Raw genomic sequence first — 453,895 nt, 5'->3', positions numbered from 1 at the left:
CGGCCGGGTTCGTTGTACAGCGGGTTGGCCTGTTCCGGCCGCAGCTCCTCGGGCAGGTCGAAGAGCGCGACGTAATGACCGAGGTAGCGCAGGTAGTCCTGCTCCGGGCCGAACGCCAGCCGCCGTACCGCGGAGTGCAGGCCGTCCGCGCCGAGCACCAGGTCGTAGCGTTCGCGGCGGCTCTCGCGGAACGTGACGTCAACGCCTTCGCCGTCGTCGGCGAGTGCCGTGACCGAGTCGCGGAACCGGATGACCGCACCGGCACCGGTGGCCGCCGACGCCAGGATCGACGCGAGATCCTCGCGCGCGATTTCCAGGTCGTCGGCGGAATCACTGAACGATTCGTGCGGGATGCGGGCAACCGGGTTGCCGTCGCGGTCCACGTACACCGCGCCGTCGGTGGCGTGGATCTGTTCGGCGCGGATCCGGTCCATCAGGCCCATTTTCTCCGTGATGGCAAGGGCGTCGCCGCGGATGTCGATCGGTGAGCCGTTGACGCGGAGGTGACCGGAAAGCTCCACGACGGTGACGTCGTGGCCGCGGCTGCCGAGGTCGGCGGCGAGCGCGAGCCCGGCGACTCCGGCTCCGGAAACGAGGATGTGCATGGCATTTCTCCTTGGCTGGGGGATGGGATGAGTGCGCGTGTCGGAGGCGATCGCCCGGATGCCGTCGAGCTGCACGCGGTCACCGTTCTCCCTAAGGCGACATCCTGTCGTATTTAGGTGTACCCGCTCTCGGGAGCTAATGCAACAAAGTGTCGTGATAAGATCGGTCTCGGAGAGGTGAGGAACCCATGACCCAGGACGCCCCGGTCCGGCGCCCCGGCGGCCGTACCGCGCGGTTGCGGGCGCAGGTGCTGGCTGCCGCGCTGGAGCTGGTGGCCCGGCACGGGGTCAGCGGGTTCAGCTACGAGCAGGTCGCGGAAGTGTCGGGCGTGCACCGCGCCACCGTCTACCGCAACTGGCCCGACCGAGACCGGCTGGTGCGCGACGCGATCCTGGCCTTCGCCGAGGAAGCGGCCCCGATCGAGGACACCGGCGACCTGCGCCACGACCTGGTCGAGTTCATGCTCGCGCACGAAGCGCTCCTGCAATCGCCGACCGGCCGAGCGCTACGGCAACTATGGCTGCGCGACGACAACAGCCTCGAGCTCCGGCGCCTGCTCACCACTTACCGCCAGGAGCGGGAAGGAAAGGTCCGCGCCCGCTTCGCCAAGGCGACGTCGCGCGGGGAACTGCCGGAGGTCGACCCGGACCTGGCCCTCCATCTGCTCGCCGGTCCGGTGCACCACCACGCCCAATGGTCGGCGGAACCGCTGACCCGCGAGTTCGCCGAACGCCTCGTGGACGTCACGCTGACCGGTCTCCGCGCTGGACAATCTCCGTTGACCCGCCCGTGACTGCGGGACCCGGCTGTCCTGGCGTCAGGGTGTCACGATCCGGTCGGCAGGGGACGGCGTGAGTGGTTCGGGTGGGGGGATTCGGTGCCCGGTCAACGGCGGGGCGGGTCGGCTGCTGGTGTGGGTGTGGACCGGCGTCGGCTCGGGATGCTGGCGGGTCAGTCTCGGTAACCGGCGTGGGTCGGGGACATGCGCCAGGCAGCCGATGCGGTTGGGGACCTGCGCTAGGCGGACGGTGTGGGTCGGGAAGGTGCGTGGGCAGCCGGTGTGGGTCAGTGACCTGCGCCAGGCGGCCGGTGTGGGTTGGGGACTTGCGCCGGGCAGCCGGTGTGGGTCGGTGACCTGCGCCAGGCGGCCGGTGTGGGTTGGGGACTTGCGCCGGGCAGCCGGTGTGGGTCGGGAACCCACGCCAGGCAGCCGATGCGGGCAGGGAATGTGCGTGGGCTGCCCATGCGAGCGAAGCCAGCGGCGGTAACCGGCGCGGGGTGGAGATCTCTGAGCGGGTAACCGACGTGAGCTGGGCATCGGCGTGGGCAGCCCATACTGGTCGGGAACAGCGGTTTCGTTGGCGGGTCGAGGAATTGGGACAACTCCAGCCCGACCGAGTTCGCCGTGAGCAGATGTGCTTGCCATGCCCGGCGGAACCGGCAGCCGAATACCGTCGCTGCCTCGCCGTGGCCGGTTGTGTCCAGTACGCGGGGCCCATGATGCAGCGGAAGCCGAAAACGTCGCCGTACCAATCGATTGCGGCGTGCACGTCCGGCACCGTCAGTCCGATGAGGTTGACCGCCAGTCCGGGCGAAGGCATGGTTCCTCCTCCGCAAGAAATCAGCGCGAAAACTGCTCAGGGTGCCGGGCCAGTTGCAGCCGGGTGCGGCGGATGTGGCCCAGGCATACCAGCGCGGCCTGGTCCTCGTCAGCCTCGCGGAGGGCGCGCGGTGCTCGTCGTGCACTACGTGGTCGCCTTGTTCCTGGAAGACCTGGGTGAACATCAGCCGGTGGGTCATGTTCCACATCCGCTGGACGATCTCGTCCGGCACCACGGTTTTCGCGCCGGAGTACGACAGGTTGTGGAACTCGCGGTCCAGCCGGAGGAACTCGGGTGCGTCGGTGGTACCGGCCATCTGCTCGGCGAGTTCGTCCATGCGGTCGAAGGCGTCGGCGGTGAGGCCGGGCAGGCTTGCGCGCAGCAGCAGCGGCTCGATCTGCTCGCGGATGCGGTAGAACTCCTCGCATTCGTCGAGATCGAACTGCGACACTCACGCACCGGAGTTCGCGACGAGCTTTACCAGGCCGTCGGCTTCCAGAATGCTGAGCGCTCCGCGCACCGGAATCCGGCTCGCGCCGTACTGCTCGGCTACGTTTTCCTGCAGGCCGAGCTGGAGATCGCGATTTCGAACCTCGGCAGCTACGGCATCGAACGCGACGCGGCGGCCGGTCGTCGCCGATGATGGGTCGCTCACCAGCGCGACGATCATGACGGTCACCCTTTCCAGCGACCACCGGGCACTCGACGGCGCACTGGCGGCTCAGTGGCTCACCGCATTCCGCACGATCATCGAGGATCCGCTACGAATCCTGTTGTGACGCAGGGAATGTCGCGATGGCCTCGGCCAGCTCGGCCGGTCGCGAGAGGAACGGCGAATGCGAGGACTCGAACTCGGTCACCGTGGTGGGCCGGGCCGAGATCTCGTCGATCTCCTTCACGAAAAGGCGTTGCAAGGCGATCGGAACCGCGTAGTCTTGAGTGCACAGAACATATCCGTGGGGAATGCTGCCGTACCTTGCCGCGCTCACCTGCACTGCCTCCGCGCTGAAACCGGCCGGTGCTTCGGGGCTGAGCAGGGCGATGGCGGCGTCGGCGGTTTCGGGGTCGACGTCGTGGTAGAAGGTCGAGCGCACCAGGTCGCGCCGGCCGAGGTCGATCCGGAACGAGCCGACCACCGCCGGGTCGGCGGCGAACAGCTGCGGCACGGTGTCTCCGGCGCCTTCGTCGCGCGCGCGATAGGTGTCGGACGGCTGCCCGGACACCGGGGCGTGCGCAGCCACGTACACCAGCCCGGCGAAGAGCTCCGGTGCCAGTTCGGCGGCTGCGGTCGCGACGATTCCGCCCATGCTGTGTGCCACGACGAGACAGGGTCGTCCGTCGCCGATCCGCGTGATCTGCCGGACGAGGGTGGCCGCGGCCGACGACGCGGTGAGCCCGGCGAGCCGCGACGGCGTGGTCGCGACGGCGGCCGGATCGCTCCAGGTCAGGTGGGCCGGGCGGTGTTTCAGCCCGTGCCCGTCGAGGTCGACGGCGACCGAGGACAGGCCACGGGAGGCCAGTTCTTCGGCGACGAGGCTCCAGCACCAGCTGCCGTGCCAGAGTCCGTGGACGAGCACGATGGGGGTTTCTGCTTGCACGGTCGCCGAGGTTAGCGACGGCACACCAGTCACGACAAGGAAGATCGTCAGGGGGAAACGGGCAACCGGGTCAGGAATTGTCCAGGCGCAGCAGGGTTTCCAGCAGCGCACCGCCGGGAAGGCCTTCGTCGCCGAAGATCCGGTGCTGTACCTCGATCACGAGCGGCAGGGCCTCGCGCAGCGCCGCGCCGCCGGCATCGGTGACCTCGACCTGCTTGGCGCGCACGTCCTCGGCGCTGCGTGACCGCACGATGAAACCCTTGCGTTCGAGCGTCTTGAGGATCTGCGACACCTGCATCGGGTGGATGTCGCCGGACGCCGCGAGGCCGGACTGGGTCACCGCTTCGCCGGACCGGTTCAGCCATCCGGCCAGGGCGAGGGTCTGGAACTGCAGGTGCGTGAGGTCCAGCGGCGCGAGTGCCTGGTCGATCTCGCGGACGTAGCGGTGCACGACGCGCCACATCACGAAGCCCACGGCGTTCTCCGGAGCACCGAGGGAGGCCGTGGTGAAGAGGTCGGTGAGCGCGTCCTTGTCCATTGTGGTGCATCGTAGCCGGGTGTCGCAGGTCACTTGCCGGATTATAGTAAACGCGTTTAGTATTGAGGTCGGAGAGAGGAGGCGGTGATGAGCGACATCCCGGTCGACATCGGCATTTACCGCTACGACAACACCCGCGCGCTCTTCGACGGCACTGCCGGTTTCGAAGGCGTCGACGCGACCATGCACACCGCAGACATCGTTTCGGACATCTTCGAGCGGACGGTCCGGGACCGCGAGTTCGGCGTCGCCGAGCTGGGTCTCACGTTCTACCTGCGCACCCTGGACCTCGACGAGGAGTCGCCGTACCTCGCGATTCCGGTGTTCCCCAACCGGCAGTTCCGGCATTCCGCGATCTACGTCAACACCGCCAGCGGAATCCGCACGCCGCAGGACCTGGCAGGCAAGACCATCGGCGAGTTCGCCACCTACGGGCACGACGCCGGGGTGGTGGCCAAGGGCGTGCTGTCCGACGAGTACGGCGTGAAGCCGGAGCAGAGCCGCTGGGTCATCGGCGGGTTCGACTGGCCGATGGAGTGGTTCGACTTCGTCCCGCGGCTGCACCCGGCCGAGGTCGACGTGCAGCCCGCCCCGCAGGGGAAAGCACTCGGCCAGATGCTCGACGACGGCGAGATCGATGCGTTGATCTCCGCCGACGTTCCGCGCGCGGTGCTCGAGAACTCGCCGAATGTCGCGCGGTTGTTCCCGGACTACGTCAGCCTCGAGCGCGACTACTACCGCCGCACCGGCATCCGGCCGATCATGCACACCGTGGTGGTGCGCAAGGATTTGCTCGCGCAGCACCCGGGGCTGGCGCGGAAGGTGTACCAAGGGTTCGTCGACGCCAAGGAAACCGCAATGGCGGACTATCGGCACGGCCGGATCTTCAACCACATGGGGTCGGCGGGCATGGTTCCGTGGTTCAGCGAGCTGTACGACGAGAACCGCCGCCTGTTCGGCGAGGACTGGTGGCCCTACGGCGTGGAGAAGAACCGCGCGTCGGTGGACGCTTTCCTGCGGTGGCATTTCGAGCAGGGACTGTCGAAGCGGCGGCTGACGGTGGAGGACATCTTCGTGCCGGAGCTGCTCACCACGTGAGCTCCTCGTGCAGGCCTTGCAGCGCGAGGTGGTCGTCTTCGGTGCCGGTGTGCGGGGCGTGGAACCAGTCGGCGTACTCGCGTAGTTCCGACAGCCGCCAGTCGAGGGCGAAAAGTTCGACCATCTCGGGGTCCAGTCCGGGCGTGGCGGGCAGGTCGGCGTAATCGCGTTCGCGGGGGGCCAGCGCGAGGGATTCCCAGTCCACCAGCCAGAGTTTCCCGGCCGCCACGACCTGGTTGTCGTTGTGTGGTTCGCCGTGCGTCGGCACCCACTCCCGGCGGGTGGCGACGTCGGCCAGCTCCAGGTAGCGGTCGGTCCAGCGCTTGATGTCGGGCGCGCGGGCGGCGAGTGCGGTACGGGCTTCCTCGGCCAGCGGACCGGACGTCCACGGCTCGGCGGTGCGGGCGCGCAGGTCGTCGGCGAATTCCGCGCTGACCTGCGGCGTCCACCTGCGCAGGCCCGTGGGCGGCGGCGTGCGGTGGAGTTCGGTGAGTGCTTCGCGGATCTGCTGCTCGTCCATCTCGTCTTGGGCCGGGCTTCGGCCGTCGAGCATCGGGGTGACGCTGAGGACGCCCGCCCCGGTGTCGACCGTGAACCGGCCCGATCGGGCCGGGATCGGCGCGCAGACGAAGCTGAGCCCCAATGCTGAGGCGGCCGCGTAGGTGCTTTCCAGCGAGGCCGCGGTGTGCCGGGTGGCCAGCTGGTCGAGGGTGACGAACAACGTGGTCCCACTGCCGTGCGCGCGCCAGTGATGCGCGCCGAAACCCCAGGGCAGGTAAGCGATTTCGGGGACGTCGGACAGCCAGTGCGCGGCAATGGCGCGCGCAATGGTGTCGTCATCGATGGTGGCAGGACGGGACCGCACGAAGGGGATCGTAGGCAGGGAATCGGTGTCGCGGCAACGGAATTACCGGGCGACGAGCTCCATGCTGCGCTCCCACAGCTCGCCCGCGATCGGCGGCGTCTTGAGTGCGCGGATCCGGCCGGATTCGTAGTAGGCGCCGGATTCCCAGTCACGGTCGACGGCGAACCGCACGAGCTGCCGGGCGGCCTTTTCCGGGGACTGGAAGAGCAGCCGGGGAATCGGTGTCCGGAACAGCGTGCCGACCGCGCTCCGGCTGGATTGGGCGAACCTGCTCGCCGTCCCGCCGGGATGGAACGCGACGGTGGACAATCCCTTGCCGTGGTAGCGATTGTGCAGTTCCTGGGTGAACAGGACGAGCTCCTGCTTGGCGTTGCCGTACGCGCGGACCGGCGTGTAGCCCTCGGTGGTGCCGAGGTCGTCGAGGCGGACGCGCGCGGACAGCCGGGCGGCGTTGCTCGCGGTCTGGATCACCGTCGCGCGCCCGGCCAGCAACGGGTCCAGGAGCAGGGTGGTGAGCAGGACCGGGGCGAGGTAGTTGACCTGGAAGGACTCCTCGAAGCCGTCCGCGGTTTCGGTGCGCTTGCCGAGAATGGCTCCGGCGTTGTTGGCAAGTACGTCGATGCGCGGGTAGCGCTCGGTGAGAGTTTCGGCAAGGGTTCGGACGTCGTCCAGTCGAGTGAAGTCCGCGCTGAAGTGGTCGGCGCCCAGTTCCCGGCCGATCGCCTCGACCTTGTCCGCTGATCTGCCGACGACCACCACCCGGTGCCCGAGACCGGCGAGGTGCCGCGCGGCTGCCGCGCCGATCCCGTCGCTGGCTCCGGTGACGATGATGGTCTTGGGGATCTCAGGCAACGTTCTTCCTCTCCGTTTCCGCCGAACCTACCCGCGAAAACGGCCGAAGCCGGGAAAGTCTGCCCCTTGGTACTAGAAGAGTTCGTTCCGGTAGTTCTCGTCGATTGCTTCGTGCAGGCCGCCGCCGACGAGTTCGCCGAGGCTGTCGTTCATCTTCTGCGCGTGTTCGGCGATGGTGAGGGTGTAGAAATCGCCGCCGAGGGTGACCGCATTCGCCAGCCCCCGGGTATCGCCTTCCCACAATTTTGCGCGGATCACTGCCTTTCCGCATTGCCCGAATACCTCGCGTACCCGGACAATGGTCGCCAGTGCCGCTGGTTTTCCGTCGGCGCCGAGCATACCGAGCAATTCCGGGTCGTCGGTGACGAAGGCGTCGCCGTTCACCCGCATCACCTCACGCAGTCCGGGCACGAAGAACACGAGCCCGATCGACGGGTTCACGGTGATGTTTTCGAAGGTGTCGGCGAATTTGTTGCCGGGCCGGTCGGGGATGGCGAGCGTCCACGGGTCAAGAATGCGGACCGAACCGGGCGGGTCGCCTTTCGGGCCGACGTCCATCAGGCCGTCCGCGCCGAAACTCGCGACGCAGAAGAATGGGCTGTGCGCGATGAACCGCATGGCGAATTCACCGAGCCGGGGTTCCTTTTTCTCGGCGATGAACTGTTCCGGGAAACCGATGATCTCCCGGACACGGTCCATGGTGATGGGGGTGTACGCGTCGGCGGCAGTGCTGGTCATGGGGGTCTCCCGTCACAGGTCGAGGACGAGGCGCGGGGTGCGCGCCCGCGAAACACAGACGAACATCCGGTCACCGGCTTTTTGCTCGCTTGCGGAAAGAATGCCGTCGCGGTGCTCGGGAATGCCTTCGAGAACCCGCGTTTCACATGACCCGCAAATCCCGGACCGGCACGACGTCGGTGGCCGGATTCCGGCGTCCTCCAGCGCGCGGATGATGCTTTTGTCCGCGGGTACGGACACGGTTTTCTTCGACGCCGCGCACACGACTTCGACCGGCTTGTTCTCGGCCGGGGGTATTTCGCGGACTTTGAATCGTTCCAGGTGCAACGTACCGTCGGGCCAGTTTTCCGCCGCAGTGTCCAAATCGGACAGCAGGGAAGCCGGACCACAGGCGTAGACCTTCGCACCCGATTGCGCTGGTTTTTCGAGTTCCGGCAACGGAATCCGGCCGACGGTGTCCGCCGGATGGCAGCGGACCCGGGGTCCGTAGCTGCGAAGTTCGTCAAGGAACGGCATCGACGCGCTGGTGTGGCCGCCGAAGTACAGCTGCCAGTCGGCATGCTGTGATTCCGCCTCGCGAATCATCGGCAGAATCGGGGTGATGCCGATTCCGGCGGCCACGAAGACATACGATTCAGCGGGCCGGAAGCCGAAATTGTTCCGCGGGCCTTTGATGGTGAGCCGCTGGCCGGGCCGCAGGAAGGCGTGGACGTACTCCGAACCGCCCCGGCTCGCGCGTTCCCGGCGCACGCCGATCCGGTAGTACGCGCGTTCGCCCGGCGGTCCGCACAGCGAGTACTGCCGCTCGACGCCGTTCGGCAGCACGACATCGATGTGCGAACCCGGTTCCCACGGCGGCAGCAGCTCGCCGCCGGGAGTGGCCAGCTGCAGGGAGACGACGCCGTCGGCCTCCCAGCGCAACTGCCGGACGACGACGTCGGTTCCAACGGTGATTTCAGTGCTCAGGGACACGGCGTTCCCTCCATTGTTAACGATGTTACTTGCCGCCTCGGCAAGGGTATTGGTAACGTCGTTAACATGTCAACCGAGCCGAGGCGGGGAATTGCCGCGACGCGCGCCGAGCGGGCAGTCCGGGAAGCACTGGAGCTGGTCGACGCGGGTGGGCTGGAGGCGCTCACCATGCGGCAGCTGGCCGACCGGCTCGGCCTGCACCTGCCGGCGATCTACCGGCTGTTCGACGGCAAGGACGCGCTGATCGACGAGATGGCCGAGTCGATTCTGGCCGGGGCAGTATCGATTCTGCCCGCTTCCGGCGAGTGGGCGCCCCGAGCGCGGGCAATGGCCTCCGGCCTGCGCACGGCACTGCTCACCCACCGCGACGGCGCCCGCATCGTCGGCGGGAACTACGCGGCCAAACACAGCAACCTGACCTATGTGGACACTCTGGTCGGCTGCATGCTGGCCGCGGGCCTGACCAGGAAACACGCACTGTGGGCGGCGAGTGCGCTGTTCTGTTTCGTGCTGGGGGAGGCGCTGGAGGAACAGGGCGCACAGGGCGGCGAGATCGACGTGCTGAAGGACGTTCTTGGCGCGCAGCAATACGCCCACCTGGCGGCGGGACCGGTGGAACCACTGCTCGACTTCGAGGCCCGGTTCGCGTTTGGGTTGGAGCTGCTGATCGCGGGCATCGAGTCGGTTGTCCGGGGTTGAGCCCGGTCCCGGCTGGGTGTTGCGGGCTGCCGGTGGGTGTGGTGTTCGGTGGCTGTGGTGATGCTCGATGATCGGGGTGTATCGGGTCGGTTGTCTGGGGTTGAGCCTGGCTACGGCTGGGTGGAACAGCCGGGTCGCGGGGTGGGTGTGGTGTTTGGTGGGCGTAATGCCGACGATCGTTGCGTATCGAGTCGGTTGTCAGCGGCTGCGCCCGGCTAGGTGGAACGGTCGGGTCGCGTCGTCGGGTTTGGTGGGTGTGATGCCGATGATCAGGTGGGTGCCCATGGCCAGGTGGAACAGCCGGGTCGCGTGTCGGCGTCGGGTTTGGTCGGTGTGATGCTGATGATCAGGGTGGATCGGGTCGGTTGTCAGCGGCTGAGTCCGGCCACGGCGAGGTGGAACAGCCGGGTTGCGGCGGCTGCAGGGTCGGCGTGGCGTTCGGTGGCCATGGTGATGCCGACGATCAGGGTGATCAGGTCCGTCACCGTCACGTCCGGTGGCACCGCGCCGGTGTCGGCGGCGCGGGTCAGGAGCGGGGTGGCGGCTTCCTCCAGGGTCGCGGCGCAGGAGTTGCCGTGGACCGGGTCGGGGACGTCGTAGGCCAGGGCGGCGGCGAGGCCGCGGGCGGAAACGCAGTAGCTCACCACGTCGTCGAGCCATTCGAGCAGGGCGCGTCGGCTGTCGGGCTCGGCGGCCAGATCGTGGGCGCGGGCGACGAGCGCGGCGATTCGTTCCTGCGACACCGCACGTAGCAGCGCGTGCCGCGTGGGGAAGTGGCGTCGCACCGTGGCGGAACCGACCCCTGCGGTGCGCGCGATCTGCTCCAGCGACGCGTTCGCGCCATGGGCGGCCACCGCTTCCTCGGCCACCGAGAGGATGCGCGTGTAGTTGCGCCGCGCGTCGGCACGCTGCTGTCCGGGCATGGCTCGGTCCTCCGGGTTTGCTAAGTGGCGGGCCCCGCCGTATTGTAGCCGGAGAGAAACGGCGGGCCCCGCCGTTTGTGTTTCGAGGGAGAATCATGCCCGGAGAATCTGCCCCCGTCCTGGTCACCGGCGCCACCGGCAGGCAGGGCGGCGCGACGGCCCGCGCCTTGCTGGAGACGGGGGTGCCCGTCCGCGCGCTGGTCCGCGATCCGTCGAGCGCGCGGGCGAAGGCGGTCGAGGCACTGGGCGCCGAACTGGTCACCGGCGATCTGCACGACCGCGACGCGGTGCGTCAGGCAGCCGAGGGCGCGCGGGCGGTGTTCAGCGTCCAGATGCCGGACATGTCGGGTCCGCAGCCGGATTTCGCGGGCGAGGCGGCGCAGGGGGTGAACCTCATCGAGGCCGCGAGGGAAGCCGGGGTGCCGCAGTTCGTGCACACGTCCGTCACCGGGGCCGGGCAGCACACCGAAAGCCCCGGCTGGGCCGAGGGACGCTGGGACTACCTGGAACCCGCGCTGACTGCGAAGACCGCGGTACAGGATCGGCTGCGCGAGGCCGGTTTCCCGCACTGGACGCTGCTCAAGCCGGGATTTTTCATGGAGAACTTCCTGCCGTCCACGGAGTATCTGTTCCCGCGCGGCGTCGAGGGAGGGTTGGTGACCATCCTGCGCCCGGAGACGCGGCTGTCGCTGGTCGCGGTCCGGGACATCGGCCGCGCAGCCGCCGCAGCCATCGCCGACCCGGAGCGGTTCCACCGCGTGGAACTGGAACTGGCCAGCGACTTCCGTCCGATGACGGACATCGCCCCGATCCTTGCCCGGGTCCTCGAGGTGCCGCTGCCGGTGCCGGACATGACCGTGGAGGAGGCCATCGCCGCCGGAATGCCGCCGATGGGCCATTCCCACGCCCGGCTCAACGAGGTGGGCCAACCGGCCCGGCCCGAGTTCGCCCGCGAGTTGGGGATCCCGCTGACGACCTTCGAGGAATGGGCGGAGACGACGATGCGCGCGGACGCTTGAGGAAGTGTCGCGGAGCCGGGGGATTGCCGGCGCGACCGCTCTGTTTGGGGTGTCGTGCAGCCTTCTCGGGGCGGCCTCTTCGTGGGGCGGTTCGGTGTGTGAGGTCGGTGGGTCTCTTCGCGGGGTGGCATGGGCCGGGGTGTCTGCCGGTCGTCTGGTGGAGCGGTTTGGTGTGTGAGGTCGGTGGGTCTGTTCGCAAGGCGGCATGAGCCGGGATGTCTGCCGGTCGTCTGGTGGAGCGGTTCGGCGAGGGACGCGAGTCGGTCTGTTCCTGGGCGGCTTGGTGGGGTGTTAGCTGATCGTCCCGTGGGGCGATTCGAGGCGTGGTGGTAGCAGGTCTCTTCATACGGCGGCTCGGCGTCGACGTCAGCCCGTCCCCCGCAGAACCGTTTGGTGCGTGACGTCGCCGGTCTCCGCACGGGGCGGCTCGGTGCGGGGCGTTCGCTGGTCTTCTCGTGGGGCGGGGTTGACCGGTCCGCGCCGGGACGGCTCGGTGTGGGACCCTCAATCGGTCTCCTGGTGGAACCGCTCGGCGTGGTACGTCAACCGGTTTCCTCTCGGAACCGCTCCGCGAACCAATCGGCAGCGAATGCGGTCCGCTGGGCTGCGTGGTTGTAGATCGTGTGTTCGCCGTCTTCCCAGACCTGCAGGTGCGCCACCCCCTCAGCGGCCGCGAGGAATGGTTTCTGCTCCTCCAGCCGCACGATGGGGTCCGCGCCGCCGTGCAGGACGAGCACCGCGCCCCGGATCCGGTCGTCTGCACGCAATGCCAGCCGGGCGAAGTTTTCTTGCACTGCTTGGTGATCGCGGGTACCGAGCATGGCGCACGCCTGCTCGTCGAACGTCCGGAACCCGAGCAATCGCGGCGTCGCCGGGGCGCCATTGATGCACACCGCGGCCACCCGGGGGTCCGACGCCGCCGTGGTACCCGCGTAGAGGCCGCCCATGCTGTTGCCCCACAGCCCGACGGGGCCGTGGAGAAGTGCGTGGTCGACGAACGTCGAGTACGCGGCCCGGACGTCGACGTCGAGCAGCACACCGCCGTGCATGCGCGTCTCGCCTTGCCCGGGACCTTCCGCCAGCAATGCCGCCATGCCGCGACGGGTCAACGCGTCAGCGAGTGAAAGATATGTTGCGCCCCAGCCACTTTGCCCTCCGAATACCACCACTGTACCGGCGATCGGGCCGGTCGGGCGGATCAGCCACCCGAACAGGCGACCCCCGGCGAAGGGCAGCTGGACCCGTTCCCACTGCGCAAGTTCGGCGGCGCGAGCGACGGCCGAGGTGAACCGGTCGTAGAGGGAGACCTTGCGGGGGACGTCGAAGTTGTACGCCATCTGCGCGAACAAGAGATCCGCTGCTGCATAACGCAATTCCTCGAGCGCGGTGACCGGGTTCGGCACCTGCCGGGCCAGCCGGACGTCCGCAAGTTGTTCTGCCGCACGATCCCACGCCTCCCCGGAAGCAGTACGGGCCTGCAGCGCAAGGACATCGGCGTAGTCCATGCCGCCGTCCAGCAACCGGGTCGGTGGCATGGCTCGCCAAAGTGCTTCGGCAGGGGCGACGCTCATGCGGGCACCGTCACGGACAGCCGCTGCCGGAGCTGGTCCACCGCTTCCGGCAGATCGGCGAGGGAACCGGCCCAGAACAGGTGGAAATCCGGGCGGCTGAGAAACGCTTCGACGCCATTCGAAGTGAACCAGCGATCGTAAGTGCCATCGACGTCCTCTGCCGCGGTGATGGTCGCGACTGTCGTGCCGATCCGGTCGAGGAACGCGCGCCGGTCGTCGTCCACCCACGCGGCACGGGATACCAGGCTGAAGCCGCCGCCGAGCACGTCGTCGAATCGGCCGACACCAGCGGAGGTACGGACATTTCCTTGCGGGGCAAGCGTTCCGGACAACGAACACCGGTCGTGGATCACCCCGGCAGTGATGGTCGGGAACGGCGGCGGAGGAGGAACGTTTCCGCTGCGGAACGCTTCGTCGCGCGCGGCGGCTTCGGCCGGGTCGTGGGTGTTGGCCACTTTGCCGAGTGCGGTGGAGATCTCGGTGATCGCGGTGGCGTGCGGTTTGCGCTCGGTTTCGTAGGTGTCGAGCAGGCCGTCACCGGCGAGGCCGCGCAGGACCAGGTCGAGTTTCCACGCGAGCGTGATGCCGTCGCGCATGCCAGAGCAGGCGCCCTGCCCGAGGTACGGCGGCGTGGTGTGGGCGGCGTCCCCGGCGAGCAGGACCCGGCCCTGCCGCCACGATTCGGCGATCCGGCCCTCGAAGGTGTAGACCACCTGACGCAGAATCCTTACGTCGTCCGGCCCGAGTCCATGCGTTTCCCGTAGCCAACGCCAGGCGAACTCCGGATTTTCGTACGCTGCAACGTCTTCTCCGGGCAGCACCGCCAGTTCGAAGCGCTGCCTGCTCCGCCCGATCGGCATGTGCATGTGCCCGCGCGCCGGATCGCAGAACTGGGTGACGTGGCTGAATCGTTTCGGCAACGGCCGCCGCCGTTCAGTGTCGATGTTCAGCCATCGGTCGTGTACGCCGTTGTCGCTGCGCTTTATCCCCAAAGCTGCACGCACAAAGCTGCCCGCACCGTCCGCGCCTACGACGTACTTCGCCGTCACGGTGCGTTCAGCGCGATCGTTCGACCGCGCGGTGAGCTGCACGCCGTCGGTTTCCGCGTGCAGGTCCACGATCTCCCAGCCCTGGTTGACCTCGACGTTCCCGGTCGCCCGTACGTGCAGATCGATGGCGTCCTCGATGTCCGGCTGGTAGATCGACAAATGCGCGGGATGCCCGCACGACGTCCCACGCCAGTCGAGTTCGATGAGCTGCTCGCCGTCAGCGCTGAAGTAACGATAATGCGGGAGCGGCAGTGCGTCGCGCAACGCGTGGCCGAGGTCGCCGACGGCCTGGACGATCCGCGCGGTCTCGCCGTCGATGTGCGTGAGCCGCGGCAATCCATACAGGTTCGGCCAGCGTTCGAAAACCGCGACGCGGTGCCCGCGCTTGCCCAGTGCCGAGGCGAGGACCAGTCCGGTCGGCCCGTAGCCCACGATTGCGACGTCGAAGTCGTGGTGCATTGCGTTGTCTCCCATCGGGAAGGGACCCGTGGGACGAGCGTAGGAACGAATGGCGCGTGCGCCGATCCGGCAAGCGACCGGACCATCCGCCTAGCGACAAGACTTCAGCGTCTCGGACGGCCGGACGCCATACCGCGCCTGGTACGCCCCGGCGAACCGCGGCACGTGACCGAAACCCCACTTCAGCGCGATGTCGGTGACCGTTGTACCAGGCGGGGCCGCCTGGAGGTCGGAGTGCGCGCGGGCGAGGCGGATGCTCTGCACGTACTCGCGCGGGCTGCAGCCGACGTACTCCTTGAAATGCCGTTGCAGCGACCGCGGCGTGGTCCCGGCTTCGAGCGCGAGCCGTTCGACGGACAGCTCGGCCGACGGGTCCCGCTCGATCAGCTCGACCGCCCGCTTGACCGGCCCGGACCGGCGCGGGCTCGTCTGCCGCTGTGCCAGCTCGTCGCGGTAGTTGTGCGGTTGCGCGAGCAGAAGCCCGGTCATCAGGAACCGCGACCACGGGTTGTCGCGGCCAGCGGCGGCCAACCCGGCCGGCTGGTCGAGGTCGTGTACGAGCAGCCGCACGGCCTGTGCCCAGGACGCGGCCGCCGGGCGTGACAGGTCCATGCCGGGTGCGAACCGGATCGGGGCCGCGATCGGCCGGTCGAGCAGCTCTTCGAGGTGCCGCTCCAGCGCGTGCCGTTCGACGCGGACGTGCAGCTGGCGGTACCCGTCACTGAGCTCCATCCGGGCGACCATGCCGGGGGAGAGGATGCCCGCGGTCGTCTCGTCGACGTACACCTCGTCACGATCCGCCTGCAGCAGGTTGGTGCCGCCGAACGCGAGGTTGACGTCGTAGTAGCCGACCTGTTCGGTGAGCTGGACCCGCAGCTCGGCGCCGGCATTCCGGCCGTACACGAGGGTGACGGCGCCGAGGTCGGCCATCGCGAGGTCGGTCTCCAGCCGGGTCTCCCGCCGCGTGGGCGCGAGCCGGTGCGGCGTGAGGTAGCGCGCCACCGTCGCCCGGAATTGCTCCAGGTCGGCGGTGTGCAGCACGGAGTACCGCTCGAGGGTCGCCACGTACTCCATGGTAAGCCGGTCAGGAAGGGGCAGCCCGCAATGGCGGCGGGAGCAGCCCGTCGGGGAGTGGACTGTCGTACGGCATGCCCCGCAGCCGCTCGTCGAACTCTGCGCGGGCGGCGGCGAGCAGCGATGGGTCGGTGAACGCGGCGACCGCCGTACCGGCCATGACCTTGGCCGCGTGCAGCATTCCCTTGTGCGCAGCGGGAAGTTTGCCTTGTGCGACACGTTGCCACGAGTGCGCCGGGGTGGCGAGCGCGTCGCAGGCGATGTGACACTGCGCGGTCGGGACCGTCCAGCTGACGTCGCCGACATCGGTGGACGTCCCGGCGATCGGCCGGTCACCGTTTTCGCGGAACGGCACGACGCCGTCGTGCAGCGGGCTCGGGTCGGCCGGGTCGATCTCCGCCGCTCGCCGGGCCGCGGCCACCTCGGCCGGGCCGGGGAGGAAGGCGGCCGCGGTGCGCCGGTCGGCATCGTCGAACGGGACCGGACCGAGTTTCTGCAGTACCTCGGACATCGCCCGGTCAAGGACGTCGTTGGCGAGCAGTTCGGAGCAGCCGCCGTCGTAGTCGATCGCCACCTCGGTTTCCGTCATGAGCGCCGCGCCCTCCGCGATCTTGCGTACCCGGTCGTAAAGGGCACGCATTTCGGCGACCGTCTGGGCACGGACGACGTAATACACCGAGGCATGCGCCGGTACGACATTCGGCGACACGCCACCGGCGTCGAGGATCGCGTAATGCACCCGTGCGGAGCCGGGCATGTGCTCACGCAGGAAGTTGACGCCGACGTTCATCAGCTCGACCGCGTCGAGCGCGCTGCGGCCGAGCTCGGGCGAGCCGCCGGCGTGCGATGCGCGGCCGGTGAAGTGGAAGTACGCCTGGCAGTAGGCGAGGGTGTGCCGCTGCGCGACGCGGGTGACGGCCGCCGGATGCCACGTGAACGCGGCGTCGACGCCGTCGAATGCCCCGCGTGCCACCATGAATGCTTTGCCTGCCGAAGCTTCTTCCGCGGGACAGCCGAAATACCGGACCGTTCCGGGAAGATCGTGCGCTTCCAGGTACTCGGCGGTGAGGACTGTCGCGAGCAGTGACGCGGTGCCGAGGAGGTGGTGACCGCAGCCGTGCCCGCAGTCGCCGGGGTTCGCCGGTTCGGGCTCGCGGACGGGCGAACCCGCCGCCTGGTTGAGCCCGGCGAGCGCATCGAATTCGCCGAGGAAGGCGATGACCGGGCCGCCGTGGCCGCGGTCGGCGCTGAACGCGGTGGGGATCCCGCCGATCTCGCGGGTGACCGTGAGCCCGTGTGCTTCGGCGACCTCGATCTGCGCCTCCACCGCGTAGTGCTCGGCCCACCGCAGCTCGGGCCGGGCCCAGATCCGGTCGCTCAGTGCGGTGAACTCTTGCTGGTACTGCTCGTTCATTGGGTGCGCTCGGACAGCAGCCGGATGGCCGATTCCCAGTAGTCCGCGCTGTGTGCGGCCAGCCGCCGTTCGGCCTCGTCCGCGTCGCCGCTCTCGATGGCCTGGCAGATATCGTCGTGCGCGGCCACCGACGCGCGCAGCGTGCCGGGTTGAGTGATCACCCGCTGCTGCAACGGATCCAGGATCGCGGTGTCCACCAGCTGTGACAGCATCTGCTCGAGCCGGGGGCTGTCGGCCAGCTCCCAGATCTTGCGGTGGAACGCGCGGTCGAGGCTGCGCTGCTTGTCGATCGACTGCCCTGCGGCGAACGCCTCGCCTTGCGCCTCGACGAGCCCGCGTAGCTCGGCGACCTGCTCCGGGCTGCCGAGGGTGGCCGCGCGCCGGGCCGCGAGCGTTTCCAGCCGGGTGCGGATCACGTACGTCTCTTCGATGTCACGCGGGCTCATCGTACGGACCATCCAGCCCCGCTGCGGCAGCGCGACCAGCATCCCGTCGTACTCCAGGCGCTGCATGGCTTCCCGCATCGGAGTGCGGCCCACGCCGAGCTGATCGGCCAGCACCAGCTGGCTGAGCATCGTGCCCGGCAGGATTTCCTGGTCTTGAATCTTGCGGCGGAGCCGCTGATAAGCCAGCTCTCGCTGCGGCTGATCTGCATCCACCCCTTGACTATAGGGCGTACCCGACTAACATACAACTCTCATATTAGCTGCCGACAGTTCGAGTACAGCTTGCCGACCGGGTGGGCGGCCCGGACGCAACCGGGTGCCATACCCCCCGGCCGCGACCGGCCGCCCGGCGTCCTGCCCGCGCGGTGTCCATCGGGTGAGGGTGTCGGATCACCCCGCGATTTCGCAGAGGAGTCCGTGGATGTCGAGTTCGGCCGATATCGCCGTGGTCGGAGCCGGTCCGGTGGCGCTTTCGCTCGCCGCGCTGCTGGTCGGCCGGGGCCGGAAATGCGTGGTGGGCAACCGATCGCCGGAACGGCTCGGCCCGATCCGGCAGCGCGGCGGCGTCGAGGTCGACGGTGATCTCGACCCGGGGTTCGTGCCCCTGCCGGAATTGACCACCGACCTCGGGCAAGCAGTCCGCGACGCGTCGCTGGTGCTGTACGCGCTGCCCGCGTTCGCCCACCTCGACGCGTTTCTCACCACCCTGCCGCACCTCGGCGCGGGTACGCGCGTGGTGTTCCTCAGCGGCTCGGGCGCCTCGCTCGAAGCGGCTTGCCGGGCAAGGGAATCCGGCCGTGGGTACGACGATCTGGCGTTCGGCGAGACCGCGACCCCGCCGCTGTCCGCCCGCATGACCGGCCCCGCGTCAGTACGGGTGAAACTGCATGCCACCACGCGATTCGGGGCGTTCCCCGGGATCAACACCGAACGGATCGCAGACGAGCTGGCGCAGCTTTTCGCCGTCACGGTCACGCCGACGGCGCTCGATCCCGCTGTCAACAACCCGAACTTCCTGATCCACCCGGCGCCGATGCTGCTCAACTACGCCGAGGTCGAGCGGTCGCGCGGCGAGCTCTCGCTCATCAACGAAGGGATGACCGAGGGCGTGCTGCGCGTGCTCGACGCGGTGGACGCCGAGAAAATGGCGCTGCAGCAGGCATTGGGCCTCGAAGTGCTGCCCATCGACCGGTTCTACGAGCTGGCCGGCACAGGCGCGGGCGTGTACCGCAGCCCGGGCGAGAACTTCGGGGCCGGGTACCGCGACCGGATCTGGGACCGCTACATCGACGAAGACGTGCCGTACGGGACGGTCCTCTACGCGTCCCTAGGGCGGCTGGCCGGGGTGCCCACCCCCGTTTCGGACGGCATCAACCGGCTCCTTTCCGTTGTGAAACAGACGGATTTCGAACAGCGCGGACGTTCTCTGGCCGCGCTCGGGCTCGCCGGGCTGGACCGCGCGGCGGTACCGGCCTACCTGCGCACCGGGGACCGGTAGCGGCTGATGCACCACGACCACGATGGGAGAGTCAGGATGAGCAGACTCCGGAAGTACCGGCTCCTCGCCGGTGGCATCGCCGTAGCGCTGGCGGTCACGGCCTGCGGCGGCGGGCCTGCCGCGGCGCCCGGCGGATCCACGGGTACCCTGCACGATCTCCTGCCCGAGGAGGTCAGCTCGAAAGGCGTGCTGGTGGTCGGCACTGGCACCACGTACGTACCGGTGAATTTCCTCGCCGACGACAAGAAAACCATGACCGGATTCGTCCCGGAGATCATCGAGGCGATGGCGGCGGAGCTGAAGATCAAGGTGGAGTGGACGCATACCCAGCTGGCCTCGATCCTCACCGGGGTGTCCTCGCGCAGGTACGACGCGGGCATCATCTTCGCGGACACGAAACAGCGCGAACAGGCGGCGTCTTTCCTTGCCCTGTACCAGGAAGGCCGCCAGTACCTGGTGCGCGCCGACTACAATGGACCCGAAGTGCCGCCGTGCGGGGCGTCGATCGGGGTCAACAACGGCAGCGTCGACGCCGCCCGGATGCCAGCGCTGTCCAAGACGAACTGCGAATCGAAGGGACAGCCGGCGTACCGGATCGCGTCGTACCCCAGCACGGCCGCGAGTGAGCTGGCCCTGCGCAGCGGGCGCGTCGAGTTCGTCCCGTCCGGCGCGATCAGCCTGGCCTACCTGGTCAGCCACACCAGCGGCGTCAAGGTGCTCGGCAGCCAGGTCGATCCGGCGTACTACAGCATGGGAATCGCGCGGGACAGCACAAAACTGATCGACGCGTTGAAGGCGGCGTTCCAGCAGGTCGTCAAATCCGGCGCATACGGCAGGATCATGGCCAAGTGGAACGTCTCCGGCTTCGCCATCGACAAGCCGATGGTCGACGTGGCGGAGTCATGAGCGGCCCCGTCGTGCACGCGCCGGAGGTGCCGGTGACCTCCGACGCGGACTCCGCGGACCGGGTCGCGCGCCGGTACCACGTCTGGCGATGGGTCAGCGTGGTGGTGCTGGTGGTGCTGCTCGTGTCGTTCGTCCGGTCCGCGGCCACCAACCCGCGGTTCGAATGGGACATGTTCGGCAGCTACCTCTTCAGCGACACCATCCTGGACGGCGTGCGCATCACCGCGATCCTCACCGTGGTCTGCATGCTGATCGCGATCGTGCTCGGCGCGGTCCTGGCGGTGATGCGGATGTCGTCGAATCCGGTGCTCGTCGCGCTCAGCACCGGGTTCGTGTGGCTCTTCCAAGGCACGCCGATGCTGGTGCAGCTGCTGCTGTTCTACAACATCGCGGCCGTGTACCCGAAGCTGTCGCTGCACATCGTGTTCCTGCCGCCACTGTTCGAGGTCGAGGCGAACACGGTGATCACCGCGATGGTAGCGGCGGTGCTCGGGCTCGGGCTGCATGAAGCGGCGTACATGGCGGAGATCATCCGTGCGGGCATTTCCGGCGTCGATCGCGGGCAGAGCGAGGCCGCTCGGGCGCTCGGGATGTCGCGGTGGCACACGTTCCGGCGGGTGATCCTGCCGCAGGCCGCCCGGCTGATCGTGCCGCCGACGTCCAGCCGCACGATCGGCTTGCTGAAGTACACGTCGCTGGTCAGCGTGCTCGGGCTCGGCGACCTGCTGTACAACGCCGAGCAGGTCTACTCGCAGAACTTCAAGCCGATCCCGCTGCTGCTCGTCGCGTCGCTGTGGTACCTGGCGATCACCACGGTGCTGATGGCCGGACAGTCGTGGCTGGAGCGGCGGTTCGGGCGTGGGTTCGATCGCGGGGCAATCCGTCCGGCGCGGGCCCGCCGGTCGCTGCGTTCGGCCGGGGGTGCCCGATGAGCGACGTACTGGTGGAAATCCACGACGTGCACAAGGGCTACGGCTCGGTGTCCGTCCTCAATGGAGTGAGCATGCAGGTCCGCCGAGGGGAGGTGACGTGTGTGCTCGGCCGGTCCGGTTCGGGCAAGACCACGTTGCTGCGCAGCGTGAACCACCTCGAGCGGATCGACGCGGGCTGGATCCGGATCGACGGCGAGCTCGTCGGGTACCGGCGCGGCCGCCGGAAGTTGCGCGAGCGGCCGGACCGGGAGGTCGCGCGGATGCGGTCGGAGGCGGGCATGGTTTTCCAGCAGTTCAATCTGTTTCCGCACATGACGGTGCTGGACAACGTGATCGAGGCGCCGATGCGGGTGCGCGGGATGCCGCGCGCGGACGCGGTCGCGCGAGCCCGTGAGCTGCTCGACCAGGTCGGGCTGGGGCCGCAGGCGGAGATGTACCCGCGGCGGTTGTCCGGCGGTCAGCAGCAGCGCGTCGCGATCGCCCGTGCGCTGGCGATGTCGCCGAAGCTCATGCTGTTCGACGAGCCGACGTCGGCGCTCGACCCGGAACTCGTCGGCGAGGTCCTGCAGGTGATGCGGCGGCTGGCGGGTGAAGGGATGACCATGATGGTGGTGACGCACGAACTCGCCTTCGCCCGTGAGGTCGCGGATTCGGTGGTGTTCATGGAAAACGGCCGGATCGCCGTCACCGGCACCCCCGGCGAGGTGCTGCGTGATCCCGGGCATCCGGGACTCGCGGCGTTCCTTTCGCGGTTCAACTGACCTGCTGCCCCGAGGAGACCGGGTGAAATTCGGCTTTTCGCACCATCCGACGAATCCGTACCGCGAGCACGTGGAGCTGGTGCGCGCGGCCGAGGGAATGGGGTTCGACCACGCGTGGGTCCCGGACCAGACGTTCCTGCGCGACCCGTACGTCCTGCTGGCCGCGATGGGATCGGCGACGAGTTCGATCACGCTGGGGCTCGGCGTCACCAACCCGTACACGCGACATCCCGCGATCGCCGCCCGGGCCATCGCGACCGCGGAGGAGTTCGCCCCGGGCCGGACCGTGTTCGGGATCGGGGCGGGTAATCCGAAGGAGGTGGTGCGCGCGCTGGAGCTCCAGGATTCCTTTGTGGTGGCCCGATGCGAGGAGATGGCGGCTGCGGTGCGGGCGTTGCTGCGCGGCGAGACGTTGGCAGTCGACGGCGAGCATTACACGTATCACGATGTCCGGCTCGGGTTCGAGGTGCCTCGTCCCATCCCCCTGTACCTGGCCGGGCGGGGGCCGAAAATGCTGCGGGCGGCGGGCCGCGTTGCCGATGGGGTGATCGTCGGCAGTATCGCCACCGAATCCGGGTACCGGTATGCGTTGGAGCAGGTGGCGAAGGGTGCGGCGGACGTCGGCCGGTCGATGGCGGAGCTGGATCTGGTGGCGTGGACGGTGGTCGAGGTGACCAAGGACCGGGCGCGCAGCCTGGGTAAGTACCGGGGTCAGATTGCGCACATCATCGCGAACGCGCCGGACAGTGCGTTGCGCCGGATCGGGGTTCCATGCGTTGCTGCGGCGGCGATCAAGGAAGCGTACCGTGGGAGTGGGTCGGCCGGTGCTTTTGTCACTGACGAGTGTGTCGATGCCTTCGCGGTGATCGGTGACGCGGATTATTGCCGACGGCGGATCTCGTACTTGGCCGAGGTGGGGGTGAGCCAGGTTTCCGTTCTGCTGCCTTATGATCGTGGGCTGGATGAGTATCGGGTTCAGCTCGAAGTTTTTGCCCGGGAGATTGTCCGGCACTTCCGGTGAGTATTTCGGGGGACGCGCTCGGCGGCGCGTCCCCCTCGTGGTTCAGCTCACGGTGAAGGTGCCGATTTCGTGGGCGGCAAGCACTTCCGGGTCCACTGCGGCGCCGAGGCCGGGCGTGTGCGGGACCATCAGCTGTCCGCCGGTGAATTCGATCGGTTCCCTCCCGAGTTCCGCGGTCAGCAGGAATTGGGCCGCCTGCTCGCCGCCCATCGTCACGCTGGGGCTCGAGCAGCCGAAGTGCAGGCACGCCCGCGCAGCGACCGGGCCTTCGAGCGCCCCGCCGACGTAACAGCGGAGCCCGGCCGCCTCGGCGACGTGGGTCATCCGCTTGGCCGCCGAAATTCCGCCGCCGGTGTTGATGTACACGCTGATCAGCGACGCGGCCCGGGCCTCGGCCACGCGGTGGACTTCTTCCGGGCTGTTGGCCGATTCGTCGGCCATGATCTCCGTGGTGACGCGCGTGCGGACCTCGGCCATCCCGGCGAGATCGTCGGCGTGCACGGGTTGTTCCATGAACTCGATGCCGTACTCCTCCATCGCGAGTGTTGCGCGGACGGCCTCGCCGACCTGGTAACCCTGGTTGGCGTCGGCGCGGATCCGGACGTCCGGGCCGACGGTCTCGCGCACTGCCTCGAAGGCCGCGATGTCGTCGTCGACGTTGTCCCGTGCACCGACCTTCACCTTCAGGATCGTGAAGCCGCGGGCAACCATTTTCTCCGCCTCCGCACAGAGTTCGGCGAGCGGCATGATGCCGAGCGACCAGCTCAGCGGGATTCCGGGCCGCACGAGCCCGCCGAGCAGCTGGTACACCGGCACGCCGAGCGCGGTGCCGGCCAGGTCGTACAACGCCATCTCGACGGCACTTTTCGCGCGCGGGTTCCGGGGCAGCGTCCTGTCCATGACCGCCCGGACTTCTTCGATGGCGAAAGGGTCTTTGCCGAGGACGGCCGGTACCAGCCGGTCGCGCAGCTGCAGGGCGACAGTGTCCTGGGTTTCGCCGGCGTGCGAATGCCCGACCATGTGCGGTGCCTCGCCCCAGCCGGACACCCCCTCGTCGGTGCGCACCTCGAGGAACACCGATTCCTGGTACCGCGTGGTGCCGATCGCCATCTTGTGGCTGCGGCTCGTGGGGATCCGGGTCAGGTGCAGACGGGCTCCGACGATCTTCATGCGTGATCCTGCCTCTCGTGCCGGAATGCGGGCATGGACCGCGGGTGCGGTCCATGCAGCGGGGGAAGTTCTTGCACTCTAGGAGAAATACACCTAGGATTCAACTAACATATTAGGTGGCGGCCGAGTGTCGCGGAAGTGTTCGCCGCGGATCTTCACGGCTGGCTCGGGTGTCGATCGCAGAAGGAGCGCACGATGGCAGTCAGTGCACAGGAAACGGTCAGCACGACGGACCTCTATCGGGACGCAATCGTCGTCGACGCTTCGATCGCGCCGCGGATGGACGAGGCGCAGATCGAGCGGATGACGGCGGCGGGCGTCACGGCGGTCAACTGGACGGTGTGCAGTCCACACGCGGAATTCGAGGCCGCGCTGGCGGAAATCGCCGCGGGGCTGGAGGTGATCGAGCGGCACGCCGACCGGCTGCTGCTGGTCCGCCGCGTGGCGGACATCGCCGAGGCGAAGCGGACCGGACGGGTCGCGGTGATCCTCGGCCCGCAGAACCTGCGTCCGGCGCATCCGGGGAAGTTCGCGATCCGGGTGCTGTCGGAGCTGAACGTGCGGATCTGCCAGCTTACCTACAACGAGCGCAACCTTTACGGCGACGGCGCGGCCGAGCCTGCGGACGCCGGGCTGAGCGTGGCCGGGCGCGACGCGATCGAGGAGATGAACCGGCTGCGGATGGTCGTCGACATCTCGCATTGCGGTGATCGCACCACGCGGGAGGCGATCGACGCGTCCGCGCACCCGGTGGTCATCACCCATGCGAACGCGCGGGCGCTGCATCCGAGCCCGCGCAACAAAACCGACGGACATCTGCGTGCGCTCGCCGCGCGGGGCGGCGTGATCGGGCTGGCGTTGTGGTCGCCGATGCTTCGGTTCGACCGGTGGCCGGACGTCGGCGATTTCGTCACGCACGTCAAGTACGTCGCCGACCTGATCGGGCCGGAGCACGTCGGCATCGGGACGGACCACAACGAGAGTGCGGACCTCGAGGAGTGGACCCGGAACTCGAGCCGCGGGTCCGGCCGGTACCAGTCGGTGACGGGTCGGATGGGGGACTGGTACACCTACGAAACCCGTTGTGCCCGAGGGGGTTCGAGTGTGCTCAACCTTCCGGCGGTCACCGAGGCCATCGCCGCGAGCGGGTTCACTTCCGAGGAGATGAAGGGCATTCTGGGCGGCAACTTCCTGCGCGTTTTCGGTGCGGTGTGGGGCAGTTGAAACTTTTCTGGGGCAATTTCGCGGATCGAGAACCTGAAACGGAGGTGGCGCGTCTACCCCGATGGCGTGGTGCCCGGATCGATCACTGGTCGGGCGGGCGCCGGAGCCGGTAGAAAGGACTGAGTGTCCGGGGAGGGAGCACCCAGATGGGGTCGAGGTTCGTGCCGTCGGTGGTGATGGCAGTGTTGCTGGTGCTGGCAATGGTCCAGCCCGCTGCTGCTGCGCCGTCCCCTCCGCCGGGGCCGCCGGAGTGGCAGGTGACCGGTGGCAAGGTGGTCTGGACGGCGCCGAAGCCGCTGTTCGGCGATGCCGGGGTGGAGTTCTGGTCCGGCGGCAGGCTGCTCGGCCGGGCGCAGCCGGCGCAGGACCAGCGCACGTTTTCGTTGCCTGCAGCCGGGATCCGGGACGTACGTGGGCTGGAGGCGCGGGTCGGCGGCCAGCCGCGGCAACCCCCGCCGGCGGCGACGTCGAATCAGGTACCGGCGGTGCCGCCGGGTTTGCCCGCGAGTGCCACAGATCCGGGTAAACCGGGGCACTACGAGACGATCAAGGGCGAGTACTCGCTCGATCCGGTGCGGCTGCCGGGGCTTGACGGGCCGATCGAGATGCAGGGCGTCGTGGTGGCGCCCAAGCATGCGGTCGGTGTCCGGCCGCTGGTGCTGTTCCTGCACGGCAGGCATGCGCCGTGCTACTACCCGGACAAGCCCGACGTCCCCACTACGTGGCCGTGCCCGGTGGGCAGCCTGCCGATCCCGAGCCATCGCGGTTACCTGCAGACGCAGGAACTGCTGGCGTCACAGGGATATGTCACGGTGTCGATCGCCGCGAACGCCATCAATGCGCTCGACTTCGCGGTGCAGGACGGGGGTGCGCAAGCGCGGTCCTCGCTCGTTCGGCGGCATCTCGCGCGGTGGGCGGACTGGTCGGGTGGCGCACGCCCGTCGGCGCCGGGGATCGTGCGGGACGCGCCGATCGCCGATCTGTCGAACGTCCTGCTGGCCGGGCATTCCCGGGGAGGGGAAGGGGTGAACCGGGCGGCGCTGGACAGCCTGTACCCGCCGCCGGGGGACACCGGGTTCACCGGCCCGGTCCGGTGGAAGATCCGGGGCACCGTCTTGATCGCGCCCACGGCGTTCGGGATGAACCCGGCGCCGGACGTACCGTCGGTCACGCTCCTTCCGGCGTGCGACGGGGATGTCGCGGATCTGCAGGGACAGCAATACATCGACGCGGCCCGCGGCGTCAGCCGGGACAAGGCATTGCACAGCGCGCTCTACATCGGCGGCGCGAACCACAACTACTTCAACGCCGAGTGGACCCCGGGCCTGGCCGTGGCGCCGGCCCACGACGACATGCGGCCCGAGAAACCCGACCCGAACTGCTCACCCGGCGCGGCGGGGCGCCTCACCGACGCACAACAGCGCGCCGTCGGTGCCACCTACGTCGCGGCGGCCGCACATCTGTTCCAGGAGCACGATCTGCGGGTACAGCCGTTGCTTGACGGTTCGGGTGTACGAGCGCCGTCCGCCGATCCGGCGCACGTGTTCAGCCATGCTTTGGGTGGCGCGCGGAAGCCGGTTCTGGTCCCGGGATCGGCCACTCAGGTGAGCGGCAGCGCGGACGTGTGCCGGCAGGTCGGTCCGGAGAAACCGGGTCCGGGGAATCTCGGTCCGGAGAAACGGTGTCTCAGCGACGAGGTGGGCCTCAAGTCTCCGCACTTCGTCGGCCTCAGTACGGCGCCCGATCCCACCCGGACGGCAGTGCACCTGCGCGGCGGTGGCCCCGCGGTGATCCGGTTGCCCGGCCCGGTTCCCGCCGCCGGCGCACGAGCGCTGACGATGCGGATCATCGCGCCGCAGAGCGCTCCTGCCCAGTCGTACGAGGTGGCGGCCGTCGATCCCGGCGGCAGGCGGACCGCGCTCGGTTCGGTCACGGTCACCGGGTTGCCGGGGAGGGAAAGGGCGTTCTCGTACTGGGGTCAGGAGGTCCGGGTGCCGCTGCCGCCGCATCTCGATCTGGCCGGTTTGGAGTTCGTGTCCCGCACGGCCGGTGCCGAGGCGTGGCTGCTGGACGCGTACACCTGGCGGCCGGGCCTGCCGGACCCGGATCCGGCGCCGTTGACCCGCGTGGACCTGGGCACCATTTCGGTGGACGAGGGCGATTCCGGCGAGAAGACGTACCGGATCCCGGTCACCGTCACCGGGGACGGTGGTGGTGACCTGCGGGTCTTCCGGGCAGCTTCGACGCCGCAGGCCGGGGAGGAGTGGACGTACCAGGAGGTCTCGCTTGCGCCTGGGCAACACACCGTCGACATCCCGGCCACGATCACCGGCAACACCCGGTGGAGCTCGGACTACCGGATATTCGCCGATGTCAAAGCCACCCGCGGCGTTGTGGTGGGGGCGTACGAGGGCGACGTGAACGTGCGGAACGACGATCGGCCGCCGAAGGTCACGGTCAGCCCGGCGAGCGTGTCGGTGGCCGAAGGCGGAGCGCTCACCTGGCACGTGGCCCTGTCCGAGGTGGCCGACGCGGAGGTCCCGATCATCGCGACGGCGATGGTGCCCGCGTCGGGGCCGGAACTGCTCACCACGGACGTCGACCCGGAGTGGCTGAAGCGGTTCCGCCGCGCCCCGTTGCCCGCGGAGAAGCTGTCGGACGGGCTGCAGTTCGACGCGGTCATCCCGGCGGGATCGTCGAGCGTGGACCTGGTCCTGCCGACCCTGCGGCACGCCGGTGCCGATCCCGCCAAGCACGTGAAACTGCATGTCACCAGCTATCCGGAGGAGGTGAGTCCCGAGGTCGACGTCACCGGCACGGTCACCGACGCCGGTTGATCGGTTTTCCGTTGCAGCAGCAGGACAGTGCTGTTCTCGGCGACCATGGTGTAGTCCGTTTCCTGCAGCCGCTTGAGGAGGTCGGCCTGCTCGGACACGCTCAGCGGCCAGGCTTTCTCCGGTTTGGTCGCGGCAATCCACTCCGGACGTTCGGCCTGGTTGGGGTAGGTCGGGTAGAAGAGCACGCGGTGCCTGCTCGTCAGGTGCGGCGCCAGCCGGTTGGCCGCGGCGACGGTGGCGCCGTCCGGGATGCGGGTGAGGATCTGGTCCGCGGCAGCCTGCTGCGCAGTGGTCCAGCGCGGCTGGTTGTCGTGCACCATCCAGACGGTCGTCGCGCCGATCGCCGCGACCACTGCGCAGATCGGCACGGCCCGGCGTGGCCACGGCCGCCGCATGCGGGTGATGCCGTCGAGGGCGGCGAGGAAGACGATGGGGATGAGCACGGCGTCGTAGTAGAACGAGGGAGTCCAGTAGAAGGTGAAGTCCGAGATCATCCGCCACCCGAGGGTCGGGATCACCAGGATCACGAGTGGCGAGCGCAGCGCGACGAATGCGGTGGGCGCGAGGAGCACGGTCAGGGTCAGCAGCTTCATGCCGATCCCGTCGAAGGGTGCGAGGTGCGAAAGCTTGTCCCCGTAGGCGTAACCGCCGCGGCTGTTGATGGCCGGAAGCACCACCTTCATGATCAGTCCGGTGGTGAGCACCCCGGCCGCGACGGTCGCCCAGCCGAGCCGCCGCTGCCCTTGCCACACGAGGTAGACCCCGATCGCCGCAATCGTCATCGGCAGGTCTTCCTTCACGAGCACGAGCGGCGCCGCCCAGGCGACCGCCGCGCCCCACTGGCGACGGTAGAGCCGCTCCACCGCGAACGCGAGCAGCGGCACGGCGAAGCAGACCTCGTGGAAGTCGCAGGTGATCGTCCGCACGAGCCCGGCCGACAGCACGTACCCGGCCGCCACCGCGAGCCCCGCATTCCGCCCGAGTACCCCGACCGCGACCCGGGTCACCGGAATCGCCGACACCGCAATCAACGCAGCCTGCGCGACCAGCAACGTCACCGCCGAGGGCCACAGCAGATAGAACGGCGCGAGCACGGCCAGGATGGGCGAGAAGTGATCCCCGAGCAGCGGGTAGCCGGGCATCTTGAGGTCCGATACCGGCCACTGCCCCTCGGCATAGGACCGCACCGCCTGCTCGAAAAGCCCGAGATCGAGGCCGGTGGTCTGAAAGGTCCGCTGCAAGGTGACCGACCAGACGGCATAGATGACGAACGCAACCCCCGCCACCAGATAGGGCAACCCCCGCCGGCCACCGCCACCCACACGGTTGCTGCTGTGCGCAGTACCACCCTGCGCTTCCCCACCGGGCACCGCAGACCGGGTTTCCGACTCGATCATGGACCCCTCCGTGTCAGGCAGTTACGTCCTGTAACACGGTGTAAGATCGACGGCGGGAAAACGTCCGATCGACGGCCGCACCCGGTCCTGCACGAAGAGGATCAGGGTCCACCCGCAGGAGGACCCCGCATGAGCCCGCAGTCGTCGCCGAGGTTCCGAGACCCGGGCCTGACCTGCCGATTGCTGGGCGGCTGGCTGGTCTCGATCTGCCGACCGGTGCGCAGCTGGCTGGTCCCGTTCTGCCGACCGGCGCGCGGCTGGCTGGTCCCGATCTGCCGACCGGCGCGCGGCTGGCTGGTCCTGATCTGCCGACCCCTGCGCAACCGGACGTCGCGACCCGCCTCACCGCCACCGGACGTCGCGACCGGCCTGAGCGCCACCGGACCAACCGCCCCTCGCGGAGCAACGATGACCGAGCCCACCACCCGGCTGGCCATTCCGCCCGGGACAGTCCACACGGAACAGTCGGCGGGCAACCGCAACGGTGCGTCGGCGGATCCGTCCACTTCGGACTTGCCGGCGCGGGGTCGGCGTGGTCACCTCGACGGCCCCGCACCCCAGACCGGCGCCGCCGACCTTGCCCGGTCCCCAGCCGTCCGATCCGTCACCCTCGCCGGGCCACGACGCGCCTGCCGCGGCCGTCGCACCCGAAGCAGCAGTGCCACTTTGGCAGGCGGGTAGCCAATGCGCAGGTTCTTCGAGTGGACCGGGGCAAGGCCGTTGGCCACTGACGTGCTGATCGTCGTCGTGCTCGGTGGGTTTTCCGTGTTGAGCGTGCTTTTCTCGCGGGAAAAGCAGTGGGCGATCGCGGTGCTGGGAGTCGTGTTGGTGGCGCCGGTTTTCGTGCGGCGTAAGGCTCCCGTTGCGGCGATGCTGGTTTCACTCGGCACTCTGCTCGTGCAGATCCTGTTGCCGTTGCCGTTGGCCGGGAAGATGATGCCCGCGAATCTTGCGCTGGCCGTCGTGATCTACTCGGTCGTCCTGCACGGGCGTGCGGTCGTGACGTGGGGCGGCGTCGTCGCGGCGGAAGTCTTGTTCGTGTTCTGGGCCGGCGACCTGGGGTCGACGATCTGGCTCATCCTCTTCCTCATGCTCACCGGCATCTTGATCGCCGCGGTAGCGATGGGCGAGGCGGCCAGCATCCGGCTGCAGCAACTCGCCGACGCACGCGCGCACGCCCGCGACGCCGAAGAACGCCGCGACGCCCTCGCCCGGGCCGCGGTCGCCGAGGAGCGCACGCGGATCGCCCGCGAGATGCATGACATCGTCGCGCACGCCGTGGCCACGATGGTCATGCAGTCCGAAGGCGCGCGGCTGCTCGGCGCACGCGATCCCGTCGCGGTCGACGCAGCGCTGCGCACGATCGGCGTCACCGGCCGGACTGCGATCACGGAACTCCGCAGCATCCTCGGAGTCCTGCGGGAAGCCGAGACCGGCACGGCACCACAGCCCACAGTGGACACTCTGGACGAGCTGGTCACCCAAGTCCGCGCCGCCGGACTGGAGGCGGAGCTGACCGTCAAGGGCGACACCGCCGACGTACCACCCGGCGCGGCAATGACGGCGCACCGGATCGTCCAGGAAGCACTCACCAACGTGCTCAAACACGCACCGGTCGGCGCGCGGTGCACGGTCACCGCGGACTACGGCAATTCCGGAGCCCGCGGCCGGGAGATTTTGATCGAGGTCCGCAATGACGGCGGCCGCCCGGCAGAGAGCAGAGGCCCTGGGGACGAGGTGCGTTCGGTGGGTGCCGGTGGTGGGGCGGATGCTGGGGATTCCGGGGATGGGGTGCGTTCGGTGGGTGCCGGTTATGGGACGGATGCCGGGGATTCCGGCGATGGGATGAGTTCGGTGGGTGCCAGTAGCGAGCCGGAAGCCGGGGATTCCCGAGACGGGATGCGTTCGGTCGGTGCCGGTGGTGGGCCGGGCGTCGGGGGTCTCGGCGAAGGGGCGCCGTCGGCGGGTGGGGCGGATGGCGGGAGTTCCGGCCCCGATGTGCCTGAAATCAACGGCGATGGCGCGCGGGTCGCGGAAGTGGACGGTTCGGCGGCGGAGATGCGTAGACCGGCTGGTGCGGGCGGCGGGACCCGCCCTGAAGACCTTGTGGGAGCTGAGGATCGGGTGCGGGAGTTGGGCGTCGGGGACGACAGGTCGCCAGGACTGCGTTCCGGCGAAGGGACCGGTGGACAAGCCCGGCAGGCGGGACCTGCCGGGTCCGGTTACGGTATTGCCGGGATGCGGGAGCGTGCGTTGATGTTCGGTGGCAGCTTCGTGGCCGAGGGGCAGGTCGGCGGGGGATTCGTGGTCGCTGCCCGGTTTCCGTTTCCCGATGGGAAAGAGGCCCGATGACTGCGCCCAGCCGGGTCCTCATCTGTGACGACCAGGTTCTCATGCGGGGCGGCCTCCGGATGGTCGTGGACAGCGCCGACGACCTCACCGTCGCCGGGGAAGCCTCGGACGGCAAGGACGCCATCGCGCAGGCGGCGGCGCTGCGTCCGGACCTCGTCCTCATGGACATCCGCATGCCGGGACTCGACGGCGTCGAGGCGACGGCGCGGATCTGCGCTGCGGATCCGGACGTCAAAGTCCTTGTCCTGACCACTTTCGACCTCGACGAGTACGTGGTCGCGGCCACGCAGGCCGGTGCGGGCGGGTTTCTGCTCAAGGACGCCAGCGGGGAGGAGATGCTGGTCGCGATGCGCGCGGTGCTGCGGGGGGACCGGGTGCTCGCGCCGGTGGTCGTCGAGCGGATGATGGAGCAGTACCTCAGCAGGCAGGTCGTTCCGGTGGCCGACCCGCGGCTCGCGCGCCTGACCGACCGGGAACGGGAAGTGCTCGTGCTGGTCGCCCGCGGGCTGCACAACCACGAAATCGCCGAGCGGATGTTCATCGGGGTCACGACGGTCAAGACGCACCTCGGCCGGATGCTGCACAAGCTCGGCCTGCGGGACCGTCTGCAGGCGGTGGTGTTCGCGTACGAGAGCGGGCTGGTCAGGCCGGACGGCCGGTGAATTGCCCGGTGGGATTGGCAGGCCTGCCGCGGAATCGGCGGGTCGGTGACGCCGACGGGAGCCCGGTGGGCGGGTTACTTGCGGCTGATCGGGCTGGAGGCGTAGTGCGTCGACCGGAAGTCCGGTGAAATGCGGGGGAAGCTCGCTGACCGAAACGGCAGCGCAGGGAGCCGATTGGCAGCCCGGCGAGTGAGCCGGGACCCGGCGAGTGAGCCGACCAGGAGCCTGGTGGGGCAGAGGAGGCAGGGACTCAACCGGGGAGCCCGGCGAGTGAGCAACCTGGTGGCAGGCGGGGGTTCGGTGGCCGGTCAGCAGGGCCGGAGGTCAACCGGGAGCCCGGTGGGTGAGCCGGAAGCCCGGTGACCGAGCCGCCACGCAGCGGGGCAGCAGAAACCCCGATGGGTGAGCCGGGAGTCTGGTGAAGCTCGCTGACCGGACCTGGCAGCACCGGGAGCTGACTGGACCTCCGGTGAGCAGGCCGTGAGGCTGGGGCAGGCCCGCTGACCGGACCCGGCAGCGCAGGCAGCCGACCGGGGACGCCCAGCGGGGAAACCGATACCCCGGCACCGGATGTGCGTCCAGTGCCGGGGCAGGCACCTCAGAGCTCCGTCGACCGGCGGCGGATTGTCGGGGCGATGCGGGCCAGTGCGATGCCGGCGGCCAGCAGCGCGAAACCTGCCAGCAGGAGCCACAGCACGTTGACTCCGGTGAAGGCCAGGCCGCCGGTCACGCCGGCTGCGGAGGCGGCGCCGATCTTCTGATACATGGGTTTCTCTTTTCTCTCGGGAGGGTTTCACCAGCTCTTGCGGGTGCGCAGCAGCGCGTCCGCGTACGCCTTGACGTGGCAGGCTTGCAGGAAATAGTCCAGGACCAGCTCGTACATCGACGCGGCCAGGAGCATCTGCCGCCAGCCTCGGTAGCGGACCGTTACTACTCGCTCGACCACGAAAATCGACGAGATGGCCAGCCATGCCGGGTTCACCTGCAGGCCGCCGTGGGTGAGGCTCAGTGCGATGGCTGCCAGGTACAAGCCGGTCACCAGTACGCCGGCCATGGTCAATAGCTGCCGTCCCCAGTAGCGCCACGTGATGTGCGTCAGTCCATATTGGACGCAGTTCTCCACGGCGCCGCGCTTCCACCGCAGCCGTTGCGCCCACAGGGCTCGCCAGGTGGTCATGACTTCGGTTTCCAGCGTGCAGTCACTGGGCGAGATCACGCGGTGGCCCAGGTGCAGCAGGGCGAAGGTGAGTTCGTTGTCCTCGGTCAGCACAGTCGTGTCGTAGATTCCGCCGGAGCCGTCGCCGGTGGGGAGTTTTCCGGCCAGGCGGGCGGCCGCTACCTCGTGCAGCGTGCCGGCGCGGAACATTGCCGCGGTTCCCGTCAGTACCAGGCATTTCCCGCGCAGGCGGTGGACGTCTCGGGCGTAGCGGGCGTACTCGTTGCGCTGCAGGTGTCCTACGAAGCCGCCGCCTGCGCTGCCTCGGAAGACGCCGCCGACGCCGCCGTAGCCGCGGTCCAGGTGGCGTAGCCCGACGGTGACGAACTGCGGGTCCAAAGTGGAATCCGCGTCTTGCACGAGGACCACGTCGTCCTCGTCGAGCTGGGGTAGCAGCCAGGCCAGCAGCTGGTTGAGTGCACCGGCTTTCCGATGGGTGTTGCCCACGGAGGCGCGTACCCGTGCGCCCGCGGCCATGGCGATCGCGGCGGTGTCGTCGGTGCAGTTGTCGGTGACGACGAAGACCTCGTCGACCTTACGGTCCTGCGCGCGCAATGCGGCGATGGTCTGCGCGATCTGCGCTTCTTCGTCGTGCGCGGGGATCACGGCCACGACCCGCGGACCGCCGGAACGGTGCCGTCCGGCCCGCGGCTGGGCGAGCGTGGGTGCAGACATGGGCGAAGGTCCTTCGTCGGGAGCCATCGTGCGGCCGGGCAAACCGCACTCGACCCGTACTTCGCCAGTTGACACGGAACGCTACACAGAAAATCATCAGTTCACCCTGTTGGGGGAGTTTAACCACCCGCCGGTGCGGGTTGGACAGCGATGAACTGGGGTTTCCCCGAACGGTAGCGCTCCGTGACAGTCACTCTGCGTGGAAAACAGCCCTCATCCGGCCCAGCGTTCGAAAATTGCGGCGAGCCCCTGTCCGCCGCCGATGCACATGGTTTCGAGGCCGTAGCGGGCCTCGCGGCGGACCATCTCCCTGGCCAGCGTGGCGAGGATCCGGGTGCCGGTGGCGCCGACGGGGTGCCCGAGCGAGATGCCGGACCCGTGAACGTTGACGCGTTCGAAGTCCTTCGCGCCGAAACCCCATTCGCGGGTGCAGGCGAGGGCTTGGGCGGCGAAGGCCTCGTTCAGCTCGATCAGGTCGAGGTCGGCCAGCCCGAGCCCGGCGCGGTCGAGGGCGGCGCGGGTGGCGGGGACCGGGCCGATGCCCATCGTCCGGGGCGGGACCCCGGCGACGGCCCACGACACGAGCCGCACCAACGGGCGGAGGCCGAGGCGGGCGGCGTGGTCGGGGTGGGTGACGATGCACATTGCGGCGGCGTCGTTCTGGCCGCTGGCGTTCCCGGCGGTGACGGTCGCTTCGGGGTCCTGTTTGGACAGTACCGGTCGCAGTTTTGCCAGTGTTTCCAGGGAAGCGTCGGCGCGGGGGTGCTCGTCGGTGTCGACGACGGTTTCCCCGCGGCGGGTTTTCACCGCAACGGGAATGATTTCCTCGGCGAAGATCGGTTGCGCGGCGACTGCGCGCTGGTGCGAGGTAACGGCGAGTTCATCTTGTTCCGCACGGGAAATGGAGTACTCGCGACGCAGATTTTCGGCAGTTTCCAGCATTCCGCCGGGTACCGGATAATCGCGGCCGCCCGCGGTCACGCGTCCGCGGGCGAGACTGTCGTGCAGGGTGACGCCGTTTCCTTTGACCCCCCAGCGCATTTCCGCGGAATAAAAAGCGACATTGCTCATGCTTTCCGTGCCACCGGCAATCACCAGGTCATTCACCCCGGAGCCGACCTGCATCGCCGCCTGCAGAACGGATTGCAGGCCCGATCCGCAGCGCCGGTCGACCTGCATGCCGGGGACGGTGATCGGGAGCCCGGCGTTGAGGGCGACGACGCGGCCGATGGCGGGGGCTTCGGCGGTGGGGTAGCAGTGGCCGAGGATGACGTCTTCGACCGCGGCCGGGTCCAGGCCGGTGCGTTCGAGCAGGCCGCGCAGCGCAACTTCGCCCAGTTCCGCGGCGCTGAGTGGCTGCAGGCTGCCGCCGTAACGGCCGATCGGGGTGCGGACGGGCTCGCAGATGACGACGTCGCGCTTGTTCACATGAACCGCCCGCCGGTGACCTCGAGGACGGTGCCGGTCATGTAGGACGACAGGTCGGAGGCGAGGAACAACACGACGTTCGCGACCTCGGCGACCTCACCGGCGCGGCGCATCGGGATTTCGCTCATTTTCTGTTCCCACGCTTTCTCCGGCATCGCCTCGGTCATTGCGGAGCGGATGAGCCCGGGCTGGACGGCGTTGACCCGGACGCCGTGGTGGGCCATTTCCTTCGCCGCGGCTTTGGTCAACCCGACGATTCCGGCTTTGGCCGCGGAATAGTTGGTCTGCCCGACCATTCCGACCTTGCCGGACAGCGAGGAAATGTTCACGATCGCGCCGGATTTCTGTTCCCGCATGATCGCCGCTGCTTTCCGGGTGCCGTTCCAGGTGCCCTTGAGATGCACGGACACGACCTGGTCGAACTCGTCCTCGGTCATCGTCCGCATGGTGGCGTCGCGGGTGATGCCCGCGTTGTTCACGACCACGTCCAGCGAACCGAAATCGTCGACCGCGCGGGAGAGCAGAGTGTCCACATCGGACGCTTCGGTCACGTTGCAGCGCACGGCGGCCGCCACCTCCGGACCGCCGAGCCGCTCCACTGCGGCTTCGGTCGCAGCGAGATCGAGATCGCCCAGTACCACGCGGGCGCCCTCGGCCACGAAGCGTTCGGCGATGGCGTAGCCGATGCCCTGGGCGCCGCCGGTGACCACTGCGGTCCGGCTCTTCAGCAATGCCATGGGGGTCCTTTCAGGATTTCTTGCGCTCGGCGCGGTAGAGCGACCCGCCGATGATGAGCCGCTGGATTTCGCTGGTGCCCTCGTACAGCCGCAGCAGCCGGACCTCGCGGTAGATCCGTTCCACCGGGACCTCGCGCATGTAGCCGGTGCCGCCGTGGACCTGCACCGCCAGGTCGGCCACCCGCCCGGCCATTTCGGTGCAGAACAGCTTCGCCGCCGACGGGGTGACCCGGCGATCGGCGCCGCTCACGTAGGCGGCTGCGGCCTCGCGAACGAGCGCGCGGCCCGCAGCGACACCGGTGTACTGGTCGGCCAGCATTGCTTGCACCAGCTGGTGTTCGCCGATCGGGACGCCGCCCTGGGTGTTGGCGGCGGCGTACGCGACGGACTCGTCCAGCGCCCGCTGCGCGGTCCCGACCGCGAGCGCGGCGATGTGCACCCGGCCGCGGGCCAGTGAGGTCATCGCGGCGCGGTAGCCGACTTCTTCGGACCCGCCGACCAGCGCGCCGGACGGAACGCGGACGCGGTCGAAGATCACGTCGGCGGTCCACGCGCCTTCCTGACCCATTTTCGCGTCCTTCGGCCCGACGGACACGCCCGGCGTGTCGGCAGGTACCAGGAAGACGGCGATTCCGGCATCGGTGCGGGCGAAGGTGATGAACAGGTCCGCCAGGGGTGCGTTGGTGATGAATCGTTTCTGCCCGTCGATGACCCAGTCGGAGCCGTCCCGGGTGGCCGACGTGCGCAGCCCGGCGGGGTTGGACCCGGCGCCGGGCTCGGTGAGCGCGAAGGAAGCGACCACGGACCCGGCGGCGATGCGTTCAAGCCACTGCTTCTTCTGCTCGTCGGTGCCGAAGCCGACCAGTACCTGTCCGGCGATGCCGTTGTTGGTGCCGAACATCGACCGCAGCGCGAGCGAGGTGTAGCCGAACTCCATCGCGAGCTCGACGTCCTGGGTCAGGTCGAGGCCGAGGCCGCCCCACTCCTGCGGGATGGCGTAGCCGAACAAGCCCATGTCCGCGGCCGCGGTGCGCAGATCGTCGGGGATCCGGTCCGCCGCCATGATTTCGTTTTCCCGCGGCACCACGGCGTCCCGGATGAACCGGTGGACCTGGGCGAGGATGTCGGCGAAATCCTCGGTGCTGACCTGGCTGCTCATGAGGTCCGATCCTGCCGTGCGGCTCTCATTCCTGTCCAATACCAAATGCTCCCCGATTGTTGCACCTGTTGATATAATCCGCGGGTGGATCTTGGCCAGCTGGAAGTGTTCTGCGCGGTCGCCGACGAGCTGCACTTCGGCCGCGCGGCCGAGCGGTTACATCTGGCGCAGCCGTACCTGAGCCGCACCGTGCGCGCGTTGGAGACCGACCTCGGGGCGCCGCTGTTCGAGCGCACCACGAGGCGGGTCGAGCTGACCCCGGCCGGGCAGGCGTTGCTGGAACCGGCCACCGCGATGCTGCGGATGGCCGCGCGGGCGCGCGCCGAGGTCGAGGCGGCGCAGCGGGGCGACAGCGGACGCGTGCGGCTGAGTTTCGCGGGCCCGTCGTCGCAGACGATGGTGGCGCGGCTCGCGCGGGCGGTGCGCGAGCGGCACCGGCGGATCGAGCTCGCGGTGCGGCCCGGCCGGTACGGCCCGATTGCCGTGCGGGAATTGCTGGAGCACACCACGGACCTGGCGATCGCCCGGTTCGAACACCCGCCGCTGGGCGTCCGCAGCCGGGCGGTGGGACGGGAGCGGGTCGTGCTTGTCGCACCCTCGGACCATCCGGCGGCGAACGCGGAGTCGGTGTCACTGGCGGAATTGCGGGAAGCCCCGTTCGTCACGCTGCCCGAGGCGTTCGGATCGGCGGTACGGGCGATGTTCGTCGCGTCGTGTCATGCCGCCGGGTTCTCGCCGGAGATCGTGCAGACGGCGCCGGACACGTGGACGTGCGTGGCGCTCGTCGCGGCCGGTGTCGGGCTGCACCTGACCACGGATTCGGCCCTCGAACAGCTCACCCTCGACGGAATGCGCGTGGTGCAGCTGGCCGATCCGCTCCCGGCGATGTACGTGTACCTGCTGTGGCGCGACGAGGACGCCGACCCGGCGCTGGAGCGGGTGCTGGAGCTGTCGACGGAAGCCCTTCCCACCGTGACGTGACTCAGCCGATCCCCAGCACCGGCAGGCATTCCGCGACCCCGCTCAGCGTGATGTCGCGGCGGCGGCGGGTGGTCCAGTCCTCGCGGGTGAGGAGCCATCGGCGAAGTTCTGCGGGCGACCCGCGGTGGGTTGCCCAATCGACGCCGTTGGGCCGGTAACCCAGCGACTCGGAGACGTGGTTCGACGCGTGGTTGTCGGCGAAAGCGTCGCTCGCCGCCAGCCGCGCGCCGAGTCCTTCGAACGCCAGATGCAGTACCGCCTGCCGCATTTCCTTGCCGAGGCCCCGGCCGCGCGCGGCGGGCGCCAGCCACGAGAAGCTGTCGACCTTGCCGAAGGCCGCGAACTCGTTCCCGATCAGGTCCTGCATCCCGACCGGCGAACCGTCGGCGACCACCACGAAATACAGCCGCCAAAACGTTTCGCTCACCTTCGCGCGGCCCGCCCACACGCCACGCAGCCAGCGCCATTCCCGCTGCGGATTGTCCTCGTACAGCGACATCGGATCGTCGAACGGCCACGGCGCCTCGGTGACCACCCCTTCGCGGACCACCGGGACGAGCCGCTCCAGGAGTTCGTCGGTCGCTCCCAGCAACGACAGCCGCGGGGTGTGTACCGCCACGTTCAGCGGGGGATAGGACGACATGCGCGCAACCCTAGGGAGCCGCGTCCCCGCCTGCACGCGAATATCAGCGCCCCGAGAGCAGCTCGTGCCATCCGGCCAGGGTGGGGGAAGCGACCAGCTCGCCGTAGCGGGCGAGCACCCCGAGTTCGGCCAGTTCGTTGAGGAATCTCATGAGTACGAGTGATTCCATGCCTGCTTCGATGAGGTTGGTGTCGTCGGCTACCTCGCCGATCGGGACGGGCAGATGCCCGGCCAGGAGGGCGCGCAGTTCGGCGAGGGTCACGCGACCGTCCTCTCCGCCGCCTCGGCCGCCAGCACCTTCTTGTCGATCTTGCCGACCGCGGTGAGCGGCAGTTCGTCCCGCAGTTCCAGGATGTCCGGCAACTTGTACGCTGCCACTCCGCGGGCCCGCATGAACGCGCGCAGCTCCCGTAGCGTCGGCCTTCCCCCGCGGGCCACCACGTAAGCGCACGTGCACTCGCCGAGCGCGTCGTGCGGTGCCGGGACCACTGCCACCTGATGGACGACCGGGTGTTCCCCGAGATGCTGCTCGACCTCCCGGGCCGCGACCTTTTCGCCGCCGCGGTTGACGAGGTCCTTCACCCGCCCGGCCACGACGAGGTGCCCGCTCTCGGTGAAGCGCACCAGGTCACCGGTGCGGTAGAAGCCGTCGGGGGTGAACGATCGCTCGTCGTGCTCGGGTGCCCGGAAGTAGCTGTGCACCACGCCGGGTCCGCGGGCAAGGAGTTCGCCGACCTCGCCCGGCGCAACCTGTTCCCCGCCGGCTCCGGCCAGCCGGACCTCGTCGGCGGCCGACAGCAGCAGGCCCTGCGTTTCGAGCACGTTCTCCTCGGCGTCCCCGGCCGGTACCAGCGTGACGAGGCCCTCGGACATCCCGTAGTTCTGCTGGACGTGGCAGCCGAACGCGGCCAGCAGGTCGCCGACCAGGCGCCGGTCGACCCCGCTGCCCCCGCACTGGAGCACCTCGAGCGACGACAGGTCCGCGGTGTTCCATTCCCGGGCGGCGAGCCATGCCTTGGCCAGGCTCGGGGTCAGGGCGGTCGTGGTGACCCGTTCCCGTGCAATCAGGTCGAAACTGTCCTGCGGGCCCGGATCGGGCTGCAGCACCACAGTTCCCCCGGCGGCCACGGTGCCGATCACCCCGGGAGCGCCGAGGGTGAACGAGTGCCCGGCGGGCAGCGCGGCCAGGAACACCCCATGGCCGGTGAGCCCGCTGGCTTCCGCCGTTTTCCGGGCGACGTAAGAGAAGTCGTTGTGGGTCCGGGCGACGAGCTTGGGTACCGCGGTCGTTCCGCTGGAAAGCAGGAGAAGCGCGATGTCGGCGGCGTCCACGTGCGGGTCGGCGTGGTCCGGTTCGGCGGACGGCAGGGGAGCGAAGGGGCCGGGATCGCCTGCCACGAAAACGTTCTCCACACTCGGGAACTCTGCGGTGATCCGTTCCGCAAGTTGCCGGTGGTCGAATCCCGCGATCACCTCCGGGACCACATACGCTTTCGCGCCGGTGCGTTCGACGACCATCGCGACTTCGTCGTAGCGGTGCGCGGTCAGGGTGAACACGATCCGGATTCCGGCCCGGAAGCACGCGAACATCGTCACCATGAAGTCGGTGCCGTTCGGCAGTTGCGCCACCAGGAAGTCACCGGCGCTCAGCCCTGCCGACCGCAGGCCCGCGGCGAACCGGTCGACGCGGGCGTCGAAGTCCCGGTAACTGAGCCGTTCTCCGGGGGTGACGACGGCGATCCGGTCCGGATGTTCGCCGGCCCGGCGCCGCAGCAGTGCCCCGAAGGGCTCGTCCGACCAGTGCCCGGCCTTGCGGTAGGCCGCGGCGAGCTCAACGGAGGCAGACATGGTCACCTTTCGGGGGTCAGGCGGAGATGAGCCGGATCGGCAGGGACAGCAGTCCGCGGGTGAAGTTCGAGCCGTTCCACACCGGCGCCCCGGTGAGCTCGACCGCGCGTACCCGGGCGCGCAAGGCCGTGAGCACGACCCCGATTTCCAGCTTGGCCAGCCGGGAACCGATGCACACGTGCCTGCCGTGGCCGAGGGCCAGATGCCGGTTGGGGGTGCGGGTGACGTCGAAGACCTCCGGGCGGGCGAAGGCGTCCTCGTCCTGGTTGCCCGCGGCGTTCCAGAGCGCGACCTGGTCGCCCGGCCGGAAGCCGACGCCGCCCAGCGTGACCGGCCGCAGGACTTCACGCAGCACGTAGACCGCGGGGGTGGTCCACCGCAGCACCTCCTCGACCGCGCTGTCCACAATGGACTCCGAGGAGCGCAGGAGGTCGTACTGATCGGGGTGCTCGATGAACGCGAGGAGCCCGGCGGACAGTGCGTGCCGGGTGGTTTCGTTGCCACCGAACAGCAATCCGACCGCATTGAGGACCACGTCGGTGTCGTCGGCGGTCGTGGCCGTCATCGCTCCGACGGCGTCGTCGGCCGCGCCGTCCCGCCGGTAGCCGGAGACCTGGTCCTCGAAATGAAGGAAGACGCGCGCGTTTGCCGACCGGCGTACCCGGTCGTCCGGGGATTCGAAACCCTCGGTGGTGGCGGTGGCCAGCCCGGTTCGTGCCGTCTCGGGAATCCCGAGCAGCTCGCCGATCACCGATTCGGGAACCTCCCGGGCCAGCTCGCGCGCGAAGTCGAACTCCCGGACCTCCAGCAGGTGGTCCAGCCGGGCAGCCACGCGGGTGCGCAGCCTGCCGACGAGGGTCCGCACCGTTTCCGGGGTGAGCGTCCGGCTGACCAGCTTGCGCCGTGGGCCGTGGTGCGGGGGATCGGACACGATCAGCATCCGGTTGCCCATTCCCCGGGCTGCGCTCGGGTCGGTGCCGAGCCGGACGCCGTTCACCGAGCTGAAGGTGGCGGTGTCGGCGTAGGCCTCGAGCAGCTCGCGGTACCGCACGATCGCCCAGAACGGCTTGCCCTCGGCAGAATCGTTGCGCCACACCGGTCCGCGGCGGCGCAGTTCGGCGTAGAGCGCGTTGGGGTCTCCTTCGGTGAACACCGTGCGGTCGGTCAGATCGAGTGCGGCCGGCTCAGCCATTGCGATCTCCCGCCCCGAGCAGTTCCCCGATGGCGGCCGCCACCTCCGCCGGTGAGGTGGCGAAGACGCGGTGGCCACCACGCACGATCCGGGTGGCGCACCCGGCGCTCGTGTGCGGTGCCCATGCAGCGAGATCCGGAATCGGTGCGGTGTCGTCCTGCGCGCCGGCCAGCGCCAGGATCGGGCACTGCAATGCCGGTGCTCCGGCGTGGTGATAGGCGGCGCACAGCCGGATGTCCGCGCGCAGCGGAGCGAACACCTGCAGCGCGGTGTCCAGGTCGATGTCCGGCATTTCCGCTGCGGTCCGGGCCGCAGCGTCGATGTCGGCTTCGCTCACGAGCGAGTCCACCCATGCCCCGTTCACCTGGTGCGGGGCCGGCGCCGAACACGCGACGAGCAGCTCCGGCCACAGTGCTTTGCCGAAGCCCAGCGCCCGGGTCAGCTCGAAGCCCAGTATCGCGCCCAGGCTCTGCCCGGCGATGATGAACGGCCGGTCGAGTTGCGGCGCCACCGAGGAAAGAGCGTCCTGCGTTGCCTCCTCGACCGTCGTCGGCGACGGTTCGCGCCACCGGCCGCGCCGGCCCGGCAGCTCGACGCCGAGGACGGCGAACTGTGGTCCCAGCGCGGCCTGGAAAGCGCGGAACTGCCCCGGCCCGCCGCCGGCTTCGGCGAGGCCGACCACAAGGTACCGGGCACTGCGGGGCCCGAACTCCACGAGCCCGTTCACCGCGGTTTCCCGTCGACGAGGGCAGCGAGCCGGGCAATCGTCGGGTGATCGAAGAGGTCCGTCACGTCGAGCTCGACCTGCCACTCGGTCCGCAGCCGGGTGACGATCCTCGCCACGAGCAGGGAATGCCCGCCTGCTTCGAAAAAGCTCTGCTCGGCGTCATCGACCGGGCGCCCGAGAACCTCGCGCCAGACGCTCGCGATCCGTTCCTCGGTCGGACCTTCCGGAGGCCGGCCGGACAGCGATTCCGCACCCGGTCGCCCCGAGGCCGCGGCAATCACGGCGAGATCGACCTTGCCTGCCGGATTCAGCGGGAGTGCCTCGAGCACTTGCACCTCGGCCGGGCGGAGATAGTCCGGAAGCGCGGTGCCGAGCGCGGACCGCAGGTCCGCGCGGGCCTTTGCGTCGCCGATCCCGGCGACCACGGCGAGACCCAGTGATCCGCCGTCCGCTCGCACGTAGGCGGCCGCAGCCCGGATTCCGGGCACCTGCAGTGCCGCGCGCGTCAGCTCGGCCGGTTCGATCCGGAAACCGCGGATCTTCACCTGCCCGTCCAGCCTGCCGAGGTACTCCAGGGCGCCATCGGGCCGTCGGCGGACGAGATCGCCGGTGCGGTACATCCGGCCGGGTGCGTACGGGTCGGGGACGAACCGGTCCCGGGTGAGGCCGGGATCACCGCGGTAGCCCCGTGCGACGCCGGGCCCGCCGATGTACAGCTCTCCGGGGAACCCGGGCGGCACCAGCCGGCGGTGCTCGTCCAGCACGTAGACGCGGGCATTCGCGATCGGCCTGCCGATCGCCGAGACGTCGTCGCCCCGGGCGCTGTCGGCCCAGGTCGTGCAGATGGACGCTTCGCTCGGCCCGTAGGCGTTCACGAACCGGGCGCGCATCGTCCACTGTGCGGAGAGGGCAGCGGGACACACCTCGCCGCCGGCGACGATCGTCTGCACCTCGTCGAGGACGTCGCCGGCCGTGGACAGCAGCGTCGGCGTGCAGAACACCACGGAGGGTTCGGCGTCGAGTTCGCCCGCCGCCACGCGCAGGCTGTCGCGCAGGACGAGGGTGCATCCGTGGGCCAGTGCCGGCAGGGCCGCCAGCAGCCAGCCGTCGAACGACGGTGCCATGAGGTTCAGGACGGTCCGGCCGGGCGGATCGAGCAGCCCGGCGCAGGCGTCGACCAGATTGACGAGGCCGTCGTGGGTGGTCTCGACGCCTTTGGGCTTGCCGGTGGACCCTGAGGTGTAGACGACGTACGCGAGCTCGGCAGGCGGGTGCTCCGTCACCGGCTCGGGCAGCGGGCCACCGGGATCGACGGTCGTCACCCCGCTCAGGCCGTCTCCGCCGACGACGATCCGGGCACCGGCGTCGGTGATGACATCCTGGCGCCGGGCAGCCGGATGCGCCGGGTCGAGGGGCACGAAGGCCGCGCCGGCGAGCCAGGTCGCGAGCAGCGCCGCGACCGCGTCCGGGGTGCGGTCGAGGTGGACGGCGACCGTGTCCCCGGCGCGGGCACCGGCCGCGTGCAGTGCGGCGGCGATCCGGCGCGCCTGGACGATGAGGGCACCGAAGGTGCGGGTCCCGACCGGGGTGTCGACCGCGATGGCGTCCGGCAGGGCGGCTGCTCGTTCGAGGATCCGGTCGAGCGCCGAGCCCGTCCGGACGCGGCGGGGGGTCCCCTGATTTTCCAGCAGCTGAGCGCGTTCCGCGTCCGAAACCAGGGCGAACCCGGACAGCGCGGCCGCGGGCTGCTCGACCGCGGTCTCCAGAATCGTGCGCACGCTCTCGAAAAGCCTGCCGATGGTGTCCGGGAGGAAGAGATCCGCGGCGTAGTCGGCCAGGAATTCCATGCCGCCACCCGGGACCGGCAGCAGTAAGGTCACCAGCTCGAACCTGATCGTCGAATCGGGCACCGGGTACTCGGTGGCGCGGATCCCGGGCAGGTTCAGTGTCCGGGTGCGGCCGCGGTTGGCGGTGAGGGCCACCTGCACCAGCGGTGCCGCGGCGGCGGACCGCTCCGGCCGGGCCAGTTCGAGAATGCGGTCGAACGGCACCTGCTGGTGCTCGAATGCCTCGCCGACCCGGGTGCCGACCTGCCGGACGAGTTCGGCGAACGACTCTCGCTCGTCGATGCGGGTCCGCACCGGCAGGGTGTTGGCGAAGAAGCCGATCAGCGGCTCGACCGCGCGGGTGAGCCGGTTGGCGATCGGCATCCCGACGACGAGGTCGTCCTCGCGGCTCCACCGGGCCAGCGCCAGGCTGTAGGCGGCGAGGTACACCGGAAACGGAGTGGTGTGCAATTGCGCGGCCAGCGATCGGACCGACCGGGCAAGGCCGGCGTCGATCGGCACCCGAAGCTGCGCCGGGCGGTACGTCGGGGTGCCCTGGCGCGGCAGATCGGTGGGCAGCGGGCTCATCGGGGGCGCCCCGCGCAGCGTCTCCTGCCAATAGGCACAACTCGCCCGCATGCGCTCCGATCCGGATTCCTCGTGTTCCCGGCGGGCGTATTCCCGGTATTGCAGCAGCAGGTCCGGCAATTCGGGTTTCGTGCCGGCGACAAAACTGGAGTACGCCGTTTCGAGTTCCCGCTCCAGCAGATCGTAGGACCAATCGTCGACGTTGATGTGCGGGATGGTCAGCGTGAGCACATGCGAATCCGGCGCGAGCCGGTACAGCCCGACCCGCAGCATTTCCGGGGAGCGGAGGTCGAACGGCCGCGCGGTCGCCACCGAAACCAGCATCCGCATGGTTTCCGGATCGGCGTCGACCGGCCGCAGCGCCGCGAGCGGCGTCTCCTCGACTACCTGGAACGGCTCGCCGTCGACCGCGGTGAAGCCGGTGCGCAGGGCTTCGTGCCGGTCGACCACGACCTGGAGGGCGTCGCGCAGGGCGACGAGGTCGAGGTTCCCGTCGAGCGTCCAGCCGATGGTCTTGTTCGCGGTGTCGCGGTCGGCGAGCTCGGACTGCAGCCACATCCGGCGCTGGGCCGATGAGGCGGCGATGCGGCCGGTCACGAAGCCGCTTCCGGTGCCGGTGCCGCCGCGTCGAGTACCGCCTTCCACCCGCTGAGGGTCGGTGCCGCGATCAGATCACCGAACTTCAGCGGAATGCCCCTGCGATTCCACGCGGTGGCGAGGCGCATGGCGCCGAGCGAGTCGAGGCCGAGGTCGACGAGGTTGGCGTCCTCGGTGATTTCAGCCGCGCTGATGCCGATGGTGGCCGCGATCTCTTCGCGGAGCTGCTCAAGCTGCATCGTCGGCTCCTTCGGACTCCTCCGGCGAGGCAAGGATTTCGAGGACCGCGGCGCCTGCTTCCGAACCGGGCCCGGCAGACACCACCAGCAGCCGGTCCCCGGGCCCGGCCTGCCCGGTGAGCCACAGGTGCTCGATCCCCGCCGCCGGGTCGGACGGCCCGAGATGCCCGGTGGTCCGGGTGAACTCCCAGGTCCCCTGCTCGTCGGTGATCCCGAGCGGATCGAGGAAACAGTCCTGCAGCGCCGACCGGGAAAAGCCGAGATGGACGATTCTCCGCACGTCCCCGATCGCGGTGCCGGCTTCGTCGAGCGCGGTTTTCGCGGCAGCGGCGATGATCTCCCCCAGATGGTCCACCGGCGGGGTGATCCCGCGTTTCCAGGCCTCCCGCCACCAGGCGCTCCGCTCGTCGAGATTCAGCGTGCGGCCCACCGTCGGGCCGGGCGGGAACAATTCCTCCCCGCCGCGGTTGAGTGCTTCCATGGCCGGGTTCGACACGAAGGAAAGGGACAGCAGCCGGGCGAATCCGGACCGGCGGGAAAGGACGAATGCGGAACCGGCGTCACCGAGCAGGAATACCCGGGTGGCATTCCAGCGGTCCACGAGCGGGTTTCCGAAATTGTCCCCGGACGTGAGGAGCACGGCGTCGGACGACGGATCGGCGATGAGCCGGTGCGCGGCGGTCTCCAGCGCGGTCAGCGTGCCGACGCAGCCGTTTTTCACCTCCAGCGCGCTGATCGGGCGGTCGAGAGTGTTGCGCAGCACGTAATGCTGGGCGGACCAGCCGTCCGGACCCTGGAACTGCACGCTGGAGTGGATCAGTGCAGCGAAGTCGGCGGGGACGTGCCCGGACCGCCGGAGCGCGACGTGCGCGGCGGCGATCGCGAGATCCGGCGCGGGCGTGGTCCCGGCGACGGGAACGCTGGCGATCCCGGATGCCGCGGCATCGGCCGCGCCGATCAGGCCGTCCGCCACTGCTTGATCGAGGGTGCATCGGGTGGGAAGAGACGTACCAACACCGGCGAGGTAGAGCGTCCCGATCTTCACGTCGAGCAGATCCTTTCCCACGATGGCGAGCCGGAAAGCCGGTCAGGGGCCATCGTGCCCGGCACCGCCCCGGGGGGACATCACTGGAAACCGTGATCTTGCCGGGGTCGCGGGGCGGAAGTTTTCCCGGGAATCGGCGATGCCGGGACCGGGCGGATTGAGCGAGACTTCGGACGTCGCTTCACCGCAGGGGAAAGGCAGTGCACCAGAGAAAGGCAGTGCGCCGCGTGCCCATCGACCATTTCGCCCGTGCCGTTCGCGTTCGCCGGCTCCACCGGCGGCATCCGCAACGGTTGTTCTTCGTCCCACTCGACCATTCGATTTCCGATGGCCCGCTGATCCGGCGCGGCAGTCTCGACCCGCTGATCGAGTCGCTCGCCGGAACCGGCGTCGATGCCGTGATCCTCCACAAAGGTCCGCTGCGGTACATCCGGCCCGAGCGCTTCACCGGCCTGTCGCTGATCGTGCATCTGTCCGCGTCGACGATGCACGCTCCCGACCCCGATGCCAAATACCTCGTCACCGGGGTGGAGGAGGCCGTCCGGCTGGGCGCGGACGCGGTCAGCGTGCACGTCAACCTCGGCTCGGCCGACGAACGCCGTCAGATCGCCGACCTCGGCGCGGTCGGGGCGGCGTGCGACCGGTGGAACGTCCCGCTGCTCGCGATGATGTACCCGCGGGGCCCCAAGATCGCCGATCCCCGCGCCCCCGAGCTGGTGATGCACGCCGCCACCATCGCCGTCGATCTGGGCGCCGACATCGTCAAGACCCCGTACCCCGGCACGACCCCGGAAATGGCGGACGTGACCAGGGCGGTCCCGATTCCGCTGATCGTCGCGGGCGGGCCTGCGGCGGGGAATGAGGACAAGGCGCTGACCATGATCCGGGATGCCCTCGACGGCGGCGCGGCCGGGACCGCGCTGGGCCGCACTGTCTTCCAGTCCGCCGATCCCGGTGCCGTGGCCCGGAAAGTGTCCGCGCTCGTCCATTCACCGGCACCGGCGGTGTCCGGTCCGGCCCGAAATCGCTAGGGAGTAGCTCACATGAAGCTTGCCTGGATCGACGTCCGTGGTCTCGCACAGCAGCGGAACGCCATTGTCGAGGAGGCCGTGCACCAGCGCGTGGACGGTGTTGTCGCGGCCGATCCCCGTGATCTGAAAGACCTGCCGCCGACGGTCCGGAAGGTGCTCCTGACCGACGGCGCCCCCGCGCCCGCCGGCGAGGACCTGCCGAGCCCCGATGTCGTGATCGTGCCGGCGGGCGCCGACCCGGCGGCGGTGCTCGCCGACTATCCGGGCGCCGAGCTGGGCCGGTCGGTCGAGATCGTGGACGCCGACAGCTTGGAGCTGGCCAACGAGACCGCCCGCACCGAGCAGTGGTCGGTGCTCGTGTTCCGCGATCCGACGACGATCCCGCTGGAGATCGTGCTCGCCGCGGCGGCGACCGCGGAGGGCCGGATCATCACGGCCGCGCAGAACGTGGCGGAAGCGGCGGTGACGTTCGGGGTGCTGGAGCGCGGTTCCGACGGAGTGATGCTGGCCCCCGGGAAAGTCGGCGACGTCACCGCGCTGATGGCCGCCGCGCAGTCGCGGGTCGGGCACCTCGACCTGACCGAGCTCGAGATCACCGCGACCGCGCACGTCGGCATGGGGGAGCGGGCGTGCGTGGACACCTGCTCGCACTTCCGCGAGGACGAAGGGATTCTCGTCGGGTCGCATTCGAAGGGCATGATCCTGTGCGTCTCGGAGACGCATCCGCTGCCGTACATGCCGACCCGGCCGTTCCGGGTCAACGCGGGCGCGATCATGTCGTACACGATCTCCGGGGAGAGCGATCGGACCAGTTACCTATCCGAGCTGCGGACCGGGTCCAAAGTGCTTGCCGTCGACGTGAAGGGGGCGACCCGGGCCGTCACCGTCGGCCGGGTGAAGATCGAGACCCGCCCGCTCATCTCGGTGGACGCGGTCGCCGCGGACGGTCGCACGGTGAACCTGATCCTCCAGGACGACTGGCACGTCCGGGTGCTCGGGCCCGGCGGTGCGGTGCTGAACAGCACCGAGCTGGTGCCAGGGGACAAAGTGCTCGGCTACCTGCCGTCCGCGGACCGGCACGTGGGGTACGCGATCGACGAGTTCTGCATCGAGAAATAGCGGCCTGCCCCGGCGTTCAGCTCCCGGCCACGGTGGACTGGCGTTCCCTGACCCAGCAGGCGAGCGCCACCCGGTTGGGGACCCCCAGCTTACTGAAGATGTTCCGCAGATGGCTCTCGACGGTGTGCAGCGAAACGCTGAGGGAACGGGCGATCTCCCGGTTCTTCTTGGACTTGGCCACGTATTGGGCGACCCGGGCTTCCGCCTGGGTCAGCGGTTGCCAGGACACCTCTGCGGCCGGTGCCGCGGCGGAGTCACGGCCGAGACATGAACGGGCTTCGGTTTCGAGGACGTGCCGGAGCGGCTCCGGCAGCGCGGAGAGCAGCTCGTGGCGGCTGGTGTCCCGGAGGACCAGGTTTTTCCCTGCGGTGGCGAAGAGGCCGGCTTCGAGCACCTCTTCCGCGGGAACCAGCAGCAGGACGGCGTGCAGCCGGAGGAGATCGGCGGCTTCGTAGAGGGTGAACGGGCGGTCGAAGGCGGCGGCCGCATCGACCAGCAGCCGGGCCCGGGCGCTGAGGACCGGCAGCCGGCGTGCGGAAGAACTCTCGGCCCGGCTCGTGGCCAGGCTCCGGGTAGCGTCGCTCGAGTCCATGCCGCCAACGTATCGGCAGAGCCTCGGGTGTGCGGCGGCTGTGGAACGAGGGGGTTGCCGATCTGCCCGAAGTGGCATTCCCGGCTTGCGCAGGTCACTTCCGGGCTGTGGTGAGTTCCCGTGCCCTCGACCGCCCGGACATCAGGCCGTTGATCAGCGGGGTGGCCCCGAGCCCGTGCAGCAGCACGCTGCCCAGCACGCACGCGACGGTGAGCGTGAGGACGGTGTCCTCGGCGGTTTCGGACAGGCCGTTGATCGCCAGCAGCCCGAAGACGATCGACGTGGTGCCGCGCGGGCCGAGGGTGCCGACGAGGAATCTGTCCCGATAGGACATCCGGGTGCCGGCCAGCGACAGCATTACCGGGACGATCCGCAGCACGGTGAGCGCGGCGAGGCAGAACACGATCGGCTGCCACCGCACCCCGAACGACGCCACGACCACCGCGGCGGCCCCGACGACGAACCACATCGCCATCGTGAGGATGCCGGTGACCTCCTCGAGCAGCTGCAGGTCCGACGACGGCCGGGAGAAGTGCTCGCGGGCACGGCTCACCGGCTTGCGCAGGTCCCGGGCGGCGAACCCGCGGTACACGTACCGGAACGCGATCCCGCACACGAACGACGCGACGAACCCGTTGCCGCCGATCGCGACCGTGGCGCCGTAGGTCAAAAGCGGCGTGGTCAGCACGGTGATCCGGCGCCCCTGGTCGGACGTCCATCCCGCCCGGACGGCCAGGAACAGCAGGATCGCGATCACCGATCCGACCACCGCGCCCCCGATGATCGCCTTGATGGCGAACGGCAACGCGGTCGCGATGGCCTTTTCCGCGGTGTCCGCGGTGTTGTCGCTGCGGGCGAGGATGAGGGCGAACAGGAAGATCGGGGAGACCAGGCCGTCGTTGAACCCGCTTTCGACGTTCAGCACGCTGCGCACCTGCGCGGGCAGCCGCCGGTCCCGCACCACGCGTTCGGCGGCCGCGAAGTCGCTCGGGATCACCACGCACGCGATCACCAGGAGCAGCGGCCACGACAGGTTCGGGTACATCACCGTGCCGAGCAGCATCGCCGCCGCCAGGCTCACCGGGAGCGCGATCAGCAGCACCCGCCCGACGATTCCCGGCGCATGCCCCCACAGCCGTCCGCCGCGGACCTCGGTGGCGTCGACGAAGAGCAGCATCGCGAGGATGATCTCGGCGACGTGCTGGGCGATCTCGGTGTTGAAGACCCGCAGCAGGCTGTCCGGTCTCACGAACAACGCGGTCGCGACCCCGCACAGCACCATCAGCACGGGTGCGGCGATGTTCCAGCGGTCCAGCTGCCGTGCGGCGAGCGCGCGGATCAGGATGGCGGCAGGCAGCACGATCAGGGCAGGGATCAACATGGTCTAGTCCGGCTCCACGGCTGCTCGTTCGCTGGTGATCCACAATGTACGGCAACCCGGGTTTCAGGTGCCGAACTTCCCCCGGCAGAAGTCCGCGAAAGCGTGCGCCCGGCGGGTGAGCCGGGCGTCGCGCGCGTGCGCGAGGACGACGTCGACCGTGCGGACCTCCTCGATGATCTCGCGGTACACCAGCGGCGGCCCGGCGTACGTCGAGGTCTGCGCGGGGCGTTGCAGGAGCAGCGAATACCCGGCGCCGCTCGCGACGAGGGAGCGCACGGATTCGAAGTGCGTGGTGGTGAACCGCACGTCGGGGTCGACGCCGCCGGCGGCGAGGACCTCGCGGAACAGGTCGGCGCTCGGCGGCATGTCGAGCATCACCATGGGCTCGCCGCGCAGCTCGGCCAGCGAGATCGGCCCGGGCCCGGCGAGCCGGTGGTCCGCCGCCAGCAGGACGTACGGGCGGACCGGGTACAGCAGATGCGTGGTGATGTCGGTGGCGATCCCGAGGCGGTAGATCAGCGCGACCTCGCAGGTGCCGTCGCGCAGCCGGGCCTGCATCTCGGCCATCGTGCCCTCCAGCAGCTGCACGGTGACGCCGGGATGGTCCGCCGGGAAGTGCCGCAGGATCTCGGGGAGCAGAAACGGGGTGAGCGTGGGAAAACAGCCGACCACGAGGTCGCCGCTCACCGACTGCCCGTGGCTGCGCGCGGACGAGCGCACCTCACCCGCGTGCGCGAGCAGGCTCCGGATTTCCGGCAGCACCTGCCGTGCGGCGTGGGTGAGTTCGATTCCGCGGGCCTTGCGGCGCATCAGGAGCTGGACGCCGAGCGCGCGCTCCAGCTCCGTGACGGCCAGCGACACCGCCGACTGCGAGATGTGGTGGTGCGCGCCGGCCGCGGCCAGCGTCCCGCGGTCGGCGACCGTGACGAAGTACTCGAGCTGCCGGAGGGTGAACCCGCTCATCGGCTCAGCCTAAAGCAAGTTTTCCTCGGATTGATCCTGCGAAACTACTGCTTTTCAGCAGTCCGCCGGTGGCCGACGCTGGACGGAACGACCCGAGGAGGTGTCCGGACAGTGCCGAAAGTGACCTTCCACCGCGACGGAGCTCCGGCCGAAACCGTGGCCGCGGAGCCGGGAACGAGCGTGATGCGGGCCGCGGTCCGCATCGGCGTGCCCGGCATCATCGGCGAATGCGGCGGACAGGCGATGTGCGCCACCTGCCACGTCTACGTCCGGGAGCCGTACCTCGACGCGCTGCCTGGACTGAGCGAGGACGAGGACGCGATGCTCGACTTCACGGTCGCCCCGCGCGATCCGCGGCGCAGCCGGCTCGGCTGCCAGCTCCCGCTGGGCGGCGCGCTGGAGGAGCTCGAGGTCGACGTTCCGGCGGGCCTGGAATGACCGGCTCGGTGGTGGTCGTCGGGGCTGGTCGGGTTGCGGACTTGTTGCGCAGCAAGGGTTACCGCAGGCAGCAGGTGGTGGTGCTGGACAGTGACGAGGAATTGCCGTACACGCAGCTGGTTCTGGCGACCGGTGCGGTCACCCGCCGCCTGGTGGTCCCCGGGATCGACCTGGCTGGTGTGCACGAGCTCCGGACCCTCGCCGATGCCCGGAAGCTGCGGCCGAAGCTGGTCGCTGCCCGGTCGGTTGCCGTGGACGGTGCCGGGCACGGCGGGGTGCAGGTCGCGGACTTGTTGCGCAGCAAGGGTTACCGCAGGCGCGTCACTCTCGCCGACCCGGTGCTGATCGGGGTCGAGGTCCGGCCGCGGGGCGACCTGGCGTGGGCGGCGGGGTTGGCAGTTGACGACGGAATCCTCGTCGACGAGCCCCTTCGGGCGGCGGATCCCGTGGGTTACGCCATCGGTGACTGTGCTGCCTTTCCGGCCGGGGTCGGTCGGGCCTGGCTGGAGTCGGTGCAGAATGCGACCGCGCACGGCAAACACGTCGCCGGTCTCGCGCGGCCGGACGACGGAGCCGCGGTGGACGTTCCCGTGCAGTGTTACCGCGACGGCCGCCTGGTCGCGGGCAAGTCGCTCAACCGCCTGGCCGATCATCTTGCGGCGCGCCGGGCGTTGGATCATGCCGACCTTTCATCGTCGCAAAGGAGTGCCCGATGAGCGTTGCCCCCACCGCGGACTGGGTGGACCCCGCCGCGATGCTGCGTGACCCGTACGACACCTACGATCGGCTGCGCGAGCTCGGCCCGGTGGTCTGGGTTCCGCCGCTGAATCGTTACCTCGCAACGACTTTCGAGGCCTGCCGGGCCATCGAGACCGACCAGGAGACGTACTCGGCGAACGTCAGCGGAGCCACCATGACGCGGGCGTTCGGGGCGCCGCCGATGCTCCGCAAGGACGACCCCGAGCACGCGGCCGAACGTGGTCCGATCAACCCGGTCCTGCGGCCGAAAGGTGTCCGGGAGACGTGGGTCCCGGTGTTCCGGCGCAATGCCGAGACCTTTCTCGCCGCGCTGGTCGAGCGCGGTCCGGCAGAGGCCGACCTCAATCGCGACTACGCCGCCCCGCTGGCCGCGCAGAACCTCGCCGACCTGCTCGGCCTGCGCGACGTGCCGCACGAGGACATCCGCCGGTGGTCGCACGCGTTCATCGCGGGTATCGGCAACCTCGCTGACGACCCCGAACTCTGGGCCCGCAGTGATGCCGCCCAGCGAGAGGTCGACGAGCTGCTCGACGACCTCATTCCGCACTACCGGGCGCATCCCGACGGCTCGATGACGTCCGCGCTGGCGAACAGCGAGCTGTCCGATGCCGCCGTCCGGGCGAATGTGAAGCTCACGATTTCCGGCGGGATGAACGAACCGCAGCACATGATCACCAACCTGGTGTGGGCGTTGAGCGCGCATCCGGACCAAGCCGACCCGGCCGGATGGAGCGCCGCTTTCGACGAGACCGTCCGCTGGCTGTCGCCGATCGGGATGTACCCCCGCGAGACGACCAGGGACACGGTGCTCCAGGGCGTGGACCTCCCGGCCGGGGCCGCGCTGGGGGTGGCGATCGGGGCGGCCAACCGCGATCCGGCGGTGTTCGAGCGTCCGCACGAGTTCGACGTCGCCCGTCCGAAACGCGCCCACCTGGCCTTCGGCAGCGGCGTCCACCTGTGCGCGGGCCACTGGGCGGCGCGGATTTCCGTCGGCGAGGTCGCGGTGCCGCTGCTGTACGACCGTTTGCCGGGGCTCCGCACCGACCCGCGCCGGGCGGTCCGGTGGGACGGCTGGGTGTTCCGTGGTCTGACCGCTATGCCGGTGACCTGGGACTGAGCGCTCAAGCCCCGCGCGTGTACCGGGAGAGGATCGCGGCCCCGGCCGGTTCCGTCGCGACGCATTCCAGGTGTGTCGGCGTGGTTCCGGCGGGGAAGAGCCGCTCGCCGGTGCCCAGGACGGTCGGGAAGGTCAGCAGCCGGTACTCGTCGATCAAGTCCTTGGCCTGCAAGGCGTGTACGAGACGCACGCTGCCCGCGATCACGATGTCGCGTTGTTCCCGTTCGACCGCCTCGACCAGGTCGCCGTCGAGGAGGGACGAGTTCTGCCACGCGCTCAGGTCGGTGAGCGAGGTGCTCGCGACCAGCTTGGGGACGGCGTTCATCCGGGTCGAGAACGGGTCGTCGCGGTGTGGCCAGAGCCGGGAGAACAGCTGCCAGGTGGCGCGTCCGAGCAGGAGGACGCCGTGGTCGAGGGTGCTGCCGAGCTGGAACTTGTCGCCCGCGACGGTGGCCGGGCCGTGCCGGAACGCCCAGCCGCCGCCGGGGGTGCCTGTCGAGCCGTCGGGGTCGGAGACGATGCCGTCGAGGGTGACGAATTCGATCACGATGACGCTCATGAGGGGTCCTTTCGGTCGTTGCTCACCGGTACTTACCGGCGGCCCCGCCCGGACTCATCGGTGCTCACGAAGAAATTTCCGGCGGCAGCCCGAACGCCTCGAACACCCGCGGATCGGCGAACACGACGTTGTGCGCGATCCGCCCGCCGGTGACGGTGAAGACCTGCAGCGTGTGCAGCCGGTGGTCGGGCGTGTAGGCGGCGAAGGCGGGCTGTCCGTTGGCGGTGAGCGGCCGGACCGACCAGCTCCGGCCGCGCAGGTCGAACACGCGCTGCATGAACCGGCCGTAGTCGTCGCGGCCGCGGTACCAGAGCGGGACCGGGGGCATCTCCAGGACGGCGTCGTCGGTGAGCAGCCGGACGAGACCTTCGACGTCAGCGGCCTCGAACGCCCGGACGTACCGTTCGATCACCGCCTGCACCTCGGGGTCGTCCGGCTCGGCGATCTCGTCCATCTCACCGACGTCGGCGAGTGTGACGCGGGCCCGTTGCAGCGCGCTGTTCACTGCCGGAACGGTGGTGTCCAGCTGCGTCGCGACCTCGGCCGCGCTGAACTCCAGCACCATCCGCAGCACGACGACCGCCCGTTGCCGCGCGGGGAGCGTCTGCGTGGCCGCGACCCAGGCCAGCCGCAGCCCGGCGCGCGTGTCCGTTTCGAGCCGGGAGTCGGGAAATGGTTGCAGCCACGGGATGTCGAAGGCCGGTTCGAGCGGCGCGCCCGGATCGTCGCTCGGCGCCCCGAGCCCGGACGGCAGCGGTCGCCGCTTCCGGCCTTCGAGCGCGGTCAGGCAGGTGTTGGTGGCGATCCGGTACAGCCAGGTCCGCACCGAGGCCCGCGTGCGGTCGTAGCGATCGCGGGCTTTCCAGGCCCGCAGCATGGTTTCCTGCACGAGGTCCTCGGCTTCGTGGAACGAGCCGACCATGCGGTAGCAGTAGGCGGCCAGCTCACCCCGGTACGGCTCGAAGTCCATGCGCACATCATGACTCATCCGCGCGGACGGGCCCGGCACTTTTCGCGCCGGGCCCGTCGGGGGTCAGTTCGTGCCCGGAGTGAGGACCTTGTCGATCACGAAGACGGTCGCGTTCTTGGTCGGGATGTTGCCGCACAGGATCTTGGCGCCGTTGACGGTCAGGTTGTCGCCGGAGCCTTCGATCTTCAGCGGGCCGCCGGACGCGTTGAGCGACGTCAGGGTGCCGGCCTGCGCGAGACCCTTGGCGTCATACCGCTTGCCGACCACGTGGTACTGCAGGATCGGCGCGAGCTGACCCGGGTTGCCAGCCAGTTCCTTGAATTTCGCGTCGCCGAGGGCGTTGAAGGCCGGGTCGGCCGGGGCGAAGACGGTGATGGCCTGCTGGCTGTTGAGCGTGTCGACCAGGTTGGTCGCCTTGACCGCCGCGACCAGCTTGGTGAGCAGCGGGTTCGTCGACGCGGCGCTGGCGACCGGCTGCGGGCCCATCGAGTCGAGCGAACCCGGTGCGCTGCCCTGCGGGAGCTGCGAACAGGCGGGGCCGAAGACCTGGTCGTTGGTGGTGACGCCGGTATCCGCGGCGGGCATCGGCGACGACGAAGGCGAAGGCGAGGGCGACGGTGCGGCTGCCGGAGCTTTGTCGTTCGAACCACTGCTGCAGGCGGTGAGCGCGATGGCGGCGACAGCACCGATTCCGGCGAGGCGAAGGGACTTCACGGTAGTTCTCCATTCTGCGTGGGTGTACGGGGGATTCGGTGCCGGTCGCGGTCCGGATGGGTCACTCGTTCAGGTGGCGATGAACGTGGTGGAATGCCAGCCGGTGGCGCCGTCCGGGACCGTTCCGGCGCGGGCCGCGGTCTGCACGTACCCGGTTTTGTCGGTGGCACGCACGAAAACCTGATGGGTACCGGGTTTCACGGCGATCTGCGTCCACCACATCCGCCACGTGTGCACGTTCACCTCGGCGGACAGCGTCGCCGGTTGCCACGCGCCGTTGTCCACCCTGATCTCCACCGCCTCGATCCCGCGATGCTGCGCCCACGCGACGCCGGAAATCCGCACGGCTCCGGCGGGAACGGTGGCGAAACCGCGTGGCGAATCGATTCGCGACTGGGTCTTGATCGGCGCCTGTTCGCCCCATCCGCGGCGGAGCCAGTACGCCTGCCGTGCTTTCCAGGTGGTGACCTCGATGTCGACCACCCATTTCGTGGCCGACACGTACCCGTACAGCCCGGGCGTGACCAGCCGCGCGGGAAAACCGTGTTCCAGCGGCAGTGGTTCGCGATTCATCCCGATGGCCAGCATTGCGCCGCGTGAACGATCGAGCGCCGCCGCGACCGGGGTGCCGGACGTCCAGCCGTCCACGCTCGTACAGAACAGCTGCTCCGCGCCGGGCCGCACGCCGGCTTCGGCCAGCAGGTCGGCGAGGTCGACGCCGATGAAGTCCGAAGTGGACACATAATCACCGCCGACCTCATTGGACACGCACGTCATCGTCACCGTGCGTTCCACGAGCGGCCGGTCGCGGATGTCGCGATAGCGGTAGCGCATTTCCCGCTCGACCATGCCGTGGATACGCAGGCTCCAGTCCTCGGCGCGGACCTGCGGGACGGAAAGCGCCGTGTCCACGCGGTAGAACTGCGCATTCGACGTCCGGAACGGTGGCGTGCCGAGCTTGGCGAAATCCGCGTCCGCCGGGATCGGGGGCGCGGCGACCGCGGGTACGAGCGGGCCGATCGCGTTCCGGGAAGCCGACGCGTCCCGGGTCCCGCTGAGCAGCTGACCCGCGCCGCCGAGCACCCCGGCTCCGGCCACCGCGCCGACGCTGCCGAGGAGGAACGTGCGCCGGGAGGCATCCGTGCTCCGCGGGGCAATCCGGTGCAGCAGAAGGAAAACCGCCACCCCGGCGACGAGACTGGCCAGGGGGGCCAGCAGCGCGACCACCGTCAGGTCGGGCCGGGAGTACACCGCCACCCCGCCGACCAGCCCGAACCCGGCGACGATCACCACCCCCGGCCACGGCGACCGCCGCGACAGCAGGCCCGCCGCCGCGGCCACGAGCAGCAGCAGCACCGCCATGCCGCCGAGCAGGACCGCCTTGTCGTACGTGCCGAACGTGCGGACGGCGAAGTCCTTCACCGGCAGCGGGGTGAGGTCGATCGCGCTGTTGCCGACCGCGAGGTACGGCGAAGCGTTGCCGTTGATCAACGCCGCGACGAGTTGCCCGGCGGCCAGCGCCGCGAGCAGGGCCAGCACTCCGCAGAGCGCCGCTGCGGGCCTTCGCGTGGTGGTCATGCCGGGTATTCGGAGGAGACCCGGCTGCGGATGGGTGCGGCGCTAGCCGTTTTGCAGGGCTACCACTGCCTCCACTTCCGTCGAGATCCCGAACGGCAGCGACGACATCCCCACCGCGGAGCGGGCGTGTGCGGCCGCGTCGCCGAACGCGGTGGTCAGGACTTCGCTCGCGCCGTTGGCCACGAGGTGGTGTTCGGCGAAGTCCGTGGTCGCCTTCACGAACACGAGCAGCTTGAGAATTCCTTGCACGTGGCCGAGTCCGCCGATCTCGGCGGCCAAAGTGGACAGTGCGCTCACCATTGCCAGCGCGGCCGAGCGGTGGCCGTCCTCGACGGTGAGGTCCTCGCCGAGGCGGCCGGGCAGGACTGCTTTGCCGCCGTCGAGGGCGGCGTGGCCGGAAACATAGGCGACGCCGTCGTCGATGCGCACCGGGACGTAGCCGCCGACGGCGGGCAGCGGTGGTGGCAGCACGAATCCGGCTGCGGCCAGGCGGTCTTCCGGGGTCATGAGGGCCTTTCGTCGAGGAGGGTACGCAGGGTGGCGAGATCGAGGTTGCCGCCGGAGATCACGCATACGATGGGTCCATTACCGGCCTTACCGCTCAGTGCTGCGGCGAGCGCGGTCGCCCCGGCACCTTCCGCGACGACCTTGGTCGTTCCGGCCAATGCTCGGACCGCGGCGGCGACCTCGTCCAGCTCGACCACGATCGACCCGTCGAGCAGGGAATTCGCGAGCTGCCACAGGTCCGGCGCGACCCGCGGGCTGCCGATGCCGTCGACCCAGCTTGCGACGTACCCGCTGTCGGCCGGGCCACCCGCTCCTAGGGCGGCGGAAAACGCCGCGGACGTCGACACTTCCGCCGCCAGCACCCGGACCCGCGGGTTCCGCGCCTTCACCGCCGCGGCGATGCCAATGCTCAGCCCGCCGCCACCAAACGGGACCACCACGGTCGCCACTTCCGGTACTGTGGCAGCGATTTCCAGCCCGGCAGTGCCGTTGCCCGCCATCACGCGCGGGTCGGCGAACGGGTGTACCAGCGTGCCGTCGTGCCCGGGTACGACGCCGGTTTCCATGATCTGCCACCAGTCCGCGAACGGGACCCGGACGACCTCGGTTCCCCACTCCGCCAAGGCGTCCGTCTTGGCCCGCGGCGCATGCTCCGGGACCACCGCAGTGCACTTGATCCCCAGCCGGTGGGCGAGCCACGCGGCCGCGCGGGCCATGTTGCCCGCGCTCGGCGTGACGATCCCGCGGGCGCGTTCCTCCTCGGTCAGCGAAAGCACGGTGGCGGCGGCTCCGCGGATCTTGAACGACCCGGTGGGCAGCAGATTCTCCAGCTTCAGCCGGATCGGGATCGCGCCGGGCCACTCGACGACGGGCGACTGCGGAACATACGGGGCAATACGTTCCGCGGCCGCCTCGATGTCGGCAATTTCCGGCCCTTTCATACGGTTCCGGCCGGGGTGAGCGGGAAATTTCGGTTACGCTCGGCGAGGGCTTCGGCGGTCGCGGGAATCATGAAGTCCCGTGCTTCCGGCGCGACCCCCTGCGCGAATTCGACGTACGGCCGCAGCTGCTCTTCATACCGGGCAAAACCCGTGCGATGGTCGCCTTTTTCGAGTTCCGCGGCAAGGAAATCCGCACCCAGCATGGCGAGCGACGTTCCGCGTCCGGACAATGGCGACGTCGCGTGTGCAGCGTCGCCGATCAGCACGACCCGGCCCCGCGACCACTCCGGCATCTTGATCTGGCTCAGCGAATCGAAATACACGTCAGGGGCGTCCCGGACGGCCTGGATCAGCGCCGGGACCTCCCATCCGGTTTCGTCGCCGAGTGCCTTCAGCAGCAGGTCTTTCTGTGCATCGGCATCGTGGACGTCGTATTCGATTTCGGGGGAGCGGAACCCGAGATAGCCGACCGTGAAGTCGCCGTAGTTCGAAACGCAGTACTGCCGTCCGGGGGTGTTGAACGTGATGCTTTCCCCGGCCGTCCCGAAATCCGCGGGCAGGTTCACGATGGCGAAATACCCGCCGAGATGCACGCGGAATTCCGGTTCCGGTCCGAATACCGCTTTTCGTACGCTGGAGTGCATGCCGTCGGCACCCACCACGTAGTCGAACCGCTCCCGCAGGCCACCGGCGAACGTCACCTCGACCGCGTCGCCGGTGTCGGTCACGCCCTCGACCCAGTCGCCGTAGCGGAACTCGACCCCGGACGGCACCGCGCCCTGCAGAAGGTCGATCAGCTTGGCGCGGACCAGTTCCACGTCCTCCTCCGAGTCGGTGGCCGCTTCGGCGGGCAGCACCGCGACCGGCCGGGAGTCGCGGTCGACCCAGGTGGTGAACGCGGTCCGGTCGGAGGACTGCACCCGGTTCGCCCGCGCGCCGGCGAGCACGCCCAGCCGCTCGGCGACCCCGAGTGCGTCCCCGCGGATGTCGATCGGCGACCCCGCGCGCCGGAGGTCCGGATTCCGTTCGACGACGGTCACCGTTTCCCCGATTTCGTGCAGCCGGTACGCGGCCGTCAATCCCGCGATGCTCGCGCCCGTGATCAGTACCGACATCCGTTCCTCCCGTTCAGTTTTCGTCGTGCGATTTTTCGATGAAGCCTTCGATACCCGGGCTTTCCGGCGAACGCGCCTGCCGGATGGCGCCGTACACCCCGGCCGCGACCGGGATGAACGGCAGCGCGATGATCAGCGGCGAATCGGTTCCGGTGACCGCCGGGAAGTTCACCAGGATCAGCACCGCGATCACGGTCATCACCACCGCGGAGATCGCCGGGGCGATCCGGCTCGCGAACATCTCGCCGGTGATCCGGCCTCGTGCCCGCGCCACGATGACGCTCACCGACACCGCGATCATCATTGCCATCAGTGAAACCGAGGTGACCCCGGCAATTGCCGGGAAGAGCGTGTGGAACACGTCGACCTGCGCGATCACGAACGGCACCACCAGCACCACCGAGACGCCGACCTGCACGAGCGACGAAAGATACGGCGCCTGGTGCGCACCGGCCGTCTTCGTGAGCGCCGACGGCAGCAGCCCGGCCCGCGCCAGCGCGAACTGGTACCGCACCGCCATGTTGTGGAAAGCCACTGCGGCGCCGAGGAAACTGATCGTGATCAGGATCAGGATGACCCCCGCCGACCAAGTGCCGACGTACTTTTCCGCGGTTCCGGACACCAGCGCGCCCGGGTCGGCGGCGGCCACCTCGGCCGCGTTCGGGAACGCTGCCGCGAGCATCCACGACGACAGCGTGAACACCACGGTGAGGCCGATCAGCGACGCGTACGTCGCCCGCCGGACACTGCGGACGCCGCCGCGTGCTTCCTCGGAATAGATCGTGGACGCTTCGAAACCGGCGTAGCTGAGCAGAATGAACACGAGGCTCACGGCGAGGTTGCCGGAGAACATCTCGTGCGGTGCGAACGGTGCGAGCGTCCAGCCTTCCGGCCGCTGTACCAGCACCGCGACCGCAATCACCGCCACGAACGCGAACTGCAGCAGCGACGACAGCGTGGTCACCTTCTCCGCCGCGGGCAGGCCCCGGCGGGCCATCAGCGCCAGCAGCACGAGCACGACCAGCGCGCCGATCGGCCACGGGATGGTCACGCCGGTGTACTGCTTCATGGTGAGGGAGAAGAAGTACCCGGTGGCCACGGCCATTCCGGCGGACCCCGCGTTGTACGCGATGGTGTTGGCGAACGCGATCGCGGTCCCGGCGGGTTTGCCGAGGCCGAAGCTCACGAATGCGGCCTGCCCGCCCGCACTGCGGACGTAGCGCGCCAGCAGCAGGTAGCCGACGGCGAAAATGCCGAGGAGCACGGCCACGCCGACGAACAGCCCGACGGTGCCGATTCCGGCCCCGGCGCCGAAGCTGATGGCGACATTGGAGCCGAGCGCGGTGAGTGGCGCGGTCGCGGCGATGACCATGAACGTCATGCCGACCGCGCCCATCCGGCGCCCGGTGAGGGTGGTGGTAGGGGAGGTACTGGGTTCGGACGCGACTTTTCCGGTGCTTTCCATGCCGGTCTCCTCGTGCCGGTTCGCGGGATGCGCCGCCCGCACCCCGGCAGTCCGTGCCGAGCCCGCTGGATCAGGGGTGGTCCGGCCCGGTTCCGGTGAACCGGGCGAGGACGAGGTCCCGTGCGGACTCCATGTGCGCGATCGCGAGCGTTCGGGCCCGGTCGCTGTCCCCCTGGTCGATGGCTTGCGCGATTTCCTCGTGCTGCTGGGCGTTGCGGGTCAGCAGCCGCGGGTCGCCGCCCATGGCGAGCCACGAGATGTTGCGCGGCAGGCGGTGGTGCAGCAGTTCCGCCGATTCGACGAGCCGATTGTTGCCCGCCGCTGCGAATACCGTGCGGTGGAACAGGGTGTGCGCCTCGTGCCAGCGGGGCCGGCAGCTGTCCGGGGACGCCTCGTCCGCGCGCAGCTCCGTGACGATCTTCCGCAGCGCCTCGACGCTCTCGAACAGGTTGCCGAGCTGTTCCTCGGTGATCCGGGCGGCGGCGAGCCCGGCGGCGTGCCCCTCCAGCACGCCTCGGACCTCGTGGACCTCGATGATGTCCCGGGTGGACGGGACGCGGATCCGGAACCCGCGGTTGGCCAGCCGCTCGACCAGGCCGACGGCTTCGAGCCTGCTGAGCGCGACCGTCACCGGCGTACGGCTGACGTCGTACTCCTTCGCGATTTCCGCCTGCCGGATCCAGCTGCCTGCGTCGAATTCGCCGTTGTTGATCCGTTCGGTCAGTGATTCCGCGATCGTGTCGACGGTGTGCGCACGGGTGGTTTTCGGGGCGGGTCCTCGGGCCGACGTTGCCATGGTGGTGCTGCCTCCTCGCTCAGCCGGCTGGGTGGTCGAGGACGAAATCGGACACGGTGGCGGCCAGCCGGTCGCGGAACTCGAAGCCGAGACCGTGCCGTCCGCCGTCGAGGGGGACGAGTTGTGCTTGCGGGATCAGGGAAGCGAGCCGGACCGCGCTGTCGAACGGGACGATCGGGTCGTCCGTGCCGTGGATGACGAGCGTCGGCGCCTTGATTTCCGGCAGCCGGGTCTCCACGTCGTGGCCGAGTAACGCCGTCCGCCGTCGCGCTCGCTGTTCCGGCTCGCGCGGGACGAGTGCCTTGGCGACCCGTTCGGGTAGCCCCGGATCGGCCGCGCGGGCGGCATCGCTGACCGACGCGGCGAGCATGGTCGCCGCGTGTTCGTCCGCGGTCATTCCCTTGGCACGAGCGGCAAATCCGGCTAGCACGGGGTACGCCGCCATCGTGGCCACCAGCGTCAGGCTGAGCACCCGATCGGGGGACCGGAGCGCGAAATGCTGCGCGACCGCACCGCCGAAGGACGTGCCGAGCAGATGTGCCGCGGGCAGATCGAGGGTGTCCAGCAGGTCTGCGAGATCGTCGGCGAGGTCGGCCATGCCGTACCCGGCGGGTGCTGCGGCGCCGGTGTCCCGCTGGTCGTAGCTGATCGCGCGGATTCCCTTGCGCAGCACGGGAATGAAGTCGGCGAACTGGCGCCGGTCGCTCTCCGCGCCGTGGATCAGCACGAGGGGAGTGCCGTCGCCGGATACGTCGTACGCGGTGCGGCGGCCACCGGCGGTGACTGTCTGTGCCACGTCGGCCTCCTCGTGCACGCGTTCCGGTGAGATTGCATTCAATCTACGAGCGACTGCGGCCAATGGCAAGAGTCAGATCGTCGAGAGTTTCCCCACGCGTCATGAATAGCCAGGTCAGAAGCTATCTGAACGAGTGCGTGCAACTTGGGGAGATTGCATCTGATCGCAGCGCGTGCCACAGTCGAGGACCTGAGCGAGTGGAGGTCCGCATGTCCGAACCCACCTGGACGACGAACCCGGGCGACACCCTCGTGTTCGAGAACGAGCGCGTGCGCGTGTGGTCGATGACGCTGCCGCCCGGCGGGATGTACGACTTCCACCAGCACTGCCACGACCATCTGATCCTCTGGCCCGACGCCGGGCGCGCCGAGGCGCAGGAGCTCGGCGACTCCGGCTGGGATCTCGAACAGCACGCCGGACGCGGGTTCGCCGGGTTCAAGACCGTCGGCCGCAGCGGCCCGATGAAACCGCACCGGATCCGCAACCTCGAGGACCACGAGGTGACGCACTACATCGTCGAGCTCGTCAGTGAGCCGTCCCCGAGTGAGACCGAGCTGCCGATGGTCACGAACGGGCGGGGCACGTCCGTCGATCGCCGCTGAGCGAAGAACGCCACTTTCGGGGAATCGTGCGCGCGTGGCCGTTTCGTCGGCTAGGTTCCCAGGCAGCTCCGGTCGGGGCAGGTGCTGGGGAGAAAGGCGCACACATGCGGCGGATGATGGTCACTGCGGCCTGCCTGGGGGTAATGGGCACCGCGGTCGCTTGTGGCGGTTCCGGCCTGCCGGGGAAGGGATTTCCCGCCGGGGAGGCGGGTGCGCAACCGTCTGCGTCCAGCGAACCGGCCGCGAAAACGGCCGACCCGCCCACCGCGTTCGACGCCTCCGCGCCGGTTCCCTTGCCCACCAAAGCAGCCCGCGCCAACCTCGGCGGCGGGGTGGTGTCCAACTTCCTCACCTTGCGCGACCGCACCGGGTACATCGTGAGCCCGGATTCGCTGAGCGCGGTCGACGTGCTCACCGGCAAGCAGAAGTGGTCCACCCCGATCGAGGGGGCGGCCGCCGATCCGAACGCCCAGAAGGGTCCGTTCGTGAACCCGACCGGGCCGCGTCCGCCGGTGGTCACCGACAAGCTCGCCGTCGCCGTGGTGCCGGTGCGGGTCCCCGAACAGGGCACCACTCCCGGGTATCTCGCGCTCGCCGTGCTTGCCGTCGATCCCGGCACGGGCGCGAAGGTCTGGCAGGCCACCGTGAAGGTGATCGATGACCAGTACGGTCTCGCCGGGTCGAACTCCACCGTGCACGTCGCCGCCGTCACCGATCAGGCCGTGGTGGCGAGCTACAGCCAGGCGTCGAACGATCGGGCGTACACCGTCGCGCTGGATCCCGCCAGTGGCAAGCAGTTGTGGGAGCGCAAAGACCTCGACGCCGGGAGCGTGAACGGCGACGTCGTGGTGGGCACGGACTACGACGTCGCGGAGAACTCGTCGATGCTCCAGGCCACCGCGCTCGACCTGGCCACCGGCAAGCAGCGGTGGGTCGGCGCCGCGCAGTCCAGCTCGCTGAGCTTCTTCCCGGCCGACCCGGCGCTCCTGGTCGTCACCCGCAAGGACTACAGCGGCGGGCATCCGTCCCTGCTGTTCCTCGACCCGGCCACCGGCGCGGAGAAAGCCAAGTTCGACGGGGAACGCAGCCTGACCCACCTGCCGTACGGCGATTGCCTCTACGACCAGCAGTCGGTGCTCGCCTGCACGTCGAGCGGCGTGCTCACCGGGTACGACGCCAAGACCGCGGCCAAGTTGTGGAGCCTGCCGGACGAGGCCGCCAACCGGGTCGCGCCGGAGGTGACTGCGGCTTGGCATGGCGCACTGTATGGCTATACCAGCAGCAAGAACCCGATTGCGCTTGATGCCAGGACCGGTAAGGACCTGTCGACCGAGGTGGGTATCACGCCGGTGTGGGTGAGCAAGTACGCCGGGGTTGCCGTGGACGACAAGGGCACGCCCACGGCGTATCCGGTCAAGAAGTAGGCCGCTCGAGGATCGCCCGGCCGACCGCGGTGACCACCGCCGGGGTTTCGGGGTGTGCGCGCAGGGCAGGGGTGCGGGCGATGTCGTTGGTGAGGCTGACCGCTGCCTGCACCCGCACCCGCGCGTGGGCCGCGGACAGGTCGGGGCGGGTCCGGCCGAGCAGCCGCGCCCAGTTCGCCAGGTAAGACCGCTGGGCGTCGACCACGATCTTTCGTTCACGGTCCGGCAGATGCGCGGTTTCGGCGATCAGCAGGTCCATGACCTCGTTGTGGGCGAAGGAAAACTCGGTGTAGGACCGCACCAGCCCGGTGAGCGCCTCTTCGTCGCTGCGGGCGTGGTCGAGCACCGCCGCACCGGCCTGGCTGAGCTTTTCCGCGCCGCTCAGCACGATGGTGACGAGGAGGTCGAGCTTGCTGTCGAAATGCTTGTACACGCTCGGCCCGGTGATCCCGGCCGCGGCGCCGACGTCGTCGATCCCGACCGTCCGGTAGCCGTTTTCGGCGAACAGCCGGGCGGCGGCGGTGGCCAGCTCGTCGCGGCGGGTCGGGGGCACCGGCGCCGGCTGGGGGAGCGGCGGTTCGGCCGCGTGGTCGAGCGGGGCCTGCAGGACGTCGTCGACGATGGCGGCCAGCAGTTGCTCGTACTCCGCGCGGGGCAGCTCGATGCGCTGGAACGACACGCTCATCATGCTGCACATCGCCGCCCAGGCCAGCAGACCGGCGGAGAACTCGGGCAGCTCGGGCCGCTGCGTGGTGACCACGCGGGCGATGTCGTGCTGGATCTTCCGGATCTCGTCGCGTAGGTCCGTGCGCAGCTCGGGCGGCAGATGCCGCGCTTCCCGCTGCCAGAGGGCCCCGGCCTGCCGGTGGTCGAGGACCACGTGGGCGAGCGCCACGGCGATGTCCGGCGCCTGGTCGAGCGCCTGCCGGATCGCCGACAGCGCATCGAGGACGACGTGGTGGAGCAGCTCCTCTTTGCCGCGGAAGTGCCGGTACAGCGCGGACGGCCGGACTGCGACCGCGTCGGCGAGGTCGCTCATCGACACGTGTGCGTAGCCGTCGCGGGCGAACAGCTCCGCCGCGGCCCCCATGATCTGCTGCCGGCGGTTGCGCGGCCGGGTGCCGCGCGCCGGCGCGGGTTCGCCCACCTGCACCTCCTCGGGTCGAGCGCTCCGGTCCATCATGGCCGACGCACCGGAGCGCCCGCACCGCGCCTCACAGCACGAAGCCGCCTCCGCACACCAGCGTCTGGCCGCTGATGTAGTCGGATTCGGGCGTGCACAGCAGGTAGACCGCCCCTGCTGCCTCGGCCGGGGTGCCCGCGCGGCCGAGCGGGATGGTCTGTTCCATCGCCGACAGCAGGTCCGGGCTCACGCCGACGCGGATGTTCTTGCCGTCGACGTCGATCGTGCCGCCCGCCTCGGCGGCGGTTTCGGTGAGCCGGGTCTTGATCAGTCCGAACGCGACAGTGTTGACCGTGACCTGGTACCGGCCCCATTCCTTGGCGAGGGTTTTGGTGAGGCCGGTGACGCCCGCCTTGGCTGCCGCGTAGTTCGCCTGTCCGGCGTTGCCGCCGAGACCTGCGATGGAGGAGATGTTGACGACCTTGCGCGTCGGGACCTCTTCTCCGGCTGCACGGGCGCGCTTGGCGGCGGCGGAAATCACCGGCTGCGCGGCACGCAGGATCCGGAAGGGAGCCTTGAGGTGGACGTCGAGGATCGCGTCCCACTGCTCGTCGGTCATCTTCTGGACCACCGAATCCCAGGTGTACCCGGCGTTGTTGACGATGATGTCGAGCCCGCCGAAGGAGTCCACCGCGGTCTGCACGAACCGCTCGGCGAACCCCGCGTCGGTCACCGAACCCGCGCAGGCGACCGCCTGGCCGCCGTCCTTTTCGATGGCGGACACGGTGTCCGCGGCCGGTTCGTGGTCGAGGTCGTTGACCACCACCGACGCGCCTTCCCGGGCGAGCTTCAGCGCGATCTCGCGGCCGATCCCGCGTCCGGAACCGGACACGATCGCGACCTTGTGGTCCAGATTTCCCATGTGGTTCAAGCCTTTCCGGGGAGTTCGACGACCGCGTCGCCGGTGAGGGTGACGGTGCCGTCGGCGAGCGCGACGGTCAGTTCGAGCGTGGCCAGCCCGTCCTCGACCGCGGTGACCCGGCCGGTGCAGACCGGCTGGCCGTGCACCGGGGTGATCGCGGCGAAGCGGACGCGGTAGCTGCGGATGCGGTCCTGCGGGACGTAATTGGTGAGCAACCGGCCGAGGTAGGCCATCGACAGCATGCCGTGTGCGAAGACGTCGTCCAGCCCGGCTGATTTCGCGACGTCGAGATCCACGTGGATCGGGTTGTGGTCGCCCGAGGCACCGGCGAAGAGCGCGAGCGTGGTGCGGGAGATGGGCGGCAGTTCCAGCGCAGGGAGTTCGGTCACGATTTCACCGTCGGGTTCCGCACGACGAGCACTGACTTGAGGTCGGCGACCGGGGTCCCGTCGGCCTGGAGTACCGCGGTCTCCTTGACGACGAACTCCAGTGCACCGCCCTTTTTCTGGTAGGCGTCGGCAATGCGCGGGTGGGCGACGAGCGTGTCACCGGCGTGTGCGACGGCGTGGTAGGTGAAGGACTGCTCGCCGTGCAGGAGGTGGCGCAGGTCGACGCCGATGTCGGCGAGCCAGGCGAACGGGTCGGGCTGCTCGAACTCGATGCCGAAGAGAAACGTCGGCGGCACCGGCAATTCCGCGTGGCCGGCTGCTTTTGCCGCTTCGAGGTCGGTGTACACCGGGTCGGTTTCGCCGATCGCCTTGGCGAAGAACCGCAGCCGTCCCGCGTCGACGGCGAGCGTGCACGGCGGCAGCTCGCGCCCGGCCACAGCGGGGTCGATCGGCACCGGTCAGCCCACCTTCTCGTACAGCGTGACGACCGCGGCGCCGCCGAGGCCGATGTTGTGCTGCAAAGCGAGGTTGACGTTGTCGACCTGACGGGCTTCCGCGTCGCCGCGCAGCTGCCACACCAGTTCGGCGCACTGCGCGAGACCCGTTGCGCCGAGCGGATGTCCCTTCGACAGCAACCCGCCGGACGGATTCGTGACGACCCGTCCGCCGTACGTGTTGTCACCGTCGGCGATGAACTTCTCCGCGGTGCCTTTGGGGGTGAGGCCGAGCGCTTCGTAGGAGAGGAGCTCGTTGGCGGTGAAGCAGTCGTGGAGCTCGACGACGCGGATGTCTTCCGGCGCAATGCCCGCCGCCTCGTACACCTGACCTGCGGCCGCTTTGGCCATGTCGTAGCCGACGAGCTTGGTGAGGTCGTTGTTTTCGAACGTGGACGGGAAGTCCGTGGTCATGGCCTGCGCGGCGATGCGGACGTCGGTGCGCAGGCCGTGCTTGCGGGCGAAGGCTTCGCTGGTGACGATCGCGGCCGCGGCCCCGCAGGTCGGCGGGCAGCACTGGAGGCGGGTGAGCGGACCGAAGATGTGCGGTGACGCCAGCACTTCCTCCACCGTGGTCGGCTGGCGGAACACTGCGTACGGGTTGTTGGCCGCATGCGCCCGCGACTTGACAGAGATCGCGGCGAACGTTTCCGGCTTGGTGCCGTGCTTTTCCGCGTACGCCGCCCCGGCGCCGCCGAAATACCGCGGCGCGAACGGCGCGTCGGACTCACCCTGCGCGGCGACCGCGACCTCGTTGAACCGCTCGAACGCACTGGGCCGGTCGTCCCAGTGTTCCTTGAGGGCCCCCCGCTGCATCTGCTCGAACCCGACGGCGAGCACGCAGTCGGCGATCCCGTGCTCCACGGCCTGACGCGCAAGGTACAGCGCGGACGACCCGGTGGAGCAGTTGTTGTTCACGTTGACCACGGGAATCCCGGACATGCCGACGTCGTAGAGCACCCGCTGCCCGGACGTCGAGTCCCCGTAGACGTACCCCGCGTACGCCTGCTGCACGTGCTCGTACCCGACCCCGGCATCCGCCAGCGCGGCCCGCACCGCGGCGGCGCCCATCACGTTGTACGGCGCGGCCTTGCTGGGCGTGGCGAACGGGACCATGCCCACCCCCGCCACGTAAGCCTTCTCCGGCATCGCAAACCTCCCTGGCTAACGGCGATTCACTTAAGCTAACCGCAGTTCACTTAAGATGCAAGGGGCGGTGGTGAGGGGAGGGGGGCGAGGTGGCGCGGCGGGTGGGGCGATGTGGCGGGTTGGCGCAGTGAGTTGGCGCGGACGGGTTGGTGCGGAGGGCGACGCAGTCCGGTGAGTTGGCGCACGGATGGGGTTGGTGCGGAGGGTGACCCGGTGCGGCGGGTTGGTGCAGGACGGGGTTGGTGCGGAGGGCGACGCGGTCCGGCGCGTTGGCGCAGGACGGGGTTGGCGCGGCGGCAAAGGTGCGGGCTCGCGGCGGCGTGCATCGCCGCGGGCGATCGGGTGCCCCGCATGAACCGGGCGTGGTGAGGCGGGCCCCTCCGGTGCCGGTCACGGAAAACGGCAGGTGCGGGAACCGGCAAAACGGTCATGCCGGGACCCGTGGCCGCGCGCAACCCGCCGCAAGGGGGTCAGGAACGGGCGATTGCCGGTTCCTCTCGCAGTAGTTCGCCGTACACGATCATCTCCGTCAGCCTCTCGGCGACCACCTCGGCGGTCAGCTCGCCGTGTTCGCCGTCGAACCACACGTACGTCCAGTTCAGGACTCCCATGATGCCGAACAGCGTCACCTTGTCCGCGCTCCGGAAGACCCCCTGCTCGACGCCCTCCTCGAGCACGCCCTGGAACAGGTTCTCGTATTCGTTGCGCAGCTTGCGGAACTTCCGGGACCGCTCGCCGGTCAGCGCGTGCCATTCCCGGGTGACCACGGTGACCTCCGCGCGGCGGGCGGCGAGGGTCTGGACGTGCTCGATCGCCAGTGCGCGGAGCTTGCCCACCGGGTCGAGCTCGCGTTCCACCACGGCGCGGCCGCGGGCGAGGGCCTCGTCGATGTGCTGTTTCGACAGGTCGTACAGCAGCTCTTCCTTCGACCCGATGTGGTAGTACAGCGCGCCCCGCTTGATGCCTGCCGCGTCGCCGATCTCGGCCACTCCGGTACCGTGATACCCCTTGCGGGCGAAGATCTCCGCGGCCACCCGGAGGATGCGGTCGTGCGTCCCCTCGTCGGCGTCGTCGTGTGGTTTAGGCATCTTTCGCGTGCTCCCCTCGGACCGGACTGTCCCCTTCCGCAGTGTACCGACCAGTCGCCACAGCCCCGGTGACCACGCCGGTCCGGAAGAGGTCCTCGATTTCGGCCGTGGTGAACCCGCTTTCGCCCAGGAGTTCCCGGGTGTGCGCGCCGGGCGGGGTCGGCGGTTGCGGTGGCGCGGCGGGCGTACGGCTGAAGCGCGGCGCGGGCATCGGCTGCGTGATTCCGCCCACGGTGGTGAACGTCTTGCGCGCCATCGGATGTGCGGCGACGGGGGCTTCCGCGAGCGAGAGCACCGGCGCGAAGCAGACGTCCTCGTCTTGCAGCAGCGTGCACCATTCGTCGCGGGGCCGGGTGCGGAAGACGTCCGCGAGCCGCTTGCGCAGGGCGGGCCAGCGGCGCTGATCCCGGTGTCCGGCCAGGAAATCCGCGTCCTGATCGAGGCCGAGCAGTTCCAGCAGCCGGGCGTAGAACTGCGGTTCGATCGCGCCGACACTGATGTACTCGCCGTCCGCGCATTCGTACGCCCCATAGAAATGCGCGCCGCCGTCGAGCAGGTTCGTGCCCCGCGCGTCCGCCCACAATCCCTGTGCGCGCAACGCGTGGATGATCGTCGTGAGTACCGCGGTGCCGTCCACGATCGACGCGTCGATCACCTGTCCCAGCCCGCTCGTCCGGGCTTCGAGCACCGCGGACACCACTCCGAACGCGAGCAGCATCCCGCCGCCGCCGAAATCGCCGACCAGGTTCAGCGGCACCGCGGGCGGTCCGCCCGCCGAGCCCATCGGGTGCAGCGCACCGGCCAGTGACACGTAGTTGATGTCGTGCCCGGCCCGCGCGGCGAGTGGCCCGTCCTGTCCCCAGCCGGTCATCCGCCCGTACACCAGCCGCGGATTCCGTGCGGCGCACACGTCCGGGCCGAACCCGAGCCGCTCCGCGACCCCCGGCCGCATGCCTTCGATGAGCACGTCGGCGCCGTCCACCAGCCGCAGCAGCGCCGCGACCCCCGCCGGTTGCTTGAGGTCCAGCACGATCGACCGTCGTCCGCGGGCCAGCAGGTCGAAGTCCGGCCGCAGCGGGTTGCCTGCCTGCGCGCCGGGCCGGTCGACGCGCACGACGTCGGCGCCGAGGTCGGCGAACAGCATGCCGCAGAACGGAGCCGGGCCGAGACCGGCGATCTCGACCACGCGCAGGCCGTGCAGCGGGCCGGCGGTACGAGGGGTGGGCGTCATGGCTCCTCCAGGCACAGGACATCGGGGTACTAGCCCGATCGGGTGAACGCTACCGACGGCGGGGTTGACTGCCGACGACATCACTGTACCGTTCGGTCGGTACACGCGTACAGACCGATCGATACAGAGCCTGGAACTCGGAGAAGCGATGAGCGGAACCCTCGTGCGGTTGAGGTCTGCCGGAAGAGGCAAGCTGTCCCAGGAACAGCTCGTGGCGCTGGTCGTCGTCGCGTTGTTCGTGGCGTTCGGCGTTGCCCTCGACGGATTCCTGACCGTGAACAACCTGGTCAACCTCGTCCGCAGTGTGTCGTCGCTGGGCATTTTCGGCGTGGCGATGGCCGTGGTGGTGATCGCGCGCGGGATGGACCTGTCGCTCATCGCGTCGATGGGCGTGGCGACCGCGGTGGCGATCCAGCTGATGCGTACCCCGGTCAGCACGCCGGTGGCGTTGCTCGCGGGCTTCGGTGTCGTGCTGATCATGGGGCTGTTCAACGGTTTCCTGATCGCGTTCGTCGAAATCCCCGCGCTTTTCGCGACCCTGGCGTCCGGCTTGCTCGTGTACGGTCTCGCCCGCACGACCATCCTCGACGGCCTCATCGCGGAACTCCCCGGCGACCGGCACTTCGTGCTCGCGCTGGGACAGGGCACGCTTTTCGGTATCCCGGTGCCGATCATCGTCTTCGCCGTGGTCGCGCTGCTGGCGCAGCTGATGCTGTCCCGCACCAAATCCGGCCGCTTCATCTACGCCCACGGCGACAACGCCGGAGCCGCCGCGCTCACCGGGATTTCGGTGCGCCCGTTCACGATTCTGGAGTACCTGGGCAGCGCGACCATCGGCTTCATCGGCGGTCTTGTCACCGCGGGAGCGGTCGGCGGTCTCAACACCCAGGTGATCGACAGCTCGCTGATCTACGACGTGCTGCTCGTGGTGGTGGTCGGCGGGATCAGCCTCGTCGGCGGACGCGGCAGCGTGGCCAGCGTCGTCGTCGGTACCGCGTTGATCGGCGTGATGCTCAACGGCATGACGATCCTGAACATGAACAACCACGAGCAGGACATCGTCAAGGGGCTCATCCTGCTCGCCGCTCTCGTGCTCGACAACCGCCTGCATCCCCGCGACGAGGAAACGGTTCGGCAAGGCGACTGAATCCCCATCGGCAGAACATCCACAACGGACAAGGAGGTCCATCCCATGCGAAAAGCCCATTCTGCAGCGGCCCGGATCGGCGCGCTGGCCGCCGCCGCGGCACTGGTGGCGAGCGGATGCTCGACCGGTGGCGCCGCCGACGCCCCGGCCGCGAGCGGTGCCCAGCTGCCGGCCACCGCCTCGGCCGGGCAGCTCCGGGATCACGCAATCCAGAGCATGAAAGGGAAAACGGCCGCCTTCGTGCCGGTCGGCATGGGCACGCCGCTCACCGAGGAGTGGAACCGGCAGCTCGCGCGCGGGTTCAAGGCCGCCGGGATGAACTACGTGCTGCGCGACCCGAACTGGGACACCGCAAAGCAGGCCGAGGCGGTGCAGTCGCTGATCAACGAGAAGCCCGCCGTGCTGGTGGTGCACAACTTCGACGTGCAGATCCTCGCCAAGCTCATCCAGCAGGCCCAGCAGGCGGGGATCTACGTCATCCAGATCAACATGGTGTCGAACTACAAGTCGGACGCGTTCGTCGGCGCCGACACCATCGACCTCGGCCGCCGCATCGCCACCGACATCGTGACGCAATGCGGCAAGGACACGTCGACGTCGCATGAAGTGCAGATCGTGCAGGGCGACGCCACGTCCGGCTTCACGCTCGACGTGATGGCGGGCGCGAAGGAGGTCTTCGGGCAGAATCCGGAGATCAAGCTCGTGTCGGTGCAGGCGGCGAACTGGGACCGTACCAAGGCCCACGACATCACCGCGACGGTGATCCAGCAGCACCCGAACCTGTGTGCCAGCTGGGGTTTCTGGGACCAGATGCAGTACGGCGCGGCCACCGCGATCAAGGAAGCGGGCAAGATCGGCCAGGTCAAGGTGTTCACGTCCGACCACAGCCAGATCACCTGCGAGGGTGTACGCGACGGACTGTTCTTCGAGTCCTACGGCTATTCCGTGCCGACGCAAGGCAGTGACATCGTCTCGATCGCCAAGTCGCTGCTGCAGTCCGGGCAGGCGCCGGGTACGTCCCGGGTCGCGGACTACACCCCGCTCGTGAAGATCGACAAGAGCAACTGGCAGCAGCCCAACATGTGTTACGACGGCAAGAAAGACGGCCTGACCGTCAGCTGACCCCCGCGCCGGGACACCGCGCGTGCGGTGTCCCGGCAGCCCCGGCCTGAGAGGGAGAATGATGACGGCTACTGCGGAAGTGCGGCGGCGCCGTCCCCCGGAACGCAACGTCCCGGACGGTGAAACGCTCGGTGGGCGGCTGCGCCACCTCAAGTACAAAGCGTCGCCGCAGCAGTTCTTCGCCGAGCTGTTCGAGAAGCGGTGGATGGAACCCGCCATCCCGCTCGCGATGCTGATCGCGGTGATCGTGTTCTTCTCGATCGCCGCCCCGGGCTTCGCCAGTCCGGCGAACCTGCTGTCCTCGGGGGCCGAGCTCGCCGAGATCGCGCTCGTGTGCCTCGGCATGGCGGTGGTCATGATCTCCGGCGGCATCGACCTGTCGGTCGGCTCGATGTTCGGCCTGTGCAACATGGTCGCGATCCTCTTGATCACCGTCGGCGGCGTACCGGTGCTGCCGGCGATCCTGGTGACCCTCGTGGCCGGGGCGATCCTCGGCGCCACCAACGGCGTGATCGTGGCCTACCTCAAGGCCCGCCCGTTCCTCACCACGCTCGTCACGCTGATCATCTTCCGCGGCGTGCTGAACCTGCTCGACCTCAACTTCTCCGCCAAGACCGCGACGGTGTTCGTCACCGACCCGGTCTGGACCTGGTTCGGGTCGGGCAAGGTCGCCGGGCTGCCGTTCAGCTTCGTCACGCTGCTCGTCGTGCTGGTGCTCGGGCACCTGGTGCTGAGCCGGTCGCGGCTGGGCTGGCACATCACCGCGGTCGGCGCGAGCCGCCGGGCCGCCCGGCACGCCGGGATCCGCGTGGAGCGCGTTCTGCTGGTGAGCTACGTCTTCGCCGGGGTGCTGTGCGCGCTGGCCGGGATCTTCTATGCGGCCCGGCTGAGCAGCGCGAGCGCACGCGTCGGCGAGGGACTAGAGCTGAACGTGCTGACCGCGGTCATCCTCGGCGGGATCAGCCTGTCCGGCGGCAAGGGTACGGTGTGGCGCGCGTTCATCGGTGCGGCCACGATCAGCTTGCTGGGCAAGGGTTTGCTGCTGATGAACGTCGGCGGCGAGGTGCTGCAGACGGCGTTGGCGGTGGTGCTGATCGTCGCGGTCGGGCTCGACACGAAGTGGGGCAAGAACCGCGGCAAGGCGATCCAGAAGACCTATGTCAACCCGACGCTCGTCGAGTACGGTCCGCTGCCGGACATCCGGCCCGGCTCGGGAAGCCCGTTCGAGATCAACGACCGGCTGCGCGGTGCCGAGGCCATCGGGCACGGCGAGGTCGAAGGTCCCGAGGACGTGATCGTCGACGCGCAGGGCCGGGTCTACTGCGGTACCCGGCAGGGCTGGATCGTGCGCTTTTCCGGGCCGGACCTCAGTCAGCGCGAGATTTTCGCGCGCATCGGCGGACATCCGCTCGGTCTCGGTTTCGATCACGACGGCAACCTGATCGTCTGCGTCGGCGGGATGGGACTGTACGCCGTCGACCCGCAAGGCAAGCACCGCAAGCTGTCCGACGAAACCGGCCGCACCTGGACCCGGCTGCGCGACGACTCGCGGCTGCGGATGGCCGACGACCTCGACATCACGCCCGACGGGAAGGTGTACTTCAGCGAGGCCACGACGCGGTTCGACATGGCCGACTGGATTCTCGACGGTGTCGAGGGACGGCCCAACGGGCGGCTCGTGTGCTACGACCCGGCCACCGGCAAGACCCGCACGGTGCTCCGCGACCTGGTGTTCCCCAACGGGATCTGCAGCTGTCACGACGGTGAATCGCTGCTGATCGCGCAGACCTGGCTGTGCCGCATCCTGCGGTACTGGCACAGCGGGCCGAACCAGGGGCGGCTGGAGGTCTTCATGGACAACTTCCCCGGTTACCTCGACAACATCAACCGTGCGTCCGATGGCGCCTACTGGGTTGCACTCAACGGCATGCGTTCGCCCGCGTACGACCTCGCCATGCGGATGCCGACGTTCCGGCGCCGCATGATGAAGCGGATCCCGCGCGACGAATGGCTGTACCCGAGCATGAACCACGGTTGCGTGGTGAAGGTGTCGGAGCAGGGCGAGGTACTGGAGACCTACTGGGACCCGGGTGGGGAGTCGCACGCGTCGATCACGTCGATGCGCGAACACGACGGGTACCTGTATGTCGGTGGCCTGGAGAACAACCGGATCGGCCGGATCAAGCTGACCGGCCAGGAAACCGCACTGTCCGATGTGGAGCATTCCGCCCGCGCGAGCACGGTGGGCTGAGGAGGACCGATGCCACGAGCCGAAACCTGGGGACTGGTCAAGGAGTTCCTCTTCCCCGGCCGTTCCGCGAACCGCTCGATCCCGCCGCTCGACGGCGGGTTCACCCCCAACGACGCCCTTGAGCAGGTCGAAACCGCGCTCGACGGGCTGGCCGCGCCGGAGGACGTGTGCCCCGGCCGGTCCGGCGACGTCTACGTGTCCACCGGGACCACGGTGGTCCGCCGGTCCGGCCCGGGATTCACCCGGCACGAGGTCGTCGCGACGTTGCCCGGCCCGGCCGGTGCGCTGGCGCTCGCCCCGGACGGCGGCCTGCTGGTATGCGTGGCCGGTACCGGGGTGGTGCGGGTCCCTGAAGCCGGACACACTGAAGTCGTCGTGGCGGCGCACTGTCCCACTGACCTGACGGTTGCCGCGGACGGGACCGTGTACGTCACCGATGGGTCCACCCGGCACTGCGGCCCGGACTGGATCCGGGACCTGATGGAGCAGAACACGCTGGGCCGGTTGCTGCGGTACGACCCCCGCACCGCGCAGACCACCGTGCTGGCCAGCGGGCTCGGGTACGCCAGCGGGGTCACGCTCACCCGCGAGCAGGACGCGCTGCTGGTCTGCGAGGCCTGGGCGCACCGGGTCATGCGGTACCCGCTCGACGGCGGCGCCGGGCAGCCGGTGCGGCAGAACCTGCCGGGCTACCCGGGCCGGATCAACACCGGGGAAAGCGGGTACTGGCTTGCCGTGTTCGCGCTGCGGACGCTGCTGGTGGAGTTCGTGCTCGGCCAGCGCGACTACGTCGAGGAAATGATGCGCACGATCGAACCCGACTACTGGATCCGGCCCGCGCTGCGGTCGCTCGGCTCCGGGCTGGAACCGTTGCAGGGCGGGCAGATCCGCAAGCTCGGCGTGATCAAGCCGTGGGCACCGCCGAGGTCGTACGGCCTGGTCGCGCACCTGGACGACGAGGGATACGTGACGGCGAGCCTGCACAGCCGCGGCGGCGGGCGGCGGCACGGCGTCACCTCGGCGCGGCAGCTCGGGGAGCACCTGTTCGTGGCCGTGCACGGCGCCGACGAGGTGCTGTGCACGCAGGCGGGAGAGTGGGAATGAGCCAGTCCATTCTGGACCAGCTGGACATCGACCCGGCGGCGGAACGCACCCGGCTGGTCGAAATGTCCGCGGTCACCAAGACCTACCGCGGCGTGCACGCGATCCGGGACGTCGATTTCGACCTCTACGCGGGTGAGGTGCACGCGCTGGTCGGCGAGAACGGAGCCGGGAAGTCGACGCTGTGCAAGATCCTCGCCGGGGCGGTCCCGCATTCGTCCGGGGACCTGCAGATCGCCGGGGAGCCGGTCACCTTCCGGCGTCCGCACGAGGCGCTCGACCACGGGATTGCCATGGTGTACCAGGAAACCAGCCTGGTCCCCACGATGACCGCGGCGCAGAACATCGAGCTCGGGCACGAGAAGCTGCTGACCCGCTTCCGTTCGCTGAACATCGGCGCGCAGCAGCTGCTGCAGTCGATGAACTTCCATGTCGACCCGACGGCGTACGTGTCCAATCTGGGTGCGGCGAAGAAGCAGATGGTGGAGATCGCCCGCGCGCTGCGGTCGAATGCGCGGATCGTGATCTTCGACGAGCCCACCGCGAGCCTCACGCCCGAGGAGACGCTGCACCTGTTCAACGTGATCGAGGATCTCCGTACCGCCGGGCTCGGGATCATCTACGTGTCGCACGCGCTGGAGGAATCGCTCAAAATCGCCGACCGGGTCACGGTTTTGCGCGATGGCGAGCGGGTGGCTTGCCTGGACGCGAAGAAGACCACGCGCGACGAGGTCGTGAAGTACATGGTGGGGCGCGCGATCACCGCGACCGCTCGCGAGACGGCTCCGGTCCGGCCGGACGTCCGGCGCGAGCGGGTCCTGGAAGTGGAGAACCTCGTGCTGGGCACGGTGGTGAAGAACATGTCGTTCTCCGCGTACGCCGGTGAAGTGCTGGGGATCGCCGGGCTGATCGGCAGTGGCCGCACGGAAACGGCGAAGATCATTGCCGGAGCGTTGAAGCGTAACCGCATGCACGGCGGCCGGGTGCTGCTCAACGGTAAGCCGGTGCGGTACCGCGTCCCGAAGCAGGCGATCGACGACGGCATCGTGTACATCACCGAGGACCGCAAGCAGGACGGGTTCTTCGAGACGATGACCGTCACCGAGAACCTCTACTTGGGACAGCTGGCGTCGCGCAAGGGACGGGGGCATTGGCTGTTGTCCCGCGCCCGGCGGACGAAGCTGGCGTCGGAATGGACGGATCGCTTACGCATCAAGGCGATCAACCACGACGCGAAGATCGTCGAGCTGTCCGGCGGGAACCAGCAGAAGGTCGTGGTGGGCAAGTCGCTGGTGGCCGACCCGGAGGTGGTGATCTTCGACGAGCCGACGCGCGGGGTCGACGTGGGTGCGATCGAGGAGATCCACCAGCTGATCCGGCGCCTCGCCGACGAGGGCAAGGCCGTGATCGTGATCTCGTCGTACCTGCCGGAGATCCTGTCCGTGTCCGACCGCATCCTGGTGACCCGGCTGGGCCGGGTCGCGGCCGAGTTCAGCCGCGCGGAAGCCACCCAGGAGAAGATCATGTACGCGGCGGTCTTCTGATCATGACGATCCTGGACGCACCTGGGGACCAGGTGGAACGCGAGTTCGCCGGGCGGCTCGGGCAGCCGGTCCGGCTGCGCTCGCGAAGACTGGCCGGGGAAGGGCTTTCCGACGAGACCGGCCTGCTCACGTTCGACACGGCGGGGTCCGAGCTGACGCTGGTGGTCCGGCGGTTCCGGCCGGGCACCATAGCGCGGCACGAGGTCGCGCCGGAGCGGCTGCACCGGCTGCTGGCCGCGCTGGCCGAGGCCGGTTTGCCGGTGCCGCGCCCGCTGTGGTTCGAGGCGTCGCCGGACCTGTTCGGCGGCCCGTACTCGGTGGTCAGCCGGATGCCGGGGGCGGCGTTCGTGCCGTGGTCGCCGGACGGCCGACGGTTCCTGGCGGAGGCGGGCGACGGGCCGATCGGCGAGCAGTTCTGCCAGGTGCTCGCCGACATCCACCGGCTCGACCCGGACGCCGTCGGCCTTGGTTTTCTCGGCGAAGCCGACCGGTCGTTCGCCGCGCACAAGGTGGACGAGCTGGCCGCGTACCTCGGCCGGGTCCGCAGCGGACCGGAGCCGGTGCTGGTCGACGGGCTGTGCTGGCTGCGCGCGCACCAGCCGCAACACGAGGACGTCGCGCTCGTGCACGGCGACTACCGCACCGGCAACCTGCTCTTCGCCGGTGACGCGATCACCGCGGTGCTGGACTGGGAGTTCGCCGGGCTTGGCGACCCGCTGTACGACCTCGGCTGGGTGTGCTGCCCGTCCAACCGGATCGGCAGCGACCGGGTGTGCATGCTGCTGCCCGAGGACGTGTTCCTGCGCCGGTACGAGGAGCGGCGCGGCCGGGCCGTCGACCGGGACGCGGTGCAGTTCTGGATCGTGTACCACCAGGTCCGGCACGCGGTGATGTGGCTGGAGGCGGGCCGGAACTTCGAGCTGGAGTACACCGACGACCTGCGGCTCGCGCGGATGCATTCGACGATGCCGACGATGCGCCGGATGGTCGCCGACCTGCTGGTGACGTCGTGATCAGCCCGCAGCGGCTGCTCGCTGCCGTCCGGGCCGACCTCGCCGAACGCGTGCTGCCGTCGATCACCGACGATCGTGCGAGGTCTTCGGTGATCGCCGCGATGGGCATTCTCAAGGACGTCGCGGGCCAGGTACGCCCGGACGACAGCTGGATCGGCGATTCGCTCGCGGCACTGGAAACGGCGGCCGCGCAGTGGCGGCCCCGGCTCGACCCGGCGTGGGCCGCGCTGCTCGAACCGGCCGCGCTGCCCGCGCCCGAACGCCGCGACATGCTGCTGGAGGGGATCGAGAAGGTGATCGAGCACCTGTGGCGGACCCGCGACAAGCGCGGGCTGCTGCCGGAGATCCGCCAGGTCCTGCGTGCGGAAACGGAACTGGAAGCAAAGCGGCTCGGCTCGGCCCCGGCGACTGGAGAGGACCACAATGGACAGTTACCTCGTTCCTGACCTGCTGCGCAAGCCACGCACGGCCGGTCGCGTGAACCCGGGGCGGATCGCGATCACCTTCGAGGGCCGGGACGTCGCCTACGAGGAGCTCGACGAACGGTCCGACCGGCTGGCCGCCGGGCTGGCCGCGCAGGGGTTCGCGAAAGGTGACCGGATTGCGGTGCTGTTGTACAACCGGGTCGAATGGGCGGAGGTGTTCTTCGCGGTCGCCAAGCTCGGCGGGGTGGTGGTGCCGATCAATTACCTGCTGAAGGCACCCGAGGTCCGCTACATTCTCGACGATTGCGATGCGTCCTGGGTGGTGTACGAGAACGCCTTCGCGGACACTGTGGACAACCTGCGCGCTGGGGATTCCCGTCGGTACCTCGACGTCGACAGCTCGCTTTACGAGGAATTGTGCGCCTGCGCCGATGCGGTACCGGATCACGGGGTCCGTGCGGAGGATTTGTTTCTTCTGCAATACACGTCTGGTACGACAGGGGTCCCGAAAGGTGCGATGCACACGCATTCCACCGTGTTGTGGAATTCGTTCCACCAGATCGTCGATTACGGGGTGACTGCGGATGATGTCTTCGTGGTGGTCCCGGCGTTGTGCTGGGCAGCCGGGTTCCACGACCTCGCGCTCGCGACGTTGTGGCGTGGCGGCCGGGTGATCCTGTCGCCCAGCACGGGGTTCGACGCGGCCCGGTTTCTGTCCACTGTGGAGGTTTACGGCGTCACGTCGGTGCTGCTGGTGCCCACGGTGCTCAAGCGGGTGCTCGCCGATCCGGGGCTGGCCGGGTACGACCTCAGTTCCCTGCGCATCATCTGCAGCGGCGGGGAACCGGTTCCAGTTGCGACGATCGAGGACGCACAGCGCAAGCTCCCGTCGTGCGCGCTGATCCAGGTGTACGGCATGAGCGAATTCCCCACGATGATGCTGTACCTCGACGCGGAGCACGCGAGACCCGGTTCGGCGGGCCGGGCGTGCAGTGCTGCGCAGGTCCGGGTCGTCGACGGTGCTGGCCGTGATGTCGCGCCGGGCGAGATCGGGGAGATCATCTGCCGTTCCCCGGCCACGATGATCGGCTACTACGGCAAGCCCGATGCCACGGCGAGCACGCTGGCGGGCGGCTGGCTGCGTACCGGCGATCTGGCGTACCCCGACGAGGATGGGTTCGTTTACGTGGCCGGGCGGTCGAAGGACATGATCATTTCCGGCGGGCTCAACGTGTATCCCGCCGAGGTCGAGCAGGTGATCGCCGGACATCCCGCGGTGCTGGAGGCGGCGGTGATCGGCGAGCCGGACCCGGACTGGGGCGAGATCGGCAGCGCGCTGGTCGTGGTGCCGCCGGGCAGTGACCTGGGCGTGGCCGAGCTGGCCGGGTACCTCAAGCAGCATCTCGCCAACTACAAGGTCCCGCGGAAATACACGCTCGCGCACGAGCCGTTGCCGCGGACCACGTCGGGCAAGGTGCAGAAATTCCGGGTGAAGGAGAGGTTGGGCGCGTGAGCTGGGAGTTTTCCACCGAGCCGGAGTTCGCGGAGCAGCTGGACTGGATGCGGACGTTCGTCACCGAGCAGGTCTGCCCGCTGGAGACCCTCGACCTCGACGACGCGGAACTGCGGACCGCGGTGAAACCGTTGCAGGCACAGGTGAAGGAGCGCGGCCTGTGGGCGGCGCACCTCGATCCGGAGCTCGGCGGTCAGGGGTTCGGGCAGGTCAAGCTGGGCCTGATGAGTGAGATCGTCGGCCGGTCGTACCTGGCGCCGTACGTGTTCGGCACCCAGGCGCCGGACGCGGGCAACAGCGAGATCCTAGGCCAGTTCGGGTCGCCGGACCAGCGGGAACGCTGGCTGAAGCCGCTGCTGGCGGGTGATCTGCTGTCGGCGTACGCGATGACCGAACCGGGTGCCGGGGCCGATCCGACGCTGCTCGCGACCCGCGCGGTCGAGGACTCGGACGGCTGGGTCCTCAACGGCCGGAAGTGGTTCATCACCAACGCTTCGGTGGCGGATTTCTTCATCGTGATGGCGGTGACCGACCCGGATGCGCCACCGCACCGGCGGGCGTCGCAGATCATCGTCCCGGCCGGAACACCGGGGCTGACCGTGCTGCGGGAGCTGGGTTCGATGGAGGACCCCCGTCCGCGCGACGGCCGTCTCGACAACCACGCCGAGGTCGAGTTCGTGGACGTGCGCGTACCCGCCGACGCGTTGCTCGGCGACCGCGGTGCCGGGTTCGCCATCGCGCAGAGCCGGTTGGGCCCGGGGCGGATCCAGCACTGCATGCGGTGGCTCGGCCAGGCGCAACGGGCGCTGGACATGTTGTGCGAGCGCGCGTTGTACCGGTATTCGCACGGTTCGGTGCTGGCCGAGAAACAGACCATCCGCTCGTGGATCGCCGACTCCTGGACCGAGCTGAACGCGTTGCGCCTGCTCACGTTGCAGGCTGCGTGGAAGATCGACACGTCCGGGGTCGACTCGGCGCGGACCGAGATCAGCTCGATCAAGTACTGGGGCGCGAAGGTACTGCATGAAGTGATCGACCGTGCGTTGCAGGCGCATGGTTCGCTCGGCTATTCCACCGATCTGCCGCTGGAGGGGATGTACCGCCGGGCGCGGGCAGCCCGGATTTACGACGGTCCGGACGAGGTCCACCGCGAGGCCGTCGCGAAACGGGTGCTGCGGGGGTACCAGGCGCCTGCGGACGGGGTGCCTCGCGAGCACGTGCCGACGCGTCGTTTGCGGGCACTTGATGGGCACTGAGTCCGTCGCGGTCGTCACCGGGGGAGCGGGCGGGATCGGCCGGGAAACCGCGCGGCTGCTGGCTTCCTCGGGTCGACATGTCGTCGTGGCGGACCTCGACGGGGACGCGGCCGAGGTGGTCGCTTCGGAGGTCGGCGGCACCGCGGTCGCGGTGGACGTCGGCGATGTGCGGGCCTGGTCTCGGGTGGATGCGGTGCTGCGGCGGTTGGACCGTCCGGTCGATGCCGTGGTCCTCAATGCGGGAGTTGCGCTGGGGGAGGCGGACCTGCTGGAGGTCGACCTTGCCGCGTACCGTCGCATTTGGCCGGTCAATGTGGACGGTGTCGTGTTCGGACTCCGTACCCTGGTGCCGTTTCTGACCCGGAGCCATGGCCATGCGGTCGTCACGGCGTCGCTGGCCGGGTTGACGGCGGTGCCGTTCGATCCGGTGTACGCGATGACCAAACATGCGTTGATCGGGTTGGTGCGCAGTTACGCGCCGACGCTGGCTGCGCGGAACGTCGGGCTGCATGCCGTGTGCCCCGGTCTGGTGGACACCGAGCTGCTCGGCGCCGCGCGGTCCGAGCTGGCGGAGCTGGAGTTCCCGCTGATCGCGGCTTCCGACGTGGCTGCGGCACTCACGTCTTGCGCACTGGGTACCGGCGCGGGCGAGGTGGTGGTCTGCCAGCCGGGACGGGCGCCGGTGCCGTATCGGTTCGCCGGGATTCCCGGACCTGGACAGCCGGTTGCCGCGCTGCCGTCGCAGTTGCCCATCGGCCGGGCTTAGGGGGTTCCATGGAAACTCGAACCGCACTTGTCACCGGCGCCTCCCGCGGGATCGGGGCCGGGATCGCCCGCGGGCTGCTCTCGCGAGGAGTGCAGGTCGCGGCTGGGTACCGGAGTGGCCGCGCGGGCGTCGAGGCGCTCGGGGCCGAATTCCGCGGGCAGGTGCTGCCGGTGCGGTTCGATCTGGCTGCGGAGAGCAATCCCGTCGCGGAGGTCGTGGACCATTGGGGACGGCTGGACTCGCTCGTACTGAACGCAGCCGTGTGGAACGGCGGCCGCCTCGACACCCTCGATCCCGCCGAATGGTGGCGGGTGGTGGAAACCAACCTCAAAGGCATGGCCGCGGTGACGCGGGCGGCAATCCCGGCCCTCGTCGAGGGCGACCGGCCGAGCATCGTGCTGGTGGGGTCGGTGGTCGGCATCCAGGGTTTCGCCGGTGACACGGCTTACGGGAGCGTGAAGGCCGCGATGATCGGGTTTGCGCGTTCGCTCGCCAAGGAGCTGGCGCGTAACGATGTGCGGGTGAACGTCCTCGCGCCAGGCTTCGTGGAAACGGACATGACGGCGGAGATCCCCGAACGTTCCCGGCAGCGCATCGCCTCCGCGACGCTGCTGGGTCGCTTCGGCACAGTGGACGAAATCGCGAAGGCGGCGGTTTTCCTTTCGGAAGACGCGACGTTCTGCACCGGCACGGTCCTCACCGCGGATGGTGGCTGGTCGTTGTAACGGGGGCGCCAGCTGGCTGCTGGTGCCCCCGTTGTGGTTACAACGCGATGCACTTCGTGGTGGTGAGCTCCCAGAACCCTTCGACCCCGCCTTCGCGGCCGAAGCCGGACTGTTTCATTCCGCCGAACGGTCCGGTGAGTCGCGGGAACGTGGCATTGACCGCGAACACGCCGGTGCGTACTTGCCGCGCGATCGAGCGCGCGGTGTCCGTGTCGCGGGTGAACACGGAGCCCGCGAGGCCGTAACGCGAGTCGTTGGCCAGTGCGACGGCTTCGTCGAGGTCGTCGAACGGGATCACGCAGAAGACCGGGCCGAAGATCTCGTTCTGAGCCACCTCCATATCGTTGGTGACACCGGTGAGCAGCGTCGGTTCGAGGTACCAGCCCTCGTCGAATCCGGCGGGCCGGGATCCGCCGTACGCCACCGTCGCACCGGCCGCGACGGCCCGCTCGATGTACCCCTCGGCCCGGTCGCGGAACGTTTCCCCGGCCAGCGGGCCCCACTGCGTGTCCGGTTCGGCCGGGTCGCCGATCGTCAGCGCGGCGAATCCCGCCACCAGCCGCTGTACCAGCTCGTCGTGGATGCGCCGGTCGACCAGGATGCGCGTCATCGCCACGCAGATCTGCCCGCTGTACTGGGCGAGCCCGTCGACCAACGCGGGTACCGCGACGTCCAGATCGGCGTCCGCGGCCACGATGGCGGCGGATTTGCCGCCGAGTTCCAGCGTGACGTGTGCAATCCGGTCCGCGCACGACCGCATGATCGCGGACCCGACCTCGTTGCCGCCGGTGAAGTGCACGGCCGCGACGTCGGGGTGCTCGACGAGGTGCTGGCTGACGTCGGCGTCCCCGGCCAGCACGCTGAACACTCCGTCCGGGAACCCGGCCTCGGCGGCCGCGTCGGCCAGGAAGTAGCCCAGCATCCGGTTGAGCGGCGGCAGCTTCAGGATGAAGGGATTGCCGACGATCAATCCCGGCACGATCGCGAGCGCAGTCTGCATGTGCGGCCCGTTGAACGCGACGATGGCGACTGTCGGCCCTTGCGGCTCGCGGCGGATTTCCACCGGACCCTGGAAGGTCTCGCGGATTTCGCTGTACTCCAGCGTTTTCGCCGTCTCCAGCGCGTGGTTCCACATCTCGGACGCCGCCGACGTGAGCGCGCGGCCGTCACGCAGCGGCATCCCGGCCTCGACTGCCCACGCGGCGTTGATGTCGTCGGCGCGGGCGTCGAGCGCGGCGCAGAACCGGGAAACGTACTCGAGCCGCTCTTCCGGCGCGAGCGCGCTCCAGCCAGGGAACGCGGCACGGGCGGCGGCCACCGCGGCCTCGGCGTCGGCCACCGCGGGCCGGGGGAGCGTGCGCACCACGGCCCCGGTCGCCGGGGAGACGACCTCCGCCCGGTCCGAAGTGGACGGTGCGACCCACCGGCCGCCCACGAACAGCTCGTTCTCGTGCGGTACCTGCACGGACGTACTCCTTTTCTCGGTCATTTCTTCCTGGCCAGGGCCACCGCGATGACGATGATGATCCCCTGGATGATGGTCTGCTGGCTGGTGTCGAGCCCGGCGAGGATGAGGCCGTTGTTGACCAGGCCGACGAACACCGCGCCGACCACCGACCCGAGCACCCGCCCGTTGCCGCCGAAAAGGCTGGTGCCACCCAGCACCACCGCGGCGATCACGGACAGCTCGTCGCCGGTGCCCCACTGGAACCGGCCGGACTGCAGCCGCCCGGCGTACAACATCCCCGCGATGCTCGCGACCACCGCGGACACCACGAGCACGGTGAACGTGATCCGCTTGACCCGGACCCCGCTGAACCGCGCCGCGATCGGGTTGCCCCCGGTCGCGACGACCTGGCGGCCGTACCGCGTCTTGCGCATCACGAGCGCACCGGCCGCGACGAACACCGCTGCCCATACCAGCAGGGAAGGCACCGGCCCGAAATCGCCGGAGCCGAAGAGCAGCGTGAACTGCCGGTCCAGGATCGGTACCGGCTGGAAGTTCGAAATCCATTGCGCGACCCCGGAGGCGATGCCCAGCATTGCGAGCGTCACCAGGAACGACGGGATGCGCGCGTACGCCACCAGCGCACCGGTGACGACCCCGGCCGCCAGCCCGACGCCGAGCCCGGCCAGCACCCCCAGTGGGCCGCTGCCGGTCGCCGAGATCGTGAGCGCGGTGACCACACTGGACAGCCCGGCCACCGAGCCGACCGACAGGTCGATCTGCGCGGCCGCGATCACGAACGTGCCCGCGACCGCCATCACCGCGATGATCGCGGTCTGCCGGACGATGTTCAGCAGGTTGCCCGCGGTGAGGAAACCGCTGTCTCCCAGCAGGATCGCGAACAGCAGGAACACCACGGCGAAGCCGAGGTAGATCGCGCCGTCGCGCCAGTCGAGCCGGAGCCGCCGCGGGGCGGGTGGCACGGGTTCGGGCGGTTCCGGGCGGGTGCGCGCCGGCAGGGTCGCGGGCGCGCCAGGGTCGCTGCTCATCGGGCTACGCTCCTTGGATCACGAGTTGCAGGGATTCCTCGTCCTCGATGTCGTCGCGGGCGAGGTCGGCGTGGACGGCGCCGGACCGCAGCACCACCACCCGGTCGGCGACCGCCAGCAGTTCCTCCAGCTCCGAGGACACGATGACCACGGCGGTGCCCTCGGCGGCCAGCTCCGCGGTGAGCCGCAGGATCTCGGTCTTCGCGCCGATGTCGATACCCGCGGTGGGCTCGTCGAGCACGAGTACCTTCGGGACCAGGCCGTTTTCCTTCAGCGCCAGCCATTTCGCCAGCACCACCTTCTGCTGGTTCCCGCCGGACAGGTGCCGGACCGGGGTGGTCCGCGTGGCACCGCGGATGCCGAGCGACGAGATCAGCGACTGGCACACCGCGGCACCGCGCCGGTCGCCGAGGAACGGGCCACGGCGGATCCGGGACAGGCTGGGCAGCAGCGCGTTGTCGTACACCGCGTGGTCGAGCACCAGCCCTTCCAGCTGCCGGTCTTCGGGCACGAGCAGCATTCCGGCGCGGATCGCCTCGGCCGGGCCCCGCGGCCGGTACGGCTTCCCGCCGAGCTGAATTTCCCCGGCCTCGATCCGGTCGATGCCGAACAGGCAGCGGGTGAGCTCGGTCCGCCCGCTGCCGATCAGCCCGGCCACGCCGAGGATCTCCCCCGGCGCAACGTCGAACGACACCCCGGCGACCCGGCTCCCGGCCCGGAGGTTCCGGACCGACAGCACCGGACGGGTGCCGGGCCGCACCGCGCACGTCCGCCTGCCGAGCCCGCCGTGGATCTCGCGGCCGACGATCGCCTCGGCGACCTGCTCCGGCGGGATCTCGGTGACCCCGCCGGAGAGCACGCGCTGCCCCTCGCGCAGCACGCTCATCCGGTCGGCGATCTGCGCGATTTCCGCCATCCGGTGGCTGATGTAGACCACTGACACGCCCTGCCCGGTCAGCCGCCGGACGAGGTCGAACAGCGGCCCGATCTCGCTGTGGGACAACCGCGCCGTGGGTTCGTCCATGATCAGCACGGTGGCGTCGAGGCTCAGCGCCTTGGCGATCTCGGTGAGCTGCCAGTGCCCGACCGGCAGCTCACCGACCGGCGCGCGCGGGTCGAGGCGGGTGCCCATCCGGTGGAGGATCTCGGCCGTCCGCCGGTTCAGCGCGGTGTCGTCGATCAGCCCGAACCGGCGTGGTTCGCGGCCGAGGAAGACGTTCTGCGCCACGGTGAGCGTGGGCACGAGGCTGAACTCCTGGAACACCATGCCGATCCCGGCGGCACTCGCCGCGGCGGGCGAGCGGAAGTCCGCCGGAACCCCGCCGACCGTGACCGTGCCGCCGTCCGGCCGGTGCACGCCGCCGAGAATCTTCATCAAGGTGGACTTGCCTGCGCCGTTGCCGCCGAGCAGCGCGTGCACCTCACCCCGGCGGAGGTCGAAGTCGACTCCCCGCAGCACCTCGACCTTGCCGAACGATTTCCGCACGGCCTTCATCTCGACGGCAGGCGTGTCCATCACTTGCTGCCCAGTGCGTCGGTGAGGTCCTTCGGCGCGCCCGCGTGGTAGACGGTCTGCCACGACTGCAGCAGATTGCTCCGGTCGACCGGCAGCGAAGGCAGTTCGACGAATGGCGGGGCTTCCTTGCCCAGCAACGAATACGCTGCCAGCCGGGCTTCCACGATACCCTGCTCGTACGGCTGCGCGGCGGCGATGCCTTTCACGAACACGCCTTGCGCCATGTCGATGGCGACGTTGGTGCCGAGGTCGACGTCGGTGACATTCAGGGAGCCGTGCCCGGACGAACGAGCCGCGTCGATCGCCCCTTCGCACGGCGCATCGAACCAGCACCAGACCCCGGCAAGGTTCGGGTTCTTCGTGAGCCACGCGTTGACGGCGGAACTGCCCTCGCCCTTCCAGTCCGGCCCGAGCAGGCCCTTGCTGCCCACGACCTTGATGCCGGGGTAATCCTTGGCGATGGTGTCGGTGAATCCCTTCTGCCGCAACACATTCGTGGGTGCCTGCGCGGCATGGAAGAGCACGCCTGCCTCGCCTTTGCCGCACATGGCCTTCGCCAGCTGGTGCGCACTGAGCACCCCGGCACCGTAGTTGTCGGTGGACACGACGGACACGTAGTCCTTGCCTGGCTGGAAATCCTTCGCCGGGTTCTCCATGAACACGAGCTTGACTCCGGCGTCGGCCGCCTTCCGGTACGCGGGCGCGAGCGCGACCGGGTCGAGCGACGGGATCGACAGCAGCACCTTGGGTTTGGCGGCGAGCGCGGTTTCGATGTCGGAGAACTGCTTCGCCGGATCGGCCTGCGCATCGGTCTGCGCGACGACGGTGACGCCCAGCCGCCCGAGTTCAGACCGGATGGCGGTGACCTGCGCGGTGCTCCAGCTGTCGCCGGAGAAGTGCATCACGATCGCGGCGGTGGCGTGCATCGCCTTCACCTTCGCGACCTCGTCGTCGGTGAGTTGAATGGCGCGGTAGTCGGCGGATGTTTCGCCGTACGGGCCCTTTGCGAGCACTCCGCCTTTGGCGTACGCGGCAATGGCGGCGTCCTCGGCGGACGTGTCGCAGCTGGTGGCGCCGGAAGAGGCGTCGCTGCTTTGCGTGCAGGCCACCAGCGTGGCCGTCAGCAGCGCCGCGGCGCCAAGGGACAACAGGGTTTTTCTCATGCCGAAACCTCGGAATTCGTCGTTGAATCGAGTGCGGCCGGTCAGCGGCCGGTCAGCACTGCCGGAATCCGGCGTCGACCGGCAGGGTGACCCCGGTGACGTAGCGGGCCTCGTCGGACGCGAGCCACACGATGGCGTTGGACACGTCGACCGGTTCGATCTGCTCGACCGGCAGTGCATTGGCCATGTTGCTGCCCCAGCTCGGGTTGGCCTCGATGAAGCCGCGGATGTGGTCGTTGTTGATGAACGGCGTGTTCACCCCGGTGGGGTGCACGGTGTTGACCCGGATGAAGTGCGGCGCGAGCTCGTTGGACAGTGTCGTCATGAGCCCGACCACCCCGTGTTTCGCGGCGGAGTAGTGGCCGAGGTTGACCATGCCCTTGAGGGTGGCGCTGGAGCTGGTGATGACGATCGCACCGCCGTTCCCGGCCTCGATCATCGCCGGGATCGCCGCCCGCAGTGTGGTGAACGCGCCGGTGAGGTTCACCCCGATCATGGTGTCCCACTGCTCGTCGGTGATGGACCAGGTGTTGGGCACGAACCCGGTGACGGCGGCGTTGGCACACACCACGTCGAGCCGTCCGAACCTCTCCATCCCGTCCTCGACGAGCGCGCGAATTGCTGCACTGTCGCGGACATCGGCTTCAACGGCGATGATGCGCTGGCCCGTTTTCTCGACCTGCCTGGCGGTTTCGTCGAGGTCTTCGGGTTCGGCCATCGGGTACTCGACCGTGTCGAGCTGACGGCAGAGGTCGAAGGCCAGGATATCGGCGCCTTCTTCGGCGAGCCGGACCGCGTGCGACCGTCCCTGGCCGCGGGCGGCACCGGAAATGAGCGCGACTTTACCCCGGAGTCGTCCGGTCATGGTCGATTCCTCTCTGCGTATCTGCGGTTTTCAGGCGGCGTGCAAGGGCTCGGCGAGATCGCGCGTGCGCGTCTCCCGGGTGATCAGCACCGCTACGGTCGTGATGAGGGCGGCAGCCAGGACGTACAGCGCAATCGCGGTACCCGAGCCGAAGGCGGCGAGCAGCGCGGTGGCGATGAAGGGTGCGATCGACCCGCCGATGAGCGTCGGTACCTGCGCGCCCAGCGACATTCCGCTGCACCGAACCGTGGTGTCGAATTGTTCGGCGAAGAACGCGGCCTGTGGGCCGTAGAGCGCGGAATGGAAGACCAGACCGCCGGTCATGGCGAGCATGATCAGGCCTGCGTTATGGGTGTCGAGCAACCAGAAGAAGGCGAACGTCCACGCTGCGGTACCGGCCGCGCCGATCAGGAGCACCGGGCGGCGGCCGATCCGGTCGGACAGCCAGCCGAAGAACGGCGTGGCCACGATCTGCGCCACGTTCGCCACGACCAGTGCGGACAGCACGGTGGATTTGCTGCCGCCGTTGTGCTCGACCACGTACACGATCACGAAGGCGGTGACCACGTAGTAGACGATGTTTTCGGTGAGCCGCGCGGCACCGCAGACCAGCAACTGCCGCGGGAACCGGCGCAGCACTTGCAGGGCAGGAGCGCGGGCCGGTTCGGCGGTTGCACGGGTGGCCAGGAAGAGCGGTGCGTCCTCGACCTTCTGCCGTACCCAGAACCCGACGCCCAGCAGTACGGCCGAGGCCAGGAACGGAATCCGCCAGCCCCAGGAGAGGAACGCGGCGTCGTCGAGGGTGGCGGCGAGAATCGCGAGCGCGCCGGTGGCGATGAGGTTGCCCAGCGGGACTCCGGCCTCGGCAACGGAGGTCCACAGACCGCGCCGCCGCGCCGGAACCTGTTCGGCGATCAGCAGCATCGCCCCGCCCCATTCCCCGCCGAGCGCGAAGCCCTGGATCAGGCGCAATGCGCACAGCGCGATGGCCGCCCACCCGCCGATGCTGGCGTACGTGGGCAGCAGCCCGATCGCGAACGTCGCGCCACCCATGAGCAGCAACGTGACGATGAGCAGGGGCTTGCGGCCGATGCGGTCGCCGAAGTGCCCGAACACGATCCCGCCGAGCGGGCGGGCGAAGAACCCCAAGGCGTAACTCAGGAACGCCAGCATCGTGCCGACGAGCGGGTCGTGCGCCGGGAAGAACAGCTTGTTGAACACCAGTGCCGCGGCCGAGCCGTAGACCAGGAAGTCGTACGACTCCAGGGTCATCCCCGCCGCGCTGGCGGTGACGACCCGGCCGAGACCGGGCCGGTTTCGGGATGCGGTTGCCTGCGTGGCCACCGCGTCGTTGAGGGCCATCGGATTCACTTCCTAGGGGAGGTCGAGGTCGACCGGCAGGCCGGTGCGATGGGAGCGGAGCGCGGCTTCGAGCACGGCCGCGACCGGGCGGACTTCCCGCGCGGACGCCTGTGGCTGCCGCTGCTGGACGATCGCGTCGGCGAACTCGCGGAACTGCCGGTCGAACGAAACGTCGCCGTCGATGTACGGGGTGACTGCTTCATGCGCGACGAGTTCGCCGTCGACCAGGAGGGTGCGGTCGTCGGTGAGCCGCATCGTGCCGCGGGGACCGGTGATCCAGCGGTCGTTGACGGGTTGCCGGGCGTTGAGTGAGAGGTATCCGGTGCCGAGGCTGCCGTCGGCGAAATCGACGATCACGACAGCTTCGTCCTCGCCCTCCCACTGATCGCGCAGCCGGCGCGTGCGCGCGTACACGCGCACGGGGGCGGCTCCGATGAGCCACAGCATGGTGTCGAAGACGTGCGGGCCGTTGAGCCCGAGCGCGAGCCCGCCCACGTCGGACGCCGATTTCCACCACGCCGTGGCCGCGTGTTCGGCGTACACCCCGAGCAGGTGGATGAGGCTGACCGGACCGCCGAGCTCGCCGATCCGCTGCTTCGCGAGCTGGGCACCGTGGAAGAAGCGGCGGCACTGCGCGGCCATGAGGACGCGACCGGCCTTCTCGCTCGCCGCGATCATCAGGTCGGTGTCGGCAACAGTGGTGGCGAGTGGCTTCTCCACGAGCACGTGCTTGCCACTCTCCAGCAGCGCCATGGCCAGGCTTGCATGGACGTGGTTGGGGACGGTGAGCACGACCGCGTCGATGTCGGTCGCCTCGACGATCGCCTGGGTGTCGTGCACCGCGCGCTCGGCCCCGTACCGTTCGGCGAGCTCCTCGGTGCGGTCTTTCTCGGTGGGCAGCCCGGCCACCGCGACGAGGACGGCGACGTCCCGGGCGGCGGCAATGGCTTCGAGGTGGGCGATGGCGATGCGGCCGGGGCCGACCAGCGCCACTCGCAGCGGCTGGTTGCTCATCGGCGAGTCTCCTTAAGACAGGACAGGACACGCTCGGCCGCCGTGTCGGCGAAGGCGTTGTCGTTGATGTGCAGATCGAGTTCTTCGATGCGGACCCGCTGGTCGTCGACACCCTTGCGCAGGGCGGTGACGAGCGCTTCCCGCGCGGCCGGGTCGGCGAACGGCTGGCCTTCGGCGTCGAGCGCGGAAACGCCGCGCCGGGGGACGAGGACGGTCACGTCGCGGGCCGCGTTGAGCTTCCCCGCGATGGCAGCGCCGATCCGCTCGGCCTCCTCCGGGGTGACCCGCATGAGGGTGTTTTCCGCGTTGTGCTGGTAAAAACGGCGACCGGTGAACCGGGCCGGAACCGTGTCCGGGGGACCGAAGTTGACCATGTCGGTGGCACCGAGCGACACGACCTGCGGCACGCCCGCCCGGCCCGCCGCCTCCAGCCGGTGCGGCCCGGCGGACAGGATGCCGCCGACGATCTCGTCGGCCCATTCGGTGGTGGTGAGATCGAGGACCGCGTCGAAAAACCCTTGCGCCACCAGGCGTTCCATCGTGCGGCCGCCGGTTCCGGTCGCGTGGAACACCAGTACCTCGCACCCCGCCGCTTCTAGGGTTTCCTTGGCCCGCAGCACACACGGAGTGGTGACGCCGAACATGGTCGCCGCGACCAGTGGCCGATCCTGGCGGGATGTGTCGGGATTGCGGGAACCGGCGAGCATGCCGGACAGTGCGTCGGCCGCCCGGGTGTACGTGATCGCGCTGACCCGGTTGACCCCGGCGACGTCGACGATCGAGGGGAACAGCACGAGGTCCGAAGTGCCGACGTACCCGGCGGTGTTGCCGGATGCCACCGTGGTGAGGATCAGTTTCGGCAGCCCCAGCGGCAGGTCTCGCATGGCCGCGCTGCCGATGCTGGTGCCTGCTCCGCCGCCGAGGGCGAGCACCGCGTGGACCCGCCCGTCGGCGACCAGTTCGGAGATCACCGCCGCCGCGCCCGCCGCCATGGTCGCGACGGCCGCCGCCCGGTCGCGCCGCGCCTGCAGCTCGGCGAGACTCCCACCGCCTGCTTCGGCAATCGTGCTCCGGTCCACGTCGGACGGGAGGCCCGGCGAGCCGAGCACTCCGATGTCGGCGACGAGCACGTGGTGCCCGTTCGCTTCGAGCCGGGCCTTGAGGAAGGCCGCGTCGTCCGCTTTGGTGTCCAGGGCGGCGAGCAGCGCGACGGTAGCGGTCATGGCTCCGCCTTTCGGGTCAGATGGTGAGAATGCCGCCGTTGACGTCGATCGTGGCGCCGGTGACGAACCGGGACAGATCGGAGAGCAGGAAGAGGATGGCGCCGACGACATCCGGTTCGTGGACGTTGCGGCCCAGCGGGGTCTGCTTGGCCAGTTCCACCAGATCCTGCTCGCGGTGCAGTTCCGACAGCAGGTCGTTCATCCGCGTGCCGACGACCCCGCCCGGGCACACCGCGTTGGCCCGGATGTTGCTCGGCCCGAACTCCTTCGCGAGATGCCGGGTGAGGCCGAGAATTCCGGCCTTCGCCGCGGTGTAGTGGCAGCCGAGGAACGGGCTGGACGTGCGGCCGGCGAGTGACGAGATGCTGACGAGCGCACCGCCTCCCGCGCGCTGCAGATGCGGGATCACCGCCTGGTAGGTGAGAAACGCGCCCTTGAGGTTGGAGTCGACGATCAGGTCCCATTCGTCGGCGCCGATGTCGAGGGTGGGCCGTTGCGCGCGATACGCCCCCGCGGAATAAACGCAGTGCGTGAGCTTGCCGAAGTGCTCGGCGGTTGCGGCGGCGGCAGCCTGGACGTCCTCGCGGACCGTGCAGTCGGCCACCGCGGTGAACACGCGATCCGTTCCGTACTCAGCGAAATCCTCGGCCACTGTGGCGATCCGGCCGGGATCCAGGTCGACGATCGCGACGCGGGCGCCGAGCTGCAGCAGGCTGAGCGCGGCGGTGCGGCCGGTTCCCCGGGCACCGCCCGCGATCAGGGTGACCGACTCGGCAAGACTTTCCCCGGCCGCGGCCCAGTCGAAGGTTTCGGTGGCGTTCATCGTGCTCCCTGACGCGATCATGCGATGCGGATGTTCTTGAAAGCGGCGGTGGTTTCGGTGAGTGCGGTCTCGACCGGAAGCCGCTCCATGCTTGAAGCGCCGACGAAGCCGACGGCGTTGGTGCGGCCGATGACGTACGCGGCGTCCTCGGGTGTCGCGATCGGACCGCCGTGGCACAGCAGGATCGCCTCCGGGTTTTCGCGGAGCGCGGCCTCGCCGATCGCCTGCACCCGCTCGCACGCGTCGTCCAGGGTGAACGCCCCCTCGGCGCTCATCCCGATGCTGCCGCCGACGGTGAGGCCCATGTGCGCGATGATCGCGTCGGCGCCGACCGCGGCCATCGCCTTCGCCTCGTCCGGGGTGAAGACGTAGACCACGGTGAACAACCCGAGCTCGTGCGCCGTCGCGATCATCTCGACCTCGCGCTCGAATCCCATGCCGGACGCTTCGAGCTCCTGGCGGATCCGGCCGTCGAACAGCCCGACGGTGGGGAAGTTGTTGACCCCGGAGAACCCGGCCGCGCGGGCCTGTCCGAGCAGCACGCGCATCTGCCGGGTGGGGTCGGTGCCGTTGATCCCGGCGATCACCGGCGTGCGCTGGACGACCGGCAGTACTTCCCGCTCGCCCATGTCCATGACGATCGCGTTGGCGTCGCCCAGCGCGAGCAGCCCGCACATCGAGCTGTGCCCGGCCATCCGGAACCGGCCGGAGTTGTAGATGATGATCAGGTCGGCGCCGCCGTGCTCGATGAACTTGGCGGAGATCCCCGTGCCCGCCCCGGCGCCGACGACCGCGTGCCCGCCGCCGACCTGCCGCCGCAGCCGCGCCAGCACCTCTTCCCTCGTGAAGCCCATGCCGCACTTGCCTTCCTGCCCCTGGCGGGCCGGGAGGCTCGCCACCATTTGTGTCGATGAACAACATAAATATGTCGATGGTCGATGTCAATAGGTGGCAAAGGCCGATCGCATCGACGTATACTCCGTCGGGTGAGCATTCAACGCCCCTACGGAGCCGGTGACGAGGCCGATTCCAACGAGCAGCTGGCCATGGCTCATGCGGTCATGCGGATCCCGTCGCCGCGGATCGCGCGCACCGGCGAGCTGCTCGACCTGATCCGGCGCGAGGTCGCGGTCACCACCAGCGAGCTCGCCACGAAGATGGGGGTGGCGCGGTCCACCGTCACCGAACGCCTCGAGCTGCTGACCCGGCACGGTCTCGTGGTCCCGGCGGGCGAACGGCAGGCGGGCCGGGGGCGGCCGCCGGCGAGGATGGCGTTCAACCCGCGCGCGGGCATCACGCTCGCGGCGCAGGTCGGGATGAGCGGCACGCTGGTCGCGGTGTCCGATCTGGCCGGGGAGATCCTCTGGCTCACCCAGGTGCAGCTCGACCTCGCCGAGGGCCGCGACGCACTGGAAACGATGCTGGAGAAGCAGTTCACCGCCGGGCTGGCCGAGGTCGGCGAGGATCTCAGCCGGGTGCACGGGATCGGCATCGGCATGCCCGGCGACATCGAGATCGCCGCCGCGGGCAATGCCGCGCAGGACCCGGACGACTGGGCGGCGCACCTGATCAGCAGGCGGCTGCAAGGGGTGTTCCACTGCCCGGTGTTCGTGGACCGCGACGTCAACTACCTCGCGCTCGGCGAGCAACGGGTGTCGTGGCCGGTCACCAACATGATGCTGTCGGTGAAGGCGGGCACGGTGATCGTGTGCGGGCTGGTCGTCGACGGCAAGGTGGTGCGCGCGACCAGCGGGCTGTTCGGTGAGATCGGGCATTCCAAGGTGGCCGGTGCCGACGCGCCGTGCACGTGTGGCGGGCGCGGCTGCCTCAACACGGTCGCGGGTGGCGCGGCGCTGGCCGCGCAGCTGCGCGAGCAGGGGCACGACGTGCACACCGCCCGCGAGGTCGCGCAGCTGGCGAAGCAGGGGGTCGTCGCCGCGGTGCAGGCGGTGCGTACGGCAGGCGTGCGGATCGGCGAGGTCGTCGCGAGTGCGATGAACCTGCTCAACCCCGAGGTGATCACGGTGTGGGGCTACCTCGCCGACGCCGGAGACCAGTTCCTGTCCGGGATGTACGAGGCGATCTACAAGGACGCGCTGCCCGGGGCGGCCAACAGTGTGGTGCTCGAACGGTCCCGGCTGGGCGACACCGCGGGGATCCGCGGTGCCGCGCTCACCGTAATCGAGCACACCTTGCGACCGGAGGTGGTGGACAGTTACTTCACTGCGCTGGCAGAAGGGTGAGCCGACGCTGGAGCTCGGCACCGTCCTCGTCGGCGAGGGCAGCCGCGCGCACGGCGGCCAGTTCCGTTGCGGCGCCTGGGGTTCCGTGCAGGCGTCCGGCGGCATCCAGCAGGAGGGAGAAGCTGGAGTTGCCGTGGGCGTAGGTCGCGCCGTAGCCCTTCAACACACCCGCGCATTCCACGATCTCGCGCGCCAGTTCCGGGTCCGTGAGCGAGGTGTCGCGGACCTGTGTGAGCCACGCGTCGATGGCTGCCTGTTCGCGGGCGAAGCGCAGGGAGCGCGGGCGTAGCGGGCGCATCCGGGCCATCGTCGACAGCATCGTGTACCCGGTCACCGACGTCGTGTTCAGGATCATTCCCTGCCATGTCAAGCGGTTCACCCAGCGGCGGAACAGCGCGGACCGCTCCAATGGGCGGCCCAGCCAGGTCGGCAGGGTGTCGGTGATTTCGTCGGCCTGGGGGTGCAGGTACTCGCGGATCTGGCTCAGCTGGGCGCTGGCCACCCGCGCCTCGTCGTGGACGCGCTCCATCCGCCGCGTCCGGGTTTTCTGCAGGGCGACGTGGATCGTGTCCTGATAACACATCCACAGCGCGACGTGGCGGGCTGCGGCGCGGGTGAGCTGGGGGTTGTCGCCGATGCTCAGTACCCGGTCCAGATACCGTTCGGCGTAGCGTTCGTCCTGGTAGAGGCCGGTGCGGACGAGGCCGTGGAGTACGGTCGAGCGGGTGGCGGCGGGCAGGTCGAGCACCCTGCGGGCGAGGGGCCGGAGGGCGGGGCCGACGAGCGACTCCGGGTCGGTCGCGGCGATTTTGTTGCGGCGGTCTTCCTCGCGCTGCTTACGTTCTTCGGCGGTCACCGGACGCGGGCCGATGGTGATGTCGACCGGGTTCGAGCGGGCTCTGGCGTACCCGGCGGCGAACGCGGCCAGCGAGGCGTCGACGCCCTTGCCGAAGTCGCGGATCGGCCGTTCGAACCCGGCGCGAGGGAACGGGAGCGCGCCCGACCCGGCGAGGGCGCCGAACAATGCGGCGCTCGGGACGCTGCGGTGTTCCTCGGCAATTGCCGCGAAATCCGCGGATACCAACCGTTTTGCGGCTCTTTCCGCCGCGGCGAGCAGCTCGGCCGAATCGACCCGGCCGTCGCCGAGGGCGATCTTCTCGTCGATGGAGTACACGCGGTTGGTCGAGGTGATCAGCGTCGTGCGGTCCGGGGTCGCGAACCCGCGCTGCACCGCGCGGCCGCATTCCATCAGTTCCGAGGCAATGACGATGTCGACCTCGCCGGGGCTGGGGAAGAGGCTCAGCACTGGCCGGCGCCGTCCTCCGAGAGGAATGTCCGAAGTGGACGGATGGAGTTCGACGTAGTAGACGGTCGCCCCGGTGCGCTGGGCCACCCCGGCGACGGACGTGGCCTGCGCGATCCAGCCGCTTTGCTCGGCCACCGCGACGATCCAGTCGGCCAGCACGCCGCCGCCTTCGCCGCCCATCGCCAGGATCGCGACGGTGATCGGCCGTTTTCCGTCGTACCAAGCGGACATCAGGCCACCTCCATAGACGCCGCACGACGCTCCAAACCGCGCGAAGCCAACGAAATCCACCAGCCGCGGACGCGCGCGAGCAGCCGGTCGCGCCGGGTCGGATTGTCCACGACGTCGGTGCGGTAGAACGACGGGCACAGCACCGCCGCGTGCGCGTTGTTGCCGCATACGCCGCAGCCGACGCAGCTGTCCAGGACCTGCGCGATCGGGTCGGTGCGCAGCGGGTCGGGGTTGTCGGCGATGGTCAGCGACGGGCAGCCCGAAATCCGGATGCACGCGTGGTCTCCGGTGCAGGTTTCCGGGTCCACGCCGAAGCGTTCGCGGACCACGCGTTTGCCTGCCTTACGGGCCTTCTCGCGTTCCGGCCGTTCGCGCCGCTGCTTGTTGAGCTGGCATTCGCTCTGCATCACCAGCAGTTTCGGACCGGGCTCGGCGGTGGTCAGCGCCTCGACGAAGGTGTCACGGACCTTCGCGACGTCATAGGTGTCGTCGATCGTCTTGGCCCACTCGACGCCGACGCCGCGCGCAGCCTTTTCGATCGGATGCTTCGTGGAACGGGCTGGCAGGGTGGCATGGGACGACAGGACGTCCTGGCCGCCGGTAGCCGCGGCGTAGTCGTTGTCCACCACGACCATCACCTGGTCGCTGCGGTTGAACACCGCGTTGCCGACGCCGCTGGTGAGGCCGTTGTGCCAGAACCCGCCGTCGCCCATCACCGACACCGCGCGCCGGTCGCTCCCCGCGGCGCCGAGCGCGGCGGCCCCGGCGGCGCCGAGCCCGTACCCCATGGTGGTGGCGCCGAGGTCGAACGGGGCGTTGATGGCGAACAGGTGACATCCGATGTCAGCGCTGACGTGGTGTTTCCCGGTTTCCCGCTCGGCGAGTTTGAGCCCGGAGAAGATCGGCCGCTCCGGGCAGCCGGTGCACAGGCCGGGCGGACGGGGTTTGACGACCTGGGCGTCGACGCGGGTCGCGGCGTCGTCGTGCAGCAGTGCAGGTGTGTGGGTGACGACGTCGGGGACGTACTTGCGCAGGAAGGCGTCGACACCGCGGGTGACGACGGTCGACGTGTACTCACCACCGGCGGCGAGGAAGTCCTTGCCGTGCAACGCGGTCGGGGAGTCGGCGCGGCGCAGGATGGCGTGCAGGTTCTGCTCGAGGTAGTCCGGCTGGCCTTCCTCGACCATGAGAACGGCACGTTTCCCGGCGCAGAACTCGACGATTTCCTCGTCCACCACGGGGTAGGTCACGTTCATCACGTACAGCGGAATCCGGCTGCGGCCGAACGCGTCGGAGCAGCCGAGCAGTTCCAGTGAGCGGTTGAGCGTGTTGTACAGCCCACCCTGCACGACGATGCCGACGTCGGCGCCGTCGCCGGGGAACACCTCGTTGAGCCCGCGTTCGCGGATGAACTTCACCGCGGCCGGCCAGCGGTCTTCCAGCTTTTCCTTCTCGTGCAGAAAAGACGCCGGAGGCAGCACGATCCGGTCAACCGCGCGCCGGGGTGATTCGGCCGCCTCGCGCACGGTCATCGGCGGACGGCGGTTGTCCTTGGCCTCGAACGCGCCGTGCAGATGGCATGAGCGCAGCCGTAACTCCAGGAAAACCGGAGTGTTGCTGGCTTCGGACAGCTCGAACCCGGCCTCGACCGCGTCGGCAATGGCGCCGACGTCCGGCCGTGGGTCGAGCAGCCACATCTGCGATTTCATCGCGAATGCGTGCGAACGTTCCTGCATGATGCTGGAGCCTTCGCCGTAGTCCTCGCCGAGGATCACCAGCGCACCACCGGTGACGCCGCCGCTGGAAAGATTGGCGAGCGCATCGGACGCGACATTGGTGCCGACCGGAGACTTGAACGTGATGGCCCCACGCAGCGGCTGGTGCACGGAAGCAGCGAGCATCGCGGCGGCAGTCGCTTCGGAGGCACTGTTCTCGAAGTGGATGCCGAGCTCGCCGAGGATCTCGCGGGAGTCACCGAGCACGTCCATCAGGTGCGAGATCGGCGCGCCCTGATAGCCGCCGACGTACGCGACCCCCGATTGCAGCAACGCCTTCGTCACGGCGAGGATCCCCTCGACGTGCAGGGTCTCCCCGGCGCCGGCCCGCAGCTTGGTCACCTCGGCGGCGAAGGACCTCTCGGCCATGCCCCCTCCTCTCGATCGGATTCGGGCCACGGTAAGGGCTTGCCGGAGCGCGGCCTATCCGCTGCGCGTGCCCGGTGTCCATCCCGCGCAGCGCAGGGCGCACGGTGGACAAGCCCCGCGCCGGAGGGATAGCCGCGTCCGCCGGGACCGCCTTACGGTCCGCTGCCACTGGGTCACCCGGCCCGGCCACTCCACTTCACCGGAAGGCAAGCCGTATGTCCCACCACATCACTGTCGTCGGGGCCGGTCAGTCCGGCCTGCTGCTCGCCGCGGGGTTGCTGGATCGCGGGTACCGGGTTCGCGTCGTGAGCGATCGGACCCCGCCGGAGATCGCCGCGGGCCGGGTCAGTTCCAGCCAGTGCATGTTCGCGTCGTCGCTGGCCGTCGAGCGGGAGCTCGGCCTTGACTTCTGGGCCGCCGAAGCCCCGCCGGTGGAAGGCATTTCCTTCGCCGTTCCCGGCCCGCCGGACAGCCCGGCCGCCGGGACCAAGGTGATCGACTGGGCGTCTCGCCTCGACGGGATCGCGCAGTCGGTCGACCAGCGGCTGAAAATGCCGAAGCTGATCGACGAGTTCGTGCGCCGCGGTGGGGAATTCGTGGTCGAAACGGCGGATGTTGCCGCCCTCGAGCGGTACCACGACGAATCCGACCTCGTGGTGGTCGCCGCCGGAAAGGGAGACATCGCGCGGCTCTTCGAACGCGACGCGACGCGGTCCCCGTACGACCGCCCGCAACGCGCCCTCGCCCTGACCTACGTGCACGGCCTCGAACCGCGGCCGGAGCATTCCGCGGTGGCGTTCAACCTGATCCCGGGCGTCGGCGAGTACTTCGTGTTCCCCGCGCTGACCCTGTCCGGCCCCTGCGAGATCATGGTGTTCGAGGGCGTGCCGGGCGGGCCGATGGACTGCTGGGGTGACGTCCGCGATCCGGCGCAGCACCTCGAAACCTCGCTGCGGCTGCTGCGCCAGCTGGTCCCGTGGGAGGCCGACCGCGCGGGGAACGTCCGGCTCACCGACGACCTCGGGGTGCTCGCCGGCCGCTTCCCGCCCACCGTGCGGCACCCGGTCGCGACACTGCCGTCCGGCCGTCCGGTGCTGGGGATGGCCGACGTCGTGGTGCTCAACGACCCGATCACCGGACAGGGTTCCAACAACGCGGCGAAATGCGCGGCGAGCTACCTCCGCAGCATCCTGGCGCACGGCGACCAGCCATTCGACCGCGCGTTCCTGCGGCAGACGTTCGAAACCTACTGGGACTACGCCCGTTACGTCACCGACTGGACCAACGCCCTCCTCGCGCCGCCCCCGCCGCACGTCCTGGAGCTGCTGACCGCGGCCAACACCCGGCCGGACATCGCGCACCGGTTCGTCAACGGCTTCGACGACCCGCGCGACTTCTTCCCGTGGTTCGCCGACCCCGTGGCCGCCCGTGACGTGCTCGCCCCGGCCGGTGCCCGATGACGAGGGTCGCCGTCGTGGGCGCGGGACAAGCCGGTGCGCAGCTCGCGCTCGGCCTGCTGCGCCGCGGCCACGACGTCACCCTCGTCAGCGACCGTTCACCGGACGACCTCCGCCGCGGCGCCGTGCTGTCGAGCCAGTGCATGTTCGACTCCGCGCTGGCCGTCGAACGGCAGCTCGGCCTCGACCGCTGGGCCGCGGAATGCCCGGACATCATGGCGTTCCGGATGACCGTGCCCGGGACCACCTGGAGTGCACCGCTCGAAGGTCCGGCCCGTTCGGTGGACCAGCGGGTGAAGCTGCCGGTGTGGATCGAGCAGTTCGCGGCCGAGGGTGGGACCGTCGTGCTCGGCCCCGCCGGGGTGACCGAGCTGGAGGACCACGCCCGCACCCACGACCTGGTCGTCGTCGCGACCGGGACCGGCGAGCTCGGCCGGTTGTTCGCGCCCGACCCCGCGCGCAGTACCCACGACCGGCCGCAGCGCGTGCTCGCGCTCACCTATGTGCACGGGATGACCCCGCTCGACGACGGCGTCCCGGCGGTGTCCTACACCGCCATTCCCGGGGTTGGCGAGTACTTCACGTTGCCTGCGCTCACCACGAGTGGACCGTGCGACATCATGGTGTTCGAGGGAATTCCGGGCGGTCCGATGGACCGCTGGGACGACGTCACCGAGTCCGGCGCGCATCTCGAACGGTCGCTGGACCTGCTGAAGGAGTTCGCGCCGCACGAGTACGAGCGGTGCGCGGCAGTCCGGCTCACCGACGACGGCGGCGTACTGCGCGGGCGGATCACACCAGGCGTGCGGCGGCCGGTCGCGTACCTGCCGTCGGGCCGTCCGGTGCTCGGCATCGGCGACGCGGTGGTGCTGAACGACCCGATTTCGGGACAGGGAGCCAATCTCGCCGCACATGCGGCCGGGCACTACCTCGAAGCCGTCGAACGGCACGACGGAGCGTTCGACGCGGCCTGGATGAACCGGACCTTCGAACAGTTCTGGCGCGGCTGGGCACAGTGGACGGTCGAGTGGACCACCGCGATGCTCGCCCCGCCGCGGCCGCATGTGCAGGAGTTGCTGGCCGAGGCCGCCGAGGTACCCGGAATCGCCGCCGCCATCGCCAACGCTTTCGACGACCCACGGCAGGCATTCCGCTGGTGGTTCGACGAATCCGCAGCCACCCGTTTCCGCACCGAGATGCGCGCGGCCCAGGACGGCCGGTTCGACCGCCGTGAGTTCCGCACTGCGCTAGGGCAATACGCCACGGGTGTCGCGGTCGTGACTGCGCGCGGCGCGGATGGCCGGAAGGTGGGGATGACGGCGAATTCCTTCACCTCAGTGTCCATGGATCCGCCGATGGTGTTGTGGTGTCCGGGAAAGAACGCGCCGAGCCTGCCTGCGTTCAGCGAGGCAACGCACTTCGCGGTGAACGTGCTGGCTGCTGACCAGGAGCACCTGTCGCGCCAGTTTTCCACGCCTTCCGCGGACAAGTTCGCCGAACTGGAACTGACGGACGGCACCGGCGGCGCCCCGGTCCTGCCGGGCGCGGTGGCGCGTTTCGAATGCCGGACTGTGCGGTGTGTGGATGCCGGGGATCACGTCGTGTTCCTCGGTGAGGTGGAGAACTTCTGCGCTCCGGGCGGGGTGCCGTTGGTCTTCCACGGTGGTTTGTTGCGGGCCCTGGCCGGGTGAGGCCAGGGCGCCGCCCGTTTTATCCGGCCAGCAATGGTATGGCCGGGATTGCCTGCTCGGGACCCATTGCCGAGTACCCGCCGTCGACTGCCCAGTCTGCGCCGGTCACCGCGGAAGCCGCGGGGGACAGCAGGAATGCGACTACCTGGCCGACCTCGTCCGGGTCGGCGACGCGGCCCGTGAGGTGGAACGGCCCGGCCACGCGGTCGGTCTTGGCGCGGTCGCCTTCGCTCAGCTGGTCCATGATCGTGGACCACGTCCAGCCCGGGCTCACCGAGTTCACGCGGATGCCGTCGGCCGCGAGGTCCATCGCCATCGACCGGGTGACCTGCACCAGCGCGGCTTTGCTCGCCGGGTACACCCAGCGGCCGGTCTGCGCGACCTTCGCCGAGATCGACGTGAAGTTGACGACCGACCCCTTCGCCGCGGCCAGGTGCGGACGGGCGGCGGCCGCCACCATCACCGCGCTGACCACGTTGACATCCAGCGCCCGCAGCCAATCCTCCCGGCTCGTTTCCGCGCCGTCGTCGAGGTAGCTGCAGGCAAGGTTCACGACACCGTGCAGCCCGGCATCGCGCGCGGCGTCCTCGACCAGCGCACGTACCTGCGAATCGTCGGTGAGATCCGTCTGCCGGAAGCGGACGCGATCGCCCAGTACGGGCTTGGCACCGTCGGCGTCGAGGTCGGCGATCACCACCGACGCGCCGGCGTCGTGCAGGGCGCGGACGACTCCGTGCCCGATCAGGGTGGAACCGCCGGTGACGAGCACCGTACGGCCGGACAGGTCGGACAGGTCGGACATGGCGGCGAACCTCCGGGGCAAGACAGGAATGGACACGGTATGGCGGACGCGTTAACGTCGTGATAATCACGCAATGTCGCGGGGGCGCCTATCCGTGCCACGCGAAGGCTGTCCGCGAGGCGCGAGCCGGAGAGCGAGGGCCCCATGCCGGAAGTGCTGACCGGGTACCAGCGGGTGCGGTCCCGCGACTTCGACGAGGCGTGCGCCCGCGTCGGCGAGGTGTTCTGCCCGCACCGGCTCGCGCCGCGGGCCACCGGCCGCCCCGAGGACGTCCGGTTCAACTCGGTCGAGTTCGGTGCCGTCGGCCTGTCGTATCTCGCCTACGGCTCGCCGGTCCGGATCCGGCCACGGCACCTCAGCACGTTCTTCCTCGTGCAGGTCCCGCTTGCCGGGCGCGCGCTCGTGCGGACCGGGCATGCCGAAGTCTGGTCCGACGTGCGGCAGGCGTCCGTCCCGGATCCCGACGCCGACCTGGACATGCTCTGGGAGGAGGACTCCGAGCAGCTCATCGTCCGGATCGAACGCACCGCACTGGAACGCCAGCTCGAACGGCTCCTCGGCCGCCCGCCGGAGCGCCCGCTGCGGCTCGACGCCCGCCTCGACCTCGGTGCGCCCGCCGCGCAGTCCTGGCTCGCCACCGTGCAGCTGCTGCGCAGTGACCTCGACGGGCCGGGCGGGCTACGGCATCCGGTGCTGCAGGAGCAGACCGAACGCCTGGTGATGAGCCAGCTGCTCGCTGCGATCCCGCACACGGCGTCGGCCGAGCTCACCGACCCGCGCGGGGAGGCCACGCCGGTGCCGCCGCGGGTGATCCGCCGCGCCGACCAGCTGATTGCCGACCATGCCCGCGAAGCCCTGACCGTCGAGGATCTCGCCGAGGCCGTCGGGCTGTCGGTGCGGAGCCTGCAAGAGGGGTTCCGGCGGCATCTGGGTACCACCCCGACCGCACGGCTGCGCGAGGCCCGGCTGGCCGGGGTACGGCGGAGTTTGCTCGGCGCCGACGCCACTCGCACCACAGTCAGCCGCCTCGCCGCCGACTGGGGGTTCCACCACCTCGGTCGGTTCGCCGTGGTTTATCGCGAGCACTTCGGCGAGTCGCCGTCGCAGACATTGCGGCGCTGACTGCGCGTAGCGGACAGGTCCTGCGTACAGCGGATGGCCTGATCGCCCGGTTGGCGCGACGCTGTCCTCCCACCGCGAAGGAGGCCCCATGCCCGCGCTGCCCGACCTGCTCCAGGCGCTGACCACCGGTGCGGTCGAGGTCGTCGACCTCACGACGCCACTGCAGGAGTCGACGCCGATCCTGGAACTGCCGCCGCCGTTCGCGAACACCAGCCGCTTCCGCCTCGAAGAGCTGTCGCGCTACGACGCGGCCGGACCGGCCTGGTACTGGAACGACATCCACACCGGCGAGCACACCGGCACCCACGTCGACGCGCCGGTGCACTGGGTCACCGGCAAGGACGGCGCGGACGTCTCGGAGCTGCCACCGTCCACAATGGTCGGTGCGGCCGCGGTTCTCGACCTGAGCGCTGCGGTCAAAGAAGACCCGGACTTCCTGCTCGAGGTCGAACACGTGCGGGAGTGGGAGGATCGGCATCGCGCGCTACCCGAAGGCGGCTGGCTGCTGTTCCGCACCGGCTGGGCTTCGCGCGGGCATGACGCGGCCGCGTTCGCGAATGCCGACGAACACGGCCCGCACACGCCGGGTGTGTCGCCGGAGTGCGCGCGCTGGCTTGCCGAGGAGACCGCGATTGCCGGGTTCGGGGTCGAAACCGTGGGTACCGACGCTGGGGCCGCGGCCGGGTTCACGCCGCCGTTTCCTTGCCACTCGGCACTTCTCGGCGCGGGCAAATGGGGCGTCACCAGCTTGCGCAACCTCGACCGGCTGCCTCCGGCCGGCGCGACGCTGATCGTGTGCCCGCTGCCGATCGTCGGCGGGTCGGGCAGTCCGGCGCGTGTTCTGGCACTCGTCGAACGCGAGCCGGTCCGATGACCGACGCGGTCGTGGTCGGCGCCGGGATCAACGGCATCGCCGCCGCGGCAACGCTCGCGAAGGCGGGCTGGTCGGTGACCCTCGTCGACGACCACGACCGCATCGGCGGCTTCATCGCCACCGGCGAACGCACCGTGCCCGGGTACCGCCACGACACGTTTTCCAGCTGGCACCCGCTTTTCGTCACCGGGCCGGTGTACGCCGAGTTCGGCGCGGACCTGCATCGGCACGGGCTCGAATACCTCAACACGGACGGGCCGATGACGGCGACGGTGTCCGACGACGGCAGTGTCGTCATGGGATATCGCTCGGTCGAGGAAACCGTGGCGGGGTTTTCGGTGGCGGCGGACCGCCGGGTGTACGCCGACGCCGTCGAGCGGTTCGGGAAGCATGCGCAATGGATCGGTGGGTTGCTGGGTGCTGAGTTGCGGATGCCGTCGATGCTCAAGCCGTTGGCCGCGTTCGCCCGCGGGGTCGGCCGTCGCGGCGTCGAGGAATACGCCCGTGACGCGCTGACGTCGGGCCGTGGCTGGCTGCGGAGCCGGTTCACCGGACCCGAGGTCGACCGGCTGTGGACCCCGTGGCTGCTGCACGCGGGCCTTGCACCGGACAGCGCGTCCGGCGGGCTGATGCTGCCCGTGCTCGCCGGTACCTTGCATGCCGCGGGGATGCCGGTCGTGCGCGGCGGGGCGGCGAATTTCGTTGCCGCGTGGGAGAAACTGCTGGCCGAGCTGGGGGTCGAGATCCGCACCGGGCACCGGGTCGAGCGCATTCTCACGACCGGCGGTCGCGCGTCCGGAGTGGCGGGGGAGGGGTTCACGATCGAGGCGAAGCGGGCGGTGCTCGCGTCGACCACGCCCGGTGCGCTGTATCGGGAACTGCTCGCCGACGCCCCCGTTCCGCCGCGAATCCGGGACCAGGCCACGAAATTCCGTCCCGGCCGGGCGGCGACGCAGATCCACGTCGCGCTGTCCGGTCCGGTGCCGTGGCGGGACCCGCGGCTGGCGCAGGTGCCGCTCGTACATCTGTCCGACGGGGCTTCGTCTACCGGAATTGCTTGTGCAGAGGCGGAAGCCGGGCTACTGCCGGGTCGTCCGACCGTCGTGGTGGGGCAGCAGCACGTGCTCGACCCGTCGCGGGTACCGGCCGGTGCCGCCGCGTTGTGGTTGCAGCTGCAGGAGGTTCCGTACGCGCCGGTCGGCGACGCGGCCGGTGAACTGTCCACAGCGGACGGTTGGGACGCGCAGCTCACCGCGGGTTACGCCGACCGGGTGCTGGCGCGTATCGAGCGGCAGGCGCCAGGTCTGCGTGACCTGGTTCTGGGACTGGACGCGATCAGTCCCGCCGACCTCGCCGCCGCCAATCTCAACGCGGTGGGCGGCGATCCGTACGGCGGATCGGCGGAACTGGACCAGAACTTCCGGTGGCGCCCGCTCGCTGCGTCGCCGGGGCACGCGACGGTGCTCCCGCGGCTGTGGCACCTCGGCGCGTCGACGCATCCCGGCCCCGGGCTGGGCGGCGGGTCCGGGCATCTGGTCGCCAGCAGGGTGTTGCGACGCCTTCGTTGACAACGTCAAGAACGATCGGTCAACATTGACGCCGACCACAATGGGAGGCTGATGACCGAGTCCGCTGTACGACAGCTGGTGTCCCAGGTCGGACCGCTGTTGCGGCTGGTCCGCGAAGGGGACAGCGCCGACGAGCCGTTGACCGAGATCGCGCTGTACGCGCCTGGCGCGCCGGCGCAGTTCGGGCCGGGCTGCGTCGTGCTGGCGATCGGCGTGACCACCGAAGTGGAACTGCGCGGCCTTGCTGCGGAGATGCTGTCGGCCGGGGCACGGGTCCTTGCGGTGAAGGCGCCGGTGCCGGTGTCGGATGAGCGGCTCACGGTGCTGGAGGTCAACGAGGACGCATCGTGGATGCATGTCGCGACGACCATCCGGGAGCAGTTGCTGGAGTACGCCCGAGCGCGCGTCCGGTCCGGTGACGGCGGTTCCGAGCTGTTCACGCTGGCGAACGCGATCCACGAGGCGCTGGGCGCGCCGGTGACGATCGAGGACCGGTTTTCCGCGCTGGTCGCCTGGTCGGCGGGGCAGGAACAGACCGACGCCGAGCGGATCGAGACCATCCTGGGCCGGGCGGTCGGCCGGCAGACACTGGCCGAGCAGCGGGAGCGCGGCGAGTTCGCCCGCCTGCACGCGACCCCCGATCCGGTGTACTTCGAAGCGACCGAGCCGGACCAGCTGCCGCGGGTGGCGATCGCGGTGCGGGCCGGTGCGGACGTGCTCGGCTACGTCTGGGCGGTGGTTCCCGAACCGCTCGACGAGGTGCGAACGGCGCGGCTGCGGGAATTCGCGTCGCTGGTCGCGTTGCGGCTCGCCGGGTCGCGGATCGAAACCAGCTACGCCCGGCGGCAGCGCGGGGAACTGGCCGCCGCGGTTCTCGGCGGGTCCGCGGACCGCGTCGAGGCGAGCCGGTTGCAGCTCGGCAGCGGTCCGGTGTGCGTGCTGGCTGCGGCACCTCGGGGGACCGCCGGTGAACTGCATCGCTTTGCCGACACCTTGGAGTATTTCCTGGCCGCCGTGCACCCGCGTTCGGCGGCGGTGGCTGGTACCGGCGCGGTGTACGCCTTGGTGGCCTGGCCGCGAGAGCATGCGACGCCGTTGTCCGCGACGGTGTCTTTGGCGCGCGATTTCCTCGGCCGCACGCCGTTGGCCGGGGATTTCGTGGTGACCGTCGGCGGTCCGGCGGGTTCGCTGCGGCAGATCGCCGAAGTCCGCGCCCAGACGGATGCTGCCCTCCGCGCGCTGCGCCACCCGGCTTCCTCGGGGCCGTCCGTGCAGACCGTTTCGGATCTCGCGTTGTCGGTGCTGTTGCTGCAGTTGGCCGACGTGACGGAATCGCTGGGCCTCCCGGATCGCACCGGCGCCCTGGACCGCCTGCGCGCCCACGACGGCCCGGATGGTCTGCTGACCGAAACCCTCACGGCCTACCTGGACGCCGCGTCGTCGACGGAGGCCGCGGCCGCCGCGTTGCACATCCACCCCAACACGATGCGGTACCGGCTCCGCAGAATCCGTGAAGTGTCTGGGCTGGACTTCGGTGACGCGGACGCGTTGCTGCTGGCTCAGCTGCAGTTGCGGGTGCTTTTGTGGAATTCGTCAAAATGAGCCTGCCATGATTGTTGTCAGCGCCAATCGCTGACGGCGGACGCCAGGCATGCTGAGCACATGACCGACCCCCGGCTCGAGGTCCGTGACCTCACCGAGTTCGCCCGGCTCGAGCAGCTGACCGGCCTCTTCCGGCTGACCTGGGGTGCCCGCGAGGCCCTCGTGCCGCTGGACCTGCTGCGCGCGCTGAGCGACGGCGGCGGGATGGTGCTCGGGGCATACGCCGGACCCGAGCTGGTCGCCGGCGCGGTCGGGTTCCGGTCCGCCGACGACCCGGCCGTCCTGCATTCGCACCTGGTCGGCGTGCATCCGGCCTGGCACGGCCGAGGGGTCGGGCGGACGGTGAAACACCATCAGCGGGACTGGTGCCTCCGCCGCGGGATCACGCGGATGAGCTGGACGTTCGACCCGCTGCAGCGGCGCAATGCGGTGTTCAACATCGACCGGCTCGGCGCGTACGGGCACGCTTATCTGGTCGACCACTACGGCCCGATCGACGATGCCCTCAACGCGGGCGTACCGACCGATCGCGTGCTGCTGCGCTGGGACCTCGACCGCGCCCGCCCGTCCGTGCCCGGCACCGCCGAGCCGATCCTGGACGTCGACGAAAACGGTGCGCCACAACGGATCGGCGACGGCGACGGCGACGGCGCGGTCCGGCTGCGGATCCCCGCGGAGTTCCCGGCCCGGCACGCGCTGGCCTGGCGCGTCGCCCTGCGCGAGACGATGGCCCCCCGGCTGGCCGCCGGGTATCGCTGGACCGGCATGACGCGCACCGGCTGGTGCGTACTTACCCCGCCGAACGGAACGGAGGCGTGATGAAGATCGACGCGGTGGAGCTGATCCGGGTGACGATGCCGCTGGTGGCCCCGTTCCGGACGTCGTTCGCCACCGAGACGGAGCGTGACGTGCTGCTCGTCCGGGTCGAAACGGCCGATGCGACCGGCTGGGCGGAATGCGTGGCAATGGACGGCCCGCTGTATTCCGCCGAATATCTCGACGGCGCTCAGCAGGTGATCGAAGACCATTTGCTGCCCCGGCTCTTCGCTGCCGGATCGGTGACCGGTGCCACTGTCGGACCCTTGCTCGACCCAGTACGCGGACACCGGATGGCCAAGGCCGCAGTGGAAACCGCGATTCTGGACGCCGAACTGCGGGCCGCCGGAATGCCGCTGAGCCAGTACCTGGGTGCGACGGCGGCGGACGTCGTTTCCGGTGTTTCGGTGGGTATTCAGGACTCCATTCCGGAATTGCTCGACGCGGTCGCGGGCTATCTCGACGAGGGGTACGCCCGGATCAAACTGAAAATCGAACCCGGCTGGGACGTCGCCCCGGTCGCCGCCGTGCGGGAACGTTTCGGCGACGACATCCTCCTGCAGGTGGACGCCAACTCGGCCTACCACCGCGCCGACGCCCGCCACCTCGCCCGCCTCGACGCCTTCGACCTGCTGCTGCTCGAACAGCCACTCCCCGAGGAGGACGTCGCCGGGCACGCGGTGCTGGCACAGGTGGTCCGCACGCCGATCTGCCTGGACGAGTCGATCGTGTCGGCGCAAGCCGCGTACGAGGCCATCCGCACCGGCGCCTGTTCGATCGTGAACATCAAACCCGGCCGGGTGGGCGGGTATCTCGAAGCCCGCCGAATCCACGACGTGTGCACGGCGGCGGGAATCCCGGTGTGGGCAGGTGGAATGCTGGAAACGGGCATCGGCCGCGCCGCGAACCTCGCCCTGGCCGGGTTGCCGGGGTTCACCCTGCCGTCGGACATTTCGGCGTCGTCGCGGTACTACCACCAGGACCTCACCGAACCCATCACGACCGCAGCCGGCCGCACCACGATCCCGGTGGGGCCGGGGATCGGGATCGACCCGCTACCTGAGGTGCTTGCCGAGCTGGCCACGTCGAGGCGGGTGATTCGGCCCTAGCGTTTGCCGATCTCCACGGTGACGATGAGATCGCCCCGTCCATCGGTCTTGCCCGACGCATGCAGGCGTGGGCACCCGAACCCGGGGAGCCGTACCTTCGCCCCCGCCTTGACCCCGGCCGGGATCCGGACCTTCTTCACCCCGTCCAGCGTCTCCAGGTCGATGATCCCGCCCGCCTTGGCGATCGCGGCCGGGACCGTGGTCGTGCAGTGGAGGTCGTGCCGCCGGCGCTCGAAGCGTTCGTCGGGCAGCTCGTTGACCTCCAGGTACAGGTCGCCCGCCGGGCCGCCGCCGGGGCCTACCTCGCCCTGTTCGGACAGCCGGATCCGCATGCCGCCCTTGACCCCGGGGGGAATCCGGGCGGTGAGGTCGCGCCGCCGCGTGACGCGTCCGGCACCTGCGCACTGCGGGCACGGATTACCGATTTTCGTCCCGAATCCCGCGCAGTTCTCGCAATCATCGTCGCCCCGGAGGCCGCTGCCGGAGCAATCCGGGCACCGTTCCACCTCGGATTCCGCCGACGTGCCCAGTCCGTCGCATTCCTCGCAGGCGACCGGGATTTCCACCGCGAGCGTCTGCGTCTTTCCCGAAATGGTTTCCGCGAGCGTGACATCCGTCAGCAGCAGCACATCCTCACCGCGGCGGGCGCGGCGTTGCGGACGGCGCGGTGCCCCGGTTTTGGGTGCCTGATCGGCCTGCAGGGAAATCGCGCGGTTGGCCAGGAAAACGCGGTGCACCAATTCCGACGACCATTGCGGCGTCTGCCGGACCCCGAGGTCGCGCAGGCGTTCGTAAACGTGCTCGTACAGCTCGTCGACGGCCACCTTGCCGTCCCCGTCGCGATCCGCTTCACCGGTGCGCAGGCCGTGAATGATCGCCTCGGTGAACCGCGAAGGGGTCGCCTCGATTTCCCGGAACCGGCTCCCTTCCCACGCGTATTCCGTGCGGCCGGTGGCCATCAGCACGGCCCGGCCGTACCCGGCCAGCTGCTCTTTCGCATCCACCCGCGCGGCGGCTTTCATCCCGGGCAGGAATGCGCCGCTGAAACAGCAATCCAGCATCAGGACAATCGATTTCGCCCGGCACCGGCCCATTTGCGCATGCAGGAAACCGGCCGGAATGGACGTGGACGCCAGCAGGTCCGGATCGGTGTCCGCGGAGGCGAAATACAGCTGGCCGTCGTCGTCTTTCACGCCGTGGCAGGAAATGTGCAGCACCAGCAGGTCGTCGGTACCACGGCGGCGGAAGAACTCCTCGATCGCGCGCGTCGCCTGGTGCGCAGGCGCGTCGACGACCTTCTTCGTGCGGAACCAGCCGATGGCCGGATCCTCGAGCACGTCGGCGAGTTCGAGGACGTCGGCCGCCGGTGACCGCAGCTCGGCGAGCCGTTCACTGCGATAAGCCCCGGTGGCGATCAGCAGTGCGTCGCGGACCCCCACCGCTCAGTCCTCCACCGACTTCCGGAAGGCCTCGATCGCTCGCGCCTGCTCCTCGGCGTTCCCGCCGGTCAGCTCCAGTTCGCGGTCCCCGACCTTGATCACCACCCGGCGGTCCTTGTCCCGCGTGACCCACGCCCGCAGTACCTGGCAGACCCCGGTGACCAGCGACGTCAGCACCGCCGAACCGCCGAGGCTGACGACCATCGCCCCGATGTCGGTCCCGGTGCCCTTCGCCCCGTCCGGCGCGGTGGCCGCGGGCAGGACCACGTCCTCGACGTCCAGCTCCAGCAGGGCCCGCCGCAGCCGGCGCGTTTCCCCGTCGAGGTCCTCGTCGCCCGCCACCTGCACCAGCACCGTCGTCACCGCGTCCCCCTCGCTCGTCACCCCGACATCGTAGTCGAGCACGGGGCGCATCCCGGCGAAGCCCATTACGATGACCGCCATGCCGGCCATCGAATTCGTCACCATCGAGGCTGCCGACGCCGCGGCAGCCGAGGCGTTCTACGCGGCTGCCTTCGGGACGGGCAACCAGGTGCGCGTACGTGCCTCGGACGAGCCGTCGACCGGCTTCCGCGGGTTCACCATGTCCCTCGTCGTATCCCAGCCCGCGACCGCCGACAGCCTGATCGACAGCGCCCGCGACGCCGGTGCGACAGTGCTCAAACCGGCGGCAAAGTCGCTGTGGGGCTACGGCGGCGCGGTCCAGGCCCCGGACGGCACGATCTGGACGGTCGCGTCGTCGGCGAAGAAGAACACCGGCCCCGCGACCCGGCAGATCGACTCGATCGTGCTCCAGCTGGGCGTTGCGGAGGTGGCCGCGAGCAAGAAGTTCTACGCCGACCGCGGCCTGACCGTGGCGAAGAGCTACGGCAGCCGGTACGTCGAGTTCGCCACCGGCCCCATCGCGCTGACCCTCAACAAACGCAGCGCACTGGCCAAGACCGCCGGTGTTCCCCCGGAAGGCACCGGCTCGCACCGGCTCGTGATCGGCAGCGATGCCGGTGCCTTCACCGATCCGGACGGATTCGCCTGGGAAGCACCGACGGCCTGATCACCGGGCCGGATACTCGACAATCCGCGAGGTGACACTCCCCAGCTGCTCCACCGAGATCGTCACAGTGTCACCAGGCCGCAGCGGCGGATGTGCATCCAATCCCTTGCGGCCCCACAGTTCCGCCAGGCAGCCGCCGCCGCTGGTGCCGGAGCCCAGGATGTCACCCGGGCGGATTTCGGTGCCCCGGCTGGCATATTCGATCATGTCCGCGTACGAGAAATGCATCGAGTTCCAGCGGTCGGTGCCGATCACCTCGTCGTTGATCGCGGCGGTCATTTCCAGGTCGAAGGCGGTGCCGCTGCGATACGGCGCCAGCTCGTCCGGTGTGACGAGCATCGGGCCGAGGGTGAGGGACGTGTCCTTTCCCTTGGCCGGGCCGAGCCGTACCTCCATCTCGGCGAACTGCAGGTCGCGCGCCGACCAGTCGTTGAGCAGGCAGTACCCGGCGATGTGCCGTTCCGCGTCCGCTCCGGACACGTCGCGGCCGCCGAGCCCGATCACCGCGGCGACCTCGAGTTCCAGGTCGAACAGCGTGCTCCCGGGCGGCACCGGCACGTCGTCGTGCGGGCCGAGCACGGCGTACGGGTTGGTGAAGTAGAACGCGGGCGCGGCGTACCAGCGTTCCGGAACCCCGACGTCCGGCCCGGCGAGCTTGATCGCCCCCTCGACGTGCTGTTCGAACGTCATGAAATCGCGCACCGTGGGCGGGTCGGGGATCGGGGCCCGCAGCCGGGTTCCGGCCAGCGCGACGACCTCGTGCGGATCGCGCAGCGCCTGCTCGCCCGCGGCATGCAGGCGTTCGCCGTCGTCGCCGAGCAGGCCGCGCAGGGTGGTGCCCGGCGGGAGGGCGTGGATCCGGTCGCCGTCGAGCACGCCGACCCGGTCGGTCGCGTCCGCCGGCTCGGCTGCGTAGGTCACGAAACGCATGAGCTCGGTTTCTCCTCAGGGGATCTGCAGGTGATCGGCCATGGCGTCGTTCTTCGCCGCACCCGAACCACGGCCGAGGTACACCGGAATCCGCACCACGGCAAGGGCGGCGGCCAGGGTGAGCGCACACGCGACGAGGACGACGTACATCGGGGACGAAAGGCCGAAACTCGCCACGAGCCACACCAGGATCAGGTTCAGGAAACCGCCGAGCAACGCCACCACCAGATTGTACGAAACCGCATATCCGGTCTGCCGCACTTCGGTCGGGAAGATCGCCGAGACGAGGCCGGGGACTGCCGAAACGATTCCGCCGGCCGCGAGTGCGGCGGGCAGCTGGATCCAGATCGCGAGCGCGGATCCTGCCGGCAGCGTGGGCAGTACGGCGAGGAGCAGCAGGCTTGCCGCCGCGGTGGATGCCGCTGCCCACAGCAGTTCCCGGCGCCAGCCGTACTTGTCGGCGACCCGGCCCCAGAACGGCATCGAGATCATGGCACCCGCAATGGCGATCAGGCTTGCCCCCAATGCGGTTTTCGCCGGTAAATGCACGGACGCTTGCAGATACGTGGGCCAGTACGTGAAATAGGTGCCATTGGTAAGCGTCAGAGCGACGACCATCAATGCGGCGAACAATGCAGGTTTGCGGTGATTCCGGAGCACCTCGCGAACGGGTGCGGAAGGACGGCGCCGGGTTTCCTGAGTGAAGGTCGGGGTCTCGTCGAGTTTGCGGCGAAGGTACGCCGAGACGAGGCCGAGCAAACCACCCGCGAGGAATGGCAGCCGCCAGGCGAGTGAAGGCATATCCGGCGTCAGATGTGTCACCACGAGGCCGGACAGGAATGCCGCTGCGGCGCCGAGGAGAAAGCCGCCGTACGCCATCATTTGCTGGAGCGCACCCGCCCGGGCCACGCCGTCGCGGCGCGCGTGTTCCGTGACGAAGACGGCGGCCGCAGGCAGTTCGCCGCCGACCGCGCAGCCCTGGGCGATCCGCATTACGATGAGCAGCACCGGGGCCAGCCAGCCGACCTGGTCGTACGTGGGCAGCACGCCGATCGCCAGCGTCGCCACCGACATCACCACCACGGTGAGGACGAACAGCCGCTTACGGCCGACGCGGTCGGCAATGCGGGCGATGAGGATTCCGGCGATCGGCCGGATCGCGAACCCGATCGAATAGATCGCGAGCGTTTCGACCAGCCGCACGGTTTCCGACGTGCCGGAAGGGAAGAATGCCGTACTGATCAGGGTCGAAACGTAAAGATAGGCGACGAAGTCGTAGTATTCCAGCGCCGCACCCAGTGAGCCCAGGCGGATGTTCCGCTTCGCCTGGCGATCGGGTGGAAAAGATTGCGTCATGGCACCAGCTTCCTTCGGAGGGGACAGCTCAGGAAGTGCGGGGCATCGGCGAAAGCCGCCCGCCGAAAACCGACAGATCCTCGGGGAGGGCCTCGCCGCCGATCCGCACCGGCGCGGCATCCATCAAAACGAACAGCACCCGCAACGGTTCTTCCCCCCGCGCGACCCAGGAATGCATTGTCCCCCGCTGGACCACGATGTCTCCCGCGGCAAGGCGTTCCACCACCTCGCCGCTGTCGAGCACCATGTCCAGTTCCCCGGAAATCACGACGGCGACGTCCTGCGTTTCGGTGCGGTGCATGTTCGGGACCGCGGATTCGCCGGGCTGCATTTCGGCGACCCGGAAAAGCACGCGGCTGCCTTTCGGGCCCGGAGTGCCGTCGTCGAACGTTTCCTCGTCATTGCTCGGCGGGAACCGGCTGGTGCACCACACCACTTTGGCCTCGTACCCGGGTAACCGCGGCTCCGAATCGACGAGGTCGTCGGATCGGACGACAGCCTTTCCGGAAGAATCGTGACCCGTGACGACCCGGCGGAACGTGAATGCCATCAACATGCCTTTCGAGGGTTGGTCAATCGTCGAAGTCGACGGCGTCGTGCGGCCAGCCGACGGTGCGGACGAGATGGTCGTGCGATTCCTGCACGAGTGTGCGGACCTGCTCGAAATCGACGCCGACCAGCCGGCCGCCCCATTTCACCGGCTTGCCGTCGACGAAAACGCTGTCCACGCAACCGATGTCGGCCGCTTGGACGACCGTGCACAGCACGTTGTTGCGCGGGAAAAGCTGCGTGCGGCCGGTGTCGAGAAGAACGATGTCGGCCTTCTTGCCCGGGGTGAGCGACCCGGTGATGGCGCCGACCCCGCAGTTGTCCGCGCCCTTCTGTGTGGCGGACTGGAGAATCCGCCGCAGCGTGGCCGATTCCGCGCCGTACCGGTGCGCGTCCACGCGCTGCAGCAGGTACAGCGCCCGCATTTCGCTGAACATGTCGATGCCGTACGTCATCGGGTTGTCATTGCTGATTCCCGGCCGCAGGCCTTGTTCGACCCATTCGGTGTACGGAATTCGCCCGTACCGGAATTGCGATTCGATCCGCGGGCACACGTTGACCTGTGCCCCGTGGTCGACCACCAGCTGCCGTTGTCCGGGGGAGAGGAAATTGCCGTGGTTGATGGCTTCGCGGCCGTCGAAATGGCCCTCTTCGTACCATTGCTGCAGCGGCTGCTGGTCGATGTGGCTGTCGAAGGAAAACCAGAGATCGAGGTCTTTCCGGATGGGGAAAAGGCCGGTGAGATCGTCGCTGCCGACGGCGTACAACCGCATCGAGCACAGCTGGTCTTCGCTGGAGAAATAGCGGTCCCGCAACCGATAAACGTCGGCCGGGAACGTTTCGGCCCACCCGCCGGAACGGGGCTGCCCCACCGCGTGCACTCCCCGCAGACCCGCGTCGAACATCGCCGTGACGGCCGCGTCGGAATGCTCGGGCGAGCGGGCGTTGTGCATGTTGTCGACCACGGTCGTGATGCCGCCGTCGAGGGCATTGAGCAAGGTCAGGAGGGTGCCGGCGTAGATGTCGGCCGGGCGGAACGCGGGCGCGAACAGCCGGTGTGCGGAGTGCATGTAACTGCGGCTGGAAACTGGGGCGCCCGCGATCGGGTCGCCGGTGCTCTGCGGGACGTTCTCCGGGATGATCCGGCCGAGTGCGCCTTCCCAGCAATGGATGTGCGGATCGCAGAAACCGGGAAGCACGATCCGGTCCCGTGCGTCGACCACGGTGGCCGCAGGCGCCGAAATCGAGGGCGCGATTTCGGCGATCCGGTCGCCGTCGATGAGCACGTCACCGGTCGCGAGATCGCCCACCGCGTCGTCCATCGACAGCACGGTGCCGCCTTTCAGCAGGACCAGCCGGTCTTCGGCGGGACGCAGCAGCGCATCGAGGACGGCCTCGCTCATGGACGGATTCCTCTCGTAATCGGCACCGGGACTTCCGCGAAAGATCTCGGGCGGAGCCTAGCAACCGAAAACGCGCTGCTCCCAATACCGATTTTCGATACCACATATTCCTTGCCGGAATGGGTAGCGGATGCGTACCATTTCCCGGTCGGCGAGCGGAGTGGCGGTGGGCATGGAGATCAGGCAGCTCCGGTATTTCGTGGCGATCGTGCGCGAGGGCAGCTTCAGCCGCGCGGCCCGCAAGCTCCACCTCGGCCAGCCGGCGCTGAGCAAGCAGATCCAGGCACTCGAACACGAATTGGGCGTGGAACTCCTGCTGCGGGTCCCGGACGGTATCCGGCCCACCGAGGCGGGCCGGCGCTTGGAGGAGATGTCGCGGTTCCTGCTGGGTTACGTCGAGGACATCGGGCCCGCGGTGCGGAAAGCCGCCGCCGAGCTGGCCGGCACAGTCACCATCGGCCTCTCCCCGTCGCTCGTGCCCGCGCTGGCCGGGCACGTGAAAGCGAGGTTCGCGGCCGAGCATCCCCAGCTGCGCATCGACATCGTCGAAGCCCTGCCGATGTTCCTGTGCGAATGGCTCGACCTCGGCCGCCTGGACGCGGGAATCTTCACGCGTTCGCCGCCGCTCGACGAAATGCGGCGCCTCAGCGTCACCGACCTGGCCACGGACGGGATGCTGCTGGCCGCCGCCCCCGGCACCCTCCCGGACCGCCTGCGCACGTCAGTCCCGGACGACGGCCTCCGCTCCCTGCCGCTCGCGCTGACCCCGGGTTTCCACCACCTGGTCCGCGACCGCCTGCCCCCGGACAGCGGCCCGGTACTGGAAATCGACTCGATCCACGCCATCAAGGATCTGGTGCTCCGCGGCGAATACTGCTCGGCCCTGCCGTACACGTTCATCCGCGACGACCTGGCCGCCGGAAAACTCGACGCCGTCCCGTTCGCGCCACCGCTGCGCCGCCAGCTGGTCGCCGTGACCAGAGCGGGCCGCCGCACCTCGGCGACGGTGACCGCGGTGATCACGACGGCGCGAGCGCGACTTGGCGAGCTGGTGGCGGGTTGTCCCTAGCGGAGGTGGTCCGCGGCCGCGGCGAATTCTGCGATACCCTGCGTCGTCCGGCTGCGGCTGGTGTGCGCTTGCTTCGCCTTGCCGGGGAACGGACTTTCCGGTCCGATCACGCGCTTTTGCTTGCCACGCCTTGAGCTGCGGGGCTGGATTCCCGGCGGGTGATCTGAGTACTGGCGGCCAAGGCGAGCAGGACGAGCGTGATGGCGGCCCACGGGGTGCTGAGGACGCCGGGACCTTCGACGAGTAGCCCGCCGATCCACGACGCGAGGGCGATCCCGGCGTTGAAGGCAGCCGCGTTCAGGCCGCTTGCCGCTTTCGTCGCGCCGGGGCCTCTGCTGCTGACCAATCGTACCGTGTGCGTTTGCGCGGAAGGGGAAATCAGGAAGGTGAAAACGCCCCAGACGAAGACGGTGACGGTGATCCCGACGGCGGTGCTCGCGGTGAAGAGAATTGCCGCGAAACACACGATGAGCCCGGTGAGTGCGATGCGGACCACGCGTGCGGTGCCGATCCGGTCGGACAGAACGCCGCCGGCGAGGTTCCCGATCACGGTGGCGGCGCCGAAGAGGAACAGAATGCCGGTGACGCCGTCGGTCCCGAAGCCGGCGTGCTCGGTGAGGAGCGGTTCGAGGAAGGTGAGTACGGCGAAGGTCGAGCCGAACCCGAGCGCGGTCACGAGGTAGGTGAACGCGACCGGACGGTCGGCGAGCAGGGCGAGCTGGTCGCGCAGCCGGACCGATTCGCCCTGCCGGGTGGACGGAATCAGCACGGTGATCGCGACGGCCGCGAGCACCCCGAGCGCGGCGACGATGCCGAACGTCATCCGCCACCCGAGCGCGGTACCGACGACCGTGCCGATCGGAACCCCGAGCACCATCGCAACGGTGAGCCCGAGAAACATGAGCGAAATCGCCCGGGCAGCCCGCTCCGGCGGCACGACGGCAGCAGCGACCGGCGTCCCGAGCGCGAACACCGACCCGTGCGCCGCCCCGGACAGCACCCGCCCCACGACCAGCCCGGCAAACCCCCCGGCAACGGCGACGAGCGTATTGCCGAGCGCGAACACGACCATCAGCCCGGCCAGCATCCAGCGCGAGTCGAAGCGGCTGAGGAGCGTGGTGAGCAGGGGAGAGAGGAAGGTGACGGAGAGCGCGTAGACGGTGATGAGGAGCCCGGCGGTCCCGAGCGCAACCCCGGTATCGGCGGCAATGGTGGGCACCAGCCCGACGAGGACGAACTCACTGATCCCGATCGCGAAGGCGGCGAGAGTGAGAGAACTGAGGCGGAACAAGGGAATCGGTCTCCTGGAACACATTCCGGCGGTACCGGGCGCTGGGCGGTCGGCGAGGCTGTGTGGCGAGGCTGGGCGGTGCGGTTGGGCGGCGAGACTGGGCGGTGCGGTTGTGCGGTGCGGTTGTGCGGTGCGGTTGGGCGGTGCGGCTGGGCAGCGAGGCTGGGCGGTGCGGTTGTGCGGTGAGGCTGGGCGGTGCGGTTGTGCGGTGAGGCTGGGCGGTGCGGTTGTGCGGTGAGGCTGGGCAGCGAGGCTGTGAAGGGAACCTTCACGGAAGGCGGGTTGGGGGCGTGAGGTCGCCCTGGGGCGGGCTCGGGTCGCCCTGGGGCGGGCTCGGGTGGCCGAGCCGTGCTCACCAACCGGCGCTCGAGGCCGGTCAAAAAGCTGCCGCGCCGACGCGGGCCAGTTGTTCGTCCGCCGCTACGCTCGCTCCGGCGACGCCCAAGCCGCCTGCAAGGCGTGCTCCTGTGCGGAGGACTACGCCGCCGCCGAAGGTGATCAGGCCGCCGTTTGTGTGTTCTATCGAGTAGATTTCGCCGCCTGGGCTGGCGCCGGTGCCGAAGTCTGCGGTGTCGGAGCCGAAAAGGGCGGCCGTGCGGGCTTTTTTCTGCGAAACTTCCACCGGGCCGGATAGTGCGCCGTCCATTCGGTGGAATGCCTGGAGTATTCCGGCGGGATCGACCACCGTGATCGCCACCGCCAGGCCCTTCGCGGCGGCGGCGTCAGCGACTGCGGCCAGTGCTCGGGCAGCTCGGGCTTCGAGGGTGGTAAGTTCAACCATGCTGAATTCTCCAGTCCAAGGTGAGTAACGATTCGTCATACTGGAACAGTTTCGCCACAATTCGCGCTCGATGTCAAACTCGATGAGAATATCCATGCTATGGTTCAGCATTATGGAATCACGAGTGATCCAGTCCGTACAGCGGGCGTTCGGGCTGCTGGAGCACGTCGCCGCGAGCGGGGACGGGGTGCGGTTGAGTGAGCTCGCCGACCGGGCTGGGCTGAATCGCAGTACGACGCACAATCTGCTGGCCTCGCTGGAAGAGCTCGGTTACGTCATGCAGCAGTCGCGGGGAGCGCCGTACCGGTTGACCGCGAAGCTGGGCCGCCTCGTCAGGTCTGACGCGGAAGCCGAGTACACCCTCCGCGCCCGGGTCCGGCCGGTGCTGGCGGAGATCAGCCGCGAAACGGGGGAGACGGCGTACCTCGCCTTCGCCGCGGGTATGGACTACCTCTGCGCCGAGGCGGTGCAATCGGACAAACCGCTGCACCACGCCGTCACCCCGGGCGACCGTGATCCGCTGCTCGGCACTGCCATCGGGCACGTCCTGCTCGCGAACGACCCGGACCTCGCCCGCGCCACGCAAGCCCAAGCGCCGAAGGACTGGTCGCAGTACGCCGGCTGGATCGCCGAAACCGGAACCTCCGGCTACGCACTGGACCTCGACGAGTTCCTCCCGGGAGTGTCGTGCGTCGCGGTGGCGATCGGGTCGCGCGCGGCGGTCGGGATCACCGGGCCGAGCAGCCGGCTGTCCGAAGCCCGGCTACGGGCGATCGCGCAGCGGATCCGGCAGGTGCTGCCCGCGGTCTGAGGGAAGGAGCCGTTCGGCAAGATACGCGAGGATTTCGTCCCGCGCGCGCACGGTGGGATGGCCTTCCTCGTCCACCAAATGCGCCGTGACCACGCTGTGCGGGCTGCCGACCACGTCGCGGAAAAACGGCGGCGGCGACGGATTCGCCGCCGAGCCGGGGAGGACGCGGCCGTCGAACGCATCGCCCAGAAGTGCTTGGTAGGCGGCGAATCGCTGCCCGGTACACCACCGGTCGTCGTCGAAGCGGTAGCCGAGTACCTTGAGTCCGTCGCGCTTGATCCGGTCCCGTACGTCTGCGGCGTCCTCGGCGCTGATCTCCAGGCCGCCGGGGTCGTCCAGCGGCAGCGACGGATGGTTGACCACCGAGGCGATCACCGCGGGTTCAAGTGCCATGGTGAGTGCGAAATTACCGGTGAAACAGAGCCCGATCGCGCCGACGCCCGGTCCGTCGCATTCCGCCAGCGCCGTCCTCGCGAGGCCGCGCAGCCACGCCACGACCGGGCTCGTCCCGCCCCCGGCGAACGCCCGGAACTCCGCGCTCACACACGCCCGGCGGACCACTTTCTCGCCCTCGGCCGTAGTGGGAAATGCGCCGTCGACCCCGAAGAGCGACGGCAGGTACACGGTGAATCCCGCCTCCCGGATCCAGCGCGCGAAGCGGACGACGTCGGGGCTGATGCCGGGCATCTCCGGCATCAGCACGACCGCCGGTCCGGACCCGCTCGTGTACACGGTCTTGCCGACACCCCCAGTGTCGACAAGGCGCTTCGAAAACCCCGTGAGAACGTCGTCCGGTGTCATGCCTGCATCGTGCGGCGGGAGACGGCGAAATGACCAGCGGCGGGATCGCCATGTTTCCGGGTAATCTCGCCACATGCTGCGCATCGGCGTTCTCGCGTACCCGGGCTGCTTCGCGTCGGAGGTCTTCGGGATTCCCGACCTCCTCACGATGGCCTCGCACCTCGCCGCGCACGGCCCTGCTTACGACGTCACGGTGATGTCGCCGCGCCGGCGCGTGGTCGGGGCGGGCGGCGCGGTGCTCACCGTCGCGCCGGTGCGGCCGGTGGACGTCCTGGTGGTACCCGGGTTCGAGCTGTATCCCGCGCTCGACCTCGACGCCACCCTCACCTCGCTCCGGCCGGAAATCGAGACCATCAAAGCGAGCGCGGCCTCCGGAATCGCAGTGGTGTCGATCTGCGTCGGCGCGTTCCTGCTCGCCGAGGCCGGCCTCCTCGCCGGACGCGAGGCGACGACCGCGTGGCTGTTCGCCGGGCAGCTGGCAAACCGTTGCCCGGACACGGAAGTCCGGCCGGAGAAGCTGGTGGTCACCGACCGCGGCGTCACCACGACAGGCGCGTTCAGCGCGATGTACGACTTCGCCCTCGGCCTGATCCGCGAACACAGCGGCAGCCGGATCGCCCGCGCCACCGCACGGATCGCCCTCGTCGACGACGCCCGGCCGAGCCAATCGCCGTACGTCGAGGCTGCCCTGCTCCCGACTGCCGGAACGGAATTCTCCCAGCGGGTCAAGCGAAAACTCGACCAGGAGATGCGCTACGACCTGGCGCAGGTGGCCGGGGCTTTCGGCGTCAGCACCCGGACCCTGTTGCGCCGCTTCCGCGCGGAAACCGGCCAGACCCCGCTCGGTTACCTGCAATCAGCGCGGGTCCGTAAGGCGAAGCACTTGCTGGAGACCACAGATCGCACCGTGGCGAGTATCGCTGCCGAAGTGGGTTACCGCGACGTGGGTACGTTCAGTACGGTTTTCACCCGCCAGACTGGACATCGGCCTCGCGAGTACCGGACGACTTTTCGCCGGGCAGGCGTTTGAGCAAGGTCCACGCCAGCACCGCCGCTCCCAGCAGCAGCACGGCCCCGGCGGCGCAAGCCACCGCAAGCCCCGAGGTGAACGCCTCCTGGGCAGCCGACAGCAGTTGCTGCCCGGGCGCAGGTGCCATCCCGCGCGAGACCTCGACCGCGCCCGCCAGTGAGTCGCGCGCGTTTGCGGCGAGGTCGGCGGGAGTCCCGGCCGGGACCGGGAAACGCTGGTAGATACCGGTGACGATCGAGCCGAGCGTGGCGATTCCCAGTGCCATCCCGAGTTCGTACCCGGTCTCCGAAATTGCCGCGGCGGCCCCGGCTTCCTCCTTGCGCACGCTCGACAGCACGAGGTCGTTGGCGGTCGTGTACGTCATCGCCATGCCGATGCCGATCGCCACCATGGCCACGGCGACGAAGGGATAACTCGTGTCCGGGGCGAGAAATGCCATCGGGATCATCGCGAGGCCCATCAGCGCCAGCCCACCGGCCAGCACGGCACGCGACGACGTGCGCGCGACCAGCGCACCCGCCAGCACGCTGACGACGATGCTCGCGAGCGTGGACGGCAGCCCCGCCAGCCCGGCCATCAGCGGGCGATATCCCTGTACCAGCTGGAAATACTGGGAAAAGAAATAGAACAGGCCGGACATCCCGAAGATCGACAGCATGTTCGCGGCGATCACCCCGGCGAACGACGGATTGCGGAACAGCTTGAGGTCGATCAGCGGCCGCGGCAGTTTCTTCTGCCGTCGCACGAAAAGCCACAGCGCGGCCACCCCGGCCACGGCTGAAATCACCACCGGGAGCCCGACGCCGTGTGCGGACGTTTCCTTGACCGCGTAGACGACTCCGACCATGCCGATCATCGAAAGGAACACACTGCGCAGATCCCACGGCCCCGGATCCGGGTTCTTCGCTTCGCGCAGCAGCAGTGCCCCGGCCGGGACCAGCACCAGGACCACCGGCACGTTGATGAGAAAGACCGAACCCCACCAGAAATGCTCCAGCAGGAATCCGCCGACCAGCGGGCCGAGCGCACTGCCGCCGACCGCGGCGGCCGACCAGATGCCGATTGCGGTGCGGCGTTCGACCGGGTCCGGGAACAGGCTGCGGATCAGCGAAAGGGTGGACGGCATGAGCGTCGCCCCGCCGACGCCGAGCAGTACCCGGGCGGCGATGAGCGCTTCGGCGGTCGGCGCGAATGCGGCGATGAGCGAGGCGATCCCGAAGGTCGCCGCGCCGATCAGCAGGAGTTTCTTGCGGCCGATGCGGTCGCCGAGCGTGCCCATGCTGACCAGCAGACCGGCGAGCACGAACGAGTACACGTCACCGATCCACAGCATCTGGGTGCCGGTGGCGGCGAGGTCCTTGCTGATGAACGGCATGGCGAGGGACAGCACGGTGTTGTCGATCATGATCAGCAGGACGGTGAGGATCAGCAGGCTGAAACCGAGCCAGCGCAACCGGGTGGCGGCGGGCCTCGTGGGAGTGGTGGTCATGGCGAGGCAGTTCCTCCGGTTCCGATGCCGGAAAGCAGCATCCGGGTGATCATCTGCGGGAAGTCGCGCTGGGCGCACCGGCCGCTGCGCACGGCCCAGACCGCGCCCGCGACCAGGCTGAAGAGCGCCTCGGACATCCAGATCGGCGACATCCGCGTGGTGAATTCGCCGGAACTCTGCCCGCGTTCGAAAAGCCCGGTGACCGCTGCGTCGATCTCCTCCCAGATCGGATAGGTCGACGCCGGGATCTCGTCCTGGCTCAGCGTGTACATCAACGCCAGGTACGGCGCGCTTTCCATCGAGGCGGCGACAAGGCGTTCCGCCGCGGATGTGCAGTCGCCCCGCTCCAGGTCCGCGTTGCGCAGAGCCTCGTGCATGGTGTCGGCGGCGGCACTCAGCAGGCCGTGCAGCAACTCCTCGCGTCCGGCGAAATGCCGGTGCAGGGTCGCCCGGCTCACGCCGACCGCCTTGGCGATCTCGTCCTGGGTCGCGTTCGGCCGGCGGCTCAGGAAATCGGCCGCGGCGAGCAACATGTCTTGCCGTTCACTGGTCATCTTCGGTCGGGCGCGGTGGTGAGGCGCCGTCCCCCTTTCTTCGCTTGAGACGATAGTATCTCATATGAGACAGATTTGTCTCACCGGGATCGATCGGGAGGACTCATGAGCAAGACCGACCACGTGGTGATCATCGGAGCCGGGGTGGCCGGACTCGCCGCAGCCGTGTCACTGGACATGGCCGGGGTGCGCGCAACCGTCTACGAAGGGCGATGCGACAACACCGACACCGGAATCAGCTTCGTGATCCGGGAGTCCGGCCTGCGCGTACTGGGGGACATCGGCGTGCTGGACGCGGTGCGGAAGCACAGTTTCCCCATGCCGAAACGGTTTTTCACCCCCGGCTGCCCCGGCTACACCGAGAACGACTGGGCGGACTACGGCACGGGCAACCGCTCGATCAGCCGCGAGGACCTGCTCGGCATCCTCCGGGCCGAGGTCCGGCACCGGGCCATCGAGGTGTGCCACGGCAAACGCCTGCACTCACTGCAGCAGCATCCGGAATCGGTGGTGGCCTCGTTCGCCGACGGCACCCGGGCGGAGAGCGACCTGCTGATCGGCGCGGACGGCCGCAGTTCGGTCACGCGCGGCTGCATTTTCCCTTCGGTCCGGCTGCAGCATGCCCGCGCCTGGTGCGTTTACGGCCATTCCGGCATCGACGACCTCGACCCGGCCTCGCGGACCGCGCTGGAAGAGGGCGCGGGCTTGGTGATGTTCGATGCGGAGCTGGGGTTCCTGGCCTATCGCGACGATCCGCAGCTACCGCGCAAGGTCACGTGGATGCTCTTCGGCGGGACCGAGCGGAAGATTCCGACCAAGAGTTTCGAGCTGGTCGACCGCGAAATGCTGATGCGGGAACTCGAGGACGGTCTCCGCAAGCATTCGCCGGTGGCCGCGGACATCGTCGCGGCGACCCTCCGGGTCGCGCCCACTCAGGTGTTCACCTTGCCCGCCCTGCCCGCGTGGTCCGCCGGACGGGTGGCGTTGATCGGCGACGCAGCACATCCGGTCGATCCGATCATCGGCGCGGGTACCGCTTTCGCTCTGGAAGACGCGATCTACGTGGCGAAAATGCTGCGTGAACACCATTACCTGGACGCCTTCTACTACCTCCACGCCGACCGCCACCACCGCGTCGACGAGATGATCGCCCGGTCCGCCGCCGGACTCGAGGCGTCCATGCGGCTCGCCACGTTCGAGATCGGCTGGGACCTGCCGGACGAGGTCACGCCGGCGGAACTGGTACCCGCGCCGAATCGTTGAGCGAAGTCACCGCATCAAAATGCCGCCGTTGACATCGATGGTGGCGCCGGTGAGGTACCCCGCGTCGGCGGAACACAGGTGCGCGACCAGGGCCGCCACTTCCTCCGCTGATCCGAAGCGGCCGAGGGGGATCGTTGCCTCGGCCGCGGCGAGCTGGTCGGCAGGCATGCCGTCCATCACCGGCGTCCGGATTGCGCCGGGTGCGACGGCATTCACCGTGACGCCGCTCTCGGCGAGTTCCTGCGCGAAAACCTTGGTCAGCGCGACAATCCCGGCTTTCGACGCCGCGTAATGGGCGCCGGTTGCGGCGAGTGGCGCTTGGCCGGCAATGGAAGCGAGGTTGACGATCCGGCCCCAGCCGCGTTGCCGCATGGTCGCCGCGCACGCTCGGCTGAAGAGGAACACCGAGCGCAGGTTCGTGGTCAGCACGTCGTCCCATTCGTCGATCCCGATGTCCCACAGGGAGGCCGGGGCGGTGCGGGCGGCGTTGTTGACCAGGATGTCCGGCGCGGACCAGCGTTCGGTGACGGTGGCGACGCAGGACTCGATCTGATCCGGCGCCCGTACGTCGGTGGTGACGGCGACGGCGGTCCGTCCGCCGGGGTCGAGCTGCGCCGCCACCGCCGCGGCCGAGCTCGGATCGACGTCGGCGAGCGCGACCCGGCATCCCTGGGCGTGCAGGCGCCGGGCGATGGCCTCGCCGAGCCCGCGGCCTGCTCCGGTCACCACGGCAACGTGTTCGGTCATCGGGTTCCTCTCAGTCGTCGACGGGGTGCTGGTCCGGTTCGAGCCCGGCCATGAGGCGGAGGTTGCGCAGGAAGGCCGCCCGGTCACCGGGCGGCAGCGGAGCCAGGATCTTGTCGGTCAGCCGCTCGTTGCCGGGCAGGATCCGCTGCATGATGGCGTCTCCCTCGGGGGTCAGCTCGATCAGGTACGCCCGCCGGTCGTGGTCGGACCGGCGGCGGTGCAGCAGGCCCTTTTCGATGAGCCGTTTGACGACCTGTGAAGTCGTGTTGAGATCCACCGCGCCGATCTCGGCCAGGTCGCTGAGGGTGCCGCCGGGGCATTGACGGCTCGCGGCGAGCAGGGTGATCTGCCGGGGCGTCAGGTCGTCCACCGACATGATCTCCATGAAGAACGACTCGGCTCGGGCGTACGCCCGCCGCAGCAGGTAGGGCAGGGCGTCCCGGGTCAGGTCGAACTTCTCGAGGGCCGGGTCGCCGGGTCGCTTTTCAGGCATCGCACTCCATGTTCCTGCGTGGACGTAACGAGTTCGGGATTTCCTCTTGCCATAATACTACGTGCACGTACTATCAAGCCAGGCGCACGGTCGCCGAGCAATCCCCCAGTCGGTTCTCAGAGCGGAGGCAGCCGGATGACAGACGTGGTCGAAGGCAGGATCGCGGTGCCGGGCGGAGAAGTCTGGTACCGCCGGATGGGCCGGGGCGGCGTGCCGCTCGTCCTGGTCCACGGCGGGCCGGGGTTCCCGGGCGACATTCTCTTCGAGGCCTTCGAACCGCTGGCCGCCGAGCGGGAGGTGATCTGGTACGACCAGCTCGGCGTCGGCCGCTCGGACCCGATCGAGGACCCGGCTTTGCTCACCGTGGACCGGTTTCTCGACGAGCTCGGCACCGTCATCGCGGGCCTCGACCTGCAGCGGCCGCACGTCTACGGCCATTCCTGGGGCGCCATGCTCGGCCTGCAGTACGCCGCCGAGCGCGCGCCGGACTGGACGAGTCTCGTCTGTGCCAGCGGAATGGCGAGCATCCCGCGTTTCTGCGCCGAGGTGCGCGAGCTGATGGCGAAGCTGCCGGGCAACGTGCTCGACCGGGTCTATGGCCGGGAGCTGGCGGGGGAGACGGCCGACCCGGACTACCAGGCCGCGCTCGGGGAGTTCATGCAAGCGCACGTCCTGCGCAACCCGCAACCGCCCGCGAGCTGGACCGAGGGCATCGCCAGGGGCAGCCTGCTGACCTTCACGACGATGGCCGGGCATGGCGACCACCACGTGTCCGGCACCCTCAAGGACTGGGACATTTTCGAAGAACTGCACCAGATCCGGGTACCGACCCTCGTGCTCGGCGGCGAGTTCGACGAATCCGTGCCGTCGCATCTCGCCGACATCGCGAGCCGGATCCCGAATTCGGAGCACTGCACCCAGCCCGGCGCAACCCATCTGCCGTACATCGAGGAGACCCCGATGCGAGAAGCCCACGTCGCCATCGTCCAGGACTACCTGGCCCGCACGGAAGCTGCTTGCCATGCCTGACGCCGACCGGATTGTCGACCTCGTCATCGTCGTGGCCACGGTGCCCGAGGCGGACGAGATTTCCGCGCGCTTCGCCGAAGCCGGGCTCCGGATGGCCGACGAGGTCGTCGAGGCCAACATGGGGATCCGGTCGCGGCTGCACCCGATCGCCGGAGGCGGTTTCATCGAGCTGGCCACCGAGGTGACCCCGGGCGGCGCCGCGCATTCGCGGATCTTCGCGGAAACCCCGCGGCTGGTCGCGGTCGCCTACACCACTCCCGACGTCCACGGTGATCTGGAGCGCTGGAAAAGGACTCCCGGCTCGGAGAACGCCTTCGCCAGCTGCGGTTCGTGGCGCCGGAGCGACGGCAGGTTCGGCTACTACCTGAGCATCGCCTCCGGGCCGCCGATCGGGGACGTGGCTTTCGCGCTCCGGGACCGGCGGCTGTTTCCATCGCCATTCCCCAGCGACAGTGCACCCGAGGTGCGCCAGGTAACCGTGCACGGGCCGGACGTCAGCGGGTACCGGAAGCAGCATACGGACCTGTTTTCCCTGCCGTCCCACGGTGACCACCTGCGTGCGGGCGACACCGAGATCGTCTTCGAGGAGACCGGGACGGCCAAGACGGAGCTCACCCTGACGTTGGCGGTGCCGAACCCCGACGTGCACGTTCCGCTCGCCGCGGGGCGGTTCGAGTTCGTCCCGGAGCAGAAGCGATGAGCTACACCATTGCGGTCGACGTCGGCGGAACCTTCACCGATGTCGTTGCCACAGACGAAAACCAGGTCTTCACCGGGAAAGTGCCGTCCCGGCGTAGTGACGAGTCCGCGGCCGTCCTGGAGGCCGTCGACGCGGTCGCCGATCACTTCGGGCTGAGTGCCGGGGCGTTGCTCGAAGACACCAGGTACTTCATTCTCGGCACGACGGTCGTCACCAACGCGATGCTGGAGTACCAGGGCGTGCCGACCGGGCTCATCACCACCAAAGGTTTCCGGGACGTGCTGGAACTCCGGCGCGGCTACAAGGAAAGTCTCTTCGACCTTCGCCTTCCCGCGCCGTTTCCCATTGTCCGGCGGCGGTTTCGCAAGGGCGTGGCCGAACGCATCGACTACACCGGCACGGTCGTCGACCCCCTTGACGAGGAGGAAGTGCGCGCGGCAGTACGGGAACTGAAGGCCGCCGGGATCGAGTCGATCGCGGTCTGCCTGCTGTTCTCGTTCGTCAACGACGTGCACGAGCGGCGGATCGCGGAGATCATCGCCGAGGAGCACCCGGAGTGTTTCGTCACGCTGTCCTGTGACGTGCTGCCTCAGATCCGCGAGTTCGAGCGGGTGAGCACGACCGTGGTGAACGCGTACACGAGCCCGGAGCTGAAGCGGTACCTGCACAAGCTCGACACCGGGCTGCGGTCGGCCGGGTTCGGCGGCGAGCTGGTGGTGGTCCAGTCCAATGGTGGCATCATGGATGTCGCGTACTCCGCCGAACACGGCGTGGATGCGGTGTTGTCCGGGCCCGCCGGAGGCGTGGTCGCGGCGGTGGCGCTCGGCGAACGATCCGGGTACCGCAACCTCATCACCGCGGACATGGGCGGCACGAGCTACGACGTCTGCCTGATCAACGACGGCAAACCCGAAGTCGGCGTGGACAACTGGATCAGCCGGTACCGGGTCGCGGTGCCGCTGGTCGACATCCACACCATCGGCGCGGGCGGCGGTTCGATCGCCTGGGTCGACGACGCCGGAGCGTTGCGCGTCGGTCCCGAGAGCGCCGGTGCCGTGCCCGGCCCGGCGTGTTACGGCCGCGGCGGTACGCGGCCCACTGTCACCGACGCCAACCTGCTGCTCGGCTTCATGGATCCGGACCGGTTCATGGGCGGGACAATGGCGCTGGACCGGGCCGCGGCGGAGGCGGCGTTCGACGAGCACGTCGCGACTCCGCTCGGGATTTCGGTGCCCGAAGCGGCAATCGGCGTGTTCCGCATCGCGAACAGCGACATGTCCAACGCCCTGCGCTACGTCTCGGTTTCCCGTGGCCGCGATCCGCGCGATTTCGCGCTCATGGCCTTCGGCGGGGCGGGCGCCATCCACGCCGGGATCCAGGCGGCCGACCTCGGCATCAAGACGATTCTGGTACCGCGCAAGGCTCCGGTGCTCAGCGCGTACGGCGGAATGGTGGCCGATTTCAAGGTGTCGCGGGTGCAGTCGTACGTGCGGGCGGCCGAGGCGGTCGACGCGGACGAGCTGACCGCGCATTTCGCCCGGCTCCAGCAGGAGGCGGAAAAGATGCTGCCCGCCGCCGGAACCGTGCGGCTGGAGCGGTATCTCGACGTGCGGTACGAGGGGCAGGTCCGCGAGGTGATCGTGCCGCTGCACACCAGGACCCGGAAGATTTCCCCGGTCAACCTGTCGCGGGCGGTGAGCGAGTTCCACGAAATCCACCACCAGCTGTACGCGCACAAGCGGCCTGCCCAGCCGGTGCAGATCGTCTCGCTCCGGCTCGAGCTCACCGGGCTCCGGCAGACGGTCGAGACGCCGCCGCGCCCGTTCGCGGGCGACGATCCGGCGGCGGCCAGGGTCGGGACCCGGCCGATGTACTTCGAACGGCTCGGCGGCTTCGCCGAGACCCCAGTGTACGACGGCACCCTCGTGGAGCCCGGCAACGTCATCACCGGACCGGCCGCAATCCACGAGCCCGGCACCACGATCGTCGTCTGCGACGGGCAAGAGGCGATGCTCGACCAGTACGAGACCTACGTGATCGAGGTCGTGCAGTGACGGCGGCCATCGACCGCGAGATCCTCCGTACCCGGCTGCTCGCCTACGTCGAGGAGATCGCGGCCGTACTGGCGAACGCTGCGCCCACGGCCGAAGTGAGCCAAGCACGGGAGTTCGCGGTGGCGATCGCGGACGGCAAGGGCGCCATCGTGGCGACCGACAACCCGCAGCAGCTCGGGTCGCTGGCGCAGACCGTGGCGCATGCGGTGCGGTACTTCGAGTTCGACCTCGGCGACGGCGACCTCATCGTCACCAACGACCCGTACGCCGGCGGTACCCGGGTGCAGGACCTCACCCTGGTGTCCCCGCTGGTGCTCGACGGCGAACTGGTGCTGCACCTGGCCGCCCGGGTCCGCATCCCGGACCTCGGCGGCCAGGTCAGCGGGAATCTCTACCCCGGCGCCACCGAGCTGCTGGCCGAAGGCGTACCCGTGACGCCGGTGAAGATCGAGCGGTTCGGCCGCCCGGTCCGGGACATCCGGGCCGCGCTGCTGCTCAACGGGCGGCGGCCGGAGGAAACCCGCCAGGTCCTCGATGCGGCGGTCGCCGCGCTCGGGCTCGGGCAGCTCCGGGTACGGGAGCTGGTCGACGGTTACGGGCTCGATCTGCTGCACGCCGCACTGGCTTACGCCCAGCAGCACGCCGAACACCTGGCCCGCAGGCTGATCCGGTCCTGGCGGCGGGGCACGTACGAGGCCTCCCGGGTGCTGGACCCGGCGACTGTCCGGCTCACCGCCACGGTCGAGGACGACAGTGTCACCCTCGATTTCACGGCTTCCGACGAACAGGTCCCGACGTTCGTCAACAGCCCGGCCGGGTGGACGGAATCCTGTGCGATCACGGCGTTCCTGACGGTGCTCGGCGGCGGGATACCGGCGAACAGCGGGCTGACCCGGGTGGTGCAGGTCCGCACGCGGCCCGGCACGATCACCCATCCCGTGTCGCCCGCCCCGGTCGGCTGGGGCGCCGTGCACTGCGGCAACGAGATCGTCGACGTCGTTGCGGCTGCCTTGAGCGAGGCGGCCGGCGAGTCGCTTCCGGCGCTGACGGTCCCGCGGCCGCTGGTACTGAGCCGACCCGGGAACGACCGGAGTACGCAGACGGATCTCGGACGCTGGGCCGTCGGTGGCGCAGGCGCGGTCGCCGGGGTCGACGGCTGGGGCGCGCCGGCCCTGTCCGGCCGGGCGCAGCTTCCCTCGGTGGAGCAATGGGAAACCGAGCATTCCGGCGCGACGATCGAAAGTTCGGAGTTCGCAATGGACAGTGCGGGCGCCGGGCAGTGGACCGGAGCGCCGGGGGTCGAGACGGTGGTCGCACCTCGGCCGGACCAGCGGTACACGCTGTGGACGGCGACGATCGGGCACGCGGCCGGTGGGCTCGGCGAGGGTACGCCTGGGCGCGCCGGTGAAGTGTCGCTGGGTACCGCACAGGGATGGCAGGCGGCGCCGTGCACGGCGACCGAGCAGGCGTTCCCAGCGGACCGGCTGCGGGTGCGGCTCAGCGGTGGCGGCGGCTGCGGGAATCCCCGTGCCCGCGAGCGTTCGGCGGTACTGGCGGACCTGGCCGACGAGCTCATTTCGGCGGAGACGGCCCGGGTGACCTACGGAGTGGGCGAGGCCGGCGATGAGTGATCCGATCACCGCGGAAATCATCCGGAACTATCTCGATACCGTCTGCGACCAGGTCTACGAAACCATCTGCCGCACGTCGCCGAACCCGGCGGTGAACGAGGCGAAGGACTGCGGGGCCGGGATCTACAGCTACGACGGCGACCGGCTGAAAATCGTGTCCAGGGCGGGAATCATCGCCCATTCGTTCGCGCTCATGACGTCGTCACAGGCCTGCCTCGACTTCTTCCGCGGCGATCTGCACCCCGGCGACGCGCTCCTGGTGTCGGACTCCTACCACGGCGGCAGCCACCTCGGCTGCTGGACGATCCTGGTGCCGGTCTTCTTCGACGGCCGCCCGCGTTTTCTCACCGGCGCGCGGCTGCACGTGCTCGACCAGGGCGGTCCGGCGCCCGGCCTGGTGAACCCGCTGTGCCGGGAGATCTGGCACGAGGGTTTCCGGCCGCCGCCGCTGAAGCTGTACGAGAAGGGCGAACGGCGGCGCGAGCTGTGGGACTGGCTGATGGCGAACAACCGCCTGCCGGACATCACGCAGGCGGACGTCGAGGCCATGATCGGCGCCTGCCGGGTCGGGGAGAACCGCATCCGGGAAGCGGTCGACCGGTACGGCCTGGCGGCGGTGGAGGACTCGCTCGACTGGATTTTCGGGTACTCCGAACGGAAACTGCGCGAGCGGGTCCGGGAGTGGCCGGACGGCAGCTACTCCGCCGAGTTCCGCATCGACACCGACTACGCGGACCAGCGGGACCTCGCGATCAGGGTGACGGTGACGATCGACGACGACCGGCTGGAGTTCGATTTCACCGGAACCGATCCGCAGGTCGACGGCTTCATCAACAGCGTGCCGGCGAACACGACCGCGTACGTGGGGGTCGTGCTTTCGGTGCTGTGCCCGGACATTCCGGTGAACTCCGGGCTGTTCGAGCGGCTGAGCGTCACCCTGCCGGAAGGTTCGCTCGTGAATCCGAGGTCCCCGGCGCCGACGGTGCAGGGGACGATCGTCGCGGGCGGGCAGATCGGGCAGGCCGTGATGAAGGCGTGCGAGCAGTTCGCGCCCGAACTGGTCGGAAACGCCTCCATCGACACCGCGGGTGCGTTCGTGATCGGGCACGACCGGCGGGAGCAGCGGTTCCTGACGCATTCGAGCCAGAACCCGACGTTGTACTTCTTCGCCGACACCTCCATGGTCGCGATGGACAACAGCGCCGCCTGCGGGGTGGACGGCTGGGGCGGCTGGGCCACCCCGTTCAGCGTGGCCCGCACGGCGAACCACGAGATCACCGAGGTCCAGTACCCGACCCTGTACCGGCAGGCGGAGTTCTCCACCGACTCCGCGGCTCCGGGGCAGTGGCGGGGCAGCCCGGCCTACCAGGTCCGGCGGGTCGACCGCGGAGGCAGTGACACGTCCGCGACGTTCACGACGCAGTCGCTCGTGTACCCGCTTCCGGGATACGCCGGTGGCTACGAGGGTGCGGGGAACTTCATCGTGCTCGACGAGGGCGGGCCGAACGAGACGATCTGTGGTGAGTTCCCGATTTCCGCCATGCCGTACGACGATTCCGCGACGATCTTCTCCCAAAGCGGTGGCGGCGGCGGATGGGGTGACCCGCTCGACCGCGATCCCCAAGCCGTGCTGGACGACGTACTCGATGAATACGTCTCCGTCGAGGGAGCCAGGCAGGACTACGGCGTGCTGATCGACACCACGACCTGGACGGTGCTCGCCGAGGAGACCGAGCGGGAACGCGGTCTCCGGAAAGCGCAGCCGCGCGTCCGCCGGGGGATCGGCCGGGAATGGACGATCGACCGGGCCCGGATCGGACACCGGGTCGACCAGGGAGGAACACCGTGAGAATCGAGGCCGACCTGCTGATTCCCGGCCGGGGCGAGCCGGTCAAGGACGCCGCGCTGGTGGTCGCCGACGGCCGGATCGCCTACGCGGGGCCGAGTGCCCAGGCACCGGCGAGCACCGGGGAGGTGGTGCGGGCGCCGGTGGTGATGCCGGGCCTGTGGGACTGTCACGTGCACCTGCTGGGCTTACCCCGGTCGGGAGGCGTGCAGCTGAGCAAGGCCGCCACGGAACCGGTCGCCACCCGGGCCGCCCGCTGCGTCGGTGACCTCCAGGCGGCGCTGCGGGCGGGGGTCACGTCGGTCCGCGATCTGTGCGGTCTCGGCGCCTACCTGGCCGACGCGGTGGAGGAAGGCAGCATTGCCGGACCGGCGATCTACGCCGCCGGTGCGCTGCTGTCCCCGACCGGCGGCCACGGTGACCTGCACGATCTGCCGCCTTCCTGGGTAACGGAATTCGGCCGGGACGGCGGGGAGTTCCGGCAGTGCGACGGTGAAGCGGAATGCGCGAAGGCCACTCGCGAGCAGTTGCGCAAGGGCGCGAAGGTCATCAAGCTGAGCGCGTCCGGCGGGGGACTGTCGGTCCGCGATGATCCGCAGCACCAGCAGTTCACGGTCGCGGAGATGCGGACCATCGTCGAGATCGCCGGGAACGCGGAACGCGTGGTGGCCGCGCACTGCCACGGCAAAGCGGGCATCATGGCGGCCCTCGAAGCGGGTGTGCACACGATCGAACACGGGTCATGCCTCGACGAGGAAGCGTGTGCCGCGATGCGGGAGACCGGCGCCATCCTGGTCCCGACGCTGACTGTCCAGGAGAACATGCTGGCCAGGACGGATTTGCCGCCCTGGGTGGAGCGCAAGGCCCGGGCACTCGCCGACCAGCACCGCGCGTCGGTGAGCCTGGCTCACCAGCGCGGGGTGACGATCGCGATGGGCAGCGACATCTTCGTGTCCCGGACCCCCGGCGTGGGCGGCACCTGGGGCGGGAACGGCCAAGAGGTCGCGCTGCTCACGGAACTGGGCATGAGCCCGCTCGAAGCCATCGAGGCGGCGACCGCGACTGCGCCCCGTACGGTGGGGCCGCAGGCGCCGAAGAGCGGCTTGCTCGCGGCTGGGTATGACGCGGATTTCTTGCTGCTGCACGAGAATCCGCTCGCCGATCCGGCGGTGCTCGGCGATCCGGCGAAGATCGCCGGGGTGTGGAAGGCAGGCCTTCGGATCGAGGGTGCCGGTACTTCCGTGGCGTGACCGCAGTTTCCCTTCGGCAGGAGGATTTCCCATGGCCACATTCGAAATCGGCGACTGGACAGTGCCGCCCGGCACCGTCGGCAAGGGCACCGTCGGCGAGGTCCGCCTGGCGGCCGGGACCACGGTGCGCGTGCCGGTGGTCGTCGTCAACGGTGCCGAGGACGGGCCCGTGCTCGTCGTCACCGGTGCCACCCACGGCGACGAGATCGTCGGGACCGGTTCCCTGGTTTCGGCGATCCGGAAACTGGACCCGGCGCGGATGCGGGGCACGCTCGTGGCGATCATGGTGGCGAACCCGCTGGCGTTCGAGGCGGCCAGCTACGGGTCGCCGTACGACCGCCTGCACATGGCCCAGCCGCTGCTGTGGCCGTCGTCGCCGGACGGCCTGATCACCCAGCGGCTGGCCGCCGCGTTCCGGCCGGTGCTCGACCAGGCCACGCACTACCTCGACCTGCACGGCAATCCCGACCCCTCGTTCCCGATGGCGATGCTGTTCCCCGACCAGGCCCGCGACGACACCGTCCGCGCCGCACAGCGGTCGATGGCGGACGCCGCCGGGCTGACCGCGGTCCGGATGTTCGAGCCGCCGGACTCCAGCGGCAGCCTGGTGGGGTCGATCGCCGGGCAGCCTGCCGCCGCCGCGTCCGCACACGGGATCGCCGGGGTCATGGTCGAGCTGTCCGGCAGGCATTCCCTTGCCGGTACGGAATCCGGGCGGATCGTGATCATGAACGTGATGCGCCGGATCGGCATGCTCGACGGGGCGCTGGAGGACCAGCCGGTACCGCGGCTGCCCGGCCGGTTCACCTACCACGGCGCGCTGGTCAACCGGCACGCCGGGCTGTTCTGGCCGGCCCGGCCGCCGGGCGACCTGGTCCGGGAGGGGGAAGTGCTCGGCGAGATCAGCGACGTGTGGGGGGACCGCGTCGAGGAGATCGTCATGCCGGTCACCGGGTTCCTCTGGGGGTATCCCGGCAGCCTGCACGGACAGGCCACTCATGCCCTGCCCGAGGGCGTGCTGATCGGGTTCTGCGCGGTCCTCGACAATCCGGATCTGCCGTAAGTTTTTTTCTTTGCCGCCATTCGGCGGTGCCCATTTTATCAGCCGTCGGAGGTGCACCATGGCTGTATTACCTGAAAATGCCCCGAAATCGCGGGTCGCGCTCGGCGTGATGCTTGCGGTGTTGTTCGTCTATTCCGGTTTCGAGGCAATGCTTCCCCCGGTATTGCCGATGATCCAGCAGGGCGTCCACGCTTCTGCCGCGGAGATTTCCTGGGTGTTCGGCGGGTTGTTCCTTTCCGGTGCGGTGAGCGTTCCCATTGTGGGACGGCTGGCCGACGTCCGGTCGAAACGGGCCGTTTTGCTGGTATTGCTGGTACTGGTGAGCGCGGGCCTGCTGTGTGCCGCGGTGGCGACGTCGTTCGCGGTGATGGTCGTCGGCCAGATTCTCCAGGGCACCGGATGGGGCCTCGCCGTACTGGCGGTCGGCCTGCTGCGTGACTCGATGCCGCCGGAAAAGATGCGCCGGGCGACCGGGCTCATCATCGCGACGCAGACGATGTCCGCCGGGGCTGGCCTGCTGGCCGCCGGACCATTGGCCACCTTCACGTCGTATCGGGTGTTCTACTGGGCGGCTTTCGTGCTGCTGGTGGTGATCACGCTGGTGGCAGTGTTCGCTTTCCCGGCGTTCCCCCCGGCTACCCGGGGCCGCGTCGACTGGGCTGGTGCGACGCTGCTCGGCGGTGGGTTGCTGGTGTTGCTCCTTTCGCTGACCGAGGCCCCCGCGCGCGGCTGGACGTCCCCGCTGATTCTCTCCGGAATCGGGTTCGCCGCGGTTCTGCTTGCGATATTCGTGGTGGTGGAGCGGCGAATTGCGGTACCACTCGTGGATTTCCACCTTGGCGGTCGTACTGTATTCATTGCGACGACCATCGCGTTCCTGTCCGGGTATGTGTACATTGCGGGCTATACGGCAATTCCGATCATTCTCGCGACCCCTCCGTCGGCCGGTTATGGATTGGCGGCTTCCCCGTTGGTGGCGAGCCTGGTGCTGTTCCCGTTCGCGGTCGCCGGAACCATCGCCGCACCATTGACCGCCCGGCTGGAAAACCGGATCGGGCAGCGGTCGGTCTTCCTTCTTTCCGGTTTGATCAGCGCCGCCGGGGTGGCGGTGCTCATCCTGGCCCACTCGAGCGTCGCGCTGATGGCGGTCGCTTCCACGCTGATCGGAGTCGGCCTCTCGATGGGTTTCACCCAGGGCCTGAACACGGCGAGCCTCGCGGTACCCCCGGAACGCGCTTCGGGGGTGAGCAGCCTGATCTTCGTGGCGCGCCCGGTCGGCGGGACGCTGGGTGGGCAGATCACGGCCAGCATCGTGGCGAGCAACCTGATCTCCGGCACGGCGGTGCCCGCGTGGTCCGGGTACGTCACGGGCTTCTGGATTGCGGTGGGGATTGCGGTGTTGAGTGGGGTGCTCGGGTTGACGTTGTCGCGCCTTCCCCGGTCTGCGGCACCGTCGGTGGTGGGGTTGGAGCAGAAGTCAGCTGGTTGACCGGGGTGGGTGCCACCGCGATCACCGCCATGGCATGCTCGCTCGCGGCCTGCCCCCGCGAGTGCAGCGCGTCGAGCCGTGCCGTTATCGCTCGTGTGCCAGCGCACTCGGCGTGCGGCACCCGACGATCGCCGGTGCCTTGCGGATCAGGGCATCGTCGGTGAGGGTGTCCACCAGGAACCGCGCATAATCGATTCGCCGGGTGCGGTCGCTGGCGAGCTTGGGATGCCCGACGTGGTCCGCCCACGCCGGGCGGCCCTCGCTCTCGCCTTCTTCCAGTGTGCTTGCCCGCACGACCGTCCACTGTGTACTACTCTCGTAGACCCGGCGCGCGGCCGCGACCTGGTCGTCGATGTCCATCACCCGAAGGGCCCGCATCACTTTCGTCGTCGCCGACTGGAGGAGCAGTTTCGAGCGGGAGTAGGAGTCCTTCTCGTGCCCGGGAACGTGCCATCCGCAGGAGAAGACGAGCCGGGCGTCGGGTCTGGCGCCGTCGAGAACTGCTTGCGCCGTCCCGGAAGCGTAATGCCGGACGCCCCACGGCACGAGCACCGTGAGCACCCCGTCGCAGCCAGCGACGGCTTCGCGGATGACCTCCCGGTCGTCGGTGCCGCCGGGTAGCACCTTGATGGCGTCGGCGAGTTCGCCGAGCTTGCCGACGCTTTCCTTCCGGCACACGCCGACGACCTCGTACCCGCGATCCAATGCGTCCTTCGCCAGGTACCGGCCCAGCTTTCCGGACACCCCGATGATTCCGACCTGGTGCATGTCAGTGCCTCCCTTGCGTTGTAAGTACGGTAGACTTACGTTGTAAGTCCAGTCAAGGAGGGATCGCGTGCCCGCAGGGAGAAGCCCGCTGAACCGGACGCGGGTCGTCGGCGCTGCCGTGCAACTCGCCGACGCGTCGGGGATGGCCGCCGTCACGATGCGGGCGACGGCCGCGGCCTTGGGCGTCGAGGCGATGTCCCTCTACCACCACGTGGCGAACCGGGCGGACCTGGTCGACGGAATGGTCGACGCCGTATTCGCGGAGATCGAGCTGCCCGACGGCGGCGGGAATTGGCGGGATCACCTGCGCCGCCTCGCCGTGTCGGCCCGTCGTGCCCTGCAGCGGCATCCATGGGCGACCGGCCTGCTGGATTCCCGGAGCAAACCCGGGCCCGCGACCCTCCGCCACCACGACTCGGTACTCGGCATCCTGCGCCGGTCGGGCTTCTCCCCGACGATGGCGATCCACGCGCTGTCGGTAGTGGACAGTTACCTGTACGGCAACGTCCTGCAGGAGCGAAGCCTTCCCCTCGACGAGCTCCGCGGCCAGGAACCGGCGGCCGCGCAGCTCCTGGAATCCCTGCCGGGCAACGAGTATCCGTACCTGGCGGAGATCGCCGCCGGACGAGCGGGTCCGGACCCGGCGCCGGGCCCGGACGACGAGTTCGCCTTCGGACTGGACCTGATCCTCGGCGCACTCACCCCGGACGATCCGGCCGCGTAGGGGGCGAGGGCTGTGGTGGCCGGGCCCCGGAAATGTTGACTGTTGCCGGTATCCCGGCTGCTTCACGGTCGCCGATCATGGAAGGCGATTCCTCCGGAGCACCGGGTGGAGCGCGACCGGCTGGTTGCCGAACGGTGCGGCGGATCCGGTTCGCTGCACCGGGAACGGCTCGTTCGAGGCGCTTGGGGGCAGTCTTGCCCGTGGCGGCGGTTGCCCCCGGTTACGGCGCCGGGCCGGACGTCGAGGCCCTTCCAGCGCCTCCGTACCCCGGACGATCCGGCCGCGGTGCCCGGTTTTGTCGGTGGCTCCGGGTAGCGTCTCGTCCCGTGGATGTCAGGGAGCGGATTCAGGAACTCGCCGATCGGATCGTCGTGCTGCGCGACGCGTACTACCGGGGTTCGCCGGTGGTGGCGGACGCGGAGTACGACGCGATCGAGGACGAGCTGCGCGGGCTGATCGAGGCGAGCCCGGAGCTGGCGCCGGACCCGAACCCGCTGGACCAGGTGGGCGGGCCGGCGGTGCTGCATGCCCCGATCCGGCATTCGCGGCCGATGCTGTCGCTGGAGAAGGCGACGCGGCCGGAGCAGGTCGCGGCGTTCTTCGGCCGGTTTCCCGGCCAGCCGGTGGTCGTGATGCCGAAGCTGGACGGGCTGTCGCTGGCGCTGGTGTACGAGAACGGCAGGCTGGCGCGGGCGGTCACGCGGGGTGACGGCACCACCGGAGACGACGTCACCCTGCTGGTACGGGCGCTCACGGACGGGATTCCCGACCGGGTCGATGCGCCGGGGCGGGTCGAGGTGCGCGGCGAGGCGGTGATGCTGCGGTCCACGTTCACGGCGTACAACGTCGCGCATCCGGACAAGCCGCTGATCAACCCCCGCAACGCCGCGGCGGGCACGTTGCGGGCGAAGGATCCGGCCGCCGTCGCCGAGCGGCGGCTGCGGTTTTTCGCCTTCGACCTGGACACCGAGCCCGCCGGCGCGGAAACGGACCTGGCCCGCGGGCTCACGTCGCTCGGGTTCACCGCGGCGGACATGCGCCGCTGTGTCGATGCGGAGGCCGCGCAGGCGACCATCACCACGATCGAACAGCAGCGCAACGACCTGGATTACGACCTCGACGGCGCCGTCCTGCGGCTGGCCGACCGCGTCGCGTACGCCGCGGCAGGCACGCGGTCGAGTTCGCCGCGCGGGGCGCTGGCGTTCAAGTTCGCGGCCGAGGAGAAGACGACGCTGCTGGCGGACGTGGTGTGGGACGTCGGCAAGACGGGCAAGATCGCGCCGGTCGCGTGGCTGGAGCCGGTGTTCGTGGGCGGGACCACGGTCACCCGCGCGACGCTGGCCAACCAGGAGGTCATCCGCGCCCGCGGCATCAAGATCGGGGACACGGTGCTGGTGCGCCGCGCCGGTGACGTCATCCCGTTCGTCGCCGGGGTACTCGACGCGTCGAAACGCACCGGCGCGGAGCGCGACATCGTCCCGCCGAGCACGTGCCCGTCGTGCGCGCAGCCGCTCACCGAACAGGGCAACAGCCGGGAACTGTTCTGTACCAACGTCTCCTGCCCGGCACAGACCGTGCGGCGCTTGATCCACTGGGCATCGCGCGCCGCCGCGGACATCGACGCCATCGGCGGCGTGTGGATCGAACGCCTCGCCGAGGCGGGAATCCTGGAACACCCGTCGGACTTCTACCGCCTCACCAAGGAACGCCTGCTGGAGTTCGACCGCATCGCCGAGGTCTCGGCAACGCGCATGATCGAATCGATCGACGCGAGCCGCCAGGTAGGGCTCCGCCGGGCGCTCATCGGTCTCGCGATCCCGATGGCGTCGGAAGGCACGGCCGCCCGCCTGTGCCGCGCCGGGTTCGGCTCACTGGAGGAGGTCGTGGACGCAGGGGCCGACGGGCTGGTCGCGGTGGAGGACATCGGCCCGAAGGTCGCCGCCTCCCTGATCGAACACCTCACCCGGCTGCGCCCGGAACTCGAACGGCTGCGAGAACGCGGGGTCTCCCTGGACGTCCTGGCGGAAGACCTCCCACCGGCAGTGGTCGCCGAAGCCCCGCTGGCTGGCAAAACGGTGGTGGTCACCGGCGCGATCAGCGACCCCCGCTCCGGGGAGAAGGTCCCGCGCCCCACCTTCCAGCGCCTGTGCGAAACCGCAGGCGCGACAACGGCCTCCTCGGTTTCAGCGAGCACCGACCTGCTCATCACCGGCGCAGAGGTGGGAGCGAGCAAGCTGACGAAAGCGGAAAAGCTCGGGGTGGAGGTGGTGGACCAGGGGGTGATCTGGGAACAGCTCATCGCAGCGGGAGTGGTGTGAGCCGGTACCTGCGGGTGGTGCCTGGCGGTGCTGTGGGTCTGGCGGTGCTGTGGGTCTGGCGGTGCTGTGGGCCTGGCGGTGCTATGGGCCTGGCGGTGCTGTGGGTCTGGCGGTGCTGTGGGTCTGGCGGTGGTGTGGTGCCTCGCGGCGCCGTGGGTCTGGCGTTGTGGTTGGTGTGAGCCGGTGCCGGGGTGTCTGCGGTGCGGTCTGGGCTGCCGTCTGCCTTGTGGGTGTGGCGTGAGTCGTTTGCGGTGTGGCGCCTGGGCCGTCGTCTGAGGGGTGGTTGGAGCCGCCGTCCGCCATAGGCGTGGCTGGAGCCGTCTGCGGCGTGGTTGGGGCGGTCGGCTGCCTGCAGGTGGGGGTTGAGCCGTCCTCGGTGCGGTCTGAGCTTCGGCCTGTGTGGGGGTTGCCCACGGGTCGGTCTGCGGCGGGTGCCTCCGCGCGGCCGTGCCCACCAGTACGAGGGGCCGCCCGGATGCGCTCACCCCGCCGCTCGGTGCACGCTCGTGGCCGGGACCGCCCGGATGCGCTCACCCGCCGATCCGGGAAAGAGCGCCCATCGGCAGCGCAGCGGGCGACCCGGGTGCGGAGCTCGCGGCACGATCCCACCTCGGATTGCGCACCAAGTACCGCCGGATGGCGGGTGCGAGGCATCCACCCGGCGGGTCCCACCGCACAACCGCCTGTGGGCAGGATCCGGACACGCACCGCCAGTCACGAATGGGGCAACAACGCAATGAACCCTGCCAAAGTCTTGACCCTGCTGTCGCTGACCGTTGTCCTCGGCGTCAGCGGTACCGCGTGTGCGCAGAAAACCTCGCCAGCGAACGACGCGCGCCCCGCTGGTGCCCCCGGGAACGGGCCTGCACTGAGTGTCCGGCTCAAGCCCTACTCCGACGGCCGCAACTCGGTCAGTCATCTCGACGTGACGACGGTGCTCACCTCACTCGGAGTCAAAAAGGGGCAGAAGCTGGTCACCATGCCGCTGCGCCGCGCCTCCACCCCTACTGTCGCCGACGGTTCCGGCAAGGACTGGCTGACTGCGCGCGACGAGGCAGGGGAACTTCCGCTCGAGATCCAGGACGCCGGCGAGTCGGAGTTCGACCGGGACCGCTCGTGGATGGCCACCAGGGACACCCAGGGCAAGATCACGGTGAGCTACCGGGCGGCGCCCCGTGCGCTCACGGCGGAGTCGAAAGGCGGGCCGGAGTACGGGCTGCAGGCCGAGAACGGCGGAATCACCGGCGCCGGCGCAGGTCTGCTTGCGCTCCCCGAGAGCAGTGACACCAGTTACGCCATTTCCCTGACCTGGGACCTGTCGGCGATGCCACCGAATTCTCGCGGGGTGTGGACCTACAACGCGGGGGACGCGACGACCACCGGGACCGTCGACAAGCTCGCCGACGCCTACTACGCCGCCGGAGATGTGAAAGAAATGCGCTCGGGCGCCAATGGCGGATTCACCTTCTACTACCTCAGCGAGATCACCAGCTTCGATCTGCGGGGATTAACCGACTTCACCGCCAAACTCTACGATCACGCATCGACGTTCTTCCGTGACAAACCCGGCCAGGTCTACAGCGTCTTCGCGCGCCAGGTCCCCTATCGGGGGCTGTCGGGAACGGCATTGTCACGCTCGTTCGCGTTCAGCTTCAAGAACGACACGAAACTGGACGATGCCGAGCTCAAGCAGCATCTCGCCCATGAGATGGTGCACAACTGGCCACGCCTCGACGAAAGCCAGGACGACGACGGTGGATGGTTCACCGAGGGAATCGCCAACTACTACGCCGATGTCTTGCCCTATCGCGCCGGGCTCATCGGGTACGAACCGTTTGTCGGCCAGATCAACAGCAACCTTTCCCAGTACTACTCGAACCGCTACCGCGAATCTCCCCGCGCCGAGATCCTGGAGATGACCTGGAAGGACCAAGCCGCCCAGCGGGCGCCCTACCACCGCGGATACGTCTACCTGTTCCGCGTCGACAGCCAGATCAAAACGGCCAGCGCCGGAAAGCGAAGCCTGGACGACGTCGTGCTGGAGTTGCTCCGGCGGTCCGAGAACCACGAGAAGGTCGACGCCAACACCTGGCTCACGCTGGTGTCCAAGGAAATCGGGGATCTCGCGCAGCAGGAATACCGCGACATGATCAACGGGAAATTGCTGATTCCGCTGAACGAATTCGTCGCCAAGACACATCGGGTGGACAAGTACCGGGGCACGGTGGAAGGCTTGGGGGAGCGGGACTTCTACCGCTTGGTCAAGAAGTAGCGCGGCGAACGGCAAGGTCGGCGAATTGCTCGATCGTCCGGGTCCGGCTCGTTCCGTGCGGGACGAAGGGAACAATCGCCACCTCGTCGATCTTCAGTCCCTCCAGTGCCCGCAGCCGCTTCAGGCAATCGTCGGTCGTACCCGCCAATGCGAACAGATCCACCAGTTCATCGGGGACCAGACCGGCGTGGTCGGCGCGGGTGTCCATGTGCTCGTAGTAATTGTACGTCTCGCGGATATGGTCCACCGCGCTTTGCAGGCTCGGCGAAATCTCCGCCGGTAGCGGCCGGATCACGACGCGGGACACGTGGGCCCGCACCAGATCGTGGGCGGTGGCCGGGTCGTCGGCGATGGCGGTCGGGGTCCAGAGCACGATGTCGAGGTCGGCCAGGGTCCGCCCGGCGCTGCGGGCGCCTTTTTCGATCCGGTCCAAAGCGGCGGCGACGAAATCCGGCGAGGTACCGGCGAGAAGGATGACCCCGTCGGCCACCCGGCCGGACAGCTCCAGGATCTTCGGTGCCGAAGCTGCGATATAAATGGGAATCTGCAGCGGTTCGTCCACATAGTTCAGATGGTATTGCGCACCGCTGGTCGGCTCGGTCACCGTCTCCCCGCGCAGCAATGCGCGTAGTTCCGTAATCGCCTCTTCGAGCTGACCGAGCCGGAGCGGGCTCAATCCCATCGTGCGCAACGACGAGTCGCCGGTGCCGATGCCCAGACATGCCCGTCCGCCGGTGAACTCCGCCAGCGTCGCCCAGGTCGACGCCAGCAGCGACCGGTGCCGCGTGACCGCGTTCGTCACGCCCGTGCCGAGTTTCACCCGCTCCGTCCCGGCCGCGATCGCGCCGAGGGTGACCGACGATTCCCGCCAGATGTTCTGGGAATCGCCCAGCCACACCGATTCGTAGCCGAGCCGCTCGGCGAGCCGGGCGTAACCGCACATCGTGCCGACCGGTTCGGTGGGGAAAAGTCCGACTCCTGTACGCATGCGCGCGGCCTTTCTGTCAACGGAGGGTCAAGCGGTACGGCAGCCGGGACGGCGGCGGGGTCTGCTCGCTGCGCGGGAAGACGACCGGAAGGCCGTCGATCATCACCAGCCCGATGCCGGGAAGATCCCCGCGGGCGAACGAATCGAGTGCATTGCCGGCCAGCGAACCCTGCACCGGGCCGAGCGCGACGAGGTCCGCCGGCCGCCCCGGTTCGAGCAGGCCTTCGGCGAGGCCGTACAGCCGGGCGGAGTTGCCGGTGGCCGCCGCGATCGCCGTCACCGGATCGAGCCCGCACACCGACGCGAGGTAGCAGATGTTGCGCAGCATCCCGCGCGGGATGACGCCGGTACCGCCGGGCGTGTCGGTGCCCAGCGTGAGCCGCGTGAGCTGGCCGGTGGCGGCGAGATGCTCCGTGGTCACCATCGTGGCGCGGTAGTTCATCGAGCTGCACACCTCGATACCCGCGTGCGGCACGTCGTCGATCACGGCCCGGATCTCGTGGTCGGGCATGGGAATCGGGCCGCCGGAGATGTGCGCGACCACGTCGGGGCGGACCGCGTGCACGATCTCGTACCCGGTGACCCGGCTGGCGCCCGAACGCGAAACGCCGCCCGAATGCATCTTGACCACCATGCCGCGTTCGTGCGCCCACTCCACGTACTGCCGGGCCTCGCCGTCGTCGAGCCGGGCCCAGTCGTAGAAGATGAACTTGACGTTCCGCACGTCACGTTCGGCCAGCCGGTCGAAATGCGCCGTGGTGAGCCCGGGCACGAGCAGCAACGTGCCGACGTGTGCCTTCGCCGACGACTGCCGGATGCGCCCGGTGGTTTCCCGCGACAGCAGCGCGAGCGAGGTGACCAGGTCCGGGTCGAGATGGCCGAAGTCGAGGCCGGGGACGTGGAGTTCGCCCGCGGACACCATCGACGTGGTGCCGCCCTGCACGTAGTTGTGCAGCCAGCCGATCGACGACTGCGCCGGGGTCCATTCGCCGAACGTCGGATGGACGTGCGCGTCGATCAGCCCGGGGATGACGGTGAGCCCGTTGGCCGAGATCGCGACGTCGGCGTGCACCGGCTCGTCGCCGATCGCGGTGATGACGCCGTCCTCGACGACGAGCGTGGTGTCGCTGACCGGAGGCGTGGTGAGATCGCCGGTGACCAGCGTGCCGATGTCGGTGATGACGGTGGTGCTCACGCGCTCTCCCTCGTCACCAGGAAGCCAGAATGGCGTCCACGGTCATCACGTCGGCGAATTTCTGGTCCATGTCGAAAAGATTCAGCCAATGCGCTGCCTCGTACCGGTCGAACGTGGCTTCCAGCGCGACGGCCACGCGGTAGTTGTAGGAAAACGCGTCGGTGACCGTGGCGCGTACGCAGCCGCTGGTCGTCGTGCCGCACACGACGAGCGAATCGACGCCCAGCTCGATCAGGTAGGCAGGCAGGTCGGTGCCGAAGAACGCGCTGGGCCGGTCTTTGGTGAAGACGATGTCGCCGGTGACCGGCGCGACGTCCGCGACGATCTGCGACGCCGGCTCGGTTTCCTCCGCCAGATCCGGGTTCTTGTCCGCCCAGCGCCCGCGCCCGGGACTGAGCCCGGTGGTGGCGCGGGTGCGGCTGTAGAGGACCGGGACCCCGGCTGAGCGGGCGCCGTCGAGGAGCTTGCGGACACCCTCGACCCCCGCCTGCGACGTATCACCGGTGTGCAGCGGGAACTCGTCCCGCGCTGTTTCGGCATCATCCGCAGGGGCGCAGAAACCATTCAGCACATCGACGACCAGCACCGCCGGGCAGCTGCCGAGCCCCACCCGGGCACCCCAGCGCACCCGGTCGCGCAGCGCTTTGTCCCCGGCCGTGAGGAATTCGTCCCAGCGCGCGCCGGGAATGGCGGCTGAATTGTCCGACATGGAGATGCCTTTCCGGGAATCGGTGCCACTCCGCGTGCCTTCACGCTAATAACGCGGACCGGCCTGGTCAAATATCAGTTCCGGAATAAGAGTATAAGCGCCACCCTGTTTCCCGGCGCGAATTCAGCCCGGCGGCAGGCTGCCGTGCACGACCTGGCCCGCCACCACCACCGCGCGGATGTCCGCCGGGGTGGCCCGCGAGATCAGCGCCGCGACGGGATCGTGACTGTGCCGGAGATTGTCCGTTGTCAGGTCGAGCAGGAAAAAGCTCGCCTCGTACCCGGGCGTGAGCTGGCCCAGGGTGTCGTCCAGCCGCAGGGCTTTGGCCGCGGCCGTCGTCACCGTCGCGAGCAGTTCGGTCGCGGTCGGGCGTGCCACGTCGTCGCCGACCGCGCGCAGGACCCGGCTGAAAAAGTTCAGCTCGGCCAGCAGATCCGGCCCGGACGCCATCACGTTGTCCGTGCCCAGTGCCACCGAAACGCCGCTGTCGAGCGCCGTGAGCAGCGGCGGAATGCCCTCCCCGAATGCGGCCTGCGTACGCGGGCACATCACCACCGGAATGCCCGCCTCGGCGAGCAACGCGAACTCCTCGGGTGTCCCGTCCGTCATGTGCACCACGAAGTCCGGGCGCAGGTGCCGGACCACCCGCTCGACGTCCGACGCGCCGGTCCGCGCCCGCGAAACGTCGCGGAACCGAGCCGACGCGCCCGCATGCACCGCGAGCCGCGCGTCGTGCTGATCGCACAGCGCCCGGATCTGGGCCAGTCCGGTGTCGGTCGTGTCGTTCGCCCAGACCAGCGAAAAACCGTCGGCGACCTCGAGGGTCGACGCGATGTCGGCGGTCCGGGCGGCATCCAGCCCGGACGCGTTGGCCTGCAGTTCTTCGTCGCTGTGCAGGGGATACCTTTGCGCCCGGCCGAGAATGAGGCCGCGCAGGGGCAGACCGTCCAGCGCTTCGCGGAGCATTTCCGTGCCGGTGCGGCCTTGCTCGCGGAAGTCGGCGAACGCGACAGTGCCGGTGGCCAGCATCTGCCGCGCCGCGCTGCGCATCGCGTCGACCTGGTCTTTCCGGCTGGTCTCGGCCATCCACCGGTACCGCAGCCCGTCCGGCGGCCACAGCAGCTGCCGGGGGGACAGGCCGTACGCGCGGTCGGCGAATGCCGCGTCGCCGATGTGCGTGTGGCAGTTGAGGAATCCGGGGAACGCGACCAGCCCGGACCCGCCGGCGCCGGTCGGTTCGATCGCGGTGAGCACGCCGTCCTCGGCCACCAGATCCGCCCCCGGGACCAGCCGGAGCTCCGGGCCGGCCACGCACGCGACGTCCCGCAGAACGAGCCGGCCACTTTTCGCAGCGTTGTCCATACGGCGGAGTGTAAACGCAACCGAAGGGGCCGGTCAGCATATATGCGGCGGCTTATGCGGCCATCCGGAAATCGGTATTTGACCGGGTTACCCGATTCGCCTTAGCCTGCCGAAACGGCACTGTCCGGGTGCCTTTCCGAATGTACCGCCGCGAGGTGGAAATACTCCGTCCGGCTCCTTTGAGAAGGGTGCATGACATGGTGAGCCTCCACAAGGTGAGAACGACCGCACCGATCGGGGGCCGGATTCTCGCCGCGGCCGCCGCCGTGACCCTCGCGGCCGGTCTGACCGCCTGCAGCACTTCCGGCGGCACCGCAGCGGCTCCCGCGCCGAGCGGAAGCGCGCAGGCGGCACCCGGCGAACTGTCGGTCGCCTGGATTCCGTACCCGCCGTACAGCTCCCCGGAAGCCGACGCGAGCGGACGCCCGACCGGCCTGGCCACCGACATGGGCGAGGCCATGGCCAAGAACCTGGGCGTGAAGCTCAAGTTCGTCCGGACGTCGTTCGCGTCGCTGATCCCGGGCGTGCAGGCGGGCCGGTTCGGCATCGCGATGACGGGCACCACCGACACCCCGGCCCGCAGCGCCACCGTCGACATCGTGGACTGGATCAACGACGGCGAGGCGCTGGTCTACCTGCGCGGCAACCCGCATCAGGTGTCGCGCGGCAACCTCTGCGGCAAGACCATTGCCGCCGTCGCCGGTACCACTTTCGCGAACGTCGAACTGCCAGGGGAATCCAAGAAATGCACCGACGCAGGCAAGCAGAAGGTGGAGGTGCTCACCTTTCCGTCACTGAACGATGCGGTTGCGGCACTGCACAGCGGACGCACGATGGCGTTCATCGAGGGCGCGATCCCGGCGCTGGCCCGGGCCAAGGATTCCCACGGTGACCTCGAAGCAGGCGAGCCGTACAACCCCCAGCCCATCGGGATTCTCGTGCAGAAAGGCACGCCGATGGTCGAGCGCGTCCGTGCGGCGTTGCAGAAACTGGTGGACAGCGGCGAATACCGGAAGATCATGGAACAGCACGGCGTCGCCCAGTACTCGATCCAGTGCATCACGGTGAACCTGCAGAAATCGTCGTGCAAGGCGGGCGCATGAGCGCACTCGGCAACCGGGAACCGGCCGTCGTGGCGCCTGCGTCGGGCGGCCCGGTCCCGCTGATCCTGCGGCGGCGGCATCCGCTCCGCTGGCTCGCGTCGCTGATCGTGCTGTGCCTGGTCGCGTTGCTCATCGTGAGCATGGTGACCAACGAGCGGTACCGCTGGCACGTGGTGTCGCAGTTCCTTTTCGACTCCCGGGTGCTGTCCGGCCTGATGCTGACGTTGTGGCTCACCGGAATCTGCATGGTGCTGGGCACCGTGCTCGGGACGGTGCTCGCCTTGGGCAGGCTGTCGGCCAACCCGCTGGTGTCCACTGTGGTCGGTGCGTACATCTGGTTTTTCCGTGGCACGCCGGTCCTGGTGCAGCTGGTGATCTGGTACAACCTGGCCGCGCTGTACCCGAAGATCACCGTGTCGATTCCGTTCGGCGGGCCGGAGTTGTTCAGCCTCAACAGCAACCAGCTGATCACGCCTGCGCTCGCGGCCATCGTGGGGCTGAGCCTCGACCTGGCCGCGTACATGGCGGAAACGATTCGCAACGGCATCCTCGGGGTCGAGTCCGGGCAGACCGAGGCCGCGCTGTCGATCGGCATGACGCGCACCCAGACCATGCGCCGGATCGTGCTGCCGCAGGCGATCCGGCTGATCGTCCCGCCCGCGTGGAACCAGCTGATCGCGCTGCTGAAGTACACGTCGCTGGTGAGCGTGCTGGCCGTGAGCGACCTGCTGTACTCGGCCGAGCTCATCTCGCAGCTCAACTACGAGGTGATTCCCCTCCTCCTGGTGGCGACGATCTGGTACCTCGTCCTCACCAGCATTCTCACCCTGGTGCAGCGCTACCTCGAGCGGTACTTCAACCGCGGCGTCCACCCGCGCCGTTCCCGACGGAAAGCCGGACTCGCATGAACGAACCGACGGCGATGGTCGACCTCCGCGGCATCCACAAGCGGTTCGGCAGGACCACGGCGCTGAACGGGGTGAGCCTCGCCGTGCCCGCCGGGTCGGTCGTGTGCATCATCGGCCCGTCCGGCTCCGGCAAGACCACGGCGCTGCGGTGCATCAACTGCCTGGAGAAGCCGGACAGCGGGCTGATCTACGTCGACGGGCATCTCGTCGGTTCGGTGCGGTCGCGCCGGGGGCTGATCGAGGCGAACGAACGCGAGATCGCCCGGCAGCGGCGGGGTACGGCGATGGTCTTCCAGCATTTCAACCTGTTCGCGCACTACACCACGCTGGAAAACCTGATCGCCGGGCCGAGGTTCGTGCAAGGCATCCCGCGGGCGGCGGCGACCGCGACCGCCGAACGGCTGCTGGAGCAGTTCGGGCTGGCCGACAAACGCAACTCCTACCCGGCGGAGCTGTCCGGCGGGCAGCGGCAGCGCGTGGCCATCGCCCGCGCGCTCGCGCTCGACCCGCAGGTGATCCTCTTCGACGAGCCGACGTCCGCGCTCGATCCCGAGCTGATCGGCGAGGTGCTGGAGGCAATGGAACTGGTGGCCGCGCAGGGAAAGACGATGATCGTGGTCACCCACGAAATCGGGTTCGCGCGCAAGCTGGCGCATGAGGTGGTCTTCATGGACCGCGGCGAGATCGTCGAGTCCGGTCCGCCGGGGGAGATCCTCACGAACCCGCAGAGTGCCCGGCTCGGGGAATTCCTCGACCAGATCCTGGCGTGAGGGGGGAGCCATGGCGCACACCTTGCTCAAGGGCGGGATCCCGCTGCTCTGGCACGACCGGAGCACTGATCCCCAGGACGTGCTGATCGCGGCCGGGAAGATCGCGGCAATCGGTCCGGACCTGGCCGCGCCCGGCGCCGAGGTCGTCGACGTCAGCGGAATGATCGTCGCACCCGGACTGGTCGACACGCACACTCACCTGTGGCAAGCGGTCCTCCGCGGACTGGCCACCGGCGCCTGGGGCAACGAGTACTTCGCTTTGGTACCACCGCTCGCCCGGTACCTCAGCAGCCGGGATCTCAACACCGCGTTGTACCTCGGCGCGCTGGAACTGCTGGACCACGGCGTCACGTGCGTTCTCGACTACGAGTTCGCCATGCAGTCGCGGGACCTCGGCCGGGCCGCGCTCGACGGACTACAGGCGGCGGGGATCCGCGCAATCCTTGCCGGTGACCTGAAGAATCGTTACTCCGTCGTCGAGAAGTCCTTTGTGGACGATCGAGACCGCCGCAATGGGATCGAATGGCTGCACGGCCAAGCGACCGCCTTGACCTCGATCGCCGTCGCACTGGACGACATCCAGGTCACCCCGCCGGAAACCACCGCCGACGTCATCGGCTGGGCCCGGTCGCTCGGCGTGCCGATGACGTTCCACGACAACGAGGTCGGCGCCATCGCCACCCTCGAACGGATCGGCGTCCTCGGCGCGGACATCCTGCCAGTGCACTGCAATTACGCGAACGACGCCGACCTCCGTGCACTAGCGAGCGTCGGTGGCACGATCTCGCTGCAGCCGGAAGCGGAGTCCTTCTCCGGCAACCGCTCGCACTCCGTGATCGAGCGAGCCCGCGCGCACGGGATCGACCTCGCGCTGGGCGTCGATGGTCCCGCCTTGGCCCGGCTGAGCATCCTCCCGCAGCTGCGCCTGCTGTACTTCCTGCAACGTCAGCTGGACGGAGCCCGGGAACGCGCCGCCGGACGCTTGCCGATCACCCGCGGCGAGGGCAGCCCGACGTTGTCGGCGCGCTACGTCGCGCAGACCGGCAGCAAACTCGGCGCGGAGGCGATCGGGCTCGGCGACCGGATCGGCTCCATCGAGGTCGGGTACGACGCCGACCTGATCGTCCTCGACCCTCAGCCGTTCGGCCGCGCGCACGGCGATCCGGCCACGCATCTGGTGCTGTACTCCAGCGAAGCGGAGATCCGGCACGTCCTGGTGGCCGGGGAGTTCCGCAAACGCGACGGGCGGCTCGTCGGCGTGGATTACGCGACGCTCGCCGGGCTCGGCGCCGGAGCCAAGGAACGCATCCTGGCCGCGGCAGGCGACGCCGTCCCCCCGGCCGACCTCGAGCCGTGACCGACTATCCCGTGAGGACACCATGGACCATCAGAGCATCCGCGGGCACGACTGGGGACTGCGCATTGCCGGTCGCTCCCGCCCGGCCGCCGACGGCGCCACCGCACCCGCCATCGACCCGGCCACCGGCGCCGAGCTGTGCCGGGTACCCGAGGCAGGTCCGGCCGACGTGGAGTTGGCCTGCGAAGCCGCCCGGCAAGCCGCGCTGACCTGGCGGGACACCACGATGTCCGAGCGCGCTGCGGTCGTCCACGCGATGGCGGACCGGCTCGCCGCGAACAGCGAAGACCTCGCCACGCTGGACGCCATCGACAGCGGCAACCCGCTCACCGCGGCCCGGCTCGACGTGACGAATTCCGTGCGGATGCTGCGGACCCAGGCCGGTCTCGCGCTCGCGATGCGCGGGGCGGCGATGGACGGCGGCCCCGGCCGGTTCCACTACACCCGGCATGAGCCGTACGGCGTGGTCGGCCGGATCGTCGCGTACAACCATCCGCTGCTCTACGCGACCACGCGGGTGGTTCCTGCCCTGCTCGCCGGAAACGCGGTGATTCTCAAACCGGCCGTGCAGACGGCGCTGAGTGCCCTGCGCTGGGCGGAGCTGGTGGACGACCTGATGCCGTCCGGGCTCTTCAGCGTGCTGACCGGCGGGAAGGCCGGACAGGCGATCGTTGCGCATCCGGAGATCCGGCGGATCGCGTTCATCGGGAGCGTGTCCACCGGCCGCGCCATCCAGGAGGCCGCGGCCCGGTCAGCGGTGAAAACGGTGACCCTGGAGCTCGGCGGCAAGAACCCGATGCTCGTGTTTCCCGGGGTGGACGTCCAGGAAGCAGCCCAGGGCGCATTCGACGGCATGAACTTCACGTCCACGCAAGGACAATCGTGCGGCGCGACCAGCCGGATCCTGGTGCACGACCAGCTGCACGACGAGTTCGTCTCGGCCCTCGCCGAGCGGATGACGGCGGTCCGGCTGGGCCCGCCACTCGATCCGGCCGCCACGATGGGACCGCTGATCTCGCGCCCGCACCTGGAATCGGTGCACGGCTGGGTGCAGCGCGGGCTGGCCGACGGCGCCACCCAGCGGCTCGGCCAAGGCCCCGAGCTGGCGGATGGCGGCTACTTCTACCCACCGACGTTGCTCACCGAGGTCGCCCCGAAAATGGCCGTTGCGCAGGAAGAAGTGTTCGGCCCGGTGGTGACGGTGACGTCGTTCGGCACCGAGGACGAAGCGGTGGCCATCGCCAACGACAGCCGCTACGGGCTCACCGCGAGCGTGTGGAGCGACGACCTCGGCCAGGCCCATCGCGTGGCGCACCGGCTGGCGGCCGGTTACGTGTGGATCAACGAGGTCGCGACGCATTTTCCGGGCACCCCGTTCGGCGGGGTCAAGGAATCCGGGGTCGGGCGAGAGGAGGCGCTGGATGAGATCGAATCGTATGCGGCGGTCAAGAGCGTCCACGTCCGGCTTTCCCGGCGGTGAGTGCCGATCGCGTAGGATCGGGCCCGGCTCGACAAGACCGGCAGTGCTGCCGGAGCGCGGGAGGGCACGACGTGGATCCGCGAATCACCTTGAACCAGCTGCAGATCTTCTGCCGGGTGGTCGAAAGCCGCAGCGTCACCCAGGTCGCGCGCGAACGCGGGATCGCGCAACCGGCGGTGAGTGCGCAGCTGCGTTCGCTGGAACGCCGGATCGGGGCCCCGCTCATCCACTTCAACGGCAAGACCATGGAGACCAGCGAGGCGGGCGAGGTCGTGTACGCCTGGGCCCGTTCGGTTCTGGACCGCACGCACGGCGCCCGCCGGCTCATCGCGGAGCTGGGCAACGGTTCGCGCGGCTCGGTGGTGGTCGGGGCGAGCCTGTCGGTGGGGAACTACGTGCTGCCCAAGGTGCTCAGCGAGGTCTACCAGGAGCTGCCGGGGGTCCTGATCTCGCTGATCACCCTCCATCCGCACGCCGCGGTGCTCGCGCTGGCCGAGGGCCGGTGCGACCTCGCGGTGGTGGCGCTGGAAAGCGCCGATTCCACGCCGGACATCACCTGGGAGGCACTGCGGCCGGACCGGCTGGTCCCGGTCGCCGCGCCCGGCCACGGGCATCCGGAAGGGCCGATCAGCGGCGAAACGCTCGCCGGGCTCCCGTTCGTGTGCGGGCCGAAGGACCAGGTCCACCGGCAATTGATCGACGGGCAGTTCCGCCACCGTGGCCTCCCGATGCGGCGGGTCATCATGGAACTGGGCGACCCGGAGAGCATCAAAACCGGGGTACGGGCCGGAATCGGCGTGGGGCTGCTGTCGGAGAATGTGGTGGAAAGCGCGCTCGAACACGGGGAGATCACGCGGCTGGACCTGGTCGGCGAACCGTTCGAAATCCCGTTGTGGCTCGGCAGGCGGGCGCAGACCACCCTCACCGCGGCGCAGCACAAGGTGCTCGACGTGATCAGGGCGGCGCTGGGGTCCGGCTGAATTGTTTTCGCCGCTTCGTGGATAGCAAGCGTCTTATACCTCCATCGCCGGTTCGGTATTTGACCTCCGGCTCGCGGGAAAATTATTCTGTCCTTCGATCTTCCGGTGCGGAGAGGATGCACAGATGGCTGAAATCCTGGTCGGTGATCTCGCGGTATTGACCGGCGGGCGCCGGATTTTCGTCTCCGCGGGGGAGCGGGAAATCGGGGTGCTCGCCCACCGCGGCACCGTGATGGCTTTCGAGAACCGGTGCCTGCATCAGGGCGGTCCGGTGTGCGAGGGCGTGATCAACGGCCGGGTCGAAGCAATTCTCGGCGAGGACCGGTCGGTACTCGGCGAACGTTTTTCGGACTCGGTCTTCCATCTCGCCTGTCCCTGGCACGGATGGGAATACGAATTCCCCACCGGGAAATCGGTCACCGAACCGGGGGCCGCGCTGCGGGTGTTCGAAACGGTGGTCCGCGACGGCGAAGTGTATGTGGTGGTCGAAGATGACTGACCGGATCGAGGACGTCCGCGCGCTGCTCGCGGATCCGCCGCAGGTCGGCGAGCTTCCGCTCCCGGTGGTGCAGCAGCTGCTGGCGCTGGCGGTGCGGCACTACGCCGCGGCGGCCGACGTGCACGCCGCCGAGCCCGCTTTCCCGGACGAGCCGGGCACTCCCGGCGTCACCGCGACCGAGGCGGTCATCGCGGTGAGCGGGATTCTCAAGCAGCTCAACATCGAACTGTTCGAGCTGGCCATGTGGCAGACCCGTGCCGGGCACGACCTGCCGACGAACGAGGCGGGAGCCACCTCATGACCACGACGTCCCGCCCGCAGGCCGGCCACCGGATGTCGCCGGACGACGACTTCAACACGAGCGAGCACCTGCGCAATGCCGCCCGGCAGGCGGCCGAGCGCAATTACCAGGACTTCACGATCGTCGACGTCGACGCGCACCATTACGAAACCGAATCGTGGGCGGAAATCGTCGGCTACCTCGAGGACGAAGTGCTGCGGCATTTCGCCCAGCGCGGCGGCGCGGCCGAGGTCAACAACACCGGCCTGATGACTCCGGAATGGGGAAACCAGGACCTCTCCGGCCGGTTGACCCGGTATCCGATGCGCAAGAAGGAAATGGCGGGTGCGGAAGGCGCGCATCGCGACGCGGTGATCGTCCGGCGGGCCATGGACGCCATGGGGATCGATTACCAGATCATGTTTCCCACGCCGATGCTCAATCTCGGCCTGCATCCGGCGCGGGAGGTCGAAATCGGGCTGGCCCGGGCGTACGCGCGCTGGGTGATCGAAAAGGTGATCAGCGCCGACCCGCACATCCTGACGATGTTGTACCTGCCGTTCGGCAATCCGGAAGCCTGCCTGGAAATCGTGCGGGAATACGCCGATGTCCCCGGGGTAGTCGGATTCATGGTGACGAGCGTGCGGTTCAACCCGGTGCACGACAACGGGTACATGAAGCTGTACCGGGAATTGGAAGAACGCGGGATGCCGCTGGGCTTCCACGCCGGGTACAGCTGGCACGAGCGCTCGATGCAGCAGTTCAACAAGTTCATTTCCGTGCACAGCCTGGGTTTCCCGTTCTACAACATGGTGCACCTCACGAACTGGGTGATCAACGGGCTGCCGGAACGATTCCCCGGCCTCCGGGTGCTGTGGATCGAGGGTGGCCTCGCCTGGATCCCGTTCCTGATGCAACGGCTGGACAACGAGTACAAAATGCGGTCGTCGGAGGCGCCCCTGCTGCGCGCGCTGCCGAGCGACTACATGCGGAAGATGTACTACACGTCGCAGCCGATGGAACGCCCGAACGACCTGTCGGTGCTGAAGACCACCTTCGACATGATCGACGCCGAGCACCAGCTGATGTACTCCTCCGACTATCCGCACTGGGACTTCGACCTGCCCAGCACGATCTACGATCTGCCGTTCCTCACCGAACAAGCGAAACGCAACATCCTCGGCGGCAATGCCTGCCGTCTTTTCGGTATCCCGGAACATCCGGAAGGGGACGTGTCATGACCGATCCCGCGGCCGGGAGTCTCGACCGGACCACGCAACCACCACAAAGCCTCGACGCCGTGAGCGCCCGTCGCGTTGCCTGGGGCGGGGCGATCGGGTCGGCGATGGAGTTCTACGACTTCGCGGTCTACGGCTATCTCGCCTCCACGCTGGCCACGGTGTTCTTCCCGAAAGAGGACACCACGGCGGGGCTGCTGGCCACGTTCGCGGTGTTCGCCGCCGCGTTCATCCTCCGGCCGATCGGCGGAATCCTCTTCGGCCACATCGGCGACCGGCGGGGTCGCAAACGGGTCCTCACCGTCACCATCCTGTCCATGGCCACCGCCACTTTCCTCATCGGCCTCCTGCCCGGGTACGGCGGAATCGGCGTGGCAGCACCGATTCTGCTGCTGGTGCTGCGCTGCCTGCAGGGTCTTGCCGCGGGCGGGGAGATCGCCGGTGCGGTGTCCTATGTCGCGGAGGCCGCGCGTCCGGCCCGGCGTGGAATCCTGTGCAGTACCACCGAAATGGGCTCCCTGACCGGCTTTCTCGTCGCGTCCGGGCTGGTCGCCGTGCTGAACCAGACGCTCACCACCGAGCAGATGGTGTCGTGGGGCTGGCGGATTCCGTTCCTCATCGCGCTGCCCGCCGGGGTGGTCGGCTTCTACGTGCGCTCGCGGCTGGAGGACTCACCTGCCTTCGCGCGCGTCCAGCGCAACGACGCGATTGCCCGGGTCCCGCTTGCCGAAACGTTTCGTGCGCTCCCGGAGCTCCTCAAAGGACTGGCGCTGCCCGTCGCGGATTTCGCCGGGTACTACCTGATCTTCCTGTTCATGCCGACCTACCTCCGCCAGACCGTGCACCTCTCGGCGTCGACCGCGGCCTGGCTCACCACGTTCGCCATCATCGTCGCCATTGCCGCCTTGCCGCTGTTCGGGCACCTGGCCGACCGGTTCGGCCGCCGGGTGGTGCTCGGCGGCTCCGCGGCCGGGTACCTGGTGCTCACGCTGCCGCTGTTCCTGCTGATCCGCACCGGCAACCTGGTCGCGGTGGCGGCGGCGCTGGTCGTGCTCGCGCTGATCCAGTCGGCGACCATGGGGGCGATGTTCGCCGCACTGGCCGAGGTGTTCCCGACCCGCATCCGCTTCACCGGGATCGCGGTGAGCTTCAACGTCACCGCCGCGGTGATCGGCGGCACGGCGCCGTACGTCTCGACCTGGCTGATCGCGCGGACCGGAAACGGGCTCGCGCCGTCGTTCTACCTGATGGTCGCCGCCGTGGTCACGCTCGCGGTGGTGGCGACTTTGCGGGACCGCCGGGGTGAACTGCTGGACATCTGAGCGGCGGAACGCACCATTCTCGGGGGATCCCGGAAGGGGACTGTCATGACCGATCCCGCAGCCGAAAGTCTCGACCGGACCACGCAACCACGACAGAGTCTCGACGCCGCGAGCGCCCGGCGGGTCGCCTGGGGCGGGGCGATCGGGTCGGCGATGGAGTTCTACGACTTCGGCGTCTACGGCTATCTCGCCTCCACGCTGGCCGCGGTGTTCTTCCCGAAGGCCGACACCACCGCCGGGCTGCTGGCCACCTTCGCGGTGTTCGCCGCTGCCTTCGTCGTCCGGCCGATCGGCGGAATCCTGTTCGGCCACATCGGCGATCGCACCGGACGCAAACGCGTGCTCACACTCACCATCCTGTCCATGGCGGCGGCCACCTTCGTCATCGGCCTCCTGCCCGGATACGGCGGAATCGGCGTGGCAGCACCGATTCTGCTGTTCGTGCTGCGCTGTCTGCAAGGCCTCGCGGCGGGCGGGGAGATCGCCGGTGCCGTGTCGTACGTCGCCGAGGCGGCCCGCCCGATGCGCCGCGCGGTCCTGTGCAGCACGCCCGGAATGGGTTCGCTGGCCGGTTTTCTCATCGCGTCCGGCTTGGTCGCCGTGCTGAATCAGGCGCTGACCACCGAGCAGATGGTGTCGTGGGGCTGGCGGATCCCGTTCCTCATCGCGCTTCCCGCGGGCGCGGTCGGGCTCTACGTGCGCTCGCGGCTGGAGGACTCGCCTGCGTTCGAGCGGATCCAGCGCGGCGACGCGATCGCCAAGGTCCCGCTGGCAGAAACGTTTCGGGCGTTCCCCCAGCTCGCCACCGGGCTGGCGCTGCCGGTCGTGAACGTCGCGGGCTACTACCTGGTGTTTCTGTACATGCCGACGTACCTGAAGCAGAACATGCACTTCTCGTCCGCCACAGCGTCCTGGCTCACGGCGTGCGGGATCATCGTCGCCATCGCGGCTCTGCCGGTCTTCGGGTACCTCGCCGACCGGTTCGGCCGCCGGGTGGTGCTCGGCGGCTCGGCGGCCGCGTTCCTGGTGCTCACGCTGCCGCTGTTCCTGCTGATCCGCACCGGCAACGTGGTCGCGGTGGTGGCCGCGCTGATCGTGCTCGCGCTGGTCCAGTCGGCCACGATGGGGGCGATGTTCACCGCGCTCGCGGAGGTGTTCCCGACCCGCATCCGCTTCACCGGGATCGCGGTGAGCTACAACGTGGCCGCCGCGGCGATCGGCGGCACGGCGCCGTACATTTCGACCTGGCTGATCGCGCGCACCGGCAACGCACTCGCGCCGTCGTTCTACCTGATGGTCACCTCCCTGATCACCCTCATCGCGGTGGCGAAACTGCGGGACCGCCACGGCGAGATGCTGCCGGACACCTGATACCAGGCTTGGAGGACGACGGTGGACCCTGTCGACGAGCACTTCGTGTCCCAGGTCATGGCCTTGCCCCGGGGCTCGGCTCCGGAAGCCGTTCCCCGCCGGCAGCTGCTCGAGCTGTTCGACGCGCAGCTCGGCAGCCGGCACCTCGATCTGGCCGCCCGGGACCTCGGCCGGGCCAAGCGCGGCTTCTACAGCATCGGCTCGTCCGGGCACGAGGGCAACGCCGCCGTGGCCGCCGCGCTCCGGCCGACCGATCCGGCGCTGCTGCATTATCGTTCCGGCGCCTTCTACCTGGCCCGCGCGCGGCAGGTACCGGGACAGCATCCGCTGCGGGACGTCCTGCAGGGGATCACCGCCTCGTCCGCCGACCCGATTTCGGGCGGGCGGCACAAGGTCTTCGGCAACAAGGCACTCGGCATCATCCCGCAGACGTCGACGATCGCTTCCCACCTTCCCCGGGCTGTCGGGCTCGCATTCGGGATAGACCGGGCGAAGAAGCTCGGCATCAGCAGCGAATGGCCGTCCGATTCCGTTGTCGTATGCAGTTTCGGCGACGCTTCGGCCAACCATTCCACGGCGGTCGGCGCAATCAACAGTGCGCTGCATTGCGAATACCGCGGGGTGCCGATGCCACTGCTGCTCGTGTGCGAGGACAACGGAATCGGGATCAGTGTCCCGACCCCGTCCGGCTGGATCGAACACAATTACCGCCACCGGCTGCGGTATTTCCCCGCCGACGGAACTGATGTCGCGGAGACACTGGCAGTGGCGACCGAAGCCGCGAATTGGGTACGCGCCCATCGCCGCCCGGCGTTTCTGCACCTGCACACGGTACGGCTGATGGGGCACGCCGGATCGGACGTCGAGTCGGCTTATCGCCGTCCGAATGCCATTGCCGCCGACCAGAAGCGCGACCCGCTGGTCCGCACTGCCGAGCTGCTCGTGTCCTCGGGGGTGCTCGCTCCGGCGGAGGCCGTCGAGCGGTACGAGCTCAAACGCCGCGAGGTCTCGGCACTGGCCGACGAGGTGGTGGCCACTCCGAAACTGACGAGCGCCGCGGCCGTGATGGCCCCGCTCGCCCCGTTGCACGCAGACCGCGTCGCTGCTGCGGCCCGGTCGGTTTCCGCCCCGGTCCCCGCCCTGACCTTGGCCCAGTCCATCAACCGAGCACTCACCGACCTCCTCGCCGAAGACCCCGGGGTGCTGGTCTTCGGCGAAGACGTGGCCGGGAAGGGCGGCGTGTACGGCGTCACCCGCGGCCTGCGCAAGAAATTCGGCGGCACGCGGGTCTTCGATACCCTGCTCGACGAACAAACCATTCTCGGCACCGGCCTGGGTACCGCACTGGCCGGTTTCCTGCCGATCGCCGAAATCCAATACCTGGCATATCTGCACAACGCCGCCGACCAGCTCCGCGGAGAAGCCGCCACGCTCCAGTTCTTCTCCAACGGCCACTACCGCAACCCGATGATCGTGCGTATCGCCGGATACGCGTACCAAAAGGGTTTCGGCGGGCATTTCCACAACGACAACAGCCTTGCCGCGCTACGGGACATCCCCGGCTTGATCATCGCGTCGCCGTCCCGGCCGGACGACGCCGCCGGCATGCTGCGCACCTGCGCCGCGGCCGCCCGCGTCGACGGCCGGGTGAGCGTCTTCCTGGAACCCATTGCCCTGTACCACACCCGCGACCTCCACGAACCCGGCGACGACGCCTGGCTCGCGGACTACCCAGGCCGGGAAGCCCCGCTGGGCCGGGCCAGAACGTACGGCACCGGCGGCGACCTCACCATCGTGACCTCCGGAAACGGCGTCCCGATGAGCCTGCGGGCCGCCCGGGCGGCAGCGGCGCGGGGAATCGGCATCCGGGTGGTCGACCTGCGGTGGCTGGCCCCGTTGCCGACCGCCGACCTGCTCCGGGAGGCAAGGGAAACCGGCCGGGTGCTGGTCGTCGACGAAACGCGGGCCCAAGGCGGCACGTCGGAAGCCGTGCTGGCCGCGCTCGTCGACGGCCGTTTCGAGGGCACGGTCCGCCGCGTGGCGAGCGAGAACAGCTTTATCCCGCTCGGCCCCGCGGCGGACTGCGTCCTGCTGTCGGAGGAGCAAATCGAAAAGGCGGTGGGGGACCTGCTCAGCCGGGGACACTGACTGCCGCGAGATCCGCTGGTCCCGGTCCGTTCAGCCGGTTGAGCAGCCCACGGTCACTGTCCGATGTGGAGGATCGGGTCCCCGAGCATTCCGGGATCGACCGTGAACCCGTTGCCCGGCCCCGAGGGCAGCCGGGCCATCCCGTCGGCATCCATTGCCGGGACCTTGGCCACCACCGGGGTGATCCAGTCGGAGAACAACGTCACCGCCCGAAGCCGCTCCGGTGCGGTCGTCGCAGCCAGCTGCAGATTCTGCGCGGTGACGATCGCCCCGCCCCACGTGTCGTCGATCGTGATCCGGAGATCCAGGCCGACTGCGGCGTCCCGGAGGGCCCGGGCTTTCGTGAGCCCGCCGACCCGCGACGGTTTCAGGTTGATCCCGCTGGCCACCGTTTTCGCCATCGCCAGGTCGGTCATCGTGACGATGCATTCGTCGAGGATCAGCGGCAGCCCGCTCCGGCGGCCGACCTCCGCGCAATCCGCAAGGGAAACGCAGGGCTGTTCGAGCGCGACGGGCACGTCGAGGAACCGGCAGAACAGCAGCGCCTGCTCGCGAGTCCAGCCGCCGTTGGCATCCGCCCAGATCTCGACATCGCCCGGCAGCGCCGCGTGCACCGCCGCCACGCGCTCGGCGTCGATCCGCGGGTCGTCGCCGACCTTGATCTGCATCCGGCGGAGCCCGTTGCCGCGTTCGGCGCGGGCGCGGTCAGCCATCTCGTCCGGGGTGCCGACGCCGATCGCGGCGAAGGCGGGAACCTCGTCGGAAAGTGCACCGCCCATCAGCGCGTAGGTGGGCACTTCGAGCGACTTGCCCAGGAGGTCCCAGCAGGCGCTGTCGATCGCGTGCTTGGCCCCTTGCCCGGCGAGAAGCGTGTTGTCCATCGCGGCATTGAGCCGGCCGAGGTTGCCCGCATCGAGCCCGATGACCTGCTCTCCCAGCAGCCGCAGGGCCTCCCGTTCACCGGCGAAGAACGACGGCAGGTAGGTACCCCCGTTGGGACAGGTCTCGCCCCAGCCGACGAGGCCGCTGTCGGTGGTCACCGAGACCACGAGCGACGGATGACCGGTGGCGACCCGGCCTTTCGACATGGCGTAGTCGCCGTGCAGGTAGTTCGCGTCGTAGGTGTACCCGGTGACGCTGCGAATGGGCAGCGGCTTCACGACGTCGCGACCATGACGTGCTTGGTACGGGAGAAATCTTCGAGCGCCAGTACAGAACACTCGCGGCCGTGGCCCGACGAGCCGAACCCGGCCCACGGCATCTCCAGCGCCAGGGTCAGATGGGAGTTGACCCAGACCGTGCCGAAGTCGAGGGCACCGGTCAACCGGAGGGACCGGCCGACGTCGCGGGTCCAGATCGACGCCGCGAGCCCGTAGTCCGTGTTGTTGGCCAGCCGGATCGCCTCGTCCTCGGTGTCGAAGACCTCGATCGTGACGACCGGCCCGAAAATCTCGCCGGACACGATCTCGGACCCGGTGGTCACGTCGGTGAGGACGGTCGGCTCGAAGAAGAAGCCTTCCCGGTCCACCTGCTTGCCGCCGACGAGGATCCGCGCACCGCCCTGGCGGGCCCGATCGATCATGGCGACGACAGAGCCGAGCTGGCGCTCGCTGATCAGCGGGCCGAGGTCGGCCTTCTCCTCCGGCGCACCGGTCGTGATCTCCGCGACCTCGGCCACCAGCAGGTCCGTGAGCCGCTCCCGGATCGAGGAATGACACAGAATACGAGTGGCCGCACCGCATTCCTGGCCGCTGTTGACGAAACCGGCCTGCCGGACAGCGCCGACGACCTCTTCGAGATCGGCGTCGGCGAAGACCACGACGGGTGCCTTGCCACCCAGTTCGAGGTGCACCGGCTTGAGGGTGCGCGCGGCGTCGGAAGACACCTGACGGCCGGCCGCCGGGCTTCCGGTCAGCGAGATCAGGTCGACGCCGGGGTGCCGCGAGAGCGCACTGCCCACCTCGGCTCCGGTCCCGAGCACGACGTTCACCACCCCGGCCGGCAGGACGTCGCCGATCAGTTCCATGAACCGCACGGTGCTCAGCGGCGTGAGCTCGGACGGCTTGAGGACCATCGTGTTACCCATCGCCAGCGCGGGGGCCAGCTTCCAGGACGCGGTCATCAGCGGGTAGTTCCACGGCGTGACAGCCCCGATCACGCCGTGCGGTTCCCGGCGGAGCATCGAGAGGTGCCCCGCGGTGTACTCCTGGGTGCCCGGTGCCTGCAGCGTGCGCGCCGCGGTGCCCATAAACCGGAACACCTCGACGACCGAGCCGATCTCTTCCACCGCAAGCGAAACCGGCTTGCCGACGTTGCGGCTCTCGATGGCGGCGAGCTCGGCCGCGTGATCCTCGACGACGCGGGCGACCTCGTCGAGGACCGCAGCCCGTTCACCCGGGGTACGGGCCCGCCACGCGGGCAGCGCTCGCCGGGCCGCGGCGACGGCACGATCGATGTCGGTTTCGGTACCCCGGCCGAGCTCGGCGATCACCGCACCGGTACTCGGGTCGAGGACCGGCAGCCGGTCGGCACCGGCGGGTTCGATCCGCCCGTCGATCACGTGCCCGACTGCCGCGGGGATTGCCTCTGCCGGGAGAGCACTGGCCGCTGAAGTCACATCACACTCCTGGTCGTCAACGTTCCTTCTTCAAAATTACGAAACCACATAATTTAGACTGGCGCAAGAGCGGTGCACGTCGGCCGGTCCGCCAGAGCCCGGCGGAGAACTTCGTCCAAAAACCTTGACATGAATATTTGAATCCTTAGAGTTGGAGAACCACATCGCGGTGATGGGCGTCACAGCGGATTCCGCTGCGTCGCGGCAGGCGCGGACGCCATCGGCCCGGTTCAGCCCTGGGAGGCTTCATGACCAACCCGTCCCTCGACCAGCCGTCTGCGGTCGCCGGCCCGGCGACGGCGCTGCCCCGGAAACTGGGCTTGTTCACGCTCGCGGCCCTCATCGTGGCGTGGAACGCGCCGATCGGCGCCATGGCCGGGTTCCAGCAGCTGGCCGTGGCGTTCGGGAACGGCGTCGGCGCACCGATGGCCCTCCTCGTGGGCGGCGCGGTGCTGTTCCTGTTCTCCATCGGCTTCATCGGGATGAGCAAATACGTGGCCAACCCGGGCGCGTACTACACCTACATCGCCCAAGGGCTGGGCAAGATCACCGGGCTCAGCGGCGCTTTCGTCGCCACGGCCGCCTATTTCCTCATCGGGGTGGGCGCCAACATCTACCTCGGGCTCATCTTCGTCGACATGACGAAACGATTCTTCGGCGCACCGGTGCTGAACTGGCAGATCTGGTCCCTGATCACGCTCGCGCTGGTGATGGTGCTGGGACTGCTGCGGGTGGACCTTTCGATGAAGGTCATCGGGATCATGGTGATCCTCGAATGCGTCGCGGTGGCGGTGTGGCAGACGGCGATTCTCGTCAAGGGCGGCCCGGAGGGGTACGCGTTCGAGTCGTTCACGCCGCATTCGTTCGCGTCCGGCTCGATCGGGCTCGGCGTGGTCTTCGGGATGCTCACCATGATCGGCTTCGAGGGCGGGGCCTGTTTCCGTGCCGAGACCAAGAATCCGGAACGCAACGTGCGGCGCGCGACGTACCTGGCCGTCGCGTTCATGGGCTTGTTCTACGCCCTCGGCTGCTGGGTCTACATCATCGCGTTCGGCCCTTCGCACGTCGTCGAGGCGGCTACGGCTGATCCGGTCGGGTCGTTCTTCGACAGCGTGCAGGCGTTCCTGGGCGGCTTCTTCGTCAAGCTGTTCACGGTGATCCTGGTGACGAGCCAGATCGCGTCGATGATCTCCATCCAGGGCAACGCTTCGCGCTACCTGTTCTCCCTCGGCCGCGACGGCGTGCTGTCCCGCAAGTTCGCCGCGGTGCATCCGCGCCTGGAGTCGCCGCACGTTTCCGTGCTGACGTATGCCGCCTTCGCGCTTGTGGCCAGCCTGCTGATCATGACGACCGGACTGGACGCGGTGCAGTCCTACGCCGCGCTGACCGGGGCCGGGATCTACTTCCTGCTGCCGCTGATGGCGGTGACCAGCATCGCCGTCATGATCTACTTCCGGCGGCATCCCGAGCAGTCGCCCGGCCGGTGGGTGTCGATCGTCGCGCCGGTGATCTCCGGGGTGGCCCTGCTCGTGCTGTTCGCGCTCATGACCGGCAACCTCCGGATACTGGCGGGCACCTCGGCGGGTGCGGTGCTCGCGCTGGTCGCGTTCGCCGCGGTCGCCCTCGCCGGGATTCTCGTGGCGATCCGGCTGAAGGCGAAACGCCCGGACGCCTTTGACAGCATCGGGACCCGCTAGCCGGGCGAGGGGTGCCGCCGCGCGGGCGGTACCCCTCGCCACTGCCCGGTTCAACGCTGCGAATGATAATATTTGCGGCATGACCGAGCGTGGTGCGAGGAGCTGACCGTGAGCGTGTCCGCCGAAGGATCCACCGGCCCCGGGGAAGCCGACGGCCTGCTCCCGGCGCAGAAGCTGCTGTTCACCCCCCTCGGCGCCACCGATATGCCGGCCGCAGTGGTGAGCCGCGTGCGGGCGGCCATCCGGCTCGGGCTGCTGCCCGACAAGGCCCGTCTCCCGAAGGAAGCGGTGCTGGCCGCGCAGCTGGACGTCACGACGTTCGCGTTGCGCGAGGCACTCGCCCAGCTCCGCACGGAGGGCCTGATCCAGACCCGGCCCGGGAAGTACGGCGGCAGTTTCGTCACCTACCCGGAGGTCACCGGTCAGCTCGAAAAGGCGGAGCTCGTCTCGCTGAGTGCGGTGGAGCTGCGCGACCTCGCCGACTGGCGGCAGATGCTCACCGGCCAGTCGGCGGTGCTCGCCACCCGGCGGGCCCGTTCGGCGAACCTGCGGGCGCTGGAGGTCTTCGCGGCGAAGGTCGCCGAGGCCGGTTCGGCCGCGGAAGCCCGCCGCTGGCATGGGCGGTTCCACCTGGAGATGGCGTCGGCGAGCCAGTCGACGCGGCTGACCAGGGCCGAGTTCTCCGTGCACGAACAGGTCGACTGGCTGTTCGGGCTCGTGCTGGACTCGGCCGACGGGCGCTCGTCGGCCTCGGCCAGTCTCGGCAAGCTGGCCCAGGCGGTCGCCGCGCGCGACGAGGCCGCCGCGCGGACGGCGGCCGAAGCACACGTCGGTCTGATGATGGGAGAGCTGGCGCGGCTCCGGATGGAGAGCTTGGCCAGCGATCGGACCGCCGCGCGGGACGGCGATCTCGCCGGGGAGATCGAGCGCCAGTGCCGCCGGATGTCGGCCACGCTGACCCGGCTGTCCGGGATCGCCGCCGGAGCGCTGTCGGAGACCGGGGATCTGGCGGCACTGAAGCAAAAGATGACCATCGGGGTCCTGCAGGCCTTCACCGAGCTGCCCGAATTCGTCGACGGCGCCGGGGTGCTGGCCGAACACGGCGTGCTGCCCGACAGTCCATATTGGATCGAGTGGTGGCGCCGCACTCCGGACGGCCCGGTGAAGGACAACCACCACGTGCTGGATCCGGCGCGGGAAGACTTCTACGACTACCCGTCGATGGAAATCATGAGCCGTCCGCGCGAAACCGGCGCGATGGGCGCGTACGGGCCCTATATCGACTACGGCGGCGAGGACGAGTACATCGTCACGATCAGCGTGCCGATCGAGCGGTCCGGAACCTTTCTCGGGGTCGTCTGCGCCGACCTCCTGGTGTCCACTTTGGAGGCGTGGCTGTCGCCGCTCTTGGCGTCCTCGCCCGAGTCGGTGATCGTGAACTCCGAGGGCCGGGTGGTGCTGTCCAACGCGGTGCAGTTCGGCGTCGGCGACGAGCTGACGATCGGCGCCGGATACCGCGAGACGCATTACCCCGAGTTCGGCTGGACGTTGCACACGCGGAAATAGCCGCGCTCAGGCGATCATCGTCGGCAGGTCCTTGGCCGACGCCGCGAGATGCTCGGCGGTGCGCAAGGCCAGCGCAGTGATGGTCGACGTGGGATTCACGCCGCCGCCGGTCACCATCACGCTGCCGTCGGCGATGTACAGGTTCGGGATGTCGTGGGACCGGCCGTGCGGATCGACCACCGACCGTGCCGGATCGGTGCCCATCCGAGCGGTGCCCAGCAGGTGCCCGGACGGCATCGGTTCGTTGCGTACCACGATGTGCGCGGCGCCCGCAGCTTCGTGCGCCTCCCGCATCCGCTCGGCATTGAAAGCCATGATGCGCTTGGTGTTTTCGCTCAGCCGGTAGCTGATCTTCGCCGCGGGCAGGCCGGTGTCGTCGGTCACCGAGGGATCAAGGGTGACGCGGTTGTGCTCCTCGGGGAGGTCGTCCGCATTGGCGTACCAGCCGAGCAGCTTCCCGCCGAACCGGGACAGCTCGTGCGCCTGCCCGCCCCACCGCCGGTCGAACGGCAGATCGTCGAAAAGTTCCAGCGCGGCAAGGATTCCCGGGATGGGCATGAGGTTCCACTTCGCCCCGCGGACGAACCCGCGGGCGCGGTCGGTCTCGTAGAACTCCATCGAGTAGAGCAGCTGCCCGGCCGGGCCGAGCCACGACTCGATGTCGTCCTCGTAGGCGCCGATGCTGAAAACGTTGGGGTGGATCATCAGGTTCCGGCCGACCAGCCCGCTCGAGTTGGCCAGCCCCGCGCCGCGGTCGTCCGACATCAGCAGGATCCGTGCGGTACCCACGGAATTCGCCGCGAGCACCACGCTGTTGGCCTTGACCCGATGCTCGACCTTGTCCTGGTCCAGCCAGATTGCCCCGTCGGCAAGGCCGGTGCGCTGGTCGACGGTGATCCGGGCGACCCGGGCGCCGGTGACCAGCTGCGCGCCCGCGGCGATCGCGTGCGGCCAGTAGGCGAGATCGAACGACGCCTTGGCCCCGGCCGGGCAGCCTCGTTCGCAAGTGCCCCAACGCATGCACTGCTCCATCGACTTGAATGCGCTCGACGGGATCGCATGCGTTCCGGGCCACCAGTGCCACCCGAGATCGTTCATGGCCCTGGCCATCTTCATCCCGCTCTTGCCGAGTGGATGCGGGGGCAGCGGGAAATCCTGGTCGGGGTACGCCGGATCGCCCGCGAGCCCGGAGACGCCGATGAACTCGTCGACCCGCCGGTAGTAGGGCTCGACGTCGGCGTAGTCGAGCGGCCAGTCGTCGGCGACGCCGTCCAGCGTCCGGACTTTGAAGTCCGACGGGAGCATCCGCAGCCAATGTGCGCCGTAGATGACGCTCGAACCTCCCACGGCGCCGAACATCATCACCGGCGCTTCGGCGTCGGTGACCTCGAGCGGGTAGTCCTCGCGCCGTCCCCGGCGGTTGCCGTCCCAGTTCCACCGGGTACGGGTGAGGAGTTCGAACGCCGACTTGTCGCCGGGCATCTCGGCGGGGGACACCCAGTCGCCTTGTTCGAGGCACAGCACGGAAAATCCCCGGGTCGCCAGGGTGTGTGCGGCCACGGCGCCGGACGGGCCCGCGCCCACGATCAGCACGTCAACGGCGGTCATCGCACGCCCTCCTTCCCGGGTACCGGCCGCACCATGGACGGGCGCGCCAGCACCGCGTCGAGGATGCCGGTGTCGATCTCGTCGGCGATCTGTTGCGGTGACGGGCGGCGGCGCGACCCATGGGGGTAGCCGAGTGCGTCCAACGCTTGGGAACTCATGAAGTACGCGCCGGAAACCACTGCACTGAGGACGTCGAACAGCTCCGGCTCGGTCTCGGCGAACGTGCGTAACGAATCCCAATCGAGCGGGCTTTCGGACACCCGCGCCAGGGCGAGGCGGAGCTGTTGTGCTTCGGGCGCAACGGCATTGCACGCCTCGGTGAACCGCTGGTCGAAATCCGGTACCGCGGTGGCCGCCGGAGCGGTCGCGGTACCCGGCAGCAGGAGATCGGCCACGGCGCGCGCGGTTTTCAGCTCGGACGGCGTGGGCACCATGCTGCCGGGCATCAGGCGTTCACCCGGGTGAGCTCGTCGGCGGCGCGCAGCAGCGGCGCGAATTCCTCGAGCACGGCAGCCGATGGCATCACGAACGGCGCGCGGACGTCACCGGCATCCACGCCGACCAGCCGCGAGGCGGCCTTGACCAGGGACACGTAGTTGTCGCTTTCTTCGAGGTACCGCAGCATCGCGCGGATGACTGTCCAGCGTTCGCGCACGTTGCCGGAGAAGACGTCGTCGACGAGACCGGACAGCACCCGCGGGACCAGGTTGCCGCTGCCGAGAACGGCACCGTGCGCGCCGGCGTGGAGACCATGGAGCAGGAGCGAATCGATCCCGAGGTAAGCGGCGAAATCGTTGCGGGCGGCCCATTCCACGAGATCGCTGCCCGCGACCAGGTCACCGCTGCTGTCCTTGACCGCGGACACCTGAGGCAGCTCGGCGAGTTCGGTGATCTGATCGACGGTCATGATGCCTGCCGAACCCGTGTTGTAGAGCATGATCGGCAGGTCGGTGGAGTCGTTGAGGGTGCGGTAGAACGCGACCCGCTCACGCCAGCTGACGGGCTCGCCGAACGGCGAGGCCAGCATGATCCCGGCAGCACCGGCGGTCTGCGCGTGCTCGGTGAGGGTGACGGCATCGCGGGTGGCGAGCGTGCCGGTCTGGACGATGACCGGAATGCGGCTCCCGGCGGCCGCGACGGTGGCTTCGGCCATGAGCCGCCGCTCATCCAGGTCGAGCGCGCCGAACTCGCCGGTGCCGCCGCCGACCACGATGCCCGCGACCCCGGCATCGGCCTGCCGCTGCACCATTGCGGGGATGACGTCCGGATTCACGCGGTCGTCGCGCATCGGGGTCAGCAGTGCGGTCATCAGACCGCGTGGCCACAGCTCACGGCTCATTGCGTCGTCTCCTCCGGTTCAACTAGTCGTATGTTAATATTTGAGTCTGCATCTTTGCAAGGGAAGGATCGACGATGACCGGTGCCGACGACCGTGGGCTGCGCAGTGAGAACTGGACGAAAATGCCGGGGATCAACGGGTTCCTGCAGCGGGCCGCGCTGAAGTCCCAGGGCCTGCGGGAACGGGACTACGCCAAGCCGGTCGTCGGGATCTGCACGAACACCAGTGATTTCACGCGCTGCCACACGCATTTCGACGGGATGGTGGACGCCGTCAAGCAGACAGTCCTCGAATCCGGCGGCCTGCCGCGCGTGTTCAACAGCATGGTCATGGGCGCGGACACGGCCCGGCCGATCGGGATTTCCTTCCTGCACCGCAATCTGCTGGCGATGGAGATCGAGCAGATCGCCGCGACGTATGCGATGGACGGCCTCGTGCTGCTCGGCGCATGCGACGAAACGATTCCGGCGATGCTGATGGCCGCCGCGTCGCTCGACCTGCCCGCGCTCGTCGTACCCGGCGGCCCGTCGTTTACCGGGTACTGGCGCGGCCGGGACGTCGGTTCGGGGGCCGACATGCACGAGGCGTTCGACTCGCTCGAACGTGGTGACCTCGACGAATGCGCGATCCGGCACCTCGAGTCGTCGCTGGAGCGGACAGCCGGGCACTGCACGACGATGGGCACGGCGGCCACGATGACGACCATCGCGGAGGCGCTGGGGATGGCCCCGGCCGGAAGTTCCGCGATTCCCGCGGTCGATTCGCGCCGTCTCGCCATGTGCCGCGACGCGGGGGAGCACATCATGCGCCTCATCGCCGACGACGTGCGGCCGTCGCAGATCATGACCGCCCAGGCCCTCGACAACGGCATCCGCGCACTGGCCACAGTGGACGGTTCGAGCAACGCGGTGATCCACCTGCTGGCCCTCGCCGGGCGGCTGGGCCTCGACCTCCGGCTCGAACGCTTCGACGAACTGTCCCGGGACACCCCGGTCCTGCTGAACCTGCGCCCGTCGGGGGACTATTACCTCAACGACTTTTTCAACGCCGGTGGCGTCCCGGCCCTGCTCAATGCGCTGAGCCCGCTCCTGCACCGGGACGCGCTGACGGTCACCGGCCGCACCCTCGGCGAGGAGATCGAAAGCGCGGTCATCGAGGATCCCCGGGTGATCGGCACGATCGCGGAACCGATCGCCCCACCGCGAGGCTTTGCCGTGGTACGCGGCAACATCGCGCCGGACGGAGCGATCATCCGCACCGGCGTCGCGACCCCGGAACTGCTCGTGCACCGCGGCCGGGCCGTGGTCTTCGAAAGCAACGCCGAACTGCAGGCCACGCTCTACCATCCGGATTTCGACATCCGTCCGGGCGACGTCGTCGTCCTGCGCGGCCAGGGCCCGAGGGGCGCGGTCGGAATGCCGGAGTACGGCCGGATCCCCGTTCCGGCAAAGCTTCTCGCGCAGGGAATCACCGACCTGCTGCGCGTCTCGGACAACCGAATGGGCGGAACGGTCCACGCGACGGCGGTGCTGCACGTCGCGCCGGAATCGGCGGTCGGCGGTCCGCTGGGCCTGGTGCGTACCGGGGATGTGATCAGCCTGGACATCACCGAGCGGCGCATCGATGTCGAGTTGTCCGACGCGGAACTGGACGCGCGCCGTGCCTCGCAGGTTGTCTCGCCGTCGCTGCCCGAGCGCGGTTTCGCCCGGCTGTACGCGACCACCGTCACCCAGACCAACTCGGGTTGCGACCTCGACTTCCTGTGCCGAGCCCGCCACACGATCCACGACGTGGACCGAGCGTGCGATGCGGGGTGAGGCTTCGTCGATGCGTGGGGGATTGCTTGCCGCGCCTCGGGTCCGGTGGCGGTTTGCCCGGTATGTCGGAGGGTCGGTTCGGGGCTGACGCGGTTTGGCGCACCGGCGGGCTCGGGGGTTGAGCGCTGGTGGCGCAGTTCTTGGTGCGACCGGTGTGAGCTGAGCGTTGGTGGCGTGCGGCCCGCTGTCACCGGTCGGGTCCGCGCCCGGCATCGGCGGCGCCCGGTTCGGCCGAGGTGTCCGTTCGCGCCCATCGGACGTCGCGAGCGAGCCTCCGCGGCCGCCACAACCACCCCGCAACGCGCGGCGAGGTCAGGACGCCAGATCGTCGTGCGGCTCAGGTTCCGGGTCCAGCAAACTACGCTGTGCGGCCCGGACAAAATGGAGGATCGCGGTCCGCTGGCGGCGGTCGAACTGGTCCGCAAGCGGCTCCAGCCGGGTGGCGAAACCGTCGAGAATGCCGGTGATCCGGGCAGTTCCGGCGGCGGTGAGCTCGATCCGCAGCATGCGCCGGTCACTCGGGTGCGGCTGACGGGTGATCAGGCCAAGGTCGGTGAGCTTGTCCAGCAGTTCGGTCATCGACGCGGTCGTGATTTCCAGCGGCGCGGCGAGCTCGGACGGGCTCTGCGGGCCGTCGAGATGCAGCGTCGCCAGGGTGGTCAGCGCCGTCGGGTTGAGGCCGTGCCGCCGGCCGGCGCGGGCGCGGAAACGTTCGCCCGCCAGAACGAGGTCGCGCACCGCACGGGTGAACTCTGGGTGCTCCTCCATACTCATGAGGTTACCACGCTACGCGGCTACCAAGTTGCTAGGTAGCCATGCTATCTTCGGGTGGGTTCCTGGTCGCCCCGTGCGGGCGGCAGCACGCGGCGCCGTTCGCGGAGGTGACGGCGCGCGGCACACCGTGAGCCGGCGGGCTGGTCGCCGCCGAGCGCAGGATGCACGGCCCCGCGGAGATGTTCCGCCAGGGCCTGACTCACCGGAGCAGCACCAGGATGCGCGCCGGGCTGGGGTGTTCCAGGGGTCTCCGGCAGGCGCGGCCGCAGCGGGAAAGGTTCGCCGCCATGACCCAGACCGTCCGGAACGTAGACGACTTGCGCGCCACCATCGCCGGGCCGGTGCTCGGCCCTGCCGATCCCGGCTACGACGAGGCCCGCGCGCTGTGGAACGGCGACATCGACCGCCGTCCGGCGCTGATCGTGCGGTGCGGGTCGGCGCAGGAGGTGGCCGCGGCGGTCGGCTTCGGCCGCGAGCGCGGGCTGGAGATCGCCGTGCGCGGCGGCGGGCACGCGTACAGCGGCACCTCGGTCTGCGACGACGGCCTGATGATCGACCTGAGCCGGATGAACGCGGTCACGGTCGATCCGGCAGCGAGGATCGCCCGGGTCGGAGGCGGCGCCACGCTGGCGGATCTCGACGCCGCCACCCAGGCCCACGGGCTCGCGGTCACCGGCGGCGTGATCAGCCACACCGGCGTCGGCGGGCTGACCCTCGGCGGCGGGATGGGGTGGCTGGTCGGCACGCTGGGGCTGGCGGTGGACAACCTGCTCGGCGCCGAGGTCGTCCTCGCCGACGGGCGGATCGTGCACGCCGGGCCGCTGTCCGAACCGGACCTGTTCTGGGGGTTGCGGGGCGGTGGCGGCAACTTCGGCGTGGTCACCGAGTTCACCTTCGCCCTGCACCCGATCGGCCCCGAGATCCAGCTCGGCCTGTTCTTCTGGGACCTCGACCAGGGCGCCGACGCGTTGCGTTTCTGCCGCGACTTCCTGCCCACCCTGCCGCAACGCTCCGGCGTCCTGATCGGGGCCGGGCTCACCGCCCCGGCCGCGCCGTTCGTGCCGGAGTCGTTCCAGGGCGTCGCCGGGCACGCACTCGTGGTGGTCGGGTTCGGCTCCGCCGCCGAGCACGCCGCAATGATCGAGCCGGTGCGGCACGGGGTACCGCCGCGGTTCGAGCTCGTCACCCCGATGCCGTACGTCGCACTGCAGCAGATGCTCGACGACGCCGCGCCGTGGGGGATCCGCGGGTACGAGAAAGCCGTCGACCTCGACGAGCTGACCGACGACGTGATCACGGTGCTCGTGGAGGCTGCGGCGACCAAGACGTCCCCGATGTCGTTCATCCCGATTTTCCGTCTCTCCGGCGCTTTCTGCGACACCGGCCCGGACGAGACGGCGTTCGGCGGGTCCCGCAGCGCGCACTACGTATGCAACCTCAACGCGATCGCTCCCGACGCGGACGCGCTGGCCACCGACCGGGACTGGGTCCGCCGCACGTGGGCCGCGCTGAAACCTTTCGCCAGCAACACCGGCAGCTACGTCAACTTCCTCGTCGAGGCCGACCAGGACCGCGTCCGCGCCTCCTACGGCCCGGCCACCTACGACCGGCTCGCCGCGGTCAAGTACCGCTACGACCCGGAGAACCTGTTCCACCGCAACGCCAACATCCAGCCCCGAGGAGGTGCCCGATGACCCGCAAGATCGTCGACTGCCGCGACATGCCCAGCGAAAGCGGCTGCACGCTCGCCATCACCGGCGAGGAAGAGGAAGTCGTCGCCGCTGCTGCCGTGCACGCTGCCACGGTCCACGGCCACACCGACGACGACGAGCTGCGCGCGGCGATCCGCAGCGAGCTGCGCGACGCGCCGTCGGCCACCGCGCCGGGCGGGTTCGTGCAGCTCATCGAGTTCCGCGCGGACTCCGACCGGCTGGCCCGGTTCGACGAGCTCGCCGACGAGTGGAAACGCGACATCGGCGCCGAGCGCACCGCAGGCTGGTACGTGGTGGCCGCCGACCGCGACGAGCCCGGCCGCTACGTGCAGATCGTGGAGTTCCCGAGCTACGAGGACGCCATGACCAACTCGAAGCACCCCGCCACCGGCCGGATCGCCGCCGGGATGGCCGAGCTGGTCGACGGTGCGCCCGCGTACCGCAACCTCGACGTCGTCCGCGCCGAAACCCCTTGAGCGGGAAGGAAATCCCGAGGAGGTACCGATGGCAGGCATGATCAGGAAACAACTGGATTCCCCCGACGAGGTCCGCAAGTTCGAACAGGGCATGGGGTACCTCGAGCTGGTCACCCTCGACAGCGGCGGCGTCGGCCGGGCCACGTTCCAGCCCGGCTGGCGGTGGTCGGAGCACGTGAAGCCGATTGCCGGCACCGATTCGTGTCAGGCCGCGCACGCCGGGTACGTGCTGGCGGGCCGGATGACCGTCCGGATGGACGACGGCCAGGAAGAAACGTTCGGCCCCGGCGACGTGATGATCTGCCCACCAGGCCACGACGCCTGGGTCGAGGGCGACACCGCCTGTGTGGCGCTCGACTGGCAGGGGTTCGTCGACTACGCCAAACGCTGACCGGGGCGGCGCGGGGAAGGCGGGTTTCGGTGCTCCGGCGCCGAAACCCGCACCGCGCGGGGACCGGTCCCGGAGGAGCGCGGCTACCGTGCCGGAATGCCGGACGAAGTGTGGCCGCTGACTCCCGACGACCATCCGAGACTGTCCAGTACCAACGGTTTCGGCACTGAGCTACACGGCTTCACCCGCGAGGACGCGGACGGGTGGCGGTTCGCCACCCGCTGGCTCACCGCCCTCGGTCTGCCGCTGGTGCCGCTGGAGCGGTACTACCTGCGCGAGGTGAAAACGCTCGACGCGATGCTCGACGCCGTCCGCGGTCTGCCGTGGACCCACCGGAAGCGGTACGAGCTGTCCGGGCAATCCCGGCTGCGCGCGGCCGAGATCCTGCGCACCTACCTGTTCTGCTGGGTGGCGGGACCGGTGTTCATCGCCTTGCCGGTGGCGCTGCTGCTCAGTTTCGCCGACGAACTGGCCGAAAGCGCCGGGGTGTTCCTGCTGGTCATCCTGTTCGGGAGTGTGCTGGCCGGGTCGATCATGGGGTTGTCCGCGCTGCACGCGCGCTACCAGGAACAGTGGGCACCGCTCCGCACGGTCCGATGGCGCGACGCACCGCCCCCGGACTGGCCGGTCGTCGACTGACCCGAGTGGACTGGGCGAAGAACGCGCGCACGGCCTCCGCAACCCGCTGCGGGTTGCCGTCGTCCGCCGGGCCGGAGTGTCCCAGCCCCAGCAGCAGGACTCGCGAGGCGAGCCGAAAACCCGCGTCGCCCCAGTCGCTTCGACCAGCGCCCGCAGGTCGTCCACTTCGCGCGCGATCCCGTAATCGGCATGAGCAGCGCCGCGGGCCGGTCACCGGCCGCTGCCATTTCCCGGGCTTCGTATGACGAGGACGGTAGCCGAGGTCCGGGGTCGGTAGGTTGGCCGTATGGATGGAGCCGATCTTCCGCCCGAGGCCGCCCGGAGTGTGGACCTGTTCCTGACGACCGTGGACGAGCTGGCGCCCGGTCTCGTCACCGGGTGCTACCTGGTCGGATCGGTGGCATTGGGCGATTTTCATCCCCGCGGGGCCGGGCGCGGGCGGCTCAGCACGGCCAGTGACGTCGACTTCGTCGCGGTCACGGACGGGCGCGTGGAATCCGGGTCGCCCGAGATGGCTGCGCTGGCCGAGGCGCAGGCCCGCACCGTGGCTCGCTTTCCCCGGCCGCATTTCGACGGCGCGGTCCTCACCCGGGCCGATCTCGCCGCCGGGCCGGACGGTTGTCCCGATGTCCCGTGTGTGCAGGAAAATCGATTCACCCCGGCCGGGCGGTCCGGTATCGACCCGGTGATGTTCTGCGAGCTGGCCCGGTACGGAATCGCGGTACGCGGCCCGCGACCTGCCGAGCTGGACCTCTGGGCCGACCAGGATGCGTTGCGCGCCTTCACCATCGACAACCTCCGCACCTACTGGCGGCCGTGGTGGCAGCAGAAACGTCACCGCAGCGCGCTTTCTCTCGCCATCGGCCTCAGCCCGTGGTTCCCGGTGTGGGCGGTGCTCGGGGTGAGCCGCCTGCACCACCTGCTGGCCACCGGCGAGATGACGTCCAAGTGCGGCGCCGGCCGGTACGCGTGGCAGGAGTTCGACCCACGCTGGCAGCGCATCGTCGCCGAAAGCCTGAGCCTGCGCACCGGAGGTGCCGAAGGCCGCCGCGGTTACCGCAACCCGTTCGCCCGTCGCCGCGAAACGCTCGCGTTTCTCGACACCACGATCGATGCCGCCTTGTCGTTATGACCGCGCCGGTACCGCGTCCAGTACCAGCTCCACCGTGGCCAGGAAGCTCTCGCGGCTGAACCCGACCGGGGCGAGGCGGCTGCTGTACCGCGCCAGCGCGGGAAAGTCGGCCGGCTCGGCGCCCAGCGTGATCACGCGGAAGTTTTCCCGGCGCTGCTGCTGTTCGGCCGGGCTGCGGGAGCGGCCGGCGGCGTGCGCGGTGATGAGGGAGACGGACAGCGTCACGAGCCGGTGGTACCACTCGGGGACGAGGTCCTCGGGTACGCCGGCATCGGTGAGCGCCTGCAGGGTCTCCTCGATCACGAGCTGGCTGCCGGGCCCGCTGCCCGGATAGTGGCTGGCGTCCCGCGCGAGCTGCGGCAGCGCGGCGTACGCGTCCCAGGAACGCAGGATCAGGTCGACGAGCCGGGCGCGCCACGGTCCTTCCCGCCGGTAGCCGTGCATGGCCTGGATCAGCACGTGGTCGACGATCGCGAGCATCAGCTCGCTGCGGTTGCGGAAGTGCCGGTACAGGCTGGAGGAGTCGGTACCCAGCTCGGCGGCCAGTTTGCGCATGCTGAAGAACTCGTCCCCGTCCGAGGCCGACAACAGCTCCACGGCGGCGTCCAAAATGGTCTGTTTGCTCCACCGCTGACGCATGGCGACAGTTTAGTGGCCAGGTTTGCACGCACCGTTGCGCGCAGTGCGTGCGTACGGTTCAATGGGCACCGGAAGAGGGGGAGGGACAATGGAAGAATCGGTTCTGCCCGAGCTGGCTGCCCTGCGCGACGGGCTCGGCCTCGCCCCGGACCTGCCGCGCCGGCGGGATTCCGGCGAGGTCTGCCGTGTGCGTTCGCCGCTGGGTCACGAGTCGACCCTGTTCAGCCGGTATGCCGAGGTCCGGGCCGTGCACGCGGATGCAGCGCGGCTCCGGCTCGACGCGATCGGCCCGTCACCCGGACTGGCCGCCGAGGGGGTCGACGACGAAGCGATGAAACACCGCCGGGCCGGGCGGCTGCTGATGCTCGACCCACCCGAGCACACGCGTCTGCGGGGGCTGCTCACCGCGACGTTCACGGTCCGGCGGGCACAGGCGCTGGCTCCGCGGATCGAGGAGATCGTCGACGAGCATCTCGGCGCGATGGCCGCCGCCGGGCCACCCGCCGACCTGGTTTCGTCGTTCGCGCTTCCGGTTCCATCGCTGGTGATCTGCGAACTGCTCGGCGTGCCGTTCGCCGATCGGGCCGAATTCGGCGCGCGCAGCAACAGGTTCCTCGACACGACGATGTCGCCGCGGGAACGGCTGCGGCTCGATGCTGAAGCCGACGTGTACATGCAAGCGCTCGTCGCGCAGCATCGCGAAAATCCGGGCGACGACCTGCTGAGCCTGCTGATCCGCGAGCACGGCGCGGGTGCGCTGTCCGACGAGGAACTGGCCGGCCTGGCCGATCTGATCCTGATCGCCGGCCACGAAACCACCGCGAACGTGATCTCGCTCGGCACCCTCGCCTTGCTCCAGCACCCTGAGCAGCTCGCTTTGGTACGCGACGATCCGAGCGCGGTCGAAAACGCCGTCGAGGAACTGCTGCGCTACACCTCGGTGCTGCACGCCGGTTTCGTACGAGTGGCCGTCGAGGACACCACGATCGGCGGACATCCGGTACGGCGCGGCGAACACGTCGTCACCTCTTTGCCTGCCGCCAACCGGGACCCCGCGTTGGTCGCGAACGGAGACGAACTCGACGTCACCCGCGCCCGGTGTCCGCACCTGGCCTTCGGCCACGGAATCCACCACTGCCTCGGCGCAACGCTGGCGCGTCTCGAACTGCGGCTGGCACTACCGGCATTACTGAAACGATTCCCCGGATTGCACCTCGCCGCCGCGCCCGAGTTCAAGGACCGCGCGCTGATCCACGGCCTGCAATCGCTGCCCGTGGCGTGGTGACCGGACGATGACCCTCGACGGCTTCCCCGCCCGCCACCGGGTGGAACAACGATTCGGCGATCTCGCCCCGGACGGCACCACGAGCACCCTGGCACTGGTCCGCCTCTTCGAGCACCCCCGGGTCCGCCTGCAGTTCCCGCGCTTCGAGCAGCTCGTGGCCGATGGCGGGTTCGGGCCGTTCCACATCCTGCTGGCGGGCCAGAGCGTCGAGCGGCGGACGCCGTTCGGTGCAGCCGGTGCCACCGTCGAAATCGGCACCGGAATCCAGGCGATCGGCCGGACGTCGTACACCTACCGCCAGGCCATGGCCACCGAAGACGGCAAGATCGTCGCGACTGCCGACGCCACCATCGTCCTCGCCACCAAGTCCGGCCCGCTGGCCCTGCCGGACCAACTCCTGGCCGACCTGGAAGACCTGCGCCTGCCCGAATCCACCGCAGCCGCACCGAAACCCGCCCCGTCCCGCCGCTCGCGCAAGCACTACCCGGAGACTGCCGCCGTCCACGCCCGGGTGGGAGATGTCGACCTCAACCGGCACGTCAACTACATCGCCCAGGTGGGCTGGTACGACGAGGCAATCGCCGCGCTGCCGGGAAACGCCGTGCAGCATCTCCCATGGCGTTACCGGGTGACGTACCTCGGCGAAGTCCGCTACCCGGGCACGTACGACATCGGGGTCACGATCAGCGGGTACGACGACCAGACGGTGCACTACGAACTGGGCCTGTTCGACGAGGATCGTTGCCTGGGTACCGCCGACGCGTCCGCCCCGCGGGGAAAACTCCCGGAGCTTGGTTCACCGGCGTGAGTCCGTGCGGTGGGCGGTGCCGCTGAGGTTACCCTGGGTCCGCCGGCGGTCGAGCCGGAGCGGAGGTACGGGATGGCCGGGAACACGGGGCAGCCGGGAGCGACGGTGGCGTCGCGGGTGCTCGCGTTGCTCGGCGGGTTCGATCCGGACCACCGCAGCTTGACGCTGACCGAGCTGGCCGGGCGCGCGGGGCTGCCGCTGGCGACCGCGTCGCGGCTGGTGCGGGAGCTGGTCGAATGGGGCGCGCTCGTTCGCACGCCCGCGGGGAATTACGTGGTGGGCAGGCGGTTGTGGGACCTCGGCCTGCTCGCGCCGATCCAGTCGGGCCTGCAGCAGGCCGCGGCGCCGTTCCTGCACGACATCTACGGCGCGACTCTCGCGACCGTGCACCTGGCGGTGCGCGACGGCACGGAAGCGCTGTATCTCGACCGGCTGTCCGGGCACGCGTCGGTTCCGGTGGTGAGCCGGATCGGCGGGCGGTTGCCGCTGCATGCGACCGGGGTCGGAAAAGTGCTGCTGGCCTACGCGCCGGAAGAGGTGCGGGACAAGGTGTTCGCGGACCTGCCGCGGATCACGCCGTACACAGTGGTCCAGCCGGGGCGGCTGGGCACGGAGCTTCGCCGCGTGCACAGCGACGGTTTCGCGCAGACGGTGGACGAAATGAGCCTGGGTGCGTCGTCGGTCGCAGTGCCGATCCGGGCAGCGGACGGCACCGTGATCGCGGCGCTGGGGATCGTCGTCCCCCGGCTGGGCAAGGACGTTCCGCGGCTGGTGGCCGCATTGCAGGTGGCAGCGCAGGGGATCGGCCGGAGTGTCGCGCCGAGCCTTCCGCTGACCGGCAGTGCCTGAATGCCGGTACGCTTTCCGCATGACCGTGGTGGTGGACCGGGGTGTGTACGCGGAGTTGAGCACCACCGGGTTGCCGCCGCACGAGGTGTTCGACTACTGGCAGGACCTGATCTGCGCGACCTTTGTGCGGCTCACCGCCGAGCCGGTGGGGGACCGGCAGTTCCACGGGCGGATCGAGTACGTGCCGTGTGGCGACCTCGAACTGACCACGGTGGCGGCAGGCGGCTCGATCGTCCGGCGGACGCCTGCGCTCATCGCCCGGGAGAACGAGGAGTACCTGCTGGCGAGCGTCCAGCTCACCGGCCGGACCCGGGTCGAACAGGACGGCCGCACGGCACACCTCACCGCGGGCACGATCGCGTTCTACGACAGCACCCGGCCCTATACGCTGCATTCCGGCGTCCCGGGCAGCCAGCTGGTCGCGCAGGTCCCGAAACGGGAGGTGACGATCCGGGACACCCGCAAGGTCACCGCCCGCCCGCTCGGGAGCGGCACCCCGGGAGCAGTCGTCGCGGCGTTCCTCACCTCCCTGTACGACACGGCCAAGGACGCGGGAAACCCGATGACCGTGTTCGGGCCGCACGCCATCGGCCTGCTGTCGGCAGCGGCGTCGTTCGCCGAGGGCCGCGACCCGGACCCGGCGGCCGCGGAAACGTTGCTGCGGCAACGGATGTCGGACTTCCTCCGCCGCAACTTCGCCGATCCGCGGCTGGACGTCAATGCGGTTGCCCGGGCGTGCCGGGTGTCGCGCCGGACGTTGTACCGGCTGGCCGGTGAGGGAGGGGTGGCTGCGCAGTTGCGCCGGGTGCGGATCGAGCATGCGAAGGGGTTGCTGCGGCTTCACCCGGGTCGTCCGGTCGGTGCGGTGGCGGCGGCGTGCGGGTTCGACAGCGAGTCGGGTTTCCGCCGGGCGTTCCACCAGGCGACCGGCCGCTCGCCGGGCGAATACCGGGGGTCCGGCGGTTAGGCGGGATTGGCACGGCGCGTCTGTCAGCGTGGCACGGCAGGTCCGCCGGACCCGCCGGAACCGCGGCAGGCTGGGAGGTCCCCAGAGCCCGAAGGAGACCTCGATGAAGAGAATGGTGCGCGTCGCCGCGGTGCAAGCCGAATCCGGGCTGTTCGACCTGGCTGCGGCGGTGGACAAGACCGTCGCGCTGATCGGTGAAGCCGCGGCGGGAGGGGCGGAGCTCGTGGCGTTCCCGGAAGCGTTCCTGCCCGGCTACCCGTGGTGGATCTGGCTGGAGTCCCCGGCCGGGGGAATGCGGTTCGTGCCCCGGTACACGGCCGCGTCGATCACGCGCGACGGCGCCGAGATGGACCGGATCCGCAGTGCCGCCGCCGAGCATGGCATCCACGTCGTGCTCGGATTCAGCGAGCGCGCGGGCGGCAGCCTCTACCTGGCGCAGGCGTTCGTCTCCGATACCGGGGAGCTGCTCGGCGTCCGGCGCAAGCTCAAGCCGACCCATGTCGAACGCGCGGTGTTCGGGGAGGGGGACGGCAGCGACCTGCAGGTCCACGACACCGCACTCGGCAAGGTCGGTGCGCTGAACTGCTGGGAACACCTGCAGCCGCTCACGAAATACGCTCTGTACAGCATGGGGGAAGAAATCCACGTCGCGTCGTGGCCCAGTTTCGCCGGTTACCGCGGGGTGGCGCAGGCGCTCAGCCCCGAGGTGAACACGGCGGCCAGCTTGATGTACGCGGTCGAGGGACAGGCTTTCGTCATCGCGCCGTGCGCGGTGATCGGTGCTGCCACGCTGGACACCTTCTGCGACACCGGGGAAAAACGCAAGCTGCTGCAAGCGGGCGGCGGATTCGCCCGGATCTACGGACCGGAAGGCACCTCGATGGCCGAACCGCTTCCGGAGACCGCCGAGGGGCTCGTCTACGCCGACCTGCCCGCGGACCTGCGCGCGATCGCGAAGTCCACCGCCGACCCGGCCGGGCACTACTCGCGCCCGGACGTCCTGCGCCTGCTGATCAATCGCCACCCGGCGGCTAACGTGGCAGACCTGCCCTCCGCCGAATTCACGACCGCCGGGTAACCATGGAATCGGCCATTCCGGCGCAGCTCACCGGGCCGGGCAGCATGCCTGCGGACTGGACGCCACCGGCACCCGGATTCGTCGCGCGGTACCCCGGCCATGCTGCAGCAGGTGGTCATGGCCTGCTTCGGAGTCCAATACCGGGAAGGACACGCGCCGCCCACCGCCGCGCGGGCAATGGTGGCGCAGCGGTGCGCGGCCAGGTGCACGTCGATCACGCCCAGTACGTCGGCGAAGCCGGTTTCCCCACCCTGCTGACCCTCGCCTGCTGGGCCGACCCGGTCCCGTTCGAACGCTGGTTCGCCGAGACCCGGCCGGCGTGGCTCGGCGGCGCGGCCGGGTATGTCGCCGAGGTCGTGCAGCCGACCGTCTCCCGGTTCGAAACCCTCTACTCCGACGACCGGCGGACCGGAATCGGCACCCTTGGCACCGACCTCAGCGGCGAGATCGCGCCGCTCCGGCCAGGACTGGAGCGAAACGAGCGCCGCCGCTTCCTCGAAGAGGTGGAACCGATCCTGCGCGCCGGAATGACCTTCCTCCGCGACGACGGCTGTTCGGTGGGACCGGTACGTCCGCCTGCTCGACGACGAAGGCAATCCGGTGGACAAGAGTTTCGGGCTGAGCTGGTGGCGGAGTATCGCCGACCTCGGCCGGCGACCACGCCACCCGCCTCGCGATTTTCGGCCAGGCGATGAAGTTCCTGACCGAGACCGGCCCCGGCGCCCGCTTCCGGCCGAACCACGAGGTGATCGTCGCGACGGCGGAGCAGCAGCATTTCGAGTACGTCGGCTGCCATCCGGAGACGGGGCTGCTCCGGGTCGCCGATACGGGGCAAGGGAAACCACGCGGGTAGTTTCGGTCGCGGTTCAGCCGAGGGCGAGGCTGACCTGCAGCATGCGGTGCTGTGCGGCGAAAGTGGCTCGGCAGGACCTGGTTTCCGCCTTGTCCGCGTACTTGGACGCGGAGTTGCAACCCCGGCGGCCGGTTTGTCCGCGGACCGGCACCGCCGGGGAGGAGGAACTGGTGCACCGGGCCGGGATGTCACGAGCAGCGTTCAAACGCCGCTCGGCTACGTCACCTGCTGGCGCAGGTAGCGGGCGAAAACCCTGCTGCGCCAAACGGATTCGATCCTCCAGCTGATCCGGCCCCGTGCGGCGAGGGGGCACCCCATCAGAGGCGACCCCCCCGTCGGCGGGTTCGGAGACCGCGCGCTGAACCTCCTCGAAGCCGGTGAGCAGGAGAAACGTCGCGCCGATCGGCGGCGCTGAGTCTGGATGGGTAACGCTCGGTAACACCCAGTATCCCGAGATACTCACCCAGTCCCGCAGTTCTGGTCCGGTCGCGATGTTCGGTTAGGATGGAGCCATGGTCGGCCAAATCTCGACGACTCGATCCGAGCTGGTTTACGAGGAAGTCCGCAAGGAGATCCTGCGCGGAAACCTTCCCCCCGGCTCGCGGCTGCGCTTCGTCGATTTCGCCGAACGGTTCGCGGTCAGCCAGTCCGTGGTGCGCGAGGCGTTGATGCGCCTGGCCGAGCAGGGCCTCGCCGTCGCCTTGCCGCAGCAAGGTTTCCGGGTCCGGTCGTTGAACCTGGCCGACCTCGAGGAGATCACCGAGGCGCGGATCGAGATCGAGAGCATGGTGGTGCGCCGCGCCATTACGGAGGGTGACCTCCAGTGGGAGTCGTCGGTGATTGCCGCGCATCACACGCTCGCCAACACCCCGGACAGGACGGAAACCGGGGAAATCAACGAGGACTGGGTCGACGCTCATGAAGCGTTCCACCATGCGACCTTGCAGGGTTGCCGCAACGCGAGGCTGCTGTCCGTTGCGACTTCGTTGCGCGAAGCGGCGTCGCTGTACCGGTGGTGGTCCGGGTCCATGGCGCCGGACCCGGACCGCGACGTCGCCCTGGAACACCTCCAGATCCGCGACGCCGTCGTAGCCCGTGACGAGATGAATGCGGCTTGCTTGATTGCGCAGCACATTCAGCGCACCACCGACGCGTTGAGCCACAACGCCGATCTGCGCAGCTGACCCGCTCACACGCCGGGGCGCAGCTCCCGAATCGGGAGTGGCTCGGCAATGCGGTTCACGAGCTTTCCCAGCCCCTCGACTTCGAGCACCACTTCATCGCCGACCGTGAGCCACGGGTATTCGGCCGCATCTTCTCTCGTCGACAGCTCGACAATGCAGCCGGTGCCCACGGTTCCCGACGCAATGTGGTCACCCGGTTTCACCCACGTTCCCCGAGCGGAATACGCGACCAGCTCGGCGAAACTCCAATACATGTCCGACAGATTCCCCTGGCTGTACTGCCGTCCGTTGACGAACGCTTTCATCTCGAGGTCGAATGCGTTGCCCTTGCGAAACGGCTCGAGCTCGTCCTTGGTGACGAGAAACGGTCCGGTCGTCATCGCCCAGTCCTTGGTCTTGAACGGGCCGACCTGGAATTTGACCTCGTAACCCTGGATGTCGCGCGCACTCCAGTCGTTGAAAATGCAGTAGCCGACAATCAATTCTTCCGCCTCGGCGACGTCGACGTTGGTCCCCTCCCGCCCCACGACCGCCATGACTTCCAGTTCGTAGTCCAGCTTCCGCGACCCAGCCGCGGCCGGTATGTCAGCGCGGGATCCGGTGAGGCCATGCGGGTTGGTGAAATAGATCATCGGATGCCGGTACCAATTGTCGAAGTCGAACGGCACTCCGAGGCCCGCGAATCCCGCCCGCAGATGCGCTTCGAACGAAGCCGAGTCCCGAATCGAAGGCGGCCGGGGAATCGGCGCACACAATGCGACGTCCCCGATCGAGACGACCTCACGGGGATCCCTGGTCGCCCTTTCCCCGGCCGCCGCCAATGCCGAACCGTCGTCGCCGAGTAGACCGAGAACGCTCACTTCCGGCCCGAGCCCGAAAATTTGTTCGTCGACAATCACCCCGGCACGTTCGGCACCGGTCTCGGGAGAAAGGTAGGTAGCCCATTTCATGGCGTTTCCCTCGGCTATAGTCGCGATTCCGGAGCGGCCGTCACGTCGTCCCGCCAGGCATTGTTGCTGGAGTGATCACCGCCGAGCCAGCGGGCAAGATCAGCGTGTGCAGTACGGAGCCGCTCGGCGTTGATATTCTCGACATCGGGATGGTCGACGGTGAATTCGAGCTGCAGCCCATTCGGATCCACCGTATAGAGCGAAACGCAATAACCATGGTTGACCACAAATGTGGACGGCTCGGCATAGCCCGCGTCGGCAAGCCGCCGGCGGATGGCGTCCTGGACCTCCTGCTCCACCTTCAAGGCGAGGTGCCGGATCGGCGTGGGGTTGATCGGCGTGTTGAACTCCCGCTGGTCCCCCGGATCGGCCATCTGGAAAAACGCAAGGGCGCTACCGTCGGCGAGACCGTAGAAGGTATGCGAGAGCGCGCGCTCGACCCCGTCGATGTCCTCGATCTCGGTCCAGGTGGCGATCAGCGGAAGACCGATCACCCCCTCGTAGAAACGCCGGTTGACCTCCTGATCATCGACGGTCCACCCGTAGTGATGAACGCGAACCGGCAGCGACGTACTCATGAGACGACCTCCGTGCTCTGGGTACCGCCACTCTATGTGGTGGATTTTCGAGAAGTCAAGAAAATCTCTAGAATTTGGTCGGGGGACGAGGTACGGCGTCATGGCGTGGGTGGCTTCGTCGCAGGGCTGCTGCCGAGTGTTGCCAGGCCTTGGTGCGCGGGCGGACATCGGGCTGCGGAACAATGTGTTCTCGGGAGATCCGGCTGGCGTTCCGCAATTTCTTGCCGAAACTTGATCTGACCACTGCGGAGGTTCGAACCAGTACGATGGAGCTCCGCGCAGACGGCACGCGGTGCCGCGGACCCGTCGTCCAGAGACCGTGTCGAGGAGAAGGGCTTTTGGGGACGGCACGCGGTCGGTCGTAGTGACGGACGACGAGAACGGCAGCCACGCCGACGAAGACTGGTTGCAGGGCTACACCCTCGAAACCATCACCAGGAATGGTGCGAACGGTCCCGTCGTCGGCAAAACCATCAGCGAACCCAGCTGGCAGGGACCGACCGCTACCCGGGCGACGTTCAACGCCTACGTAGTCCGCCCCGGGACATCGCGAAACTTCACTGCGCTGGCGGCAGGCGGTTGGCGGACGACGAAGACAACCACCGCATACGACGCCAATGGCCTGCCCACCCAGGTCAACGACCTCGGCGACGTCAACGACCCGTCCGACGATCGTTGCACGACCACGACATATGCCCAGAACACCGCGCTGTGGATGCTGTCCTACTCCTCCCGGGTCGAGAACACGGCGGTGGCTTGCGGAACACCTCCGGTCTACCCGCGCGACGTCATCACCGACGCCTTGCTGGGGTATGACAATCAAGCTGCGGGCGCAGCGCCGACGACCGGCGACGTCACCTCGGCGCAGGACCTCGACAGATACGAAAACGGCAAGCCGGTGTACCGGACGGCCGCGAAGACCGAACGCGATCTCTACGGCCGCACCACGAAGGTGACCGACGCCGTCGGACACCAAGCCACCAGCACCTACGCTCCGGCGACCGGTGGGCCGGTCACGCAACTGACGACTGCGAACGCACTCCAGCAGAAGACGACAACGGTCTTCGAACCTGCGTGGGGCGCGGCCAAGACCACCACCGACGCGAATGGACGCGTCACGGAAATCGCCTACGACTCGCTCGGCCGCAATGCCGAGGTGTGGCAGCCGAACCGGCCGCACGCAGACAACCCGCAGGGCAGCAGCCGCTACGCGTACGACGTCAGGAACGACGGGCCGAGTGCTGTATCTGCGACAAGTGTGACGGCCAATGGCCGGTTCACCACATCGACCACCATTTACGACAGCTTCTACCGCCCGCGCCAGGTTCAGGCTCCTGCCCCGGGCGGCGGCCGGTTGCTCGTGGACACGCGTTACGACTCGCAGAACCGCGCGTATAAAACGACGCAGCCGTTCTACAACGACCAGAACGTCGACACGAAACTCTGGGTCGCGAGCGACACGGAGATTCCTGGCTTCACGGTCAAGGAGTTCGACGGCGCAGGCCGACCGACTGCCGCCGTCTATCAGGCAGGCGGGACCGAAAAGTGGCGCACCACGACCACTTACGGCGGCGACTGGACCAGCGTGACCCCACCGGCCGGCGGAGTGCCCACTACGACGCTCACGGACGCGCGCGGGCACACGCGTGCGCTGCGCCAGTATCACGGTGCACAGCCGACCGGCGACTACGACGAGACAACCTACGGATATACGCCCAGCGACCAGCTCGCGTCCGTCACGGATTCGAGCGGAAACCACTGGACCTACAGCTACGACCTCCACGGCCAGCTGAAGCAAGCCAACGACCCCGACCGCGGCACGACGACCTACGCTTACAACGAACTCGGCCAGCAGGTCAGCACGACCGACGCCCGCAACGTCACCCTCGCGTACAGCTACGACGCCCTCGGCCGGAAGACCGGCACCTATCAGGGCAGCACCGCGGGCACCAAAATGGCCGAATGGGTTTATGACACCGCGTTCAAGGGCGTCGGGCAGCTTGCCAGCTCGACCCGGTGGGTCAACGGCAACGCTTACACCGAAAAGGTCAACGCCTATTCGCCGCTGTATCAGCCGACCATCCAGACCGTCACCATTCCCGCAGTCGAGGGCCCTAAGCTTGCCGGCTCGTACTCGACCTACTTGTCTTACAACCCGGACGGCAGCCTCGGCGGCTCCAGCTTCCCCGCAGCGGGCGACCTTGCCGTCGAGAGCATGTTGTACGTCTACGACGACCTCGGCCATCCGGTCACCACGAACGGAGATGCGGACTACGTCACAGCGTCGGACTACAGCCGCTACGGCGAGCTCCAGCGGTTGCAACTCGGCGGAGGCGACCACCGGGTCTGGCAGTCCTACTACTACGACGACCACACCCGGCGGCTGGACCGGACGATCGTCGACGCCGAGGTCCCGCACCCGATGCAGGCGGACACTCACTATGCCTACAACCCGGCCGGAAACATCACCTCGATCTCCAACACGCCGCAGGACCAGCCGGCAGACACCCAGTGCTTCCGCTACGACTACCTGCAGCGGCTGACCGACGCATGGACACCACCTTCCGCGGGGTGTGACAGCGATCCGTCGGCCGGGTCTCTGTCCGGCCCCGCTCCGTACTGGCAGTCGTTTACCTACGACAAGTCCGGAAACCGGCTGACCGACACACAGCACACAAGCGCGGGGGAGGTCACCCGCAAGTACGGCTATGCCGATCCGGGAGCGGCGAAACCGCACCAGCTGAACTCGACCAGTGTCCCCGGCAAGCCGGACAGTCAGTACACGTATGACCAGATCGGCAACACCACGACCCGCCCGGGCGTCGCTGCGGAACAGAGTCTCGACTGGACACTCGAGGGGCAGCTCGACTCGGTCACGGAAGGCTCGGCGAAGACCAGTTTCGTCTACGACGCCGGAGGCGGCAGGCTCGTTCGGCATGATCCATCCGGCACGACGCTCTATCTGGGCGGTCAGGAGATCCACGCCGATCCGACTGGGCAGACGGCGACGACCACGCGCTACTACAGCCACGGTGGGGGAACGGTCGCGGTCCGGACGGCTGGAAAACTGACCTGGCTGGTCGGCGATCATCAGGGGACGAGCCAGATCGCTGTCAATTCGGCGGACCTCAGCGTCACCCAACGCAGGCAGGACCCGTTCGGAACACCGCGCGGACCGGCTGTCGACCTACCGGGTGAGCGTGGCTTCGTCGGCGGCACGGAGGACAGTTCGACGGGCCTCACCCAGCTCGGCGCTCGCGCGTACGACTCGTCTGCCGGTCGCTTCCTGTCATTGGACCCGGTGTTCGACCCGGCGAATCCGCAGCAGATCAACGGATACAGCTACTCCAGCAACAGCCCGATCTTCAAGAGCGACCCGACTGGGCAGAACGAGTACAACGACGTGGGCCGCTGCATCGGGCGGCTCGGCGACTGCGGCATCGACCCGATGGCACCGGGCGGGAACGACATCAACGGCCACTACACCCACGACCAGCTGGCCCAGAAAGGGGTTCTCAGAGGCCAGCCGGCGGCTAAGAAGGCGCACCGAAAAGCGTGGACCAACAACCACTCGCTTCGGACCCGGGATGCCGACACCTTGGCCAGGCGCTGGTCCACGTTCGCTCAGCAGGCGTGGACGGGCGACACTTTCTGGAAGGCGGACACCGGGGACAAGGGTGAGAAGGCTTGCTTTGGCCTCACCGGATGCCGGATGGCATGGATCCATATCCTGGAACATCCGAACGATGTGGACGGGGCTAAGGAGATCGCGGCCTTCTATTGCGTTGATCATGCCAGCGAATGTCACACCGAGGTGTACTGGAACGGTGCGGTAAACGATGCAATGGAAGACTTGTTGATAATCGGTGGCGGCGCGATCGCGGCTGCTAGAGCCGCTCGCGGGTCTGGTGCTGCGAGGGAAGTTTCACCGCCCGTTGCAGAGGCTGCGCCCGCGGAAGCATATGCGGACGTCCGGAAGTTTTCAGACTATATTTTCAAAGATGGGGCGGCTCATGGAAAAGACAAGGTATTCGGTGGACTTGGTTACGGCAGGGAGAATTCTGGCGCGTTGGCTCGGGAATGGGCCGAGCAAGCTCGAGGTAAGTACGCATCCGGAAAGTTCGAACTCGGCAAGCTGGATGAGTATGGTCAAAGAATTGACATTGAGATAGAATTACGCGGGATTGGCCCGCAGTCTGGAAGGGTTAGCTACATGAAGAGCGGTTGGATGATTCAGTCGGATGGTACGATCAAGCTCACTACACCTTTCTCTGGGTTCACTCGGTGATACGAAGTGATCAAGCAGTATCAAAAGGTTCGCGTGCTGACGGATGATTTTAGTGGTGAAGGGGTTCATGCTGGTGATGTAGGTTACGTTATCGAGTGCTATCCGGGAGGGCGGTACGAAGTCGAGGTTTCCGGTGCGGGTGGCATTACTGTCGCGCAATTTGTTGCCGAGGAGAAGGATATCGAGGTTGCAGACAGTGTAAGTTGACCGGTTTCTGCGCGCTTGGGCTGGTATGGAGTCAAGTCGCCTCAGGTCAGTGCGCCCGTCAGGGTGAGCGGTGCTGATTGCTGCGTGCTCGAGCCGTGGCGGCTGTGGAGGTCGCAGGCCTGGCAGCCGTGGAGAACCTGCTTGATGATTCCACCGGAGTGATGGGATCGGCTGTTCCGGGATGTGCGGCGGGTTCATGCGGGCTACCGGGTGGTGCTCGATCTCATGCTCGACCATCTGCCTGGTGAACCACACGCTGAACGCCCGGTGGTTGTTGTTCGCGGTGCCGGGGCTGGTGGTGGCGAGGCGGTCGGCAATCCATCGCCAGATGTGGTTCGGCTCGTGGTCTTCGGGCTCGGTCGGAACCGACGACAGCCGCGCTTCGGAGCTGTCGGCTTCCGTCGGTGCGATGGGGTTGGCGAGCCAGAAGCGGAAGAACCTGACGGCGTCGCAGTAGCCGCGGATCGTGCGGGAGCTCTTGTTCTCCGCCTCGAGTGACATAGCCCACTCGTCGATCAACGCCTGCCGACTCGGCGGGAGCCAGGGCAGGGCTCAGGTGCGCATGGGAAAACCCTCAAAGAGGAGCGTCACCGAGCGCTGTGCCAGCCCCCGGCGCTCAACCCCACGAAAAAGGGGCTGAACCCGCAGGTCCAGCCCCCATCGGTCGGGATGACAGGATTTGAACCTGCGACCCTCCGCTCCCAAAGCGGATGCGCTACCAAGCTGCGCCACATCCCGGCACCCTCCGGCGCGTCGTTCCCGGGGGGTGTGCGGCTCAGCTTAGCGGTCACGCTAAGCTGGGTTCGCTTCCGGGTCACCGGGGGCGCTGCGGGTGTAGCTCAATGGTAGAGCCCTAGTCTTCCAAACTAGCTACGCGGGTTCGATTCCCGTCACCCGCTCCAAAGTCCCCACCTGCAAAGACTGTGAAGACGACGCCGCATCCGCCTCCAGGCGGGTTGCGATCACGTCCAGGAGCAGGTCGGTGTCCACCGGTTTCGTGATGTAGTCGTCCGCGCCCGAGGCGAGGGTGCGTTCGCGGTCCTCTTCCGTTGCCTTGGCGGTCACGGCGATCACCGGCAGGTCCTCGTGGGCTGCCTCGGCGCGGATGGCGGCGATGGTCGCGTTGCCGTCGAGTTCCGGCATCATCACGTCCATCAGCACGAGTGCCGTGTCCTCGTGGCGTTCCAGTGCCCGGATGCCTGCGACGCCCGTGTCGGCGTAGATCACTTCCAGCCCGGCCTGCTCCAGGACCGCCGCGAGGGCGAAGACGTTGCGCAGGTCGTCGTCGACGATCAGTACCTTCTCGCCGTTGAAGCGTTTCGGGGCGCTGTCCGGTTCGGCCACCGTGATGGTGCTCGGGAGCACCGGCAGCTTCGGCGTGGGGCGGACCGGCGTCGTCGGCGCGATCAGGTTCGCCGCGCCCACCGGCAGGTACAGCGTGAACGTGCTGCCGCGGCCCGGGACGCTGCTCACCCGCAGTTCGCCGCTCAGCAGTTCCGTCAGCTGCTGGCTGATCGACAGCCCCAGCCCGGTTCCGCCGTACTTGCGGCTCGTGGTTCCGTCGGCCTGCCGGAAGGCGTCGAAGATGACCTCCAGCTTCTCCTCCGGGATGCCGATTCCGGTGTCCTCCACGGCGAACGCGATGATGCCCGCCGCCGCGCGCAGGCCTTCCTGCTCGACCTCTTCCTCGCCCGCCATCCGGATGTGCAGCCGCACGCCGCCCTCGTCGGTGAACTTCGCCGCGTTCGACAGGAGGTTGCGCAGCACCTGCTGCAAGCGGTGCTCGTCGGTGTGCACGCTGCCGGGTACGGGCGGGTCGATCAGTACCGCGAACTCCAGGCCCTTGTCCGCGGTGAGCGGGCGGCACAGCGATTCGACGTAGTTGACCAGCTCGGGCAGCGTGACGTCGGACATCTGCAGGTCCAGCTTGCCCGCCTCGACCTTCGCCAGGTCCAGGATGTCGTTGATCAGCTGCTGCAGGTCGCTGCCCGCGGCGTAGATCGTCTTCGCGAACTGGATCTGCTTCTCGGTGAGGTTGCCCTCCGGGTTCTCCGACAGCAGCTTCGCCAGGATCAGCGCACTGTTGAGCGGAGTCCGCAGCTCGTGCGACATGTTCGCCATGAACTCGTTCTTGTACTGCGACGCCACGGTGAGCTGCCCGGCCCGTTCCTCCAGCTCTTGGCGGGCCTGCTCGATCTCGATGTTCTTGACCTCGATGTCGCGGTTCTGCTGGGCCAGCAGCGCCGCCTTCTCGGCCAGCTCGGTGTTCGACCGGCGCAATTCCCCTTGCTGCGCCTGCAACTGCTCGGACCGCGCCCGCAGTTCCTGCGCCAGCCGCTGGGACTCGGTGAGCAGCGCCTCGGTACGGGAGTTCGACAGGATCGTGTTGACGTTGACCCCGATCGTGTGCCGCAGCTGCTCCAGCAGGTCGAGGTGCACCGCGGAGAACTCGTTGACCGACGCCAGTTCCAGCACGCCAAGCACCTCGCCCTGGAACAGCACCGGCAGCACGATCACGTTCACCGGCGGCGCCGAGCCGAGGCCCGAGGACACCAGCGCGTACTCCGGGGGAGCGCCGTTGACCAGTATCGTCCGCCGGTCCACCGCGGCCTGCCCGATCAGCGATTCGCCGAGCCGGAACCGCAGGCCGGTGCGGGCTTGCGCGAGGCCGTAGGCGCCAATGCAGTCGAGCATCTTGTACTCGGGGTCGTCGCCGTCGTCGTGCGCGATGAAGAACGCGCCCTGCTGCGCGCTGACCAGCGGCGCGAGCTCGGACAGGATGAGCGTGGCCACCGAGGCGAGGTCGCGGTGCCCCTGCATCCGCCCGGACAGCCGCGCCAGGTTCGTCTTCAGCCAGTCCTGCTCGCGGTTCGCCGACGTCGTCGACTTCAGGTTCGCGATCATCTGGTTGATGTTGTCCTTGAGGTCGGCCAGCTCCCCGGACGCGTCCACGGTGATGTGCCGCGTCAGGTCGCCCGCGGTGACCGCCGTGGCGACCTGGCCGATCGCGCGGACCTGCGTGGTGAGGTTGCCGGCCAGCTGGTTCACGCTCTCGGTGAGCCGCTTCCAGGTGCCGGACACGCCCTCGACCTCGGCCTGGCCACCCAGCTTGCCCTCGGTGCCGACCTCGCGCGCCACGCGCGTGACCTCCGCGGCGAACGCCGAAAGCTGGTCGACCATCGTGTTCATCGTGGTCTTGAGCTCCAGGATCTCGCCCCGGGCGTCGACGTCGATCTTGCGGGACAGGTCGCCGCGCGCGACCGCGGTCGTGACCTGCGAGATGTTCCGGACCTGGCTGGTGAGGTTGTGCGCCATGAAGTTGACGTTCTCGGTGAGGTCCTTCCACGTCCCCGCCACGCCGGGCACCCGCGCCTGACCGCCGAGGATGCCTTCGGTACCGACCTCGCGCGACACCCGGGTGACCTCGTCGGCGAACGCGCGCAGCGTCTCGACCATGCCGTTCAGCGTTTCGGCCAGCGCCGCGACCTCTCCCGCCGCGTCGATGGCGATCTTCTTCGACAGGTCGCCGTTGGCCACCGCGCTCGCCATCGTGGCGATGCTGCGCACCTGGACGGTGAGGTTGTCGGCCATGACGTTGACGTTGTCGGTGAGGTCCTTCCAGATCCCCGCGACGCCGGGTACGCGCGCCTGGCCGCCGAGCTTGCGAGCCGGTGAGGTCGCGCCAGGTACCGGCGACCCCGGGTACGGTGGCCTGCCCGCCGAGTTGCCCCTCTGTGCCGACCTCGCGGGCGACGCGGGTGACTTCGTCGGCGAACGAGCCGGTGAGGTCGCGCCAGGTACCGGCGACCCCGGGTACGGTGGCCTGCCCGCCGAGTTGCCCCTCTGTGCCGACCTCGCGGGCGACGCGGGTGACCTCGTCGGCGAACGCCGAAAGCTGGTCGACCATCGTGTTCATCGTGGTCTTGAGCTCAAGGATTTCGCCGCGCGCGTCCACGGTGATCTTCTGCGTGAGGTCGCCCTTCGCGACCGCGGTGGTGACGTGCGAGATGTTGCGGACCTGGTCGGTGAGGTTGTCCGCCATCTGGTTGACCGAGTCGGTGAGGCCGCGCCAGGTCCCCGCCGCGCCCGGGACCTCCGCCTGCCCGCCGAGGCGGCCTTCGCTGCCGACCTCGCGGGCGACGCGGGTGACTTCGTCGGCGAACGCGGACAGCTGGTCGACCATCGTGTTCAGGGTGGTCTTGAGCTGCAGGATTTCGCCGCGCGCGTCGACGTCGATCTTCTTCGTGAGGTCACCCGCGGCGACGGCCGTGGCGACCTGCGCGATGTTGCGGACCTGGTCGGTGAGGTTGTCGGCCATCAGGTTGACCGAGTCGGTGAGGTCGCGCCAGGTGCCCGCGACGCCCGGCACCCGCGCCTGACCGCCCAGCCGTCCTTCGGAGCCGACCTCGCGCGAGACGCGCGTGACCTCGTCGGCGAACGCGGACAACTGGTCCACCATCGTGTTGATCGTGTTCTTGAGCTCGAGGATCTCGCCCCGTGCGTCGACGTTGATCTTCTGCGTGAGGTTGCCCCGCGCCACCGCGGTGGTGACCGAGGCGATGTTGCGGACCTGCTCGGTGAGGTTGTCGGCGAGGAAGTTGACCGAATCGGTGAGATCGCGCCAGGTGCCGGCCACGCCGGGGACCTCGGCCTGCCCGCCGAGGCGGCCCTCCCCGGCGATCTCGCGCGACAGCCGGATCACTTCCGCGGCGAACCGCGACAGCTGCGCGAGCAGGCCGTTCACCGTTTTCGCCAGCTCCGCGTACTGCCCGCGCAGCGGACGGCCGTCCAGCTGCAACGCCATCGGCTGCGACAGGTCACCCTCGGCGACCGCGCCGAGCACCCGGTCCAGCTCCACGACCGGGCGGCTGACGTCCTCGATCAGGCCGTTCACCGTGTCGACGGCCGTGGACCAGCCGCCGGGGCCGATCTCGGTGCGCACGCGTTCGGTGAGCCTGCCTTCCTGGCCCACCGCGCCGCGGACCCGCATCAGCTCGGTGACCAGCCGCTGGTTGCGTTCGGCGATGTCGTTGAACGCCGAGGCCAGCCGGGCGGTGATCCCGTCCCCGTGCGCGACGAACCGCCGCCGGAAGTTGCCGTCCCCGAGGTCGTGGACTGCCCCGAGTAGCCGCTCCAGCGCGGCGGCCTCGCCGGCCGGGATGCCGTCCGGCTCCGAGTTCCCGGCGGCCCCGGAGTTCCCGGAGGTCCGGGAATTCTGTGTCATGTGTGCCGACCTTCCCACCATGCGTGTGCCAGCCATGGTCGTCGACCCAGCGTGCCATGGTTCGCCCTACACTTCGAGCCAGTCCGCCCGCGCACACTGTGCCAACCTGGAAGGACCAGGACCGTCAGGTCGACCCGGAGGCAGGAGGTTCGTGCATGGTGTCACGGCCCGCTCCGGCGTCGGCCCTGCCACCCGGCCCCGGCCTGCCCGAGCAAGCCGCGTGGTGGCGCTCGGTGCTCGACGACGTCCGCGACCCGGTCTTCCTGCTCGACCCGGCAGGCGCCCTGCGCTGGGCCAACGCCGCTGGTGAGCGGCTTGCGGCGGCGGACTTCGTGAGCGTGACGGAAACCACCGGGAAGGTCGGGCTCCGACCGGCCAAAGTCCGGGTGCTGCCGGGCGGCTGGCAGGCGTGGACGGTGGTCGAGGACGGCCGCCGCCGTCCCGAGGAATTCCTCGCCGAAGCGGGTCCGAAGCTGGCTGCCGCGCGGGGCCGGCATGCCACCGCGCGGGTGATTGCCGAGCTGGCCGCGTCCGCTTTGGGCGATTGTGTCGTCGTGCTGCTGCCGACGACGCGTGGCCGGTGGGAATGGTGGAGCTGCGCCGAGCACGGGACGGCCGGGCACGGCCGGATCCGGCGGGTGTCCGCGCAGCTCGCGCCGGTCGTCGCGGAGGCGGTCGCGGAGTCCGTGCGGGCGTCGTCGCGGACGGTGCCGGGTACCGAGGTCGCGCTGTTGCCCGCGGTGGTGGCCGAGCAGTTCGACGGCAATGCCGAGGTGTCCGTCGCGTCGTTCGGCTCGGACGTGGCCGGGGCGGTACTGCTGGGGCGCCGCGGTGACCCCGAGTTCGGGGCGGCGCAGGTGAGAGCGTTCGAGGCGTTCGCGGGCGCGGCGGGGACGGCGCTCGCCAACGTGCAGCGCTACGCCCGCCAGGAGGAAGCCACCCGCGGTCTCGAATCGACGTTGCTGCCCAAGCCGCCGGCGCGCGTCGAGGGGGCGAATTTCGAGCTGTGGTACGAACCGGCGGCCGGGGTCCTCGGGGTCGGCGGCGATTTCTACGACGTCCTCTCGCGGGAGGACGGCAGTGCCTTCGTGGTCGTCGGCGACATCTGCGGGAAGGGCGCCGAGGCAGCCGCGCTGACTGGCCGGGTCCGGCATTCGCTGACGGCGTTGCACCTGGTCGAGCGCGACGGCCGCACGTTGCTGCGGTTGCTGAACGAACTGCTGATTTCCGGTGGCAGCAACAGGTTTGCGACGCTCGTGCTTGGCTCGGTGGTGGCCGCGGGGTCCGGTTTGGACGTCACACTCGCGTCCGGTGGGCATCCGGCGCCGCTGGTGCTGCGGCACGGGGGAGGCGTCGAGGAGATCAGCGTGCCGGGCACGCTCGTCGGAGTGTCGCCGCAGGCGCGATTCGCGGAGGCGACCACACATCTGGCCGCTGGTGATGTGTGCCTGCTGTACACCGACGGCGTCACCGAAGCCCGCAACCGCACGGAATCCGCCGAGCTCTTCGGCGACGAACGGCTGTACACCGTGCTGGAGGAATGCGTGGGCAAACCCGCGCGGGAGGTCGTCGCGCGGCTGCGCGAGGCGGTGTGCGAATGGCTGGGGAACTCCGGGCATGACGATATTGCGGTGCTGGCGATCGAAGCTGTCCCCCGCGCTGATTGAGCGGCCCGTTGACGGGATACCCGAAGTCCTTGCGCACGAACCGGACGGCGTCGAGCAGGCCGAACTGGAACAGCCGCGCGGTGCGGGATGCCGGGGCGACTGCGGACCTCGTTTCGCTTGCCGAGGGCGAAATCCGGGCCATGAACGGCGACATCCACCAAGGCGAGCGGTTCCGGGTGGACCCGGACAATCTGCGGCGTTCGGCAGCCGCGGTGAAGTTCGCCGGGGATTTCGTGCGTGCCGCGAAACCGGTCGGCGTGATCTGCCACGGGCCGTGGACGCTCGTCGAGGCGGACGCGGTCCGCGGCCGCACGCTGACGTCGTTCCCGGGCGTGCGCCACCCGGTCGGCTGACGCAGCGCAATTCGGTGGCGCGGGGATCGGGTGGCGCGGGATCCTGGTGGGGCAGGGAGGGGAGGTGGAAGAGATGACAGTGCATGCACGCCGGTACGGGCGGTGGTGCCGTCAGCATTTCGACCACCCCGAGCCGGTGCCCGGGGAACCGGCGCAGGAGCCGGTGCCGACCGAGGACGCGCGTGTGCCGGAGGCGGAACGGGAGCCGGTCGGGGAGGGCCGGGCGAGCCGCCGGGAGTGACTCACCCTGGTCCGAGTCCGGTCCGGTGGGGATCCTTTCCCCGTCCCGGGTCGTGGGGATTCCCGTGGGTTTTGGTCTTTCCCGGCGGGGTTCTGGGTGCCGCAGGACTTGACGAGGGACGCGAGGTGGTCGTCTCGCGGGGTGGTGGGGCGGTGGTCGAGGCCGAGGCTGGCGGGGGCGGAGCGGAGGGGACGACCGGTTCCGGCGACGTCGAGGGCGCGGGCGGCGGAGCCGGATGGTGGGAGTCCGGGCGTAACGGCGTCGCCAGCAGGAGTGCCACCAGTGCGACCGGGAGGGCCGCGGCCAGCACGGCACGCCGGCTCGTGCGGCGGCGGCAGAACACCGACAGCCGGGCCTTCAGCGGGAGCCGCAGCGTGTCCGTGCCGCGCAGGGCTCGGGCCACGGCGACCGCCGACGGCCGGGCGGCGGGGGTGCGGGTGGTCATCGCGCGCAGGGTTTTCGCCAGCGGGCCGGGCGCGTCCGGCGGGATCCGTGGCGACCGGTGCAGGCGGACCACCGCCGCTTCCGTTGCCGTACCCGGGTATTCGCGAGTGCCGGTGAGGCATTCGAGCAGGACCAGACCCAGCGCGTACACGTCCGCGGCCGGGCCGGGATGTTCGCCGGACACCTGCTCCGGCGCGAGGTAGGCGGCCGTGCCGACGACTGCGCCAGTCTCGGTCACGCGGGTGGCGTCGACGATGCAGGCGACGCCGAAGTCGGCGATCCGCGGGCCGTCCGCGGACATGAGGATGTTGGCCGGCTTGAGATCCCGGTGGGTCACGTCGTGCGCGTGCACATGCGCGAGCGCTTCGGCGAGCTGCGCGCCGAGCCGGGCGACGTCGTCGGCGGGCAGTGGTCCGGACCGCAGCCATTCGGCCAGGTTGGGGCCGCGCACGTAGTCCATCACGAGGTACGCGTGCCCCTCGTCGGTGCCCGCGTCGGTGAACCCCACGAGCCCCGGATGGCGCACCGCGCGCAGGGCGGCCACCTCCTGCTCGTGGCGGCTGCGGCCCAGCCCGACCGACCCGGCGTGGAACAGCTTCACCGCCACCGTCCGGCCGGTTTCCCGGTCAACGGCACGGTGTACGTGCGCCGTCGCGCCTTCGCCGATGCGCTCGCCGACCTCGTACCGTCCGGCCAGCACCCGGGGCGCGGGCCCGAACCGGCCCAGCGCGAAGTGTCTCGCGGTGGTATCCGCGTCGGACTCGCCAGAGCCTGCCATCGGCGATCTTCCTCTCCCCGCAGCGGGGAACAAACTACCCGCAGCCGCTCGCGGGCAAAAGCCGAGCCGTTCGGCGCACCGGGGTTCACCGCGGTGCACAGGGGGTCGTAGGCTGGGTACTGTCTGTCGCCGGGCATCGGAGCTTCGGCGGGGAAAGGCAGTGCCGACATGAGCGTGGGGGCGGTGGCCACCGAGCCGCGGTGGAGTCACGACCGGCCCAGTTCCGCGCGGCTCACCGACGCCCTGCTCGGCGGCCACGACCACTACGCTTGCGACCGGGACCTGGTACGCCGTCTGCTGGACGTCACGCCGGACGCCGCCGTCCCGGCCCGCGAGCAGCGGCAGTGGCTGGTCCGGACCATCCGGCACCTGGCCGCCCAGTGCGGGATCGACCAGTTCCTCGACCTCGGGTCCGGCCTGCCTGCTCCGGAGAACACGCATCAGGTCGCGCAGCGATACCGGCCCGGCGCGCGAGTGGTGTACGTCGACCACGATCCGGTCGTGCAGGTGCACGGTCGGGCGGTGCTGGAGGAGAACGAGCACACGCACGTCAGCGGTGCGGATCTGGCCGATCCCGGTGCTACGTTCGGGGATCCGGTGGTTTACCGGCACCTCGATTTCGAGCGGCCGGTTGCGGTTTTGCTGTGCGGGGTTTTGCATCAGGTCGCGAGTGCCGACGAGGCTCGGTACATCGTGCGGAGTTACGTGAGTGAGCTGGCTCCTGGGTCTTATCTGCTGTTGACGCACGATCATGTGCCTGGCGATGCCGCCAGCGGGGACCTGGTGCGGAGGTTGGGGGCGGTGCTGGGCCGGGAGGGCCTCGATACCGTGCACCGGGAGCGGGGGGAGATCGAGTCGTTCTTTGCCGGGCTCGAGCTGGTGGAGCCCGGGGTGGTGCCGTTGCACGAGTGGTGGCCGGAGGGGCCCCGGTTCGCTCCGTTGTCGAAGATGCATTTCCTGCGGTTGGGCGGGGTGGGGCGGAAGCCGTAACGGGGTGGGCACCCCGAAGCCGGAATTGTGACCGTGTTTCTGGCTTCGTATCGGGGTGCAGGGCGGGGGCTGGTTGCCCGGGTCTCGTGGGGTTCGCGCGTGCGGCTTGGGTGGTGGGGGAAGGCTGTGAAGGGAACTTTCACGGAATCAGATTCCGTGAAGGTGGCCTTCACGGACGTCAGGGGGTCAGGGGGTCAGGCGGTGCAGGTCCCGCGGGAAGAGGGTGGTGCTGCGGATGTTGGGTACGTCGAGGACTTGCGCGACCCAGCGTTCCAAGCCGATGGCGAAGCCTCCGTGGGGTGGCATGCCATAGGCGAAGGCGTCCAGGTTGTACTGGTCGGCGGTGTCGCCCAGTGCGGTGAGGTAGTCGGCGTATCGGTGGCGTCGTTGGCCGCCCGTTACCAGTTCCAGGCCGCGGAAGAGCAGGTCGAAGCTGTTCGACTTGGTGGGGTCCGTTGGGGCCGGGTGGGTGTAGAACGGGCGCTTCGCCATGGGGTAGCCGGTTACGAACAGGAATTCCGAGCCGTGTTCGCGTGCGGCCCAGTTGCACAGCCAGCGTTCGTGTGCGGGGGCCAGGTCCGGTTCGCCTCGGGGGTCTTCGTCGGTGTGGTGGGCCAGGAGTTCTTGCGCTGCAGCGAAATCCAGTGATGGGATCTCAGCAGGGACCGAGGGTGCATCCGGTCCGGCGGCCGTGGCCATCTCGGCGATGACGTCTCTCAATACGGCCATTACGTCGCGGTGGTCGGTGATGAAACCCAGCTCCGCGTCCAGGCTGGTGTACTGCGCCAAGTGCCGTGCGGTGTCGTGTGGTTCCGCTCGGAATACCGGCCCGACCTCGTACACCCGCTCGAATACGCCGACCATCGCCTGTTTGTAGAACTGCGGTGATTGCGCGAGGTATGCGGGGCGGCCGAAGTAGTCCAGCTGGAACACGTTCGCGCCGGATTCCGTTGCGGTGGAAACGATTTTCGGGGTGTGGATTTCGGTGAATCCGCGGGTGTCCAGTGCCCGGCGGAAGGCGGCCACGCTTGCGGCGGCAAGTTCGAATCGCTTGCGCAGCAGTGGATGTCGCAGGGCCGCTGCGGCATTGTCCAGTATTACCGGCAAAGTTGCCGGGACAGTGGGGCGGTAAAGGTCGAACGGTGGCCGTTTTACCGCCTCCGAAAGCACTTCCAGCGTTGGTTCCCGCAGTTCGACGCCATACGGGCTCGTGACCACTCGCCCGGTGAGGCGTACGACGGTTTCCTCCGTGACGTCCGGTGGGGTGGCGAACACCGCCTGCGCGGTACCGGTCCGGTCGCGGATCACCAGGAAAGACACGGATTTCAGGACGCGCCGGCGGTGTACCCAGCCGGCGATCGAGACGGTGGAGCCTACATGTTCATGCAGGCCGGCCACCGGGGTGCGGGTACTCATTCTTCTCCTGAGCGGGCATTCGGCAACCCTTGGGGGCGCGGGCGAGAAGGGCCACTCGCGGTACCACCGCACCTTCGCCGCCGGGAGAACCGGCGGCCTCGTTGGGGCCCGGTGACGGGGGCTGGCCGGCGGGGCATTTCCTCCCCGCACTCGGGAGTGTCTTCGCGCGGGGCGGGCGTCGCTGCCCCGGCGCTCTCCGTCGACGTGTTACCTCCACGGTATGCCACCGCGGCACGCCAGGTCGCCTGGTTTTACCGGACGCCGAGCAGGTGCTCCAAAGCCAGCTGGTTCAGCCGGGTGAAGTGGTAGCCGCGCTTGCCGGCAGCCTCGACGTCGAAGTCGTCGGCGGCCAGGTCGTCCAGCGTTTCTCCGTCAGCGAGCGTCGGGACGGCCAGCTCCGGCACGCGAGAGGCAGCCAGGGCCTCGGCGACGTCAGGATCCGCGCGGAACGCCCGCGCTTTCTCGCGCAGGATCAGGTACGTGCGCATGTTGGCGGCGGCGGAAACCCAGACGTCGTCGGGATCTTCGGTGCGCGGGGGTTTGTAGTCGAAGTGCCGCGGGCCGTCGTAACCGCCGTGCTCCAGCAGGTCGACGAGGAAGAACGCGCTGGTGAGGTCGCCGTGCCCGAAGACCAGGTCCTGGTCGTACTTCGGGCCGTGCTGGCCGTTGAGGTCGACGTGGAACAGCTTGCCCTGCCACAACGCCTGCGCGATGCCGTGCACGAAGTTCAGCCCGGCCATCTGCTCGTGCCCGACCTCGGGGTTGAGCCCGAACAGCTCCGGACGGTCCAGCTGCGAGATGAACCCGAGCGCGTGCCCGATCGTGGGCAGGAGGATGTCACCGCGGGGTTCGTTCGGTTTGGGTTCGAGCGCGAAGCGGAGGTCGTAGCCCTGCTGGACGGTGTAGTCGGCGAGGAGGTCCAGACCTTCTTTGTACCGGGCGAGCGCGGCCCGGACGTCTTTCGCCGCATCGGATTCGGCACCCTCGCGACCGCCCCACAGCACGTACGTCTGCGCGCCGAGTTCCGCCGCGAGGTCGAGGTTGCGCCGGACCTTCGTGAGCGCGTACCGGCGGATGTCCCGGTCGTTGCTGGTGAGCCCGCCGTCCTTGAATACCGGGTGACTGAACAGGTTCGTGGTCGCCATCGGCACACGGAGACCGGTGGCGGCGAGGGCTTGCCGGAACCTGCGGATCGCGGTGCCGCGGTCGGGTTCGGTGGCGAGGAGGTCGTCGTCGTGGAAGGTGACGCCGTACGCGCCGAGCTCGGCCAGCCGGTGCACGCTTTCGACCGGGTCGAGCGGGGGACGGGTGGCGACGCCGAACGGGTCGGCCGCGCGCCAGCCGACGGTCCACAGGCCGAACGAGAACTTGTCGTCCGGGGTGGGGGCGTAGTCGTCCATGCCCGTCCCTCCATTTAGTTCATGTTATAGACTAAATATGCGGTGCAGGCGTTTCGGCTGTCAAGGGGTGGCGGGATGACGCAACCGGTCCGGCACGACGCGATGCGCGCGTGCAACCTGGCGCTGGTGCTCGGCGAGGTGCATCGGCACGGAGCGCTCACCCGCGCCGCGCTGGCGGAGCTGACCGGGCTCACGAAGTCGACGGTGTCCACTTTGGTCGGTTCGCTCCTTGACGCCCGCTTCGTCGAGGAGACCGGCGCGGTGCGTGCGGGGGAGCGGGGCCGTCCGGGGGTCGAGGTGGTGCTCAGCGGCGCGCGGATGGCTTCGCTGGGGCTCGAGGTGAACGTGGACTACCTTGCCGCACGCGTCGTCGACTTCGCCGGTGTCTCGCGGGTTTCGCTACGGATCGAGCGTGACAACCGTGGTATCTCAGCGAGATCGGTACTGACAGCGGTGCGCAAGCTGGCGTCGGACGCGCTTGCCCAGGCGCGTGACCTCGACCTGACAGTCGCGGGCGCGGTGCTCGCGGTGTCCGGCCCGGTCCGTGACGGGGTGGTGCTGAGCGCCCCGAACCTCGGCTGGCGAAACGTCCGCGCGGATTCGCTGGGGGTACCGGTTTCCGTGGACAACGAAGCGAACCTGGCCGCGCTCGGTGAGCTGTGGTACGGCGGTGGGGGTTCGGATTTCCTTTACGTTTCAGGGGAAATCGGGATCGGCGCGGGGGTTGTAGTGGACTCCGCGCTGTTCCGCGGGACGGGCGGCGAGCTCGGACACGTCGTGGTGTCACCGACGGGGCCGCCGTGCCGCTGCGGGGCGTCCGGGTGCCTGGAGACGTACGCCGGTCAGGAGGCGTTGCTGCGCGCTGCGGGGGTGCCGACAGTGGAGGCGCTGGTCACGGCCCTGACTGCGGGGGCGTCGGCGGTTGCAGCTGCCGGGGAGGCGCTCGGACTGGCGCTGGCGTCGGCGGTGAACCTGCTCGACATCGACCGGATCGTGCTCGGCGGTGTCTTCGGCCGGCTGTTCCCCTGGCTCGCGCCACCCGTGGAGGCGGTGCTGACTGCCCGGCTGAGTGCGTTGCGCGGCTCGGTGCCGGAGTTACGTCCGTCCGAATTGGGCGATTCCGCCGCGACCCTCGGTGCCGCCGGGCGGACGATCCACCGGATCCTGGCCGATCCGGCGCGATTTCTCCCCCGATGACCGCGGCTCCCGGATATCTTGCCCCCATGCGAAGACTCATCCTGAAAATGTCGATGTCACTGGACGGTTTCGTCAGCGGCCCTCACGGCGAGGGCGAGTGGACCCTTCGCTCGCGCGGCGAAGACTCGGCTGCGTGGGTGCTGGACACGCTCCGGCAGGCAGGCGTCCACGTCATGGGCAGCCGCATGTACCGGACCGTGGCGAGTTACTGGTCCACGTCGGCCGATCCAATGGCCGCGCCCATGAACGAAATCCCGAAGGTGGTCTTCACGCGGCAGACGTCGTTCGAACCCGAAACCGCGGACGGGTGGGCGTCGGCGCGGATCGCGAGCGGAGACCTCGCCGACGAGATCCAGCGCCTGAAAGCGGAGCCGGGGAACGACATCCTCGCGCACGGGGGAGTGGAGTTCGCCCGCAGCCTGGTCCAGCTCGGCCTCGTCGACGAGTACCGGCTGGCGGTGCATCCGATCGCGCTCGGCTCGGGCCGCCCGCTCTTCGCCGATCTCCCTCAGCCGCTGGACCTGGAGCTGGTCAGCACCACGTCGTTCGAGGCAGGCGTCGTCGCGCAGGTCTACCGCCCCGGCTGATGCGTCCGATCAGGTGAGACCCCTACGCATGCCCTCCGCCGCTCATGTTAGGAAAGATTCCTAACTAATCGGGGAGGCTGAGATGCGCAAGGCGATGGTGCTCACGGCGGCGGCGCTCGTCGTGGCCGGGGCGGTACCGGCGGGGGACACCGCGACCGCGGCCGGGCATCCGCGGGCGCGCAACATCGTGTACATCCAGGGTGACGGCATGGGCGCGGCGCAGCGCGAGTTCGTCCGGCTGGCCACCACCGGGCGGGCAGGCGACCTCGTCCTGAACCGGCTTCCGGTCACCGGGCTCGTGCACACCGATCCGGCCGACCCCGACGAGCTCGTCACCGATTCGGCGGCCGCGGCGACCGCGCTGGCCACCGGGCGCAAGACCCGCAACGGCGCGATCGGGCAGGACGCGCAGGGCCGTCGCGTGCAAACCGTGCTGGAGCAGGCTAAACGGGCCGGGAAGTCGACCGGTCTCGTCACCACCGCGCAGGTCACCGGCGCTTCCCCGGCCGCGTTCGCAGCGCACGTGCCCTCGCGTGACCTGCAGAGCGAAATCGCGCTCCAGTACCTCACTGATAGCCGCCCCGACGTCCTCCTCGGCGGCGGCGAGGACTGGTGGCTTCCGAAGGGCGACCCCGGCGCGTGGCCGGACAAGCCAGGCGAGGAAAGCCGTAGTACGCAGGGAAATCTCATCGAGAAAGCCAAGCGGTCCGGCTACACCTACGTGCGCAATGCGGACGAACTCGCCGCTGCCCGCGCGCCGCGGCTGCTCGGGCTGTTCGCGAACGAGGACATGGTCGACTACGGCCCGGACGGCGAGGGTGCTTACCGCCCGAAAGTCCCGCTCGTGCAGATGGCGCGGAAAGCGCTTGACACGCTTTCCGCCAACCCGCGCGGGTTTTTCCTGTTCCTGGAGGAAGAAGGCATCGACGGGATGTCGCACGAGAACAACGCACACGGCGTCCTCGATGCCGGTCGCGCCCTCGACGCCGCCGTCGCCGAGGTGCTGCGCTTCACCCGCTCGCATCCGGACACGCTCGTGATCATCGGCGGTGACCACGAGACCGGCGGACTGTCCATTGAGGACGCCAACCCCGATGGCGACGGCCCGTTCCCGGTACCCGGCACGAAACTCTCACTCACCGTCGGCTGGTCGACCGGCGACCACACCGGCGTACCGACCCCGGTCACCGCGACCGGCCCCGGGTCGGACCGGCTCGACGGCACCCTCGACAACACCGACGTCTACCGTGCCATGGCCGCCAGTCTCACGAGGGAAGGTTCGTGACCCCGTCGTAGTCGGCGACCAACGCGGGCCCGGCGACGTCGTATTCCAGCAGCAGCAACGCGCTCGGCGTGGCCTCGTGCCGGACCAGCCGCAGGCCGGTTGCCGTTGCCGGGTGCGGAAACTGGCGGCGGCCCGCCCCGATCACGGTCGGCGTGACGACCAGCCGGACCGTGTCCACCAGCCCCGCCGACAGCAGCGCGCTGCCGAGCCGGGCGCTGCCGTGGATCTGCAGTTCTTTCCCCGGTTGCGCCTTCAGTTCCCGGACCGCGGATTCGCTGCGCAGAACCGTTGTCGGAGCCCAAGTTCCGGCCTCGATCGTGGTCGAGACGACGTATTTCGGCAGCGAGTTCATCCGCTCGGCGAACGGGTCGGCCGGGTCGGTGATCGCGGGCCAATCGCGGGCGAACGACGTGTACGTGCGGCTGCCGAACAGCAGGCCACCGGCGAGGTCGAGCCAGCCGGACGCACGGTCGACGAATGTTTCGTCGAGGTGTGGCACGAACCAGCCGCCGCGAGTGAAGCCGTCGCTGGTGTCCTCTGTGGACGAACCGGGTCCCTGGCTGACGCCGTCGAGGGTCACGAAGGCCGTGATGGCGATCTTCACGACGTTTCCGCCAGCCGGGCGAGCTGGCCGGTGGTGGTACCCCAGCCGTCGGCGAACCCGAGGTCCGCATGCCGGGCGCGGGTAGCAGCATCACCGTGACGGACGACGACGCGGTAGTCGGTACCGTCCGGATGGTCGCGGAGCACGATCTCGGCGGTCATCGCCACCGGCGCCGGGCTCGCCGGACGCCACGCACTGTCGAGCGCATTGGTGAACACGAGCCGCTCGTACTCGTCCACGACGAGAAAACAGGCGTCGAGATGCGGGACGAACACGTCGCCGTCGTCGCTCATCTGCGTGACGAACGCACCCCCGGCCCGCACGTCGAGCCGGTCGACGCGACACAGCGTGGGCGCGGGTACCCACCACTGGGCGAGCGCCGCCGGGTCGGTCCAGGCATCCCAGACGCGCTTGCGGGGCGCGCGGATGACGCGGTCGAGGCTGAGGTCGAGATCGGGGTTCACTGGTGTTCCTCCTGCTTGGTGACGAAATTCTCGAGCCGATCGGTGCGCCCGGCCCAAATGCGCCGCTGCTCGGCAAGCCAGTCCTCGACGAGCGCGAACCGCTCGCGGTTGAGCTCACACGTCCGCACCCGTCCGGACTTCACCGTGCGGATCAGCCCGTGCGACTCGAGCATCCGAACGTGCTTCATGAACGAGGGCAACGTCATGGGCGCCTCGTGCGCCAGATCACCGACACTCGCCGGACCTGACCCGAGACGCCGCACGACGGCACGGCGGGTCGGATCGGCAAGCGCAGTGAACACCCCATCAAGCACGCTCGAATACTGAGCCATGAGGCTAAGTATCCACACCATCAACAGTTAGCGCAAGAGCTAACTATCGAACGTGTCATCCCCACCGCCGCCGAGGCACCCACCCGGCCCCGGCACCCAGACCCGGCCCTGCTCCCCGATCCGCAGCCCCCACCGTCGTGACACTTGGGCTTCGGGGTGCCCCACAGCAACAGTTCCTGTCACGCGGAGAAGCGGCAACCGAGGGAGTCGAACCCTGCGCGGCGGATGAAGGCGGCGCCCGTAACCGGCCCTGACCCTTCGGCGGGCGACGGCTGCCCTTGTCACTCCATGATACCCAACACCCCACCAATCCCCGGGATTCCCGCTTCACCCGAACGGGCCTGGCTGGCAGGCTGAGCACATGGACGATCTTCTCCTGCGCCGAGTCCGGGTGGGCCTCCGCGGCCCCGTCGCCGACGTACGAGTCCGCGACGGTTTCGTGTCAGCCGTAGAGAAACCAAGCACCGCCTTCGCCGCCCGCATCCTCGACGGCCACGGCGGCACCCTGCTACCCGGTCTCGTCGACGCGCATGCACATCTCGCGCAGTGGGCAGCCTTCCGGCGGCGAATCGCCCTGGACGGAGCACAATCCGCCACCGGAGCCGTCGAGCTACTGATGGAAAAGCTCCTGGCAACTCCACAACAGCAGGGCGAGCTCGTGGTGGGCGTGGGGTTCCGCGACGGATTGTGGCCGGACCGGCCGCACAAGGACCTGCTGCAGCGCGCAATGCCCGGCCGCGCGGTCGCGTTGTTCAGCGCGGACCTGCACACCCTGTGGCTCAGCCCGGCCGCGTTGCGGCTGATCGGCCGCGACCATCCCACCGGTGTGCTGCTGGAAAACGACTGCATGAGCGCGACTGCCGCGCTCCCGTCCGCGCCGGTGGAGGTCCAGGACGCCTGGGTCGCCGACGCACTCGCCGCGGCCGCCGCGCGGGGTGTGACGTCAGTGGTCGACTACGAATACACCGACACCGTCGCCGACTGGACCCGGCGATCCCGGCCGCTCACGCGGGTTTCCTGTGTCATCGCAAGGCATTTGCTGGACGAGACCATCGAGCGCGGCCTTCGCACCGGCGACGTCCTCGAGTCGGGGGACGGGTTGCTGACCGTCGGCCCGTTCAAGCTGTTCGTCGATGGCTCGCTCAACACCCGCACCGCGTACTGTCACGATCCGTACCCGGGTTCCGGCGAGACGGGCCTGCTGGAACTGCCGCCGGAAGTACTCGTGCCGCTGATGCGCAAGGCGTACGACCACGGCCTGATCCCGGCCGTCCACGCGATCGGCGACCACGCGAACACCATTGCCCTGGACGCATTCGCCGAGGTCGGCTGCCCGGGCCGGATCGAGCACGCCCAGCTGCTGCGTTCCGAGGACGTCGCGAGGTTCGCCGCGCTGGGCCTGGTCGCGAGCGTGCAGCCCGCACACCAGCCCGACGACCGCGACGTCGCCGATCGCCACTGGCACGGCCGCACCGATCGCGCGTACGCCTACCGTGCGCTACTCGACGCCGGTGTGCGCCTGGAGCTGGGCTCGGACGCCCCAGTCGCGCCCCTCGACCCGTGGGACGGCATCGCCGCCGCAGTCGGCCGCACAGATGATGATCGTCCGCCGTGGCATCCCGAGCAGGCAATCCCGCTCGCCGCCGCCCTGGCCGCTTCCGCCGGGGGCCGGAAGGGCGTCGAGGTCGGCGACGTGGCCGACCTCGTGCTCACGGCGGCCGATCCAAGCGACCTGTCCCCGGCGGAACTACGCGAGATGCCCGTATCGGCGACGATCGTCGCAGGGAAGGTCGCTCACCTGGCGTGAGAGCTCAAGTCCGTGAAGGGAACCATCACGGAATCTGATTCCCTGAAGGTTCCCTTCACGGACTTACCTTCCGGCAGCCGGCCACCCCCGGCCTGAGGTCACTTACCGTGCGGATCGGCCGCGTTGAGCGCAACCACCACCTGGTCATAATCCCCCCGAGCCTCGCCATAACGCAGGAACTTCACGTTCTCCACCTGGATTTCCGTGGCGTCCGGCCGGGTTTCCAGCAGCGTCATGACCTCCGTGATAAACGCCTCCAGCGGCATCGCGAACGGGCTTTCCTCCTGGCCGGGCATGAGCGCTGTCCGGACCGACGGCGGTTCCAGCTCCACGACCTTCACCGTGGTGTCCGCCAGCTGCAGCCGCAGCGATTCGCTCAGCAGGTGGATTGCCGCCTTGGACGCGTTGTAGCTCGGGGTCGCCTTGAGCGGGGCGAAGGCGAGCCCGGACGACACCGTGACGATCGTGGCGTCCGGCCGGGTCTGCAGGTGTTCCACGAACGCGCCGATCAGCCGGATCGGGCCGAGGACGTTCGTGGTCACGGTCGCTTCCGCGGTGTCCACAAAGGACTCCGGCCGGTGCCAGTCCTCGACGCGCATGATGCCTGCCATCGTCACCAGCACATTGAGGTCCGGGTGCGTCGCCAGGACCTCCTTGGCCGCGGCTTCGATGCTTGCCGGGTCCGTGGTGTCGATCTGCACGGTGTCCAGGCCGTGCTCGGCGGAGATCCGAGTGAGCAGGTCCGTCCGGCGTCCGCCGACGATGACCGTGTTGCCCTTCGCCTGCAGTTCCCGCGCGAGGGCGAGGCCGATGCCGCTGGTGGAGCCGGGGATGAAGATGGTGTTTCCGCTGATGTCCATGTCCTCAGTCTTGGCCCGTCCGCGCGGCGGCGGCAGAGATCGCACATCGGGGGATCGGCGATCCCTGGCTCGCGCGCGGGCCCGGCCCGATACTGGACGCATGGATCGAGCTGAGCTGGCCGCGTTCCTGCGCCGCCGACGGGAGGCGCTGCGTCCCGAGGACGTCGGGTTACCGGTGGGCGCGCGGCGTCGGGCGACCGGGTTGCGTCGCGAGGAGGTCGCGACGCTCGCCGCGATGTCCACCGACTACTACACCCGGCTGGAGCAGCAACGTGGACCGCAGCCGAGCGAGCAGATGCTGGCGGCGCTGGCCCGGGCATTGCGGCTGAGTAACGACGAGCGCGACTACCTGTTCCACACTGCCGGTCGCAACGCGCCGTCGCCGGTGGTTGCCGCAACGCACGTCGCGCCGGGGCTGATGCGGGTGCTCGACCGGCTGTCCGACACTCCGGCGCTCATCCTGTCGAACCTCGGCGAGGTGCTGGTGCAGAACCAGCTGGCCGAAGCGCTGTACGGCGATCGGTCGCACTTCACGGGGCTGGCGCGCAGCGAGGTCTACCGGTGGTTCACCGATCTCGCCGAGCGGCGCGTTTATCCGCCGGGCGATCGGGACCGGCAGAGCCGCGCGCAGGTCGCCAACCTGCGGGCAGCGTATGGTGCGATGGGACCGCAGTCGCGCGCGGGCGAGCTGGTCCGCGCGTTGCGCCGCGAGAGTCCGGAATTCGCGCGGCTGTGGGAAGAACACGAAGTGGTGAAACGGTTCGAGGACCACAAGGTGCTGGTACACCCGCAGCTGGGCGAGATCGAGGTCGACTGCCAGGTGCTGTTCACCGAGGACCAGTCGCAGGCGCTGCTGGTGCTCACGGCGCCGCCGCGCAGCGAGGCGTTCGAGAAGATCCAGCTGCTTGCTGTGCTGGGTAATGAACAGTTCGCACGTTAGAGATCTCGCACGTGCAGCAGTGACCGCACTCGCAGCTGTCGCCGGGGTTCGTTGCGGCGCAAGCCATCCACGATCACGGCGACGCCCACCCAGGTCGCACCGGCGTCCGCGGCAAGGGCCTGCGCGGCGAAAGCCTGTCCGCCGGTTTCGATCCAGTCGTCCACCAGCAGCACGCGATCACCGGCCGACAGCAGGCGGCGGCGGAACCCGAGCGTGAGATTGCGGTCCTGGTAATCCGGGGGTGACGTGCGCTGTAGCCAGCGGTCCGAATCGCATGCCGGATGCCGGTTCTTGCGGACCTCGACGAATCCCGCGCCGAGCGCCACCGCCACCAGCGGACCCAGCAGCGACCCGCGGGATTCGGGGCCCAGCACGACATTCGGCTCGTCACCGTCGAACAATCCGGCCAGCGCCGGACCCAGGTCCCGCAGCAGTCCGGGCGCACGCCACCAGCCCGCCGGGTCGGGGTAGCGGGCGTAATCCGTCCGGTCTCCGAGCACGACGGTGGCTTCGCGGATGCGGTCTGCCACGGTACGCATGTTTCGATGGTCGCATGCGTGGCGAGCGATTTTACGGCTTCCGCGCGACCCCCGCGAGGATCACCGAATGCGCGGGCGACGGGAATTCCACGTGCGGCGCACCGGCCCCGGACTCCTCCGGATGCCACGACGGCGTCCAGGTGAGCCCCGGCTCGACCATCTCGAACGGCCCGAACAACGCCGCGATCTCCTCGCGCGACCGCCAGATCACCGGGCTGCTGGACCGGTCGTACATCTGTTTCAGCTCGATGAGCCCGGCGTCCACATCGGACGGTACGCCCTGGTCGGTGATGTGCGAGATGGCGAGGAAAGACCCGGGCGGCAGCAGCTCCCGGTACTGCGCGACGACGGAGGGGCCGAGGTCGTCGGTGCTGCCGCTGTCTTCGGCGGGCGGCTGCTGGACGTGCAGCACCGCGATGAGCAGCAACGCGAGCGGCTCGTCGACGTCGATCACCTTGGTCGCCGCGATCTTGTCCCACAGCCCGGCGGGATCGCGCAGGTCGGCGTGGATGACCGCGTGCCGCGCGGGGTCGCCGGACTCGCGCAGCAGGGTTTCGGAATGGGCGACGGCGACCGGTTCGTAGTCGACGTAGCACACGCGGCTCTCCCCGGGCGCGACCTCGTCGGCGACCTGGTGCGCGTGCCCCATGGTCGGGACGCCGGAGCCGATGTCGACGAACTGCCGGACGCCCTGTTTGACCAGGTGCCGCACGACGCGGTGCAGGAAGAGCCGGTTGGCCTTGGCGATCGGGCGGATGAGCGGGAACTCGCGGATGACCTCGTCGGCGAACTGCCGGTCGATGGTCCAGTTCGTGGTGCCGCCGAGGTAATAGTCGTAGACCCGGGCCACGCTGGGGTGGTCGAGGTCGACCCCGGGCGGCGGGAAGGGTTCGTCGGCCACCGCAGCGGCCTCCTTTCGGTTCGGGATGTCCGGGCGCTCAGCGGGACGGCAGCGAGGCTTTCAGGTGGAGCAGGGACTGCTCGCGGGACAGCGTGGCGGCGATCTGGGCGTCCCACGATTCCTCGTAGGAGGCGAACCCGTCCTGGTCCTGCGGGACGACGATGAGCCCGATCTTGCTTTCCTGATAAGCGAAATCGTCGAGGTCCGCGGGGGCGAAACGGAGGATGGTGAAGTCCTCGTCGGAGTACGCGTCGGCGTGCCGCGGGAGGATGCGGATGTCGGCCGTGGGATGCGTTTCGACGAGGCGGATCATGTGCTCGAGCTGGTCGGTGGCGACGGCGGGCGGCTTGCCGTGCACGAGTTTTTCGATGCAGCTGTACTCGAGCATGAAGACGACGCGCGGACCCGGGTCGGCGTCGAACATCCGCTGCCGCGCCATGCGCTCGGCGACGCGATCGGTGACCCGCTCCTGGTGGCTGGCCTGGAACTGCGCGAACATGTAGTACTCCGACTGCAGCAGGCCCGGGATGCGGTTGCCGGTCCAGCTCAGGATTTCCGCCGCGTCCTGCTCTTTCTCGGTGATCTCGCGAAACCACTGCGGCGTGATCATCCGCCGCTCGGCCCGCCGCGCGGCGGGAGCGTTGGCCTGGTTGAACTCCCGCAACCGGTTCGCGTCGAACGCGGGAATCCGCAGGATCTCCACGATCTTCTCCAGGTCGTCGGGCCGCGTGCCGGCTTTGCCGCTCTCGATCTTCTGGATCTTGGGCTGCTTGCAGCCGAGGGACCCGGCCAGCTCGGCCTGGGTGAGCCCGCGGGTCGTCCGCCATTCGCGGATCCCCACCCCCAGCCGGGTGCGCTGGGTCCGCAACGACGGCGGCGGCTGCCGGACGGGCGGCTTCAGGAGGCGATCCGCATTCATTTCGGGGGCGATCCGGGGTTCTTCCGGGGATGGGAGAACCCCGAGGATAATGCGCGGACCGGGCAGGCAATACACTGGGTGGGCACATTTCCGTCGTGTTCCCCCGAATGGCCGAACGGGGGCCGGGAATGCCCGTAATGGTCAACCGTTGAATTGCCCTTGCTGTACTGCTTCGACGAACGCAGCCCACTCGGCCCGATCGAAAACGAGCACGGGCGAGTGCGGATTTTTGCTGTCGCGAACCCCGACGAGTTCATCGGCACCGAGGTTGACCTCGACGCAGTTCCCGGAGTTGGGACCACAGGCCGAGGGCCGCTGCCAGCCGTGACGGGGGAAGGCAGGTTGTCCGCTGTGGCCGGTCAGTGGTGGTGCTTGCGGGTGGGCGGCTTGGGGTGTGTGTTGGCTGTGGCTGGTCAGCGCTGAGGTTTGCGGTTGGTGGCTGGCGAAAGCGGCGTGGGGCGGTTGCTGGCCTAGCGCTGAGGCTTGCAGGTGGTGGCTGGGGAAGGCGGTGTGGGGCGGTTGTTGGCTCGTGGGGGTTTGCCAGGCCGGATGGCTGGCCGACGTTTGCCAGTGGCGACCGGGGAATGGTGGGCCGGCCTGCATCGGAGGTTGCCAGCGCTGGGGGAATGGCTGGTTTCGGTGCGGTTTCCGGTGCGGGTTCGCGTCACGCGGGTCGTGGATGTCCATGGCAACCCCCTCGGTTCAGCCGGTGAATGGAATATTCCATCGTGCACGGAATGTGCTCGGAATATTCCATATGGTAAGCGAATTTTGGATCTTTCCCGTGGCGGCAGCGGGATTTCACCCGAACGGACACTTCCCATGCATAATGAGCGTGCTTTCGCATGTGCAATTGCGTTGGAGGATGCAGATTCCGCTGTCGAAGCGATGAAGGATTGTCTTTTTCGTGGTCCGGGGGTAGAGGCAGGTCCGGGTCATCTGGTGCAATTCGCGAGGTGTCGGTGCTTTGTTCTACATTGACCGTGCGGAGCGGGAGAAGTGTGTGGGTTTACCGGTTGTCAGCGGCTCGCTGATTCCAGGAAGCAGTCGGTGCTGCTGGACCTGCCGGACGTGTTTTCCCTTGGCGGCGGGTCGTGTCGGTCTCTCCAGGCTGCGCCTAGCGAGCCGAGATACGGGGCGCGGGCGGGCCTGATTCTGCCCGCCCGCGCTGTCGGCTTCTGCTGGTCGGCTCGCGCTCCCCGCCAGTTCCTGCCCGGCCGCTTCCGCCCGCGCCTGGTAGCTCTCGCCGGTCGGCTCGCATGTGCTTGGTCGGTCTCGCCGGTCGATTCCCGCTCGCGCAAGTCGACTTCCGCCCGGCGGCTCCGGCTCGTGCTCGTCGACTCGTGCCCCGACCTGTCGTGTCCGCGTCCCGGGGGTTCCTGCCCGCGCCCCGACCTGTCGTGTCCGCGTCCCGGAGGCTCCCGTCGGTCGGCTCCCGCCCCCCGGCGCTCCGGCTCACCCCGGCGACTCCCGTCCGCGCTTGCTCGTCTGTGTTCGTCGGCGAGGCGGTCAGCTTGGCCGTTTTCCGTTCTGCCGCCTGCGGATCGCCACGCCCACGAGGTGTGCCAGGAGCACCGTCAGCCCGCCTGCGGTGCCGATTCCGGCCAACGCTCCGGCGGTGACGAAGACGACCGTGCCGGTTCCGGCGATCAGTACGAGCAGGATCACGATCAGTTGCCACGTCCGCTTCCAGTCGCCGAGAGCCTGTGACGTCAGCTCGACCGGGGTCCGGGTGGCCTTGCGCGGCGGCCAGGCGGGGCGGGCGCGCGACCGGATGGCGGGTGCGGGTGGCTCCGGCGGGGGCATGCCCGGTTCGTGGAAGGTGACCGTCACCCGGCCGGGGTGTTGACTCATTGCGACGACATACGTTGCGTTGTCGCCGGTGCTCGGCGTTTCTGTGCGGGGGCGTGCCTGGGCTGCGTTTTCCGCGCCAAGACCGGTCATTGTGGATCCTTTCTCATCATACCGAGAAGTGCCGGAACACAGTTCCCCAAGAGCCCCCGAGGGGAACTGGTTCCGGCTGCCGCGGACCCGGTAGGAGAATGGAATATTCCACGCTCCTACCCCCTCCTGCCTGCGGCGATGCCATCTTTGCACGGCGGTCCTCGATCCCGCCAACCCGGGACCGGCAATGCTGGCCGGAGCTTGTCCGGCGCGCGTTTCGAGTGGCATATTCATCGGACGTCAATTTGTGCCGGAGAGAGGATTTCGTAGACAATCAGACTCGATCGGGTGAAAATTCTGGCGAAACCCAAGCGGGTGTTCCCTGTCTTGGTCACCTGAGCTGTGAAGGCGCGATATTGCTACTGTGAGTGGCTGCCGCTGACCATCTGGAAAGGCCCGGTATGAACGTACGGACGCTCGCTCGCGAGGAGCGGGCCGACTTCGCGGACCTCCTCGACACGCTCACGCCCGAGCAGTGGGAGATGCCGTCGCTGTGCGTCGGCTGGACCGTGCGCGAGGTCGTTGCCCACGCGGTGAGCTACGACGAGCTGGGTGCGCGCGGCTTGACCCGGCGGCTCGCCCGCGCGCGGCTGTCCTTGTCGCGGGCCAACGCGCTCGGGCTGGCGGAGTACCGGGTGCGCCCGCCGCAGGAACTCGTCGCCGTGATGCGGCGGAATCCGCAGCCGCGCGGCCTGCTGGCTGCGTTCGGCGGCATGATCGGGTTCGTCGACGGACTGATCCATCAACAAGACATCCGCCGCCCGCTCGGGCTGCCGAGGACGATCCCGGAGGTCCGGCTGAAGCGCGTATTGCGGCTGGCGCTGGTCGCACCACCGGTCGGGGCGGCGCAACGGCTGCGCGGGCTCCGCGCGATTGCCACGGACCTCGACTGGTCCGCCGGAAAGGGCACGGAGGTCCGCGGCCCGGCGGAGGCGCTGCTGCTGTCACTGGCCGGCCGCCGCGCAGCGGTGGCGGATCTGACCGGCCCCGGCGTACCGATGCTGGCTGCGCGCACGGTGGGGTGACCTTCGCCCGCGCGGGACAGTGGTTCGCATTCCTGAGCTGCGGTGATGCCGCGCGGTGCAGTCGCTTCGCAGTCGCTTCGCGGTGGCGGGTGTGCGGTGGGCGGGCAGGCGCGTCTGGGCCAAGGTGCGGCGGGTCGGACGCATGGGTGGTTTCGCGCTCCCGGGTTGGGATCGCGCGGCGGCACTATCTTGCGCGCCGGAGCCGTCGTGCTGGTGGTGCTATCCGGGGCGAACCATGGGTGAGCCCGATGCGCGGGGGTCGCACGACGGGGTGATTTCGGACGCCAGGGGTTGCGTCTGCGCTTGATGACAGTGGTGATGACGGCGACCGCACCCCCTGGTAAGTGAGGTGATGCCCCGACGGACGCCCGCCGCGCCCCTTTTTCGTGGGTTCCGTGTCCGCTGCCGCGCCTCGCAATCGCCTTGGCGGCACGGGTCCCGCGCACTCCGCGGCGGCGTCCGGCCCCGGTGGTGTCACCGCTCGGTGACACCCTGCGGTCCCCAGGGCCATTGCCGGGCGGCGTTGGTTGCCGGGAATGCCTGGTGGTTCAGGGAAATCTCGGGTTTTCATGATCACCCGGACCAGTGACTTGCGTCAGCATTTGGTGACACCCGAAATAGGGACTCCACGCACCACCAAGGGGAGGGAGTCCGGTGTTCAAGTGGCAGCAGGCGGAAGGGAAGCGGCACGCGCTGGAGGGGCCGTTCGCGCCGAGGCCGGAGGAGACGTTCACTGCGCTGTGCGGCGCCGAGGTCACGGTAGCCCGCAGCGACGTACCCCAGCTCGGAGGGCACTGGTTCGACCCGACCTGCCCGGAATGCGCCGCGGAATGGCTCCGCCGGGCGGAAGCGTTGCGGGCGGAGCTGTCGCGGGCGCAGTCGTCGCAGGTTGAGCGGGTTTGGTGCGCGGTATGAGCCGGGTGACGGACATCGCCGGGCCGGGCGGGATTCTCGCCGGTGGAATGGGTCCGGTGCGTGGGGTGAGCCGGTTGGACGGCGTCGGGTTGGGCCGGTGGAGCGCGTCGGTGCGGTCCGGGGCGGGGCTGCTGCTGGTGGAGTGGGTTCGGTGCGTGCGGTGAGCCGGTCGGAAGGTGTGGCGTTGGGCCGGTCGGTGCGGTCCTGGGCTGGACTGTCGCCGGTGGGGTGGGTCCGGTGTCTGGCATGAGCCGGGTGGACGGTGGGGGTGTGGAGCCGGGTTCGTGGATTGCGAACGGGCTCGTACGCGCTCGCGGCATGGTGGGTGGTGCTGAGCCGGTGGTGCGGCGCAGAGCGGTGGCGCCCGCCTTCAGTGAGGTGGGGCCAGGTGGCCCGGCGCCCCGGACGGGGAAAGCGGTGTGGGCAGCTGGTCTGGTGCGTCGGGTGGGCAAAGCGGCAGCTGGCCCTGCGCGTCGGGTGGCGAAAGCGGTGAGGCCAGCTGGTCCGGCGCACCGGACGGGGAAAGTGGGTCGCGTCGGCGGGAGTGTGCGTGGGACCGGCTTGGTGACCAGGGCGGATCCTCCCCGCGATGGGTCGGATGTCGAGTCTGGAACCGCTCGGGTTGGTGGGCTCGAGAGGGCCTTCGGTGCGAGTATCCGATGAACCACCGACAGAACGGGACTCCCGCGGCACGGCCGACCGGGCCAGAGATCCTTGCGCGGATTCGGGACCTCCAAGCGTCCCTCGCCACGGATCTCGTGTTTCTTACCCGGGCGTTGGACGAACGTGCGCCGCGGCCTGATGTCGTTCGGGATCTTGGGGAGCGGATGCTCGATCTTGGGCGGGCGTTGGTCCGGCGGAGTGATCAGCTGAACGAAGCGGTGCTCACGAGTTTGCCTGCGCATGGGTGGCTGCCGCAGGTGGGTGGGCCGCGTGGGGTTGCTCGGGTGGCGCATCAGGTGGGGCGGCGGCCGTTGCGGTGTGGGCCCGTGTACCTCGGGTTGTGCGGGGCGGCGTGTTTTCCCGTCTATGGGCAGGATCCGCACGATCGCACGGCTCGGTACGTGCGGTGCGGGGAGTGCCAAGCCAAGGCGGGCGAGGAAGGGATGACGTGGGATTCGGGGCCGGAGTGAGCGCGGGGGTGAGGTGGGATCGGCGTGAGTGCAGGGGTGGCGCGGGTCCGGCGTGAGCGCAGGAGTGGAGCGGGGCCGGAGTGAACGGAGGGGTGAGGCAGGACCCGGGACCGGAGCGAACAGAGAAGCAGCCCGAGGTTCGCCGGGCGGAGTGGCGTCGTTTCCGGTTTGCTGGGGGGATGAGCGAGCACACCAGCACCGAGCGGCTCTTCCGGATTGCGATTGCGCTCAAAGGGCTTGACGGGGCGGTCCAGCTCGTCGGGGCGCTCATACTCGCCTTCGTGCCCTCTGCGGTGGTCACCGGGTTCGCGCACGCCGTCATCACGCGTGACCTGCTCGGCGACCCCTCCGGCACGCTCGCTCGGCACCTGCAGGTGGCTGCCGAGCATTTTGCTGCCGGGGGGACCAAGACGTTCGCCGTTGGTTATCTCTTGGCGCACGGCCTGGTGAAGCTCGGGCTGGTGTGGGCGCTCGCGCGGAAGTGGCTCCGCGCGTACCCCGTCGCGATGGTGGTGCTTGCAGCTTTCGTGGCTTACGAGATCTACCGCGCGATCGAGACGCACTCCATCGCACTGCCCTTCTTCGCACTGCTCGACGCTGTGATCATCCTCCTCGTCTACCGCGAATACCGGGCCCTCAAACGCGCTTGACGTCAGGCGGCTGCCGGAAATCGCTCCGTGACGATCGCCGTGACGTCCACCTCCGGTGGTTCCACGAAAAGCGCCGTTGCGTTGTCCCGGCCGCCCAGGGCGATGGCCGTGGCGACGAGAGCCGGCGCGCCGCGCGACGGGTCGGCCAGGATTTCGTCGATCGTGGCCGGTGGCAGCACCTTGTGTACCCCGTCGCTGGTGAGGAGCAGGCCGCTGCCCACCGTCTCCGTCGTACCGATCTCCTCCGGCTGCGTGGTGCGCACGCTCGTGGTGACCATGTGCTCCATCCGCGGCGAGTACGGCTGATGCCGCGATCGGAAGTACTCCGCCATCGTGTGGTCCACCGTGAGCTTGTGGATCATCGCCCCATCCCACGCGTACGCCCGCGCGTCGCCGACCCACGCGATCCGGTACCCGCCCGCGAACGGCATCGCGACCACCATCACCGCATCCCCGGTACCCCCCAGCTTCTGCAAAGCCCGCTGCGCGTTGAGGATCGCCGCCACCGGCCCGTCGGCGACCGGGGTGCGCGCCGCCGCGGCCGCTGCGACCTGGGCGGCCCGCCCGGCCGACGGATCGTCGCCGACCCCGTCGGCCAGCGCGAACGTGATCCCGGGCGCACCGGCGACCGCGTACGCGCTCACCGCGTCCGCATTCCGCTCGCGCGGCCCTTGCTCACTCGCGGTGTGCCAGCGTGGATATCCGGCCATCGTGACCTCCCGGGCGTTCGCTGCGGATAACTCTCCGTGCTTTCCAGAATGCGCCTCGATCCTGGGAACAGGCTGAGGATTTCCGGACTCACCGGGTGAGCTGGTAGACAGTTTCGCCACCCACCGTGGTCGCCGGGAAGTTCGCGGCCACCCACTCGGTGATTTCGCTCGAACCACCGGGCCCGCCGCCGCGTCCGCCGTCGACGTAGTAAGTCACCTGTCCCGCCGCGACGTACTGCTTGAACTGCTCCAGCGTCGGCGCCGGATCACCGCCGCTCCACCCGCCGATGCCGATCACCGGACGGCCACTCGCCAGTTCCAGGCTCGCCGCCGACTGGGACCCGGACGTCGCGGCCGCCCACTTCGTCGTGGTAGCCGCCAGAAGCCGCCCGACGGCCGCACTGGTCTCTTCCATCCGGACCTCGCCGGAGACCGGGCCGGAAACGGGGATGGAACCGTTGTGTGGCAAGGAAACCGTCGCAACTGTGTACCCGGAGCAGCCGAGACCGAACGCGACCACCGCCGCCAGCCCGCCGCGCGCCCCGGCGATCACCGCGGTACTCACCACCAACCCCAGCCCCACGATCACCCAGCGGAGCGCGGGAAACCAGTCCGGCGTGCGGTCGAGGAGGATGAACGCCCACCCGGCCGTCACCGCGATCATCGCGCCCAGCACCAACCTCGGCGCGACGTGCGCTCGCCCGCGCCACAACGCGTGCCCCGAGATCGCCACCACCGCGGCGATCGCCGGGGCGAGCTGCACCGAATAGTACGGGTGCACGATGCCGCTCATGAAGCTGAACACCAGCCCGGTCACGAGCAGCCAGCCGCCCCAGAGCACCAGCGACGCGCGGGTCCGGTCGGTCCGCGCGGCTCGCCGGGTGAACCACAGGCCCGCCACCAGCCCGATCAATGCGGCCGGGAGCAGCCAGGAGACCTCGGTGCCGAAACTCGCCCCGAACATCCGCCCGAGCCCCGGACTCCCGCCGAACGCGGTCCCGGCACCACCACCCAAGCCACCCGAGTCACCGCCTCCGGCCCCGACCATCCGGCCGAACCCCGAAACTCCGCCGAACGCGGGGTCGGCACCACCGGCCGGACCGAAACCACCCGAGCCCGCCCCGAAGATCCGGCTCAACCCGTTGTACCCCAACGCAAGTTCCAGCAGGCTGTTCCCGTCGGACCCGCCGACATACGGCCGCGATCCAGCCGGCCACAGCTCCACCAGCACCACGAACCAGCCCGCCGACACCACCACCGCGACCCCCGCGGCCAGCAGGTGCAGCAGCCGTTTCCCGAGCCCCGGCGGCGCCGCGATCAGGTACGCCAGCGCGAACGCAGGCAACACCAGAAACGCCTGTAGCATCTTCGTCAGAAATCCGAATCCGATTGCCACCCCGGCAAAAACCAGCCACCGCGGGCTCTCCAGTGCGCGCACTGTGCAATACGCACCGACGATCAGCAGCAAAGTGAGCAACGCGTCCGGGTTGTTGAACCGGAACATCAACGCGGCAACCGGTGTCAGCGCAAGGATCGCGCCCGCCAGCAACCCCGGCACCGGCCCGGAGACGCGGCGCACCGTCAGATACAGAACCCCGACCGATGCGACCCCCATCAACGCCTGCGGGGCAAGCACCGTGAAACTCGAGAACCCGAACAGCCGCGCGAAAGCCGTCCCGACCCACAGCGCCGCGGGCGGTTTGTCGACAGTGATCACATTCCCGGCGTCGAGCGAACCGAACAACCAGGCCTTAGCACTTTGCGTGCCCGCCTGCACGGCCGCGGCGTAGAACGAGTTGCCGTACCCGGATGCGGTCAGGTTCCAGAAATACAGCACGCCGGTCAGTGCCAGCAGGCCGGAGACAGCCGGGCGGACCCAGCGATCGGCAGTGCTCAAGACGACTCCTCGGGAGCGGTGCGACGCGGATTGAAGACCCAGCCGCGCAGCAGCAGGAAGCGCAGCACCGTGGCGGCGAGGTTCGCCGCCACGAGCACCACCGTCTCCAGCACGAGCCCGGGATTGTGCAGTAAGGCGAGCGACCCGCTGGTCAGCGCCAGTCCGAGGCCGAAGACCAGCAGCCCCTGGACCTGATGGCGGCCCACCCCGGCCCGCCCGCGCACGCCGAACGTCACCCGCCGGTTCACCGCGGTATTCCCGACGGCGGTGACCAGCAACGCAACGAAATTGGCCACCTGCGCGGACATCATCGTCCGCAGCAGCAGGAAAAGCAGCAGATACGCGACCGTGCTCGCGACCCCCACAGCCGCGAACCGCACGAGCTGCTTGACCAAGCCAGGCGACACGCCGGGCGCCTCCACTCCGATCGGTGCGCGGCCGAGCTGGTCGCGCAGCCGTCGTACGGGAATTTCGCCGGTGAGCGTCGCGCGAGTGACCCGCGCAATGCCGCGGAGATCCGCGGCGGCGGTCGCGAAAAGGTCGACGGACGACTGCGGATCGTCGACCCAATCCACCGGTACCTCGTGGATCCGCAGTCCTGCCCGCTGGGCGAGGACGAGCAGTTCGGTATCGAAGAACCAGCCGGTGTCGCGGACGTGGGGGAGCAGGGCACGGGCGACGTCGGCGCGGATCGCCTTGAATCCGCACTGCGCGTCGGAGAACCGTGCGGCGAGGGTGCCCCGCAGGATCAGGTTGTAGCAGCGGGAAATCAGCTCCCGTTTCGGTCCGCGCACCACCCGCGCGCCGCGGGCGAGACGGCTGCCGATCGCGACGTCCGAGTGTCCCGACAACAGCGGCGCGACCAGCGGGTCCAGCGCGGCGAGATCGGTCGACAGGTCAACGTCCATATAGGCCAGCACGGCAGCGTCCGAAGTGGACCAGACCGTCTGCAGTGCGCGGCCGCGGCCCTTCGCATCCAGGTGGTGTACCTCGACTTCGGGGAATTCCCGGGCTAACCGCGAAGCGACCGCAAGGGTTTCGTCGGTGCTCGCGTTGTCCGCGATGGTGATCCGATACAGGTACCCGGCGCGTGCGGCGAGATGCGCCCGCAGACGGCGCACACACGATTCGAGGTCGGTTTCCTCATTGTGGACCGGGATGACGACGTCCAGCACAGGCTCCGGACCACCGAGGCCGACCGGACTTCGGCGGGAGGCGGGGGCGTTCATGGCTTTACCGTCGCGGGCGCGGCTTTGGTCACCTTGTGGTGGCGCTGTGCCCCTGCTGTGCGATGGGCAGGCGCACCACGAACTCCGTCCGCCCCGGACGGCTGCGCACCTCGATCGTCCCCCGATGCGCAGCCAGCACGGCCGCCGCGATTGCCAGCCCCAGCCCGGTCGACCCGGCCGCGCGGGACCGAGACGAATCCCCGCGCGCGAAGCGTTCGAAGACCTGCAGCTGCGGCGGGATACCCGGGCCGTCGTCGACGACGGTCACCACCGCGCTGCCGTCCACCGCCCGCACGAGCGAGGTGACGACCGTGGTACCCGGCGGCGTATGCACCCGGGCGTTGGCAAGAAGATTGGCCAAGACCTGGTGCAGCCGCTGCACATCGCCGAGGACGAACACCGGCGTCGTAGGCAGCGAAAGACGCCAGAGGTGATCGGGACCGGCGACTCGGGCGTCACTCGCCACGTCCGCGACGAGCCGGGCCAGGTCGATCTCGGTGACGTCGAGCGGACGACCCGCGTCGAGGCGCGCGAGCAGCAACAGGTCTTCCACCAGCGTCGTCATCCGGTCGGCCTCGGACTCGATCCGGCTCATCGAGCGCGCGACGGCGGGCGGCGCGGCAGTCCGGGACCGTCCGGCCAGCTCGGCGTACCCACGGATCGCGGCAAGCGGCGTACGCAGCTCGTGACTGGCGTCAGCGACGAACCGGCGTACCCGCAACTCGCTCGCGTACCGGGCTTCGAGCGCCGACGACACGTGCCCGAGCATGTGGTTCAGTGCCGCCCCGACCTGGCCGACCTCCGTCCGCGGATCGGTGTCCTGGACCGGTACGCGCACCGACAGATCGACGTCACCCCGGTCCAGCGGCAGCTCGGCAACCTGCGCCGCGGTCTCGGCGACCCGTTCGAGCGGCCGCAGGGTGCGCCGCACCGCGAACGCGCCGAGGAACGCCGCCCCGGTCACCCCGGCCGCCGCCACGCCGAAGAGGATCAGCCCGACCGTCAGTAACGTCTGCTGCATCGGCTCCAGCGGCACGCCCGTCACCACCACGCCGCCCGGGATCGGAACCGCCGTGAGCCGGTAGTCACCGAGGTCGCCGACGCTGCGCGTGTACGCCCGGCCGTCGGCAGGGAGATCGTGCAGTACGGCGAGTTCCTCGGCGGTGAGCCGGACGCGCTGCCCATGCGGGGACAGCGAACCACCGTCGACCAGTTCGCCATCGGCGAAATGCGCATTGACGGTGCCCGCGCCTTGCCCTGGCGCGTCGAGCGGGTTGCCGGGCGGTCCGCCGCGAGTGGCGAAATCCAGCGCCCGGGTGGCCGCGGCGGACAGCTGGCTGTCGGTCTGCGACAGCAGGAAGGCCTTGAGCGCGAACTCGCTGACCACCCCGATCACCAGGCACACCAGCGACAGCAGCACGACGATCGAGATCGTCAGCTTCGCGCGCAGCGACCGCCGCCCCGGCCGGGCAGCCGCGATCCGCACGCGCAGGCTCATGTCCGAAGGGTGCGAGCCGACAGTGTGGGCCCGATGTGTGCTTCCTGTGAACCGGCTGTGGGGTTCAGCCGAGCGCCCGGGCGGCCGCCTCCGCCTGCCCGGCGTACGACCGTCCGAAAAGGACAGTGTGCACGAGCAGCGGGAACAGCTGGTGCAACGGAATCCGTTCCCGGTACCCGTCGGCCAGCGGGGCAGCCGAGTCGTACGCCGCCACGATCCGGTCCAGGTGGGGACAGCCGAAGAGGTGCAGCATCGCCAGGTCGGTCTCGCGATGTCCGCCGTGCGCCGCCGGGTCGATCAGCACGACGCCGTCCGCGCTCCACAGCACATTGCCGCTCCATAGATCCCCGTGCAGCCGCGCCGGCGGCTCAGCCGGGGTCAGTTCGGGAAACCGCGCACACGCCCGCTCGAACACCGCGGCGTCCACCAGCCCGGCGTCGGCCGCCATCCGGACATAAGGCAGTACCCGATGCTCCGCGTACCACTCCGGCCACGACGCGCCGGTCACATTCCGCATCGGCGCGGTCCCGATCCACGCGTCCACTGGGCCATCCGGGGGAGAGGAACCGAAGGACGGCGCTCCGGCGGCATGCAACCGGGCGAGGTCGTGGCCGAATTCTTCCGCCGCCGACACGCTCGGCGCGACCTCGGTGACCCGCTCCAGCACGAGCCAGCCGTCGTCCGCGCCGTACACCCGCGGCACCCGCGCGACACCGGACAGCCATCGCAACCCGGCGGCCTCGGCCCGCACCGGACCCCGTTTGACCACGACGTCGTGTCGCCGGTCGCCGTCGGTCAACGTCAGCTCACTCATCGTGCCGGTCCGGCCGGTGCGCACCACCTCGAACCCGGTGAGCCGCGCGGCCGCCGCGGCCGGACCTTCAGTGTGCTGCCCGGAAACCACGTCCGGCACGCTACGGGCGCCGGGGCACCTCCGCTGATCGGGACCGGTGCGCGAGGTGCCCCGCAGCCGGTCTCGTCACACCTCTGGCCTAGACTCGGACGTCCCGGTCAGCAGGTGACCGGGGCCGTCCCGATGGACTGCCCGCCCACATCGTTTACCGCTCGAGGAGAAGATCTTGAAGAGCACCGTCGAGCAGCTCAGCCCGACGCGAGTGAAGATCAATGTCGAGGTGCCGTTCGACGAGCTCAAGCCGAACTTCGACGCCGCGTACCGCAAGATCGCCCAGCAGGTGCGCGTACCCGGCTTCCGCCCCGGCAAGGTACCCGCTCGCGTCCTGGAAAGCCGGATCGGCCGCGCGCCGGTGCTCGACGAGGTCGTCAACGAGGCCATCCCGGCCAAGTACATCGAGGCCGTGCGCGCGGGCGAGGTCCGCACGCTCGGCCAGCCCGAGTTCGAGGTGACCAAGCTCGAGGACCGCGAGGTCCTGGAGTTCAGCGCCGAGGTCGACGTGCGCCCGGAGATCGAGCTGCCCGACCTCGAAGGCATCGAGGTCAGCGTCGACGACGTCGAGACCACCGACGAGGAGGTCGCCGAGCAGCTCGACGAGCTGCGCGCCCGCTTCGGCACCCTCACCGGCGTCGAGCGTCCGGCCGAGAACGGCGACTTCGTGTCCGTCGACCTGTCGGCGAGCGTCGACGGCAAGCCGGTCGAGGAGGCCTCCACCACCGGCCTCTCCTACGAGATCGGCTCCGGCCAGCTCGTGGACGGCATCGACGACGCGATCGTCGGCGCGAACGCAGGCGACACCCGGACGTTCACCACCAAGCTGGTCGCGGGCGAGTTCGCCGGCCAGGACGCCGAGGTCACGGTCACCGTGCAGTCGGTCAAGCAGCGCGAGCTGCCCGAGGCCGACGACGAGTTCGCCCAGCTCGCGAGCGAGTTCGACACGATCGACGAGCTCCGCGCCGACCTGCGCGAGCGGCTCGGCCGGGTCAAGCGGATGCAGCAGGGCGTCCAGGCCCGCGACAAGGTCCTCGAGATCCTGCTCGAGCGCACCGAGGTGCCGATCCCGGAGAAGGTGCTCGAGTCCGAGATCGAGAACCGCAAGCACGACGCGGTGCACCCGTACGACCACGACGAGGACCAGTTCGCCAAGGCGCTCGAGGCCGAGGGCCGCACCCTCGACGAGTTCAACGCCGAGGTGAAGGAAGAGTCGGAGAAGGCCGTCCGTACGCAGCTGCTGCTGGACACCATCGCCGACAAGGAGCAGACGTCGGTCAACGACGGCGAGCTCACCGAGCGGATCATCTACCAGGCGCAGCGCTTCGGCGTCAGCCCCGACGAGTACGTGCAGCGGGCCCAGCAGTCGGGCCAGCTCACCGCCATCTACGCGGACGTCCGCCGCGGCAAGGCGCTTGCGTCGGTGGTGCGCGGCACCACGGTGAAGGACGCTTCGGGGGCCGAGGTCGACCTCACCGAGCTCTTCGGCGCGGACGAGGAAGCGCCCGCAGAGGAGACCGAGGTCACGGAATCCGCTGTGGAATCCGGCAAGGAAGCAGCCAAGACCCCCGCGGAGTGAAGCTCTGAGCGAACTTGGGCGGTGTCAGGCATTCTGCACCGCCCGAGTTCGTTAGGGTCGAAAGCAAGATCTCCGAACACGACAGCGGCGGACGCGGCCAGTGCGATCCGCCGCCGGTGAAAAGGCAGGCACACGTGAAGCAGCACATGCCCGAGGGGCGCACCGGCACCGCGGGGCTCAACCTCACCGACTCGGTGTTCGAGCGGTTGCTCCAGGAGCGGATCGTCGTACTCGGCTCCGAGGTCAACGACGAGGTCGCCAACCGGCTCACCGCGCAGCTCCTCCTGCTCGACGCGGACGACTCCGAGTCCGACATCCGGTTCTACATCAACTCGCCGGGTGGCTCGGTCACCGCCGGGTTCGCCATCTACGACACGATGCAGCTCATCAAGCCCGACGTGGCCACCTACGCGATGGGCATGGCGGCGTCGATGGGGCAGTTCCTGCTCTCGTCGGGCACCCCCGGCAAGCGCTACGCGCTCCCGCACGCACGCATCCTCATGCACCAGCCGTCCGCGGGGGTCGGCGGCACCGCGTCCGACATCGCCATCCAGGCCGACCTGTTCAACAAGTGGAAGCAGGAGCTCGCGAAGATCACCGCGGAGCAGACCGGGCAGACCACCGAGCAGATCATCGCCGACGGCGACCGCGACCGCTGGTTCACCGCGCAGGAGGCGAAGGACTACGGCTTCGTCGACCACGTCCTGACCCGCGACAGTGGCCTGAACTCCAGTAACTGAGCCCGAAGCACACAGGAGAGCATCATGAGCAACTTCCGGCTCCCGGGTGACTTCCGGGCCCCGCAAACCCCCCAGTCGCGGTACATCCTTCCCTCGTACGTCGAGCGCACCAGCTACGGCGTGAAGGAGTCCAACCCGTACAACAAGCTGTACGAGGAGCGGACGATCTTCCTCGGCGTGCAGGTGGACGACGCGTCGGCCAACGACGTGATGGCCCAGCTGCTGCACCTCGAGCACGAGGACCCGGACCGCGACATCAGCATCTACATCAACTCCCCCGGCGGGTCGTTCACGTCGCTGATGGCGATCTACGACACGATGCAGTACATCCGCCCGGACATCTCCACCGTGTGCCTCGGCCAGGCCGCCTCGGCCGCCGCGGTGCTGCTGGCGGCGGGCACGCCGGGCAAGCGCATGGCGCTGCCGAACGCGCGCGTGCTCATCCACCAGCCGGCCACCGAGGGTACCTACGGGCAGGTCTCGGACCTGGAGATCCAGGCCAACGAGATCCAGCGCGTGCGCCGCCAGATGGAGGTCATCCTGGCCAAGCACACGAACAAGGAGCCCGACCAGATCAAGGCCGACATCGAGCGGGACAAGATCCTCACCGCCGACGAGGCCAAGGCCTACGGCCTGATCGACGAGGTCCTCCCGTACCGGAAGGCCTCGGCGAACTGACGGCGACGGGCCGGTGCGCGCCGAATCCGCGACGCGCCCCGGCCCCCTGGTCTAACCTCGGGCATCGACGTGCCCGGAACGGGCCGGGTGCTCCCGCTCGCGGCATCGGGCGGGTACCGTCAGTGGCAATGCGTGTGTCGGCCCAGGGCTTGCCCGGCAGGACCGGGGCCGCGAGAGAGTGCAGGTGCGCCCCGCGCACCGGAGGGGACGAGGTCAACGGCCATGGCACGGATCGGTGACGGCGGCGACCTGCTGAAGTGTTCTTTCTGCGGCAAGAGCCAGAAGCAGGTGAAGAAGCTCATTGCCGGCCCCGGGGTCTACATCTGCGATGAGTGCATCGATCTCTGCAACGAGATCATCGAGGAGGAGCTGGCCGAGGCAGGCGAGGTCAAGCTCGACGAGCTGCCCAAGCCCGCCGACATCCACGAGTTCCTCGAGCAGTACATCATCGGCCAGGACGAGGCCAAGAAAACCCTCGCCGTCGCGGTGTACAACCACTACAAGCGCATCCAGGCCGACGACAAGTCCGGGCCCAAGGACTCCAAGGACGAGCCGGTCGAGCTCGCGAAGTCCAACATCCTGATGCTCGGCCCCACCGGCTGCGGCAAGACCTACCTCGCGCAGACCCTCGCCAAGCTGCTCAACGTCCCGTTCGCGATCGCGGACGCCACGGCCCTCACCGAGGCCGGGTACGTCGGCGAGGACGTCGAGAACATCCTGCTCAAGCTCATCCAGGCGGCCGACTACGACGTCAAGCGCGCCGAGACGGGCATCATCTACATCGACGAGGTCGACAAGATCGCCCGCAAGAGCGAGAACCCGTCGATCACCCGCGACGTGTCCGGCGAGGGCGTGCAGCAGGCGCTGCTGAAGATCCTGGAGGGCACCACCGCGTCGGTACCGCCCCAGGGCGGGCGCAAGCATCCGCACCAGGAGTTCATCCAGATCGACACCACGAACGTGCTCTTCATCGTCGCGGGTGCGTTCGCCGGGCTGGAGAAGATCATCAACGAGCGGGTCGGCAAGCGCGGCCTCGGCTTCGGCGCGGAGATCCGCACCAAGGCCGAGATCGAGGGCAGCGACGTGTTCTCCGAGACGATGCCCGAGGACCTGATCAAGTTCGGCCTGATCCCGGAGTTCATCGGGCGGCTCCCGGTGGTCGCCACGGTGAACCACCTCGACAAGGAGTCGCTCGTCTCCATCCTGACGCAGCCGCGCAACGCGCTGGTGAAGCAGTACAAGAAGCTCTTCGAGATGGACAACGTCGAGCTGGAGTTCACCAAGACCGCGCTCGAGGCCATCGCCGACCAGGCCGTCCTGCGCGGCACCGGCGCCCGCGGCCTGCGCGCGATCATGGAAGAAGTCCTCCAGCCGGTGATGTACGACATCCCGAGCCGCGACGACGTCGCCAAGGTCGTGATCACCGAGCAGACCGTCCGCGAGAACGTCAACCCCACGATCGTGGCCCGGCAGCCGTCGCGCCGGACCCGCAGCGAGCGCGGCGAGAAGTCGGCCTGACCGGGCGCCGTTCGCGCGGCGCGGGGCAGGCTTAGCAGGAGTCGGCTGCGAGGGCGTCCGCGGCAGGCGCGATAATGGACAGGATGACAACCGTGCCGCTGACCGCACCCCCGGGGGACGAGACTGCCGACCCCGGCGAAGCGGTCCCTGCCGAACCTGCCGCGGAGCCCGCGCCGCCGGTCGGCATCCTGGAGCTGAGCGAACGAGTGGTCGCGTCGGTACTGACGCGGTTCCCGTGGATCTTCCGCGCGTCGGAGATCCTGCTGGCGGTGTGCACGCTGGTGTGCTTGGTCGCGGTCGGTACCCGGCTGTCGGCGTTGCCGCTGACCCCGATCCCGCTTTTCGTGGTGGCGTGGCTCTTCCTGCGCCGCCTCCGCGCCGCCGAGACCCGGGCCCGCCAGCTGCGCTGGTCGGTGCTCACGGCACTGGCCGCGATGGTCGGCTTCTGGCTCATCTCGGTGATGGGGCGCTGGCTCTCCGTCTCCTGAGCCGCTCCACTGTGGACGGTGTCACGCCTTGGGCAGCGCGTGCTTTCCGAGGAAATCGACCATGTTCGGCACGAGTGCGCTCCTGGGGGAGGCCACCGCCAGCCGGGGGTGAAGGTGACCCCTGCCGAGCCGATTGGGCGAGCGGCCGCTGGTGATCTCGACCCGGCTTTCGTGGTGACGTAGTCGTTCCTGCGCGCGGGCCCCCGGGCTCGGGCGATGCGCCGCGTGCCGTGTCACGCCTTGGGCAGCGCGTGCTTTCCCAGAAAGCCCACCATGCTCGGCACCACCGTGCGGAAGAACGTGTCGCTGTGCTTCCCGTGTGCGGTGTACCCGATCGCCGGGTGGGCTTCGGCGATGTAGCGGCGGACGCCGGTGATGAAGTTGTCCTCGGTGCCGCAGTACAGCGCCGTCGGGATGCCTTGCAGTGCATCGAGATGGCGGAGCGGGTCCAGGGACGTCCAGTCCGTCTGGCCGGTGAAGATGCGGCGCTTCGCCATGTCCGGCCACGACGTGAGCAGCGCCGGGGCGATCGCGGCGATCGCGGCCGGGGACTGACGGCGTTCGGCTCGGCGGCGGGCGTACACGAGCGTTCCGAAGCCGCCCATCGACACTCCGGCGCACGCGAAGGGCAGGCCGTCCGGGTCGCCGAAACCGCGGGCCTTCAGCCACTGCGGGACTTCCTCCAGCAGCATCGCCATCGGGTCGTCGCCGGGGCGGACCTGGTGCCAGTAGTTGTCGCCGCCATCCACCGCGACGTAGCCGTACGCGGGCACTGCCTTGCGTGCCACGTCGCTGCCGAGCTGTTTCAGCAATCCGCTCGGCGCGGCGCTGCGGGCGTTGCCGTGGAGGCCGTGCAGCATCAGCGACATCGGCAGGCCGCGCGGCGGCTTCTTGCTGGGCAGCAGGAAAACCAGGTCGACCTCGCGTCCGCGCGCGGCCGAGTACACGCGCTCCACGCGCATGCTGCCGAGCTGCGTGACCGGAGTGGACGACGCGACGCCCGCGGCTCGCTGCAATGCCTGGTTGAACGGGATGACCCCGGTCGCGGAGCCGGCCGCGAGCCCGGCGACGCCGAGGCCCGAGGCACCCGCGATCAGCAAAGACCGGCGGCTCACTCGCCGCCGGCCGCCGGTTGGCCCGTTCACCTGGCTTCCCTCACCCACACAGCCTAAGACGTGCGGGAACGTTGAAAAGTTGCCTGGAAAGATCTTCACTCGGTCGTTGTGACGCGTGCCTCGCCGGCGGAGGCGCGCGCGGCGGCAGGCGAGTCGCCGAGGCCGACGACCAGCGTGATGGCGAGCGGCGTCAGTACGTCCGCCACGGCGTGGTCACCGGGCCCGAAATGGCCGTTGAGCTCGAGGGTCACGAACCCGTGCACGGCGCTCCACACCTGCGCCGCGGCGGAGAGCGCGTCGCCGGTGATCCGCCCGGCCGCGACGGCCCGCTCGGTTGCGGCGAGGACCATCCGGAACGCGGCCGCCGCCTCGCTCCGGTCTTCCGACCGGATTGCGTCGGCGACGCTGCCCTTCTGTGCACCCACGTGCCGGAACATGAGCGAGAACAGTTCCGGATGCGCTGCCGCGCTCTCCCGGTAGGCGAGCGCCATGGACAGCAGGTCGGCCACCGGGTCGGCGGTGCGCTCGATCCGGTCGATGCACGCACTCAGCCGGCGAAATCCTTCCTGGGCAACGGCATCGGTGAGCGCGGCCATCCCGCCGAAGTGCGTGTACACGGCCATGGTGGACGCCCCGACCTCGGCCGCCAGCTTGCGGGCCTGGAGTGCGTCGGGCCCGCCTTCGGCGAGCAGCCGGATCGCCGCCGTCACCAGCTGTGCCCGCACCTCGTTGCCCCGCGTTGTCCCGCTCATGCTTGCCAGTATCGCATAACCCTGTTATACCAGGACTCATAACCATGTTATGGAGGAGTCATGGCCAACCCGTACCTGGAGAGCAACGTCGCGCCGATCGAACGCGAGTACACGAGCACCCGGCTGGAGGTGACCGGGGAGCTGCCCGGGTACCTCGACGGCCGGTACCTGCGCAACGGGCCGAACCCGCTGGAGCCGGACCCGGAGAAATACCACTGGTTCATGGGCGACGGCATGGTGCACGGCGTCCGGCTTCGCGACGGCCGGGCCGAGTGGTATCGCAACCGCTGGATCCGCACCCCGTACGTCGCCGGGATGCTGGGCGAAGGCCCCCGGGTGCCCCGCACCATGGTCGGCGCCAACACCCACGTGATCGAGCACGCCGGGCGCACGCTCGCGCTCGTCGAAGGCGGGATGCCGCAGTGGGAGCTGACCGAGGAGCTCGACACGGTGGGCCTGTGCGACTTCGACGGCACGTTGCCCGGCGGCGGGTACACCGCGCACCCGAAGCGGGACCCGAAGACCGGGGAACTGCATGCCGTGTCGGTCAACCCTGGTTTCGGGAACAAGGTGCAGTACAGCGTCGTCGGCGCCGACGGCCGGGTCCGGCGGCTCGAGGACATCGAGGTGACCGGGCAGCCGATCATGCACGAGCTGTCGCTCACCGAACGGTATGTGGTGTTCTACGACCTGCCGGTGAATCTGGTCATCCGCAGCGACTTCACCCTGGATTCCATGCCCGCCGAGTGGAATCCGGACTACCCGCCGCGGGTCGGCGTGATGCCGCGCGAGGGCGGGAACAGCGACGTCCGGTGGTTCGACGTCGAGCCGTGCTTCGTGTACCACGCGCTGAACGCTTACGACGACGGCGATCGCGTCGTGCTCGACGTGGTGCGGCACGAGACGGTGCTCAACCGGAGCAAGATCGCTCCCGGCGACGGCGAGACGACGGTCGACCGGTGGACGATCGACCTCGTCGCGGGGAAGGTCGTCGAGGAGCGGCTCGACGACAACGGGCAGGAGCTCCCGCGGATCGACGAGCGGCGCGTGAGCCTCCCGCACCGCTACGGCTACACGACCGCCACCGACGCCGCCACTCTGCCGACCGGCAAGCTGTACAAGCACGACGTCGTCAACCGCTCGGTGCAGACGCATCGATTCGGCTCCGGCCGGGAGCCGGGGGAGTTCGTGTTCGTGCCGTCCGGAGTGGACGCGGCCGAGGACGACGGCGTGCTGATGGGCTTCGTGTACGACGCGACCGCGGCGCACAGCGACCTCGTGCTGCTCGACGCGGCGAGCCTCGAGACGGTCGCCGAGGTGCACCTGCCGGTCCGGGTGCCGCACGGGTTCCACGGCAGCTGGCTGCCGAAGCTGGCCTAGCTACGTCAGCAGGCGCTGGTCCCCGGTGTAGAGATTCATGCTGTCCCCGCGCAGGAAACCGATCAGCGTCATGCCGTTCTCCTCGGCCAGCTCCGCCGCGAGCGACGACGGCGCGGACACTGCGGCGAGCAGTCCGATCCCGGCCATCGCGGCCTTCTGCACCAGCTCGAACGAGGCGCGGCCGGAGACCAGCAGCCCCAGATCGGGAGCCGGGATCCGGCCCGCCTGCAGAGCCCAGCCGAGCACCTTGTCCACCGCGTTGTGCCGTCCGACGTCCTCGCGGACCGTCACCAGTTCACCGTCCGCGGTGAACAGTGCGGCGGCATGCAGGCCGCCGGTGGCGGAGAACACCTTTTGCTGTTCCCGCAACCGATCCGGCAGCCGGGAGAGGACCTCGGACTTCACCGTGAACGTCGAGTCCGCGGGGGAGAACCGGCTGCGCAGCTTCACCGCGTCGAGCGCGGCTTTGCCGCAGACCCCGCACGAGGAGGTGGTGTAGAAGTTGCGCTCGACGCCGGTGTCCGGCGGGGCGACCCCGTCGGCGAGCGTCACGTCGAGCACGTTGTAGGTGTTGCGGCCCTGGTCGTCGACGCCGTCGCAGTAGCGCGCCACGGCGATGTCCTCGCGCGAGCCCAGCACGCCTTCCGAGAGCAGGAAGCCGTGCGCGAGTTCGACGTCGTGCCCGGGCGTGCGCATGGTCACCGCGAGCGCCTTCCCGCCGACCCGCAGCTCCAGCGGTTCCTCGGCGGCCAGCGAGTCCGGACGGCGCCGCTCGCCGGCCGCGGAGATCCGCCGCACCGGCCGCCGTACCGTCACCCTGCCCATCGGTTCCCTCTTTCGTCGTCGGCCGGACCGGACATCCGACAATTCGATACTGCATCGGCGAGGATTTGGTAATACATTCCCAGCATCCCGTCCCGGTTGGGAGGAGTCCGCCGATGGCCGTCCCCGCTTTCCTCGCCCGTTCCCGTATCGTCGCACCGCCCGGCTGGACCCGCTGGCTCGTGCCGCCCGCTGCGCTGTCCATCCATCTCTCGATCGGCCAAGCCTACGCGTGGAGCGTTTTCAAGACGCCGCTGGAGAAGACCCTGCACCTGTCCGGCACCGAGTCCGGGCTGCCGTTCCAGCTCGGCATCGTGATGCTCGGGCTGTCCGCGGCGTTCGGCGGGACGCTGGTGGAGCGCAACGGCCCGCGCTGGGCGATGACCGTGGCCACGGTGTGTTTCTCCACCGGCTTCCTGCTGGCCGCGCTCGGCGTGGCGACCGGGCAGTTCTGGCTCGTGGTGGCCGGGTACGGCGGGGTCGGCGGGATCGGCCTCGGCATCGGGTACATCTCGCCGGTGTCGACGCTGATCAAATGGTTCCCGGACCGGCCGGGCATGGCCACCGGGATCGCGATCATGGGCTTCGGCGGCGGGGCGCTGATCGCGTCACCGTGGTCGTCGGCGATGCTCGGCAGTACTCCGACGACGGGCGACATTGCTGTCGCATTTCTCGTGCACGGGCTCGTGTACGCGGTGTTCATGACGATGGGCGTGCTGATCGTGCGCGTGCCCGCGGACGGCTGGCGTCCCGCTGGCTGGGAACCGACGGCCGGCGCGGTCAAACCGCTGGTGTCCACGGGGAACGTGTCCGCGGCGAATGCGCTCAAGACGCCGCAGTTCTGGTGCCTGTGGATCGTGTTGTGCCTCAATGTGACGGCGGGGATCGGGATCCTGGAAAAGGCGTCGCCGATGATCCGCGACTTCTTCGCCCACACTGCGACGCCGGTGAGCGTCCCGTCCGCGGCCGGGTTCGTCGCGCTGCTCTCGCTCACCAACATGCTCGGCCGGTTCGTGTGGTCGTCCACCTCGGACCTGGTGGGGCGCAAGAACATCTACCGGTTCTACCTCGGCGTCGGCGCACTGCTGTACCTGGTGATCGCGCTGACCACGAACTCGTCGAAACTCGTGTTCGTCCTGTGCGCGATGCTGATCCTTTCGTTCTACGGCGGCGGGTTCGCCACGCTTCCGGCGTATCTCAAGGATCTCTTCGGCACCTACCAGGTCGGCGCGATCCACGGCCGCCTGCTCACCGCGTGGTCCGCGGCGGGCGTGCTCGGGCCGCTGATCATCGACGGCATCGCCGACAGTGAGAAGGCGGCCGGCAAGGCCGGGCCGGACCTGTACGCGCTGTCGTTCTGGATCATGATCGGCCTGCTGGTGGTCGGGTTCGTCGCCAACGAATGCGTGCGCCCGGTCAAGGAGAAGTACCACGAACCGGTGGACCGGACTGCGGTCGGGAGTGAGGCGTGATGGGCGGCCGTACTGCCTTGCTGGTGATCGCGTGGCTGTGGGTGCTGGCGCCGTTCGCGTACGGGGTGGTCGAGCTGGTGCGGAAGGTGGTCGTCCTGTTCGGCGGGTGAGTGCTGGACAAATGGTCAAGAGTCGTTGACCATTGGAGCGTGACTGGGGAAGACGACGCGGGCTATGTCCCGCCGGAGGAAGCCGTCCACATCCGCACCACCGAGCAGCTGCGTGCGGTCAACAACCTCGTCCGGCACCGGGTGCTGGCCGTGCTGCGCGACGGGCCCGCGACGATCACGCAGATCGCCGACCGGCTCGACCTGGCGAAAGGCAGTTCGAGCTACCACGTGCGGGTGCTGGAGCGGGCCGGGCTCGTGCACGTGGTGCGCACGCGGCAGGTGCGCGGGGTGATCGAGCGGTACTACGCGCACGTCGCGCGGCGGATCGACCTGCCCGAGCCGGTCGGGGGAGAGCGGGATGTGCTGTTGCAGCACGCAGTCGCCGATCTTGCGACCGCGCCCGACGACGCGCCGCGGTACGTCCGGATGCAGCACACCCGGCTGGCCGACGCGCAGTTCGCGGAGTTCGAGCGCCGGCTGGGCGAACTGCTCGACGAGCTGCGGGACGCGCGGGACGCCGATGCCCCGGCGGCCACCGTCGCGGTCGCGTTCTTCCGGCCGGGGCCCGGAGCCGCCAGATGATGCCACGCGCGTTCCGTCGCTTGTGGTCAGCCGCCACGATCAGCTCCCTCGGTGATGGTGCGTACCAGGCGGCGTTGCCGTTGCTGGCCTTGCTGCTGGATCGCGACCCGATGGTGGTCAGCATGGTCACCGTGGCGATGCTCGCGCCGTTCCCGCTGGCCGGGTTGTTCGCCGGAGCCCTCGTGGACCGGTGGGACCGGCGCCGCACGATGTGGACCGCCGACATCATACGGGCGGCGCTGCTGGTCCTCACGGTGGCTGCGGGTGCGTTGGGCTGGCTCAGTATTCCGGTCCTGCTCGTGGTCGCGTTCCTGCTCGGCACCGGGCAGCTGTTCTTCGACACCGCCGCGCAGGCGTACCTGCCGGACCTCCTGACTCGCGACCAGACCTTGCTCCGCCGCGCCAACGGGTACCTGCGCGGGGCCTCGACCGCGGCAGGCCACTTCGCCGGACCGCCGGTCGGCAGCTTCCTTTTTTCGCTGGGGCGGACGCTTCCGTTCGGCGTGAACGCCCTGACGTACGTCGCCAGTGCCGTGTTGATCCGGACGTTGCCGCATGCACCGGTGCCCGCGCGCGAACCGGGTCGCTCGGTGTGGGCCGACGCGAAGGAGGGTTTCGCTTACGTGGTAAGGGATCGGCTGCTGCTCGGCCTGGCATTGCGGCCCGCGGTGGGCAATCTGGCGTACGGTGCGTGCGGGGCGGTGCTGGTGGTGTTCGCCCACGACGCCCTGGCGTTGGCGCCCGCCGGGTACGGATTCCTGCTGGCCGCGGAAGCCGTCGGCGGTTTGGCCGGCGCGATGGTGCTGGTCGGGCCGGTGGAGGACTGGCTGGGCACGGGCACCGCGCTCACCGTGACCGCAGTGGTGGAGGGCGGCGCAGTGCTGGCGTTCGGCCTCGCCCGCGACCCGTGGTTCGCCGGCGCGATGTTCGCGGTGTGCGGCTGCGGTATGGCGATGACGATGGTGCTGGGCAGCTCGCTGCGGCAGGTCGTGGTACCCGCGCGCTTGCTTGGCCGGGTGGTCGCGGCGTCCCGCCTGGTCAGCGCGTCGGCCTCCCCGGTGGGCGCCGCATTGGGGGGTTGGCTGGCCGCTACGGCGGGCGTGCGGGTGCCGTATGTGGCGGCGTCGGTGGTGCTGGTGCTGATGACCGTGGTGACGATGAGCATGACGAGCAACCGGCGGATCGAGGCTGCGTTGGCGGTCAGCGTAGTTCGGTGAGCAGGCTTTCCCGGGCTGTGTGGACGTGTTCCTCCGCTACCCGGCCCAGCCGGTCGCGGTCGCCTGCCCGGATCAGCTCGGCGAGTTCCCGGTGTTCGGCAACCACTCGGGCGCGGTAGTGCTCGTGGCCGAGTGAAACCCGTTGCAGTTGGAACAGGAACACTTGTGACCGCACGGCATGCCACGCTTCGGTCAGGCGGCCGTTGCCCGCCGCGGCGTACACGCGGTCGTGGAATGCGATGTCCAACGCCAGCAGTCGGGGGCCGTCCGCGTTCTCGAGGACCGCGGTGGCCAGGTCGGCGACCAACGCGTCGAGCTCGTCCAGATCCACTTGTGTTGCGGTGGTGCGCGCGGTGATCGCGGCGAGGCGGTCCAGGGCGGCGCGGACGGAGTAGACCTCGTCGACGTCCTCGGCTGTCACGTCGACCACCGTGGTCGGCCGGTGCCAGCCGCCTCGGATGAGGCCTTCTCGGGCGAGCACGGCCAGGCCCTCGCGTACCGAGCCGCGGCTGACCTCGAGCGACGCCGCCAGTTCGACCTCGCGCAGCGGCGCGCCGGGCCGGAAGTGGCCGGCGAAGATCGCGTCGCGTACTCGGTCCGCGGCCTCGTCGGCGAGCCCGCGGCGGGCCGCCTTCCTCAGCGGGGTGACTTCCACCGGCTAATGTTGACATTTGGACATCGGGCAGTCAACGTGGGGTTTCCGGTCCCCGAGCTGCAGGAGTGTCCATGGCTGTCCGGCCTGCCTTCCACCTGGCGATTCCGGTCGACGATCTGTCCCGCGCCCGTGCGTTCTACGGCGGCGTGCTCGGCCTGCCGGAAGGGCGGTCGGCGGACGCGTGGGTCGATTGGGACTTCCACGGTCACCAGGTCGTCACGCACGTCGTCGCGGGTGCTCGCGCGGAGGCGGGCCGCAACCCGGTCGACGGGCACGACGTGCCGGTGCCGCATTTCGGGCTGGTCCTCGACGTCGACGGGTTCCACGAGCTGGCCGGGCGGCTGCGCGCCGCAGGCACGGAGTTCGTCATCGAGCCCTACCGGCGGTTCCCCGGTGAGCCGGGGGAGCAGTGGACCATGTTCCTGCACGATCCGGCCGGGAATGCGCTGGAGTTCAAGGCATTTCGCGACGAGACGCAGTTGTTCGCGAAATGAACGTCCTCGTCACGGGTGCCTCGCGCGGGATCGGCCGCGCCATCGCGGTCGCCTTCGCCACCCGGGGTGACCGGATCGCCGTCCACTGTGGATCCAACCGCGAGGCGGCGCGCGAGACGCTGGAGGCGCTGCCCGGGTCGGGGCACGTGCTCGTGTCCGGCGATCTCGGCAACCCCGAAGCGGCGCAATGGATTGCCGACGTCGCCGAGGAGCAGCTCGGCGGTGTCGACGTGCTGGTGAACAACGCCGCGATCGGCACCACGCCGGAAACGCGGACGCCGCTGGCCGAAGTGTCCTATGCGGACTGGCAGCAGGTGTGGCGGCGCACGCTCGACGTGAACCTCCTCGGCGCGGCCAACGTCGCCTTCCATGTCGCCCGCCACCTCATCGCCCGCGGCGCGCCCGGCCGGATCGTGAACGTCGGGTCGCGCGGGGCGTTTCGCGGCGAGCCCGAGTACCCGGCGTACGGCGCTAGCAAGGCCGCGCTCCACGCGCTCGGCCAGTCGCTCGCGGTCGAACTGGCGCCGCACGGCATCTCGGTCACCTCGGTCGCGCCGGGGTTCACCGCCACCGAGCGCGTGGCAGGCCGGGTCACCGACGAGGTCCGGCGGCAGAGCCCGTTCGGCCGGGTCGCCGAGCCGGAGGAAATCGCCGAGGCCGTGGTGTTCCTGGCTTCGGCGGAGGCGACCTGGACGTCCGGCGCGATCCTCGACGTGAACGGCGCGTCCTACCTCCGCTGAACTGTGATCTGGACCACTCGTGCAGCAGGCCGGGGTGCCCGGACGTCCAGAGGGGCGTGCGGATTGCAGGGAAAGTCGTCGTGGCCGCGCTCGCGCTGGTCGTGTTCGCCGGAACGGCTTACGGGTACTCGACGCTGAGCGCGCTCGACGACGTCACGCGCAGCAACGTGATCGGGGCCGGCTCCGGTCCGGGCGAACAACCGGCCGACGGCGCGGTCGACATCCTGCTCGTCGGCCGCGACTCCCGCACCGATGCGCAAGGCAATCCGCTGCCCCAGGACGTGCTCGACGAACTGCGGGCGGGAGCCAACGGCGACGACCTCACCGACACGCTGATCGTGCTGCGGATTCCGAACGGGCAGCAGGAGGTGAAGGGGTTTTCCGTCCCGCGTGACGCGTATGTGTCCCTGCCGGGCGGGAAGACCAAGATCAACGCCGCGTTCGGGCAGGCGAAAGCGGCGGAGGCGCAGAAGCTGCGTACGAGTGGCGAGACCGGCAAGAACAAGATCGAACAGGACTCGCTGACCGCCGGACGGCGCGCGACCCGGCAGGCGGTCGAGGACCTCACCGGCGTCACCATCGATCACTACGCCGAGGTGAACCTGCTGAGCTTCTACGAGATCAGCAAGGCCGTCGGCGGCGTCGAGGTGTGCTTGAACCACGCCACGAGCGACCCGGATTCCGGCGCGGACTTCGAGGCCGGGAAACAGAAGATCTCCGGCGGCGACGCGCTCGCGTTCGTCCGGCAGCGCAAGAACCTGCCCCGCAGCGACCTCGACCGGGTGCGCCGCCAGCAGGTCTTCCTCGCCGCGCTGGCGCACCAGGTGCTGTCCGCGGGTACGCTCGCCGACCCGGGCAAGCTGAGCGATCTCATTGCGGCGGTGAAGAAATCCGTGGTCCTGGACCAGTCGTGGGACCTGCTCGACTTCGTCGGGCGGATGCGTGGAGTGTCCGGCGGCGGGATCGAGTTCGCCACGATCCCGGTGCTGGACCCGGACTATCGCTACGACCCGGCCGACCGCCGCAAGACCGCGGTACGCGTGGATCCCGCGCAGGTCAAGGCTTTCGCCGCCGAGCTGATCGGCGCGCCCGCGAAAGCCGCCGGGAAGGCCACAGTGGACGTCTCGAACGCGGGTGGCGTTTCCGGGCTCGCGTCCCGGGTGGCGGACACGTTGAAGGGCAAGGGGTTCACCCCGGGTGCCACCGGCAATGCAGCCCCGCAGCGGACCTCGGTGGTGCGGTACCCGGCCGCGCTGGCCGCGGAAGGCGCCGCGGTGGCGAAGGAGCTGGGCGGACTGTCCACTGTGGAGTCCGCAGACGTTCCCGCCGGGCACATCCAGGTGGTGCTCGGCAAGGTCTACGCCGGACCCGGGGTGTCCGGCGGCGGCTCGGCGGCCGGGACCGTGCTGCGCGCCGACCAGCCGGTGACCTCGGCGGGCGACAACTGCGTCGACTGAGTGACGGCCATCCGGGGGTGTTCATTTTCCGCACACCCCGGCTCGGGCGACGGCGGCCATACTGGGTCCTGACCAGGCAGTGCGGCCGGTCCCGGCCGCCGACCCGCGATCGTTGGAGTTGCTGTGAGCCGTCTGCGTTTCGGCGCCTTCCTGGCGCCCTTCCACAAGCCAGGGCAGAATCCGGCGCTGGCCCTGCAGCGTGACCTCGAGCTGATCGAGCATCTCGACCGGCTGGGGTACGACGAAGCGTGGCTCGGGGAGCACCACTCCGCCGGGTCCGAGATCATCGCCTCGCCGGAGATCTTCATCGCCGCGGCGGCCGAGCGCACCCGGCAGATCAAGCTGGGTACCGGCGTCACGTCGATCGCGTACCACAACCCGCTGTGGGTGGCCGACCGGATGGTGATGCTGGACCACCTCACCCGCGGCCGCGCGATGCTGGGGTGCGGGCCGGGTTCGCTGCCCACCGACTCGTCGATGATCGGGCTGAGCCCCACCGACACCCGTGAGCTGCTGGAAGAAAACCTCGACATCATCATGCGGCTGCTGCGCGGCGAGTCCGTCACCCGGCAGACGAAGACGCACCACCTCGTCGACGCCCAGCTGCAGCTGCGCCCGTACACCGATCCGTGCTTCGACGTGGCCGTGGCGGCCGTGGCGTCGCCCACCGGACCGCGGATGGCCGGTCAGCACGGCGTCGGACTGCTGTCGATCGGCGCGACGCTGACTCAGGACGGGTTCGACGCGCTTGCACACCACTGGAACGTCGTCGAGGAACGCGCGCAGCACTACGGGCAGCCGGTGCCGGACCGCAGCAAATGGCGGCTGGTCGGGCTGATGCATGTCGCAGAGACCAAGGAACAGGCGTACCGCGACGTCGAATACGGCATTGAGCACTGGTTCACGTACTTCCAGAAGGTCGCCGCGTTCCCCCAGATGGCGGTATGCGACAGCGCCGACGTGAAGGGCATGATCGACTTCATCAACGAGGCCGGGATCGGCGCCATCGGCACGGTCGAGGACGCGCGGGCGCAGGTCCAGCGCCTCGTCGACCAGTCGGGCGGCTTCGGTTCCTTCCTCTTACTCGGCCACGAATGGGCCAATCCCGAGGCGACGAAACGCTCGTACGAGCTGCTGTCGCAATGGGTTTTCCCGCAGTTCCAAGGGCAGGCCGACAGCACTGTCGCGGCGAAGGACCGGGCGCGGCAGTCCCGTCCGGCGCACGCGCAGAGCCAGCTCGACGCCGTCGCGACGATGACCCAGCGTTACGAGGAGGAGAAAGCCAGCTCCCGCTGAGCGCGGCCGTCGGGAAGACTGGGGACTGCCGGCGATCCGTGGGAACAGTTCCAGTCCGGCGCCGAGCCGAGCGACCTGCGCGAGGAGGTCCTCACCTCGTGGCGGCGTCGACCCGGAGTACGTCGACGTCGCCTTCCACGAGACCGAGCTGGACACGCAGTTCTCCCGGGTCGCGGTGCCCGTCCTGTCCGGGATGGCCGAGCTGCTGGTCGGCGACAGCTCGTGCCTGGCGCTCGCGGACGCGGGCGGCAGCGTGATCTGGCGCTGGGTGTCCGAGCCGATGCTGCGGGACACCCTCGACGACCTGTCGGTGGTGGAGGGCTTCAACTTCGGCGAGGAGTTCGTCGGCACCAACGGGCTCATCCGATCACCCGCCGCACGGTGGGCGCGGTCAACGTGACCTGCCGGGCGGCGGAGACCGACTCGCTGCTCGCCGTCGTGGTGCGCAAGCTCGTCGAGGAAATCCAGGCGGCGCTGTACGAACGGGCGACCGCGCGGGAACGGCGGTTGCTGTCGGCATTCCTCGACGAGCAGCATCGCGGGGCCGTCGCGGTCGTCGGCGACGGGCTCATCCTCACGAACCCGGCGGGCGCGGACCTCGGTCTCGACCGGCCCGCCCTCTGGGACGAGATCCGCGCGGGGCACGGCCGATTCCTGGAGCTGCCTGCGGAACTGAACGCGAACGTCCGGCTCCTCCACGACGGATCCACCCTCACCGGGGCGGTCGTCACCGCCGGGGAGCCCATGGTCCGACGGCCTGCCGCGGCCGATTTCCATGACCGGCAGGCCCTCGCCGACCGCGCCACCGCGTTGCTCGCCGCCACCCCAGTCGCCGTGATCGGCGAACGAGGTACTGGAAAGGCGACCTTGCTGCAGCGCGCACTCGGCGACGATCCGCTCGTCCTCGACGCGGCGACCTACGCACTGGACCCGTCGGCGTGGTCGGCCTCGCTGCGTGGCGAGGTCGCCCGCCCGGTCCTCGTCCGGCATATCGAACTACTCGACACCGCCGGTGCGCGGGCGGTGGCCGCCACGTTGAGCCGGTGCTCCCGGCTCGGGCTCACGGTCACGACCGACTCCAGTCCGGGCGCGTCGGCGATGCTTCTGATCGACGCGCTCGCCGCGAGCACGCTGCCGCTGCCTCCGTTGCGCCGCGATCCCGACGTGGTGGTCTCGCTGGCCCGCGCCGAGCTTCGACGGCATCGGCCGTCGCTGACGTTCGCGCCCGATGCCCTTGGTGCGCTACGGAAACACCGCTGGCCGGGCAACCTCGCCGAGCTGGTCCGCGTGATCCGCGACGCCGCGCGCGAACCGGCCGGAGACATCGTCACGCTTGCCGATCTGCCCGCCGAGGTCCGGCATGCGCACAGCCGCCGCGTGCTCACGCCGCTCGAACAAGCCGAAGCCTCCGTGATCGCGGCGGTGCTGGATCAGCATGGCGGTAACAAATCCACGGCGGCGAAGGAAGGCCGCGGAAAGTCCGTGAAGGGAACCATGAGGGAATCTGATTCCGTGATGGTTCCCTTCACGGACGGGGCAAGTGGTGCCCAGAATCAGGCGTGATGGTGCGGTTCGAGCCGTACCACGACCGCCTTCGACACCGGCGTGTTCGACTTCTCCGCCACGGAATCCAGCGGTACCAAGGCATTCGCCTCGGGGAAGTACGCCGCTGCACAGCCGCGGGCCGTCGGGTACGCCACCGCGCGGAAGCTCGGCGCGCGGCGGTCGCCGTCGTGCCATTCCGAGACCAGGTCGACGATCTCGCCGTCCGCGACGCCGAGCTCGGCCAGGTCGTCCGGATGCACGAACACCACGCGGCGGCCGTCCTCGATGCCGCGGTAACGGTCGGACAGGCCGTAGATCGTGGTGTTGTACTGGTCGTGGCTGCGCAGCGTCTGCAGCAGCAGCCTGCCTTCCGGTACCTGGGGATACTCCAGCTCGGACACCGTGAACGTGCCCTTGCCGGTGGCGGTGCCGGTGAACTCGCGTGAGTCGCGCGGGGCGTGTGGCAGCACGAAACCGTCCGGCTCGCGGACGCGCCGGTTGTAGTCCTGACAGCCCGGCACGACGGCGGCGATGCGGTCGCGGATCAGGTCGTAGTTCTTCTCGAACGCCCGCCACGGCACGGCGTGGCGGGCGCCGAGCAGCTGCTCGGCCAGCCGGCACACGATCGCGACCTCCGACAGCAGCTCCTCGCTCGCCGGGGCCAGCCGCCCGCGGGACGCGTGTACCTGCGACATCGAGTCCTCGACCGTGACGAACTGCGGACCCGACTCCTGCTCGTCGCGCTCGGTGCGGCCGAGCGTCGGCAGGATCAGCGCGGTGCGGCCGGGGACGACGTGCGAGCGGTTGAGCTTCGTCGACACGTGCACGGTGAGCGAGCACGACCGCAGCGCCTCGGCCGTCCGCTCCGAATCCGGGGTGGCGGAAGCGAAGTTGCCGCCCATGGCGAAGAACACCTTGCCGCGTCCGTCGAGCATTGCGCGGATCGAGTCGACGGTGTCCCAGCCGTGGTCGCGCGGCACGGTGATGCCGAACTCGCGGTCGAGGGCGTCCATGAACGGCTCGGGCATCTTCTCCCACACGCCCATGGTGCGGTCGCCTTGCACGTTCGAATGGCCGCGCACCGGGCACAGGCCCGCGCCCGGCTTGCCGATCATGCCGCGCACCAGCGCGAGGTTCACGATCTCGGCGATCGTGGGTACCGCGTGCTTGTGCTGGGTGAGACCCATGGCCCAGCAGTAGATCGTGCGCTCGGAGGTGGCGATCATCCGCGCGAGGTGCTCGATCTGCGTACGCGGGAGGCCGGTGGCGCGTTCGGTCTCCGGCCAGTCGATCTCGCGCAGCTGCTTGGCCCAGTCCTCGAAGCCGTGCGTGGACTGTGCGACGAACTCCGTGTCCACAATGGACCCCGGCGCGGCCTCGTCCCATTCCAGCAGCAGGTGTCCGATGGCCTGGAACAACGCGAGGTCGCCGCCGAGCCGGATCTGCGCGAACTCGTCGGCCAGCGGCGTGCCCTTGCCGACCAGGCCGCGGACGTTCTGCGGGTTCTTGAACCGCATCAGCCCGGCCTCGGGCAGCGGGTTGACCGCGACGACCTTCGCGCCGTTGCCCTTGGCCTGCTCCAGCGCCGAGAGCATCCGCGGGTGGTTGGTGCCCGGGTTCTGGCCGACGACCACGATCAGGTCGGCGTGATGGATGTCGGCGAGCGTGACCGAGCCCTTGCCGATGCCGGTGCTCACCGACAGCGCGGCGCCGGAGGACTCGTGGCACATGTTCGAGCAGTCCGGCAGGTTGTTCGTGCCGAACGACCGGACCAGCAGCTGGTACGCGAATGCGGCCTCGTTGCTGGTGCGGCCGGAGGTGTAGAAGATCGCCTCGTCCGGGCTCGCGAGGCCGCGCAGCTCGGCGGCGACCAGGTCGAAGGCGTCGTCCCAGGAGATCGGCTCGTAGTGCGTGCCACCCTCGCGCAGCACGAACGGCTCGGTGACCCGGCCCTGCTGACCCAGCCAGTAGTCGGTGCGCTCGCCCAGCTCCGACACCGGATGCGTGGCGAAGAACTCGCGCCCGACCCGGCGTTTCGTGGCCTCCTCGGCAACCGCCTTTGCTCCGTTCTCGCAGAATTCCGCGAGCTTGCGCTTCTCGCCGTCGGCCTGGCGCGGTTCGGGCCACGCGCAGCCCGGGCAGTCGAAACCCTGGCGCTGGTTCAGCAACCGCAGCGTGCGGGCCGTGCGGACGGCACCCATTTGCTCCACGCCACGGGCAAGCGACACCGCGACGCCGGGAATCCCGGCGGCCCAGCCCTTCGGCTTGCCCACTTCGATGCGGGCCTCGTCCACGTCACCAGTCGGAGCTTCACGCGTCATGGCCTCATCGTCCGCCTTTCCGGCCGCGAACCCAACTCTGGGGTGGTCATTCGCGGCGTAACCCGCGGTCGGCGGCGGTGACGACGAGCAGGATGACACTGGTCACGATGAGGACGACGGCGAGCCGGTGCAGGCCGCCGGAGTCGGCGTGCCCGCCGTAGCACTGGGCGATGACGGTGGCGGCGATGATCGCGCCGAGGTACTGCGCCGTCCGGAAAAGACCGCTGGCGGTCCCGATCGTTTCGGCCGGGGCCTCGCGGTACAGCGTGGTCTGGTTGGCGACGCTGGTGAGGCCTTGCGCCAGGCCGAAGACCGCGGCGAGCACCAGCAGCCAGATCAGCCAGGTGCTGTCGTCGACGAACAGCAGCGCGACCGAACCGGCCACGAGGGAAATGCCGACGACCAGCAGCCGGGCCCGGACGCCGGTCGGTCGCCCGGACAACGCTGCGGCCCCGACCGCGGTCGCGGACATCGGCAGGAGCAGCAGCCCGGCGGCGGATTCGGCGAACCCGCGGGCTTCCTCCAGCCATTGCACGTAGCCGAACATGATCGTGTAGATCGCGAGGAAACTCAGCGCTTGGCGCAGGTACGTCCGCATTATTGCGCCGTTTGCGGCGAGCATCCGCAGGTCGAGGAAGGGGCGCCGGGCACGCAGCTCGACCATCGTGAACGCGATGCCGAGCACGATGGCGACGGCCAGCAGCCAGAGGTCCCCGATGCCGGGTGCCATCAGGTAGCACAGCAACACCAGGAGGGACGCCGAGAACAGCACGATCCCGGCGAGGTCGAGCCGCTCCGGGATCGTGGTGCGCGGTGGGTCTTTCGGGACCCAGAGCAGGGTCAGCAGCAAGGAAATCCCGGCCAGTGGCAGGTTCACGGCGAAGATCGCGGGCCAGCCGAAGAGGCCGATCAGGACGCCGCCGAGGGTCGGGCCGATCACCATCACCGTCTGCGCCGACATCGCGAGTATCGACAGCACGCGGGCGGGCACCCCGTGGCCGAGTTCGTCGGCGCGTTTGCGCAGCACGGCCATCGCGGCGGGGAATCCGGCGCAGGTTCCGATGCCGAGGACGCCGCGGGCGGCAGTGAGCCATTCGATCGAGATCGGGATCATTCCAGCGACCCCGGCGATGATCACCACGGTCGCTCCGCCGAGCAGGATGCGGCGGGCGCCGTAGCGGTCCACCAGGAGTCCGACCACCGGCTGGCCGACCGCGGTGGCGAGGTACAGGGCGGAGATCAGCCAGGCGGTGCGGGCCGGTCCGGCGCCGAAGGCCTGTCCGATGGGGACCAGCGCGACGGCGATGAGGGTGGAGTTGATGGGGTTCAGGACCGCGCTCGCGACCAGGGGGGTGACGAGGCGGGCACCGAAGCTGGTGGGGGGTTTCGCGGTGGTGGTGCTCGTGGGGGCTCCTCGGGTCAGTGCTGGGCGATCCGCTGGAGGAGGGGGAGGGCCTGGCGGATCGTGTCGAGTTCCGCGGGGGTCAGCTCGGCGGCCAGTGCGGCGGCGAGCCATTCGTCCCGGTGCTGGCGGATGCCGATGACGGTCTTGGTGCCGAGGTCGGAGAGGGTGATGACGGTGCGTCTGCCGTCGGCCGGGTCGCGGGTGCGGGTGAGGTAGCCGAAGGTGTCGAGGACGGCGAGGGTGGCGGCCATGGATTGCTGCCGCACGTGTTCGGCGGCGGCCAGCCGGGCCTGGGTGGCGGGGCCTTCGCGGTGGAGGCGGTGGATCACGGCGCTTTGGCTCGGGGTGAGGATTTCGGCGTTGTCCACCTGGCGGAGCCTGCGGTGGAGCTGGCCGACCACGCCGCGGATCCAGCCTGCCGATTCGGCGATGTGCGGGGGGATTGCCGGCATGATGGACAGTCTAGACTGTTTAGTCTGTCCTGGGTATCTGGTGCGGTGGGGGCACCCCGAAGCCGGGATTGTGACGACGGTCCGAGGGGGGCTTCGTATCGGGGTGCAGGGCCGGGTCTGGGTGCCCAGGTTCGCCGGGTGCGCGGGTGCGACCGGGTGGTGGGGAAGTCCGTGAAGGGAACCATGAGGGAATCAGATTCCGTGATGGTTCCCTTCACGGACGGCGGCTCAGAGGAGGTGCGGGGGCGGTGGGGTGGCGGGGGTGGCGGGCTGGCTCGAGACGATGCGGTAGCCGATGGATTTCTCGTTCACGCCGGTGCCTTGCACCTGGTGCACGACTACCGCGGCGGCCAGTAGGGCGATGAGGCCTGCGATGGCGGCGATGCCGGGCCAGCGGCTGGGGGCGGCGGCTCCGTAGCCGTAGCTCGGGGCGGCCTTGCGCTGTTGCTTCCGCTTCTTCTTCAGTTCCTTCTTCGCGCCCAGCCAGGCGTCGAGTTCGGCGTGTTTGCGCCACTCCGGGTCGATCAGGTCCGGGTGGGTCTCGATCCGGTCGTCCGGTTCCTCCGGCCTCGTCATTGCTACCGCCTTTCCCCCTGCGTAACCCCGCCGCGGCGGGTTCGTAGACTTGTCCATTGTGACCGAGAACGCTCCGCAGCAGAAAACCGACCTTCCGGGTGCCTGGGACCCGGCCGCCGAGGAAGCGCCGATGTACGACCGCTGGGTAGCGGCCGGGTACTTCACGGCCGACGCCTCGTCGGGCAAGCCGCCGTTCTCGATCGTATTGCCGCCGCCCAACGTCACCGGCAGCCTGCACATGGGGCACGCGCTCAACCACACCCTCATGGACGCGATGAGCCGACGCCGCCGGATGCAGGGGTACGAGGTGCTGTGGCTGCCGGGCATGGACCACGCCGGGATCGCCACGCAGAACGTCGTCGAGCGCGAGCTGGCCGGGGAAGGGCTTTCGCGGCACGACCTCGGGCGGGAGAAGTTCGTCGAGCGCGTCTGGGAGTGGAAGGCCGAGTACGGCGGCAAGATCCTCGGCCAGATGAAGCGGCTCGGCGACAGCGTCGACTGGTCGCGCGAGCGGTTCACCATGGACGAGAACCTGTCCAGGGCGGTGCAGACCGTCTTCAAGAACTTCTACGACGCCGGTCTCATCTACCGCGCCGAGCGCATCATCAACTGGTGCCCGCGGTGCCAGACGGCGCTGTCGGACATCGAGGTCGACCACAACGACGACGACGGCGAGCTCGTCTCCATCCGCTACGGCGAGGGCGAGAACGCGATCGTCGTGGCCACCACGCGTGCCGAGACGATGCTCGGGGACACCGCGGTCGCTGTGCACCCGGACGACGAGCGGTACGCGCATCTGGTCGGCACCGAGGTCGAGCTGCCGCTCACCGGGCGGCGCATTCCGGTGGTCGCCGACAAGCACGTCGACCCGGAGTTCGGTACCGGTGCGGTGAAGGTGACCCCGGCGCACGACCCGAACGACTTCGAGATCGGCCGCCGCCACGACCTGCCGATGCTCACGATCATGAACGAGCGCGCCGAAATCACCGTGCCCGGTCCGTTCGAGGGCCTCGACCGGTTCGAGGCGCGGCCCGCGGTGGTCGCCGCGCTGCGGGAGCAGGGCCGGATCGTCGCGGAGAAGCGGCCGTACGTGCACGCGGTCGGGCACTGCTCCCGCTGCGACACCGTGGTCGAGCCGCGGCTTTCGCTGCAGTGGTGGGTCAAGGTGGCCGACCTCGCCAAGGCCGCGGGCGACGCGGTGCGCGACGGCCGCACGCAGATTCACCCGGCCGAACTGGAGAAGCGGTACTTCGACTGGGTCGACAACATGCACGACTGGACGATTTCGCGCCAGCTGTGGTGGGGACACCGGATCCCGGTCTGGTACGGCCCGGACGGCGAGGTCGTGTGCGTGGGCCCGGACGAGCAGCCGCCCGCGGGCGAGGGCTGGACGCAGGACCCGGACGTGCTCGACACGTGGTTCTCCTCGGGTCTCTGGCCGATGTCCACGCTGGGCTGGCCGGGCGAAACGGCCGACCTCGCGAAGTTCTATCCGACCAGCGTGCTGTCCACCGGCTACGACATCCTGTTCTTCTGGGTCGTCCGGATGATGATGTTCGGCGTGCAGGAAATGGACGGCCGCCCGCCGTTCGACCACGTGTACCTGCACGGCCTGATCCGCGACGCGAACGGCAAGAAGATGTCGAAGTCGCGCGGCAACGTCCTCGACCCGCTGGAGTGGATGGACGCCTACGGCGCCGACGCCACCCGCTTCACCCTCGCCCGCGGCGCGAACCCGGGTACGGACATGGCGCTGGCCGACGAATGGGCCGCGGGGTCGCGCAACTTCTGCACGAAACTGTGGAACGCCAGCAAGTTCGCGATGATGAACGGCGCCACGGCGGCCGGGTCGCTGCCCCCCGCTTCGGAACTCACCGAGTCCGACCGCTGGATCCTCGGCAGGCTCGCCGCGCTGGTGTCCGAAGTGGACGGTCTGTTCGAGGACTTCCAGTTCGCCAAGGTCGCCGGTGCGCTGTACCAGTTCACCTGGAACGAGCTGTGCGACTGGTACCTGGAGCTGGCGAAAGTCCAGCTGTACCAAGGGGATCCGGCCCGCGTCGAGGCAACGCAGCACGTGCTCGGCCACGTGCTGGACACCGTGCTGCGGCTGCTGCACCCGTTCGTCCCGTTCGTCACGGAGAAGCTGTGGACGGCGCTCACCGGCGGCGAATCGCTGGTCGTCGCGCAGTGGCCGAAGGCGGTCGAGGGTTACGCCGACCCGGTCGCCGACGGGCGGGTGGCCGACGTGCAGAAGCTGGTCACCGAGATCCGCCGCTTCCGCGCCGACCAGGGCCTGAAGCCGGGGCAGAAGGTCGCGGCGCGGCTCGTGGGCGAGGGCCTGCCGGGCGGGCACGAGGACGCGATCTGCTCGCTGGTGCGGCTCACCGAGCCGGCCGACGGGTTCTCCGCGAGCGCGTCGCTGGAGGTCGCGCTGGCCGGTGGCGTGGTGACCGTGGAGCTGGACACGTCCGGCACGATCGACGTCGCCGCCGAGCGCAAGCGCCTGCAGAAGGACCTCGGCGCAGCGCAGAAGGAACTCGCGCAGACCGAGGGCAAGCTCGGCAACGAGGCGTTCATCGCGAAGGCTCCCGCGCCGGTGATCGAGAAGATCAAGGTGCGCCGGGAAACCGCGGTGGCCGACATCGGCCGCATCGAGGCCCGGCTGGCGGCGCTGGCCGCTTCGTAACGCACTGGTGGGGCCGGAGTTCCCGGCCCCACCATGGGTTTCAGGCCGGGCTGACCCGGGCGATCTGGTGCCGCGACCGGGTAAGCAGGTCGTCGGAGAAGTACGGATCGCTGCCGTACTTCTCCCGGAACGCCTCGTCGACCTGGTCCTTCAGGCCTTCGTCGCCGACGTGCTCGAACGCGACCGTCCCATGGTGTCGACCGGCTTTCACCACTCCGGCTTTCTCGCGCACGGCGGCCGCGAACCACCGTGAGCCAGGGCTGGCCGACCGGATGTACACCCCGTCGTCGACCACCGCCGACCAGATCCAGATGGACGTCCCCGGTGTCACGCCGTCCTCCCGGTAAGGGGCGACGTGGAAATCGTCGGCCGACGCGATGCTGTCGAGGACTTCCGGCGCCCAGCCGCGAACCGGCCGCACGGTGCGGAGAAGGTCGGCCAGCATGTCCGGCACCTGGTGGTGTGCGGTGTGCCCTTGCCCGGGAAGATCGACGATACGAGCGTCCGGCAGCACCTTGGCCAGCTCGACAGCCACCGCCCGCGCACCACTGGTTTCGCCGACGAGCAGGTGCGCCCGCGACGTGACCTCGCGATACCGCGTCAGATCGGCATCAAGGCGCCCGATCTCCGTCAGCTCAGGCAGCCAGGTCGGACTCAGCGCGGCCCGCTGCGCCCACACCAACGCTTGGGTTTCCCCTTCCGACGCGTCAGCGATCTCATTCAGCCCGATGCCCAACGCGTCGTCGAACCGCCCCTCTTCGAGCGCGTCCGCGTACCGCCCCAACGCGGCACCGGGATCGACCGACAACGGCGGCTCGTACAACACGAGCTCCCGCGGCGCGGCCTTCATTGCCGCGCCCAGCGCAACAATCGCGCCGTAGCTGTGGCCGACCAGCACCGCGGGCTCACCGGCCGCAGCCAGCACCGCCACCACGTCGGCGTACTCGTCCTCGATCGAATGGTCCTCCCGAAACGGCCCGGAACCCGCCCTGCCCCGGCGATTGACCAGGTAGACCGTGAAGTCGCCGGCCAGCCGCCCGGCCACCGCAAGCCAGTCGAGCCCGCTCTCCAGGCTACCCGGCACGATCACCATCGCAGGCCCACTGCCGACCCGGTGGTAACTGATCATCGTGCCGTCGGCCGAACGAACCCCCGCCGTACGCAACGTCATTCGCCTCGACCTTCCCCACCTCAAACGGAACCATGCTCCGCAACTATACGGAACAATGATCCGTTTCGCCAGGGTTGCCGAGACTGTCAGGACCCGAGCTGCTGCCGGATCACCTGGGTCACCCCTGCCATCCCGGCCCAAACCGGGTGATACGGCGCTGCGGCAAGCACCTTCAGGTCCTTCCCGTTGATCCAAGCCACCCCCGGCGCCTGGCACGCATCATGCCCGGCCGACGGCCCATAGGTGTCCACAAAAACCGACCGCCCGTCGGTATTCACTGCATTCCGGATAGCAGCATTGAGCGCCTCCTCGACACTCGACAGCCATGCATAATCCCCCTGGGCAAACGGCAAATCGTCGCAATACCCTGTCGCCGGGGCAATTCGCGGATACCCGATCGCCAGCACCTCGGCCTGAGGTGCCCGGGCATGAATCCCGGCCAGCACCTTCCCGATACTGGCCTGGGTCTTGGGCAGCAACGCCTTGATCGTGTCCACGCCATCAACGGTGAAATGCCGCTGGCAAGGATTCCCGGCCGGATCGGACGCCCGCAACCCGGGACAGGTGTTGATCAACGTGCCGAACAGTCCGGAATCATTTCCTCCGATGCCAAGGGTGACGAGGTCGGTATCGGGACGCAAAGCGGAAAACTGCGGCGGATTGACTCCCAGCAAAACATTCTGCTGCTGGGTCATATCACCGGTATCCGCCCCGCCGCAGCTGACGTCAGTGAACCGCTCCACCGACAACCCGGCAGCGAGCATCGACGGATAATTGGACGTAGACCGGAAACACCCGAGCGGGTCGAGCCGGGGGAGTGGAATCAGCGGCCCCGACGTGTACGAATCCCCCAACGCGACGTAGTGGCGGTAATGCCGCTCCGCCGCCTCCGCGGCGACCGCCGTCGACAGCAGCAACGCGACCACAGCAAGCACGATCCGGACAATGCGCATGCGAAACCCCGTCCTCCCGAGCGGTACGTCCGCTTTCCCTTTTCGGCAGCGGCGACGGGGGAATCTTTCCGCTGTTCGGGTGGTCAGGTCAGGACTTCACCCGGCAGGCGGGTGACGGTAGACCAGCAGATATCGCCAGAACACCAGCGGACGCACCGCACTGCCCGGCAACAGCCGCGCTGCATCGCGCCGGACGTCGTTCAACGCCGGGAACTCCATCCGCACCGGGGCCTTGGCCAGCAGGTCGGCGCCGCCGTTGAGCCGGTCCGCGGCCGCGACGACCAGCCGCGCCACGACGTTCGCCGGAGCCGCGACGAGTTCGCGGGCGTAATCGCCCGGACGGCTGGGTCGCGCGCAGCCGAGTACCGCCAGGACCCCGCCTGGCGCGAGCGCGTCGCGCAGCCGGGTCACCGTGTTGAACGGCACATGATGCAGCGAGGCCAGACAGGAGACGAAGGAGTACGACCTGGGTTCCAGCGCCTCGGTCGTCACGTCCGCCTGCCGGTAGGAGATCGAACCCGGCCCCGCCGCGATCGCCCGCGCCACCATTTCCGCCGACGTGTCGATCCCTTCGACCGTCATCCCTGCCGCGGCCAGCCGCCGGGCGAACCGGCCGTCCCCACAGCCGACGTCGAGTGCCCGTCCCGGACCAGGCGGCACGAGCCGGAGCAGCGCCGGGTGGTAGTGGTGGTTGTGGTCGAACGGCATGCGCCTGACCTTGCCAGGCGCAGGAGGGCAGGGGCAGGCGGGTAGGCTCGGACTGAACCTTTCACCTGGTCTTCCCGGCCGCTTGCGCGTGCCCGGGGGAGTGACGTCGTCAAGGAGTGAGTGCGTGCCGCGCGGTGACGAGCCCGAGGAATCCCGGCGGCCGGATCTCGCCGATCCGGACAGCTTCGCGGGAGTCGACGAGCTGGGCGCACAGGCGCACGACGAGGACGAACCCGACCTCGACGCGCCGGACGCGGCCTACACCGTCGGCGGCGGTTCGCGCGGCGGCATCGGCGGGATCGGCCAGCTCGGCGACAACCTGGCGCTCGGCCCGGTTCCCGACCTGATCGCCGACGAGGGCATCGAGCTGCACGAACTCGACGACGAGGGTGCGCCCGCGGAGTTCGGCGACGAGAACGGGCCGGAGGCGCGCCGTGAGCTGATGGCCGTCGAGGCGGAGCTCAACCAGCGGTGGCCGGAGACGAAGCTCGAGCCGTCGTTGGCGCGGATCCAGGCGCTCATGACCTTGCTGGGCGAGCCGAATCACGGGTATCCGGTGGTGCACATCGCGGGCACGAACGGCAAGGGCTCGGTCGCCCGGATGATCGACTCGCTGCTCACGCGCATGGGCCTGCGTTCGGGCCGCTACACGAGCCCGCACCTGCAGCTCGTCACGGAGCGGATCGCGCTCGACGGACGCCCGATCTCCGCCGCCCGGTACGCCGCGCTGTTCAACGACATCGCGCCGTACGTCGCGATGGTCGACGGCGCGAGCGAGGACGGCGTGCCGATGAGCAAGTTCGAAGTCCTCACCGGGATGGCGTTCGCGGCTTTCTCCGACGCGCCGGTCGAGGCTGCGGTGCTCGAAGCGGGCATGGGCGGCGCGTGGGACGCGACGAACGTGGCCGACGCCCAGGTCGCGGTCATCACGCCGATCGGGCTGGACCACACCGAGTACCTCGGCCCGACGCCCGCCGACGCGGCTGCGGAGAAGGCCGGGATCATCAAATCCGGGTCCGTCGCGGTGATCGCCGAGCAGGACCCCGAGGTACTGAACGTGCTGCTCAAGCGGACGGTCGAGGTCGACGCCGCGGTGGCGCGCGCGGGCAGTGAGTTCGGGGTGCTCGAACGCGAGGTCGCGGTGGGCGGGCAGATGCTCAAGCTGCAGGGCCTCGGCGGCGTGTACGACGAGGTCTTCCTGCCCCTGCACGGCGCCCACCAGGCAGCGAACGCGGCTCTCGCGCTGGCCGCAGTCGAGGCGTTTTTCGGGGCGGGCAAAGACAAACAGCTCGTGGTGGAGGCAGTCCGCGAGGCATTCGCGGAGGTCGAAAACCCGGGCCGGCTCGAACGCGTCCGAGCGGCCCCGGCGGTGCTGATCGACGCGGCACACAACCCGATGGGTGCCCGCGCGCTCGCCACCACGATCACCGACGAGTTCGCCTTCCGGCGGCTGGTCGCGGTGGTCGCGGTGCTGGCGGAGAAGGACGCCAGGGGCATCCTGGACGCGCTGGAACCGGTGGTCACGGACGTGGTCGTCACGCGCAACTCGTCGCCGCGGTCGATGCCGGTGGAAGACCTGGCCGAGCTGGCCGGGTCGCTCTTCGGCGAGGAACGCGTGCTCGCCGAACCGGACCTGGAAACCGCGATCGAAACCGCGATCGGCCTGGTGGAACAGAACGACGACCCGGAGGAACCGCTCGCCGGGGGTGGCGTCCTGGTCACCGGATCCGTGGTCACCGCAGGCGACGCGCGCACACTCTTCGGGAAGGAGCCGGCATGAGCGAGAACCCCAAACCCCCGGCGAAGGACCCGATGAAGGGATTCCGCGGGGTTTTGGCCGGCACGCTGATCATGGAGGCGATCACGGTCGCGCTGGCCCTGCCGGTGGTCGCCAAGCTGGGCGGCGGCGTCACGAGCTTCACCGGCTGGACGGTGATCGCGCTGGCCGTCGTGCTGATCGTGATGTGCGGCCTGCTCAAGCACGTCTGGGCGGTGCCGGTGGTACTGGTCCTGCAACTGGCCATCATCGCGACGGGCATCGCCCTGCCCGCGATTGCCGTCCTCGGGGTGCTTTTCCTGGCCGCGTTCCTGTGGTTCCTGTGGCTGCGCCGGGACGTCGCACGCCGGATGGCTGCGGGGACGTTGCCGAGCCAGCAGCCCTAGCCCATGTAACAGCGACGCGGCCACGACGACGGACCCAGTGTGATCGTGGTGCGCGAACTGAGCGGGAACGACTGGGCGGAGTGGCGTGAACTCCGCCTGGCCGCGCTGCGCGAAGCTCCGGACGCCTTCAGCTCGACCGTCCCCGGTGGCGCACGGCTCAGTGAGGTCAACGTCCTGGCCGACCTCGACGCCACCCCCGCAGGCATGGTCAGCGGACACCTTTCGGGCGATTCGGCCGAGCTGCTGTCGATGTGGGTAACGCCCGATGCGCGAGGCCGGGGCGTCGGTGATGCGCTGGTCCAGGCGATGGTCCGATGGAGCGAGGGCCGAGGCGCCGGACGGCTCGAGTTGCGGATCGCCGCAGGTAACCAGCACGCGAAGGCGTTGTACGAGCGGCATGGGTTTGTACCGCAGCCGTCTTCTGACTCGGACGAGCTGGAGATGATCCGGCAATCTCGGCGGGAGTGAACCTTCGTCCGGTGGGGTGAGATCTGGCTTGGGTGAGCAGGTGATGGTCCGGGAATCTCGGCGGGAGTGGCCCTTGCCAGGCGGCCTGCTGGAGTTGGATGGTCCGCGACGCTCGGCGCGAGTGAACCCTCGTCCAGTGGGCTGAGATCTTGCTTCGGTGAGCTGTGGTGATGGTCCGCGAAGCCCGGTGAACCGCTATCCGGCAGCCAGCGGGAGCCGACTTGGGGTCGGGCTCGGGTGGTCCGCGATAGCCAGCGGGAATGCCCCTTGCATCCGGCCGCGAGTCGGAGTTGGTCGGCGTCTGGCCGGGTTGTGCTGGTGATGGTCCGCGAAGTCTGGCGGGGGTGAACTCTTGTCTGGCGGCGATCCGGAGTTGGCTGGGCCTGGGCTGGGTGTGCTGCTGATGGCCTGCGATGTCCGGCGGAGTGAACGTCCTGGCGGCGAGTCGGAGTTGGCCGGTGTCTGGTTGGGGTGAGCTGGAGATGCTCTGCGAAGCCTGCCCGCAGTGAACCTTCATCCGGCGGCCAGCCGGAGTTGGCCGGTCAGCCGCGGTGGCGGGATACAACCACCGCCATGACCGAATCGACCCCTTCCCGCCGCTCTGTGCTCAAAGCCGGCCTCGCCGCACCGGCAGCGGCAGCGGCTGGCGGCCTCCTGCTCCCCACCACCACCGCTGCCGCCGCCCCGCTCGTCCGCCCGAATCGCCCCGTGCTCACCCACGGCGTCGCATCCGGGGATGTGACCGCCGGCTCCGGCATCGTGTGGTCGCGGTCCGACCGGCCCGCCCGGCTCGTCGTCGAGATCGCGCGCGACCCGTCGTTCCGGCACGCCCGCCGGGTGCCCGGCGCGGTCGTCACGCCCGCGACCGGTGGCACCGGCAAGGTTCGCGTGGCCGGGCTGGCGCCGGGAACCGAGTACCACTACCGCGTCACCGCGGTCGACCTCGACGGCCGCAGCGCGAGCGAGCCGGTGTCCGGCCGGTTTGCCACCGCGCCGGTCGGCCGCAGCGACACGCGGATCGTCTGGAGCGGTGACGTCGTCGGCCAGAACTATGGCATCAACCAGGCCCTCGGCGGTATGACGATCTTCTCCGCCATGGCCGGCCGCCGTCCCGATCTTTTCCTGCACAGCGGTGACACCGTGTACGCCGACGGCCCGCTCACCGAAACCGTCACCCTGCCCGGCGGTGGGACGTGGCGCAACATCGTGACGCCGGAAAAGTCGAAAGTCGCCGAGACGCTCGACGAATTCCGCGGCCAGCACGCGTACAACCGGCTGGATGAGCACTTCCGCCGCTTCGCCGCGGAGGTACCGGCTTGTGTCCAGTGGGATGATCATGAGGTCGTGAACAACTGGTACCCCGGCGAAATCCTCAACGACCGCCCCGAATACACCGAAAAGCGCACCGACGTCCTCGCGCCGCGGGCGTTCCAGGCGTTCCACGAGTGGCATCCGATCGACCAGCGGCAGGCGGTGGACGGCCGGGTGTACCGGAGCTTCCGCTACGGCAGCCGGGTCGAGGTGTTCGTGCTCGACATGCGCACCTACCGCGACGCCAACACCTCGGACCAGACCAAACCCGGCTACATTCTCGGCGACCGGCAGGCCCGCTGGCTCGCCGACGCGCTCGGCCGCAGCACCGCGACGTGGAAGATCGTGCAGGCGGACATGCCGATCGGGCTGGTCGTGCCGGACGGCAAGGACATCGAGGCGGTGTCGAACGGCCTGCCCGGCGCACCCGGCGGCCGCGAGACGGAACTGGCCTGGGTGCTGCGGGAAATCCAGCGCCGCCGGGTACGCAACGTCGTCTGGCTGACCGCGGACGTGCACTACACCGCCGCGCACCACTACTCGCCCGAGCGCGCCGCGTTCCAGGATTTCGACCCGTTCTGGGAGTTCGTCTCCGGTCCGCTCAACGCCGGTGCCTTCGGCCCGAACAAACTCGACCCGACCTTCGGCCCGGAAGCGGTGTTCGTCCACGCCCCGCCGACGCCGAACACCTCACCGGCACAAGGGTTCCAGCATTTCGGGGAGCTGAACGTCGACGGTGCGAGCGGCGCACTGACCGTCGACCTCCGGGACGCCACCGGCACCTCGCTCTGGTCGAAAACGCTGCAGCCGCAGCGCCGCTGAGGGACGGACGGGGGCGTCGGATAGGCTCGGCGCCGATAACACGGATTCGCACAAGGAGAAACACCGTCGTGACTGAACGCACGCTGGTCCTCGTCAAGCCCGATGGCGTCGCGCGCGGCCTCGTCGGCGAGGTCGTCTCGCGCATCGAGCGCAAGGGCCTGAAGCTGGCCGCGCTGGAGCTGCGCACCGTCGAGCGCTCGCTGGCCGAGGAGCACTACGCCGAGCACAAGGAACGCTCGTTCTTCGGCGATCTGCTGGAGTTCATCACGTCGGGCCAGGTCGTCGCGATCGCCGTCGAAGGCCCGCGCGCGATCGCCGCGTTCCGCCAGCTGGCCGGCGGCACCGACCCGGTCGAGAAGGCCACGCCGGGCACCCTTCGCGGCGACTACGGCCTCGAGACCCAGTACAACTTGGTGCACGGTTCGGACTCGCCGGAGTCGGCCGAGCGCGAGCTGAAGCTCTGGTTCCCGGACCTGTGATCCGGGGCTGACCTGGACGCCGGGCGGGGGATTCCCTGCCCGGCGTTCGTTTTCCCTGGGTATCGAGGTCGCCTTCGGGCGGTGCTGGTCGTGGGGATTGCCTGGTTCCGGCCCCGCGCACCGCCGTCGAGTGGCAGTGCGACGTCGGTCGTGAAGGATGCCGGTTTCTGGGCTTGGGCACTGTCGTCGGCCGCCGGTGCGGCGCCGGTCGCGAAGGAAGATGGGTTCCAGCCTCGGGCGCCGCGGCGAGATCGCGGGGCGGTGCCGTTCGCGGAGGCCGCCTGTTTCTGGGCCTGTGGGTTGTGGTCGGGTCGGGCCGTTCGCCGAGGCCACCTGTTTTGGGACCCGCGCGCCGCGGCCGGGCGCAGGGCGGTGCCGTGCACCGAGGCCACCTGTTTCGGGGCCCGTGTGCCGTGGTCGGGCGCAGGGCGGTGCCGTGCACCGAGGCCGCCTCTTTCGGGGCCCGTGTGCCGTGGTCGGGTCACGGGGCGGTGCCGTTCGCCGGGGCCGCCTGCTTCTGGGCCCGCGCGCCGCGGCCGGGCGCAGGGCGGTGCCGTGCACCGAGGTCACCCGGTTCTAGACCTGCGCGCCGCTGTCGACCCGGAGTACCACGCCGGTCACGTAGGACGCTCGGTCGCTCAGCAGCCACGCCGCCGCTTCGGCGACCTCGGCAGGTTCGGCTGCCCGGCCCAGCGGAGTGGTTCCGACCAGCTGCGCGATGACCCCGGGCGTTGCCGTCTCCCACTGCTGCATCATTTCGGTCAGCGTCGCGCCGGGGGCGATCGCATTCACCCGGATTCCCTCCGCGCCGTAGGTGACCGCCGCCGTTTCGGTGAGGCTGTTCAGCGCCCGTTTCGTGGCGCCGTAAGCGGATAGCGCCGGGTTCGCGCCCAGGCTGCCGATGCTGGACGTATTCACGGTCGCCCCGCCGCCACCGGCCCGCATCGCCTTCACCTCGGCGACCATCGACGGCTACGGACCACACAGGTTCACCTCGTAGATGCGGTCGAAATCGGCCTCCGGCAGCTGGTCCCGTGGAGTCGGTGGCGTGGCCGTCGCGCCGTTGTTGAACGCGACGTCCAGCCGGCTGTGCAGGTCCACCGCCCGGTCGATGGCTGCCTGCACGCTGCGCGCGTCGGCCAGATCGCACAGCACATGATCCGCGACGCCGCCGGCCGACCGGATTTCCTCGGTCACCGTCTTGAGCTGGGCTTCCGTCCGTGCAGCGAGCACGACCTTCGCCCCTACCCGAGCGAGCAACCGCGGCGCCGATCCGGCGTCCGGCTCCGCTGCTGAGTCGCCCGCGACTGCGCAGATGGCCACGTGGACCGAGTAGAGCTGGCGGGCTTCTTGCGCAGCAGGCGCGAACACATCACGCCCGCCGACGTCGGGCTGCCCGCCGGACGTCGTCGCCGTACCCCTGGGCTCCGCCGTGAGGAGGTCGCCCAGCTGGCGTTCATGTCGGTCGAGTACTACACCCAGCTCGAACAGGCCCGCGCCCCGAAGCCGTCGAACGAGGTGCTCGCCGGGCTCACCCGCGCGCTGCGCCTCGGACGTCGAACGCGACCACCTTCACGAACTCGCCACCGCCTGCGGCCGGGCCGTCACGCGAGGTCCGGTGCAGCATCCTCGACCAGCTGGACCGGCTGCCGCAGACGGCCGGGATGGTGCTCTTGGCGGCGTATGAGGTGATCGCGTGGAACCCGCTCGCGGCCGCGTTGCTGGAGGACTTGTCCGCGCTGTCCCGCCGCGAACGCTGCCTTCCGCGTCGCGTGTTTCTCGCTCCGGAGCGCTTGTACGGATTGGTGGAGGTCGACGAGTTCGCCTGTACCGCAGCGAATCGCCTACGCGCCACTGCCGCGAGGTACCCCGACGATCCCGAAATCCGCACCCTCGTGGCGGACCTGCTCGCCGGGAGCGAGAGGTTCGCGCAACTCTGGGCATCGCACGACGTCGCCGTCGAATCGGTGTTCCGCAAGACGTTCCGGCGTCCGGTGGCCGGGACCCTCGTCGTGGACTGCGACGTGATCGCCGACCGGGACCAGGAGGTCGTGCTGACACCGCCGCGCCGGGCTCGCCGTCGGAGGAAGCGCTGCGCTTGTTGTCCGTGCTCGGCACCCAGCGCATCGGTTAGCCTCGACCGGTGACTGCGCTGCCTCCTCTCCAATACCTTCCGCACCTGCGTGCGCTCACCACGGCATTCACCGCCGAAGCCGACGCCGACCTCGGTGACCAGGTGCCGTATTGCGCCGGCTGGACGAAGGCCGACCTCGTCGTCCACCTCGGCAACGTGCACCGGTGGGCCGCCGAGATCGTGCGTACCGGTGAGCTGCAGCCGCAGGAGTTCGACGCTGCGCCGCCCGGGGACCTCGCGCGGTGGTACGCCGAGAGCGCGGCCATTCTGCTCGACGCACTCACCGAAGCCGACCCCGCGGACCGGAGCTGGGTTTTCGGCGCCGCGGCGAAGGCGAAGGCGTTCTGGTTCCGCCGCCAGGTCCACGAAACCGCGGTGCACTTGATCGACGCGCAGCCCAAGGCCCGGCTCGATCCGGTGCTTGCCGCGGACGGCGTCGACGAGGTCCTCGGCACCATGCTGCCGCGGGTTTCGCGCTGGCGTCTCACCGATCCTCCCCTTCCTGAGCCGATCATCTTGCGTACCACCGACACCGGGCACTCGTGGACGGTCCTGCCGGGGGAGCCGCCGGTGCTCGGCGAGGGTCCGGCGGTGGCCGCGGCCGCCACGGTTGCCGCGTCAGCGCAGGATTTGCTGTTGCTGCTGTGGAATCGCACCGATGTCGAGCTGGAGATCGCCGGTGACCAGCTGCTCGCGAGGGCGTTTCTGGCCGCGCGGATGACCCCGTGAGCTGACCTGCGCCATTCAGGTCCCGTTCACCGGCGGGACTTCCGGCGGTCGCGCCGATGGATTTTGCTGGTCTGGGCCATTTCCGCGATCCTGGGGGTTTCCGGTGAAGAGAGCTCTGCTGCTCAGCATCCTGCTGGTGATTCCGCTGGCCGCACCAGCGAACGCCGACCCGCTGGCCGCTCCGCTCGGCACGCCGCCGGTCGAAAGCGCGCCCGCCGCGTCCTCGGCCCGCGAGGCGCCGATCTCTGCTGCTGGCCCGACTGCCGACGACGGCCTGCAGACCAGCAGTTCCACCACCGCCGTCGCCCCCGGCCTGAACCTCACCCAGTTCGACCGCTTCGACCCCAAAGGCTGGATCCGCGGCGACGCCCTGAGCGTCGACCTCACCAGCAAGGTCCTCCAGCCCACGTACCTCAGCCCGGGCACGGTTTCCGCCCGCACACCGCTGTCGCAGCAGGTCGCGCGCACCGGCGCCGTCGCAGGGGTGAACGGGGACTTCTTCGACATCAACGCCACCGGCGCGCCGATCGGCGTCGGCATCGACCACGGTCAGCTGCAGACCGCGCCTGCGGCGGGGCACAACACGACCGCTGCCATCACCGATGAGGGCCGCGCGAAACTCGCCGACATCTTCCTCGAAGCGTCGGTCACGCTGCCGGACGGACGGGTCGTCCCGGCGACGAACTTCAACAGCCCGGTGCTCGGGAAGGACGCACTCGGGGTGTACACGCCGCTGTGGGGAGCGTCGGCGCGGACGACTTCGGTGGCGGGCGCGGAGCGGGTCGTCGAGGTGGAGGTGCGAGACGGCCTCGTGACCCAGATGCGCAGCCAGCCCGCGGACGGTCCGATTCCGGCCGGTGCCACAGTGTTGCTCGGCCGCGAGACGGGTGCGGATGCGCTGTCGGCGTTGCACATCGGTGACCGCATGGGGGTTTCGTACGCGCCGCGGTCCGATGCCGGGAAGATCGCGATGGCGGTCGGCGGGAACAAGGCGCTGGTGAAGGACGGGCGGCTGCTGCCCGTCGACGACGTCACGCTCGCACCGCGCACCGGCGTCGGGTTTTCCGCTGACGGCAAGCGGATGTGGCTGGTCACGGTGGACGGACGGCAGGTGGACAGCCGCGGCATGACCGAACTGGAAATGGCGCGTCAGCTCAAACGGCTCGGTGCCGACGACGCGATCAACCTCGACGGCGGCGGCTCGTCGACCCTGCTCGCGCGAGACGAGGGCGCGCCAGCGCCGACGGTGCGGAACTCGCCGTCGGACGGGTACGAACGCGTGGTACCCAACGGAATCGGCGTCGCGACCGTGCCCGGCAGCGGGCGGTTGACCGGGTTCGCGCCTGCGCCGGGCCAGGATGGCGCGGACTCGGCCCGGGTGCTGTCCGGACTGAGCCGGGCGCTGGTCGCTCACGGGCACGACGAGACCGGCGCCGCAGTGGCCGCCGACCCGCGGTGGACGACCTCGAAGCCGTTCCGGGGCACTGTGACGGACAACGTTTTCACCGCGCATCCCGGCTTCGGCAGGACGGACGTCGATGTCGTTGCCCGCCAGGGAAAAGCTCGCGGGCAGGTCACTCTGACCGTACTGGGCGAGCCGGTCCGGCTGGGGACGAGCACCGCGCAGGTCGCGCTCTCCGGGGCGGGCGCGCGCGGCGAATTCCAGGTGTACGGCTACGACGGGGATGGCTATGGAACCTGGGTGGAGCCGTCGGATGTGAAGCTGGAGTACGACCCGGCGGTGGTAAAGGTGGAACCGCAAGGCAAGGGCTTTGCCGTCACGGCACTGACCGCGTCCGGAGCCACGGCGATTACCGCGCATGCGGCTGGACTCAGCACACATCTGGCTGCCTCGATCGGTGCTGAGCCACGGGTGGTGTCTCCTTCGGACGGTCCGGACGGCTGGTCTGCCTCGGTGTATCCGGCGGTGGTCGGCGCGGCGTTGTCGGCGGCCGAAGGACGCTTGGGCGGCAAGGGTTTGGCATTGGACTACCGTCTCACCGGGACCACGGCCACGCGTGCCGCGTACGTGACTGCTGTCAAACCATTGGCCGTCCCAGCGGGTACGCAGAAGATCGGGGTGTGGGTCAACGGTGACGGCAAGGGTGCCTGGCTGCGCGCGGAACTGCGGGACAGGGCAAATGTAGCGTCCATTGTGGACCTTTCGTCGAAGGTGGATTGGAGTGGCTGGCGGTACGTGACGGCGACGGTGCCAGCGGGCCTGCCGGCTGGACAGCGGCTGACTCGGTTCTACGCCGTGGAAAACGTGCCGGAACGCCAATACGAAGGAACGTTGATATTCGACGACCTTACCTTCGAAATCGCACCGGCGGCCACCGTGCCACCCGATCCGGTGGTTCCGGACCCGGCGCTGGGTTCCGTTGGCAGGGACGGGTTGCGCATCGCAGTCGTGAGTGACGCGCAGTTCACCACGGATGCTCCCGGCGGTCCGCTCGTCGCGCAGGCGCGCCGGGCGATGCGTGAAGCGGTGGCGGCAAAACCGGACGTCGTGCTGATCAACGGCGACCTGGTGGACCGCGGCACGGCACCGGATTTTGCGTTGGCGCGCAACGTGATCGCCGACGAGCTGGACGGCCGCGTGCCGTGGTACTACGTGCCTGGCAACCACGAAGCCGAAGGCGGCGAAGGGCTCAAGCAGTTCCAGGCGGTTTTCGGGGAAACCCACCGCGTCGTGGACGTGCGCGGGGTCCGGCTGGTTCTGCTCGATTCGTCGCGTGGTTCGTTGCGGGCAGGCGGATTCGACCAAGTCCGGATGCTGCACGACGCGCTCGACAGCGCTGTCGGGGACCGGTCGGTGCGCGGGGTGGTCGTCGCGATGCACCATCCGGTCCGCGATCCGAGCCCGACCGGCAATTCGCAGCTGGGCGACCGCAAGGAAGCCGCGTTGCTGCAGACGTGGCTCACCTCGTTCGAAGAGCGGTCCGGAAAACCGGCGGCGTCGCTGGCTTCGCACGCGGGCGTGTTCGGGCTGTCGCGGATCGACGGCGTTCCGTATCTGGTGAACGGGAACTCGGGCAAGGCTCCGGCGGCGGCTCCCGGCGACGGCGGGTTCGTCGGGTGGACGCTGGTCGGGGTCGATCCGGCGGACCGCGCGCAGCCGGTCCGGTTCGAGACGCGGCCGAACGTCGATTCCCTGTCGCTGACCGGCCCGGGTCCGCTCGCGCGCGGGGCGACCGGGCAGGTGCGCGCGACGGTGACACAAGGTGGTCGTGACGTCCCAGTGGCGTATCCGGTGAGTGCGCAGTGGGGCGGTACCGGCGTGCAGATCGGCGGCTGGCCTGGTCCGTGGGATGTGGTGTCTCTTGATCCGGTGACCGGGACAGTCCGGGCGCTGCGGCCCGGTATTGCGTCGATTTACGTTGCGGTGAACGGGGTTTCCCGCTCGGTGACGGTGGTCGTGCGCTGACCCGGCGTGCGTCGGCGGGGTGCTTCGGCGGTGCTTCGACCGGGTGATGAGACCTGTGCGCCGGGAAACGGGTCGAAAATTGTCGGTGGTCCGCTCTACTGTCGGCGGGGTGGGAGAGTCGGTAGCAGAACCGGCGCTGGTTCAGGCCAAGGCGCTGGTCAAACGGTTCGGAGAGTTCGAGGCAGTCCGCGGCATCGACGTCGAGGTCCGGCCTGGGGAAGCATTCGGCTTCCTCGGGCCCAACGGCGCCGGGAAGTCGTCGACGATGCGCATGATCGCGTGCGTGTCGCCACGCAGCGACGGCGACCTGCGCGTACTGGGTATGGACCCGGACGCCGAGGGTCCGCGGATCCGCGCGCGCCTGGGGGTGGTGCCGCAGGAGGACAACCTCGACGTCGAGCTCACGGTGCGGCAGAACCTGCACGTGTACGGCCGGTACTTCGGGCTGTCGCGGGCACAGGTGCGGCAGCGGGCCGAGGAGCTGATGGAGTTCGCACAGCTGTCCGATCGGGCGGAGAAACCGGTCGACTCGCTGTCCGGCGGCATGAAACGGCGGCTCACCATCGCCCGGTCGCTGGTCAACGACCCGGAACTGCTGCTGCTCGACGAACCCACCACCGGCCTCGATCCACAGGCCCGGCACCTGCTGTGGGACCGGCTTTTCCGCCTGAAAGCACGGGGAACCACGCTGATCGTCACTACGCACTACATGGATGAAGCAGAGCAGCTGTGCGATCGCTTGGTCGTCATGGACAACGGCCGGATCGCTGCGGAAGGGTCGCCCGCGGAGCTGATCGAACGGCATTCCACGCGGGAAGTCGTCGAGCTGCGGTTCGCGCCGGGGGAGCAGCAGAGTGCGGCGGAGCGGGTGGAGGGGCTGGCCGAGCGCGTCGAGGTCCTGCCGGATCGCGTGCTGCTGTACACGATGGCCGGGGAGGCCACGCTGGAACGGGCGCACGAGCGTGGGTTACGGCCGCTGTCGAGCCTGGTGCGGCGCAGTTCGCTGGAGGACGTGTTCCTCCGGCTCACCGGACGGACGCTGGTGGACTGATGACTGTCTCTTCCACCGGCCGCGTGGTCGGCCGGTTCCACGGCGCGTGGCTGCGCGTCGAGGGACATTGGACGTGGTACCGGCGGCATTGGCTCAGCACGCTGTACTCCACCGGGCTGCAACCGGTGCTGTTCCTGGCCGCGATGGGCCTCGGCTTCGGGGCACAGGTCAAGGCGGGCCCGGCCACCGGCGGCGTTTCGTACCTGGTCTACGTGGCGCCGGCGCTGCTGGTGGTCCTCGTCGGCGTGCTCACCGGGCTCGCGTGCGGTTCGCTGATGACCGCGCTGGCGTCCCGGACTTTCGACGAGGGGCAGCGGTTCGGGCTGCTGTTCCGGTTCGTGGTGATCCCGATGACGTTGTTCTCCGGCACGTTCTTCCCGATCGACCAGCTGCCCCTGTACCTGCGCTGGCTGGCGTGGATTTCACCGCTGTGGCACGGAACCGAGCTGTCCCGCGCGTCGGTGCTCGGCGGGTACCCGGCGCTCGCGCTGTTGGGGCATGTCGCGTACCTCGTCGTGCTGATCCTGGCCGGCTGGGCGATCGCGCACCGCGGCTTCTACCGAAGGCTGGTGGCGTGATGACCGAGCTGCGTACCGTCCCGGCTCCGCCGCAACGGCGCGGAATCCTGCTGCGCATCCTGCCTGCGGGCATGTACAGCGGCCGCGCGAGCGCGTTGGTCGAACGGGCCATCACCGTCTACGGCCGGTCGTGGTCGATCCTCGCCTCCGGCGCGCTCGAGCCGCTGTTCTACCTGCTCGCGTTCCAGGTCGGCTTCGGCAAGCTGGTCACGAGCGTCCCCGGTCCGGATGGCCGCCCGATGAGTTACGTCGCGTTCGTGGCGCCTGCGCTGCTGGCGTCGTCGGCCATGAACGGCGCGGTTTTCGAGAGCACGTACAACCTGTTCTTCAAACTGCGCTACGCCAAGGTCTACGACGCCATGCTGGCCACCCCGATCGGCCCCCTGGACGTCGCACTGGGTGAAATAGCGTGGGCGATGCTGCGCGGTGGCCTGTACTCGGTGGCGTTCCTGGCCGTGACGGGCGCAATGGGGTTGCTCACCTCGTGGTGGGCGCTGTTCCTTCTGCCGGTGGCGCTCCTGGTGTCCTTCGCCTTCTCGGCGATCAGCATCACTTTGGTGAGTTTTCTGAAGTCGACGTCCCAGTTCGACTACATCCAGCTCGTCTTGATGCCGATGTTCCTGTTCTCCACCACGTTCTTCCCGATCACGGTCTACCCCGAGGCACTGCAATGGGTGGTCCGGTGTTTCCCGCTGTACCACGGGATCGAGCTCATGAGAGGACTCGCAAGCGGAATCTTGTCGCCGGGCATGCTCGGAAATCTGGCCTACCTGGTGGCACTGGCAGCGATTGGAGTGTGGGGGTCGACGAGACGAATCGCCAAGCTTCTCCTCACGTGACACGGCCTGGACCCGAACCGGGGGCGGGTCAACCGGACATCGGCCTGTTCTGGTGCCGCGAGCCGGATCGCCGTCACGCCTTCCGGTAACCAGTCAGATTCTGGGCGCCCGCCTGACACCAACCAGAACCCCTCACCGGGGGCGAAATCCCGGCGGCGGTCAGCGGGCCGGGTTCGGTGGTCCGCTCTCGGAAGGCGGCACGGCAGAGCGGGCATCCGCCAAGCCATGGCCGTAGAAACCGTTGTAGTTGTCGTAGCCCGTGCAGTAGGCGTCTTGGGCGCCGTCGCCAGTGAGGTCGTAGTCGTCCGGGCAGGGCATGGGCGTTGCGCGGGACTCCAGCGCGCGGCGCAGCTCCGTCGCGGACCAGCCGGGGTGCGCCGACTTCAGCAGGGCCAGCACTCCGGCCACGTGCGGCGCCGCCATCGATGTGCCGCATAGCGGGGCATAGCCGCCGGGCACCGTTGACACCACGCATTGGTCGTCGTCGCCGCCCGGAGCGGTGACGTCCACCACTCCGAGTCCGTACGAGCTGTACCCCGCCTTCACCCGGTCCGGCCCGATCGCTGACACCGTCACCACGTCGCGGAGCCCGGCTGGCAACGCTTCGCACTTCGCGGTCCCGGACGGCGTTCCCGACCGCGCCGACGGGGTCAGGTCCACGGCCTCGTTGGTCGCGGCGGCGACGTTGAGCGTGCCGCGGGACGTCGCGTACTCCACGGCGCGCGCGAGCACCTCGTGCACCACCCCGCGGTCGTTGCCGCGTACGCACGAAAGGGACCACGGGTTTACGAACCAGCTGCTGTTGGTGATCGGCAGCCGCCGCGCCGCCGACCACATGATTCCGCACACCGCCGCCTCGGGATCGGCGTAACCGCGGTCGTCGATCACCTTCACCGACGCAATTCGTACCCCGGGGGCGACGCCGGTCACGCCCTTGCCGTCGTCCGCTGCGGCGATGAGGCCGGCGACGTGCGTGCCGTGGACCGAGGTCGTCGGCTGCCACGCGGCCGGGCTCGGGTCGGCCACGCCGCTGAGGCACCCCGCGGAGTCGGCCGCGTCGACGGCTGCGGCGAGGTCGGGATGGTTCGGGTCGACGCCGGAGTCGAGGACCCCGACCACCACGTCCCGGCTGCCCTCGGACACCTGGTGCGCGGCCGGTGCGCCGATCATGTCCATGTCCCACTGCCTGCCGGACAGATCCGCCGTCGGAACGCGAGCCGGGTCGCTGAGCGGGAGCCGCGCGCGGGAGGGTTGCGCCGGAGCAGCAGGTTGTTCGGCGGCGATCCGCGTGGCCTGCGCGCTGAACGCCCGCTGCGGCCCGATGCGGTCGGCAAACCCCGGATCGGCCGATGTGACCACCGCCACGGCGATCTGCGGGTAGTACGTCGAGAACTGGCCACAGTCCACGCTGACCTGCTGCCGCGCCGAGGACTCCGGCGTACCCCGATCGAACGCGACGACGTAGCGCACCGCCCGCCCGCCGGACGCGCATCCCGGATCCGCGGCAGCCGCCGTCGGGAGCGCGACACATCCGGAGAGCACGACGAAGGAGCACACGGCCGCTCGCAGCGGCCGCGCCAGCAGGGACACCGGACCTCCCACCGCACGGGTAACGCCGGGCGCACGCGCGCCCGAGCCGCACGCTAGCCACCGCACCCCGACGGGACAAGCGGTGCGCACAAGTTCGCCCGGGCGCATGAGGCCACGGCCTGGCTGGGCTCGCCTGCCCGGGCTCGCCCCCAGCCATCGGGCCCGGCGGGGGAGTGTGGTTGGGCGTCTTGTGGGATGAGCGACGTTGAACCGGTCGCGGCTGCCCGGACGAGTGGTGTGGGGAAACTCGCCCGGTATGGGCGGTGCGGCGCGCCCGGGTGCCTGGCGTGGGGCACCGACTACACCGGGTGCGCACACCGGTGTGGGATACTCGTGGTGGCCGCTGCGCCGACGGGCATCCCGCCTGCGTCGTGAGCGGCCCGGAGGAGTGCCGGACCGGCACCATGCGCGTCGCCCCCGGGAGGCCGGGTCAAGGTCGATGTCGTGGTGGGTGGCCCGGGGGTCGCGAGCCAGGCCGGCACCCCACCGAGCAGACGAGGACGTGCGCGGCCGCCGACCGGCGGAGCGCACGGCTGCCGGCAGGATTCCCGCCGCTGGTCACGACCACGGCGGGCACGAACAGAAAGGGCCCCTGTGCGGCCGCGTCAGCACCGGTGTGAACCGGCTGACGCGCCCGGGGGCGGAGGAGACACATGTCGAACGCGGAAACACCCGCCGACCAGACCGGCGGGAATACCGTCGCACCCACGACCAGCCGCCTGGGAGAACTCCCGCCGCGCATCCGGGTGCACGCGCTGGCCAAACTGCTCGGCCTGAGCAGCCGCGACCTGCTCGGCAAACTCGCCGAGCTGGGCGAAAGCCCGCGAAGTGCTCAGTCGAGCGTGACCAAGGAAGTCGCCCACCGGGTGGCGGTCATCCTGGATGCCGAAGCTGCCGGAGAGGCTGCCGAGACTTCGGACGCAACTGCGGCTGAACAGCCTGGTGCAGCCGGGACTGCTGGGGTTACCGGGGCTGCTGGGGTTGCCGAGCCCGCTGCGGTTCCGCATGCTGCCGCTGACCGGGAGACGGCCGCTGGCCAGGAGATCTCGCCTGGCCAGGTGGCCGAGGCTGACCGGGGAAGCGTGGCTGACTCGGAGACCGGGGCTGGTCGGGACCGGCTGGCCGGCCGCGGAAGCGTGGCTGGCCGGGAGAGCGCGGTTGGCCGGGAGAGCGCGGTTGGCCGGGAGGCGGTCGCTGGCCGGGGGGCCGCAGCTGGACAGGCATCCGGTCGCGGGGCGGTGGGCGGCGAGGCCGCTGCGGAGGAAACGTCTGCCGGTGAGGCAGGCGGGGTGTCCCCGCGGACTGGACGTAGTCAGCGTTCTGCGGCTGCACGTGCGGCCGCAGCTGGTGAAACGGCTGTCCAGGGCTCTGCCGAGCGTGCCGCGGCCGAGCAAGAAACCGCGGCGCAGGCCGGTGCGGTGGGCCGGGAAGCTCCCGCGGCGGAGGTCGGCGCGGTTTCGGGTGGTCAGGCGGGTTCCGGTGAAGCTGGCGCGCGCCGGGCAACTGCTGCCCGCGGCGCAACCGCTGCAGGTGCGGCCAGGAACGAAACGGGCGCAAGTCAGGCCACTGCCGCCGAGACTGCCGCAGGTCAGGCAACCACCTCAGCCCAGGCAACCACCCCACCCGACCAAGGTGACCAGGAAGAGTCACCCGGGCAGGGGACTGGCCGCGGTCGTACCCGGCGTGCGCGTCGTGCTGTTGCTCCGGCTATCCCCGCTGGCCAGGAGGACGTCGAGCAGGCAACTCCGGCTCGTGGGCCGGTGCACGTGCCCGTCTTTGCGGCACCCTCGCCCGTCTTCCTGCCGCCTGAGCCTGCGCAGGGGGCGCGGACTCGGCCCGAGCCGATGTTCGGCGTCGGGGAGAAGCCCGCCGAGGCCGACGCCGAGGCCGAGGAAGTCGCCGAGGACACCACCGGCGAAGCTCGCGACGAGCGTTCCGACGAGGACGACGAGGCAGGCGGCCGTCGGCGTCGGCGGCGGGGGCGGCGGGGTCGTGGCCGGGGCAAGGGCGGCGACGAGGCCCAGTCCGACACCGACGACGACACCGAAGATCTGCCTGTCAAGGAAGCAAAAGACACCAAAGACAAGTCCGAGGAGTCGTCCGCCGAAGTCGCGGACACCGAGGACGACGACGCCGAACCCGAAGGCGGCAGCAAGCGCCGCCGTCGCCGCCGCCGTCGTAAGGGCGGGGACGACGACAGCACCGAAGCCACCGGTGACGACCCGCCCAACACCGTCACGCACGTTCGCCAGGTCAAGACCGAGGCGGAGCGTCCGGCGCGCGACGAGGTGCGCAGCGTCCGCGGTTCCACGCGGCTCGAGGCCAAGCGCCAGCGCCGCCGTGACGGGCGCGAGGCAGGGCGCCGCCGTGCCCCGATCCTGTCCGAGGCCGAGTTCCTCGCCCGCCGCGAGTCGGTCGAGCGCACCATGGTCGTAGCCGAGAAGGGTGATTCCACGCAGATCGGCGTGCTCGAGGACGGGGTGCTCGTCGAGCACTTCGTGACGTCGTCGGGGACCGGGTCGATCGTCGGGAACGTCTACCTCGGCCGCGTCCAGAACGTGCTGCCCAGCATGGAAGCCGCGTTCATCGACATCGGCCGCGGCCGCAACGCGGTGCTGTACGCCGGTGAGGTCGACTGGGACGCCGCCGGCCTGGAAGGCAAGGCGCGCAAGATCGAGCAGGCGCTGTCCACCGGCGACAGCGTGCTGGTGCAGGTCACCAAGGACCCGGTCGGGCACAAGGGCGCCCGGCTCACCACGCAGATCTCGCTGCCCGGCCGCTTCCTCGTGTACGTCCCCGCGGGCGGCGCCACCGGCATCTCCCGCAAGCTGCCGGAGAACGAGCGTCGGCGGCTCAAGGACATCCTCAAGCGGATCGTCCCGGAGGACGCGGGCGTCATCATCCGCACCGCCTCCGAAGGCATCAGCGAGGAGGAGCTCGACCGCGACGTCCAGCGGCTCAAGGCGCAGTGGGACGTCATCAAGGAGAAGGCCTCCGCCGGGTCCGCCAAGAAGGGCGGCGCCCCGACGATGCTGTACGAGGAGCCGGACCTGCTGGTGAAGGTCGTCCGCGACCTCTTCACCGAGGACTTCGCGAAGCTGGAGGTTCAGGGCGGTAAGGCGTGGGACACCATCCACGGCTACGTCCAGCACGTCGCGCCCGACCTCACCGACCGCCTCCGCCGCTACACCGGCACCGGCGACAGTTTCGCCGACCACCGGATCGACGAGCAGATCATGAAGGCGCTCGACCGCAAGGTCTGGCTGCCCTCGGGCGGGTACCTGGTCATCGACCGCACCGAGGCGATGACCGTCATCGACGTCAACACCGGCAAGTTCACCGGATCGGGCGGCAACCTCGAGGAGACGGTGACCCGCAACAACCTGGAGTCGGCGGAGGAGATCGTCCGCCAGCTGCGGCTGCGGGACATCGGCGGCATCATCGTGATCGACTTCATCGACATGGTGCTCGAGTCCAACCGCGAGCTGGTCCTGCGCCGCCTCACCGAATGCCTCGGCCGCGACCGTACGCGGCACCAGGTCGCCGAGGTCACGTCGCTGGGCCTGGTGCAGATGACGCGCAAGAAGATCGGCACCGGGCTGCTCGAGGCGTTCTCCACGCCGTGCGAGCACTGCAAGGGCCGCGGCGTGATCGTCACGACGGAACCGCAGCGCACCGGCGGCGGCAACGGCAATGGCGGCACCGGCGGGACCGGCAACAACGGCCACAGTCACGGCGGCGACACCAAGAGCTCGCGGCGTTCCCGCGGCCGCGGCAAGGGCGAAGACCAGCACCCGGAGCACAAGACCGAGCCGGCCGGGCCCACCCCGGAGCAGCGCGAATCGGTCGCGTCGGCGGTGCAGGCGATGGCGAACGCGTCGAAGGCCGCCTCGGCCCGCGGGGAGCACGAGCCCCACGAGGCAGCGGCGGCCTCGGCGGACGCCGGTGCGGCCGAGCGGTCTCCGGCCGGGCGACGGTCCGAGCAGGGCACCACCTCCGTGGCGAAGGCGGAGATGGGCGCATCTGAGCGGGTCGCAACCGGTCAATCGGGAACCGGTCAGGCCGGGACGGGCCAGTCCGGATCCGGTCAGGCTGCAACCGGCCAGTCGGGATCGGGCCAGTCCGGAAGCGATCAGGCTGCAACCGGCCAGGTCGCGTCCGAGGCGGCCGGGCAGCCGAAGCGCGGCACGGCCGAGTCACCCGGGGCGGCCGAGCAGGCGCCCACCGGCGCCGCGCAGGCGGGACGAGGAGGCGAGCAGCCGAAGTCCGCGACTGCCCAGGCCGCCGAACTGCCGTCGTCCGGCACCGGACGCCCGGTGTCCGGCGAGTCCCAGCCGGAGCGCGCAGCCGCACCGGAACAGGCCCCCGTGGCCACCCCTTCTCCGGAGCCGGAATCCGCCCCCGCGGATGCCGTTGCCCCGGTGGCCGAGGAACCCGAGGTCAGCGTGCCGGCTCCGGCCGCGCGGAGCACCCGGCGCCGTCCGCGCCGTGCCGCTTCGCGTCCGGCGGGCCCGCCGGTGCACGCTTCGGACCAGAGCTGATCCACCACGGGTACCCCGGGTGCAACCACACCCGGGGCCTCCCGTAACCTGTAGTACGGCTCTCCGCCAGAGGGAGCCGCTGCGCGAGCACCTGGACCGCCCCCGGGCGGGCCGGCCGCGCCAGCCCATTAACCCATTGTCGAGTAATGCAGGAGACTTCCGTGTCGGCGTACGCGATCGTCAAGACCGGCGGCAAGCAGTACAAGGTGGCCGTCGGCGACGTCGTCGAGGTCGAGAAGCTCGAGGGCGAGCCGGGCACCGAGCACACCTTCCCCGCCGTGCTGTTCGTGGACGGTGGCGAGGTCACCACGGACGCCGACGCGTTGGCGAAGGTCTCGGTCACCGGCAAGGTCGTCGAGCAGACCAAGGGTCCGAAGATCCGGATCCACAAGTTCAAGAACAAGACCGGCTACCACAAGCGCCAGGGTCACCGGCAGAAGCTGACCCGCGTCGAGGTCACCGGTATCTCGAAGTAGTTCCCCGGATCTTCGCAAGACTGAAAGAGGCTTGAGCAATGGCTCACAAGAAGGGTGCGTCCAGCTCCCGCAACGGTCGTGACTCCAACGCCCAGCGGCTCGGGGTCAAGCGCTTCGGCGGCCAGGAGGTGAACGCCGGCGAGATCCTGGTCCGCCAGCGGGGCACCAAGTTCCACCCCGGCGTCAACGTCGGCCGCGGTGGTGACGACACGCTGTTCGCGCTCGCCACCGGTGCCGTCCAGTTCGGCACCAAGCGCGGCCGCAAGACGGTCAACATCGTCCCGTCGGAAGCGTAACGAGCGTTCTTACGGGCGACGTGTGTCCGCGGAATGCGCGGACCACGTCGCTCGTTACATTTCACCCGGGGGCCCGAGCCCCCGGACCCCCACGGTGCGGCCGCTGGCAGACCCAGCGTGGTCCGCACCGTTTTTCGTGTGAATTGTGAGGCAAAGCCATGGCGTCCCGGTTCGTGGACCGCGCGGTCATCCACCTGACCGCCGGCGACGGGGGAAACGGCTGTGCCTCCGTGCACCGCGAGAAGTTCAAGCCGCTCGGCGGCCCGGACGGCGGCAACGGCGGCAACGGCGGGGACGTCACGCTGGTCGTCGACCCCAACGTGCACACCCTCCTCGACTTCCACTTCCGCCCGCACGCCCGCGCCGGCAACGGCAAAATGGGCATGGGCAGCAACCGCAACGGTGCCGCCGGTGAGGCGCTGGAGATGAAGGTCCCGGCGGGCACCGTCGTGTTCACCGAGGACGGCGAACTGGTCGCCGACCTGGTCAACCCGGGCACGCGCTTCGTCGCCGCGCAAGGCGGCCGCGGCGGGCTCGGCAACGCGGCGCTCGCGTCGAAAGCCCGTAGGGCACCCGGGTTCGCGCTGCTCGGCGAGCCGGGGGAGAACCGCAACCTGGTGCTGGAGCTGCGGTCGGTCGCCGACGTCGGGCTGCTCGGCTTCCCGTCCGCTGGCAAATCGTCGCTGATTTCGGTGCTGTCCGCGGCCAAACCGAAGATCGCCGACTACCCGTTCACCACGCTCGTGCCGAACCTCGGCGTGATCACCGCCGGGTCCACTGTGTACACGATGGCCGACGTACCCGGCCTCATCCCCGGCGCCTCCGAAGGCCGCGGTCTCGGCCTCGACTTCCTGCGTCACATCGAACGCTGCGCCGTCCTGGTGCACGTCGTCGACTGCGCGACACTCGAACCGGGCCGCGACCCGCTGTCCGATGTGGACGCTCTCGAAGACGAGCTCGCGCGCTACACCCCGGGGCTGGGGGGCAAGCTCGAGGAACGTCCGCGCGTGGTGGTCCTGAACAAGATCGACGTCCCGGAAGCCGCCGAGCTGGCCGAGTTCGTGCGTCCCGAGCTGGAGGCCCGGGGACTGCGCGTGTACGAGGTGTCCACCGCGTCGCGCAAGGGCTTGAAGGAGCTCAGCTTCGCGCTCGCCGAGGTCGTCGAGACCTACCGCGAGGCGCAGCCGGTGCTGGAGCCGGAAAAGATCGTGCTGCACCCGCTCGCGGTCGACGACAGCGGGTTCACCGTGTCGCCGGACCCGGAGGAGGACGGTGCGTTCATCGTCCGCGGCGCGCGTCCGGAGCGCTGGATCCGGCAGACGAATTTCGCCAACGACGAGGCCGTCGGCTACCTCGCGGACCGGCTCAACCGGCTCGGTGTCGAAGACGCGCTGGCCAAGCACGGCGCGAGGCCGGGCAGCCCGGTCACGATCGGCGACATCCAATTCGAATGGGAGCCCACCACGCCCGGCGTGGCCGCGCATCTGTCCGGCCGGGGCACCGACGTCCGGCTGGAGCGGAGTGACCGCGTCGGCGCGGCCGAGCGCAAGGAAGCCCGCCGGATCCGCCGCGACGGCACCGGCGAGGACGAGGACCAGTGAGTGGCACGCGGAAGGAAATCGCGGACGCTCGGCGGCTGGTCGTCAAGGTCGGCTCGTCCGCGCTGACCACCGCGGGCAGCGGGCTCGACACGGCCCGTCTCGACGCGTTGGTCGACGCCATCGCCGGCCGCGCCGCCCGGGACGCGCAGATCGTGCTCGTGTCGTCGGGCGCGATCGGCGCCGGGCTCGCGCCGCTGAAACTCGGCAAACGCCCGCGTGACCTGGCCACGAAACAGGCCGCGGCGAGCGTCGGGCAGCTCGCGCTGGCGCACGCGTACGCCGAATCGTTCAGCCGCTACTCGCTCACCGTGGGGCAGGTGTTGCTCACGTCCGACGACGTCGTCCGCCGTTCCCATTACCGCAATGCGCAACGCACGTTCTCCCGGCTGCTCGCGCTCGGCGCGGTGCCCGTGGTCAACGAGAACGACACCGTGGCCACGCAGGAAATCCGCTTCGGCGACAACGATCGGCTTGCCGCGCTGGTGGCGCACCTGATCGGTGCGGACGCGTTGATCCTGCTGTCCGATGTGGACGGTCTGTACGACGGCGACCCGCGCGACGGGGCCACCCGCAAGATCACCGAGGTGCTCGGCGAGTCCGATGTGGACGGGATTGCGGTCGGCATGTCGTCGTCCGGGCTCGGCACCGGCGGCATGGTCTCGAAGCTCGCCGCGGCCCGCACGGCGGCCGGAGCCGGTATCCCGGTGCTGCTGGCCGCTGCGGTCGACGCCGGAGACGCACTCGGCGAGGCAACCGTCGGTACCGCGTTCGCGCCTGCCGACGCCCGGCTGTCCGCGCGCCGGTTCTGGCTCGGCTACGCCGCCGACACGTCCGGCAAGCTTCACCTCGACGACGGCGCGGTGCGGGCGATCCTGCGCCGCCGGTCGCTGCTGGCCGCCGGAATCACCGGGCTGGACGGCGATTTCCAGGCCGGTGACGTCGTCGACCTCGTGGACGCCGCGGACGTCCCGGTGGCGCGCGGCGTGGTCGGCTTCGACGCGGGGGAGCTGCCTGCGCTGATCGGCCGGTCGAGCCACGAGGTGCCGGTGGAGTATCGCCGCGAGGTCGTGCACGCCGACGACCTGGTCCCGCTGCGCCGCTAGCTGTAGTGCCCGGTGAGGTTGTTGACGCGGGTGATGGGTGGGTGGCCGACGAGTGCGTCGTAGTGCAGGAATGTGGGGAGTGTTGTGGCTCGGTGGTGTGAGCTGGTGCGTCGGTCGCGCTGGAGATACCCAGCTCGGCGCTGACCTGCGCGACCGGGCGTCCGGTCCGGACACGTCAGACACCAGCACCACACGGAGGTCTTCGTCATGATCAACCCGACGCGCCGCTCACCCGACAACAACGTCCATGATCACTACAGCTAGCCGCCGCCGGACCAGCGCCCGCCCGGTGGCAGGGCGTACTCGTCGTAGAGCAGGTCGGCCAGTTCCTGCCAGCCGGACGGGTCGGCCGGGAACGTCCGCCCGCCGGGTGCGGTCAGGACGGCGTGCTCCTCGGCGTCGGCGACCAGCGAGATCGGGACACGGAACTCGTCGTAGTCGTGCCGCACGAACCACAGCTGCCCGAGGGTGAACCGGCGGCGGGCCACCACCGGACTGCGCACGTCGACGTCGGAGATCCCGGTGTCCGTGGTGGTCCACAGTGGAGTGACCTTGAGCCCGGCCAGGTGCACGAGCTGCGGTTTCCGGCCTTCCTGCTCGAAGCGGTAGTACGGCCGCTTGCGCCAGCGCTCCCACCGCAGCCGCCGCCGTTCACGCGCGATCGGGCCGCGCAGCCCGGCCAGTGCCTCGGCGATCACCTCGAGGTGCGGACGTGGCCCGGATCTTCGGACACCGGATCTCCCTTCGCTCCCGGCGCAGGCTACTCCGAAGATCGGGGACCGGTCCCCACCAGCGCGCGAAGCTCGAACTTCCGGATCTTGCCGCTGGCGGTCCGCGGCAGCTCCGGCAGGACCTCGACCCGCTCCGGCCAGTACTGTTTTGCCACGCCTTCTCCGCGAGGAACACCCGCAGTTTCTCCAGGTCCAGCGTGGTGCCGGGCTTGAGCACCAGGCAGGCGCACGCACTTTCCTGCAGCCGGGGATCGGGGACGGCGACCACGGCGGCCGCCTCGATGTCCGGGTGCTCGTAGAGGACGTTCTCCACATAGGCGACCGGGATGTTCTCCCCGCCGCGGATGATCACGTCCTTGGTGCGGCCCGCGATCCGGAGGTAGCCGGCGTCGTCGATGGTCGCGAGGTCGCCGGTGTCGAACCATTCGCCGTGAAAGCTGTCGCGGGTCAGGCCGAGCCGTTCGGCATAGCCGACGAACAGGAACGGCCCCGCGACCTGCAGCCTTCCCTCCGTGCCGGACGGCAGTTCGGTCCCGTCGGCGTCGACGACCCGGATCTGCATCCCCGGCCACGGGTACCCGTCGGTGTCGATCAGCCGCTCGTCCGGGTCGCCCGGGATGCCGAGCGTGACCAGCGCGTTCTCGCTCTGGCCCCAGCCACCGAGCACGACGAGACCGGGCAGCTTCTGCCGCGCCTCCCGCACGAGTGCCCGCGGGATCGGTGCGCCCATGCAGCAGAACCGCTGCAGGGACGAAAGGTCGTGGTCGGCGAGATTCGGTGCGGACAGCAGGTCGTGCAGGAACGGGGTGGCCGCGGAGGTGTAGGTGATGCCGTGGTCCTCGACGAGTTCGACGAATCGCGCGGCGTCCCACACGTCTTGCAGAACGCAGGTCGCGCCGTTCTGGACACCGAGCCTTGCGCCGTAAAGGAAACCGGTGAGATGTGCGAGCGTCGACGCCATGTGCAGCACGCTGTCGGACGTGATGCCCAGCCGCGCCGGCAGCGGGTTGTTGGCCGCGATGGCGGTGTTGTGCGTGTGCATCACGCCCTTGGGCTCGCCGGTGGTGCCGGACGTGAAGATCAGCAGCGTGACGTCGTCGGGATCGGGCCGCCACGACGGCAGCTCGCGCCGTTCCTCCCACGGCGTGGCGGCGAACTCGTCCCACGACGACCCGACCACCAGTACGCGTTCCAGGTCGGGCCATTGGGGACGGAGCCGCGACACCATGGCCGGGTAGTCGAAACCGCGGAATTCCTGTGGCACCACCAGGACTTTGGACCTCGCGAGCCCGACCATGAACCCGACCTCGCGTTCGCGGTGGATCGGGATGAGCGGGTTGCTGATCGCGCCGATCCGGCTCGCGGCGTAGTGCACCACGATCCACTCGATCCGGTTGGGCAGCTGGAACGACACGACGTCGCCCGGCCGGACGCCGAGGTCCCAGAACCCGGCTGCGCAGCGGTCGACCTCCTGCTTGAGCCGCGCGTAGCTGATGCTGCGCTGTGGATCGGCGAACGCGGTCTTGTCCGGCGTGGCCGCGGCCGCGTCGTCGAGGTAGTCGGTGATGGTGCGGTTCACCCAGTACCCGGCGCGGGTGTGGGTTTCGATCGTCTCGTCGTCGAGGATCGTCGCGAACGGCATGGCAGGCTCCGGGTCAGCTCATGGTGAGGCCGCCGCTGACGCTGACGGTCTGGCCGGTGACGTAGGCGGCCTCGTCGGAGGCCAGGAAGGCGACCACGTTCGCGATGTCGCCGGGCTGGGCGAGCCGGCGGAACGGGATGGCTTTCGTGAGTGCTTCGCGCAGCTTCGGGTCGCCGCCGCCGAGGGAGGCGAACAGCGCGGTGTCGGCCGGACCTGGGCAGACGGCGTTGGCGTTGACCTTGCTGCGGGCCAGTTCGCGGGCGATCGACTTGGTGAACGCGATGACGCCGCCCTTCGCTGCGGAGTACACCGCTTCGCCGGACGAGCCGACGCGCCCGGCGTCCGACGCGATGTTGACCACCGAGCCGTAACCCTGCTCGACCATCACCGGCAGCACCTCGCGGCAGGTGTTGAGCACGCCGTAGAGGTTGATCTGCACGATCCGGTCCCAGTCGGCGCGATCGGACTGCACGAACGGCCCGGCCTTGTCCCATCCCGCGTTGTTGACCAGCACGTCGATCCGGCCGAAGCGGCTGCGGACCTGCTCGACCGCGACAGCCACGGACTCGGGCGAGGTGACGTCGGTGTGCACGGCGGTGCCGCCGATCGCCGCTGCGGTTTCCTTCGCGGTCACTTCGTCGAGGTCGCTGACGACGACTGTTGCGCCTTCGGCGGCCAGTTTTTCCGCAATCCCGCGCCCGATTCCCCGTCCGGCACCGGTCACGAACGCGATTTTGTCGGTGAGCTTGGCCATACTGGTTCCCTTCATGGTGCAAATGCGCGGCCGAGCAGGTTGCGTGCGATGACGAGCTTCGACACCTGCGCGGTGCCGTCGCCGATTTCGAGGCCGATCACGTCGCGCAGCCGTTGCCCGACCGGGCTTTCACTGGAGTACCCGAGATGCCCGAACGTGAGGAGGCACTGGTGGATGGTCTCGGTGGCGAGTTTCGGTGCCCAGAACTTCGCCATCGCCGCTTCGGTGCTGTGGTCGAGGTCGTTGTCCTTGCGCCACAACGCTTCGTAACAGACGTGCCGCGCGCCGCGCAGGTAGGTTGCCTGCTCGGCGAGCGGGAACACGACGCCCTGGAAGGTGCCGATCGGGCTGCCGAACGCTTCGCGGTCGCGGGCCCATTGGAGTGCTTCGTCGAGCGACGCCTGCGCTGCGCCGAGGCAGGCGAGGCCGATGATCGCGCGTGAGTAGTCGAAGCCCTGCATCACTGAAACGAAGCCTTGGCCCTCGCCGCCGACCAGCGCTTCGCGCGGTACGGGCAGCCCGTCGAAGTGCAGCGACGCGCGGCCGATCGCGCGGCTGCCCAGGTCGTCGAAAGGGGAGCGGGACACGTGGGCGGCGTCCAACTCGACCCAGAATGCGCTGACCCCGCGTGCGCCGGGGCCGCCGGTGCGGGCGAGCACGAGCGCGACGTCGGCGGACATGCCGAGGGTGATCGACGTCTTCTCGCCGGTGAGCCGCCAGCCGTCGCCGTCCGGTTCGGCCTTCATCTCCAGCTTCGCGGCGTCGGTGCCGTGGCCGGGTTCGGTGATGCAGAACGCGGGTACCACCTCGCCGGACGCGATCGGCGGCAACCACCTGGCCTGTTGGTCTCCGGTCGCGTTGCGGGTGAGGATGTCGCTGACCAGCGCGCTGACGATGATCAGGTACGACGCGTTGAAGTCGCCACGCGCGACCTCCTCGGCGGCCATTCCCGCGAGCACCGCGCTCGCTTCCTGACCGCCGTGGTGTTCCGGAATGCGCAGGCCGGTCAGGCCCATCGCGGCCATGTCGGCGACCAGTTGCGGGCGCAGCTTCGCGGCTTTGTCGTCGGATTGGTAGTGCGGGGCAAGGACTTTCGCCGTGAACCGGCGGAGCTCCTGGCGGTAGGTGTCCTCGTCGTCGGTGAAGGTGAAGTCCATGGTCAGTGCCAGTTCACGCGCGAGACGAAGTCGGGTGTGCGCTTCTCGGAAAACGCTTGCGCGCCTTCCCGACCTTCCGGCGACGCCGTGAACAGGTCGAGCGCGGACATCGCCAGGTTGGACAGTCCGGCCTGGTGGTCGGTGTCGGCGTTGAAGGACTGCTTGAGGAACCGCAGCGCCGTCGGGCTCTTTTCGGCGACCTCCTCGGCCCAGGCTTTCGCGGTTTTGAGCAGGTCGCCGGCCGGGACGACGGCGTTGACGAGCCCCATCCGCTCGGCCTCGGCCGCGTCGTACTGGCGGCAGAAGAACCAGATCTCGCGTGCCTTCTTCTCGCCGACAACCCGCGCCAGGTACGCCGAGCCGAACCCGGCGTCGAACGACCCGACCCGCGGACCGGCCTGGCCGAATCGCGCGGTCTCGCTGGCGATCGTGACGTCACACAGCACGTGCAGCACGTGCCCGCCGCCGACCGCGACGCCGTTGACCGCGGCGATCACCGGTTTCGGGATGTCGCGGATGAGCTTGTGCAGGTTGCCGATCTCGAACAGGCCGCTCTCGGTCGGGCCGTAGTCACCGGTTTCGGCGCGCTGCTTCACGTCGCCACCGGTGCAGAACGCCTTGTCCCCGGCGCCGGTGAGGATCACGGCCTGCACGCGCTTGTCCGCCCACGCCGTGCGGAAGGCCCTGATCAGCTCGTCGACGGTCCGCCCGCGGAAGGCGTTGTAGCGCTCGGGCCGGTCGATGGTGATGATGGCCGCCGCACCGTCGAGCTCGTACCGGATGTCCTCGTACTCCATGGCCGCTCCCTTCGTGGTGTCTGACCACGGTGACAAAATTTGACTCTGAGGTCAAGAGTTGAATGTAAAGTCAGACGGTAGGCTACGGGCGGGACCGAGAGGAGCGGGATGGGCACGCAGGCGGTGAACGAGGCGCGGCCGCCGTCGGAGCGCGTGCAGCGCAAGCGCGGCAAGCGGATCCAGGAGATCCTCACCACGGCGGCCGAGCTGTTCGGCGAGCGCGGGTACGACGCGGTGAGCCTGGAGCACGTCGCCGAACGGCTCGACGTCACCAAGGGCTCGCTGTACTACTACTTCTCCAGCAAGGACGAACTCGGCACGGCCGCGATCGAGACCCTCGGCGACGAATGGACGGCTCGCCTCCAGCGCCTGCTCGACCGCACCGAAGGCCCGCCGGAGGTCCGGCTGCGGGCGCTCATCCACGAGCACATCACGATCGCGGTCCGCGACTACCCGGCGGCGCTGCGGCTTTTCCTGGTACCCCGCGAGTGGCCGAGCGCGCAGCGCGACCGCATCAAGGACCTCCGCCGCCGCCACGACGCGTTCTTCCGCGAGATCATCGAGGAGGGCGTGGCGAGCGGCGAGTTCACCGTCACCGGCATCGACACCGTGCTGCAGTGCATGCACGCCGCGATGAGCCAGGCGCCGACGTGGTGTGCCGAACTACCGCCCGCCGCGCGGGGGAAAGCTGTGGACGAGGTGGCCGACACGCTGATGGCACTCGTCCACATCAAAGGTGGGGCGGGGCCTCGATCCCGAGTAGTTCCAAGCCCTTGACCAGAGTGCGGGACGTCAGCGTGGCCAGCTGTACCCGCGAAGCGCGCAGCTCCGGTGTTTCCGCAGCGAGGACCGGACACTGCTCGTAGAAGCGCGAGAACGTCACCGCGGTGTCGTAGAGGTACGTACACAGCTTGTGTGGCGCGTAGGACTTTGTCGCCGCGTGTACTGCTTCGCCGAAGCGCAGCAGGGTGAGGGCGAGCGCGCGTTCCGCTGGTTCGGTGAGCAGCACTGGTGCGTTGCCTGCTTCGCCGTTGGCTTTCGTGAGGATCGACTCGATCCGCGCGTGCGCGTACTGGAGGTACACGGAAGTGTTGCCCTCCTTGGCAAGCATGCGGTCCCAGTCGAAGACGTAGTCGCGCTCGCGGTCGCCGGAGAGGTCGGCGTACTTGACCGCGCCGATGCCGACTGCCCGCGCGACTTCCCGCTGCTCGTCGGCGCTGAGCTCACTGCGCTCGGCGACGACCTCCGCAGCTTGCGCCACGGCCTCGTCGAGCAGGTCGGCGAGCTTGATCGTCTCACCGGCGCGCGTGCGCATCACCTTGCCGTCGGCGCCGAGGACCGAACCGAAACCGATGTGCTCGGCGTGCACTCCGTCGAGCCAGCCCGCCGCGCGGCACACGGCGAACACCATCGCGAAATGCTGCGCCTGCGGCGTGCCGACGACGTACAGGAGATCGGTCGCGCCGCGTTCGGTGGTCCAGTAGCGCGCGGTGGCGAGGTCGGTGGCCGCGTAGCCGTAGCCACCGTCGCGCTTGCGGACGATCAGCGGGAGCCGGTCGCCTTCGCGGTTGCGGAATCCTTCGGGGAACACGCAAACCGCGCCGTCGCTGATTTCGGTGAGGCCGTCGGCTTCGAGCTCGTCGACGACCTTCGCGAGGTACGGGTTGTAGAAACTCTCGCCGTAGATATCGGCGTCGGTGAGAGTGATGCCGAGCTGGCGGTAGACGGCGTTGAAGTGGCGGGTCGACTCATCGACGAGCTCTTGCCAGGTGGCGAGGGTGCCGGCGTCGCCGCTTTGGAGTTTGACCACCCGCTCGCGGGACCGGGTCGCGAAGGCTTCGTCGGCGTCGAATTTCTGCCGCGCTGCTTGGTAGAACGCGTTGAGGTCGCCGATCCCGCTGTGGCCTGCCGGTGGCTCGTCGAGGAGGTGCTCGATGAGCATGCCGAACGGCGTGCCCCAGTCGCCGAGATGGTTGTGCGGCAGCACTTCGTGGCCGGCGAACCGCAGCAGCCGCGTGATCGCGTCGCCGATCACGGACGACCGCAGATGCCCGACGTGCATTTCCTTGGCGACATTGGGACTGCTGTAGTCGAGCGCGATGCGCCGGGGCTGTGCGGCTTCCGGGACGCCGAGCCGGTCGTCCCCGGCCAGTCCGGTGACGCGCTGCTCGAGCCATTCGCGGCGCAGTACGAAGTTGAGGAATCCGGGTCCGGCGATCTCCGGCGGGTCGGCGACGTCGTCGAGATCGAGATGCCCGACGATCCCGGCGGCCACCTCGCGCGGCGGTTTGCCGAGCCGTTTGCCGAGACTCATCGCGAGGTTGCACTGGTAGTCGACACCGTCGCGAGTGGACACCGTGACGAGTGCCGCAGCCGGGTCGAGGTCGAGATCGAAGGCCCGGCGGAGAGCGGCGACCACGCGTCGGGCGAGTTCCTCACTAACCTCGAGCTGCTGCACGGTGTCCCTCCTTCGCGTCGTCGATCGCTGAAGGGTACCGAGCGCGCGTCAGGGCAGTTCGCTGCCCGCCGTCTCGGGCATGCGCAGGACCACGACGAACGCGATCGCGGCAGCGACTGCGACGTACCAGAAGAACGCCGTGGCCGCCCCGGCCGCGGACAGCGCGCTGAGCACGAGGGGAGCGGTGCCCCCGAACACGGCGACGGTGAGGTTGTACCAGGCCCCGATGCCGAGCCCGCGCAGTTCGGTGGGGAAGAGCTCGCTCATGATCGCCGGGGCGACGGAGGTCAGCGCGGTGTAGAGCGCGAGACCGACGCAGAACACGATGAGCAGATTCCCGAGCCCGGGCCGCACGAGGTACGAAAGCGGCACGATCACGAGCGCCATCGAACCGGACCAGACGAGCAGCTGCGGCCGCCGGCCGTAACGGTCGGCGAGCGCGCCCATCGGGTACTGGAGGATGACGAACAATGCGGTGGCGATCGAAAGCGCGAGGAAGGTGTCGACGTCGTTGGCGCCGCGGCCTTTGACCGCGAAGGACGTGAGGGCGCTGAAGAACGTGTAGTAGCAGAGCGTGGACAGCATCGTGAAGCCGATGAGCTGGCCGACCGCCCGCGGATGCCGGGTGAGCGTGGTGAGCAGCGGTCGCTCGACCCGCCGCGCGGTTTCCTTTTTCTCTTGGTACAGCTCGGTTTCCTCGAGACTGCGCCGCAGCCACAGCCCGACCAGCCCGAGCACCCCGCCGAGCAGGAACGGAATCCGCCAGCCGAACGAGGTGAGGTCCGCCTTGCCCATCGTGCGCGCGAGCACGAACCCGAGGACGGTGGCGATCAGCACGGCCGACCCGGTGGAGATGTAGAAGAACGAGGAGTACCGCCCGCGCCGCTCCTTGGGCGCGACTTCGCCGAGGTACGCGGACGCATTGGACACCTCACCCCCGAGCGAAAGCCCCTGCGCGACCCTCGCGAGCAACAGCAAGACGGGTGCCAGCCAGCCGACCTGGGAGAACGTGGGCAAGATACCGATCGCCACGGACCCCCCAGCCATGAGCGAGATGGTGAGAATCATGGCCGGCTTGCGCCCGTGCACGTCGGCGAACCGCCCGAGCAGCACCCCGCCGAGCGGCCGGAAGAAGAACGCGAGCGCGTAGGTGGCGAACGTGTTGATCAGCGCGAGGGCGTCGTTGCCAGGCGGGAAGAACGCGGCCGCGAAGTAGATGCTGAACGTGGCGTAGATCGTCCAGTCGAACCACTCGAGCGCATTCCCGGCACTGGCAGCGAACAACTTCCGCACGGGCAGCCGATGCCGCGCTTGCGTCGTAGGACCGGGCATCGAGCAACCTCCACGTCCGCACGGGTGGAAGCGCACTTTGCCAGAAAGGCCTGGAGATCGGTAGATCTCTGCCGGATGTGATGGTGAGTGGTTGTCCAACCGTGGGGTGATGCGGTGGCGTTTGCGCCAGGTGGCGGATCGTGTTTTGGGCCAGGCGGAGCTGGGCTGGGCTGACCCAGGCTGAGCTGACCCGAGCCGTAGTCGGCGGGGCCGAATCGGTCTGATCCGGACAGGGCTGAGCCGACCCGGGCTGGTCCGGCCCGGGCTGATTCGGGCTGGGCCGAGCTGGCCCGGGGTTGAGCCGGGCTAAGCCGGGCAGGGCTGACCTGACCCTGGCAGGGCCGGGCAGGGCCGGGCAGGGCTGGCCCGGGCAGGTTTGACCCGGGTCGGGCAAGCCGGGCAGGGCTGACCTGATCTGATCGGATCCGGGCCGAGCTGGCCCGGGGTTGAGCCGAGCTAAGCCGGGCAGAGCTGACCTGACCTGGCCCGGGCAGGGCTGGCCCGGGCCAGGTTTGACCCGGGTAGGGCTAAGCCGGGCCGAGACGGGTGAGCGCGTTGCGACTGCACAGGCGCTCAGACCACACCTTCGGCAACCGTGGCTCGCGGCGGTGGCTCGTCGCCGTGTGCAGCCCTGACTTCTGCTCGCGGCTTCAGCTCAGTCCGGCCTCAGGCGGCCCGACCTCACCTCGCCATCGCCGCCGCAGTTTCCGCGCGCGCCCCGGTTTCCAATCTCGACCAGCCAATCTCGACCAGCCAATCTCGACCCGCCAATCTCGACCAGCCAATCTCGACCCGCCAAGTCTCGACCAGCCAAATCTCGACTCGCCAACCCATCACGCCGTGCTGGCCAACGCGAATGGCAACACCTCCTCCGCCCCTGCTTGCCGTAGCAGGCGGGCCGCCAGGGTCATCGTCCAGCCGGTGTCGATGATGTCGTCCACCAGCAGGACCGGGCCTCGCGTTTGTGCGACGCTCGCCGCCACGTCCTCCGGCAGGCTCAACCTCCGCCACAGGTCGGCCAGGCGCTGGGCGCTGTTCGCCTGCCGGGGTGGTGGGCCCGACGACGCCAGTTCGCCCAGGTAGTCCAACCGGCCGATGGCGGACAGTCGCAGGGCCAGGCTGTCTACCAGCTGCGGACGGGTCGCTGACGGGATCGCCACCACCGCCACCGGTCGCTGCGTCCACTGCCAGCCCGCGAGGACCTTCACGCAGGCGTCGAACACCGAGTCGGGCACCTCGGTGTCGGACGCGCCCGGGCCGAGCAAATCGCGCAACCGGCCGCCCCAGCCGACGTCGGTGAGGCGGCCCAGCACCTGTCCCGCCGAGGCCTGCTCGCCCGCGGCGATCCGGCCCGACAGGGGTACGTCGAGCCCGCCCATCCCGCTCGGCCACTGCTTGCGCGGTGCCACCTCCACCCCGGGCCGATCGAGCCGTTCCCGGGTGGCACCCGCGACCTCGTCCGACACCGAGGTATCCCAATGCTGCCCGGTGCAGTTGTCGCAGCGGCCGCACGGCGCAGCGTCCGGGTCGTCGAGCTGAGTGCGCAGATATTCCATCCGGCACCCGGCAGTCCGCAGATACCCGAGCATCGCCTCCTGCTCGGCGGCCCGCGCGGCACCGACGCGTTCGTACCGCTCCCGGTCGTACTCCCACGGCTGCCCCGTGCTCTCCCAGCCGCCGCGGACCCGGCGTACCGCACCGTCCACATCGAGCACTTTCAGCACCATCTCCAGCCGCGACCGGGAAAGCTCGACCGACGGCTCCAGCGCGACTGTCGAAAGTGGACGGTCGGCGTACTCGAGCGCGTTGAGTACCTGCGTGACCCGCAGCTCGTCCGGGAACGCGAGCGACCCGAAGTACGCCCAGATCGCCTTGTCCTCCCGCCCCGGCAGCAGCACGACCTCCGCCCGCTCGACGCCGCGGCCGGCGCGCCCGACCTGCTGGTAGTAGGCGATCGGCGACGACGGTGCGCCCAGGTGCACCACGAACCCGAGGTCCGGCTTGTCGAACCCCATCCCGAGCGCCGACGTCGCCACCAGTGCCTTGACCCGGTTGGCCAGCAGGTCGTCCTCGGCGGCCTGGCGGTCGGCCGGATCGGTTTTGCCGGTGTAGGCGGACACCGCGTACCCACGGTCGGACAGCAGCGCGGTGACGTCGTTCGCGGCGGCGACCGTGAGCGTGTAGATGATGCCCGACCCGGGCAGCTCCGCCAGATGTTCGGCGAGCCACGCCAGCCTTGCCTCGTCGGAGGGCAGCTCGGCCACGGCCAGCCGCAGGCTTTCCCGATCGAGCGGACCGCGGAGGACGAGGGTGCCCGCCTCGTCGCCGATGCCGAGCTGCTCGGCGACATCCGTGGCCACCCGGTCGTTCGCGGTCGCCGTGGTGGCCAGCACCGGAACGCCTTCGGGCAGGTCGCCGAGCAAGGTCCGCAACCGCCGGTAGTCCGGCCGGAAGTCGTGGCCCCAGTCGGAAATGCAGTGTGCCTCGTCCACCACGAGCAGCCCGGCGCTGGCGGTGAGCTTCGGCAGCACGCTGTCCCGGAAGTCCGGGTTGTTGAGCCGTTCCGGGCTGACCAGCAGCACGTCCACCTCGCCTGCCGCCACCGACGCCTGCACCTGGTCCCACTCCTGTGCATTGGCCGAGTTGATCGTGGCCGCGTGGATGCCCGCCCGCGCCGCGGCGGAGATCTGGTTGCGCATCAAGGCAAGCAGCGGCGACACGATGACCGTCGGCCCCGCGCCTTGCTCCCGCAGCAGCGCCGTGGCCAGGAAGTACACCGCGGATTTGCCCCATCCGGTGCGCTGCACGACGAGCGCCCGCCGATGCTGCGCGACCAGCGCCTCGATGGCGGTCCACTGGTCTTCGCGCAGTGCTGCGGTGTCTCCGGCGAGCGCGCGCAGCAGGGTCTCGGCGCGGGTTCGCAAGGTGTCGGTGGTGTTCACGTCCCCACGTCTACCCCATCCCCCCGACAAAGTGGGAGCCGGAACGGGTGCGAACGGACCGTTCGCACCCCAAAACAGAGAGTTATGTGACTCATATCACAATTGCGCCGGAGAGTAACCGAGGTCGCAGCCGCGACGGCCTCCGCGCGCGCCCGCGCGTATTAGGCTCACCGGCTATGTCACCACGCCGGATCGGGGTCATGGGCGGCACCTTCGACCCCGTGCACCACGGCCACCTCGTCGCAGCCAGCGAGGTCCAGTCACGGTTCGCGCTCGACGAGGTCATCTTCGTGCCCACCGGGCAGCCGTGGCAGAAGTCCGGCCGCCGGGTCACCCGCGCCGAGGACCGCTACCTGATGACGGTCATCGCCACCGCGTCCAACCCGGTGTTCTCCGTGAGCCGCGTCGACATCGACCGCGGCGGCCAGACCTACACCGTGGACACCCTGCGGGACCTGCACGAGGAATACCCGGACGACGAACTCTTCTTCATCACCGGCGCGGACGCCCTCGAGCAGATCCTCACCTGGCACAAAGCAGGCGAGCTCTTCGACTTCGCGCACTTCATCGGCGTCACCCGGCCCGGTTACCGGCTCAACTCGCACCATCTGCCGAGCGGCAAGGTGAGCCTCGTCGAGGTCACCGCGATGGCGATCTCGTCCACCGGATGCCGCGAGCGCGTCGAGCGCGGCGAGCCGGTCTGGTACCTCGTGCCCGACGGCGTCGTCCGCTACATCGCCAAGAAGGACCTCTACCGCAAGGACGCCGGGGCCTGACCGGGTACCCTCGTGCGGGCGTACCCAGAATCCGGAAGAGCAAGCAGGGAGCACTGTGGCAGCGACGTCCGAGGCACGGGACCTGGCGGTGGCGGCCGCGCACGCGGCAGCCGACAAGCTGGCCAGCGACGTGGTCGTGCTGGACGTGTCCGACCAGCTCGTGATCACCGACGCGTTCGTGATCGCGTCCGCGGCGAACGAGCGGCAGGTCGGTGCGATCGTCGACAACGTCGAGGAGAAGCTCCGCATCGACGGGCACAAGCCGGTGCGGCGCGAAGGCGCCCGTGAGGGCCGGTGGGTGCTGCTCGACTACGTCGACGTCGTCGTCCACGTGCAGCACCAGGAGGAACGGTCGTTCTACGGCCTCGAGCGGCTGTGGAAGGACTGCCCGCGGATCGAGGTCGAAGGGCTGGCGACCGTCTCCGCCGACGACGCGGACGGCCCGGAGGCGTGAGCCCGCGGCGGCTGCTGCTCTGGCGGCACGGCGAGACGGACTACAACGCCGCCGGCCGCATGCAGGGACACCTCGATTCCGCGCTGACCCCGGTCGGCTGGAACCAGGCCCGGTTCGCCGTTCCCGCGCTGTCGCGGTTCGCCCCCGACCTGGTCATCGCCTCCGACCTGCATCGCGCGACGGACACCGCGACCGTGCTCACCGACGCCATCGGCGTGCCGCTGCGCATCGACAAGCGCCTCCGCGAAACGCATCTCGGCGAATGGCAGGGGATGACCGGAGCCGAGGTCGACGCGGCATACCCGGGTGATCGTGTCCGGTGGAGCACCGACGCGGCGTGGGCGCCGCCCGGCGGGGAATCGCGGGTCGACGTCGCCGCTCGCGCCGTCGAGGTGGTCGACGATCTGCTGCAGCCGAACGCCGACACCGGCGAAGCCGTATTGCTCGCGACGCACGGTGGTCTGATCGTCGCCCTCACCGCGCGGCTGCTCGGTCTGCCGGTCGAGGTGTGGCCGTCGCTCGGGGGGATCATGAACTGCCATTGGGTAGAGCTGGGCCGGCGCGCCGGGAAGTGGCGCCTGCACGCGTACAACGCGGGTATTACCGGCTGACCCGGTGGGCCCGCAGCTGCTCGTCTTCGGCGATTCGCTCAGCTTCCACGGACCCGAAGGCCCTTGTGCGGCCGACGATCCGCGGTTGTGGCCCAACGTTGCCGCCAGTGCGCTGTCCGGGCACGCGGACCTCGTCGCCGGGATCGGCTGGACCGCACGCGACCTGTGGTGGTCGCTCACCGGAGACCCGCGAGTGTGGGCTGATCTGAGCCGCGTCGATGCTGTCGTGCTCGCTGTCGGCAGTATGGACACGCTGCCGTCTCCGCTGCCGACGTACCTTCGCCAGGGACTGCGTTACCTTCGCCCCGACGGCGTGCGTCGCGTCGTACGTGGCGCCTACCTCGCCGCGCAGCCACGGTTGTCTGTCGTGCTGCGCGGGCGTCCTAGGGTGCTGCCTGCGCGGTTGAGTGTGAGCTATCTGGACCAGTCCGTCGAAGCGTTGCGCGCGTTGCGGCCCGAGCTGCCTGTGGTCGGGATGCTGCCTTCGGTGCACCGCGCGGACGCGTACGGGCGCGTACACACAGGACGCGCCGAAGCGGCTGCTGCGATGTCTTCGTGGGCCGCGCGTTGCGAAGTCCCGTTACTCGACACGCCCGGCGTAGTTGGCGAACATGTGTTGAGCGGCGCAGGAAATCCCGATGGCATGCACTGGGGATGGGCTGGACACGAAGCTGTCGGCACGGCGATGGCGAAGCTGGTTGCGCCGTACCTCGGCACTGGCGACGTAGGCTGACGACGTGTCGGTCGCCGTGGTCACGGACTCCACCGCGCACCTGCCCGAAGGCTTCGCCGAGCGGCACTCGGTGCGCGTAGTGCCCCTGCATGTCCTCGTCGACGGCGAGTGCTCACTCGACGGTGTCGAAATGGGTCCGGCCGCCCTTGCGGAGGCGCTGGGGGAGCGCAAGATCGTCACCACTTCCCGGCCCACGCCTGCCGAATTCGCTGCCGAGTTCCGGGCCGCGCTGGATTCGGGTGCGGACGCCGTGGTGTCGGTGCATTTGTCGCGCGAGCTGTCGGGCACGTGGGAGGCCGCGGTGCTGGCCGCCGAGGAAGTGGGTTCGGACGTCGTGCGCGTGGTCGATTCCCGTACCACTGCGATGGGTTTGGGGTTCGCGGCACTGCACGCGGCTGTTGCGGCCGCCGACGGATTGAGCGCCGCGGAAGTCGAAGCCGCTGCCGTGGATGCGGCCGCGCGCTCATCGACCCTCTTCGTGGTCGAGACTTTGGAACACCTCCGCCGCGGCGGCCGGATCGGCTCGGCCGCCGCGCTGCTCGGTACGGCACTGGCGGTGAAACCGGTGCTGCACATGTCCGAAGGCCGGATACTGCCGCTGGAGAAGGTGCGCACGATGAACCGTGCGATCGGACGGCTGGTCGAGCTGTCCGTGCAGGCGGCCGGTGACGGACCGGTCGAACTGGCGGTGCACCACCTCGCGTCTCCGGAGCGGGCCGTCGAGCTGGCCAACCGCCTTGAGGAAGCCGTGCCCGGCTGTGCTGGAGGCTGTGTGGTGTCGGAGCTCGGTGCGGTGATCGGCGCGCACACCGGACCCGGGGTGCTCGGCGTGGTGGTGCAGCGCGCTTCCTAGCCCTTGGTGGAGACCGATTCCACCAGCCGGGCGGCGACCTCTGCCGGTGATGGCAGCGCGGCGATGTCGTCGGCGATCCGTTTCGCGCTGCCGCGGATCGCGTCGTCGGCGAGTACGGTGCGAACGGCTTCGGCGATGGTCTCCGGAGTAGCCGTACCCGGGCCGAACGAAATCCCGGCGCCGGCCGCGGACACCCGATCGGCCTGAACGAACTGGTCTGCTCCTTGCGGGACCACGACGAGCGGAATCCCGTGCGCCAGCGCGCCGAGGGTGGTTCCTGCGCCGCCGTGCGTGACCACCGCGTCGACACCGGTCAGGAGCTCGGACAGCGGGGCGAATGGGGAGAACGCCACATTCGCCCCGGCGCCGGGGAAGTCCTCGGTCTTGGCGGCGAAGCCGAGGGTGACCAGCAGCTCAGCGTCCACAGTGGACAGTTCAGCGAGTACTGGGTTCAGCACCTCGGGCTCGGTGAAGACAGTGCCGAAAGTGACCAGTACGCGCCTTTTCGCGGGTATTGCCGGGCTTGCCGGCCGCGCACCACGATGAGCCTCCGGGCGCAGGGCCCACCGGTTGCCCGGCGCGATCCACCCGTCGACCTGCAGCGACGGCGGGCAGGTGTCGAAGAGCCACGACGGGGCGACCGGGGTGGCGCCGAGCTCCCGGTAATGTGCGTGCGCCGCCTCGACCATCGGGTCGTAGAACTCGGGCGGAACGGCCGGACCGAAGGTGAGCGAGCCGAGCGGGATGCCGAGTTCGGCGGCGACCAGCGGGCCGATGAAATCGTCGAGTTCCGAGATGATGACGTCCGGCGCCCACGTGCGGCCAGCCGCCAGTGCCTCTCCGGCGCCGTGCTGGAGCCGGCTACGTACGAAGAAGTCGGTAATGGATTCCGGTGTCGGGTTGGCGGCCGGATTTGCACCGGTTCGCTCGAATACGTCGGCGAACAAAACTTCCGGCATCGGCCCGGCAGGAAGGAAATCGAAACCCTCGGAATCAATGGCCGGGGAGAGCCCGGCGGCGGTCAGGAAACCGGCGGTGTGCCCGGCGTCGCGAAGGGCACGGGCCAGCGGCACCAGCGGCAGGATGTGGCCGTACGCAGGGGTTGCCGAGAAAAGTACCTTCATCCGGGAAACGTATGACGCCGGTTGCCCGGGGCGGCGAAACCTGGCCGGTCATCGACCCGTGAGGTCGTGAAACCTGCCCTTTCATGCGGGCATCGATCCCGCTTGTGGGAATGGAAGCAGCGGGAATTTCGGCCGTCGGCGAATTTGGCTGAGATTGGGCACTTTGGCCTTCGAAACCGTCGAGTGCGCACAAAGCTGCAGCATGCCCGGCGAAATCCGCCATTATGGCAGGGCGCACCGACAAAATCCGGGTCGCCGCCCGTCGCCTGGCCGGGTTGTCCCCAAGAGGTGGGTTGTCCACAGATTCCGCCGGACCCCCTCGCCTCCGGCTCGCTCGACCTCTAGCGTCGATCGTGTGTTCGAGCAGTCCGCCCGTGATCCGGGCACTCCCAACGCCAGGCTCACCTGGCTGGCCGACCAGCTGGCCGTCGCTCCGTCCGCCACCGGGCCGGTGCGCCGGTGGCTGTTCGGTGCCCAAGGCAGGTCGGCCCGCCGGAGTGGCGGAGGTCGATTGGTACGGGGCTGGCTGCCCGACGACGGCGATCGCCTGAGGCGACAGCCGGTATCCGAGGAGGAAGGGGGTGACCTGATGCGAGGCGACGCGTTCGACGGGGCCGCAGGTGAATCGATGCCCGGCGAGAGCGCGGATCCGTCTGCAATGGGCTGGCTGACCGACAGCAACGGCGGGGGAACAACCCGTCGTTGGCTCCCCGGTGGCGGCGACGGTCGGCTCGCCCGTCGCTGGCTGCCCGGTGGAAGTGAGCAAGGCATGACCGGCCTGCTCGGCCGCCGGGGAGTGCTCTTCGCCTTGGCGTTCCTGGCCGCCGCGGCGGTCGTGGCCGGTGGGTTCGCGATCTTCGGCCGCTCGCCTGCCGCGGAGGTCGCCCCGCCGCTTCCCACCGCACGGGCGCAGGTTCCGGTCGCGTCGAAGGAGCCGTCCGGAGCGGCGGCGAAGCTGGTGATCAGCGTGATCGGGCACGTCCGCTCGCCGGGTCTCGTCACCGTTCCGCCGGGATCACGGGTGGACGACGCCCTGCGTGCGGCCGGTGGTCCCGACCCGGGCGCCGACCTGTCCGCCCTCAACCTTGCCCGCAAACTCACCGACGGGGAACAACTTGCGGTCGGCCTCCCCGGGGCCCAGGCAGCACCGGCCGGAGCAGGCGCCCCACCGGGCAAGGTCAATCTGAACTCCGCCACTCCCGACCAGCTCGACACTCTCCCCGGCGTCGGCGAGGTCACGGCCCGGCGGATTGTCGACTGGCGGACACAGCACGGCGGGTTCTCGAGCGTCGAACAACTCCGCGATGTCGAAGGGATCGGCGAAAGCAAATTCGAAAGACTGCGCGAGCAGGTGACCACCGGATGACTACCGAAACGGTGGAGAAGTCGTGGCGTGACCACGATTTCCGCCTCGTTCCCGCTGCCGTCGCCGGATGGGCGGCGACGCTTGCCGGCCTGCGGCTGGGGTGGTGGGTCGCCGTTGCGGTCGGCTCGGTGGCGATCGTCGGCGCGCTGGTACTTCTGAGCCGAGGCCGCCGCCGATACGTCGGTGCTGCGGGAGCGCTGCTGCTGGCCGGACTCGTCACGGCCGGGCCAACAGCGTTGCGCATTCACAACGCTGGCGTCGACCCGCTCGGACCTGCCGCTGCCCATGGGAGGACCGCATCCCTGCTGGTCGAGATCAGCGAACGTCCTCGCCCGATCCACAGTGCCGGATACGCCGATCAGCAAGCCGGTACCCGATCGGTGGCGATCCCTGCCCGGGTCGAAATGGCCACAGTGGACGGTCACCGGATCGATTCCACTGCGCGAATCCTGGTGCTGGCGCCGGTCGACGGGTGGGGCGGTCTGTTGCCCGGCCAGGAGGTGACGGCGTCCGGACGGCTCCTGCCCGCGCGTGGCGGTGAGTTGACCGTCGCGGTCCTGTCCGTCCGCGCGGGGCCGGTCGGCGTCGGCCCGGCACCGTGGTGGCAGCGTGCGGCGGCGGCGTTGCGGAACGGTCTGCATTCGCTGTGCACGGTCCTCCCGGACGAACCCGCGGGGCTTCTCCCCGGGCTGGTGCTGGGGGATACGAGTGCGTTGACGCAACGGGTCGAGGAGGAGTTCACTGCATCCGGGCTCACCCACTTGATGGCGGTGAGCGGAGGGAACCTCGTCATCGTCTGCGGTGCCGTCCTGCTGCTGTGTCGATTGCTACGCGCAGGTCCCCGGCTGTCCGCGACGGCGGCCGGAGCGTGTCTGGTGGGCTTTCTGGTGCTCGTGGGTCCTGAACCGAGCGTGGTCCGCGCCGGGGTGATGGGTGGCATCGGCCTGCTCGCCTTGGCGCTCGGACGGCGCCGCTCCGCCTTGCCCGCGCTGGCGTTTGCGGTCTGCGTACTGGTGGCGTGGGATCCGGCGATGGCAGCGGATTTCGGGTTCGCGCTGTCAGTGCTGGCGACCGCCGGGCTGGTCCTGCTGGCCCCGAGATGGGCTGAATCGCTGGTACGAAGGGGAATTCCACCCGGTTACGCCGAGGGGCTCGCCGTGCCGCTGGCCGCGTTCGTGGTCACGGCGCCGATCATCGCCGGGATGGCGGGCACGGTGAGCATCGTCTCGGTCGTCACGAATGTCCTTGCCGCGCCCGTGGTTGCGCCGGTCACTGTGCTTGGCGTGCTCGCGACAGTCGTCGGGCCGTGGTGGCCGGGTGCCGGGCAGGTGCTGGTCCGGCTCGCGGATCCGGAGGCGCGGTGGCTGATCACCGTTGCCCGGCACGGTGCGCGGGCGCCCGGTGCCGTCCTCGATTGGCCGGGTGGCTGGTGGGGCGGGTTGTGCGCGGCTGGGCTGCTGGCCGTCGTCGTGGTGGCGGTGCGGTTCCGCCGGGTGCGGCTGCTCGTGGCGATCAGTCTGGTCGTCGTGCTGCTCACCGTCGTGCCCGCCAAGGTGCTGCTGCCTGGGTGGCCGCCAGGCGGTTGGGCGATGGTGGAGTGCGACGTCGGACAGGGTGACGCAGTCGTGCTCGCGACCGCGGAGCACGGCCGCGCGGTGGTCGTCGACACGGGGCCGGAACCGGGGCCGGTCGACGAGTGCTTGCGGCGACTGGACGTCGAACGGGTGCCCTTGATCGTGCTGAGCCACCTGCATGCCGACCACATCGGGGGGCTCGCGTCGGTGTTCGACGGACGGGCGGTCGGTGCGATTGCGGTCGGTCCGGGGCGGGCGCCTGCGTGGGCGTGGCAGCAGGTGTCCGGTGAGGCGAAGCGCCGTGGCGTACCGGTCGTGCAGCTCAGCGAAGGCCGTCGGCTGCAGTGGCCGGGACTGACGCTGGACGTGCTCGGTCCGCGCTACGCCACCACTCAGGCACCGGCGGCCCAGGACGGCACGATGATCAACAACAGCTCAGTGGTCCTGCGCGCGGACACGTCGGCCGGGCGGATCTTGCTCACCGGAGACGTGGAACTGGCCGCGCAGGCGGATTTGCTCGCGGAAGGGACGGAGGTACGGGCTGATGTGCTGAAAGTGCCGCACCACGGATCGAGGTACTCGCTGCCGCAGTTCCTCGCGGCCGTGCGGCCGAGGACTGCGCTGATCAGCGTCGGTGCGGGGAACAGCTATGGGCACCCGAGTAAGTCCACAGTGGACGTGCTCGGCACGCTCGGTGCTCTCGTGACCCGGACCGACGTGGACGGGGACACCGCGGTGTTGCCGGGCGGCAGCGGACCTGCGGTGGCGCGCCGAGGGGAGCCGCGGGGTCCGCCGCGGTAGGGCGGCGGACCCGGCAGCTCAGTAGCCCAGTGCCTTGGCGACGGCTGCGGCCGACGGCGGGACCGTGGCCTTCGGGCCGATGTGGTTCTCCACCGCGTCGAGGGTCTTGAGGCCGTCGCCGGTGATGAGCAGCACGGTCTCGGCGTCCGGGTCGAGCTTGCCGGTTTCGACGAGCTTCTTCGCGGTCGCGACGGTGACGCCGCCGGCGGTCTCGGTGAAGATGCCTTCGGTGCGCGCGAGCAGCCGGATGCCCTCGACGACCTCTTCGTCGCTGACGTCCTCGATCGCGCCGCCGGTGCGGTTGACCACGTCGAGGACGTACGGGCCGTCGGCGGGGTTGCCGATCGCGAGCGAGCGGGCGATGGTGTCCGGCTTCACCGGCTGCACCACGTCGTGGCCGTTGCGGAAGGCCGTGGACACCGGCGAGCAGCCGGTGGCCTGTGCGCCGAACACCTGGTACGGGCTGGCGTCCACGAGGCCGAGCTGGCCGAGTTCGCGGAATCCCTTGTCCACCTTGGTGAGCTGGGAACCGGAGGCGATGGGTACGACGATCTGCGGCGGAATGCGCCAGCCGAGCTGCTCGGCGACCTCGTAGGCAAGCGTCTTCGAGCCCTCGGAGTAGTACGGGCGGACGTTCACGTTCACGAACGCCCACTTCGGGTGCTCGCCGGCGAGTTCGGTGGCGAGGCGGTTCACGTCGTCGTAGTTGCCGTCGACCGCGATGAGGTCGCCGTCGTACACGGCGGTGGTGAGGATCTTCGCGCGCTCGAGGCTCTTCGGGATCAGCACGACCGAGCGCCAGCCCGCGCGGGCTGCCGCGGCGGCGGTCGCGTTGGCCAGGTTGCCGGTGGAGGGGCACGCGAGGACCTCGAACCCGAACTCACGGGCGGCGGCGAGCGCGACGGCGACCACGCGGTCCTTGAACGAGTGCGTGGGGTTGCCGGTGTCGTCCTTGACCCACACGCGCTTGAGGCCGAGTTCCTTGGCCAGCCGGTCGGCGCGCACGAGGCGCGTACAGCCGGGTTCGGTGTTCGGAGTCTCCTCGACGGTCGAGGGGACGGGAAGGAGCTTCTTGTAACGCCAGATGTTGTGCGGGCCTGCTTCGATGTCCTCGCGGCGCACGCGGCCGAAGTCGTAGGCGACCTCGAGCGGTGAGAAGTCTTCGGCGGACACGAATTCCGGGGCGAGCGGCTGCCGGTGCCCCTCTTCCTTCGACACCAGTTCGACGGCCGGACCGAGGTCGAGCGTCTTGGTGGAGGTGGTTCCGAGGGCTGCAGTCATCGCGAGGTTCCTTTCCTCATCTGCCCCGCCGAGGCGGGCCGGAATTGGCACCGTGGTCGTCAGCTATCCCGCGATCGCAGGATGACGGGCTGTACGCCGGTTGCCGGGGCTTCGTCGGGCCGTTCCCTCTGCCCCTCTGGATGAGCGGTATTCGGTTGTCGGCGCGCTGAGCGCGGCCTCGGCTATACCGTACGACATGGCGATCAGGTCGTGCCACGGAGGCGGCCCACATCACCGGAGCGGGGGTCGCCGCACCCGGGTGAGAGGATGGCGGGGTGACCACCGCACCCGCGCCGCTGCACCTCGTCACGGGCGAGGAAGAACTGCTCATCGAACGGGCCGTGCGTGCCGCGCTCGACGCGGCCAAAGCAGTGGACTCGACAGCCGACCTGACGCGCGTCCGGGTGTCGGATCTCACACCGCCTGCGCTGGCCGAGCTGGTGAGCCCGTCGCTGTTCGCCGAGGGGCGCGTGATCGTGCTGGAGTCGGCGCAGGACATCTCGCAGGAGCTGTCCGACGCGGTGCTGGCCTACCTCAAGGCACCGGCCGACGGCGTGGTGCTGGTGGTCGTGCACAGCGGTGGCGGGCGCAGCAAAGCCGCCAAGGCGCTGCCGGGCGCGTTGAAAAAGGCGGGCGCGGAAATCACCGAATGCCCGAAGCTCACGAAGCCGGCCGACCGCGAAGCGTTCGTCCGCAACGAAGTGCGCCGCGCGGGTGGGAAGATCGACGGCGCGGGCCTGATGGCGCTGCTCGACTCGGTCGGCTCGGATCTGCGCGAACTGTCGTCCGCGGCAACCCAGCTCGTGGCTGACACCGGGGGAGTCGTCGACGAGCAGGCGGTACGCCGCTACCACACCGGCCGCGCCGACGTGACCGGCTTCGCGGTGGCGGAGAAGGCCGTGGCAGGCGACCGGGCGGCGGCGCTCGAGTCGTTGCGCTGGGCCGAGCAGCTGGGCGTCCCGCATGTCCTGGTCGCCGACGCACTGGCCGACGCGGTCCGCACGATCGCCCGCGTGTCGGCCGCCGGGCGCGGCAACCCGAACCAGATGGCGGGTGAGCTGGGCATGCCGCCGTGGAAGATCCGGAAGGCGCAGGGCCAGTCCCGGGGCTGGGGCCAGGACGGGCTGGCCACCGCGATGCGCGTCGTGGCGCGCCTGAATGCCGAGGTCAAGGGCGCCGCCGCGGACGCGAACTACGCCCTGGAGCGCGCGGTGCTCGAGGTGATCAGCGCCAAGGGAGACCGCTGACCGGTCAGGGAGCGGACCCGGGCGGAGGACATCAGCGGGCTACCCGCGATCGGCCGGTGGGCCGGAAATGACGAGCAACGGTATGCAGTACAGCACGATCGAGCGGCCGCCCTGCTTCGCCGCCGCGTAAACCGGTGGCAGGCGGATGTCTCTCCGCGGGAGATGGTGTGGACCTGGACGCGGGAAGCCCGGCGGGAGCGTGGGCCCGCCCAGCCCGGGCGCCGCGCCAGGAGACGGGCGCGTTGGGCCTGCCATCGGGTGGCAGGAGCGGCTGGCTCACCAGGGAACGGAAAAGGCCCGGCAGCCGAAGCCACCGGGCCTTCCGAAATCCGAACAGCTCAGAGCTGGTTCGCGCGCTTCGCGATCGCCGACTTCTTGTTCGCGGCCTGGTTGGCGTGGATCACGCCCTTGGTGACGGCCTTGTCGAGCTTGCGGGCCGCTTCGCGCTGCAGTTCGAGGGCCTTGTCCTTGTCGCCTGCTTCGGCGGCCTCGCGGAACTTGCGGATCGCGGTCTTCACCGAGGACCGGATCGCCAGGTTGCGCTGCCGCGCCTTCTCGTTCGTGGTGATGCGCTTGACCTGCGACTTGATGTTGGCCATGGAGGCGTTCCTCTTTCACTCGGTGAAGGTCGTCGCCGCGTTCGTGTGGCTCCCGCGTGCCCCGGAGGGCCGCCGGGTTTCCTCCCTGACGGAATGCCGCACGGCAACGATCCGGAAGCTTAACAGCCCAGCTCGCGGCGCCTGCACCAGCCCCGCCGAAAATCGCTGGCCGGTCCGCCGCATTCTCCGTTACCGTGGGCTCCGGTAGTGCCTAGGGTTCCGCCGCCGTTCCGCATGCGAAGAGCACCTCCACAATCAGGGACGGCGGGCCTGGTCCGAGCGGCACCGTCGGCCGGGCTGGGTGCCCTGCCGTTCATCTGACGGGACAAAAGCCTGGAGGACCCGGTCTTCGGCGTGCGCGGAAGACCTGAAAGGGTCCGGATGAATCCCCCTGCTCTTGCCATGGTTCTCGTCGCCGCGGTGGTGCACGCCGCGTGGAACCTTGCCGCCAAGCGGGTTTCCGGCGGCGGGCCGCGGTTCGTCTGGCTGTACTACACGGTTTCCGCCGTGGCGATGCTGCCCGTCGTGGCCGTTGCGCTGGTGCTCGAACCGGAACGTCCACAGTGGACCTGGCTGGTCGCCGCGCTGGGCACCGCTGTGCTGCACGTCGCGTACGGGACCGTGCTGCAGCGGGGTTACGACGTCGGCGACCTGTCCATCGTCTACCCGCTCGCGCGCGGCACCGGCCCGCTGCTGTCGGTGGTCGTGGCGGTTCTCGTGCTGCACGAACGGCCGGGCGTGCTCGGGCTCATCGGGGCATTTCTCGTGGTCGCCGGGGTGCTCGTGATCAGTCTCGGTGGCAGCAACCACAACCCCGTCGCCCGGCGCGCCGGGGTGTTCTACGGCATCCTCACCGGCGCGGTGATCGCGGCGTACACGCTGTGGGACGCGCATTCGGTCACCTCGCTCGACGTGCCGCCAGTCGTGTACTTCGGCGGCGGCGCGCTCGGCCAGAGCCTGCTGCTCGCTCCGGCGGCGCTGCGGAACCGGCCGGCAGTCACGCGGCTGTGGCGGGATCACCGGCGGGAGGCGCTGATCGTCGGCCTCGCTTCGCCGGTCGCGTACCTGCTGGTCCTGTATGCCCTGCGGATCGCGCCGGTGAGTCTCGTCGCGCCGGCGCGCGAGTTGTCGATCGTGTTCGGCGGGATTGCCGCGTGGCTCGTGCTCGGCGAGCACAACGCCGTGCGCCGCCTTGCCGGATCGGTGGTGGTGCTGGCCGGGATCGCCGCGATTGCGGTGGCCTGAGCGGCTCGGGTAGGCAGGACCCATGGACGTACTGAGCAGCCGGGTGCTGATCCACCCTCGCGACCCCGAGGTCTCCACCGCCTTCTACCGCGACACCCTCGGCCTAGCGATCGAGCGCGAGTTCCCCGGCGGCACCCGGTTCTTCGCCGGTGGCGGGTCGATCGAGGTCGTCGGGAAGGGAGAAACCGGACCCGGTACGGACGTCAACCTGTTCCTGCAGGTCCGTGACCTGCAGAAAGCGCTCGCGGACCTGGCGGAGCGCGGCGTCGAGCCGGTGCGCGAGGCCCGCCGCGAGCCGTGGGGTACCGACGAAGCGTGGATCGCCGACCCGGACGGGCTGCGGATCGTCCTCGTCGAGGTCCCGGAGGACCATCCCCTGCGCCGGGACAGCCGCTAACCCGGCTTCACCGCGCGCAGCTGGGCGGCGAGACCGGCGAACCCGGGCGGGTCCCAGGTCCAGGTCTGCAGGTCGGCGAACCCGGCGGCGGCGGCCTCGTCGGCCAGCTCGTGCCGGGTGACCGGCAGCCACTTCTCGTGTGCCGAAACCAACAGCCGGCCACCTGGGCGCACCACGCGGTACAGCTCGGCGAACCCGGCTGCGCGGTCGTCCCAGAGCTGCACGTTGTTCACGCTCAGCACCACGTCCACCGATTCGTCCGCGCAACCCGTGCGGGCGGCGTGCCCGGCGCGGACCTCGACGCGGTCGCCGCTGCGTTCCACGCACAGTCTGCGCATCTCGGGCGACGGTTCGACGCCGATCACCTCACCGGCCAGCTTGCCGGCCGCGTCGAGGCCGACGCCGGGACCGGGCCCGACGACGACGACGGTCTCGTCGGGTTCGAGCCGCGCGAGATCGACCACGCGGTGCTCGGTGGCGGCGTTGCTCCAGGACATCAGCTTGCCGCCGAGCCTGCCCAGCAGGCCGCTGGGGTGGCCGAAGGCCCGGTCGAGCGCGGCGTCGAGCGCGCCGGGACCGGGTGCGGGGGAGTGCGGAGTGCTCATCCTTCGAGGGCACCACGACTCGCGCGGGCCCGCATCGGGGATGACCCCCACTGGCACCCGGAGGTCCATGGGACGATGGAGTGGCGACACCCCCGACCATCCCGAGGACAGCCCGAGTGACAGCGCCCAAGACGTTCGCCGACACCACCTTCACGCCGCCGGAGCAGATCCGCAACTTCTGCATCATCGCCCACATCGACCACGGCAAGTCGACGCTGGCGGACCGCATGCTGCAGCTCACCGGCGTCGTCGAGGAGCGGGCCATGCGCGCGCAGTACCTCGACCGCATGGACATCGAGCGGGAACGCGGCATCACGATCAAGGCACAGAACGTCCGGCTGCCGTGGCAGGCCGGCGGCAAGGACTATGTGCTGCACCTCATCGACACGCCCGGCCACGTCGACTTCACGTACGAGGTCTCCCGGGCGCTCGAGGCGTGCGAGGGTGCGATCCTGCTGGTCGACGCCGCGCAGGGGATCGAGGCGCAGACGCTCGCCAACCTGTACCTGGCGCTCGAGAAGGACCTGCACATCATCCCGGTGCTGAACAAGATCGACCTGCCCTCGGCGGATCCGGAGAAGTACGCGGCCGAGATCGCGCACATCATCGGCTGCGAGCCGTCGGACGTGCTGCGTGTGTCGGCGAAGACCGGCATGGGCGTCGCGGAGCTGCTCGACGAGTGCGTACGCCAGGTCCCGCCGCCGGTCGGCGACGCGGACGCGCCCGCCCGCGCGATGATCTTCGACTCGGTCTACGACACCTACCGCGGCGTGGTCACCTACATCCGCGTGGTGGACGGCAAGATCACGCCGCGCGAGAAGATCAAGATGATGTCCACCGGCGCCACGCACGAGCTGCTGGAGGTCGGCATCATCTCGCCGGAGCCCAAGGCCAGCAAGGGCCTCGGCGTCGGCGAGGTCGGCTACCTGATCACCGGCGTGAAGGACGTGCGGCAGTCGAAGGTCGGCGACACCGTCACGGCCGAGCGCAACGGCGCGAAGGAACCGCTGGCCGGGTACCGCGAGCCGAAGCCGATGGTGTTCTCCGGGCTGTACCCGGTGGACGGCTCGGACTACCCCGAGCTGCGCGAGGCGCTGGAGAAACTGCAGCTCAACGACGCGGCGCTGGCGTACGAGCCGGAGACGTCGGTGGCGCTCGGGTTCGGGTTCCGGTGCGGCTTCCTCGGCCTGCTGCACCTGGAGATCACTCGCGACCGGCTGGAGCGCGAGTTCGGTCTCGACCTCATTTCCACCGCGCCGAACGTGGTGTACCGGGTGGTGCTGGAGGACCGCAGCGAGGTCGTGGTCACGAACCCGTCGGACTGGCCGACTGGGCTCAAGATCGCCGAGGTGCACGAGCCGGTGTCCAAGGTGAGCATCCTTGCGCCGTCGGAGTTCGTCGGCACGATCATGGAGCTGTGCCAGGCGAAGCGGGGCACCCTCCTGGGCATGGACTACCTGTCCGAGGACCGCGTCGAGCTGCGCTACACGATCCCGCTCGCGGAGATCATCTTCGACTTCTTCGACACGCTGAAGTCGCGTACGCGCGGTTATGCGTCGCTCGACTACGAGGAGGCCGGCGAGCAGGTTGCCGACCTGGTGAAGGTCGACATCCTGCTGCAGGGCGAGACGGTGGACGCGTTCTCCGCGATCGTGCACAAGGACGCGGCGTACACCTACGGAAACCGCATGGCGACGCGGTTGCGTCAGCTGATTCCGCGCCAGCAGTTCGAGGTGCCGATCCAGGCGGCGATCGGCTCGCGGATCATCGCCCGCGAGACGATCCGTGCCATTCGCAAGGACGTGCTCGCCAAGTGCTACGGCGGCGACATCTCCCGGAAGCGCAAGCTTCTGGAGAAGCAGAAGGAAGGCAAGAAGCGGATGAAGACCGTTGGCCGGGTCGAGGTCCCGCAGGAGGCTTTCGTCGCCGCACTGTCCACTGAGGACAACGGGAAGAACAAGAAGTAGCGGTCAGCCGCCCGTGTTTTCGTGGGTGAGGGCGGACTGGAAGATGCCGAAGTTCCCGGTCATCCACCGCGCGGTCAGCTTCACGCTCGCGATCCGCCATCCGTCCGGGGTGCGGGTGAAGCGGTTCGTGTAGTAGCCGTACACGTTTGGTCGCTGTCGCCGGTGCTGTTGGGCAGGTGGTGGGTGGCCCGCACGTAGGCCACACAGGTCGCGTGATCGTCGTCGTCGAAGGTGATCACGTGGTTGGTGATCATGTGCTGCGTGGCTTTGAAGGACTCCATCCTCGGCGCGGTCCCGGCGACCCAGTCGTCGGCGGTCACCCGCATCACGGGCTGTCCGAAGCCGTCGCTGAAGTCGATTTCGACCTCGTCGGTGAAACAGCTGCGGAAGAGTTTCCAGTCGTGGGAATCGGTTCCGGTGGCGTAGCGGAGCTGGACGTCGCTGATTTCTGTTCGGTCGAGCAGTCGCCGGAGCTCGTTCTCGAGGGTCATGGCTTTTCCTTTCGGGAAACGGTTTCGAAGGGGAAGGTGACGCCGGTGAGTTCTTCGGAAACCTCCCACAATTTACGGGCGACCGTGGTGTCGCGTGCTTTTGCGGCGCGACCGGTCAATTCCGGTGCTCCGCGCATTCCGCACAATCGGCTGGGACCGGCATAGCTGTCGCCGGGAATGTCTGCAGTGGCCGCGTAGAGCGTGGGGAGGGCGCCGTCGGCTTCGCGCTGCGCGATCCGCCCGAGTACGGCTTTACCTGCCCGGAACCGCAGGCTCTGTTTCTCGGATCGCATCAGGTTCGTGGCCGAGATTCCGGGATGTGCGGCGGTGGAAAGCACCGGGGAACCGGCACGTTCGAGGCGTCGCTGCAGTTCGATGGTGAACAGCAGATTGGCGAGTTTGGACTGCCCGTATGCGGGATTCGGCCGGTACGGCTTGCGTTCCCAGTTGAGATCGGTGAAATCGATCGAGCCGATGAGATGTCCGAGAGAAGCCACGGTGACCACCCGGTCGCGGATCTGTGGCAAGAGCCGGTTCGTCAAGGCGAAATGGCCGAGGTGATTGGTCCCGAACTGCATTTCGAAACCGTCGGCGGTCCGGGAAAGCGGGGGGAGGGAAAGCCCGGCGTTGTTGATCAGCAGGTCGATGGGTTCGGTGAGGTGGTGCGCGAAAGCCCGGACCGACGACAGATCCGCGAGATCCAGTTCCCGGACCTCGACGGCGCCGGTCATCGTCGCGGCGGCGGCTTGGCCTTTCGCGAGATTGCGGACGGCCATGACGACGCGCGCTCCGCGGGCGGCGAAGACCTGCGCGGTTGCCTTGCCGATCCCGCTGTTCGCGCCTGTGATGACGACCGTGCGGCCGTTCTGCGGCGGAACGTCGAGTGCGGTGAAGGAGGACATGTGAGCGAATGTAGTCACTGACAACAATGATGTCAATGGCAACATCGGTCTGCTAGGCTGGCCTCGTGCCCGAGGAACGCCCTTACCACCACGGAAATCTCCGTACCGCGCTGCTCGACGCGGCCGAGCGCGGCCTGCGCGAGCGAGGTGCCGACCAGCTGTCGCTGCGGGATCTGGCCAGGGAGATCGGGGTCAGCCACGCGGCGCCGCGACGCCATTTCGCAGACCGGCAGGCATTGCTCGACGCCCTTGCCGAAACCGGTTTTCTCCGGCTGGGCACCGTTTTCCGCACCGCACTGGCCGAAGCCGACGACTTTCCTTCGCGGGTGCACGGCACTGCGTCCGCCTTCGCGCACTTCGCGGTGGACAATCCTGAGCTGCTCGAGCTGATGAACTCCAGCAAGCACCGCACCGAAACCGGCCCGGTCACCCGGTCCGCGGAGGCAGCGTTCGGGCAGATGGCCGAGCTGATCCACGAGGGACAGGCGCACGGCGACCTCGCGCCGGGCGATCCCGACCGGATCGGGATCATCCTGTATGCCACCGTGCAGGGCATCGCGATGATGGTCAACAACAAGATGATCGGCCGGGACCAGCTCGACAGCATCGTGGAAGCGGCAATCGAGCAGTTCCTGCACGGCACTGTCCACTGAGGACACGAGACACGTTCGGGTGAACGGCGGGTCCGGGCTTTCCGGAGCCGCCGTTTTTGTCGGTGGCGGGTGATGTGCTCTGGTGCGAACACGGAAAGGAGAGCACCATGACGGTCATGACGGAAAGCCAGTATCCGCCCGGGTCCGGCCCCATGACGGTGCACGACCTCGAGGGGATGCCGCAGGATGGCCGCCGTTACGAACTCATCGACGGGACACTCCTCGTGAGCCCGGCGCCCGGATACCGGCACCAGAAGATCGGGTACCGGCTCCACCACACGTTGGAGACCGCCTGCCCGCCGGAGTTCGACGTCGTCGGCGCGCCGTTCGCGGTCCACGTCGGTGATCGGCTGGAGCTGCAACCGGATGTGCTGGTGGCCCGAGCGTCGGATTTCACCGACGTCGACCTGCCGGTACCGCCGCTGCTCGCGGTCGAGGTCCTGTCACCGAGCACGTCGATCCACGACCTGAACACGAAGAAGGCCGTCTACGAACGGCTGGGCGTGCCGAGCTACTGGGTGATCGACCCGGCCGCACCCGAGCTGACGGTATTCGAACTGGACGACGACGGCTGCTACCAGCAGATCGCCAAAGCCGCCGGAGACGAGGCCTTCGAGGCACAGCAGCCGTTTCCGGTGCGAGTGGTGCCGGGGGTGCTTGCCGGACGGAGCTGAACTGTGGCGACGGGCTCGCTGTGCCAACGCGAAATGGGGCGGTGGTGGGCTGGGTTCGGCAACGCGAGGACGCGGCTGGGGTCGGGCTGGCGTCGGCGACCTGAGGCTGCCGTTGTGATCGGCTCGTTTCGGTGACGCGGTTTTCGCGCTCTCGAAGCGAGCCGATGGCCCGCCATGTCCCAGGCAGCCGAAGCGAGCCGATCACCCCACGCCGCGCGCTCCCGAAGCGACCGATCACAGCCGCGCACTCGCGTCACCGAAACGAGCCGACCACAGCCACGTTGCCGAAACGAGCCGACCACAGCGACGGCCTCAGGTTGCCGAACCCAGCCAACCACAGCCCCGATCTACACTTGGCCGAATCCAGCCGACCACCGCCACGTAACCGCGTCACCGAAACGAGCCGATCACAGGGAGTTGCGCCAGCGGCTCGGGAAGCCGTGCGGCTGGTCGTGGGTCTCGTGGCGGTCGTCCTGGATGGTCGGTCAGGGTGGTCGCGGAGAGTCGCCGGTGGTCGCGGGATGGTCGGCCGGGCACGCCACCGGGGCCGTTGTGGGGTGTCGCAGTTGGTCTTGGAGTGGTTGGCCGGGGTGGTTGCAGGGGCGAGTCAGCCGTTCCCGATGATCTTGCCCACTGTCACGAACACCGCGGCCCGGCGTTCGGCGGCCATCACGCGGTCGTACTCCGCCCAGTTGTCGTGGGTGCCGGTGGCGGCTCGGAAGACCTCGCGGAGCAGGGTGGGCAAGCCGTCGGTCGGGAAGGCCGGGTCGGGGTCGTCCGGGCCGATCAGGTGTACCTGGCCGGTCACCGACAGCCAGCGCCAGCCTCGGCGGAACGTCACGGTTGCGTGGCCGGTGCGGCGCAGCAGGGCGAGCTTGTGCGCGCCGCCGATCGCGACGAAGCCCACGCTCGGCTTGCCGGTGACCGGGTCGTCGAGGACGCCGGCGTTCACCACCGACGCGTGTACCGTGCCGTCCGCGCGGGTGGTCGCGACGGTGGCGAGGCCGTTTTCTTCCTGCGTCAGTGCGCGCAGCTGATCGAGGTCTGCCGTCATGCCCACCCCAACGCCGCCCGGCGCGAATCCCTTCCGGCACTAGGCTCGTCGGTATGTTCGAAGATCTCGAGTTCCCGGTGATCGCGGCGCCGATGGCGGGCGGGTTCGGCTTCCTCGCGGCCGGGTACCTCAGCCCGGAGACCCTGGACGCCCGGATCGCGCACACTGCCGACCTCACCGGCGGCCGCTACGGCGTCAACCTGTTCGTCCCCGGCACGCGCTCGATGGCCGACCTCGGCGCGCACCGCGAGCGCATGCTCGCCGAGGCCCTGCGGTACGGCGTCGAGCTCGGCGACCCGGTCTGGGACGACGACGAGTACCCGGCGAAGCTGGACCTCGTGGTACGGCACCGGGTTCCGGTGGTGTCGTTCACGTTCGGCGCGCCGACGTCGGCGGAGGTACACCGGATCCACGAGGCGGGCGGCAAAGTCGCGGTCACCGTCACGAACCCCGAGGAGGCCGACCTCGCCGCTGCCCGCGGGGCGGACGCGCTGGTGGTACAGGGGTTCGAGGCGGGCGGGCACCGCGGGCTGTTCACCGACGACCCCGGTATTCCGTCCGGCGGCCAGGAGTACGGCCTGCTCGCTCTGCTCCGGCTGCTCGACGCGCGCACGAGCCTGCCGCTGATCGCCGCCGGGGGACTGGTCAACGGCGCGGACGTCGCCGCGGTGCTTGCCGCGGGTGCGTCCGCGGCGCAGCTGGGAACGGCGTTCCTGCTGGCCACGGAGGCGGGTACCGGCGAGACGCAACGACGTGCGCTCACCGAAGCCGGACGGGCGACCGCGTTCACGCGCGCCTTCAGCGGACGCCCGGCGCGTGGCCTGGTCAACCGCGTACTGAGCGACCTGTCCGCCGACGCGCCCGCCGCGTACCCGCAGCTGCACCACCTGAGCAAACCGGTACGAGCGGCGGCCGCGAAAGCCGGTGACCCGGAGGCGATGTCGCTGTGGGCAGGGCAGACGTACCCGCTCGCCGGAGACGGCTCGGTCGCGTCGATCGTGGCCCGGCTGCGCACGGAGGCGAAGAGCGCCGCAGAACGGCTCGACCGGCTGCGGTGAGGACGGTTGAACTGAACCCCTGCGGCGACTGTTGGGGCAAGGGTGGTTGCGGGGAGAACCGCTGGGGTGAGGACGGCTGGGGTGAGGGCGGCTGGGGTGAGGGCGGCTGGGGTGAGGGCGGTTGCGGTGAGGACCGCAGGGTGAGGGCGGCTGGGGTGAGGGCCGCTGCGGTGACGGCGGTTGGAGTGAGGACGGTTGGGGTGAGACCCCTGCGGTAACCGCTGGAGTGGGGACGGTTGCTGTGAGGGCGGCGGGGTTGGGGGCGGTTGTGGTGAAACCCCTGCGGTAAACCGCAGTCGGCATGAACCGCGGCGAGAAACTGCTGCAGTATGGACAGAATGCGGTAAGGATGGTTGGTAGGACCCCCGCGGCTGGAACGGTCGCGGCAACGCTGCGGTCGGACCGGCTGCGGTCAGAATCGCGGGAGTCAGGAATCGCGGCGGTAGGAAACCACGGTAAGAAACCACTGCAGGGGACACCCGAAAGGCGTCCCCCGCAGAGATCCGGGTCAGTCCGAAGTGGACTGGACTCCACCCGAGGTGGGGCCGTCGCCTGGGGATGAGTCCTCGCTGCGTTCCAGGGCTGAATGGCGCTTGCTGTATGCGAAGTACACCACCATCCCGATCACGAACCAGATCGCGAAGCGCAGCCAGGTTTCCGGCTTCAGGAAGGTGATCAGCCAGATCGAGAACACCACGCCGATGATCGGGACCACCGGCATGCCCGGCGTGCGGAACGTGCGTGGCAGCTCGGGGCGCTTGTACCGCAGCACGATCACCGCGATGCAGACCACCACGAACGCCAGCAGGATGCCGATGTTCGTGAGTTCCGCGGCCTCGCCGATCGGCAGTACCCCGGCGATCACTGCGGATGCCCCGCCGAGGATCCACGTGATCCGGCTCGGGACTTTGCGTACTGGGTGGGTCTTCGAGAACCACTTCGGCAGGAGGCCGTCGCGGCTCATCGAGTAGCCCACTCGCGTTGCGCCGAGCAGGAAGGTGAACAGCACCGTCAGGATGCCGATGATCGCGCCGACCGCGATGATTGCGCCCAGCCAGCCCAGTCCGACCTTTGCGAACGCGCTCGAGAACGCGGCTTCCGGGTTGATGTCGGTGTACTTCACCATGCCCGTCAGCACCAGGCAGGCCAGCACGTACAGCACCATCGAGATGGCCAGCGAGTAGATGATCGCCTTCGGCATGTGCTTCTGGGAGTCCTGCGATTCCTCCGCCGCGGTGGACATGGCGTCGTAGCCGAAGACGGCGAAGAAGACCGTTGCGGCGCCGGTGAAAGCGCCGCTGATGCCGAACGGGAAGAAGTTGCTGTAGTTGCCGCTCTGGATGTGGAATGCGCCGACCACGATCACCAGCAGCACCAGGCCGACCTTCAGATACACCAGCAGCGTCTCGAAGCGGGCCGCGTTCTTCATGCCCTGGTTGAGGATGAACGCGATCAGCAGGCACAACAGCACGGCGAACAGGTTGACCTTGTACGACCCCGACGCGACGCCTGCCGGTTCCGTCCCTGGCGCGCCCGCCATCCACTGGGGTAGCGACACGTGCAGGAAACCCAGCAGATCGTTGAAGTACCCGGAAATCCCGATCGCCACCACCGACACGATCGCGGTGTACTCGAGCAGCAGGTCCCAGCCGATGAACCAGCCGACGATCTCGCCCAGCACCGCGTACCCGTAGGTGTAAGCGGAGCCGGCGCGCGGGATGAGACCCGCGAACTCGGCGTACGAGAAGGCCGCCGCCGCGCTTGCGATGCCCGCGATCAGGAACGAGATCAGCACCGCGGGTCCGGCGGTCTTGTTCGCGACCGCGCCGGCGAGCGAGAAGATGCCCGCCCCGATGATGCCGCCGACGCCGATCGCGGTCAGCTGCCGCAGGCCGAGGGTGCGTTGGAGGCCGCTTTCACCGGCGCCCTCGATGGTGTCGATCGGCTTGCGCCGGAAGATTCCGGACCCGGTGCCGAGGCCACCCGGGCTGCGCGGAGCTGACATCGTTGTCTCCTCAGGCTTCTCAAACGGAGGGAGCCCGGGTCACGGGCCTTGGCTGGGCACCGTACCGGTCGACAACCCGCTTGTCATCGACTCCGGAGTGTGACGGTCGCTGAGGCCTGATGTCACCCGGTTGCCGTGTCTTCGGGGGCAGCAATCACGGTGGGTACGGGCAACGGGCGGCCTCCCGTTCGCACCGCTCCGGCGGCGAAGAAGGTGAGCAGCTCCGCGACTTCCGGCGGATCGTCCAGCTGCGGGCAGTGCCCCCAGTCTTCGCGCACGACCAGCCTGCTGTGCGGCACGAGGGTGTGCAGCTTCCGCCCGGACGCCGACGTGACCAGCTTGTCCTTGCCGCACGCGACCGCGAGCAGCGGTACCCGGACGCGGTCGAGCCGGTACGCGTCGGCCAGTTCGGCGACGAGCTGACGGGCCTGTTCGAGCCGGGCCGTGGTGGCCCGGTAATCGGGGAAGAGTGTGGTGAACCGGCGGACCTGGCCGGCATCGGCGTGTCGCGAGTTCGCGTACAGGATCCGCGGCACCACCTGCTCGGCGACCGCGCGCACCAGGAAACCGGGTACTGGCAAGGGAAGCGACGAGTACAGCCGCAGCGGCAGCGGGTTGCGCCCGACGGTGCGCACCAGCCACGAATCGACGAACCCGGGCGCGGCGATCGACACCACGCCGGTGATCGGCAGCCGGTGGTTCTGCGCGGCCCGCAGGCTCATCGTGCCGCCCAGCGAGTTGCCCGCGACCACCACCGGCCCGAGCACGGCCTGCTCGCGCACCACCGCCGCGGTGAACGCGTCGAGCTGCGGCAGCATCGGACCGGGGCGCAGCGGCTGTGCGTCGCCGAACCCGGGCAGGTCCACGGCGATCGCCGGGACGCCCGCGGCGGCGAGTTCCCCGAGTACCGGACGCCACGTGTCGGCACTGTCGCAATACCCGTGCAGCAGGACGAGCCGCGGCGGACGGGGCTTCTCGACCCCTTTGCGGCGCGTGCGCTTGGGTGGGCCTCCCTCGGCAAACGGCGGCCCGACCTCGAGAACCCGCGTCCGCACGCCGGCGAACCGCCGGAAGGACTCCCGGACCGGGTCCGGTTCGGTGGGGGGCCGGCCGCCCCGGTCGGCGGGTACGGGCCGCTGCGTCGCGGTCATGTTCTCCAGGTTAGCTGCCCAAGGTCGATTTCTGGTGGAACTTCGGGGGTCACGACCTGATTGCGAACCGGGAGTGTTGACGATTCACGAGACAGCGGGTACAAGCACCGGCCCGGGCTGGTCCGTAAATGGAAAAGCCCAGGCCAGCGCGGGTCAGCGGGTGAAGACGATCTTGCCCGCGGTCTCCCCGGCGGCCATCGCGGCGAAGCCTTCCCTGGCCTCGGTGAGGGGGAGTTCGAGACCGATTTGTGGCTTGATGCCCTTGAGGTCGAGATACGCGAGCAGGTCGGCGAGCTCGTCGCGGGTACCCATGGTCGACCCGAGGACCCGCAGCTGCAGGAAGAACACGCGCTGCAGGTCGGCCGACGGGTCGGGGCCGCTGGTGGACCCGGACACCACGACCACGCCACCCGGCTTCAGCGATTTGAGCGTGTGCCCCCAGGTCGCCTTGCCGACTGTCTCGAAGACGCCGTCCACCCGCTCGGGCAGCCGCGCGCCGGATTCGAACGTCTGGTGCGCGCCGACGCTCTCGGCCAGCGCCCGCTTCTCCTCGCTGCGCCCGGTGACCCACACGCGGAACCCGGCGGCGCGGCCGAGCGCGATGAGCGCCGTCGACACCCCGCCGGAAGCGCCCTGTACCAGCATCGTCTGGCCGGGGCGCAGGCCCGACTTCACGAACAGCATCCGGTACGCGGTCAGCCACGCCGTGCCCATCGTCGAGGCCTCGGAGAAGCTCAGCCCGGCCGGCTTGGGTACGGCGTTGCGGGCCGGGACCACGATCTGGTCCGCGAACGAGCCCTGGTGCTTCTCGGTGAGCAGGGTGCGCTTCGGGTCGAGCGTGTCGTCGCCCTGCCAGCCCGGCGCGTTGACGACCGAGTGCAGGACGACCTCGGTCCCGTCGTCGAGCGTGCCCGCACCGTCGCAGCCCAGGATCATCGGGAACTGGTCGGCCTTGATGCCGACGCCCCGCAGGGTCCACAGGTCGTGCATGTTGAGGCTGGCGGCCTTCACGGTGACCCGGACCCAGCCATCGGGTACTTCGGGTTCGGGCCGCTCGCCGGCGACCAGAGAGTCGAGCGGGGACTCGGCGTTGGGTTCCTTGGCGTATACGGCGAACATGGGGGCAACCTACCTCCCCTCACCGCCGTGGCGCAGTGGAGCGCGCGTAGGCTCACACTCGTGCTGAACGGGCTGGCCGACTGGTGGGACGGGGTCGAGCTGTGGCTTGCCCAGGCGTGGTTCCCGGTGCAGTTCGTGCTGGTGATGGTGGTGCTCGTGCCGCTGTGCCTGCTGGCCGCGTGGGCGATCGACAAGGTGGTGGAGCTCGTCTCGCGCTGGTTCGGCCCGGCCCGTGACGACGACCGTCCCGGCCGCTCCTAAGCTGGCGCACCATGGTCAACCGTAGGCGGATCACCGCCGCGCTCATCGGTCTTCTCGTGCTGGTGCTCGGTGGCTGGCTCGTGAAGGAAGCCACCGGGGGTCCGGACACGCCGCCCGCGAGTTCGGCCGCCGCCGGGAAGGTGCCCGGCGCCGGGTCCGGGCTGCCGGTGAAGCCGTTGTCCTCGCTGCCTGCACAGGCGCGGGACACCTGGCAGCTGATCGAAAAAGGCGGGCCGTATCCGTATCCGCGCAACGACGACGTCGTCTTCCAGAATCGCGAGAAAGTGCTGCCGAGCCAGAAGAACGGGTATTACCACGAGTACACGGTGAAGACGCCGGGAAGCCCGGACCGGGGACCGCGGCGGCTCGTCACCGGGGCCGGGAAAGAGCTGTACTACACCGGCGACCATTACGTGTCGTTCGTCGTCGTGGATCCTGCCCGGTGAGCGCGGACGGGGAGGCGAAGGCCGCTGCGGACCAGGCCTTCGCGCGGGGGGCGTATCCGCATCGGGTCGACGGGGCGCGGATGCTGGACAAGGCGTCCACGTTGGACGCGATTGCCGAGGCGTTGTCGTTTCCGGAGTATTTCGGGCGGAATCTGGATGCGCTGTACGACATGCTGACGGATCTGTCGTGGCTGCCGCGGGGGGAGCACGTGCTGATCTGGGTGGGGTCGGAGGGGTTGCGGGGTTCCGAGCCCAAGACTTATCTGGCGGTGCGGAGCGTGCTGTCGGATGCGCAGCGGGCGTTGGGGCCGGGGGATGGGCGGGGGGCGGATGGGTGGCGGTTGACGGTGGTTTTGGCTGATTCTTGAGGGTTGCCGCGTTGGTTCTGTGGTGGCCGGAACTGTTGCGTGGGGGCACCCCGAAGCTGGATTGTGACCGTGTTTGAGCTTCGGATCGGGGTGCAGGGCCGGGTCTGGGTGCCGGGCGTGAGTCGGGCGCGCGGGTGCGGCTTTGGAGGGTGGGGAAAGGCTGTGAAGGGAACCATGAGGGAATCTGATTCCGTGATGGTTCCCGTCACGGAATGCGGCCTTGGGGGAGTGGGTCAGGGCTGGGGGACCCAGTTTGGTTTGCGTTTCTCCGCGAAAGCCTTGATGCCTTCCTGGCCTTCTTCGCTGGCGAAGAAGCTGGCGGACAAGGTGTTCATGTCGGCGAAGCCGGCCGAGGGGGTGGCTGGGCGGGGGCGGGCCAAGAGTTCTTTGGTGGCGGCCAGGGCTTTCGGGCCGCCCAGGGTCAGTGAGGTCAGGTAGCGCTGTACGGCAGCGTCCAGGTCTTCGGACGGGACGCAGGCGTTCAGCAGGCCGATCTCCACTGCGCGCTGGGCGTCGAAGACGTCGCCGGTCAGGAACAGTTCGTGGGCGGCTCGGGCGTTCAGCCTGGGGAGCACCGTCAGGCTGATCAGGGCCGGGATTACGCCGATGCGGACTTCCGAGAAGGAGAACGTCGCTTCCGGGACGGCCACTGCGATGTCGCATGCGGCGACCATGCCGATGCCGCCTGCGCGGGCTGGTCCGGCCAGGCGTGCGACTACCGGTTTCGGGCTTGTCCACAGCTGGTTCAGGATGTTCGGGAACTCGTTCACGCCCTGGTCGCCTGCACCTGCGCCGCGGGCTTCCTTCAGGTCCATTCCTGCGCAGAAGACCGGGCCGGTGTGCGTCAGCTGCACTACGCGCACTGCGTCGTCCTCGCGGGCTTTGTCCAGCGAAGCGCTCAGCTCACGCCGCAGCTGCGCCGACAGTGCGTTGCGGTTGTGCGGGGAGTCCAGCGTGATCGTGGCGATGCCGCCCACGACGTCGTAGTGCACCAGTTCGTCGACCATGCCGAACACCTTCGCATACTCCCGCGGCCCGCTGCGGTGTAACTCCGGGCACAACGCAGCGGGCACCGAGGGTCAGCCGATGGTCGTCGTGGTGAAAACCGGGCTCGGGGACGGGAAGCAGGACGTCGGCGCGGTCACGTCACCCAGGACGCTGTTCACCACCGCCTTGAAGGTCAGGCCGGGGTCGGAGTAGCTGGTCCCGGCCAGTTTCGTCTCGATCTTGCCCGAGTCGCCTGCCTTCAGGTGCGCGGTGACCGTCGGCAGTTCGAACGTCGCGCCCCCTGCGATCGGGCCTGGGAAGCTCAGTGTTGCCACGCCGCCGTCGACCGTCAGCTTCGGTGGCGTGTCGCCCAGGCCCGACCCGCCCGTGAGGTCCGCGCTCACGAACGACGAGTTCGCCGGGATCGGGATCTTCAGCGCGAAGGTGTTGATGTTCTTCACCGTGTACCCGCTCACCGACGACGGCACCTTGTTCGGCGCCGGGTCGATCACCACGTCGAACGCGCCGCCCGGGGTGATCGTCGCGGGCGCCGTGACGTCTGCGTCCTGGGTGAGGGTCACCTGCTTCGGGCCGACCACGGGTGCGTCGGCCTGGCAGTCGAAGGTGACGGTGGTGGCCGCCAGCGCCGGGGTGGCGAGCGCCAGTGGGAGGACGACCGACGTGGCGACGGCGGCCAAGCGGGCACGAGAAAGCCGAACTGTTTTCATCTGTATGCACCTACCTGCGGTTTTGGAGGGGGAGCCGCGCGGTGCTTAGAGAGTTACCGGCAAGTTAAGTAGTGCGTCAAGGATTGCCCGTTCCCATGTGCGGGGAGTGAGGAAAGTGGCGATAAGACCCGGCCGCTTGGCGGTGGTGGCGAGCCCGGACGGCGGCGGCGGGCCACGCTGAGTGGTCTAGACGAGCTGGGCGGTCCGCAGCAGCCCGGTGACCGCGGTGGCGTACCGGGCGATCACGACGTCCGCCACGCGCGGGTCGTCGGCGAGCGGTTCGGCGAGGAAGGCGCCGGGGTCGGCGTCGCGGGCGAGCAACGCGATCCGGTCCGGCAAGAGCCCGGGCGCGAGGAACCACGTCGCGACGATCAGGTGTCGTACCCCCCGCGCGCGCAGCCTCGCCGCAGCCGCCGGGATGTCTGGCTGTGTAGCGCTGGCGAACGTTTCGCTCACCGGCAGCCCGAGCCGCTTTTCCCACCGCGCGGCCATTGCCGCGACGACAGCGTTGGCCTGCGGATTCGACGAACCGACCGCGCTGAGCAGCACACCCGTTCCGCTGCGGCGGCGCGCCCCGGCCAGCCGGTCGAGTGCGACGGCCTCCAGCGCCGGGTCCGCGCCGAGGACGTCCGACACCTGGATCCGGAACCCGGGGCACTCGGCGGTGACCTCGTCGACGAGCGCCGGGAGGTCGACCCGGGCGTGGAAAGCGCTGCCCAGCAACAGCGGCACGACAACCGCGGCGCGGTGGCCCTGCGTGTACAGCCCGCGGAGCACCTCGGTGACGCGCGGCTCCGAAAGGTCCAGGAACGCTTCGTGCACGTCCAGCCCCGGCGCTTGGGCGCGCACGACGTCGACGAGTGCCCGCACGGTCGCTGCCGAGCGGGGATCACGACTGCCGTGCGCGACAGCGACCAGGGGAGGCGTCACGAGAACCGCTCACCCACCAGACCGGCGGCGAGGGTGTCGCCGTCCTTCGGGTCGATCACCAGGAACGCGCCGGTCCGCGGGCTCACGCCGTAGTCGTCCACCGGCAGTGCCTCCGACAGCTGCAGCGAAACCCGGCCGATGTCGTTGAGCTCCAAAGTTTCCGGAGCGTCCACACTGGACAGTGTCTGCTCGTCGAACCGGGCGTGCAGCTCGCTGGCAAGCCCCTGCACAGTGCGGGTGCCGTGCTTGATCAGCACCCGCGCGCCTGCCCGCAGCGGCTTCGACGACAGCCAGCACAGCGTGCCGGTGATCTCGTCGGTGACCTCCGGCTGCGCGTCGGCCGCCGCGATGAGATCGCCGCGGCTGATGTCGATGTCGTCGGTGAGCAGCAGCGTCACCGACGTACCGGCACCGGCTTCCTCGAGCGGGCCGTCGGCGGTGTCGATCCGCTCGATCCGGCTGCGGATGCCTTGCGGCAGCACGACAATCTCGTCACCGGGACGCACCGTGCCCGCCGCGATCTGCCCGGCGTACCCGCGATAGTCCGGGTGCTCGGCGGTGCGCGGGCGGATCACGTACTGCACCGGGAACCGCAGCGCGGAATCGTGCGGATCCGGTGCCACGGGCACGTTTTCGAGGTGCTCCAGCAGCGAAGGACCGTCGTACCAAGGGGTCTGCGAGGACCGGGTGGCCACGTTGTCGCCGTGCAATGCGGAAACCGGGATGGTGACCACGGACGCCGAGTCGTAGCCAAGCGATTCGGCGTGCGCGGTGAATTCCTTCGCGATCACGGTGAACGTGTTCTCGTCGTACCCGACGAGGTCGATCTTGTTCACCGCCAGCACCAGCTGCGGCACACCGAGCAGCGCGAGGACCGCCGCGTGCCGCCGGGTCTGCTCGACGACGCCATTGCGAGCGTCGACCAGCAGCACGGCCAGCTGCGCAGTGGACGCGCCGGTGACCGTGTTGCGCGTGTACTGCACGTGCCCAGGGGTGTCCGCGAGCACGAACGACCGCTTGGGAGTGGCGAAGTAGCGGTACGCGACGTCGATGGTGATGCCCTGCTCGCGTTCCGAGCGCAGGCCGTCGACGAGCAGCGAAAGGTCCGGAGTGGACAGTCCTTTGTCGACGGACGCGCGGGTGACCGCGTCGAGCTGGTCGGCGAGCACCGACTTCGTGTCGTACAGCAACCGGCCTACCAAAGTGGACTTCCCGTCGTCCACGCTGCCCGCGGTGGCCAGCCTCAGCAGGCTCGACATCAGAAGTAGCCCTCCCGTTTGCGGTCTTCCATGGCCGCCTCGGACATCCGGTCGTCGGCGCGGGTGGCACCGCGTTCGGTGAGCCGCGAAGCCTGCACCTCGGCGATCACCTCGTCCACAGTGGACGCCGTGGACTCGATGGCGCCGGTGCAGGATCCGTCGCCGACGGTCCGGTACCGCACGCTCAGCTCCCGCACGTCCTCATCCGGCCGCGGACCGCCCCACGGGCCTTCGCTGAGCCACATGCCGTCGCGCTGGTAGACCGCACGCTGGTGCGCGTAGTAGATCGACGGCAGTTCGACCTTCTCCCGCGCGATGTAGTTCCACACGTCCGCCTCGGTCCAGTTGGACAGCGGGAAGACGCGCACCTGCTCGCCCGGGCGGTGCCGTCCGTTGTACAGGTTCCACAGCTCGGGCCGCTGCCGCCGCGGCTCCCACTGGCCGAAAGCGTTGCGCAGACTGAAGATCCGCTCCTTCGCCCGCGCTCGCTCCTCGTCGCGGCGGCCGCCGCCGAAGACCGCGTCGAACTTGTTCTCCGAGATCGTGTCGAGCAGCGGCGTGGTCTGCAGCGGGTTGCGCATGCCGTCGGCGCGTTCCTCTAGCCGTCCGTCGTCGATCCAGTCCTGCACCTTCGCGACGACCAGGCGCAGCCCGTGCTTCTCGACCACCCGGTCACGGAATTCGAGGACCTCGCGGAAGTTGTGCCCGGTGTCCACGTGCAGCAGCGGGAACGGCACCGGCGCGGGCCAGAACGCCTTGATCGCCAGGTGCAGCAGCAACGTCGAGTCCTTGCCGCCGGAGAACAGGATCACCGGCCGGTCGAACTCGCCCGCGACCTCGCGGAAGATGTGGATGGCTTCGGATTCCAGCGCAGCGAGATTGTCCACGGCGGCATCCACCGCAGGTTCCAGAGTCGTCATGCGTTCCCCTCAGCCGTGCAATCCGCACTCGGTCTTCGACTGGCCTGCCCAGCGGCCACTGCGCGGATCGGCCCCCGCCTCGACCTTCGCCGTGCACGGGGCGCAGCCGATCGAGAGGTAGCCGATCGACACGAGCGGGTTCTCCAGGATCCCGTTTTCGTGCAGGTACCCGGTGAACTCGTCGTCGGTCCACGCCGCGATCGGGTTGATCTTCACCAGGCCGTTGCGGTCGTCCCAGGTGACGATCGGGGTGTTCGCGCGGGTCGGCGCGTCCACCCGGCGCACGCCGGTGACCCACGCGGAGTACTTGCCGAGCGTCGTGCGCAGCGGTACCACCTTGCGCAGGAAGCAGCACTGGCCCGGATCGCGCTCGTGCAGCTTCGGGCCGTACTCCGCGTCCTGCTCGGCGACGCTCTGCTCGGCCTGTGCGTTGACGATCCGCACGTCCGGGTACACCGTCTGCACCGCGTCCCGCACGCCGAGCGTCTCGGCGAAGTGGTACCCGGTTTCGAGGAACAGCACATCCACCGCGGGCTTGACCTTGGTGGCCAAGTCGATCAGGACGGCGTCCTGCATGTTCGACGCCACGATGAAGTCGTCGCCGAACGTTTCGGCCGTCCAGCGCAACGCCTCTTCGGCGGTCGCCTCCGCGAGTTCCTTCTCCGCGTGCTCGGCCAGCGAGCGGTAGTCCGTCGCGGTGCTCACTGCAGCACGCTTTCGTCGGCCCGCGCCGCCCACTGCGGGAACCGTTCGCCCGGCTCGCGGCCCGCGACATACGCCCGCACCACGCGCTCCACGTAGTCGACCAGCTCGCCCGCGGTGACCTTGTGGCCGCGCAGCTTCCGGCCGAACCCGGCGTCGAGGCCGAGCCCGCCGCCAAGGTGCACCTGGAAACCTTCGACCTGGTTGCCGTCGGCGTCGGTGACGATCTGGCCCTTCAGCCCGATGTCCGCGGTCTGCACGCGGGCGCAGGAGTTGGGGCAGCCGTTGAGGTGCACCGTGACCGGCGTTTCGAGCTGGGCGTTGATGTCGGCGAGCGACTTCTCCAGGTCGGTGACCAGCTGCTGCGCCCGTACCTTCGTCTCGACGATCGCGAGCTTGCAGAACTCCAGCCCGGTACAGGCCATCACGCTGCGCCGCCACGGCGACGGCTCGGTCTGCAGGCCCAGCTCGGCCAGTTCCGCCTGCAGGGTCGCGACCTCGGGCTGGGGTACGTCGAGCACGACCAGCTTCTGCAACGGCGTCAGCCGCACCCGGCTCGATCCGGCGCGTTCGGCGGCCTTCGCGACGGCGACCATCGTGCTGCCGGACACCCGGCCCGCGATCGGCGCCGCACCGACGTAGAACTTGCCGTCCTTCTGCGGGTGCACGCCGACGTGGTCCACCGGCAGCGCGGGGTTCTCGGCCGCCGGTCCGTCGATCAGCTTCCGCTTGAGGTACTCCGACTCGAGAACTTCACGGAATTTCTCCGCACCCCAGTCCTTGACGAGGAACTTCAGCCGCGCCCGCGAGCGGAGCCGGCGGTAACCGTAGTCACGGAAGATCGAGACGACGCCTTCCCACACGTCCGGCGCCTCGTCCAGCGGAATCCACGCGCCGAGCCGCTGCGCGAGCATCGGGTTGGTGGACAGCCCGCCGCCGACCCAGAGGTCGAGGCCGGGGCCGTGCTCGGGGTGGTGCACGCCGACGAACGAGATGTCGTTGATCTCGTGCACGATGTCCGGCAGCCCGGAGATCGCGGTCTTGAACTTGCGCGGCAGGTTCGAGAACCGCGGGTCGCCGATGTAGCGGCGGCGGATCTCGGCGAGCGCGGGGGAGGCGTCGAGCACCTCGTCCGCGGCGATCCCGGCGACCGGCGAGCCGAGCATGCCGCGCGGGCTGTCGCCGCACGCCTCGGTGGTGGACAGGCCCACCGCCTCGAGCCGCGACCAGATCGACGGCACGTCCTCGATCCGGATCCAGTGGTACTGGATGTTCTGCCGGTCGGTGATGTCGGCGGTGTCCCGTGCGTTCTCCTGCGAGATCTCGCCGAGGATCCGCAGCTGCTCGGTGGTGAGCGCGCCGCCGTCGGTGCGGACGCGCATCATCAGGTACTTGTCTTCCAGCTCCTCGGGCTCGAGCTGGGCGGTGCGGCCGCCGTCGATGCCGGGCTTGCGCTGGGTGTAGAGGCCGAACCAGCGGAAGCGGCCGCGCAGGTCGCCGGGGTCGATCGCGTCGAAACCGCGGTGCGCGTAGATGTTCTCGATCCGCGCGCGGACGTTGAGCGGGTTGTCGTCCTTCTTGGACTGCTCGTTCGGGTTCAGCGGCTCCCGGTAACCGAGCGCCCACTGTCCCTCGCCCCGCTTCTGGCGGGCGCGGGGCGGGCGGCCCTTCTGGGGAGTTTCCCGCACAGGTGCGGCCATGGGAGGTCCTCCGGGCTTGAGTTCGGGTGGCACCGGCCGTCCGGCGCACGGCCTCGGCTACGGCGCCGTGGTCCAGATGTGGTGGGCTGGGCGGCGGGAGTCAGCGGGCAGGCCGGCAGAGCGCGCTCGCGACCCGGAGAAGGTCGACGTGGCGGCGCGCCACGAGAAGGACACCGGCAGGACTCACCGGCCCAGATTGCCACGCGGGCAGAAGATCAGCCAAGCGCGTCCGGATGGTGGGAGAAGGCTCACGCCAGGGGTGCATCTCGGCCGTGAGTGTGCATTGTCCGGACGATCTGCCAGGTCTTTCCCGCGCTTCGGACACCGGATGGGACAGTCGCAACCGGGCGGTTGCCGGGCGTGCGCTGCCGGGTGTATCGTTCGGCCGCCGAGCTTTCCCCCGGGTGGCGCAGCCGTATCGCGGGGGCAGAGGAGAATGGTGCCGTGCCTGTTCCCGACACCCACCACCTTCCCGAGACCGCGCTCACCGGGCTCGGCACCCGGCCGTTCGGGGTGTACGTACATGTCCCGTTCTGCGCCACGCGCTGCGGGTACTGCGACTTCAACACCTACACCGCGGGCGAGCTCGGCTCCGCCGCTTCGCCGCGGTCGTGGCTGGACGCGCTGCGCCGGGAGCTGGAGCTGGGCGCGCAAGTATTGAGGCACGCGCCCGCGGCGGACACGGTGTTCGTCGGCGGCGGAACTCCGTCGCTGCTCGGCGCGGATGGGCTCGCCGAGGTGCTCGACGGCGTCCGCTCGGCGTTCGGCCTCGCGCCCGATGCCGAGGTGACCACCGAGTCGAACCCGGAATCGACGTCGCCGGAGTTCTTCGCGGGCATCCGCGAGGCCGGGTACACCCGCGTGTCGCTGGGGATGCAGAGCGCGGCCCGGCATGTACTCCAGGTGCTCGACCGGGTACACACGCCGGGCCGGCCGGTCGACGCGGCGCGCGAAGCCCGGGCCGCCGGTTTCGAGCACGTCAACCTCGACCTCATCTACGGCACGCCGGGGGAGCGCACCGAAGACCTCCGCGCGTCGCTCGACGCGGTGCTGTCGGCCGGGGTCGACCACGTGTCGGCGTACGCGCTGATCGTGGAGGACGGCACCGCGCTGGCCCGCCGGGTACGCCGCGGCGAACTGCCTGCGCCGGACGACGACGTCCTCGCTGCCGACTACGAGCTCATCGATTCGGTTCTCTCGGCGGCGGGCCTCACGTGGTACGAGGTGTCGAACTGGGCCACCGGCGAGGCCGCGCGCTGCCGCCACAACCTCGGCTACTGGCGCGGCGGCGACTGGTGGGGCGCCGGTCCCGGCGCGCACAGCCACGTCGGCGGGGTGCGCTGGTGGAACGTCAAGCATCCGGCGAAGTACGCGGGCCTGCTGGCGGAGGGACAGAGTCCGGAGGCCGACCGCGAGGTGCTCACGGACGAAGACCGGCATCTGGAGCGGATCATGCTGGAACTACGCATTTCCGACGGGCTCGCGCTGTCCGCCCTCGACGACGCCGGGGTCTCCCAGGCCCGCGCGGCCGCGGACGAGGGGCTGCTCGAACTGTCCGAAGTGGACAGTCGGGTGGTGCTCACTGATCGCGGGCGGCTGCTGGCCGACGGCGTGGTCCGGCGGCTCGCGGGCTGAATTCCCGCCCGCTGGGCATAACCGCGGCCGATCGTTTGTTGAACTAAGCACACGAGCGAGGGAGACGCGTATGCCGAAGGCGGTCAGGTACAGCGAACACGGCGGGATCGAGGTGCTGCAGACGGCGGAGGTGCCCCGTCCGGCACCGGGATCCGGGCAGGTGCTCGTGCAGGTCCGGGCCGCAGGCATCAATCCGGGGGAAGCGAAGATCCGCCAAGGCGCGTTCGCGGAGAGATGGCCGTCGACCTTCCCGTCCGGCCAGGGCAGTGACCTGGCCGGAATCGTCGCTGAACTCGGTGCGGACGTCGTGGAGATCGAGGTGGGGGACGAGGTCATCGGCTTCGTGGAGACCCGGTCCAGCCAGGCGGAGTACGTCGTGGTGGAGGCCGCGGACCTCACGCCGAAGCCGAGCGGTGTGTCCTGGGAGGTCGCGGGCGGGTTGTTCGTGGTCGGCACCACCGCGTACGCCGCGGTCCGGGCGGTGTGCCCGCGCGAAGGCGAGACAGTGGTGGTGTCGGGCGCGGCGGGCGGCGTCGGGTCGCTCGCGGTGCAGCTGGCGAAACTCACCGGCGCCACCGTGATCGGCATTGCCAGTGAAGCGAACCACGCGTGGCTGCGTGAGCACGATGTCGTCCCGATCGCGTACGGCGAAGGTCTTGAAGATCGGCTGCGCGAACTCGACCAGGTGCACGCGTTCATCGACACCGCCGGCAACGGTTACGTGGATCTGGCGCTGCGGCTGGGTGTGTACCCTGGACGGATCGACACCGTCGCCGATTTCGCTGCTGCGGCGCAATATCAGGTGAAGACCGAGGGCAACAAGGACGCGTCCAGCGCCGAGGTGCTGCGCGACGTTGCGGCGTTGGTGGACAAGGGATTGCTCGACGTGCCGATCGCCGCCACGTACCCGCTGAGCGAGGTCCAGGCCGCCTATCGCGAGCTGGAAAAGGGACACACGCGCGGCAAGATCGTCCTTACCGTTTGACCATCGCCGCGAGCCCGGCCACGAACGCCTCCAGGGCGAACTCGAGCCGGGCTTCGCTGGTGTCCGCGTTGAAGAACTGCCCGGCCTGCAACAGGTTCGCGAACATATCCGCAGGCAAGGACTGCATGTACGCCGACATCTGCTGTCCGCGTTCGTCCATCTCGGCCGGATCGTAGTCGCCGAACGTCCAGCCGCTCGCCTCGTAGGCGAAAGCCTTGGCGTACGTGCCCAACGCGTCCCCGGCGAACGTCGCCTGCCGTAAATCCAGGCCGCCCGCACGCAGTAGCCGGAGCATGATTTCGCCCTGCAGCAAGGAATTCGGCGTGACCGGGATCGGGGTCTGCCACGCCACCTTCGCGATCCCCGGGTACGCCATCATCGCGCTGATCTGGTGCCGTATCTGCTCCTTGACCTGCTCGGTCCAGCGCGCCGGATCCGGTTCCGGACAGGGCACCTCGCCCAATGCGGCGTCGAGCATCAGCTCGTCGAGCTCGCCCTTGTTCGCCACGTACGCGTAGAGCGACGCCGGTCCGGTGTCCAGCTGCTGGGCGACCCGGCGCATCGAGACGGCGTCGATGCCTTCCGCCGCAAGGATTTCGAGCGCGGTCTTCACGACCAGCTCCTGCGACAGCATCGGCTTCGCGGCACGCCGGCGCGGGCTCGGCGTCCGGCGCCACGGCGGGGGCGGGACGGTCATTCCCGGAAGCCTAGCCGACCTCCCCTTGACGCGAACAGTGTTCGTCAGTGAGACTGGGTCCGTAAGCGAACGACGTTCGTTAAGGAGTCGAGATGTCCGAGAAAGAAGCTGTCCTCACTGTCCTCGCGCGCCTCACCGACGCCTGGAACCGCGGCGATGCCACGGCATATGGCGAGGTGTTCACCGAGGACGCCGACTACGTCACGTTCTTCGGCTACCGGGCGGTGGGCCGCGAGGCGATCGTGACCTCGCACCGGGAGCTGTTCGAGGGCCCGCTGAAGGGGTCGAAGCTCACCGGGTTCAGCGAGCCGAGCGTGCGGTTTCCCGGCCAGGACGTCGCGATCGTGGTCGCCGGTGGTGGTTCTTCGGTGGACGGCAGTGCCGAGGGCCGGGCGAGCACGGTCACGTATGTGCTGGTCAAGGGTGGTGACGGCTGGCAGATCACGGCGTTCCAGAACACCCGGATCTCGAAGCCGTGGTGAGGACTGGGCGAAATGGGGGACAGGCGCGTACGGTGGCTTAGGTAAGCCTTACTGATCTGAATGGCGGTGTTCGAATGGCCGGAGCTCCGGCACGCAAGGCGAGGCCTGCCGTGCGCCTCGAGGTGCTGCGCAAGGAAAGCCTCACCCCGCACATGATCCGGATCGTCGCCGGCGGCGCCGGGTTGCGCGATTTCCGTCCCAACGAGTTCACCGACGCCTACGTCAAGGTGATCTTCAAGGTCCCCGGCGTCGAGTACCCGGAACCGTTCGACGTGCAGCGGATCCGCGAGGAACTGCCGCGTGAGCACGCGCCACGGATGCGCACGTACACCGTCCGCGGGTACGACGAGGCGGCCGGTGAGCTGGTGCTCGACTTCGTGGTGCATGGCGACGAGGGCCTGGCCGGGCCGTGGGCGCAACGGGCGCAACCGGGCGACGAGCTGCTGCTGGCCGGTCCGGGCGGGGCGTACGCGCCGAGCGCCGAAGCTGGGTGGCACCTGCTGGTGGGGGACGAGTCGGCGTTGCCGGCCATTGCCACGGCACTGGAGGCGCTGCCCGCGGGGGTACCGGCGCACGTGTTCCTGCTGGTCTCGGATCAGGCGGAGCACCAGCCGCTCGCGACCAAGGCCGATGCGCAGGTCCGGTGGCTGCACCGCTCGCGCGGCGACGACCTCGTAGCGGCGGTGAAGGCGCTGCCATGGCCGAGCGACGACGTGCACGCGTTCGTCCACGGCGAGGCCGGTTTCGTCCGGGATCTGCGGCGGTACCTGTTCGACGAGCGCGGGGTCGCACGGGATTCGGTGTCGCTGTCCGGATATTGGCGCGAGGGCAAGACCGACGAGGCCTGGCGCGAGGAGAAAGCAGCCGAGCGGAAGGCGCTGGAATCGGCGTAATGTCGCCGGCATGGCGACCGAGGTGAAGGTGGAGGCCGATCCGGCCGGCGCGGGTTTCGACGAGGCACGGCTGCGGCGGATCGACCGGCATTTCACCAGGTACGTCGAAGACGGGTTGCTGCCCGGATTCCTCGCGGTGGTGAGCAGGCACGGGCGGATCGTGCACGTGGCCTCGCACGGCGCGCGGGACGTCGAAGCGGGAGCGCCCGTGGAGACTGACACGATCTGGCGAATCTTCTCGATGACGAAACCGGTCACCTCGGTGGCCGCGCTGACGTTCGTCGAGGAGGGGCGGATCGACCTCACCGACCCGATTTCGCGCTGGCTGCCGGAATTCGCCGAGCCGCAGGTGTACGTCAAGGGCTCGGCGCTGGCTCCGCTCACGGAACCGGCGATCGAGCCGATCCGTTTGTGGCACCTGCTTTCGCACACCGCGGGTCTCACGTACGGCTTCCACCACGCACATCCGGTCGACGCGATCTACCGCGCCAGCGGCTACGAATGGGGGACGCCGCCGGGCGCGGACCTCGCCGAGTGCACCCGCGCGTGGGCGCAGTTCCCGCTCGTGTTCCAGCCCGGCAGTGAGTGGAATTATTCGGTGGCCACCGACGTACTCGGCCGACTCGTGGAGGTGCTGGCCGGAAAGCCGCTCGACGAGGTGTTCGCGGAGCGGATCTTCGACCCGCTGGGCATGCCGGACACCGGTTTCTGGACCGAGGACACCGACCGGCTGGCCGCCCTGTACCTGCCCGCGCCGAAGACGAAACAGCTGGTCCGCAACGACGCCTTCGGTGCGCTTGGCACGTCGCGGCCTGCATGTTTCTCCGGTGGTGGCGGCCTGGTGTCCACGGCCGCCGACTACCATCGGTTCACGCAAATGCTCCTGCGCCGCGGAGAGCTCGACGGCGTGCGCGTGCTGAGCCCCCGCACGGTCGACCTGATGACGGCCAACCACCTGCCCGGCCACGTCGACCTGGAGGAGTACGGCCGCCCGCTGTTCGCCGAAATGCCCTTCGACGGGTACGGGTTCGGCCTGGGCTTTTCGGTGCTGATCGACTCGGTGAAGGCGAAAACCCTGTCCACGCCGGGGGAGTACGCCTGGGGCGGGGCGGCATCGACGGCGTTCTGGGTGGATCCGGACGAGGACCTGACGGTGGCGTTCTACACCCAGCTGCTGCCGTCGAGCACACACCCGATCCGGCAGCAGCTTCGGCAGCTGGTGTACCAGGCCATTACGTGGTGAGCTTCGAGATCACCTGCGTCCCGTAGCTTGCCAGCGTTTCCTCTCGTTCGTCGTGCATCAGGTACAGCGCGAACTGGTCCACGCCCAGGTCCGCCAGTTCTTCCAGCCGTGCGACGTGCGCCGCGGCTGGGCCGAGCAGGCAGAACCGGTCGACGATCTCGTCCGGTACGAAGGCGGTCGACGGGTTTCCCGCGCGGCCGTGGTGGGAGTAGTCGTAGCCCTCGCGCTCGCGGATGTAGTCAGTCAGCTCGTGGGGCACCGGGCCCGACGAGCCGTAGCGGGACACCAGATCGGCCACGTGATTCCCCACCATCCCGCCGAACCAGCGGAGCTGTTCCCGTTGATGCGCAAGGTCTTCGCCGACGTATGCCGGAGCTGCGACGCAGATCGTGATCCCGCCCGGGTCTCGTCCGGCGGCCCGGGCGGCGTCCCGGACCGCGCCGATGGTCCAGCGGGCGATTGCCGGGTCCGCGCACTGCAGGATGAACCCGTCCGCGTGTTCGCCGACGGTCTGCAGCGCTTTCGGTCCGTACCCGGCCATCCACATTTCCAGCCGCCCGCCGCGGATCCACGGGATGCGCACCGCGGTGTCGTTCATTGTGACCTCGCGGCCCTCGGCGAGGTCTTTCACCACGCGCATGCAGTCGCGTACGGTGGCCAAAGTGGACGGTGGGCGGCCGACCACCCGGTGCGCGGAGTCGCCGCGGCCGATGCCGCAGACCGTGCGGTTGCCGTACATGTCGTTGAGCGTGGCGAAGGTCGAGGCCATCACCGACCAGTCCCGCGTACCCGGGCTGGTCACCATCGGGCCCACCACCAGCGCCGACGTCGCCGCCAGGATCCGTGAGTAGATCACGAACGGCTCCTGCCACAGCACGCACGAGTCGAACGTCCAGCCGTAGCGGAACCCGGCGTCCTCGGCCGCCTTCATCAACCGCACGACCTCCGTCGCGGGCGGGTCGGTCTGCAGCACGATGCCGAAATCCATGGCGGACTCCCTAGTTCAGGTACTGATTGAGCCCGCGGGACAGGAACTTCCCGTGCCCGGCTGCCCCGGAGAACCCGTCCGGCGACACCACGACCCGGCCACGCGACAGGACAGTGTGGACCTTCCCGGCGAGCTCGAAGCCTTCGTACGCCGAGTAATCCACGTTCATGTGATGCGATTCCGCCGACAACGTCTGGGTCGCCGCCGGGTCGTACACCACGATGTCCGCGTCCGAGCCCGCCGCGATCACGCCTTTACGCGGGTACAGGCCGAACATCCGCGCGGGCGTCGCGGAGCACGTCTCCACCCAGCGGCCCAGCGAAATCTCACCCGCCACGACCCCTTGGTGCAGCAGATCCATCCGGTGCTCGACCCCCGGAATCCCGTTGGGAATCGCACGGAAATCGCCGCGGCCCAGTTCTTTCTGGTCCTTGAAACAGAACGGGCAATGGTCGGTCGAGACCACGGACAGGTCGTTTGTGCGGAGCCCGCGCCACAAATCGGGTTGGTGCGATTTGTCCCGGAGCGGCGGGGAAGCGACGTACTTCGCCCCCTCGAAGTCCGGCTTCGCGAGGTCCTCAATGGACAGATAGAGGTACTGCGGACAGGTTTCGGCGAACACGTTCCGCCCGTCGTCCCGCGCCTCGGCAACCGCGGCAAGTGCCTGCGACGCCGACAAATGCACGATGTACAGCGGACATCCGGTCACCTGGGCGAGCCGGATTGCCCGCGACGTCGCCTCGCCCTCCAGCTCCGGCGGCCGGGTGAGACCGTGCTGTACCGGCTCGACGCGTCCGGCCGCGACCGCCTGCGCGGCCAGCTCGTCGATCGCGATGCCGTTCTCGGCGTGCATCATGATCGTCGCGCCGATTTCGCGGGCCTGCTGCATGGCACGCAGGATTTCCCCGTCGGTGGAATAGAAAACGCCCGGGTACGCCATGAACATCTTGAAGCTGCCGACCCCGCCGTCCGCGCACGCCTGCATTTCCTTGAGCGTGGAATCGTTGACGTCGGACACGATCATGTGGAACCCGTAGTCGATCGCGCAGTTGCCGTCCGCTTTGGAGTGCCATTTGTCCAAGGTGGACAGAAGTGACGTGCCCTTGGCCTGTACGGCGAAGTCGATGATCGTCGTGGTCCCGCCCCATGCCGCGGCGGTGGTACCGGTCTCGAAGGTGTCCACCGAATGCGTGCCGCCGAACGGCATTTCCATGTGCGTGTGCGCGTCGATGCCGCCGGGCAGCACGTACTTCCCGGTGGCGTCGATCGTCTCGTCCCCGGTGAGCGTGCCGGGCGCGCCCACCGCCGCGATGGTCTCGCCGTCCACCAGCACGTCGGCGGTGACCGCGCCGGACGGCGAGACGACCTGCCCGCCTCGGATCAGCGTGGTCATCAGGCCTCCGTGAGCGGGCCGTAGCTGTCCGGGCGGCGGTCGCGGTAGAACGCCCAGAGGTCACGGACCTCGGCGAGGCGGCCCATGTCGAGGTCGCGCACCACGATCTCCTCCTCGGTGTCCGACGCGGCCTCGCCGACGAGCTGCCCGCGCGGGTCCGCGAAGTACGACTGACCGTAGAAGTCGTTGTCTCCCAAGGGTTCCACGCCGACCCGGTTGATCGTGCCGACGTAGTACTCGTTCGCCACCGCGGCGGCGGGCTGCTCCAGCCGCCACAGGTACTCCGACAGCCCGCGGCTCGTCGCCGACGGGTTGAACACGATCTTCGCCCCGGCCAGCCCCAGCGCACGCCAGCCCTCGGGGAAGTGCCGCTCGTAGCAGATGTACACGCCGATCCGGCCGACCGCGGTGTCGAACACCGGGTAGCCGAGGTTGCCGGGACGGAAGTAGAACTTCTCCCAGAACCCCTTGACCTGCGGGATGTGGTTCTTGCGGTGCATGCCGAGGTACTTGCCGTCGGCGTCGATCACGGCTGCGGTGTTGTAGTAGACGCCCGGCTGTTCCTGTTCGTACATCGGCACCACGAGCACCACGCCGTGCCGCTCGGCGACCTCCTGCATGAGCCTCGTGGTGGGACCGTCCGGGATCGCCTCGGTGTAGGAGTAGAAGTCCGCGTCCTGTACCTGGCAGAAATACGGGCCGTAGAACAGTTCCTGCAGGCAGATCACCTGGGCGCCCTGCGAGGCCGCCTTGCCGATCGCGTCGACGGCATTGGCGATCATCGAGTCCTTGTCACCCGTCCACCGCTGCTGGATCAATCCGGCTCGGACCGTCTCGGTCACTGGTTTCCTCCTTGTTCGCGCGAGTGTTGAGCAGCAGGTAGCTGATGAAGGCGCCGGCCAGGCCCACCACCCAGTTGTAGTCGTACAGCGGCTTCAGGAACGGGATCAGCCCGTCGGCAGGGAACGGCCCGCCGTACGCGCCGCCCACCGCGAGCACTGCGCCGACCAGCGTCGCGACCACCGCCCGCCAGTGCCAGCCTGCGGTGAACCAGTACGCGCCGCCGGGCAGGTACAGATCGGCCAGCTTGAGCCGGGTCCGGTTGATCACCCAGTACCCGGCGATGAGGACCCCGGCGACCGAGCCGAGCACGCCGCCGTAGAACCCGAGCCAGGCGAAAATGTAGATGTCCGGGTCGGAGTACAGGCGCCACGGCTGGATCACGACGCCGATCACGCCGGTGATCAGCCCGCCGAGGGCGAAGGTGATCCGCTTCGGGAACGCGTTGGAGAAGTCGTACGACGGGCTCACGACGTTGGCCGCGAGGTTCGCCGAGATCGTGGCCAGCACCAGCGCCACCAGCGCGACCACCACCACGACCGGGCTGGAGAAGCGGTCCGCGAGCTGCGCGGGGTCCCAGATGTCCTGGCCGTAGAGGACGTGCCCGCCGGACGTGGTGAGGATGGCGACGATCGCGATGAACGTCATCGTGGTCGGCAGGCCGAGGATCTGCCCGCGCATCTGCTTGCGCTGGCTGCCGCCGAAGCGCGTGAAGTCCGGCATGTTGAGCGACAGCGTCGACCAGAATGCGATCATCGCCATCAGGGACGGGGCGAAGACCTTCCAGAAGTCCGGTCCCCAGCCGAGCTTGCCGCTGTCCTGCAGGATCGGGCCGAGGCCGCCCGCCTTCACCAGCACGTACCCGAGCAGGATCAGGAACCCGACCGACACCAGCGGCGCGGTCCAGTTCTCGAACCGCCGGACCGCCTCCATCCCGCGCCAGATGATCAGCATCTGCACGACCCAGAACACCGCGAACGACAGCCACAGCGTCCAATGCTGCCCGGCGATCATCGCGGAATCGCGCCAGCCGGACCCGGCGAGCCTGCCGACGATCACATAAATCGCCTCGCCGCCGACCCACGTCTGAATACCGAACCAGCCGCATGCGATGAATGCGCGCAGCAATGCCGCGAGATTGGCGCCGCGCAGGCCGTAGAATGCGCGGGCGAAGACCGGGAACGGAATACCGTATTTCGTGCCCGCATGGCTGTTGAGCAGCATCGGAGCGAGTACGACAAGGTTCCCGATGGTGATGGTGATGAGCGCTTGCAGCCAATTCATGCCGAGCGCGATCAATGATGCCGCGAGGGCGTAGCTCGGGATATTGTGAGCCATGCCCATCCAGAGGGCAAAATAGTTGTAAGTCGTCCAGGTTCGCTTTTCGACCGGGACCGGGGCCAGTTCGTCGTTGAAGAACCGGCTGCCTTGCAGCGCCCGCACGTCGCCGAGGTCCACCCGGCTGTGCTCACGTGTCGTCGGCTCCATTGCGGAATGGTGCGCGCCGGGCGGGGGGCGGGGGCAGACACAGACTGTTCACTGTTGCACCGCCCTCGGCGCAGTCTGTCGATTGCGCCGAGCGGCGCGGGGGTGCATGACCTGCGTCACACCTGCTGGTCCGGTCCACGAGCAGGTGGTCAGAACGCGAAGACGCTGGCCGACTGGCTGTCGGCGGCGCATTTGTTCGGATAGGTCGTGCGGAAGGCGACCGGGGTGCCCCGCCAGGTGCCGACTGCCGTGACGTCCACCGGGGAGTAGATCATCGTGCACTTCTGGCGCCGCGGGGTGATGCGGGTGAAGTCGCCGTTTGCGGTGGTCAGGGTGGCGCATGCGGCGTCCCGGTTGCGGTGGGTGCCGCCGGTGGGCTGGCAGGTCAGGGTTGCGCTGCGGACGGCGCCCGAGTTTTCGTGCATGGTCAGCTGCAGGGTGGATTCCGGCAGGATCGGCTGCAGGAACGAAGACCCCGGCGACAGCGATTCCACCGGAACCGACTCCACCGCGGCCGCGGGAGCCGCCCCACCCAGTCCGAGCGCAACCACCGCAACCGAAGCCAAAGACGTCAACACCATGCCATCGATATCGGCACGCCGGACCCGATCACTGTGCTCCTCGTCCGGGTGGGGTTTCCTCGCTCGGACGGGTGGCCGCGGAGAGATCATGGGCCAGCAAAGCCACGTACAGCGACAGCATCGACTCCGGATCTTCCAGTCGCACGCCCAGCACCTGTTCGATCCGGGCCAGCTGCTGGTAGTACGCCGTCCTCGAGGTGTGGGCGGCGACGGCCGCGGCGGACTTGTTGCCGCCGTGGGCGCAGTAGTGCCGCAGGGCCGACACCAGGCGGCTGCCCGACGCGGCATCCCGCTCCAGCAGGGGGCCCAGCTCGCGGGCGGCGAAAGCGCGGACGCGTTCGTCGTCGGCCAGGAGGTGGAGTAGACCACGGAGGCGGACGTCCTTCAGGTGGTGCAGCGGGCGATGAACGGCATCGTCCAGGGCAGCGGCGGCCACGTGGGCGGCTTCGACCAGAGTGCGTTGTGCGTCGGCCGGGCCGGTGACCGTGGTGCCGACTCCGAGGACTGCCGGAGCGGCCAGCCGGGCGTCGTGGATGTCGGTCGCGAGGCGGTGCAGGACCGCATCGACGTTGGCGTCCAAGGAAAGCGCGAGAAGGGCGCGTACCGCGGTCTCATCGGTGGACACCAGCGCGGACACCTTCGCCCGCCGCGCCGCGAGGGCAGTCGTCTCGGCGAGTTCCCGCAGTAACGGAGGCGTGGAAAGCGAAGGCCGCGTGGTGGCCGTGATCCGCGGGCGCAATGCCAAGCCGACCAGGCGGCGTCCGGTCAAAGGGACGGCCAGCGCGGAAGCCCGGGCCAGGATTTCCGCCGACGGCGCAGGCGAATTCAGCAGTTCCACCAAAACCGCGCGGTGCGCTTGGCGTTCGAGAGTGTCGGAATCCCGGGTGACCAGCCGGTGTACCGCGAGCGCCGACGCGGCCCGTTCGGCGACCACTCGGTACCGGCGCGGCGGCGGTTCGGCGCAGACCAGCACCAGCCGTCCCCAGTCGTGGCCGCGGGCGCCGACCACGGTGGTCAGCCAGCCCGCCGCCGCGTGGTACCCGGTGCGCTCGCCGACCTGCACCACTCGCGACCGCGCGGGCCAGCCGGTCAGCAGCTCGCCCGGGTCGGTACCGGCGGTGTCGTAGGCCAGTACCTCGTGTTCCAGCGTCTCCAGGACGACCGGCTGCTCGGTCAGCCGCGCGACCTCGGCCAGCACCGCGCTCGGCTCGGCGCCCGCGACAGTCAGCGACGTGAACGTCTCGTGCACGCGTTCGGCGGCGCGCAGTTCGGCGACCTGCGCATCCACGATCATGCCGTTCACCGCCTCGGTCACCGCCACATAGCGCGTCTCGCGGGACAGCGTGACCAGCGGCAACCCGCATTCCTCGGCCGCGGACACGAGCGCCCGCGGCAGCTGGTCGTTCCAGTGCCGCACCAGTTCGATCACCACGCCGGACACGCCCACCTCGGCCAGATCGGTGACGTACCGGCTCAGCGCGGCGGCGTCGTCGGGCAGCGCGACCCCCGTGGTGAGCACGAGCTCGCCGCCGCGCAGCAGGTGCGCGATGTCGGCCACCTCGGCGGCATGGGCCCAGCGCACGCGCCGGTCGAGCCCGGCGCTGCCCGCGACCACCCGCGGATGGCCCTGGCGCAGCACCGGCAGCGCGAGCACGTCGGCGACGGTCGGGTACATCGGTCCCCCTTGCTGGCCGGCAGGGCACAGACTGTACGGCGGGACGGGGTAGTCCGTACACGTTGTCGATGGCGTCCGCGTGCCGTTCGCCCGGAGACTCGGGAGGCACCCGACCGGAAGGAGCGGACGTCGTGACCGACCGCATCAGCCATTGGATCGACGGCAAGCCGGTCGCCGGCTCCGGACGCACCGGCGACGTCTTCGACCCGGCCACCGGGCAGGTCCGCGCGCAGGTCGACTTCGCCGGACCAGCCGAGGTGGACCAGGCGGTGGCCGCCGCGTCCGCTGCGTTGCCGGGCTGGCAGGGTACGTCGCTCGCCGGGCGCACGCGCGTGTTGTTCGCGTTCCGCGAGCTGCTGCAGGCGCGTAAGCACGAGCTGGCGAAAATCGTCACGAGCGAGCACGGCAAGGTCGAATCCGATGCCGCGGGCGAGGTCGCGCGCGCGATCGAGAACGTCGAATATGCTTGTGGCGCAGCACAATTGCTCAAGGGTGGGTTCAGTGAGAACGCTTCCACCGGCGTCGACGTCTACTCGATCGCCCAGCCACTCGGCGTCGTCGGCGTGATTTCCCCGTTCAACTTCCCCGCGATGGTGCCGTTGTGGTTCGTGCCCAACGCGCTGGCGTGCGGCAACACTGTCGTGCTCAAGCCGAGCGAGAAGGACCCGTCGGCGGCGCTGTTCATCGCCGAACTGCTCGCCGAGGCGGGGCTCCCGGCTGGCGCGTTCAACGTGCTGCAGGGCGACAAAGCCGCGGTCGACGGGTTGCTGGCGCATCCGGAGGTCAGGGCCATTTCCTTCGTCGGATCCACGCCGATTGCCCGCTACGTCTACGAAACCGGCACCGGCCACGGCAAGCGCGTACAGGCGCTCGGCGGCGCCAAGAACCACATGGTCGTTCTCCCGGACGCCGACCTCGACCTCGCCGCGGACGCCGCCGTGTCGGCCGGTTTCGGGTCGGCGGGGGAGCGGTGCATGGCGGTGTCCGTAGTGGTCGCGGTCGATCCGATCGCCGACGAGCTCGTGGCCAAGATCGCCGAACGGATGGGGCGGCTGCGCGTCGGCGACGGGCGCAAGCCGGAGTCCGAGATGGGCCCGCTCGTCACGCGGGCGCACCACGAGCGGGTTTCGTCCTATGTGGACACCGGAGTGGCCGAAGGCGCCGAGCTGGTGGTGGACGGCCGGGGCGTCGAGGCCGACGGTGCCGAGGCCGGCTTCTGGCTCGGCCCCACGCTTTTCGACCGCGTCCTGCCCGGGATGCAGGTGTACACCGACGAGATCTTCGGCCCGGTGCTGTCCGTCGCGCGCACCGCGAGCTTCGACGACGCGCTCGCCCTCATCAACGCCAACCCGTACGGCAACGGCACCGCCATCTTCACCGGCGACGGCCGTGCGGCGCGGCGTTTCCAGAGCGAGGTGGAGGTGGGCATGGTCGGCGTCAACGTGCCGATCCCGGTGCCCGTCGGCTACTACTCCTTCGGCGGCTGGAAGGACTCCCTCTTCGGCGACACGCACGCGTACGGCCCGGAAGGCTTCCACTTCTTCACGCGCACGAAGGTGGTCACGTCGAGGTGGCCGGACACCTCGCATGCGGGCGTGAACCTGGGCTTCCCGAAGAATTCCTGATTTTCAGAGCACGTTGACCAGCCGCCTGCTCGCCAGGATGCAGACGGCAGTGATCTGCCCGGCAACCAGGTTTTCGCGGTCGGCGCGGTAGGTGCGGCCACCCGCCCGCACCAGCCATTTCCCCTTGCTGTGCTTGATGCCGATCGGGTGGTCGTCGGTGATCGGACCGGTGCCGAAGTCGTGCGCCGGTCCGGTGATCACGGTCAGCGGCTCGCGGAACTCGGCCAGCCGCTTGGTACCGAAGCGGATCGCCCCGGCCAGAAGCGCCAGGCAGGCCACGACCGCCATCACCACCGGCACCGTGAAGCCGGTCTTGACCACGGCGAAAACCGTGGTCACCACAACGAAACCGGTGATCGCCGCGAGGCCCCAGAAGAGCCCGTCCAGCACCATCCCGCGCTGGCTCGGGTGCAGCCGCCCGGCGAGGTTGGCCGCCGCCACCTCGCCGGGATCGACGTGGACGCTCATGCCGGGATCACGTTCACCAGGATCTTGCTCCGCGGCGTGAACAACGCGGTGTTGGTGCGATTGCCGAGCACCCGGCTCGTCAGCTCGTGATCGAGCCGGTACGTCTTGCCGTTGACGACGAGGTAGGTGAACGTCATCCGGTCGGTCGCCTCGAACAGGTACATCGCATGCCGGCCGCCGGTGGGCCGTTGGTGGACGTGGCCGTAATCGTGCGTCCAGCCGGTGACCTGGTCGAGCTTGCCGCTGCGCACTTCCGCCAGCCGCCGCCGGACCGCCCGCCCGGGGACCACCGCGACTGCCAGGAGCAGTGCGGTGAGCAGGTACAGCTGCCAGTTCAGCGACCAGTACGACACCGGCGCGCGCCCGATCGCCGCGTTGACCGTGTTCAGATTCGCCCGCTCCGCGCTGCTGACTCCCAGGGCGACCGGGGCGAGCACGGCTGCCGCGATCGCGACGGCCGTGAGCAGCCCGCACACCCAGAACGTGCTGTCCAGCACCTTCCCGCGTTGGGACGGATGCAACCGGCCAGCCCGGTTGGCCTGGTCAGCGGCTGCTTGTACGGCTTCCTGCGTCACTCGCCTTCCTCGTGTTCCTTCTCGTACGCCTCCGACCCTTCGGCGTACCGGTCGTACTGCTCGTTCTCCTGCCGCCGCCCCTCGGTGACCGCGCCGGTGTAGTCCGCCGAGGTGAACGGCGGCCGCCCGCCTTCCTTCTGCCACTCCTGGAGCTTGAAGAACTTGCGCCCGTCCTCCGAGTAACTCTCGCCTGCCCCCTCGAAGTGCTCGCGCCCCGGCACCTTGTCCTTGGCCGAGTTGGTCCAGCGCTCCGCCTTCTGCGCCGCCGACTCCGCGCGTCCGGCTTCCTTGAGGTCCCCGGCCTTCTTCTCCAGCCCGGCAGCCAGGTCGACGCTCTTGTCGGTGACCTTCCCCGCCGCCTTCCCGACCTTCCGCAGCGCGTTCGCCGCCTGCTCGATCGCGGCCTTCGACTTGCCCGCGCTCTCCGCGAGCTTGTCCAGCTTCGCCACGACCTTCGCGATCCGGGTGCCGATCTTCTCCGCGAGAATCCCGCCCTCGATGACGGTGTCGGCGATGAACGCGGCCACCGTACCGCCGAAGGTGCACCACGACGACGCCAGCGCGGCCAGGCCCTTGATGATCAGCTCGCCGACGAACGACGAGATCATGTCGCGGATCAGCCCGCGTTCCGTGCCGACCAGCGCGGCGGCGACGTTCATGCCAGTGGACGCGCTGCTCGCGTGCCCGGCAGCGCCCCGCAGCGTCTCGGCGTAGCTCTTCGCGGTGGCCTGGTACGCCTGTCCGCCCTGGCCCTGGAAATGCGGCGCGACCTTACCCGCGGCCTGCTCGTACTGATCCGCGCTCTCGGACAGCTGCTTCGAGATGTTCGACCAGGTCACCGCCTTGGCCGTGACCGCCTCCGGGTTGCCCGCGAGCTGGTCGAGGCCTTCCTTGAGGAAGCTGATGTGCTCGATCAGCCAGCCGACCCCCGCGCTGGCGAGGGTGCCGAGCGGGTCCATCGCCGCGCCGAGCAGGTCGAGTCCGTCGGTGAGGCCGTCGACCGCGAGGTTGCCCCAGTCGCCCTTGCGCGCGTCGGTGAGGGTGGCCGCCGCGTCGTTGAAGATGCCGGCGCCGGACGTCTGGGCGTTGACGTTGTCCAGCTCGTTCGCCGACGACCCCATGTTCGTGGTCGGGCCGCTCGGCGACTCGGCCTTCGCGACCAGCGGGTTCTCCTGCGTCTCGGTCATTCCGGCAGCTCCTTGCCGAGGCCTTTGATGTGGCCGACGGTCTGCTTCTCGTGGTGGTCGAAGTGGTCGTGGGCCTGCTTCAGCCGGTCCGCGATGCTGTCGGCCGCACCCGCCACGTCCTGCACGAACGACGTCGCCACCGACATCCAGATCTGCAGCGGCGCGGCGAACACCTGCCCGACGAGACCGAACGCGTCGTCGCCGAACGACTGGCCGGACGCGGTCGCCTGCGCCGCGGTGTGCACGCCCGCCGCGATGTCCTCGACCTCGCCCTGGTGCGCCCGCAGCGCCGGGAGGTCCACCTTCGAACCGGTCATCAGTCCCTCCCCAGGAGCGGGCCGCCGTAGTAGTCGTCGTCCTCGGCGGCCGGAGCCGGACGGCGGACCGGCCGCGGAGCCGGTTCCTCGGTCGTGTCGAAGAATTGCCGCCCGGATTCCGAAGGGGCCGGTTCGTCCGGAATTTCCGGTGCCGGTATTTGTTCCTCGAGGAATTTCATCGCGTCGCTGTTTTCGCCGATCACCGGCGCCATGATCGCGGTCAGCTGCTGTGCCGCCTGTGCCTGTGCGCGCTGCGCGGTCGTCACCACCGCGGCGGCGAGCACGGCCCGCGGCAGCTCGTCCGCGCGGCTGCCGAACTCGAGTTTCTGCAGCGCTCCGGCGGTGTTGACGGTGACGGTCACGGCGCCGTCCTGGCTCGTGGCGGTCGCCGCGACGTGTTTCAGCCGCTCCTGCGCATCGAGGGCCCGCTGCCGGATTTCGGCGATTTCGGGAGAAAGTGCATTCATGTCGGCGGCTGCTTTCGCATTGATCGGCTCATGGTCTTTCCGAGGCAGAAAACCGGGTTCCGGTTCCCGGTGCAAGCGAAGATCCGAGTTGCCCGATTGGTCTTTATTGACAAGCGTTTAACGGCCGTTTACCCGGGCCTGGTGCGGCGGGGTCCGGCGCCGGGCACTCCCGGGTCCGTAAACTCGTTGTGAGGGTCAGGCGGACCGTAAGGAGGTGCCGGTGGCGAACACGGACGAGCGTCGCTTCGAGGTGCTGCGCGCGATCGTCGCCGACTACGTCTCCAACCAGGAGCCGGTCGGGTCGAAGACGATCGTCGAACGGCACAACCTCGGCGTTTCGAGTGCCACCGTGCGCAACGACATGGCCGTGCTCGAGGAAGAGGGGTACATCGCCCAGCCGCACACCAGCGCCGGGCGGATCCCCACCGACAAGGGCTACCGGCTCTTCGTGGACCGGCTCTCGGAGATCAAGCCGCTGTCCCCGGCCGAACGGCGCGCCATCACCAGCTTCCTCGACTCCGGCACCGACCTCGACGACGTGCTGCGCCGCTCGGTCCGGCTGCTCGCGCAGCTCACCCGGCAGGTCGCGGTGGTGCAGTACCCGATGCTCACCAACACCGTGGCGCGCCACCTCGAGGTGGTCCCGCTCACGCCCGCGCGGCTGATGCTCGTGCTGATCACCGACTCCGGCCGGGTCGACCAGCGCACGGTCGACCTCGGCGACGTGGTCACCGAGGAGACCGTGCTGCGGCTGCGTACGGTGCTGAACGGCGCGCTGTCCGGGCGGCGGCTGATGGACGCCGCGACGGCGGTCGCCGAGCTGCCCGAAGCCGCGCCCGCCGACCTGCGCGACCACCTCACCCGGATCTGCACCACGCTCGTCGAATCGCTGGTCGAGCACCCGGAGGAGCGGATCGTGCTCGGCGGGACCGGCAACCTCACGCGCAACGTCGCGGACTTCCCCGGATCGCTGCGGCAGGTGCTCGAAGCACTCGAGGAACAGGTCGTGGTCCTCAAGCTGCTCGCCGCCGCGCGCAACCCCGGTGCGGTCACCGTCCTCATCGGTGAGGAAAATGAGGACGAGCAGATGCGCAGCACCTCGGTCGTGTCGATCGGCTACGGCCGGAACGACATGCTGCTCGGGGGGATGGGCGTCGTCGGGCCGACCCGGATGGACTACCCCGGCACCATCGCGGCGGTCCGCGCGGTCGCCAACTACGTGGGGCAGATCCTGTCCGGCCGCTGACCGGCGGCCGTGGCGGAACACGAAGGAGAAGGCAGAGCAACGTGGCGAGGGACTACTACGGGATCCTCGGGGTGGCCAAGAACGCGAGCGATCAGGAGATCAAGCGCGCGTACCGCAAGCTGGCCCGTGAGCTGCACCCCGACGTGAACCCGTCGGAGGACGCCCAGCACCGCTTCGGCGAGGTGACCACCGCCTACGAGGTGCTCTCCGACCCGCAGAAGCGCAAGATCGTCGACCTCGGCGGCGACCCGATGGACTCGGGGGCGCGCGGCGGGGGCGGCGACCCGTTCGCCGGGTTCGGCGGGCTCGGCGACATCATGGACGCCTTCTTCGGCGCCGCCGGTGGCGCCGCCGGTGGCGGCGGCGGACGGGGCCGCGGGCCGCGCAGCCGCGTGCAGCCCGGGTCCGACGCGCTCATCCGGCTGGGGCTCAGCCTGGAGGAATGCGCCACCGGGTCCGACCGCGAGATCACCGTCGACACCGCGGTCGTCTGCGACCTGTGCCGCGGCGGCGGAACGGCGGAGGGCACCAGCACCAAGACGTGCGACACCTGCGGCGGCGCGGGCGAGGTCCAGTCGGTGCAGCGGTCGTTCCTCGGCCAGGTCGTCACCGCGCGGCCGTGCCCGGTGTGCCGCGGGTTCGGCGAGGTCATCCCCGATCCGTGCCGCCAGTGCGGCGGCGACGGGCGGATCCGCGCCCGGCGCAACGTCACGGCGAAGATCCCGCCGGGCGTCGGCGACGGCATGCGCATCCGGCTGTCCGGGCAGGGCGAGGTCGGTCCCGGCGGTGGCCCGGCCGGCGACCTGTACGTGGAGATCGACGAGGCGCCGCACGAGGTGTTCGTCCGCGAGGGCAACGACCTGCACTGCAACTTCCGCATCCCGATGACCACCGCCGCCCTCGGCGCGACGGTCCCCATCACCACGCTCGTCGACGGCGATTACGAGCTCGACGTCGAACCCGGCACCCAGCCCAACACCGAGCTCGTGCTCACCGGCAAGGGCATGCCGCGGCTGCGGTCGTCCGGACGCGTGGACGGGCGTGGTGACCTGCACGTGCACATCGACGTGGTGGTGCCCACCAAGCTCGACGAGGCCCAGCGCGACCTGCTGGTGGAGCTGGCGCAGCAGCGCGGCGAGGAGGTCCCGACGCTGGCGGCCAACGGCAGCAAGCACGGCGGCCTGTTCTCCAAGCTGCGTGCGAAGAACCGCTGACCCGTGCCGGACACCACGCTGCCGGTTTTCCTCGCCCCGGCGGTGCCTGGCGCAGGTCAGGCGCTGCTGGAGGGTGAGGAAGCCCGGCATGCGGCCACCGTCCGCCGCCTGCGGGTGGGGGAGCAGCTCGTGCTCTCCGACGGCGCGGGTGCGATGGCACGGTGCACCGTGGACGCCGTCGAAACCGGACGGGCGGCGACGGTCACGCTCACCGTGGTCGAACGCTGGAACGAGGAACCTCCGGCGCTGCGAGTGCACGTGGCGCAGGCGCTCGCCAAGGGCGACCGTGGAGAACTCGCCGTCGAACTGGCCACCGAGGCCGGGGCGGACTCCGTCGTGCCCTGGCGCGCCGCCCGCAGCGTTGCGCGCTGGGACGACGGGCCACGCGGCGAGAAAGCCCTCGCGCGCTGGCGGGCCACCGCCCGCTCCGCCGCGAAACAGGCTCGCCGCGCCCACGTGCCCGACGTCACCGAACCCGTCGGCACCCGCGAACTCGCCCAGCTCGCCGCCACGATGTCACGCACGCTCGTGCTGGAATCCGGCGTCGCCGGACGGCTCGCCGACGTCGACCTGCCCGACGGCGGCGACGTCCTGCTGATCGTCGGCCCCGAAGGCGGCATCACCGACGACGAGCTCGCTGCACTGGAAGCCGCGGGCGCCATCCCGATCCGGCTCGGCCCCACCGTCCTGCGGACTTCCACGGCGGCGGCGGTCGCCCTCGGCGCGCTGGGAGTCCTCACCGGACGCTGGCGCTGAACCGGGCGAAAGTGACAGAACTCCCGTCCGGATCACGCCGGAAGATGGCGCACCCCACCCCCGCCAGCTACTGTGCACGGCAACGTCCGAACCCGAGGGTTTCACCCCGCCACCCGGTGGGCATTACCCTCGGGAACGCGAACCCGAACCCCGCCGGGCACCTCCCCCCTCGGTCCGGCGGAGCCGCGGCGGCGGTGGAGCGACCCCCAGGCTCCACCGCGCCGCGGCGTCTTCGTAGGGCCTGGCGGCCCTCCTTCGCCGCCGCTTGTTCCGCGTATCTTTCCGGGGGGCGACCCCCCGGACCCCCACGGTGCGGTGGTTGCGTCCCGAGGGTCGGTTGCGTTGCGGCGGAGCCGCGTGGTGCGTTGCGGCGGAGCCGTGTGGAGCGTCGGTTGCGTAGTGGCGGAGCCGCATAGTGCGTAGTGGCGGAGCCGCAGGGTGCGTAGTGGCGGAGCCGCGTGGTGCGGTGGGTGCGTGAGGGTCTGGCGGCCGAAGAGCGGCGTGCCGCGGAGCGGCCGAGCCGAGTCGGCGTGGCGACGGAAAAGCGCGTAGCGGCGGAGCCGCGTGGTGCGTCGGTCACCATCGTTGTGGGTTTGTAGGGTGTGTTCATGAGTGATGGCGCCGAGACGTTGTTCGAGCGGATCATTGCCGGGGAGATTCCGGCTGACGTGGTGCATCAGGACGCGACCACGTTTGCGTTTCGGGACATCAATCCGCAGGCGCGGGTGCATGTGCTCGTGGTGCCTCGGAAGAGGTACCGGAACGTGGGGGAGCTGGCGGCGGCGGATCCGCAGTTGCTGGCGGATGTGCTGAGTGCCTGCCGCAAGGTGGCGGAGCTCGAGGGGATCGGGGAATCCGGGTATCGGGTCGTGTTCAACACCGGTGCTGACGCTGGGCAGACGGTGTTTCACGTCCATGCGCATGTGCTTGGCGGGGAGCAGCTGGCGCTGTTCGGGAGCGGGCACCGGTAGGAAACCGGACTGCGGGGCGGGACCGTCGCCCAGTAGCATCGAAGTGTCCAGGTAACCAAGACCAGCGAACCGCGCAGAAAGCAGGCCAGAGGCCACGTGGCCGGAACCGAACCGGGTGGAGCCGCCCGACCCGACGTCGCGTCCGAGGACGCCCCGGCCACCGGCGTGGCCCAATCCCGCTTCCCGATCCCCGGCGCCGCCGCTCTCAGCCTGCTCGGCTCCCGCGACGAGAACCTGCGCGTCGCCGAAGACCTGCTGGCCGCCGACGTGCACGTCCGCGGCAACGAGGTGACCCTCACCGGCACCCCCGCCGACGTCGCCTTCGCCGAACGCGTCTTCACCGAACTGGTCCAGCTCGCCGCCGGCGGGCAGCAGGTCGGGCCGGACACCGTGCGCCGCACCATCGGCATGCTCTCCAGCGGCGACGCATCCCCGGCCGAAGTGCTGAGCCTCAACATCGTCTCCCGCCGCGGCAAGACGATCCGGCCGAAGACGCTGAACCAGAAACGCTACGTCGACGCCATCGACAAGCACACCATCGTCTTCGGCATCGGCCCCGCCGGCACCGGAAAGACGTACCTCGCGATGGCGAAAGCCGTGCAGGCCCTGCAGTCGAAACAGGTCACCCGCATCGTGCTCACCCGCCCGGCCGTCGAAGCAGGCGAACGCCTCGGCTACCTGCCGGGCACGCTGAACGAGAAGATCGACCCGTACCTGCGCCCGCTGTACGACGCCCTGCACGACATGGTCGAACCCGAGTCGATCCCCCGCCTGATGCAAGCGGGCACGATCGAGATCGCGCCATTGGCATACATGCGTGGGCGCGCGCAGCCGGTCGGCACGCCGGTCCTCACCCCGGACGGTTTCCGCCCCATCGGCGAACTGCAGGTGGGTGACCTGGTGATCGGCTCGAACGGCGAACCCACGCCGGTCCTCGGTGTCTACCCGCAGGGGGAGAAGGACATCTACCGGCTCACCGCGGGCGATGGCTCCTCGACCCTCTGCTGCGGCGACCACCTGTGGGCGGTCAAGACCGCATCGGACAAGCGCCGGGGCAAGCCGTGGCGAGTCCTCGAGACCAAGCAGATGCTCGGCAAGCTCCGCGCGGCCCACGCCCGCCGGTACGAACTGCCGATGCTCAGCGCACCGGCCTGCCATCCCGAGCGAGAAGTCCCGATGGACCCCTACGCACTGGGGCTCCTGCTCGGTGACGGATGCATCACCGAGCAGGCAACGCGCGTCGTCGATCCGGCACCTCGCCGGGGGCGTACCACGCAGGTGGCCGGTGTGCTGCAGACGCTGGAACCGGTCGCGTCCCGGTTGCTGCCGGACTCGGTCCCGGAGCTCTACCTCCGCAATTCGGCAGCCATCCGGCTCGCGGTGCTGCAAGGCCTTCTCGATTCCACCGTCGGCGCGATCGGGCGACGTGGCCGTATCCAGTACCGCGCCGCCTCGCCCCGGTTGCGTGACACCGTGATCGAGCTGGTGCGCTCGCTGGGCGGTACTGCCTCGGTCAAGACCCGTGCCGCGAACCTCATCGACATCCGGCTGCCGCAGGGCGTCGAGCCATTCCGTCTCGCGCGCAAACGGGAGCGGTACCACGCTGAAGGCGGCGGCGGTCGTCCTATGCGGTTCATCGACCGCATCGAACCGGCCGGCCGCGCCGAGGCGGTGTGCATCCAGGTGGCTGCCGCCGATTCGCTCTACGTGACCGAGGACTACCTGGTCACGCACAACACGCTGAACGACGCCTTCATCATCCTCGACGAGGCGCAGAACACCACGCCCGAGCAGATGAAGATGTTCCTCACCCGCCTCGGGTTCGGGGCGAAGATCGTCGTCACCGGGGACATCACCCAGATCGACCTGCCGGGTGGGCAGCGCAGCGGGCTGCGGGTCGTGCGCGAAATCCTCGACGGGGTCGAGGACGTCCACTTCGCTGAGCTCACCAGCCAGGACGTGGTCCGGCACCGGCTGGTCGGCGACATCGTCGACGCGTACGAGAAGTGGCAGGCCGTGCAGGACGCGCAGGAGCAGCAGAACGGCGGATGGAAAGGCGGCCGCCGATGAGCATCGAGATCGCCAACGAGTCCGGCGTCGACGTCGACGAGGCGTCCATCGTGTCCGCCGCGCGGTTCACGCTCGACAAGATGGAGGTCAGCCCGATCGCCGAGCTGTCCGTCCTGCTCGTCACCCTCGACGTGATGGAAGACCTCCACGAACGCTGGATGGACCTGCCGGGGCCCACCGACGTCATGGCGTTCCCGATGGACGAGCTCGACTCGTCCCGCCGCCCCGACGCGCCCGACTCGTCCCCGGCGCTGCTCGGCGACATCGTGCTGTGCCCGGCGTTCGCGAAGGACCAGGCGAAAACCGCGGGGCACGCGCTGATCGACGAGCTGCACCTGCTCACCGTCCACGGCTGCCTGCACCTCCTCGGCTACGACCACGCCGAACCCGCCGAGGAACGCGAGATGTTCGGGCTCCAGAAGCGCATTCTCGGCGAGTTCCAGTCCGCGGTCGCCGCGCTCGAGGCCCGCGACGCGCAGCGCGACGCCGACGACCGCGTCCTCGGTATCGCCGGGCTCGATGCGCCGCCGCCCGGGGAAACGCCCTAGGACACCGTGATGGGCAGTCCCACGGCACAGCTCGTCATCGCGGTGGCGCTCGTGCTGCTCGCCGGCGTCTTCGCGGCGGCCGACGCCGCGCTCGGCACGGTGTCGCAGGCGCGCGTCGACGGGCTCGTGCGCGCCGGCCGCGTCGGCGCCCGCCAGCTCGCCGCAGTCGTCGCCGAACGCCGCAGGCACATCAACCTGCTGCTCCTGCTGCGGCTGACCTGCGAGATCACCGCGACCGTGCTGGTCACCATGTCGTTCGACGCGTGGCTCACCGAGCTGTGGCTCGCGATCCTGCTGTCCGCGGTGGTCATGGTGGTGGTCAGCTACGTCCTCATCGGCGTCGGCCCGCGCACCATCGGCCGCCAGCATCCGTACCGCGTCGGCACGACGGTCGCGGGGCTCGTCCGGGTGCTCGGGACGCTGCTCGGCCCGCTGTCGCGGCTGCTGATCGTGCTCGGCAACGCGATCACGCCCGGCCGCGGCTTCCGCGAAGGCCCGTTCACCTCCGAGATCGAGCTGCGCGAACTGGTCGACCTCGCGCAGGAACGCGGCGTCGTCGAGGATTCCGAGCGCGAGATGATCCACTCGGTGTTCGAGCTGGGCGACACGGTCGCGCGCGAGGTCATGGTGCCGCGTACGGAAATCGTGTGGATCGAGCGCACCAAGACCGTCCGGCAGGCGCTCGCACTCGCGTTGCGCACCGGTTTCACCCGGGTCCCGGTGATCGACGATTCGGTGGACGACATCGTCGGCGTGGTCAACATCAAGGACCTCATGCCCGCCTACATGGACCCGGACGGACCCGCCACGGTCGTCGGCACGGTGATGAACCCGGCGAGCTTCGTGCCCGACTCCAAGCGGCTCGACGAGCTGCTCAAGGAAATGCAGCGCACGCACAACCACATGGCGATCGCGGTCGACGAGTACGGCGGCACCGCCGGTCTGCTCACCATCGAGGACATCCTCGAGGAGATCGTCGGCGAGATCACCGACGAGTCCGACACCGACGAGCGGCCCGAGATCGAGGAGCTCGCCGACGGGGCGGTCCGCGTGTCGTCCCGGCTCGGCGTCGACGACCTCGGCGAGCTGTTCGGTGTCGACCTCGAAGACCACGATGTGGAGACCGTGGGCGGGCTGCTCGCCGAGCGACTGGGTAGGGTCCCGCTGCCGGGGGCCGAAGCCGAGGTCGCCGGTCTTCGGCTGTTCGCCGAAGGGGGCAAGGACCGCCGCGGCCGGATGCGGATCACGTCCGTGGTCGTCCGTCCGGCCGGCGCCCGCCCGCGTACCCGGCCACCCCAGCCCGAAGAGCACGACAGGAGAGTCGAACATGCCTGACCTCGACGCCGAGGACCAGAAGCTGGTCACGCTGGCCCGCTCGGCCCGCGCCCGCACCGGTGCGGCGGAAGGCGCCGCGGTCCGCGACAGCGACGGCCGCACGTACGCCGCCGCCACCGTCGAGCAGCCGTCGTTCCAGCTCACCGCCGTGCAGGCAGCTGTCGCCGCGGCGTTGTCCAGCGGTGCCGAAGGGCTTGAAGCAGCGGCCGTGGTGACCGCCGACGCGCTGGTGGCCGAGGCGTCCGTGCACGCGGTCCGCGACGTCACCAAGGCGGCGCCGATCATCTTCGCCGACCCGGCCGGTGCGGTGGTCGAGGTGCTGCGTCCGTGACCGGGCCGCACCGGTCCGGCTTCGCCTGTTTCGTCGGGCGGCCCAACGCGGGGAAGTCCACGCTCACGAACGCGCTCGTCGGCACGAAGGTCGCGATCACGTCCAGCAAGCCGCAGACCACCCGGCACGCCATCCGCGGCATCGTGCACCGCGAGGACGCGCAGCTCGTGATCATCGACACGCCCGGCCTGCACCGCCCGCGCACGCTGCTCGGCCAGCGGCTCAACGACGTCGTGCACGAGACGTGGTCCGAAGTGGACGTCGTCGGGTTGTGCGTGCCCGCGAACGAGAAAATCGGTCCCGGCGACCGGTTCATCGCCGCGGAGCTGAAGAAGATCGCGCGGCGTACGCCGGTGCTCGGGGTCGTCACGAAGACCGACCTGGTGAAGCCCGAGCAGGTCGCCGAGCAGTTGCTTGCGCTGCAGCAGGTAATGGACTTCACCGACCTCGTCCCGGTGTCCGCTGTGGACGGTTTCCAGGTGCAGACGGTCGCCGACCTGCTGGTGCAGCGGCTGCCCGAGGGACCACAGTTGTACCCGGGTGGCGAGCTCACCGACGAGCCCGAGCAGACGCTGGTCGCCGAGCTGATCCGCGAGGCCGCGCTGGAGGGCGTGCGCGACGAGCTGCCGCACTCCATTGCCGTGACCGTCGAGGAGATGCTGCCGCGGGAAGACCGGGACGACCTCATCGACGTGCACGCGCTGCTGTACGTGGAACGGCCCAGCCAGAAGGGGATCATCCTCGGGCACAAGGGCGAGCGGCTGCGCGAGGTGGGGGCGACCGCACGCCAGCACATCGAGCGGCTGCTGGGCTCGAAGGTGTACCTCGACCTGCACGTGAAAGTGGCCAAGGACTGGCAGCGTGACCCGAAACAACTGCGCCGTCTTGGCTTTTGACCCACGGATGCCCGGTTTGCCGGGTAGCGTCTTCCCGGACCGCCGCCGATCGCCGAGGGGAACCGCATGACCGGCCCGTACCCGCCGCCTGGGCCCTATGGTCCGTACCCGCCCCGCCCGTACGGGTACTACCCGCCGCCGGACAGCAACCTGGTGTGGGCGATCCTCGCCACCGTCTTCTGCTGCCTGCCGCTGGGCATCGTCGCAATCGTGAAGGCGAGCCAGGTGAACACCCTGTGGTACCAGGGTTTCGCGGCGGAAGCGCACCAGGCCGCGGACGAGGCCCGCAAGTGGGCGATGTGGTCTGCGCTCAGCATCGCCATCCTGATCGGGGTGTACCTGCTGGTGGTGCTGATCGTGCTGCTCGTCGCGGGACGGGCGATCTGGTGGGTGCATTGAGCCACCCTGGAGCACCCGGGGTCGCCCGTGCGCTCGCCGCTCCGGCCGCGGTAGTCGGTGGGCTCGGCGTCGCGTGCGTGGCGGTGTGGCTGGGTGATCCGACGACGCCCGGCGGCCCGCTTCCGGTGTGTCCCACCAAGCTGCTCTTCGGCATCGACTGCCCCGGCTGCGGCGGCCTCCGGATGGCATACAGCTTGCTGCACGGCGATTTTCCCGCGGCACTGCACTACAACGCCGTCGCGCTGGTGTTCGTCGGGCTGTTCGCGTGGAGCGGGGTGGCGTGGACGCTGGGTCGCGTGCGGGGTCACCCGATCCGGACGTGGCTGCAGTGGCGCTGGACGCCGCACGTGGTGGCCGTGGTGTTCTCGCTGTGGTTCGTGGTACGCAACCTGCCGTTCGCCCCGTTTTCCGGCTTGTTCGTCTGAGTTCGCCGCGTTTTCCGTGACGGGGTACGCTCCCGCGCGATCACTGTCGGTACGAGAAACTCGGGGGAACCCACCGTGACCAATCCCTACGGACAGCCCCAGCAGCCTTACGGGCAGCAGCCGTACGCGCAGCAGTCTTACAGCGGGATGCCTCCGTATGGCCAGCCTTACGGGCAGCCGTACGGCCAGCCCGGCTACGGGATGCCCGGCGGAGACCCCAACGCCATCAAGGACTACAAGGGCTGGGCGATCGGCTGCATCTTCCTGATGTGGATCATCGCGATCTTCGCGATCATGAAGTCGAACGAAGTCCAGACGTACAAGATGCAGGGCAACTACGCGATGGCCCAGCAGGCCTCGGACACCACGAAGACGCTGTGCCTCGTCGCGACCGTCATCGGTGCCGTCGCATGGGTGCTCGGCATCGTGTTCCTGATCATCGGGCTGACCGCCGCGGCCGAGGTGCACCGGTACTGCACCGGGTATTACTGCTGAACCAGGGTGTCCCGCCCCGGCATCGCCTGCGAAGTGGGACGATGTCGGGGTGGTGAACCTCTACCGCGACACCGGGGTGGTGCTGCGCACGCACAAGCTCGGCGAGGCCGACCGGATCGTCACGCTGATCACGCGGCGGCACGGCAAGGTCCGCGCCGTGGCGAAGGGCGTCCGGCGCACGTCGTCGCGGTTCGGGGCGCGGCTGGAGCCGTTCGGGCACGTGGACGTGCAGTTCTACCCCGGGCGTTCACTGGACGTGATCACCCAGGTCGAGACCGTGGACGCGTTCGCGCTGCCGCTGGTCGCCGACTACCAGCGCTACACCGCGGCGAGCGCCATCGCGGAGACGGCCGACCGGCTGTCGGCCGAAGAGGGTGAGCCGGTACTGAAGCTGTACCTGCTGGTCGTGGGCGCATTGCGCGCGCTGGCCGCGGGGGAGCGGGACGCGTCACTGGTGCTCGACGCGTTCTTCCTGCGCGCGATGGCGTACGCCGGCTGGGCGCCCGCGATCACCGAATGCGCCCGGTGCGGCCTGCCGGGTCCGCACGCCGCGTTCAACGTCGCCGCGGGCGGTTCGATGTGCCCGGACTGCCGGATCGCCGGGTCGGTGCATCCCGCGCCCGAGGTGCTCACCCTGCTGGACGCGTTGCTGCACGGGGAGTGGCCGGTCGCCGAGGCCGCGCCGGGGATCACCCGCCGGGACGCATCCGGCCTGGTCGCGGCGCATCTGCAGTGGCATCTGGAACGGCAGCTGCGGTCGCTGCCGCTCGTGGAGCGGCGGGCTCGGGAGACCGCCGGGCCGGGCCCAGTAGGGTCGGCCGGGTAGGAAGTCCACTCGTTCGGGAGGCCGCGAAGTGCTGCGCAGGGGACGGGCGACCGCGTCGCCGGGGTACGAGCTGCGGGCGCCGGATCCGCATCCGTCCGGGGCGAAACCGCCGGAAATCCCCGCGGACCTGGTGCCGAAGCACGTCGCCCTCGTCATGGACGGCAACGGCCGCTGGGCCAACCAGCGCGGCCTGCCCCGGATCGAGGGCCACAAACGCGGCGAGGCGGTGATGATCGACGTCGCGAGCGGCGCGGTCGAGCTCGGCGTGAAGTGGCTTTCGGTGTACGCGTTCTCGACGGAGAACTGGAAGCGCAGCCCGGAAGAAGTGCGGTTCCTGATGGGCTTCAACCGCGACACCATCCGCCGCCAGGTCGACTACCTCGGCTCGATCGGCGTCCGCATCCGCTGGGCGGGACGGCGGCCGAAGCTGTGGGCGAGCGTGATCAAGGAACTGCAGGTCGCCGAAGAGAAGACGAAGAACAACACCAAGCTCAACATGACGATGTGCGTGAACTACGGCGGCCGCGCCGAACTGGGCGACGCCATGCGCCGCATCGGCCAGGACGTGGCAGCGGGCAAGATCAACCCGGACAAGATCGACGAGCGCACCATCGGGAAGTACCTGTACCAGCCGGAAATGCCTGACGTGGACCTGTTCCTGCGCCCATCGGGGGAGCAGCGCACGTCGAACTTCCTGGTGTGGCAATCGGCGTACGCGGAAATGGTGTACCAGGACACACTGTTCCCGGACTTCGACCGCACTCATCTGTGGCGCGCATGCCTGGAGTTCGCCAAACGAGACCGCCGTTTCGGCGCCGCAGTGGACCAAGCAGGAGGCCCGGCATGAGCACAACGGAAGCCGCCGAAACCGGCGCCCTGCTGACCGCCGCACGGGAAGCGCTGGAGCGATACCTGGAAGTCCACGTCGACGACGACGGCGCAATCACGTTCTCCCACGCGGACGTCCCGTGCGTCATCCAGGCCACCCGCCTTGCCGACGGGCTCACGGTGCTCAGCCTGACCTGCGTGGTGGCCTGGGACCTCCCCGATGACCCCGCACTGGCCGTCGCAGTGGCCGAGCGGGCAGGACAGGGCCTGTTCGGCACGCTGGGCGTGGGTCACACGGACCGGGGGGTGGATGTGACGCTGCGCTATGCATTCCCGGCGGAAGGAATGGACCCGTCACCGCTGGGAACGTTGCTGATGCTGGTGGTGTCAACGGCTTCGCAACTGCGGACGGAACTTCCCGGGGTGGACGCCTGACGGGGGTTTGGTGTCGCTCCGGGCTCCTTCGGCAAGGCCTCGCCGTTCCCCATTTGTCGTCGGCTTCGCTCGCGTCGCTTTGCACCCCGTTCCGCTGGCCCCTGTCCCGCCAGGCCCTGTCCCGGCGGGCCAGCCCGGCCCGCCGGACCTGTCCCGCCTGGTTCTGCTCGCTCGGCCCTGCTCCGCTCCGCGGGGCTCCGTTCCGCCCCGCTTCCCCGCGATCAGCTCAGTCGCACCGCCGCCAGCCTTGGTCCTGCCGTGTTCGCCCTCCAGGCCTCCGGCCCCCACCAACCTTTCACCCTCGAACCCCCTAGCCGCGCCTCGTCGCCCTCCCGCCCCCTGCACTCGCCCGAAATCCGCCGTTTCCTCCCTCCCGATCGGGTGACATCCGCGTGAATCCGGCGCGAGGGGTCCCCTCACTCCACCCGCGGCTGGGGTTTTGTCGGACCCTGCTGGCATCATCGCCTTCGTGGAAACCCTTTCCAACAACGCCACCCAGGAGCGGCCGCGCACACGGCGGTTCCGGATCAGCTCGATCGAGATCCTGTGTGCCGTGCTGCTCGTCGCGATCCTCGCGCAAAGCCGGCTCCAGGACCTCTTCGACGTGCCCGCTCTCCGCACCGGCTCGACCGTGTTCGTCGCGGTATGCGTGCAAGCGCTGCCGTTCCTCGTACTCGGCGTGCTGATCAGCGGTGCGATCGCGGCCTTCGTGCCCGCCCGCGCGCTGGAACGGGTGCTGCCCCGGCGGGCGTTGGCGGCGGTCGGGGTCGCGGGGCTCGCCGGAGTGGCGTTGCCCGGCTGCGAATGTGCGTCGGTCCCGGTGGCACGGCGGCTGATCGGCCAGGGCGTCGCGCCTGCCGCAGCGCTCACCTTCCTCCTCGCCGCACCTGCGGTGAACCCGGTCGTCCTCGTGGCCACGGCAGTCGCCTTCCCCGGACGCCCGGAAATGGTGTTCGCCCGGTTCGCCGGCTCACTCGCCACGGCCATGGCGATGGGCTGGATCTGGGCGCGCTGGGGCAAACTGTCGTGGATCACCGAACGCGCGCTGCGCCGGCTGCCTGATGTCGCGCCAGGACAGCGATGGCGTGTCTTCGCCGAAACCGCCCGCACCGATCTCGTTGAAGCCGGCGGGTTTCTCGTCCTCGGCGCGCTGATTTCCGCTTCGCTCAACGTCCTCGTGCCCGCACAGTGGTTCGAAGTATTGGCGGGACAGGTCATCGTCGGCATCGTGGTGATGGCGACGCTGGCCGTGGTGCTGGCCCTCTGCAGCGAAGCGGACGCGTTCGTCGCCGCGTCTCTCACTGCGGTGCCATTGCTGCCGAAACTGGTGTTCCTGGTGGTCGGCCCTGCCATCGACGTCAAGCTGTTCGCCTTGCAAGCAGGCACTTTCGGCCGCTCGTTCGCAGCACGGTTCGCTCCCGTCACCTTTGTGGTCGCGATCGCTTGCGGCACCGTCGCAGGCGTGGTGTTCCTCGGTGGTGTGCGATGAGACGCGAAACGCAGAACGTCCTCCTCATCCTGCTCGGCGGAGCCCTCGTGAAGATCGCGCTCAACGGCGACTACCTGCGCTACGTCAAACCGGCCCAGCAACCATGGATCATCGCGGGTGGCGCAGTCATGATCCTGCTGGGCGCAGCCGCCGTCATCCGCGACCTGCTCGCCGCACGCAGCGCCGCCAAGTCAGCGGAAACCTATGCCCCCACCGGAAATCCAGCCGCCGACCAGCATCCCCGCGCGCACCCGCTGCAACAGCCCCCACCTGCCGACCCGACCCCGCATCCACCCGGCGAGACCCACTCACCCACCAACGTTACGCACCTGTCCGCCGACGTGACCCACCCAGCCAGCAGCGTGACCCGCTTATCCACCGACGTGACGCACCCAGCCACCGACACACACGGCCACCACCACCCGGCCCGCTCGGCGTGGCTGCTCGTCGTCCCCGTGCTCGCGGTCTTCCTCGTGGCGCCGCCCGCCCTCGGCGCGGATTCCGTCACCCGCACCGAGGCGCGGCTGCCCGCGAGCGCCGCCACCACGTCGGCGGCAGCGTTCCCGCCGCTTCCCGCCGGGGCGGTGGTTCCGATGGCGATGAACGAGGTCGTCACGCGCGCCGGCTGGGATGCCAACGGCACATTGAACGGGCGCACCGTCGAGCTCTCCGGCTTCGTCGTCCACGCGGGAGGCCAAACCCTGTTGGCACGCCTGGTGATCAGCTGCTGCGCGGCCGACGCGGCACCGGTCACAGTCCATCTCAAACAGGGCGCGGACCGGTTCCCGAGCGATACGTGGCTGCGCGTCACCGGGCAGGTCGTCCCGGGCACCGCGACCGAGGCGAACAGCTACACGCCCGACCTCGTCCCGGCGACCGTCGAGCGCATCAGTGCACCCAAGGATCCCTATGAGTACTGAGAGGAGGAGCCCACGCGCGACCTTTCCGGAGCGGGGACCGCCGACGACGTCAGCTCGCGTGCTCGGCGCAGGTACCGGTGATCTCCACGGTGTGGCTGATGTCGGTGAACCCGTGGTCCGTCGCGATCTTTTCCGCCCAGCGCTCCACCGCCGGACCCTCCACCTCCACGGTTCGGCCGCACACCCGGCACACGAGGTGGTGGTGATGGTGTGACGAACAACGGCGATAGATGGCCTCGCCGGAGTCGGTGCGCAGGACGTCGATCTCGCCGGCCTCGGAGAGCGACTGCAGTGTCCGGTACACGGTCGTCAGGCCGATGCCGTCGCCGCGCTTGCGCAGTTCGTCGTGCAGCTCCTGGGCGGAGCGGAAGTCGTCGACGGCGTTCAGCAGGTCCACCACCGCCGCCCGCTGCTTCGTCGAACGCCGGCCGGGCACCGGAGCCGGTTTGGAGACCGGGGACATCGTCACTTCCCTTCCTGCACGTGAGTGACCGCATCGACGACGATGTGCGCCAGGTGATCGTCCACCAGCCGGTAGACGACCTCGCGGCCACGCCGCTCACCCTGCACCACGCCCGCGGTCTTGAGGACACGGAGGTGCTGGCTGATCAACGGCTGGGCGACGTCGAGCGCATCCACGAGCTCGTGCACGCACCGGTCCGCCTCCCGCAACTGGAGCACGATAGCGATCCCAGCGTCGCCGGGCATGCCAGCGTCGCCGGGCATGCCAGCGTCGCCGGGCATGCCAGCGTCGCCGGGCATGCCAGCGTCGCCGGGCATGCCAGCGTTGTCGGGCGTGCCGGCGTTGTCGGGCGTGCCAGCCGCGCTGGGGGAGCCGGGGCTGGCCGAACCGGCCGGATGCGGCGGATCCGGAGGAAGCGCCGACCGTTCGCTATGGCCATGGCCCTCGGCGGCACTGGCCTGCGCGGAGGCGTCGGCGCTGTCCGCGGCGCCCGGGCCGGTGGTGCGTGCGGCCGGAGCTGCGGTCGTCGATGCCGGACCCTTGGATGCCGGGCCCACGGTGGGTGAAGCACTGCCCGGCGATCCGGCCGACGTTGCGTCCGTGGGATCCGTTCCTGCCGACAGGGCGCTCGAGGTTGCCGATGCCATCGCTGCCTCCACTCGCGTCCCGCCGTCCTGCCTCGGCACCCCCGGCGTGCCGCACGTCGTGCAGCCGCAGGTCCGGCGTCCGGGCGGACGCCGTTTCCGAAGGCGGATGTCATTGCCGATAACCGTCACCGCCATCGTAGTGTTCCCGGTGCCGGGGGCGGCGATCACCGGGGCGGCGGCGACCCGGATTCCGGATTGACCCGATCGGGTGAGTTCGTGAAGATTTGGCTTGTCGGCTTCGCAAGTCGTAGCGGACGGTGCAAGGTTGTCGCGGGGGCGTTTCGCCGCGTCTCGCAAGGGTGGCGGATTCGCCTGAGGTGTGCCGGAGGGCAGTGGGGAGACATGACTCGTTTCGTGACGAAGGCCGCGGTGGCGGCACTGGTGGCACTGCCGGTGCTCGCTCCCGCCGCGGCGGCGCAGACTTCCCAGGCCGTGGACGAGAAAACCGGTCCCGTGTCGTTCGCCAACGTCGCCTCGGTCCGGCTCGGCGGCGACCCGCAGCACGGTGGTGCGCTCATCACCGAGACCCAGCGGTCCCCGCTCAGCCCTGGACAGTCGCAGCTCGGCACCGATCGCGTCGCCGTACCCAAGAACGACAGCGAGCGGGCCACTTTCGGGGGCAACTACGAGATCGACCTCGGCAAGTACGACAACGCCAGGGTGAGCCCGTACCCGCAGGGCATCGCCAGCCGGGACCACCAGGTCATCGCCGCATTGCAGCCCAACGACGTGCCCACCGCGGTCGCCGAGACGAACTACGCGCTGCGCGACAACGCCCGCGGCGAGGACCAGCCGGTCGAGAACACCATGCTCGTCCTCGAAGGCGCGCGCTCTGCGGTCGCCTGCGAAGGGCCCGGCAAGATCACCGGCACCAGCTCCGTCGCGCGCGTCTGGGTGCGGGGCGAGGACGACCAGCTGCGCCAGGTCGCGATGCCGGCGAGCGGGTCACTCAGCGTCACCAACCTCAAGATGGGTGCCCCCGGCGCCGTGCCGCAGGCGGACCACGGGACGACCCGCACGGACCTCGTCCTCTCCCGCGTCACCGGCTTCGACCAGCTGATCAAGCAGGACGGCTGGCGCTCCGGCGACGTCACCACCCAGGCCGGCTGGCGGGTCCAGCTCACCACCCACGCGCGTGACGCCAAGAACACGCAGCTCCAGGACGTGCAGACCACGATCGTGCTCGGCGGGGTCAGCTGCTCGATCCCGAAGAGCTTCGTCCCGGTGGCCGGTAACGGGACCGGGTCCGGTGGCACGGTGCAACAGCCGTCGGTGCCCACCGAGGTCCCGGCCGGTTACCTCGGAGCGGCCGCGGCACCGGCCGACGACCTGCGTGTGCCGCTGGGCCTGGGACTCCTGGGCGGTGGGCTCGTGTTCGGCGCGCTCGCGATCGTGCTGGGCCGCCGCCGCGCGGTTCGTTCGCGCGGCGAGATCGTGCTGGGCAGCCGCGCGGCTCGTACGCGCGGCGAGTAGGTCCCGGCCGTGCCGCGGACCGCGCTGGCGATCGCGTCGGCGGTGATCGCCGTCCTGGCGGTTGCGGCGGGCGTGATCGTGCTGACCTGGGTTCCCGCGCCGGTGCCGGCTGCCGCAGCCGAACCCCCGCCCGGCTCCTTGCCGGGCGAGGACGGCGCACCCGCTGCACTGCCCGCGGACGGCCAGGCTGTCGGCCAGCAACGCCCCGGCAGCGTGCGGCTGCCGGACGGGTCCGAAGCGCGGCTGAAGCGCACGGAGGTCACCCAGGAAGGCGTGCTGCCGATCCCGCGCGGCCTGGACGACGCCGCCTGGTGGGGCGCCCGCCTGGGCGCGGCGCAGGGCGCGGCAGTGCTGTCCGGGCACGTGAACTGGGCCGGCACGAAGGGCCCGTTCGACGACCTGTGGCGCGTGCGCACCGGCGACAACGTCAGCATCGTCGACGCATCCGGCGGCCGCTGGCTGTACCGCATCACCGGCGCGACGACCATCCCGAAAGAGCAGCTCCCCGCACAGGCCCCGGGCTGGTTCGCGCAGACCGGCCCGCACCGCCTGGTACTGGTGACGTGCGGCGGCGACTACGTCGGCGGCACCGAGGGCTACGACGAGAACCGCATCGTGACCGCAGACCTGGTTTCCCGGCCGGACTGACCGACTGCCGGGGCTTGGTCGTCCCGGCCCGGTGGCGGCCGCGTGGGCCAGCCGGTCGCGAGTGGCCCCCTCACCCGGCGGCCGGGGCGGCGTTGGTTGTGAAGGGACCTTTCGTGCGGATGCCGGGGCCGGTGACGGTCCGCGAATGGCTCGTTGCGCGCGAATGCGTGACCTCGATCGCGAGTGGTCCCCTCGTATCGCGAGCGGTTCCTTCGTGTGGGTGGCGCTGCCGGATGGTTGGTCGCGAGAGGTCCCCTCGTGCGAGCGGCGGGGTCGCGCCGGTTGCGTGAGCCAGTCGCGCGGAGGGAACGGTGCTTGGCGCGAGTGGTCCGTTCGTGCGGGTGGTGGGTTGTGAGTGGTCCGTTCGCGGGCGGGGAGTTGCGAATGGTCCCTTCGTGCGGGTGGTGTGTCGCGAGGGGACCCTTCGTGCGGGTGGTGCGTTGCGAGGGGACCCTTCGTGCGGGTGGTGCGTTGCGAGGGGACCCTTCGTGCGGGTGGCGTTGGTGCGGTGCCGATTGCCGTCGAGCCCACGCGGTCGAGCCCACGCAGCCGAACCCACACCCCCGCCCAGATTCAGCTCGCCCCGCTGCCACCCCCCGGCGCGGCCCAGCCCAACCGCCGCCCAACCCCCCGCGCGGCCCAATCCAACGCAGCCCGAACTCCGATGCAACCCCGCACCCGCCCAGGTGCATGTCTCTCCTCGAGAACTCACCGGACGCAGGGAGCACGATGCAGGGGACACCGGAGCAGGCGAAGCGCAACCGCGGGGTGCTGATCGTCGTGGCGGTTGCCGTGATCGCGGCGGTGGTCGCCGCGATATTGATCTTCTTCACCGGCAAGGACGACGCTGCTGTCGCGGGGGCGGCCGACGCGCACACCAGTCAGCAGGCCGGGCAAACCGGCACCGGCCAAGATCGGCAAAACAGCAATCAGACCGACCCCGGGAGTACCCCGGGCACGGTCAAGCTTCCCGCCGGTGGGCAGGCGACGCTCGTCCCGGAGGAGGTCGGCGAGGACGGCGCTCTGCCGATTCCCAAGAGTCTCGCCGAGGCGGCCTGGTGGGGGTCCGGCGTGGGGGCGCAGCAGGGGGTCACGCTGCTGTCCGGGCACGTCAACTGGAAGGGCAAGACCGGGCCGTTCGAGCAGCTCTGGCGGATGAAACCGGGGGAGACCGTCACGGTCACCGACACGTCGGGCAAACCGTGGGAGTACCGGGTCGACGACGTGCGCACCATCCACAAGTCCGACCTCGCCGCCGAGTCCGCCAAGCTCTTCGCCCCCGAGGGGCCGCATCGGCTGGTGCTCGTGACCTGTGGCGGGGACTACGTGGGCGGTCAGGAGGGCTACGACGACAACCGGGTGGTGACGGCGACGCCGGTCACCCGTTCGTGACCCGCGACCTGGGCGGAGGCCCGCGGAGGCGGCCGGATACGCTGGACCTTCCGATAACCGTCCCCGCATGCTTCCGGAGCGTGGAGTGCCCGCCAACACCATCGAAACCGTCGTCAGTCTGTGCAAGCGCCGTGGCTTCGTCTTCCCTTCGGGAGAGATCTACGGAGGCACCAGGTCGGCGTGGGACTACGGGCCGCTCGGCGTCGAGCTGAAGGACAACATCAAGCGCCAGTGGTGGAAAACCGTCGTGCAGGGCCGTGAAGACGTGGTCGGCATCGACTCGTCGGTGATCCTGCCGCGGCAGGTGTGGGTGGCCTCCGGGCACGTGAACGTGTTCACCGACCCGCTGATCGAGTGCCTGTCGTGCCACAAGCGGTTCCGTGCCGACCAGCTGGCCGAGGACTTCGAGGCCCGCACCGGCAAGGCCACCACCGAGGACGACCTGTCCGAGGTCCCGTGCCCGAACTGCGGCACCCGCGGCAAGTACACCGAGCCGCGCGACTTCAACATGATGCTGAAGACCCACCTCGGCCCGGTCGAGACCGAGGAGGGCCTGCACTATCTCCGCCCGGAGACGGCGCAGGGCATCTTCGTGAACTTCCTCAACGTGCAGACCGCGTCGCGCAAGAAGCCGCCGTTCGGCATCGGCCAGATCGGCAAGTCGTTCCGCAACGAGATCACGCCGGGCAACTTCATCTTCCGCACGCGCGAGTTCGAGCAGATGGAGATGGAGTTCTTCGTCGAGCCGGGCGAGGACGAGCACTGGCACCAGTACTGGATCGACGCGCGCACCGAGTGGTACACCGACCTCGGCATCAAGAGCGAAAACCTGCGGCACTTCGAGCACCCGAAGGAAAAGCTGTCGCACTACGCGAAGCGCACCGTCGACATCGAGTACCGGTTCGCGTTCAACGCCGGGCAGGAGTGGGGTGAGCTCGAGGGCATCGCCAACCGCACCGACTTCGACCTCACCACGCACTCCAACCACTCGGGCGTCGACCTGTCGTTCTTCGACCAGGCCTCGGGCCAGCGCTACCGTCCGTTCGTGATCGAGCCGGCCGCGGGCGTCGGCCGTTCGATGATGGCGTTCCTGGTCGACGCGTACGACGAGGAAGAGGTGCCGAACGCCAAGGGCGGCACGGACAAGCGCACGGTCCTGCACCTCGACCCGCGGCTGGCGCCGTTCAAGGCCGCGGTCCTGCCGCTGTCACGCAACGCCGACCTGTCGCCCAAGGCCCGCGACCTGGCCGCGCGGCTGCGCAAGCACTGGAACGTCGACTTCGACGACGCCCAGGCCATCGGCCGCCGCTACCGCCGCCAGGACGAGATCGGCACGCCGTACTGCGTCACGGTCGACTTCGACTCGCTCGAGGACAACGCCGTCACGGTCCGCGAGCGCGACAGCATGAGCCAGGAGCGCATCGGCATCGACCAGGTGGAGTCGTACCTGGCGGGCCGCCTGCTCGGCTGCTGAAAACCGCGTGACGAACGGCCCTCTCCCACATCCGGGGGAGGGCCGTTCTGCACCCCTGACACCTGTCACGGTCAGGACGTGACGCTCGGCCTGCGTCTCGGCCACCGCGCACCGGCACGCTGCTCAGCATGGACAACACACAGGACGGAGCGGCGATCCGGCTGCGCGGCGTGGCAAAGCGGTACGGCGACGTGCGGGCCGTCGAGAGCGTCGACCTCACCATCGCACCGGGGGAAGTCGTGGCGTTGCTCGGACCCAACGGGGCGGGCAAATCGACCACAGTGGACATGATGCTGGGGCTCACGAAGCCGGACGACGGCACCGTTTCGGTGTTCGGCCGGGCGCCCGGCGACGCGGTGCGCGCCGGGATGATCGGGGCGATGCTGCAGGGCGGCACGCTGCTCGACGACCTCACCGTGCGCGAAACCGTCGGTCTCGTCGCGAAGCTCCACCGGCGGCCCCTGCCGGTACCGGATGCGTTGCGCCGGGCCGGGATCGAGGACATTGCCGAGCGGCGGGCGAACAAGCTGTCCGGCGGCCAGAAACAGCGGGTCCGGTTTGCGGTCGCCCTCGTGTCCGACCCGGATCTGCTCGTGCTCGACGAGCCGACCGCGGCGATGGACGTCGGTAGCAGGCGCGAGTTCTGGAAGTCGATGTATTCCTTCACCGACACCGGCCGCACGGTGCTGTTTGCGACGCATTACCTCGAGGAGGCGGAGGAATTCGCCGACCGCGTCGTGCTGATGCGGGCCGGGCGGATCGTCGCGGACGGGTCCGTGGCGCAGGTCCGCGCGCTCGCCGGTGGACGGACCATTCGTGCCGTACTGCCCGAAGTCACCGACAGCCTGGTCGCGGCTCTTCCTGCAGTCACCGCCTTCGAACTGCGGGGCGACCGGGTTTCGCTGTCCAGTTCGGACTCCGACGTCACCCTCCGCGCCCTCCTCAGCGCCGCTCCTGCCGTGCACGACATCGAAATCGGCGCCGTCGGCCTCGAAGGCGCCTTCCTTTCCCTGACCGCCGAAGACGAAACGGAAGCAGTCCGATGAACCCCGCCTACCTGGTCGCCGAAATCCGCCGGCTGCTGCGCTCGCCGCGGTTCCTGATCTTCGTCGTCGCGTTCCCGGTCCTGATGTTCTTGTTGCAGGCCAACGTGTTCACCAAGGCAAGCGACCCGGGCCACGTCCAGGTGGTGGCTGCGGTGATGATCAACATGATGGCGTTCGGGACGTTCGCCGCGGCCACGACCAACGGCACGCGGCTCGCCGTCGAACGGGCAGGCGGCTGGCAGCGGCAGCTCCGGCTGACACCGCTGTCCGGGATGTCCTACCTGGGCGGCAAGGCGCTGGCCGGAATGCTCGCCGGGCTGCCCGCACTGATCCTGGTCCCGCTGCTCGCGGCGCTCACCCAGGGCGTGCACCTCGGCCCGGAGGCATGGCTGCGGATCGTCGCGGGGATCTGGCTCGGCACGATCCCGCTGGTCCTGCTGGGGCTGGTGCTCGGCCAGTTCGGCACACCGGAGTCGATGCAGCCGGTCAGCATGATCGTCATGCTGGGCATGGGTTTCCTCGGCGGGCTGTGGATTCCGGTGGAGAGCATGCCGTCGTGGATGCACGACGTCGCGCAGCTCATGCCGACCTACTGGGTGATCGGGCTGGCCCGGCCCGCGGTGACGAGCGAGATGCTCGTGGGCTTCCCGGCCGCGGTGGCCGTGCTCGGCGCCTGGTCCGTGGTGCTCGGAACCTTGGTGATCAGGCGTTACCGTAAGGACAGCGCCCGGGTCTGACCGGACGGGAAGGGGTAGGTCGGCGTGTGGCCCATGGATCCTGCCGCGACCGGGATCGGCCGGTTCCGGTTCGCGCTCATCGGCAGGCAGTCCTGGTGGGACGATCCGCCGCCGGACCCGAAAGGCGGCCCGAACAAGGTCCGCTGGCCGATTTTCGCGGTCTTGTTCCTGCTGCCTTTCCTGATCCCGGCCACCCGCGGCCTCGTGCACGACACCGGGCCGCTGTGGGCGCGGGTCCTGCTCGGGCTCGTGCTCTACACCTACGGTGCGTGCTACATCGTGTTCCCGTTGGTGTTCGGCAGGCCCCGGCAGGTGAAGCTGCGGTTCGGGGTGGTGATGCTGGCGCTGGGCCTGCTGTGCACGCTGGTCGTCGACACCAGCCCGTACGTCCTGCTCTACGCCACGGCCTGCCTTGCGTTCCTGTTTCCGCCTGCCTGGGCGGCGATGCTGGACCTGTCGGCGTTCGTCCTGGTCGCGCTGGTGCTGCAGATCGACGGGCGGCTCGCGGGCAGCTGGGGTGACCTGATCAGCGTGGCGTCGATCACGCTCGCGATGTTCTTCATGGCCAACCTGGTCCGGGCGATCCGCCGGCTCGAGCAGGCGAACCGGGAGATCGCGGCGCTGGCGGTGGCCAACGAGCGCGAACGCGTCGCCCGCGATCTGCACGACCTGCTCGGGCACAGCCTCACCACGATCACCGTGAAGGCCGGGGTCGCGCGGCGGGTGCTGGAGAGCTCCGGGGACATTCCCCGTGCGGTGCAAGAGATCCGCGAGGTCGAGGGGCTCACGCGCACGGTTTTGTCGGACGTGCGCGCTACGGTGTCGGAATATCGGGAAGTTTCGCTACCTGCCGAGATCGCGGGTGCGCGGGCGGCGTTGCGCGCAGCCGAGATCGACGCCGAACTGCCACACGCGGCCGACAACGTACGCGCCGACTTGCAGAGCACGTTCGGCTACGTGCTGCGCGAGGCGGTCACGAATGTGCTGCGGCATTCGGGCGCGAACCGGGTGCGGGTGCGGCTGGGGAGTGACTGGCTGGAGGTGGAGGACGACGGCGGCGCTGGACGGGAGGCCTTGGCGAGTGGGGTTGCCGGGCGGGACGTGCGGGGTGGGGTGGGCGAGGCCGGTGACCGCCGGGTGGCTCGGGAGGAAACGCAGGACGGGGTGGGCGAGCAGGCCGGGGAGGGCGGGGTTGCCGGGCGAGAGGCATGGGAGAGGTCAGGCAGGGACGGCGGAGGTGTTGGGCAGGAAACGCAGGGCGGAGTGGGCGAGCGGTCCGGGGAGGGCGGGGTTGCTGGGCGGGAGGCCCGGGATGTGGTGAGTGGGCTGGCCAGCGGCCGGGTTGCCGGGCGAGAGGCCCGGGACGGGGTGCGTGGGCGGGCCGGTGACGGCGGATGTGCTGGGCGGGAGGAACCGGGCGGGGAGGGCGGAGCTGGGCGGGAGGCCCGGGATGAGGAAGGCAGGGTTGCGGGGCGGGAGGCCCGGGATGAGGAAGGCGGGGTTGCTGGGCGAGAGGCCCGGGAAGGAGTGGGCGAGAGGGTCGGCGACGGCCGGGTTACCGGGCGAGAGGACCGGGATGGGGCGAGCGGGCCGGCCAGCGGACGGGTCGCCGGGCGAGAAGTACGGAATGGGGTGAGCCAGCAGGCCCACAACAGCGAAGCTGCCGGGCAGGAGGCACCACACGGGACAACCGAGGACAGCGCCACCACCGGCCTCGGGCAGGAAGTCGTGCCCGGGAACGGGTTGCGGGGGCTTTCCGAGCGGCTCGCCGCTGTCGGGGGCACGCTCGTGATCCGGCGGCGGCTCGGGGGAGGATGGGTGGTCCGGGCCGAGGTCCCGGAGCCGGGCCCGAGTGGAGCGGCCGAATCTGCGGGAGGAAGCGCGTGATCCGGGTACTGCTCGCCGACGATCAGGCCATGGTGCGCGGCGCGCTGGCCACGGTGCTGGACCTCGAGCCGGACATCGAGGTGGTCGCCCAGGTCGGCAGTGGGGACGAGGTCGTGGCCGCGGCCCGGCAGTCGCGACCTGATCTCGCGCTGCTCGACGTCCAAATGCCCGGGATCGACGGCCTCACCGCGGCCGCCGAGCTGAAGGCTGCGCTGCCGGCCTGCCGGGTGATCATCTGCACCACCTTCGGCCGTCCGGGATACCTGGCGCGGGCGATGGCCGCGGGGGCCGCCGGGTTCGTGGTCAAGGATGCGCCGCCGGAGCAGCTCGTCGAGGCGGTCCGGCGGGTCCACAGTGGACTGCGGGTGGTCGACCCGGCGCTCGCGGCCGAATCGCTGGCCACCGGCACCAGTCCGCTCACCGGCCGGGAGCGGGACGTGCTCAGTGCGGCCAAGGACGGCCGCACTGTCGCGGACATCGCCAAGGCGCTTTTCCTGTCCGATGGGACGGTGCGCAACCATCTGTCGTCCGCGATCGGCAAGACCGGGGCGCGTACGCGGGCCGAGGCGGTGCGGTTGTCGGAGGAACGGGGCTGGCTCTGAGCGGGGTGCCTCCCGAAGTCCGAACACCACCTCTGTAAGGATGGCGGGCGTGAAAGCGCGCACGGGACCGTCGACGGCGAACTGGGTGCGCCGGATCGTGTTCGGCGCGGTTCTGGTGCTCGTCGTGGTGATTGCGGGGACTGCGTTCCGGGTGTGGCAGGTCGCGCGGGACAACGACCGCACGCCGGCGGACGCCATTGTCGTGCTGGGGGCCGCGCAGTACAACGGGAAACCGTCGGAGATCTTCACCGCGCGGCTGGAGAAAGCGCGTCAGCTGTACGCCGGCGGGGTCGCCAAGACGATCGTCACCGCCGGGGGCAAGAAGGCGGCGGACAACTTCACCGAGGCGCAGGCGGGTGCGCGCTGGCTCACCAAACACGGCGTCCCCGAGGCGGCGACGCTGCCGGTCGGCGAGGGCAACGACACCCTGCGCAGCCTCCGGGCGGTCGCCGACCAGGTCAAGGCGCACGGCTGGCGGTCGGTGGTGCTCGTGAGCGACCCATGGCATTCCTACCGCGCCCGGACGATGGCCCAGGACCTCGGGCTGGACGCGTGGGCCGCGCCGACGCACAGCGGGCCGGTCGTGCAGGAACGCTCCACCCAGGCGCGCTACATCTTCCGTGAGACCGGCGCCTTGCTGTTCTACGAGCTGACGAAGTCGCCCGCGGACGATCTGTTCGGCACGAGCATGAGCTGAATTGTCAGACCCCCCGCTTAAGCTGGCAGGGTGAACGACGGCTACCGCGAGCACGACCGCGCCCGCGTGCTGGCCGAGGAACCCAAGGGCGCGGCGCTGGACGGCGCACGCCCGGACGGGCGCAGTGCGTTCGCCCGCGACCGCGCGCGCGTGCTGCATTCGGCCGCGCTGCGCCGGCTCGCGGGGAAAACGCAGGTCGTCGGGCCGGGGGAGGGCGCGGAGGTCAGCGGCGCGCCGCGCACCCGGCTCACGCATTCGCTGGAGGTCGCGCAGATCGGCCGCGGGATCGCCGAGGAGCTGGGGGCCGACCCGGATCTGGTCGACACCGCGGGGCTGGCGCACGACATCGGGCACCCGCCGTTCGGGCACAACGGCGAACACGCGCTCGACCAGGTCGCCCAGCCGTGCGGCGGGTTCGAGGGCAATGCGCAGACGTTGCGCATCCTCACCCGGCTGGAGCCCAAGATGGTCACGGCCGGGCTCAACCTCACCCGGGCATGCCTCGACGCCACCACGAAATACCCGTGGCCGCGCCGGTCCGGGGAGCCGAAGTACGGCGTGTACCCGGATGACACGGCGGTGTTCGGCTGGATCCGCGAGGGTGCGCCGGGCCTGCGCCGGTGCCTGGAAGCGCAGATCATGGACTGGGCCGACGACGTGGCGTACTCGGTGCACGACGTCGAGGACGGCGTGCTGGCCGGGCGCATCCGGCTGCGGGTGCTGGCCGACCCGGACGAGCGGGCCGCGGTCGCCGAGGCCGCGGCCCGGCATTTCTCCACGCTGTCGGTGTCCACTTTGGAGGGTGCGGCGAAGGAACTGCTCGACCTGCCGGTGGTCGCGGAGCTGGTGCAGACGGCGCCGGACGGGTCACTAAGGGCACAGGTCGCGTTGAAACGGCTCACCAGCGAGCTGGTCGGCCGGTTCGCGTCGGCGGCGGTCACCGGAACGCGCGCGGGTTACGGCGAGGGCCCGCTCACGCGGTATGGCGCGCGGCTGGCGGTGCCCGACCAGGTTGCGGCGGAGGTCGCGCTGCTCAAGGCGCTGGCGCTGCGGTATGTGATGAGCGACCGGCGGCGGCTCGCGATGCAGGACGGGCAGCGGGAACTGATCACCGAGCTGGTGGCCGCGCTGTGCCGCCGCGCGCCGGACGCGCTCGACCCGCTGCTGGTCCCGGCCTGGCAGGCGGCGTCCGACGACGCGGCGCGGCTGCGGGTGGTGGTCGACCAGGTGGCGTCGCTCACCGATGCGCAGGCGCACGAGTGGCACCGCTGGCACACCGGGCGGCACGGCACGGCGCCGCCTGCCGAACCGTGAGTCGGGGCCTCACCCGTTCCGGTACGGTCGCCGCATGGCCCAGCACAGCCACCTCGCCTTCACGCTGGCCCTGCACGGCGCGACCGCGCCGGCGGGTGCCGACGCCTGCCTGTCGCCGTACTCCGCGGCCAGTGCGCTTGGCCTGGCCGAACGCGCCGCGCGAGGCCGGACGGCCGAGGAGTTGAGCGCGGTGCTGGGTGCCGATCAGAGCGAGCTGTTGCGCGTCGCGGCGGAGCTGGGTGACGACGTCCGGCTGGCCGTCGCGAACACGTTGTGGGCCTCGGACACGATCACCGTCCAGGACAGCTTCCGGACAGAATTGACCCGCTGGCCCGGCGGCAAAGCCGAGACCGCGCCGTTCGCCACCGACCCCGAGGACGCGCGGAGGCGGATCAACGCCGATGTGGACCAGACCACGCACGGCCTGATCCCGGAGCTGCTGCCGTCCGGGTCGATTCACGCGTACACGCGCGCCAGCCTGGTCAACGCGCTCTACCTCAAAACTGCCTGGCGGCACCCGTTCGCCGAGCACGCCACTGCACCGGCGGATTTCCACACCCCCGACGGCGTGCGCCAAGTGCCCACGATGCACCTGGAAGAAACCGTCGGGCATGCGCACGAAGACGGCTGGCAGGTGGTCACGCTCGCGGCGGAGGGCGGCGTCGAGGCCGTGATCCTGCTGCCCGACGGTGACCTTGCAGCCGCCGAAGCCGCGCTCGACCCCGAAACGCTGCAGCGGCTCCTGGAAAGCCCGAAGCGGCGCAAGGTCCGGCTGTCACTGCCGAAGATCGACCTGGACCTGCGGGCCGACCTCGAGCGCGCGTTGCAGGGCCTCGGCGTGCACGAGCTGTTCACCCAGGACGCCGACCTCACCGGCCTCACCCCGGACCGTCCGCTGTGGGTCGACAGCATCCTGCACCAGGCCGTCCTGCGGCTCGATGAGCAGGGTCTCGAAGGCGCCGCGGCCACCGCGATCCAGATGCGCACCATGTCGCTCACCGTCGCCGACCCGCTCGAAGTGACGGTCGACCGGCCGTTCCTCCTGCTCGTGCGGCACGCGGGCAGCGGCGCGGTGTACTTCTTCGCGCGGGTGGTGCGCCCCGCGTGAGCGTCGCGAGACCGGAAGCGAAAACCGAAGTGCCCCCCACCACCCGCGAACCGAAGCACCGGATCGCCGAGCCGCGGATGCGCCGCTCCTGGGCCGATGCCGGGATCATCGGCGCGTACCTTGCCTTCGCGGTGCTGCTGTTCGGCGGGCTGTGGACCGACCTCGGCCAGGGGTACCTGTGGAACAGCGCGTCGGACCAGAACCTGTGGGAATGGTTCTTCGCGGCCACCGCGAAATCCGTGCAGCACCTGGAAAACCCGCTCACCAGCGCACTGCAGAACTACCCGCTCGGCGTGAACATGATGGCCAACACGGCCATGCTCGGCCTCGGGATCCCGCTCGCGCCGATCACGCTCGCCTTCGGGCCCACGGTCACCTGGGCGATCGCGCTCACCGGCGGGCTCGCCGGTACCGCGGCCGCCTGGTACTGGGTGTTCTCGCGGCATCTGGTGCGCCACCGCGTGTCCGCGGCGGTCGGTGGCGCGTTCGCCGGGTTCGCGCCGCCGATGATCTCGCACGCGAACGCGCATCCGAACTTCGTCGCGTGGTTCGTTTTGCCGTTCCTCGCGCTCAAGGTGATCCATCTCGCGCAAGGGAAACGCCCGGTGCGCAACGGGATCTGGCTCGGCGTGCTCACCGCGTACCAGATCTTTCTCGGCGAAGAGCCGCTCCTGATCTTCGCGCTCGGGTTCCTGGTTTTCGCGATCGCGTACTGCGTTTCGCGTCCGGGCGAGGTGCGGGCGATGGTGCGCCCGGTCGCGCTCGGCGGCGGGATTGCGGTCGTGCTCACGCTGGTGCTCGTCGCGTTCCCGCTGTGGTGGCAGTTCTTCGGGCCGCAGAGCTACCTGGCGCTGGAGCACGGCCAGGTCGGCAACGACACCGCCGCGTTCACGCGGTTCGCCACGCAGTCGGTGTCCGGGCAGCCGGAGGCGGCGGCCGCGGTGTCGATGAACCGCACCGAGGAGAACGCGTTCTTCGGCTGGCCGCTCATCGTGCTGATGGTCGTGGTCACCGCGTGGCTGTGGCGCGAGGTCGTGGCCCGCTCGATCGCGATCTCGATGTTCCTGCTGGCCTGGCTGTCGCTCGGGTCCGAGATCACCGTGCTGCACGAGCAGATCGGCCTGGCCGGGCCGTGGAAGCTGCTCGCGAACCTGCCGTTGTTCGAGTCGCTGCTGGAATCGCGGCTGGCGATGGCCTGTGTACCCGCGGTGGGTGCGCTGCTGGCCATCGCGACCGACCGGGTCTTCACCGCGGCCGGCAAGCGCGACCAGCGCTTGCCGATCCGGCTGATCTGGCTGGGCGCGGTCGCGGCGGTGCTGCTGCCGATCGCGCCGACCCAGCTGGTGGTCCAGCAGCGGCCGCACACCCCGGCGTTCTTCGCCGACGGCACCTGGCGCACGTACGTGTCTCCCGGCGGCACCGTCGTGCCGGTCCCGCTGCCCAGCTCGGGGGAGTCGGAGCCACTGCATTGGCAGGTGGATGCGGGTCTGCAGTACGCGATGCCGGAGGGATACTTCGTCGGCCCGCAGGGCCCGAACGACAAACGCGGCCGCTACGGCTCGTACCAGCGCCCGACGTCGCTGCTGTTCGACCGGGTCCGCGATTCCGGCCAGGTCCAGGCGGTTTCCGACGCCGACCGGGACCAGGCAATCGCCGACCTGCGGTACTGGAATGCCAGCGTGCTGGTGCTGATCCCGCGCGATCGTGGAGATGCGTACCGCGCCACTGTCGACCTGCTGCTGCGCAAACCCGGGCAGTACATTGACGGGGTGTGGATCTGGGATGTGCGCCCGCTCACAGCGCGGCGCTGACGCTGTCACATCCGGAAGCGCCGTCTCGTTCCCTCCTCGAACCACTCAGAAGGAGGACCCATCATGCCTCGTATCGCGGTCAAGCGAGCCGGCGAAGCCGGCCCGGTGCTGAAGCTCTTCTACCGGATCGCCGGGAAACGGTACGGCGCGGTGCCGGAACCGATGGCCGTGGTGGCGCATCACCGCGGTTTGCTGCGCACCAGCGTCGTCCACGAGCTGATGGCGGAAAAGGCGTCCAAGCATCTGCCCGCAAGCGTGCGTGACCTGGCGGTATACCGCGTCGCCATCCAGATCGGCTGCTCGTGGTGCGTCGACTTCGGCACGATGCTCCAGCGCCACGAAGGCCTGGACATCGAACGCCTGAAGCACATCGACGAATACGCGACTTCTCCCGCATTCACCCGCCAAGAGCGTTTGGCCATCGCACTGGCCGACGCAATGTCGGGTCCGACCGTCACGGTCACGGACGAACAAATCGCCGAGCTGGTAAGGGAATTCGGCGAGGACGGCGTTGTGGAACTGACCTACCAAATCGGCTTGGAGAACTCCCGCGCGAGGATGAACAGCGCACTGGGCATCGTCGACCAGGGCTTCACCTCCGGCGACGCTTGCCGGGTGCCGATCCCGTGAAGTCCGTGAAGGGAACCATGAGGGAATCTGATTCCGTGATGGTTCCCTTCACGGACGTTCACCCGCCGGGACAAGGTCAAGCGGGCCGGTTGATCCGGGTGAGCTTCTCCGGGTTGACGACGTCGTAAACCGCGACGATGAGCCCGTCCCGCAAACTGACCCCCTGGACGTGCTCGTCGACCGCCAGGAACCCCTCCCGTCCGGGCATCTTCGGCAGCCACAGCCCGAGATCCCCGTTGACGAGCACCGGCAGCCCCCGCGTGAGCAGCCCCGGTTCGTATTTGCGCACAAGTCCGACAAGGAAACGAGCCAGCTTGTCCGGCCCTGCGATAAGCCGCCGGGTGGTCCGCCCCTTCCCGTTCGAATCGCCGATCATCACCACCTCCGGGTGCAGCAGCTCGGTCACCGCCGCGATGTCCCCGGCCACCAGCGCCGCGACGAACTTCTCCAGCACCTCCTGCTGTTCCACCAGGTCCGCCCGGCGCGGCGGATCGGCATGATCGACCGCCCGTCGCCCCCGGGACGCATGCTGGCGCGCAGCGGCCGGAGAGCAGCCCAGAATGTCCGCGATCTCGGCGAACGGCAGCGCGAACGCGTCATGCAGCACGAACGCCACCCGCTGTTCCGGCGTCAACCGATCGAGCACCACCAGCGCCGCCATCCGCAGCCCGTCGTCACGCACCGCGATCTCGAGCGGGTCCTCCGACGCCGGTACCCCGAGCGGCGTGACGATCGGCTCCGGCAGCCATTCGCCCACGTACCGCTCCCGCTGCACCGCCGCCGAGCGCAGCCGGTCGAGGCAGATCCGGCCGACCACGGTGGTCAGCCAGCCGCGCAGGTCGCGGATCGCGGCCCGGCCTGGGTCGTCGAGGCCGGACAGCCGCAGCCAGGCTTCCTGCGTGGCGTCCTCGGCGTCCGCGCGGGTGCCGGTGAGCCGGTAGGCCACCCCGATCAGGTGCGGCCGGTGCTCGGCGAACTCGGCGGCGTACCCCTCCAGTGCAGTCGGTGTGCCCATGTCCCCGAGTGTGCCGCACGGCCGGACGGGAGGGAGAACTATTGTGGTTCCCGTGGCAGGACGGATTCGGGAGAGCGACATCGCGGAGGTGCGTGAGCGCAACCGGATCGACGAGGTCGTGGGGGAGTACGTCGCGCTCAGGCGCGCCGGCGGGGGCAGCCTGAAAGGCCTGTGCCCCTTCCACAACGAGAAGACCCCGTCGTTCAACGTGCGCCCCACCCACGGCACCTTCCACTGCTTCGGCTGTGGCGAGGGCGGCGACGTCATCAAATTCATCCAGAAGATCGACCTCATCTCGTTCGTCGAGGCGGTCGAGCGGCTCGCGGACCGGGTCGGCATCCGGCTCACGTACGAGGGCGGCGGCGCTTCGGTCCAGCGCGACCGAGGGACCCGGTCCCGGCTGATCGAGGCGCACCGCGCGGCGGCGGAGTTCTACGTCGAGCAGCTGGTCACCGACGACGCACGGGCGGCGCGGGACTTCCTGTCCGAGCGTGGCTTCGACGCCGCCGCGGCCAAGCAGTTCGGCTGCGGGTTCGCCCCCGGCGGCTGGGACAAGCTCACGAAACACCTGCTCAACCGCGGTTTCGAGGTCAAGGAACTGCTCGCGTCCGGCTTGTCGAAAGAGGGCCAGCGCGGGCCGATGGACCGGTTCCACCGGCGGCTCGTGTGGCCGATCCGGGACGTCGGCAACGACGTCGTCGGCTTCGGTGCGCGGCGGCTCTTCGACGACGACCGGATCTCGGCGAAGTACCTCAACACCGCCGAAACGCAGATCTACAAGAAATCGCACGTCATGTTCGGCCTCGACCAGGCCAAACGCGAGATCGCGAAGCGGCACCAGGTCGTGGTGGTCGAGGGCTACACCGACGTGATGGCGATGCATGCGGCAGGGGTGCCGACCGCGGTCGCGTCGTCCGGCACGGCGTTCGGCGAGGACCACATGAAGGTGCTGCGCCGGCTGATGATGGACGACGACGCCTTCCGCGGCGAGGTGATCTTCACCTTCGACGGCGACGAGGCAGGTCAGAAGGCCGCGCTCAAGGCGTTCGAGGGCGACCAGACGTTTGCCGGGCAGACCTACATCGCGGTCGCGCCGGACGGGATGGACCCGTGCGAGCTGCGCATCGCGAAGGGTGACGCGGCGGTGCGCGACCTCGTGGCCCGGCGCACGCCGCTCTTCGAGTTCGTGATCAAGAGCATGCTGAAGCAGTTCGACCTCGACGCGGTCGACGGCCAAGTTTCCGCGCTGCAGCGGACGGTGCCGATGGTCGCGGCGATCAAGGACCGGGCGAGCCGTGACGGGTACGCCTCGAAGCTCGCCTGGTGGGTGGGCTGGCAGGACGTCGCGCAGGTGGTCAACCGGGTGCGCGGCGCGGCCGGGGCGGCGGCGCGGCGAGGTCCGGCCGAACCGCAGCAGCGGCGTGCGGCGGCGCGCCAGGAGGCCCCGGCGCCCGAGCCGGAGAAGCAGGATCTGCCACGGCCGGCGCCGAACGACCCGCGGTTCATCGGACAGCGGGAGGCGCTCAAGGCCGCGCTGCAACAACCGGCGATCGCGGGCCCGGAGTACGACTCGCTGCCGGAAGAGGCGTTCACGCATCCGGTATACATCGCGGTGCACCTGGCCGTGCTGAAGGCGGGCGGGGCGGCGTCGGGGCTCACCGGGCCCGCGCTGCTCGACGCCGCGGCCAAGCACTGCGCGGAAGGGACCGTCCGCCGGGTGCTCAGCGAACTGGCCGTGGAACCGTTGCGCGCCTTGGGAGAAGTGGATTCGCGCTACATCTCGGGCGTGCTCGCCGGGGTGCAGGAGAACCTGGTCGGCAGGCAGATCGGCGAGATCAAGTCCAAGCTGCAGCGGCTGTCCCCGGTGGAGGCGCCGGACGACTACCGCGCGCTGTTCGGCGACCTCGTCGCGCTCGAGCAGTACCGGAAGTCGCTGCGCGAGCAGGCGGCGAGCGGGTGGGAGTGACGTGGGCCTGCTGAACCGGCTGCTGGGCCGGGGACTCCCGGACGGGTTCCCCGGCGAACTGGTGCGGGGCGAGGAACTGATCGCCACGGCAGCGGTGGAGTCCGGCGGCCACCTCGTGGTGACCACGCTGGGCCTGTGGATCCCGTCCGGCGACGGCGCGCGCCGGGTCGGCTGGCATCTGGTGGGCAAGGCGACCTGGGGTGACGGGGTGTTCACGCTCACCGAATCGGAGGAGACCGGGCGGGCCGGGCCGGTCGCGATCCTCGCCGACCGCGAGCCGGTGCGGTTCCGGCTGCCACAGCCGGGAAAGCTGCCGCAGCAGGTCCGCCTGCGGGTCGACAGTTCGGTGCGGTCGCGGCACCGGCACGAGTTCCCCGACGGCGGCGCGTGGTTCGTGCAGCGCAAGGTACCCGGCCGCGACGGCGTCGAACTGCAGGTACGGCCCGATCCGGGGACCGACCCGGCGCTGGTCGAGGCGGTCGCGGCGGAGGTCGCGGAGAAGCTGGCTCCCCGGGCGGAATAGCAGTACGCTCGTACTGGGAGGCAGCGATGTGGGATCCGGCGAAGTACCTCGACTACTCCGACCTGCGCGGACGGCCGTTTTTTGACCTGATCGGGCGGATTTCGGCGGAAGCCCCCCGACGGGTGACGGACCTGGGCTGCGGTCCGGGCACGCTCACGCTCGACCTGGCCCGCCGCTGGCCCGGCGCACTGCTGGAGGCGGTGGACAGCTCGCCGGAGATGGTCGCCGCGGCTCGGGAACGCGGGGTGGCCGCCGAGGTCGGCGACGTGCGGTCGTGGACGCCGAAGCCGGACACCGACGTGGTGGTGTCGAACGCGGTCCTGCAGTGGGTGCCCGGACACGAGGACCTGCTGCGCCGCTGGGCCACGCAGCTGCCGCCGGACGCGGTGCTCGCGGTGCAGGTCCCGGGTAACTTCGCCGCTCCGTCACACGCGATCAGCCGTCAGCTGGCGGCCACGCCGAAGTGGTCGGAGCGGCTGCCGGGCGTTTCGCTGCGAGCCGAGGACGCGGTGGGTACGCCACGGGACTACGCGGACCTCCTCGCCGACGCGGGCTGCGTGGTGGATGCGTGGGAAACCACGTACGTACAACAACTTTCCGGCCCGCGGGCGGTGCTGGAGTGGATCACCGGAACCGCACTGCGCCCCATCCGGGCCGCGCTCGGGGACGCGGAGTGGGACGAATTCCGCGACGACCTCGCCCCGCTTCTCGACGAGGCGTACCCGCCGCGCCCGGACGGCACGACGTGGTTCGAATTCCGGCGGATCTTTTTCGTGGCACGGATTCCGGGCTGAATGCCGTACTGGAACACGAACGTCGCGCGGCACCGGGACATCCTGCGCGCCGTACCCGCGCAGTGCGCCGCGGCCTTGGACGTCGGCTGCGGAGACGGCCTGCTCGTCCGCAAGCTGACCGGTCCGGCGCGGCACGTGACCGGCATCGACAAATCGCCCGAGATGATCGCCCGCGCCCGCGAACTCGGCGGCACGTTCATCGAGGCCGATTTCCTGACCGCTGACCTGCCCGTCGAGGGGTACGACTTCGTGTGCTCGGTGGCAACCGTCCATCACCTGGACTACGAAGCCGCCCTGTCGCGCATGCGCGACCTGCTGCGTCCCGGCGGCAGACTGGTGGTGGTCGGCCTCGCACGGGAAGCAAGCGTGGCGGACTGGGCGGTGACGATCGCCGCGGCGCCGATCGTGCGGACGGTCAAGGTGGTGCGCCGCGCCAGCGGTCCGGAGGGCATGCCGGCGATGCCACCGCAGATGAGCGACGCCGAAGTCCGGTCGACGGCTGCGCGGCTCCTGCCCGGCGTGCGGTACCGGCGGCATGTACTCCGCCGGTACTCGCTGACCTGGGAAAAGCCCGGCTGACCTTCGCGCGCCGCGACCCGGGGATCAGCCCGTTCCGCCCGGCTGAACGGTGCGCGGTCCCGGGTCAGCCGTTGGCCCGGCCGATCGGTGCGCGATCTCCGGTCAGCCGTTGGCCCGGCCGATCGGTGCGCGATCTCCGGTCAGCCGTTGGCCCGGCCGATCGGTCGTGCGGTCAGCCGTTTCCCCGGCTGAACTTCTCGCCCAGTTTCGCCCGCGCCACTCCGGCGGCGCCCTGGACCATCGGATGGTCGGCCAGTTTGCGGTAGGTGCGCACGATCTGCTCGTACCGTCCCCGGCCGGCCTTGGTACCCAGCACGTATCCCAGGCCCACGCCCAGCAGGAACTTCTTCATCGGCGGCCACCCCTCTCGTCAGCAGGACTTCCGACTGTCCATTATCCAGCACAGTCCAGTGTGCGCGGGCCCTCTCCGCACCGGACCCCCCTGCGCGCGAGCTGCCGGGCATGCGTTAAAGTCTTTCCTGTCAGCCCGGAGAGATCCAGGCGGCGGAGCGACAATCCCCTGTAGCTCAACTGGCAGAGCATTCGGCTGTTAACCGGAGGGTTCTTGGTTCGAGTCCAAGCGGGGGAGCGCAAGCCCAGGCCAGGCGGCCTGGGCTTTTTCTTTGCGCGCAGGCCGGACTCTCCAGAAACTCTCCAGATCGCTGGGCCCGTAACCGGCTCGCCGTGATCTTCGCCGGGGCCGACCATGATCACGTCGAGCGCGGCTGTGGTGACCTCATTCGGGGCGTACCGGACAAGCCGCCTTCAGAACATCGAAGCCGCACAGGTCGAACGCCCCGCGCAGCCGGTGGCCCATCGTTGGTGGGTCCTGCCATCCGACTCCAGGCGAAGGGAAGAGTGGGCTGGCGTCGTCTGTGATCTTCAAGCGTCGTCAGGTGGGCGCTGACCATCCCGGAACGAGAAGGTCAAGATTTCTCGTCGCCGAATCTCCGGTAATCGAACTCGCGCTGGCCTTGGCCGTCCGGCCGAACGAGGCGCTTGCGGATCAGGACCCGCACCTTGCCGTCCTAGACGATGACGTTTCCCCCCGTTGCGGACAGCAGTTCGCCGATCCGGGAACCCATCGTCAGCACGAATTCCCGGCGGTGCCGCCGGTTGCCGACGAACTCGTCCTCGGCGTCGGTCGGACCCGTATGAAAGCCGTGTTCAGGGTTTGGTGAGCTGGCTCGGCGGCTGGCCGATCTGCACCCGCTTGAGCGTGATGGTCGCACCGAGCTCTCCAGGCGCGGAGTCGCCCTCGCGCTTGATCGCAGGAAGGTCGAATCCGCACGGTGTGCTGGTCGTCTCGGCGTCGCGCTGGCCGATGAAATGTGCCATCGGAATCGGTGACTACGCACACCAGCTTCGTCGGGATGGCATCGACAGCGTCATCGCTGCTGGTGAGGACGACGGTGAGTGTGACCGCGAGGCCGACCATGACGACGACCGCAGCAGCGGCGAGGACAATCGGTGAGAATGCGCACCGACCTCGCCCCGGCTGCGAATGGGGTGGTTGGAGACCGTCGCTTTCGTGACCCGTCTCGTTCCCCGGCCCGTTTGCCTCAGTAGGAAGGAGACAGGCACCAGCAGTAACTCGGAGTAACCGGAAGGTGGCCATTCGACAAAGGTGGCCAGGAGAGGAGCGGCAATCCCAGCAGCCATCGAGGATGGAGCCGCATCGGCTCGACAAGACCGGGCGCTCCTGGACCGGGCAGGCAGAGACGCTCTCCGAGTTGCTCGGCCGCCCGGTACAACGCCTCCTGTCGAAGTTGCTGATCGGTGCCCCGAAAAGCGCCTGGGATCGGGCCACCGGGCCGGTCCGTAAGGTGTGCAGTGGACACCGACATGGCACCGAGGGGGCACTGTGGCAGAACCGGCGCGCCGGACCAGAGGGGAGTCTGCCGGGCTTACCCGGGAGGCCATTGTCGCGGCTGCGGAGGTCGTTGCCGAGCGGTCCGGGGTCGCCAAGTTGTCCCTGCGGGCCGTTGCGGCCGAGCTTGGGGTCAGCGCGCCCGCGATCTACAACCACGTCCGTGACCGGGACGAGCTGCTCGACGCCGTCGCCGATGCGTTCGTGTTCCGGAAGGTGCTGCGGCGGCTTCCGCGGGCCGGGGAGCCGCTCGAGCGGGTCCGGGTGGTTGCGCGGCGGCTGCGCAAGGCCGGGATCGAGCATCCGGGGCTCCTGTCCGCGATCGTCGGCTACATCCCCGAGCAGGTGCCTTCCGCGCAGATGGACTGTGCCCAGCTGATCGTCTCGGACCTGCTCGAGGCGGGCGCGGCGCCGGACCGCGTGATCCTGATCTATCGCGCCGTCGTGACCCTGTGCATCGGTGACGCGATCGGTGTCGCGAACTACGCGCGCCCTCGTGCTGTGTCTCTTGACGACCGGCTCGAACGCCACTTGAACGCCGACCGGTACGCGGTGCTCCACGGCTACCTGCGCAGTGCGGCCCAGCCCGAAGATCCCCGGACTTTCGACAAGCAGCTGGACCTCGTCCTCCATGAGCTGATGCCGTCCGCTGCCGGGTGACCGGCTGCTGGAAGCCTTTGCCGCACTGAAGAATCGACGGTCGTTCCCTCTTGCGCTTCAAATTTACACTGTTAATATCGGACGACCGTTGCCGCTACGCCGGGAGTCCGCATGACATTCGATGCCGAGAAGGTCCGTGAGATCGCCGCCGCCCAGCTGGCGGGCGACCCGGAAGGGGGTGCGGCGCTGTGCGTTGTGGTCGGCGGGGTCGAAGTCCTCAACGAGACGTGGGGGCTGGCGGGCGCTGAGACGCCGTACACCGCCGACACGCTGCAGATCGCCCAGAGCATGGGCAAAGGCGTGGTCGGGGCGGTCGCGGCGCTCCTGATCTCCCGCGGGCAGCTCGATCCGGACGCGCGGGTGGCGTCGTACTGGCCCGAGTTCGGGACCCCGGACAAGCGGGAAATCACGGTGTCCCAACTGCTTTCGCATCAGACCGGCCTGCTCTACCTGGACGACACGATGCCCCTCGGCCTCACTGCGGACCGCGAGAAACTCGCCGCGGCGCTGATCGCGCAAGCTCCGGCATGGGAACCGGGGACCAAGATCGGGTACAGCCCGCAGACGTTCGGGAACTACGCCGACTTCCTCTTCGAGCGAGCGTCCGGCACCGGTTTCGCGGGCCTGTTGCAGGACATCACCGGCGCGCTCGGGACCGAAATGTACGTCGGATTGCCGGTGGGGCAACGACATCGGGCTGCGCGCGTGCTCGGTGCGCCCGGCGGGGCCATCGCGGAACCGCTGATGGCGGTGATCGAGGCCGACCCGGACAGCTTGTTCGCGCGAATCGCGCGCAACATCCCGGAGTCACTGCCCGACCCGATGCCGGCGGTCAACGGCGAGGCCATCTGCGAGGCCTTCATGCCTGCGGCCAACATGTTCGCCAGTGCAAGGGATTTCGCACACCTGTATGGCGCGTTGAACACCGCGTTGAGCGGCGAGCCGTCACCACTCTGGTCCCGCGAAGCTGTCGAACGGGCCACGACCGAGATCGTGCACGGTACCGATGTCGTGCTGTCGCAGGAGACCGCGTTCGCGTTGGCTTTCCAGAAGCCCAGCACCACCTATCCGCTCGGCCGGAGCCCGCGCGCATTCGGGCACGGTGGCGCAGGAGGTTCGCTTGCCATGGCTGATCCCGACGCCGGTTTCGCCCTGTGCTGGATGGCCACACGCTACGGATCGGAAGTCTTCGACCGACGCCAGGCCGCGGTGTTGAACGCCGTCTATTCGGCACTGAACTGAACCCCGAAGGGAGGAAAACGTGACCATGCCGGAAATCTGGGGTGACGCCGAGCTCATCGCGCTGCTCGAAGAGTCGTCAGCGGCAGGCCGGATGTCGCCGGGGTTGCTGCGGGCCATGACGCAAGGCTGGTCGGTACCCGCGAGCGACGCGACGGAGTGGAGTGGCGCCGCCGTCCGGCGGGCTCGGCGCGCGCTGATCGCGGCGGATTTCCCTGGGACGACGCTGGTTGTTCCGGCCGGGCGGCCGGCTACGCGCACGAACGATCTGCCTTTCGCGTTCCGTCCGGGGACGGACCACATGTGGCTGGCCGGGCCGACCGAACCCGGCTCGGTGCTGGTCATCGGGCCGGACGGCGAAGCGCTCTACCTGGCCGAACAACCGCCGCTGGGTGACCCGAAGGCGGTGCTCGGCGCGCACGGACCGCTCGTCGAAGGCCCGCGTGAGACCCGTGCGGCGGCGGCGATCCGGCTCGGGATCGAGACCCGGCCGCTCGACGAACTCGACCAGCGGCTCCCCGGGGCGAAGGCGGTCCGCGGCCTCGATCCGCGCGTCGACGCCCTCGTCGCGGACGATGGCCGCGAACTCGAGAAGCAGCTCGCCCGGCGTCGGCTGCACAAGGATGCGTACGAGATCGCGCAACTGCGCTTGACCGCAGAGGCGACGGTCGAGGGTTTCGCGGCGGTGGCCCGAGCCTTGCCCGAAGCGGTCCGGTATGGCGAAGCTTTCATCGAAGGCGTTTTCACCCAGCAAGCCCGGACGCGAGGCCGCGGACTTGCGTACACGCCCGTCGTCGGAGGCGGGCACCGGGCGACGATTCTTCACTGGCAGCGCAACGATCAGCCGATCGGACCCGGGGAGTTGCTCCTGCTCGACGCCGGTGTCGAAGGCCCCGAGCTGTACGCCGCCGACGTTGCCCGGACGATGCCGGTGTCCGGTCGCTACAGCTCCGTCCAGCGGGACGTCTACGACATCGTCCACGCGGCTCATCAGGCCGCGCTCGATGCTGCGCGGCCGGGAAAGTCCTTTATGGACCCGCACCACGCGGCGCAAAGCGTGCTGGGAGAAGGCCTGCGCAGCCTCGGTGTGTTGCCCCATCCGGCCTTCGACGGTCTCGCCGCCGGGGAACGTCCCTGGCGATGGACGTTGCACGTCACGAGTCACATGCTCGGCGCCGACGTGCACGACAGCCTTGTGGTGGCAGGGGAATACGCCGCCGGGACGATCGAGCCGGGGCACGTCCTCGCGATCGAGCCGGGGCTGTACTTCTCGCCGTTCGACGAGTACGTGCCCGAGCAGCTACGCGGGATTGGCGTGCGGATCGAGGACAACGTCGTCGTGGAAGCCGACGGTATCGAGGTGCTGACCGCTGCATTGCCGACGTCCGCCGGGGACGTCGAGGACTGGGTTGCCGCTTGCGCTGAATGAGGCCGAAAACGGGGGGTCCGTTCGTTCCTGAGGAGGAATTGTGCCTGAATCCCGTTCGGGGTCCAAAGCTGCGGCGATCTTCGTGCTCGCCGCGCTCACCGTGGCGATCGGTGCGCTGGAAAGCATGCCGATACCTGCCTTGCCGCTGATCCAGCGTGAGCTCGGGCTGGATCCGGCGCAGGCGGCGCTGCTCACCACGACATTGCTGCTGACCGGGTCGGTCACGATGCCGATCATCGCCAAGCTTGCCGACGCCCGCGGCGGGTTGCGGGTGCTGGTGGCGTTGTCGTGGTGCATTGTCGTGGGCGGGGCGGTGTCCGCGTTCGCCGGTTCGCTGCCGTTGATGGTGTTCGGGCAGTTCATGCAGGGCCTCGGGATTGCCGTCGTGCCGGTGTCGTTCGTGGTGGTGCGGGAGTTGTTCCCGGAGCGGATGGCGGTGGCGGTCGGGGTGATCACCGGGTGTTTCACGGTCGGTGGCGGGGTCGGGGTCCTGTCCGCCGGACCGCTGGCCGACGCGTGGTCCCGGCGCTGGATGTTCCTGCTGCCGACGTTGCTGGTCACGGTACTGGCGTTCGTCGCGCAGTTCGCGTTCCGGCGGGCGGCTCGTCCCGGGTCGGCGGCCCGGCTGGACTGGGCGGGCGCTGTGCTGCTGGCTGGTGCGCTCGCGGCGTTGACGTTGAATCTGGCGTGGATTCCGCAGAACGGCTGGTTTTCCGCTCCGACGGGGATTCTGCTGGTGCTGACGCTCGTGTTCGGCACAGCCTGGGTGGTCGTGGAACGCCGGGTCGCCGATCCGATGGTGGACCTGCGGATGCTGGGGCGTCGGGGAGTGTGGAGTTCGAGCGTCGTCGCGGCCGTGCTGGGGGTGGGGTACGCGGTGCCGTACTTCCTCTTCCCGCAGCTGCTCGCGATGCCGCCGTCGGTGGCCGGATTCGGTTTCGGTGCGTCGGCCAGCGTCATCAGTTTGTACCTGTTCCCGGCGGTTGCGGTGGCGGTACTCGTCGGTCCGGTGACCGGGCTGCTGGTGCGCCGGGTCGGTTCGCGGGCCGTCGTGGCGGGCGGGCTGGTGGTGACGGGGTGCGGGATCGTGTTCGCGGCGTTCTGGCACAGCGCGCCGTGGCACATCGTGGTCAGCATGCTGCTGACGATCGGGCTGGGCGTCGGGGCCGCGTTCACCGCGCTGTACACCGGGGTGATCGATGCGGTCGAGGCAGCCGACACCGGGGTCGCGACGGCGATCAACGGCATCGCCCGCGGGATCGGGTTGTCGCTGGGGGTGCAGTTGTCGGCGGTGATCATTTCGGCGGGCGCCGATCCTTCGACGCACCTTCCCAGCGAAGCGTCCTTCCGGACCGGATTCTTCCTGTCTGCCGTGCTCGTCCTGATTCCGTTGGCGGTGGTGCGTTTCGTACCGGGCAGCCGGGCGGTCGCCGGCCTGGTGCGCAGTGCGAAAGCCCGCGAGGCCACGCACTGATCGGGGTCATCGAACCCGCCGCGGTCTCTGCCGGACGGGGTTCAGAGGGCAGGCCGCCGGTTCCCGTACCCGGTGGCCTGCTCGAAAGCGTGCGCCGCGCGCAACAGCCCCAGCTCACCCCGATGTGGCGCGATCATCTGCAATCCCACCGGACGTCCGTCGGCCGTGAAGCCCGCCGGTACCGACATGGCCGGGCAGAAGGTCGCCGAAATGCTGTACGCTGAACGCATCCACTCCAGATAGTCCTGCATCGGCTGTCCGGCAACGGTTTCCGGGTACTCCCACTCCACCGGGAACGGTGGTACCTGGCTCACCGGCGCGAGCAGCAGGTCGTACTGCGCGAAGAACGCCTTGGCCACAGCCATGAGCTGGGCTTGGCGGATCTGCGCGCGGGCCACGTCGGCGCCGGAAAGCGTTGCGCCGTAAGCGATGTTGTCGGCCAACGTCTTCTTCATCCGCCCGGGATGCGCTTCGAGTACGCTGCCCAGTTCGGCCTGGAAGAGCCAGCCGCGCAGGGTGCGGAACACCTCGTCGGCCGCCGTCAGGTCCGGGCACGCTTCTTCCACCCGGCAGCCCAGATCGGTGAACACCCGCGCGGCCGGTTCCAGCACGGCGGTCACCGCCGGGTCCACCGGCAGACCGCCCAGATCCGGGGCCCACGCCACGCGCAGGCCGGTGAGGTCGGCGTCGAGCGGCCCGGCGAACTGCTCGGCAGGCTGGTCCAGCGCGATCGGGTTGCGGTCGTCGTGGCCGGCGATGGCCGACAGGAGCAACGCGACGTCGCCGACCGTCCGGCCCATCGGGCCTTGCACGCCGAGCCCTTGCCAGGGAAGGGAAACCGGCCAGGCCGGGACGCGGCCGGGCGCCGGGCGCAGCCCGACGACGTTGCAGAACGACGCCGGATTGCGCAGCGAGCCACCCATGTCGCTGCCCTCGGCCAGCGGGACCAGCCCGGCCGCCAGCGCCGCGGCCGCCCCGCCGCTGCTGCCGCCCGCCGACAGGTCGAGCCGGTACGGATTGCGCGTCGGCCCGAACACCGGGTTCATCGTGTGCGATCCGGCAGCGAACTCGGGCACGTTCGTCTTGCCGACGCAGATCGCGCCCGCCGCACGCATCCGTTCGACGACCAGCGTGTCGCTTTCCGGTACGTGGTCGGTGAAAATTGGGGACCCGTACGTGGTGCGCACCCCGGCGACGTCGTGCGTGTCCTTGTGCGCCACCGGAATCCCGTGCAGCGGGCCGACTTCCTCGTGGTGCGCGAGCCGCTCGTCGGCAACCGCGGCCTCGGCCATCGCGCGCTCGGCGGTATGCGTGACGATGGCGTTGACCTGCGGGTTGACCTGCTCGATCCGGTCGAGATGGGCCTGCAGCACCTCGCGGGCGGACAGCTGCCGCGTGCGCAACCGCCGGGCCAGCTGCCGGGCGGAAAGGAAGCAGATCTCCTCGGCGCTCACTGGGTTCCTTCCTGCCGCGAAGACCGTGCCCGTCGAGCATGCCCAGCCATGCCCCGGACCGCAAGCCCGCTCAGCCGCCGCTGTGCAGGCCCATCATCCCGGCGGCGATGTCCTCGGGCAGCATCCAGTCCGCGGGCGGCGGCGGGCCCCAGCTGTAGAGCGACTGCGCGCCCTCGAAGACGTCCGGGGTCCAGCGCACGTCGTCGAGGATGCAGTCCAGATCGCTGTAGTACTCGGAGAAGTTGCCCGCCGGATCGCGCAGGTACCAGAACATGTTCGACCCGATGTGGTGGCGCCCCATGCCCCACGCGTGCCGCTCGGGGTGTCCGTCGAGCATCGCGGTGGCGCCGCGGCCGACGTCGTCCGCATCGGCGACCTCCCACGCCGTGTGGTGCAGGAACCGCACCGGCGCCTTCGCGACCAGCAGGTTGTGGTGGTCGGTGGAACACCGCAGGAACGACGCCTCGCCGCGGATCGAGTCGCTCAGCTTGAACCCGATGCCCTCGCGGAAGAACTTCTCGCTGGCCTCGTTGTCGAGCGAGCCCACCACCACGTGCCCGAGCTTGCGCGGGCGGACCTGCGCGGTGCGTTCGACCGCGGGGGAGCGCTCGTTGTCCGGCCGCGCGGCTCCGGGTACCGGCGCGGGCGGGATCCGCTCGGCGATCCGGGCGGTGACGGTGAGGCCAGTGCCCGGATCGGCCGCCCGTACCGCGTCTTCACCCTTGGTGGCGTCGATGCCGAGCCCGGCCAGCTGCCGGGTGATGCGGTCGAGGTCGTCCTGGTCGTCGACGCCGACCACCAGGTCGAGCAGCCGCCGCCGGTCCGCGTGCACCACGGTGAGCTGCGGGCCGCCGTCCACCGTCGCGAGCCGACCGTCCGGCAGCGGGTCGAGCCCGAACTGCCGGTAGTACTCCCGCGTCGCGGCGACGTCGGGAACTCCCATCGTCACCCCCACCAAACGCTGCAGGGCCATCGCTGTTCTCCCGTCATCCGAACCTGCGCCGACGCTAACAACCGAGCCTTCGTTGCACAATCGATTTTAGCGACTGTATCGTTTTTCATGCCGTTGGAGGTTTGCTGATATCGTTATCGGATGGCACGACGAGGATCTGCGAACACCCTGAGCTTGGACGTCTACGCACAGTTGCGGGATGCGATCCTGAGCGGACAGGTGGAGCCCGGCAGCAAGCTGAAGCCGACGGAGCTGCGGGAACGCTACGAGGTGAGCCTCTCGGTGGTCCGCGAGGCGCTCACCCGGCTGGCCGAACAGCGGCTGGTCCACGCCGAGCCGAACCTCGGGTTTTCCGTCGCCCCGCTGTCGGCCGAGCACCTGCGCACGCTGGTCGAAGCGCGGTGCGCCATCGAAGGTCTCACGCTCCGGATGTCGGTGGAACGCGGGGATGTCGACTGGGAATCGCGGGTGCTCGCCGTGCACCACCGGCTGGACCGCACGCCGATCCGGCTCGACGACGGCCAGGTCAACCCGGCTTGGCTGGCGGTGCACGGGGAGTTCCATGCGGCGCTGCTGGAGGCGTGCGGCAACGATCTGCTGCGCGGGATCTGCTCGTCGCTGTTCGACATGGCCGAGCTTTACCGCCGCTGGAACGAGAACGGTGATCCGTCCGGCCGTGACGTCGGGCAGGAGCACCGCGATCTCTCCGCCGCTGCCCTCGATCACAACGCCGAACTGGCGGAGAAGCTGCTCGGCGAGCACATCCGGCGGACCAGGGAGATCGCGATGCGTAACATCCCGGCGCTGCGGGACACCTCCTCGTAAGAATCGATTCTTAACACTCTACTCGATTACACTCTTCCCAGTCGCTTGTTCGCGTGCTACGTTCCTATCGATTCTGTGGTCGACAATCGCTAGGAGCCGGGATGCGGATCGCGAACGACGCCGGACGGCTGGTCCTCGTGCGGGACGGCGGGGGCCTCGACGTGGAGAAGGCGAGCTCGGGGCTCTTCGGCTCCGACCCGCAGGAGGTCTACGAGCGCTGGGCGGAGTTCACCGAATGGGCCCGCACGGCCGGCGGTGACCTGCTCCCGATCGCGCCCGGCACACTCGGCCCGCCGGCGCCCCGGCCGCGTCAGGTGTTCGCGATCGGGCTGAACTACCGGGCGCACGCGGAGGAATCCGCGCTCGCCGAGCCGGAGTTCCCGGCCACCTTCACGAAGTTCCCCACGTCGTTCACCGGGGCGTACCACGAAATCGGCCTGCCGAGCGACACTGTCGACTGGGAGGTCGAGCTGGTCGTCGTGCTCGGGGCGCGGGCGCACCGCGTGTCCGCCGCGCACGGCTGGGACCACGTCGCCGGGGTCACCGTGGGGCAGGACCTCAGCGAGCGGACTGTCCAATTGCGACCGCCGGTACCCCAGTTCTCGCTCGGCAAATCGTTTCCCGGGTTTTCGCCGACCGGTCCAGAACTCGTCACACCCGACGAGCTGCCCGATCGCGACGACCTGACGATCGAATGCACGATCGACGGCGAAAGCGTCCAGTCTTCGCGGACCGCGCAGATGATCTTCCCGGTGCCGGAACTGATCGAGAAACTGTCGTCGATTTGCCCGCTGCTGCCCGGGGACGTCATTTTCACCGGCACCCCGGAAGGTGTCGGGGCGGCGCGTGAACCGAAACGATTCCTGCGGCACGGCGAGGTGCTCGAAAGCCGGATCGGTGGCGTCGGGGTCATGCGCAACCGCGTCGTGCGGGATGCGGACCAGTGAAGTACGTGCGTTATGCCCCGGCGGGCGGCGGGGCGTCGCGGGTCGGCGTGCTGGTGGACGGCGAGGTTGCCGACGCGGGGTTCGACGGAGACATGGTGGAGTTCATCGAGGCGGGCGCACCCGCCGGGCAGTGGCATTCGGTGGGTGCCGTCCGATTGCTTGCGCCATTGCGGCCGCGGTCGATGCGGGATTTCCTGCAGTTCAAAGGACATCTCGACAATGCGTTCGCCCGGCTCGGCCGCGAGATTCCCGCCGAGTTCTACACGGTTCCGGCGTATTACAAGGGAATGCCGGACACGGTGATCGGCCCGGGAGACGTGATTCCTTGGCCTGCCTATACCGAACGGCTCGATCACGAGCTGGAACTGGCGTGTGTGATCGGTTCGGCGGGACGGGATATTGCCGCGGCGGACGCGTCTTCGCACATTTTCGGCTGGACCATCTGGAACGACGTCTCGGCACGCGATGTGCAGACGCGGGAATTGCCGCTGGCGCTCGGGCCGGGTAAGGCGAAGGACTGGGACGGTTCGAACGTGCTCGGGCCGTGCATCGTGACCGCCGACGAGGTGGACGGCACGGACCTGGCCATGGCGGTGCGGGTGAACGGCGAGGAATGGGGTCGTGACCGGTCGTCGACGATGCAGCACGGGTTTCCCGAGCTGATCGACTACGTCTCCCGTGGCCAGACGCTGTATCCCGGCGAACTGCTCGGCTCGGGCACGGCCGCGGCGGGGTCCGGGCTCGAGATCGACCGCTGGGTCCGGCCCGGCGACGTCGTCGAGATGGAGATCGAAGGAATCGGCGTACTCGCCAACGAGATCGGGAAGAAAGGACAGCCGACATGGCATTCGTCGTGACCGCGGTGTGGACCGCGCAGGCCGGGGCGGAGGACGAGGTGGCGGCGGCGGTCGCGCAGCTCGTGGAACCGTCGCGGGCCGAACCGGGCAATCTGTTCTACCAGCCGCACCGGGATCCCGAGGACCCGCGCCGGTTCTTCTTCTACGAGCAATACGCCGACCGAGCCGGCTATGAGGCGCACGGCAGCTCGGAGCATTTCCAGAAATGGGGCTTCGGTACGGCCATTCCGCTGCTCGAATCGCGGGAACGCTGGTTTTACGAGACGTGGGAACCGGCGTGACCATCGCGAGTACCGACCCGGTCACCGGTGAGGTGTGGGCGCGTTACCCGGCACTCGATGCGTCGGCGATCGAGCGCCGGCTTGCGGACGCGGACCGGGTCTGGCGCGGTTACCGGCGGACCGGATTCGCGCAGCGGCGGGCGTGGCTGGTGCGCGCGGCGGAATTGCTCGATGCGCGGGTCGAGGAATTCGCGGTGCTGGCTGCCCGGGAAATGGGTAAACCTCTCGCCGAAGGCAGGGCCGAGGTCTCCAAATGTGCGCGAGCGTGCCGGTATTACGCCGAGCACGGGGAGAAGTTTCTGGCGCCGGAACCGGCTGATGCCGCTGCGGTCGGCGCCGGGGAGGCCGGGGTCCGGTGGCAGCCGCTCGGACCGGTGCTCGCGGTGATGCCGTGGAACTACCCGTTCTGGCAGGTGGTCCGGTTCGCTGCGCCCGCGTTGATGGCGGGGAATGTGGCGTTGGTGAAACCGGCGTCGAACGTACCGGGTTGTGCGCTCGCGCTGGAAAAACTGTTTGCCGACGCCGGATTTCCCGCGCAGGTGTATCAGACGTTGCTGATCGGGTCGGCGGCAGTCTCGGCGGTCATTGCGGATTCTCGCGTTGCGGCGGTGACGTTGACCGGCAGCGGGGCCGCGGGTCGCGCGGTCGGCGAAGCGGCCGGGCGGGCGGTCAAGAAGGTGGTTCTCGAACTCGGCGGCAGTGACCCGTTCATCGTGTTGCCTTCCGCGGATATCGAACAAGCTGCGTCTGTCGCGGTGCGATCACGGTTTCAGAATGCCGGACAGAGCTGTATCTCGGCGAAACGGTTCATCGTGCATCGGGATTGTCACGACGAATTCGTCGCCGCGGTGGTGAGTCGGGCTTCGGCGTTACGCGTCGGCGATCCGTCCGCAGTGGACACCGACCTGGGGCCGATGGCCACCGCTACGGACGAGCTGGGTGAGCTGGTCGAGGATGCGGCTGCTCTTGGTGCAGCGGTCCTTTGTGGAGGGAAGCCGGAAGGCCGGTTCTTTCCGCCGACGGTGGTCGCTGGGGTCACGAGCGAGATGCGGCTGTACCACGAGGAAGCATTCGGTCCGGTGGCGTCGATCATCTCGGTCAATTCTCTCGACGAGGCCATCGAGGTCGCCAACAGCACGGAATTCGGGCTCGGCGCGGCTGCCTGGACTCGCGATATCGGGGAACAAGACCGGCTGGTCGACGAACTCGAGGCCGGGGCGGTGTTCGTGAACGGGATGACGGCGTCGTATCCGGAACTGCCGTTCGGGGGAGTGAAAGCCTCCGGGTACGGCCGGGAGCTGGCGGCGTTCGGAATCCGTGAGTTCTGCAACGCGAAAACCGTGTGGAAAGCGTAGGAGGTGTCATGCCCACCACGATCATCACCGGCGGGACCGGCGGAATCGGTACCGAGACCGCGTTACACCTGCTGGACACACAGCCGGACCGGCACGTCGCGCTCGTCGACCTGCATGCCGATGCGGTGCCGGATCTCCTGTCCGTCCACTCCGGACGAGTCCGGGTTTACCCCTGTGACGTCACCGATCCTGCTTCGGTGGCTGCGGTCGCCGAAGCTGCCGGCGCGGAGTTTCCTCCGGCCGATTCGCTGGTGAATGCAGCCGGGACCGTCCACAATGACCCGAGTGCGGAGATCCCGATCGAGGCGTTCCGGCGGATGATGTCGGTGCACGTCGACGGAACCCTGTTGTGGTGTCAGCAATTCGCGCGGGTGCTCACCGACGGGCAGCCGGGCGCAGTCGTCAACCTCGGTTCGATTGCCGGTCTTTTCGGGCATCCACGCCGGATTGCCTATGCGGCAGCGAAAGCGGCCATCCATTCGATGACGAAAACGCTGGCCGTGGAATGGGCGGCGCGCGGAATCCGCGTGAACGCCGTGACGCCGGGCTACATCGGCACCCCGATGATGAAGGAGGTGGCACGGCTCGGACTGGTGGACGACACGGTGGCCGCGGGCTGGACCGCAATGAAGCGGCTCGGTACGCCCGCCGAGGTCGCGCAGGCCATTGCCTTCCTGCTGGGGGCGGCAGCAGGGTACATCACCGGGCACATTCTCGCCGTGGACGGCGGTTTTTCCGTTCTCAAGGCCGAATAGCCGGCCTGGGGGGATTCCCTTCCCATTCCTCGACGAGGAGGAAAACGCATGAACAGTCCGGTCCGCGATCGTTCCGGCACGACGCTTCCGGTGGTCGTCGTCCACCGCGCGCCGAAGACGGTGCTGCTGCTCTGTGCGGTGGCGCTGTTCCTGGAGGGTTACGACATTTTCGTCTACAGCGCGGTCGTGCCGAGCCTGCTCGGCCGTGCTGATTGGCAGCTTTCCCCGGCTTTCGCCGGGGTGATCGGGTCGGGGGCAGCCTTCGGCATGCTCGTCGGCGCACTGCTCGTCGGATTGCTCACCGACCTGCTCGGGCGCCGCCGGATGTTCCTCGCCGCGGTCACGGTCTTCTCCCTCGGCATGGTGCTCAGCACGATCGCGCCGACGCCGGAGACCTTGCTCGTGTTCCGGGTGCTCGTCGGCATCGGCTGCGGTGGTTTCATGCCGACCGCACTGGCGACGGTGGTCGAGTATTCCCCGTTGTCCCGGCGGAATTTCAACGTTTCGCTCGCCCTCACCGGCGCCGGGCTCGGCGGGGTTGCCGTCGGGTTGCTGGGCATCTGGGTACTGCCTGAATTCGGGTACCGCGCGATGTTCCTGATCGGCGCGGTCCCGGCGGTGGTGCTGTTGCCGGTGGTGTACGCGAAACTGCCGGAGTCACTGTCCTATTTGGTCGCCCGAGGAAGGATTTCCTTTGCCCGGCAGACCATCGAACGGTACCGGCTTGCCGTGTCCCTTGAGGACGCTCCGGCCGGTGAACCGGGGGAGCGGGCCGAGGGCGCGCTGCGGTCGCTGTTCTCCCGGCGTTTCGTCGGCGCGACAACGGTGTTCTGCCTCGGGACGGTGTTCTGCATGGTGCTGAACTTCGGCGCGAATACGTGGTTGCCGACGCTGATGATGAAGGCCGGGTACGGCTTGAAGTCGTCGCTGGCATTCCTGGTTGCGTTGAATGTCGGGGTGGTGGCGGGGTCGCTCATCGCGTCCCGGTTCGCTGACCGCCGTGGGCCGAAGCCGTTGGTACTGGCGGGATTCACGACGTCCGCGGTGTCGTTGGGATTGCTGGCATTGCATCCGCCCGCCGCGGTGGTGTACGTGCTCGTGGTGCTGGTCGGCTTCGGTGCGGCCGGTACGCAGAACCTGATCAACTCGTATTCGGCGATTTACTACCCGGCATTCAACCGCGGTACCGGCCTCGGAATCATGCTGGCGGTCGGGCGCGTGGGGGCGATCGCCGGTCCGGCTTTCGGCGGGTTGTTGCTGGCGCGCGGGTTCAGTACGAGTCAGAATTTCGTGGCCTTTGTGATCCCGGCAGTGCTGGCGTTGCTGGTGATGGCGTTCGGTCCGCGGGTTCCGGGGGCCGGTCGTACCTGAGATACGAGGGGCCCGCACGCTCCCCGGGAGTCGGAACTGGATTCTCAGTCCGGCTCCCGGGGATTTCCTATTTGACCGCCAAATGCCGTGCTCCGACGGCGACCACCGGATCCGCAGGCGGATTGAGCGCGGCAGCCCAGATCTGCTCCGCAGTGTCCACTGCGGACGCCAGCTCACCACGCCGGTGCAGCTCCCGGAAATGCCCGGCCAGCGGGTCGTCCTCGGGCGCGTTGTCCATGACCGCGCGCAACATCGGAGTGTCCACTGCGTACGGAACCACCGCCACTACCCGCGATCCTTCGGCCGCCACAATGCGTGCCCAGTGCTCTACGGCGGCCTTCGCGGCGCCGTATTGCGACATTCCAGGGATCACATCGGTGGCCGACGGCGACGAGCACACCACGAGTGTTCCGCGCACGCCTGCCTTCGCGCACCTCTGCAGAAACCCTTGCCCCAAGGCAAAAGTGGAGCCTGCGTTGAGGAGGAAGGAGTCCAGATAGGACGCTGAGTCCACAGTGGTCACCGGCCCGACCGGAGCGGTGACCCCGGCCAGATGGAGAAGATAGGCCTCGTCGACCCCGCTGAGGTGGGCCTCGATGTCGTCCAGGGTGACGGCCCAGCCGTCGGGTCGCGAGAGATCCGCGGCCAGATGCCGACCGGCGGCCGGAATGCCTCGGCACACCCCCGTCACGTCGATCCCCTGAGGCGCGAACTGGGCGCATGCCGCCCCGATTCCGCTCGACGCCCCGGTCAGCCATGCGATGGCCGCCATCAGCCGCGACCCAGCTTGCGGGGGAACAACTTTCCGGCATGACCGCGGAGAACGTCCTGGTAGACGCTGTCCAGATGCTCGCTTTCGCGGAGCTTCCTGGCCAGCGGAATGACCTCGTCCAGAGGTGTGAAGGTCATGTCGGAGCCGTAGAGAACGCGGTCGGGGCCGACCCAGGACAGCAGCGCGGGCAGGAGCGTCGGCAGTGGCGCGCCCGCGAGGTCGTAGTACAGCTTGGCGAATTCGGCCTGCACGTCGACGTCGTTGCCGTTCGCGCCCAGCAGCCGCGACACCCAGGCCACGCGTTCGGCCAGGACCGGCAGCGGGGCGCCCGCGTGCGAGACGATCCAGCGGATCCGCGGGAAATCCCGGGTGGCGCCGGAAAGGACGAGGTCGGTGAACGCCCGCGTCGTTTCGAACGGGAATTCCAGCATCGGGATCGGCCGTCCAAAGGAGACGGACTCATGGTTCGGCGGCGCCACCGGATGCACCAGTACCACGGCCTCGCGCCGGTCGAGTTCCGCCAGCACCGGACGGAAAAGCGGGTCGGCCGGATAGCGCCCGGCGTAGTTGGTCACCATCGTGATGCCATCCGCGCCGAGTTCGTCGTATGCGCGACGGATTTCCGCGAGCGCGGCGTCGACGTCCGGCAGCGGCAGCGACGCCAGCAACCCGAAGCGGTCCGGACGGTCTCGCGCCGCTTCGGCACCGTCGTCGTTCACCTTGCGGGCCAACGTGATTGTCGCCGCAGGGTCCGGTAGCAGCACGCCCGGAGAGGAGATCGACAGCATCGCGGTGGCGATGCCGAGCGTGTCCATGCCACCGATCTGGCCCGACGCGCTCCACGTCGGCAGCGCGGGGATGTTGTCCGGCAGGCCTTGTCCGTCCAGCGCGTCCCGATAGGACGGTGGCAGATAGTGCGTGTGCACGTCGATGGCTCCCTCGGCGAGGCCGAGCACGGTCGTCATGAATCCTCCGATACGACGAGCTGCTGCCGGAGATCGGCCAGCAGCGCGGACAGGTCTTCGATGCGGCGCACCGAGCCGAACACGTAGAAGTCCGGGCGCACCAGCACTGCGTCCACTCCGGACTCGACCAGCCAGCCGGTGAGCCGTCCGTCGAGGTCCACTGTGGAGTGTCCAAGAGCAAGGGTGCGGATGCCGAAGGCTGCCACGGTTTCACGGTCAGTTGTGGACAGGTGCGGTTCGGCGCGGGTGATGAGGCAGAAGCCGTTTCCGAGAACGGAATCGGCAAGACCCTGCCTGCCGTCGTGCTCGATGAGTCCTTGTACACCAAGGGAACCGGCCAGTGGATCATCGTGCCTGATGCCGCCGGAAAGTCCCGGCATCGGCTCGGGCGGCGGTGCTTGCCCGGACCGGAACGCACGGTCGCGTTCGGCCGCGGCCTCCGGGTCGAGCGTGCAGCTGACCTGGCCCATTCGCAGGGAAACCTCGATGGTGCGGCGGTTTTGGCCGTACCGTTCCTCGGTAATGCTGTCGAGAATGGTGTCCGGGCTGGTCCCCTTGAGCACGAGATCAAGTTTCCACGACAGATTTGCCGCATCGCGAATTCCCGAGCACAGCCCTTGCCCGATGAATGGCGGCATCACGTGCGCGGCGTCCCCGGCAAGCAGAATCCGCCGCTCCCGCATGGTTTCCGCAAGCCGTGAACTGAACTGGTACACGACATGCCGCTCCAGCCTCGCCTCGCCGGGTTCCAGCCACGGAGCGAGCATTCGCCACACGGCGTCGGCGTCGGCGAAATCCTCCGGGCGTTCTCCCGGCAGCAGCATGAATTCCCACCGGCGATGGTGTTTGCCGACCCGCGCCGACATGTGCGGCCGCCGGGGGTCGCACCACTGGGTCGAATCGCCGAGCTTCGCGAACAGGCGCTCGGCCGTGGCCGGATCATCGAAGCCGACGTCGGCGACGAGCCAGTGCACGGCAAAGCCGAGATCGTCCTCGCCGATCCCGGCCAGTGTGCGGACCCGCGAGTTCGCGCCGTCCGCACCCACCACGTAACGGGCCCGTACGACGCGTTGCTCGCCGGTGCGTTCCAACCTGCCCTCGCCGAGCTGGCGAGTGCGTTCCAGGGTTGCGGTAACGTAGTCAGGTTCTTGTTCCAAAGCGACCAATTCCCACCCCTGGAACAGGTCGACCTGCTCCGCCTCGCGCAGGCGCGCGTGCAGGGTCCGTTCCAGGGTCGGCTGATAGAAGAGGTGCCCGATGACGTGACCGCTCGCCGCGAGCGTGTCGGCTTTGATTTCGAGGATCAGCTCACCATCCGCGCCGCGCCAGTCGTAACTGCGCATTTCGACCACGTCGTCGCCGAGGGCGGCGGTGACCCCGAGCCGGTCGAGCGTCCGGTGGATCTCGTGGTCGAAATGCGCGGCCCGCGGCCGGGGGTAGAGGTCCGGCCAGCGTTCGGCCACCGCGATGCGGTGCCCGTCGCGGGCGAGGAGGGAGGTGAGGATCTGCCCGACCGGCCCGTAGCCGGCGACGAGCACGTCGTACGTCGCTTCGTCGAAACGCATGTGCGGCTCCTTCGTCCTCCTGAGGCTAAGCCGGACGGCAAGAGTCGTCAATCATGATGAGAATCGACAATCATGACAGTTGGCGGTACTGTGCCCTCCATGGACGCGACGCAGCGACCCCAGACCTGGCTCGTCACCGGCTGTTCGTCCGGATTCGGGCGGGCGATCGCGGAGGCGGCCCTCCGCCGTGGACACCGGGTGGTCGCCACTGCCCGCGACCCCGAAACCCTGGGCGACCTGGTGCGCGAGTGGCCGGACCAGGCGATTGCGCTCGAGCTCGACGTCGCGCGCGCCGGGCAGCCCCCGGCCGTGGTCGCCGAGGCCACCGCCCGCACCGGCGGCATCGACGTCCTGGTGAACAACGCCGGTCGCGTGCAGTTCGGCGCGCTGGAGGAGGTCAGCGACCGGGAGCTGCGGGACCTGTTCGACGTCAACGTCTTCGGGCCGGCCGAGCTCGTCCGCGCGGTGCTGCCGCAGATGCGGGAGCGGCGCAGCGGCACGATCGTGCAGATGTCGTCGATGGGCAGTTTCTTCATCTCGCCCGGGCTTTCCGCTTACACGGCCACGAAAGCCGCGCTGGAGGGGCTTTCCGTGACGCTCGCGCAGGAGGTCGCGCCGTTCGGCATCCGCGTCGTGGTGCTGCAGCCGGGCGGGCACCGGACGTCGGTGTTCTCCGCGGCCCGGCTCGGCACCGAGCAGCGGATTCCCGCGTACGAGGACGTCGTCGGGCCGAATCGGGAGTTCGTGACCGGGTTGCACGGGAAACAGGAGGGAGATCCGGAGCGGGCAGCGGAAATCGTGGTGGACGTGGCCGGGCTGGACCGTCCGCCGCTGCGGGTCCCGCTCGGGGTGGACGCGTTCGAGCGGATCACCGAGGCGCTCGAAGCGATCGACGGCAACATCCGGCAGTGGGAGGCCGTCGCGCGTAGTTCGCGGTTCGGCGCCGGGCGCGTTCCGCTGCCCGGCGCCTGAACCTTCAGCGTGCCGCGAGACTCGTCAGCACCTCCGGCAGGGGGTTGCGGTGCAGGACGCCGAGCCGCTGGGTCGCGCGGGTGAGGGCGACGTACAGGTCCGCGGCACCGCGCGGGCCGTCGGCGAGGATGCGGTCGGGGTCCACGACGAGGACAGCGTCGTACTCCAATCCCTTCGTTTCCGTGGGCAGCACCGCGCCCTTGATGCCCGCGGGTCCGATCACGACGCTGGTGCCTTCCCGACCGGCCTCTTCTTGCGCGAATTCCTCGATGGCGATGGGTAATTCGTCGTCCGTGACCTGCCTTGACCACGGCTTCGTCCCGGACGCGCGCACCGATTCCGGCGGTTCGACCCCCGGTGCGAACTCGGCGAGCAGAGCCCCCGCGACGGCCATGATTTCCGCCGGGGTGCGGTAGTTGACGGTGAGGGATCGGTAGAGCCAGCGGCCGGGCACGTACGGATCCAGCATTGCGCCCCACGACGTCGCGCCTGCCGCGGACCGGCGCTGGGCCAGGTCGCCGACCACGGTGAACGACCGCGCCGGGCACCGCCGCATCAGCACCCGCCAGTCCATTTCGGACAGTTCCTGGGCTTCGTCGACGACCACGTGCCGGTAGGTCCAGTCGCGGTCCGCGGCGGCACGTTCGGCGAGGTCACGGGTGTCGCGCTCGACGAAACGGCCGGCCAGGTCCTCGGCGTAGAGCAGGTGCTCCGGGGCGAGCATGACGTCCTCGTCCATTTCCTCGCGGTCGAGCTTGAGGATGTCCATCACGCCGGCGGCGTACTCCGCCTCGGCCTGTTGCTCTTCGGTGAATTTTCGTTTGGTCGTGTGGTCCGGTTTCGTGCCAAGCAGGTCGACGAGCTCGTCGAGGAGGGGGACGTCCGACACCGTCCACGCGTCGCCGTCGGTGCGCGCCAGGTTCGGGTCGGCGCCTGCTTTGGTGAGCTTTTCCGGGGAGGAATACAGCTGGGACAGCAGGGTTTCCGGGGTCAGGATGGGCCAGAGATCGTCGAGGGCTTTCGTGAAGACGGGGTCGGCGGCGAGCTCTTTGAGCAGGTCGGAGCGGAGGTCTTCCCAAGCCTCGCGGTCGTCGCGGGTGAGCCAGCCCTTGCCGATGCGGGCGATGGCGCGTTCGGTGAGCACGTACGTCACGATCTCGGTGAACACGGACCGGGCCTCGTTGTGCGGCAGGCCACTCGCGCGGGCCTCGTCGCGGGCCCACTCGGCGGTTTCGGCGTCGATGCGCACGGTGACGTCGCGCAGTCCGATGTGGACCGGTTCGGGTGGCAGCTGCTGCCGGTCCGAGATGGCCGCGGCGAGGACGTCGAGCATCTTCCGCGATCCCTTGAGCCGCGCGGCTTCCGGCCCGTCCTCGGCGGTGACGTGCATCCCCGGCACCAGGCCGCCCGGCGTGGTGAACACCACGTCGGACTCGCCGAGCGACGGCAGCACGCGATCGATGTGCCCGAGAAACGACGGATGCGGCCCGACGACGAGCACGCCATGCCGCTCCATCCGCTCGCGCTGGGTGTAGAGCAGGTAAGCGACCCGATGCAGCGCGACGACAGTCTTGCCGGTGCCCGGACCACCCTCGATCACGACGACGCCAGGGTGGTCGAGCCGGATGATCCGGTCCTGCTCGGCCTGAATCGTCGCGACGATGTCCCGCATCCCCTCGCCACGGGGGGCGTTGAGGGCGGCGAGGAGGGCGGTGTTTTCGGTTCTGGTGCTTTCGGTGGTGCTTGTTTCGGTGAAGTTTTCTCCGGTGGGGTTTGCTTCGGTGGAGGTTGGCCCGGTGGGGGTTGGGCCGGTGAAGTTTTCATCGGTGAACGAGGTGAGACTTCGCCCTTTCGTATGGAATTGCCGCCGCCGCTCCGTCCCTTCCGGTTGGGCCGCGGTGGCGGTGTAGAATGGGCGGGAGGCCGGTGCCCGCCAATCCAGCAATACCGGTGCGTAATCGTGGCCCTCGTCGAAAAGCCCGATCCGCCCGATGTAGGAACGCTCGCCGGAAAGGGCGTCGAGCCGCCCGAAACACAACCCGGAATCGGCGACGGACAGTCGTCGGGTCTCCTTGACCATCGCGCGAACCTCGACGTCCCGCTCGCCGGGAGTCTCGTCGTTCCGCTTGAGAGCAGCGTTGAACTGCCGTTCGGCGCGGTCCCGTTCGGCATCGAGCCGCCGATAGAGGTCGGCGACGTAGTGCTGTTCGGCGAGTAATTCCGCTTCGTACCCCTGAGTTGACACATGCCCCTCGCTGCTGTTATTCTTGTCCTAGATTCGGCGCGTACTTCTTTGTAGTTTGTGAAGACGTGTCGATTTTTTATTGTCCCAGTGGTGTCAAGTGCTGGTTTCTCTGCGGGTTTGGGTTTTTGGGGACTTGTCGGATCGGTCGGGTTGGGGTCGGCGGGACCGGCCGGATTCAGTTCGGAACCAATCGGGCCCTGGCCGAGGTCATCTGGTCAATCCGGAATCACCTGGCCCCAGCTCGACTCATGCGGCCGCGACCCCGATCTCGGCGACCGCACCTCCGCCTCGCGATACGCCGGACCACGGCGCCGGTGCCGATGGTCCAGCTGGCCCGACCGAGTTCGACTGGCTCGACCCAACCCGGCCACTGGTTAGGCCTGTCCGGCGGAGTTCGGCTTTCCGGCCCGATCGAGTTCAAACCGGTCTGGCTGAAACGCGATCAGCCCGGCCCGACCACTCACCCAAGCCGTCCTGCGCGGCCCTGCCCCATCCACTCAACCCCGCCCAGTCGGAATCAACCCGACCGGCTCGGCCTGACGTCGGCCGGGTGAGCCGGATCGGCGGTTCGACTCTCGCCAGGTTCGACGGGTCATCGTGACTTCCCATCACCTGCCTGTCACCTCGACTCGAGAGCTGCGGTGTCCCGCGAAGCTCTCACCGGCCCATGAGCCCCGATTTCTTGCGAGCTCGGCCGTTCGCGCCCATCTGTGCCGCCCGTGGTGTGCCCGGCCCGTCGCGCCCGCACATCGGCGCCGCGGGTCTCACGCGCTCACATTCTGGCGGGCTGCTCGATCGGCGGCGCCCGTTCCGACCGCGTCGTGGTGTCCGTTGGCGTCCGTGGGCAAGCGTGTGTTGTCGGCAAGATTCGCACTGTTCGACTCCCGCCTCGAATTTCGTTGCGAGTCGCGATTGTGCGGCATGGACCGGGGCTTGCGGCAAGCCCCGGGGTGCGCTATATCTTGAAAAGGGCGGGGAGATCATTTTTCATCACACACCGGATCCGGTGCCGATTGTTGCTGCGTGCTTGTTGTGTGCCGCAGGCGTTGTCGGCTTGACGCATACCCGTCGCAACTGGCAATTCGGCGTGGGTAAGCAGGTCCTCGCCGCGGAGGGCTGAGGGGGTTACCGGCTTGGGTGGTCCGCTGCTGTCGCCAGCTGGGCCAATGCGGCGCACTTCTCCGCGAAATGCCGGACCACATCCCTGCCGATGATCTGCACCATGACCATGCGCAGGGGGCCGGTCAGGGTGACGTGCTGGGTCAGCGCGGTGGCGCCGTCGGGCGCCGGGACGAGGGCGAAACCCAGATCCATGTGTCCCAGCGGGACGGGCTGGCGCAGGCCGATCTCGAGACCCGGGGTCCAGGTCGTGACGGTGAAGCCGTCGGCGATGCGCGCATGTACTCCGCCTCGGACGCGGCCGCTCGGGTGGAAGAAGCCGGCTGAGCCGGCGGCTGGTGGTGCGTGGAGTTCGACGCGCGCGAGGTCGGGGTCCCAGCGCGGCCAGGCTTCGACGTCGGCGAGTACGTCCCACAGCGCGGCCGGGGTGACGGGCAGGGTGCGGGTCGAGATTCTGTCCCAGGTCATCCCCCGAAGATATACGGAACTGACAGTCTCGTAAACTGTGATCCATGACGGGCAACCGGCGCGGGCGGCCGCGCGAACAGGGCATCGACGCGGCCGTGCGGACGGCGGTGAACGCGCTGCTGGAGGAGGTCGGTTACCAGCGGTGCACGGTCGATGCGATCGCCGCGCGGGCCGGGGTCGGCAAGGCTGCGCTCTACCGCCGCTGGAAGTCGAAAGCGGAGCTCGTGTTCGCGGCGGTCGTGCACGACGATGCGCTCCCGCCGCCCCCGGACACCGGCACGTTGCGCGGCGACGTCGCCGGGGTGATCGCCGACATCCAGTCCTCTTTGGACAATCCGCAGGCACGCAACGCCCTACCCGGGCTCCTGGCCGACATTCAGGCCGACAACGCCCTGAACCCCCGCCGCGGCGAGCTGTTCCTGGTGCGGGAACGGGCGTATCTCGTGGAGGTGTTCGACCGCGCGATCGCCCGCGGCGAGCTGGACCGGCACCCGGATCTGGTTGCCGTGCATGCGATTCTGCTCGGTGCGGTCTTCGCCTGGCTGTACCTGCTGCGCGAACCGGTTCCCCCGAACGGGCTTGCTGACGCGCTCGCTTTGCCGGTGCTTGCTGGTATGATCGAATCAGGGACCGCAAGCACATAACCGTACTTCCCTTGTTGTGCTTGACGTGCACGGAGCTGCCGTCGAGCGGGCGTCAGCTGCCGATCACGAGGTGGAATCCTTCGCGCACGGCGTCCTGGCGGTCCATCCAGATCACGCCGCGATTGGCGTTGCCGGCGTGGAATCCGTAGCGCTGTGTCCTGGGCACGCCGGTGAAGGTGAACGTGTACTCCGCGGATCCGGCCGACGCCGAGGAGTTGCGGCGCAACGTCGTCACGGCAATGGTGCGGCCGGTTTCGTCGACGAGGGTGGCCTGCGTGCCCTCGTGGAAGTCGCCGTACCCGGAGCAGTAGCTGAGGCAGTGCACGGTTTGGGTGCCGGAAATGGTGAAGGAGGTGGTCATCGCATCGACGATTGCGGCCCAGGAGGCTCGCTGCTCGACACTGCGGTCCGGCCGGTCGCGGCTCAGAAAGGCGACCCCGGCGGCGGCTCCACCTACGACGACCGCGGCAATGACAACGGCAATGGCAATGCTCGCGGCAGTTCGGGTGATCATGGTCTCTCCTCGGGGATTTCAGCGGCGGGGTGGCTTGGCGGCGGATGGTTTGGTGGTGACTCGGCGGTTGGTTGGTTGATTGGTTGGGCAGCAGTCAGCACGCCGGGGTGGCTGACTCGGCCGCGGTGAGCTCAGTGGCAACTGGATCAGCGGCGGCCAACTCGGCGGTCGCTGGATCAGTGGCGGCCAGTTCGGCGGCAGCTTGCCCAGCTACCGCTCCGTCAGTGGCAGCCAACTCACCTGCGGCCGGTCGGGCAGCCACCTTGTCGGCAGCCACCGGCCATCGTTGACTCACCGGCCGACCCCGAGCATCGCTGACTCACTGGCCGCTCACCCGACCATCGCTGACTCACCGGTAGCCACCGGCCATCGCTGACTCACCGGCCGACCCGGCCATCGCTGACTCATCGGCAGCTGACGTCCGTGATCGTGGCGGTCACCTTGGTCTTCGAGCTCCGGGTGCTGAGCGAGGTGCGATCCACCCGCAAACCGGTGCCGCCCGTGCCGTACGCCGTTTCGATGAGTTCGCCTGATTCGTCGCCGGTGATGGTGTACGTGATGTCGCACGTGAAGGTGCTCAGGGTGCGGCTGCCCTGGTACGTGAACGACGGCTCCACCACCACGTTGCAGCCCGCGGAACCGAAGCACTGCTTCGACATCACCTTGAGGTCCATCGTGAAATCCGCGGCGGTCGGCGGGGGAGTGGAGGTGTACGTCGGCGGGGTTGCGGTGGTGGTGAACATGCTGTGGTACGGCGCTGCGGCCGGTTGCGGGTCGGGCTGGCGGGTCAGGACCACCGCCAGGACGCCGCCCAGTGTCAGGATTCCGGCGGCCAGTGCGGTGGGCAGCAGCCAGCTCCGGTGTTGGCGGGGAATGGGGATCGGGGTGGTGGGGAGATCGTCCGGCACGGGTGGAGTGGTCATCTGGGGTGCTCTTTCGAGGAGAAGGCAGTCCCCACTACTCGCAGTTTCGGTGGGTGCCGTTACAACGCGTCACGAATCGGCGGACTCGGTGGCGTCGGTCGAAATTCACCGGCGGGGCCGCGGCGACGGGCGGCGCGGCGGCAGTTCTTCGGCGAGGATTGTGTTCAGCCGGGTGTTTGCGGTGCCGAATGCGCGGTACGCGGCACGTAGCAGAACGGCCCCACCGACCGCGACCACCGCCGCGAGGGATGCGACCGCGCCGTGTGCGACCAGGAGATCGCGGTAGTGCCGGGCGAGATACCCCAGCGCAAGCCCGACGACGAGCGCATCGAGGAGCGCAAGCGGGACACGTGGTGGGGTGGCCATGCCTGCTCTCCTCGCGGGCGCCTACCCTGCAAATCTAGCTGCCCGCGACCTTCCCGCGGCGCAGGTAGACCTGATCGGCCTACGGCATCGGACCAGGTGGAGCACTGTGATAGGTTGAATCGAACTGGGGATGATGTGCGTATGCGAACGCGCACCCTGGGGCCGGTAGCTCAGTTGGTTAGAGCAGAGGACTCATAATCCTTTGGCCGTCGGTTCGAGCCCGACCCGGCCCACCATGTGGTCTTGCACAGGCTGCTGACCAGGGAAAATGCGCCAATAGATGATCTTGGAGTGCGTCTCGTCGAAAGTGCCCGAGTGGAGCACAGCGCTTGGAACCCAAGGGATCTTCGGAGTACGACTGATTCCATGACCGCCGTGGAGTCGCCCGTAGAGGCGCTGGAGCCCGATGACCTTAGGGAGCTGGTTTCGGACTGGAGAACGCATCTGAGGGCCAAGAATCGCGCCGATTCCACGATTGACGCCTACCTCGAGAGCGTGGCCATGCTCTGCGATTACCTCGAGGATGAAAACGTTTCGATGGTGGCCACCGACGTCGGGCGCAGGGAACTCGAACGCTATTTCGAATATCTCCGGCAACGGCCGAATTTCCGCACCGGTGCGTCGCTCTCGCACAACTACATCGCCAAGCAGTATCGGCACTTGCAGCAGCTCTATCGATGGCTCGATGACGTGGAAGAAATCATCGAACTGTCCCCGTTCTACAAGATGGAGGTTCCCCAAGTCCCGGACAACCCGCCGACGGTGCTGCGGGAGCCCGAGCTGAAAGCGCTGCTGGCGACCACAAGAGGGAAGGGATTTGTCGAACTCCGGGACCGAGCGATCATGCTGGTGTTGACCGATTGCGGGGTCCGCATCGGAGAGCTGGCACCGTTGTGTGTCGCCAACCCGGTCGAACGTGAGCGCGGCAGTTTCGACTTCGACGTTGATGTCATTCGGGTTCTGGGAAAGGGCCGTCGTGCGCGCGATGTGCCTTTCAACCCGGCGACGGGGGAGGCGTTCAGACGCTACTTCCGTTCCCGCGCGCGTCATCCGTATGGCAAGCGCACCACTGCGGCTTGGCTCGGCCGCTATGGTGCGCTGAACGAATGGGGCATCAGGTCAATGCTTGATCGTCGAGCGGAGCAGGCAGGCATCGGGCCGGTGTTCCCGCACCTCTTCCGGCATACGTGGGCGCACCGGTGCAAGCTGGCGGGGATGAGCGACGAAGCGATGATGCGGATCGCCGGCTGGCGAAGTCGGCAGATGCTTGAACGCTACGGGGCCTCAGCGGCGGATGAACGCGCGCAGGCGGCGCATCGGAAGCTGAACCTCATCGAGGCGCTGCTCTAGTCTGCGATGTCTTGCTGGGTGCGATGGTGGCGCCCGCGCGCTCGGGAACTGCGGTAGGCGAGCCTTTGGAAGTACGCGCACTTGGCCGCTTCTGCTTGTTTCCGCCGCGTTGCTTCGTCCAAGATGCCTTCCGGGTCGACCTGCCTCTCGAAGCGGTCCAGCGCGGCTCTGCGTGCCGGCTCGGTCCGAGCCGCTCGATCGGTCGTGCGTGACCAGGACACATGGGCGGCTGCCCGGGCGCGCATCGATCGCTGCACGGGCGTAAGACCTCGCTCATGCTTGTCATGGTTTTCCATACGGTCCTCCAGCGTCGGCGGGCGTGGCGGGGAGGACGTTCGTCGAACCTGACGTTCGATCGGTTCAGATTCGGCTGAGCGTGCGGGCTGCGCGACCCGAAACCGAATCGGGTTGCTTGGCGGCTGGATAAGTCGTCATCACGAGGTGCTGGATTTCTGCTGGATGGCAGTCAGGGCACCGTTTGACGTTGCCGTTCTCGTCGGTGGTGGAGCGGGTGGCGATGGGGTCGCCGGGGCGTGCGTCGCAGCCGCCGCAGGGAGGTGGGATGTGCGTCGGTGCGCGGGGCGCGGGCGGGCGTTGGTTCATGGATGGTTGAGGGATGTTTCGGGGGCAGTGGTTGCCCCTCGTTGGGGTGTTGTTTGCCGCCCGTGGGGTGGTGTTGTGCCCCTCGTGCTGGTCGGCGGTCGGCACGGTTTGCCCCTGGTTGGGGGTGGTGGTTGTCATGGTGAGGTCGTAGCCGTTGGGGCGGCGGTCGGCTCGGTGGACGTGGGCGGCGACGATGCGGGGGTCGGCGGGGGTGATGAGGCCGAGTTGTTGGAGGTGGCGCAGGGCGTAGCGGACGGATCGTTCGGTGAGGCGGGTGTAGGCGGTGAGGGTGGCGAGGGAGGGGAAGGCGTTGTGGCCGTCGGGGTCGGCGTGGTTGGCCAGTCCGATGAGGACGACGGCGAGGCTGGATGCGTCGCGGCGGTGGTGGGGGATGTGGGCGTGTTTGAGTGCCCAGTTGATGGCTTCGATGCTCATGGGGGTGGCCTGCTTGCGGTCGCGGATTGCGTTGGGGGGTCAGGCTGTTCGGGTGCGCCAGGGTGCGTGCAGCGGTGGCGCTGGGAGTGTCGTGGGGATGTGGTCGATGCGGAGGATGGCGGTGGTCCAGGTCATGCCGATTCCGATGCCGATGAGGGCGATGTGGTCGCCGGGGTGGACGGCGTGGTGGGTGAGGCCGACGATCTGGTCGTTGGGTCCGAGGTGGCCCCAGTGGTTTCCGGCGTCGTGGAGGGTGCGTTCGGCGGGGATGTTGAGTGGCCGGAGGCAGTGGGTGTCGAGGAGTTGCCTGCCGTAGTGGGGGAGTAGTACCCACGCCAACTGGTCGGGGGTGAGGTCGGCGTCGGCGAGGGCGTTTTTCGTGGCGGTGCGGATGCCGTGGGTGTTGCGGGTGTTGATGGAGTGGGTGCCGACGGTGGCGAGGTATTGGTGTTTTCGTTCGCGGATGCGTTCGGGGCCGGGTTCGGTGGTGCCGGCGGGGAGGAAGCGGTGGTGGCCGCGGTGGAGTTGTTCGAGGGTGGGGTCGGTGTAGGAGGCGGTGGCGAGGATGCGGGCGAGTCCGGGGGTGCGGCCGAGGATGAGGGCGGATCCGCCGTCGCCGTAGGCGATCCCGTGGTCGGCGGTGAGGTGGTCGAAGGCGGGTGGGCCGAAGACTTCGCCGCCGGTGAGCAGGATGTGGTCGAGGTCGGTGCTGCCGGCGAGGATGCGTCCGGCGAGGTCGATGCCGGCGATGAGGGAGTTGGACATGGCGTTGAGTTCGGCGGTGAGACCGGGTCCGGCGGGCAGCCCGAGGCGGGTGCGGATGTAGGTGGCGCGGGACCAGAAGTCGATGCCGCGGCTGCCGCGCCAGATGGCGCTGTGGAGGTGTAGTTCCGGGACGGGCAGGGGTCCGTGGGTGATCTGGGCGAGGGTGGAGAGTGCGGCGTGGCCTGCGCGGACGGCGAGGTCCATGCCGGTGGTGCGGTGGGCGATGGAGATGGATTGCTGACCGGTGGGGTGTTTCGGATCGACGGGGACGAGGTCGCCGAGGGCGGCGCCGATGCCGCGCAGGTGCAGGGATGGCCAGCGCATCAGGCTTGTCCTTCGCTGCGGTCTTGGGTGTGGAGGTCGGTTTCGATGGCGGCGATCGAGGTGTAGTAGGTGCGGAGTTGGCGGAGGGTGATGCCTGCTTGTGCGGCGATGTCGTTGAGCGCGACTGGTGGTGCCGAGGGTGGGGATTGGGCCGTGAGTAGTTCGCGGGCGGCGCGCAGGATGTGGGTGCGCACAGGTATCCTCCCAGGCTTTCGCGAGGTGTCGGGTCAGCGGGGAGGGCGGGTAGCTGGCGTGGGTGGGTTCAGCGGCGTCGGCGGGCGGTGCTGGCTCGGCGTTGGGTGATGCGCTCGAGGTGTTCGGCGCGGAGGGCGACTGCGCGGTCTGCGACGAGCCCGGCGTGGTCGGGTGCGGGGAGTGTGCCGCTGTCGATGCTGGGGTCGGTGGTGACGATTAGCAGCAGGACGGCGGCGTTGAGGCTGAGGTTGACCACGGCGTAGGGGACGTCGGCAGGGACGTAGACGAGATCGCCGGGTTCGGGCAGGGCGGGGACCATCGTGGGGCCGGAGAGGACGGCGGGGTAGCCGCTGAGCGCGATGAGCGCAGTTTCTGCGGTGCGGTGTCGCTGGGGCGGCAGGACACGGCCGCCGGGGAGGAGCGCGCGGACTGCGGAGATGCCGCGGACGGGGATGGTCGGGGCATAGAGGATGTGGGTGGCGAGAGCGCCGTCGGGTAGGGGGCGGGTTTCGGCGCCGCGGGGGCGGCAGTGCACGGCGAACCTGGGTGTGTTCATGCGGTCCGCTCCGTCTTGCGGTGGTGGGCGAACCGGCGGTGCGGTGCGGCCGCGAGGGTGCGGGCGAGTGCGGCGTTGGATTCGGTGTCGGCGGGGGTGCGGCGGCCGTGTCCGCAGGCTGCGGCGACGGCGGTGACGGGACGGTCGAGGGCGTTCTCGGCCAGCTCGAGCGCGCGGGCGGATTCGGGTCGGTGGTGCTCGTCGACGAGTCCGGCGATGACTTGGACGTCGTCGGGGAGGTGGGTGAGGGGTCGGTAGTAGGCGGCGCCGGCGGCTGGTGCGGTGGTGCCGGTGCACATCGGGATGTGGACCGGGGGCATGGGCAGTCCGATCCGGGCCAGCTGCCGGTGGACGGCGCGGATGATGCGGACCGCAGGGGCGAGGGTGGGTGGGATGACGAGGGGTTCGTGGTTGAGGTCGCCGTGGCACAGGTGCAGGATCCACGCCGTCTCGGCGGGGCTGGCGCGGATGAGGCGGGTGATCTGGTGGGCGAGGAGCCGGGCGGCGGCGGGTTGCAGGGGTCTGGGGATGCGGTCGAGGAGGGTGAGGGTGGCGGGGGTTTCGAGCTGGAAGACGATCTCGTCGTGCCAGCGGTGGTGGATTTCGGTGATGTCGTGCAGCAGTGCTTCGCGCAGGACGTTCAGGTGGGCGAGGGTGCGCAGTGGGGTGCCGAAGCAGATGTAGGCCAGGTCGAGGGTGCCGGGGATGGAGACTTGTGCAGGGGGCAGTTCGCGGGGGCTGGTGAGGGTGCGGCGGGCGGCGATCACGGTCGTGGTGTGGACGGTGCGGCGCAGGGATACGTCTTCGGGGGCGAGGCGGTGTCCGGGGGTGATGCGGTAGCGGGGGTAGGTGTCGTAGCTGCTGGCGTCGCCGGTGCGGACGGGTTGGAGGGCATCGACGTGGTCGAGGACGTAGAGCCAGTCGACGATCCAGCGTGGGTCGGCGTCGCAGGGCAGGGATGTCAGCTCGTGATCGAGGGTGTGGTCGAGGATCCATTGCATGCCTGCCTGCGGGGTGGGTGCGAGGTGCGGTGGCAGGGAGCCGGATCGCGCGCGGGTGCTCGGTGTCGGTGGTGTGGGTGTCGGGTTGTGTGGCGGTCATGAGGGTCCTCCCGAAGGTGTGCGGTGACGGGGAGGGCGTCACGTCGGATGGGGTGCTCGTGGTCCGCGCGCGGGCCACGAGCACCTGGGTCAGCCGGTCACGGGTAGGTGGCCGGGGCGTGGGGTGGGTGCGGGTGCGGGTTGGTATCCGGGGTGTCGTGGTTCGTGGCCGCGGTCCGCGGGGTGCCCGCTGGGGCCGGGTTGTTCCGGCGGGGCTGGCCGGTGGCCGGGCTGGGTGGGGGTGCTGGTGGGGCCGGGGTGGGTGCTGGGCGGCGGTTCGGTGGGTGGGGTGCCGGTGCCGCAGGACACGGTCGCGACCGACACTGTGATCGCCGGCCCGCCGGGGGTTTTCACCGTGATGGTGGCGGCGGTGGCTTTCGGTCCGCCGGAGGCGCCGGGGGTGACGGTGAGGTTGCCGGTGGAGTGTTTCGGCGCCTTGACGGTGGTGACGCCGTTGCGGCAGGTCGCGGAGAAGGGGCCGACGCTGGTTCCGCCGACTCGGACACTCGCAACGGTGGATTCGGCGATTCCCGCGCCGGCGCGCAGGTTGATGCCGCTGGCGACCACGGCGCCGCTGGGCGACGATGCGGATCCGCCACCGGTTGTGATCGCGCCGCTGCTGGAGACGGCGGGTGCTGGGCCGAAATGCTCGCCGCCGCTGACCGAGATGCCGGATGCGCTGGAGCCGGAATCGGCGGCGAGTGCGACGGGTTTCGGTGCCAGGGACGCGATTCCGGCGGCAGTACCGATCACGAGAGCACCGACGCTGGTGAGGGCGAGCCGGACGGTCCGTGTGTGGGCGGGTGTGGACATGGGTCTCCCTTGGTGGTGTGTTCAGTGGATGAGGACCGGGGTGCCGAGGGGTACGTCGGTGGCCAGGCGGTGCAGGGCATCGGCGGGAACGCGGATACAGCCGTCGCTGGAGCGAGTACCGAAGACGCTGGCGTCGGGCCAGGTGTGGATGCCGGTGGTGCCGGGTCCGCCGCCGAAGGTGTCGTGGCTGGTCGAGTGGATCCCGAGGGGCAGGATCACCGGGCTGTAGGTCTGCTTCGGGTCAGTGAGAGACGCCAGCACGAACGTGCGCCCGGCCGGTGTCGGTGCGGATGCCTTGCCGACTCCGATGGTCCAGGCGGCGAGTGTGGTGTGGTCGCGGATCAGGGCGAGGCGGAACGCCGCGCGGTCGATGTCGATGCGCACCGGGGTCCGTGCGGTGGCCAGTGAATCGTCTTGTGTGGACAGCCAGCCGGTGGAGCTGTTGGGGCGGGAGGGAAGCAGGACTTGCACCCATCCGTCCTCGCGCGCGACGACGGGTACCCACGTGTCGGAGGTGATTTCCCGGATCGGCAGTATCGCGAACGCCGCGGCACCGGGTGCCCGGTAGATCGGGACCGGTCGCTGTGGATGGACCACGGTTCCGTCCGGGGCGTCGGAGGTGTTTACGTCTGCGGGTGCGTCGGGGATGGTGCTGTAGGTCGTGGCCTGGGGGAGTTGCTCGAGGTGGGTGACGGGTTGCGGCACGACGACGGTGTTCGTGGTCGATGGGGGAGCGTTGTCCGGGACCGTGGGGTGGTCGGCAATGTTGTTCACTGCCAGGCCGACCGCGAATCCGCCGACGACGAACAGCACACCGTACGGCCAGGTTCTGCGTCGAATTGAGAGCACGGGAATCGGTCTCCGGTCTGGGAAAGGTGGGTGGTGCGGGCCAGCCCCCTGGCCGGGCCCGCACCACCGGTTCACTTCGCGGCGAGCGCTGCGACGAAGCCGGGGTCGGGGGTGCCGACGCCGGTGACGTTGTCCCAGCCCGGTCCGCTTTGCAGCGTCTGCGGGCGGGCGTCGAAGTCGATCAGGTAGTCGCCCTGTTTGCCCGGCACCGCCACCCCGGACAGCCCGTGCATCGCCGGCGTGAACACCCCGGCCTTGACGGGGGTGACGTCCTTGATTCCGTTGCGCAGCCCATAGATCGCGGGTGTCAGAAGTCCTCCGCGGGAGCCTCGGGTCTGCTGGGCGTCGGCGGACAATCCGGCCAGGATCGGTGCGGCCAGGGAGGTGCCGCCGAAGGAGTAGAGATCGAACTGTCCCTTGACCGTCTGTCCCACCAGGAATCCGGTGTAGGAGTCGGCGAGGGCTGCGATGTCGGGCACCGCGCGGTGCCCGTGGCTGGCTGCGGTGGGCACGACCCCGTTCTGCCAGTCCGGCGTGCCGTAGAGGGCGGAGGTGCCGCCCCCGGCGCCGCCGGCGAACGGGCCGTCGGCGTCCTGCTGCGGAGTCCAGCGGCCGCCGGTCAGGGTGTTGCCGCTGTTTTCCCAGCCGGTGACCACGACCGGCGTGTTCTGCTGATCGAGCCCGACACTGGTGCCACCGACCGCAGTCACCCACGGGCTGGACGCCGGGAAACTCACCGTCGCGGTACCGGTGACTCCGGCGTTGGTGCCGGCGTCGCCGGAGGACACCATGAGCGACTGGCCCTGGATCGCGGCCTGCAGCGCGATCGAGTTGAACTGGTCCCGCACCGCGGGCGGCAGGCTCCGCTCCCCGTCGGCGTTGCCCCAGGAGAACGACAGCACGTCCGCGGTGTTCTCGGTCACGGCTTGGGTGACCGCGTCGTACAGCCCGCCGAGGCAGGACTTCGCGGCGTAGTAGCGGATCTTCGCGTCCGGCGCGATCGTGTGTGATGCCTGAACGTCCAGGGTTTGCTCGCCGGTCCAGGAGTCCGGGTTGCATTGCTGCTGATCGGTGAATCCGCCCGGCGGCAGGACCGCGGAGTACTGCCCGGCCTTGAGCGGCGGGACGCCGAGCTGGGTGGCGGCGCGGTTGGTGTCGTCGGCGACGGTGGCGAAGTTGTAGGCGCCGACGATGCCGATGGTGGTGCCGGACCCCTGCTCGCCCGAGCCGAGCCCGTACATGGCGCGCAGCGAGGTGCCGGTGTAGCCGCACAACGCGTTCGACTGCGCTCCGGCCGGGTATTTCTGGGGGACGTCGGTGTTGTTCTTTTCGCCCCACCAGCGAGCACACTGCTGCTCGGCGCTGGTGGCGTTGGGGGTGGTGTGCTGTGGCCGGATCGTGGCGCCGCTGTCGTCCAGTCCGATGACCGCGCTGACAATGCCGTGCAGGGAGCGGGGAATCGTGATCGGCGTCTCGGGTGCGGTGAGCGTGTGCGTGCGACCGCTGACGGTGCTGCGATAGGAGGCGAGATGCGTCCCGAAGGCGCGTTCGAGGTCACCGGTGGTGGCCGACACGTCGAGGAGGAGCCGGTTCGCGCTGACGCCGGTCACCGTCAACCCGGTGTGTGCCAGCCAGTTCCGTACCTGGCGAACGGCATCGTCGGTTGGGCCGAACCGGTCGGTGAACTGCGCAGCGGTCAGGAAATGGCCACGGTCGGCATTGCCGGGCGTGGACACGGCTGCGGCCAGCCGCTCGGCACCGTGGACGTCGCGCAAGGACAAGGCAACCTGGACGTGACGTACCGCGGACGCATCGGCCGTGCCGACCTTCGCCGATGGCGTGGCCCAGGCCGGGGTGCTGCCGGCGACGACACTCCGGTCGTTCGTTCCCTCCGCGGGACCGGCGGCGATCGCCGGTGCGACAGCTGCGGAGGTGAACGCCAGCGCCGCGGCCAAAGCCGCGGCGGGCGGTGAGAAGCGCATGGGTATCCTTACGGTCGATTTCTGGGCAGGGCAAACAGCGCCGGTTAATGGGCGCAGGAAATGGGAATGGTTCGCCGGTTGCACGGCGGAGAATGGATCGTCCACTCAGGACATACGCGGGCACGAGGACCGTTGCGGCGGAACATGAAGTGCGCGGTCCGTTGTGGGCGGTGCTCGCGTGCGGCGAGGCGAGTGGCTGCGCTCTCTCGTATCGCCCGGATAATTTTGTGGTGGCTCGACGGCGCACTGCGGACACCACGGATCAGCCGGAAACGGGCAGTCCGTCGGGGTGCGGGCATGCGTCATCGGCCCGACGTCAGTCGGCACGACAACTCCTGGGTCGGCGGCTGCCGGGCCTGACGTGTCGCACCCTCCCTGATACGACGGCCGCGGCGGCCAACTGGCAGTAAACCTACCGAGCGACCGTCAAATGTCAACAGGTGAAGTCAAAATGACTTGGGGTGGTGGTCAGTCGTGCTCGGTGGAGGCCTTCTGGTCCTGGGAGATGGCCGACAGGATCTCGATGAGGGCTTGCTTGTGGGCGCGGGTGGAGCGGTCGAGGGCGGGGCCGATTTCCCGTGCCTGGACGCTTTCCAGGCCGATGTCGTTCATCAGCTCCAGGATGCGCCAGTCGGAGGCTGCGAGTTTCGTGTCGGTGTCCAGGGTGCCGGCAAGGTGCTCGGCGGGGGTGGCGGGGTCGAGCACGCGCGCGTCGATGCGCCAGAAGTCGGCGAACCCGTTCACGATGGATGCGCGGGGCATCGGGCGGATGCCGGCTCCGATGTTGTTGATCTGCTGGCGGCTGATCGTGATGCCGCGCTGATCGAGCAGCCAGGTGGCTACCGCTTGGGCCGAGGCTCGTCGTTGCCGCAGTGCCGATCCGCTGGCCGCGATGACGTCGGGGTCGGTCACGACGGCGCCGTCTTTGCGGTAGTGGACGCGCGATTCCTCGGCCAGCAGGTGTTTCAGGCGTCCGGCGAAGGTGTCGAAGGACAGCAGTTTCCGGTGCAGTTCGGCCTGCTGTGCGGGGGATCGCCGGGGGATCGGCGAGTCGGACGGCGCGGGTGCGTCGTCGCGCTGCTCGGTCATGGATCCCCTCCGTCGTGCTTGACAAGCTCTGGTGCGCCGATACTCTGGCTTCTGTCGTGACAACAGAGCGCGACAAATATCCCATGATCAGCCCTCCTTGACAACAGCTGAATGCGTCATGCCCTCGAACGGGGGTGTGACGTGGTCAGACGGGAGGCGCGGCATGGTGATCTCGTCCAGCGCGACCGGTCCACGGCTCGCCGGGGCCAGCGCGGCTGGGGCGCGGGACGCATCGCTGTCGGCCCGGTTCGGGCTGGTGGTCCCGGTCGCAGGCGCGTCCGGTGGCGCGGGGGCCAGCGTGGTTGCTGCCGCGGTCTCGGATGTGCTGCAGCTGGCCGGGTATTCGGTGTTGCTGGCCGACACGGCGCACCCGGTGCGGTCCGGGCTCGGGAAGGCTGCGCGGGTGGACGGCCCGGTCGTCCGGGTGCCGGCACCGACCGGCCGGGTGCGGTTTTCCTGGCGGGCGCAGGCGCTGCTCGGGCGGGTGGAGGATGGCGGGGCGGCTCGGTCGGTGGCGCCGTCGTCGTGGTGGCTGCCGGGTGACCGGCGGGTGCAGGCCACGGTGGTGGACCTGGCGGGCGATGCGTGGGAATTGGCGGCGGATGTGCGGCTGGGCGCCGGTCGGTGGCTGACGCTGGCGGCGTGTCCGCTGCTGGTGGTGCGTCCGACGATGCCCGGGCTGGTGCAGGCAGAGCAGGTGCTGGCGCGGCTGGAGCCATGGGTGCTGACCCGCGTGATCCCGCCCATATCGCACCTGGTGGTGGCGGGTGCGCGGCGGTGGCCGCCCCGGGTCGCGGCCGCGGCCGGGCGCCGGACTGCATCCATGCTGGAGCACGCGATCTTCGTGCCGCACGATCCCGGCATTGCCACGACCGGGGTCACCGCCGACGTCACGCCTGAGAAGATCCGCGCCGCCTTCGCGCCGTTGCTGGAGCGCTGGCGCGCGGCAGCCGGGCCGCCACCGCGGCCAGGCAGTACGACATCCGCGTAGTTCCGCTGGAAGCCCTCCCTCTTCGGTGTCCCGGCTGTGCCCGGGGCGTGAGCAGGGAGTTGCGATGCTCAGCCACCTCGTCTGGGGATGGACGATCCACCTTGCCGACCTTCCGAACCCCGAGCCGACCCAGCCGCCGGGGGCGGACCAGATCCTGGGTCTGGTCGGCAATGTGAAATGGGCGGCCGGGATCGCGTTGCTGATCGGGTTTTTCATGGGCCTGGTGGTGTGGGCGGGCGGCCGCTGGGTCGATCACCACCGCGCGGGCAAGATCGGGCTGGTCATGATGCTGTGCGCGGTCGGCGGCGCCCTGCTGTACGGCATCGGCTGGACGGTCATCAACGGCTTCGCGGGGTCGGCGAAATGACCCGCGACCCCGACCACCGTGCCAGCAGCCGCGCCCGCGTGCGGCTGCTGATCGCGGTCCTCGCGAGCCTGGCCGCCGTCGCCGCGCTGGTCGTCGTCGCGCACCATCGCACGACGCCACCCGGCACTCCTTCACCGCCGCTGCCGCCCTCCGCTGCTGTCGGCACCGGCCGGCCGCCCGGCGATGCCGCGACCACGCTCGCCACCCGCCCGATGACCTGGCTCCCAGCCCAGGCCGCGCAACCCCATTCGCAGACCACCCGCACCGCCGGGCCGTCGATCACGCTGCCCGCGCCGTCGCTGCGGGAGGGCCGCTGGATCCCGGACGGCTTCCCCGCAACCCCGGAAGGCGCGCTGGCGCAACTGGTCGCGTTCAACCAGGCCGGAGTGTCCGGTGGCGACCCGGACACCTACGACCGCGCCTATGCCGTGCTGGCGCTGCCGGGTGCGCCACCGGTGGCCGAGGCGGGATTACATGTGCTGCTGCGCGAGTTCCGCGCCGCCGCGCACCTGGACCCGGGCGAGATGGCCGAGGGGCTGGTGGTGCGGTACGAGATCACCCACGGCCTGATCAAGGGCAGCGCCGAGGACGGCCGGTATGTGGTGGCGTGCACGCTCGGGCAGTTCACCGCGGACTATCACGGCTACGGCACCAGTGTCGGTGTCGGGGATTGCCAGGCGCTGCGCTGGACCGGCGCGGGCTGGCGGATCAGTCCCGGCGCGCGCGCCGCGTACGCGGCCTCGGCGTGGCCGGGCACCAGCGAGGCGGTCGACGCCGGGTACCGGGCACTGGACGGTGCCCGGTGAACCCGCTGGATTGGCTCGGCCAGATCGGGCAGCTGGGCAAGCTGGCCGGTGACGCGGCGGGCAAGGGCCTGGCGGTGATCGCCGGGAACGTGTTCGACACCATCATGTTCGGGATCTGGGGTTCCGGGCTGCTCGCGCTCCGGCTCGTCCTGGAGGGCATCGACGAGTTCTCGCGGTTCACGGTGTCCACCACGGACGGTCCGACCGGGGTGATGTGGCCGTTGATGCTGTGGATCAGCGGTGTTCTTGCGCTGGGACTGTTCTTCTGGCAGATCCTGTGGGCGGTATTGCGCGGCGGCAAGGGCTTCGCCAGGTTGCTGCTGGGGCCGATGCAGTATTGCGTGGCGCTGGCGGCGTCGGTCGGGATCGTTGCCGCGTTGCTCGCTGCGGCCGACGGGCTTACGACCGTGCTGCTGGGCTATGGGCTGCACAGCGACCGGTTCGCCGACGCCATGCACGCGCTCAACTTCCCGGACGCGGTGTCGAAGACGTTGACCGCGATCGTGCTCGGCGCGGCCGCGATCTTCGGCGTTTTCCCGGCCGGGTTCGGGATGGCGTTCGAGATGATCCTGCGCCAGGCGGGGATTTACGTGATCGTCGCGACGATCCCGATCCTGGCTGCCGGGTTGCTGGCCAACACCACCTCGCGCTGGTTCTGGAAAGGCGTCCGGGCGGTGCTGGCGCTCATCTTTCTCAAACCGGCGATCGCGCTGGTGATCGTCATCGGCGTGTCGACGATGGCCGGGCGGCAGGGCTTGTTCGGGCTGCTGTCCGGGGTGGTGACGTTGCTGCTCGCGTTGTTCGTTCCGCTGGTGCTGTTCAAGCTGTTCGCGTTCATCGACCCGAACGCCGGGGGCGCGCTGCGCGGGCAGCTCTCGGAGCTCGGCGCCGACAGCTATGGCCCGGACAGCCTGCCCGGCCGCCAATACACGAGCGCGTTCGACAAGGCGAAAAAAGCATGGCAGGACTGGAAATCCCGCGACGACGACGAGGACGGCGGCGACACCCAGGAACACGCCAACACCGAACGCTTCGACACCGCCGACCTCGACCCCGACCCCGAGCCCAGCGAGGACCAGGCCCGCGACGACGACCAGTCCGCGCAGGACGCCGAGGACCCGGGCCAGAGCGACGAGGAGCCCCTGGAGGCGGAGTTCGAGGACCTCGCGCCGGACGACGAGGTCGTTCCGCCGGAAGCAGAGGCGGTGGCCGACCCGGTCGCCGCCGTGGCATCCGACGACGACTCGCCAGACGACGATGATGACGATGACGAGGTCCCGCCCGGGACGGAGGTGGTCCCGTGAGCGGGCCTCGCGTGTATACCGGTCTCGGGCAGCGTGAGCATGCCGGGTGGCTGCTGGGTGTGCGGCCCGGGCAGGCCGTGACCTGTGTGGTGCTGGCGCTGCCGGTCGTGCTGCCGCTGGCCCGAGGCGACCTCCGTGGCGCGCTGGTCGCCGCTGTGGTCGCGGTGCCGTTGATCGGTTTGGTGGTGGTTCCGGTCCGGGGGCGTCCGGCGTTGCGGTGGCTGGTGCATCTGCTGCTGTTCCAGGTGGGGGTGGCGTTCGGCTGGTCGCGGTGGCAGTCGCGCGCCGCGACCGGCGCCGCGGTGGACCCTGCAACCCCGGATCTGCCCGGGACGCTGGCCCGGTTGCGGTTCCCGGACGGCCCGCCGATGCGCGACCTGGGCCGGGTCTGCCTGATCCACGACACCGGCGAGGCCCGCTGGGGCGCGACCGCGAAGCTCACCCACGGCGGCGTCGGGATGCTGTCGGACGCCCAATGCCAGCGCCTGGCCCACCGGTTGGGCACGCTGCTGGCGACGCTGGCGCACCGCGAGGTGGTCGACCGGATGTCGTTGCTGGTGCGCACTGTCCCGGACACCGGCGCCGAGTACGAGGCGTGGCGCGCCGCTCACGAACGCGCCGACGCGCCCGCCGCTGCCCGCCGGGTGGCGCGCGAGCTGGACCGCACCGTGGGTGCGGTGTCGGTCCGGCATGAGGTCTTCGTGACCTTCACCGGCCCCGAACACGCCTTGCGGCGCCCGGCTGCCGCGGCGGGAGGCGGGGTCGACGGACGCGCGGTCGTGCTGTACCGGGTGCTGGACGGGCTCACCGAAACGCTGCGGACCCTCGGCGCGCAGCGGGTCACCTGGCTGTCGGGTGCCGGACTGGCCGAGGCGATCCGGACCGGGTTCAACCCCGGATCCGCGAGCGCCCTGGACGCCCGGCGCCAGCACGGGGTCGCGTGGGCGGCCGCAGGCCCCGGCCGGGCGCCCGCGCCGACCGCGCGGGTCTACCGGCACGACGGATTCGCCACCGTGTCGTATGCGGTCCTGATGCCCGACACCGGCACCACCTTCGGCTCCCTGAGCGGGTTGCTGGCGGTGCGGACGGCGGGGGAACGGCGGGCGTTGGCGATCCACTACGAAGCGTTGTCCCCGCGCCGGGCCCGCAGCGCGGTCCGGGCGGGCCGGTTCCGTGCCGGAGCGGTCCGGGACTGGAAACGCTCGAAGGGATTCAGCGCCGCCGCGTCCGACACCCGGGCCGCGGCCAGTGCCCGTGCGCAGGAGCAGGCGGTCGCGGCGGGGCATGGGCTGGTGCGGTTCGCGGTCGCGACCGCGGTCACGGTGCCGGGGGAGTGGAGTGTCGAGGATCATGCCGCGCGGATGGAGAACGACATCGCCGGGCGGTTCCAGCTGCTGCGCCTGGATCTGGCGCAGGATTCCGGGTTCGTCACGGCCGTGCTCCCGGTCGGGATCGGCCTGCCCCGGTTGCGCGGCGGGGTCACCTGATGCCCGCCCGCGTCCCGGAACGCACCGCCGCCGACCTCCTGGCGACCTTCGGCCACACCCCCACCCCCGCTCCCACCCCACCGTTGCCGGCCGGGCACGCGCAGGAGCGGATCAACCGCGCCGTCGCGCCGCTGCGTGGACACGCCCGTGCCGGGCACGGCTGGTCACCGGTGCTCGCGCCGCTGCCGGTGTATCACGCAAGCACCCACGACATCGGCGGGCTCTTCCCGTTGCTGGTGGCCAGCCCGATGCCCGCGGTCGGTGCCCGCATCGGCTACGACGTCCTCTCCGGCGGCGCGTTCTACTGCCACCCCATCGAATGGGTCCTGCGCAGCGGGCTGGCGACCAACCCCAACATCGCCCTGTTCGGCGAACCCGGCCGCGGGAAATCCTCGACCGTCGTCGCGTTCGTGCTGAGGATGCTCAACTTCGGCGTCCGTACCCTGATCAGCGGCGACGTCAAAGGCGAATACACCCCCGTCGTCCGCGCCCTGGGCGCCACCCCGATCGAACTCGGCGCCGGCAACCACGCCCGGATCAACGCCCTCGACCTCGGACCACTCACCACCCGCTGGGACACCTGGACCCCGCAACGGCAACGCGACGAACTCACCAGCGTGCTGGGCCGCTGGGTCCAGCTGCTGACCGCGCTGACCGAATCCCAAGGTCACCCCCCGACCGTCACCGACGAAGCCGCCCTCGCCGCCGTCCTGCACCGCCTCGTCGGCGCCACCGACGCCAACACCCGGCTCCGGCCCATCACCATCCCGCACGTCCACCACGAACTCGCCAACCCCGACCCGCAGCTGTGGCACGACCTGCGCTACGCCGGGCGCCACGACTTCCTCGACCAGCTGCGCCCGGTCACCGACGCCCTGGCCAACCTCATCTCCGGAGCCCTCGCCGGCCTGTTCGACGGACCCACCACCGTCGACATCGACTGGCACGCTCCGGTGCAGAGCATGGACTTGTCCCGGTTGCGTTCCCGCGGTGACACTGCCGTCGCGGTCGCGCTGACCTGCCTCGGCGCCTGGTCGTCACTGGCCACCGACCTGCGCAGCGACGGCGACATCCGCATCGTCGTGCGCGACGAGTCCTGGCGTCAGCTGCGGCTCGGGCCCCGCGCGGTCGCCACGATCGACGCCGAACTGCGGCTGTCGCGTCTTGAGCAAACCATCCAGATTCTGGTGCTGCACAAGCTGTCCGACCTGTTGTCGGTCGGCGCATCCGGGTCCCAGGCCGCCGCGATCGCGAAAGACCTCATCGCATTGTGCTCGACCAGAGTCCTGTTCGGACAGTCGACCCGGGTCGCCGACGACCTCGCCGACGCGCTCGCCCTCACCCGGCCGGAACAGCAGCGGCTGACCGGATCGGTGAATGAACGCCGCGGGCGGGCGCTCTGGAAAACCGAGAACCACCCGGCGCACTTGGTGCAGACCGTGTTGTCCAGCTTCGAAAAACGCCTCTTCGACACCAACGCCCAACTCCGACCACCCCGTATCAGGAAAGGAACACGCGATGACCGACCCCATTGACGGAACCTGGAGCACGGAACTGGACTACCTCCGCAGCGAGTCCGCACGCGCCGCGGAAAGCGCCCGCCTCGCGGAGGAAGAACGCCAGATCGACGAGGACCTCCTCCGCGAGGACGACCAGCTCGGCGAGGGCCTGGGATACTGACCATGCCCGCGCCGCGGCGGCGCCGATGAGCCGCGCCAGCACGACAACCTCGACGATCGTGGTGATCGTCGCGGTGATGGTGCTCGGCGGCCTGCTGGCCGGAGCCGCGATCATCGCCGGGCACAACCCGGCACCGCGGTCGCGCTCACCAGCTGCGGCACACCCGCGGACGGAACCGGACGCATCGTCCACGACACGCTGGATGCGGACGCGACCGACATCGCCCGCACCATCATCGGCGTCGTCCAGGAACGCCGGTTACCGCGGCGGGCGGCGGTGATCGCGATCGCGACCGGCCTGGTCGAATCCGGGCTGCGCAACCTCGACCACGGCGACCGCGACTCCCTCGGCGTGTTCCAGCAACGACCATCCCAAGGCTGGGGCAGCCCCGCGGACATCCTGAACCCCGTCCACGCCACCAACACCTTCCTCGACCACCTGATCGCCATCCCCGGCTGGGACACCCTGCCACCCGGGCAGGCCGAACAAGCCGTGCAGCACAGCGGGTTCCCCGGCCGCTACGGACCCCGCGAACCCGAAGCCACCCAGATCGTCACCACCCTCTGGATCGGCCCGGACAACCCCACACCCGCATCGACCGGATGCCGCGACGAGGGCGCATCCGATGTCCCCCTGCCACCCGGCGACGGCCGGATGCCGGACGGATTCACGCTGCCCGCCGACCCGCAGCAGAAAGCGGCAGTCGGGTACGCGGTGGCACAGCTGGGAAAACGGTACGTGTGGGGAGGGAAGGGGCCGGACGTGTTCGACTGCTCCGGGTTGATGCTCGCTTCCTGGGCCGCCGCTGGGATCGGCATTCCCGCCTCCACTCTGGGCCAGGTCCATGCCGGGCACGCCGTCCCCGACCAATCGCAGCTGCAGCCGGGCGATCTGCTGTTCATCCCCGGATCGCTCGGCACCGCCACGAATCCTCGCCATGTCGGGATGTATGTCGGTGCCGGGCTGATCGTCGACGCCTACGACGAGCACCACGGCGTAATCGTCGAACGGCTCACCGACTGGTCCTCCCGGATCGTCGCGATCCGCCGGATCACGAATCCCTCCCCACCACCAGGAGGGAGCCCACGCTGATGCCCAACTGCCCGGCCCCTCCTTGTCTGGGAGGGGTACTGCTGTGTCTCGTCACCGCACCGAACCCGGCGTCGATCGAGACGTCATGCTCGGAGCATTGCTGGTCGCCGCGGGTGGTGTTGTCTGTGCCATCGTCGTGGCGTTCACGGCAGCCGCGACCCTGACCACCGGGTTCGCCACCGGGGTCTGGGCCTGGCCACCGGCACCCGGGATTCTCCGGCTGGCTGTGCAGGTCGTCACCGACCCCGGCCACCCCGCCCACGGCCTCGCCGACCCATGGGCACACGGCGTCTCCGGCCGGGAACTGGCCTTCTACGCCTACACCACCGCGGTCGTCATGGTCCTCGCGAGCCTGACCGTCGGCGTCTCCATCCCCACCTGGCGCCGCCTCGCCCCCCACGGCCCCGGCCACGCCACCCGCCGCCAGGTCCGCCGCACCCTCACCCCAGCCGCGGCACGGCGCACCGCCGCCTGGACCCGCCCCGACCTCACCCCCGCCCAACGCCGCCACGCGCCGATCACCCAGATCTCCGCACCCCTCCCGCGCGGACCCCACAAAGAAAAGCTCGTCGTCTCCCTCGAAACGCCGACCGGCACGATCGCCCCGACCCGGTCCGGGAAATCCCGCACCGACCTTGTCCACAAAGCACTCGACGCACCCGGCGCCTTATTCGTGTCCACCACCAAGGACGACCTCGCCGAATGGTGCCTGCTCGCCCGCTCCCGCCGCGCCCGTGGCGGGGTGGCGTGGCTGCTGGACATGACCGGCACCGTCACCTGGCCCCGCCACGTCCGCTGGAACCCCATCGCCGGCTGCAACGACCCCGCCGTCGCGCTCCGCCGCGCCGAAACCCTGATCGAAACCTCCGTGCTCGGCATGGACGAGGTCGGCGGCAACGACAAAGTCTTCCGCGGCCGCGCCCGCATCGTCCTGCAGGCCTACCTCCTCGCCGCCGCCAGATATCACCGCGGCATCGACGACATCATCACCTGGGCCCTCACCAAACCCGCCGACCAGGAACCCGCCGACCTCCTGCAACGCGACTACCCGCACCTGGCCTACAACCTGCGCACGGAAACCGGGATGGTCGCCGAAACCGCCGACGCCGTCTGGATGAGTGTCCGCCGCGCCCTCGAAGCGTTCATGAACCCCGACATCCGCGCCCTCTGCACCCCTGCCACAGAGGACCCGTTCGACATCGACACCGTCCTCGACACCGGCGGCAGCGTGTTCGTCATCGCCGGCCAGCACCAAGCACCCCAAGCCCGCCCTGTGCTCAGCGCGTTCGCCGAAGAATTCCTCAGCCGCGTCCAAGACCGCGCACTACGGCAGGAATATCGCCGCAACACGCCCCCGGTGACCACGATCCTCGACGAACTCTACGAAGGCACACCCGTCCCGCGGCTGCCCGGGTTCATCTCCGACATCGCCGGCCGCGGCGGCCCCATCCACTGGTCCGCCCAATCCCGCGGCCAGCTCGACGAACTCTACGGTGAACATGGCCGCAAAACCCTGATCGACAACACGTTGACCCTGTCGATCTTCCCCGGCATCAAAGACGACCACACCCTGGAATGGCTGTCCACCATCAGCGGGCAACACCGCCGCCGCACCTACCAGCACCACGCCGACGGCCTGCTCAGCACCGGCCGCGGCTCCATCGGCAGCGAAGACACCCCGACCTACCGCCCCGGCGACATCCGCACCCTGGACCGCAACCGAGTCCTCCTCCTGCACGGCAACCTCAAACCCATCCTCGCCCGCACCATCGACATCACCCACCGCCCCGACTGGCCCTGCCTCGACGCCGACGTCACCACCATCCGCACCGGCAACGCTCAGGCCGCACTCGACCGCATCACGGACCCGACGTGACCGACGACGACGACATCCCGATCCCTGAGGACCCGGCACGCACCAACGCAGAAATCGCCGCGATGGTCGAACGGCTCTGGTCCGCGGCCCAAGCCCACACCGCCCGCCTCGAACACCTCCACGAACGCCTGCTCGCACTCGAAGCCGACGACGCATCGAACCCCCAGCACCTCGCCCCCTGGCTCACCTTCCCACCCCCACCCGCCGCGGAAGACCCCGAGTATCAAGGCGAGACGCCGCTATTCACCATCGCTTGCTTCGTCCAGTACTACAACCAGGTCTACGTCGGACGCACCGGAAGCCACGCCGTCGCCATCCCCGACTGCTGGCTCAACCACCCCGGCCTGCTCGCCGAACTCGCCACACTCACCTACACCTGGCGCGCCGCCCACCTCGGCCGCCACGCCAACGCCCGGGACGCCCAATACTGGCACGACCGATGGCGCCCCGCCTTCACCGAACGCCTTGCCGCAGAATGGGTTCACCCACACTGCCTCACCGACACCCACAAGCCAGTCGGTTCGGGTGAGCTCAAGGATCGCTATACGAGGGACACAGCACCTGCCGGGGACCCGGCGCGCACTTGAGTTGGCCCAAGCTAAGGACCTCCATCGGTGGGGAGGCCATCGGAGCGGTGGTGCCTCTCATCGCCACGCAGAGCGGAGGTTGCCAGGTCAGGGTTCAGGTTGTAGCAGTCGACGGCAGCGCTGCGAGGCCGACCTGGCTCGGTTGACCAGACAAGGCTGCCTGATGCAAGACCCCTTGCATTAGATCGCACCAACGTGCATACTCGCTCACTAATGCAAGATAACTTACATTAGGGGTGCAGTGGTGAAACAGCTGTTCTTCGCCGACAACGAGAACTTCTGGTTCGAGACGTTGCGGTCGCTGGGACACATCGCGTACGGCGGCGCAGATCTCGGCGAGGTGCTGGTGACGGCCGACCGGATCAAAGCCGGGGACTATGACAGCTGGTACGACGAGTGGTCCGCGACGGCGGAGCGGCTGTGGCAGGTCGCCGTCGAGGCGCAGGGCGGCGGGCACGTCGTCACCGCGCGCGATACGTACCTGCGTGCGTCCAACTACTACCGGACCGCCGAGTTCTTCCTGCACGGCACCCCGGACGATCCGCGGATCAGCTCGGCTTACGGTAAGTCGATCGAGGCGTTCCACCGGTTCGTGGAGCTGTCCGGGCCGGAGATCGAGCGGGTGGCGATCCCGTACGAGGACACGACGCTGCCCGGGTACTTCTACCGCAGCCCGCTGCCGGGCCGGCAGCCACTCGTCGTGATGCACAACGGATTCGACGGCACCGCTGAGGAGCTGCGATTCTTCGGCGCGCTCGCAGCACAGGAGCGCGGTTACCACGTGCTGTGCTTCGACGGTCCCGGACAGCCCGGTACCCGGCATCCGCAAGGGCTGCTGTTCCGGCCGGATTGGGAGAACGTCGTCGGTCCGGTGCTCGACCATGCGCTCACCCGCGAGGACGTCGATCCGGAGAAGGTCAGCCTGTACGGGGTCAGCCTCGGCGGGGAATTGTGCCTCCGCGCGGCAGCTTTCGAACCGCGGCTGAAGGCGGTGATCGCGAACGACGGGGTGTACGACTTCGGTGCGTTCGCCATGAAATTCGTCGACGGCGACCGCGCCGCAGTGGAACATGCGGTGACGGCCGAATCGGCCCCGGAGACCGACGCCGCCATCGCCGCGGCGATGGCGGCCAACCCGAGTGCCCGCTGGGCGTTCGAGCACGGTCAGTTCGTGATGGGCGGGAGCACGCCACGGGAGTTTGCCGCGAAAACGCTGGATTACCACGTACGGGACGGGATTGCCGCCCGGGTGTCGTGCGCGGTGCTGATCTGCGAGGCCGCCGAGGACCTGTTCTTCCGTGGCCAGCCCGAGCAGGTCTACGACGCACTGACCACTTCGGACAAGACGTGGCTGCGGTTCACCGAGGAGGAAGGTGCTGACGCGCACTGCCATCTCGGCGGCCAGCGTTACGCGTTCGCCCGGATGCTCGACTGGCTCGAAGACCGCACGCCGGTGAACCGCTGAAGGAGGACGTACTGTGCCGGTTCCCTTGAACATCAGGGATTTCCTCGACCGGGCGGAAGCCGGGTTCGCCGCGCGCATCGCTGCGGTCGACGAACCTGTGCAACCCGCCCCGCCTTGGGGCGAGCTGACCTACGGCGCCTTCGCCGCGGCCGCCCGCGGACTCGCCGCCCGCCTCGACGACCTCGGTGTCGAACGGGGTGCGCGGGTCGCCTTCCTGTCGCAGAATTCGGCCCGGCTGCTCGCCGCATTCTTCGGGGTGTCCGGATGGGGACGCGTGCTCGTCCCGGTCAACTACCGGCTCGCCCGGCCGGAAATCGAGCAGATCCTGGACCACAGCGGGGCGCAGGTGCTGTTCACCGATCCGTCGTGCGCGGAGCTGGTGCAGAACACCGGTGTACCGCACCGGTTCGTGCTCGGCGCCGACGACGATTTCCGGCAGCCCGGCCGGGAACCCGCCGAATGGGCCGAGGCGGACGAGCTCGCGCCGGCGACGCTCAACTACACGTCGGGCACCACCGGCGCCCCGAAAGGGGTGGTGCTCAGCCACCGGAGCCTCTGGCTCAACGCGGCCACGTTCGGGCTGCACACCGGGCTGAGCGACCGCGATGTCTACCTGCACACACTGCCCATGTTCCACGTCAACGGCTGGGGTATGCCCTACGCGGTCACCGCGGCCGGTGCGAAGCACGTCGTCCTGCGGCAGGTCGACGGTGCCGAGATCCTCCGCCGGATCGAGCAGCACGGGGTCACGCTCCTCTGCGCGGCCCCCACCGTGGTCGAGTCGGTGCTGGCCGCAGCCGAGACTTGGCCGGGCGAAATACCCGGACGCGGCCGGGTCCGGGTGGTCGTGGCCGGTGCACCGCCGCGCACCGGCACCGTCGAACGCGTCGAAACGGTGCTGGGCTGGGAACTCATCCAGATCTTCGGCCAGACCGAGACGTCCCCGCTGATTACCGTCACGCGCACCCGCGCGGAATGGGATCCGCTGACTCCGCGCGAGCGGGCACAGCGGTTGCGCCGGGCCGGTGTCCCGGCGCTCGGGGTGAAGGTGCGGATCAGCCCGGCAGGGGAGGTGCTGACTCGCTCGAATCACAACCTCACCGGCTACTGGCGCAACGAGCAGGCGACCGCCGAATCCGGTGCGGCGACCTGGGTCCGCACCGGCGACGTCGGGCACGTGGACCCGGACGGGCACCTCGTGATCACCGACCGGAAGAAGGACATCGTGATCTCCGGCGGGGAGAACGTGGCTTCGGTCGAGGTCGAGGACGTGCTCACCGCGCACCCTGCGGTGCACGAGGCCGCGGTCATCGGCACGCCCGACGAGAAATGGGGGGAACTCGTCACCGCGCTGGTGGTGCCGGGTGATCCGGCACCTGCCGAAGCGGACCTGATCGAGCATTGCCGGGCACATCTGGCCGGGTACAAGTGCCCGAAGCGGGTGGTCTTCGTGGACCGCCTGGTCCGTACCGCTACCGGCAAGCTCCAGAAGAACGTGTTGCGCGACAAGTACGCGGCCGGTTCCTCCGGTGCGCGCTGACCCCCTGCACAGAAAGCGGTCCGACATGACCGAAACCCCGCTCCGGCAAGCAGCTTCCCCCGGCTTACGGCAGAACTCCGTCGGCGTGGCCGGCATGGTGTTCATGGTCGTCGCCGCCACCGCGCCGCTCACCGCGATGGCGTCGAACCTCTCGCTCAGCCTCGGTCTCGGGGTCGGCTCGGGTACCCTCGGCTGGCTGCTGATCGTCGGCGTCCTGCTCGCCGTTTTCACCACCGGGTACGTCGCGCTGAGCCGCCGGGTGGTGAATGCCGGTGCGTACTACGCGTTCATCGGTTTCGGGCTCGGCCGGTCTGCTGGGTCCGCTGCGGCGTTCATCGCCGGCATCGCCTACAACATGGCTGCCGCGGCGATGGCTGCGGCCACCGGGTACTTCGCGTCGATCGGGTTCGCCACGTACTTCGACGTCCACCTCGGCTGGTACGTCTATGCCGCGGTCGCGCTGGCCGTCGTCTGGGCGCTGGGGTTCTTCGGGGTCCGGATCGCCTCGCGCGCGACTGCGGTCATCTGCGTCACGCAGTTCCTCCTTCTCGCCGTCCTGGCGGTGGCGATTCTGGTGCGGCAGCCGGGTGGATTCACGTTCGAGGGTTACTCGCCGTCAGTGATGTTCGACGGGAATTACGCACTGGCTCTGGTGTTCTGCATGCTGTCCTTCGCCGGATACGAAGCCGCCGCGATCTACGGTGAGGAGTGCGCTGCGCCCGGACGCAGCATCAAACGTGCGACGTATCTCGCGCTCGCGCTCCTCATCGTCGTCTTCCTGTTTTCCACCTGGTCATTGGTCGCTGCGTTCGAGGACGTGGCCACTGCGGCACAAGAAGATCCCGGCACGCTCGTGATGCGTGCGGCGCAGCACTATCTCGGCAGCTGGGCGGTAGTCGCGATCAGCTTGCTGCTGGCGGTGAGCTTCCTTGCTGCTTCCGTGTCGTTCCACAACATGGCGGCGCGCTACCACTTCTCGCTGTCGCGGGCCGGGCTGCTGCCGCGCAAGCTTTCGGTGGTACACCGTCGGTTCGGGACTCCGGCGGCCGCGTCGCTGGTGCAGATCGTGGTGTGCGTGGTGGTGCTGCTGCCGTTCGTGCTGACCGGGATGGACCCGCTGACGAACCTTTTCCCGGCCGTGTCGGGCGTGACCTCGCTGGCGGTCACCGGACTGATGGCGGGCGCGGCGATCAGTGCCGCGGTCGCGTCGTTCCGGGGTATCCTGCCCGGCGGCGCGTGGCCGGTGCGGGTGGCGCCGATGGTGGCGGCGGCCGGCCTGATCGCGATCGGGGTGATCATCGTGCTGCACTACCGGGAAGTCACCGGGAGCGACTCCGGGTACGTCGCGTTCATGCCGGCGATCCTGGTCGTCGGCGCGGCCTACGGGGCCATCGCACAGCGGCGCCGCCGGGACGTGCAGCTGGAGGCTCACTTGCAGGAGTGACCGGCCGCCAGCGCGCGGTCGACGAGCTCCTCGATGTCGGTGTGCGGGGCATACCCCCACAGCGCACGCAGGTAGAGCGGGGCGAGGATCAGGTCGAGCACCATGTCCGCGGTCGGCGGATGCCCGCCCTGGTCCGCGTCGCGGTCCAAGCCGCGCTGGATCTGCGCGAGCCGGCTCTGCAGGTAGTCCGTCGCGTGCTGCCGGTCGGCCTCGGGCGCCCCGCCGAACGCCGGTGACATGGCGGTCGCCATGGCCTTGAAGAACGCGAATCCTTCGCCCCGGTGCAGTTGTTCGACCACGGCGCTCGCCCAGGTGATCAAGTCGGTGCGCAGGTCGCCGGTGTCGGGGAACGGTGCTTCCTCGTTGAGCTGCGTCGTGGCGACGTCGAGGAGCAGCGTTTCCATCGAGCCCCACCGGCGGTAGATCGTCACCTCGTGCACCCCGGAGAGGTCGGCGACCTCGCGCACGGTCGGATCGGTGGTCCCCGCGGCGAGCAGCTTCCGGACGGCCGCGTGCACCGAAGCGCGGGTGCGCGCGGTGCGTCCGCCGGGTCGCCGCTGCGGGGCGGAGGAAGCCGTGCTCATGCCCTCACCGTAGCGGCCGCCGGACCCGGGCGGTGCCGACACGCGAGTCTAATGACATGGCTCTTGCATTAATGGCCGGAGCGTGGGCATACTGGAGCTCACAAATGCAGGAAAACTTGCATTTAACGAGAAGGGATCGGCATGAGCTACTCCGGCACCACGCTCGCAGGGCGAGCCGCCGTCGTCACCGGTGCCAGTTCGGGGATCGGGGCACAGATCGCCCGCGAGCTCAGCGCCGCGGGTGCCCGCGTGCTGCTGGTCGGCCGCCGGACCGAGCGGCTCGGACACTTGGCTGCGGAGCTGGGCGGGGACGCTGCCTGGCTCGGCGTCGACGTAACGGCGGACACCGCGCCGGCGGACATCGTCACCTGCGCGCTGGAAGCGTTCGGCAGGCTGGACATTCTCGTGAACGCCGCCGGGGTGTTCGCGCCGGCTCCGTTCACCGAAACCACTGACCAGTCGCTGGACGAGCAATGGCAGGTGAATGTCCGCGCTCCGTTCCGCCTGGCGCGCGCGGCGGCCGGGCATCTGCGCGAAGGCAGCTCGATCATCTTCGTGTCGTCGATCTGCGGATACGTCGGCTTCCCGAACTCCAGCGCGTACTGCGCCACGAAGGGCGCGGTGGAGCTGCTGGTCAAATCTCTGACCGCGGAGCTGGCGCCGAAGGGAGTGCGGGTCAACGCGGTCGCCCCCGGCAATGTCCGCACCGACATCAACGCGCATCTCCTCGCCGATGCGGACTACGAGAAGCAGATGCTCGCGTCGACGCCGGCCGGCCGGATCGGCGAGGTCGAGGACATCGCGCCGGCAGTGGTGTTCCTGGCCTCACCCGCAGCGGCCTACATCCACGGAACCAGCCTGCTCGTGGATGGCGGATGGGTGGCGAGCTGATGCCGGCTCGCGCCACGCAGATCAACGAACTCCTCACCGGTGGCGGGCTCACCGCGACCGGAGACGTCGATCCCGGTGCGCTGAAAGCCGTGCTGTACCGCGAATACGGCTTGACCGGGCAGCTGCGCCGCCTGGCGTCGGAGAAGGACGAGACGTCCGTCCTCACCACCGCCGAGGCCGAGTTCGTCGTCAAGGTCGCGCCGGTTCAGGAAACCCGTGCGGTGGTGGAACTGCAGACCTCGGCCATGATCCTCGCCGCCAACACGACGTCGCTCCCGGTGCCGCGGGTGCTGCGCACTCGCGCCGGCAGCGCGGAGACGGTCCTTGCGGGGGACCAGGTGGTGCACGTGATGGAGTTCCTGCCCGGGACAAGCCTTGCCGCGCAGGATTGGGCATCGTGGCGGCCGCAGGTCATCGGGGCCCGGCACGGCGAGCTGCTCCGCGGGCTCGCGTCGTTCGCCCATCCTGCCGCGCACCGGCGGCTTCCGTGGGACCTCACGCATCTTCCGGTGCTGGCCGGACTGATCGACGACCTCCCCGATCGGCCGCGCCGGAACCTGGCCACCGCGGTGCTGAAGGCCTTCCGGGACACGGTCGTCCCGCAGCGGCCGCATCTGCGATCCCAGGTGGTGCACGGGGATTTCAGCCCGTACAACATCCTCGCCGATCCGGCGGGCACCCGGTATGTCACCGGAATCATCGACTTCGGCGACGTCCACCACGGCCCGGTCATGTTCGACGTCGCCGTCGCCGCGTCCGGCCTGCTCGATCACCGGCACCCCGATCCGTGGCAGTACGCGGACGGGCACGTCACCGGATTCGTGACTGAAATGCCGTTGCCCGGCAGCGAAATCGAGCTCGTTCCGGTGGCGGCCGCCGCGCGTACCCTGCAGCGTGCGCTGATCGCCGGGTGGCGCGCCCGGCAGGTCCCGGACCGGGCCGCCTACGTGCTGGACCACGCCCGGCACGACTGGGCCGACCTCGAAGCCGCCTTCTCGACGGTGTCCGAGGCCGCCGGCCGGTTTGCCGCTCTCGCCGAAGGGAACGCATCATGACGACCTCGCGCAGCGGGGTGAGCCCGGTGGGCATGGTCAACGGCTACACCCTGGCCGACCGGGAGCGGCAGACTGCCGGGACCAAGGCGAAACTCGACCGGCGCGCCGCCCTGCTCGGACCGGGGTACCAGCTCTTCTACGCCGATCCGGTCGAGATCTCCCATGCGCGCGACGTCCACCTCTACGGTCCGCACGGCGAGGAATACCTGGATGCCTACAACAATGTCGCCTCGGTCGGGCACGCCCACCCCGCTGTCGCGGCAGCGGTATCGCGGCAGCTTTCCGTGGTCAACACGAACACGAGGTACCTGCAGGACGGCATCCTCGAGTTCTCCGAGCGGTTGCTCGCGACGTTTCCCCCGGAACTCGACCGCGTCACCTATACCTGCACCGGTTCCGAGGCCAACGACCTCGCCGTCCGGATCGCCCGGCAGCACACCGGCGGTACCGGGCTCATCGTCACCGCCAACGCCTACCACGGGGTCACGGCGACCGTCGCCGAGTTCTCTCCTTCGCTGGGGCCCGGAAATGCACTGGGTACCCACGTGCGGCTCGTCGGCGCACCGGGCGCCGGGGAGCCGATGCGGAACCAGGTCCGCGCCGCGATCGCAGATCTGGCGCGGCACGGGATCAAGCTGTGCGCCTTCATCGCCGACAGCGTCTTTTCGTCCGACGGTGTGCGTACGCATCCGGTGCCGGTGCTCGACGGCGTCGCCGACGAGGTGCATGCGGCCGGCGGGCTCTACATCGCCGACGAAGTGCAGGCCGGGTTCGGCCGTACCGGCGAGGATTGGTGGGGATTCCGTCGGCACCGGGTGATACCCGACCTCGTCACGCTCGGCAAGCCGATCGGCAACGGATACCCGGTGTCGGCGGTGGTCCTGCAGGAGCGCGTCGGGCGGGAGTTCGATCGCACTGTCCGGTACTTCAACACCTTCGGCGGCAGCACCGCGGCGATCGCAGCCGCACAGGCGGTCTGGAACGTCATCGAGGAGCAGGACCTCATCCGCAATGCCCGCGTCGTCGGCGCGCACCTCCGATCCGGGCTGGTGGACCTCGCCGCCGAGAGCCCGTTCGTGTCCGAGATTCGCGGGACCGGCCTCTTCTACGGGGTCGAGATCGTGAATCCGGAGACCGCGCAGCCCGACGGTGCGCATGCCCGTGACCTCGTCAACGCGCTCCGGCACCGGCACGTGCTGATCTCCGCCTCCGGGCCGGACGGCAATGTGCTCAAGATCCGGCCACCGCTGACGTTCCGGCCGGAGCACGTTGACCGCCTTCTCGAAGCGCTCGATCTCGTTCTCCGCGCGGAGTGGGCGCGATGACCGGCCGGATCGACCTGAACGCCGACGCGGGGGAGAGCTACGGCCGCTGGTCCCTCGGCGACGACGTCCGGCTCTTCCGCTCCATCTCGAGCGTGAACGTCGCGTGCGGGTTCCACGCCGGGGACCCATCGACGATGCGGCAGACCGTGGCGGGTGCCAAGCAAGCCGGGCTGGCCATCGGCGCGCATCCGGGATATCCGGACAAGCTCGGGTTCGGCAGGCGGGCGATGGCCGTGTCGCACGAGGAAACCGTCGACTACCTCGTCTACCAGGTCGGGGCCTTATCGGCGATCGCGGCCGGTGAAGGGGTGGTGTTGTCCCATGTCAAGCCGCACGGCGCACTCATGGGTGCGGTGTGCCGGGACCCCACGCTCGCACTCGCCATCGCCACCCGGCTGCAGGAGATGCAGCCGGGTATTCCGCTGATGTTCGCGCCCTCGCCCGCCCTCGACGCGGTGCGTGCCGCCGGCCTGCCGGTGATCCCGGAGAACGCCGTCGACCTCGACTTCGGCGACGACGGCCTCAACGTGGTCGAGCCGAGGCCGGCGGCCAAGGACCCCGACCGAGTGGCCCGCTGCGCGCTCGAGGCAGCCCATGGCCGGGCCACCACCGTGTCCGGCCGGGTGATCGCCATGCCGGTGCGGTCGATCTGTGTGCACGGTGACCGGCCGAACGCCCCGGAGATCGCGGCGGCGGTCGTCGCGCGGCTGCAGGCGGAGGGAATCGAGGTCCGCGCATGAGCAGTAGCGTCTACCGGGAACTGCCCGACGGCAGCCGCGCCAGCTACGGCGGGGACGAGTTCCTCTTCGTCGAGATCTGCGAGGAGATGAGCCTCCAGACGGCCTTTCGCGTGCAGACGATCACCGGCCGGATCCGGCGCTCCTGGTTCCCCGGCATCGTCGACGTCGCCCCCGCCAACACGAGCTACCTGCTTCACCTCGACCCGGACGTCGTCGCCCCGGCCGCGGTCATGGACGCGCTCACCGAACTGCACGACGACGGCGGGGGAGCGGACGGAGTGATCACGACCCGGATCGTCGAAATCCCGGTCCACTACGACGATCCGTGGACGCGCGAGGTCTGCCTGCGGTTCCGGGCCGGGCACCAGTCCGCCACCGGGACCGACCTCGAGTACACCGCGCAGGTCAACGGGTTCTCGGACCCGGCAGGGCTGATCGCCGCGCACACCGTCGCGCCGTTCATCGTCACGTTCCCCTGTTTCAAGCCGGGCAACGCCGAGTCGTTCCAGCTCGTGCCCCGGGACCGGCAGCTCCAGGCCCCGAAGTACCTGAGCCCGCGCACCGAAACCCCGGAACGCGCGGTCGCCCATGGCGGTTGCTTCACCGTGGTGTACCCAACCGGCGGCGTGGGTGGGTACCAGCTGCTCGGCCGGGCCGCGATCCCGGTCGTCGACCTCACCGGCAGTCAGCCCGGTTTCGAGGATTCGGTGGTCCTCACCCCGATCTCCACGCTGATCCAGTTCCGCGCCGTCGACCGGCCGGAATACGACGACATCCGGGAACGCGTGGCGGCCGGTGCTTATGCAGTCGCCGAGCATCCGGTGGACTTCTCATTGCCCGCATTCACCGAAGACCCGGCCGGATATGCACGGACCCTCAAGGAACTGCTGCGATGATCACCGTGCTCACCCCCGGTCTGCACACGCTGGTACAGGACCTGGGGCGCGGCGGCTACTACTCGATGGGACTGCCGCCCTCCGGCGCGCTCGACCGGTACTCCCACCTGTGTGCCAACGCCCTCGTCGGCAACGCCCCCGGCGCCGCCACCCTCGAAATCACCATGACCGGCCCCGAACTGCATTTCCGGGACCGCACCACCATCGCGGTCACCGGCGGCACCGCGGACCTCCGGATCAGCGGTTGCCCCCGTCCGGGCTGGACCACGCACGCAGTCGGTCCGGACGAGACAGTCCACATCGGACCGATCAGCGCCGGCGCGCGAGCGTATCTCGCGGTCCGCGGCGGGATCGGCACCCCGCCGGTTCTGGGTAGCCGGTCGACCTATGTTTCCGCGGGCATCGGCGGCCCGACCGGAACTGCGCTGCACGCCGGTGACGTCCTGCCGTGCGGCGACGACCTCGCGGGCCGCGAACCACCGTGCGGAGTATCGATCGACCACCGCCTGCGGCCGTGTCCGGGTGCGGCAAGCCCCATCCGGTTCGTCGAAGGGCTGTGCCACCACCGATTCCGGCCAGAGTCGGTGACGGCCTTCCGCGACCAGGCATTCACCGTCACCCCGGTCTCCGACCGGACGGGTTACCGCCTCGAAGGACCGAAGCTGGACTTTGCCGACCGCACACCCCCCTTCGGCGCCGGAGACAACCCGAGCAACGTCGTCGACGTCGGATACCCGGTCGGCTCCCTCCAAGTACCCAACGGAGACCAGGTGATCTGCCTCCTCAGAGACGCCGTGACCGGCGGCGGCTATGCCACTCTTGGCACCATCGTGTCCACCGACATAGACGTACTAGCCCAGCTGAAAGCCCCGGACCAGATCACCTTCGAACCGGTGGGAATCGACCGGGCACTGCAGCTGCGGGCAGACCGGAAGCGCAGGCTGGAGCGGGTCAGGGTGAGCCTGAACCTGTACACGCACTTCTGATTCTTCCTTAACGGTTGATCACCGAGCCCGGATTCAGCGTAGCTCCCGCTCAGCAGCTCCGCCGCCGAGAGTGCGATGACGGCATTTCCTCGGACGGCAGGTCCTCGTCCCCCGAAATCCGGCTCCGGGCGATGCCCGCTCAACTCTCCGAACGGGGCGGCTTCTGCGCCGGTTCGTACGAGATGTCGAACGTCCTCACCGAGCCATCGCTCGAGGTCAAGCCGAGCGGGCAGGTTGTCGAAGGAACTGGGAATTGTCGTGCCGAGGTGGTCTTCAGCGAAGATGCGAGTGTCCGACCTGGTGTGGCGAGGCCCGGGCTGGACGCTGCGGTCGAGGATTCCGTTGTGTGCCAGGACCGTGCTTGCCTGCCGATTGACCCGGAACGGGTGGATGTTGGCTTTCGTGATTTTCCCGTGGGTGCCGAGCCTGCTGTGGAACAGTGCCGGTCCGTTGGGGTGCTGGCGGCGAAGGGCGGTGAATTTCTCGAGTGATTCGTCGAAGTTGAAGGACTTGCCGATGAGGATTCCCCGCGTGGTGACGATGGCGTAGCCATGCCCGTCGCCATTGAAGTCAGCGCCGCGGGCCAGCGCTTCGGGATCGGGCAGGAGTCCCGCGGGAAGGTAGGTCAGCATGCACATGCGAGGACCTCGGATTCGCGTGACAGGGCGGAGTATTCGGGCCGCGCGTTTGCCCAGTCGTGGAACGCGTTCCACGACCAGCCGTCGTTCTGCAGGATGGCGCCGACGGTGAGTTGCTCGGTGTAGCGGACGCTGGCGTCGGCGAACCCGAGTGCCGCCTGTACTTCCTGAGGTTTCATGCTGCTGGCGAACATGCGCAGCTCGAAGGTCGTCGAGTTCTGGACGTTGATCGCCAGGTGGCGTGGGCGGTCGCGATCGCCCTTGCAGACGTCTTTGACGTCGGCGCGTTCGGCAGGGGAGAAGGCTGCCCAGTGCGAGTTGTACCGGCGGGCGAGCAGCTGCACCTCACGAGCGTTCCGGTAAATGAACTTCATCCACCGAAATACGTGCGGCGGTCCGCTGAATGCGTCGCGGCTGACGTGGACGTGGAGACCGACGTCGGTGCCGTCGCAGCCTCGTTGGGCGAGCTCGTCCAGCAGTGTCCACGGGAAGTTCTGCTGTGCCCAGGCAAAGGACATCGGGTGGGTCACGAGCTCGAAGCCGACCTGGATAGAGCTGTCCTCCTTGAGATAAGCGACGCCAGCGAGCTGGTCATTGCAGAGTTGGCAGAGCTGTGCGTCTCGTTCCGGCGTGTTGATTTCCAATTCCAAGCCGAGGAAGAGTGGCCCGGTGCCAAGGAAATTCGGTTCGGGCTGGTAACCGGACCAGTGAAGGTGCTCTTCCCAGTGTTCAATGATTGCGGAGTGGCAGTCGTGACACCTGGTGCGCTCGCATACCAAGGTTGCACAGTCGAGGCATTCCCGGTAACCCGACGCAGCTGCGCATTCCTCACACAGCCGATAGCCGCTGTCGTCGGCTACCGAGAGATATCGATAAATGTTGTCGCATTGATCGCAACGAACGTAGTGCAACGACACACAGTGGTCGCAGACGAATTCCTCGTCGCAATTGACCCGGGTGATCGCACGGGTGACTTCGGTATAACAATGAACGCAGGAATCCTCATCTTCAATAACGGCTGCCAACTTGGCTCCCTGAGGCCAGCCGTCTGCCGTCGCCTGGTGATGCGGACGTGGTCGGCAGGACGGGATGGGCCGGCGACGCCGGCAGCCCACGGGCGTGGGCTGCGCGCCGATCAAGCGCGGGCAGGGTGCGGCGGGCCCTCGTTGCCGGAGGTTCGGTTAGCTGGGAGCCGCCCGCTGCACCCTGCCCGCGCTACGGTTGTTGCGGTCCACGTCTGCTGGCGCCGCGACGGCGCACGCCGTAGCCGTGACTGCTGTGGAACGTAAACGGATACCGCTTCCAGCGTGCATGACGGTCGCAGGTCAGGGCGTCAGCCGCTGAGACGACCACGTGATCGGACGGATCCGGCGTGTTCGAATCCTCCGATACGAGGCACACAAGTTGCCGTGGTCGATGACCAGGTCGTAGTCCGACACCCACACCGCGAACCAAGGCTCGGCCGGAGAACCGCGACGGGCCGCGGAGTCCTCCGTGAGCGGCACTCCCGGTGGCTGTGTGCTGCGGTAGGTCTTGAGCGTTCCGTTGATCATTGGGCAAGCGACTGCCGTGTACGCCGCGCACTGCGGGTGCAACGCAGGTTCGTTCGTGCACTGCCGGGGAATATCGGACATGCGGAGCAGGAGAACCAGGGGCTGGGGCGCAATCCGACGCCCGCACACTCCGCACAGCCGGTGGATGAGAGCGTGTTCGGAGGATGTTTGCTCGATGCTACCGAAGAGGTGGCGTCCATCGGGCAGTTGAGGCGTGATCCACGGGACGACGAGGCCGCCCGCGAGCGGGCGGCCGGACAACCACGCGGGAATGGGTGGGTGATCAGCGTTCATCAGAAGGGCTCCCAAGATCAGCTGCCGGGTCGGTGAAGCGGCACGAGGTGGGCCGAGTTGTCCGGATCTACGGACGAGCTTTGAGTCGCGAAAATGCCGGTGTGGTACGCGATCGCGACGGCATGCGCGCGGTTACGGGCGCGGAGCTTCTTGTACGCATTGTGCAAGTGCGCCTTGACGGTCTCGGGGGACAGGTACTCGATCTGTGCAATCCGCTTGTTGGACTGTCCACGTGCGACATGCGCAAGAATCACCAGTTCCTGCGGAGTAAGTGACCGTCGGCGGTTCATTCTTCGCTCCACATTGGACGGTTCTGCATCGCCAATGCTCGCGAGCCCGGTCGTGTGCACCAGAAGACGACGGTGTCTGCCGGTATTCCTGCCCTCCTCGCGTGCCAGGAAGGCGTGCTGCGGTGACCGAACCGGTCGAGGATGACGTGTGCGGCACGTGCGTGTGGTGTCGCGGCGCGGTCCCAGCTCTTCCGTGCGAGCGCGATGAGCCGCCCACCGGGGGAGAGCAGCGGCCATGCGCGGAGGATGGCCTCGGCCCAGTCGGGTTGGGGGATGAGATCGACGACGAGGGTGTCGAACAGCGCGCAACGCGCTTCCATGAAGTGCTGGAGTGTGGGGGAAGCGGCCGAGACGCTGACGAATTTGTAGGAGTGCTGCGGCGCGCGGTGGGCAAGAAGTTGCTGTTCTGGGAGGCCCGCAGCTTGGCAGCAGACCAGCACCCGCAGGGCATGGCGCTGGCGGAACAGGTCCGAGTAGTGCTCTATCGCCCACAGTGCAGTGCGGCTGCTCGATAGCGCGGAGGAGGACGTCGTTGAATTGCGTCGGAATCGGTGCATGAGTGAGGTCCTTCGTGCCGGGTGACGGACCCGCTCCGCCCTGCACCCGCGCGTCGCGGGCGGGCAAGCCCGCTCCCGGCTGGCTGCGCGTCGACCGCGAGATCGGGCTTGCGCGCCGCAGCGCGGGTGCTTGAGTGGCGGGGGCCGTCTCGGCACGGCCGGACCCCCGATGGATCGCTCGCCAACCTATTATTTGACTTCACCTGTTGACAGATCTGCTGAAGCTGGGCACTGTAGATGCAGAAGGTGATCAAGCCGTCGGCCCGGACCGGAGTGGTCACGGTGGCACCTTCCGGGCAGTAGCTCCGACCCTCATTCCCCCTCGGTGGCAGCTGCGGTCCGGTCCGGGAGACGGTTGTCGGGGAGGGCGCCGTCTCCCGGGCGTACGGATTCATCTGAAGTCAAATGAGATGCACGGCGGTCGTCGCGAACCATGTGTCGCGGCGTCGTGCAGCTCTGACGAAAGCGCTGGGCCATTCGGGTGAAGTGTCGCGTTCTGCATACACCCGGGCACTCAGTGGTAATAGCTTGATCCACTTGGAGGCGGTGGGTGGAGTCGCCTTCATGAAGTCATTTCGGCAGGGGAGGCCGTATGAATGACATTGTCGTGTGCCGAGCGTTGTCTCCGGATATGCGTGGCCGCTGGTGTCGCGATCGCGATTTGTGACAGGTGCCGTGGGACGGGGCTGAAAACAGCCTCGTCTCTTTGATCGTCCGAACAACCGGCCCGATGTACGTGGGTGTCCGGTGTCGGTGCCGCACGACCATCGCGAGGAATGATGTCTGCACGACGTAGGCCCGGCTTCGCCGAGCCGCTGCGCAACAGCGAGTTTCGGGCGCTGTGGCTGGCTGAGCTGATCTCGGTCGTCGGGGATCAGCTGGCGCGTGTCGCGCTCGCGCTGGTCGTGTACGCGCAGACGTCGTCGGCGTTCCTGACTGCGCTGACGTACGGCCTGACACTGGTTCCGAGCCTGCTCGGGGGAATGCTCCTCTCGGGCCTGGCCGATCGGTTTTCGCGGCGGGGCGTCATGATCGTGGCCGACATTGCGCGGGCATTGTTCGCGGTGGCGATGGCGGTGCCCGGTCTGCCGCTTCCGGTGCTGTGGGCCAGTGTCGGGTTGCTGAGTTTTGCGGCCGGACCGTTCAAAGCGGCGCAGATGTCGCTGTTGCCGGAGGTTTTGGGGCGAGGCGAGCGGTACGAGGCCGGGCTGGCGTTGCGGCAGTTCACGACGCAGCTCGCGCAGCTCGCCGGTTTCGCCGGGGGAGGGTTGCTGCTGGCGTGGCTGGAGCCGCACGTCGCGATGGGTCTCAACGCCGGCACGTTCGTGGTGAGCACCGTGCTGGTGCTGCTCGGCGTGCGTCGACGGCCGGCCGCGCGCGGCGCAACGCAACCTGCCGCGTCCGGTGACGGCCGTGGCGCTGGCGGCAATCGCGGTCTGGTCGGGGTGCTGTTCGGGATGGTGCTGCTGCTCGGCCTGTACATCGTTCCGGAGGGATTGGCTGCCCCGTATGGACATCAGGTAGGTGCTGGTGCAGTCGGGGTCGGGTTGCTGCTGGCGGCGGACCCGGTCGGGAGCGCGGTTGGTGCCTGGGCGTCGACGAGGATCTCGTTACCGACCCGGTTGCCGACGGTGGTGGCCTCGGCAGTGCTGGCGGGACTGCCGCTGGCGATCTGCGCGGCCAGACCGGGTCTGGCGCTGACCCTGATGTTGTGGGCGCTGTCGGGCGCGATGGCGCAGGTGTTCCTGATCAAGACGCAGGCGCTGGTGGTCGCGGTCGTGCCGAACCATCGGCTTGGTGGCGTGATGGGCCGGATGGGCACCGTCATGTACTGCTCGCAGGGCCTGATGATCGTGGCCGGCGGAGCGGTTGCCGATCGCCTCGGTCCGTTCCGGGCGACGGCTGCGGCGGGAGCGGTCGCGGCAGGTGCGGCGCTCGTCGTCGGGGCGGGATGGTGGGTGGCTCGCTCCCGGGGAGCAACCGGGAGCGAGCCGAACTCAGTCGAACAGGACCTCGATCACCATTCCTTACCCTGCACGTCGGGCACCTCCCCCCGGGATCAGGACCGCCGGACCAGCCGGGTCGCGCGCTTCGACACAGCGCCGACCCGGCCGGCAACACACGGGAGCCAGTATGGCCGATAAGCGATCACCACAGCCAGGAGCGGCGAAATTCGTTGATCGGCGACGACCTGATGATCGGAGATCGCGGTTGTGGACGGCACCGCATCCGATTGTCGTAACGGTCGTGCTCGTGGACGTTCTGGCCGTCGTGTCTGTGCTCAGCTGGCTGTGGAGTGAGCCGCTGCCGGTCGGCGTCGGCCGAGCCGCGCTCGTCGTAGCAGGTGGGCTGCTCAGCACCGAATTGACCTGGCGCCTCGAACGGCAACGCCGGCAACTCGCGGACACCCCGCACGTCAACATGACGTCGGTCGTGATCCTCGCTGTCACCTTGCTGGACGGTCCGGTGGCCGGAGCTGCCGCCGCAGTGGTGCTGTATCTGCATTTGTGGTGGAGGGCGTCGCGGTGGACCAGCGGGCTCGCGCCCTATCGTGCCGTCTTCAACACCAGCGCCATGATCATCCCGGCGTGCGCGGCGTATGGCGTCCTTCGCCTCATCGCTCCTGACGATGTCCTGAGTGCGCCCAGTGAAATCAGCGCGCCAGCGTTGGCGGCCGCGATCGCGACCTTCTGGCTCGTGAACACCGTGATTGTCGGCGCGGCCATCGCGGCGGCCGAGCATGAACGATCGATCGCGGGACTTCTGGGTGGCTGGAGCGCGAACGCCCTGGAGATCGTGACGCTCTTCCTGGGCGCGATGACTGCCGTCATCATGGAACTGAAGCCATGGCTGGCGCTGTTCTTCCTTCCTCTGGTGTATGTCCTGCACCGCAGCGATTCGGTCAAGCATCTCGAAATCGCGGCCAGTACGGATCACAAGACCGGCCTGCTGAACATGGAAACCTGGCGGTGCCTGGCCGAAGCCGGGTTGCGGAAGGCGAGGCGCCATCACGTCCCGGTGGCTGTTCTCATGCTCGACCTGGATTTTTTCAAGCGCATCAACGACACCCACGGCCACCTCGTCGGCGACGACGTCCTCCGCGCCGTCTCACGGGTGATCAGCAACGAGGTTCGCCGCACCGACCTCGTCGGCCGGTTCGGGGGAGAGGAGTTCGTCGTGTTCCTCACCGACGTGACTCTCGAACGGGCCGTCGAGATCGCCGAACGCATCCGCACTGCCGTCGCTGCCCTGGAGATCGTCCCCGGTCAGGCAGACGGCCCGGCGCCGGTGTCGGTCCGGGTCACCGTCGGGGTGGCATGCGACACCGGCTATGCCGACGACGAGGTCGATCTCGGGGTCCTGCTGCTCTCCGCAGACAACCGGCTGTTCTTCGCCAAGGGCCAGGGACGTGACCGGATCAGCGCCGGGTACCTGCGGCGCGCCCGCTGAGCTGTCATTGGCCGGTGTCATACCGGTGCATCCACTCGATGATCGGGCGAACGGCCCGCAGGGCTTCGGCGCCTTTCCGGGTGAGTTCGTACCACGTCGGCTTGAATTGACCTTCGTCGGCGAATAAGCGAACAAGGCCATGATCTTGTGCTCGTTTGAGCGTTTTGGTGAGGCTTTGATCCGACAGCGGACTGACGTCCGTGCCATTTCCCGGTCGTACTTCGCCCTGGTTCACCCGATCCCGGATGTCCCGGTATTGCAGCTGGTCCTCGGTGGCGAGCGCGGCCAGCACCACAATCATCCATCGCCCGCGGAGAATCTCGAACGCCGACTCGAAATGTTTCTGGTACGACACGTTCTGCCTCGACACGATCTCAGCTAACACCATCCGCCCGCGGGCTGTCTCGGTAACGCGCGGATCCTCGACCCGGTGGGCCGAACGAGTGAATGATGCCCGGAACACCCCTGCGTGAGTCGGCGCCCATGACTTCCCTGAGTCGGGAGATCCCCTGGTAGACAAGCGGCAGCCGGGACAGACCGCCTGGCAGCACACAGAATCGCGGGGCTCGGGGTGCGGCGCCAGGAGCAGGCGGCCTCCCCGGGCCCCGCCCGGCAGACACGACCGGGCGCGCCTGTGGCCAGACCGGCACTCCAGGCCAGGAAGCACGAGGGTGGGCAATGAGCACCAAGCCGCCGGAGAAATTCACTCTGGACCACGTCATGGTCGGCCAGGTCACGAGAATCGTGAACGATATCCGGATCCCCCGGCCATTCAGTATCAACGGCCTCATTGAACGATTGAATCGGCAGCGCGACAAACCCATCCGGTTGATGCGCGGCAATCTGAACAGCGCAATGCCGACCGGGATGGTAGTGCGGACCGCGACCGCGGACTACATCGTCGTGATCCGCGACATTCTCCGCGGGCACGCTCGGCATATCCACTTCCACGAACTCGGCCATCTCCTTCTCGAGGACGCCGGCGTGGCAGGGCGGTGCTCGTCGGCCGAGGACCCGGAGCATCGCGAGATCGACGAGGCGATCGCCGAGGAGTTCGCGCACCAGCTGGCTGAGCGGGTCGACGCAAACGTGGTCACGGATCAGCTGCCGCAAGCCGCGCTGAACGGGACCTTCGCCGCCGCGCGGGACCTGCGCGGCGTCCGTGCGTGAAGCACAAGGATGGTTCGCGCTCGTGACGGGAACGCTGATCTCCGGCGAAGGCGTACGGACATTGATTGTCTTCACCCGGTACCGACGCGCGACAGGCAAGGCGTACCTCGGCATGACTCTCGCGTTGTTCGGTGTGTCGGTGCTGCTGTACGCGCCGCAAGCGGACGCCATCGTCTTCGGTGCCATCGGAGTACCGAACCTGATGTTGCTCGTCCGTGCGTCGTGCACGTTGGGAGTGATCATCGGGCTGGCCGGGTTGATCGAACTCAGCGGGTGCACGTGGCTGCGGGTCCGCTACGCCGTGGTGATCGTCGTTGCCGGGGTGGTGTTGCTGGCGGGGCTCGTACTTGGCACTATGCGTCAGCCCGGCGACCCTCGGTTACTCGCCGAGGCGTTCTGGATCAGCGGAGTTGTCCCCGGGCTGGTGTGCGTCGTGTACGTGGTGCGGATCGGTGAGGTTTCGCTGCGGGCGACAGGCCGCGTCCGGATCGCTGGGCTCCTGACGGCCACCGGCTGCCTCACCTGCGTGGCTGGCCTCATCGCACTCGCCGGGACACCCGGACTTGCGAGCGGAGGTTCGTGCAGCGCTCTCGTGTTCACTGGTGGTGGCGGCGTGCTCGTCGCTGCGGGATCGTGTTACGGCGAGGCGGTCAATCTCGTTATGGCTCTCCGTCGCAGGCGCGAGAACTCGAGAATCCGGCGATTGTGGCGCTACATCAAGCCGATCCGGGAGACGATGACTCATCGCCCAATCTCGGGCGGTATCTCGTCCCGCCAGATCATCGACATCTACGACGCGCTCCTGCTTGCGCGCCAGTGCAGCGATGGACGAGTGCGTGCCAGGGCTGCCCTCGTCGCCGAGGCGGCAGGTTTGGGCCGACCTGGTCGAGACGAGTTCGTGGACGCGGTCGAACTGCGTTCGGCGGTGCGGAATCCCGGCGCGGCACGCACGACCAGCGGGGCGCTGGACATCAGAGCGGAGACGGATCCGCTGGATGTGGATGTCGAGGCGCAACGCGCGCAGGTTGGTCGGCTGGCGAGGCTCGTGTTGCGGGATGGCATGGTCCGGCGCGCCGCCTGAACCGTTCGGTCAACCTGTTGTGGATGGGACGTTGATGGTGATCGACTGATTGTCGGGGGTGATGGACCAACGCCAGTCCTGCACGTGTGGTTGTCCGTGAGCGTGCCACCACTTGTACACGGTTTCGGCCTCGTCCCAGAGGCGTCGGATACCGGTTTGGGGACGAGATACCGACGCTCGCCGAGCGGCACGACGGAGGCCCATGATCCGGTCAGCGGATCGTAGAGCCAGGCGAGTTTGTGGTCGCGGTCCGGGGTGCTGGGTTCGATGTTGTAGCGGCAGGAGGGGAGTGCGATCGCGAGGGCCCATCCGGAGTCTGGCTCGCCGAGGAATGGCCAGGGCACGATGGTGCTGATGGATTCGTCGGTGCCGTCCTGCTCCCAGTCCATCGTGTCGGCGGCGGTGGGCGGTCTGGGGAGCGGGCGGTGCGGGATTCCATGGACGCGACGCTCATCGGCAAGGCATGTCCGGTCGCGTGGCCCGGTTCGGTGACGTCGAAACGGACCAGCGGGCCGCTGCGCAGGTCGGCGCGGACCGGGTGAGGATCTGCCCACCGACACGGCATTGCGCGACCCATGCATGGGGGATCCGGCCGAGCGGGACTGCCATGGTGGCGATGACGCGGTCGAAGCTGCGTCCCTCGCCGCCGGACGCCGCGCTGATCGCACCGCCCTGTGTCAGGACGTCCACGTCGCCGAACCCGGCGGCCGTGAGCCGAGCAGCGGCGTGGCCTGTCACGTCAGGATCGATGTCGATCGTGGTGACGGACCCGGTCGGGCCGACCAGATGGCGCAGGAGCGCCGCGTTGTATCCGGTGCCGGTGTCGATCTCGAGGATGTCGAGTCCTTCGGTGACCTGCAATGCATCGAGCATGCCGAGCACGACCGACGGTTGGGAGGCAGAGCTGGTGGGGCGGTCGTCGACGTCGGGCCAAGGGGTGCGGCCGTCGTCGAATTGGGTCACGATCGATCGGTCGGAGTAGACCGCGGCCAGCCACGCCTGCGGGTCGGTGCCGCGGTCGATCGGGACCCGGTCGACCGCGGCACGGTCGGGGATGAACTGCTCACGCGGGATCGCGTCGAGCAGCGGGCCGAACGCGGCCGGCAGATCGCCGGCCGCGTCCAGTTCCCCGATGAGGGCGCGGACGCCCGGGAGTGTCACTTGTCGTCTCCGCTGATGGTGTCGTGACCGTCCGAGCCTTGGCCGGTGTGGTCGGTCTTCTTGTCGTCGCTGCCGTCGTGCTTGCCGCCCATACGGATTCCCTTCATCGTGAACTGCCCAGCGCCGGTTGGCGTGGGTCGGGGGCCGTGACTGCCGAATCGAACTGTGTCGCGAAGTGTTCGATGGTCTCGGCGGATTCCGCTGGGGTCAGTGCTTTGTCGTGCAGCTGGTTGATGACGCGGGTGTAGTCGCCGCGGTCGGGCACGAACGTGCCGGCGCCCTGGTGGGCGAGGTAGACGACGGGCTGGCCCATCGTGTAGACCGTGAACGGCCCGAACAATCCTCCGTGCCAGCCGGTGTGGGCCGGGACAACGCGGACGGTGATACGGCGCGCGGTGGCGGCGAGGTCGTTGAGGAACCGCAGCTGGATACTCATGACCCGCGGTGATGCGACGGGATTGGTCAACGCGGCCTCACCGAGGAACGCGGTGATGGGCTTGGCGAAGGGGCCGACTATCAGGTTGCCGCGTTCCGCGCGGGTGGTGACGAGCCGATCGATGTCGCTGTCGCCGAGGCCTTGTGCGGTGAGGGCGGCGACGGTGTAGGCGGGTACCTGAAGCAGGTCGGGGACCAGGGTCGGGTGCCAGTCAGTCATGGCTTTCGCGCTCGCTTCACACGCCTGCAGCGCCGCGAGGTGGTCGGGATGGCACTGGTTACCGAGGATGGTGATACCTGGTTCGGTGGTCCGGGCGAGGTCGAGAATATGGCTGCGGGCCGCGCCGGTGACCCCGAGCGCGCCCAGGATGATGGCGACGTTTTCCAGACTGGGGGTGCGTTCACCGAGTTCCCAGTTCGACAAGAACGCCGGGTTGGTGCCGATCTTGCGGGCGAGCTCCCGCAGCCCGAAGTGGGCAGCGAGGCGCGCGTCGCGCAGAGCAGCACCCAGGACGGTGACGCGGGGTTGCTCTTGGTGGTTGGGTCGGGTCACTCGCCGGTGCTTTCGCTTGTGGTAACGATGATGTCGCCAGTGTCGGGGTCGATGACGATCTCGGTGCCGTGGTCGTCCATCCACCAGCTCATCGGCCTCACCACGCCGTCTGCACGGCCGCGTGCGGGATGGCGGAGAAGCAGGGGCGGCAGTCTGCGGACCGGTCACGGTTCTCGCCAAGCTCAGTGCTGAGCTCGCCGTGGAACGCGATTCGCTGCGGCATGGCTTTGCCGCGCGTGCACTTCGGCCAGAACACCTGTACGCCCGGCAGGAACTGGCGACGCTCGTACCGGTGATTTCGGCCGTCCGCTGACCGGTGCACCTCGTACTCCGCCTCGCTGGCCGAGAGCTGATCGGACCTTGAGCCCACCACGCACCTCGCTGGCGGCCGCGGGGGGGAAATCGATGGCCGCGAGCGTTGGAGGGCATTTGTCGTCGTAGCTGGTGGCTAGGTCGACGGCACCACCGACCGTGCCGGTGGTCGGCGACGTACGTTCCTCGCGCCATGTCCGCATGCAGGTACCGTGCCTCCACACCCTGGCCTTGACAAGAGAGATAGCGCGAAATATTAGACAAGAACTCGAATGGAGTACGACATTGGATAGATGGTGGGCTATATTTCGCCGCCTGACTCTCGGTTGATGAGATATTGCGCTATGGTCAGATCTAGATGGGTCCTTCGGCATGAGCAGGGAGACGTGGATGTCTGACCGCGATATGGCGTTCGCTGGCACGGTGTCAGCGAGCGGGGGTTGTCCGACGCTGTTCGTTACGAAGCGCGGCACGGTGGTCGTCCAGGGCGCGACCGTGACCGATCCGGTTGCCCTGGAGACGATGCGGGAGCGCGGCAACGGTCTGCCGGCTTACGAGTCGGCGGTCGAGATTCCGGCCGAGCTGCTGCCCTTCGTCGATATCGAGGCGCTGGAGCGCATCGCGTTCGCTGACGAGGATCGGCCGGAGTTCGTGATCGACCCGGCGTCGGCGGGCAAGCTGCGCGAGCTGGCCGCCGCGGTGAGCAACCGCTGATGGCCTGGGTCAAGGCCGGGAGCGAGTTCGCTGAGCTGCTGCGCAGCTTCGAGCGGTCGGCGTGGCGGTGGGAGTGCCAGGGCACTTACCGCGAGCCGGACGAGCAGGAGCCGCTACAGTCGTGGCGCGACGGGCATCCGGACTACGCGTTCCTTCAACCCTGGTTTGACCAAATCCGCGCCCAGCGTGCGGCCGGCAAGACGTTCGAACGGGTCCGGCTGCTGACCGATCCGCCGACGGAGTATTTGCAGTGGCTGTTCGAGCTGACGCACCTGAACATCGAGGCAGGCGAGGACATCCGGTGGATTGGTGAAGATCGTGCCCGTCGGCTGGGTGCGCCGAGTGAGGACTTCTATTTGCTCGACGACCGGGTCGTCGCCACGATGCATTTCGATGGCAACGGCGTGGTCGGTGCGGAAGTGACCGACGATCCGGCTACCGTCGCTTCCCATCAGCAGTGGCGCGACACCGTCTGGTCGGTCGCCGTGCCACACGACAAGCAGCTCGCGCCGACGACGAGGAGCCCGTGAACGAAGACCCGAACGTCCGGCTGTTGGAGTTCGCCGACGGCCTGCGGCAGCGACGGATCGCCCATGCTCCGGTGACGACGCAGAAAGCTCTCGCCGAGCTGCTCGGCTGGCGGGAGATGAAGGTCTCGCTCATCGAACGCGGCAAACAGGCGATCACCGAACCCGAGCTCACCGAGTGGACTCGGGTTCTCGGCGTGCCCGCCAAGGAACTCGATGCACTGCAGCAGGAACTGAAAGCGATCCGGCTCGACCAAGCCCGCTGGAAGGCTCGGCTGCGCACAAGCGGCCATGAGGGTGCGCAGAAGTCGTTCGCCGAACTGGAGCACGCCGCGCAGAAGATCGTCGATGTGGAGACCGCGATCGTGCCCGGGCCGGTGCAGACACCCGCGTATGCGCGCGTCGCATTCGAGAAGCTCGCCCGGTTCAAGGGTGCGGGTGGAGATGTCGCCGCGGCTGTAGCTGCGCGCATGCAGCGGCAGCAGATTCTCTACGACGAGACGAAAACCATCGAACTGCTGATGTTCGAAGCTGCTTTGCACAGTCGGTTCGTGCCGCCGGAGACGATGGCAGGCCAGATCGACCGCCTCATCGCCGTCACGCACCTGCGCAACGTGCGAGTGGGGATCGTGCCGCTCGATGCCGAGCTGGAATTCCCGCCACTGCACGGATTCTGGCTGTTCGACGACGAGTTACTCAGTGCCGAGGCGATCCACACTGACATTGTCACTCGCGATTCCGAAGATGTGCAGCTGTACTGCGACTACGTGGCTGCGTTGTGGAAGGTCGCCGCCGAAGGTGACGATGCTCGGGAAATCCTGAATCGCAGGGTTCGGGCGCATGCACTTTGACTGGTGGGTTTGCGCGGGCCGGTGGTCAGCGGCCAGCGTCGCTGGCCGCAGGTTCTCCCGTCCTGCAGAACTAGGGAACTCTGTTGTAGTGCGTCACCAGGGTCGTCGGTTGATCGGCCATGGTGTGCTGCACTCAATCGGGTCTCGTCTGCAGCTGGATCTTGCGATGAACAAGGCTGTCGCGACTGGAACAGGGCGTGAGCAGGCCTCGCCGAGTGGGTACTACCGGGGTGCCATCTACGACGGCCCCGATGTCACGGTCAATTTGTTATAGCGCAGCTGCCGCAGGTGATGCGAAACGAGCCCCTGAGACGAGCCGACGATCCAGGCCAGGTCGCACACGCACAGCTCGTCACCGACCTGCAGTGCGCGGGCGACCCGCATCCGGGTCGGATCTCCCAGCGCCCGCAGCTGTTCGGCGCGCCGAACGATCACGTCATCGTCGGGCAGGGCGATACGCAAGGCCTCGGCGTGGTCGAAGTCGATACACAACAGCTCGCCCCGGTCATCACTCACCGGATCAATCGAACGTACGTTGATATGTTCGGGCAACCGGCTGCGGTTGATGGTCGTGGGGGCAGGTTTCGTTGTTGACGAGGCCGATGAACATGGCACTCCACCAGCCGGCCTGGGAGATCAGCGCGGTGGCCGCTCCCCAGGCCAGTACGCTCGGCGGCAGCGCGGCCGGAGGTGCCGGCGCATCCGCTGGGTGAGCAGGCACGCCTGCATGCCGTTGATGGTGAGCACAGCGACCAGGCCGAGTTTGATCTGGGTGAGCGGGGAGGCCAAGTCCGGGCGCAGCAGGGTTCCGCTGAGGATCAGCCCCGTCAGCCCGAGCCAGATCGGCAGGTGGAGCTGGGCGGTGCTGGTAATGAGCTCGGCGAGCGTGCAGCGGCGGATCGCCTACGGCAGGCCGTGGTAGTCGGCGACCAGTACCGCGCCGAACCCGAGGACCAGGCAGGCCAGGTGCACGAACAGTGCGGCGATGCGCACTGTCGGATCCGCCTCTTCCATGCGAGCGCAATCGCGGTAATCATGTGGATGACGCACGCGAATGCGGGCCCGGCAATCATGACCGCTTCCCGGCATCGAGCGCCGAATACGGCGTCCCCGGCCTGGGCGACCGCGGCGACGACCAGCGCGAAAGTGCTGACAGGACTGTGTGCGATGAACGGAGTCAATCCGGCGAGGAGCCCCAAGGGCACGGCTCGCACCGCGTATGCCCTGGCATAGAAATGCTCCCCTGCAGTGGGGTTCGGGTCGTGGCTCAAGGCTGCGGGGCGAACGGCGGCCACTATTCCGAATCCGATACCGATGAGCGAGACCATGCTGTTGAGCACGGCTAGCTCGATCATCCCGGCGCTCACATTTCCTCCCCCTGCCTCCGGACCGGTCGCCTCCGGATCACGTGCCGTGGCGACCGGTCCGATGAGTGGCGGTCAAACGACTCGGCCCACAGCGGCGTCGATCACCGATCACTCTAATTTCCCGGGTACGCACGAGCACTGACGGGCGACCTGCCCGCTCCCGATCCCGGCGAGCAGGGCCGCCGCACGTCGGCTGTGCCGGTGCTTCCCCGCGGCCCATTCGCCGAGCTCATTGTCTACAATGGACTCCACCGAGCTGAATCCGGGCCTCCCGGGCGCGAACGCTCGCCGGGCGGGTAAGGCCAGCGGAGGCGTGCCCACACCGTTTTGCCGTCCGGATTGTCGTGGACGCCCCATGCCTCGGCGAGCCGGTCGACGAGCTGCATGCCCCTTCCGTGCGGTGCGCCCGCGGCCGGTCGGCGGACTACCGGGCGGACGTGCGAGAGGTCATCGGCTTCCACGATGACCAGGCAAGGCCGTGCGAGTTCAGTCAGGCGGAGCCTCGTCGGGCCGAGCGTGTGCACGTGAGCGTTCGTCACGAGTTCGTCGAGCACCAGGAGCACGTCGAGCCGACGGCCGCGGCTGAGATCGGCGAGCGCGCCGGCCGCCCAGGCACGGACCGCGGGCACATTCGAGGCATTCGTCCCGCGCACGTCGAGGGTCCGCGGGCGGCCGTCGCCCGTGCGGCCCTGCTCATTCGCCACGATCAGTGCCCGTCGGCAGGCTCGGGCGAGGGGTGCAGCGTGCCGGTAGTGTTGTCGTCACTTGAGCGAAGTACCCGGTGGGGTGACGGTGACACCCTCCCGGCGTTATTTCTTCCCAGCCGGGCATCGGGTTGACGGGCCGAAGGCTGGTTTCTGCCGCTCCGCAGGGCCTCAGGTGGCCTCGTCGTGACGAACGGGACGATCGCCGTGCGTCGGCAAGGACGGCTCGCCGAACCCGCTGTCGGCCAGGATTTCCGTTGCGGTTCCGGTGCTTTCGGCCGCGGCTGCCGCGGCCAGGGCGCGGTCCGCGGCCGCTGGATCGGTGTCCGGCGGGATGGCCAGGAGTGTCAGGTGGCGGATGTGTGGGCCGATGACGACAACGGTGTGCCGTTGGAGACCGGAAAATCCGGCGAGGCGGACCAGATCCGGCCCGTGGCGGAGCCGGGAAGGGGCGAGATCCCACGCGGCCGGGTTGAACCCGATGCGGTCGACTCGTCCGAAACGCTCGGCCAGTGCGGTGACGAGAGCGCTGAATTCCGTGACCGGGTCCCGGGACCGTGGCCACCAGGCCCCGTCGAAACAGCCCTTCTCGGCGCCCGATCGCTTGAGCCGCAAGCGGCGGCCGACCGGCAATGAATCGAGGACGGTGCCTGCCGCCCGGTCTGCAGTGAACGTCATCGCAGTGCTCCCGTCGGGCCGGTCCGGGACCGTCCCGGTGGCGGATGCCTGCGGATGGGGGCCGATACCGTCAGGCTACTCCGGAACCGGGATCTGCGGCCGCTGCGAATTCGGCTCTTCGCCCGGCTGCCCGGCGGAGGGCACAGCGGGAAACCGGCGCCGGCCACGCGGCGGCCGACCGGCGCCGTTGCGGCGTGCCGAAAGCCTGGTGCGCAGCGGCTTCGATCGGATTGTCCTTTCCGCAGCGTGGAGGGTCCCCTGGCATGGCGCGGGTCACGGCGCGTCATGGTCGTTCCGGGTGGGCGCTACCGGCGGAGTTCGAACCCGGTCGGAGCAGCTCTGCGGCATCATTGCCGCTGGTACGGTCATGGCGTGCCGTGGCCCGGCTACCTGCCGTGCTTCCGTCCCGGGCGCAGGTATCCGGATGAGAACCGAGGACGGTGCGGGCTCGGACGCTCACACACGGAATGTTCTCGGACACCGCTGACACTACACCCTTGGGGC

The 453,895-nt window shown here is 69.2% G+C and carries 426 protein-coding genes, 4 tRNA genes, 9 pseudogenes and 1 riboswitch (1 of these 440 cut by a window edge); of the genes and pseudogenes, 244 read left to right on the top strand and 195 right to left on the bottom strand.

All coding sequences use genetic code 11. The features are described from left to right. Window positions 1–605: the 5' portion of an FAD-dependent monooxygenase gene (locus tag OO71_RS17305; protein WP_033290756.1), read on the bottom strand. Its footprint begins 493 nt before the window's first position; 605 of the gene's 1,098 nt are visible here — the first part of the coding sequence; the start codon lies at window positions 603–605; its stop codon lies beyond the left edge, outside the window. A 188-nt stretch (window positions 606–793) separates the two neighbouring features. Here OO71_RS17305 and OO71_RS17300 point away from each other — a divergent pair, with 188 nt between their 5' ends. Next, window positions 794–1,399: a TetR/AcrR family transcriptional regulator gene (locus tag OO71_RS17300; protein ID WP_033290755.1), complete on the top strand. Its 606-nt coding sequence runs from the start codon at window positions 794–796 to the stop codon at window positions 1,397–1,399. A 272-nt stretch (window positions 1,400–1,671) separates the two neighbouring features. Here the strand turns inward: OO71_RS17300 and OO71_RS53345 are convergent, their stop codons facing one another. Both OO71_RS53345 and OO71_RS53340 read right to left on the bottom strand, forming a co-directional pair. Further along, a complete protein-coding gene (locus OO71_RS53345; protein ID WP_156096337.1) occupies window positions 1,672–2,658 on the bottom strand; it encodes an FCD domain-containing protein in 987 nt (328 codons plus the stop codon). Continuing rightward, a complete protein-coding gene (locus OO71_RS53340; protein ID WP_425388680.1) occupies window positions 2,659–2,877 on the bottom strand; it encodes a GntR family transcriptional regulator in 219 nt (72 codons plus the stop codon). On the opposite strand from OO71_RS53340, the gene OO71_RS52220 reads away from it, so the two are divergent. Continuing rightward, window positions 2,876–2,986 (top strand): 2-oxo acid dehydrogenase subunit E2, encoded by a 111-nt coding sequence (locus tag OO71_RS52220; RefSeq protein WP_245633691.1) that lies wholly within the window; start codon window positions 2,876–2,878, stop codon window positions 2,984–2,986. The two genes, OO71_RS53340 and OO71_RS52220, sit on opposite strands and share 2 nt — an antisense overlap. Here the strand turns inward: OO71_RS52220 and OO71_RS17290 are convergent. Beyond that, the gene (locus tag OO71_RS17290; protein ID WP_211260538.1) at window positions 2,969–3,805 is read right to left on the bottom strand and encodes an alpha/beta fold hydrolase; all 837 of its coding nucleotides are present in this window, start codon (window positions 3,803–3,805) and stop codon (window positions 2,969–2,971) included. The two genes, OO71_RS52220 and OO71_RS17290, sit on opposite strands and share 18 nt — an antisense overlap. Before the next feature lie 70 nt (window positions 3,806–3,875). Then, the gene (locus tag OO71_RS17285) at window positions 3,876–4,343 is read right to left on the bottom strand and encodes a MarR family winged helix-turn-helix transcriptional regulator (protein WP_033290752.1); all 468 of its coding nucleotides are present in this window, start codon (window positions 4,341–4,343) and stop codon (window positions 3,876–3,878) included. A gap of 87 nt (window positions 4,344–4,430) precedes the next feature. Here OO71_RS17285 and OO71_RS17280 point away from each other — a divergent pair, with 87 nt between their 5' ends. Then, complete coding sequence (locus tag OO71_RS17280; protein ID WP_033290751.1) at window positions 4,431–5,441, top strand: type 2 periplasmic-binding domain-containing protein; 1,011 nt, start codon at window positions 4,431–4,433, stop codon at window positions 5,439–5,441. Here OO71_RS17280 and OO71_RS17275 read toward each other — a convergent pair. From OO71_RS17275 to OO71_RS17260, 4 genes are all read right to left on the bottom strand, one after another. Beyond that, window positions 5,431–6,306: an aminoglycoside phosphotransferase family protein gene (locus tag OO71_RS17275; protein WP_084145001.1), complete on the bottom strand. Its 876-nt coding sequence runs from the start codon at window positions 6,304–6,306 to the stop codon at window positions 5,431–5,433. The two genes, OO71_RS17280 and OO71_RS17275, sit on opposite strands and share 11 nt — an antisense overlap. A 42-nt stretch (window positions 6,307–6,348) precedes the next feature. Continuing rightward, window positions 6,349–7,158 carry an SDR family NAD(P)-dependent oxidoreductase gene (locus OO71_RS17270; RefSeq protein ID WP_156096333.1) on the bottom strand — a complete coding sequence of 270 codons (810 nt, stop codon included), beginning with the start codon at window positions 7,156–7,158 and terminating at the stop codon, window positions 6,349–6,351. A gap of 72 nt (window positions 7,159–7,230) precedes the next feature. Then, window positions 7,231–7,896, bottom strand: a complete 666-nt coding sequence (locus OO71_RS17265; protein WP_033290749.1) for an MSMEG_1061 family FMN-dependent PPOX-type flavoprotein — start codon at window positions 7,894–7,896, stop codon at window positions 7,231–7,233. 12 nt (window positions 7,897–7,908) lie between these two features. Continuing rightward, window positions 7,909–8,868, bottom strand: a complete 960-nt coding sequence (locus tag OO71_RS17260) for a PDR/VanB family oxidoreductase (protein ID WP_245633690.1) — start codon at window positions 8,866–8,868, stop codon at window positions 7,909–7,911. 66 nt (window positions 8,869–8,934) lie between these two features. Between OO71_RS17260 and OO71_RS17255 the strand changes: the two genes are divergently transcribed. Next, window positions 8,935–9,567, top strand: a complete 633-nt coding sequence (locus tag OO71_RS17255; RefSeq protein WP_051791647.1) for a TetR/AcrR family transcriptional regulator C-terminal domain-containing protein — start codon at window positions 8,935–8,937, stop codon at window positions 9,565–9,567. Between the two features lie 368 nt (window positions 9,568–9,935). Here OO71_RS17255 and OO71_RS17250 read toward each other — a convergent pair whose 3' ends face one another. After that, window positions 9,936–10,490, bottom strand: coding sequence for a TetR/AcrR family transcriptional regulator (locus tag OO71_RS17250; protein ID WP_033290748.1), 555 nt, complete (start codon window positions 10,488–10,490; stop codon window positions 9,936–9,938). A 95-nt stretch (window positions 10,491–10,585) separates the two neighbouring features. Between OO71_RS17250 and OO71_RS17245 the strand changes: the two genes are divergently transcribed. Then, on the top strand, window positions 10,586–11,509 hold the full coding sequence (locus OO71_RS17245) for an NmrA family NAD(P)-binding protein (protein ID WP_033290747.1): 924 nt from the start codon (window positions 10,586–10,588) through the stop codon (window positions 11,507–11,509). A 542-nt stretch (window positions 11,510–12,051) separates the two neighbouring features. On the opposite strand, the gene OO71_RS17240 is transcribed toward OO71_RS17245, so the two are convergent. The 5 genes from OO71_RS17240 to OO71_RS17220 all read right to left on the bottom strand — a co-directional run bounded on the left by OO71_RS17240 (window position 12,052) and on the right by OO71_RS17220 (window position 17,735). Continuing rightward, entirely contained in the window at window positions 12,052–13,080 is a 1,029-nt protein-coding gene (locus OO71_RS17240; protein ID WP_033290746.1) for an alpha/beta hydrolase, read from the bottom strand. Further along, complete coding sequence (mhpA, locus tag OO71_RS17235) at window positions 13,077–14,603, bottom strand: bifunctional 3-(3-hydroxy-phenyl)propionate/3-hydroxycinnamic acid hydroxylase MhpA (protein WP_211260537.1); 1,527 nt, start codon at window positions 14,601–14,603, stop codon at window positions 13,077–13,079. The genes OO71_RS17240 and mhpA overlap by 4 nt, the downstream gene beginning before the upstream one ends. 75 nt (window positions 14,604–14,678) lie before the next feature. Further along, complete coding sequence (locus OO71_RS17230; RefSeq protein ID WP_033290744.1) at window positions 14,679–15,662, bottom strand: AraC family transcriptional regulator; 984 nt, start codon at window positions 15,660–15,662, stop codon at window positions 14,679–14,681. A gap of 10 nt (window positions 15,663–15,672) precedes the next feature. Then, window positions 15,673–17,076, bottom strand: a complete 1,404-nt coding sequence (locus OO71_RS17225; RefSeq protein WP_033290743.1) for an amidohydrolase — start codon at window positions 17,074–17,076, stop codon at window positions 15,673–15,675. After that, window positions 17,073–17,735, bottom strand: coding sequence for a GntR family transcriptional regulator (locus OO71_RS17220; protein ID WP_051791646.1), 663 nt, complete (start codon window positions 17,733–17,735; stop codon window positions 17,073–17,075). Before OO71_RS17220 ends, OO71_RS17225 begins: the two co-directional genes overlap by 4 nt. 208 nt (window positions 17,736–17,943) lie before the next feature. Here OO71_RS17220 and OO71_RS17215 point away from each other — a divergent pair, with 208 nt between their 5' ends. From OO71_RS17215 to OO71_RS17195, 5 genes are read left to right on the top strand one after another with little or no spacing between them, the layout of a single operon-like run. Beyond that, a complete protein-coding gene (locus OO71_RS17215; RefSeq protein WP_033290742.1) occupies window positions 17,944–19,020 on the top strand; it encodes an NAD/NADP-dependent octopine/nopaline dehydrogenase family protein in 1,077 nt (358 codons plus the stop codon). A 36-nt stretch (window positions 19,021–19,056) separates the two neighbouring features. After that, the gene (locus tag OO71_RS17210) at window positions 19,057–19,926 is read left to right on the top strand and encodes a transporter substrate-binding domain-containing protein (protein ID WP_033290741.1); all 870 of its coding nucleotides are present in this window, start codon (window positions 19,057–19,059) and stop codon (window positions 19,924–19,926) included. Further along, window positions 19,923–20,858, top strand: a complete 936-nt coding sequence (locus OO71_RS17205; protein WP_051791645.1) for an amino acid ABC transporter permease — start codon at window positions 19,923–19,925, stop codon at window positions 20,856–20,858. Before OO71_RS17210 ends, OO71_RS17205 begins: the two co-directional genes overlap by 4 nt. Continuing rightward, window positions 20,855–21,619, top strand: coding sequence for an amino acid ABC transporter ATP-binding protein (locus OO71_RS17200; protein WP_033290740.1), 765 nt, complete (start codon window positions 20,855–20,857; stop codon window positions 21,617–21,619). Before OO71_RS17205 ends, OO71_RS17200 begins: the two co-directional genes overlap by 4 nt. Before the next feature lie 22 nt (window positions 21,620–21,641). Then, the gene (locus OO71_RS17195; protein ID WP_033290739.1) at window positions 21,642–22,640 is read left to right on the top strand and encodes an LLM class flavin-dependent oxidoreductase; all 999 of its coding nucleotides are present in this window, start codon (window positions 21,642–21,644) and stop codon (window positions 22,638–22,640) included. A gap of 42 nt (window positions 22,641–22,682) precedes the next feature. Here OO71_RS17195 and OO71_RS17190 read toward each other — a convergent pair whose 3' ends face one another. Continuing rightward, complete coding sequence (locus OO71_RS17190) at window positions 22,683–23,810, bottom strand: mandelate racemase/muconate lactonizing enzyme family protein (protein WP_033290738.1); 1,128 nt, start codon at window positions 23,808–23,810, stop codon at window positions 22,683–22,685. Between the two features lie 195 nt (window positions 23,811–24,005). Between OO71_RS17190 and OO71_RS17185 the strand changes: the two genes are divergently transcribed. After that, the gene (locus OO71_RS17185; protein WP_051791644.1) at window positions 24,006–25,034 is read left to right on the top strand and encodes a dipeptidase; all 1,029 of its coding nucleotides are present in this window, start codon (window positions 24,006–24,008) and stop codon (window positions 25,032–25,034) included. A gap of 146 nt (window positions 25,035–25,180) precedes the next feature. Next, window positions 25,181–27,871 (top strand): alpha/beta hydrolase, encoded by a 2,691-nt coding sequence (locus tag OO71_RS17180; RefSeq protein ID WP_033290737.1) that lies wholly within the window; start codon window positions 25,181–25,183, stop codon window positions 27,869–27,871. On the opposite strand, the gene OO71_RS17175 is transcribed toward OO71_RS17180, so the two are convergent. Further along, on the bottom strand, window positions 27,811–29,268 hold the full coding sequence (locus OO71_RS17175) for a DUF2079 domain-containing protein (RefSeq protein ID WP_063740075.1): 1,458 nt from the start codon (window positions 29,266–29,268) through the stop codon (window positions 27,811–27,813). The two genes, OO71_RS17180 and OO71_RS17175, sit on opposite strands and share 61 nt — an antisense overlap. A gap of 684 nt (window positions 29,269–29,952) precedes the next feature. Here OO71_RS17175 and OO71_RS47485 point away from each other — a divergent pair. Beyond that, window positions 29,953–31,620 (top strand): histidine kinase, encoded by a 1,668-nt coding sequence (locus OO71_RS47485; protein WP_051791643.1) that lies wholly within the window; start codon window positions 29,953–29,955, stop codon window positions 31,618–31,620. Further along, entirely contained in the window at window positions 31,617–32,282 is a 666-nt protein-coding gene (locus OO71_RS17165; RefSeq protein WP_033290736.1) for a response regulator, read from the top strand. Before OO71_RS47485 ends, OO71_RS17165 begins: the two co-directional genes overlap by 4 nt. A gap of 598 nt (window positions 32,283–32,880) precedes the next feature. Here the strand turns inward: OO71_RS17165 and OO71_RS51270 are convergent. From OO71_RS51270 to OO71_RS17145, 5 genes are all read right to left on the bottom strand, one after another. Further along, the gene (locus OO71_RS51270) at window positions 32,881–33,048 is read right to left on the bottom strand and encodes a hypothetical protein (protein ID WP_169776542.1); all 168 of its coding nucleotides are present in this window, start codon (window positions 33,046–33,048) and stop codon (window positions 32,881–32,883) included. A 27-nt stretch (window positions 33,049–33,075) separates the two neighbouring features. After that, window positions 33,076–34,173, bottom strand: coding sequence for a glycosyltransferase family 2 protein (locus OO71_RS17160; protein ID WP_033290735.1), 1,098 nt, complete (start codon window positions 34,171–34,173; stop codon window positions 33,076–33,078). A gap of 213 nt (window positions 34,174–34,386) precedes the next feature. Next, the gene (locus OO71_RS17155; protein ID WP_033290734.1) at window positions 34,387–35,601 is read right to left on the bottom strand and encodes an acetyl-CoA C-acetyltransferase; all 1,215 of its coding nucleotides are present in this window, start codon (window positions 35,599–35,601) and stop codon (window positions 34,387–34,389) included. After that, entirely contained in the window at window positions 35,598–36,338 is a 741-nt protein-coding gene (gene fabG / locus OO71_RS17150; RefSeq protein ID WP_033290733.1) for a 3-oxoacyl-ACP reductase FabG, read from the bottom strand. Before fabG ends, OO71_RS17155 begins: the two co-directional genes overlap by 4 nt. 10 nt (window positions 36,339–36,348) lie before the next feature. Continuing rightward, on the bottom strand, window positions 36,349–37,497 hold the full coding sequence (locus OO71_RS17145) for an acyl-CoA dehydrogenase family protein (RefSeq protein ID WP_033290732.1): 1,149 nt from the start codon (window positions 37,495–37,497) through the stop codon (window positions 36,349–36,351). An 84-nt stretch (window positions 37,498–37,581) separates the two neighbouring features. Here OO71_RS17145 and OO71_RS17140 point away from each other — a divergent pair, with 84 nt between their 5' ends. After that, window positions 37,582–38,478 carry a LysR substrate-binding domain-containing protein gene (locus tag OO71_RS17140; RefSeq protein ID WP_033290731.1) on the top strand — a complete coding sequence of 299 codons (897 nt, stop codon included), beginning with the start codon at window positions 37,582–37,584 and terminating at the stop codon, window positions 38,476–38,478. 1 nt (window position 38,479) lies between these two features. Here the strand turns inward: OO71_RS17140 and OO71_RS17135 are convergent, their stop codons facing one another. The 8 genes from OO71_RS17135 to OO71_RS17100 are packed head-to-tail and all read right to left on the bottom strand — an operon-like array spanning window position 38,480 to window position 47,204. Then, window positions 38,480–39,121, bottom strand: coding sequence for a GNAT family N-acetyltransferase (locus OO71_RS17135; protein ID WP_033290730.1), 642 nt, complete (start codon window positions 39,119–39,121; stop codon window positions 38,480–38,482). Between the two features lie 43 nt (window positions 39,122–39,164). Continuing rightward, complete coding sequence (locus OO71_RS17130) at window positions 39,165–39,383, bottom strand: phosphopantetheine-binding protein (protein ID WP_033290729.1); 219 nt, start codon at window positions 39,381–39,383, stop codon at window positions 39,165–39,167. Then, window positions 39,380–40,969 (bottom strand): (2,3-dihydroxybenzoyl)adenylate synthase, encoded by a 1,590-nt coding sequence (locus OO71_RS17125; protein WP_033290728.1) that lies wholly within the window; start codon window positions 40,967–40,969, stop codon window positions 39,380–39,382. Before OO71_RS17125 ends, OO71_RS17130 begins: the two co-directional genes overlap by 4 nt. Window positions 40,970–40,985: 16 nt before the next feature. Further along, window positions 40,986–42,161 (bottom strand): cytochrome P450, encoded by a 1,176-nt coding sequence (locus OO71_RS17120; RefSeq protein WP_033290727.1) that lies wholly within the window; start codon window positions 42,159–42,161, stop codon window positions 40,986–40,988. Further along, a complete protein-coding gene (locus tag OO71_RS17115) occupies window positions 42,154–42,888 on the bottom strand; it encodes a thioesterase II family protein (protein ID WP_033290726.1) in 735 nt (244 codons plus the stop codon). The genes OO71_RS17120 and OO71_RS17115 overlap by 8 nt, the downstream gene beginning before the upstream one ends. Beyond that, the gene (locus tag OO71_RS17110) at window positions 42,885–45,899 is read right to left on the bottom strand and encodes a non-ribosomal peptide synthetase (RefSeq protein ID WP_033290725.1); all 3,015 of its coding nucleotides are present in this window, start codon (window positions 45,897–45,899) and stop codon (window positions 42,885–42,887) included. Before OO71_RS17110 ends, OO71_RS17115 begins: the two co-directional genes overlap by 4 nt. Further along, window positions 45,896–46,138, bottom strand: a complete 243-nt coding sequence (locus OO71_RS17105) for a phosphopantetheine-binding protein (RefSeq protein ID WP_051791642.1) — start codon at window positions 46,136–46,138, stop codon at window positions 45,896–45,898. The genes OO71_RS17110 and OO71_RS17105 overlap by 4 nt, the downstream gene beginning before the upstream one ends. Beyond that, entirely contained in the window at window positions 46,128–47,204 is a 1,077-nt protein-coding gene (locus OO71_RS17100; RefSeq protein ID WP_245633689.1) for a ketoacyl-ACP synthase III family protein, read from the bottom strand. Before OO71_RS17100 ends, OO71_RS17105 begins: the two co-directional genes overlap by 11 nt. A gap of 206 nt (window positions 47,205–47,410) precedes the next feature. On the opposite strand from OO71_RS17100, the gene OO71_RS17095 reads away from it, so the two are divergent. Continuing rightward, window positions 47,411–48,214, top strand: a complete 804-nt coding sequence (locus OO71_RS17095; protein WP_033290862.1) for a 2-amino-3,7-dideoxy-D-threo-hept-6-ulosonate synthase — start codon at window positions 47,411–47,413, stop codon at window positions 48,212–48,214. Between the two features lie 12 nt (window positions 48,215–48,226). Next, complete coding sequence (locus OO71_RS17090; RefSeq protein WP_033290724.1) at window positions 48,227–49,333, top strand: 3-dehydroquinate synthase II; 1,107 nt, start codon at window positions 48,227–48,229, stop codon at window positions 49,331–49,333. A 16-nt stretch (window positions 49,334–49,349) separates the two neighbouring features. On the opposite strand, the gene OO71_RS47480 is transcribed toward OO71_RS17090, so the two are convergent. The 3 genes from OO71_RS47480 to OO71_RS17075 form a co-directional block, all read right to left on the bottom strand. Beyond that, window positions 49,350–49,925 carry a helix-turn-helix transcriptional regulator gene (locus OO71_RS47480; RefSeq protein WP_051791641.1) on the bottom strand — a complete coding sequence of 192 codons (576 nt, stop codon included), beginning with the start codon at window positions 49,923–49,925 and terminating at the stop codon, window positions 49,350–49,352. A gap of 94 nt (window positions 49,926–50,019) precedes the next feature. After that, window positions 50,020–51,306, bottom strand: a complete 1,287-nt coding sequence (locus OO71_RS17080; RefSeq protein ID WP_169776540.1) for a cation:proton antiporter domain-containing protein — start codon at window positions 51,304–51,306, stop codon at window positions 50,020–50,022. A 63-nt stretch (window positions 51,307–51,369) separates the two neighbouring features. Continuing rightward, window positions 51,370–52,269 carry a LysR family transcriptional regulator gene (locus OO71_RS17075; RefSeq protein WP_033290723.1) on the bottom strand — a complete coding sequence of 300 codons (900 nt, stop codon included), beginning with the start codon at window positions 52,267–52,269 and terminating at the stop codon, window positions 51,370–51,372. 111 nt (window positions 52,270–52,380) lie between these two features. On the opposite strand from OO71_RS17075, the gene OO71_RS17070 reads away from it, so the two are divergent. The 3 genes from OO71_RS17070 to OO71_RS17060 are packed head-to-tail and all read left to right on the top strand — an operon-like array spanning window position 52,381 to window position 54,583. Next, entirely contained in the window at window positions 52,381–52,707 is a 327-nt protein-coding gene (locus OO71_RS17070; protein WP_033290722.1) for a 2Fe-2S iron-sulfur cluster-binding protein, read from the top strand. Continuing rightward, on the top strand, window positions 52,704–53,423 hold the full coding sequence (locus OO71_RS17065) for an FAD-dependent oxidoreductase (RefSeq protein ID WP_033290721.1): 720 nt from the start codon (window positions 52,704–52,706) through the stop codon (window positions 53,421–53,423). The genes OO71_RS17070 and OO71_RS17065 overlap by 4 nt, the downstream gene beginning before the upstream one ends. Then, window positions 53,420–54,583, top strand: coding sequence for a cytochrome P450 (locus OO71_RS17060; protein WP_033290720.1), 1,164 nt, complete (start codon window positions 53,420–53,422; stop codon window positions 54,581–54,583). The genes OO71_RS17065 and OO71_RS17060 overlap by 4 nt, the downstream gene beginning before the upstream one ends. A 4-nt stretch (window positions 54,584–54,587) precedes the next feature. Here OO71_RS17060 and OO71_RS17055 read toward each other — a convergent pair whose 3' ends face one another. The 10 genes from OO71_RS17055 to OO71_RS17010 all read right to left on the bottom strand — a co-directional run bounded on the left by OO71_RS17055 (window position 54,588) and on the right by OO71_RS17010 (window position 64,024). After that, the gene (locus tag OO71_RS17055; protein ID WP_033290719.1) at window positions 54,588–55,142 is read right to left on the bottom strand and encodes a dihydrofolate reductase family protein; all 555 of its coding nucleotides are present in this window, start codon (window positions 55,140–55,142) and stop codon (window positions 54,588–54,590) included. A 64-nt stretch (window positions 55,143–55,206) separates the two neighbouring features. Further along, window positions 55,207–56,130 (bottom strand): sigma-70 family RNA polymerase sigma factor, encoded by a 924-nt coding sequence (locus tag OO71_RS17050; RefSeq protein ID WP_084144997.1) that lies wholly within the window; start codon window positions 56,128–56,130, stop codon window positions 55,207–55,209. A 45-nt stretch (window positions 56,131–56,175) separates the two neighbouring features. Beyond that, window positions 56,176–56,826 (bottom strand): fasciclin domain-containing protein, encoded by a 651-nt coding sequence (locus OO71_RS17045; RefSeq protein WP_033290717.1) that lies wholly within the window; start codon window positions 56,824–56,826, stop codon window positions 56,176–56,178. A 69-nt stretch (window positions 56,827–56,895) separates the two neighbouring features. Further along, window positions 56,896–58,404, bottom strand: a complete 1,509-nt coding sequence (locus OO71_RS17040) for a molybdopterin-dependent oxidoreductase (RefSeq protein ID WP_051791640.1) — start codon at window positions 58,402–58,404, stop codon at window positions 56,896–56,898. A 42-nt stretch (window positions 58,405–58,446) separates the two neighbouring features. Beyond that, window positions 58,447–58,911: a RidA family protein gene (locus tag OO71_RS17035; protein ID WP_033290715.1), complete on the bottom strand. Its 465-nt coding sequence runs from the start codon at window positions 58,909–58,911 to the stop codon at window positions 58,447–58,449. Continuing rightward, window positions 58,908–59,852, bottom strand: a complete 945-nt coding sequence (locus tag OO71_RS17030; RefSeq protein WP_033290714.1) for a threonine ammonia-lyase — start codon at window positions 59,850–59,852, stop codon at window positions 58,908–58,910. Before OO71_RS17030 ends, OO71_RS17035 begins: the two co-directional genes overlap by 4 nt. Next, on the bottom strand, window positions 59,849–60,967 hold the full coding sequence (locus OO71_RS17025) for an FAD-dependent monooxygenase (RefSeq protein WP_033290713.1): 1,119 nt from the start codon (window positions 60,965–60,967) through the stop codon (window positions 59,849–59,851). Before OO71_RS17025 ends, OO71_RS17030 begins: the two co-directional genes overlap by 4 nt. 13 nt (window positions 60,968–60,980) lie before the next feature. Further along, window positions 60,981–62,432: an APC family permease gene (locus tag OO71_RS17020; RefSeq protein WP_156096331.1), complete on the bottom strand. Its 1,452-nt coding sequence runs from the start codon at window positions 62,430–62,432 to the stop codon at window positions 60,981–60,983. A 70-nt stretch (window positions 62,433–62,502) separates the two neighbouring features. Continuing rightward, window positions 62,503–63,228: a GntR family transcriptional regulator gene (locus OO71_RS17015; RefSeq protein WP_051791638.1), complete on the bottom strand. Its 726-nt coding sequence runs from the start codon at window positions 63,226–63,228 to the stop codon at window positions 62,503–62,505. 19 nt (window positions 63,229–63,247) lie between these two features. Next, a complete protein-coding gene (locus OO71_RS17010) occupies window positions 63,248–64,024 on the bottom strand; it encodes an alpha/beta fold hydrolase (protein WP_162186078.1) in 777 nt (258 codons plus the stop codon). Window positions 64,025–64,233: 209 nt separating this feature from the next. Between OO71_RS17010 and OO71_RS17005 the strand changes: the two genes are divergently transcribed. Further along, window positions 64,234–64,626, top strand: a complete 393-nt coding sequence (locus OO71_RS17005; RefSeq protein WP_033290857.1) for a cupin domain-containing protein — start codon at window positions 64,234–64,236, stop codon at window positions 64,624–64,626. A gap of 104 nt (window positions 64,627–64,730) precedes the next feature. Next, complete coding sequence (locus OO71_RS17000; protein ID WP_084144994.1) at window positions 64,731–66,050, top strand: outer membrane protein assembly factor BamB family protein; 1,320 nt, start codon at window positions 64,731–64,733, stop codon at window positions 66,048–66,050. On the opposite strand, the gene OO71_RS16995 is transcribed toward OO71_RS17000, so the two are convergent. The 7 genes from OO71_RS16995 to OO71_RS16965 all read right to left on the bottom strand — a co-directional run bounded on the left by OO71_RS16995 (window position 66,040) and on the right by OO71_RS16965 (window position 72,446). Beyond that, window positions 66,040–67,197 carry a TetR/AcrR family transcriptional regulator gene (locus OO71_RS16995; RefSeq protein ID WP_051791637.1) on the bottom strand — a complete coding sequence of 386 codons (1,158 nt, stop codon included), beginning with the start codon at window positions 67,195–67,197 and terminating at the stop codon, window positions 66,040–66,042. The two genes, OO71_RS17000 and OO71_RS16995, sit on opposite strands and share 11 nt — an antisense overlap. Before the next feature lie 67 nt (window positions 67,198–67,264). Next, window positions 67,265–68,095 carry an SDR family NAD(P)-dependent oxidoreductase gene (locus OO71_RS16990; RefSeq protein WP_033290710.1) on the bottom strand — a complete coding sequence of 277 codons (831 nt, stop codon included), beginning with the start codon at window positions 68,093–68,095 and terminating at the stop codon, window positions 67,265–67,267. Between the two features lie 5 nt (window positions 68,096–68,100). Further along, on the bottom strand, window positions 68,101–68,484 hold the full coding sequence (locus tag OO71_RS16985) for a MaoC/PaaZ C-terminal domain-containing protein (protein WP_245633688.1): 384 nt from the start codon (window positions 68,482–68,484) through the stop codon (window positions 68,101–68,103). Further along, window positions 68,481–68,939 carry a MaoC family dehydratase N-terminal domain-containing protein gene (locus tag OO71_RS16980; RefSeq protein ID WP_033290708.1) on the bottom strand — a complete coding sequence of 153 codons (459 nt, stop codon included), beginning with the start codon at window positions 68,937–68,939 and terminating at the stop codon, window positions 68,481–68,483. The genes OO71_RS16985 and OO71_RS16980 overlap by 4 nt, the downstream gene beginning before the upstream one ends. Before the next feature lie 3 nt (window positions 68,940–68,942). Beyond that, window positions 68,943–70,127 (bottom strand): lipid-transfer protein, encoded by a 1,185-nt coding sequence (locus OO71_RS16975; protein WP_033290707.1) that lies wholly within the window; start codon window positions 70,125–70,127, stop codon window positions 68,943–68,945. A 470-nt stretch (window positions 70,128–70,597) separates the two neighbouring features. Beyond that, window positions 70,598–71,215 carry a TetR/AcrR family transcriptional regulator gene (locus OO71_RS16970; protein WP_051791636.1) on the bottom strand — a complete coding sequence of 206 codons (618 nt, stop codon included), beginning with the start codon at window positions 71,213–71,215 and terminating at the stop codon, window positions 70,598–70,600. Then, window positions 71,208–72,446: a CaiB/BaiF CoA transferase family protein gene (locus OO71_RS16965; protein ID WP_063740073.1), complete on the bottom strand. Its 1,239-nt coding sequence runs from the start codon at window positions 72,444–72,446 to the stop codon at window positions 71,208–71,210. The genes OO71_RS16970 and OO71_RS16965 overlap by 8 nt, the downstream gene beginning before the upstream one ends. A 148-nt stretch (window positions 72,447–72,594) precedes the next feature. Between OO71_RS16965 and OO71_RS16960 the strand changes: the two genes are divergently transcribed. The 11 genes from OO71_RS16960 to OO71_RS16910 all read left to right on the top strand — a co-directional run bounded on the left by OO71_RS16960 (window position 72,595) and on the right by OO71_RS16910 (window position 85,309). Next, window positions 72,595–73,593, top strand: a complete 999-nt coding sequence (locus OO71_RS16960) for an ABC transporter permease (RefSeq protein ID WP_033290706.1) — start codon at window positions 72,595–72,597, stop codon at window positions 73,591–73,593. A gap of 45 nt (window positions 73,594–73,638) precedes the next feature. Further along, complete coding sequence (locus OO71_RS16955; RefSeq protein WP_051791635.1) at window positions 73,639–74,715, top strand: sugar ABC transporter substrate-binding protein; 1,077 nt, start codon at window positions 73,639–73,641, stop codon at window positions 74,713–74,715. Window positions 74,716–74,776: 61 nt separating this feature from the next. Beyond that, a complete protein-coding gene (locus tag OO71_RS16950; RefSeq protein ID WP_156096330.1) occupies window positions 74,777–76,966 on the top strand; it encodes an ABC transporter permease in 2,190 nt (729 codons plus the stop codon). 9 nt (window positions 76,967–76,975) lie between these two features. Continuing rightward, window positions 76,976–78,070, top strand: coding sequence for an SMP-30/gluconolactonase/LRE family protein (locus tag OO71_RS16945; protein ID WP_033290704.1), 1,095 nt, complete (start codon window positions 76,976–76,978; stop codon window positions 78,068–78,070). Continuing rightward, window positions 78,067–79,611, top strand: a complete 1,545-nt coding sequence (locus OO71_RS16940) for a sugar ABC transporter ATP-binding protein (protein WP_051791634.1) — start codon at window positions 78,067–78,069, stop codon at window positions 79,609–79,611. The genes OO71_RS16945 and OO71_RS16940 overlap by 4 nt, the downstream gene beginning before the upstream one ends. Before the next feature lie 2 nt (window positions 79,612–79,613). Further along, complete coding sequence (locus OO71_RS16935; protein ID WP_033290703.1) at window positions 79,614–80,624, top strand: phosphotransferase family protein; 1,011 nt, start codon at window positions 79,614–79,616, stop codon at window positions 80,622–80,624. After that, a complete protein-coding gene (locus tag OO71_RS16930; protein WP_033290702.1) occupies window positions 80,621–81,070 on the top strand; it encodes a hypothetical protein in 450 nt (149 codons plus the stop codon). The genes OO71_RS16935 and OO71_RS16930 overlap by 4 nt, the downstream gene beginning before the upstream one ends. Then, a complete protein-coding gene (locus OO71_RS16925; RefSeq protein WP_051791633.1) occupies window positions 81,048–82,562 on the top strand; it encodes a class I adenylate-forming enzyme family protein in 1,515 nt (504 codons plus the stop codon). Before OO71_RS16930 ends, OO71_RS16925 begins: the two co-directional genes overlap by 23 nt. Next, window positions 82,559–83,818 carry an acyl-CoA dehydrogenase family protein gene (locus tag OO71_RS16920; RefSeq protein WP_033290701.1) on the top strand — a complete coding sequence of 420 codons (1,260 nt, stop codon included), beginning with the start codon at window positions 82,559–82,561 and terminating at the stop codon, window positions 83,816–83,818. Before OO71_RS16925 ends, OO71_RS16920 begins: the two co-directional genes overlap by 4 nt. Continuing rightward, window positions 83,808–84,584: an SDR family oxidoreductase gene (locus OO71_RS16915; protein WP_033290700.1), complete on the top strand. Its 777-nt coding sequence runs from the start codon at window positions 83,808–83,810 to the stop codon at window positions 84,582–84,584. The genes OO71_RS16920 and OO71_RS16915 overlap by 11 nt, the downstream gene beginning before the upstream one ends. An 8-nt stretch (window positions 84,585–84,592) precedes the next feature. Beyond that, window positions 84,593–85,309 (top strand): SDR family NAD(P)-dependent oxidoreductase, encoded by a 717-nt coding sequence (locus OO71_RS16910; RefSeq protein ID WP_033290699.1) that lies wholly within the window; start codon window positions 84,593–84,595, stop codon window positions 85,307–85,309. 37 nt (window positions 85,310–85,346) lie between these two features. On the opposite strand, the gene OO71_RS16905 is transcribed toward OO71_RS16910, so the two are convergent. Genes OO71_RS16905 through OO71_RS16860 form a run of 10 tightly spaced genes read right to left on the bottom strand, consistent with a single transcriptional unit; the run spans window position 85,347 to window position 96,625 of the window. Beyond that, the gene (locus tag OO71_RS16905; protein ID WP_033290698.1) at window positions 85,347–86,798 is read right to left on the bottom strand and encodes an aldehyde dehydrogenase family protein; all 1,452 of its coding nucleotides are present in this window, start codon (window positions 86,796–86,798) and stop codon (window positions 85,347–85,349) included. Further along, a complete protein-coding gene (locus OO71_RS16900; RefSeq protein ID WP_051791632.1) occupies window positions 86,795–87,805 on the bottom strand; it encodes an ABC transporter permease in 1,011 nt (336 codons plus the stop codon). Before OO71_RS16900 ends, OO71_RS16905 begins: the two co-directional genes overlap by 4 nt. Window positions 87,806–87,809: 4 nt before the next feature. Then, the gene (locus OO71_RS16895) at window positions 87,810–89,321 is read right to left on the bottom strand and encodes a sugar ABC transporter ATP-binding protein (RefSeq protein ID WP_033290697.1); all 1,512 of its coding nucleotides are present in this window, start codon (window positions 89,319–89,321) and stop codon (window positions 87,810–87,812) included. Then, window positions 89,321–90,484 carry a substrate-binding domain-containing protein gene (locus OO71_RS16890; protein ID WP_033290696.1) on the bottom strand — a complete coding sequence of 388 codons (1,164 nt, stop codon included), beginning with the start codon at window positions 90,482–90,484 and terminating at the stop codon, window positions 89,321–89,323. Before OO71_RS16890 ends, OO71_RS16895 begins: the two co-directional genes overlap by 1 nt. A gap of 52 nt (window positions 90,485–90,536) precedes the next feature. Further along, entirely contained in the window at window positions 90,537–91,349 is an 813-nt protein-coding gene (locus OO71_RS16885) for a mycofactocin-coupled SDR family oxidoreductase (protein WP_033290695.1), read from the bottom strand. Window positions 91,350–91,379: 30 nt separating this feature from the next. Continuing rightward, entirely contained in the window at window positions 91,380–92,711 is a 1,332-nt protein-coding gene (locus OO71_RS16880; protein WP_033290694.1) for an MFS transporter, read from the bottom strand. 12 nt (window positions 92,712–92,723) lie between these two features. Further along, the gene (locus tag OO71_RS16875) at window positions 92,724–93,725 is read right to left on the bottom strand and encodes a Gfo/Idh/MocA family protein (RefSeq protein ID WP_033290693.1); all 1,002 of its coding nucleotides are present in this window, start codon (window positions 93,723–93,725) and stop codon (window positions 92,724–92,726) included. Continuing rightward, entirely contained in the window at window positions 93,722–94,948 is a 1,227-nt protein-coding gene (locus tag OO71_RS16870) for a Tm-1-like ATP-binding domain-containing protein (protein ID WP_033290692.1), read from the bottom strand. The genes OO71_RS16875 and OO71_RS16870 overlap by 4 nt, the downstream gene beginning before the upstream one ends. A 16-nt stretch (window positions 94,949–94,964) precedes the next feature. Further along, entirely contained in the window at window positions 94,965–95,771 is an 807-nt protein-coding gene (locus tag OO71_RS16865; protein ID WP_063740072.1) for an SDR family NAD(P)-dependent oxidoreductase, read from the bottom strand. A gap of 17 nt (window positions 95,772–95,788) precedes the next feature. Beyond that, entirely contained in the window at window positions 95,789–96,625 is an 837-nt protein-coding gene (locus OO71_RS16860) for a phosphoenolpyruvate hydrolase family protein (RefSeq protein WP_033290691.1), read from the bottom strand. A 132-nt stretch (window positions 96,626–96,757) separates the two neighbouring features. Here OO71_RS16860 and OO71_RS16855 point away from each other — a divergent pair, with 132 nt between their 5' ends. Further along, on the top strand, window positions 96,758–98,014 hold the full coding sequence (locus tag OO71_RS16855; protein ID WP_245633687.1) for an ROK family transcriptional regulator: 1,257 nt from the start codon (window positions 96,758–96,760) through the stop codon (window positions 98,012–98,014). Here the strand turns inward: OO71_RS16855 and OO71_RS16850 are convergent. Further along, a complete protein-coding gene (locus tag OO71_RS16850; RefSeq protein WP_033290690.1) occupies window positions 97,992–99,551 on the bottom strand; it encodes an indolepyruvate oxidoreductase subunit beta family protein in 1,560 nt (519 codons plus the stop codon). The genes OO71_RS16855 and OO71_RS16850 overlap by 23 nt on opposite strands. Then, the gene (locus OO71_RS16845) at window positions 99,551–101,695 is read right to left on the bottom strand and encodes a thiamine pyrophosphate-dependent enzyme (protein ID WP_033290689.1); all 2,145 of its coding nucleotides are present in this window, start codon (window positions 101,693–101,695) and stop codon (window positions 99,551–99,553) included. The genes OO71_RS16850 and OO71_RS16845 overlap by 1 nt, the downstream gene beginning before the upstream one ends. A gap of 215 nt (window positions 101,696–101,910) precedes the next feature. On the opposite strand from OO71_RS16845, the gene OO71_RS16840 reads away from it, so the two are divergent. After that, window positions 101,911–103,155 carry a styrene monooxygenase/indole monooxygenase family protein gene (locus OO71_RS16840; protein ID WP_033290688.1) on the top strand — a complete coding sequence of 415 codons (1,245 nt, stop codon included), beginning with the start codon at window positions 101,911–101,913 and terminating at the stop codon, window positions 103,153–103,155. Continuing rightward, the gene (locus OO71_RS16835; RefSeq protein ID WP_033290687.1) at window positions 103,152–104,843 is read left to right on the top strand and encodes a flavin reductase; all 1,692 of its coding nucleotides are present in this window, start codon (window positions 103,152–103,154) and stop codon (window positions 104,841–104,843) included. The genes OO71_RS16840 and OO71_RS16835 overlap by 4 nt, the downstream gene beginning before the upstream one ends. A gap of 19 nt (window positions 104,844–104,862) precedes the next feature. Here the strand turns inward: OO71_RS16835 and OO71_RS16830 are convergent, their stop codons facing one another. Beyond that, window positions 104,863–105,645 (bottom strand): SDR family oxidoreductase, encoded by a 783-nt coding sequence (locus OO71_RS16830; protein ID WP_033290686.1) that lies wholly within the window; start codon window positions 105,643–105,645, stop codon window positions 104,863–104,865. Between the two features lie 144 nt (window positions 105,646–105,789). Between OO71_RS16830 and OO71_RS16825 the strand changes: the two genes are divergently transcribed. From OO71_RS16825 to menC, 6 genes are all read left to right on the top strand, one after another. Continuing rightward, complete coding sequence (locus OO71_RS16825; RefSeq protein WP_033290685.1) at window positions 105,790–106,767, top strand: AraC family transcriptional regulator; 978 nt, start codon at window positions 105,790–105,792, stop codon at window positions 106,765–106,767. A gap of 88 nt (window positions 106,768–106,855) precedes the next feature. Then, entirely contained in the window at window positions 106,856–107,641 is a 786-nt protein-coding gene (locus tag OO71_RS16820) for a cyclase family protein (RefSeq protein WP_033290684.1), read from the top strand. Then, window positions 107,638–109,209, top strand: a complete 1,572-nt coding sequence (locus OO71_RS16815) for a phytoene desaturase family protein (protein ID WP_033290683.1) — start codon at window positions 107,638–107,640, stop codon at window positions 109,207–109,209. The genes OO71_RS16820 and OO71_RS16815 overlap by 4 nt, the downstream gene beginning before the upstream one ends. A gap of 51 nt (window positions 109,210–109,260) precedes the next feature. Further along, window positions 109,261–110,811, top strand: coding sequence for a PucR family transcriptional regulator (locus tag OO71_RS16810; protein WP_033290682.1), 1,551 nt, complete (start codon window positions 109,261–109,263; stop codon window positions 110,809–110,811). 30 nt (window positions 110,812–110,841) lie between these two features. Then, window positions 110,842–111,630, top strand: a complete 789-nt coding sequence (locus tag OO71_RS16805; RefSeq protein WP_281178432.1) for a GNAT family N-acetyltransferase — start codon at window positions 110,842–110,844, stop codon at window positions 111,628–111,630. After that, on the top strand, window positions 111,630–112,736 hold the full coding sequence (gene menC / locus OO71_RS16800) for an o-succinylbenzoate synthase (protein WP_033290681.1): 1,107 nt from the start codon (window positions 111,630–111,632) through the stop codon (window positions 112,734–112,736). The genes OO71_RS16805 and menC overlap by 1 nt, the downstream gene beginning before the upstream one ends. Here menC and OO71_RS47475 read toward each other — a convergent pair. Beyond that, the gene (locus tag OO71_RS47475; protein ID WP_051791629.1) at window positions 112,733–114,175 is read right to left on the bottom strand and encodes a caspase, EACC1-associated type; all 1,443 of its coding nucleotides are present in this window, start codon (window positions 114,173–114,175) and stop codon (window positions 112,733–112,735) included. The two genes, menC and OO71_RS47475, sit on opposite strands and share 4 nt — an antisense overlap. Before the next feature lie 3 nt (window positions 114,176–114,178). Next, on the bottom strand, window positions 114,179–114,619 hold the full coding sequence (locus tag OO71_RS16785) for a hypothetical protein (RefSeq protein WP_156096329.1): 441 nt from the start codon (window positions 114,617–114,619) through the stop codon (window positions 114,179–114,181). Between OO71_RS16785 and OO71_RS16780 the strand changes: the two genes are divergently transcribed. Continuing rightward, the gene (locus tag OO71_RS16780; protein WP_033290678.1) at window positions 114,618–115,226 is read left to right on the top strand and encodes a VOC family protein; all 609 of its coding nucleotides are present in this window, start codon (window positions 114,618–114,620) and stop codon (window positions 115,224–115,226) included. The genes OO71_RS16785 and OO71_RS16780 overlap by 2 nt on opposite strands. On the opposite strand, the gene OO71_RS16775 is transcribed toward OO71_RS16780, so the two are convergent. Genes OO71_RS16775 through OO71_RS16760 form a run of 4 tightly spaced genes read right to left on the bottom strand, consistent with a single transcriptional unit; the run spans window position 115,227 to window position 119,464 of the window. Next, on the bottom strand, window positions 115,227–116,156 hold the full coding sequence (locus tag OO71_RS16775) for a fumarylacetoacetate hydrolase family protein (RefSeq protein ID WP_033290677.1): 930 nt from the start codon (window positions 116,154–116,156) through the stop codon (window positions 115,227–115,229). A gap of 15 nt (window positions 116,157–116,171) precedes the next feature. Next, window positions 116,172–117,512 (bottom strand): MFS transporter, encoded by a 1,341-nt coding sequence (locus OO71_RS16770; protein ID WP_033290676.1) that lies wholly within the window; start codon window positions 117,510–117,512, stop codon window positions 116,172–116,174. A 28-nt stretch (window positions 117,513–117,540) separates the two neighbouring features. Beyond that, window positions 117,541–118,062, bottom strand: coding sequence for a cupin domain-containing protein (locus OO71_RS16765; protein WP_084145012.1), 522 nt, complete (start codon window positions 118,060–118,062; stop codon window positions 117,541–117,543). Window positions 118,063–118,084: 22 nt separating this feature from the next. Next, window positions 118,085–119,464, bottom strand: coding sequence for an amidohydrolase family protein (locus OO71_RS16760; RefSeq protein ID WP_033290675.1), 1,380 nt, complete (start codon window positions 119,462–119,464; stop codon window positions 118,085–118,087). 130 nt (window positions 119,465–119,594) lie between these two features. Between OO71_RS16760 and OO71_RS16755 the strand changes: the two genes are divergently transcribed. Next, entirely contained in the window at window positions 119,595–120,533 is a 939-nt protein-coding gene (locus tag OO71_RS16755; protein WP_033290674.1) for a LysR family transcriptional regulator, read from the top strand. 106 nt (window positions 120,534–120,639) lie between these two features. On the opposite strand, the gene OO71_RS16750 is transcribed toward OO71_RS16755, so the two are convergent. Together OO71_RS16750 and OO71_RS16745 are read right to left on the bottom strand one after the other, a co-directional pair. Further along, window positions 120,640–121,824, bottom strand: coding sequence for an MFS transporter (locus OO71_RS16750; RefSeq protein WP_051791627.1), 1,185 nt, complete (start codon window positions 121,822–121,824; stop codon window positions 120,640–120,642). Between the two features lie 376 nt (window positions 121,825–122,200). After that, window positions 122,201–122,701: a GlcG/HbpS family heme-binding protein gene (locus tag OO71_RS16745; protein WP_211260536.1), complete on the bottom strand. Its 501-nt coding sequence runs from the start codon at window positions 122,699–122,701 to the stop codon at window positions 122,201–122,203. 16 nt (window positions 122,702–122,717) lie between these two features. Between OO71_RS16745 and OO71_RS16740 the strand changes: the two genes are divergently transcribed. Beyond that, window positions 122,718–123,416 (top strand): IclR family transcriptional regulator, encoded by a 699-nt coding sequence (locus OO71_RS16740; protein ID WP_211260535.1) that lies wholly within the window; start codon window positions 122,718–122,720, stop codon window positions 123,414–123,416. Here the strand turns inward: OO71_RS16740 and OO71_RS16735 are convergent. Then, complete coding sequence (locus OO71_RS16735) at window positions 123,369–124,217, bottom strand: dienelactone hydrolase family protein (RefSeq protein WP_033290672.1); 849 nt, start codon at window positions 124,215–124,217, stop codon at window positions 123,369–123,371. The two genes, OO71_RS16740 and OO71_RS16735, sit on opposite strands and share 48 nt — an antisense overlap. Window positions 124,218–124,290: 73 nt before the next feature. Here OO71_RS16735 and OO71_RS16730 point away from each other — a divergent pair, with 73 nt between their 5' ends. Further along, window positions 124,291–125,247 carry a GlxA family transcriptional regulator gene (locus OO71_RS16730; RefSeq protein WP_033290671.1) on the top strand — a complete coding sequence of 319 codons (957 nt, stop codon included), beginning with the start codon at window positions 124,291–124,293 and terminating at the stop codon, window positions 125,245–125,247. Here the strand turns inward: OO71_RS16730 and OO71_RS16725 are convergent. Then, complete coding sequence (locus OO71_RS16725) at window positions 125,183–126,736, bottom strand: MFS transporter (protein WP_051791625.1); 1,554 nt, start codon at window positions 126,734–126,736, stop codon at window positions 125,183–125,185. The genes OO71_RS16730 and OO71_RS16725 overlap by 65 nt on opposite strands. Then, window positions 126,733–127,290: a TetR/AcrR family transcriptional regulator gene (locus OO71_RS16720; RefSeq protein WP_033290670.1), complete on the bottom strand. Its 558-nt coding sequence runs from the start codon at window positions 127,288–127,290 to the stop codon at window positions 126,733–126,735. Before OO71_RS16720 ends, OO71_RS16725 begins: the two co-directional genes overlap by 4 nt. Before the next feature lie 105 nt (window positions 127,291–127,395). Between OO71_RS16720 and OO71_RS16715 the strand changes: the two genes are divergently transcribed. Continuing rightward, window positions 127,396–128,553: an FAD-dependent oxidoreductase gene (locus OO71_RS16715; RefSeq protein WP_033290669.1), complete on the top strand. Its 1,158-nt coding sequence runs from the start codon at window positions 127,396–127,398 to the stop codon at window positions 128,551–128,553. A 6-nt stretch (window positions 128,554–128,559) separates the two neighbouring features. On the opposite strand, the gene OO71_RS16710 is transcribed toward OO71_RS16715, so the two are convergent. Both OO71_RS16710 and OO71_RS16705 read right to left on the bottom strand, forming a co-directional pair. Further along, a complete protein-coding gene (locus tag OO71_RS16710) occupies window positions 128,560–129,300 on the bottom strand; it encodes an SDR family oxidoreductase (RefSeq protein ID WP_033290668.1) in 741 nt (246 codons plus the stop codon). Between the two features lie 10 nt (window positions 129,301–129,310). Next, window positions 129,311–129,793 carry a MarR family winged helix-turn-helix transcriptional regulator gene (locus tag OO71_RS16705; protein ID WP_033290667.1) on the bottom strand — a complete coding sequence of 161 codons (483 nt, stop codon included), beginning with the start codon at window positions 129,791–129,793 and terminating at the stop codon, window positions 129,311–129,313. A gap of 135 nt (window positions 129,794–129,928) precedes the next feature. On the opposite strand from OO71_RS16705, the gene OO71_RS16700 reads away from it, so the two are divergent. The 8 genes from OO71_RS16700 to OO71_RS16665 are packed head-to-tail and all read left to right on the top strand — an operon-like array spanning window position 129,929 to window position 140,855. Further along, the gene (locus OO71_RS16700) at window positions 129,929–130,822 is read left to right on the top strand and encodes a proline iminopeptidase-family hydrolase (RefSeq protein WP_033290666.1); all 894 of its coding nucleotides are present in this window, start codon (window positions 129,929–129,931) and stop codon (window positions 130,820–130,822) included. Continuing rightward, a complete protein-coding gene (locus OO71_RS16695) occupies window positions 130,815–131,522 on the top strand; it encodes a VOC family protein (RefSeq protein ID WP_033290665.1) in 708 nt (235 codons plus the stop codon). Before OO71_RS16700 ends, OO71_RS16695 begins: the two co-directional genes overlap by 8 nt. Further along, the gene (locus tag OO71_RS16690; protein WP_033290664.1) at window positions 131,519–133,576 is read left to right on the top strand and encodes a hydantoinase/oxoprolinase family protein; all 2,058 of its coding nucleotides are present in this window, start codon (window positions 131,519–131,521) and stop codon (window positions 133,574–133,576) included. The genes OO71_RS16695 and OO71_RS16690 overlap by 4 nt, the downstream gene beginning before the upstream one ends. After that, window positions 133,573–135,207, top strand: coding sequence for a hydantoinase B/oxoprolinase family protein (locus tag OO71_RS16685; protein WP_033290663.1), 1,635 nt, complete (start codon window positions 133,573–133,575; stop codon window positions 135,205–135,207). Before OO71_RS16690 ends, OO71_RS16685 begins: the two co-directional genes overlap by 4 nt. Next, window positions 135,200–137,056, top strand: a complete 1,857-nt coding sequence (locus tag OO71_RS16680; protein WP_033290662.1) for a hydantoinase B/oxoprolinase family protein — start codon at window positions 135,200–135,202, stop codon at window positions 137,054–137,056. The genes OO71_RS16685 and OO71_RS16680 overlap by 8 nt, the downstream gene beginning before the upstream one ends. Continuing rightward, the gene (locus OO71_RS16675) at window positions 137,053–138,303 is read left to right on the top strand and encodes a metal-dependent hydrolase family protein (RefSeq protein WP_245633686.1); all 1,251 of its coding nucleotides are present in this window, start codon (window positions 137,053–137,055) and stop codon (window positions 138,301–138,303) included. The genes OO71_RS16680 and OO71_RS16675 overlap by 4 nt, the downstream gene beginning before the upstream one ends. 31 nt (window positions 138,304–138,334) lie before the next feature. Beyond that, on the top strand, window positions 138,335–139,366 hold the full coding sequence (locus OO71_RS47470) for a succinylglutamate desuccinylase/aspartoacylase family protein (RefSeq protein ID WP_051791624.1): 1,032 nt from the start codon (window positions 138,335–138,337) through the stop codon (window positions 139,364–139,366). 58 nt (window positions 139,367–139,424) lie between these two features. Then, a complete protein-coding gene (locus OO71_RS16665; RefSeq protein WP_033290661.1) occupies window positions 139,425–140,855 on the top strand; it encodes an MFS transporter in 1,431 nt (476 codons plus the stop codon). Window positions 140,856–140,939: 84 nt separating this feature from the next. Here OO71_RS16665 and OO71_RS16660 read toward each other — a convergent pair whose 3' ends face one another. Further along, window positions 140,940–141,623: an NAD(P)-dependent oxidoreductase gene (locus OO71_RS16660; RefSeq protein WP_033290660.1), complete on the bottom strand. Its 684-nt coding sequence runs from the start codon at window positions 141,621–141,623 to the stop codon at window positions 140,940–140,942. A 67-nt stretch (window positions 141,624–141,690) separates the two neighbouring features. Here OO71_RS16660 and OO71_RS16655 point away from each other — a divergent pair, with 67 nt between their 5' ends. From OO71_RS16655 to OO71_RS16645, 3 genes are all read left to right on the top strand, one after another. Continuing rightward, window positions 141,691–142,347 carry a TetR/AcrR family transcriptional regulator gene (locus tag OO71_RS16655; RefSeq protein WP_033290659.1) on the top strand — a complete coding sequence of 219 codons (657 nt, stop codon included), beginning with the start codon at window positions 141,691–141,693 and terminating at the stop codon, window positions 142,345–142,347. 326 nt (window positions 142,348–142,673) lie between these two features. After that, window positions 142,674–144,665 (top strand): NAD-dependent DNA ligase LigA, encoded by a 1,992-nt coding sequence (gene ligA, locus OO71_RS16650; RefSeq protein WP_033290658.1) that lies wholly within the window; start codon window positions 142,674–142,676, stop codon window positions 144,663–144,665. A gap of 736 nt (window positions 144,666–145,401) precedes the next feature. Continuing rightward, window positions 145,402–146,937, top strand: coding sequence for a M61 family metallopeptidase (locus OO71_RS16645; protein WP_033290657.1), 1,536 nt, complete (start codon window positions 145,402–145,404; stop codon window positions 146,935–146,937). Here OO71_RS16645 and OO71_RS16640 read toward each other — a convergent pair. The 4 genes from OO71_RS16640 to OO71_RS16625 form a co-directional block, all read right to left on the bottom strand. After that, complete coding sequence (locus tag OO71_RS16640; protein ID WP_033290656.1) at window positions 146,927–147,925, bottom strand: LLM class flavin-dependent oxidoreductase; 999 nt, start codon at window positions 147,923–147,925, stop codon at window positions 146,927–146,929. The two genes, OO71_RS16645 and OO71_RS16640, sit on opposite strands and share 11 nt — an antisense overlap. 16 nt (window positions 147,926–147,941) lie before the next feature. After that, window positions 147,942–149,120: an amidohydrolase family protein gene (locus OO71_RS16635; protein WP_033290655.1), complete on the bottom strand. Its 1,179-nt coding sequence runs from the start codon at window positions 149,118–149,120 to the stop codon at window positions 147,942–147,944. A gap of 13 nt (window positions 149,121–149,133) precedes the next feature. Further along, a complete protein-coding gene (locus tag OO71_RS16630) occupies window positions 149,134–149,829 on the bottom strand; it encodes an isochorismatase family protein (protein ID WP_051791622.1) in 696 nt (231 codons plus the stop codon). 123 nt (window positions 149,830–149,952) lie between these two features. Continuing rightward, window positions 149,953–151,191: an amidohydrolase family protein gene (locus tag OO71_RS16625; RefSeq protein ID WP_033290654.1), complete on the bottom strand. Its 1,239-nt coding sequence runs from the start codon at window positions 151,189–151,191 to the stop codon at window positions 149,953–149,955. Between the two features lie 215 nt (window positions 151,192–151,406). On the opposite strand from OO71_RS16625, the gene OO71_RS16620 reads away from it, so the two are divergent. From OO71_RS16620 to OO71_RS16565, 12 genes are all read left to right on the top strand, one after another. Next, a complete protein-coding gene (locus OO71_RS16620) occupies window positions 151,407–152,294 on the top strand; it encodes an ABC transporter substrate-binding protein (RefSeq protein ID WP_162186077.1) in 888 nt (295 codons plus the stop codon). Further along, on the top strand, window positions 152,291–153,202 hold the full coding sequence (locus tag OO71_RS16615; RefSeq protein ID WP_051791621.1) for an amino acid ABC transporter permease: 912 nt from the start codon (window positions 152,291–152,293) through the stop codon (window positions 153,200–153,202). The genes OO71_RS16620 and OO71_RS16615 overlap by 4 nt, the downstream gene beginning before the upstream one ends. After that, on the top strand, window positions 153,199–153,972 hold the full coding sequence (locus OO71_RS16610) for an amino acid ABC transporter ATP-binding protein (protein WP_033290652.1): 774 nt from the start codon (window positions 153,199–153,201) through the stop codon (window positions 153,970–153,972). Before OO71_RS16615 ends, OO71_RS16610 begins: the two co-directional genes overlap by 4 nt. A 10-nt stretch (window positions 153,973–153,982) precedes the next feature. Next, window positions 153,983–155,329 carry an amidohydrolase family protein gene (locus OO71_RS16605; RefSeq protein ID WP_033290651.1) on the top strand — a complete coding sequence of 449 codons (1,347 nt, stop codon included), beginning with the start codon at window positions 153,983–153,985 and terminating at the stop codon, window positions 155,327–155,329. Window positions 155,330–155,351: 22 nt separating this feature from the next. Next, window positions 155,352–156,809, top strand: a complete 1,458-nt coding sequence (locus OO71_RS16600; protein ID WP_033290650.1) for an aldehyde dehydrogenase family protein — start codon at window positions 155,352–155,354, stop codon at window positions 156,807–156,809. Window positions 156,810–156,880: 71 nt separating this feature from the next. Further along, entirely contained in the window at window positions 156,881–157,789 is a 909-nt protein-coding gene (locus OO71_RS47465; protein WP_051791620.1) for a LysR family transcriptional regulator, read from the top strand. 124 nt (window positions 157,790–157,913) lie between these two features. Further along, window positions 157,914–158,288, top strand: coding sequence for a Rieske (2Fe-2S) protein (locus OO71_RS16590; protein ID WP_033290649.1), 375 nt, complete (start codon window positions 157,914–157,916; stop codon window positions 158,286–158,288). After that, window positions 158,281–158,589 carry a hypothetical protein gene (locus OO71_RS16585; protein ID WP_033290648.1) on the top strand — a complete coding sequence of 103 codons (309 nt, stop codon included), beginning with the start codon at window positions 158,281–158,283 and terminating at the stop codon, window positions 158,587–158,589. The genes OO71_RS16590 and OO71_RS16585 overlap by 8 nt, the downstream gene beginning before the upstream one ends. Continuing rightward, on the top strand, window positions 158,586–159,809 hold the full coding sequence (locus OO71_RS16580; RefSeq protein ID WP_084144984.1) for an amidohydrolase family protein: 1,224 nt from the start codon (window positions 158,586–158,588) through the stop codon (window positions 159,807–159,809). Before OO71_RS16585 ends, OO71_RS16580 begins: the two co-directional genes overlap by 4 nt. Further along, window positions 159,806–161,128: an MFS transporter gene (locus tag OO71_RS16575; protein WP_051791619.1), complete on the top strand. Its 1,323-nt coding sequence runs from the start codon at window positions 159,806–159,808 to the stop codon at window positions 161,126–161,128. Before OO71_RS16580 ends, OO71_RS16575 begins: the two co-directional genes overlap by 4 nt. 45 nt (window positions 161,129–161,173) lie before the next feature. Then, the gene (locus OO71_RS16570) at window positions 161,174–162,499 is read left to right on the top strand and encodes an MFS transporter (RefSeq protein WP_051791618.1); all 1,326 of its coding nucleotides are present in this window, start codon (window positions 161,174–161,176) and stop codon (window positions 162,497–162,499) included. A gap of 21 nt (window positions 162,500–162,520) precedes the next feature. After that, a complete protein-coding gene (locus OO71_RS16565) occupies window positions 162,521–164,647 on the top strand; it encodes a thiamine pyrophosphate-dependent enzyme (protein ID WP_033290647.1) in 2,127 nt (708 codons plus the stop codon). Between the two features lie 53 nt (window positions 164,648–164,700). Here OO71_RS16565 and OO71_RS16560 read toward each other — a convergent pair whose 3' ends face one another. Both OO71_RS16560 and OO71_RS16555 read right to left on the bottom strand, forming a co-directional pair. Further along, window positions 164,701–165,807: a mandelate racemase/muconate lactonizing enzyme family protein gene (locus OO71_RS16560; protein ID WP_051791617.1), complete on the bottom strand. Its 1,107-nt coding sequence runs from the start codon at window positions 165,805–165,807 to the stop codon at window positions 164,701–164,703. Continuing rightward, window positions 165,804–167,264: an aldehyde dehydrogenase family protein gene (locus tag OO71_RS16555; RefSeq protein WP_051791616.1), complete on the bottom strand. Its 1,461-nt coding sequence runs from the start codon at window positions 167,262–167,264 to the stop codon at window positions 165,804–165,806. The genes OO71_RS16560 and OO71_RS16555 overlap by 4 nt, the downstream gene beginning before the upstream one ends. A 248-nt stretch (window positions 167,265–167,512) precedes the next feature. Here OO71_RS16555 and OO71_RS16550 point away from each other — a divergent pair, with 248 nt between their 5' ends. Beyond that, entirely contained in the window at window positions 167,513–168,961 is a 1,449-nt protein-coding gene (locus OO71_RS16550; RefSeq protein WP_051791615.1) for an APC family permease, read from the top strand. Window positions 168,962–169,069: 108 nt separating this feature from the next. Continuing rightward, window positions 169,070–170,527 (top strand): FCD domain-containing protein, encoded by a 1,458-nt coding sequence (locus tag OO71_RS47460; protein ID WP_051791614.1) that lies wholly within the window; start codon window positions 169,070–169,072, stop codon window positions 170,525–170,527. A gap of 6 nt (window positions 170,528–170,533) precedes the next feature. Here OO71_RS47460 and OO71_RS16540 read toward each other — a convergent pair whose 3' ends face one another. The 3 genes from OO71_RS16540 to OO71_RS16530 are packed head-to-tail and all read right to left on the bottom strand — an operon-like array spanning window position 170,534 to window position 173,474. Beyond that, window positions 170,534–172,135 (bottom strand): GMC family oxidoreductase, encoded by a 1,602-nt coding sequence (locus tag OO71_RS16540; protein WP_033290646.1) that lies wholly within the window; start codon window positions 172,133–172,135, stop codon window positions 170,534–170,536. Beyond that, on the bottom strand, window positions 172,132–172,581 hold the full coding sequence (locus OO71_RS16535; protein WP_033290645.1) for a hypothetical protein: 450 nt from the start codon (window positions 172,579–172,581) through the stop codon (window positions 172,132–172,134). Before OO71_RS16535 ends, OO71_RS16540 begins: the two co-directional genes overlap by 4 nt. Next, window positions 172,581–173,474 (bottom strand): dihydrodipicolinate synthase family protein, encoded by an 894-nt coding sequence (locus OO71_RS16530; RefSeq protein ID WP_033290644.1) that lies wholly within the window; start codon window positions 173,472–173,474, stop codon window positions 172,581–172,583. The genes OO71_RS16535 and OO71_RS16530 overlap by 1 nt, the downstream gene beginning before the upstream one ends. A 74-nt stretch (window positions 173,475–173,548) precedes the next feature. Between OO71_RS16530 and OO71_RS16525 the strand changes: the two genes are divergently transcribed. Next, window positions 173,549–175,291 carry a dihydroxy-acid dehydratase gene (locus OO71_RS16525; RefSeq protein ID WP_033290643.1) on the top strand — a complete coding sequence of 581 codons (1,743 nt, stop codon included), beginning with the start codon at window positions 173,549–173,551 and terminating at the stop codon, window positions 175,289–175,291. 312 nt (window positions 175,292–175,603) lie between these two features. On the opposite strand, the gene OO71_RS47455 is transcribed toward OO71_RS16525, so the two are convergent. Then, window positions 175,604–176,059: a MarR family winged helix-turn-helix transcriptional regulator gene (locus OO71_RS47455; RefSeq protein WP_051791613.1), complete on the bottom strand. Its 456-nt coding sequence runs from the start codon at window positions 176,057–176,059 to the stop codon at window positions 175,604–175,606. A gap of 293 nt (window positions 176,060–176,352) precedes the next feature. On the opposite strand from OO71_RS47455, the gene OO71_RS16515 reads away from it, so the two are divergent. From OO71_RS16515 to OO71_RS16490, 5 genes are all read left to right on the top strand, one after another. Continuing rightward, complete coding sequence (locus OO71_RS16515) at window positions 176,353–177,759, top strand: FAD-binding oxidoreductase (RefSeq protein WP_033290642.1); 1,407 nt, start codon at window positions 176,353–176,355, stop codon at window positions 177,757–177,759. After that, entirely contained in the window at window positions 177,756–178,253 is a 498-nt protein-coding gene (locus tag OO71_RS16510) for a DUF1059 domain-containing protein (protein ID WP_033290641.1), read from the top strand. Before OO71_RS16515 ends, OO71_RS16510 begins: the two co-directional genes overlap by 4 nt. A 28-nt stretch (window positions 178,254–178,281) precedes the next feature. Then, window positions 178,282–178,644 (top strand): cupin domain-containing protein, encoded by a 363-nt coding sequence (locus OO71_RS16505; RefSeq protein WP_033290640.1) that lies wholly within the window; start codon window positions 178,282–178,284, stop codon window positions 178,642–178,644. Between the two features lie 96 nt (window positions 178,645–178,740). Then, the gene (locus OO71_RS16500; protein WP_051791612.1) at window positions 178,741–179,283 is read left to right on the top strand and encodes a hypothetical protein; all 543 of its coding nucleotides are present in this window, start codon (window positions 178,741–178,743) and stop codon (window positions 179,281–179,283) included. A 286-nt stretch (window positions 179,284–179,569) separates the two neighbouring features. Then, the gene (locus OO71_RS16490; RefSeq protein ID WP_051791611.1) at window positions 179,570–180,415 is read left to right on the top strand and encodes a hypothetical protein; all 846 of its coding nucleotides are present in this window, start codon (window positions 179,570–179,572) and stop codon (window positions 180,413–180,415) included. Here OO71_RS16490 and OO71_RS16485 read toward each other — a convergent pair. Continuing rightward, complete coding sequence (locus tag OO71_RS16485) at window positions 180,410–181,054, bottom strand: TetR/AcrR family transcriptional regulator (RefSeq protein ID WP_033290637.1); 645 nt, start codon at window positions 181,052–181,054, stop codon at window positions 180,410–180,412. The genes OO71_RS16490 and OO71_RS16485 overlap by 6 nt on opposite strands. Window positions 181,055–181,142: 88 nt before the next feature. On the opposite strand from OO71_RS16485, the gene OO71_RS16480 reads away from it, so the two are divergent. The 8 genes from OO71_RS16480 to OO71_RS16450 all read left to right on the top strand — a co-directional run bounded on the left by OO71_RS16480 (window position 181,143) and on the right by OO71_RS16450 (window position 188,078). After that, entirely contained in the window at window positions 181,143–182,339 is a 1,197-nt protein-coding gene (locus tag OO71_RS16480) for a cytochrome P450 (protein ID WP_051791610.1), read from the top strand. 7 nt (window positions 182,340–182,346) lie between these two features. Then, on the top strand, window positions 182,347–183,147 hold the full coding sequence (locus OO71_RS16475) for an acyl-ACP thioesterase domain-containing protein (RefSeq protein WP_051791609.1): 801 nt from the start codon (window positions 182,347–182,349) through the stop codon (window positions 183,145–183,147). A 72-nt stretch (window positions 183,148–183,219) separates the two neighbouring features. Then, a complete protein-coding gene (locus tag OO71_RS16470; protein ID WP_033290636.1) occupies window positions 183,220–183,996 on the top strand; it encodes an IclR family transcriptional regulator in 777 nt (258 codons plus the stop codon). 19 nt (window positions 183,997–184,015) lie between these two features. Further along, the gene (locus tag OO71_RS16465; protein ID WP_033290635.1) at window positions 184,016–184,963 is read left to right on the top strand and encodes an AraC-like ligand-binding domain-containing protein; all 948 of its coding nucleotides are present in this window, start codon (window positions 184,016–184,018) and stop codon (window positions 184,961–184,963) included. A gap of 103 nt (window positions 184,964–185,066) precedes the next feature. After that, window positions 185,067–186,041, top strand: a complete 975-nt coding sequence (locus OO71_RS16460; RefSeq protein ID WP_051791608.1) for a carbon-nitrogen hydrolase family protein — start codon at window positions 185,067–185,069, stop codon at window positions 186,039–186,041. Window positions 186,042–186,232: 191 nt separating this feature from the next. After that, window positions 186,233–186,736: a hypothetical protein gene (locus OO71_RS47450; protein WP_051791607.1), complete on the top strand. Its 504-nt coding sequence runs from the start codon at window positions 186,233–186,235 to the stop codon at window positions 186,734–186,736. Then, window positions 186,733–186,894, top strand: coding sequence for a phenylacetaldoxime dehydratase family protein (locus OO71_RS48895; RefSeq protein WP_084144981.1), 162 nt, complete (start codon window positions 186,733–186,735; stop codon window positions 186,892–186,894). Before OO71_RS47450 ends, OO71_RS48895 begins: the two co-directional genes overlap by 4 nt. 512 nt (window positions 186,895–187,406) lie before the next feature. Further along, window positions 187,407–188,078 carry a GntR family transcriptional regulator gene (locus OO71_RS16450; RefSeq protein WP_033290634.1) on the top strand — a complete coding sequence of 224 codons (672 nt, stop codon included), beginning with the start codon at window positions 187,407–187,409 and terminating at the stop codon, window positions 188,076–188,078. Window positions 188,079–188,083: 5 nt separating this feature from the next. Here OO71_RS16450 and OO71_RS16445 read toward each other — a convergent pair whose 3' ends face one another. Together OO71_RS16445 and OO71_RS16440 are read right to left on the bottom strand one after the other, a co-directional pair. Beyond that, complete coding sequence (locus OO71_RS16445; protein WP_033290633.1) at window positions 188,084–189,028, bottom strand: fumarylacetoacetate hydrolase family protein; 945 nt, start codon at window positions 189,026–189,028, stop codon at window positions 188,084–188,086. Between the two features lie 14 nt (window positions 189,029–189,042). After that, entirely contained in the window at window positions 189,043–189,606 is a 564-nt protein-coding gene (locus OO71_RS16440; protein ID WP_033290632.1) for a VOC family protein, read from the bottom strand. Between the two features lie 364 nt (window positions 189,607–189,970). On the opposite strand from OO71_RS16440, the gene OO71_RS16435 reads away from it, so the two are divergent. From OO71_RS16435 to OO71_RS52210, 3 genes are all read left to right on the top strand, one after another. Further along, the gene (locus OO71_RS16435) at window positions 189,971–193,894 is read left to right on the top strand and encodes an RHS repeat domain-containing protein (protein ID WP_051791606.1); all 3,924 of its coding nucleotides are present in this window, start codon (window positions 189,971–189,973) and stop codon (window positions 193,892–193,894) included. A 6-nt stretch (window positions 193,895–193,900) separates the two neighbouring features. Beyond that, the gene (locus tag OO71_RS48890) at window positions 193,901–194,101 is read left to right on the top strand and encodes a DUF4926 domain-containing protein (RefSeq protein WP_084144980.1); all 201 of its coding nucleotides are present in this window, start codon (window positions 193,901–193,903) and stop codon (window positions 194,099–194,101) included. Between the two features lie 244 nt (window positions 194,102–194,345). Next, window positions 194,346–194,558, top strand: coding sequence for a hypothetical protein (locus OO71_RS52210; RefSeq protein ID WP_245633685.1), 213 nt, complete (start codon window positions 194,346–194,348; stop codon window positions 194,556–194,558). A 207-nt stretch (window positions 194,559–194,765) separates the two neighbouring features. Here the strand turns inward: OO71_RS52210 and OO71_RS16425 are convergent. Further along, a tRNA-Pro gene (locus OO71_RS16425) sits at window positions 194,766–194,839 on the bottom strand. Window positions 194,840–194,929: 90 nt separating this feature from the next. Here OO71_RS16425 and OO71_RS16420 point away from each other — a divergent pair. Further along, window positions 194,930–195,003 (top strand) — tRNA-Gly (locus OO71_RS16420). Here the strand turns inward: OO71_RS16420 and OO71_RS47445 are convergent. Beyond that, window positions 194,958–199,262: pseudogene (locus OO71_RS47445) on the bottom strand (HAMP domain-containing protein); the annotation flags it as partial. The gene OO71_RS16420 and the pseudogene OO71_RS47445 sit on opposite strands and share 46 nt — an antisense overlap. A 218-nt stretch (window positions 199,263–199,480) precedes the next feature. Between OO71_RS47445 and OO71_RS16395 the strand changes: the two are divergent. The 3 genes and pseudogenes from OO71_RS16395 (at window position 199,481) to OO71_RS50125 (ending at window position 201,586) form a co-directional block, all read left to right on the top strand. Continuing rightward, window positions 199,481–200,992, top strand: a complete 1,512-nt coding sequence (locus OO71_RS16395; RefSeq protein ID WP_033290626.1) for a PP2C family protein-serine/threonine phosphatase — start codon at window positions 199,481–199,483, stop codon at window positions 200,990–200,992. Window positions 200,993–201,008: 16 nt separating this feature from the next. After that, window positions 201,009–201,330, top strand: a pseudogene (locus tag OO71_RS46450) (DJ-1/PfpI family protein); the annotation flags it as partial. A gap of 88 nt (window positions 201,331–201,418) precedes the next feature. Then, complete coding sequence (locus OO71_RS50125; protein WP_156096326.1) at window positions 201,419–201,586, top strand: hypothetical protein; 168 nt, start codon at window positions 201,419–201,421, stop codon at window positions 201,584–201,586. A gap of 1 nt (window position 201,587) precedes the next feature. Here OO71_RS50125 and OO71_RS16385 read toward each other — a convergent pair whose 3' ends face one another. Beyond that, the gene (locus tag OO71_RS16385) at window positions 201,588–202,808 is read right to left on the bottom strand and encodes a serine/threonine-protein kinase (RefSeq protein ID WP_084144979.1); all 1,221 of its coding nucleotides are present in this window, start codon (window positions 202,806–202,808) and stop codon (window positions 201,588–201,590) included. A gap of 168 nt (window positions 202,809–202,976) precedes the next feature. On the opposite strand from OO71_RS16385, the gene OO71_RS16380 reads away from it, so the two are divergent. Continuing rightward, window positions 202,977–203,798, top strand: a complete 822-nt coding sequence (locus OO71_RS16380) for an SAM-dependent methyltransferase (protein ID WP_051791604.1) — start codon at window positions 202,977–202,979, stop codon at window positions 203,796–203,798. Window positions 203,799–203,984: 186 nt separating this feature from the next. Here the strand turns inward: OO71_RS16380 and aspS are convergent, their stop codons facing one another. Next, a complete protein-coding gene (aspS, locus tag OO71_RS16375; protein ID WP_033290625.1) occupies window positions 203,985–205,214 on the bottom strand; it encodes an aspartate--tRNA(Asn) ligase in 1,230 nt (409 codons plus the stop codon). A gap of 251 nt (window positions 205,215–205,465) precedes the next feature. Continuing rightward, window positions 205,466–206,614 carry a xylose isomerase gene (gene xylA / locus OO71_RS16370; RefSeq protein WP_033290624.1) on the bottom strand — a complete coding sequence of 383 codons (1,149 nt, stop codon included), beginning with the start codon at window positions 206,612–206,614 and terminating at the stop codon, window positions 205,466–205,468. A 75-nt stretch (window positions 206,615–206,689) separates the two neighbouring features. Between xylA and OO71_RS16365 the strand changes: the two genes are divergently transcribed. From OO71_RS16365 to OO71_RS16355, 3 genes are all read left to right on the top strand, one after another. Next, window positions 206,690–207,811: an ROK family transcriptional regulator gene (locus OO71_RS16365; RefSeq protein ID WP_033290623.1), complete on the top strand. Its 1,122-nt coding sequence runs from the start codon at window positions 206,690–206,692 to the stop codon at window positions 207,809–207,811. Window positions 207,812–207,837: 26 nt separating this feature from the next. Next, window positions 207,838–208,398, top strand: coding sequence for a dihydrofolate reductase family protein (locus OO71_RS16360; RefSeq protein ID WP_033290622.1), 561 nt, complete (start codon window positions 207,838–207,840; stop codon window positions 208,396–208,398). Between the two features lie 82 nt (window positions 208,399–208,480). Then, window positions 208,481–209,683 (top strand): alkaline phosphatase, encoded by a 1,203-nt coding sequence (locus OO71_RS16355; protein WP_033290621.1) that lies wholly within the window; start codon window positions 208,481–208,483, stop codon window positions 209,681–209,683. On the opposite strand, the gene OO71_RS16350 is transcribed toward OO71_RS16355, so the two are convergent. From OO71_RS16350 to OO71_RS16340, 3 genes are read right to left on the bottom strand one after another with little or no spacing between them, the layout of a single operon-like run. After that, window positions 209,664–210,287, bottom strand: coding sequence for a dihydrofolate reductase family protein (locus OO71_RS16350; RefSeq protein ID WP_033290620.1), 624 nt, complete (start codon window positions 210,285–210,287; stop codon window positions 209,664–209,666). The genes OO71_RS16355 and OO71_RS16350 overlap by 20 nt on opposite strands. After that, window positions 210,284–210,751, bottom strand: coding sequence for an SRPBCC domain-containing protein (locus OO71_RS16345; RefSeq protein WP_033290619.1), 468 nt, complete (start codon window positions 210,749–210,751; stop codon window positions 210,284–210,286). The genes OO71_RS16350 and OO71_RS16345 overlap by 4 nt, the downstream gene beginning before the upstream one ends. Further along, on the bottom strand, window positions 210,748–211,083 hold the full coding sequence (locus OO71_RS16340) for an ArsR/SmtB family transcription factor (RefSeq protein WP_033290618.1): 336 nt from the start codon (window positions 211,081–211,083) through the stop codon (window positions 210,748–210,750). The genes OO71_RS16345 and OO71_RS16340 overlap by 4 nt, the downstream gene beginning before the upstream one ends. A 361-nt stretch (window positions 211,084–211,444) precedes the next feature. Here OO71_RS16340 and OO71_RS16335 point away from each other — a divergent pair, with 361 nt between their 5' ends. Further along, window positions 211,445–212,890: an amidohydrolase gene (locus OO71_RS16335; protein ID WP_033290617.1), complete on the top strand. Its 1,446-nt coding sequence runs from the start codon at window positions 211,445–211,447 to the stop codon at window positions 212,888–212,890. Between the two features lie 98 nt (window positions 212,891–212,988). Here the strand turns inward: OO71_RS16335 and OO71_RS16330 are convergent, their stop codons facing one another. Next, window positions 212,989–213,750 carry an SDR family oxidoreductase gene (locus OO71_RS16330; protein ID WP_033290616.1) on the bottom strand — a complete coding sequence of 254 codons (762 nt, stop codon included), beginning with the start codon at window positions 213,748–213,750 and terminating at the stop codon, window positions 212,989–212,991. Between the two features lie 100 nt (window positions 213,751–213,850). Between OO71_RS16330 and OO71_RS16325 the strand changes: the two genes are divergently transcribed. Further along, on the top strand, window positions 213,851–214,690 hold the full coding sequence (locus OO71_RS16325) for a helix-turn-helix transcriptional regulator (RefSeq protein WP_033290615.1): 840 nt from the start codon (window positions 213,851–213,853) through the stop codon (window positions 214,688–214,690). Here OO71_RS16325 and OO71_RS16320 read toward each other — a convergent pair. The 5 genes from OO71_RS16320 to OO71_RS16305 form a co-directional block, all read right to left on the bottom strand. Beyond that, window positions 214,687–215,229, bottom strand: coding sequence for a phosphoribosyltransferase family protein (locus OO71_RS16320; RefSeq protein WP_033290614.1), 543 nt, complete (start codon window positions 215,227–215,229; stop codon window positions 214,687–214,689). The genes OO71_RS16325 and OO71_RS16320 overlap by 4 nt on opposite strands. A gap of 31 nt (window positions 215,230–215,260) precedes the next feature. After that, window positions 215,261–216,130: an SAM-dependent methyltransferase gene (locus OO71_RS16315; protein ID WP_033290613.1), complete on the bottom strand. Its 870-nt coding sequence runs from the start codon at window positions 216,128–216,130 to the stop codon at window positions 215,261–215,263. A 37-nt stretch (window positions 216,131–216,167) separates the two neighbouring features. After that, complete coding sequence (locus OO71_RS16310) at window positions 216,168–217,049, bottom strand: helix-turn-helix domain-containing protein (protein WP_033290612.1); 882 nt, start codon at window positions 217,047–217,049, stop codon at window positions 216,168–216,170. A 141-nt stretch (window positions 217,050–217,190) separates the two neighbouring features. Then, window positions 217,191–217,652, bottom strand: a complete 462-nt coding sequence (locus tag OO71_RS53120; protein WP_084145009.1) for a DUF397 domain-containing protein — start codon at window positions 217,650–217,652, stop codon at window positions 217,191–217,193. 906 nt (window positions 217,653–218,558) lie between these two features. After that, complete coding sequence (locus OO71_RS16305) at window positions 218,559–218,903, bottom strand: hypothetical protein (RefSeq protein WP_156096325.1); 345 nt, start codon at window positions 218,901–218,903, stop codon at window positions 218,559–218,561. Between the two features lie 491 nt (window positions 218,904–219,394). On the opposite strand from OO71_RS16305, the gene OO71_RS16300 reads away from it, so the two are divergent. The 4 genes from OO71_RS16300 (at window position 219,395) to OO71_RS16290 (ending at window position 222,716) form a co-directional block, all read left to right on the top strand. Beyond that, on the top strand, window positions 219,395–220,018 hold the full coding sequence (locus OO71_RS16300) for a maleylpyruvate isomerase family mycothiol-dependent enzyme (protein WP_033290610.1): 624 nt from the start codon (window positions 219,395–219,397) through the stop codon (window positions 220,016–220,018). A gap of 654 nt (window positions 220,019–220,672) precedes the next feature. Next, window positions 220,673–220,933: an HC3 family zinc finger protein gene (locus OO71_RS16295; protein ID WP_033290609.1), complete on the top strand. Its 261-nt coding sequence runs from the start codon at window positions 220,673–220,675 to the stop codon at window positions 220,931–220,933. Continuing rightward, window positions 220,930–221,097, top strand: coding sequence for a hypothetical protein (locus tag OO71_RS50120; RefSeq protein ID WP_156096324.1), 168 nt, complete (start codon window positions 220,930–220,932; stop codon window positions 221,095–221,097). The genes OO71_RS16295 and OO71_RS50120 overlap by 4 nt, the downstream gene beginning before the upstream one ends. Before the next feature lie 1,148 nt (window positions 221,098–222,245). Next, entirely contained in the window at window positions 222,246–222,716 is a 471-nt protein-coding gene (locus OO71_RS16290; RefSeq protein WP_033290608.1) for a DUF2127 domain-containing protein, read from the top strand. Window positions 222,717–222,718: 2 nt separating this feature from the next. On the opposite strand, the gene OO71_RS16285 is transcribed toward OO71_RS16290, so the two are convergent. The 5 genes from OO71_RS16285 to OO71_RS16265 all read right to left on the bottom strand — a co-directional run bounded on the left by OO71_RS16285 (window position 222,719) and on the right by OO71_RS16265 (window position 228,864). After that, the gene (locus OO71_RS16285; protein ID WP_033290607.1) at window positions 222,719–223,426 is read right to left on the bottom strand and encodes a PP2C family protein-serine/threonine phosphatase; all 708 of its coding nucleotides are present in this window, start codon (window positions 223,424–223,426) and stop codon (window positions 222,719–222,721) included. A gap of 88 nt (window positions 223,427–223,514) precedes the next feature. Further along, complete coding sequence (locus tag OO71_RS16280) at window positions 223,515–225,323, bottom strand: glycosyltransferase family 39 protein (RefSeq protein ID WP_245633684.1); 1,809 nt, start codon at window positions 225,321–225,323, stop codon at window positions 223,515–223,517. After that, on the bottom strand, window positions 225,320–226,552 hold the full coding sequence (locus tag OO71_RS16275; RefSeq protein ID WP_033290606.1) for a bifunctional glycosyltransferase family 2/GtrA family protein: 1,233 nt from the start codon (window positions 226,550–226,552) through the stop codon (window positions 225,320–225,322). The genes OO71_RS16280 and OO71_RS16275 overlap by 4 nt, the downstream gene beginning before the upstream one ends. A 28-nt stretch (window positions 226,553–226,580) precedes the next feature. Further along, window positions 226,581–228,050, bottom strand: coding sequence for a sensor histidine kinase (locus OO71_RS16270; RefSeq protein ID WP_033290605.1), 1,470 nt, complete (start codon window positions 228,048–228,050; stop codon window positions 226,581–226,583). Between the two features lie 64 nt (window positions 228,051–228,114). Continuing rightward, window positions 228,115–228,864 (bottom strand): fructosamine kinase family protein, encoded by a 750-nt coding sequence (locus tag OO71_RS16265; protein ID WP_051791654.1) that lies wholly within the window; start codon window positions 228,862–228,864, stop codon window positions 228,115–228,117. Window positions 228,865–229,129: 265 nt separating this feature from the next. Here OO71_RS16265 and tig point away from each other — a divergent pair, with 265 nt between their 5' ends. The 5 genes from tig to OO71_RS16240 all read left to right on the top strand — a co-directional run bounded on the left by tig (window position 229,130) and on the right by OO71_RS16240 (window position 233,957). Next, window positions 229,130–230,533 (top strand): trigger factor, encoded by a 1,404-nt coding sequence (tig, locus tag OO71_RS16260; protein WP_033290604.1) that lies wholly within the window; start codon window positions 229,130–229,132, stop codon window positions 230,531–230,533. Window positions 230,534–230,667: 134 nt separating this feature from the next. Beyond that, window positions 230,668–231,273: a ClpP family protease gene (locus OO71_RS16255; protein ID WP_033290603.1), complete on the top strand. Its 606-nt coding sequence runs from the start codon at window positions 230,668–230,670 to the stop codon at window positions 231,271–231,273. Window positions 231,274–231,297: 24 nt separating this feature from the next. After that, the gene (locus tag OO71_RS16250) at window positions 231,298–231,951 is read left to right on the top strand and encodes an ATP-dependent Clp protease proteolytic subunit (RefSeq protein ID WP_033290602.1); all 654 of its coding nucleotides are present in this window, start codon (window positions 231,298–231,300) and stop codon (window positions 231,949–231,951) included. 222 nt (window positions 231,952–232,173) lie between these two features. Continuing rightward, the gene (clpX, locus tag OO71_RS16245) at window positions 232,174–233,469 is read left to right on the top strand and encodes an ATP-dependent Clp protease ATP-binding subunit ClpX (RefSeq protein ID WP_033290601.1); all 1,296 of its coding nucleotides are present in this window, start codon (window positions 232,174–232,176) and stop codon (window positions 233,467–233,469) included. An 83-nt stretch (window positions 233,470–233,552) separates the two neighbouring features. After that, the gene (locus tag OO71_RS16240) at window positions 233,553–233,957 is read left to right on the top strand and encodes a hypothetical protein (protein WP_033290820.1); all 405 of its coding nucleotides are present in this window, start codon (window positions 233,553–233,555) and stop codon (window positions 233,955–233,957) included. Between the two features lie 233 nt (window positions 233,958–234,190). On the opposite strand, the gene OO71_RS16235 is transcribed toward OO71_RS16240, so the two are convergent. Next, complete coding sequence (locus tag OO71_RS16235) at window positions 234,191–235,102, bottom strand: alpha/beta hydrolase (RefSeq protein WP_245633683.1); 912 nt, start codon at window positions 235,100–235,102, stop codon at window positions 234,191–234,193. Window positions 235,103–235,167: 65 nt separating this feature from the next. Next, window positions 235,168–235,824, bottom strand: a complete 657-nt coding sequence (locus OO71_RS16230; protein ID WP_033290599.1) for a TetR/AcrR family transcriptional regulator — start codon at window positions 235,822–235,824, stop codon at window positions 235,168–235,170. 60 nt (window positions 235,825–235,884) lie between these two features. Between OO71_RS16230 and OO71_RS16225 the strand changes: the two genes are divergently transcribed. Beyond that, window positions 235,885–237,204, top strand: a complete 1,320-nt coding sequence (locus tag OO71_RS16225) for a carotenoid oxygenase family protein (RefSeq protein ID WP_033290598.1) — start codon at window positions 235,885–235,887, stop codon at window positions 237,202–237,204. Here OO71_RS16225 and fdhD read toward each other — a convergent pair whose 3' ends face one another. Further along, complete coding sequence (gene fdhD, locus OO71_RS16220) at window positions 237,205–238,029, bottom strand: formate dehydrogenase accessory sulfurtransferase FdhD (RefSeq protein WP_033290597.1); 825 nt, start codon at window positions 238,027–238,029, stop codon at window positions 237,205–237,207. A gap of 113 nt (window positions 238,030–238,142) precedes the next feature. Here fdhD and OO71_RS16215 point away from each other — a divergent pair, with 113 nt between their 5' ends. From OO71_RS16215 to OO71_RS16205, 4 genes are read left to right on the top strand one after another with little or no spacing between them, the layout of a single operon-like run. Further along, entirely contained in the window at window positions 238,143–239,498 is a 1,356-nt protein-coding gene (locus tag OO71_RS16215; protein WP_033290596.1) for an L-lactate MFS transporter, read from the top strand. Next, complete coding sequence (locus OO71_RS53335; protein ID WP_425388679.1) at window positions 239,498–239,608, top strand: MFS transporter small subunit; 111 nt, start codon at window positions 239,498–239,500, stop codon at window positions 239,606–239,608. The genes OO71_RS16215 and OO71_RS53335 overlap by 1 nt, the downstream gene beginning before the upstream one ends. 39 nt (window positions 239,609–239,647) lie before the next feature. Further along, window positions 239,648–240,190: an ArsR/SmtB family transcription factor gene (locus tag OO71_RS16210; RefSeq protein WP_033290595.1), complete on the top strand. Its 543-nt coding sequence runs from the start codon at window positions 239,648–239,650 to the stop codon at window positions 240,188–240,190. Beyond that, window positions 240,187–241,407 carry an MFS transporter gene (locus OO71_RS16205; protein WP_211260534.1) on the top strand — a complete coding sequence of 407 codons (1,221 nt, stop codon included), beginning with the start codon at window positions 240,187–240,189 and terminating at the stop codon, window positions 241,405–241,407. Before OO71_RS16210 ends, OO71_RS16205 begins: the two co-directional genes overlap by 4 nt. On the opposite strand, the gene OO71_RS16200 is transcribed toward OO71_RS16205, so the two are convergent. Then, complete coding sequence (locus OO71_RS16200) at window positions 241,391–242,062, bottom strand: GntR family transcriptional regulator (protein ID WP_033290594.1); 672 nt, start codon at window positions 242,060–242,062, stop codon at window positions 241,391–241,393. The two genes, OO71_RS16205 and OO71_RS16200, sit on opposite strands and share 17 nt — an antisense overlap. 71 nt (window positions 242,063–242,133) lie before the next feature. Between OO71_RS16200 and OO71_RS16195 the strand changes: the two genes are divergently transcribed. The 6 genes from OO71_RS16195 (at window position 242,134) to OO71_RS16170 (ending at window position 247,612) form a co-directional block, all read left to right on the top strand. Next, the gene (locus OO71_RS16195; protein WP_033290593.1) at window positions 242,134–242,556 is read left to right on the top strand and encodes a VOC family protein; all 423 of its coding nucleotides are present in this window, start codon (window positions 242,134–242,136) and stop codon (window positions 242,554–242,556) included. Further along, window positions 242,553–243,296: an SDR family NAD(P)-dependent oxidoreductase gene (locus OO71_RS16190; protein ID WP_033290592.1), complete on the top strand. Its 744-nt coding sequence runs from the start codon at window positions 242,553–242,555 to the stop codon at window positions 243,294–243,296. Before OO71_RS16195 ends, OO71_RS16190 begins: the two co-directional genes overlap by 4 nt. 56 nt (window positions 243,297–243,352) lie before the next feature. Further along, complete coding sequence (locus tag OO71_RS16185) at window positions 243,353–244,753, top strand: LCP family protein (RefSeq protein WP_033290591.1); 1,401 nt, start codon at window positions 243,353–243,355, stop codon at window positions 244,751–244,753. Window positions 244,754–244,876: 123 nt separating this feature from the next. Beyond that, window positions 244,877–246,049: an LLM class flavin-dependent oxidoreductase gene (locus OO71_RS16180; protein WP_033290590.1), complete on the top strand. Its 1,173-nt coding sequence runs from the start codon at window positions 244,877–244,879 to the stop codon at window positions 246,047–246,049. Between the two features lie 193 nt (window positions 246,050–246,242). After that, a complete protein-coding gene (locus tag OO71_RS16175; protein WP_156096323.1) occupies window positions 246,243–246,449 on the top strand; it encodes a hypothetical protein in 207 nt (68 codons plus the stop codon). Further along, entirely contained in the window at window positions 246,431–247,612 is a 1,182-nt protein-coding gene (locus OO71_RS16170) for an AAA-type ATPase lid domain-containing protein (RefSeq protein ID WP_156096322.1), read from the top strand. The genes OO71_RS16175 and OO71_RS16170 overlap by 19 nt, the downstream gene beginning before the upstream one ends. Here OO71_RS16170 and OO71_RS16165 read toward each other — a convergent pair. The 4 genes from OO71_RS16165 to OO71_RS16150 all read right to left on the bottom strand — a co-directional run bounded on the left by OO71_RS16165 (window position 247,603) and on the right by OO71_RS16150 (window position 252,348). Then, a complete protein-coding gene (locus tag OO71_RS16165) occupies window positions 247,603–249,915 on the bottom strand; it encodes an FdhF/YdeP family oxidoreductase (protein WP_033290587.1) in 2,313 nt (770 codons plus the stop codon). The two genes, OO71_RS16170 and OO71_RS16165, sit on opposite strands and share 10 nt — an antisense overlap. 46 nt (window positions 249,916–249,961) lie before the next feature. Continuing rightward, window positions 249,962–251,263, bottom strand: coding sequence for an MFS transporter (locus OO71_RS16160; RefSeq protein WP_033290818.1), 1,302 nt, complete (start codon window positions 251,261–251,263; stop codon window positions 249,962–249,964). A 71-nt stretch (window positions 251,264–251,334) separates the two neighbouring features. Then, on the bottom strand, window positions 251,335–251,772 hold the full coding sequence (locus OO71_RS16155; RefSeq protein ID WP_033290586.1) for a MarR family winged helix-turn-helix transcriptional regulator: 438 nt from the start codon (window positions 251,770–251,772) through the stop codon (window positions 251,335–251,337). 228 nt (window positions 251,773–252,000) lie between these two features. Continuing rightward, complete coding sequence (locus OO71_RS16150) at window positions 252,001–252,348, bottom strand: hypothetical protein (protein WP_051791603.1); 348 nt, start codon at window positions 252,346–252,348, stop codon at window positions 252,001–252,003. Between the two features lie 58 nt (window positions 252,349–252,406). On the opposite strand from OO71_RS16150, the gene OO71_RS16145 reads away from it, so the two are divergent. Next, the gene (locus OO71_RS16145) at window positions 252,407–255,034 is read left to right on the top strand and encodes a valine--tRNA ligase (RefSeq protein WP_033290585.1); all 2,628 of its coding nucleotides are present in this window, start codon (window positions 252,407–252,409) and stop codon (window positions 255,032–255,034) included. 40 nt (window positions 255,035–255,074) lie between these two features. On the opposite strand, the gene OO71_RS48875 is transcribed toward OO71_RS16145, so the two are convergent. The 3 genes from OO71_RS48875 to OO71_RS16125 all read right to left on the bottom strand — a co-directional run bounded on the left by OO71_RS48875 (window position 255,075) and on the right by OO71_RS16125 (window position 257,866). After that, window positions 255,075–256,205, bottom strand: coding sequence for an alpha/beta fold hydrolase (locus tag OO71_RS48875; protein ID WP_051791602.1), 1,131 nt, complete (start codon window positions 256,203–256,205; stop codon window positions 255,075–255,077). Window positions 256,206–256,291: 86 nt separating this feature from the next. Next, window positions 256,292–257,158, bottom strand: coding sequence for an SGNH/GDSL hydrolase family protein (locus OO71_RS16130; protein ID WP_033290584.1), 867 nt, complete (start codon window positions 257,156–257,158; stop codon window positions 256,292–256,294). 96 nt (window positions 257,159–257,254) lie between these two features. Continuing rightward, window positions 257,255–257,866 carry a class I SAM-dependent methyltransferase gene (locus OO71_RS16125; protein ID WP_033290583.1) on the bottom strand — a complete coding sequence of 204 codons (612 nt, stop codon included), beginning with the start codon at window positions 257,864–257,866 and terminating at the stop codon, window positions 257,255–257,257. A 124-nt stretch (window positions 257,867–257,990) separates the two neighbouring features. Between OO71_RS16125 and folC the strand changes: the two genes are divergently transcribed. From folC to ndk, 5 genes are all read left to right on the top strand, one after another. After that, entirely contained in the window at window positions 257,991–259,646 is a 1,656-nt protein-coding gene (folC, locus tag OO71_RS16120; protein WP_033290582.1) for a bifunctional tetrahydrofolate synthase/dihydrofolate synthase, read from the top strand. Beyond that, on the top strand, window positions 259,643–260,029 hold the full coding sequence (locus OO71_RS16115; RefSeq protein WP_033290581.1) for a DUF4233 domain-containing protein: 387 nt from the start codon (window positions 259,643–259,645) through the stop codon (window positions 260,027–260,029). Before folC ends, OO71_RS16115 begins: the two co-directional genes overlap by 4 nt. A gap of 39 nt (window positions 260,030–260,068) precedes the next feature. Further along, the gene (locus OO71_RS16110) at window positions 260,069–260,497 is read left to right on the top strand and encodes a GNAT family N-acetyltransferase (protein ID WP_033290580.1); all 429 of its coding nucleotides are present in this window, start codon (window positions 260,069–260,071) and stop codon (window positions 260,495–260,497) included. 573 nt (window positions 260,498–261,070) lie between these two features. Beyond that, complete coding sequence (locus OO71_RS16105; RefSeq protein WP_033290579.1) at window positions 261,071–262,630, top strand: alkaline phosphatase D family protein; 1,560 nt, start codon at window positions 261,071–261,073, stop codon at window positions 262,628–262,630. Between the two features lie 68 nt (window positions 262,631–262,698). Then, window positions 262,699–263,109 (top strand): nucleoside-diphosphate kinase, encoded by a 411-nt coding sequence (ndk, locus tag OO71_RS16100; protein WP_033290578.1) that lies wholly within the window; start codon window positions 262,699–262,701, stop codon window positions 263,107–263,109. Window positions 263,110–263,685: 576 nt separating this feature from the next. Here ndk and OO71_RS46445 read toward each other — a convergent pair. Beyond that, window positions 263,686–264,342: pseudogene (locus tag OO71_RS46445) on the bottom strand (SDR family NAD(P)-dependent oxidoreductase). Window positions 264,343–264,432: 90 nt separating this feature from the next. Between OO71_RS46445 and OO71_RS52200 the strand changes: the two are divergent. The 7 genes and pseudogenes from OO71_RS52200 to OO71_RS16060 form a co-directional block, all read left to right on the top strand. Further along, window positions 264,433–264,615 (top strand): annotated as a pseudogene (locus tag OO71_RS52200) (transcriptional regulator); the annotation flags it as partial. 158 nt (window positions 264,616–264,773) lie between these two features. After that, window positions 264,774–265,256 (top strand): MmyB family transcriptional regulator, encoded by a 483-nt coding sequence (locus OO71_RS52195; protein WP_245633682.1) that lies wholly within the window; start codon window positions 264,774–264,776, stop codon window positions 265,254–265,256. Continuing rightward, complete coding sequence (locus OO71_RS16080; protein ID WP_033290576.1) at window positions 265,253–265,972, top strand: maleylpyruvate isomerase family mycothiol-dependent enzyme; 720 nt, start codon at window positions 265,253–265,255, stop codon at window positions 265,970–265,972. Before OO71_RS52195 ends, OO71_RS16080 begins: the two co-directional genes overlap by 4 nt. Before the next feature lie 103 nt (window positions 265,973–266,075). After that, on the top strand, window positions 266,076–269,399 hold the full coding sequence (locus tag OO71_RS16075) for a phosphodiester glycosidase family protein (RefSeq protein ID WP_245633681.1): 3,324 nt from the start codon (window positions 266,076–266,078) through the stop codon (window positions 269,397–269,399). A 109-nt stretch (window positions 269,400–269,508) separates the two neighbouring features. Continuing rightward, window positions 269,509–270,450: an ABC transporter ATP-binding protein gene (locus tag OO71_RS16070; protein WP_033290575.1), complete on the top strand. Its 942-nt coding sequence runs from the start codon at window positions 269,509–269,511 to the stop codon at window positions 270,448–270,450. Next, window positions 270,450–271,028, top strand: a complete 579-nt coding sequence (locus OO71_RS16065) for an ABC transporter permease (protein ID WP_033290574.1) — start codon at window positions 270,450–270,452, stop codon at window positions 271,026–271,028. Before OO71_RS16070 ends, OO71_RS16065 begins: the two co-directional genes overlap by 1 nt. After that, entirely contained in the window at window positions 271,028–271,867 is an 840-nt protein-coding gene (locus tag OO71_RS16060) for an ABC transporter permease (RefSeq protein ID WP_033290573.1), read from the top strand. The genes OO71_RS16065 and OO71_RS16060 overlap by 1 nt, the downstream gene beginning before the upstream one ends. A 159-nt stretch (window positions 271,868–272,026) precedes the next feature. Here OO71_RS16060 and OO71_RS16055 read toward each other — a convergent pair whose 3' ends face one another. After that, a complete protein-coding gene (locus OO71_RS16055; protein WP_033290572.1) occupies window positions 272,027–273,457 on the bottom strand; it encodes a S8 family peptidase in 1,431 nt (476 codons plus the stop codon). Window positions 273,458–274,110: 653 nt separating this feature from the next. Between OO71_RS16055 and OO71_RS48870 the strand changes: the two are divergent. From OO71_RS48870 to proB, 6 genes and pseudogenes are all read left to right on the top strand, one after another. Further along, window positions 274,111–274,317 (top strand): annotated as a pseudogene (locus tag OO71_RS48870) (translation initiation factor IF-2 N-terminal domain-containing protein); the annotation flags it as partial. Between the two features lie 984 nt (window positions 274,318–275,301). Then, the gene (locus tag OO71_RS46435) at window positions 275,302–277,998 is read left to right on the top strand and encodes a ribonuclease E/G (protein ID WP_245633694.1); all 2,697 of its coding nucleotides are present in this window, start codon (window positions 275,302–275,304) and stop codon (window positions 277,996–277,998) included. A 161-nt stretch (window positions 277,999–278,159) separates the two neighbouring features. Next, window positions 278,160–278,474 (top strand): 50S ribosomal protein L21, encoded by a 315-nt coding sequence (gene rplU / locus OO71_RS16045; protein WP_009081084.1) that lies wholly within the window; start codon window positions 278,160–278,162, stop codon window positions 278,472–278,474. Window positions 278,475–278,512: 38 nt separating this feature from the next. Next, a complete protein-coding gene (rpmA, locus tag OO71_RS16040; protein ID WP_033290571.1) occupies window positions 278,513–278,770 on the top strand; it encodes a 50S ribosomal protein L27 in 258 nt (85 codons plus the stop codon). A 158-nt stretch (window positions 278,771–278,928) separates the two neighbouring features. Next, the gene (gene obgE / locus OO71_RS16035; RefSeq protein WP_033290570.1) at window positions 278,929–280,371 is read left to right on the top strand and encodes a GTPase ObgE; all 1,443 of its coding nucleotides are present in this window, start codon (window positions 278,929–278,931) and stop codon (window positions 280,369–280,371) included. Further along, a complete protein-coding gene (gene proB / locus OO71_RS16030; RefSeq protein ID WP_033290569.1) occupies window positions 280,368–281,474 on the top strand; it encodes a glutamate 5-kinase in 1,107 nt (368 codons plus the stop codon). The genes obgE and proB overlap by 4 nt, the downstream gene beginning before the upstream one ends. 260 nt (window positions 281,475–281,734) lie before the next feature. Here the strand turns inward: proB and OO71_RS16025 are convergent, their stop codons facing one another. Genes OO71_RS16025 through OO71_RS16005 form a run of 5 tightly spaced genes read right to left on the bottom strand, consistent with a single transcriptional unit; the run spans window position 281,735 to window position 286,555 of the window. Continuing rightward, complete coding sequence (locus OO71_RS16025) at window positions 281,735–282,172, bottom strand: hypothetical protein (RefSeq protein WP_033290568.1); 438 nt, start codon at window positions 282,170–282,172, stop codon at window positions 281,735–281,737. Next, entirely contained in the window at window positions 282,126–283,847 is a 1,722-nt protein-coding gene (locus tag OO71_RS46430; protein ID WP_245633680.1) for an AMP-binding protein, read from the bottom strand. Before OO71_RS46430 ends, OO71_RS16025 begins: the two co-directional genes overlap by 47 nt. A 13-nt stretch (window positions 283,848–283,860) precedes the next feature. Then, window positions 283,861–284,601 (bottom strand): SDR family NAD(P)-dependent oxidoreductase, encoded by a 741-nt coding sequence (locus OO71_RS16015; protein WP_033290567.1) that lies wholly within the window; start codon window positions 284,599–284,601, stop codon window positions 283,861–283,863. Between the two features lie 11 nt (window positions 284,602–284,612). Next, a complete protein-coding gene (locus tag OO71_RS16010; protein WP_033290566.1) occupies window positions 284,613–285,758 on the bottom strand; it encodes an acyl-CoA dehydrogenase family protein in 1,146 nt (381 codons plus the stop codon). Between the two features lie 2 nt (window positions 285,759–285,760). Beyond that, window positions 285,761–286,555 carry an enoyl-CoA hydratase-related protein gene (locus tag OO71_RS16005; protein WP_033290565.1) on the bottom strand — a complete coding sequence of 265 codons (795 nt, stop codon included), beginning with the start codon at window positions 286,553–286,555 and terminating at the stop codon, window positions 285,761–285,763. A 108-nt stretch (window positions 286,556–286,663) separates the two neighbouring features. Here OO71_RS16005 and OO71_RS16000 point away from each other — a divergent pair, with 108 nt between their 5' ends. Then, complete coding sequence (locus OO71_RS16000) at window positions 286,664–287,332, top strand: TetR/AcrR family transcriptional regulator (RefSeq protein ID WP_033290564.1); 669 nt, start codon at window positions 286,664–286,666, stop codon at window positions 287,330–287,332. Here OO71_RS16000 and argS read toward each other — a convergent pair. The 3 genes from argS to OO71_RS15985 form a co-directional block, all read right to left on the bottom strand. Then, complete coding sequence (argS, locus tag OO71_RS15995) at window positions 287,286–289,013, bottom strand: arginine--tRNA ligase (RefSeq protein ID WP_033290563.1); 1,728 nt, start codon at window positions 289,011–289,013, stop codon at window positions 287,286–287,288. The genes OO71_RS16000 and argS overlap by 47 nt on opposite strands. A 48-nt stretch (window positions 289,014–289,061) precedes the next feature. Beyond that, window positions 289,062–290,345, bottom strand: a complete 1,284-nt coding sequence (locus OO71_RS15990; RefSeq protein WP_033290562.1) for an MFS transporter — start codon at window positions 290,343–290,345, stop codon at window positions 289,062–289,064. An 833-nt stretch (window positions 290,346–291,178) separates the two neighbouring features. After that, window positions 291,179–293,287, bottom strand: coding sequence for a RecQ family ATP-dependent DNA helicase (locus OO71_RS15985; protein WP_033290561.1), 2,109 nt, complete (start codon window positions 293,285–293,287; stop codon window positions 291,179–291,181). 176 nt (window positions 293,288–293,463) lie between these two features. Between OO71_RS15985 and nadD the strand changes: the two genes are divergently transcribed. From nadD to OO71_RS15960, 5 genes are read left to right on the top strand one after another with little or no spacing between them, the layout of a single operon-like run. After that, window positions 293,464–294,063 (top strand): nicotinate-nucleotide adenylyltransferase, encoded by a 600-nt coding sequence (nadD, locus tag OO71_RS15980; RefSeq protein ID WP_084144976.1) that lies wholly within the window; start codon window positions 293,464–293,466, stop codon window positions 294,061–294,063. Window positions 294,064–294,118: 55 nt separating this feature from the next. Then, on the top strand, window positions 294,119–294,517 hold the full coding sequence (gene rsfS / locus OO71_RS15975) for a ribosome silencing factor (protein WP_033290559.1): 399 nt from the start codon (window positions 294,119–294,121) through the stop codon (window positions 294,515–294,517). Further along, entirely contained in the window at window positions 294,514–295,128 is a 615-nt protein-coding gene (locus OO71_RS15970; RefSeq protein ID WP_033290558.1) for a histidine phosphatase family protein, read from the top strand. The genes rsfS and OO71_RS15970 overlap by 4 nt, the downstream gene beginning before the upstream one ends. A 4-nt stretch (window positions 295,129–295,132) precedes the next feature. Continuing rightward, complete coding sequence (gene octT / locus OO71_RS15965; protein ID WP_033290557.1) at window positions 295,133–295,861, top strand: diglucosylglycerate octanoyltransferase; 729 nt, start codon at window positions 295,133–295,135, stop codon at window positions 295,859–295,861. 4 nt (window positions 295,862–295,865) lie between these two features. Further along, entirely contained in the window at window positions 295,866–296,714 is an 849-nt protein-coding gene (locus OO71_RS15960; protein WP_033290556.1) for a DegV family protein, read from the top strand. Here the strand turns inward: OO71_RS15960 and OO71_RS15955 are convergent. Then, entirely contained in the window at window positions 296,711–297,838 is a 1,128-nt protein-coding gene (locus tag OO71_RS15955) for a glycosyltransferase (RefSeq protein ID WP_033290555.1), read from the bottom strand. The two genes, OO71_RS15960 and OO71_RS15955, sit on opposite strands and share 4 nt — an antisense overlap. A 355-nt stretch (window positions 297,839–298,193) precedes the next feature. Between OO71_RS15955 and OO71_RS15950 the strand changes: the two genes are divergently transcribed. Further along, complete coding sequence (locus OO71_RS15950) at window positions 298,194–299,204, top strand: helix-hairpin-helix domain-containing protein (protein WP_033290554.1); 1,011 nt, start codon at window positions 298,194–298,196, stop codon at window positions 299,202–299,204. Next, a complete protein-coding gene (locus OO71_RS15945) occupies window positions 299,201–301,579 on the top strand; it encodes a ComEC/Rec2 family competence protein (RefSeq protein ID WP_033290553.1) in 2,379 nt (792 codons plus the stop codon). The genes OO71_RS15950 and OO71_RS15945 overlap by 4 nt, the downstream gene beginning before the upstream one ends. Before the next feature lie 18 nt (window positions 301,580–301,597). Here the strand turns inward: OO71_RS15945 and thrC are convergent, their stop codons facing one another. Beyond that, entirely contained in the window at window positions 301,598–302,860 is a 1,263-nt protein-coding gene (gene thrC / locus OO71_RS15940) for a threonine synthase (RefSeq protein WP_033290552.1), read from the bottom strand. Between the two features lie 13 nt (window positions 302,861–302,873). Then, window positions 302,874–303,007, bottom strand: a riboswitch (SAM riboswitch). A 128-nt stretch (window positions 303,008–303,135) separates the two neighbouring features. On the opposite strand from thrC, the gene holA reads away from it, so the two are divergent. Then, window positions 303,136–304,107: a DNA polymerase III subunit delta gene (holA, locus tag OO71_RS15935; protein WP_033290551.1), complete on the top strand. Its 972-nt coding sequence runs from the start codon at window positions 303,136–303,138 to the stop codon at window positions 304,105–304,107. A 338-nt stretch (window positions 304,108–304,445) separates the two neighbouring features. Here holA and rpsT read toward each other — a convergent pair whose 3' ends face one another. Continuing rightward, window positions 304,446–304,706 (bottom strand): 30S ribosomal protein S20, encoded by a 261-nt coding sequence (gene rpsT, locus OO71_RS15930; protein ID WP_033290550.1) that lies wholly within the window; start codon window positions 304,704–304,706, stop codon window positions 304,446–304,448. Between the two features lie 381 nt (window positions 304,707–305,087). Between rpsT and OO71_RS15925 the strand changes: the two genes are divergently transcribed. Both OO71_RS15925 and OO71_RS15920 read left to right on the top strand, forming a co-directional pair. Continuing rightward, window positions 305,088–305,951, top strand: coding sequence for a DMT family transporter (locus tag OO71_RS15925; protein ID WP_033290549.1), 864 nt, complete (start codon window positions 305,088–305,090; stop codon window positions 305,949–305,951). 22 nt (window positions 305,952–305,973) lie between these two features. After that, complete coding sequence (locus OO71_RS15920; protein WP_033290548.1) at window positions 305,974–306,348, top strand: VOC family protein; 375 nt, start codon at window positions 305,974–305,976, stop codon at window positions 306,346–306,348. Here the strand turns inward: OO71_RS15920 and OO71_RS15915 are convergent. After that, the gene (locus OO71_RS15915; protein ID WP_033290547.1) at window positions 306,345–306,953 is read right to left on the bottom strand and encodes a class I SAM-dependent methyltransferase; all 609 of its coding nucleotides are present in this window, start codon (window positions 306,951–306,953) and stop codon (window positions 306,345–306,347) included. The two genes, OO71_RS15920 and OO71_RS15915, sit on opposite strands and share 4 nt — an antisense overlap. A 116-nt stretch (window positions 306,954–307,069) precedes the next feature. On the opposite strand from OO71_RS15915, the gene lepA reads away from it, so the two are divergent. Next, window positions 307,070–308,920 (top strand): translation elongation factor 4, encoded by a 1,851-nt coding sequence (gene lepA, locus OO71_RS15910; RefSeq protein ID WP_033290546.1) that lies wholly within the window; start codon window positions 307,070–307,072, stop codon window positions 308,918–308,920. 80 nt (window positions 308,921–309,000) lie between these two features. On the opposite strand, the gene OO71_RS46425 is transcribed toward lepA, so the two are convergent. Together OO71_RS46425 and OO71_RS15900 are read right to left on the bottom strand one after the other, a co-directional pair. Then, window positions 309,001–309,411, bottom strand: a complete 411-nt coding sequence (locus tag OO71_RS46425; RefSeq protein ID WP_211260533.1) for a nuclear transport factor 2 family protein — start codon at window positions 309,409–309,411, stop codon at window positions 309,001–309,003. Beyond that, window positions 309,408–310,313 (bottom strand): oxidoreductase, encoded by a 906-nt coding sequence (locus OO71_RS15900; protein WP_033290545.1) that lies wholly within the window; start codon window positions 310,311–310,313, stop codon window positions 309,408–309,410. Before OO71_RS15900 ends, OO71_RS46425 begins: the two co-directional genes overlap by 4 nt. 65 nt (window positions 310,314–310,378) lie before the next feature. On the opposite strand from OO71_RS15900, the gene OO71_RS15895 reads away from it, so the two are divergent. Next, the gene (locus OO71_RS15895; protein ID WP_033290544.1) at window positions 310,379–310,966 is read left to right on the top strand and encodes a TetR/AcrR family transcriptional regulator; all 588 of its coding nucleotides are present in this window, start codon (window positions 310,379–310,381) and stop codon (window positions 310,964–310,966) included. 107 nt (window positions 310,967–311,073) lie between these two features. After that, on the top strand, window positions 311,074–311,640 hold the full coding sequence (locus tag OO71_RS15890) for a Uma2 family endonuclease (RefSeq protein WP_033290543.1): 567 nt from the start codon (window positions 311,074–311,076) through the stop codon (window positions 311,638–311,640). Window positions 311,641–312,247: 607 nt separating this feature from the next. On the opposite strand, the gene OO71_RS15885 is transcribed toward OO71_RS15890, so the two are convergent. Continuing rightward, window positions 312,248–312,694, bottom strand: coding sequence for a pyridoxamine 5'-phosphate oxidase family protein (locus OO71_RS15885; RefSeq protein WP_033290542.1), 447 nt, complete (start codon window positions 312,692–312,694; stop codon window positions 312,248–312,250). A gap of 53 nt (window positions 312,695–312,747) precedes the next feature. Here OO71_RS15885 and OO71_RS15880 point away from each other — a divergent pair, with 53 nt between their 5' ends. After that, window positions 312,748–313,752 carry an NAD(P)H-dependent flavin oxidoreductase gene (locus OO71_RS15880; protein ID WP_033290541.1) on the top strand — a complete coding sequence of 335 codons (1,005 nt, stop codon included), beginning with the start codon at window positions 312,748–312,750 and terminating at the stop codon, window positions 313,750–313,752. A 508-nt stretch (window positions 313,753–314,260) separates the two neighbouring features. Here the strand turns inward: OO71_RS15880 and OO71_RS15875 are convergent. The 3 genes from OO71_RS15875 to OO71_RS15865 form a co-directional block, all read right to left on the bottom strand. Then, complete coding sequence (locus tag OO71_RS15875; RefSeq protein ID WP_033290540.1) at window positions 314,261–315,757, bottom strand: amino acid permease; 1,497 nt, start codon at window positions 315,755–315,757, stop codon at window positions 314,261–314,263. Window positions 315,758–315,879: 122 nt separating this feature from the next. After that, on the bottom strand, window positions 315,880–316,908 hold the full coding sequence (locus OO71_RS15870) for an alpha/beta fold hydrolase (RefSeq protein ID WP_033290539.1): 1,029 nt from the start codon (window positions 316,906–316,908) through the stop codon (window positions 315,880–315,882). Window positions 316,909–317,061: 153 nt separating this feature from the next. Continuing rightward, window positions 317,062–318,027: a zinc-binding dehydrogenase gene (locus OO71_RS15865; protein ID WP_033290538.1), complete on the bottom strand. Its 966-nt coding sequence runs from the start codon at window positions 318,025–318,027 to the stop codon at window positions 317,062–317,064. A 60-nt stretch (window positions 318,028–318,087) separates the two neighbouring features. Between OO71_RS15865 and OO71_RS15860 the strand changes: the two genes are divergently transcribed. The 3 genes from OO71_RS15860 to OO71_RS15850 are packed head-to-tail and all read left to right on the top strand — an operon-like array spanning window position 318,088 to window position 319,102. Next, complete coding sequence (locus tag OO71_RS15860; RefSeq protein WP_033290537.1) at window positions 318,088–318,288, top strand: hypothetical protein; 201 nt, start codon at window positions 318,088–318,090, stop codon at window positions 318,286–318,288. An 11-nt stretch (window positions 318,289–318,299) separates the two neighbouring features. Then, window positions 318,300–318,734, top strand: a complete 435-nt coding sequence (locus tag OO71_RS15855) for a guanyl-specific ribonuclease (RefSeq protein WP_033290536.1) — start codon at window positions 318,300–318,302, stop codon at window positions 318,732–318,734. Continuing rightward, window positions 318,731–319,102: a barstar family protein gene (locus OO71_RS15850; RefSeq protein ID WP_033290535.1), complete on the top strand. Its 372-nt coding sequence runs from the start codon at window positions 318,731–318,733 to the stop codon at window positions 319,100–319,102. The genes OO71_RS15855 and OO71_RS15850 overlap by 4 nt, the downstream gene beginning before the upstream one ends. 233 nt (window positions 319,103–319,335) lie before the next feature. On the opposite strand, the gene OO71_RS15845 is transcribed toward OO71_RS15850, so the two are convergent. The 8 genes from OO71_RS15845 to OO71_RS53330 form a co-directional block, all read right to left on the bottom strand. Then, the gene (locus tag OO71_RS15845) at window positions 319,336–320,109 is read right to left on the bottom strand and encodes an enoyl-CoA hydratase-related protein (protein WP_033290534.1); all 774 of its coding nucleotides are present in this window, start codon (window positions 320,107–320,109) and stop codon (window positions 319,336–319,338) included. Window positions 320,110–320,181: 72 nt separating this feature from the next. Next, on the bottom strand, window positions 320,182–320,817 hold the full coding sequence (locus OO71_RS15840; RefSeq protein WP_033290533.1) for a hypothetical protein: 636 nt from the start codon (window positions 320,815–320,817) through the stop codon (window positions 320,182–320,184). A 186-nt stretch (window positions 320,818–321,003) separates the two neighbouring features. Further along, window positions 321,004–321,747 (bottom strand): sirohydrochlorin chelatase, encoded by a 744-nt coding sequence (locus OO71_RS15835; RefSeq protein WP_033290532.1) that lies wholly within the window; start codon window positions 321,745–321,747, stop codon window positions 321,004–321,006. Continuing rightward, a complete protein-coding gene (locus OO71_RS15830; protein WP_033290531.1) occupies window positions 321,744–323,006 on the bottom strand; it encodes a sulfate adenylyltransferase subunit 1 in 1,263 nt (420 codons plus the stop codon). The genes OO71_RS15835 and OO71_RS15830 overlap by 4 nt, the downstream gene beginning before the upstream one ends. Then, a complete protein-coding gene (cysD, locus tag OO71_RS15825) occupies window positions 323,006–323,926 on the bottom strand; it encodes a sulfate adenylyltransferase subunit CysD (RefSeq protein WP_033290530.1) in 921 nt (306 codons plus the stop codon). The genes OO71_RS15830 and cysD overlap by 1 nt, the downstream gene beginning before the upstream one ends. Before the next feature lie 9 nt (window positions 323,927–323,935). Further along, entirely contained in the window at window positions 323,936–324,631 is a 696-nt protein-coding gene (locus tag OO71_RS15820) for a phosphoadenylyl-sulfate reductase (protein ID WP_033290529.1), read from the bottom strand. Continuing rightward, entirely contained in the window at window positions 324,628–326,328 is a 1,701-nt protein-coding gene (locus tag OO71_RS15815; protein ID WP_033290528.1) for a nitrite/sulfite reductase, read from the bottom strand. The genes OO71_RS15820 and OO71_RS15815 overlap by 4 nt, the downstream gene beginning before the upstream one ends. Window positions 326,329–326,428: 100 nt before the next feature. Further along, window positions 326,429–326,593: a putative leader peptide gene (locus tag OO71_RS53330; RefSeq protein WP_425388678.1), complete on the bottom strand. Its 165-nt coding sequence runs from the start codon at window positions 326,591–326,593 to the stop codon at window positions 326,429–326,431. A 179-nt stretch (window positions 326,594–326,772) separates the two neighbouring features. Here OO71_RS53330 and hemW point away from each other — a divergent pair, with 179 nt between their 5' ends. Then, on the top strand, window positions 326,773–327,963 hold the full coding sequence (hemW, locus tag OO71_RS15810) for a radical SAM family heme chaperone HemW (RefSeq protein ID WP_033290527.1): 1,191 nt from the start codon (window positions 326,773–326,775) through the stop codon (window positions 327,961–327,963). 70 nt (window positions 327,964–328,033) lie between these two features. Beyond that, window positions 328,034–328,948, top strand: coding sequence for an NADP-dependent oxidoreductase (locus OO71_RS15805; protein ID WP_033290526.1), 915 nt, complete (start codon window positions 328,034–328,036; stop codon window positions 328,946–328,948). Here OO71_RS15805 and OO71_RS15800 read toward each other — a convergent pair. Continuing rightward, complete coding sequence (locus OO71_RS15800) at window positions 328,938–329,645, bottom strand: TetR/AcrR family transcriptional regulator (protein WP_084144975.1); 708 nt, start codon at window positions 329,643–329,645, stop codon at window positions 328,938–328,940. The two genes, OO71_RS15805 and OO71_RS15800, sit on opposite strands and share 11 nt — an antisense overlap. A 92-nt stretch (window positions 329,646–329,737) precedes the next feature. Between OO71_RS15800 and OO71_RS15795 the strand changes: the two genes are divergently transcribed. The 3 genes from OO71_RS15795 (at window position 329,738) to OO71_RS15785 (ending at window position 332,263) form a co-directional block, all read left to right on the top strand. Beyond that, window positions 329,738–330,127: an SgcJ/EcaC family oxidoreductase gene (locus tag OO71_RS15795; protein ID WP_033290524.1), complete on the top strand. Its 390-nt coding sequence runs from the start codon at window positions 329,738–329,740 to the stop codon at window positions 330,125–330,127. 74 nt (window positions 330,128–330,201) lie between these two features. Then, window positions 330,202–331,020 (top strand): siderophore-interacting protein, encoded by an 819-nt coding sequence (locus tag OO71_RS15790; RefSeq protein ID WP_051791601.1) that lies wholly within the window; start codon window positions 330,202–330,204, stop codon window positions 331,018–331,020. Window positions 331,021–331,030: 10 nt separating this feature from the next. Beyond that, complete coding sequence (locus tag OO71_RS15785; RefSeq protein ID WP_033290523.1) at window positions 331,031–332,263, top strand: serine hydrolase domain-containing protein; 1,233 nt, start codon at window positions 331,031–331,033, stop codon at window positions 332,261–332,263. Here the strand turns inward: OO71_RS15785 and OO71_RS15780 are convergent. The 6 genes from OO71_RS15780 to OO71_RS15755 all read right to left on the bottom strand — a co-directional run bounded on the left by OO71_RS15780 (window position 332,253) and on the right by OO71_RS15755 (window position 339,228). After that, window positions 332,253–333,251, bottom strand: a complete 999-nt coding sequence (locus OO71_RS15780) for a TIGR03842 family LLM class F420-dependent oxidoreductase (RefSeq protein ID WP_033290522.1) — start codon at window positions 333,249–333,251, stop codon at window positions 332,253–332,255. The two genes, OO71_RS15785 and OO71_RS15780, sit on opposite strands and share 11 nt — an antisense overlap. 10 nt (window positions 333,252–333,261) lie before the next feature. Further along, window positions 333,262–334,644 (bottom strand): dihydropyrimidinase, encoded by a 1,383-nt coding sequence (gene hydA, locus OO71_RS15775; protein ID WP_033290521.1) that lies wholly within the window; start codon window positions 334,642–334,644, stop codon window positions 333,262–333,264. Then, complete coding sequence (locus OO71_RS15770) at window positions 334,644–335,486, bottom strand: nitrilase-related carbon-nitrogen hydrolase (protein ID WP_033290520.1); 843 nt, start codon at window positions 335,484–335,486, stop codon at window positions 334,644–334,646. Before OO71_RS15770 ends, hydA begins: the two co-directional genes overlap by 1 nt. Then, on the bottom strand, window positions 335,437–336,972 hold the full coding sequence (locus OO71_RS15765) for an NCS1 family nucleobase:cation symporter-1 (RefSeq protein WP_033290519.1): 1,536 nt from the start codon (window positions 336,970–336,972) through the stop codon (window positions 335,437–335,439). Before OO71_RS15765 ends, OO71_RS15770 begins: the two co-directional genes overlap by 50 nt. Before the next feature lie 149 nt (window positions 336,973–337,121). After that, window positions 337,122–337,553, bottom strand: a complete 432-nt coding sequence (locus OO71_RS15760; RefSeq protein ID WP_084144974.1) for an SSI family serine proteinase inhibitor — start codon at window positions 337,551–337,553, stop codon at window positions 337,122–337,124. A 28-nt stretch (window positions 337,554–337,581) separates the two neighbouring features. Beyond that, complete coding sequence (locus tag OO71_RS15755) at window positions 337,582–339,228, bottom strand: PucR family transcriptional regulator (protein WP_033290518.1); 1,647 nt, start codon at window positions 339,226–339,228, stop codon at window positions 337,582–337,584. A 131-nt stretch (window positions 339,229–339,359) separates the two neighbouring features. Between OO71_RS15755 and OO71_RS15750 the strand changes: the two genes are divergently transcribed. After that, window positions 339,360–340,853, top strand: a complete 1,494-nt coding sequence (locus OO71_RS15750) for a CoA-acylating methylmalonate-semialdehyde dehydrogenase (protein ID WP_033290517.1) — start codon at window positions 339,360–339,362, stop codon at window positions 340,851–340,853. 3 nt (window positions 340,854–340,856) lie between these two features. Here the strand turns inward: OO71_RS15750 and OO71_RS15745 are convergent, their stop codons facing one another. The 5 genes from OO71_RS15745 to OO71_RS15725 are packed head-to-tail and all read right to left on the bottom strand — an operon-like array spanning window position 340,857 to window position 343,867. Beyond that, entirely contained in the window at window positions 340,857–341,321 is a 465-nt protein-coding gene (locus OO71_RS15745; RefSeq protein ID WP_051791600.1) for a hypothetical protein, read from the bottom strand. Continuing rightward, complete coding sequence (locus OO71_RS15740; protein ID WP_033290516.1) at window positions 341,318–341,896, bottom strand: hypothetical protein; 579 nt, start codon at window positions 341,894–341,896, stop codon at window positions 341,318–341,320. The genes OO71_RS15745 and OO71_RS15740 overlap by 4 nt, the downstream gene beginning before the upstream one ends. Further along, the gene (locus OO71_RS15735) at window positions 341,893–343,083 is read right to left on the bottom strand and encodes a hypothetical protein (protein WP_033290515.1); all 1,191 of its coding nucleotides are present in this window, start codon (window positions 343,081–343,083) and stop codon (window positions 341,893–341,895) included. Before OO71_RS15735 ends, OO71_RS15740 begins: the two co-directional genes overlap by 4 nt. Beyond that, complete coding sequence (locus OO71_RS15730) at window positions 343,080–343,400, bottom strand: type VII secretion target (protein ID WP_033290514.1); 321 nt, start codon at window positions 343,398–343,400, stop codon at window positions 343,080–343,082. Before OO71_RS15730 ends, OO71_RS15735 begins: the two co-directional genes overlap by 4 nt. Continuing rightward, window positions 343,400–343,867: a YbaB/EbfC family nucleoid-associated protein gene (locus tag OO71_RS15725; protein ID WP_033290513.1), complete on the bottom strand. Its 468-nt coding sequence runs from the start codon at window positions 343,865–343,867 to the stop codon at window positions 343,400–343,402. The genes OO71_RS15730 and OO71_RS15725 overlap by 1 nt, the downstream gene beginning before the upstream one ends. A 220-nt stretch (window positions 343,868–344,087) precedes the next feature. Here OO71_RS15725 and hrcA point away from each other — a divergent pair, with 220 nt between their 5' ends. From hrcA to OO71_RS15640, 18 genes and pseudogenes are all read left to right on the top strand, one after another. Then, a complete protein-coding gene (hrcA, locus tag OO71_RS15720) occupies window positions 344,088–345,113 on the top strand; it encodes a heat-inducible transcriptional repressor HrcA (protein ID WP_033290512.1) in 1,026 nt (341 codons plus the stop codon). A gap of 41 nt (window positions 345,114–345,154) precedes the next feature. Continuing rightward, a complete protein-coding gene (gene dnaJ, locus OO71_RS15715) occupies window positions 345,155–346,327 on the top strand; it encodes a molecular chaperone DnaJ (protein ID WP_033290511.1) in 1,173 nt (390 codons plus the stop codon). 3 nt (window positions 346,328–346,330) lie between these two features. Next, window positions 346,331–347,083, top strand: coding sequence for a 16S rRNA (uracil(1498)-N(3))-methyltransferase (locus tag OO71_RS15710; RefSeq protein ID WP_033290510.1), 753 nt, complete (start codon window positions 346,331–346,333; stop codon window positions 347,081–347,083). A 608-nt stretch (window positions 347,084–347,691) separates the two neighbouring features. Further along, window positions 347,692–348,054: a histidine triad nucleotide-binding protein gene (locus OO71_RS15705; RefSeq protein WP_033290509.1), complete on the top strand. Its 363-nt coding sequence runs from the start codon at window positions 347,692–347,694 to the stop codon at window positions 348,052–348,054. Between the two features lie 96 nt (window positions 348,055–348,150). Continuing rightward, a pseudogene (locus tag OO71_RS53115) lies at window positions 348,151–348,879 on the top strand (PhoH family protein); the annotation flags it as partial. A 912-nt stretch (window positions 348,880–349,791) separates the two neighbouring features. Further along, a pseudogene (locus OO71_RS52185) lies at window positions 349,792–350,124 on the top strand (PhoH family protein); the annotation flags it as partial. Then, window positions 350,121–350,672, top strand: a complete 552-nt coding sequence (gene ybeY, locus OO71_RS15695; protein WP_033290507.1) for an rRNA maturation RNase YbeY — start codon at window positions 350,121–350,123, stop codon at window positions 350,670–350,672. The pseudogene OO71_RS52185 and the gene ybeY, both read left to right, overlap by 4 nt. 9 nt (window positions 350,673–350,681) lie before the next feature. Beyond that, the gene (locus OO71_RS15690) at window positions 350,682–352,007 is read left to right on the top strand and encodes a hemolysin family protein (RefSeq protein WP_033290506.1); all 1,326 of its coding nucleotides are present in this window, start codon (window positions 350,682–350,684) and stop codon (window positions 352,005–352,007) included. Continuing rightward, the gene (locus OO71_RS15685; protein WP_033290505.1) at window positions 352,000–352,338 is read left to right on the top strand and encodes a hypothetical protein; all 339 of its coding nucleotides are present in this window, start codon (window positions 352,000–352,002) and stop codon (window positions 352,336–352,338) included. Before OO71_RS15690 ends, OO71_RS15685 begins: the two co-directional genes overlap by 8 nt. Then, window positions 352,335–353,234, top strand: a complete 900-nt coding sequence (era, locus tag OO71_RS15680) for a GTPase Era (RefSeq protein WP_033290504.1) — start codon at window positions 352,335–352,337, stop codon at window positions 353,232–353,234. Before OO71_RS15685 ends, era begins: the two co-directional genes overlap by 4 nt. 66 nt (window positions 353,235–353,300) lie before the next feature. Continuing rightward, the gene (locus OO71_RS15675; protein ID WP_033290503.1) at window positions 353,301–353,633 is read left to right on the top strand and encodes a CD225/dispanin family protein; all 333 of its coding nucleotides are present in this window, start codon (window positions 353,301–353,303) and stop codon (window positions 353,631–353,633) included. Continuing rightward, window positions 353,630–354,058 carry a DUF2752 domain-containing protein gene (locus OO71_RS15670; RefSeq protein WP_033290809.1) on the top strand — a complete coding sequence of 143 codons (429 nt, stop codon included), beginning with the start codon at window positions 353,630–353,632 and terminating at the stop codon, window positions 354,056–354,058. Before OO71_RS15675 ends, OO71_RS15670 begins: the two co-directional genes overlap by 4 nt. A 75-nt stretch (window positions 354,059–354,133) precedes the next feature. After that, complete coding sequence (locus tag OO71_RS15665) at window positions 354,134–354,553, top strand: CD225/dispanin family protein (protein WP_033290502.1); 420 nt, start codon at window positions 354,134–354,136, stop codon at window positions 354,551–354,553. Between the two features lie 49 nt (window positions 354,554–354,602). After that, a complete protein-coding gene (gene recO, locus OO71_RS15660) occupies window positions 354,603–355,379 on the top strand; it encodes a DNA repair protein RecO (protein ID WP_033290501.1) in 777 nt (258 codons plus the stop codon). Between the two features lie 28 nt (window positions 355,380–355,407). Beyond that, on the top strand, window positions 355,408–356,226 hold the full coding sequence (locus OO71_RS15655) for an isoprenyl transferase (RefSeq protein ID WP_033290500.1): 819 nt from the start codon (window positions 355,408–355,410) through the stop codon (window positions 356,224–356,226). Continuing rightward, a complete protein-coding gene (locus tag OO71_RS15650) occupies window positions 356,223–356,642 on the top strand; it encodes a YbjN domain-containing protein (protein ID WP_033290499.1) in 420 nt (139 codons plus the stop codon). Before OO71_RS15655 ends, OO71_RS15650 begins: the two co-directional genes overlap by 4 nt. A 469-nt stretch (window positions 356,643–357,111) precedes the next feature. Then, on the top strand, window positions 357,112–358,131 hold the full coding sequence (locus tag OO71_RS15645) for a permease (protein WP_033290808.1): 1,020 nt from the start codon (window positions 357,112–357,114) through the stop codon (window positions 358,129–358,131). Next, the gene (locus tag OO71_RS15640) at window positions 358,128–359,051 is read left to right on the top strand and encodes a TIGR03943 family putative permease subunit (RefSeq protein WP_033290498.1); all 924 of its coding nucleotides are present in this window, start codon (window positions 358,128–358,130) and stop codon (window positions 359,049–359,051) included. Before OO71_RS15645 ends, OO71_RS15640 begins: the two co-directional genes overlap by 4 nt. A gap of 49 nt (window positions 359,052–359,100) precedes the next feature. Here the strand turns inward: OO71_RS15640 and OO71_RS15635 are convergent, their stop codons facing one another. Together OO71_RS15635 and OO71_RS15630 are read right to left on the bottom strand one after the other, a co-directional pair. Then, window positions 359,101–359,514, bottom strand: a complete 414-nt coding sequence (locus OO71_RS15635) for a Fur family transcriptional regulator (RefSeq protein WP_033290497.1) — start codon at window positions 359,512–359,514, stop codon at window positions 359,101–359,103. Window positions 359,515–359,516: 2 nt separating this feature from the next. Beyond that, window positions 359,517–359,795 carry an ArsR/SmtB family transcription factor gene (locus OO71_RS15630; RefSeq protein WP_425388683.1) on the bottom strand — a complete coding sequence of 93 codons (279 nt, stop codon included), beginning with the start codon at window positions 359,793–359,795 and terminating at the stop codon, window positions 359,517–359,519. 34 nt (window positions 359,796–359,829) lie between these two features. On the opposite strand from OO71_RS15630, the gene OO71_RS15625 reads away from it, so the two are divergent. The 14 genes and pseudogenes from OO71_RS15625 to OO71_RS15560 all read left to right on the top strand — a co-directional run bounded on the left by OO71_RS15625 (window position 359,830) and on the right by OO71_RS15560 (window position 374,980). Continuing rightward, window positions 359,830–360,360: a hypothetical protein gene (locus tag OO71_RS15625; RefSeq protein WP_156096320.1), complete on the top strand. Its 531-nt coding sequence runs from the start codon at window positions 359,830–359,832 to the stop codon at window positions 360,358–360,360. Between the two features lie 143 nt (window positions 360,361–360,503). Further along, window positions 360,504–361,634: a hypothetical protein gene (locus tag OO71_RS15620; protein ID WP_051791598.1), complete on the top strand. Its 1,131-nt coding sequence runs from the start codon at window positions 360,504–360,506 to the stop codon at window positions 361,632–361,634. A 9-nt stretch (window positions 361,635–361,643) separates the two neighbouring features. After that, complete coding sequence (locus tag OO71_RS15615) at window positions 361,644–362,282, top strand: class F sortase (protein WP_033290495.1); 639 nt, start codon at window positions 361,644–361,646, stop codon at window positions 362,280–362,282. A gap of 729 nt (window positions 362,283–363,011) precedes the next feature. Beyond that, window positions 363,012–363,674: a class F sortase gene (locus tag OO71_RS15610; RefSeq protein WP_033290494.1), complete on the top strand. Its 663-nt coding sequence runs from the start codon at window positions 363,012–363,014 to the stop codon at window positions 363,672–363,674. An 85-nt stretch (window positions 363,675–363,759) separates the two neighbouring features. Beyond that, a complete protein-coding gene (locus tag OO71_RS15605) occupies window positions 363,760–365,148 on the top strand; it encodes a glycine--tRNA ligase (protein ID WP_033290493.1) in 1,389 nt (462 codons plus the stop codon). Between the two features lie 128 nt (window positions 365,149–365,276). Continuing rightward, window positions 365,277–366,194, top strand: coding sequence for an ABC transporter ATP-binding protein (locus OO71_RS15600; protein ID WP_033290492.1), 918 nt, complete (start codon window positions 365,277–365,279; stop codon window positions 366,192–366,194). After that, a complete protein-coding gene (locus tag OO71_RS15595; protein WP_033290491.1) occupies window positions 366,191–366,931 on the top strand; it encodes an ABC transporter permease in 741 nt (246 codons plus the stop codon). Before OO71_RS15600 ends, OO71_RS15595 begins: the two co-directional genes overlap by 4 nt. Before the next feature lie 33 nt (window positions 366,932–366,964). Beyond that, window positions 366,965–368,026 (top strand): annotated as a pseudogene (locus OO71_RS50115) (sensor histidine kinase); the annotation flags it as partial. A gap of 788 nt (window positions 368,027–368,814) precedes the next feature. Continuing rightward, entirely contained in the window at window positions 368,815–369,420 is a 606-nt protein-coding gene (locus tag OO71_RS15585; RefSeq protein ID WP_033290490.1) for a response regulator transcription factor, read from the top strand. A 40-nt stretch (window positions 369,421–369,460) separates the two neighbouring features. Beyond that, the gene (locus OO71_RS15580; protein ID WP_033290489.1) at window positions 369,461–370,117 is read left to right on the top strand and encodes a YdcF family protein; all 657 of its coding nucleotides are present in this window, start codon (window positions 369,461–369,463) and stop codon (window positions 370,115–370,117) included. A gap of 30 nt (window positions 370,118–370,147) precedes the next feature. Beyond that, a complete protein-coding gene (locus tag OO71_RS15575; protein ID WP_033290488.1) occupies window positions 370,148–371,431 on the top strand; it encodes a deoxyguanosinetriphosphate triphosphohydrolase in 1,284 nt (427 codons plus the stop codon). 34 nt (window positions 371,432–371,465) lie between these two features. Next, window positions 371,466–372,539, top strand: a complete 1,074-nt coding sequence (locus tag OO71_RS15570; protein WP_033290487.1) for a serpin family protein — start codon at window positions 371,466–371,468, stop codon at window positions 372,537–372,539. A gap of 77 nt (window positions 372,540–372,616) precedes the next feature. Next, the gene (locus OO71_RS15565; protein WP_051791649.1) at window positions 372,617–374,350 is read left to right on the top strand and encodes a glycosyl transferase; all 1,734 of its coding nucleotides are present in this window, start codon (window positions 372,617–372,619) and stop codon (window positions 374,348–374,350) included. A gap of 63 nt (window positions 374,351–374,413) precedes the next feature. Beyond that, the gene (locus OO71_RS15560) at window positions 374,414–374,980 is read left to right on the top strand and encodes a carboxymuconolactone decarboxylase family protein (protein WP_033290486.1); all 567 of its coding nucleotides are present in this window, start codon (window positions 374,414–374,416) and stop codon (window positions 374,978–374,980) included. A 76-nt stretch (window positions 374,981–375,056) separates the two neighbouring features. Here OO71_RS15560 and OO71_RS15555 read toward each other — a convergent pair whose 3' ends face one another. Next, on the bottom strand, window positions 375,057–375,995 hold the full coding sequence (locus OO71_RS15555) for a sigma-70 family RNA polymerase sigma factor (protein ID WP_033290485.1): 939 nt from the start codon (window positions 375,993–375,995) through the stop codon (window positions 375,057–375,059). Here OO71_RS15555 and dnaG point away from each other — a divergent pair. From dnaG to OO71_RS15535, 4 genes are read left to right on the top strand one after another with little or no spacing between them, the layout of a single operon-like run. Beyond that, window positions 375,994–377,961 carry a DNA primase gene (gene dnaG, locus OO71_RS15550; RefSeq protein ID WP_051791596.1) on the top strand — a complete coding sequence of 656 codons (1,968 nt, stop codon included), beginning with the start codon at window positions 375,994–375,996 and terminating at the stop codon, window positions 377,959–377,961. The two genes, OO71_RS15555 and dnaG, sit on opposite strands and share 2 nt — an antisense overlap. A gap of 1 nt (window position 377,962) precedes the next feature. Next, the gene (locus OO71_RS15545) at window positions 377,963–378,484 is read left to right on the top strand and encodes a hypothetical protein (RefSeq protein WP_156096317.1); all 522 of its coding nucleotides are present in this window, start codon (window positions 377,963–377,965) and stop codon (window positions 378,482–378,484) included. A gap of 26 nt (window positions 378,485–378,510) precedes the next feature. Beyond that, window positions 378,511–379,278, top strand: a complete 768-nt coding sequence (locus OO71_RS15540) for a trans-aconitate 2-methyltransferase (protein WP_033290484.1) — start codon at window positions 378,511–378,513, stop codon at window positions 379,276–379,278. Beyond that, window positions 379,279–379,857 carry a class I SAM-dependent methyltransferase gene (locus OO71_RS15535; RefSeq protein WP_033290483.1) on the top strand — a complete coding sequence of 193 codons (579 nt, stop codon included), beginning with the start codon at window positions 379,279–379,281 and terminating at the stop codon, window positions 379,855–379,857. A 172-nt stretch (window positions 379,858–380,029) separates the two neighbouring features. Here the strand turns inward: OO71_RS15535 and OO71_RS15530 are convergent, their stop codons facing one another. Next, complete coding sequence (locus tag OO71_RS15530) at window positions 380,030–380,209, bottom strand: hypothetical protein (RefSeq protein ID WP_033290482.1); 180 nt, start codon at window positions 380,207–380,209, stop codon at window positions 380,030–380,032. Window positions 380,210–380,373: 164 nt separating this feature from the next. Between OO71_RS15530 and OO71_RS15525 the strand changes: the two genes are divergently transcribed. Together OO71_RS15525 and OO71_RS50105 are read left to right on the top strand one after the other, a co-directional pair. Next, window positions 380,374–380,446, top strand: a tRNA-Asn gene (locus tag OO71_RS15525). Window positions 380,447–380,732: 286 nt separating this feature from the next. After that, window positions 380,733–381,038, top strand: coding sequence for a hypothetical protein (locus tag OO71_RS50105; protein WP_156096316.1), 306 nt, complete (start codon window positions 380,733–380,735; stop codon window positions 381,036–381,038). Here OO71_RS50105 and OO71_RS51625 read toward each other — a convergent pair. Continuing rightward, window positions 381,025–381,195: a hypothetical protein gene (locus OO71_RS51625; protein ID WP_211260532.1), complete on the bottom strand. Its 171-nt coding sequence runs from the start codon at window positions 381,193–381,195 to the stop codon at window positions 381,025–381,027. The two genes, OO71_RS50105 and OO71_RS51625, sit on opposite strands and share 14 nt — an antisense overlap. 526 nt (window positions 381,196–381,721) lie before the next feature. Between OO71_RS51625 and OO71_RS47430 the strand changes: the two genes are divergently transcribed. From OO71_RS47430 to OO71_RS15505, 4 genes are all read left to right on the top strand, one after another. Beyond that, window positions 381,722–382,387 carry a TetR/AcrR family transcriptional regulator gene (locus OO71_RS47430; RefSeq protein ID WP_051791595.1) on the top strand — a complete coding sequence of 222 codons (666 nt, stop codon included), beginning with the start codon at window positions 381,722–381,724 and terminating at the stop codon, window positions 382,385–382,387. A gap of 111 nt (window positions 382,388–382,498) precedes the next feature. Further along, window positions 382,499–383,629 carry a serine hydrolase domain-containing protein gene (locus tag OO71_RS15515; protein WP_033290481.1) on the top strand — a complete coding sequence of 377 codons (1,131 nt, stop codon included), beginning with the start codon at window positions 382,499–382,501 and terminating at the stop codon, window positions 383,627–383,629. Window positions 383,630–383,654: 25 nt separating this feature from the next. Continuing rightward, window positions 383,655–385,055, top strand: coding sequence for an aminopeptidase P N-terminal domain-containing protein (locus OO71_RS15510; protein ID WP_051791594.1), 1,401 nt, complete (start codon window positions 383,655–383,657; stop codon window positions 385,053–385,055). A gap of 40 nt (window positions 385,056–385,095) precedes the next feature. Beyond that, window positions 385,096–386,529 (top strand): MFS transporter, encoded by a 1,434-nt coding sequence (locus OO71_RS15505; RefSeq protein WP_051791593.1) that lies wholly within the window; start codon window positions 385,096–385,098, stop codon window positions 386,527–386,529. 41 nt (window positions 386,530–386,570) lie between these two features. Here OO71_RS15505 and OO71_RS15500 read toward each other — a convergent pair whose 3' ends face one another. Continuing rightward, the gene (locus OO71_RS15500) at window positions 386,571–387,983 is read right to left on the bottom strand and encodes an amidase (RefSeq protein ID WP_033290480.1); all 1,413 of its coding nucleotides are present in this window, start codon (window positions 387,981–387,983) and stop codon (window positions 386,571–386,573) included. A gap of 70 nt (window positions 387,984–388,053) precedes the next feature. Then, entirely contained in the window at window positions 388,054–388,956 is a 903-nt protein-coding gene (locus tag OO71_RS15495) for a VOC family protein (RefSeq protein ID WP_033290479.1), read from the bottom strand. Between the two features lie 120 nt (window positions 388,957–389,076). Here OO71_RS15495 and OO71_RS15490 point away from each other — a divergent pair, with 120 nt between their 5' ends. From OO71_RS15490 to OO71_RS15460, 7 genes are all read left to right on the top strand, one after another. Next, window positions 389,077–389,760 carry a GntR family transcriptional regulator gene (locus OO71_RS15490; RefSeq protein ID WP_051791592.1) on the top strand — a complete coding sequence of 228 codons (684 nt, stop codon included), beginning with the start codon at window positions 389,077–389,079 and terminating at the stop codon, window positions 389,758–389,760. Between the two features lie 101 nt (window positions 389,761–389,861). After that, on the top strand, window positions 389,862–390,707 hold the full coding sequence (locus OO71_RS15485; protein WP_033290478.1) for a fumarylacetoacetate hydrolase family protein: 846 nt from the start codon (window positions 389,862–389,864) through the stop codon (window positions 390,705–390,707). Further along, complete coding sequence (locus tag OO71_RS15480) at window positions 390,704–391,564, top strand: fumarylacetoacetate hydrolase family protein (RefSeq protein ID WP_033290477.1); 861 nt, start codon at window positions 390,704–390,706, stop codon at window positions 391,562–391,564. The genes OO71_RS15485 and OO71_RS15480 overlap by 4 nt, the downstream gene beginning before the upstream one ends. After that, window positions 391,549–391,845: a putative quinol monooxygenase gene (locus OO71_RS15475; RefSeq protein WP_033290476.1), complete on the top strand. Its 297-nt coding sequence runs from the start codon at window positions 391,549–391,551 to the stop codon at window positions 391,843–391,845. The genes OO71_RS15480 and OO71_RS15475 overlap by 16 nt, the downstream gene beginning before the upstream one ends. Beyond that, window positions 391,842–393,200, top strand: a complete 1,359-nt coding sequence (locus tag OO71_RS15470; RefSeq protein WP_033290797.1) for an NAD-dependent succinate-semialdehyde dehydrogenase — start codon at window positions 391,842–391,844, stop codon at window positions 393,198–393,200. The genes OO71_RS15475 and OO71_RS15470 overlap by 4 nt, the downstream gene beginning before the upstream one ends. Window positions 393,201–393,208: 8 nt before the next feature. After that, the gene (locus OO71_RS15465; RefSeq protein ID WP_033290475.1) at window positions 393,209–393,955 is read left to right on the top strand and encodes an SDR family NAD(P)-dependent oxidoreductase; all 747 of its coding nucleotides are present in this window, start codon (window positions 393,209–393,211) and stop codon (window positions 393,953–393,955) included. Window positions 393,956–394,003: 48 nt separating this feature from the next. Further along, a complete protein-coding gene (locus OO71_RS15460) occupies window positions 394,004–395,326 on the top strand; it encodes an MFS transporter (protein WP_051791591.1) in 1,323 nt (440 codons plus the stop codon). Between the two features lie 67 nt (window positions 395,327–395,393). Here the strand turns inward: OO71_RS15460 and OO71_RS47425 are convergent, their stop codons facing one another. Genes OO71_RS47425 through OO71_RS15445 form a run of 3 tightly spaced genes read right to left on the bottom strand, consistent with a single transcriptional unit; the run spans window position 395,394 to window position 398,628 of the window. Then, window positions 395,394–396,098, bottom strand: coding sequence for an SDR family oxidoreductase (locus tag OO71_RS47425; RefSeq protein WP_051791590.1), 705 nt, complete (start codon window positions 396,096–396,098; stop codon window positions 395,394–395,396). Continuing rightward, complete coding sequence (locus OO71_RS15450; protein ID WP_033290474.1) at window positions 396,098–397,063, bottom strand: amidohydrolase family protein; 966 nt, start codon at window positions 397,061–397,063, stop codon at window positions 396,098–396,100. Before OO71_RS15450 ends, OO71_RS47425 begins: the two co-directional genes overlap by 1 nt. Further along, window positions 397,060–398,628 carry a bifunctional 3-(3-hydroxy-phenyl)propionate/3-hydroxycinnamic acid hydroxylase gene (locus tag OO71_RS15445; protein WP_033290473.1) on the bottom strand — a complete coding sequence of 523 codons (1,569 nt, stop codon included), beginning with the start codon at window positions 398,626–398,628 and terminating at the stop codon, window positions 397,060–397,062. Before OO71_RS15445 ends, OO71_RS15450 begins: the two co-directional genes overlap by 4 nt. Before the next feature lie 99 nt (window positions 398,629–398,727). On the opposite strand from OO71_RS15445, the gene OO71_RS15440 reads away from it, so the two are divergent. After that, window positions 398,728–399,600: an oxidoreductase gene (locus OO71_RS15440; protein ID WP_033290472.1), complete on the top strand. Its 873-nt coding sequence runs from the start codon at window positions 398,728–398,730 to the stop codon at window positions 399,598–399,600. 4 nt (window positions 399,601–399,604) lie between these two features. Here OO71_RS15440 and helR read toward each other — a convergent pair whose 3' ends face one another. Further along, window positions 399,605–401,845, bottom strand: a complete 2,241-nt coding sequence (gene helR, locus OO71_RS15435) for an RNA polymerase recycling motor ATPase HelR (RefSeq protein ID WP_033290471.1) — start codon at window positions 401,843–401,845, stop codon at window positions 399,605–399,607. Window positions 401,846–402,970: 1,125 nt separating this feature from the next. Further along, a complete protein-coding gene (locus tag OO71_RS15430) occupies window positions 402,971–403,432 on the bottom strand; it encodes an SRPBCC family protein (RefSeq protein ID WP_033290470.1) in 462 nt (153 codons plus the stop codon). 44 nt (window positions 403,433–403,476) lie between these two features. On the opposite strand from OO71_RS15430, the gene OO71_RS15425 reads away from it, so the two are divergent. After that, window positions 403,477–404,076: a TetR/AcrR family transcriptional regulator gene (locus OO71_RS15425; protein WP_033290469.1), complete on the top strand. Its 600-nt coding sequence runs from the start codon at window positions 403,477–403,479 to the stop codon at window positions 404,074–404,076. 52 nt (window positions 404,077–404,128) lie between these two features. Here OO71_RS15425 and OO71_RS15420 read toward each other — a convergent pair whose 3' ends face one another. The 3 genes from OO71_RS15420 to OO71_RS15410 all read right to left on the bottom strand — a co-directional run bounded on the left by OO71_RS15420 (window position 404,129) and on the right by OO71_RS15410 (window position 405,879). Next, entirely contained in the window at window positions 404,129–404,590 is a 462-nt protein-coding gene (locus OO71_RS15420) for a hypothetical protein (RefSeq protein WP_033290468.1), read from the bottom strand. A gap of 404 nt (window positions 404,591–404,994) precedes the next feature. After that, a complete protein-coding gene (locus OO71_RS47420; RefSeq protein WP_156096312.1) occupies window positions 404,995–405,513 on the bottom strand; it encodes a hypothetical protein in 519 nt (172 codons plus the stop codon). A 105-nt stretch (window positions 405,514–405,618) separates the two neighbouring features. Further along, on the bottom strand, window positions 405,619–405,879 hold the full coding sequence (locus tag OO71_RS15410; RefSeq protein WP_033290467.1) for a hypothetical protein: 261 nt from the start codon (window positions 405,877–405,879) through the stop codon (window positions 405,619–405,621). Between the two features lie 159 nt (window positions 405,880–406,038). Here OO71_RS15410 and OO71_RS15405 point away from each other — a divergent pair. Together OO71_RS15405 and OO71_RS15400 are read left to right on the top strand one after the other, a co-directional pair. Then, window positions 406,039–406,115, top strand: a tRNA-Ile gene (locus tag OO71_RS15405). A 130-nt stretch (window positions 406,116–406,245) separates the two neighbouring features. Continuing rightward, window positions 406,246–407,229, top strand: coding sequence for a tyrosine-type recombinase/integrase (locus tag OO71_RS15400; RefSeq protein ID WP_033290466.1), 984 nt, complete (start codon window positions 406,246–406,248; stop codon window positions 407,227–407,229). A gap of 360 nt (window positions 407,230–407,589) precedes the next feature. Here the strand turns inward: OO71_RS15400 and OO71_RS47415 are convergent, their stop codons facing one another. The 9 genes from OO71_RS47415 to OO71_RS15355 all read right to left on the bottom strand — a co-directional run bounded on the left by OO71_RS47415 (window position 407,590) and on the right by OO71_RS15355 (window position 415,940). Further along, window positions 407,590–408,267 (bottom strand): helix-turn-helix domain-containing protein, encoded by a 678-nt coding sequence (locus OO71_RS47415; protein WP_051791588.1) that lies wholly within the window; start codon window positions 408,265–408,267, stop codon window positions 407,590–407,592. A 39-nt stretch (window positions 408,268–408,306) separates the two neighbouring features. Continuing rightward, window positions 408,307–409,356: a 3-oxoacyl-[acyl-carrier-protein] synthase III C-terminal domain-containing protein gene (locus OO71_RS15390; protein ID WP_033290465.1), complete on the bottom strand. Its 1,050-nt coding sequence runs from the start codon at window positions 409,354–409,356 to the stop codon at window positions 408,307–408,309. Further along, window positions 409,356–409,550, bottom strand: coding sequence for a hypothetical protein (locus tag OO71_RS15385; protein WP_033290464.1), 195 nt, complete (start codon window positions 409,548–409,550; stop codon window positions 409,356–409,358). The genes OO71_RS15390 and OO71_RS15385 overlap by 1 nt, the downstream gene beginning before the upstream one ends. A gap of 68 nt (window positions 409,551–409,618) precedes the next feature. Continuing rightward, a complete protein-coding gene (locus OO71_RS15380; RefSeq protein ID WP_033290463.1) occupies window positions 409,619–410,107 on the bottom strand; it encodes a cupin domain-containing protein in 489 nt (162 codons plus the stop codon). Then, on the bottom strand, window positions 410,104–411,108 hold the full coding sequence (locus OO71_RS15375; RefSeq protein ID WP_033290462.1) for a hypothetical protein: 1,005 nt from the start codon (window positions 411,106–411,108) through the stop codon (window positions 410,104–410,106). Before OO71_RS15375 ends, OO71_RS15380 begins: the two co-directional genes overlap by 4 nt. Before the next feature lie 189 nt (window positions 411,109–411,297). Beyond that, window positions 411,298–412,020, bottom strand: coding sequence for a hypothetical protein (locus OO71_RS15370; protein ID WP_033290461.1), 723 nt, complete (start codon window positions 412,018–412,020; stop codon window positions 411,298–411,300). Between the two features lie 21 nt (window positions 412,021–412,041). After that, a complete protein-coding gene (locus OO71_RS15365; RefSeq protein ID WP_245633679.1) occupies window positions 412,042–412,833 on the bottom strand; it encodes a L,D-transpeptidase in 792 nt (263 codons plus the stop codon). A 107-nt stretch (window positions 412,834–412,940) separates the two neighbouring features. Continuing rightward, the gene (locus OO71_RS15360) at window positions 412,941–414,851 is read right to left on the bottom strand and encodes a S53 family peptidase (protein ID WP_084144971.1); all 1,911 of its coding nucleotides are present in this window, start codon (window positions 414,849–414,851) and stop codon (window positions 412,941–412,943) included. 468 nt (window positions 414,852–415,319) lie between these two features. After that, a complete protein-coding gene (locus OO71_RS15355) occupies window positions 415,320–415,940 on the bottom strand; it encodes a hypothetical protein (RefSeq protein WP_033290460.1) in 621 nt (206 codons plus the stop codon). 163 nt (window positions 415,941–416,103) lie between these two features. On the opposite strand from OO71_RS15355, the gene OO71_RS50095 reads away from it, so the two are divergent. The 14 genes from OO71_RS50095 to OO71_RS15290 all read left to right on the top strand — a co-directional run bounded on the left by OO71_RS50095 (window position 416,104) and on the right by OO71_RS15290 (window position 430,579). Then, window positions 416,104–416,931, top strand: a complete 828-nt coding sequence (locus OO71_RS50095; protein ID WP_051791586.1) for a hypothetical protein — start codon at window positions 416,104–416,106, stop codon at window positions 416,929–416,931. A gap of 64 nt (window positions 416,932–416,995) precedes the next feature. Next, the gene (locus OO71_RS15345) at window positions 416,996–417,298 is read left to right on the top strand and encodes a hypothetical protein (RefSeq protein WP_033290459.1); all 303 of its coding nucleotides are present in this window, start codon (window positions 416,996–416,998) and stop codon (window positions 417,296–417,298) included. Next, on the top strand, window positions 417,295–418,104 hold the full coding sequence (locus OO71_RS15340) for a hypothetical protein (protein ID WP_245633678.1): 810 nt from the start codon (window positions 417,295–417,297) through the stop codon (window positions 418,102–418,104). Before OO71_RS15345 ends, OO71_RS15340 begins: the two co-directional genes overlap by 4 nt. Then, entirely contained in the window at window positions 418,101–419,408 is a 1,308-nt protein-coding gene (locus OO71_RS15335; RefSeq protein ID WP_033290458.1) for a TrbL/VirB6 family protein, read from the top strand. The genes OO71_RS15340 and OO71_RS15335 overlap by 4 nt, the downstream gene beginning before the upstream one ends. Continuing rightward, on the top strand, window positions 419,405–420,895 hold the full coding sequence (locus tag OO71_RS15330) for an SCO6880 family protein (RefSeq protein ID WP_033290457.1): 1,491 nt from the start codon (window positions 419,405–419,407) through the stop codon (window positions 420,893–420,895). Before OO71_RS15335 ends, OO71_RS15330 begins: the two co-directional genes overlap by 4 nt. Continuing rightward, window positions 420,895–422,430, top strand: a complete 1,536-nt coding sequence (locus OO71_RS15325) for an ATP-binding protein (RefSeq protein WP_245633677.1) — start codon at window positions 420,895–420,897, stop codon at window positions 422,428–422,430. The genes OO71_RS15330 and OO71_RS15325 overlap by 1 nt, the downstream gene beginning before the upstream one ends. Next, window positions 422,414–422,575 (top strand): hypothetical protein, encoded by a 162-nt coding sequence (locus OO71_RS50090; protein ID WP_156096311.1) that lies wholly within the window; start codon window positions 422,414–422,416, stop codon window positions 422,573–422,575. The genes OO71_RS15325 and OO71_RS50090 overlap by 17 nt, the downstream gene beginning before the upstream one ends. A 25-nt stretch (window positions 422,576–422,600) precedes the next feature. Continuing rightward, entirely contained in the window at window positions 422,601–422,855 is a 255-nt protein-coding gene (locus OO71_RS15320) for a hypothetical protein (protein WP_033290456.1), read from the top strand. Beyond that, complete coding sequence (locus tag OO71_RS15315; RefSeq protein ID WP_051791585.1) at window positions 422,852–423,667, top strand: C40 family peptidase; 816 nt, start codon at window positions 422,852–422,854, stop codon at window positions 423,665–423,667. The genes OO71_RS15320 and OO71_RS15315 overlap by 4 nt, the downstream gene beginning before the upstream one ends. A gap of 85 nt (window positions 423,668–423,752) precedes the next feature. Continuing rightward, a complete protein-coding gene (locus OO71_RS15310; protein ID WP_084144968.1) occupies window positions 423,753–425,543 on the top strand; it encodes a type IV secretory system conjugative DNA transfer family protein in 1,791 nt (596 codons plus the stop codon). Next, the gene (locus OO71_RS15305; RefSeq protein ID WP_033290455.1) at window positions 425,540–426,130 is read left to right on the top strand and encodes a hypothetical protein; all 591 of its coding nucleotides are present in this window, start codon (window positions 425,540–425,542) and stop codon (window positions 426,128–426,130) included. The genes OO71_RS15310 and OO71_RS15305 overlap by 4 nt, the downstream gene beginning before the upstream one ends. A 244-nt stretch (window positions 426,131–426,374) precedes the next feature. Continuing rightward, window positions 426,375–427,595, top strand: coding sequence for an alpha/beta hydrolase family protein (locus OO71_RS15300; RefSeq protein ID WP_033290454.1), 1,221 nt, complete (start codon window positions 426,375–426,377; stop codon window positions 427,593–427,595). Between the two features lie 13 nt (window positions 427,596–427,608). Then, window positions 427,609–429,135: an AMP-binding protein gene (locus OO71_RS15295; protein WP_033290453.1), complete on the top strand. Its 1,527-nt coding sequence runs from the start codon at window positions 427,609–427,611 to the stop codon at window positions 429,133–429,135. 25 nt (window positions 429,136–429,160) lie between these two features. After that, window positions 429,161–430,579: an APC family permease gene (locus tag OO71_RS15290; RefSeq protein ID WP_033290452.1), complete on the top strand. Its 1,419-nt coding sequence runs from the start codon at window positions 429,161–429,163 to the stop codon at window positions 430,577–430,579. On the opposite strand, the gene OO71_RS15285 is transcribed toward OO71_RS15290, so the two are convergent. Beyond that, window positions 430,564–431,163, bottom strand: coding sequence for a TetR/AcrR family transcriptional regulator (locus tag OO71_RS15285; RefSeq protein WP_033290451.1), 600 nt, complete (start codon window positions 431,161–431,163; stop codon window positions 430,564–430,566). The two genes, OO71_RS15290 and OO71_RS15285, sit on opposite strands and share 16 nt — an antisense overlap. A gap of 141 nt (window positions 431,164–431,304) precedes the next feature. Between OO71_RS15285 and OO71_RS15280 the strand changes: the two genes are divergently transcribed. The 7 genes from OO71_RS15280 (at window position 431,305) to OO71_RS50085 (ending at window position 437,547) form a co-directional block, all read left to right on the top strand. Then, window positions 431,305–432,054 carry an SDR family NAD(P)-dependent oxidoreductase gene (locus tag OO71_RS15280; RefSeq protein WP_033290450.1) on the top strand — a complete coding sequence of 250 codons (750 nt, stop codon included), beginning with the start codon at window positions 431,305–431,307 and terminating at the stop codon, window positions 432,052–432,054. Then, window positions 432,039–433,109, top strand: coding sequence for a phosphotransferase (locus OO71_RS15275; RefSeq protein ID WP_051791583.1), 1,071 nt, complete (start codon window positions 432,039–432,041; stop codon window positions 433,107–433,109). The genes OO71_RS15280 and OO71_RS15275 overlap by 16 nt, the downstream gene beginning before the upstream one ends. After that, complete coding sequence (locus OO71_RS15270) at window positions 433,106–434,434, top strand: aspartate aminotransferase family protein (protein ID WP_245633676.1); 1,329 nt, start codon at window positions 433,106–433,108, stop codon at window positions 434,432–434,434. The genes OO71_RS15275 and OO71_RS15270 overlap by 4 nt, the downstream gene beginning before the upstream one ends. Next, window positions 434,431–435,174, top strand: coding sequence for a 5-oxoprolinase subunit PxpA (locus OO71_RS15265; protein WP_033290449.1), 744 nt, complete (start codon window positions 434,431–434,433; stop codon window positions 435,172–435,174). The genes OO71_RS15270 and OO71_RS15265 overlap by 4 nt, the downstream gene beginning before the upstream one ends. Further along, window positions 435,171–436,070 (top strand): 5-oxoprolinase subunit B family protein, encoded by a 900-nt coding sequence (locus OO71_RS15260; RefSeq protein ID WP_033290448.1) that lies wholly within the window; start codon window positions 435,171–435,173, stop codon window positions 436,068–436,070. Before OO71_RS15265 ends, OO71_RS15260 begins: the two co-directional genes overlap by 4 nt. Next, window positions 436,067–437,056, top strand: coding sequence for a 5-oxoprolinase subunit C family protein (locus tag OO71_RS15255; RefSeq protein ID WP_033290447.1), 990 nt, complete (start codon window positions 436,067–436,069; stop codon window positions 437,054–437,056). The genes OO71_RS15260 and OO71_RS15255 overlap by 4 nt, the downstream gene beginning before the upstream one ends. A gap of 131 nt (window positions 437,057–437,187) precedes the next feature. Beyond that, window positions 437,188–437,547 carry a hypothetical protein gene (locus tag OO71_RS50085; RefSeq protein WP_156096310.1) on the top strand — a complete coding sequence of 120 codons (360 nt, stop codon included), beginning with the start codon at window positions 437,188–437,190 and terminating at the stop codon, window positions 437,545–437,547. Window positions 437,548–437,681: 134 nt separating this feature from the next. On the opposite strand, the gene OO71_RS15250 is transcribed toward OO71_RS50085, so the two are convergent. From OO71_RS15250 to OO71_RS50925, 3 genes are all read right to left on the bottom strand, one after another. Beyond that, a complete protein-coding gene (locus OO71_RS15250; RefSeq protein WP_211260531.1) occupies window positions 437,682–438,719 on the bottom strand; it encodes a hypothetical protein in 1,038 nt (345 codons plus the stop codon). 839 nt (window positions 438,720–439,558) lie between these two features. Next, on the bottom strand, window positions 439,559–439,831 hold the full coding sequence (locus OO71_RS50930; RefSeq protein ID WP_162186076.1) for a response regulator transcription factor: 273 nt from the start codon (window positions 439,829–439,831) through the stop codon (window positions 439,559–439,561). Then, window positions 439,828–440,388: a hypothetical protein gene (locus OO71_RS50925; RefSeq protein ID WP_162186075.1), complete on the bottom strand. Its 561-nt coding sequence runs from the start codon at window positions 440,386–440,388 to the stop codon at window positions 439,828–439,830. The genes OO71_RS50930 and OO71_RS50925 overlap by 4 nt, the downstream gene beginning before the upstream one ends. Window positions 440,389–440,390: 2 nt before the next feature. Here OO71_RS50925 and OO71_RS52945 point away from each other — a divergent pair, with 2 nt between their 5' ends. From OO71_RS52945 to OO71_RS15230, 3 genes are all read left to right on the top strand, one after another. Further along, window positions 440,391–440,522 (top strand): hypothetical protein, encoded by a 132-nt coding sequence (locus OO71_RS52945; protein WP_281178423.1) that lies wholly within the window; start codon window positions 440,391–440,393, stop codon window positions 440,520–440,522. Window positions 440,523–441,167: 645 nt separating this feature from the next. Continuing rightward, complete coding sequence (locus OO71_RS15235) at window positions 441,168–442,532, top strand: MFS transporter (RefSeq protein ID WP_051791581.1); 1,365 nt, start codon at window positions 441,168–441,170, stop codon at window positions 442,530–442,532. A gap of 109 nt (window positions 442,533–442,641) precedes the next feature. Beyond that, a complete protein-coding gene (locus tag OO71_RS15230; protein ID WP_162186074.1) occupies window positions 442,642–443,838 on the top strand; it encodes a GGDEF domain-containing protein in 1,197 nt (398 codons plus the stop codon). 4 nt (window positions 443,839–443,842) lie between these two features. On the opposite strand, the gene OO71_RS51620 is transcribed toward OO71_RS15230, so the two are convergent. Next, window positions 443,843–444,139 (bottom strand): hypothetical protein, encoded by a 297-nt coding sequence (locus OO71_RS51620; protein WP_211260530.1) that lies wholly within the window; start codon window positions 444,137–444,139, stop codon window positions 443,843–443,845. A gap of 377 nt (window positions 444,140–444,516) precedes the next feature. On the opposite strand from OO71_RS51620, the gene OO71_RS47410 reads away from it, so the two are divergent. Continuing rightward, window positions 444,517–445,008 carry a hypothetical protein gene (locus tag OO71_RS47410; RefSeq protein WP_051791579.1) on the top strand — a complete coding sequence of 164 codons (492 nt, stop codon included), beginning with the start codon at window positions 444,517–444,519 and terminating at the stop codon, window positions 445,006–445,008. A gap of 22 nt (window positions 445,009–445,030) precedes the next feature. Beyond that, window positions 445,031–446,089, top strand: coding sequence for a hypothetical protein (locus OO71_RS15215; protein WP_033290444.1), 1,059 nt, complete (start codon window positions 445,031–445,033; stop codon window positions 446,087–446,089). 450 nt (window positions 446,090–446,539) lie between these two features. On the opposite strand, the gene OO71_RS15210 is transcribed toward OO71_RS15215, so the two are convergent. From OO71_RS15210 to OO71_RS50915, 3 genes are all read right to left on the bottom strand, one after another. After that, window positions 446,540–447,250 carry a methyltransferase domain-containing protein gene (locus OO71_RS15210; RefSeq protein ID WP_051791578.1) on the bottom strand — a complete coding sequence of 237 codons (711 nt, stop codon included), beginning with the start codon at window positions 447,248–447,250 and terminating at the stop codon, window positions 446,540–446,542. Window positions 447,251–447,353: 103 nt separating this feature from the next. Further along, window positions 447,354–448,238, bottom strand: a complete 885-nt coding sequence (locus OO71_RS50920; RefSeq protein WP_051791577.1) for a helix-turn-helix domain-containing protein — start codon at window positions 448,236–448,238, stop codon at window positions 447,354–447,356. A 97-nt stretch (window positions 448,239–448,335) separates the two neighbouring features. After that, window positions 448,336–448,608 carry a hypothetical protein gene (locus OO71_RS50915; protein WP_033290443.1) on the bottom strand — a complete coding sequence of 91 codons (273 nt, stop codon included), beginning with the start codon at window positions 448,606–448,608 and terminating at the stop codon, window positions 448,336–448,338. A 332-nt stretch (window positions 448,609–448,940) separates the two neighbouring features. Between OO71_RS50915 and OO71_RS15195 the strand changes: the two genes are divergently transcribed. The 3 genes from OO71_RS15195 to OO71_RS15185 are packed head-to-tail and all read left to right on the top strand — an operon-like array spanning window position 448,941 to window position 450,642. Next, on the top strand, window positions 448,941–449,264 hold the full coding sequence (locus OO71_RS15195; RefSeq protein WP_245633675.1) for a hypothetical protein: 324 nt from the start codon (window positions 448,941–448,943) through the stop codon (window positions 449,262–449,264). Further along, on the top strand, window positions 449,264–449,794 hold the full coding sequence (locus OO71_RS15190; protein WP_033290441.1) for a DUF6879 family protein: 531 nt from the start codon (window positions 449,264–449,266) through the stop codon (window positions 449,792–449,794). The genes OO71_RS15195 and OO71_RS15190 overlap by 1 nt, the downstream gene beginning before the upstream one ends. After that, entirely contained in the window at window positions 449,791–450,642 is an 852-nt protein-coding gene (locus OO71_RS15185) for a helix-turn-helix domain-containing protein (RefSeq protein WP_033290440.1), read from the top strand. Before OO71_RS15190 ends, OO71_RS15185 begins: the two co-directional genes overlap by 4 nt. Window positions 450,643–450,915: 273 nt before the next feature. On the opposite strand, the pseudogene OO71_RS15180 reads toward OO71_RS15185, so the two are convergent. The 3 genes and pseudogenes from OO71_RS15180 to OO71_RS15165 all read right to left on the bottom strand — a co-directional run. Then, window positions 450,916–451,158 (bottom strand): annotated as a pseudogene (locus OO71_RS15180) (ArsR/SmtB family transcription factor); the annotation flags it as partial. Between the two features lie 1,087 nt (window positions 451,159–452,245). Further along, window positions 452,246–452,713 (bottom strand): ATP-binding protein, encoded by a 468-nt coding sequence (locus OO71_RS15170; RefSeq protein ID WP_063740071.1) that lies wholly within the window; start codon window positions 452,711–452,713, stop codon window positions 452,246–452,248. A 171-nt stretch (window positions 452,714–452,884) separates the two neighbouring features. Then, the gene (locus OO71_RS15165; RefSeq protein WP_051791575.1) at window positions 452,885–453,391 is read right to left on the bottom strand and encodes a DUF5994 family protein; all 507 of its coding nucleotides are present in this window, start codon (window positions 453,389–453,391) and stop codon (window positions 452,885–452,887) included. Between the last annotated feature and the right edge of the window lie 504 nt (window positions 453,392–453,895).

The organism is Amycolatopsis jejuensis (assembly GCF_000717335.1).
Taxonomy (GTDB): domain Bacteria; phylum Actinomycetota; class Actinomycetes; order Mycobacteriales; family Pseudonocardiaceae; genus Amycolatopsis; species Amycolatopsis jejuensis.
This window is presented reverse-complemented; position numbering and strand designations above follow the sequence as displayed.

Excerpts from the sequence above, each read along its gene's own strand:
- OO71_RS51270 (WP_169776542.1), bottom strand. The coding sequence starts at position 33,048 with ATGTATCAGAAGATCGGCGCCGCCTCCGCAGCCGGCGTGACCGGCGGC.
- rpsT (WP_033290550.1), bottom strand. The coding sequence starts at position 304,706 with ATGGCCAACATCAAGTCGCAGGTCAAGCGCATCACCACGAACGAGAAG.
- OO71_RS16175 (WP_156096323.1), top strand. The coding sequence starts at position 246,243 with ATGGCCGAGCTGCTGGTCGGCGACAGCTCGTGCCTGGCGCTCGCGGAC.
- OO71_RS15290 (WP_033290452.1), top strand. The coding sequence starts at position 429,161 with ATGACCGAAACCCCGCTCCGGCAAGCAGCTTCCCCCGGCTTACGGCAG.
- OO71_RS16815 (WP_033290683.1), top strand. The coding sequence starts at position 107,638 with ATGACCGACGCGGTCGTGGTCGGCGCCGGGATCAACGGCATCGCCGCC.
- OO71_RS53120 (WP_084145009.1), bottom strand. The coding sequence starts at position 217,652 with ATGCAGGCCGGCCCACCATTCCCCGGTCGCCACTGGCAAACGTCGGCC.
- OO71_RS15890 (WP_033290543.1), top strand. The coding sequence starts at position 311,074 with ATGACGGTCATGACGGAAAGCCAGTATCCGCCCGGGTCCGGCCCCATG.
- OO71_RS17165 (WP_033290736.1), top strand. The coding sequence starts at position 31,617 with ATGACTGCGCCCAGCCGGGTCCTCATCTGTGACGACCAGGTTCTCATG.
- OO71_RS15620 (WP_051791598.1), top strand. The coding sequence starts at position 360,504 with ATGACTCGTTTCGTGACGAAGGCCGCGGTGGCGGCACTGGTGGCACTG.
- OO71_RS17230 (WP_033290744.1), bottom strand. The coding sequence starts at position 15,662 with ATGGAGTACGTGGCGACCCTCGAGCGGTACTCCGTGCTGCACACCGCC.
- OO71_RS16205 (WP_211260534.1), top strand. The coding sequence starts at position 240,187 with ATGATGCCACGCGCGTTCCGTCGCTTGTGGTCAGCCGCCACGATCAGC.
- OO71_RS16660 (WP_033290660.1), bottom strand. The coding sequence starts at position 141,623 with ATGCACCAGGTCGGAATCATCGGGGTGTCCGGAAAGCTGGGCCGGTAC.
- OO71_RS16975 (WP_033290707.1), bottom strand. The coding sequence starts at position 70,127 with ATGCCGGAGAAGGCTTACGTGGCGGGGGTGGGCATGGTCCCGTTCGCC.
- OO71_RS15875 (WP_033290540.1), bottom strand. The coding sequence starts at position 315,757 with ATGTCAGCTCCGCGCAGCCCGGGTGGCCTCGGCACCGGGTCCGGAATC.
- OO71_RS50125 (WP_156096326.1), top strand. The coding sequence starts at position 201,419 with ATGACAGTGCATGCACGCCGGTACGGGCGGTGGTGCCGTCAGCATTTC.
- OO71_RS16615 (WP_051791621.1), top strand. The coding sequence starts at position 152,291 with ATGAGCGCACTCGGCAACCGGGAACCGGCCGTCGTGGCGCCTGCGTCG.
- OO71_RS16275 (WP_033290606.1), bottom strand. The coding sequence starts at position 226,552 with ATGAACGCCCCCGCCTCCCGCCGAAGTCCGGTCGGCCTCGGTGGTCCG.
- OO71_RS16875 (WP_033290693.1), bottom strand. The coding sequence starts at position 93,725 with ATGAGCAACCAGCCGCTGCGAGTGGCGCTGGTCGGCCCCGGCCGCATC.
- OO71_RS16060 (WP_033290573.1), top strand. The coding sequence starts at position 271,028 with ATGACCGAGCTGCGTACCGTCCCGGCTCCGCCGCAACGGCGCGGAATC.
- OO71_RS15540 (WP_033290484.1), top strand. The coding sequence starts at position 378,511 with ATGTGGGATCCGGCGAAGTACCTCGACTACTCCGACCTGCGCGGACGG.
- OO71_RS16835 (WP_033290687.1), top strand. The coding sequence starts at position 103,152 with ATGACGAGGGTCGCCGTCGTGGGCGCGGGACAAGCCGGTGCGCAGCTC.
- OO71_RS16320 (WP_033290614.1), bottom strand. The coding sequence starts at position 215,229 with ATGCGTACCGTGGCAGACCGCATCCGCGAAGCCACCGTCGTGCTCGGA.
- OO71_RS17285 (WP_033290752.1), bottom strand. The coding sequence starts at position 4,343 with ATGGACAAGGACGCGCTCACCGACCTCTTCACCACGGCCTCCCTCGGT.
- OO71_RS17250 (WP_033290748.1), bottom strand. The coding sequence starts at position 10,490 with ATGCCCGGACAGCAGCGTGCCGACGCGCGGCGCAACTACACGCGCATC.
- OO71_RS47420 (WP_156096312.1), bottom strand. The coding sequence starts at position 405,513 with ATGACCACTCCACCCGTGCCGGACGATCTCCCCACCACCCCGATCCCC.
- OO71_RS16000 (WP_033290564.1), top strand. The coding sequence starts at position 286,664 with ATGGGCACGCAGGCGGTGAACGAGGCGCGGCCGCCGTCGGAGCGCGTG.
- OO71_RS16770 (WP_033290676.1), bottom strand. The coding sequence starts at position 117,512 with ATGACGCAATCTTTTCCACCCGATCGCCAGGCGAAGCGGAACATCCGC.
- OO71_RS16695 (WP_033290665.1), top strand. The coding sequence starts at position 130,815 with ATGCCTGACGCCGACCGGATTGTCGACCTCGTCATCGTCGTGGCCACG.
- OO71_RS53330 (WP_425388678.1), bottom strand. The coding sequence starts at position 326,593 with ATGCACCCCTGGCGTGAGCCTTCTCCCACCATCCGGACGCGCTTGGCT.
- OO71_RS16765 (WP_084145012.1), bottom strand. The coding sequence starts at position 118,062 with ATGGCATTCACGTTCCGCCGGGTCGTCACGGGTCACGATTCTTCCGGA.
- OO71_RS15915 (WP_033290547.1), bottom strand. The coding sequence starts at position 306,953 with ATGAGCACTCCGCACTCCCCCGCACCCGGTCCCGGCGCGCTCGACGCC.
- OO71_RS16525 (WP_033290643.1), top strand. The coding sequence starts at position 173,549 with ATGACCGGTGCCGACGACCGTGGGCTGCGCAGTGAGAACTGGACGAAA.
- OO71_RS16850 (WP_033290690.1), bottom strand. The coding sequence starts at position 99,551 with ATGTCCGCTTGGTACGACGGAAAACGGCCGATCACCGTCGCGATCCTG.
- OO71_RS17160 (WP_033290735.1), bottom strand. The coding sequence starts at position 34,173 with ATGTCTGCACCCACGCTCGCCCAGCCGCGGGCCGGACGGCACCGTTCC.
- OO71_RS15465 (WP_033290475.1), top strand. The coding sequence starts at position 393,209 with ATGCCCACCACGATCATCACCGGCGGGACCGGCGGAATCGGTACCGAG.
- OO71_RS15425 (WP_033290469.1), top strand. The coding sequence starts at position 403,477 with ATGACGGGCAACCGGCGCGGGCGGCCGCGCGAACAGGGCATCGACGCG.
- OO71_RS16895 (WP_033290697.1), bottom strand. The coding sequence starts at position 89,321 with ATGGACACGCCTGCCGTCGAGATGAAGGCCGTGCGGAAATCGTTCGGC.
- OO71_RS16865 (WP_063740072.1), bottom strand. The coding sequence starts at position 95,771 with ATGAACGCCACCGAAACCTTCGACTGGGCCGCGGCCGGGGAAAGTCTT.
- OO71_RS16665 (WP_033290661.1), top strand. The coding sequence starts at position 139,425 with ATGGCTGTATTACCTGAAAATGCCCCGAAATCGCGGGTCGCGCTCGGC.
- OO71_RS16005 (WP_033290565.1), bottom strand. The coding sequence starts at position 286,555 with ATGGAGTACGAGGACATCCGGTACGAGCTCGACGGTGCGGCGGCCATC.
- OO71_RS16310 (WP_033290612.1), bottom strand. The coding sequence starts at position 217,049 with ATGAATGCGGATCGCCTCCTGAAGCCGCCCGTCCGGCAGCCGCCGCCG.
- OO71_RS16165 (WP_033290587.1), bottom strand. The coding sequence starts at position 249,915 with ATGACGCGTGAAGCTCCGACTGGTGACGTGGACGAGGCCCGCATCGAA.
- OO71_RS16290 (WP_033290608.1), top strand. The coding sequence starts at position 222,246 with ATGAGCGAGCACACCAGCACCGAGCGGCTCTTCCGGATTGCGATTGCG.
- OO71_RS16215 (WP_033290596.1), top strand. The coding sequence starts at position 238,143 with ATGGCCGTCCCCGCTTTCCTCGCCCGTTCCCGTATCGTCGCACCGCCC.
- OO71_RS16230 (WP_033290599.1), bottom strand. The coding sequence starts at position 235,824 with ATGAGCGGGACAACGCGGGGCAACGAGGTGCGGGCACAGCTGGTGACG.
- OO71_RS16535 (WP_033290645.1), bottom strand. The coding sequence starts at position 172,581 with ATGCCCGGCAGCATGGTGCCCACGCCGTCCGAGCTGAAAACCGCGCGC.
- OO71_RS17215 (WP_033290742.1), top strand. The coding sequence starts at position 17,944 with ATGTCGAGTTCGGCCGATATCGCCGTGGTCGGAGCCGGTCCGGTGGCG.
- OO71_RS51625 (WP_211260532.1), bottom strand. The coding sequence starts at position 381,195 with ATGGCACATTTCATCGGCCAGCGCGACGCCGAGACGACCAGCACACCG.
- OO71_RS16125 (WP_033290583.1), bottom strand. The coding sequence starts at position 257,866 with ATGCCGTTCGACCACAACCACCACTACCACCCGGCGCTGCTCCGGCTC.
- OO71_RS16600 (WP_033290650.1), top strand. The coding sequence starts at position 155,352 with ATGGACCATCAGAGCATCCGCGGGCACGACTGGGGACTGCGCATTGCC.
- OO71_RS47485 (WP_051791643.1), top strand. The coding sequence starts at position 29,953 with ATGCGCAGGTTCTTCGAGTGGACCGGGGCAAGGCCGTTGGCCACTGAC.
- OO71_RS16330 (WP_033290616.1), bottom strand. The coding sequence starts at position 213,750 with ATGGACATCAGCGGAAACACCATCTTCATCCCCGGCTCCACCAGCGGC.
- OO71_RS15870 (WP_033290539.1), bottom strand. The coding sequence starts at position 316,908 with ATGACCGCGACGCAGCGGCCCGTACCCGCCGACCGGGGCGGCCGGCCC.
- OO71_RS17225 (WP_033290743.1), bottom strand. The coding sequence starts at position 17,076 with ATGAACGAGCAGTACCAGCAAGAGTTCACCGCACTGAGCGACCGGATC.
- dnaG (WP_051791596.1), top strand. The coding sequence starts at position 375,994 with ATGTCCCCGAGTGTGCCGCACGGCCGGACGGGAGGGAGAACTATTGTG.
- OO71_RS16630 (WP_051791622.1), bottom strand. The coding sequence starts at position 149,829 with ATGTCGGACAATTCAGCCGCCATTCCCGGCGCGCGCTGGGACGAATTC.
- OO71_RS15370 (WP_033290461.1), bottom strand. The coding sequence starts at position 412,020 with ATGTCCACACCCGCCCACACACGGACCGTCCGGCTCGCCCTCACCAGC.
- OO71_RS15265 (WP_033290449.1), top strand. The coding sequence starts at position 434,431 with ATGACCGGCCGGATCGACCTGAACGCCGACGCGGGGGAGAGCTACGGC.
- OO71_RS15855 (WP_033290536.1), top strand. The coding sequence starts at position 318,300 with ATGGTCAACCGTAGGCGGATCACCGCCGCGCTCATCGGTCTTCTCGTG.
- OO71_RS15955 (WP_033290555.1), bottom strand. The coding sequence starts at position 297,838 with ATGAAGGTACTTTTCTCGGCAACCCCTGCGTACGGCCACATCCTGCCG.
- OO71_RS15410 (WP_033290467.1), bottom strand. The coding sequence starts at position 405,879 with ATGGCCACCCCACCACGTGTCCCGCTTGCGCTCCTCGATGCGCTCGTC.
- OO71_RS17015 (WP_051791638.1), bottom strand. The coding sequence starts at position 63,228 with ATGGCAACGTCGGCCCGAGGACCCGCCCCGAAAACCACCCGTGCGCAC.
- OO71_RS15625 (WP_156096320.1), top strand. The coding sequence starts at position 359,830 with ATGCCAGCGTTGTCGGGCGTGCCGGCGTTGTCGGGCGTGCCAGCCGCG.
- OO71_RS16925 (WP_051791633.1), top strand. The coding sequence starts at position 81,048 with ATGGACAGTTACCTCGTTCCTGACCTGCTGCGCAAGCCACGCACGGCC.
- OO71_RS15845 (WP_033290534.1), bottom strand. The coding sequence starts at position 320,109 with ATGGTCGACGAACTGGTGCACTACGACGTCGTGGGCGGCATCGCCACG.
- OO71_RS16065 (WP_033290574.1), top strand. The coding sequence starts at position 270,450 with ATGACTGTCTCTTCCACCGGCCGCGTGGTCGGCCGGTTCCACGGCGCG.
- OO71_RS15195 (WP_245633675.1), top strand. The coding sequence starts at position 448,941 with ATGTCTGACCGCGATATGGCGTTCGCTGGCACGGTGTCAGCGAGCGGG.
- fdhD (WP_033290597.1), bottom strand. The coding sequence starts at position 238,029 with ATGGGCAGGGTGACGGTACGGCGGCCGGTGCGGCGGATCTCCGCGGCC.
- OO71_RS48895 (WP_084144981.1), top strand. The coding sequence starts at position 186,733 with ATGAAGTTCCTGACCGAGACCGGCCCCGGCGCCCGCTTCCGGCCGAAC.
- OO71_RS16585 (WP_033290648.1), top strand. The coding sequence starts at position 158,281 with ATGACTGACCGGATCGAGGACGTCCGCGCGCTGCTCGCGGATCCGCCG.
- OO71_RS16105 (WP_033290579.1), top strand. The coding sequence starts at position 261,071 with ATGACCGAATCGACCCCTTCCCGCCGCTCTGTGCTCAAAGCCGGCCTC.
- OO71_RS15320 (WP_033290456.1), top strand. The coding sequence starts at position 422,601 with ATGAGCCGCGCCAGCACGACAACCTCGACGATCGTGGTGATCGTCGCG.
- OO71_RS17205 (WP_051791645.1), top strand. The coding sequence starts at position 19,923 with ATGAGCGGCCCCGTCGTGCACGCGCCGGAGGTGCCGGTGACCTCCGAC.
- OO71_RS16580 (WP_084144984.1), top strand. The coding sequence starts at position 158,586 with ATGACCACGACGTCCCGCCCGCAGGCCGGCCACCGGATGTCGCCGGAC.
- OO71_RS15235 (WP_051791581.1), top strand. The coding sequence starts at position 441,168 with ATGTCTGCACGACGTAGGCCCGGCTTCGCCGAGCCGCTGCGCAACAGC.
- OO71_RS16500 (WP_051791612.1), top strand. The coding sequence starts at position 178,741 with ATGCCGGACGAAGTGTGGCCGCTGACTCCCGACGACCATCCGAGACTG.
- OO71_RS16385 (WP_084144979.1), bottom strand. The coding sequence starts at position 202,808 with ATGGCAGGCTCTGGCGAGTCCGACGCGGATACCACCGCGAGACACTTC.
- OO71_RS17030 (WP_033290714.1), bottom strand. The coding sequence starts at position 59,852 with ATGAAAGGGCCGGAAATTGCCGACATCGAGGCGGCCGCGGAACGTATT.
- OO71_RS16475 (WP_051791609.1), top strand. The coding sequence starts at position 182,347 with ATGACCCTCGACGGCTTCCCCGCCCGCCACCGGGTGGAACAACGATTC.
- OO71_RS16360 (WP_033290622.1), top strand. The coding sequence starts at position 207,838 with ATGCGAAGACTCATCCTGAAAATGTCGATGTCACTGGACGGTTTCGTC.
- OO71_RS47480 (WP_051791641.1), bottom strand. The coding sequence starts at position 49,925 with ATGGACTCGAGCGACGCTACCCGGAGCCTGGCCACGAGCCGGGCCGAG.
- OO71_RS17125 (WP_033290728.1), bottom strand. The coding sequence starts at position 40,969 with ATGTCTGCCTCCGTTGAGCTCGCCGCGGCCTACCGCAAGGCCGGGCAC.
- OO71_RS16730 (WP_033290671.1), top strand. The coding sequence starts at position 124,291 with ATGCTGCGCATCGGCGTTCTCGCGTACCCGGGCTGCTTCGCGTCGGAG.
- OO71_RS16870 (WP_033290692.1), bottom strand. The coding sequence starts at position 94,948 with ATGACCGCTACCGTCGCGCTGCTCGCCGCCCTGGACACCAAAGCGGAC.
- OO71_RS15355 (WP_033290460.1), bottom strand. The coding sequence starts at position 415,940 with ATGACCGAGCAGCGCGACGACGCACCCGCGCCGTCCGACTCGCCGATC.
- OO71_RS16705 (WP_033290667.1), bottom strand. The coding sequence starts at position 129,793 with ATGCCTGAAAAGCGACCCGGCGACCCGGCCCTCGAGAAGTTCGACCTG.
- OO71_RS17265 (WP_033290749.1), bottom strand. The coding sequence starts at position 7,896 with ATGACCAGCACTGCCGCCGACGCGTACACCCCCATCACCATGGACCGT.
- OO71_RS16480 (WP_051791610.1), top strand. The coding sequence starts at position 181,143 with ATGGAAGAATCGGTTCTGCCCGAGCTGGCTGCCCTGCGCGACGGGCTC.
- OO71_RS15460 (WP_051791591.1), top strand. The coding sequence starts at position 394,004 with ATGAACAGTCCGGTCCGCGATCGTTCCGGCACGACGCTTCCGGTGGTC.
- OO71_RS15885 (WP_033290542.1), bottom strand. The coding sequence starts at position 312,694 with ATGACGGCAGACCTCGATCAGCTGCGCGCACTGACGCAGGAAGAAAAC.
- OO71_RS16950 (WP_156096330.1), top strand. The coding sequence starts at position 74,777 with ATGACGGCTACTGCGGAAGTGCGGCGGCGCCGTCCCCCGGAACGCAAC.
- OO71_RS15285 (WP_033290451.1), bottom strand. The coding sequence starts at position 431,163 with ATGAGCACGGCTTCCTCCGCCCCGCAGCGGCGACCCGGCGGACGCACC.
- clpX (WP_033290601.1), top strand. The coding sequence starts at position 232,174 with ATGGCACGGATCGGTGACGGCGGCGACCTGCTGAAGTGTTCTTTCTGC.
- OO71_RS16735 (WP_033290672.1), bottom strand. The coding sequence starts at position 124,217 with ATGACACCGGACGACGTTCTCACGGGGTTTTCGAAGCGCCTTGTCGAC.
- OO71_RS15780 (WP_033290522.1), bottom strand. The coding sequence starts at position 333,251 with ATGGATTTCGGCATCGTGCTGCAGACCGACCCGCCCGCGACGGAGGTC.
- OO71_RS16690 (WP_033290664.1), top strand. The coding sequence starts at position 131,519 with ATGAGCTACACCATTGCGGTCGACGTCGGCGGAACCTTCACCGATGTC.
- OO71_RS16970 (WP_051791636.1), bottom strand. The coding sequence starts at position 71,215 with ATGCCTAAACCACACGACGACGCCGACGAGGGGACGCACGACCGCATC.
- OO71_RS17060 (WP_033290720.1), top strand. The coding sequence starts at position 53,420 with ATGAGCGTTGCCCCCACCGCGGACTGGGTGGACCCCGCCGCGATGCTG.
- OO71_RS15255 (WP_033290447.1), top strand. The coding sequence starts at position 436,067 with ATGATCACCGTGCTCACCCCCGGTCTGCACACGCTGGTACAGGACCTG.
- OO71_RS16300 (WP_033290610.1), top strand. The coding sequence starts at position 219,395 with ATGAACGTACGGACGCTCGCTCGCGAGGAGCGGGCCGACTTCGCGGAC.
- OO71_RS16605 (WP_033290651.1), top strand. The coding sequence starts at position 153,983 with ATGGCGCACACCTTGCTCAAGGGCGGGATCCCGCTGCTCTGGCACGAC.
- OO71_RS16505 (WP_033290640.1), top strand. The coding sequence starts at position 178,282 with ATGGCAGGCATGATCAGGAAACAACTGGATTCCCCCGACGAGGTCCGC.
- OO71_RS15790 (WP_051791601.1), top strand. The coding sequence starts at position 330,202 with ATGGCCGGAGCTCCGGCACGCAAGGCGAGGCCTGCCGTGCGCCTCGAG.
- OO71_RS16270 (WP_033290605.1), bottom strand. The coding sequence starts at position 228,050 with ATGAGCCTGCGCGTGCGGATCGCGGCTGCCCGGCCGGGGCGGCGGTCG.
- OO71_RS50930 (WP_162186076.1), bottom strand. The coding sequence starts at position 439,831 with ATGAACCGCCGACGGTCACTTACTCCGCAGGAACTGGTGATTCTTGCG.
- aspS (WP_033290625.1), bottom strand. The coding sequence starts at position 205,214 with ATGAGTACCCGCACCCCGGTGGCCGGCCTGCATGAACATGTAGGCTCC.
- OO71_RS15440 (WP_033290472.1), top strand. The coding sequence starts at position 398,728 with ATGGACGCGACGCAGCGACCCCAGACCTGGCTCGTCACCGGCTGTTCG.
- OO71_RS15650 (WP_033290499.1), top strand. The coding sequence starts at position 356,223 with ATGAGCACAACGGAAGCCGCCGAAACCGGCGCCCTGCTGACCGCCGCA.
- OO71_RS16115 (WP_033290581.1), top strand. The coding sequence starts at position 259,643 with ATGAGCGAGAACCCCAAACCCCCGGCGAAGGACCCGATGAAGGGATTC.
- OO71_RS16845 (WP_033290689.1), bottom strand. The coding sequence starts at position 101,695 with ATGGCCGAGAGGTCCTTCGCCGCCGAGGTGACCAAGCTGCGGGCCGGC.
- OO71_RS47410 (WP_051791579.1), top strand. The coding sequence starts at position 444,517 with ATGAGCACCAAGCCGCCGGAGAAATTCACTCTGGACCACGTCATGGTC.
- OO71_RS50085 (WP_156096310.1), top strand. The coding sequence starts at position 437,188 with ATGCCCGCTCAACTCTCCGAACGGGGCGGCTTCTGCGCCGGTTCGTAC.
- OO71_RS16840 (WP_033290688.1), top strand. The coding sequence starts at position 101,911 with ATGTCCCACCACATCACTGTCGTCGGGGCCGGTCAGTCCGGCCTGCTG.
- OO71_RS53340 (WP_425388680.1), bottom strand. The coding sequence starts at position 2,877 with ATGATCGTCGCGCTGGTGAGCGACCCATCATCGGCGACGACCGGCCGC.
- OO71_RS17080 (WP_169776540.1), bottom strand. The coding sequence starts at position 51,306 with ATGTTGATCCCTGCCCTGATCGTGCTGCCTGCCGCCATCCTGATCCGC.
- OO71_RS16355 (WP_033290621.1), top strand. The coding sequence starts at position 208,481 with ATGCGCAAGGCGATGGTGCTCACGGCGGCGGCGCTCGTCGTGGCCGGG.
- OO71_RS15570 (WP_033290487.1), top strand. The coding sequence starts at position 371,466 with ATGGCCCAGCACAGCCACCTCGCCTTCACGCTGGCCCTGCACGGCGCG.
- OO71_RS16490 (WP_051791611.1), top strand. The coding sequence starts at position 179,570 with ATGGATGGAGCCGATCTTCCGCCCGAGGCCGCCCGGAGTGTGGACCTG.
- OO71_RS15360 (WP_084144971.1), bottom strand. The coding sequence starts at position 414,851 with ATGCGCTTCTCACCGCCCGCCGCGGCTTTGGCCGCGGCGCTGGCGTTC.
- OO71_RS15815 (WP_033290528.1), bottom strand. The coding sequence starts at position 326,328 with ATGGCCGCACCTGTGCGGGAAACTCCCCAGAAGGGCCGCCCGCCCCGC.
- OO71_RS15610 (WP_033290494.1), top strand. The coding sequence starts at position 363,012 with ATGCAGGGGACACCGGAGCAGGCGAAGCGCAACCGCGGGGTGCTGATC.
- OO71_RS16335 (WP_033290617.1), top strand. The coding sequence starts at position 211,445 with ATGGACGATCTTCTCCTGCGCCGAGTCCGGGTGGGCCTCCGCGGCCCC.
- OO71_RS15280 (WP_033290450.1), top strand. The coding sequence starts at position 431,305 with ATGAGCTACTCCGGCACCACGCTCGCAGGGCGAGCCGCCGTCGTCACC.
- OO71_RS17190 (WP_033290738.1), bottom strand. The coding sequence starts at position 23,810 with ATGAAGATCGTCGGAGCCCGTCTGCACCTGACCCGGATCCCCACGAGC.
- OO71_RS15565 (WP_051791649.1), top strand. The coding sequence starts at position 372,617 with ATGCGCCGCTCCTGGGCCGATGCCGGGATCATCGGCGCGTACCTTGCC.
- obgE (WP_033290570.1), top strand. The coding sequence starts at position 278,929 with ATGGCGTCCCGGTTCGTGGACCGCGCGGTCATCCACCTGACCGCCGGC.
- OO71_RS15595 (WP_033290491.1), top strand. The coding sequence starts at position 366,191 with ATGAACCCCGCCTACCTGGTCGCCGAAATCCGCCGGCTGCTGCGCTCG.
- OO71_RS15340 (WP_245633678.1), top strand. The coding sequence starts at position 417,295 with ATGACCCGCGACCCCGACCACCGTGCCAGCAGCCGCGCCCGCGTGCGG.
- OO71_RS16380 (WP_051791604.1), top strand. The coding sequence starts at position 202,977 with ATGAGCGTGGGGGCGGTGGCCACCGAGCCGCGGTGGAGTCACGACCGG.
- OO71_RS16710 (WP_033290668.1), bottom strand. The coding sequence starts at position 129,300 with ATGACCGAACACGTTGCCGTGGTGACCGGAGCAGGCCGCGGGCTCGGC.
- OO71_RS17065 (WP_033290721.1), top strand. The coding sequence starts at position 52,704 with ATGACCGGCTCGGTGGTGGTCGTCGGGGCTGGTCGGGTTGCGGACTTG.
- OO71_RS50925 (WP_162186075.1), bottom strand. The coding sequence starts at position 440,388 with ATGCACCGATTCCGACGCAATTCAACGACGTCCTCCTCCGCGCTATCG.
- OO71_RS15475 (WP_033290476.1), top strand. The coding sequence starts at position 391,549 with ATGGCATTCGTCGTGACCGCGGTGTGGACCGCGCAGGCCGGGGCGGAG.
- OO71_RS16785 (WP_156096329.1), bottom strand. The coding sequence starts at position 114,619 with ATGGCGGTCATCGTAATGGGCTTCGCCGGGATGCGCCCCGTGCTCGAC.
- OO71_RS16910 (WP_033290699.1), top strand. The coding sequence starts at position 84,593 with ATGGAAACTCGAACCGCACTTGTCACCGGCGCCTCCCGCGGGATCGGG.
- OO71_RS15510 (WP_051791594.1), top strand. The coding sequence starts at position 383,655 with ATGCCGGAAATCTGGGGTGACGCCGAGCTCATCGCGCTGCTCGAAGAG.
- OO71_RS16990 (WP_033290710.1), bottom strand. The coding sequence starts at position 68,095 with ATGGGAAATCTGGACCACAAGGTCGCGATCGTGTCCGGTTCCGGACGC.
- OO71_RS16890 (WP_033290696.1), bottom strand. The coding sequence starts at position 90,484 with ATGAGAAAAACCCTGTTGTCCCTTGGCGCCGCGGCGCTGCTGACGGCC.
- OO71_RS15380 (WP_033290463.1), bottom strand. The coding sequence starts at position 410,107 with ATGAACACACCCAGGTTCGCCGTGCACTGCCGCCCCCGCGGCGCCGAA.
- OO71_RS16610 (WP_033290652.1), top strand. The coding sequence starts at position 153,199 with ATGAACGAACCGACGGCGATGGTCGACCTCCGCGGCATCCACAAGCGG.
- OO71_RS51620 (WP_211260530.1), bottom strand. The coding sequence starts at position 444,139 with ATGATTGTGGTGCTGGCCGCGCTCGCCACCGAGGACCAGCTGCAATAC.
- OO71_RS17000 (WP_084144994.1), top strand. The coding sequence starts at position 64,731 with ATGCGGCGGATGATGGTCACTGCGGCCTGCCTGGGGGTAATGGGCACC.
- OO71_RS16880 (WP_033290694.1), bottom strand. The coding sequence starts at position 92,711 with ATGGCCCTCAACGACGCGGTGGCCACGCAGGCAACCGCATCCCGAAAC.
- OO71_RS16960 (WP_033290706.1), top strand. The coding sequence starts at position 72,595 with ATGAGCGGAACCCTCGTGCGGTTGAGGTCTGCCGGAAGAGGCAAGCTG.
- OO71_RS50120 (WP_156096324.1), top strand. The coding sequence starts at position 220,930 with ATGAGCCGGGTGACGGACATCGCCGGGCCGGGCGGGATTCTCGCCGGT.
- OO71_RS15495 (WP_033290479.1), bottom strand. The coding sequence starts at position 388,956 with ATGGCCCTGCAGCGTTTGGTGGGGGTGACGATGGGAGTTCCCGACGTC.
- OO71_RS15390 (WP_033290465.1), bottom strand. The coding sequence starts at position 409,356 with ATGCGCTGGCCATCCCTGCACCTGCGCGGCATCGGCGCCGCCCTCGGC.
- OO71_RS15920 (WP_033290548.1), top strand. The coding sequence starts at position 305,974 with ATGGACGTACTGAGCAGCCGGGTGCTGATCCACCCTCGCGACCCCGAG.
- OO71_RS16485 (WP_033290637.1), bottom strand. The coding sequence starts at position 181,054 with ATGCGTCAGCGGTGGAGCAAACAGACCATTTTGGACGCCGCCGTGGAG.
- OO71_RS15735 (WP_033290515.1), bottom strand. The coding sequence starts at position 343,083 with ATGACCGAGACGCAGGAGAACCCGCTGGTCGCGAAGGCCGAGTCGCCG.
- OO71_RS16340 (WP_033290618.1), bottom strand. The coding sequence starts at position 211,083 with ATGGCTCAGTATTCGAGCGTGCTTGATGGGGTGTTCACTGCGCTTGCC.
- OO71_RS15530 (WP_033290482.1), bottom strand. The coding sequence starts at position 380,209 with ATGAAGAAGTTCCTGCTGGGCGTGGGCCTGGGATACGTGCTGGGTACC.
- OO71_RS46430 (WP_245633680.1), bottom strand. The coding sequence starts at position 283,847 with ATGCCGTTCGCGACGATCCTCGACGACGAGACGATCGAAACCCACACC.
- OO71_RS17090 (WP_033290724.1), top strand. The coding sequence starts at position 48,227 with ATGAAGCTTGCCTGGATCGACGTCCGTGGTCTCGCACAGCAGCGGAAC.
- OO71_RS52195 (WP_245633682.1), top strand. The coding sequence starts at position 264,774 with ATGGTGCTCTTGGCGGCGTATGAGGTGATCGCGTGGAACCCGCTCGCG.
- OO71_RS17145 (WP_033290732.1), bottom strand. The coding sequence starts at position 37,497 with ATGAGCAGCCAGGTCAGCACCGAGGATTTCGCCGACATCCTCGCCCAG.
- OO71_RS16155 (WP_033290586.1), bottom strand. The coding sequence starts at position 251,772 with ATGCCGGCAATCCCCCCGCACATCGCCGAATCGGCAGGCTGGATCCGC.
- OO71_RS16640 (WP_033290656.1), bottom strand. The coding sequence starts at position 147,925 with ATGCGTACAGGAGTCGGACTTTTCCCCACCGAACCGGTCGGCACGATG.
- OO71_RS16940 (WP_051791634.1), top strand. The coding sequence starts at position 78,067 with ATGAGCCAGTCCATTCTGGACCAGCTGGACATCGACCCGGCGGCGGAA.
- OO71_RS15580 (WP_033290489.1), top strand. The coding sequence starts at position 369,461 with ATGGCGGGCGTGAAAGCGCGCACGGGACCGTCGACGGCGAACTGGGTG.
- OO71_RS16550 (WP_051791615.1), top strand. The coding sequence starts at position 167,513 with ATGACCAACCCGTCCCTCGACCAGCCGTCTGCGGTCGCCGGCCCGGCG.
- OO71_RS16720 (WP_033290670.1), bottom strand. The coding sequence starts at position 127,290 with ATGACCAGTGAACGGCAAGACATGTTGCTCGCCGCGGCCGATTTCCTG.
- hydA (WP_033290521.1), bottom strand. The coding sequence starts at position 334,644 with ATGACCACGCTGATCCGAGGCGGGCAGGTCGTCTCGCCGTCCGGCGCG.
- OO71_RS17280 (WP_033290751.1), top strand. The coding sequence starts at position 4,431 with ATGAGCGACATCCCGGTCGACATCGGCATTTACCGCTACGACAACACC.
- OO71_RS17105 (WP_051791642.1), bottom strand. The coding sequence starts at position 46,138 with ATGCAGCTTGAGCAGCTCCGCGAAGAGATCGCGGCCACCATCGGCATC.
- OO71_RS17035 (WP_033290715.1), bottom strand. The coding sequence starts at position 58,911 with ATGACCCCGGAAGACCGCCTGGCCGCAGCCGGATTCGTGCTGCCACCA.
- OO71_RS15800 (WP_084144975.1), bottom strand. The coding sequence starts at position 329,645 with ATGACCGTCCCGCCCCCGCCGTGGCGCCGGACGCCGAGCCCGCGCCGG.
- OO71_RS16395 (WP_033290626.1), top strand. The coding sequence starts at position 199,481 with ATGGTGTCACGGCCCGCTCCGGCGTCGGCCCTGCCACCCGGCCCCGGC.
- OO71_RS16725 (WP_051791625.1), bottom strand. The coding sequence starts at position 126,736 with ATGACCACCACTCCCACGAGGCCCGCCGCCACCCGGTTGCGCTGGCTC.
- OO71_RS15945 (WP_033290553.1), top strand. The coding sequence starts at position 299,201 with ATGACTACCGAAACGGTGGAGAAGTCGTGGCGTGACCACGATTTCCGC.
- OO71_RS16305 (WP_156096325.1), bottom strand. The coding sequence starts at position 218,903 with ATGAGTCAACACCCCGGCCGGGTGACGGTCACCTTCCACGAACCGGGC.
- OO71_RS16745 (WP_211260536.1), bottom strand. The coding sequence starts at position 122,701 with ATGGATATTCTCATCGAGTTTGACATCGAGCGCGAATTGTGGCGAAAC.
- OO71_RS15490 (WP_051791592.1), top strand. The coding sequence starts at position 389,077 with ATGGCACGACGAGGATCTGCGAACACCCTGAGCTTGGACGTCTACGCA.
- OO71_RS16285 (WP_033290607.1), bottom strand. The coding sequence starts at position 223,426 with ATGGCCGGATATCCACGCTGGCACACCGCGAGTGAGCAAGGGCCGCGC.
- OO71_RS15375 (WP_033290462.1), bottom strand. The coding sequence starts at position 411,108 with ATGCAATGGATCCTCGACCACACCCTCGATCACGAGCTGACATCCCTG.
- OO71_RS48875 (WP_051791602.1), bottom strand. The coding sequence starts at position 256,205 with ATGACGTTGCGTACGGCGGGGGTTCGTTCGGCCGACGGCACGATGATC.
- OO71_RS15635 (WP_033290497.1), bottom strand. The coding sequence starts at position 359,514 with ATGTCCCCGGTCTCCAAACCGGCTCCGGTGCCCGGCCGGCGTTCGACG.
- OO71_RS15640 (WP_033290498.1), top strand. The coding sequence starts at position 358,128 with ATGAGACGCGAAACGCAGAACGTCCTCCTCATCCTGCTCGGCGGAGCC.
- OO71_RS16150 (WP_051791603.1), bottom strand. The coding sequence starts at position 252,348 with ATGACGAGGCCGGAGGAACCGGACGACCGGATCGAGACCCACCCGGAC.
- OO71_RS16825 (WP_033290685.1), top strand. The coding sequence starts at position 105,790 with ATGCCGGAAGTGCTGACCGGGTACCAGCGGGTGCGGTCCCGCGACTTC.
- OO71_RS16945 (WP_033290704.1), top strand. The coding sequence starts at position 76,976 with ATGCCACGAGCCGAAACCTGGGGACTGGTCAAGGAGTTCCTCTTCCCC.
- OO71_RS15310 (WP_084144968.1), top strand. The coding sequence starts at position 423,753 with ATGCTCGGAGCATTGCTGGTCGCCGCGGGTGGTGTTGTCTGTGCCATC.
- OO71_RS50095 (WP_051791586.1), top strand. The coding sequence starts at position 416,104 with ATGGTGATCTCGTCCAGCGCGACCGGTCCACGGCTCGCCGGGGCCAGC.
- OO71_RS16625 (WP_033290654.1), bottom strand. The coding sequence starts at position 151,191 with ATGGACAACGCTGCGAAAAGTGGCCGGCTCGTTCTGCGGGACGTCGCG.
- OO71_RS15705 (WP_033290509.1), top strand. The coding sequence starts at position 347,692 with ATGAGTGATGGCGCCGAGACGTTGTTCGAGCGGATCATTGCCGGGGAG.
- OO71_RS15990 (WP_033290562.1), bottom strand. The coding sequence starts at position 290,345 with ATGCCCGGTCCTACGACGCAAGCGCGGCATCGGCTGCCCGTGCGGAAG.
- OO71_RS16225 (WP_033290598.1), top strand. The coding sequence starts at position 235,885 with ATGGCCAACCCGTACCTGGAGAGCAACGTCGCGCCGATCGAACGCGAG.
- OO71_RS15485 (WP_033290478.1), top strand. The coding sequence starts at position 389,862 with ATGCGGATCGCGAACGACGCCGGACGGCTGGTCCTCGTGCGGGACGGC.
- OO71_RS15765 (WP_033290519.1), bottom strand. The coding sequence starts at position 336,972 with ATGGAGCCGACGACACGTGAGCACAGCCGGGTGGACCTCGGCGACGTG.
- mhpA (WP_211260537.1), bottom strand. The coding sequence starts at position 14,603 with ATGGGAGACAACGCAATGCACCACGACTTCGACGTCGCAATCGTGGGC.
- OO71_RS17300 (WP_033290755.1), top strand. The coding sequence starts at position 794 with ATGACCCAGGACGCCCCGGTCCGGCGCCCCGGCGGCCGTACCGCGCGG.
- OO71_RS15900 (WP_033290545.1), bottom strand. The coding sequence starts at position 310,313 with ATGTCCTCCTTCACCGCACTCGACGTTCCGCCGCAGAACGGCCGCACG.
- OO71_RS16830 (WP_033290686.1), bottom strand. The coding sequence starts at position 105,645 with ATGTCCGACCTGTCCGACCTGTCCGGCCGTACGGTGCTCGTCACCGGC.
- OO71_RS47455 (WP_051791613.1), bottom strand. The coding sequence starts at position 176,059 with ATGGAGGAGCACCCAGAGTTCACCCGTGCGGTGCGCGACCTCGTTCTG.
- rpmA (WP_033290571.1), top strand. The coding sequence starts at position 278,513 with ATGGCTCACAAGAAGGGTGCGTCCAGCTCCCGCAACGGTCGTGACTCC.
- OO71_RS16955 (WP_051791635.1), top strand. The coding sequence starts at position 73,639 with ATGCGAAAAGCCCATTCTGCAGCGGCCCGGATCGGCGCGCTGGCCGCC.
- OO71_RS17020 (WP_156096331.1), bottom strand. The coding sequence starts at position 62,432 with ATGGAAAGCACCGGAAAAGTCGCGTCCGAACCCAGTACCTCCCCTACC.
- OO71_RS16645 (WP_033290657.1), top strand. The coding sequence starts at position 145,402 with ATGAACCCTGCCAAAGTCTTGACCCTGCTGTCGCTGACCGTTGTCCTC.
- OO71_RS16515 (WP_033290642.1), top strand. The coding sequence starts at position 176,353 with ATGACCCAGACCGTCCGGAACGTAGACGACTTGCGCGCCACCATCGCC.
- OO71_RS15745 (WP_051791600.1), bottom strand. The coding sequence starts at position 341,321 with ATGAGCGTCCACGTCGATCCCGGCGAGGTGGCGGCGGCCAACCTCGCC.
- OO71_RS16590 (WP_033290649.1), top strand. The coding sequence starts at position 157,914 with ATGGCTGAAATCCTGGTCGGTGATCTCGCGGTATTGACCGGCGGGCGC.
- fabG (WP_033290733.1), bottom strand. The coding sequence starts at position 36,338 with ATGGCATTGCTGAAGAGCCGGACCGCAGTGGTCACCGGCGGCGCCCAG.
- OO71_RS16465 (WP_033290635.1), top strand. The coding sequence starts at position 184,016 with ATGACCGTGGTGGTGGACCGGGGTGTGTACGCGGAGTTGAGCACCACC.
- OO71_RS16470 (WP_033290636.1), top strand. The coding sequence starts at position 183,220 with ATGGCCGGGAACACGGGGCAGCCGGGAGCGACGGTGGCGTCGCGGGTG.
- OO71_RS17180 (WP_033290737.1), top strand. The coding sequence starts at position 25,181 with ATGGGGTCGAGGTTCGTGCCGTCGGTGGTGATGGCAGTGTTGCTGGTG.
- OO71_RS16195 (WP_033290593.1), top strand. The coding sequence starts at position 242,134 with ATGGCTGTCCGGCCTGCCTTCCACCTGGCGATTCCGGTCGACGATCTG.
- OO71_RS16740 (WP_211260535.1), top strand. The coding sequence starts at position 122,718 with ATGGAATCACGAGTGATCCAGTCCGTACAGCGGGCGTTCGGGCTGCTG.
- OO71_RS16715 (WP_033290669.1), top strand. The coding sequence starts at position 127,396 with ATGAGCAAGACCGACCACGTGGTGATCATCGGAGCCGGGGTGGCCGGA.
- OO71_RS52220 (WP_245633691.1), top strand. The coding sequence starts at position 2,876 with ATGACGGTCACCCTTTCCAGCGACCACCGGGCACTCGACGGCGCACTG.
- OO71_RS53335 (WP_425388679.1), top strand. The coding sequence starts at position 239,498 with ATGGGCGGCCGTACTGCCTTGCTGGTGATCGCGTGGCTGTGGGTGCTG.
- OO71_RS16440 (WP_033290632.1), bottom strand. The coding sequence starts at position 189,606 with ATGAGTACGTCGCTGCCGGTTCGCGTTCATCACTACGGGTGGACCGTC.
- OO71_RS16755 (WP_033290674.1), top strand. The coding sequence starts at position 119,595 with ATGCGTACCATTTCCCGGTCGGCGAGCGGAGTGGCGGTGGGCATGGAG.
- OO71_RS16190 (WP_033290592.1), top strand. The coding sequence starts at position 242,553 with ATGAACGTCCTCGTCACGGGTGCCTCGCGCGGGATCGGCCGCGCCATC.
- OO71_RS16450 (WP_033290634.1), top strand. The coding sequence starts at position 187,407 with ATGGTCGGCCAAATCTCGACGACTCGATCCGAGCTGGTTTACGAGGAA.
- OO71_RS16265 (WP_051791654.1), bottom strand. The coding sequence starts at position 228,864 with ATGAGTGAGCTGACGTTGACCGACGGCGACCGGCGACACGACGTCGTG.
- OO71_RS15785 (WP_033290523.1), top strand. The coding sequence starts at position 331,031 with ATGGCGACCGAGGTGAAGGTGGAGGCCGATCCGGCCGGCGCGGGTTTC.
- OO71_RS15755 (WP_033290518.1), bottom strand. The coding sequence starts at position 339,228 with ATGTACCCGACCGTCGCCGACGTGCTCGCGCTGCCGGTGCTGCGCCAG.
- OO71_RS15690 (WP_033290506.1), top strand. The coding sequence starts at position 350,682 with ATGGGCAGTCCCACGGCACAGCTCGTCATCGCGGTGGCGCTCGTGCTG.
- OO71_RS16900 (WP_051791632.1), bottom strand. The coding sequence starts at position 87,805 with ATGAGCAGCGACCCTGGCGCGCCCGCGACCCTGCCGGCGCGCACCCGC.
- OO71_RS16965 (WP_063740073.1), bottom strand. The coding sequence starts at position 72,446 with ATGACGCCCACCCCTCGTACCGCCGGCCCGCTGCACGGCCTGCGCGTG.
- OO71_RS15830 (WP_033290531.1), bottom strand. The coding sequence starts at position 323,006 with ATGTCGAGCCTGCTGAGGCTGGCCACCGCGGGCAGCGTGGACGACGGG.
- OO71_RS17210 (WP_033290741.1), top strand. The coding sequence starts at position 19,057 with ATGAGCAGACTCCGGAAGTACCGGCTCCTCGCCGGTGGCATCGCCGTA.
- OO71_RS16680 (WP_033290662.1), top strand. The coding sequence starts at position 135,200 with ATGAGTGATCCGATCACCGCGGAAATCATCCGGAACTATCTCGATACC.
- ybeY (WP_033290507.1), top strand. The coding sequence starts at position 350,121 with ATGAGCATCGAGATCGCCAACGAGTCCGGCGTCGACGTCGACGAGGCG.
- OO71_RS15805 (WP_033290526.1), top strand. The coding sequence starts at position 328,034 with ATGCCGAAGGCGGTCAGGTACAGCGAACACGGCGGGATCGAGGTGCTG.
- OO71_RS15600 (WP_033290492.1), top strand. The coding sequence starts at position 365,277 with ATGGACAACACACAGGACGGAGCGGCGATCCGGCTGCGCGGCGTGGCA.
- OO71_RS46435 (WP_245633694.1), top strand. The coding sequence starts at position 275,302 with ATGTTCGGCGTCGGGGAGAAGCCCGCCGAGGCCGACGCCGAGGCCGAG.
- OO71_RS16010 (WP_033290566.1), bottom strand. The coding sequence starts at position 285,758 with ATGGACTTCACCTTCACCGACGACGAGGACACCTACCGCCAGGAGCTC.
- OO71_RS15865 (WP_033290538.1), bottom strand. The coding sequence starts at position 318,027 with ATGTTCGCCGTATACGCCAAGGAACCCAACGCCGAGTCCCCGCTCGAC.
- OO71_RS15260 (WP_033290448.1), top strand. The coding sequence starts at position 435,171 with ATGAGCAGTAGCGTCTACCGGGAACTGCCCGACGGCAGCCGCGCCAGC.
- OO71_RS15270 (WP_245633676.1), top strand. The coding sequence starts at position 433,106 with ATGACGACCTCGCGCAGCGGGGTGAGCCCGGTGGGCATGGTCAACGGC.
- OO71_RS16885 (WP_033290695.1), bottom strand. The coding sequence starts at position 91,349 with ATGACCGGACGACTCCGGGGTAAAGTCGCGCTCATTTCCGGTGCCGCC.
- OO71_RS17135 (WP_033290730.1), bottom strand. The coding sequence starts at position 39,121 with ATGTCGTCCTATCCCCCGCTGAACGTGGCGGTACACACCCCGCGGCTG.
- OO71_RS15450 (WP_033290474.1), bottom strand. The coding sequence starts at position 397,063 with ATGACGACCGTGCTCGGCCTCGCCGAGGGAGCCATCGACGTGCACACG.
- OO71_RS15190 (WP_033290441.1), top strand. The coding sequence starts at position 449,264 with ATGGCCTGGGTCAAGGCCGGGAGCGAGTTCGCTGAGCTGCTGCGCAGC.
- OO71_RS15165 (WP_051791575.1), bottom strand. The coding sequence starts at position 453,391 with ATGACGTTCACTGCAGACCGGGCGGCAGGCACCGTCCTCGATTCATTG.
- OO71_RS17025 (WP_033290713.1), bottom strand. The coding sequence starts at position 60,967 with ATGTCGGTACTGATCACGGGCGCGAGCATCGCGGGATTGACGGCCGCG.
- OO71_RS16015 (WP_033290567.1), bottom strand. The coding sequence starts at position 284,601 with ATGGCCAAGCTCACCGACAAAATCGCGTTCGTGACCGGTGCCGGACGG.
- OO71_RS15325 (WP_245633677.1), top strand. The coding sequence starts at position 420,895 with ATGCCCGCCCGCGTCCCGGAACGCACCGCCGCCGACCTCCTGGCGACC.
- OO71_RS47425 (WP_051791590.1), bottom strand. The coding sequence starts at position 396,098 with ATGGCGGCCATCGCATGGCTGACCGGGGCGTCGAGCGGAATCGGGGCG.
- OO71_RS15275 (WP_051791583.1), top strand. The coding sequence starts at position 432,039 with ATGGGTGGCGAGCTGATGCCGGCTCGCGCCACGCAGATCAACGAACTC.
- OO71_RS16575 (WP_051791619.1), top strand. The coding sequence starts at position 159,806 with ATGACCGATCCCGCGGCCGGGAGTCTCGACCGGACCACGCAACCACCA.
- OO71_RS16935 (WP_033290703.1), top strand. The coding sequence starts at position 79,614 with ATGACGATCCTGGACGCACCTGGGGACCAGGTGGAACGCGAGTTCGCC.
- OO71_RS16325 (WP_033290615.1), top strand. The coding sequence starts at position 213,851 with ATGGATCGAGCTGAGCTGGCCGCGTTCCTGCGCCGCCGACGGGAGGCG.
- OO71_RS15925 (WP_033290549.1), top strand. The coding sequence starts at position 305,088 with ATGAATCCCCCTGCTCTTGCCATGGTTCTCGTCGCCGCGGTGGTGCAC.
- OO71_RS17175 (WP_063740075.1), bottom strand. The coding sequence starts at position 29,268 with ATGATCGAGTCGGAAACCCGGTCTGCGGTGCCCGGTGGGGAAGCGCAG.
- OO71_RS15535 (WP_033290483.1), top strand. The coding sequence starts at position 379,279 with ATGCCGTACTGGAACACGAACGTCGCGCGGCACCGGGACATCCTGCGC.
- OO71_RS15555 (WP_033290485.1), bottom strand. The coding sequence starts at position 375,995 with ATGGGCACACCGACTGCACTGGAGGGGTACGCCGCCGAGTTCGCCGAG.
- OO71_RS16775 (WP_033290677.1), bottom strand. The coding sequence starts at position 116,156 with ATGCGTTTCGTGACCTACGCAGCCGAGCCGGCGGACGCGACCGACCGG.
- OO71_RS50090 (WP_156096311.1), top strand. The coding sequence starts at position 422,414 with ATGACCGACCCCATTGACGGAACCTGGAGCACGGAACTGGACTACCTC.
- OO71_RS17200 (WP_033290740.1), top strand. The coding sequence starts at position 20,855 with ATGAGCGACGTACTGGTGGAAATCCACGACGTGCACAAGGGCTACGGC.
- OO71_RS15840 (WP_033290533.1), bottom strand. The coding sequence starts at position 320,817 with ATGAAAACAGTTCGGCTTTCTCGTGCCCGCTTGGCCGCCGTCGCCACG.
- OO71_RS16250 (WP_033290602.1), top strand. The coding sequence starts at position 231,298 with ATGAGCAACTTCCGGCTCCCGGGTGACTTCCGGGCCCCGCAAACCCCC.
- OO71_RS17255 (WP_051791647.1), top strand. The coding sequence starts at position 8,935 with ATGTCAACCGAGCCGAGGCGGGGAATTGCCGCGACGCGCGCCGAGCGG.
- OO71_RS17120 (WP_033290727.1), bottom strand. The coding sequence starts at position 42,161 with ATGGCTGAGCCGGCCGCACTCGATCTGACCGACCGCACGGTGTTCACC.
- OO71_RS15420 (WP_033290468.1), bottom strand. The coding sequence starts at position 404,590 with ATGATCACCCGAACTGCCGCGAGCATTGCCATTGCCGTTGTCATTGCC.
- OO71_RS15675 (WP_033290503.1), top strand. The coding sequence starts at position 353,301 with ATGACCGGCCCGTACCCGCCGCCTGGGCCCTATGGTCCGTACCCGCCC.
- OO71_RS17185 (WP_051791644.1), top strand. The coding sequence starts at position 24,006 with ATGGCAGTCAGTGCACAGGAAACGGTCAGCACGACGGACCTCTATCGG.
- OO71_RS17055 (WP_033290719.1), bottom strand. The coding sequence starts at position 55,142 with ATGAGCGTCATCGTGATCGAATTCGTCACCCTCGACGGCATCGTCTCC.
- OO71_RS47415 (WP_051791588.1), bottom strand. The coding sequence starts at position 408,267 with ATGAGCATCGAAGCCATCAACTGGGCACTCAAACACGCCCACATCCCC.
- OO71_RS15345 (WP_033290459.1), top strand. The coding sequence starts at position 416,996 with ATGCTCAGCCACCTCGTCTGGGGATGGACGATCCACCTTGCCGACCTT.
- OO71_RS15795 (WP_033290524.1), top strand. The coding sequence starts at position 329,738 with ATGTCCGAGAAAGAAGCTGTCCTCACTGTCCTCGCGCGCCTCACCGAC.
- nadD (WP_084144976.1), top strand. The coding sequence starts at position 293,464 with ATGTCACCACGCCGGATCGGGGTCATGGGCGGCACCTTCGACCCCGTG.
- OO71_RS16700 (WP_033290666.1), top strand. The coding sequence starts at position 129,929 with ATGACAGACGTGGTCGAAGGCAGGATCGCGGTGCCGGGCGGAGAAGTC.
- OO71_RS17005 (WP_033290857.1), top strand. The coding sequence starts at position 64,234 with ATGTCCGAACCCACCTGGACGACGAACCCGGGCGACACCCTCGTGTTC.
- OO71_RS15685 (WP_033290505.1), top strand. The coding sequence starts at position 352,000 with ATGCCTGACCTCGACGCCGAGGACCAGAAGCTGGTCACGCTGGCCCGC.
- OO71_RS16760 (WP_033290675.1), bottom strand. The coding sequence starts at position 119,464 with ATGAGCGAGGCCGTCCTCGATGCGCTGCTGCGTCCCGCCGAAGACCGG.
- OO71_RS15515 (WP_033290481.1), top strand. The coding sequence starts at position 382,499 with ATGACATTCGATGCCGAGAAGGTCCGTGAGATCGCCGCCGCCCAGCTG.
- OO71_RS16570 (WP_051791618.1), top strand. The coding sequence starts at position 161,174 with ATGACCGATCCCGCAGCCGAAAGTCTCGACCGGACCACGCAACCACGA.
- OO71_RS15445 (WP_033290473.1), bottom strand. The coding sequence starts at position 398,628 with ATGCGTTTCGACGAAGCGACGTACGACGTGCTCGTCGCCGGCTACGGG.
- OO71_RS16820 (WP_033290684.1), top strand. The coding sequence starts at position 106,856 with ATGCCCGCGCTGCCCGACCTGCTCCAGGCGCTGACCACCGGTGCGGTC.
- OO71_RS16810 (WP_033290682.1), top strand. The coding sequence starts at position 109,261 with ATGACCGAGTCCGCTGTACGACAGCTGGTGTCCCAGGTCGGACCGCTG.
- OO71_RS16365 (WP_033290623.1), top strand. The coding sequence starts at position 206,690 with ATGACGCAACCGGTCCGGCACGACGCGATGCGCGCGTGCAACCTGGCG.
- OO71_RS15560 (WP_033290486.1), top strand. The coding sequence starts at position 374,414 with ATGCCTCGTATCGCGGTCAAGCGAGCCGGCGAAGCCGGCCCGGTGCTG.
- OO71_RS16460 (WP_051791608.1), top strand. The coding sequence starts at position 185,067 with ATGAAGAGAATGGTGCGCGTCGCCGCGGTGCAAGCCGAATCCGGGCTG.
- menC (WP_033290681.1), top strand. The coding sequence starts at position 111,630 with ATGAAGATCGACGCGGTGGAGCTGATCCGGGTGACGATGCCGCTGGTG.
- OO71_RS16860 (WP_033290691.1), bottom strand. The coding sequence starts at position 96,625 with ATGGGCTTCACGAGGGAAGAGGTGCTGGCGCGGCTGCGGCGGCAGGTC.
- OO71_RS46425 (WP_211260533.1), bottom strand. The coding sequence starts at position 309,411 with ATGACCCTCGAGAACGAGCTCCGGCGACTGCTCGACCGAACAGAAATC.
- OO71_RS16240 (WP_033290820.1), top strand. The coding sequence starts at position 233,553 with ATGACAACCGTGCCGCTGACCGCACCCCCGGGGGACGAGACTGCCGAC.
- OO71_RS16530 (WP_033290644.1), bottom strand. The coding sequence starts at position 173,474 with ATGAGCCGTGAGCTGTGGCCACGCGGTCTGATGACCGCACTGCTGACC.
- OO71_RS15730 (WP_033290514.1), bottom strand. The coding sequence starts at position 343,400 with ATGACCGGTTCGAAGGTGGACCTCCCGGCGCTGCGGGCGCACCAGGGC.
- thrC (WP_033290552.1), bottom strand. The coding sequence starts at position 302,860 with ATGACTGCAGCCCTCGGAACCACCTCCACCAAGACGCTCGACCTCGGT.
- xylA (WP_033290624.1), bottom strand. The coding sequence starts at position 206,614 with ATGGACGACTACGCCCCCACCCCGGACGACAAGTTCTCGTTCGGCCTG.
- OO71_RS17040 (WP_051791640.1), bottom strand. The coding sequence starts at position 58,404 with ATGACCACCACGCGAAGGCCCGCAGCGGCGCTCTGCGGAGTGCTGGCC.
- OO71_RS47470 (WP_051791624.1), top strand. The coding sequence starts at position 138,335 with ATGGCCACATTCGAAATCGGCGACTGGACAGTGCCGCCCGGCACCGTC.
- OO71_RS15880 (WP_033290541.1), top strand. The coding sequence starts at position 312,748 with ATGTTCGAAGATCTCGAGTTCCCGGTGATCGCGGCGCCGATGGCGGGC.
- OO71_RS15430 (WP_033290470.1), bottom strand. The coding sequence starts at position 403,432 with ATGACCTGGGACAGAATCTCGACCCGCACCCTGCCCGTCACCCCGGCC.
- OO71_RS15760 (WP_084144974.1), bottom strand. The coding sequence starts at position 337,553 with ATGGTGTTGACGTCTTTGGCTTCGGTTGCGGTGGTTGCGCTCGGACTG.
- OO71_RS15630 (WP_425388683.1), bottom strand. The coding sequence starts at position 359,795 with ATGCCCGGCGACGCTGGCATGCCCGGCGACGCTGGCATGCCCGGCGAC.
- OO71_RS17240 (WP_033290746.1), bottom strand. The coding sequence starts at position 13,080 with ATGAGCGTCGCCCCTGCCGAAGCACTTTGGCGAGCCATGCCACCGACC.
- OO71_RS15725 (WP_033290513.1), bottom strand. The coding sequence starts at position 343,867 with ATGAATGCACTTTCTCCCGAAATCGCCGAAATCCGGCAGCGGGCCCTC.
- OO71_RS16540 (WP_033290646.1), bottom strand. The coding sequence starts at position 172,135 with ATGACCGCCGTTGACGTGCTGATCGTGGGCGCGGGCCCGTCCGGCGCC.
- OO71_RS17075 (WP_033290723.1), bottom strand. The coding sequence starts at position 52,269 with ATGAGCGGGTTCACCCTCCGGCAGCTCGAGTACTTCGTCACGGTCGCC.
- OO71_RS17050 (WP_084144997.1), bottom strand. The coding sequence starts at position 56,130 with ATGAGTCATGATGTGCGCATGGACTTCGAGCCGTACCGGGGTGAGCTG.
- OO71_RS16780 (WP_033290678.1), top strand. The coding sequence starts at position 114,618 with ATGCCGGCCATCGAATTCGTCACCATCGAGGCTGCCGACGCCGCGGCA.
- OO71_RS16510 (WP_033290641.1), top strand. The coding sequence starts at position 177,756 with ATGACCCGCAAGATCGTCGACTGCCGCGACATGCCCAGCGAAAGCGGC.
- OO71_RS16905 (WP_033290698.1), bottom strand. The coding sequence starts at position 86,798 with ATGACCGAGAAAAGGAGTACGTCCGTGCAGGTACCGCACGAGAACGAG.
- OO71_RS16130 (WP_033290584.1), bottom strand. The coding sequence starts at position 257,158 with ATGCGCATTGTCCGGATCGTGCTTGCTGTGGTCGCGTTGCTGCTGTCG.
- OO71_RS16445 (WP_033290633.1), bottom strand. The coding sequence starts at position 189,028 with ATGAAATGGGCTACCTACCTTTCTCCCGAGACCGGTGCCGAACGTGCC.
- cysD (WP_033290530.1), bottom strand. The coding sequence starts at position 323,926 with ATGACGACTCTGGAACCTGCGGTGGATGCCGCCGTGGACAATCTCGCT.
- OO71_RS16915 (WP_033290700.1), top strand. The coding sequence starts at position 83,808 with ATGGGCACTGAGTCCGTCGCGGTCGTCACCGGGGGAGCGGGCGGGATC.
- OO71_RS17245 (WP_033290747.1), top strand. The coding sequence starts at position 10,586 with ATGCCCGGAGAATCTGCCCCCGTCCTGGTCACCGGCGCCACCGGCAGG.
- OO71_RS15400 (WP_033290466.1), top strand. The coding sequence starts at position 406,246 with ATGACCGCCGTGGAGTCGCCCGTAGAGGCGCTGGAGCCCGATGACCTT.